Genomic DNA, 415152 nt, shown 5'->3' with positions numbered 1-415152 from the left:
GCCCGAGTAGCCGCCCGAACCGTCGTTGAGGCGGATGCTGACCGTGTTGCCGCCGTAGTTGGCCGTCACCAGGTCCAAATCACCATCGCCGTCCACGTCCCCCGGCGCCACGCTCCACGCGTTCTGCCCCAGGGCCAGCTGCGGCGTGCTGCCCGTGCCCGAGGGCGCCAGGAAGTACCCCAGCCCCGTGCCCGAGGTGGCCGTATTGAACTGCACCACTTTCGGCGCCAGCACGAGGCCCGCCGCAGTTACGACACTGGCCGGTACGCTCACGCTCACCGGCTCGCCGGCTATGAAATCCTTGCGGCTGCCGCTGAGCGTGCTCGCAAAGTTCACGGCACTGCCGGCCACCGTGCGGGTGCCGGCTTTGACGCCGCCCACCTGCGAAGAGAACACCTTAATCGTGTTGGCCGAGGCTGCCGTCACCGGTTCGGTGAACGTCACCGTCGTGGCCGAGTTGGCCACCGGCGCCACGGTCGTGGCTACCGCCGGGCTCGTGCTCACGAGGCGCAGCAGCGCCGTAAACCCACCGACGCGGCTACCCGAACCATCGACGTTGCTTACCGTACTAGTGCCCGTAGCCGGCACTCCGGCCGGCATCACGAACGTAAAAGAAGTGGCCGTAGCCGTCGTGCTGCTCGTAATGGCCGATAGGGGCACCGTGATGCCGTTAATCGAGAAGGCCGTTACGTTGCCCAGGTTGGTACCGTTCACCGTCACTACGGCGCCCGCTACCGCGCTGGTAGGAGAAAAGCTCGTTATCGTGGGCGCGGCCATGGGCCGGGCCACCGTCAGGCTGCTGCCGTAGCGAGCAGTAGTCGTGCTCCTACTAGGCGGAACTGCCGAGCGAGAGGTCGAATACATCATGCGAGCGCCCGCCGAGCCCGCCGTCATCGGCGGGTGGGCGGGGACTCGCAAGGGGCGCACCCGGGCAACCACCCGGGTAGCGGTGCTGGGCAGTGCTACCCGGGTGGGGCCGTGCGCAAAGGCAACGCCACCAATCCAGGCCAGCAAGCTGCTCAACAGAGTCAAGCGTAAGTACTGTAACATTATGAAAAAGGGGAAATTGAAAAAATTATTTGGTTTTGTCTTTTTGATGGTAATTGATTGGGGGGGTAAATGGGTTGGAAATGAATGACGCTACCACACAGCCGTATAAGCCAGACCCTCAAGCGGGTGGCCGGATACGGCATGGGGTATCAGGCGCGGCCGGTCGGCTGCGCCCGCGTTTTCATAGCTAGCAGAAGGTAGTAGAGTAGAATTATTGGGGGGCACCGCCCGGAGCTGGCCCACGGGAGAGGGCCTCGTTGGTGGCGAGGCGAATGGTGCGCACGGGCGAGTAGGTGAAGGAGCCGTCCTGGGCTACTTGCCGGAGGCGGTAGTAGAGCACCGGCACGCGGTATTGGCTCAGCTTCGATTCGTAGTACACGTAGCCGTGTTGGCCCTGGTGGCCCGGATTGGCCTCCATGTTACCCAGCACCCGCCAGCGGCGACCGTCGAAGCTTTGCTGCAACTCAAAAAAGGCGCTGTTGTGCTCCCGCATCGTGAACCATTCTATCTGCCCTCCACCCTGGTATTGCCAGGCCAGCATATGCACCAGCTCGACTGGTTGGGTGGTGAAGACCGTATCAGCCCGGGGCTCTTCGATGGGCCGGACTTGCGCGTGAGCATTTCGGCCCAGGCCCAGCAAAAAAACCAGGCATAAGAGTGGCCAGCCCCGCCTTAGAAGGCGGGGTAAAACTTTGTTTACCAACATAATTTTAGGGATTTATTAGTTACGCACTAGCGTACGAGTGACAATGTTCGAGCCCTGTTGGGCCCGTATCAGGTAGGTTCCGCTGGGCCAGCTGGCACTAGGCAGCAGCACTGGGGTGGCAGGCATTGTCGTCTGTTGATAGACGCGGTGGCCGGCAGCGCTCTGCACAATCACCGACACTTCCCGCTTTTCCGGCGACTCTACCTGTAGCTGGGTCGTCATGCCGGGATTAGGCCAGATTCGCAGGGCCAGCGCTGTTGAGGGCTGCACCACTCCTTTATCAAGCCAAACGGGGCGCACGGGCGAGTACGTGAAGCTGCCATCCTGGGCTAGCTGCCGCAGGCGGTAGTACAGCACTGGTACCCCATACTGCCGAAGGTTCAGGTCGGTGAACACGTACTTATAGGAGTCCGGATAGCCTGGGTGGGCGTCCATCGTGCCGATTGCTTTCCAGTTCTGGCGGTTGGTGCTGCGCTGCACCTCAAATGTGGCACTACTGGTTTCGTGCGTGGCAGTCCATTCTACCTGCCCGCCCCCAGCGTAGAGCCAGGCGACGAAGTTCAGTTTGCCCACGGGTGGCAGGTTGTAGATGGTGTCTGCCGCAGTAGGGCGGGGCTCCCTTTGAGCCATTGCCTGGTTTGAAAGCAGCAGTAATGCGCATAGCATTGCGCTTATCCCAAACGCCTTTTTTGTAGTTATCCAATTCATCGGTATTGTGCTTTAAGGATTGGTGTATCGCGGGTCAGCTTGAGCTCCTTCGAGGAGGTATATCTCCCGGCGGCTCTTGCTGGTATTATTTTAATCTGAATAGGCTTGCGCTCATTCCACCTACTATGGTTTGAAGTGCTCCGCCTGCCCTGCCGCAGCGGCATAATGTCAATGGGGCAGGGATTTAATTAGGCTACAAAATTCTTCAGCACGCGGACGTGCTGCTTACTTTTCTCCCCGAACGGCGGTTTTATGGGCGCGAACAGCAAAACGAAGTCCCTAAAAAATGTCGCTTGCTTCCTGGGCTTAGGGCCTGCGGCCAGTAAGTGTGAAGCCCGTCATGCTGCTAACCAGCCCATCATGCTCAGCGCAGCGAACCAAAGGTCAGCGTAGCCAAGCCTCCCACGTATGGGAGTAAGAAAACAGAACGTCATGCTGAGCGAAGTCGAAGCATCTCACGTGGGGAGATAATTCCTGTTGATTGGATTTACTACCACACGCGAAACACTTCGACTTCGCTCAACATGACGTTCTGGTTAGCAGCATGACGGGCGCCTTAGCCCCGCTGACTGTTGGGAGCGAACTGGCTACCCAACCTAATTCAGCGTTTGCAGTCGCTCAATTACCCTGTCACGATAGGCTCTACCCAATGGGATTTCGAGGCCCGCGTTTAAATAAATAATATTAGCCGTCAGGTCCACAATCTGAATGTGATGCAACGGTAGCAGCCACGAGCGATGAACTTGCACGAAGCCTAGGGGCTCCAGTCGTTGCCGGAGTTGGGTTAGCGGAACACGCAGTGAGTAATGTTGGCCCGTAGCCAGTTGTAGCAAGCAGTATCTTGTCTTCTTTTCGACACAAACGATATCATCGATATTTATCCGCACCACCAGATTTTGCTCGCGTACGAACAGGCACGACGCATCCAGCCCTTGTTTAGGACGCGGGCCCAACTCCACTGGCCCTTCTACTAAGTAAGCAGCGTGGGAAAAGCTTGCCTCTATTAACTGGCTCAGGGCGCCTGCGGTATAAGGGTTGGGCAACAAGGTCAATGTCTCCGTGGAGCAAATGCGGCCCAGCGCGGCAAAATATTCTCCGGTATAATCAATAATAACCGGCACTTTGCTGATACAAACTAACTGCTCTAGTAAAGGCGCCGCTTCTTCGTCAGTTAGCCTGCCGTCAAGAATAGCTAAGGCCGGCGCTTTACCAGCGCACACCTCTATTGCCTCGCTTGCTGTAAGAGTTGGCCCCACTACTCGCAAACCCAGCAACTCTACATAAATAAGCGCTAAAGATGGCTGGGAGTCATCGTTTTCCGATGGAGCCTGTGGTGTATTCATTTTCCCGCAATAATCCGTTGGTCTAGTATCGGTCATCAGTTCTCGCAAATGTCTGACAAAGCACGGATACAATGTTCAACGCTGCTGACTGATTAACCCAGACGACTATCCAAAGAACCTGAACGGCAAAATGAACTTCCTCAAAAAATACCCTCTCCCAAGCCCCCGGCAAATTCAGTCGAGCAGTCGTAAGCGCTCAATAAGTTCGTCGCGGTAAATACGGCCAAGCGGCACCTCCACATCGTCTGGCAATCGGATGACGCCAGTAGTTGGGTCTACCGACTTGATGTGGCGCAACTGTACCAGCCACGAGCGGTGCACCTGTGCAAAGCCGGCGCGCGTCAGCCGACGCAACAACTGGGCTAGGGTGGTGCGCACCGAGTGGCGGTGTCCGGACTTCAGCTGGAGCAGGCAATACTTCTGGGCTATTTCCACGCACATGATGTCCTCGATAGCTACCCGCACCAGTAAGTTCTGCTCTCGCACAAACAACCAGGGAGCCGCCGCTTCCGCCTCTGACACGGTGCTATTGTGCTGAACCGACGTAGTCACCTGCCCATAAACACCTAGCTCGACCAGCCGCCGCAGGCTGGTCAGGTTATAAGGTTTGGGCAGGAATCCTAGGGGCTTCAGCTGCCAGCCCCGCGCCATTGTAGCCAAGTCTTCAGTGGCCGACACAAAGACGATGGGAACTTCTCCCAAGCTCATTATTTGACGGGCTAATGTGATACCGTCGGCTTCGCCATTCAGCTTCACATCGAGAATAGCCAGACTAGGCAGTTCCTGCTCGCACAATTGTAGCGCTTCGGTTGCAGCTGCCACCGGCCCGATTACCCGCAAACCCATTGACTCTATACAATCCTGCAGGACTATTGCCTGCATTCTGTTATCTTCTACAATGAGAATTGAGGCAACAAGGCGCTTAGCAACAGATGAAGCTTTTGCACCAGCAGCTTCTTTGAGCAAATAAGGAGTGTTCTCCATAGGGGGTGTATCTCGTGGCTTATTGCAACTGCCTGCTTCAGACAATTACAAAGGTCCATGTTCCCCTCATGCAACGCTCACTTGTTTACTCAAACGGCAACCCCCATGGCACGAACGACACTCTGAATGGCTCGAACAGCAAATCTGGCAGGCAGGGTATACCCGTAAATAATCCCGTTAATCGAGCAAATTCAAGCGCTCAATTACGTCGTCGCGGTAAAAACGCCCCAGCGGAACTTCTAAAGCATCCGAAAGATGGATAACCCCGGCCGACAAGTCCAGGTACTCAATACTGCGCAGCCGTACCAGCCAGGAACGATGGACCCGGACAAATCCGGCTGGTTTTAGCCGGTTCAGCAACCGCGCAAGTGGTATATGAACAGAATACTTCTTTCCATTCGTCAACCGCAGCAAACAATATTTCTGTGCAGCCTCCACACATAAAATACCTTCGAATGGCACTCTTATCAATAAGTGCTTATCCCGCACATATATCTCTGAGTTCTCCTGCTCGGGACCAGCACTTCCCGAATACAGCTTTTCGTCGAGGGCAGGTTTTGGGAAAGACTGCTTAACAATTTGCAGCAATACACCTATATTATAGGGCTTTGGCAAAAAAGCAGCGGGTTGTATCGCCCAGAACTTTTTCAACAGCCCTACCTCATCAACCGTCGACGTAACTATAATCGGTGTTCTGTGCACACACCGTAGGAACTCAATGATGGTTGAAAACCCAATGGCCTCACTGAGAATTTTTGCCCCCATTATAATCAGAGCTGGGGGGGTGAAGGTACACACTTCTATTGCTTCGGCAATAGTAACTACTGGTCCTAGCACGTATAAGCCTGCCAGTGTCAGACATTGTTGCAATAATTCCGTTTGCAAATCATTTTCCTCCACAAGTAGAATTCCGTACACGTTTCATGCTTTCCAGATTTAATCCTAGTTGAAAAGCACCATCGCGCTAGTCTCAAGGCAGGCCAATATGACTCTGTTTTTTTACTAGTAAGCATCTCCAGACAACTAAGACTTATAATAAGCTGTGGCAATAAACGTATTCATCCGACAAGCATGTAAAAAGAAAAAAGGCCTCCCCGCGTGGGGAGGCCTTTTTGAAGGCTAAGACTTCGGCTAAATTACTGAGCCGGGGTCGTAGCGGGAGCCATTTTGTCGGCCGACTCTTCCATGGCGTCCGATTTAGCATCGGCCGAGTCACGTACTGCGTCAGCTTGGTTTTCCATAGCATCAGCTTTGGCTTCGCCAGCAGCTTCTACGTTGTCAGCAGCTTGCTCGGTAGCTTCTTCTTTTTTGCTTTCGCAAGCGGTGAACGAGAACGAAGCGGCAGCCAGAGCGAGGAACAGGACCTTTTTCATGTTGTTGGGATTTGAAATGTGTGGTTGTAAGGATTTTTCGATGTTAACCTTTGCCCACTAGCCATGGGCTGCTGGACAAATTCGGGGGTTAATGCCCATCTCGAAAAAAGGTAACCCGCCCGCTGAAAATTATTTTTTTCGGAACACAATCCCAATCGGTACCCCGCTGAAATCGAAGTTCTCGCGCATGCGGTTTTCGAGATAGCGCGTGTAGCTGGCTCCCACGTACTGCGGCAGGTTGCAGAAGAAGGCAAACACCGGGTTGTGCGTCGGTAGCTGCGTGGCGTACTTGATGCGCACTAGCTTCCCCTTTTGAATGGGCGGCGGGTACTTCTCTATTACCTTCAACATTACATCGTTCAGCTGCGAAGTGGGGATTTTGCGGCGCTTGTTGGCCACTACTTCGATGGCCGTTTCGATGGCCTTGTGCACGCGCTGCTTGTTGAGCACCGACACGAACAGCACGGGCGGATACGCAATAGGTGCAATCTTTTCCATGATTTTCGCCTCGAATTCCTTGGCAGTGTTGGTTTCCTTGTTCTCAATCAAGTCCCACTTGTTCACCAGGATAACGATGCCTTTGCGGTTCTTGTCGGCCAGCGCAATGATGTTCACATCCTGCGCTTCGATGCTGCGGGTAGCATCGAGCATCACGATGCACACGTCGCACTCTTCAAGGGCGCGCAGGCTGCGCATGTTGGAGTAGAATTCGATGTCCTCGCTTACCTTGGCTTTGCGACGCAGGCCGGCGGTATCCACCAGCAGGAAGTCGTTACCGAAAGCCGTGTAGCGGGTCGAAATCGAGTCGCGGGTAGTGCCGGCGATGTCGGTCACGATGGTGCGCTCCTCGCCCAGCAGCAGGTTCACAAGGCTGGATTTGCCCACGTTGGGGCGACCAACCACGGCAATTTTAGGCAGGCCCGACTCGGGCTCTTCCTCCCAAGGGTCGTCGAAGTGCGCCACCACGGCATCGAGCAGGTCGCCGGTGCCGGCGCCGTTCTGGCTGCTGATGGGGAAGATTTCGGCATCGCCAAGGCCCAGGGCGTAGAACTCGCCGCTGGCGTGGGCGCGGGCGTGGGTATCGGCCTTGTTGGCAACCAGATAGATGGGCTTCTTGCCGATGTAGCGGCGCAGTGTGTTGGCAAATTCCTCGTCCAGGCCGTGCATGCCGGAGTCGGCATCGACCATGAACAGCACCACATCGGCCTCATCGATGGCCAGCTTGACCTGCTTGTTGATTTCGCCCTCGAAAATATCGTCCGAGTTGTGCACGTAGCCGCCGGTATCGATGACGGTGAAGTACTTACCGGTCCACTCGCCGTGGCCGTAGTGGCGGTCGCGGGTCACGCCGCTCTCGTTGTCCATGATGGCCTTACGCTGGCCTACCAAACGGTTGAATAGCGTGGACTTGCCCACATTCGGGCGGCCCACGATGGCAATTGTGTTTTTTAGCATGATGCTGACCCCAGCCGCCGGCCCGACCTAGTTTCGGCAGTGCCCGGGGTGATTAAATGAAGATTGGTCGGAAAATTTTATTCTGTCATGCTGAGCGCAGCGAAGCATCTTTTCACGCCAGAACGATTGATTTACTGCGTCGTGCCAACATGATGAGATGTTTCGCTGCGCTCAACATGACAAGCGTATCTTATTGATAGCCAAACCGGCTCAGCGCCTTTGGGTCGGTGCGCCAGTTCTCGTTCACTTTTACGTGTAGCTCCAAGAACACTTTTTTGAGGAAAAACTTCTCCATTTCCTCCCGGGCCCAAGTGCCTACTTTCTTCAAAGCCTCGCCTTTCTGGCCGATAATGATGCCTTTCTGGCTGCTACGCTCGACGTAAATAATGCCGCGAATGCGGATGATATCGTCGTCTTCCTTGAATTCCTCAATGGCGACTTCGCAGCTGTAGGGCACTTCCTTTTTGTAGAGCTTGAAGATTTTTTCGCGCACCATTTCGGCGGCGAAGAATCGCTCGGGCTTGTCAGTCAGCTCGTCTTTAGCGTAGTACGGCGGGTGGACGGGCAGGCGCTCCTTCACCAGCTGCAGCACGTGCTCGGTGCCAAAGGCATTGAGGGCCGAGATGGGCAGCACCTCGGTAGCGTTGGGCAGCTGCTCTTTCCAGTAGGCCAGCTTGGCTTCCACATCGGCTTGCTCGGCCTGGTCGATTTTGTTGACCAGCAGGATGATGGGCGTGTCCACCATTTTGCGCAGGCGCTCCACTACGGGCTCTTCGTCGTGCTTTTCGTAGATGTCGGTCACGAACAGTACCACGTCGGCATCTTCCAGCGAGCTGTACACAAACGACATCATGGCGTTGTGTAGCTCGTACTTGGGCTGAATAATGCCGGGCGTATCGGAGTAAATAAGCTGAAAATCATCGCCGTTGAGGATACCCAGAATGCGGTGGCGCGTGGTCTGGGCCTTGCTTGTGACGATGCTGAGCCGCTCGCCCACCAGCGCGTTCATCAGCGTCGATTTGCCCACGTTGGGCTTGCCGATGATGCTGACGAAGCCAGCGCGGTGAGGCTTAATTTCGGGATTCACGGGGGATAGACTTGATTTTGAGGGCCGCAAAGGTACGGCTTTCTAAGTCGGCATCCTATGATAGTGCGAAACAGGCGTAGTAGCCCGACCTTTGTAGCTCGCATTCCCACGCCGATTGGCCGTTCGGGGGCGCGAGCTATAACCTTTGTGTTCCTATGCCCTCCCCCACCCGCCGCATCGGCGTCCTGCTAGTTAATCTCGGCACGCCCGACTCGCCCCAAACCAGTGACGTGCGCCGCTACCTCAACGAATTTCTGACCGACGGCCGCGTGATTGACATGCCGGCCGCCGTGCGCTACCCGCTGTTTCAGGGCATCGTGGTGCCGCTGCGGGCCCCGAAATCGGCCAAAATCTACCAGCTGCTGTGGGATGCCGAGCGCGGCTCGCCCCTGCTCTACCACGGGCTCGATTTGCAGAAGCAGGTCCAGGAAAAGCTGGGGACGGAGTACGTGGTAGCCTTCGGGATGCGCTACCAGAACCCCAGCATCGAAAAGGCCCTGAACGAGTTGCGCGACGCGGCCGTAGACCGTATTATCGTGCTGCCGCTGTTTCCGCAGTATGCGGCGGCCAGCACCGGCTCGGTGCAGGAGAAGGTGATGGATATTGTGAAGACGTGGTGGATAGTGCCGAGCATCAGCTTCATCAGCACCTTTACCGATGACGCGGGCTTTATCGGCGCCTTCGCGGCGCGGGGCAAGGCCGAGCTGGCCAGGCATAAGTACGACCACGTGCTGTTCAGCTACCACGGTATTCCGGAGCGGCACGTGCTGAAAGGCAGTCAGAAAGGCTACTGCAAGCTGGGCAGCTGCTGCAACAGCTACAACAAGAACAACCGCTACTGCTACCGGGCGCAGTGCTTCGAAACCTCACGCCTCCTGGCAAAAGAGCTGGGCTTGAATGCCGACCAATACACCGTGGCTTTCCAGAGCCGCTTGCAGAGCCGCCTGCGCGACCCTTGGCTACAGCCCTACGCGGACGAGGCGCTAAAGGAATTTCCGGCCAAAGGCTATAAGAACGTGCTGGCGTTCAGCCCCGCTTTCGTGGCCGACTGCCTGGAAACGACCGTGGAAGTGGGTATGGAATTCAAGGAGATGTTTGAGCAGGCGGGTGGGGCGCACTGGCAGCTAGTGCCATCGCTGAACTCGGAGCCGGAATGGGTGGAGGCAGTGGTGGAGATGATTCGAAAGAACTAACCGGCTGTCATACTTCACTACATTCAGTATAACAGGTCATTGGCGTCCGCTGTAGAACGCCCCGGCATCGTAGGTGTCCCGCTCATAAAAACCGCCTTCGTTCGCCGGAGCCTGGCCCAGCGCCCGGAGCATGGCTTCTTCGTAGTCGCGGGTGATTTGCAACTCCACGTAGGGCGGGTAGTGCAGAATTGACTCCGAATTGAGGGCAGTTACGAATACATTATCTCCTTCTACATCAAGGGCGGCCACGCCAATGGGCAGCAGGATGTGGCGCTCATGCTCGTTGACATTGAAGCCTGCATCCAGTTCCACATCGAGGTAGCGCACTTTCAGGGCGTGCGAGTCTACGATAAGCTCGTACACAGTGCCCAAGGCTTTGCCGTCGGCGCCGCGCACGGTCCAGCCGCGCACGTCGGGGTTGTCGTCGGCTACTTCAAAATCGGTTAGGTCGCGTAGGCGGCGCAGGATGGAAGTTTCCATGGTAGTTCACGGTTGGCTGAATGCGCGCACGACCTTAGCAGCCGTGGTCAGAAATTGCTGGTTTTGCTGCTGCTCAACGGCTGTGGTGTTGCGGCCGGACAGCTGGTTGGCTTGCTGCACGAGGTCGTTGGCAGTACCTTCCAGCTCGGGATAAGCCTTTTGCTGAATGGCCCGCATGAGGCTGGCAGTAGCTACGAACCCGGCGCGGAGGGGTGCATTGGGCTCGCTGAGGCGGCTGGTAGCGCTGGTGAGGTTGTCGCGCTGCTCCAGCACGGCGGGCGTGCGCAGGTCGGCGCGGTCGACCAGGTTGATGAGGGTAGTGGCCAGCATTTGGAGGCTGCGGTGGGCGTAGTCGGGGGCAGCGGCGTTGCTGGCAGCCTGGTCGGCCAGGGCATCAGGGGTGGCGGGCGTCATGGCAGCTTCGGCTTCCGGCTCGGCTACGCTGGGGGCACCGTCGGCGGGCGGGGGCGTGGCGCGGGCCTGGTCGGCGGGGCTGCCGGGGGCGATGGAGTCGGCCGGAACGGAAGGCAGGGGCGCCAGCGCGGGGTCGTCCACGGGGTTGGGGCGGATAAATAAATAAGCACCGACGGCTACGGCAAAGGCGGCCAGCAGCACCAGCCACCACGGGCTAGGGGCTTTTTTTTTGCGTTGAATATTGATGTCGGCCATGAGAACGGGGATTTTGTTTCGCCTTACGAAGCAAGCCGAAAAGTAGGTACATCGACGGAAATGTTCGGCGTGGCAGCATCAAAAAAATGGCGTTCCAGCCATAAATCAAGCGGACGGCTCAGTATTACGTCGGCACTTTCGCGTATAGCTCGTCAATTCTGCTCCCTGTTTTTCGACTTATGCACCGCACTTTCACGCTTACCATCCCCTCAACAGCCACCGAGCCACTGTGCCAGCAGCTCGAACAGCTGCCCGACGTGGTGGGCCTTAGCGTACAGAAAGACGGTTCGCGCAAGCCCGTCGGCGACCTGCTCACCCTGCAAGTGCTCAACCGCGGCGCCGATGAGGTGCTGCGTCTGGTGCGCGCCGCCGTGCCCGACGAAAACCAATTCACCATCGCTACCGCCGAAACGGCCAGCATGATTGCCCCCGCCCAGCGCGAGCGGGTACTCAAGGACCGCGACGAAGCCATCTGGGAAGAAATGATTGCCGGGCTCTACTACCAGGCCCGCATCACGCCCAATTTTGTGCTGCTGATGGCGCTGGGTGGCCTCATGGCGGCCATCGGACTGGTGTCGGACCCGGTGCCGCAGGCCATTGCCTTCATCTCGTCGAGCATTATCGCGCCGGGCTTCGAGCCGCTGGCCAAAATTCCGCTGGGGCTGGTGCTACGCCATTGGGAGCTAGCAGCCAAAGGCTTGGTTGCCACACTAGTGGGCTACGCCGTATTCGTACTGGCTGCCTTCCTGACCATGCACGGCCTGCTGGCCACCGAGGCCACCACAGTAGTTGAGTTCGTGACTAACCCGGCCGTGGCCAGCCTGCGCTTTCCGGGGCTGAAGGATTTGGGCGTAGCCGGAGCGGGCGCCGTATCCGGCATCCTGATTCTGGCGGCGTACCGGCGTAGCGTCATTGCCGGGCCACTTATTGCTTTGTCTCTGATGTCGGCCGCTGCCCTCATCGGCGGCGGGCTGGCGGCCGGGCGCAGTACGCTGGCCTGGGCGGGGTTGGAGCGCGTGCTGGCCGATGCCGGTTTCGTGATGCTGGCCGGGCTACTGGTTTTCGGGCTGAAACAGGCGTTTCTCCACCGTCGCAAGCCTATCAAGTAAAGCTCAATTAGTCCATGTCCCATCAACGTATTCTCGCCGACCTGGAGGCGCGGACCCTGCTTCCACCCGCTCAAGCACAAGCTATTGCCGGGTTTGAGCAGAACCGGCCGTTTTCCATTCACTACGAGTTGCGGGCGCTGCTGTACTTAGGCATCACGCTGCTGGCAGGCGGCCTGGGCGTGCTGGTGTACCAGAACATCGACCACATCGGCCACGGTGTGGTGGTGGGCTTTATCGCGCTGGTCGTGGCCGCTTGCTTCTGGTACGCGGCGCGGCACCGGCAGCCCTTCACTTGGGGCGAAGCGCCAAAGGCCAGCCTCCTGCCCGACTACGCGCTGCTGCTGGGCTGTCTTACCTTTCTGGTGCTGGAAGGCTATTTACAGTACCAATACAATATTTTTGGCGACCGCTACGGGCTGGTTACGATGCTGCCCGCTGCGCTCTTCCTCTGGCTGGCGTACCTCTTCGACCATCGCGGCGTGCTCTCGATGGGCCTCACCGCGCTGGGCACCTGGGTGGGCGTAAACGTGGCCCCGCTCTCCGCCTTCGGCGACGAGAGCTTTCTGCGCTACGGCCTGGGCGAAGCCGCCCTCGGTCTGGGCGTGGTGCTGATGGCCGCTGGCCTGCTCTCCGAATATCTCAACCTGAAGCGGCACTTCGCCTTCACTTACCTTTCGCTGGGTAGCAATGTGGCCTTATTAGCGGCCACGGCCATTTTGTTTGGCGATAACGCCGCACATCTGCCTTCGGGGCTGATGGTGCCACTGATTTTCATCCTGAGCGGCTTTCTGTTTTGGTACGCCCGGCGCACACAGTCGTATCTGTTTCTGCTGCTGGGCGTCATCTACAGCTACATCGTGCTGACCTACTTACTCATCCAGCTTGTTGCGGATAATTCCGGTGCCTGGGAGTTCCTGATAATGTTCTATTTCCCGCTCTCGGCCATCGGTGCGGTGCTGCTGTTCGTCAACATCAGGAAAATCCTGCGCATCCATGCCGATTAAAGCCTACCCCACCGCCTGGGCCCGGCACGATGCCGTGCGCGCCGCCGCCGCCCGCTGGCTCAAGCAGGAGCTCATTACGCCCGCCCAGCGCACCACTATCGATGCCGCCCATCCCGTCGATTACTACCGCCCGAATATTTTTCTGCGCATCGGGCTGTTCATTTTCACCTGCATCGGGGCCATGGCTGTGTCGGGTACGGTGGCGATGATAACTGATTTCGATAGCCCCGCCGCAGTGGCTGTAGTGTATGCCATCGGGGCGCTGGTAGTGCTGGAGCTGGCTATCAAAAATTCCCGGCACTATCATTCCGGCCTCGACAATGCGGCGCTCTACACGGCGTTGCTGGCCGTTATCGGCCTCATCCTCTACCTGTATTTCGAAAGCGACTACCGCAGGCAGCCTGAGGATTTATTCTTCGGACAAACCTTTGGCGGTACGTTGTTGCTGCTCGTGATTCTGGTGGTGCTGGCCGCCGCCACTCTGCGTTATGCCGACCGGCTGGTAGCGGCCTGCGCCTACTTCGCTTATCTGGCCCTGGCAGTTAATCTACTGCTGTACCTGCCGCCGGGCCGTCTGTTACTGCCGTTCGGCGTCATGCTGGCCTCGGGTGCGGCCTATATTCTGCAGGATAAAGCCCGGCTGCGCGACGACTTTTTCTACTACGAGCGCGTGCTGAACGTCATTAAACTATTGGCTCTGTTAACCTTTTACCTCGGCGGCAACTACCTCATCGTGCGCGAAGGCAATGCCGCGTTGCTCAATCTGCCCGTCTCGACGCAGATTCCGTTTGCGCCGGTTTTCTACCTCTTTACGGTAGCCGTGCCGCTGGCGTACATCTACTTCGGCCTGCGCCAGGCCAACCGCATGATGCTGCTCGTGGGGCTGGCGGTGGTGTGCTTTTCCATCTACACATACCGCTTCTACCGCAGCCTGCTGCCACCCGAAATAGCCGCCGTCATCGCCGGTGTTTTCCTGATTGGCCTCGCCGCCTGGGCCCTGCACCACCTGCGCACGCCCCGGCACGGCCTCACCGCCGTGGCCGAAGATGACGAGCCGCATTTCAACCTCGAATCGCTGATTGTGGCCCAAACGGCCCATGCGCCCGAGCACCAGGCGCCGGGCTTCGAGTTTGGCGGCGGCTCCTCGGGCGGCGGCGGTGCCAATGGGCAGTTCTGAATGTAGCGCGGCCTTTGTAGTTCGCGCTATGCCGTTACCGGCTTGTATAGTTTCGCAAGTTGCGCCACCGCGTAATCTACCTCGTCCTCGGTGTTCATCTTGCTCATAGAGAAGCGCACTGTGGCCCGCTCCGTGTCGCCACCCAGCGCTTCCAGCACGTGCGAGCCGGCCTGCGCCCCGCTCGTGCAAGCCGAGCCGCCCGAAGCGGCTACTTTGCTGATATCAAGGTTAAACAGCAGCATCTCATTAATGGGCGAGGGCGGCAGGCACACGCTCAGCACCGTGTAGAGGCTGGCGTCGGCCTGGGCCGAGCAGCCGTTAAACTGCACGTCGTCAATCTCGGCCGTAAGCTTGTGGATGAACCGGTCCTTCAGGCCCTGAATGTAGCGCTGATGCTCAGCCATGTCGCGGTACGCAATTTCCAGCGCCTTGGCCAGGCCCACAATGCCGTACACATTCTCGGTGCCCGAGCGCACGTTGCGCTCCTGCGACCCACCGTGAATGAGCGGACTTACCTGCAGGCCGCTTCTACAGTAAATAAATCCCACGCCCTTCGGCCCGTGAAACTTATGCGCCGAGCCCACCAGAAACTGGTTTTTCAGCGCCTGCACGTCGTGGCGGTAGTGGCCCATCGTCTGCACCGTATCGGTATGGAAAATGGCGTCGTGCCGGGCGCAGATGTCGCCGATGGCGGCAATATCATTCAGGTTGCCAATCTCATTGTTGGCGTGCATCAGGCTCACAAAAGTGCGCGGGTGCGTGGCCAGTAGCTCCTCCAAGTGCGCCAAATCGAAGCGGCCTTTGGCATCGTGCCGCAGGTAGCTCAGCTTGATGTTGCCCGATTTTTCCAGCGCCTGCAACGGGTGTAGCACCGCGTGGTGCTCCAGTGGCGAGGTGATGGCGTGCTTCAGCCCCAGCGTCCGGATGCTGCCGAAGGCGGCGTAGTTGTCGCCCTCGGTACCACCGCTGGTGAAGAAAATCTCGGCCGGCGCCGCGTTCAGCAAATGTGCTACCATTTTCCGCGCATTCTCGATGGCCGAGCGCACCTGCCGGCCCGGGCCGTGCACGCTGCTGGGGTTGCCAAAATGCTGCGTCAGAAACGGCAGCATAGCCTCCAACACTTCCGGGTCGAGCGGCGTGGTAGCGGCGTTATCGAAATAAACGTAGGGGCGGGCGGCGGTACCAGCAAGAGCCATAGCGAAAATGGAAAACGGGCGGGATGGAGAAGCAACAGAAGGGACGACGTGGGCAAACCATTTCCTCGCGGGAGGAACAGCTTTGCCTACATACCCAAATGACTTCCTCGTTGGAGAAAGTCATTTGATTACATGCAGGGCGCTGTTTCGGGCAGCTTAGGCCTTCACAGCGATAATTTCCTTGATATCAGCAATAATTTTCTGGGCCAGATAATCGGCCGTCGAGTTCGAGTCCGACTCGGCATAAATGCGGATGATGGGCTCCGTGTTCGATTTGCGCAGGTGCACCCACTCGCGCTCAAAGTCAATTTTCACCCCATCAATAGTATTCACCTGCTGCTTGGCGTAGCGCTTTTCCATCTCCACCAACACTTTATCAGTATCGATTTCGGGCGTCAGCTCGATTTTATTTTTCGAGATAAAGTAGCTCGGGTACGAAGCCCGCAGGCGGCTCATGGTCAGCCCGGCTTTGGCCAGGTGCGTCAGGAACAAGGCGATGCCCACCAGGGCATCGCGCCCATAGTGCAGTTCGGGGTAAATGATACCGCCGTTGCCCTCGCCGCCAATGACGGCGTTGGTGGCCTTCATTTTAGTCACCACGTTCACCTCGCCCACGGCGGCGGCGGCGTAGGAGCCACCGGCTTTCTCGGTCACGTCGCGCAGGGCGCGGGTGCTGCTGAGGTTGCTCACCGTATTGCCGCCGCCGTTGGCATTCAGCACGTAATCGGCCACGGCCACCAGCGTGTATTCTTCCCCGAACATCGTACCATCTTCGTTCACCAGCGCCAGGCGGTCCACGTCGGGGTCCACCACGATACCGAGGTCGAAGCCGCCCTTTTCCAGCACCTTGGCAATGTCGCGCAGGTGCTCGGGCAGCGGCTCGGGGTTGTGGGCGAAGTCACCAGTCGGCTCGCAGTGCAGCTTTTCGATGGTCGTCACGCCCAGCGCCTCCAGCAATTCGGGCACGGCAAAGCCGCCCGAGGAATTCACGGCATCCACCACTACGCGGAAATTGCGGGCCCGAATGGCTTCCACATCTACCAGCGGCAGCGCCAGAATAGCCTTAATGTGCTTTTTCAGGAATTTTGAGTCGACAGTGTAGCTTCCCAGCTTCGTTACCGGCGCAAAATCAAAGCCTTCGTTCTCTGCCAACGCCAGCACCTGCTGCCCGTCGGCTTCGGAGATAAACTCACCGTGTGCGTTCAACAGCTTCAGCGCATTCCACTGCTTGGGGTTGTGCGAGGCCGTGAGAATAATGCCGCCAGCCGCTTTTTTGGCGGGCACGGCCATTTCTACGGTGGGGGTGGTCGAGAGGCCGAGGTCTACCACATCGAGGCCCAGGCCTTGCAGCGTGGCGGCCACGAGGCGGCTCACCATGTCGCCCGACAGTCGGGCGTCGCGCCCAATCACAATCAGCTTGCTGTCTGTTTGCTGGGTGCTTACCCAGGTGCCGTAAGCAGCCGCGTATTTAACAACGTCGATGGGCGTCAGCCCTTGGCCGGCAGGGCCCCCGATGGTGCCCCGGATGCCGGAAATAGATTTGATGAGGGTCACTTAACTGCAATTTTGAACGTGCAAAAATACGCACTTGCCCGTTGGCAATAGCCGTTGGGCATTTTGGCCCGCGTTGGCATCATCTTCCCAGCACCTTCAGATAGTTCAGAAGAGCCCTCCGAATTTCGTCGCCTTATCTTTACCGCAATGGAAGCCGCTTCTTTTTCGCCTGACCCCACCCGTCGGCCCGCACAGCTTGAGGCCTTTGGCCGCCTGCTCGACGTGCTCGACCGCCTGCGCCGGGAGTGTCCCTGGGACAAAAAGCAAACCCTGCAAAGTCTGCGCCACCTCACCATCGAGGAAACCTACGAAATCAGCGACGCCATCCTGCGCGACGACCTGCCCGAGCTCAAAAAGGAACTCGGCGACGTGATGCTGCACCTCGTGTTTTACGCCCGCATCGCCGCCGAAAAAGGCGCTTTCGACATTGCTGACGTGCTCAATGCCCAGTGTGAGAAGCTCATTGCCCGCCATCCGCACATCTACGGCGACGTGCAGGCCGACGACGAGGAAACCGTAAAACGCAACTGGGAACAACTCAAGCTGAAAGAAAAAGGCAACAAGGGCGTGCTCAGCGGCGTGCCCACCTCCCTGCCCGCGCTGGTAAAGGCCATGCGCATCCAAGAAAAAGCCCGCGGCGCAGGCTTCGATTGGGAAGAGGCCGTGCAGGTGTGGGAAAAAGTGCAGGAAGAACTTGCCGAGTTTGGAACCGAATACGGCGGGGGCGAGCTTAACACAAACACAACACCCGACCCGGCCCGCGCCGAGCGGGCCGCTGCCGAGTTCGGCGATTTACTGTTTTCGCTCGTCAATTTTGCACGTTTCGCGGGCATCAATCCCGAAGAAGCGCTGGAACGCACCAACCGCAAGTTTATCAATCGGTTTAACTACCTCGAAACCGCCTCGGCCGCCGACGGTCACCGCCTCGCCGACCTCTCCCTGGCCCAGATGGACGTGTACTGGGAGCAGGCCAAGCAGCAAGCCCGCCAACTTAATCGCGAAAACTAGCGTTTTGGCCGTCACTTCACCGCCCGTTGTCGATGTTGAAAACGTTTGTGTTTGCTTGGGCGCTGGTTTTTGGTTAGGTTTGCCCGGCTAAGACCATTGCACCGTAGACGGTTCTTGTTCTAGTACAATTTTCACCTTTCCGGTGGCTAGCCTGGCCCAGTTGAGTAGCTGAGCTTTGGCCTTATCACCAACTTTTTTGTTTTTCTTTACCTACTCAATTCATCAAATTCTCACAAACACCCCCAAACCTCTCCGGATACAATGGAACAAAAAAATGCCATGAACTCGAGCGCTCCTCGGCCTGCCGCTCCTAAAGCCGACGCTGCCAGCAGCGGTGGGGCTTCGCTGTTCTCCGTCCTGGCCATCATTATCGCCTTCGTAGTTAGTATCATTATCTACAAGTTCGTACTTGGTGCTCCTGACCACTTCCTGGGCAACAATCCGGAAAACAACCCCAAGCCGGGTGATTACCTCGGTATAGTTTACAAAGGCGGTGTTATCGTGCCGATTCTGATGACTATGCTTATCTGCGTGCTGGTGTTCTCGATTGAGCGCGCCCTCACCATCAGCAAAGCCAAGGGCTCGAAAGGCATCGAAAGCTTCGTGCGTACCGTGCGCCAGAAGCTCAACAGCCGCGACATTGCTGGTGCCATTGCCGCCTGCGACCAGCAGAAAGGCTCGGTAGCCAACGTGGTGAAAGCCGGCCTGCTGAAATACAACGAAATGGGCCGCGATAGCGTGATGGCCACCGACCAGAAAGTACTGGCTATCCAGAAAGAAATCGAAGAAAGCACCGCCCTGGAGCTGCCGATGCTGGAGAAAAACCTCGTTATCATCTCCACGCTGGCTTCGGTAGCCACGCTGGTAGGTCTGCTCGGCACGGTATTCGGCATGATTAAGGCCTTCTCGGCTCTGGCTCAAGCTGGTAACCCCGACGCAACTGCCCTGGCAACGGGTATCTCGGAAGCACTTATCAATACCGCCCTCGGTATCGGTACGTCGGCCCTGGCTATCGTCGCTTACAACTTCTTCACCAGCAAAATTGACGAGCTGACCTACAGCATCGACGAAGCTGGCTTCAGCATCATCCAGACGTTTGCCGCCCAACACGGCAACACGTCGAACCAGGCCTAATTGCGGAGGCACGAAAATGCGGGTTGCGGCGTTAGACGCGTCGCAACCGCTTTCCTGTCCACTTTAATTTATCCTCAGAGATGCCTAAAGTAAAACCGCACCGCACCTCGCCATCGCTGGACATGACCCCGATGGTGGACCTGGCCTTTCTGCTAGTAACCTTTTTCATGCTCACCACCCAGTTTCGTCCCGACGAAGCCGTGGTGGTGGATACGCCTTCTTCAACCTCCGACCTGGTGCTGCCCGAAAGCGACATCATGACCCTGACGATTGACAAGGACAAGCGCGTATTCTGGGGCTACGATAAGGCTCCCATCAAAGCCGCAGCCCTGCAGGCCGTAGCTGCGAAGCGCGGTCTGTCGTTCACGCCAGCGCAGATTAAGCAGTTTTCACTGCTGCCGCAGTTTGGCTTGCCTATCGACAAGTTGGGGTCTTACCTCAACCTAGACCCAGAGGCTCGCAAATCACCTGAGATTAAAAAGCTGCTCACTGGAGTGCCTTACGACTCGCTCAACAACCAGCTGATTGACTTTGTGATTGAGGCCCGCAAGGCCAACGCTACGCAGTTCCAGAAGCCGACATACATCGCTATTAAAGGCGATGCTGGGGCCGACGTACCAACCGTGCAGAAAGTTATCAAGATTCTGCAGGAACGCGACATCAACCGTTTCAACCTCATCACCGACCTCGAAATCAACACTGGGGTAGGCAGCGAGAAAAACTAATCCCACGCCATGGCAGAAATACAACAAAAAGGAGGCGACTCCGGCAAGGGAGGCAAGAAACGGGCGAAAAAAGCGTCGACCAAAATCGACATGACGCCCATGGTGGACCTGGCCTTCCTGCTCCTGACCTTCTTCATGCTTACCACCACCTTCGCCAAGCCCAACGTGATGCAGCTCACAATGCCGGTGAAGGAGAAGAACCCCAATCCGGAGGAACAAACCAAAATCAAAGCATCGCAGGCCGTAACTATTATCCTCGGTGCCGACGACAAGGTTTACTACTACTTCGGGCTGAACAACCCCAAAGACCCCTCGGTGGCTAAGCCCGAGCTGAAGGTTACTGACTACTCGCAGAACGGCATTCGCAAGGTGCTGCTCGCCCGTCAGCAGCAGCAGCCCGAGCCCATCATCCTCATCAAGCCCTACGAGTACGAAGGCAAAGAAGCCCGCTATAAAAACATGGTGGACATTCTGGATGAGATGAATATCACCAACCAGAAGAAGTACGCCCTCGTTGATATCAGCAAGGACGACATTGACCTTATTACTGCCTCCGGCTTATGATGAATAACCAGCAGCTGGCTAATGCCAGCCTCGACGACATCGTCTTCGAGGGCCGCAACCGGGCTTATGGCGCCTACGTGCTACGTCGGGCGTACAGCAAGCACGTGACGCGGGCTCTCATCATCGGTACGGCTATTTTCTCCTTGTTGGTGTTCATTCCGCTCATTGCGCAGTTCATTAAGGACCGCCAGCCGAAGGAAGAGCTCAACCTGAAGGAAAACGTGCTGATGGACGCGCCGCCTCTCGACAACGCGACGCCGCCGCCCCCCCCCCCACCCCCACCGGACGCCCCGCCGCCGCCCCCGCCCAAGCTCACCACCATCAAATTCACCCCGCCGGTGGTGAAAAAAGATGAGGAAGTGAAAAAGGAGGAGGTGCCCGACCAGGAAGAGCTGAAGGACAAAACCGTAGCTACGGTGACCGTAAAAGGCAACACCGATGCTCCGGACCTGACCGGCCTCTCCGGCGAAGGTGACAAAGTGGTAGAAGCCGTGGTGGAAAACAAAGTTTACACCTACGTAGAGCAGATGCCGCAGCTTCCCGGCGGTGGCGGCAACGCCGCTATCGTGGCAGCCATCCAGAAAGCTACCCGCTACCCTCCGTTGGCCCTCCGCAACCAGGTAGAAGGCCGCATCTTCGTCAGCTTCACCGTGAACTCGGAAGGCGACGTATCGGATGTGAAAGTAGTGAAAGGCCTTGGCTCGGGCCTTGACGAGGAAACGATTCGGGCGGTGAAAACCCTACCCAAATTCATCCCCGGCAAGCAAAACGGCCGTGCCGTAAGCGTATCTTTCACGGTGCCGATTACCTTCAAAATTCAGTAGTCAGGCTTGCCTGAATACCTTGAGAACCCCCAGAATAAGCTTCGGGCTTGTTTTGGGGGTTTTCTTATGCAAAATGGTTTCGGCTGGCATCGATAAAACGTCAGACCAAAACCGTCGTGTTAAACATAGCACGACGTTCACACACTAAAACCACTACTGATTCGTTGCCTCCGGCAGAGCCTGAAATTATGTAAAGCGAGCTTTTTTTGGCTTTTTTGCAGGCTGATTGGCGCATGGCGTCCGTACGGGCTGAACATTTTTGCACTACCTGACGGTTTAAACCGTCAAACATTCCCACTTCAACGATGCTTAACACTCCCACGACGGAAGAGCGGCTCGGCAAGTCCCCGCAGCGTATTGTGCGCTACTTTGTGCTGGTGATGGCCCTGATATACCTGGCTTTGGGCATCTGGCTGCTGCTGACGGCTGGCAAAGCCAGCCCCGCCGGCACGCTACTGCCCCTCTCTCCCACCACGAAGAAGGTACTGGGCGGCGTCTTCATTGCGTATGGGGTGCTTAGATTTGTCCGGGCTTACCAACAAAACTTCCGTAAACCCTCCGATGAAGATGAAACGCGCTAATTTCTGGAGTTCGCTGCCGCTGCCCGTGCGCGGCCTGCTAGTGGGCCTGCCCTGCGCGCTGCTCACCGTGGCGAGTTGCCAGAACAGCGGCCCCGACCACGAAGCACCCACCGACACCCCCACCAGCGGCACGGTGGCCGTGAGCATCGACGAAACGTTTGCGCCCATTCTGGAATCGCAGATTGATACGTTTCAGAAGCTCTACACTAATGCCCACATCAAAGCCACCTATCAGCCTGAGGAAAAGGTAATGCTGGACCTTCTGAACGATAAGGTGAAGGTGGTGGTAGTATCGCGCCCGCTCAATAAGGACGAGGAAGCCGAGTTGAAAAAGCAGGAGATGCTGCCCTCTACCGACAAAGTCGCGATTGACGGGCTGGCCATCATCTTACACCCTTCCAACCCCGACTCGCTGCTGACCATGACACAGCTGCGGGATATTTTCGGTGGCAAAACCACCGAGTGGAGCCAGGTGAGCGGCAAAAAAGCCCTAGGCGCCGTGAACGTAGTATTCGATAACAACCGTAGCAGTACCAGCCGCTTTATGCGCGACTCGCTGCTGCGCGGCGCGGCCCTGGCGCCAAAGGCTTTTGCCTCCGAATCGAACCCAGCCCTGCTGGAGTATGTTGCAACCCACACCAACGCAATCGGCGTGGTGGGCGTGAACTGGATTTCGGACCGCGACGACCCGGTGGTGCTGAAGTACCTGAGCAAGGTGCACGTGGCCCGCATCACGGCCCGGCCCAACCCCACGCCCGGCGACTACATCCAGCCCGACCAAGTGTACCTGGCCGAAAAAACGCCGGCCATCCTGGCGCAGTACCCGCAGCTGCAGAATTACCCGCTGCGCCGCCACCTGTACGTCATCAGCCGCGAGGCCCGGACCGGACTTGGCACGGGATTTAGAGCATTCGTAGTTGGTAAGAAAGGCCAGCTGATTTTTCAGAAATCCGGCCTGATGCCGGCCCACATGCAGGCCCGCATCGTGACTACCACTAAACAGTAAGCGCCGTTGGCGCGTACGACCTTTTCACTTTCGCTTTTTCATCACTTTTTTCCTTCCCAATGAGTTTCAAGCCCTGGAAACAGCCGCTGCTCACCGCCATCGCCCTGATGGCTGGTACCACGGCAGCCATCGCCCAAAACGTTCAAAGTGCTCAACGCGCCATCGAGCTTGGCCGCTACAACGAAGCCCGCGCCCAGTTGCGCACCAACAGCTCGCCCGAGGCTCAGTACGAACTGGGCCGTCTTTACCAGAAGCGCGACATGCCCGACTCGGCCGCCTTCTTCTTTAATAAAGCTGCTTCGGCTACGCCGATGGGCCAGGTGGCCGCTGGGCGCGCCTTGCTGGCGAAGGACCAGGTAGCGCCGGCCGAAGCCCAGTTTGAGGCTGCCGCCAAGGCTACCAAGAACAAAGATTCGCGCATCCTGACGATGATTGCGCAAGCTTACGCCGAGTCGGACGTGAAAGACACCGGCAAAGCGCTGAACTACGTGAACCTCGCTCAGACAGCTAACAAAGGCAAGGATGAGCCTTCACTGATGGTGGCGCGGGGCGACATCTACCTGCACAACGACAACGGCGGCGGCGAAGCCATGACCAGCTTCGACCGGGCTACTACGGCCAACCCCAGCTACGCCCAGGCTTATTACAAAAAAGGCGTGTTGAGCGTACGTTCGCGCAACTTTAACGATGCGCAGACTAACCTCAAAAAAGCCATCGAGCTGGACCCAAGTTATGCCCCGGCTTACCGCGAGCTGGCTGATATGTACTACTTTGCCAACCAGCCTAAGTTGGCGGTTGACAACATCAAGAAGTATGTTGGCTTGGCCGAACCGTCGCCGGCTACCAACGCTCAGTACGCCGCATTCCTGTACCTGTCGAAGGAATACCCCGATGCATTGGCCGAGGTGAACAAGGTGCTGGCTGTCGACCCGAACAACCTGACGATGAACCGTCTGAAGGCCTATCTTTCGTACGAAACGAAGGACTACGCCGGAGCTGCCGCTGCGATGGACAACTACATGAAAATTGCCCCCGAAGCCAAGCTCATTCCCGAAGATTACGTGTACAAAGGCCGTATTCTGGCAGCAGCTGGCCGTGGTGATGAAGGGATTGCCGTGCTGGAGAAATTCATCCAGACCAACCCTGACAAGGCTTGCGAATTGCAGAACGACCTGGCTACCGCCTACAGCGCGAAAAAGGACTACGCTGGTGCCGTTCGCGTGTACAAGAAAAAGCTCACGAGCTGCAACGGCGACCTTGCCGACCAGTTCCGCCTGGCTTCGGCTTTCAACAGCAACAAGCAATATCAGCAAGCCGACAGCACGTTCAACATCATTCTGACTGCTAAGCCGACCTATAGCCCCGGCTACCTGGCCCGCGCCCGCACGAACATGAGCATGGACCCCGAGGGCAAAAAAGGCCTCGCTAAGCCTTACTATGACAAGTACATCGAGCTGTCACAGGCTCCGGATGCCGACGCTGCCAAGTTCCGCGAAGGGCTGGTGGAATCGTACGGTTACCTGGGCGTGTACAACTTCCAGGCGGGCAATAAGCCTGAGGCCATCAAGAACTTCGAGAAAGTGCTGGAGTTGGATCCGGGCAACCAGGGTGCTACCAACAACATCAAGATTTTGAAGGCGCCGACTAAAACGACGACCGTGAAGAAAACCACGACTACGAAGAAGAAATAATCTTCTCCGGCCAGTCCCGAAAAAAGCCCCGATGCAGCACTGCGCCGGGGCTTTTTCGTGTGTCCGGTTTTTGCTTACTGCTGATTGGCAAAGCCCTCCCATTTCGCCAGCACCGCCTCAAAATCAGCCGGCAACTCCGCTTCAAAAAACAAGTTTTCGCCCGACACGGGATGCACGAAACCCAGCGAGCGGGCATGCAAAGCCTGTCGGGGAATCAGCTCGAACGCATTTTCCACGAAAGCCCGGTAAGAGGCGGTATTCTGCCCCACCCGAATACGGTCACCACCATAGGTAGCATCGGAGAATAGCGGGTGGCCGAGGTGCTGCATGTGCGCCCGAATCTGGTGCGTGCGGCCGGTTTCGAGCACGCAGCGCAGCAGCGTCACAGGGCCGTAGTTGCGGAGCACCTCGTAGTGTGTCACGGCGTGTTTGCCTTGGCTGCCGTCGGGGTACACGGCCTGCACCTTGCGGTCGCGCAGGCTGCGGCCGATGTGGCCAGTGATGGTGCCCGTGGGGCCGGGCGGCGTGCCCCACACCAGCGCCAAGTAGCTGCGCTGAATGGTGTGGTGGAAAAACTGGTTCGACAGGTGCGTCATGGCAAACTCGGTTTTGCCGATGACCAGCAGGCCCGATGTATCCTTGTCGATGCGGTGCACCAGACCAGGCCGGATTTCATCGTTGCGGCCCGTGGGCAGATTGGCGAGGTGGTGGGCCAGACCGTTCACCAGCGTGCCCTGCCAGTTGCCATAGGCTGGATGTACAACCATCCCGGCCGGCTTGTTCACGATGAGCAATTCGCTGTCCTCGTAGCGGATATCCAGGTCCATTGGCTCGGGCACGACTTTGCCTTCGCGCGGCGGCTCGGGCAGCGTGATGGTGATGGTATCGCCCGGTTTGACGCGGTAATTGGGCTTCACGCGGGCGCTGTTCACTTGCACCGCGTCGGCCCGAATGGCTTCCTGGATTTTGTTGCGCGAGGTGTTGCTCAGCCGGTTCAGCAGAAATTTGTCGATGCGCAGCAGTTCCTGGCCGCGGTCTACTACAATGCGGTGGTGCTCATATAGCTCATCACCGCCGTCCGCTTCGTCGTCGGCCCCGGGCAGCAGGTCTTCATCCAAATCAGTTTGCATACAGTCTTTTTGCTTCAGGTTTACACGAAAAAAGCCGGGGCAGAGGCCCCGGCTTTTGCCTGTGGTAAGCCGTAGGGCTTACTTGGTTTTCGTCTTGGTTTTGCCAGCCGGGGCCGGAGCAGGAGCCGTGGCCGGAGCTACCGGAGCTTGCTTCACGGTGTTGGCGCCGGGCGTGATACCCATTTTCTTCAGCACGAGGTCCGAGATATCGCCATCCTTGGGGCCATGCAGCAACACCGGGCTGGCGCCGTCCGAGTTCAGCACGTAGGTGTAGCCGTTTTCTTCGGCCACGGCGTCGATGTTCTTCTGCAGCTTGTCGAGGGCCGGCTTCAGCAGGGTTTGCTGCTTCTGCTGCAAGCTTTGCTCGGCATTGCGCTGAAACTCTTGGATGGACTGCTGCAGCGCCGTCAGCTCCTTTTCCTTATCGGCTTTCACCACGTCGGTCATTGTGGCAGCACCTTTCTGGTAGGCCTCACCTTTCGTCTGATACTCGGTGTATTTGCTTTTCAGCTGCGCCTCGAGCTGGCTATTGTAGGCTTTCAGGTCCGACTCAATTTGCTTGCTTTCCGGCATCTGGCTCAGCACGTATTCCACGCTGGTGTAGCCAATTTTCAACGGAGCCTGGGCCTGGGCCGAAGTGGTTGCCAGCGAAGCCGCCGTCAGTACAGCAGCGGCAAAAGTCAGGCGAAGGGAATTCACGATATTCATTAAAAAGAAGATGGTTCGGAGAGTTGTTGGTGCAAAGGTAGTTATTTCGTGCCTTTCCGCGTATTCAATTTTGGTGCCGCTTCTTTGGTGGCTTTGGTACCGGCCGCCGGTTCCGTCGTTTCGGAGTCGGTTTCGAAGCGCGGGTCGGCCGAGGCACCCGGCTTGGGCGTGGGCGTTTTCACGCTGTTCACGGGGCCTTTGGGGCCAGGCTGGTTGCGGTCCTCGGCACCCAGGCCCAACTCTTCCAGCACAAATTCGGTGTAGTCGTGGGCGGGGTTGGTATAGAGCATCGTCACGTCGCCCGACTTATCAAACACCACCGCCAGCTGTTTTTTCTTGGCCACTTTCTCGATGGCTTCGAACACCTTATCCTGCACCGGCTTGGTCAGTTCAATGCGCTTTTTGAACAACTGACCTTCATAGCCAAACTGTTTGTTTTGGTAGGCTTTGATGTCCTGCTCTTTTTTCAGAATCTCATCCTGCCGTTTTTTCTTCATCGGTTCGGTCAGCACCACTTCCTCGGCTTGGTAGTTCCGGTAGAGCTTGTCGAGGTCCTTTTTCTGGGCCTCCACTTCCTTCTGCCAGGTATCCGACAGCACATTAAGTTCCGTCTGGGCTTTGGCGTAGTCCGGCATTTTCTCCATAATGAACTCCGAATCGACCCAGCCGAACTTCTGAGCCTGCACCCGAGGTGCGGCTGCGAGGAGCGAAACAATCAGCGCAAAAGTGCCAAAAATCTTCATGGTGGAAGTAACAGGAGTTGCCGTAGCGAAGTGCCCGGTTAGCGGATTTGCTGGCCGATGATGAAGTGGAAGTGGTTGGGGTCTTGCTTGCTGGTGATACCAGCCGGCGGAACCACGCTGTCGAAACCATGCCCAAAGTCGAAGCCTAGCAAGCCGAATGCCGACATAAACACGCGAGCCCCCACCCCGGCCGAGCGATACAACTTGTAAGGGTTATAATTATTATAGGAAGCCACTGAATTGCCCGCTTCCGCAAACGCCAGTATGTACACTGTAGCCGCCGGGTTGAGGCTAACCGGGTAGCGCATTTCGAGCACGTACTTGTTATACACCACGCCACCAGCCTCATCTGTGCGGGCGGTTGGGATGGCGTAGGGGTTACCTGGGTCATCGTAACCGCGCAGGCCGATGTAGTCGGTACCCACCACAAAGTTACCGCCACCGTTATAGCCTAGGCCCGCGCCACCCATCTTAAACCGTTCAAACGGCCCGATATCCCGCGACGAGTTATAAGTACCCAGAAAACCGAAGTGAGCGCGCGTATTCAATACCAGCTTGCCCACAATAGGCGTAAACCACGAAGCATCGAACATCCATTTATGGAATTCGACCCAGTTATTCCCATCTATGTGGGCTGGGTTGAGCAGCGAGTAAGGAGGAGTTAGGCTCAGGCTCAGGCTAATAGACGAGCCCCGACGGGTATAGGTAGGATTGTCGATGCTGTTACGAGCCAGCGTAGTATTAAGTGTCAAGTTGTTAGCAGAACCGTTGGCCAAGCCGGGCAAAGTATAATTCTGCGTCTGATACTTACTGAAAGACAGAGAGTTGCTAAGCGTAAAGTAGTCATCTGGCACGCGTAGCTGGCGTCCCAGGCCAATGGTAGCACTATACACTTTGATGAAGCTGCCCGTCGAAGCATCGAAGTTGGTGCCCAATCGGTTAATACTGTGGTTCAGGCTAAATGAGAATGAGTTCGGCCGACGACCACCCAGCCAGGGCTCGGTAAACGAGAGTGAATACGCCTGATACTGCACCCCATTTGCCTGAACGTTCAGCGCGATACGCTGGCCGTCACCGGCCGGCACCGGCGTCCAGTTACGGAAGTTGCCTGCTTTGCGTAGCGAGAAGTTATTAAATACCAAGCCCACCGTGCCAATAAAGCCCGCGTAGCCACCCCAGCCACCCGACAGCGTTACTTGGTCCGAGGGTTTCTCCTCCACCGTATAGTTGATATCCACGGTGCCATCGGCTTGGTTTGGCACGGGGTTGATACCAATTTTTTCAGGGTCGAAATAACCCAGCGTCGCAATTTCCCGCTGCGAGCGAATAAGCAGTTCGCGGTTGAACTTGTCGCCGGGCAGCGTCCGTAGCGTCCGGCGCAGCACGTGGTCGCTGGTTTTGGTATTACCCGCAATGTTAATATCCTTGATGTGCGCCTGCACCCCTTCGTTGATGCGCATCTCGATGTCAATCGAGTCGCCCACTACCTTGGTTTCCACCGGGTCGAGGTTGAAAAACAGGTAACCATCATTCATATAAAGCGAGGTGATGTCCTGCCCAGTCGGGTTGTAGTTCAGGCGCTTATCCAGCGTTTCCTTGCTATACGGGCTGCCTTTCTTGATACCCAGCACGTTGGCCAGCGTTTTATCATCGTAGAGATAGTTGCCGCTCCAACTGATGTTGCGGAAGAAGTACTTCGGTCCTTCATCCACCTTGATGCGGATTGCCAGCCCCTTGTCGTCACGAATTAGTGTGTCGCTCACGATGATAGCATCGCGGTAGCCCTGCGCGTTGTAATATTCAAGGAGGGACTTTTTATCGTCCTCGTATTCCGACTTCTGAAACTTGCCGCTGGTCAAGAGCTTATAAGACTTCCGCGCTTTGGTTTTCTTTAATTTCGTGCGCAGCTTACTGTCTTTAAAAGCAGTATTTCCTTCAAAGTCAATGTCGTGAATACGTATTTTATTACCCTTATCCACCTCGATGCGCAACGCTACGCTGTTGGAAAGGGCAGAGTCGGCTACCTGTACTACGTTGACCTTGGTATCCAGGTACCCTTTGCCAGCGAAGAACTTACGCACTTGGCTGCGGGTGTTGTTCAGCAGCGCGTCCGTCACCACCTTACCCCGGATAAGAGTAATTTTCTTGGTCAACTCTTCCTTTTGCCCTTTGCGGATGCCCGTAAAAGTAAATTTCGATAAGCGAGGGCGTTCCTTCAGGTTATAGTCGAGGTAAATTTTATTGCCCTCAATGCGGGCAATGGTTACGCTCACATCTCCCAGAATGCCCTGTCCCCAGAGCTTGCGGATGGATTTGCCAATCTCTTCGCCCGGAATATTGATGGCATCCCCAATACGCAGGCCCGTCAGGCTAATCAGGGTATTGGGGTCGAGGTAGCGGGCGCCGCTTACCGTGATGCCGCCCAACTCGTATTTCTTGGGCTCTTCTCCTGCACCCTGCCCTACTGCCGGCATTGCTGCTGCAGTCAGCAGCAGAGTTATAACAGTCAGAAAGCTAGCAACTAAATTACGCACTGCAATTACTTTTTTTATGATACCGCGATTTGCTCGCTGGTTTTGCCAAAGCGGCGTTCCCGCCGTTGATAAGCCCGGATAGCTTCCTGGAAATGCTCGCGCCGAAAATCCGGCCACAGCAAATCGGTAATGTAGAGTTCGGTATAAGCCAGTTGCCACAACAGAAAATTGCTGATGCGCTGCTCGCCGCTGGTGCGGATGAGCAGCTCTGGGTCAGGGATACCAGCCGTGGCCAAATAGTTGCTTACCGTCGCCTCCGTGATGTCGGCAGCATGCAAACGGCCGTTCGCCACGTCAGTCGCCAGGCGCTGGGCAGCCTGGGTCAGGTCCCAGCGCCCGCTGTAGCTCAGGGCAAGCAGCAGTGTCATGCGCGAGCCGGTTTTGGTCAGCTCGATGGCTTCGGCTAGCTCGCGGCGGCAGCCGGCAGGCAAGCTGCTGATGTCGCCAATGGCCTGCAGCCGAATGCTGTTTTTGAGAAGTGTGGCGGTTTCTTGCCGAATGGTATGCACCAGCAACTGCATCAACGCCGTCACTTCCAGCGCCGGGCGGTTCCAGTTTTCGGTCGAGAAAGCGTACAAAGTGAGGTACTTCACCCCCAGCTCGGCGGCTTCCTCCACGGTTTCGCGCACGGCGGTGATGGCACTTTGGTGCCCAAACACACGCAACCCACCTCGCTGCTTAGCCCAGCGCCCGTTACCATCCATGATAACGGCCACGTGAGCAGGGATATTTTGAGAGTCAATTTCGGCCTTGCCGGTCATCCTTACGGTTTCGGTAAAAGAGGCCGCAAGTTACGGAAATGGTTGCACTTGCACCGATTTTTCGCCAGTCAGTCACCGCCAGCATCAACTGAAATAGCCGCTAACGTCCTGTCCGGGGCGAATTCGGCACTACTGCAGCAGCTTTTTATTTTTCTTGTACTGGTCGGGGCAGCGAATCTTATAGAACGTATAAGACAGGCTGAAACCGTTGTAATAATACCAGTCCTGGTCATGGCTATTCACCAGCAAGGCATCCTGTTCACTAAGGTGGTCTAGTTGGTCGGTGAAAGCTTTACGCGCCCCAAACTCCAACCCCAGGTTGATAAACTCCGAAAGGGCATATTTAAACCCTACGCCAACAGGAATAGCCAAGCCAAAGAAATCACCCTTCTGGTTGTAATTGCCACCCAGAGTAGTGCTCACGGTGGTAGTGCTGGCCCGGAAGCCCGCGAGCCCCGCAAACAAGTAGGGCGTAAAGTGAAGCTTGTCCTTACGGTAGTGGTAATCCAGGAAATTATATTCCACCACTACCGACGCCTCCAGCAAATTGCCCTTGGTATTGGCTTGCCGGTAAGCTTGCAGCGGCGGCACCCCGCCGTTGACGCCCGTCACGTTGCCATCGTCGGCGCGGAGCAGGCCCGCCGTAAACGCGCCACGCAGGGTGATGGGCACCGATACATCGCGGCGATAAAAGGCCGTAAAAGCTGGCCGGTTATTTTGAAATTGATACTGCGGCGAAACTTCGCCCTTGTAATTCGTGGCGCCAAGGCCGAGGCCTACTTCACTCGTATGCTGTGCGAAGGCGGTGGCACAAAAAAACACACTCCCCGCCTGCAGGGAGCAAGCGAGGAGTGTGCGGTAAACAGCCGAATAGGTCATTAGCTGACTGAATAGTGGAACATGCAGCCAACGACAGTCGGCTAGCGGAATTTCGGGTTCTTAATGCGCGGCGTCAGAATGTAGTTCAACGACAGGCCGGTCACAATGTACCAGTCGGTATCGCTTTCGTTACCACGCTTGGCACCAGGCGTATCAAAGTCAGCAAACTGACCGGCACGGGTGCGGGTGATGCCACCTTTGTTATCGAAGGTACCTCCTACGTCACGGCCACCGCCGAAGTAAATCTGCTGCTCCGTCGTGAGTGCACCAGCGGCAGCATAGGTACCGCTTACGTCATCGAGGTAGTCGGTGAAGGTTTTGCGCCAGCCGATTTCCAGGCTCGCGTCAAAGTTGCGGTTGATGCGGTAGCGTACGCCACCCCCGAAAGGAATGGAGAACTGCGTCTGGCCATAGCCGCTCGACTGGCCTTCGGTTTTCAGGTTGGCCAGGCTTACGTATTCGCCGTTTTTGTAGAGGCCTTTGGGGTCGTGGTAGAAGCCGGCAACACCAGCGAACACGTAGGGCACGAAGTCCGGACGTTTCAGGTAGTTGTTGCGGTTTTCAATCAGGTCAACGATAACAACGCCCGAGACTTCCAGAATGTCGTTGCGGAAGCTCATGTTGCGGTTGTAGCGGAACACAGCGTCCGGGTCGCCCGAGTCAGCTGCTTTCGAGTCATCACCAGTGATGCGGCCGTACGACAATGCCAGACGCCCCGACACCCGCGGCGTGAAGCGACGCGTGATGGATACACCGACGTTAGGACGGGTGGCACCAAAACGGAAGCTAGTGAAGTTGGTCTGTGGGGTAACGTCGCCAAAATAGTTCATGGCGTTCAGGCTGAAACCAACGGAGTTGTACTTTTTCCGCTTGCTAAACTGCTGCGCCTCCGCCTTCGGAGCGGCCAGCAGGCCCAACCCTAAGAGAAGAGCTGTAGGATACGTGAAGATATTTTTCATAAGGCGCAAAAATGGGATGCAAAAGTCAGGTGTAGGGTACGAAGCAGTGCGGACACAGTTTCAGACGGAGACAAAAGTAAGGCTTATTGGGAACTAAAAAAACTTTTCACCTTTTTTTTCACAAAAAACCTCTGTAACTATGCCTGCATGCCCGCCGGATTGCGGCGGTCGAGGCCCCAGTTAAGTTTACTACGTAAGGTACTTAGAAAATTAACGTGGTTAAGCTTGACCAGGCGGGCATTAAAATTCTCACGTCGAACGGCAATCTGCACAGTGGTTTCGATGGGTAGGGAGCGCGAATCGAGCGCGAGCATATAGTTGGTGGTGCGGCTTTCTACTTCAAACGAAATTACGCTTTGGTCCGACACAACGAGTGGCCGCACGTTTAAATTGTGGGGACATACGGGAGCGATAATAAAATTGTTGGTTTGGGGCAGCATTACCGGCCCGCCGCAGCTGAGCGAATAGCCGGTGGAGCCGGTGGGCGTGGCTACCACCAAGCCATCGGCCCAGTACGAATTGAGATACTCGCCATCGATGTACGTGTGTACGACAATCATGGATGAGGTATCACGCTTGAGAATACTAAATTCGTTGAGGGCAAAGTTGAGGCTGCCGAATACGTCGGGGTCGGTATCGACGCGGATGAGGCTGCGCTCTTCGATGGTGAAGTGTCCTTTGAACAGGGCATCAATGGCCTGCGCGACACGGTCGGGGGTGATGGTGGCCAAGAAGCCCAGCCGGCCAACGTGAATGCCGAGAATAGGGATTTGCAGGCTGCCGACGTACGTAACGGTATCGAGCAGGGTGCCATCGCCGCCGATGCTGAGCACGAACTGTACGCCTCGCAGGGAGTCGCCGCGCCGGAACTCGGTGAACTGGGCGGGCAGGTTCACCCGGTTGGTAAGGTAAGTGCGGAAGCTTTCGCCGATGCGGACCTCGGCCCGGCGAGCGGCGAGGTCGTCGAGCAGGGCCTGCATGAAGGGCACGGCAGCATCGTCGAAGGGCTTACCGAGGATGGCGATTTTCATAAGGCTGGATAATCAGGCAACAACCGTAAATCACTGATTAGATAGGAAAAGCTGTGCGAATAAAATAGCCGGTTTCGCCGAGGCGGTTGAGGGTGTATTCGAGGGTGAAGACCCAGTCGTAGTACGTGACGACGTGCAAACCTAAGCCGGCCGCACTTAACAGCCGATTGGGCAGCTGGTTTTGCGGAAGCGGGTTAGGGTTGTCGACGTAGCCAGCGTCGCCAAAGACGTTCAGGTACAGCGCCAGGGGAATCGTGTTAAGTTTCGGGTCGTCGATAAAGCCCAGATGAATTTGGCTGGCCTTGAAAGGCCGGAAAGAAACGCCCTGCTGCAGCAGGGCATAGTGCCGGCCATCAATCACATAGGCATCGTAGCCCCGCACCATGGCGTCGTAGCCGAGGGCATGGGCATCGGCGTAGCTAAGGCTGCGGGTGAGGCGGGCCTGGCCGCTCACACCTGCACTATAATAGAAGCGGTGGCCCAGCGACACATATTTAGCATAGCGCAGGCGGAAGGTGGTGAGACCGGGCGTTTGATTATCTAGAAACACGCGGTGCAACAGCGCAGCCTGAGCGTATTGGCCGGTGAGCGGGTAGGCAAAGGTATTGCGCTGATTGAGGGTATTAACCAAACTGAACTCCAAGTATTCCCGACGGGTTTGATTTTGGAAGTATCTGGGGTTCGAATCGTTGATTGCCTCGCTGATTTGCTCGTGGTGGTAGGCCACGTCAATGGCCGAGAGAAAGTTGACGGTGTGGCGCAGCCGCAGGCCGCCCGAGGTGTAAAAGCGCTGGATGGGGAAGCCGGTTTCGGCGCGCAGCGGCACTAGTCGGTCGTCGCGGGTGATGTAGTCGAGGCTGCGGCTTTGGTAATAGGAAATACCGACGCCGAAGCCCAGGCGGCGGTAGCGGCCCAGGCCGGGCGCTTCGTAGAACAGCTCGTATTTGCGGTTGAAGCCGAGCTGTAGGTTGGCAATTACCTGCTCGTTGCGGCCGCGGAAGTTGGTACGGAGCAGGTGCATGCCGTAGTCGAGGCGCTGCCAGCGGTCGGAGCGGTTGCGCCAAGCCTGGAAGTTGCGGTCGGCCAGCGAGAAGATGGGAACGGGAAAGGTATAATGCCGCTCCTGCACGGCAAACAGCACGGTGAGCTGGCCATTGCGGCAGGTGGCCTGCGCCAGCACCGTATGGAAAAGCTGCAGGTTGAACAGGCGGCGGCGGTTAGCTTCGAGCCGGGCCTGCAGGTCGGCCTGCGATAAGCTGTCGCCTTCGTGAAAATCAAGCTCGGCTCGCAGAATGCGCTCCCTGGTTACATTGTTCCCGGCAAAGAGAATACCGCTGACACGGGCCGTGGCCAGCCCGGGACAGGGTTGGATGCGCACCAGCGTGTCGGCGGGCACCACTACGGGCGGTAACGGGCGTGGCACGGTATCGGGCGGCGTGGGCAGCAGGCCCGCCAGCAGCACCCGCAGGGACAATAATAAACCTAGCACCCGGCTAAATTAGCTAGATGCTCAGGTAGCGGAGCAGGGCGTCGTAGCGCTCGTGCTCGTCTTCACCCAGGGCGGCGGTGCCGTTGAACTGCGCCGTGACAACGTAGCCGAAGCGCTCCAGCGTGGCCGTGATGCTGGCCATGTTGTTGGTATTCAACTTGAGGGTGAGGCGGACGCGGTAGGGGTCGTTTTCGTCCTGGGCCACGTGGGCGTGCAGGATTTTGGCGTTGTTTTCTTCGACGTAGCGGCTGATTTGCGACAGCGAGTAGTCGCGTTCCTCCATCGTGAGCACGATGATGGCACCCTGCCCGCCAGCCGGCTGCTGCCCGAAGGCCGCAAGCGCGTCGCTGATGGTGACTACACCGGCATACTCGTGCTGGGCATCGACCACGGGCACGAGCTGAATTTTATTCTGAATGGCCAGTTCCATGACACGGTAAAAGTGCTGGTCAGGGCGCACGTAGGTATCGGCGAAGCCAAGGGGCAGCTCCGAGAGCAAGGTGTTGGGGTCGTCGAAATCGGCTAGGTCGGCTTCGGTCACGAGGCCGCGGTAGTGCCGATTGTCGAGTACCGGCAACTGGCCCACGTGAAACTCGTCGAGCCAGCGGGCTGCCTTGGCAGCAGAGTCCGTTCCCTTAAGGGGCGGAATCATTTCGTTGAGTAAATCTTCGGCGAGCAGAGCGGGCATGGACAAAGCAGAAAGTAAAACAGCCAGTGGCAACTAAATAGACTGCCAATTAGCAGTAAAAGTTTGCTTGCGGGCAAAAATCAAGCCGACCAGCTAGCAGGGCGGCTAGTGAGCCGGCAGCGCGGCGGTTTGGGTAGTACGCAAAAACTGCCGCAGGTAGCGGTTGAAAGCAACCGGGCGCTCCATCATTGGCGCGTGTCCGCAGTGGTCGAGAAACCGCAGTTCGGCCTGCGGCAACAAGCGTTCGAACTCGTGCGCTACCGAGGGCGGCGTGATGGTGTCATTCAGGCCCCACACCAGCAGCGCCGGCACCTTGATACGGGCCAGCTCCTTGCCGAGGTTATGGCGTTGGGCCGACCGGGCTATTGAAATAATGCGCAGGCACTTGGAATTGGAATTGGTAACGTTGAACACTTCGTCTACCAGCTCCTGCGTGGCGATGTTCGGGTCATAAAACGTGTAGCCCACCCGCTCCTTCACGTAGGCGTAGTTGCCGCGCTTGGGGAAGGAGCCGCCCATTGAGTCCTCAAACAGGCCGCTGCTGCCGGTGAGCACCAAGCGGCTCACACGCTGCGGATTATTGAGGGTGTATACCAGGGCAATGTGCCCGCCCAGCGAGTTGCCGAGCACGGTGAAGGAAGTCGGGAGCTGACAGGCCGCTACGAAACCCTCAACGTAGGCCACTAGGCCTGGTACCCCGGCCTGAGTCAGCGGCATGTTGTACACGGGCAGTAGCGGGATAACCACCCGATAGTCAGCCGAAAACTCATTTACCACATCCTGCCAGTTGCTGAGCGCGCCGAATAATCCGTGGAGCAGCAGCAACACCGGGCCGTGGCCTTCGTCAACGTACTCATAACCGTGCTGGTGCTGGCGGCGCAATTCCATGTTCTTAATCTAGAAGCTCGAAGCAGAATGGGGGCAGACGCAGTAACTACGCAGGGCGCATAGTGTTCTGGAATTCCGCTAAGCTATTCGTGTTCAAATACCTGCCACTAGTGGCCCGAAGCGGAGTTAACAATGATACAACAACGCAGCCAATTCGCCAAAATTGCCAGGCCGTGGGCCGTGAGCAGGGCTTCGGGATGAAACTGCACGCCGTAGAGCGGCAGGCTGCGGTGGCGAAACGCCATTACCTCGGCCGTAGCATCGGCGGTGTGGGCCAAGGGTTCCAGTGCAGCGGGCAGCGGTGGCTGCAATACCAATGAGTGGTAACGGGTGACGGCAAAGCTGGCGGGCAGCCCGGCAAACAGATAACTGCCGTCTTCGTGCTGAATATCCGACGTTTTGCCGTGCATGGGCCGGGTGGCCCGCACCACGCTGGCCCCAAAAAAATCGCCCAGCGCCTGATGACCCAGGCAGACGCCCAGCATGGGCAGCCGTTGGTAATACGCCTCGATGACGGCGGGCATCACACCGGCGGCGGCGGGCACGCCGGGGCCGGGCGACAGTACAATGCCATCAAATTTCAGCGCCTGTATTTCTGCCAAAGGCGTGTCGTTGCGACGCACCAGCACCTCTGCGCCCAGCTGCCGTAGGTAGTCGGCCAGGGTGAAGGTGAAGGAATCGAAATTATCGAGCAGCAATAGGCGCACGGCGGATTAGCTTTTCAGGAAGGCTAGTTTCATGCGGGCCAGCAGGTCCTGGGCAAAGGGCAGCACGTAGCCAGTCAGCTGCAAAGCCAATGGGGTGGCTTGCTGCACGAAAGGCAACACCTGCGACCCCGCCACCAGCTGGGGCGAGAGCAGCCGCAGCCCCGCCAGGCCGGTGCCGTGGAGCAATAAGCTCAGGCCCAGCACCCACTTCAGCACGCCGGCGGCACCGCCCAGCAGATTGTCGAGCACGCCCAATGGCGTCAGGTGGACGGCCGTTTTGAGCAGCCCGCCCAGCAGATGCACGCCCCACATAATGGCAATGAATACCAGCGCAAACGACAGCAGCGGCAGCATTCCGAACGCATCGCCTACGTAGTGCCGCACCAGCGGCACAGCGGCCGACAACAAACTCAACCCGCCTACTACCGCCAACACAAAAGCCAGCAGTGAAGCCACTTCCAGCACCAGCCCCCGCCGGTAGCCCTTCACGGCCCCGATACCCAAAGGCAGCAGCAGCAGGATATCAAGCGCGGTCATTTCTTGCGTTTCGAAATTACGGGTTTTGAATGATGAGTTGTTGCTCCAAACGGACCAATAACTTATCATTCAAAACCCGTAACTCATTTTACTACACGTTTGTATTGTTCAGCAGGTGGCTCAGCACTTCTGAAATGCGCTTGCCATCGGCCTTACCCGACAGCTCGCGGGCGGCTACGCCCATCACCTTACCCATATCGGACGGGCCGGTGGCGCCCACACGCTGAATGATAACCACCAGATGCTCCACCAGTTCGGCTTCGGAAAGCTGCTTGGGCAGGAATTCTTCGATGATGGCCAGCTCGGCCAGTTCGTTGGCTTCAAGCTCGGAGCGGAACTGTTCTTTGTAGATAGCGGCAGCGTCACGACGCTGCTTGGCGGCCTTGTTGAGCATTTTCAGCTCGGCATCGGCGCTGAGGCCGTCGGTGCTGGCGCCCTCGGCGGTTTCAGCCAGCATGATTTGCGATTTGATGCTGCGGAGCGTGGTGAGCCGCACTTTGTCTTTGGCCAGCATGGCCTGTTTGATAGCGGCGTCGATGGTTTCTTTGAGAGCCATGAGAATGAGGAAGAAAGAATGAGAAAGTATAAGGCGTGGGAAGTTAGTGATTGAGCAAGCCCCTGACTACGATTCGGGCACCGGCCGGAGGACTCTACGTAGAAAGTGGGCTTTCCTCTAGACCTGCGGGCCCGGAATGGGCAAACTCTGCGACCTTCGTAGTGGCAAATGTCCGGGTTTCTACTCCCTGCTCCTTGCGAATTTTATGACGAAGCTAAGCGTAAACATCAACAAAATTGCCACCCTGCGCAACGCCCGGGGCCACAACCGCCCCGATGTGCTGCAAGCCGCCCGCGACATTGAGCGCTTCGGCGCTCAGGGCATCACGGTGCATCCGCGGCCCGACGAGCGCCACATCCGCTACCAGGATGTGCGCGACCTCAGGCACGTTGTCACCACCGAAATCAACGTGGAAGGCAACCCCACGCCCGACTTTCTGGACTTGGTGCGCGAAGTGCGCCCCGAGCAGGTAACGCTGGTGCCCGACGCCCCCGACGCCATCACCTCTAATGCGGGCTGGGACACCGTCACCCACCAACAATATCTGCGCGAAGTTGTAGCCGATTTAAAATCAATCGGCTGCCGCGTCAGCATCTTTCTTGACCCTATCGCCGAACTGGTCGAAGCCGCTGCCACCACCGGCACCGACCGCATCGAGCTCTACACCGAAGCTTACGCTACTCAGTTCCTCGCCGACCGCGAGGCCGCTGTGGCGCCCTACCGGGCTGCTGCAGCCCTCGCCGGTAAACTAGGCTTAGGTGTAAATGCCGGCCACGACCTCGACCTCGACAACCTGGCTTGGCTGCACCAGCAACTGCCCGAATTGGATGAAGTCAGCATCGGCCACGCGTTGGTGTGCGACGCGCTGTACCTGGGCCTGGAGAATACCGTGCAGCTGTATCTGCGGCAGCTGAAGTCAATGAACAGTTAACAATGAGCCATTGGAGGCCAATTGATAATTGACTTCAGCTAATCGGCACTTTGCGCAGAATTGCCTCAATCAAATCCTGCGTCCGGATACCATCAGCCTCCGCTTCGTAGCTGAGCTGGATGCGATGATTGAGCACGTCGGCCGCTACTTCTTTAATGTCTTCGGGCAGCACGTAGTCGCGGCCTTCGAGGTAGGCCACGGCGCGGGAGGCGCGGTGCAGGGCAATGCTGGCCCGCGGGCTGGCGCCAAACTGCACGGCCAGGCTAAACTCGGGCAGCTCGTAGTCGGCCGGACGGCGGGTGGCGAAGACCAGCTCAATCAGGTATTTTTCCAGCGTCTCGGATATCTGCACCTGATTGATTTGCTGGCGAATGCCAAAAATATCCTCTTTGGTTAAAATAGCCTGCACGTCGTCCTGGAAGCTGAGGTTGGCCATGCGGCGCATCACCTCCAGCTCGTCGGCTTTTTTAAGGTAATCGACGTGAACTTTGAGCATAAAGCGGTCGACCTGCGCCTCGGGCAGCGGGTAGGTACCCTCCTGCTCCACGGGGTTTTGGGTGGCCAGCACCAGAAAGGGCAGGTCGAGCGCATAAGTGGTGTCGCCGATAGTGACCTGCCGCTCCTGCATGGCTTCGAGCAGGGCGCTCTGCACCTTGGCCGGCGAGCGGTTTATTTCATCAGCCAGCACTAGGTTGGCGAAAATCGGACCTTTTTTCACTTCAAAGACCGACTGATTCTGATTGTAAATCATGGTGCCTACCAAGTCGGACGGCAGCAGGTCGGGAGTGAACTGCACACGCTGAAAATGCAGGTGCAGCACCTTGGCCAGGGTCGAAATAGTCAGGGTTTTGGCCAGCCCTGGCACCCCTTCGAGCAGAATGTGCCCACCGGTGAAGAGGCCGATAAGCAAGCGGTTAAGCAGTTGCTGCTGGCCTACCACCACCTTGCCCATTTCGGCGAAAACCTGGCGAATAAGCGGTTGATAATCGGCGGGCATCAGGGGAGGATTTGGTGACATAGGTTAGAGCAGAGTACGCGCTGCGAAGGTAGGTAACGGGCGGCGGCAAGTTGAAAAGGCCGCCACGAGAATATTATTTTTCGACTGCAGTCCATCCAAAACTAGTATTATTGTCGTAGTAAGTCAGCGCATGAAGCAATGATGAATAAAATCATCGGCCCAACACGGTAAGGATGATGAAATTTTTATTACTCATTGTACAAACAAAACTTTTCTCCTTATATTTGCCCCAACTCTCCAGCTAAAACTCCTCACCTCAACCTTCACTCTTTCAGTATGAAATCATTTCTGCTAAAAACAATCCTGCCGGCTATGGTTATCATGCTGTCGGCAACTGCCATTTCGATGGCTCAACCCGGCGGCGGCGGCCCCGTGCCCGGCCCCGGTAACGGCGGCGGTCCTGGCGGCGGCGCAACCGACGTTCCGGTAGATGGCGGCATTTCGCTGCTGCTGGCCGGCGGTGTAGCCTATGGCGTAAAGCACCTGCGCGACCGTCGTCGCAAGGCTTAATCACCAGCGCCTTATATCAAAAGCGGCTCCCTCCCATGAGGAAGCCGCTTTTTTTATGGAAATTTGTGACCCATCCATTTCTGCTGCTATGACTTCGGCTACCGTCACTCCGGCTGCTTCGGGCAACCGCCTGTTGATTCGATTTTTCATCGTCGCCACGGTACTTTACCTGGCTTGGTTTTTTGGCTACGAACAGTGGCTGGCCCACGACGGCCGCCTCGATGCCCTGCTGTGCCGTCAGATTGCCCAGGGAGCCGCTGCGGTATTGCGCGTATTTGGGTTCCATGCGAGCGTCAGCACTGAGCATGCCAGCTTGCTATTACTCAACAACAACCCGGCTGTAGTAGTAGGCCCGCCATGTAATGGACTGGTTTTATACACCCTGTTTGGCGGGTTTGTAGCAGCATTTCCCGGGCCCTGGCTGCGTAAGCTATGGTATATCCCGGCGGGCATTGCCGGCATTTGGCTGTTGAATGTGCTGCGGGTAGTAGCTCTGGCACTGAACCACGAATACGCGCCTGGCTCGATGGACTTCAATCATCACTACACATTTACGTTTGTGGTGTACGCTTTCATCTTCGGCCTCTGGATGCTGTGGGCAAAAAAGCTGGCCGGGGGGCCACGAGCCGCTTCCCCAGCAGATGCTTCTATTCACGCGTAACTAGTAAGCAGTGCAAGTATTATCTACTTGGTGGCGATGGGTAACGGTGGCATTGTTAGTGGGGCTGCTACTGCTGGGAGGCGTGTACGATGAGTACGTTTTCGCCTTCCTCACGCCGCTCTGGCAGAAAATACTCGGCGCGGTGGGGCTCGACCGGCAAGCGGCGGCCTTGCAACAGGGCATCAATCAAAACGTAACGCAGCGTTCGTTACTGGCTGCTGCCAGCTATGCGGCGCTGTACGTAGGTATCTGCCTGCTCATTTTACGGCTGGTGCTGCGTAACCGGCCGCAGTGGCGACTCACTCTGCGGCTGTATGCGGGCGTAGTGGCAGCCTACGTGCTGCTGGTGACAGTGGGGAAGCTGGCCGGTGATGCTTTCTGGGCCTATAAGCTTTCGCGCCATTTGATTGATTTTCTGACTAGTCCTATTCCGGTGGCGGGACTAATCGTATTGTTCAAAGCCGGGTTTGGCCCGCAAACTTCCAAAAATAGCGAGGAGTAGCAACGAGCAGGGCGGGGTACTGCGAAGCTGGGGCTTCGCAGTACCCCGCCCTGCTCGTTGCAAAAACAAACATTCGTTAGCTTTTGTCAAAAGAAAGCTACATTTGTTCTACCACGCTATTTCCCACCCTTCCATGGTATTTAATCCCGAAATCGAACGGATGCCATTGCCGCAGCTGCGGGCCTTGCAAAATGCTCGCCTAAAAGAGCAAGTGGCCTATCTGAACGCGCGGGTGCCGTTCTACCAGCGCAAGTTTTCCGAGGCGGGCATCACCCCGGAAAATTTTCGGGGACTAGAGGATTTGGCGAAGCTGGGCTTTACCAAGAAGACTGATTTCCGGGATAATTACCCCTTCGGCCTCTTTGCGGTGCCGGAGGCAGAAGTATCACGCCTGCACTGCTCCAGCGGCACCACGGGCAAGGCCACGGTGGTCGGCTACACGGCGGGCGACCTGGAGATTTTTGCCGAAGTGGTGGCCCGCTCGCTGGCCGCTGCCGGCTGCAAGCCCGGCATGAAAATGCAGAATGCTTACGGCTATGGCCTTTTCACTGGCGGGCTGGGCATTCACTACGGCGCCGAGAAGCTGGGGCTGACGGTTATCCCCGTATCGGGCGGCAGCACCGACCGGCAGCTGCAGCTGCTCCAGGATTTTCGACCCGAAATCATCTGCGCCACGCCGTCTTACGCCCAGGTTTTGAGCGAGGAAATTCAGCGGCGCGGCCTTGGGCCGGAAGCCATTAACCTGCAATACGCCGTGCTGGGGGCCGAGCCGTGGACGGAAGCCATCCGGCAGCAGGTGGAGGCCGGACTGCGCGTGTCGGCCACTAATATCTACGGCCTGAGTGAGATAATGGGCCCCGGCGTGTCGCAGGAAGACGTGAATGAGCGCGGCACCGGCAGCTACATCTGGGAAGACCATTTCTACCCCGAAGTGGTGGACCGCATGACCGGCGAGCCGGTGGCCGAGGGTGAGCTGGGCGTATTGGTTTTCAGCACGCTCACTAAAAAGGCCATGCCTATTCTGCGCTACTGGACGGGCGACATTACCAATATCTACTACGACCATTCGGTGAGCCGCACCCACGTCAAAATGGGGCCGATTCGCGGCCGGGCCGACGACATGCTCATCATTCGCGGGGTCAATTTCTTCCCCACGCAGGTGGAGGATATCATTGCCAACATGCCCGAAATCAGCGCTTACTACCAGATGGTGGCCACCCGCCGCGGCAGCCTCGACGAAGTGGAAGTGAACGTGGAAGTAGCCGAGCACGTGTTGCGCCTGCTGGGCCTGTATGACACGCTCACCGAGGAGCTGGTGCAGCAGCACGACATCCTGCAGCGCCTGAAGGGTAGCTTTGCCAAAAAAATCAAGGATAATATTGGGCTTAGCATGCGCGTCAACCCGTTGGGCTGCGGCCAGTTGCCACGCAGCGAGGGCGGCAAAACCAGTCGGGTGAAGGACCTGCGGGAGTTAAAGTAACTTGCCTGACGTTTACGAAATAACCAGCTGGCCCAGGGCCACAGTCTAAAGTTCATGAGCCGGTTTCATCCGCTAAAAATCAAGAGTATACGCCGCGAAACGCCCGACTGCGTTTCGGTATCCTTCGAGGTACCGGCCGAGCTGCGCGAAGCCTTCCGCTACACGCCCGGGCAGTATTTGACCCTACGCCGCGAGCACGAGGGCGAAGAGTTGCGGCGCTCTTATTCCATTTGCAGCAGTCCGCTGGATGAGGAATGGCGCGTAGCCATCAAGAAGGTGCCGGAAGGGCGGTTTTCGACGTTGGCGGTGGATGGCCTGAGCGTGGGCGACACGCTCGACGTGATGCCGCCGCAGGGCCGCTTCTCGCCCACCCTGCACCCGGCCCAGACGAAGCGTTACGCGCTATTCGCGGCCGGCAGCGGGATTACGCCAATTCTGAGTATTGCCAAAACGGTGCTGCTGACCGAGCCCGGCAGCCACGTCTACCTGGTGTATGGCAACCGGGGGCGCAACTCGATTATTTTTAAGGAACAGATTGAGGCACTAAAGAATAAATTCCTCAACCGCCTGAGTGTGTATCATGTACTGAGCCGCGAACAGGGCGACAGTGACTTGTTTTTTGGCCGGCTGGACTACGACAGGGCCACGCAGTTTTTGCAGAAAATCGTGCCCGCCGGGCAGTTGGACGAGTGCTTCATCTGCGGGCCGGAGGAGATGATTCTGGGCGTGAAGCAGGCGCTGACCGACGCGGGCGTGGCGGCCGACAAGGTTCACTTCGAGCTATTTGCGTCGACCAAAGGCGCGGCGGCGGCGAAAGCCACCGTGCGCCCACTGGGCGAGGACGACCAGAAAAGCCAGGTTACGATGCGCCTCGATGGCCGGGCTTACCTGCTGGATATGTCCTATTATGGCGACACGGTGCTGGACGCGGCGCTCGCGGCGGGCGTAGATGCGCCCTACTCCTGCAAAAACGGCATGTGCAGCACCTGCCGCGCCCGCGTGACGCACGGCACTGCCGCGATGGACGTAAATTACTCGCTTTCTGACATCGAAGTGGCCAAGGGCTACGTACTCACCTGCCAGGCCCGGCCGACGACGGCCGAGGTGACGGTGGACTTTGACCAGTAAGCCACCACCGTTTTTATTCATTTGTAATCAAGCTATTCAGTCATGGAAACGTCCGAACAAGTCCTCAGTCCCGAAGAACAGTTTCAGGCCCGCATCGACGCGGACATCCGCATCGAGCCCAAGGACTGGATGCCCGATGCGTACCGCAAAACCCTCATCCGTCAGATTTCGCAGCACGCGCATTCTGAGCTGGTTGGCATGCTGCCGGAGGGCAACTGGATTACGCGGGCGCCTTCGCTCAAGCGCAAATCCATTTTGCTGGCCAAGGTGCAGGACGAGGCCGGGCACGGCCTCTATCTCTATAGCGCGGCCGAAACGCTGGGCACCACCCGTGACCAGATGCTGGCTGACCTGCATTCGGGTAAAGCCAAGTACAGCAGCATTTTCAATTACCCTACGCTGAGCTGGGCCGATATGGGCTGCGTGGGCTGGCTGGTAGATGGCGCCGCCATCCTGAACCAGGTGCCCCTGTGCCGCACCAGCTACGGGCCGTATGCGCGGGCCATGGTGCGGGTGTGCAAAGAAGAGAGCTTTCACCAGCGCCAAGGCTTTGAAATCATGCAAACGCTGTGCGAAGGCGCACCCGAGCAAAAGGCTATGGCTCAAGAGGCTTTGAACCGTTGGTGGTGGCCTACGCTGATGATGTTCGGCCCGAAAGACGCCGACTCGCCCAACACTGAGCAGAGCATGAAGTGGCGCATCAAACGCTTCACTAACGACGAACTGCGCCAGAAATTCGTGGACATGATGGTGCCGCAGGCTGAATTCCTGGGCCTTACCGTGCCCGATGAAAAGGTAAAGTGGAACGAGGAGCGCCAGGCCTACGACTTCGGCGAGGTGAACTGGGACGAGTTCTGGGCCGTGGTGAAGGGCAATGGCCTCTGCAACCACGAGCGGCTGCAGGCGCGGGTATCGGCGCACGACGAAGGCGCCTGGGTGCGCGAGGCGGCGCTGGCCCACGCGGCCAAGCGTGCTGCGAAAGAAGCCGTTGCCGCGTAACCTCACCCCCCAGCCCCCTCTCCTGCGGAGAGGGGGAGCCCGACGACATTTTTCTAAATAAAAGTTGACCGTGCCGCCGTGGCTCCCCTCTCTTTTGGAGAGGGGCCGGGGGGTGAGGTTGACCCGATAACATGACCCAACAAGAATGGCCTCTGTGGGAGGTCTTTATCCGCAGCAAACAAGGGCTTGACCACAAGCACGTGGGCAGCCTGCACGCCGCCGATGCGGCCATGGCCGTGCAAAACGCCCGCGACGTGTACACCCGCCGCCTCGAAGGCGTGAGTATCTGGGTGGTCGAGTCGAAGCACATCCACGCCTCGAACCCCGACGACGCGGAAGCTTTCTTCGACCCGGCGGCGGACAAAGTGTACCGCCACCCCACGTTCTACGAGGTGCCGGACTCCATTAAACACATGTAACTGGCTATGCTGACGCAGGATTTCACTAACGCCACCGCGACCTCGGCTACGGAGCCGTCGCTGCTGTTTCCCTTTGTGTTGCAGCTGGCGGATACCAGCCTCATTCTGGCCCACCGGCTGAGTGAGTGGTGCGGGCACGGGCCGATTCTGGAGCAGGACTTGGCCATGGCCAACATCGCGCTCGACCTGCTGGGCGAGGCGCGCAGCTACTACCAGTACGCCGCAGAGCTGGAAGGCAAAGGCCGTACGGAGGACGACCTAGCTTACCTGCGCAGCGCGGTGGAATACCGCAATCCGCTGCTGGTGGAGCAGCCCAACGGCGACTTTGCCCACACCGTGGTGCGGCAGTTTCTGTTCGACAACTACCACTACCACTTGCTGAAAGCCCTGAAAGATGGGCCCGATACCCATTTGGCTGGCATTGCCGAGAAGTCTTTCAAAGAAGCTGCTTATCACCTGAAATGGAGCTCGGAGTGGATAATTCGCCTGGGCGACGGCACGGCCGAAAGCTGGCAGCGGCTGGACAAGGCTATTGCCGCGCTCTGGCGTTTTGCCGGTGAGCTAACCACCCCCGCGCCCGCCGAAACGGCTTTGCAGGAAATCGGCGTGGTGCCGGACTACGCGACGCTGCTACCCGCCATGCAGGCCTACGCGGCGCAGGTGCTGGCCGAGGCCACGGTGCCGGAGCCGACGGCCGTATTTGCCCAGCAGGGCGGTAAAATTGGCCGCCACTCCGAGCATCTGGGGTATCTGCTATCGGAACTGCAGTACATGCAGCGCACTTACCCGGGCATGACATGGTAGCCACGGCCGCCCCGACGGAAGCGCGCATCTGGCAGCTGCTGGAGGAAGTGAGCGACCCGGAAGTGCCGGTGCTCAGCATTCTGGACCTGGGCATTGTGCGCGGCGTAGCGGTAGACGGTGAGCAGATTACCGTCACCATTACGCCGACTTACTCGGGCTGCCCGGCCATGAACACCATTGCCACCGACATCCGGCTGCGGTTGCTGGCCGAAGGCTATACCAAGCTGACTATCAAAAACCAGCTCAGCCCGGCCTGGACGACCGACTGGATGAGCCAGGCGGGCCGCGAGAAGCTGGAAGCCTACGGCATTGCGCCGCCGGTGGATGGCACGGCTACCGGGCACATGCTCAATCTGTTTGGCAAGGATACGGCCGTGCGCTGCCCGATTTGTAAGTCGGAGCACACGCACTTGGTCAGCCAGTTTGGCTCGACAGCTTGCAAGGCGCATTATCAGTGCGATGACTGCCTGGAGCCGTTTGATTATTTTAAATGCCACGCCTGATAGTGAATGATATAGAGACGCAATATTTTGCGTCTCCCGCCAGAACGTAACCCTAATGCCGAGACGCAAAATATTGCGTCTCTACAATCTATGTCCGACACCTCTTCTCCTCTTCTCTTCTCCCTCGCTGATGGCGTGGCCACGCTGACACTCAACCGTCCCGGCGTTTTCAACAGCGTGAATAAGCCGCTGGCATTAGCATTCCAGCAGCATTTGCGCGACTGCCAGGCCGATGCCGCCGTGCGCGCCGTGTGCATCACCGGCACTGGCCGGGCCTTCTGCGCGGGGCAGGATTTAGCCGAAATCACCGGGCCGGATGCGCCGGAGGTAGCCGAAATTGTCGAGCTGCACTACAACCCTATTATCAGCCTTATCCGCGAATTGGATAAGCCGGTAGTAGCGGCCGTGAACGGCGTGGCCGCCGGCGCGGGCGCCAACATTGCCCTGGCCTGCGACATCGTGGTAGCCAGGGAGTCGGCTTCGTTCATTCAGGCTTTCAGCAAGATTGGGCTGATTCCCGACAGCGGCGGCACCTACTTTCTGCCCCGCTTGGTAGGGATGCAACGCGCCAGCGCTCTGATGATGACCGGCGACAAAGTAAGCGCCGCTGAGGCTGTACAGATGGGCATGATTTACAAAACCTTCGCCGATGACGTTTTCGAGCAGGAAGTAGCGACGCTGCTGCGCAAGCTGGCCGGCATGCCCACCAAAGGCTTGGCCTATACCAAGCAATTGTTAAACAAAACCTTCGGCAACGACCTGACGCAGCAGCTACGCGCCAAAGGCGACTACCAGCTCCGCGCCGGCCAGACCACCGATTACCGCGAGGGCGTAGCCGCCTTCCTGGAAAAACGTCAACCTACTTTTACCGGTAACTAAATGACAATCGGCATTATCGGCAGCGGCGCTATGGGCGCGGGCATTGCCCAGGTAGTGGCGCAGGCGGGCCATACGGTGCGCCTGCTCGACCAGCACATGGGTACGCTGCAAAAGGCAGTGGCCGGCATTCAGAAAAGTCTGGATAAGCTGGTGGAGAAAGGCAAGCTGAGTGCGGAAGCAGCGGCGGCTACCGCCAAGCTGTTGCACCCAACTTCTGACATTCACGACTTTGCCGACTGTGACCTGGTGATTGAGGCCATCGTGGAGGACTTGGCCGTGAAGCAGCAGCTGTTTCGGGAGCTGGAAATGGTGGTGGGGCCGGACTGCATTCTGGCCAGCAATACTTCCTCACTATCATTGGCTTCCATTGCGGCGGCCTGCAAACGGCCGGAGCGGTTCGTGGGCATTCACTTCTTCAACCCGGCCCCGGTGATGCAGCTGGTGGAAGTGATTCCGGCGGTGCAGACGCGGGCCGGGCTGGCCGAAGAAGTGCGCGATATGGTGGCCAGCTGGGGCAAGCGCCCGGTGCTGGCCAAGGACACGCCTGGCTTCATCGTCAACCGCGTGGCGCGGCCGTTCTACGGCGAGGCCATCCGGCTGCTGGAGGAAGGCGTGGCCGACGTAGCGACCATCGACTGGGCCCTGACCGAGCTGGGCGGTTTCCGCATGGGGCCCTTCGCGCTCATGGACTTCATCGGGCACGACGTGAATTACCGGGTGACGGAATCCGTCTTCACGGCCTTTTTCTTCGACCCACGCTTCAAGCCTTCGTTCACCCAAAAACGCCTGTTTGAAGCTGGTTATTTCGGCCGCAAAACCGGCCGGGGTTTCTACGACTACACCGAAGGCGCAGCCATGCCCGAGCCGAACCGCGACGAAGCGCTGGGTCGCGCCATTCTGCAGCGCATCCTGGTCATGCTCATCAACGAAGCCGTGGATGCGCTGGCGCTGAACGTAGCCTCGGCGACTGATTTGGAACTGGCAATGACTAAAGGTGTGAACTACCCGAAGGGCCTGCTGGCCTGGGCTGATGAGCTGGGCCCGGCCACTGTGCTAGCGACGCTCGATGACTTGTACAACGAGTACCACGAGGACCGCTACCGCGCTGCCGCCCTGCTGCGCCGCGTGGTGCGCAACGGCGAGCTATTCCTGAGTAAATGAATTCATTGCCCGAAAACCACCCCACCGAAGCCGTGAAGGCGCTGATGCTCGAAAGCGACAGCTTTAGCCGCTGGCTGGGGCTGCAAATCGACGAAGTGGGGCCGGGCTATTGCCGTTTGCACTTCACTGCCCGGCCCGACATGCTCAACGGCTTCGGGGCGTTGCACGGCGGGGTCACGTTTTCGGCGGCCGACTCGGCGTTTGCCTTCGCCTGCAACAGCCACGGACGCCAGAGCGTGGGCCTGACCGTAACCATTGACTACCTGGAAGCTGGCCGGGCGGGCGACGTGATTACGGTGGAGGCCCGGGAAGAGAGTTTGAAGCACAAAATCGGCGTGTATCAGGTGCGCGCCGTCAACCAGAATGGGGCGGTGCTGGCCTTGTTTAAGGGCACGGCCTACCGCACCAGCAATGAGATTTTATAGCCGGACGATAAATCAGAACGTCATCCTGAGCGCAGCGAAAGGACCTCGCCCGCTTCTCTGTGGTAGTAATCATTTACTATTACGACCGGCGCGGGCGAGGTCCTTTCGCTGCGCTCAGGATGACGTTCTTTTTTAGACGTTCCTTTAACCAAAAGCAAATGACCCAAGCCTATATCATCGACGGCATTCGCACGCCCATCGGCAACTTTGGCGGCACACTGGCCGCCGTGCGCCCCGACGACCTGGCCGCGCTGGCCATCCGCGAGCTGCTGGCCCGCAACGCTGGTGTTGACCCGGCCGTCATTGCCGACGTTATCCTCGGCTGCGCCAACCAGGCCGGCGAAGACAACCGCAACGTGGCCCGCATGGCCGCGCTGCTGGCCGGCCTGCCCACCGCCGTACCTGGCGAAACCCTCAACCGCCTCTGCGCCTCGGGCTTATCGGCCGGTATTGCGGCGGCTCGCGCCATCCGTAGCGGCGACGGCGACCTGTTCGTGGCCGGCGGCGTGGAGAATATGACCCGTGCTCCATTCGTCATGTCCAAGCCTTCCAAGGCTTTCGGCACCGACTCGCAGATGGCCGACTCCAGCTTCGGCTGGCGCTTCATCAACCCCCGGATGCAGGAAGCCTACGGCACCGATGCCATGGGCGAAACCGCCGAAAACCTGGTGGACCGTGACGGCATCAGCCGCGATGACCAGGATGCGTTTGCCCTGCGCTCGCAGCAGAAAGCCGCCGCTGCCCAGCGTAGCGGCCGGCTGGCCGAGGAGATTGTGGCCGTGCCCATTCCGCAGCGCAAGGGCGAGCCGCTGCTGTTTGATAAAGACGAGTTTCTGAAGCCCGACACGACGCTGGAAGGCCTGGGCAAACTCCGCCCCGCCTTCCGCAAAACCGGCACTGTGACGGCCGGCAATGCCTCGGGCCTCAACGACGGCGCGGCGGCTCTGCTACTAGCTTCGGAAGAAGGTATCAAGCAGCATAACCTCACCCCGAAAGCCCGCATCGTAAGCATGGGCGTAGCGGGCGTCGAGCCGCGCATCATGGGCATCGGGCCGGTACCGGCTACGCAAATTGCCTTGAAAAAGGCCGGGCTGACGCTGAATGACATCGATATCATCGAGTTGAATGAGGCGTTTGCGGCGCAGTCGCTGGCCTGCATCCGGGCCTTCGGACTGGCCGATGACGACCCGCGCATTAACCCAAACGGCGGGGCCATTGCGCTGGGTCATCCGCTGGGCATGAGCGGGGCCCGTATTCTGAACTCGTCTGCTATTGAGCTGCAAAAGCAGCAGAAACGCTACGCGCTGGTGACAATGTGCATCGGCGTGGGGCAGGGCTACGCAGTGATTATTGAGCGAGTTTAATTTCCCGTCTGTCATACTGACGAAGGAAGCATCCTCTCACGCATACACAGGTTTACTGCCTCGTTTCGGTGTGAAAGGATGCTTCCTTCGTCAGCATGACGTTCTTTTTTCTTAATTTATTGCCATGACTCCCACCCTCGAAAACTACACCCTCGGCCGCTGGAACCACGACGGCAGCGCCCCCCAGGAGCTCCTCGACGCCAGCACCGGCGACGTCATTGCCCTCACCAACACCGAAGGCTTCGACTTCGCCAGCATTCTCGACTACGGCCGCCGCGTGGGCAACCCGGCGCTGCGCCGGATGACCTTCCACGAGCGGGGCCGGATGCTGAAGGCGCTTGCCTTTCACCTGCAGGAAAAGAAGGAGAATTTCTACGAGCTGAGCTACCGGAGCGGCGCCACGCGGGCCGATTCGTGGATTGACATCGAGGGCGGGATTGGGAATCTGTTTGCCAACGCCTCGCTACGGCGCAAGTTTCCCGACAAACCGTTTTACGTGGAGGGCGAGCCGGTGGGTTTGAGCAAGGGCGGCACCTTCATGGCCCAGCACCTGCTGGTGCCCAAGGAGGGCGTGGCCGTGCACATCAATGCTTATAACTTCCCCATCTGGGGCATGTTGGAGAAAATTGCGGTGAATCTGCTGGCCGGGATGCCCGCCGTGGTGAAGCCCGCCGTGCCCTCGGCCTACCTCACCGAGGCGGTGGTGCGCGAAATCATTGCCTCCGGCATTTTGCCGGAAGGCGCCTTGCAGCTGGTTATTGGCTCAGGCCAGGGCATTCTCGACCACGTGAATTACAAGGATGTGGTGACCTTCACCGGCTCGGCCGCCACCGGGGCGCGGCTGCGGGCCCACCCGCGCCTGATTGCCGAGGCCGTGCCCTTCAACCTGGAGGCCGACTCGCTGAACGCAGCCGTACTGGGGCTGGATGCCCGGCCCGGCACGCCGGAATTCGACCTCTTCATCAAGGAGGTACGCAAGGAGATGACGGCCAAATGCGGGCAGAAATGCACCGCCATCCGCCGCGCCATCGTGCCCGCCGAGCTGCTCGAAGACGTGCAGATTGCGCTGGGCAAAGCCCTGGGCCAAACCACCGTTGGCCACCCGCAGGCCGAGGGCGTGCGGATGGGCGCGCTGGCCGGCCGCGCCCAGGCCGAGCTGCTGCGCGACAAAGTGCGGCAGCTGGCACAGCATACGCCCATCGTCTACGGCAGCCTCGACGAGTTTGCGGTGCTGGGCAGCGAGCGCGGGGCCAGCTACGGCAAGGGTGCCTTCATTTCGCCCATCGTGCTGCGCAACGACAAGCCGTTTGAGTACACCGCCAGCCACGAGGTGGAAGCCTTCGGACCGGTGGTGACGCTGATGCCCTACCACGACGTGCAGGAAGCCGTAGCGCTTGCCAACCTCGGCAAGGGTTCGCTGGTGAGCAGCATCGCCACCAACGATGCCCGCGCGGCGCAGGAGTTCGTGCTGGGCGCGGCCACGCACCACGGCCGCATTCTGGTACTGAATGGTGAGATGGCCAAGGAAAGCACGGGGCACGGCTCGCCGCTGCCGCAGCTCATCCACGGCGGACCGGGCCGCGCCGGCGGCGGGCAGGAAATGGGCGGCATTCGCGGCGTGGAGCATTTTATGCAGCGCGTCGCGCTGCAGGGTTCGCCGAGCATGATTACGGCCATTACGGAGGTGTACCAGACCGGCGCGAAGATTATTGAGCACGATAAGCACCCCTTCCAGCGCTACTTTGAGGAGCTGGAAATCGGCGAAAGCTACGTGACGCACAAGCACACCGTGACGGAGGCCGACATTGCCAGCTTCGCGCAGGTATCGGGCGATAATTTCTACGCCCACGTCGATGCTACTTCGCTGGAGGGCACGCTGTTTACGGGGCGCGTGGCGCACGGCTACTACATCCTGAGCAAGGCGGCCGGCATGTTCGTGGACCCGCGCAAGGGGCCGGTGCTGCTGAACTACGGGCTCGACGAGTGCCGCTTTACCAAGCCGGTGTACCCCGGCACCACCATCGGCGTGACGCTGACGGTGAAGGAAAAAATCGGCCAGGAGAAGCGCGACGAAACCGACGTGGCCAAGGGCATCGTGCGCTGGCTGGTGACCATCACCGACCAAACCAGCGAAACGGTAGCTGTGGCGACGATTCTGACGATGGTGAAGAAGCAAAACCAGGACTAAACCGGCGTTTTTGGTGCACCTCAAATGAGGGTAAGCGGCCCGACGGGTGTAGTATCTGCTACATACCCGTCGGGCCGCCGTGTTGGTGCCCAATCCCAAATCCCCACTTATGTACCTTGTAAAACTTTTTTGTACCTCAATCTGGCGCAGCCTATTCATACTAGCTTTCTCAACAGGCATTTGCCGTGCTCAGACCACGCCGGCCGCCGGCCGTGTCGTCGTCTCTCATATTGAGATGGCGCGGGCCTATACGCCTACGCCGGGCAAGGGCGCGTTTGGGGCGCGGCCGCCTCTGTCGTTCGGGGCCGACAGCCTGACCAACCGCGACGCCGTGCTGACGCAGTGGGCGGCCTCGTCGCCCTACGCGCTGGTGCCGCAGCATCTGGCGGCCCTGCGCCAGCTAAAGGCCTGGCCTTCGACTGGGGCGAGCAGGACGAATTCAAGCACATTCCCGTCACCTGCCGCATGCTCGATACCGAGCTTTCGGCCTACGGTATCACGCATTCGGCCGAGGGCTACGAGGGCACCCACGGCAGCGGCATGATGGGTCCGAACGGCCGCATGTATCAAAAAATGTTGCCGTTTTTTAACCGCTTGCTGAAATTTGAGTAGCCGCCGGGGCTTGTACCCTGTTTAGGGTACAGCCAGCGCTAGTCTGCGCGGGGCGGGGGCCGCACCTTTGCAGTACATTCCCCCATCCCCCCTTCCCCCATGCCCACGTCTCCCCCCGTCACGGCATACCCTATTGCGCTGGCCATTGTCGAAGATGATGCCCGCGTGCGGGGTTTGCTCCAGGAATATTTGTGTTACCAGCCCGAGTTTAACTGCCCTATTGTAGTCGATTCCGTCGAGGCGCTGTGGCAGGAGCTGGAACTGAGTATAGCCCCGCGCGTCATTCTGCTCGATGTGAGCTTGCCCGGCCAGACCGGCATTGAGGCCCTGCCAGAGCTCAAAAAGCGTCTGCCCAACACCGACATCATCCTGCAAACGATGCACGATGACCCGACGCGCATCTTCCAGGCCTTGCGGGCCGGCGCCACGGGTTATATCATCAAAAACGCCACCAGCCTGCCACAATACAAACAGGCCATTCTCGACGTGCTGAACGGCGGGGCCGCCCTCTCGCCCTCCGTGGCCCGCAAAGCCCTGAACCATTTTCAGCCCGCCCCCAGCCAGCAGCCCAAGCTGCTTTCTGAGCGCGAGCAGGAAGTCCTTAAGCATCTGATGGATGGCCTGAGCGAAAAGCAGGTCGCCGCCGAGCTCGGCCTTTCGCCCGACACGGTGCATACTTATGTAAAACGCCTGTATGAGAAGCTGCAGGTGCGCTCGCGCAGTGAGCTGCTAAGCCGGGCAGCGAAAGGGGATTTGTAGCTGGAGTTAACTCAATTAAGCCGGCACCCGCAGCTGCACCTGCCAGCCATCCGACACCGGCCCGGCCGTGAGCTCGGCGCGCATCAATTGGGCGCGGTGGCGCATGTTGCGCATGCCCTGCCCGGCCCGCGAATTGACGGTGGCTTCGCCTTCGTTGGTCACGCTCAGCTCCAGCTCGTTGGCGTAGCGCAACGCCACCTCGATATCGCTGCCCGGCCGCGAATACTTGAGGGCGTTCGTGAGGGCTTCCTTAAAAATCAAATAGGTATGCTGGCGCACCACGGGTGGCAGTGGCAGGTCGAGCAGGGTTGGCAAATCCCGGTCATCGAATAAGAGCACGCGGCCGGTCGCGCGGCTCGTCGCGTCGAGGTGGTCGCGGATGCGGTCGACCAGCGCGGCGAGGTTGTCGGCATCGGCATCGACGCTCCAGATGATGTCGCGCACGGTGCTGGCGGCAGCGCGGCTGTCTTCCACCAGCGTGGCCAGCCGCGGCGCCGGGCCCTGCTGAAACTCGCGCAGCAGCTCGGCCTGCATGGTCACGCGGGTCAGCAGCGAGCCCACTTCGTCGTGCAGGTTAGCGGCCAGGCGGGCGCGCAGCTCGTTTTCGCGCTGCAGTTGGCGCAGGCGGCCGCGCTGCCACCAATACACGCCCAGCACGGCCAGCACGGCGGCCAGCACCCAGGTCAGCGGACGGTTCCACCACTCGGCCGTCACGGTCAGGGGCAGGCGCAGCACGTTGGTGGTGGGCACGCCCTGGCTGGTTTCACCCCTGATTTCGACGGTGTAGCTGCCCGGCGGCAGGCCCTGCAAACGCAGCTGCGGCGTGGTGCCGAGACCCAGCCAGCGGTCGGCCAGCCAGCCGCGCACGCGGTAGGCATAGCGGGCGCGGGTGGGGTCGAGCACGTTGCTCAGGGCCAGGTGCAAATCGACCAGCGGCATGTTGGGGGCCAGCTGCAGCGCGGGCAGCTGGTCGTGCGGCAGCAAGTAGTGCGTGCGGCTGGCCTCGGCCGAAGCACTGAGAGCCGTGTAGCTGGTGAGCAGTAACTGCGGCGGCGCGGCCGTGCGCCCCGGCATCTGGTCGGGGTAGATGCGCTGCAAACCCGCCACGCCGCCAATCAGCAGCGAGCCATCCTGCGGGTCCACGTAGGCGGCGCAGGCGTTGCACTCGTCGGAGGCCAAGCCGTGGGCCGTAGTAAATACCGCCAATTGCCCACTACTTGGCAGGTAGCGCACCAAGCCTTGGTAGGTACCTAGCCACAAGGCTCCATCGGGGCTGGGCGTGATGGTAGCCACCGAGGGGTTGGGCAGGCCCTGGCCCGGCGTCAGGGCTAGGCGGGCAGCGCCGGTAGGCAGTATCAGGGCCAGGCCGTGGGCACGGGTGCCCACCCAGAGCCGGCCGTCGGGCGCCAGGTAGAGGCAGCGGGCGCCATCCACAGCCACGCGACGGGAATCGGGCGCCGTGGGGCCGTAGCTGGTGCGCTGGCCGGTGGCAACGTTCAGGTGCTCGACGCCTTCGGGCGTTGCCAGCCACAGCTGGCCGCGGCCATCGGGGCACACCGCCTCCACGGTGCGCCCGGCCATCGGCGAACCAAGCCCCGGCACTTTAAAAGGACGGAAGGTCTGAATTGCAGGGTCGTACCAGTAGAGGCCGATGCGCGTGCCGGCCCATATCCGCCCGGTAGTGGCATCCCGCACTAGGCACAGAATGCCCACAGACGCCTGCGTCTGGTCGGCCGCTATCATTTCACGAATGCGGCCGGTAACGGGGTTAAAGCGCAAAAACGGGTAGGCACCCACCGCCAGCCAGTCGCCCTCCGGCCCCAGTGGCGCGGGCACAATGCCCATCAGAATCGGCGCGTTACCATCTGGCAGAGTGGCATTATTCCAGCGCCGCAGGGGCGCCAGCGGCGAATCCCGCGCCTGCGTCAGCAGTCCCGATACATAGCTACTCACCAGCAGCCGGCCATCGGGCAGGCGCACGGAGGAGCGCACGCTGTACGGCTTGCCGCCCGGCCCCGGCAGGGCCTGGATGAAAGCCGGAGTAGCCTCGCGGTGCCAACAGCCGCGCGTGCCGGTATCGAACACCCACCAGTGCCCGGCGCGGTCGGCCCGCAGGTGGCCGCTCCAGCCGGCGGTGGGCCAGGGCGGCAGCGGCAGGGCAAAGCGCAGGCGCGGACGTGGGTCGGGGCCGGTGGTCCATTCCAGCTGCTGCACCTGCTCGCGGGCCAGCACGGTGGGGCCATCGGGCCGGCGCAGCACCTCGGGCGATTCTTCCTGCGCCGCACTGCCCCAGCGGCTGCCTTCAATCAGTTGCCCCTGCGGCCCGGCCCGGTAGGCGGCGCTGGTGCTCAGCAGCCAGGGCCGTCCCACGGGGTCGTACACCGGTTGCAGGTTGGTGCGCCCGCGCTGGAGCCACAAGCCTACCAACTGGCCAGTGGCGCTAAACCGGCGCACATCCTGGGCCGTGACGGCCCACAAGCTGCCATCGGGGGCGGGCCAGACGTTATTGCTCGACTGTTGCAAGGGCAGCAATTGCCCGGCCGGCTGGCCAGCCAGGGTGTAGGCCCGCAGCCCCACGTGGTCCTGTTCCACCCACACCCGGCGGCTGTCGGGACTTAAGGCCAAGGCCCCAATGCTGCGACTGCTGTTGTTTGGAACGGGCAGCGGCAGCGGGCGCAGCTGCCCATCGGTACCAAAACAGTACAGACCTGCATCGGTGCCCAGCCAGAGCTGGCCATCGGGCAAGGGCAACAGGTTGTTGCAGGGCACGGTAGGCAGCGGCCCACCCGTGCGCCGCAAGGCATTGATAGATATCAGCTGCGTGCCATCATACCGGTAAACGCCATCATCGGTACCTACCCAAATCAGGCCATCCGGCGTTTGCACCAGGGTGCGCAGCATCAGGCTGCCCAGCACCGCATCGGGCAGCCAGCCGCCCGCGGCTACCGGGGCGGCCACGCTGAACACTGGAGTCAGCAAGACCAATAGCCAAAGCACCAAGCCCCTTGCTTTCATAGCGCCAAGATACGGCCGGGCTTTGGTATGCGGATTTTGGCGACGGCTGATATAGTAGGGCGGCGGGGGCTCAGAAGAAATTAATCAGCCTGAAGGTGATTTCTTTTGGGGTTGCTAAAGCCACGGCGCACCGCTTACTTTGCTCCAGCTTATGACTGGTTAGCTGGTCGCCAAGCGGGAACTCCGTCAGCTAAGCGCCAGCCGCCAACGACAGGCCCGCCGGCGGCTGGCGCAACCATTTAATTGATTACCACAAGCCTGAAGAGCTACTTGCTGGCGCGTTTTTTAGGCGCCGGGGCCGGCTTAGCCCTGGGTTGGTCCCGGAAAGCATTGAGGGCGGCGGTGGGCTTGCCATCGGCGCCCCAGGCGCTGAGGGCATAGCCGCTCCAACTCTTTGCCCCCTCAGGCTCCCAATAGAAAACGCCCAACCCCTGGTGCCTGGGCACGGCTCGCACGGCCTGCTGCACGGCCAGCAGCATGTCGTAGGTGTCCTGCACGGCGGTGTCTTCGCCGCCTACTTCGGTTATCATCACGGCTTTGCCGTAGCGGCTGGCCATGTCCAGCAGATTAGCTTGCAAATCTTTGATGGAGAGTTTGTAATTCTCTTTCAGCCAATAAGGGTAATACGACATGCCAATGACATCGTAGCGGCCGCCGTTGGCCTGGTGCTGGTCGAAAAACCAGCGGTACAGCTCGCCCTTGTTGCCGCGGTCGAGGTGCACGATGACTTTGGAGGTGGGACTGACGGCTTTGACAGCATCGTAGCCTTTGTTGAGCAGCTGGCTGAGCTGAACGAAATTATCGGTGCTGCCATCGGGCCAGAGCATGCCGCCGGGTATCTCGTTGCCGATTTGCACCCACTCGGGGGTAACACCACTGGCTTGCAGGGCGCGCATGGTGCTGGCAGTGTGGTCGTACACGTCGGTCAGCAGCTGCCCGAAGGGGTGGCTGGCCCAGGCGGCGGGCTTGGCCTGCTTGGCGGGGTCGGCCCAGGTGTCGCTGTAGTGGAAGTCAATCATGATGCGGAAGCCCAGCGCACTGGCCCGTTTGGCCATCGTCACCACCTCGGCGGGGCTGCAGTGGCCGCTGGCCTTGTCGTCGGACGGATTGACGAACACCCGCAACCGAATGGAATTGATACCCTTCGATTTGAGAATCTGAAAGCAGTCCTGGGCTACACCTTGCTCGTTATAAAATACGTAGCCGGTGGCTTCCATCTGCTGCAGCCAGCCAACATCGGCACCCTTGGCAAAGGCCTGCGCGGCCGCAGCAGCGGGCAAAAGTATGCCCATACTCCAGATAACACCAAGTAAGATGAGCGTGCGCAGAGCGCCTGAACGTGAGAGCTTTTTCATTGTGAGGCAATAGAAGGGAAATAAAGAGGATTCCACATCGGCGGTAGCGTATGTCGTGGTAGCGGCGAGGTACGGCCTATGGTTGCAGAAGCATTAATCGCCGCAAAGAAAGCAGGAGGCCACCAAGCCACGCCCGGCTGGCGGGTCTAACTTTGCTTTCTGAACGTGTTCAGAAAATAGGCTGCCAGCCGCCTGCCAAACGTGCCGAGCAGCATCGGCTCAGCGAGCAACTCATTGCAATAACCTCTTCACATGAACTATATTACCAGTCTGATTTCGCGCGCTGCCGTGGCGGTTTTGCTGCTGCTGGCGTCCCCTGCCCTGGCCCAGCCGCGCCAGGAATTTCTGCTGACCAGCAACTGGAAATTTGCCAAAGGCGAGCAGTCCGCCGCGCAGCAGCCCAGCTTTAAAGACACTAAGTGGCAAACGGTGAGCGTGCCGCACGATTGGGCCATCTATGGCCCGTTTGATGGCAACAACGACCTGCAAAAGGTGCAGATAGTGCAGAACAACGAAAAGGAAGCCTCGCTGAAAGCGGGCCGCACCGGCGGGCTGCCCTTCACTGGCACCGGCTGGTACCGGCGGCCGCTCACCGAGCTGAAGCTGGCGCCCGGCCAGCGGGCCGTACTGCTCTTCGACGGCGCCATGAGCAACGCCCAGGTGTTTGTGAATGGCAAGCAGGTGGGAACCTGGCCCTACGGCTACAACTCGTTTTCCTTCGACATCACCGATTTTGTGCGCGCCGATGGGCCCAACCTGCTGGCCGTGCGCCTCGAAAACCTGCCCGAAGCCTCGCGCTGGTATCCCGGCGCCGGGCTCTACCGCAACGTGCATCTCATCGTGACCGACGACGTGCATATTCCGGTGTGGGGCAGCTATCTGACTACGCCGCAAATCACGGCCGGCTTTGCAAAAGTAAAGCTGCTGACCAAAGTGGCCAGCGCCGGCAGCCTGCCCCCAAACCTGCGCCTGCAAACCGAAATCCGCGACGCTTCCCGCCGGGTAATCACCACCCTGAACACGCCGCTGGCGGCCACCGACGGCCACGAATTCGAGCAAAACCTGGTGGTACCCAGTCCCCAACTGTGGTCGCCAGAAACGCCGACACTCTACACGGCCGTCTCGAAACTTTACGCCGGGGAAGTCCTGAAGGACGAGTACACTACCCGCTTCGGCGTCCGCTCTTTTACGTTTGAGCAAAACAAAGGCTTCTCGCTGAACGGCCAGACGCGCAAGTTCAAGGGTGTGTGCAACCACCACGACCTGGGGCCCTTAGGTGCGGCCGTGAACACGGCGGCGCTGCGCCGCCAGCTCACGCTGCTCAAGGAAATTGGCTGCGACGCCATCCGCACCACCCACAACATGCCCGCGCCCGAGCTGGTGCAACTGTGTGATGAAATGGGTTTTATGCTGATGGTGGAGCCGTTTGACGAGTGGAAGACGCCCAAGGTGAAAAACGGCTACAGCCGCTTGTTCGACCAGTGGGCTGAGAAGGATATTGTGAACATGGTGCAGCACTACCGTAATAATCCGTCGGTTATCATGTGGAGCATCGGCAACGAGGTGCCCGACCAGTGGGCGCCCGGCGGCAGCAAAATTGCTAAACGGCTACAGGATATCGTGCACCGCGAAGACCCCACCAGGCCCGTCACGGCCGGCATGGACCAGTTTGATGCGGCCGTGAACAACGGCTTCGCCGCCCTGCTCGACATTCCCGGCTTCAACTACAAGCCCCACCGCTACCCTGAGGCCTACAACAAGCTGCCCCAGGGCCTGCTGCTTGGCACCGAAACCGCCTCGACAGTGAGCTCGCGCGGGGTGTATAAATTCCCGGTGGAGCGGGCCAAAGACAAGCGCTACCCGGACAACCAATCGTCATCTTACGACCTGGAAGCCAGCAACTGGTCGCAAACGCCCGACGAGGAATTTGCGGCGCAGGACGACCTGCCCTACACCCTGGGCGAGTTCGTGTGGACCGGCTTCGACTACCTCGGCGAGCCCTGGCCCTACGAGGGCTACTGGCCCTCGCACAGCTCCTACTTCGGCATCTTCGACCTGGCCGGCCTGCCCAAGGACCGCTACTACCTCTACCGCGCCCGCTGGAACCCCACGCAGCCTACCCTGCACCTGCTACCGCACTGGACCTGGCCCGGCCGCGAAGGCCAGACCACGCCCGTGTTCTGCTACACCAACTACCCCTCGGCCGAGCTGTTCGTGAATGGCCAAAGCCAGGGCCGCCACACCAAGGGCCCGTCTGACCAGCCCCAGACCCGCTACCGCCTGATGTGGAACGACGTAAAATACGCCCCCGGCACCCTCAAGGTAGTGGCCTACGACGCCCAGGGCAAAGCCGTGGCCGAAGAAACCGTGCGCACTGCCGGCGCGCCCCACCACATCAGGCTCGTGGCCGACCACTCCACCCTCACCGCCGATGGCCAGGACCTGGCTTACATCACGGCCCGCGTCGAAGATGCCCAAGGCAACCTCTGCCCCGATGCCACTCATCAGCTGCAGTTTAAAGTAAAAGGCGCGGGCCGCTTCCGCGCCGTGGGCAACGGCGATGCTACCAGCCTGGAGGTATTTCACCAGCCCAAAATGCACACTTTCCACGGCCAGTTGGTGGCCATCGTGCAGGCAACGGATAAGGCTGGGGAAATACAGGTAGAAGCCAAAGGCACAGGGCTGGCGGGAACCACACTGCGGCTGCAGGCAGCGCGAAGCCAGCCGTAAGATGGGCTTGTGCAAATAGCGTGCTCCGCAGCCAGAGCGGCGGGATTGCTATAATGCCCGGCCGCAACTGCTTCTACCCGGTTGCGCAGCCAACGCTGCTGGCGTCTTAGAGCAGACTATCAACAACATGAGCTAGTTCACATCCCCACTTACCCCGATTACCATGAGGCGCTCACTTAGCTTATCGAAGGCAACCTTATTCGTTACCGCTGCCACACCGGCTACGCCAGATAGCTAGTACGCTGCTCAGCGAAGTCACCCAATTGGTGGAAAGCCTGCGCTGCGCGAAGAGTAAAGAGGTTTATTCCAACTAATTCCACCCAGCTTATGCACTAGTCACCTGATGTTGAGGCCTAGGCATCCGAAATATGGTGACGAACCGATGCCTGTCAGACCGTCCCCTTGCCTAACGCCACCCCTGTACCAACGTGCCGCCAAACACGGCCGCCTGGTTCAACTCCGGCTCGAAAATGGGATAAGGAAAGGCCGGCTCGGGGGCGCTGGCCTTGGCAAGGGCTTGCCGTTGGCCGGGGCTGAAGGCAATGGTTAACGTGGCAATATTGTCCGCTACCTGTGCCGCACGACTCGCCCCGATGATGGGCGCGCTAATGCCGGGCTGAGCCAGGGCCCATGCCAGCGCCACTTGCGCTGGCGGCCGGCCTAACTGCCCGGCCACCTCCCGCAACGCGTCGAGAATCGCCCAGTTGCGCGGCGTAAACTTAGTGTTGCCAAATGGATTGGCCCCACTGAGGCGGCCTTCCCCACTCGCAGGCTGGGTGCCTTGGTCAGCGCGCTGATATTTGCCGCTTAAAAAGCCGCCAGCCAGCGGGCTCCACGGCACCAGACCCATGCCCAGGGCGCGAGCTGCCGGTACGTGTTCGCGCTCAATGGTGCGCTCCACCAATGAGTACTCGAGCTGCATGGCAATGGGGCCGGGCACGCCGTGGGACTGGGCCAGCGTAGCCATCTGGGTAGCGTACCAGGCCGGGTTGTCGGAGAGGCCGAAGTAGCGGATTTTGCCCGCCCGCACCAGGTCGCCCAGCGTTTGCAGCACTTCATCGGCGGGCGTTACGGTATCCCACACGTGCAGCCAGTACATGTCCACGTAATCTGTCCTCAAGCGGCGCAGCGAGCCTTCCAGGGCACGATAAATCTGCTTGCGGCCGTTGCCACCAGCGTTAGGGTTGCCGGCCTGCGCGCCAAAGCCAAACTTGGTGGCCAGCACGAGTTGGTCGCGTAGCTTACGGTCGGCTACGTAGCCGCCCAGCAATTCCTCGCTTTTGCCGCCCGCGTACACATCAGCCGTATCGATGAAATTGCCGCCAGCCTCCACGTAGGCATTAAACACGGCCTGGGACTCATCGGCGGAGGAACCCCAGCGGTTCGTGCCAAAGGTCATGGTGCCCAGTGCCAGTGGGCTGACCACGAGGCCAGAGCGCCCCAGGGTGCGAAAATCAGTGAGTGTCATAAACGAGATGGTAGCGGTGAATGCCTGGCAAAGGTCCGGCTAAGATGCAGCTAAGAAGTATAGCAACTGCAGTTTCTGCTGCACAAAACGTGGCACTGGGCCTCACATGAAAATAGCCAGCCCTGCAGTGCAATTTCAGGCACTACGGGGCTGGGCTACTTGCTCTGGGCTCCTTTATTTTTTCAGCACCATGTACGCGTAAGGCGACAATGAAATCTGCCCATTTAACGTGACAGAGCCACTCTGCAAAGCATTGGTCCAGCTACCAGCTAAAGCAGCCGGCACGGTGAAATTAGAAGCGGTATTACGCACGTTGACCAGCACCAGAGCCTGCTCGGGGCCAGCGGTTTTGGTGAAGGCGCAGACGGTAGCCGTGCTGTAGGAGGTGGCGGCACTGGTGCGCAAGGCGCCGATGGCGGCGCGGGCCCGGAGCAGGCGCTTGTATTCCTGCGTAACTCCGGGGTTGGCATTCCAATTCACTTTCACCGAGGTGAAGGGGAAGGTGATAGCCGTATTCATGCCCACTTCCTGGCCGTTGTATATCATCGGTACGCCCTTGAGGCAGGAGGCAATGACGAAGGCCGACATGGCCCCGGCGTTGCCGCCGAATAAGGTCACGGGTGTTCCATCCGAGCTGTTTACGTCGTGGTTGGTGATGTAGCGCACTACGCGCTGAGTGCCCGTTGCCCCGCTGTATTCGCTGCTATTGTAGCCATCGAATGAGGCGGCCGAAGCGCCGCTGCGGTACACGTTCTTGATGCCGTCGTAGAAGCGGAAGCCAAACGTGTAGTCGAAGCCGGAGGTGAAGTGCGAGCTTTGCGTGCCTTCGGCCAGCATCAGCAGCTTGTGGGTGTTGATGCGGCGGAGGGTATCATTGGCCTGCTGCCAGAAATCGGCGGGCTGGAAATCGGCGTAGTCGCAGCGAAAGCCATCTATGTTAGCCTGGAACACCCACGATTTCATGGCCGAAATCATCTCGGCCCGCATGGCGGTGTTGGTGAAGTCCAGCTGGGCCACGTCGTTGTACGTAACACCGCCGCTGGACGGCGCGATAATCGCACCGGCCGCATTGCGCTGGTACCAGGTCGGATGGGCGGTTATCCAGGGGTTGTCCCAGCTGGTGTGGTTGGCTACCCAGTCCAGCATCACGGCCATGCCGCGGGCGTGGGCGCCATCTACCAGCGTGCGCAGGTCGGTGAGGGTGCCAAATTCGGAGCTCACCGAGCGGTAGTCCTTGATGGCATAGGGCGAGTTTACCGACTTGCTGTCAGTGCCCACGGGGTAAATCGGCATCAGGTACAGCACATTTACCCCCAGTGCTTTAATAGAGTCGAGCCGAGCCGTAACGCCGGCAAAGTTGCCCGCCTGGCTAAAGGCGCGCATGTTCACCTGGTACATCACGGCGTCTTCCCGGTTGGGCACGCCGGCGAAAGGGGTGCCGTACTGCGTCGGGTTGCTGGTAGTGGGCGGCGTGAGCGGGGCGGGAGCCGTGGGCGCATCGTCTTTGCAACCAGCTAACAGGCCAGCAGCGGCCACCAGGGCCAGGCTATTCTTAAAAATGTTATGATAAAGCGACATGCTCAGGAATTGAATGAATGGAAAGAATGGGGCTTTTGTGTTTGATACAACCTGTTACCTGGCAGCTATTGGCTTAAAGCTCACGGCCGCGCCCCCACCGGGAGCCAGGCGCAACTGCAGTGTCGATTTCGCATCGACTACCTTCTTGGTAATCTGGTAGGCCGTGGGGTTGCGCTGCCAGTCGGCCTGCTTGCCATCGGCATAGATGATGGCTTCGTAACGCACGCCCGGCGTCAGAAAATTCAACGGCACGGGCTGTTGGCGGGCCTGCTCGTCGGTGATGGCACCGAGGTACCACTCGTCTTTGCCCTTGGCTTTGCGCACGGTAGTGAGGTAGTCGCCGGGCTCGGCCGCCAGGATGCGGGTATCGTCCCAATCTACAGGCACATCTTCGATAAACTGAAAGGCGTCGAGGTGCTTTTCGTAGTTTTCGGGCAGGTCGGCGGCCATTTGCAGGGGCGAGTACATGGTCACGTACAGCGCCAATTGCTTGACCAAGGTAGTGTGCACCCGGCGCTCAGGCACGCTGGGATTGTAGCCCTGCAGCTTGAAGATGCCGGGCGTGTAATCCATCGGGCCGCCCATGAGGCGGGTGAAGGGCAGAATGGTTTCGTGCTCGGGCCGGTTACCTTCGCTGAAGGCGTTGAACTCGTTGCCGCGGGCCGATTCGCAGGCCAGCCAGTTGGGGTAGGTGCGGTGCAGGCCGGTAGGGCGCACGGCCTCGTGCATGTCTACCATGATTTGACTGGCGGCCGTTAGCTCGGCCGTGCGCACGTAATGGTTGCTCATCCACTGGCCGTCGTGGTGCTCGCCGCGCGGGATGATGCGGCCCACGTAGCCGGTTTTCACGGCGTTGTAGCCGTGCGCTTTCATGAAGCGGTAGGCGTCTTCCTGGCGGCGCTCGTAGTTCGTTACCGAGCTGCTGGTTTCGTGGTGCATCATCACGCGCACGCCCTTGCTGGCCGCGTAGCGTTGCAGCTCGTCCACGTCAAAATCGGGGTACGGGGTTACGAAGTCGAACACCTCTTCCTTCCAGTTGTTGGCCCAGTCCTCCCAGCCCACGTTCCAGCCTTCTACCAGCACGCTGGGGATGTGATGCTTGGCCGCGAAGTCGATGTAGCGTTTCACGTTGGCCGTGGTGGCCCCGTGGCGGCCGCTGGGCCGGAGCTTATTCCAGTTGGTGCCGGCGAGCTTGATGTTGGTGGTATCGGCGTAGTTCCAGCTGGCTTTGCCCACCTGCATTTCCCACCACACGCCCACGAATTTCTGGGGCTGAATCCAGCCGGTATCGGTGAGCTTGGTGGGTTCGTTCAGGTTCAGGATGAGCTTGCTGGCCAGCATGTCGGGGGCTTTATCGCTCACCACGATGGTGCGCCATGGCGTGTGCTCCGGCGCTTGCAGGTAGGCTTTGGCACCGGTGGCGGCGGGCACGAGCTGGCTGCTGAGGTGGAAGTTGCGGGTGTCCACATTTAGAAACAGGGCCGGGTAATTGACCAGCGCCGCCTCGTGGATGTTGATGTACAGGCCGTCGTCCGACTTGAGCATCAGCGGCGTCTGCACCCGCGTGGGAGCGGCCTTCTCCTGAATTGCCGCAATCGGCGTCGTATTCACCTCGCTCAGCCGGCTGGTGGTATAGGCGTACTCGTTGGAGTCATAATCACCCGGAATCCAGAAGGCTTTGTGGTTGCCGGGCAGGTTAAACTCGGTGTGCTCGTCCTGCACGGCGAAGTAAGTCAGCGCCGACTGCGCGGGAAACTCGTAGCGAAAGCCCACACCATCGGCAAATACCCGAAAAACAATGTCGAGCTTCCGGTAAACGACGTCGAGCTTCTGGCCCGGCGCGAGGGGCTGGCGCAGATGCACCGTCAGCTGCTGGTAGTGGTTGCGGATGTCTTTCACCTCGCCCCATACCGGCTGCCAGGTTTCATCCACGTTTTTCACCTCACTCCCCAGCAGCTGCAGCGGGCCATCGAAGCCTCGGCCATCAACGAAGGACAAGCCCAGCCGGGAAGGCGTTATCACCGACCGGCCCCTGTAGGTCACGGCATAGCTGGGGCGGCCATCCGCGCCCAGCGCAAACGTCAGGCTGACGTTGTCGAGCTGGGCGGTGAGCGGGGCCACTGCTTGCGCATTACTCTGGTAGCTAAGTGGTAGCAGAAGAGTGAGCAAAAAATATCTCATAGCAGATTGGAGCTGGTGCTCCAGAGCCGCCAGCCGGGCGGCCAGCGGTTATTTCTTCAGAATCAGGTATTGGTAAGGCTGTAAGGTCAGCGTGCTGCCGACCGTGGCCGGTTGGTTACCCAGGGCGTTGCGCCAGCCGCTGCCCACTGGGGCTGGTAGCTGGTAGCTCACCGGCTTGTTGCGCAGGTTAGCCAGCACCAACACCTGCTCCTTACCCGCCGTTTTGGTGAAGGCGCACACGTCGTCACTGCTGTAGGAAGTCAGCGTACCGTTGCGCACCGCGTCGCTGCCGTTGCGGAAGCGAATCAACTGCTTGTACTCGCGGGTCAGGGCCGGGTTGGGCGTCCAGTCGATGGGTTTGCGCTCGCCCATAAACGTTACCCGCTCCTTGTGGCCCACTTCCTGGCCGTTGTAAATCATGGGCACCGCCTTCATGTAAGAAGCGACCACGAAAGCGGCCATCGCGCCCCGCTCGCCGCCGAACAGCTGCTGCGGCGTGCCTTCCCAGGCGTTAATGTCGTGGTTGGAGGTGTAGCGCACCATGCGGGTGTTAGCCGGCGCGTTGCGGTAATTGGCCGTATTTACTGAGTCGATGAGCTTGACGCTTTTGCCTTTGGCAAAGATGTCGCCCTTCATCACGTTCATGAAGCCGAAGTCGTAGCACAGGTCGAAGCCGCCCTGGAGGTAGTATTTCTTCTTGTCGCCCTCGGCCAACAGCAGCAGCTTGTGCCTGGGGATGCTGTGGAGGCTGCGCAGGGCTTCGGTGAAAAACTCCTGGCTGGGACCATCGGCGTAGTCGAAGCGGTAGCCGTCGATATTGGCCTGCAACACCCAGTAGCGCAGGGCGCTAATCATGGCGGCGCGCAGGTCAGGCTTGGAGAAATCAAGCTGGGCAATGTCTTTCCACTCGGGGATGGGGTTCACGATGGCGCCGGTGGCGTCGCGCACGTACCAGTCGGGGTGCTCGGTAATCCAGGCGTGGTCGAAGCTGGTGTGGTTGCCCACCCAGTCGAGCATCACGGCCAGGCCCCGGGCGTGGGCACCATCCACGAGGGCGCGCAGGTCGGCCAGGGTGCCAAACTCAGGGTTCACCGCCGTATAGTTCTGCACGGCGAAGGGCGAATCGACGGCCCGCACCTTCCCAATCGGGAAAATCGGCATCAGGTACACCACATTCACGTCCAGCGCCTTGATGGAGTCCAGACGCGCCATCACCGCTTTGAAAGTGCCTTCCTTGCTGAAGCCCCGCATATTGACCTGGTAGATGGTCGCATTCAGGGCAGTGGGGACGTTGGCGAAAGGCTTGCCGTACTGGGCGGGGTCCTTGGCAACCGCCGGGGTGGCGCGCTGGCTGAAAACCGGGGACGTGCCAGCCAATAGCGCGGCGAAGGACAGGCAAAGCGTTTGTTTCATCGTAGAGCAATGGGCTAAATGAATGAAAACCTGGCCAGCCGGCTTCGCCGGGCCGACCAGGTTTTCGCTTTTTTACTCAGCAGGACGACAGGACCTTTGGGCAGTTATCAACTTTGAGCTAGCCCAGGCGCCCGCCGCCAAATCTGGCAATAGCAGCTTACTCCGCTACTACCAGCTTGCGGGTTGCGCTTTTGTCGCCCACCCGCACATTCACCTGGTAGATACCAGCAGCCAGCGTGCCGGCCGCCACTTTCAGGTCGTGGAAGCCCACGTTCTGGCTTTGGTTCAGCAAGGTTTTCACCGGCCGGCCCACCAGGTCGGTCACGGTCACCAGCACGGGCTGCTGACGGTCAAGCACGCGGTACGAAACCGTGGACTGCCCCTGGGCCGGGTTGGGGAATACACTCATGGCGACCACGGCATCCTCGGCTTGGCGGGTGCTGGTTACTACCACGCTAAGGGTAGCATTCTGATTGCCAGCCAGCACAGTAAAGTCCGGGCTAAAGCCCAGGTTGTTATTGCCGTTGCCGGGAATTTCCGGAATCACGTCCGACGACCAGTAGCCATCGCCGCTCACGTAGGCCGCCATAGCGTGCACCACGGAAGCGCCCGAGGGCAGGCCCATCGCGGCCCTGTCAAACTCATATTCAAGCCCGTACGAGCCGGCCCCGCCGCCGTTGGTATTGCCGGGGTTGCTGGTGATGTCGCCGGTGGGCGTAGTTGGAGCCAGGTAGGCCAGGCGGGTACCCGCGAAGATGCTGTAAGCACCGGTAGTGGTCGAGCCCGGCAGTGTATTGGCAACGCCATCCGGCGTCGAGGGCGAGCTCACGCCGTCGCCCAGCGTTTTGGCCACGCCCGTCGTGGCCGTGTAGATGGCCGCCTGCACGTCGTTGGTGCCGGTAACCGCAATTGCTGCGTCAGCTTCCAGCTCCAGCTTGGTACCACCAATGCCGCCGCCGGTGAAGGTGCCGAACAGCGTGGTAGTACCCGCGATGGCGGGCAGCCCTGTGCCCACAGGCACACCGCTCCGGTTCGGCAAGTCGAGGTACAGCTGAAAGTTGTTGCCACTGGCTTCCAAAGTGCCTGCCAGACCAATGTAGAGCTTGGTGCTGCTATTGGCGCCGTACATGTGCAGCAGGCCCGCGTTGCCGAACCCAACGCCGCCGGCGTGCGCCGTAGTGAATGCGCCCAGCGACGTGTACTTGCCGCCGGTGGTACCGAGTTCGTTGGCATCGATGATGCCGTCCAGAGTAATCTGCGCCTGGGCGCTTGCGGCGCCGGCCAGCGTACTAACCAGCGCCAGAGTAATTGCTTTTTTCATGATGAGATGATGGGTGAGAATGGAGGAATTGTGATGGGATGCGGAAAGAGCGGCGGAGTAGGTAGTACCCTCTCCTATCGGCATTTTTTCCGTGATTTTATGGAGCTACAGGGCACCGGCTGTCGGTTTTTGCAGAACCTGGAGCTCGGGGGTGCCCGCCGGTAGTGGCCTCATTCATAAGTTTCGGACTTAGTACCTGGCTTCACTTCATTAAGACAGCATTACCAGTACCATCCCAGGGCCTGTTACACCCGGTTTCCCACCACGAGTGCCAGGCACTAAGTCCCAAACCTTATGTTTTTCCGGTCAGCTAATTAGTTGTAGCCCTCGTTCTGCTTCAGCGTCGGATTGGCAACGAGGTCGGTCGACGGAATCGGGTAGAGGTTGCGGAAGCTGGGCACATCGTGGCCCTGCTTGTCGTCGCCGGCGCCGGTGTAGCCTTTGAAGGGCCAGTTGTAGCCGGTCGTGAACTTGCCGAAGCGCACGAGGTCGGTGCGGCGGGTACCTTCCCAGTACATCTCCCGGCCGCGCTCGTCCAGAATGAAGTTGGGAGCCGTAAGCTGCGCCAGGGTGATGCGGCCGGTGGTGCTGCCGCCGGTGTTGCCGTAGGCGCGGTCGCGCAGGGCATTTACGTAACCCAGGGCGGTGTTCTGGTCGCCGCCGCTGCCGCCGCGTAGCACAGCTTCGGCGTACATCAGGTACACGTCAGCGAGGCGGAACATCGGAAAGTCAGTGTCCACGAAGATGAGCTGCGGGTCGTTGCCGTTGGCGCCGGTGGAGGTTTTGTTCCGCCACTTGGTCACGCCGTAGCCTTCGGTAAAGATGGTCAGGTCGTTAATTTCCAGCGTCTGGCCCGAGGTGAAGAACATGGCGCGGGTATCGAAGCCACCGCCCGTGGTAGGGAACAGCAGCGGCAGGTTCTTGCGGGTGCGGTTGCCAGCCCAGCCGCTGTTGATGCCGAAGGCCGTGGTGAGCATGCGGCCGCCCACGGCAGCGTGCGTGATATACGTAGTGCCGCCGTAGCCCTGCGAGGCAATGCCGTCGCTGGTGATGGGGAAAATGATTTCCGAAGCCGAGGTCACGTTGTTGTCGGCCAGGAAGAGCAGTCGGTACTCGGGAGCCAGTGCGTAGTTGGCACCCAGGATTTTGTTGCAGTACGTGAGGCAGTCGGTGTAGTGGCCGGTGCCGGTGTATACCTCAGCGTTGAGGTAGAGCTTGGCCAGCAGAGCCCAGGCGGCGCCCTGGTCGGCGCGGCCGTAGGGGGCCGTGTGGGCGGGCAGCAGTTCCGTCTCAATAGCCTTCAGCTCCGACTCGACGTAGGCAAACAGCGCGGCGCGAGTGGTTTGCTTGGGCAGGTTCTTGCTGGGTGCGTCGGCCTCGGTCACGAAGGGAACGTTGCCGTACAGGTCGATAGCGTGGCAGTAAGCCAGGGCGCGCATAAAGCGGGCTTCGGCGCGGTACCGTCGCGAATTTTCGGCATCAGCACCCGTGATGCCCCGGCTGCTGAGCTTGTCGTCGCTGGTTTCGCGGATAAACTCGTTGCACAGTGCCACTTCGTAGAAAATACGGGTGTAGCTGTTATTTATCAGGTCGTTGCTGCTGGTCCAGCTCGTGGTATTCAGCTCCTGCAGCGGCGGACTGTTCCAGGCCACTACGGCCTGGTCGGTCACCAGTTCCTGCAGGTACCAATAGGCTCGCATGTAGGAGGTTTCGCCCTCGTCCTTGCCCTGGCCGGCAAATACGTCGGGGCTGCCGGAGTTACCCGACAGGTTGAAGCCGGCGTAGCATTTGGCCAACACCTGGATGTGGTTGGCGGGGTCCTTGTACACCGACTCGGTGTTCAGGTCATAAAACGGCTCGCGGTCGAGGTCCTTGTTGCAGGACGTGAGGCCGCCGGTGAGCAGCGCGGCAGTAGTGGCCAGGGTGAGGGCGCTGCGGCGCAAAATGCGGTGGGATTTCATATACAGGAAGAATAGCAGCTGTTAAAAACCAAGGTTGAGGCCGGCCGTGATGGTGCGGGGCAGCGGGTAGAAGTTGCTGTCGATACCCGTGGCGCGCTCGGGGTCGAGGCCGGAGTATTTGGTGAGCAGCAGCAGGTTCTGACCCGCCAAAGTCAGGCGCAGGGTAGTACCGGCTTTCAGCAGGCTGCCGAAGTCGTAGCCCAGCGTCACGTTCTGGAGGCGCACAAACGAACCATCTTCGAGGTTAATATCGCTGAAGGGCTGACCGTTGCGGAAACCAGTTTCGTAGATGGCGGGCACCACGTTGGCCGAGTAGTTCAGCGTCGTGTTCAGGCCGTAGTAGTTGTTCTGGCCGCTGGCCACGTTGTTGTACACGTAGCCGCCAATGTTGGAGCGTACAGTGAATGCCAGGCTGGCCTTGCCGTAGCTCAGGTTCGAGCTAAAGCCCAGAATAGCTTTCGGCGCAGGATTCTTGCCGTACACTTTGTCGCGCTCGTTGATGGTGCCGTTGCCGTCCTGGTCCACATATTGGTCGGTGCTCAGGCTAGAGGTAGGACCTTGTATCGGCTTGCCGGTTTCGTCATACTTCTGCTGGTACAGGAAGAAGGTATTGGGGGCGTAGCCCACTGCGTTCACCTGCACAAACTGGAAGTTACCCACGTTGCCGGTAGGCGTGCCCAGGTAGTTGGGGTCTTCTACTTGGGAGAGCTTGGTAATCTTGCCGCGGTTCATGGTGGCGTTGAAGTTCACCGACCAGTTGAATTTCGCACCGCGCAGCACGTCGTAGTTCAGGGCCAGCTCCACGCCCCGGTTTTCCAGGCTGCCAATGTTGGTCAGCAGTGTGTTCGACAGGTTGCTACCGGCCGGAACCGGGATAACAGCCAGCAGGTCGTCGGTTTTGCGCAGGTACACATCCACGGTACCCGTCAGGCGGTTGTTCAAGAAGCCGAAGTCCAGACCCAAGTCATACGTTTGGGTCTTCTCCCACTGCAGGTTGGCATCGTAAGCGGCTGGCTTCAGCGTCCGAATGGTGTCGGTGCCGATAATCTGGCTGATAACCGGCGAGCTGATGCTGTAGCTGGCCAGGTAGGGGTAGTTGCCGGCCACGTTGTACACGTCCTGCTGGCCCGTGCTGCCGTAGCTAAAGCGCAGCTTCAGGTCCGAAATCACATTCGACGTTTTCAGGAAATCTTCCTGATTGATACGCCAGGCCACCGAGGCAGCCGGGAAGTAACCCCAGCGGTTGTCGGGGCTGAAGCGCGACGAGCCATCGGCACGCAAGGTAGCCGTGAACAGGTACTTGTCCTTGAAATTATAGTTTACCCGGCCGTAGTATGACAGCAGCGTGTATTGCGTCTTGAAAGGGTTCTGGGCTGGCAGTAGTGGATTGGTACGGCTGCCGTCGGCTTTGTAGTCGAAGCGGAAGGGCGCATACGTGAAGAAATCCTGATACGAATAGCCAGCCAGGGCCTCTATCCGGTGGTCGCCCAACTGCTTGGTGTAGTTGAGGTACGCTTCCAGCAGCTCGTTGTCTTTTTCCTGACGGTACGAGTTGCTCTGGCCCTGCGTAGAGTAAGCAATAGACGAGGTAGCCGGGATGAAGATGGTGCCGTTGCTGCGCGAGCGGTCGTAGCCCAGGTTCAGGTTGGCGTGCAGGTCGGGCAGGAAGTGGACCTTGTAGTCGAACTGCACGTTGCCAATGCTGCGTAGCACCGTGCTGCGGTCGCGCTTGTCGTTGAGCAGGGCCACCGGGTTGCGGTCGGTCAGCGGATTCGGAATTGCTCCGTCGCGCCACTCAAAGTAGCCATTAAAACCGCCCCCATCAGCAGCATACACCGGCTGCGTGGGGTTGAAGCGCGCCGCGGCGCCAATGGCCCCTTGGTCAGCAAAGCGGTAGTCGGCCCAGGTCCCTTTGAAGTTGATGTCGATGCGCAAATGCTCGTCGAACAGCTTCGGCGAAAGGCCTACGGAGGCCGAATTACGCTTCAGGTTGCCCGTTTTCAGGGTGCCGTCCTGGTCGAGGTAGCCCAGCGACACGCGATACGGCAGGTGCTTCAGGCTGCCGGTCACGCTCACGTTGTTGTCAGTGGTCCAGGCCGTCTTGTAGATTTCGTCCTGCCAGTCCGTGTTGGCCGTACCCAGAAAAGCCTGGTTGCTGGCCGGAATAATACCTTGAATTACGGCGTTGTTGAGCAGCGTACGGTAGGCATCACCGCTCAGTACGTCTACTTTGCCGTAGTTCTCGGAGCGCGTCACCAGCGAACTGATATTGACGTGGGTTTTATCCCCTTCCAGGCCTTTTTTAGTGGTGATGAGGATAACCCCGTTCGCTGCCCGCGAGCCGTAAATGGCCGTCGCCGAAGCGTCTTTTAGCACGGTAAAGGTCTCAATGTCATTAGGGTTTACCAGCGCCAGCGGGTTGCCGGCACCGTTGATACCCTGGTTATCTACCGGCACGCCGTCGATAACGATGAGCGGGTCGTTGCTGGCATTCAGCGACGAGCCGCCCCGCACGCGAATGGTGCTCACCTCGCCCGGCGCACCACCGCCGGTGGTGATTTGCACGCCCGCTACTTTGCCCTGAATGAGTTGTTCAGGTGCAGTCACCTGGCCTTTTACGAAGTCTTTGGCGGTTACCGTAGTGATGGAGCCGGTCAGGTCCTGGCGCCGGGTGGTACCGTAGCCTACTACCACAGCCTCGCTCAGCTGCGTAGCACTTTCGCTGATAGTGAGGCTATTCAGCTCGGTGTTCTGGCCATCGGTTATCGTGAAAGACTGACGCATCGTCGTATATCCCACGAAGGAGATGATGAGCGTATGCGGCCCCGGCGACAGGTTTTGGAGAGAAAAGCTACCGTCCGCATTAGTGGCATTGCCAATGGTGGTGCCTTCAACCAGTACCGTCACGCCTGGTATACCTGCACCCGCTTCATCCACTACGCGGCCCGATACCGAGCCATTGGCCACCAAAGCCGTTGTAGAATTACCCCGATACATAACGGTAGCAAGGCTGATTGGATGAGCGAAGCCGGTACCAATAACGGAGCCGCCGAGGGTCGCTGTCAACAGCGATTTTCGGAGCAGGCGAGAAGTGAGCACTGGTGGTAACATGTGCAACATGGGTGGAAGGATAAATGAATGTTGGTGACTTTTGACAACGCCAGGCCGCAGCCGCCTGCTACACCAGCCAAGGCTCCTGAGTACAGGAGCCGAAAGCTATTCTTCGACTTCTGGCTGCCCCTACAAACGTTTGTGGTATCGTCGTCAGAACAAAACTAGATTCACTAAACCCCCAATAAAATTTTGCAAACAGGATTATCAAAAATATTAACCCAACATCGGGTTTAACACCTTAAATCCAAGTAATTATACCGAAGATTTACGGGCAAAACATTAACTAATTATTACCCGTTTCATGGTCATATATAACAAAAAAAGGGGCTAACGCCCCCTTCATATGATGGCCATCAGCCGACCATTTCAATGCTTAGTTATTCCGTCATTTTTCCACTGCCAACAGTAAGCCGGTTTCGCCACAAAAGCCTGCTTTCTTTTTCCTCATTACCCCGCTGCCCGCTTCAGGTCTATACTGGCAGTTACCGGGCCGCCTGCTACATCAGCCACTCCGTGTTCCGCTATACCGCCTGGATGGCTTGGATGCGGGCTTCAAATTCCTCGTTGGGCAGGAAAGAGCGTTTCTTCACGCGGGTTTTGTAGCTGTATATCGTATTGATAGAGTATCCCAGCATCCGGCTAATTTGTTCGCTGTCATCGATACCCAGCCGAATAAGCGCAAAAATGCGTAGCTCAGTTGTTAACAGTTGGTCTTCCAATAGTTTGATGCGCTCATCCTCTTCAAACAGCGCGTTGAACTGTGTGATAAAATTGGGGAACAGCCTCAAAAACACTGTGTCGAAACCCTTTAGCAGCTCATTCCGCTCATTTTTGATGTTGACACTGTCAACGAGCTTTTGTGCCGCCCCGTACTGCTTGGTATCCAACAGATTTTCAATCCTTTTCTTGAGGACCTCTATTTTATCAATGTACTGCGAACTGTTGTGAAAATAGAACCCGATGTACTCATCCTTAATTTTATTAGCTTCGTTAAGGCCGTGATTCAGCTGGCGTAGCTCCTCATTGCGCTCCCGCAACTCCTTGTTAGTGGCAAAAATCAGCCTTCCTGCTTTGCGCAATTTCCCGAGTTGCCGGAAGTTGGCCACCGCAAAGCCGATTACTACCACGGCCAGCAGCGTCATGATAACCGCGTAGGTCTTTAATGATTTTCGCTGATTCTCAATGATGTTTATCTTCTGTCCTTCAATGATGGAGGATATGTGGCTGATTTCTATCTGTCGCTGCCGAGCCTTGTAGAAGGCGGCCCCATCCCGCGCCTCCTTGATAAAGGTGTAGGCATTCTTCAAATCGCCCCGGCGGTAGCAATAGTCGGAGAGTTTGAAAATCGCCACCGTCTCTTTAGTGGCGGTTTTTACATCGGCAATGGCCGAAACCAGGAGCAATTCGAACGCCTTATCCTCTTGGCCTTCCAGCTCATATAAATAGGCCAACGTACTGGCGCTTACGGCCAACTGGTGCAGGCCCAAATGGGGCAAGCGACGTATTTGGTTGTACACGGCAAGGCCAGCCGCCAGATTTCCCGTTTTCTGCGCCCTGAACTCCTGCACCGACAGGTACTCGTAGGAGCCAGGAGGGCAGAACTGCAAGGTAGTATCGGCGTAGGCGAGGGCTTTCTTATAGTATACCGGCCGAAAGGTCTGGTCCTGGTTGAAATCACCGAGGTCGCTATAAGCTCGTGCCTTCAGAAAATAAAAGTTGTGCTTATCCGCTTCGCTCAGCCGACCGGGGTCGATGCTGTCAAGCGTCTCAAAAGTTTCCTTGAATAGCCCGGATGAGAGCATAACAAAAGCCAGCTTCAGCTTGGCAATCTCTATTTTCTCAGGCTGCTTCAGCGCCTCAGCCAACCGTTTGATTTTTTGGCAATAAACAAAGGCTGAATCATATTTGAATGCCTTGTATTCATCGTAAATCCGCAGGCCCAGTTCGAATTTTGCGGCATTATTGGCCTGAGAAGCAATAAAATCGGAAGTGAGTACCGCAATGCGGTTGAGCCGCTGACCATCGTATTCGTTTTTGTGAGCCAGGGCTTGGTTTAACTCCGTCAGCAAACTATCAGCCTTGCCTGACTCAGCGAAAGCGCAGAATGGCAGAGAGCTAAGCAAGAAACCAAGAAGAACTGTTAAGAGCTTCACCAAAGGCAATCGAAATCTATTTAAGCCAGTCAATCACCAAAAGTAGCCAATAATTGGCATGCTACCCGAAGACTGTTGTACTCAGGGCAGGAACAATAATGACCAACGCTAACGGTTCACACAGGGGCGTTGCGAAGCAATTCGGCTATTGCTACCTGCACAGCTGTCCAACTTATTCGACCTGCGCTTAGCCAGTTAAATAAGCTATAGCATTTAACCGGCTGACTTTTTTGGCTGCTTAACAGGAAGCTGCAGGTAGGACCGGTGAGCACCACCCGTGTGGATGATGTGCTGCCCCTTGTTCTCAGGAGTAAAGCCAGGGGTGCCGGGCATGATGGCTCCCAAGTCGTTCCTGGAGCTGATGACCAGCCACAGTTGCTCACCCGGGTAAAAAACTATGCCGATGGCTTCGGCCGTGGCGAAGTTTTTTTTGCCCCGCGGCGGCTTTGTGCGCTTTGACGGCGGTGGAGTCGACGAGCACTCAGGCGTAGTCGGGTCCCTGCACGGCCTGAAACAACGCTTCCCACACCCCGGCAAGGGCCCAGCGGCGAAAGCGCCGGGCCACGGTGTTCCACGGCCCAAACCGTTCGGGCAGGTCGCGGCAGGCACACCCGGCGCGCACCCGGTATAGCACCGTACTGACAAACTGGCGGTTGTCGAGGCCGTTGCCCAGCCGGCCACGCGTGTGCGGCTCCACCAACTGCCATTCTCGTTCGCTTAATTCATAACGACGCATCCCACAAAATTACTGCCCTTGCTGTCCACAGACTTTAGCAGGGCGAGTGATATTTTGAAATCAGCTTGTTCTCTAAATAAACTTTCTATAACGGTTAACTACTTACCTTTCAAAGTTGGATAGCCAGGTGCAATCCTGATTGAGCAAAAAAATACTCTCCGCCCCCTACAGTGTCCCCTAAAAGAGAAAAAACCCCATTTCCAGCAAGGAAACGGGGTTTTCTATCGTACCAGAGACGGGACTCGAACCCGTACGTCCGTGAAGACAAGGGATTTTAAGTCCCTCGTGGCTACCATTACACCACTCTGGCTAAAGCATTTACACTACTTCTATCAGACTGATTTTCGCCTCGATAAGAATTTGTTTGCGCGTGGCAGTTGGGACAAAGTAACTGCAAATTTTCCAAGCGATGGTCATTATTGATGCCGTTTCGATGATGTAATTCCAGTGCAATGGGCTGTCTGCGCCATGCAATTAGCTGATATTCTTCACACCGCGCTTCTTTGAGGCCTGCTTTAAGCAAGCGTTTTTTCAAACAATAAGTAAAATGGTAAGCTGAATGCTCAACCAATAACTCCGCCGATGGCGTCGTTTTGCCAAATTTCCGATACCAGCCTGCCTTGATTTCACGCTGCCCCTGTCCAATGACTTATATCAAGCCCTGACTGACTAATGCGGGTATGCACAGTTTTGTATTTGCCGCCAGCGGGCACCAAGCCAATCCGATTTAGCACTTGCGCCACCGACAAACCTTCAGCCACAGCCTGCCGAAACTCATCGTCAGTGCTCAGGCATTTACGAGGGGCAGCCATACGGAAAGGAGTTAAAACAAAAACGCCACCCGAAGGTGGCGTTTTCACTGGAGCGGGAGACGAGGTTCGAACTCGCGACCTCGACCTTGGCAAGGTCGCGCTCTACCAACTGAGCTACTCTCGCATTTGTCGGCCACCGTGCTTGGTGGCGTTTGGTGATACAAAGGTACGAGCGTTTTGTTACGAGGCAAGGGCAGGGGTTGAAAAAAGTCCCACTGGAGGCGCTTTTTGTTCATTTTCAGCCCGAAAATTTTCAGCTTTTGCCCAGCGTCAGCTTGAGCTCGTTCAGCTTCATTAGGGCTTCAATGGGCGTAAGCGTATTCACGTCGAGATGCGTCAGCAATTCGCGGATGCGCTCCAGTACCGGGTCGGTGGGCTCGAACATGCTTAGCTGCAGCGTGGGGCGCGGCGCGGTGGCCACGGCCGTGGTGGCGCGGGGCTTGGGTGCGGAGGGCGTATTTTCGATTCCCGCCAGTACGTCGTCGAATTCGGTTTCGACATCGGCATCGATGGCCGTGCTGGTGCGCTCCTGCTCCAGGTGGTGCATGATTTCGTTGGCGCGCAGCACCACGGCGGTGGGCATGCCCGCCAAGCGGGCTACGTGGATGCCGAACGAGTGCTCGGAGCCGCCGGGCTGCAGCTTGCGCAGGAACAGAATGCGGCCGTCGGTTTCCTTCACGGCCACGTTGTAGTTGCGCACGCGGGGGCAGTCGTCGGCCAGCTGGTTGAGCTCGTGGTAGTGAGTGGCGAAGAGGGTTTTGGCCTTGGCTTTGGGGTTGTTGTGCAGGTGCTCCACGATGGCCCAGGCGATGCTGATGCCGTCGTAGGTGCTGGTGCCGCGGCCGATTTCGTCCATCAGCACGAGGCTGCGGTCGGAGAGGTTGTTGAGGATGGAGGCGGTTTCGGTCATCTCCACCATGAAGGTGCTTTCGCCTTTGCTCAGGTTGTCGGAGGCGCCCACGCGGGTGAAAATCTTGTCGATGATGCCCACCGTGGCGGCGTCGGCGGGCACGAATGACCCTATTTGAGCCAGCAGCACGATGAGAGCCGTCTGGCGCAGCAGGGCCGATTTGCCGGCCATGTTGGGGCCGGTGATGACCACGATTTGCTGCTCGGTCTGGTCGAGGCAGATGTCGTTGGGGATGTAGCTTTCGCCGGGCGGCAGCTGGCGCTCGATGACGGGGTGGCGGCCCGCCTTGATATCGAGCACGGTACCGTCGTTCACGGTGGGCATCACGTAGCGCTGCTGCCGGGCGGTGAGGGCAAACGAGGCCAGGCAATCCATGATGCCGATGGCGCGGGCATTCTGCTGAATCTGGGGCACGAAATCGAGCGCGGCCAGCACCAAGTCGTTGTAAATGCGCTGCTCGATGACAAACAGCCGCTCCTCGGCGTGCAGGATTTTCTCCTCGTAGGTTTTCAGCTCCTCAGTCACGTAGCGCTCGGCATTCACCAGCGTCTGCTTGCGAATCCATTCGGCCGGCACCTTGTCTTTGTGGGCGTTGGTGACTTCGAGGTAGTAGCCAAAGACCTTGTTATAAGCAATTTTCAGCGACGAGATACCGGTATTGCGCTGCTCGCGGTGCTGCAGTTGCAGCAGAAAGTCCTTGCCCGAGAAGGCCATGTCGCGCAGCTCGTCCAGTTCGGCATCGACACCCGCGTTCAGCACACCGCCCTGGTTGGTGAGGATGGGCGCGTCGGGCTTGATTTTAGTCGCGATTTCCTCACGCAGCTTGGCGCAGGGGTTGAGCTGGTCGGCCAGCTTTTCCAAAGCTTTCACGCCGGAGGCGGCCAGCCGCTCGCGCATGGGCGCAATGGCTTCAAGGGCCCGGGCCAGCTGCAGGAGCTCGCGGGGGTTCACGCGACGCACGGCCACCTTGGAAATCAGGCGCTCCAGGTCGTTTATCTGGCGCAGGTGCTGGGTGAGGTCGGCCAGCAGGTCCTCATTGTTTACCAGCGCGGCCACGGTGTCGAGGCGGCGCTGAATCTGGCCTACCTCTTTGAGCGGCAGCACCACCCACTTGCGCAGCAGGCGGGCGCCCATCGGGGTGAGGGTCTGGTCGAGGATATCGATGAGGGGCACGCCGCCGGGGTGCTGGGCCTGCGTAAGCTCCAGGTTGCGCACCGTGAAGCGGTCGAGCCACACGTATTTGTCTTCCTCCAGGCGGCCGAGGCTGCTGATGTGGCCCAGCTCGGCGTGCTTGGTTTCGGCCAGGTAGTGCATGATGCAGCCGGCCGCGATGATGCCTTCCTTCAGGTTATCAACCCCGAAGCCCTTGAGCGTCGTCGTTTTGAAGTGGCGGGTGAGGGTTTCGTGGGCGTAATCGGGGCCAAAAACCCAGTCATCCAGCGCGTAGGTGCAGTAGTCGGGACCGAAAGTTTGCTCGAACTCAGAACGGCTTTTCTTGCAGAACAGCACTTCAGCGGGGCCGAAGTTTTGCAGCAGCTTACCTAAATAATCAAGGTCGCCCTGCGCTACCAGGAACTCACCGGTGCTGATGTCGAGGAAGCTGATGCCGGCTTCCTGCTTGCCGAAGTGAATGGCGGCGAGGTAGTTGTTGGCGCGGCGCTCGAGCACATTGTCGTGCATGCTGAGGCCAGGCGTGACCAGCTCGGTGATGCCGCGCTTGACGAGGCCCTTGGCTTCCTTAGGGTTTTCGAGCTGGTCGCAGATGGCCACGCGCTGGCCGGCGCGCACCAGCTTGGGCAGGTAGTTATCAATGGAATGGTGCGGGAAGCCCGCCAGCGCCACTTCCGAAATGCTGCCCGCGCCGCGCTTGGTGAGCGTGATGTCGAGGATGCGGGCGGCCGTGACGGCATCCTCGCCAAAGGTTTCGTAGAAGTCGCCCACCCGGAACAGCAGCAGCGCGCCGGGGTGCTGCTGCTTGAGTTGGTAGTATTGCTTCATCAAGGGCGTGTCGTAGGCCGGACCGGGGGTGAGGTGGTCGGGGCCGACGGACTTGATGACAAATTCTTTCTTTTTGGGAGGCGCGGAAGCAGACAAAGCACGGAGCGCGAACTTTGCAGTTCGCGTTGTTTTAGCGAGTAAATGAAAAGGGCCCGGGGCAACGCGTGTAGCGGCAGCTTTGGCTAAGTATGAACCAACGACGCGAACGACAAAGTTCGCGCTACCTCTATGCGAAAACTAACCATGGCCGAGTTGAATCGGGCCACCGTGGCCGACTTCAAAAGTACGCCCAAAAGCCCCGTTGTGCTGGTGCTCGACAACGTGCGCAGCCTCCACAATGTGGGCGCGGTTTTCCGCACCGCCGACGCCTTTGCACTCGAAAAAATCTGGCTCTGCGGTATCACCGGCCGCCCACCGCAGCGCGAAATCACGAAGACAGCGCTGGGCAGCGAGGAGTCGGTGAGCTGGGAATACGCGGCCACCACGGTGGAGGCCGTAATGGCATTAAAGCAGGCTGGCTACACGGTAGCCGCCGTGGAGCAAACAACGGGCAGTACCTCCTTAGTCCAATTCCGGCCCGCGCTGGGGCAGCCGCTGGCGCTGGTGCTGGGCAACGAAGTTTTTGGCGTCGATGACGAGGTGCTGGCTTTGTGCGACGCGGCGGTGGAAATCCCGCAGTTTGGCACTAAACATTCGCTTAATGTGAGCGTTGCGGCAGGAGTAGTGCTGTGGGATGTGCTGAATAAGCTGGGCCAATTTGAGCAATCCAGAGACGAATAAAAACTCACTACCCGAAGCAACCTGAGTGCAGATTGGAACGAGTTTCTGTAATATCGGCTTTTTAGCTTAACTTTAGCAACCCGTTTTCATTTCATTTTAATTTTCTTCACTTACCCTTCCCGTTTTCAAGTAAAGATGGTAAAATTCTCCTCCCTCCGACCGGTGCTGCGCGGGTCGCTGCTGGCGGCGGCGCTGCTGACAGGCTTCGGCTCTACGGCATGGGCGCAGTCGGCCAAGCCTTCGACGCAGTTGCTGGATTACTTCACGACGCAAACCGTGCGTCAGGGCTTGTCGGAAGCCGATGCGGCGCAGCCTTCGGTCACCGACTTTTACAAGGACGCCGCGACCGGCGCGCAGCACGCTTACCTGCGGCAGCGCGTGAACGGCGTGGACGTGTTCGGGGCCGTGGGTGCCGTGCACACCGACCGCACCGGCAAGCCCGTGTGGGCCAACCAGCGCTTCGTGCCCAATGCGGCTCGCCTGGCCCCCGCCGCCACCCCTACCCTCACGCCTGAGCAGGCCGTAGTGGCCGCTTCCGTGGTGCTGGGCCTGCCCCGCCCCGCCGGCCTCACGCTGGTGCGCGAAGCCCGTCCGGCCGATGGCCTGGAGTTCAACAACGGCGGTATTTCGGAAAACAACATTCCGGTGCGCCTGTACTACTTTGCCAACCCACTGAAGCAAAGTGAAATTCACTTGGCCTGGGAGGTTACTATTGCCCAGCTCGACGGCCAGCACCACTGGCAGGTGCTGGTGGATGCCGGCACCGGCAAGCAGCTCTTCAAGCACGATTACGTGGTGAGCGAGGAGATTTCGTTCTTGCAGCAGAATGCCCGCAGCCAAAACCAGCAGCACACTGCGCCGGCTCCGACGCAACAGGCCTCCGCCCGCGGCGTGGCCTCGCCCAACAGCCTGATGGTGTATCCGGTACCGATGGAAAGTCCCCTCTCGGGCAACCGCGTGGCCGTGCCGCTAAGCAGCACCATCAACACCTGGTCGCCCTACGGCTGGCAGGTGAGCCAGGCGCCGACCACGACACCGCTGTTCTTCAACAACGTTTACTCGCGCCTAAATGCCAACGTGCAGCTGCCGCGCGGCAACAACGTGGCAGCCTACAACGACATTGCCAACAACAGCCAGCTCTACATCAACACCAACTCGCCGAACGGGGGTGCGACGCTGGACTTTGACTTTCCCTTCACCTTCGGGGTAGGGCCGCGCCGCAACCTCGACGCTGGCATTGTCAACCTATTCTACTGGAACAATATGCTGCACGACGTGATGGCCTCCAAAGGCTTTGACGAAGCATCGGGCAACTTCCAGTACAAAAACTTCGGCACGGCCGGCCTCGGGGGCGACATGGTGCGCGCCGAAGCCCAGGATGGCAGCGGCACCAACAATGCCAACTTCGCCACGCCGCCTGATGGGATGCAGGGCCGCATGCAGATGTACTTGTGGGCCAATCCCATTCGCCCGAACGTTACGATTTCGGCCCCGGCTTCGCTGGCAGGCAGCTTCTCGGCTGGTGCCGCCGACTTCGGCCGTAACCTGGTCGACGCCGGGCCGATTTGCGGCAACTTCGTGCTGGTGAACGACGGCGTATCGGGCAACGGCGGCCTGCACGGCTGCGTGACGCCCTACGCCAACGCTGCCGCCGTGAACGGCAACATTGCCGTGATTATGCGCGGGGGCTGCGCCCAGCTGCCCAGCGGCAGCCGCACGGCGAGCTCATTTGCTGGCAAAGTGCGTCGCGCCCAGGAAAATGGTGCTATCATGGCCATCATCATCGACTCGGTAGGTACCAACACGGCTATTTCGGGCATGACGGGTACCGATACCGTCGGCATTCGCATTCCGTCGCTGTTTCTGCGCGGGGTCGATGGCGCGGCCATCCGCCAGGCGCTGACGAGCGGCACTACCGTAACGGGCTGTGCCAATGGCAGCCCCGACTACGATGCTTCGTTTGATAACGGCATTGTGTCGCACGAATTCGGTCACGGCGTTTCGACCCGCCTCACCGGCGGCCCCAGCAATTCCGACTGCCTCGTGAGCGCCAACGGCAACCAGGCCTTCCAGACGATGGGCGAGGGCTGGAGCGACTTCTTCGGCCTCTGGATGACCACCGCCAACGTAGCCACGGCCAGCAACCCGACCGGCGTAACCGGCCGCACGCCGCGCTACATCGGAGCCTACGTGGTGGGCGAAACCCACGATACCGGCCCCGGTATCCGCATCAATCCCTACACCGACGACATGACCCTTAACCCCCACACCTATGGGGTATTGACCAGCACGCAGTACAACGAAACCCACAACATTGGAGAGGTTTGGGCCGGCATGCTCTGGGATTTGAACTGGCAGTTCATCTACCGCTACGGCTTCAACCAGGACTTCCTGGGCAGCAACGGCGGCAACAACCAGTTCCTGAAGCTGGTACTTGATGGCTGCAAGCTGCAGGTGTGCAACCCCGGCTTCCTTGATGGCCGCGACGCCATCCTGCGCGCCGACAGTATTGCCAACGGCGGCGCCAACTCGGCGCTTATCTGGACGGTGTTCTCGCGCCGGGGGGCCGGCTTCAGCGCCGTGCAGGGCGTGCGCACGGGTGGCAACCCCACCCGCACCGGCATCCGCGAAGCGTTCGACATGCCGCCCGGTGTGACGCCCGCTCCTATGCTGAACCCCACCACCGTTACGATTGTGACGACGCCGCTGGGCACTACGCCGCAACAGGAGCTGGCCGCCAAAGGCAGCATCATCGACGCCTACCCGAACCCGGCGCACGACCGTCTCGTGGTGCGCTCGCAGCTCAACGCTACCGGCGACGTGCAGCTGACCCTGCGCGACCTGGTAGGCCGCGTGGCCTACACCGGCACCGCGAGCATCGGCGAGTTGCAGCGCGGCATCTCGGTGAATACCGCCGACATCGCCGCCGGCCTCTACGTGGTGCAGGTAAACACCAACGCGGGCACCTTCACCACCAAAGTGCAGGTGCGTCACTAAGCCCCGCTTAGCTGCCCTAAAAAGGACCCTGGCCGGGCGGCCAGGGTCCTTTTTTTATGCTTGTTTGGTGGCGGCATCCGGCAGCAGGCAGGCGCTCAGCAGCAGTGCCAGCGCCACCACCGAAGCTCCCGTGCGCACCCGGTGCCAGCGGTTCCAGGGCGGCACAAACTGCTGCCGGACCGCAGCGGCCGAGGCCGTAGCGCCAGGCGCGTAGCGGGCCAGTTGCTCATTCAGCGGAATGTTGCCGCCTACCGTCACGCCCAGGCTGCCTACCCAGAATACCAGCGTAGCCGCCAGCACCAGCCCCAGCTGCCGCCCGCGCGGCCGCCCCGCATGTAGCCCGGTAGCCAGCACCAATAGTAGCGGCGCCCCAAAGAAGCTGGCCGCGAAAAACGGGTTCTGAATGGCGTCGTTGATTTCCTGCATGGCACGGATATACTGCGCATCGGGCAGGCGGGCAAACGCTGGATTCACGGCCACCGAAAAGCCGTAATACACCCCGGCCACGAGGCCGGTGCTGAGCGTGGCCAGGGCCAGCACAAGATTTTTGCCGGTCATAACGTTACTTATTTTCAGGTCAATACGACAAGCTGATGGCTCGCCCGAACTGGCGGTGGTCCGTCAGCTGCCCGAGCATAAAATCGGCCACGTCGGCGCGGGAAATTCTCATTTTAAGGCCTTTGGCGGTGGGTGCAAAGCCTTGCTGGTACCGGCCGGTGCGCGGCCCGTCGGTGAGAGTGCCGGGGCGGGCAATGGTCCAGTCGAGGCGGCTCTGGCGAATGCGGGCCGCTCGGAGGGCGGCGCGCCCAGCGTCGAGAGCACGGCATCGTGCCCCGGCACGGCGCGGCGCACGGCATCGGCGTCGAGCACGTCGCCGGTAGCAGTTTGTAATTGGGGATGCGAAAGCCCGAGCTTGGCGGGGTTGCGGACGAAGGCCGTGACTGTGTGGCCCTGCGCGAGGGCCTGTTCGATTACCTGGCGGCCGGTGCCACCCGTGGCGCCAAAAACGAGGATTTTCATGGGATTTGCTGAGTTAAAGTTTCAGCAAAGCACGGGTTGCATCAAGCGGCGAAATAGAACAAAACCGCCACGTAGCGTTTTACCGGCGCAGGGCCGGAAAATCGTCCACCTGCCCCCGCGCCTGCTGCCGAAACTGTTGAGGCGTGCTGCCCGCAAACTCCCGAAACGCCCGGATGTAGTGCGACTGGTCGGCATAGTCATGATTATAAGCAATATCCGACAGCTTCTCGTACTCGGCCCGCCGCAACTGCCCCAGCGACTCCTGAAACTGGCAGATGCGCGCAAACAGCTTCGGCGACACGCCCACCCGCTGCTTGAACTTACGCTGGAAGCTGCGCTCCGAGAGCTGCAGCTCATCCTGCAGCTGCCGCAGATTTAGCCCCCCGCCGGTGGCCACAATGCGCTGCACAGCCTGCTCGATGGGTGGTTCCGGTGCGGCACCTTGCCGATTGATGGCCGTTTGCAGATAAGCAGTTAGCTGGTCCAGCTGCGCGCTCACCGAGTCGGCATTGCCCAGCCGCTCGGCCAGCCGGAAGCCGGGTGCGGCCGACAGCAGGTCGGGGTCCATGCACGAGTCGGTAAGCTCCTCGGCGGCGAGGCCGAACACGGAGGCCAGTGCCCCCGGCTGCAGGCACATGCCAATGAGCTGAAAGGGCGCGACCGACACTACTTCCAGCGGCTGAGTAGCCTGCCCATGCAGCAGCAGTCGCGTCCACGGCTTGCCCGCCTGGGGCTGCAGTCCGGCTGCGCCGTGCTGAAAGAGCAGGCCGGGGCAGCCATCGACGATGGTGCGAAACGACGCGGCTCCGGCGGCGCTTTCCATCGTCCAGAAGTAACGGACGTGTGCCCGCAACGCCTCCGGCACGGCAAATTGCTGAACCTGCATAAGCTGAACTATGGAATAAAAGTCCCCTAAAAGTAATGGTCGAAGGCCCAGTTACCAGACTAAGCCGAAGTCATAAGCTTCTAAACGTAATACCTTGCAGCCAATGGCACATATTCCCGATTTTTCCCGCTCCACTACCGCGCTGCTGGCCCTGCGCCCCATCATTGCTACCGCCGATACTTCCGAAGCAGACACCCCTGCCGGCCTCTTCCTGCATGCCACCCTGCGCCCGGTTTTAAAGCTGCAAAACGACCTGCTGCTCCTGTTAGTGGCTGATTTTGTGCGCGACCACCACATTCGTTTAGCTCCTAACGCAACCGAACAGCAGCGGCAGCTTACCGAGCTACTCGCCCGCAACACCAAGCTGCGCTACACCATCGTGGGCTTGGTTACCGGCCAATTCACCACCGCCGAGTACGCCTTCTACCGCCCCCACCGCGCCGAGCTCAACCGCCGCCTGCTGGAGCTGGCCCAGCGCCGCGTGCTCGACCAGACGACTGCTGTAGTTGCTGCCGACACTGCCTGACACTTCCCGGAATGACTTTCTACCAAATCCTGGAAGTGCCTCCCGGAGCCTCGGCCACCGACATCCGCCGCGCCTACCGGCGGCTGGTGCTCCTCACCCACCCCGACCGCACGCCCGACCCGGCCGCGCATCAGCGCTACCTGGCTATCAACGAGGCCTACGACGTGCTGAGCGATGCCAGCCGCCGCCAGGCCTACGACCTGCGGCTGGCCAGCCCCGTCAGCTACGGGCCGCTGCCCACGCCGCGACGCCGCCCGGCCGCCCCCCGGCGCCACCGCACGGTCGAGGAGGTGCGGCTGGGCGTACATGCGCAGGTATACCTGCGCTACACGAAGCTGGCTCAGCGTATCAACTACGTTATCATCGGCTTTTGCCTGTTGCTGGCGCTTGATTACGCGGTTGCGCTGGATTATCCCTCAGAGCCTATTCTCAGCGCCGAATACCGCCCGGAACGCGACCGTTACGGCAGCGTCCTGCGCGAATACTATGCCTACGAAACCCCGCACACCAGTCTGCGAGCCCTGTATGCTTATCCCGCAGGCGAGGTAATGGTTCTGCGGATTACCCCTTTGTTCAGACAGGTACTAACGTTTCGGCGAGTGGCCGACAGTCCCGAATACGACTACAATAACCGTGAGCATACTATCTATGGCGCTGTCGGCTGGCTGTTTGTGGCGCTGAGAATTATCGCAGTGGTCGGCGCCTGGCCCGGCCGCGTGGCCCGGCGCCAGGTAGAGTGCGCCGTGACCGCCAGCGTGTTGTTCATCATTCTTATCTGGGTTGCCTTCCGGCTCTGAATCAGAATGGATAGCAAACGGCGGGCGCACAGCTACCGGCTGCCCCGGACAATTCCTTCAGGGTCCGACGCGGGGTTGGCCACCCGTTTCCTACTTTCGTGGCCAACTCCCCCGCCCGGTTTGCCGGGGCCGGCCACTGGCGGGCCACTCGCTGACTTGCGGCTAGTGGCCCCTATTTCGCGGTAATCTATCAGGCCACTGCCTGCTTTTTCCTGTTTGCGATATGCGCATGTTCACTTTCTCTACCCGGTGCTGTGGCGGCTGGGCGGTGTTGCTGCTGTGGCTGCTGGGCCGCCCGCTCCTGGCCCAGACGCCCGACCCCTGGCGTGTTGATGCCACCAACATTGACTCCGGCAACTACTACGGCGCTACGGTGGCCAACGGCATGATTGGCATTGTGTCGTCGCCGGTGCCGTTTCAGGTAAAGAACGTGGTGCTGGCCGGCGCCTACGACCAGTATGGCCGGGGGCGGGTGAGCAACTTCCTCAACAGCTTCAACCTGCTGAACATGTACCTGGAAGTCAACGGCCACCGCCTCGATGCCCGCGATGCCCGCAACTTCCGCCAGCAGCTCGACCTGCAGCGGGCCGCCCTCACCACCACTTTTGATTACGCCGACCAGGCCACCATCAGCTACACCTACTATGCCCTGCGGCAGCTGCCCTTTACGGTGCTGCTCGACGTGCGCATTACGGCCCGCAAGGACCTGAGTCTCGTGGCGGCCAGCGTGATGGATGCGCCCGATGCCCTGCGCGACGTGCAGAACTATTACAACGAAATCGACCGGCCGCACGCCACGCTCAGCCTGCTCACCTCGTCGGCCAAAAGCCCGACGGGCAAGCTACTGCTGTGCGCCAGCAACAGCTTTTTGTTTGAGGAGCCGCACGGGCAGCAGCCGCGCGTCATCCACGAAATGTGGGACAACAGCCTGCACCTCATGAAATTCGGCAAGACGCTGCGGGCCGGGCAGAGCTATGGCTACGCCGTAGCGGGCTCGTCCATCACCTCGGCCCACCACCCCGACCCCCTCAATGAGGCCGAGCGGCTTACCATCTTCGCCCGGCTGGAGGGGCGGCAGCGCCTGCTGGCTTTCCACGAGCAGGCCTGGCAGCAGCTGTGGCAAAGCGACATCCAGATAAGCGGCGACGCGCAGGCCCAGCAGGATGTGCACAGCATGCTCTACCACCTCTACAGCTTTTCGCGGGCCGGCACTGATTATTCGCCCTCGCCGATGGGCCTCTCGGGCCTGGGCTACAACGGCCACGTGTTCTGGGACAGCGACCTGTGGATGTTCCCGGCCCTGCTGGTGCTCAATCCCAAAATTGCCAAATCCCTGGTTGAATACCGTTTCAAGCGGCTCGATATGGCGCGGCGCAACGCCTTTGCCCACGGCTACCAGGGCGCCATGTTCCCTTGGGAAAGCGCCGACACCGGAGGCGAGGAAACCCCGGTGTGGGCGCTGAGCGGGCCGTTCGAGCACCACGTGTCGGCCTGCGTGGGCCTGGCTGCCTGGCAGTACTACTGCGTAACGCAGGACCGCGACTGGCTGCGCACCACCGGCTGGCCCCTCATTTCAGCCACCGCCGACTTCTGGGCCAGTCGTGTGGAGCGCAATGGCCCGGGGCACTACGATATTAAGAATGTGGTGGCGCCCGACGAATGGGCCGAAAACGTTGATAACGATGCCTTCACCAACGCCGCCGCCCAGAAAAACCTGCTGGCCGCCACCGCAGCCGCCCGCCTGCTCGGCCTGCCCGCCAACCCCGACTGGCAGCTGGTGGCCCAGAACATTCCGCTGCTGCGCCTGGCCGACGGCACCACCCAGGAGCACGCCAGCTACCACGGCGAAGGCATCAAGCAGGCCGACGTGAACCTGCTGGCCTACCCCCTGGGCACCATCACCGACCCCGCCCGGATTCGCAAAGACCTGACCTACTACGAAACGCGCGTGCCCAGCGAAGGCACGCCGGCCATGACGCAGGCTATTTTTGCCCTGCTCTACGCCCGTCTCGGCGATGGCGCCAAGGCCCGGCATTTCTTCGACGATGCCTACCAGCCCAACCTGCTGCCGCCTTTCCGCGTCATCGCCGAAACCAAGGGCGGTACCAACCCCTACTTCGCCACCGGCGCCGGCGGCGTGCTACAAGCCGTGCTCATGGGGTTTGGTGGCCTCGACATTACCCCTACTGGCCTCGTGCAGCGCAAAACCACGCTACCTACCGGCTGGCAATCGGTTAAGCTCACCGGTATCGGAGCGCAGCGCAAGACTTATTCCGTACAACGGTAGAAACGTGGCAAACGCAAAGGGGGCATCATACTGAGTATGATGCCCCCTTTTTGCATAGATTAAGCTTGCTAAGCTAGTCGTAGCGCGAATCGCGCAGCTTCACCGGGTCTTTGCCCTTCTTGCGCAGGCGCATATTCAACAGCTCCACTATCAGGGAGAAAGCCATGGCAAAGTAGAGGTAGCCTTTCTCGATTTCCTTGTGCGCGGCCTCCATCACCAGCATAAAGCCAATCATGATGAGGAACGACAGCGCCAGCATCTTGATAGTAGGGTTGCGATTGACAAACCCCGCGATAACGCCGCTGAAAGCCAGCATCACGCCCATCGCCAGAATAACGGCCAGAATCATTACCAGCACGTTATCCACCAGCCCCACGGCCGTCAGAATCGAGTCGAAGCTGAACACAATGTCGATGACGATAATCTGCAGGATAATGCTCATCATGGTCGGATAGGCCTTGCCTCCAACGGTTTCGTCTTCTTCCTCGCCTTGCAGCTTGGTATGAATTTCGGTGGTGCTCTTGTACATCAGAAACAAACCGCCGGCCAGCAGAATGAGGTCGCGCCCGCTCACGTCGAATGGCTGCGAGAGCCACGGAAAAGGCAGCGAGAACAGCGCCGAGCGCAGACCCACAATCCAGGAAATGCTGAGCAGCAGCCCTACCCGGAACATCAGCGCCAGCAGCAGGCCGATGGTGCGGCCCCGCGCCTGCTGGCCTTCGGGCAGACGGTTGACGACGATGGAAATGAAAATGATGTTGTCAATCCCCAGCACGATTTCCATAAACGTGAGGGTCAGGAGGCTAACCCAGGTAGCGGGCTCGGAGAAAACGGAAATATCGAACACGAGTTGGTTGTCAGTTATTTATTGTCGGTTGTCAGTTTATGATGATGATGTCGTCAGTAAGGCCTTGTCAAAGCGACCTGACAACTGGCCACGAGCAACTGACAACTACGATTTCATATTCACAAACTGCAGCGGCAGCCCGATATCAGCGCGGCGCAGCAGGGCGATAGTGGCCTGCAAATCATCGATTTTCTTGGCCGTCACGCGCACCTGGTCGTCCTGCATCTGGGCTTCCACCTTCAGCTTGGCGTCCTTGATGGTTTTGATGATTTTGCGGCCAATTTCCTTGTCCACCCCGGCGCGCACCTTGATGGTTTTCTTGACCAGGGCCCCGGCGGCCTGCTCCTCGGCCGTGAAGTCGAGGCTGGTGCCGTCGATGCCCTGCTTCACCACGCGGGCCAGCAGAATATCTTCCAGCGCCTTGACGCGCATCGAGTTTTCGGAAGATAACAGAATGGTATTGGCTTTTTTATCCAGCTCCATCCCGCCTTTGGTGTCGCGCAGGTCGTAGCGGGTTTGTAGTTCTTTTTTGGCCGTGTTCACCGCATTTTCGAGGGTTTGCGGGTCCACTTTGCTCACGATGTCGAAGGAGGCCATGAGTTTAGAGAGTCGAAAGGGTGGGAAGGGAAACGTGAGTCGGCCCGGTTAACCGTAATCGGGCGGCCGGCCGCTCACGGCACAAAGGTAGCCCACGGCTCCGCGCTCCGGTGCATCTTTGCCGCATGACAATCACTGCCCCCCGCACGCTGCGCGAATGGCTTGCCTACTACGAACTACGCTACAAGGTGTTGCGCCAGCCCTGGCAGCAGCCGCCGGGCTCCGAAAAGGCCGACGACGACGAGCAGCCGGCCGTCATCCACGCCCTGGCCCTGGCGCCCGACGGCACCGCCCTAGCCACCGGCCGCCTGCACGAGAGCGCGCCCGGGCAGGGCCAGGTTCGCTTCATGGCCGTGGCACCCGAGGCGCAGGGGCAGGGCCTCGGCGGCCAGGTGCTGCGCTACCTGGAGGCGCAGGCCCAAGCCCGGGGTCTGCGCGAAATCGTGCTGCACGCCCGCGAGGCGGCGCTGGCCTTCTACCGGCGCCACGGCTACGCGGTGCTGGGGCCGTCGCACACGCTGTATGGGCAAATCCCGCATTTCCTGATGCAGAAAGCCCTACCCAGCGCGCCCAGCCTGGCGCAAATGGTAGCCATGTACAACAGCATCAACCACTACGGCCGCGTGAACGGCATGCAGCTGCACGTCGCCAAGCCCGGCGACGTGGAATACCGCATGAGTGTGCGCGACGAGCACCTTTCCTCCCCCGGCACCTGCCACGGCGGCGTGCTGGCCGGGCTGATGGATGCGGCGCTGGGCGCGGCGGCCCTCACGCTGGCCTTCACTACCCAGGAGCTGGTTTCGACGGTCGAGTTCAAGATGAATTTTCTGCACGCCGTGCATCTGGGCGATGCGCTGCTGGCGCGGGCCCAGGTGGAGCACCACGGCAAGAAGCTGGTGGTGACGCGCGGCGTTATCTACCGCGTCGGGGGAACCGGAGAAACGGCGGTGGCGCAGGGCTTGGGCACTTTCAACCGCTACCCGGCTGATAAACGGGGCTTTGTAAAAGAACTGGCGTAGGGGCGGGGCTTCCCCCGTCCCTACGCAGAAAGGGTGCAACGGTCAGCTGACCATTGCACCCTTTTTCAGTTTTAACTTCTTAAAAACCTTACAGCTCCATGCTCACGGCGTGGTGCGCGTTGATGGTTTCGTACTCGTCATCATCGCTGAGTTGCGGGGCCTGCACTTTGCGCACTTTGCGGGCGCAGTCCTCGTCGCGGTGGTTGCGGCCCACTTCAAACTCCACCCAGTCGCCTTCGCGCAGGTCGTTGAAGTCGCCCTCGGTGAGGTCGGCGTAGCTGAAAAACAGGTTGTTCGGCGGCATCACCACGAAGCCGAAGCCGTTTTTCAGGTTTTTGATGGTGCTCATGCCCACGGTGCCCACGGGGCCGGCGGCGGTGGGGCCGGCGGGGCGCACGGGCTTGGGAGCCACGGGCAAAGTGCTGGGGGCGAAGGCCGCCGGCTCACTCTGCGTCACAAACATCGACTCCACCACGTCGTCCTGCGCCTGCAGGCCGCGGTCAATCACGTCGTGCATGGCCACAGGGTAGGTCACTTGCTCCAGCAGTTGCTGCGAGGCGCGAGTGACGCGGGTTTCGCCCTTAAAGTCTTCGTATTTGAAGTCCCAGTTGAGCAGCATCACGCGGGTGCCCACGGTATTGAGCTTGCGGATGAGGGGCACGTAGTCGGAATCGCCGGCGATGAGCACCACGACGTCGAGGGTTTTGTGGAGGGCCAGCTCAAGGGCTTCGAGGCTGAGCCACACGTCGATGCCTTTTTCCTGGAGGCGGCCGTCGCGGGTTTTGAGGGGCATGTAGTGCGTTTGCACTCCCAGGTTCATCAGGATGTCGTCGAGCAGGCGGTCGTGGAAGAGCCGGTCTTTGTCGCGGGCTTCGGTAGCGGAGAGGCGGCCGCGGAAAAAGTGAGCGTCGGTAATCTGCGACAGGCGCACGTCAACGTCTTCTTCCTCGGCTACCTGGTGGCGGATAAACTCGTGCAGGCCTTCGAGGCTGATACGGGCCTTGCGCTCGTGCTGAAAATAATAATAGTCACTGATTTTCAAGAAATAATTGCCGTCATAAAAGACACCAATCCGAATCAGAGGGCTGTTCATCTGGTTCATCGATAAACTGGGGTTAAGTAAGGTAAAAATTTAAGGTTGTTTCAGCGTAACAGGAAAGGAAAGAGCAAGTAATAATCCGCTGCGGCAGAGGCAATGAGTTTAATAGAGCTACCACCAGCCGGCAATAACTGCCGACTAATGAGGTAGAGGAAGCCCGAAAAATGCGGAGGAAAGTTAAATAAAGCGTAATGGCCGCCGTGAGGCTGAGCTACTCAGAAGCGCAACAGAATAACAACGCGCAATACATTCACTTAACTTATCAACCGACATAATTTGCTGCGAAGCTAAGGCACTAACCTGACTTATGCAAACCAAGCACAGTTGAAATTATATGAAGTCATCCAAAACGGCCGGCAACGTTTGCGGAAGCCGGCAAAGGGCGCTTGGCCGGGTGGCAATGCGTTGTTGTTAAAAGCCCATACGGCCTATCACCAAGCCCAATACCAGTAGCCCGTAGCCGACGCAAATCCCAACTTCGAGCATGTTGCCGGAGGCCGAGCCGGTGCTGATGAGCGGCACTTTAAAAGCGTAGCCGGACACCGGCAGAAAGTAGCGCACGCCGGCCTTGGTGAGCGTATCGGCCACGAGGTGCGAGAGGTAGCCGCCGCCCGCGTAGAGGTGAATGCCGCGCCAGCCCAGGCTCTGGTTGGCGAGGTAGCCGATGTAGGTCCACAGCGCGGTGGCCCAGATGGTGTGCGTCCAGGAGCGGTGCGACGTGAAGGGCGCCAGCGCCACAAACGTGCCCAGCAAGCTCAGCCACAGATACTCGGTGTAGAGGCCGGCCACCACCGTGGCCAGGCCGGTGAAGAGCAGCGCCAGCTTGCGGGCCGAGCCGCCCTGCATGCCCACGCCCAGCAGCCCGAAGGCCAGCGCCAGGATGTAGTAGAGGTTTTGCTTCTGGCCGGGTGGCAGCTGCGTGTAGCTGTAAATGCCGAGCAGTACGCCGGCCGCGGCGAAGGCCCAGCGCACGTATTGCTGCGTGAAGCCGAGGCGCTTACTGAGGCGGCTTTCGGGGTGGTCGAGGTCGGGGGCGAGGGACGAGAAGCCGGCCAGCGCAATGCCGCCCAGCGAGAAGGGAATGCCCGGCACGAGGCCCGCAATGGCCACGCCGGTGATGAGGCCGATGGCCAGGTGAGAGGAACCGCGCATTTTGAGGGTTGAATGAAGTGCGAAGCTACAACCGGTCATTCCGAGCAGAGCGAGGAATCTGGTACTACCGGCTGGGGAATATCCTCAGATTCTTCGCGGCGCTCAGAATGACAGAAAAAGGGAAACCTTCGGGGCCCGGGTGTTGTATCTTTCCCCGCTGCCCGACCGGAGAATCTTCCGGCCGGGCTACTGTCATTTGCCCCTCCCCTAGCCTACCTCCGCGTGCAAGTCGCCGATTTTCTTCGCCTTTACCGTCTTTCTCCCGAGCTGCAAACCCTGGCCGCGCGCCTGCGCGGCGCCGCCAAAGCCGCGCCCGGCGAGCTGCGCCTGCAGCTGCGCGGACTGGTGGGCAGCCAGGATGCCGTGGTGGCCAGCGCCGTGGCGCACGCCCAGCATCCGCACGTTTTCGTGCTGCACGACAAGGAGGAAGCGGCCTATTTCCTGTCCGATTTGCAGCACCTGCTACCCGAGGGGCCGGAAGTGCTGCTGTTTCCGAGCTCCTATAAGCGGCCGTATCAGTTTGATGAGACGGAGAATGCCAACGTGCTGATGCGCGCCGAGGCCCTGAACCGGCTCAACAGCGCCAAGGCGGCCACGACGAACAGCGTGTTCATTGTGACCTACCCGGAGGCGTTGAGCGAGAAGGTTATCAACAAGCAAAGCCTGGTAAAAAACACCTTCAATGCGAAGGTGGGCGACCGGCTCGACGTGAATTTTCTGGGCGAATTGCTGGGCGAATACGACTTCGAAAAAGCGGACTTTGTGTACGAGGCTGGGCAGTACGCCGTGCGCGGCGGCATCGTGGACGTGTTTAGCTACGCCAATGAGCTGCCGTTTCGCATTGAATTGTTTGGGGATGAGATTGAGAGCATTCGGACGTTCAACCCCGAGACGCAGCTGTCGGTGGAACCCCGGCCGAGCATCAGCATCATTCCGAACGTGCAAACCAAGCTGCTGCAGGAGACGCGGGAGGCCTTTTTGGAGTTTTTGCCGCCCGCTTCCTGCTTGTGGTTTAAGGACGTGCGGCAGACGGTGGACGTGGTAACCGAGCTGTTTGAAAAGGCCGAAAGCGGCTTCAAGCAGGTGCTGGAGGAAGGTGGCGGGATGCAGATTGTGAGCAAGCCGGCGGACTTGTTCGAGTCGGGCCGGAATTTCAAGAAGCGGCTCGATGAGTTTGCGGTGGTGGAGTTTGGCAAGCGGTTTTTCTTTAAGAATACTGAGGAATTCCAGTTTGCGAGCAAGCCGCAGCCGAGCTTTAATAAGGACTTCAACCGCATGGTGAAGAACCTGCAGGAAAACCAACACCGTAACCTGACGACCATCATCACGGCCGACACGGTGCGGCAGGCCGACCGGCTGCGCACGATTTTCGACGAGCTGGACCATAACGTGCAGTTTCAGCATTTGCTGCTGGCCTTGCGCGAGGGCTACGTGGATGAGCAGCTGCAGTTGGCCGTCTATACTGACCATCAGCTGTTCGAGCGCTACTATCGGGCGCAGGAGCAGCGCAAGTTTTCAAAGAAAAAGGCGCTGACCTTGCGCGAGCTGAAAACCCTGCAGCCGGGCGACTACGTGACGCACCAGGACTACGGCATTGCCCGATTTGCGGGGCTGACGCAGGTGGAAATCAACGGCGTGACGCAGGAGGCCATCCGGCTGGTGTACCGCGACGATGACGTGCTGACGGTGAGCATTCACGCCCTGCACAAGATTGCCAAGTACAGCGGCCAGGAGGGCGCGCCGCCCACGATGAGCAAGCTGGGCTCGCCGGAGTGGGAAAACAAGAAGAAGTCGGTGAAGAAGAAGGTCAAGGACATTGCCGCCGACCTTATTCGCCTCTACGCCAAGCGTAAGACGGCGCCGGGCTTCGCCTTCTCGGCCGATGGCTTTTTGCAGGCCGAGCTGGAATCGAGCTTTATTTACGAAGACACGCCCGACCAGGCCAAGGCCACCGAGGACGTGAAAAACGACATGCAGCAGCCCCACCCGATGGACCGGCTTGTCTGCGGCGACGTAGGCTTTGGCAAGACCGAAGTGGCTATCCGGGCGGCGTTTAAGGCTGTGGTGGATGGCAAGCAGGCGGCCATGCTGGTGCCCACCACCATCCTGGCCATGCAGCACTACAAGACCTTTCGGGACCGGCTGGCGACGCTGCCCGTGACGGTGGAGTACGTGAACCGCTTCAAGAGTACCAAGCAGATAAAGGAGACGCTGCAGCGCGTGGCCGAGGGCAAGACGGACATCCTCATCGGCACCCACCGCCTAACCAATAAGGATATCAAGTTCAAGGACTTGGGCCTGCTAATTATCGACGAGGAGCAAAAGTTCGGTGTGAAAACCAAGGACAAGCTCAAGGAACTGAAGGTGAATGTGGATACGCTCACGCTCTCGGCCACGCCGATTCCGCGCACGCTGCACTTCTCGCTGATGGGGGCGCGTGATTTGAGCGTAATCGCCACGCCACCGCCCAACCGGCAGCCGGTGCAGACGGAGCTGCACGTGTTTGACGAAACCATTATTCGCGACGCAGTGGCGCGGGAATTGAAGCGCGGCGGGCAGGTGTTTTACGTGCACAACCGCGTGAAGGACCTGGACGAGCAGGCGGCCATGATTCTGCGGCTGGTGCCGGATGCCCGCATAACTATGATTCACGGGCAGATGGAGGGCGACGCACTCGAAAAGCGCATGATGAAGTTCGTGGAAGGTGAGTATGACGTGCTAGTAAGCACCAACCTTATCGAATCGGGTCTCGACATTCCCAACGCCAACACCATCATTATCAACCGCGCCCACATGCACGGCCTAAGCGACCTGCACCAGATGCGTGGCCGTGTAGGCCGCTCGAACCGCAAGGCGTACTGCTATTTGCTCACGCCGCCGGTGGCCGGCCTGCCCTCGGACGCGCGCAAGCGGCTGAGCACGCTGGAGGAGTTTTCGGACCTCGGCGCGGGCTTCAACGTGGCCATGCGCGACCTTGATATTCGCGGGGCCGGCAACCTGCTGGGCGGCGAGCAGTCGGGCTTTATCAACGACCTGGGCTACGAAACCTACCACCAGATTCTGGACGAGGCGGTACAGGAACTGAAGGAGACGGAGTTCCGCGACTTATTCCTCGGCGACTCGAACCAACGCCTGCAGGCGGCGGCCGGCGTGGGCCGGGTGCGCGAGTGCAACGTGGAGACGGACATGCAAATCCTGATACCGGACAAGTACGTGAGCAACGTGTCGGAGCGCCTGCAGTACTACGCCAAGCTCGACCGCGCCCAGAAGCCGGAGGAGCTGCGCAAGGTGCTGAATGGTATGGTGGACCGCTTCGGCCCGCTGCCGGCCGAGGTGGAGCTGCTGGCCGACATTGTGCGCCTGCGCTGGCAGGCCTGCCAGCTGGGCTTCGAAAAAATCACGCTGAAGCGCGACACGCTGAAGGGCTTTCTGCCGGCCAGCGAGGAGCACAAACCGTACTTCCAGGGCGAGCAGTTTGGCGACATTCTCAACTACGTGCAGACGCACCCGCGCACGGCTTCGCTGAAGGAGCGCAAGGAGCAGCTGATTGTGACGTTTGAGGAAGTGCGGTCTATCAATCAGGCCAAGAAGGTGCTGACGGAGCTGGGTAGCGCGGAGGTAGCGGTGTAACCCCACCCCCGGCCCCTCCCCTTCGGGAGAGGGGAGCCTGACGATTCGTAGCCATGCATGACCGGCTCCCCTCTCCCGAAGGGGAGGGGCCGGGGGTGGGGTTGAACACCAGCGCTTACTTTTATTTCTCAATGAAACTCCTCCCCTTCGCCCTCCTCCTGCTCACCCTCCCCGCCGCCGCCCAAACCGCTCTCAACCCGCGCCTGAAGCACGGGCTGGACAGCATCTACGCCGTGGACCAGCGCTACCGCACGCTGCTTTTCGACTCGCGGGTGAACCGCAACCCCGACTCGCTGGCCCGGGCGCTGGGCAAGAGCCGCGAGGAGCTCTATCCCTACCTCAACAAGCAGCTCAACGCCACCGATGCTGCAAATCAGGCTCGCGTAAAAGCTATTATCAAGCAGTACGGCTACCCTGGCAAAACCCTGGTGGGCGAGCCGACCAACGAGGCGGCCTGGTACGTCATTCAGCATTCGGATGACATTGACACCTACCTGCCGCAGATAAAGAAAGCTGCCAAGAAAGGCGAGCTACCCTACTACCTCTACGCCCAGATGCTCGACCGCCAGCTGATGCGCAGCGGCAAACCCCAGCTTTACGGCACGCAGGCGCTGAGCTACAACGTGACCAACCCGCAGAATGGCCAGCGCGAGGGCCAGCCGCCGTTTATCTGGCCTATCAAAAACGCGGCGCAGGTGAACGAACGGCGCCGGAAGGCCGGTTTTCCGACTACCGTGGAAGCCAATGCTACCCGCATGGGCATTCCCTATCGGGTGGTGACGATGGAGGAGGTAGCCCGGATGCCAAAGGAGTAGTTGTTTTACGAAAAAGTAATTATTCATCGTATATTGTTCAAAATTCAGCTCTTTAACATACAAGCAGATGAACCATAATGAGCGTTTCGGACAGATTGAGGCAATGTTAGCCGACTTACTGCGCCGCATGGACCGCCAAGCCGAGCAGATGGACAGCGTCATCGACATCCTGAAAATATCGGATGCGCAGCAAACCCGCGCCGAAGAACGGCAGGATGCTAAGCTGACTGAAATTCGGGAAATCGGTCAGCGCACCGACGCCAATCAGGCACGTATCGATGCCACCCAGGAAAACATCAGGGCCATGCTCACGGCGCAGCAGCAACTGCTGGACCTGATGGTGCACGACAGCCGCCGCACCGACGCGCTGGAAGTTCGCACTACGCCCCTGCTAACCTACGAAGCTCGCTTCCAGCGCCTGGAAGAAGCCGTATTCAATAAGGCGAGCTAAAACTATTCGCAGGATTTGTGAAAAGTCGGCCTCTCCGCCGGCTTTTTATTTGGGGCGGGCTACCAGCGTGGTGCTGGCCTGGGCCGGTTGGCCGGTGGCCGACACGCCTTCGACCACGGCCTGGAAGGTGCCGCCCGCATCGGCGGTGAAGAAGTAGAGCTTTGTTTCGCCGCTGGCGTTGGTGCGGGCGCTGGGGTTCCAGTAGAGGGTGGTGCGGCGCGGGTCGGTGAGCGAGTTCACGACGAGGGCATTGTAGCGCGGCTGGTAGAATTCGCGGGTCTGGTAGAAGGGCGGCACTTTGAAAATGGACAGGCCCGGCGCGGCGGGCTGTTTGGCGGCCAGGGCTTTGAAATTGGGACTGCGGCGCTTGGTGTACACGGCCAGGGCCCCGCCGCTGGCGCGGCTGCCGAAGATGGCGGCATCGGTGCCTTTGTACACTTCGACCGATTCGAACTCGCTGGCGGGCATGTTCTGCACTGCATCCAGCGTTGAGGGCATGCCGTCGAGCAGAATCATGGGCGAGCCCTGGCCGCGAATCTGCACCGTGGCATTGGGTCCCTGGCCGCTGACGACCAGCCCGGCCACCCGACCCTGCAGCAGTTGCAGCAGCGACTGGGCCGACTGGGCCGACAAAATATCGGCCATGTTGATGGTGGTGCTGGGAATGGCCCCGGGCGGATGGCGCGGGTCATTCTCAAAAGCTTGCAGGCGCTTGGCCGTGACGGACACGTTGCTGAGCTGGATGTTGCGGATGTCGTCTTCGGGGTGCAGGTTGTGCTCATCCACTTGCTGCTGGCGGCTGCGGCGCACGTAGTCGGCCACGGCGGGCGACTGGGTGCCGGGCAGCGCGGGCAGCACCGGGCCGGTGGTGGCGGGCCCCAGCTCGGGCAGGATGCGAACGGGGTTAGTACCCTGGGCGCGGCGGGCCTGCAGGGTCACCACGGCCGTATCGCGGCCATCGAAACCGGTGAAGCGGAATAATCCATCGGCGGTGGCGGTGGCGGAAGCTACCACCCGATTGGGGCGGCTCTGCATGAAGGTGATGGGCGCGTTGGCCATTGGTTGGGTGCCGTATTCGCCCACCACCTGGCCGCTGAGGCTGAGCGTAGGCGTCTGGTCGGCAGCGTAGCGCACGGGCGGCACGGTGCCGCTCAGCACCTGCTTCCACACGAAGCGGCGCCAGCCCTGGGTGAGCAGCAGGTCGTCGAGGTGCTGGCTGGTTTCGGGCGTGGGGTTGCGAAAATAGTAGCCGGGGTTTTCCACGTAGCCGGCCAGGTCGGAGGTCAGCAGCAGGTTGGAGGCAATGGTTTCGGCCTCGGCATCGATGCCGTGCAGGCCGGCCTCGGCCACGGCTACCGAGAGCTGGGCGGCCACGGGCTGGCCGGCGGCATCGGCCACGCGCACCGTGAGCTGCACCGGCAGGTGCGGGCCATAGCTGGGCTTGTCGGTGGTGATGCTCACTTTCAGGGCGGTGGCGGCGTTTTGCACGAAGGCCAGCCGCTCGGCCTGGGGCGTGCCCTGCTCGTCAAACAGCGTGAGGTGCAGGATACCGTTGGGCAGCTGCTTTTTCTCGATTTTCCAGCTTACCGGGGCCGTGGGCGGGCCCCAGCTGCGCGTGCCGGGGTACACCAAAAAGCCCCGAACTTCGGCCAGCAGCCACACGGCGCCCGCGGCGGCCGGGCCCTGGCGGCGCGCTTCCACGGTGTAGAAGTCGCCGCCATCCACGGCGTGCAGGGTGTAGCCGCTGGGCTGCACGGCGGGCAGCGGGTAGTCGGCCGTGCTGCCGTCGGGCAGGGTGAGGTGGGCGCGGTATTTCTGGCCCGCAGCGGGCGTGAAGCTGAAGCGCCCCATACCCAGGTGGCGGCTGCTGAAAGTGGCTACCACCGCTTTGCCCTGCCCATCGAGCACCTGGCCGCGCACGGTGAGGCCCCGGCCGCTGGCGTCGATGGCTTTGCAGGCCACCACGCTGGGCAGGCCGGCTACCAGGCTGCCGCCTTCGGGGAAAAACTGCACGTCGGGCCGGCCGGCGGGCGGGGCCGGGGCGGCGGGCTTGGCGGCAGTGGTTTCAGAGTTAGTCCACACCGAGGCAGGCCACACCTGCAGGCGGCGGCTGTAGATAAAGTCGTCGCCGGCATTGCGCATCCAGCTGGTGTAGGCGCGCAGCAGGTAGGTGCCGGCGGCCAGCGAGTCGCTCAGCGCAATGTCGCCCTCGGTGCGGCCCTGGTGCAGGCGCAGGGTGCGGCGGGCCACCACTTTGCGCTCCGGCGAGAGTAAATCCACATAGAGCACTTTGCTAAGCGAGTCGGGCAGGTGGCGCTGAGCATCTACCACGTAGCCGCTAAACCAGATGGTTTCGCCGGTGGCGTACACGGGCTTGTCGAGGTGCAGGTAAGCCTTCTCGGGCAAGGTGTTAGCGTAATAGTCGCCGACTTGCTGCAGCACGCGGCGCACCACGTCTTCGTCGGCCGGCAGCTGCCGGAAGGCGGCGGTGGCCGCCGCGCCCAGCAATAGAATACCCCCCGCCACGTTTTGCCACGCTTTCCGCCGACCAACTGCCCGCGGCTCCTGCGCCAGTACCTTCTTTGCTGCCATAAGTAAGTTTAATGCGCCCCCGCCGGCTTAAATTAGCCCGAGTTTACACCCGCAAAAGTAGCGGCCACATGCAGTGCGCCGCCGTCGCCACCCCTCCCGCATGACTATTCACTGGAATTGCCTGCCCTTCGACACCCTGCCGCCCCTCATTCTCTACGACATGCTGCGCCTGCGCTCGGAGGTGTTCGTGGTGGAGCAAAACTGCCCGTACCAGGACATTGACCGCCGCGACCTAGACGCCTTTCACCTCCTCGGCCACAACGAAGCCGGCGAGCTCGTGGCTGGCGCCCGCCTCTTCGGCCCGGGCCAGTATTACGAAGAAGCCAGCATTGGCCGCGTGGTGGTGGCGCAGCCCTACCGCAACTACGGCCTCGGCCGCGAGCTGATGCGGCAAGCCCTGGCGTATTCGCAGGCGCTGTTTGGCCCTCAGCCCAATAAGATTGGCGCGCAGAAGTACTTGGAGCGTTTTTACAACGACTTCGGCTACGAGCAGTGCGGGCCACTGTACATCGAGGACGGAATTCCGCACATTCCGATGCGGCGGGCGTGAATTGTAGCGCGGACTTTGTAGTCCGCGCTACTGCCTAGCAATTCTGGCCGTCCACGTCACACGCTTCGCCCGTCGCCAGTACCGTGGGCGCCGGATGGGCCTCATTCCATACCGTTTGCAACACTTCGGTGAATAGCTCGATGGGCTGCGCGCCCGACACGGCGTACTTGTCCTCGAACACGAAGTAGGGCACGCCGCGCACGTTGATTTGCTGGGCCTGGTACTCGTCGAGGCGCACCTCGTTGGCGTAGGTGCCGGCCTCCAGGGCCTGGCGGGCGGCCTCGGCATCGAGGCCGATTTCGGCGGCCAGGCTGGTGAGGGTGGCGAGGTCGTTGAGGTTCTGGCCCTCGGTGTAGTAGGCGGCCATCAGGCGCTCCTTCATGGCATCCTGGCGGCCGTGGTGGGCGGCGAAATGCACCAGTTGGTGGCCCAGGAAAGTGTTAGTAGGGATGGCGCGGTCGAAGTCGTATCTGAGGCCCAGCTCGGCCGCCATCTGGGTGACGTGGGCGCCCATTTGCTTGGCTTGGGCCACGGAAATGCCCTTTTTCTCGGCCAAGGATTCGTGCACCGAGCGGCCGGGCTCGGGCCGGGCGTTGGGGTCGAGCTCAAAGCTGCGCCACACTACTTCCACGGTATCGGCGTGGGCAAAAGCCTGAAGGCCCGCCTCAAAGCGGCGCTTGCCGATGTAGCAGAACGGGCACACGAGGTCGGACCAGATTTCAACTTTCATAACGAATGGGAATTATTGAGTGGCTGCCATAACAAGCAGAGGTAGCGCAAAGGTTTTGGTGGCGCGGCGCTAGCTTGCGGGGCGTTTCTCTTTGCCGCCGCCATGCCCGATTCTCCCGCCGTCACCTTCCGCGCCGTGCTTGAACACGGCGGCCCCAGCTTTATGCCCACTCAAATTATTGTGGTGCCCGAAACCGTGCGTGAAACCCTGGGTAAGAAGGCAAAAAGAGTGCTGATGACCATCGGCCGGCACACTGAGCGGCTGGGCTTGCTGCCGCTGGAAGGCGGCGGCCGCTACCTCATGCTGCGCAAAAGCCTGTGTAAGGAGCTGGGCATTGAAATCGGCCAGGAACTGAGCATCACCCTTACCCCCGACCCGGACCCCGACCGCGTGGACCTGCCCGACGAGCTGCTCGAAGCCCTCGCCGCCTGGCCCGAAGCCCAGGCCGCCTACGAGCCCCTCAACGGCGCGATGAAACGGGCTATGGTGCGCCAGATTGAAGAAGCCAAAACGCCCGACACCCGCGCCCGGCGCGCCGTGCAGATGGTGGAGAAGCTGGCCCGGGGCGGGCATCCGTTTCGGACCATCCAGCCGTAATTTCGCGGCCTCCAGGAAACGCATTTCGGCTTCCGGCACCACCTCGCCTGCGGAGCCGATGCGATGGCCATTCTGGAAGGTACCGGCGGATGCGTGCTGGTGCTAGCCCACAGCACCCCTGGCGTATCCGAACTTCACAGCTTTGGATGGACTGCTGATTGAGGTAAGCTGCCACTCCTGAACTCTGCGTCCTCTGCGGTAAAAAAACACCTGTTCCCATGAAAAACCTCCTCCCCGACGCCGCCGCTTTCCGCCTCACCGGTCGCGTGTGGGTAGAAGGCGCCACGGAGCGCTTCCTCGGCATTGGCCGGCTGGAACTGCTGGAGCACATCCAGGCCACCGGCTCCATCTCGAAGGCGGCCGTGGCCATGGGCATGTCGTACAAGCGGGCCTGGGATTTGGTGCAGTCGCTGAACGCGCAGGCTGCCCGCCCGCTGGTGGCCACCCAAACCGGCGGCAAAAGCGGCGGCGGCACCGTCGTCACGCCCGAGGGCGAGCAGGCCCTGGCTGAGTTTCGGGGCATCCAGGCGCGGTTTCAGGAATTTCTGGCCGAAGAAACCCGGCGCTTGCGCGAGTAGCGGGCTGTTACTGTATATTTTAGAAAGTAAATCCGGCGGCCGCGCCAAACAATATGCTGGAGCCACCGTTATGTTTGCCCAAACATAACCCATGACCCAGCTTTTACGCCGTTCCATCCTGCCTGCCAGCGCGGGCTTACTGCTAACCCAGCTAGCTGCCGCCCAACCCACCCCGGCCCGCCGCCCGCCCCTCCCCGACTCTACCAAAATCGACCTCAGCGAAGTCGTCGTCTCCGCCTCGCGGGTCGAGGAAAGCATCCTGCAGTCGCCGGTGACGGTGGAAAAGCTCAATCCGCGCGCTCTGCGCCTCACGCCCGCACCCTCGTTTTTCGATGCCATTGAGCACCTGAAGGGCGTGCAGGTGATTACGCCCAGTCTGGGCTTCAAGGTGATAAATGCGCGGGGCTTCAGCAACACCACCAACGTGCGCTTCGTGCAGCTCGTGGACGGCATCGACAACCAGGCCCCGCACATCGGCGGGCCGATTGGCAACGTGCTGGGTCCGTCGGATTTGGATATTCAGGCGGTGGAAATTGTGCCGGGCACGGCGGCTGCGCTTTATGGGCTGAATGCCATCAATGGGCTGGCCAATTTTACGACGCGCAATCCGTTCCGGTCCGAGGGTTTGAGCGTGCAGCAGAAAACGGGCGTCAACCACGTCAACGACCCGAACACCGACGCGCATAGCTACTCCGAAACCAGCTTGCGCTACGCCAAGGTGCTGGTGCCCGACAAGCTGGCTTTCAAAGTAAACGGCACTTACCTGCGCGTCTACGACTGGATTGCCAGCGACCAGACCGACATCAACCCCAACGGCAACGCCACCACCGGCCTCTTCGGGGCCGACAACCCCAGCCGCGACCCGGTGAGCGGCTACGGCAACGAGTCGTCGAACCGCGGCAACCTGACGCTGGGTGGCAAAAGCTACCAGGTGGCCCGCACCGGCTACCGCGAGCAGGACGTGGTGGACTACAACCTCCAGACCCTGAAGACCGACGCCGCCTTGCACTACCGCTTCAACTCCCAAACCGAGCTGGCCTACACCTACCGCGTGGCCGGGTTCGACAACGTGTACCAGCGCTCGAACCGCTTCCGGCTCGAAGACTACCGCCTGCAGCAGCACGCCTTACAGCTGACCGGACCGGTGATGCAGGCCCGCGCTTACTTCACCCAGGAAAACACCGGCAAAAGCTACAACCTGCGCTCGGCCGCCGAAAACCTCGACCGCAGCTTCAAGACCGACGCCACCTGGCGCACCGACTATACCGCCGCCTGGAACGCCGCCACCCAGGCCGGCCAGACCGTGGCCCAGGCCCACGCCGCCGCCCGCCTCGCCGCCGATGCCGGCCGCTACCAGCCCGGTACCGCCGCCTTCAACGACCAGCTCAACAAACTGGCCGACATCAACAACTGGGACCAGGGCGCGGCCCTGCGCGTGCGCGCCGACCTCGTGCACGCCGAAGCCCAGGTGAACCTGGCCGAGGCCCTGCGCCGCGCCGGTAGCCGTTTGCCCGCCGCCGTGGATTTCTCCCTCGGAGCCGACCACCGCACGTACATCATCGTGCCCGATGGCAACTATTTCATCAACCCCGAGCCCGGCAAAGACCGGCTGACCGATAACCTGACCTACTCCAAAACCGGCGGCTTCGTGCAGGCCGGCGCCCGGCTGCTGAACGAAAAACTCCGCCTCACCGCCACCCTGCGGGCCGATAAAAACGACTACTTCGACCTGAAATTCAACCCGCGCTTCACGGCCGGGTACTCGCCCACGCCGCGGCACAATTTCCGGCTGAGCTACCAGAGCGGCTACCGCTTCCCGAGCTTGTTCGAGGCGTTTTCGAACGTGAACAGCGGGCAGGTGAAACGCATCGGCGGCCTGCGGGTGATGAGCGACGGCGTGTTCGAAAACAGCTACCTGCGCAGCTCCATCGACGCCTTCAACGCGGCCGTGACCCGCGACATCAACACCAACGGCCTGAGCCGCGCCCAGGCCATTGCCAACAACCAGAGCCAGCTGGTGAAGAACCCCTACACCTACCTCCGCCCCGAGCACATCAACTCGCTGGAACTGGGCTACAAGGCGGCCCTGCTGCCCGGCGGCCGCCTGCTGGCCGACGTCGATTTCTACTACAATCAGTACCGCGACTTCATCGCCCAAGTCGAGGCCTACGTGCCCGTCAGCGGCGCGGGCGGCCCGCCCCTGCCCGCCGATGCGCCCCTCAACGCCGTCGCTACCGCCCTCAACAACACCACCCTCACCAGCCCCAACCCCACCCAGGCCCGCTACCGCCTCTGGACCAACTCGCGCAGCCAGGTACAGAACTACGGCGGCTCGCTGGGTTTGCGCTACGAGCTGCCCGACGGCTACCTCGCCGGGGCCAACCTCACCTACGCCCGCCTCGACCGCCGCACCAACGGCGACGGCCTCGAAGACGGCTTCAACACCCCGCGCTGGGCCTGCAACCTGAGTCTGGCCAACGAAAACGCTTATAAAAACTTCGGCTTCGGCCTCAATTTCCGCTGGCAGGACGCCTACTACTCCCAAACCTTTCTCGTGACCGGCACCGTGCCCGCCTACCACACGCTGGATGCGCAAATCAGCTACCTCGTGCCGAAACCCAGCCTGCGCTTCAAGCTGGGGGCCAGCAACGTGCTGAACAAATACTACGTGAGCTACCTCGGCGGCCCGAGCGTGGGCGGGCTGTATTATCTGGCGGTGACCTTCAATACTTCGGCCGGTAACTAGCGAGTAGCTTTGCCTGCATGACTGCCGAGCAATTTTCCACCTTTTGGGCAACTACCTACCCTGCTACGCTACCGCTGGGACATAATCTCAAAAAGGCGTATCGCGACCGATGGTTCCGGATTCATAGCCTGCCGGAATCAAAAAAATATGCCTCAACCCAGGCCGAATGGCAGGTTTTGCTGGACCGGCAAAACGGAATAATCACTGACTTGCTGGGCGAATCAGGTCCGATTCTGCTAGTTACCGGCGAATACCGGCACGAAGGGATACCATTCGAGTCTGCACTTGAGGAAACAGCGCTTGCAAACTACTCTTTTGTGACCGTCGCTGACGTTTTCGACTTACACCAGAGCAGCCCGGCGCACTACGACGCTGGCGACTTTTACCAAGTTAGTTTCAGCGAACAGCGCTGGCAATCGGGCAAGTTTAATGAAATGCTGCGCGCTATTGCCAATGATGAAATGCGAGCCTTTTTCGTCTCGATAGTCAATAACTGTATTGTAGCACCTTACGACGGCGGGATTGACTTCATCTTGCACGACACCGCTACCCGAAACCACTACCGCGAAAAATACGCGGCGTGGCTATCGTCTCATCCCGAAGGGTTTTAAAGCTGCCCCGCACCAATCCGCCGCTTTTTCCCGTTATTCGCCCCGCAACTCCTTCTCCCCGCCATGACTATCCGCCCGCGCCTGCTCCTGCCTTTGCTCAGCATCACCGCCCTCACGCTGGCCAGCTGCGAGAAGGAAAACGCCTCCCCCAGCGCCACCGCGCTACTCGACCACCGCTGGCTGCTCACGCAAGTCGACGGCACGGCCCTGACGCCGGCCGATGCCAGCCACAATACCTCCTACCTGGAATTCGTCGACCTCGGCCACTGCACCGTGGGCCTGGGGCCGTGCAATAATTTTAGCAGCCGCTTCGAGTTGGGTGGCGGGCAGCAGCTGCACATCACCGAGCCCATCACCACCCGCGCCACCTGCCCTGCGCAGGAGCTCGAAAACCGCTACCTGACCAACCTGGCCCGCACCGCCCGCTACGAAATCAGCGGCCCCGAGCTGCGGCTGTATGATGGCGCGGGTAGCGCGGCGCGGCTGGTGTTTCGGCAGGAGCAGAAGTAGCGGCTAGCGCAGGGCGGCCAGGCCCTGGCAGAAATACCGGAAGCTGGCCGAACTATTACGTGCCGGGTCTATGTGCATCGCAATGTTTTCGGACCACTCCACCTTGGCTTTGCTGGTCAGGTAATACTTGCCTTCCTGCAGCACGCGGTGCAGCGCCTCCCAGCAATCCACAATGGCATCGGGGTCGCGGTGCAGCCCTTTGAAATGGTGCGGGTGAACCCGCGGGTAAGCGGCCTGAATAGCCTCCCGGTCGCCCAGAAACCACGCTTCCAGCTCTGCCACCGCCAGGCGGGTTATTACCCGAAAAGGTTGGTCGGGCCCCGCCGTCGTTTTGGTCGGCAGGTTGGCCGCCGCTACCAGGCTTTCCAGTTTAGCCTTGACTTTTCGGCAATCCGCATCGGCATCCATCAGCAGTACCACCCGCAGCCCGGGCTCGTGTGGCAGCCGCCGGGCGTAGTTTTTCAGCAGGGCGGGCAGGCGCAACAGCAGCATATCCTTGCCCCGGTGCGGTACGCAATGCCAGGTATCCGTCGGCAGCAATACCCGGGGCAGCAGTTGGTTTAAAGCCGCCTCCATCGAAGGTTCTTCCAGCAGAAACTCAACGTGCATCGGGCCGGGGATGATAAGCCGCCAATGGATTCCCGACGTGGAAAGCATTGCTGGTCCACAAATACCCCAGCGGCGAGCCGTCCTCCACCAGCTCCGGCACGTTCGGAATATCCGCCGTGCGCGTGGCCTGGGTGTAGCCCTCGGCATCGCGGTGCAGAATCCAGACCTGCTCCGGCGCCAGCGCATCCAGCAGCATCGGCGAGTGCGTGGTCACCAGCAGCTGCCGCGTTTCGGTGGCCTTGCCCAGTTCCTCGGCCAGCCGGTACAGCAGCAGCGGGTGCAGCTCGTTGTCGGGCTCCTCCATCCCCAGCAGCCCCGTGGCGTTCGGCTCATACAGCAGCGTGAGCAGTGCCGCCAGCCGCATCGTGCCGCCCGACATATACTGCGCCGGCAGCGGCTTCTCAAATGGCGCATCCTTGAAGCGCAGCAGCAGCCGCTCATCCGAGGTTATTTCCGTCACGATGTCGGCCAGCCCCGGCACCCAGCGCCGCAGCTGGGCCGCTATTTTTTCCAATACGTCCGGGTGCTTCTCGTGCAGGTAGTAGAGCACGTTGGGCAGGTTGTCGCCGTTGGGAGAGAGCCGTTCGCGCGGACCGGCGTCGGAGTAGCCTTTGAGATGGTCGTCGGTGAGGTGGATGTTACGGTAGGAAGTGAGAAGACTCACTATCAATTCAGCTTCGTTCCTAGCTGCATTGTTAAATCCAGAATAGGACTGAATCAACGGCCCTCGTTTAAATAACTCATGTGTTTCCGCGCTTTCATAAGTTTCAACTTTTTCTAAACCTTCACTTGCTACTCGTTTAATAAATCGAGTAACATTAGTAAAACTATTGAAGCTATAATTTTCAGCAAAAAACGCGTAACGAAATGACCCGGCCTTATCAGAAATAGAAACCGCTTCACCTACCATGTATACTTGCCCATCTTTCTCATCGACCTCTAATTCGTATTTAATGGCCGATTGCCCAAGCTGTAGACTGATTGTTATCTCAAATTCAATACTCCCCTCACCTCCCCGCGTGCGCATCCCCGCAAACCGGTTGCGCCGCTCCCACGCGCCCTTCAAATCCCCCCCCACCGCCTCCGCCAGAAACGCCAGCGCATCCAGCACCGTCGATTTCCCGCTGCCGTTCGGCCCAATGAGCATCGTCAGCGGCGTCAGGTCCCGAAACTCCACGTCGCGCAGGGCGCGGTAGTTCTTAATGCGCAGGTAAGTGAGGCGGGGCACGGCGGATTCAGACATGGCAAGCAGCTTTTTTACAAAGTAAGGCAGTTTTGAAGCTACCAGCAGTGCTTCCCGCCGCGCTGATGAATGCTTTATGGCCGATTGGCGGTCAGTTGGAGTGTAGGCTATTGTAGTTGGAAAGTTTCTGAAGCCTACAGATAGTGTAGGCTTTTAGAGACGGAGAGCTTTCAAAACCTACAACGATTATGAAAATTTACAGGGATTAGGCTCTAAAATCCACTATTATTTGTAGGCTTTTGCACGGATTAGCGTTTCAAACCCTACAACGCATAGTAGGGTTTGAAACGCTAATCCGTGCAAAAGCCTACAGATAGCACCTTCACGGCAGTAGTGATGCGGCTATCTACCCCACCACCGCCTGCGCCTCACGCAACCACTGCTGCGCCGCCCCGATGTTCCCGAAAATGCGCATCTGAAAATGGTCGCCGATGCGCGAGTGCATCATCTCGCCCGAGAGGGCGGCGAAGGACTCGGGGCTCACGATGTGCGCGAAATGCGTGAGGCCGCCGGCAATGGCGCGGGGCGTCCAGTCCACGGCAATCCAGTCCACGGCGTGGTCCCAGGGGCCCGTCACGAGCGTGTTGTCGTTCAGCAGAAAGCGGCAGCGCGTGGGGGCCAGCACCTGCAGGCAGAGGTTGGCCCCGGCCATCACGCTCTCGCGGGTTTGGTAGCCCTGCCAGTTGTTATACACCCAGCCGTTCGCCTCGTCAAATTCGGTGGCCAGCGAGATTTTGCCAAAGGCGTTGCGTAGTTCTTTTTTCATAAACCAGGGTAAATGGGGCGTCAAAGGTAAGCAATTGTCGTGCGTCCCGGTCTGTCATGCTGAGCGTAGCGAAGCATCCTCTCGCGTTGGAACGATTGAGTTACTGCGCCGTGCTGGCGTGAAAAGATGCTTCGCTACGCTCAGCATAACAGGACAGGCGCGGGCCGCCCCACTTCTCACAGCCGCAGGCTAAACGCCAGCGGCTCCACCACCACGTCCCGCAGCAGCGAGCTATACGTCACCCGCAAGCCCGCCTCCACCGGCGTACGCAGCCGCAGCACGTTAAACTGCACCAGCAAATCGCCCCCCGCGTTGCGGTAGTCTACCCGCACCTGACCATTGGGCACCAGGGCGTTACCTTGGGCCACGTCGGCGAAGAGCGTAGCCCGCAGCCGCTGCACATACAGCCAGCGCCCCAACGACCAGTGCGTGTAAGCCAGCGGTAGATAGTAGTCGAAGCTACTGGTGTAAAGCTTATCGAAGCTGCTGTAGCCCTCGCCCCGGGGAAACGAAATGGCCGATGAAAACTGGTACTGCGCCTGGTCCTGCCACTGGTAGCCAGCGCGCAGCCGCAGCGCATGATGCCGCCCCAGCCCCGGCGCAAACACGCTGGCCTGCGCCCCGAATTGCTCCGCCTCCAGGCCGCTGCCGAAGGGCGTGGTGCGCCAGGTAGCCAGCAGCGTGCCACCGCCGCGCGGGGCCACGTCGCGGGCGCTTTGCTTAAGCTGCGCCGCGTAGCTCAGGTAGGTTTGCACGGCATTGAGCGGCCGCGTGGGGCTCACCTCCGTGCGCCGCCGCACCGGCAAATCGTAGTCATACACCTGCTCGCGGAAATAGAAGCTGCCCACCGTGAGGCCCTGCAGATACTTCGAGCGCGTGAGCGTGAGCGGCAACCGCACGCCCGCCCGCAGCCGGGCGTAGCGCCACTGGTCGCGCCGCAGGCTGTCGAGCGGCAGGTTGCGGTCGGTGTACAGCGCCGCGTTGCGCCCGCCGTACTCGCCCTCCACGTCAATCACCAGCGGCAAGCCCTGGTAGCTCAGCGCCCCCAGGCCGCTGAAGGTTTTCTCGGTCTGGTCGTAGCTCAGGCCCGCGAACACCTGCGTCGTATTCAAATAATCCTGCGAGCGCAGCCCCAAACTCACGGCGTCGCCGCCGGGGCTCTGCACCACGCCATAGCTGAATACATTGAAGGCGTGCGCCAGCGGCGAGTAGCGCCGCACGCCGTAGCGCGGGCCGCTGGAATCGGCCGAGGACAGCCGGCCAGCTATTTTGTAGCCGATGCGCTCCCCATCCGCCACCTTTTCAGCATATGGGTCGCTGGTATCATGCTGAGGGGCACGCACAATTACCCAGGCAGTAGAGTCCAATGGCAGTTCTACCACCCGAGCACCAGTAGCGCGGTAGTCCTGAAAAGCCAGCGCCCGGCCATCGGGCGACACGGCCGCGTGGTACGCCCCCAATGGCCGGTTCGTCACCTGGTAGTTCCGGCCTCCGCGCAACGACACGGCGTATAGATTGTCTACGCCTGGCGTGAAGTACCGTTTCCCGTCCCCCCCATCACGCCCCACGAGATGTGGCGAATTGTAAAACACATAATCCCCCCAGGGCTGCGGATTGGTCAGGTTCACTTTGACTTTGCGCAACAGGTCGCGGGCGACACCAGTAGCGGGGTCAATAAGCTGCAGCGTTTTACCCGCCGCGCTCAACGCCACAGTCACGATACGCCCGTCAGCCGTCCAGCGCGGCTGCTGGTAGAAGTCGTTGCGCGGGTTGGGCAGCACGGTCTCTACTGCCCCGGTTTCGGCGCTCAACACCACCAGCACATGGTGGTAGCTGGCATCGGTCTGCACGGCCACGAGGCGCCGGCCATCCGCCGACAGCGCCGCCGCCGCGTAGCGCTGCCCTTTACCTAGGCGGGTGAGCTTGCCGGTCTGCACATCCAGCACTTTCAGCTCCGAATACACCCGCTGCTGGAAGCGCGGATGGTAGCGATACTCCGGCCACACCACCTTGCCCGCCGCGGCCGAAAGCATATCCGGAATATTCACCAGGCCCGGCACAAACAGCTTCCGCTCGCGCCCCTGGCGCCCCAGCACCACCAGCTGCGGGATGTGGCCGAGGCCGCTTTTCAACGCCACCACCGTGCTGTCGGTGAGGTATTGCGGGTGTTCGTACTGGGTAAAAACCCGCGTGTCGGCCTGCCCGGCCAGCTCGCGCACCGGCGTGGGCGCGGGGCGGGCGGCCTGCTCGGCGCGCCAGGTGCTGTCCAACTCGTGCATGGTGCGGGCATACAGCTTCTCCACGCGCAGGCCGGTGGTGCGTTTCAAGCCATTGGAAAAGGAGAACGGGTAGAACGGGAAGCGATAGTAGCGCGTCAGAGCGCGGTCCCACACGTCGGCGCCGTAGTGGGCTTTGGCGTAGGACGTCAGGTAATAGCCCAGCACGTACCAGTTGGGCACGTGGTCGCGCAGGGAGCCATTGTTGGCTTTCTGATAATTATACAAGCGTCCCGCCAGCAAATTAGCCCGCAGCCCCACGTTGAAGCTGGGAATGCGCCCGCGCCCGCTGCGGGTGAAGGCCGTTTCCGTGCCCACGGCATCGCCCTCGAAAAACCACTGCGGTACGCCCACGGCCATCACGCCCAGCCCGCCGTCGCCCAGCAGCGGCACCAGCACCCGCCCGAAGCCCTGCCGCGCCTTATCAAACTGATTGACGTGCCGGAACTCGTGCACCGTGAGCTGGTCGAGCCAATCAATCGTACCCAGGCTGTTGCCCTGCTCGGGCGTGGTAAAAAACTCGGCGTGGCGCGGCAGAAAGGTCACGAAGCCGTTGCTGATGGTAGTCTGATTTTGCAGCACCACCGCAATGGGCGGGGCCGTCACGCCCAGCGTGGCACCCTCGGGGCCGTGCACCAGCTCCAGCTGCCGGGCCGTGCGCTGCGCCGCCGAGTCGATACCCGCCGGGTAGAGCAGCCGGAAATGCGGCGTGCGCAGCTGCCGCCAGCGCAGGCCGGTGGGGTTTTGGGAGAGAATGGGCAAGGTCTGGGCAGTGGCTACCTTCGCCCCCAGCCAACTCAACAGGGCTAATAAGAGTATTCGACGCATCAGGACAACGGGAAAGCTGCTTAGGAAGTAGTGTAAAACTACCTCAGAACGTCATGCAGTAAAAGAACTGTCATGCTGAGCGCAACGAAGCATCCTCTCACGCCTCAACGATTCGTTCCAACGTGAAAGGATGCTTCGCTGCGCTCAGCATGACAGACGGCCACCCGACCCTTACCACTTTCACCCCAGCCTCACCCGCCCGCACCTAATTTTCCCGTATTGATGGAAGGACTTACCAAAATCGACGACCTCGGCCACCCGCGCGTCGTTATCGTGGGCGGCGGCTTTGCCGGGCTCGAGCTGGCCAAGGCCCTGCGCGATGCCCCCGTGCAAGTGGTGCTGATTGACAAGCAGAACTACCACACCTTCCAGCCGCTGCTTTACCAGATTGCCACCGCCAGCCTGGAGGCCGACAGCATCGTGTCGCCGTTCCGCAAAATCCTGGGCAAGCAGGATAATTTCTACTTCCGCCTGGCCGAGGTGCTGGCCGTGGATACGGCCGGGCAGGTGGTCGAAACCACCATCGGTAAGCTGCGCTACGACTACCTAGTGCTGGCTACGGGCGCCACCAGCAACTTCTTCGGCGACCAGCGCATGCAGCGCAACGCCTTTACGCTGAAGACGGTGGAAGACGCCATCGAGCTGCGCAACACCGTGCTCTACAACTTCGAGCAAGCCCTGCAGCTCGGCGACGAGGAGCAGCTCAACAGCCTGCTCGACTTCGTAATCGTGGGCGGCGGCCCCACCGGCGTGGAGCTGGCCGGCGCCCTCAGCGAGCTACGCCAGCACATCTTCCCCAACGACTACCGCGAGCTGGATTTCAAGGAGATGGACATTCACCTCATCCAGAGCGGGCCGGTGCTGCTGAAGGGCATGTCGGCCAATGCCTCGCAGCACGCGCTGGAAAGTTTGCGCGAGTTTGGCGTGCAGGTGTGGCTCGACTGTCGGGTGAAATCCTACGACGGCTACACCGTGACGCTCAGCAACGGCGAGAAGCTCATCACCCGCACCCTCATCTGGGCGGCCGGGGTGACCGGGGCGCCCATCGCCGGCCTCAGCAAAGACTGCATGATGCCCGGCAACCGCTACTGTGTCAACGAATTCAGCCGCGTACAGGGCTACGACAACATCTTCGCCATCGGCGACATTGCGGCCATGAAAACGGAGGAATATCCCGAAGGCCACCCCATGCTGGCCCAGCCCGCCCTGCAGCAGGGCCACCTGCTGGGGATGAACCTGGCCCGCATCATCGCCGGGCAGAAGCCTGAGCCGTTTGAGTACGACGACAAAGGCAGCATGGCCACCATCGGCCGCAACCACGCGGTGGCCGACATCAAAATTTTCGGCAAGGAATTCCACTGGGAAGGCTTCACGGCCTGGTTTGCCTGGAGCTTTATCCACGTGGCCTCGCTCATCAGCTTCCGCAACCGCCTGATGGTATTTTTGAACTGGACCTGGAGCTACATCTCGCAGGACAAAGGGCGGCGCTACATCATCGGCAAGCCGCGGCCGTCGATAACGGAGGAAGAGGCCGGGGAAAAGGCCATTGTTTAATGGTTAATGGGTCAATGATTAGTGGTTAATGTTGTTCAAAAAACAGATTACCCATTAACCATTAACCATTATTACTCCCCCGGCAGCTGGCGCTGGAAGTGCAGCTTCAGCAGCATGTCGATTTTCTCGCGGTTCAGCGGCTTGCTGACCATGCCGGCGATGGGCAGGTCGTTGATGCGGGCCAGGTCGCTGCTGTCCATGGAGGTAGTGAGCATGACGATGACCGTGGCCGCCTGCTGGGCCTGCGGCAGCCGGGCGAAGGTTTCGAGAAACTGGATGCCGTCCATGACGGGCATGTTCACGTCGAGCAGCAGCAGGGCGGGCTCGAAGGGTGGCAGCTGGCTGAGCATTTCCAGAGCCTGCTTGCCGTCGTAGGCCACGCGCACCTGGTCGGTTACGTTGAGCTTTTTGAGCAGGTGCTCGTTGAGGAAATTGGTTGTATCGTCGTCGTCGACGAGCAGGATATGGGGTAATTTTTCCATGAAATCAGGACGGACAGGCTAGCGGGCGGGACGGGCGCGGGGTAAGGTAACGGTGAAGGTAGAGCCAGCGTTCGGCTCGCTCTGCACGCGGATGCTGCCGCCGGCATTTTCCACGATGCGCTTGAGCATGTAGAGGCCCACGCCCGAGCCCTCGACGTGGGTGTGCAGGCGCCGGAAGAGGGCGAACAGCCGGCCCTGCTGCTGCTCGCTCAGCCCGAGGCCGTTGTCCTGCACCTCCAGCTGCACCAGCGTCTCGGTGCAGGTGGCGCGGAGCTGCACTTCGGGCGTGCGGTCGGGGCTGCGGTACTTAAGCGCGTTGCTGAGCAAATTATAGAGAATACTGCGCAGGTTTTTGACCGAGAAATACACCGTGGGGCACGTTTCCACGTCGAGCAGCAGCCGGGCCTGGGTGGTGGCGATGAGCGGGCCAAGGTCGAGGCGCACGTCTTCGACCAGCGCCGGCAAGTTCACAGCTTCGGCCTCCTGCTCGTGCTGCAGGCGGCTCACGTCGGTGAGGTGGGCCACGGTTTGCTGGAAGCGGGCCACCGAGTCCTGCATCATGCTCAGCAGGCGGGGCACCATGGGCTCGGCGCTGTCGACGGGCAGGTATTCGCGCAAGGCATCGAGCAGGCCTTCGATGTTGGAGATGGGGGCCTTGAGGTCGTGGCTGGCGGTGTAGACGAAGGTATCGAGGTCGGCGTTGGTGTGAGTGAGGCGGTTGTTGGCGCCGTGCAGCTCCTCGTTGGTGGCCTGCAGTTCTTCGTTGATGGCGGCCAGCTCCTCGTTGAGCACCTGCACCTGGCGGCGGGCCCGCACCTGCTCGCTCACTTCGTAGATGAACACGGCCACGCCCACGATGCGGTCCTGCTCGCGGTAGGCCTGGTAGGTGTAGTTGATGTAGCGCGCAATTTCACCGTCAAGCGTTTCGCCCAGCGGCTGTTCGAAGCCGTAGCGCGTGGTGCCGGTGGCATACACGTCATCAAGCAGCGCAATCAAGCCCTGCTCCACGCTTTCGGGCTGGGCCTGGGCGAGGAGCTGGCCGCGCAGGGCGCGGCCGCCCAGCAGCTCGGCATAGGCGGGGTTGAAGTATTCGATGCGGTGGGCGGGCTCGCGCAGCAGCACCACGCCAATCGGTGCCTGCTCGAACACCTGGTATAAATCTTCGCGCTCCTGGGCGCGGCGCTGGGCCACGGCCAGCATGGCCGCCTGCAGGGTTTCGGACTGCTGCCGGGCCAGCACGCGGTCGGTCACGTCGAGGATGAAGGCCAGGATGCCCGTCACGCGCCGCTGCCCGTCGAAGAGCGGCTGGTAGATGAAATCGACGTAGCGCTGCTCGGGCTGGCCGGTTTTGGCATCGAAAAGCTTAGCGGCCATATCGGTACCGATGAAGGGCTCACCGCTGGCATACACCCCATCGAGCAGGCTGATAAAGCCCTGGGCCACCACTTCGGGGAATACCTCGGCCACCGTCTGGCCCAGCACGGTGCGGTTGGCCGACAGCTCCTGGTACAGCTCGTTGAAGAACGTGAAGCGGTGCTCGGGCCCGCCGAGCGTGGCGATGGCCGCCGGCACCTGGCCCAGAATACCGTTCAGCAAGCCCTGCTGCACGCGCAGCTGCTCGCGCTGCTCTTCGGCATCGGTGAGGGCGTCGGCCAGCTGCCGGGTGCGCTCCAGCACCCGGGTTTCGAGCTGCTGGTTGAGGCGCTCCACCTCCTGGCGCGCCAGTACCTGCTGGGTTACTTCATTGGCCACCACCATGGCGCCGTAGATGCTGCCATCGGCCTCGTACATGGGCACGTAGATGAAGTCCCAGTACACCGTTTCGAGCTGGCCGTTGCGCTCGTGCTGGGCTTCCATGGCATGGGCCTCGTGCGGAATGCCGGTGGCCATCACGCCGTCCAGCAGCTCCTCGTAGCCCATGCCGGCCACTTCGGGCAGCGCCTCAAACAGGCCCTTGCCGATGAGCTGCTCGCGGGTGCGGCCCCACAGGCGGGCCACCGTGGGGTTAGCCAGCTCGATGATGTAGTTGGGCCCGCGGTACACGGCAATGGCGATGGGCGACTGCTCGAACACCCGCTCCAGCTCGCCGCGCTGGCGCTCGGCCTCGGCGCGGGCCGTCTGGGCTTCGCGGTTGAGCTGCTCAATCTGCCGGCGGGCTTCCACCTGCGCCGTCACCTCCGTGGCTACGTTGATGATGCCCAGCACCCGGCCCTCGCTGTCGTAGAGCGGCGTGTACACGTAGTTGTAATACGTGGTTTTCAGCTCGCCAGCGCGCAGCATGGTGGCCGGCGTTTCGGTGCCCGTGATGGGCTCATGCGTGCTGAGCACCTGCCGCAGCAGGTCGTCGAAGCCCTGGCCCTGCAGCTCGGGCACGCCTTCCAGCAGCGGCCGGCCTAGTATCTCCGCCACCGGGTGCCCCCAGAGCTCGGCCATCATCGGATTGACCGCCGTGACGCGGATTTTGGGGCCCTGAAACAGCCCAATGGCCACCGGCGCCTGCGTGAGCAGCGCCTGCAGCAGGGCGCGCTCGCGCTCGGCCAGCGCCTGGGCGGCCCGCACTTCCTCGGTGCGCGCCTGCACGCGGGCTTCCAGCTCCTGGTTGGCGTGCTCCACGCGCTGCCGGGCCAGGGTTTCCTCCGTGATGTCGGTGACGAGCGTGTAGAAGCCACGCAGCTCGCCGGCCTGCACATCGGGCACGTAGCTGGTGCGGATATACTTCAGCAGGTCGGCACGGTACGGCATCCGCGACTCAAAATTGACGTGCTCGCCGGCCAGGGCGCGGTCGATGTACTGCTTCACGCCGGCGTAGGCTTCGTCGCCCACAATGTCGCGCACCGGGCGGCCCAGCAGTGCCTGCGGGTCCTGGCCAAACCAGCTGCGATAGGCTTCGTTGGTGAACTGGTAGCGCTCCTGCAGGTCGAGGTAGCCGATGAGCACGGGCAGCGAATCGGTGATGAGGCGCAGGCGCTGGGCGGTGGCTTCGGCCTCCTGCCGGGCCTGCACCTGCGGCGTCACATCCACGGCAAACACCAGAATGTCATCACCGTAGCCTGGAGCATTGGTCAGCGGCTGGTACACAAAATTCAGGTACTGCTGCTGCATAGTGCCCGTGGCCTCGTCGTAGAGCTGAATGGGCACTTCGCGGCCGATGAAGGGCTCACCGGTGTTGCGCACCCGGTCGAGCAGGGCAATGAAACCCTGCTCCACCACTTCGGGCAGCGCTTCGGCCACGGTCTGGCCCACGATGTCGCGCTTGCCTACCATGGTATGGTAGTGCTCGTTGGCGAAGGTGTAGCGGTGCTCGGGACCGCTGAGGGTGCCCACGGCCGCCGGCACCTGGCCCAGAATGCGGTTGAGCAGCTGCTGCTGCACGGCCAGCGCCTGGGTGCGCTCCTGCACGCGGGCCTCCAGCTCGCGGTTGAGCTGCTCGGTTTGCTGGCGGGCCAGCGTGTCGCGCTGGGCCTGCTCGGCAGCCAGGCGGTGCTGGGTAGTGGTGTCGTTAAAGCTCACCAGCAGCAAATCGCCGCTGCGCTGGGCCGACAGCTGGTAGTGGTCGTTGAGCCCGTCGTAGGGGTAGTGCACTCGCTGCTGCCGGGCGTCGCCGCTCTGGTAAGCCGCGCAGTAGAAGTCAAAAACCCCGGTTTCTACCGCGTGCGGATATTCCGTCAGGAAGCTCCCGGCGAGGCGGGCCGGCTGGCCCAGCATGCCCTGCGCTGCCTGATTGAGCTGGATGTGCTGGAAGTCGACAATTTCACCCCCGGCGCCATATACCGGCTCCGACAGCATAACGCCGGTCAGCGACACGTCGAGCAGCTTCTGCAGCAGGTCGTGGCTGGCGGCCAGGGTGGATGGAAAAGGGGTAGCCAGGGAGTCCATCAATGAACAGTGGGAAATGGGAAAACGAAGTTACTCAAGGAAGGCGGCTAGCTCGGCCTTACCCGGAATGACGGCATTTTTACGAACCCGCGCAACGCCGGGTGGCCCGTGGCGGTCAGGGGTACGAACACCAGTATTCACCTTTCTTTCCATCCGCATGAAACGTCCGTTTCTTTTCTTCGCCCTGGCCGCTTTGTCGGCCGGCACCTTCTTCGGCTGCCACCGCAAGTGCAACGACCCGCAGCCCGGCTGCGTCGGCGGCACCATCGTGGCCTTCACCTGCATGGATGGCCCGCTCATCAACGTGGATGCCCGTAACCGCATCGGCGCCCCGGGCGTACTAATCACCGGCCAGCAGGTGGGCAACAACGTCATCGCCGTGGTCAACCGCGATGGGCTCGGCCGCCTCGATTCCGTGGGCCAGCGCGTGTATTTCACCTACGTCAACGACCCCAGCCAGCAGTGGAACGGCCTGTGCTGCCTGGCCGCCGATGGCACCCGGCAGCCCGTGCCGCACCTAGTGCTGAGCAATATATCGACTACGGGCTGCCAGGAGCCGCTGGCTGATTAATAGCGCCGTCCTGCTAAACGCAGTGAAGCATCTTACTATGTCAGAACTAGTCGTTCCAACGTGGCAAGATGCTTCACTGCGTTTAGCAGGACACGAAGGTGCTACTGCTTCACCAGGCGCTTCACGATGGCGCCTTCCACCGGCAGCAGTCGCAGGCTGTACACGCCGGGAGGCAGGTCATCGATAGGCAGGGCGGCCTCAACCGTGCCGCCCTGCGGCCGCAACGTGAAGCGCCGGAGCTCGCGCCCCAGTCCATCAAGCAGCTGCCCGCTGATGGTACCCTGCGCCCGCAGGCCCGGCACACGGAGCATGACCGTGCTGCCGCTGGCCGGGTTGGGCCAGAGCGTGGCCCCGGCCGCCAGCGCCTGCGCCTGCTGCGCCGCCGTGGGCCGGCCCCAGGGATAGAGCTCCTGCGTAGCCGCGCAGCCCAGGTTGTTGGTGATAGTTACCCGCACCGCCGTGCCCGGCGCCGGCGGCGTGGCGTAGCGGTGGCCCAGCGGAGTGGAAGTCGTCTGCTCTACCACCGTGCCGTCGCCCAGCTCCCAGCGCCAATGCAGCAGCTGGGCGTAGGCCGGGCCCGCCGTGCCCAGCTCGTAGAACACCAGCGAGTCGGGCGCGCCGGCCACCAAGGTGTAGGCTGCGTTAGGCACGGGTGGGGTGGCGCACAGGTCGGGCTCGTAGGTCGGCGGCAGGCCCGCGAAGCGCGTCACCACCACGTCCGTGGGCTGGAAGGGCACGGGCAGGCTGGCCCAGTCGGCAACGGTCAGCGTATGGTCGGGCTCTAGCAGGTAAGCGTTGGGGCGCTCATACACTTCCGCTTTGAAAAACCGGGTTTCCCACACGGGCGGGGCGGTGCCGCCGCCGGCCGGGCGCTCGTAGCGGGCCAGGTAGCCCGCCTGCTCATTCGGGTTGGGGTCGGCGCGGGTGCCGGCCACCACGTACTGCCCCGGCGTGGGCAGCGGATAAACCTGGTAGAACGTGCAGCCGATGTTGTAACCCGTCACGGCCGGGGCCGGCAGCAACTGGTACCAGGCCACCCGGTCCTGGGCGTCGAGCTGTAGCAGCAGCGCCTGCTGCGTATCGTTGGGCCGGGCGTAGGGCCAGCCCACGGCCCCCACCACCACCAGCGTGCCGTCGGGCCCTAGGCGCAGGTTGTAGAGCTTTCCCACCTCGGTTTGCGGGATGGGCAGCTTCCGCGTGTGGATGGTGTCGCCGTCAGGCGTGATACGGACCAGCCAAGGCGTGCCGATAAAACGCACGGGGTTGGTGAGCCGCTTTGCCAAGGAGCCCACCAAGGCGTAGGAGCCGTCGGGCAAAGCGATGATGGTCTGAAATTCGCTGTAGGGCTGGCCGTACTGGTGCTTCCACAAGGTATTGCCCAGCGAGTCGACCCGCAGCACCGTAGGCACGCGGATGGGATACATGAGGCTGCCGGCGGGGTCGTTGCAGCTCACCACCAGCAGGGCCCCGCCATCGGCCAGCGCCAGGCAGCTTTGCATATCCACGGCCGAGTTGGTGTTATAGTAGCGCACCCAACGCTGCTGCCCCAGCGAGTCCGTGCGAATCAGCATGTGCTGGACGGTAGTCTGTCCGTTCGCGTAGATACCGTACGAACCCAACAGCAGGAAGTCGCCGTTGGGGGCCTCGGCCATTGCCCCGATGCCCGTGCCCGTGCCGAGCGCCTGCGGAAAATACGTATTTGTTCGCAGCGAGTCCCCCCGGTTGCTGAGCAGCCAGGTGGTGGCCGATGTGTACGGGTTCGAGACGTTGGAAACCAAGGCCGACCCGCCAATCAGCAGCCGGTTGTGGCGGGTGTGCAGGATGGCGCCGGCCACGTCATCGCCGCGACGGGCGCCAAACTGACTGCGCCATTGCAGCGTCGGAGCTTGGGCCCAGAGGCTGCTCCCGCTACTGAGTAGCAGGAGCAACCCTAGTAAGAGAGCAGAGTGCTTCATACCTATTTCACTAAAATGCGGATGGTTTGCACGGCTGTGCCGCCCACCAGCAGGGTGGCGAAGTACACGCCGGGTTCGTAGCCGCGCAGGCTTAGTTCCTGCTGGGTGGTGGCGGCATCCAACGCCACTCGCTGCACCGTGCGCCCGTCCGTGCTCCGGCGTAGCAGCCGGGCATTGACCGTGCCGCTTGGCAGAATCCGATTACTGATGCTACGCCGGGCATCGTTTGCCCCTATGCCGTGGAACCGCATGGCAGCAGACGGCACAATAGTCGAGTTAACCGGTCTATTCTTTTGCCTGGTAGACGCTTGCATGCGGTGAGAGATAGTTTGGTGAAAAGGTATTACCAAGCCAATGGTATAGTTTTTTCCTGGCTTCGCCAAATTTCTACCTGTTTTACAGGCTAAAGCTGCTTTAAAGGTAACTGTCGGGCACCGTCATTACTCCTTTCAGCAGAATGTAAATACGTTTAGCCCGAACGCAAGACAAACAGCTCCTATTTGCCTTGCGTTAGGCTCGAACGCAAGGCAAATAAGAGCTAACGCAAGGCAAATAGGAGCCAACGCAAGGCAAATAGGAGCTAACGCAAGGCAAATAGCTCCAAACACAATTGAAGTAGCAGCTATTTGCCTTGCTTATGCTCGAATCAACTTTGATTAAGAGCTAATCAAGGTTGATTAGCGCGGTATAATGCAGAATAGCTGCCCGCAGGGCAACCGTCGGGGTGCCATACGTTACTGGCGGCGGTAGCGGCACGCATACACAGTGTTTTAATTCACGAAATCAACTAGTTATTTACCAGCTCCCTATCCGGCACGCTCTGGTCCTTGAGCGTGGCTGTGCCGCGCTCGCGCCGCGTGATGCGCGAGTAGAGGCTGATTTCCTGGTCGAAGAGGAAGCGGAAGAACAGGCTGGTGTAGCTGCGGTGGGCCAGCAGCGGCTCGTAGAACTCGGGCGCCACGGCCTTGAGCCGGGGCAGGTTGTTCCACGGAATGCTGGGCATGTCGTGGTGCTCGTTGTGGAACCCCACATTGAGGTTGATGCCGTTGAGGCGGCCGTAGTAGGAGTAGGTTTCCTGCTCGGGGCTGAGGGTGAGGTAGTGCTCCTGAATCCAGCGGGCGCCCAGCGGGTGCAGCCCCACCGAAAACCAGAAGCTCAGGAACAGGTACAGCAGGGCCGTCCAGCCGAAGAAGTACACGATGGCCGCGTTGAAGGCCAGTTGCGCCGCAATGTTGGCCATTACGTAACGGTCGAACACCGCCACCTCGCGGCAGCGCATGGTGCGAATAACCTGAAATAAGGGAAAGAAAAACAGCCAGATGGCCTTGCCCACCGAATAATGCCGGATGAGCTTGGCCTCGTACCAGTCGGGCAGGTCGGCATCCAGCTCGTGCACGCCCTGAAACACGTGGTGCTTGATGTGGAAATTCTTGAAACTGATGGCCGTAGGAATCACCGACGGAAAATTGGCCAGAATCCCCGTAGCCACGTTCTGCCACAGCTTCCGGAAAACGAGATTGTGCGCCGCCTCGTGAATGACCACAAACAGCGTGTGCGACAGAAATGCTCCCACGCAATAGGCCACCGGAATAGTCCAGTACCAGGCCTGATTGCGCAGCAGATAAGCCAGTCCTACCTGCCCCAGCACGCAGCCCAGGCCGATGAGAAACGTCGCCGGGTTGCGCGTCATCAGGGCTTTCACCTCGGGGTGTGCCTTGATAATCTGACGGGTGCGAATGCGGTGCGGCTCGGGAGCCGTAACGACGGTGAAGGCAGCGGGCGCTTGCGGCATAGGGAGAGGCTGAATAAAAGCCGCCGACAATAAGTTGCCGGTTGGTATTCAGACAAAAATACGGCAATTCGGTTTCGCTACCGCCAGCTGAGCGGCTCGGGCTAGGGCTGCTGCTGGAGCCAGGTGCGGGCCGAGGGCAGGTCCTCGAACGTGGCAATGACCGGGCCATTGATGGCGTGTTCCAGCGACAGGTCCGTGGCCAGGCGGCTGTGGGCACTGGGCGAATACACCCACGCCAGATGTTTCAGCCCGGCCCGGGCCAGCGCGGGCAGAAATTCGGTGCCCACCCACTCAGCGGCCTCGCTCCACAGGTTATCGACGTGGTGGTTGTCGTTGAGCAGCTTATGACAGCGGTGTTCCACCATCAGGCGCAGCATGTCGCGGCAGCCGGCCTGCACGCTGGCCATATCCTGCCGCCCGCGCCAGTCGGCAAAAATCCACTCATTCACCCGGTCGTAAGCCAGAATGATGTGCGGCTCGTTCAGGAGAATTTGTAAGGACATTGGGGGGTGGGATGAGTATCGGGTAGCACGGCAGTGGTAACTACGTAACGCAAGATGCAACAAACTTGAAAAACGCAAAAACCAGCGCCGAATTATCCTTCGTAGAATGTTGTTTCCACGCGAAGCCATAAGCCTCATAGCAGCTCTCTTTGCGGCTTCTGGCCTGTCATTCTTTCGCAATCAACTTTTTCTTATTCATGCGCTCCTTCCTGAAAACTACTGCCGGCCTCTGCGCGCTGGCCTTCACCGTTGCCTGCGGCTCGCCTCAGCCCGCCGATGCCCAGAACCCACCGCGCTCCACCGCCGGCTTCGCTCCCGCCAACCTGAGCGGCCTGGCCCAGGCCACCTTCGCCGGCGGCTGCTTCTGGGCCCAGGAAGAGGCCTTTGAGGAAATAAAAGGCGTGAAGCAGGTGGTGAGCGGCTACGCCGGCGGCACCGTGCCCGAGCCTACCTACGAGCAGGTGTGCGGCCAGAAAACCGGCCACGCCGAGAGCGTCAACATCTACTACGACCCCAAGGTGGTGAGCTTCCAGACGCTGTGCAACATCTTCTTCACCGCCTCGCACGACCCCACCCAGCTCAACCGCCAGGGCAATGACGCTGGGCCCGAATACCGCTCGGTAGCCTTCTACCGCACCCCGGAGGAAAAGAAAACCATCGAAAGCACCATCGCCAAAGTCAACGCCTCCAAGCAGTGGGGCGGCAAAATCGTGACCCAGGTGGCGCCGATAAAAACCTTCTGGCCCGCCGAGGACTACCACCAGGGCTACTTCCGCCTGCACCCCAACGAGCCCTACATTGCTCACGTCTCGCAGGCCAAGGTCGACCACGTGCGCAAGCTATTCAAGAGCGAGTTGAAGAATCCGTTGTAAGCTTTGCGTCGTTAAAATTTACAAGGCCTCTGCCGCTGGCAGGGGCCTTTCTAATTACATGAAGCAGGCAGCGGGACGCTACTTTTCCGTTTCTTTGCTTCCGCCCCTTTCCTTCTGCTTTATGGCATCCTCCCCTCCTCCCCACCGCCCTTTACTCTCCTCCAAGCTCCCCGATATCGGCGTCAGCATCTTCTCGCAGATGACGTTGCTGGCCCAGGAAACCGGCGCCATCAACCTGGCCCAGGGCTTCCCCGACTACGACCCGCCGCAGGAGCTGCTAGCCGCCCTGGCCCGCCACGCCACCACGCCCGGCCACCAGCAGTACGCGCCCATGCCCGGCCTGCTGCGCCTGCGCGCGGCCATTGCCGCCCAGGTCAGTCGCCTCCACGCCGGCGCCCCCGCTCCCGACCCGGCCACCGAAATCACCATCACGGCCGGCGCCACTGAGGCGCTCTTCGCCGTGCTGGCTGCCGTGGTGCGCCCCGGCGATGAAGTGGTTGTCTTCGAGCCTGCCTACGACCTTTACGGCCCGGCCATCCGCCTGCAGGGCGGCGTGCCGCGCTACGTGCGCCTGCCCGCCCCCCACTTCCGCCCCGATTGGGACGCCGTGCGCCGCGTGCTCACCCCGCGCACCCGCCTCGTGATGGTGAACACGCCCCATAACCCCAGCGGTGCCGTGTTCGATGCCAGCGACTGGGCCGAGCTCGCCCGCCTGCTCGACGGCACCGACATTCTGGTACTCAGCGATGAAGTTTACGAACACCTCGTTTTTGACGACGCCCAACACCTCAGCGCCCGCCAGCACCCGCTGCTGCGCGAGCGCAGCTTCGTGCTCTCCTCCTTCGGCAAAACCTACCACGCCACCGGCTGGAAAGTCGGCTACTGCATTGCCCCGCCCCTGCTCAGCGCCGAGGTGCGCCGCGTCCACCAGTTTCTCACTTTCGCCGTAAGCACCCCCACCCAGCATGCCCTGGCCGACGCCCTCGAAACCGACTCGACCGACACGCATGCCCGTGGATTAGCAGCATTTTATCAGGCTAAGCGCGACCAGTTCCGGCAGCTATTAGCCGATACTGGCTGGGAGCTGCTGCCGGTGCCGGGCGGCTACTTCCAGCTGGCACGCTACGCCGCCTTTTCCCCCGCTGGCGACCTGGCCTTTGCCGAAACCCTGGCCCGCGACTGGGGTGTGGCCGTGGTGCCGGTGTCGGCTTTTTACCACGACAATTTTGATGAGGGGCTGGTACGCTTCTGCTTCGCAAAAGAAGCCGCTACCCTCACTGCCGCGACCACTCGCCTACGCCGATGATTTGACAAACCGGGATTTATTTTGCATCTTTACCTGAAATAGTTATACCAGGTTTGCCGTCTATCCTATTGTCTTTTTGTTAATGAATGACTTAACCGTTTCGATGGTGCAAGCCAACCTGCACTGGCAGGATGCCGCCGCCAACCGGGCTACCCTCGACCGCTGCCTCAGCCAGATTTCCATCTCCACCGACCTCATCGTGTTGCCGGAGATGTTCACCACCGGCTTCAGCATGGACGCCGCCGCCCTGGCCGAAACGATGGACGGCCCCACCGTGGCTTGGATGCGCCAGCACGCCGCCGCCCATCAGGCCGTCATCACCGGCAGCAGCATCATCGAAGAAAACGGCCAGTATTTCAACCGCCTGCTCTGGGTGCGCCCCGACAGCAGCCTCAGCTACTACGACAAGCGCCACCTCTTCACCCTGGCCCGCGAGCAGGATACCTACACTGCCGGCACTACCCGTCTGATAGAAGAATGGCGCGGCTGGCGCATCTGCCCGCTGGTGTGCTACGACCTGCGCTTCCCCGTCTGGAGCCGCAACGAAGCCGCCCAGCCCTACGACCTGCTCCTCTACGTGGCCAACTGGCCCGCCGTGCGCCGCAACGCCTGGATTACCCTGCTCCGCGCCCGTGCTATCGAAAACCTAAGCTACGTTCTCGGCGTCAACCGTGTAGGCCAGGACGGCCTCGGCCACGACTACGCCGGCGACTCGGCCCTGCTCGATATGCGCGGCGAATACCTCCTGCAAGCCGGCAACCTGCACTCCTGCATCACCCGCACCCTGCGTTGGGATGATTTGGAAGATTTCCGCACCAAATTCCCGGCCCTGAACGACGCCGACCCATTCTCTCTGTCACCATGCAAGGCGGAAACCCGTGCCACCCCAGCAACCGCTGGTATCCCGCTTCCCCACCCGAAACTTGCCACGCTGGTTGCAGAATAAAATTCTGCCTCATAGATTAGCTCAATAAAAAATCCCCGGCCTTCAGCAGACCGGGGATTTTTTATTTCAAGCATGACTAGCTCAGTCGATAATCTCAACCTCGCGGTCCTGCAAACGGCTCATCGCCGCCGCCGTCGAGCGCAACTCGATTTCCTCGCCGCGCTCATCCTCAATCCGGTAATCGGTAAGACCGAGGCTGCTATCCTTCATCACTTTCACCCACTTGTAGTACTTGAGGTACCACTTCATCTGGCGCGAAACCAGACCTTTCGTGTAGTAGGCGTGCAGGAAAGGATGCACGTTGAGCGTGATGCCCGACTGGTTTTGATTCACCAGCAGGTCCTCGATGCTATTATCAATCTCATCGGTAACCTGGATGGAGGCCGAGATTTTGCCGGTGCCGCCGCAGGTGGGGCACACCTCGCCGGTCACGATGTTCTCGGCCGGGCGCACCCGCTGCCGGGTAATCTGCAGGAGGCCAAACTTCGTGATGGGCAGCACAGTGAACTTAGCCTTGTCGTGCTTCATCACGTCGCGTAGCGCGTCTTCCACCTTCTTACGGCTTTCGCCCGAGCGCATGTCGATAAAATCGACTACAATGATACCGCCCATATCACGCAGCCGCAGCTGCCGACCAATTTCTTTGGCCGCCAGCATGTTTATCATCAATGCCGTGGCTTCCTGGTCGTTTTCCTGATTGCTCTTGCTCCCCGAGTTCACGTCGATAACGTGCAAGGCCTCGGTGTGCTCAATCACCAGGTAGCCGCCGCCGGGTACCGTTACCGTCTTGCCAAACAGTGTTTTCAGCTGTTTCTCAATGCCGGTGTGCTCGAAAACCTTCACCTTCGTGTTGTGCAGCTTCAGCAGCCCAAGCTTGTCGGGCGCAATTTTCTGCAGGTAGCTACGCATCTCCTCGTACATGGTCGGCGCGTCCACCGTGATGCTGTCGAACGACTCGTTCAACATATCGCGCAGCATGGACGATGAGCGGCCTAGCTCGCCCAGCACCTTATCGTTCGACTTGGCAGTGCGTAGCGTAGAATACAGCTGCTCCCATTTGCTCACCATGTCCTGCATGTCCTTGTCGAGCTCGGCCACCTCACGGCCTTCGGCCACGGTGCGAATAATCACGCCAAAGTTGGCTGGCTTAATGCTCGCAATGAGGCGCTTGAGCCGGTCACGCTCGGTCTTGCTCACAATCTTTTTGCTCACGCTGATGACGTTCGAAAACGGCACCAGCACGAGGTAGCGGCCCGCCATCGAAATGTCGGTGCTCACCCGGGGACCTTTCGTCGAAATCGGCTCCTTGATGACTTGCACCAGCAGCTGCTGGCCTTTTTTAAACACGTTTTCCGCCTTGCCCACTTTTTCGAGGGAAGGCTCAAACGTGAAGTTGTCCAGCCCGGCGGCTTTCGCTTTGCCGTGCTGCACGCCCCGCACCCACTTCATGAGTGAGGGATATTGCTCGCCCAGGTCGCCGTAGTGCAGGAAGGCATCTTTCTCGTAGCCAATATCTACGAACGCCGCATTCAGGCCCGGCATCACCTTGCGCACGGTACCCAGGAAGATGTCGCCTACCGAATAATTCGTATCGTTGCGGTCGAAGTGGTATTCAATCAGCCGCTTATCCTGCAACAACGCAATGCGTTCGCCTTCCTGAGTCGAATTAATAACTAATTCATTACTCAAAGCCTTGATTCTGTTAAAGTAGCTTCCGCTAGCGGCCGCCTAAGCAACACCCCGAAACGGGCAAAGGGAAGCCAGGACCCGTGTCCTAGCTTCCCTCGCGAGCCACGGGAAAAGCGCCCAGTCAGCCACACCCAGGAGGCTACGTGAGAGATGGACGACACACCGTATTTCATAGCTGAAACCCGGCCGCCGCCGTTACGCCCCGTAAGGCTTACTTCTTCTTGTGGCGATTCTTGCGCAGGCGCTTCTTGCGCTTGTGGGTAGCAATTTTATGACGCTTTCTTTTTTTACCGCAGGGCATGTCGTTGGGATTGAATTGAATTAAAAATTATGAATTAAAAATTAAAAATTGGATTGTGAATCAAGAAACTGTTTTTCGATTTCCATTCTTCCTGTCAGAACAAACAACGCTGAAAGCAAGTATGAAAGCCAAAAACAAATTTTTAATTCATAATTTTTAATTTTTAATTTACTTCAGCTTGGCCAGCTCTTCCTCCACCGAAGCAGCCAGCGCCGGGTCGGCGCTGAGGCTTTTGGCGGCCAGAAAAGCGGTGCGGGCTTCGTCCTTGGCACCGGTGCGGGCCAGGGTTACACCCAAATAAAACTGGCCGTTCACGCTCTTCGGATTGACTTTCACCAAATCCTTGAAGCGCGTTACGGCCTTGTCGTACTGGTTGCTTTGCACCGCTAGAATGCCCATGTTATACAGGGCTTTCTCATTGCGGGGGTCGGCTTCCAGTACTTCGCGCAGCAGCGAAACGCCCTGCACAGGGTTATCTGAGGTCATGTAGGCCATGCCCAGGTTGGTTTTGGCATCGAGGTTGCCCGGCTCGGCTTTCAGCACCTTGCCGTACAAATCGCGCGCCTTACCGCCCAGCAACGCCACCCGCTCCTGCGTCGTGGCAAAGCTATAGGCCTGGAAATAAGCATCAGCTGCTCGTTGCCAGGCCTGGGCCGAGGGTTGGTTTTCGGCCACCTGCTCCAAGAAATAGCCGGCGCTGTCGTAACGCTGCACCGTTTCGTAGCGATGGGCCAGCGCGGTGGCGGCCTTGTTACGAGCGGCCGCATCCTTAGCGGCGGCGTATTGCTTGAGCAGGGTGCTCAGTTCCTGCCGTTGGGCAGGGGTGGCCGAAGTGTGCGGCGCAGCTTCGGCGCCCGGGCCGTTGTTTTCGGTGGCGGTGGCCGGCACCGGGCCCGAGGAAGCTTCTGCCTTCGAGCCGTTGGTAGCGGGGCCGCCACCATCGCGGTTGGCGGTACGGGCGGCGTCGCTGTTCAGCTCGCCTTTGCCTTCCTTAGGCTTCACAATGCCTTTCGGCAACACGTACAGGCCGCCCACGAGCGCCAAAGCGACGCCTAGAACAACCAGCTGGTGAGTAGAAGAATTGGTGGTAGCCATAAGGTGAAAAAAACCGCCCACTGAGCTTCTTCCGAAGAAGAGGGCCCCGCGGTACGGCCGGTAGCTTTTGATTTTTAGGCAGTCAGTAGCAAGTAATCAGTAGTCGGGCTAGCGGGAACAAGTGCGGGCACCTGCTTCGTTCATCTGACTACTGATTACTTTGTACTAACTAGCCTGAAATCGGAGAAACTTAGGCTTTGGCACCAGCAGCTTTCACTTTTTTGCTGCCTTTGATTTTAGCCACGAACGACTTCGAAGGCTTGAAGCTCGGGATGTAGTGCTCGTCGATGATGAGCGACGTGTTTTTCGAGATGTTACGAGCTACTTTGCGAGCACGCTTCTTGTTTACGAACGAGCCGAAACCGCGAACGTAAATGTTGTTACCCTCGGTCATCGAGTCTTTAACAACTTTGAAGAAAGCTTCAACCGTAATCAATACGTCAGCTTTCTCGATGCCGGTCTTCTGGGAGATTTCGGCGATTACCTCTGCTTTAGTCACGTTGGTATGGTACTTAGGGGGGTGGAAAAAATGCTTTTTTGGGCAGGTAAGTCCCGAATTCGTGCGTAAGCCCTTGCCCGGTAGGAGATTCGCGGGGTGAATTCGGACTACAAAGGTAAACGCGTTTTTTTATTTTCCCAACGTTGCCCCCTAATCTTATTCAGCTTTCAATTTATTCTTCTTCAAAATTTTGTCTACGTCTCCTTCCCAACCCTCCTTCCTGGCCACGGCCTTGCTGGCCTGGTACCCGCGGCACCGCCGCGACCTTCCCTGGCGCCATACCCACGACCCGTATGCCATCTGGCTGTCTGAAGTCATCTTGCAGCAAACGCGTGTTGCACAGGGCCTCCCCTACTATAACACTTTTCTAAATGCCTATCCCACAGTAGCCGATTTGGCCGCTGCGCCGGAAGCTGAAGTGTTGCGCTACTGGCAGGGCTTGGGCTACTATTCGAGGGCCCGCAACATGCACCACACGGCCCAGCAAGTGGTGCAGGAACACGCCGGAAAATTTCCGACGAGCTACGCCGAATTAATAAAATTGAAGGGCATAGGGCCTTACACCGCCGCCGCCATCGCCTCTTTCGCCTTTAATGAAGCCGTGACCGTGCTCGATGGTAACGTGTACCGGGTGCTGGCCCGCATTTTCGGACTGCACTCGGATATTGCGGCGCCCGCGTCCCGCAAGGAATTCCAGGCGCTGGCCGACCAGCATATCCCGGCCGCCGCGCCGGCCGACTTTAACCAGGCCATTATGGAGTTTGGGGCCATTCAGTGTACGCCGGTGAAGCCGGACTGCTTGTTTTGTCCCTTGCAACAGTCGTGCTGGGCGTTCCAGCACGGGCAGGTGGCCTTGCTGCCGGTGAAAAGCAAGGCCAAGGCGGCACGTACGCGCTACTTTCACTATTTCGTGCTGCGGCACGGCGAGCAGCTTTATTTGAAAGAGCGGCGCGAAAAGGACATCTGGCAGGGGCTGTATGATTTTGCGCTGGCTGAGACGGTGCAGGCTGAGTTGCCACCCAGCGAGATTATGCGGCATCTGGAGGCCTTCGGAGCGGAAATTGATATCAGCCAAGCCGCCGAAAGCAGCGCCACAATGCGCCACGTGCTGAGCCACCAGAAGCTGGAGGTAAAATTCCACGAGGTGCCGTTGCGGCAGCCGTTGCCAGATAGCACGTTACGGGATTTGGGATTGCGGGCGTATTCAAGTGAGGAGATTGAGGTGCTGCCGAAGCCGGTGCTGATTGTTAATTATTTGAATACACATTAGGCTCCCGTGCCTGTCATGCTAAACGCAGTGAAGTATTCTCTCACGCCAGAACCAATTGTTCAAACGTGAGAGGATGCTTCACTGCGTTCAGCATGACAGGCATTAGCCTCACGCCCATCAACTATTTTTTTTAGCAAATTATTGTCGTTTCAAAGTTATTTACTAACTTTATGGGCAGAAAGGTCGAGTGGCCTTTCAGTTCAACTTTTTTCAACCCACACACAAAATGGCTGGTGTAAATAAAGTAATTCTAGTCGGCAACTTGGGCAAAGACCCCGAGGTGCGCCATTTTGAAGGGGGCCGCAGCGTGGCCCATTTCACCCTCGCTACCAACGATTACTACAAGGACAAGCAGGGGACGCGCGTCGAGCGCACCGAATGGCACAACATTGCGGCCTGGCAGGGCCTGGCCGAATTTGCGGACAAGTACCTGAAAAAGGGCCAACAAGTGTACGTGGAGGGCAAGCTGCGCACCCGCCAGTACCAGGACAAAGACAACGTGACGCGCTATATCACCGAAATCGTGGCCGACGAAATCAACCTGATTGGCCATCGGCCGACGGGTGGCGCGGCCGCGGGTGATGCCAATGGCACCGAGGCGCCGCAGAGCTTCCGGCAGGAGCCGGAGCTGGACCAATTGCCTTTCTAGACCGCAGATGCAAACGGATTGAACGGATACGGCGCTTCGCGCCTGATTTTTGGGAGAATCTGCTTTTCTCTGACTTTTGCCTATTCGATGGCGGCCTCGGCACTGTGCCGGGGCCGTTTTCGTTGTGCTGGAAATTACCTTTGATATTGAAACGGCCGCCTCAGGTGGGTGGCAGCTTTTCTGCATTACATGACTTATTCTATTCGTTGGGGCCTGTTGGCGGGCCTGGGGTTGCTGGCGGCCTGCTCGTCGGCACCGGAGTTTACGCCGAAGCCGAAGGGCTACAATCGGATTGATTTGCCGGCGCATAGCTACCAGCAACTGCCGGGCGGGCATCCGTACTCGTTTGAATACTCGAAGGAGGCCGTGATACGGCGCGACTCGTCGTACTTGGCAAAGCCGCACTGGCTGAACATTTATTACCCCAAGCTACATGCGAATGTGCAGATTACGTACATGGATGTGGCCCGCGACCGACGGCTGTATAACAAGATGATGGAAGATGCCCGCAAGCTCACGGGCAAGCATCAGATTAAGGCGACGGCGATTGACGAGCAGATTTTGAAGACGCCAAGCGGGATTCGGGCCTCGGTGTTTGAGCTGCAGGGTGACGTACCGAGTCAGTTTCAGTTTTATACCACGGATAGCGTGAAGCACTTTTTGCGCGGGGCGCTGTACTTCCGCACGGCCACCGATAATGACTCGCTGGCGCCGGTGATTGAGTACGTGAAAGCCGACATGGTGCGGATGCTGAATACGCTGAAATATCAATGAGGAATAAGTAATGAGGAATGAAGGACTGGGCTACTGCGCCTCATTCTTCATTCCTCACTCCCAGAGAATGAGTAATTTCTTCAATACGCGGCTGGAATTTCTGCGCTCTGTGGGCTCGCAAAAGGGGCTGCTGCTGGGTAAGGAACTAGGCTTGTTTACTTACGGCGACCTTATTCAGCGCTACCCATTTCGATACCTGGACAGGACACAGTTTTACAACGTCTGCGACCTGCACGAGGACCTGTCGCACGTGCAGGTGAAAGGGATGCTGCGCGGCAAGGAAGTCATCGGCGAGGGGCCTAAACAGCGGCTGATAGCTAAGATTGGTGACGGCAGCGGCGAGCTGGAAGTAGTATGGTTTAAGGGGGTAAAGTTCATTCAGCACGTTCTCAAGAACAACACCGAGTACATCGTTTTTGGCAAGCCGACGATGTTTAACGGCCGGCCGCAGATGGCGCATCCGGAGGTGGAGGAAGTGACCGAGGCCAAGCCGGGGCAGAGCTTTCTGCAGCCGATGTACAATACCTCGGAGAAGCTAAAGAATTATCACCGCCTTGACTCCAAAGCCATTATGCGGATGGTGGGAGAACTATTGACGCTGGCCAAGTCGCACATCACGGAGTCGTTGTCGCCGGGGCTGATGCAGCATTACGGGCTGATGAGCAAAGCGCAAGCGCTGCAGCAGATTCACTTTCCACAGAATTCTGATTTGCTGCAGGCGGCGCGGTTCCGGCTCAAGTTTGAGGAGTTGTTTTACGTGCAGCTGAAGCTGTTGCGGCAGAAGGACCAGCGCAAGGCGGTGCTGGCAGGGCAGATTTTTAAGGAGGTGCCGACGCTGGTGGATTTTTACAAAAATCACCTGACCTTCGATTTGACGGGCGCGCAGAAGCGCGTTATTCATGACATTTACAAGGACTTCTGCAATGGCAAGCAGATGAACCGGCTGCTGCAGGGCGACGTGGGCTCGGGCAAAACCATTGTGGCTTTCATCTCGATGCTGATGGCAGCCGACAACGGCGCGCAAAGCTGCCTGATGGCGCCGACGGAAATCCTGGCCGACCAGCATTATCAGGGGCTCAAAGTGTATGCCGACCAGCTTGGTATCAACCTGGGCAAGCTGACGGGCAGCACGCCCACGCGAGAGCGGCGGGTGCTGCACGAGCAACTGCGCTCGGGCGAGATGCACATGCTGGTGGGCACGCACGCGCTGCTGGAAGACGTGGTGCAGTTCCGCAATCTGGGGCTGACAATTATGGACGAGCAGCACCGCTTTGGGGTGGCGCAGCGCTCGAAGTTGTGGCAGAAAAATCCGCACGTCATCCCGCACGTGCTGGTGATGACGGCCACGCCTATCCCGCGCACGCTGGCTATGACATTGTATGGCGACCTGGATGTGAGCGTGATTGACGAGCTGCCGGCGGGGCGCAAGCCTATCGTGACGGTGCACCGTTACGATACCAACCGCCTGAAAGTGTTTCAGTTTATCCGCGACCAGGTGGCGCTGGGGCGGCAGGTGTACATCGTGTACCCACTGATTGAGGAGTCGGAAACGCTGGATTATAAGGACCTGACTGATGGCTACGAGAGCGTGAGCCGGGCTTTTCCGGAGTATCAAATCAGCATCGTGCACGGGCGCATGAAGGCCGAGGAAAAGGACTACGAAATGGCCCGTTTCGTGAAGCGCGAAACTCAGATAATGGTGGCTACCACCGTGATTGAGGTGGGCGTGAACGTGCCCAATGCCTCGGTGATGGTGATTGAGTCGGCCGAGCGGTTTGGGCTGTCGCAGCTACACCAGCTGCGCGGGCGCGTGGGGCGCGGGGCCGACCAAAGCTACTGCATTCTGATGACGGGCTTTAAGCTGAGCAAGGACTCGCGTACCCGCCTCGAAACAATGGTGCGAACCAATAACGGCTTCGAAATTGCCGACATTGACCTGAAGCTGCGCGGGCCGGGCGACCTGATGGGCACACAGCAAAGCGGCGTATTGGATTTATTGATTGCTGACCTGGCTAAGGACGGCCGCATCCTAAGCGAGAGTAGGGCAGCGGCCCAGGCGCTGCTGGCCAACGACCCCGAGCTAACGCACCCGGATAATGGCAACATCCGGCACCATATCGAGAGCCTACCAGCCACGGCAGTAAACTGGAGTAGAATAAGTTAGTAGCATAAAAAGCCCCGGCACCTTTGAAGTGCCGGGGCTTTTTATGCTACGAGAAGCTACGGGCTTACTTCACTACCAGACGCTGCACGGCAAGTTGGCCGTTTTCGGCTTCGGCCCGCACCAGATACATCCCAGCGGCCAGCCCACTGAGGTCGAGCGAGTGACGGCGCTGGGTAGCAGCGTCGTGGCGCAGGGTGCGCCCAGTGAGGTCAAGCAGGGTGAGGCGGGTGGGCATCGCCGTTTCGATAGTGGCGATAGTGCTGGCGGGGTTAGGATACACACTAAGAGCTAAGGCACTAGCAGTTTCGGACTGGGTGGTAGTGGGTATGCGGTTGCGTGTGGTGTAGCTTATGATACCGCCGGCTTCCATACCCACGAATAGTTCGGGCTTGCTATCATGGTTGAGGTCGGCGGCAGCCAGACTGGTATTGATGTGCTGGCCGGCATTGCCAAAGCGCGAGGCCACCAACTGGCCCGTTACACTATTGTACAACATATCGGTACGTTCTACAAAGGAGCCGCTTTGGTTGCGGTAGTTGCCGAAAAAGCGCAGGGTGCCACTGTAGTCGGAGGTTACCAGGTCGGGCAGGCCGTCGCCATCGAAGTCGGCCACCACGGGGCTGAGGTTGACGGGGCGGTTGCCGACGTCGCGAATCTGACCGAAGTCATTGTTGACCAGCTCGAACGTATTGGCGAGAGTGCTTAGCCCCAGGTTACGGAAATAGCGCAGGCTCATGCCCGGCTCGCGGATTTCATTGGTGCCAATCAGCAGGTCCACGTAACCGTCGTTATCAACATCGGTGAAGCAGGGCCTATCGTAGCGGTAGTAGGGCAGGATGCCGGAGCCAGCCGGACCACGCCCGACAAAAGTAGATAGCGCAGCCAGGTTATAAGCTGCTGGCTGGCTGCCTGTAGCAGTATTAAGCAATAAGAAGAAATGACCTGACTGCTGGTACCAGGCCGAGAACACCAGGTCCAGCGCGCCATCGCGGTTCAGGTCGACGAGAACGGGCTTGATTCCCCAATATTCGGTCGCCGACAACCCCAGGTAATCTTCGGTTATCAGCTTGAAGATAGGCTGGGTACGAGTCCCTACATTCTGGTAGTAGGTTAAGGAAGCACGATAAGTGCCGTTGACCTTATCGGCCAGGTTGCCGATGAGCATGTCGGGCAGGCCGTCGCCACTGATGTCACCAAAAGTGGGAGCGGCGGCTTCGCTCACGTCAATCATGTCGTTCTGCAGGAACCCATTGGCGCGGTAAGTGAAGGCGGGCGCCCCGCTGGCAGCCGTGTTATCGTAGAGGCGCACGGCGTTGCGCATGCTCACTAAGTCGGCGCGGTTGTCGAGCATGTTGGGAGCCACCACAAGGTCGGCGCGGCCATCAAAATTGGTATCAACTGAGTAGCCAGCCGGAAAGGTGTTGACACGAATGGGATTGGCGGCGGGATAACTGGCTGATATACCGGCGCCCTGCAGGCTAGCGGCAGTAGCGTTGCCCTGGTTCATAAGCCGCACCAGCTCAGGACAGTTGTCGAGTCCATCGAGCAGGTCCTGGTCGCCGTCGCCATCGAGGTCGAGCAACAGCACGTTGTGGCCCGGCGTGTGCGAAGGCCGCTGATAAACTACGCACTGCGACTCTCCCTGAGGCTGATACGTAGCACAAGAGCTACAGCTGGAGATATTGCCCCAATAGTTAGTTTCCTGGCGGAAGGTGAGCGCACCGCCGCAGGTGCCGGAACTGGTATTGAGGTAAAGCTCCATCACCCGCGACGACGAAAAATCGTAGGTTAGAATATCGAGTTTGCCGTCGCCGTTCACGTCCTGCAGGGCGGGCATATTGTAGCCTCCTACGGCAATATTAGAATCGCTCACGCCGATGGCGAAGCGCAGTTGATTAGACGCCAGCGTAAAGCTGGGCAAACCACCCGCCCCCACCACGTTGCGAAACACCCGGATATCCCCGTTGCTGTTCGTAAACAGGTCGGGGCGGCCGTCGCAATCGTAGTCGCGCAACAACACCCAGCCGTACAGGCCATCGGGGAACAGCGACTCGTACTGCGGGGCGTATTGCCACTGCCGGTCGGTGCCATTGGCCACGTTCAGAAAGGTGTAGGAGCGCGAGCTTTCGCGGTCGAAGGCAAACAGGTCCTGCTGCCCGTCGGCGTTCAGGTCGATGTTGCTGAACTGCGGCGTGTTCATCCCGCCGGCCCAGGCGTGGCGCAGGGTATCGGTGCCGTGTACCACCTTGGCGGCAGGCTGGTACTCAAATCCGAAAGTCGTGCTCGGCTGGGCCTGAGCCGACAACCCCAGCGACAGCAGGCAGCCCGCAACGATGTAACGAAGAGTCATAGCGTGAAAAAATGAGCGTTGATAAGGTGGTGAACGAGCGAAAGTAAGCAGACAATTCCCAAGGCCAGGTACTTCCCACAAATAAAAGCGCCGCCCGAAGCGCAGCTTAATACAAAAATCAAGCCCTACTTTGTGAAAACATCCCGGCCAACCGGTCGAAATTCGGCGTTTATGTTGCTTTACTCCCATTTTCTGGCGGCGCAGGGCCAGGTCAGCACCGACTCGCGGCAGCCCCAGCCCGATACTTTATTTTTTGCCCTCAACGGCCCCAGCTTTCGTGGGGCTGCTTTTGCCCCGCAGGCGCTGGCCAAAGGCGCCCGCCACGCCGTAGTAGATGATGAGGCGCTGGCTGCCACCGACCCCACCCGCTACACCTACGCGCCCGACCCGCTGCTGGCCCTGCAGCAACTGGCCCGGCACCACCGTCAACAATTCAATATCCCGGTGCTAGCCGTGACCGGCTCCAACGGCAAAACCACCACCAAAGAACTGCTTACGGCGGTGCTCGCCAAGCGTTTTCGGGTGCTGGCCACCATCGGCAATCTTAATAATCACATCGGTGTGCCCCTCACGCTACTGCGCCTGCGCACCGGCGAGCACGAGCTGGCCGTGGTGGAAATGGGCGCCAACCATCGCGGCGAAATCGCGGCCTACTGTGAGTGGGCCGAGCCCACGCACGGCCTCATCACCAACATCGGTAAGGCCCACCTTGAAGGCTTTGGCGGGGCCGAAGGGATTGCGCTGGGCAAGGGCGAGCTGTTTGATTACCTGACTCGTACTGGCGGCACAGCTTTCGTCAATACTCTGGATTACAAAGTGGTGGAACGAGCTGTTCACGTGCCCCAACGCCTCTCCTACCCCCAACCCGGCGACACCTACCCCGCCACCCTGCTGGCGGCCGACCCGGCCGTGGCCTTACGCCTGGCCGACGGCACCGAAGTAGCCGCCCAGCTCACCGGCGACTACAATTTCCTCAACCTGGCGGCCGCGGCGGCCGTTGGCCAGCACTTCGGCGTGCCCACGACCAACATTGCCGCCGCCCTGGCCGCGTATAATCCGCAGAATAATCGCTCGCAGCTGGTGCGCACAGCTCGGGGCAACGAGCTGGTGCTCGACGCTTACAACGCCAACCCCAGCAGTATGGCAGCGGCACTGCGCAGCTTTGCACAGCGGCCGGCTACATCTGGCAATCAGGACAAAGTCGTGATTCTTGGAGATATGTTTGAGCTGGGCTCCGAAAGTCAACGGGAACATGCTGAGTTGGGCCACCTACTAGCCGACTTGCCCATTGGATTAGTGGTGTTGATTGGTGAGGAAATGCGCAATGCACACGCCACCAATATTAATACTCATTATTTCCCCACCAAAGCTGAAGCCGCCGAATGGCTCCGGCAGCATACCCCGCAGGGCCAGCAGGTGCTGGTGAAAGGCAGCCGCGGCATGGCGCTGGAAACGCTGGTGGAGTTGCTGTAGCAGCTACTCCTTCACCCAGCGACTGACGCCCGTTTGGCCGCCCGAAGTCAGCTGCACGAAATAGGTACCTTGTCGCAAGGCGCGCAGGTCGAGCAGCTGGCCGGCGGGCAGGGTGGTGCGCAGCACGGCGCGGCCTAGCGCGTCGCGCACCTGCACTTCGGCGGCGGTGGGTAGCGGCACGCGCAGCAGACCGGTACCTGGGTTAGGATAAAGGCTGAATTTCAGGCTTGTGGCGCCAACTGTGGCGGTGGGCGTAGCGGCGCCATACAGCCACTGGTAAGCAGGGCCAAACTCGCGGCGCCAGAACCATTCGGCGTGCTGGCCATCGGCGCGGGTGTTGAAGTTGAGGTTGGCGGCGGGCACGCCATGGCGCTGCAGCGAGTCGCGCACGGCGGCCATATCAGCCACCATGGTGGTGCTTTCGGTGGTGCCGCTCATGAAGTAGAAGCGTGTGCCAGGGTCGGCCGGATGTTGCTGCAAATACTGCATCAGGGGCTGACGGGCAAACCAATAGGCCGGCGAAAACGCGCCCACTTTGCCATATACCGCTGGGTAGCGCACGGCCGCGTAAGTAGCAATGAGGGCACCCATGCTGGAGCCAGCAATGCCCGTGTTTTCGCGGCCCGTCAGGGTGCGGTAGTTAGCGTCGATGTAGGGCTTGAGGGTTTGAGCCAGAAAATCAACGTACAAATCGCCCTGACCGCCGCCGTACTGCGGGTTGTTCCAGGGCGAGTATTCATCGAGGCGGTTGGCGCTATTGTCCACGGCCACCACGATGCAGCCGGTAGCATCCTGGCCGCTGGCCTGCAGCTGGCTCAACGTTTCATCGACGCCCCACTCGCCGGCAAAAGCCGTGCGGGCATCGAAGACATTCTGGCCATCCTGCAGGTACAGAACCGGATAGCGACGCGTACTGGTAGCGTAGTCATTAGGCAGATACAGCCACACGCGCCGGGTGCGCCCCAGCTGCGGCATGGCAAAGCTGGTGCTCATAATGATGACGTTGGCGGTGGCTGTGCCGGGCACTGAGGTGCCGCCGAGGTCCTCCCAGTTCAGCACCTGGTGCAACACCGGGCCGGTGCTGCTGCCCGCAGTGTAGCTGCGGTTGGCGATGGAGCCGTTGGTGGCATTGGTTTCGACCATTGCCCAGGTGCCGCGGGTAAATTTATACTCGATAGTGCCGGTGATGCTGGCGGGCAGCGTGACGGCATAGCTGCCATCAGTAGCATTGTACGTCAGGGCATAAGCGGCATTGCCGGGGTTCCAGCTATTGAAGGTGCCAGCCACGTAAATGGTGGCATTAGCGGGCGTGTTGGCGGGGACGGCGGTGATTTTGAGCGTCGTCTGGGCCTGGGTAGCCAGGGCCAGCCACGTCAGTAGCAGCGTGAACAGGTGTTTCATCAAAAGCGGGAGTTGGGTGGGGAAGAACCCTAAAGTTACTGCCTTTCGGCAGCACGTTCCTCTCCACCAACCGCTAGCCAGCCGTTCAGCTGCGCCTCCAACGGCTCGATAAAAACGCTAAAACGGGCTATCGAGCTCCGCCAGCGTGGGCAGGATGGCATCCTTCGGCGAAATGACGGGATTTTCCACTTCCCACTTGATGCCCAGCGCCGGGTCGTTCCACAGCAGCCCGCCTTCGCTGGCGGGGGCGTAGTAGTCGGAGCACTTGTAGAGGAAAAGTGTATTTTCCTCCAAAGCGGTGAAGCCGTGGGCGAAACCAGCGGGCACGAACAAGATATTGCCCGCCGCTTCGGTCAGCTCCACTACTGCGTGCTGACCGTAGGTGGGCGAATCGCGGCGGATGTCCACCACCACATCGCGGGCGCGGCCCTGAGCCACGCGCACCAGCTTCGCCTGCGCGTAGGGGGGCCGTTGGAAGTGCAGCCCGCGCAACACGCCCGGCTGCGATTTGCTCTGATTATCCTGCACCCACTCGATATCGGCGGGCAGGCCCAGCTCCTGCATGAGGCGGGCGCTGAAGGTTTCGTAGAATACGCCCCGGGGGTCGCCAAACAGGCGCGGCGTAAACTCAAGCAGCCCCGGCAGGGCAAAGGATTTCACTTGCATCGGGGACAAAATTAGGACTTAGCTGGCGCTGACTGGCGGGGGCGCACGGCCGCCACGGCATCGAGGTACTTCTGGAGGACGATTTGCTCGTCGAATTTCGTTTCGGCCAGCTGGCGACTGGCCTGGGCCATGTGCTGTAAATCAGCCCCTGACAATTGCAAAACCTGCAGCATTTTAGCGGCCAGGTCTGGGCCCGAGCGCACCTGGCAGAGGTAGCCGTTGTGGCCGTCCTGCACGGTTTCGCGGCAGCCGGGCACGTTGGTGGTCACGATGGGCTTGCCGCAGGCAGCCGCTTCGAGCAGGGTTTTGGGGGTGCCCTCGCGGTAGCTGGGCAGCACCACGCAGTCGGCCTGATGAATGTGCGCGGCCACGTCATCGGAGCGGCCCAGGTATTCGATATTGCCGGCTTTCAGCCATTCTTCAAACGTGGCGCGGGCCACGCCCACGCCTCCCGCCTCATCGAGGCCACCGAGCAACTGCACGCGGGTGCCGGGCACGGCCTGCCGCACCAGTTTAGCGGCCTCAAAGTATTCCACGATGCCTTTTTCGTAGAGCACGCGGGCCACCATCAGAAATACGAAAGGCGTTTGGCGCACGAATGCGGCGGCGGGCCGAAAGCGCTTGGTATCAACACCGGAACCGGGCAGCAGGTCAGTAATGTTAGCTTTTACGAGGCCGTTTTCGAGGAACAGCTGCCGGTCGTCGCCGTTCTGGAAAAACACCTTGTGCGGAAAGCGGAAGGCAATGCGATACAAGCCCAGCACCACGCGGCTCACCAGGTTTTTCACAATAAATGCCGTACCTAAGCCGCTCACGTTGTTGATGCTGGGGATGACGGCAGCGCGGGCGGCGATGCTACCGTAGATATTCGGCTTGATGGTGTAGTGCAGCACCACGTCGGGCCGCTCGCGCCGGTAAATCTGGTAGAAGCGGCGGGTGAGCAGGGCATCCTTTACGGGATTGGTGCCCTTGTTTTCCATCAGAATGGGCACGTAGCGGCAGCCCAGCTCGGTTTCGAGGCGCTGCGAATAATCATCGGGCGGGGCAATGGCCAGCACTTCGTGGCCAGCGGCTTGCAGGGCCCGCACCAAGCTGGCGCGAAAATTCCAGATGTTCCAGCTGGTGTTGATAACGAGGGCGACGCGCAAGGTGGTGAGGTAGTGAAATGGTGAAGTGGTGAGCTTTTCAGCGGCGCAAAGGTCGGGAGGAAACGGCGCCGAACAGAATACGCTATTCGAAAACTCACTGTCTCACCACCTCATCATTTCACCGCAGCCCCGACCTTTGCTGCCCAAACTTTTGTTATTGCCGTATGCGCAAGCTCTTTCTCTTTCTTCTGCTTCCTCTGGCAGCTCAGGCCGGTCCGCCGCCCTCCCCTGGCCAGGTGCTCTACCTGAAAAACTGCGCCCGCTGCCACGGCAAAAACGGCCGCCTGGGCCTCAGCGGCGCACACGACCTCACCAAGAGCAACCTCAATACAATGGGGCGCACGTATATGGTAACCAAAGGACTGGGTAAAATGCCCAGCTTCGAAAAACAGCTTACGCCCGAACAAATTCAGGCCGTAGTAGCGTACTCGCTCACGCTGCGGTAACCGTCATGCCGAGCGTAGCGCAGCATCTCGCATGCAGCAGTATTCTCAATCAGCATAAGTTACTGCCATAAGCGAGATGCTGCGTTGCGCTCAGCATGACAGCCGACTTTTTAAACAGATTCAATCAACATGGCTAAACAAGGAAAATCGGCCGGCTGGGCCCCGGGTAGCACCCGCCACCACGGCGCCAGCGACCACACGCCCACCCGGCGCGACACTAAAATCAACCGCCTGCTGGGCACCAAAACCCACGATACCGCCCCCGAAGCCGAAACCGCCGTGCTCGTGAGTGTGCCCCCGCGCCGCCAGAGCGAGGCCCAGACCAGCGAGTACCTTGACGAGCTGGCCTTCCTCATCGAAACGGCCGGCGCCACGGCCACCAAACGCTTCGTGCAACGCCTCGAAAAGCCCGACATCCGCACGTACGTGGGCGAGGGCAAGCTCGAAGAAATCAAGGCTTTCGTGGAGCACGAAGGTAGCAGCATGGTGGTGTTTGACGACGACCTGACGCCCTCGCAGCTGCGCAACCTGGAGGCCGAGCTGAAGGTGAAAATCGTGGACCGCTCGTTGCTCATTCTCGATATTTTTGCCCTGCGGGCGAAGTCAGCCACGGCCCGCACTCAGGTCGAGCTGGCGCAGTATCAGTATCTGCTGCCCCGCCTCACTGGCCTCTGGACTCACTTGGACAAGCAACGCGGCGGCGTGGGCATGAAGGGCCCCGGCGAAACGGAAATCGAAACCGACCGCCGCATCGTGCGCGACCGGATTGCCTTCCTCAAGGAAAAGCTCGAAGACCTTGACAAGCAGGCCCACACCCAGCGCAAAAGCCGGGGCGGCCTAGTGCGCGTGGCGCTGGTGGGCTACACCAACGTGGGCAAAAGCACTCTGATGAACCTGTTGGGCAAAGCCGACGTGTTTGCCGAAAACAAGCTTTTCGCCACCGTCGATGCCACGACCCGCAAAATCGTGCTCGACCAGATTCCGTTCCTGCTATCCGACACGGTTGGGTTCATCCGCAAGCTGCCTACCAAGCTGATTGAGAGCTTTAAAAGCACGCTGGATGAAATCCGCGAAGCTGATTTGCTGCTACACGTCGTGGACATCTCGCACCCCGGCTTCGAGGAGCAAATTCAGGTGGTGAACGATACGCTGGTGGACATCGGCGCGGCCGATAAGCCCACTCTGCTGGTTTTCAATAAAATTGACCAGTATCAGGCCGACGATGTGCAGGAAGACCCCTTTGGCGAAGTGAAGGATGCGGAGGACGACGGCAGCGCGCCGCGCCCACCGCTGGCGCAGCTGCAAGCCACGTACATGGCCAAGATGCACGACCCCGTGGTGTTTGTATCGGCGCAGCAGCGCACGAATATTGAGGAGCTGCGCGAGCTGATTGTGAAGCGGGTATCGGCTATTCATCAGCAACGTTACCCGCAGCAGTGGTAAGCATTAGAGAGTACGAGAGCGGAGAGCACAAGGGGATTTAGTTTGACTTTCCTTCCTCCTATCCGCCCCCATACCCGCCTGCCCCAAGAAAAACGTGACCATTCTGCAGCGTTTCCCCGTAAAGGCGGAAACCTGGATAATGGTCACGTTTTTTATGTCTCGATTTTCGTTACGCACCCTAACCTTGATGAGCGGCCTGTGGGGCGCCGGAACGCTGCTGGCGCAGGCCCAGGTGCAAGAGCGGGTGTATCCGCCCGCCGCCCCCCTGCCCGCCGACTCGGCCGCCGGTGGCAAGCGCCTCAATGACAAGCAGATTTTTGCCAACCCATCGGTGCTGGGCATGGGGCCGAGCAAGGGCCTGATAGTGCGCTACGAGCGCATGCCGCGCTTCCGGATTGACTCGAAGGCACAGGTAGTCGGGCTTGCTAATTACGACGATGCCAGAGCTACCAAAAATGCCCGCCTGTCCATCAAAGGCTACATTCCGGCCTGGAACCGGCCGCACCTTAAGGTGATTGTGGGCCTGAGCTATGAGCGGGAGGAGTTTCAATTTACTCCCAAGCCCACCGAATACGAGCTATACAACAGTATCGAGGACAAAGGCTTGAAAAGCACGGCCGCCCAGATTGCCATTATCCGCCCGGTCGATGACGTGCACTGGTACCTGGCCCGCATCAAGGGCGAGCTTAGCGGCGACTACACCTACACCGAAGGCTCGATGGGTGTGAATGACTACTTCCGCTTTTCGGCCGAAGCTATCTATGGCTGGAAGCGCAGCCCCAATTTTTCCTGGGGCGTGGGCTTTCAATACGGCTACACCTTTGGGCGACTCAGCCTGTACCCGGCCCTTATTTACAACCGCACGTTCAACAGCCATTGGGGCATTGAGGCGCTGGCACCGGCGCGCATCACCATGCGCTACAACTCGTCAGACAAATCCATTTTCTACGCCGGCTATACGGTTGATGGCTACAACTACATCATCAAGCTGCGCGACGAACTGGAGCGCCGTAACCCCGACGGTAGCCTCGTAAGTGGCAAAACGCCCCTGCGCACCCTTGAGCTGCGTGAAACAGAAGTCAAGTTCCGCGGGCGCTGGGAGCATGAAATCCTGAGCTTCCTTTGGGGTGCGGCCGAAGTTGGTTACCGCTATAACTATGCCTTCGACGCCTTCGACCGCACCAACGCCGACCGCGAGAAAATCATCGACTCGAAGTTTGCCGGGGCACCTTACGCCAGCTTGGAGCTGTTCATCACGCCGCCGCGCAAGCTGCTGGAAAAGGCGGGCGTGCGGCGGTAAGCACGTGTCCCCCGAATTTCCAATTCGGGGGACACGTGCTTATTTCTTCTTCAGGCCTTTCAGATACTTATACGTGGCCTCCTGCGCCCGCACCGGCTTCTCACCAGCTGCGGCACGGATAAACTCATTATTGAAATCCCGGGCCTTCACCGTATCCTGCCGCTCAATATTCAGCAACTGCCGGATTTCGGCCCGCGTATTTTCGGCCAGTAAGGGGAAGGCCACTTCCACCCGTCGGTCGAGGTTGCGGGTCATCCAGTCGGCCGACGACACGTAGATTTTTTCCTCGCCGCCGTTGGCAAACACGTAGATGCGGGCGTGCTCCAGGTTGCGGTCTACCAGCCCGCGCTGGGTGATGTTGTCACTCAGCCCCGCCTCGCCGGGCACGAGCGAGCCGATGCCGCGAATGAGCAGCTCAATTCGCACGCCGGCCTGGCTGGCTTCGTAGAGCCGCGCAATCATACCGGGGTCCTGCAGCGCATTCACTTTGAGAGTGATGTACGCTTCCTTGCCTTTCTTGGTGTTCTTGATTTCGTGGTCGATAAGCGTATTCAGGCTTGCGCGCAGGCCGAAGGGCGCCACTAGCAGATACTTTAATTCGGGCGGCGTAGCCAGCGGGTCGGCCAGGAAATCAAACACCGTGGCCACTTCCCGCGTCAGCCGCTCGTCGGCCGTGAACAGGCCGTGGTCGGTGTACAGCTCGCTGGTGCTTTCGTTGAAATTACCGGTGCTCAGGTAGGCGAAGTGGCGCACGGTTTCAAGCTCCTCGCGGCGCGTAATGAGCAGCAACTTGCTGTGTACTTTGAGCTCGGGCGGTGAAAAGATGACGCGGGCGCCGGCCCGCTGCAGCTTTTCGGCCCAGTAGAGGTTCGATTCTTCATCGAAACGCGCTTTCAGCTCCACCACGGCCGTCACCTGCTTGCCGGCCTTGGCGGCTTTCAGCAGGGCTTTTACTACGGTGCTCTTGTGCGCCACGCGGTAGAGGGTGATGCCGATGGCCGACACGCGCGGGTCGGCGGCAGCTTCGCGCAGCAGGCGCGGCACGTAGTCGAACGACTGGTAGGGCGGGTGCAGCAGGTGCTCCTGCCCGACGATGGCCGCCAGCAGGCTGCCCGTGCGCGGCAGCGTGGGGTGCGGCAGCGCCGGCCAGGCCGGGTACTTAAACCGCGCCTCGCCAAAATCGGGGAAGCCGAAGAAATCGCGAAAGTTGTGGTAGCGCCCACCCACCACCAGCTCCTCAGTGCTGATGCCGGTTTTTTCCTCGATGGCCTGCAGCACCTTTTTGGGTAGCTCAGGGTCGTAGAGCAGGCGGGCGGGGTAGCCGGTGGCGCGCTTGGCCAGGCTGCTACGGATTTTGGCCATCAGGTCGCCCGACACCTCTTCCTCGATGTCGAGCTCGGCATCGCGCGAGAGCTTGATGGCGTTGACTTCGATGTGCTCGTAATCAGGAAATAGCTCGGCGGCGCCGACACGAATCACATCGTCCAGAAACAGCACGTAGCGCTCGGCGCCTTCGTCGGGCAGGCGCACGAAGCGGCCGCCGTGGCGCTTGGTGGGCAGCTCCATCAGCAGCACCCGGTCGTGTTTGGGAGCGTCTTTTTTGCCATGCGGGTGCGTCAGCAGAAAGGTCAGGTACACGGTCTGGTCTTTCAGGAAAAGCTGGTGCATAGTTTCGTCCAGCACCATTGGCGAGAGCAGGTCACGCACGTTTTCCCGAAAATATTTCAGCACCCACTTACGCTGGGCCGCACTCAGTTCGGCTTCATTCAGCAGGTGAATATGCTCGGCGTTGAGGGCCGGCAGCAGCTGCTCGCGAAAGGTGGCGCCAAACTCTTCCTGCTGCCGCTCCACCTCGGCCAGCACGGCGCGCAGCTCGCGGCGCGGGCGGCCCAGCTGGGCACGGGTTTTCTTCTTGAGCTTGGTGAGGCGGCGCAGCGTGGCCACGCGCACCTTGAAAAACTCGTCGAGGTTGCTGCTGAAGATGGCCAAGAATTTCAGGCGCTCCAGCAGCGGCACGTCGGGGCTCTGGGCTTCCTGCAGTACGCGGGCGTTGAAGCGCAGCCAGCTCAGGTCGCGGGAAAGGGTTTTCAAATGGAGTTAAAAGTTGAGGGTTAAAAGTTAAAAGCCATGCGCTTGATACCTTGATAGCACCAGAACAAAGCCTTTACATCGCAGATGAGTTTACGCGAATAAGTGTATCGAGGCTACCCGTTCAGTTTTAACTTTTAACTCTCAACTTTTAACTTAAAAACAACCTCACTTGCCGTCCTTCGGAAAATCGTAGAAGTAGAACTCCGCGTTCTCGCGGCTCACTTCTTCCCAGCGCTCACACTCGAAGCGCAGGCAAGCCACGGCAGCCGTGGGCATCTCCAGCAGCGGCGTGGTGCCGGCCGAGCCCAGGGTGTTGACTACGTCGGTAAAGGTGGGGTTGTGCCCCACCAGCATCACCGACTGGGCCGAATCGGGCAGCTGGTGGATGATGCTTAAAATATCCTCGACACTCGCTTCGTAGATATTGCGCTCCACCACAATCTTTTCGTGCGGGTAGCCGATTTCGCGGGCCACCAGCACGGCGGTGCTCAGGGCGCGCACGGCCGGCGAGCTCACCAGCAAATCGAGCTCGATTTCGCGCTTGCACAGGGCCTGGCCCATGCGCGGGGCATCGGTGCGGCCGCGGTCGTTGAGGGGGCGCTCCTGGTCGCTGAGCTCGTCGAAGCTCCAGCTCGATTTGGCGTGGCGCAGCAGATAAAGGGTTTTCATGGGGCAGGTGAAAAATGGCGGGATGGTGCCGCGAAGAACGGGTTTTTCGGGGAAAATGCCGCTTCCTGGCCGCTACTCCCACCCTGCTTAACGGCAAAACGCCCCGGGTGGTCAGCCGGGGCGTTGCAATCATCTTTTTCGGGAGGTGCTTCGCTCAGGGCGCATTTACGATAAGGCGCTTGGCAAACTGCCCTTGCGCCGTGCGCACGCGCACCACGTACACGCCCGCCGCCAAGCCAGCCACCGGCAGGGCGGCCCCGCCCCCGGCCAGCGCCACGGCCGGGCTCACCGCCCGGCCCAGCCCGTCGAGCACCTGCGCCGTGGCCGCCGCCCCCGCCCGCAGCCCCGGCACGCGCAGCTGCACCGTGCCACCCGCCGCTGGGTTGGGCCAGAGCGTGGCCCCGGCCGCCAGCGCCTGCGCCGCTTGCGCCGCCGTGGGCCGGCCCCAGGGGTAGAGTTCCTGCGTGCTGCTGCAGCCCAGGTTGTTGGTTATCGTCACCCGCACCACGGTGCCCGGCGCCGGCGGCATGGCGTAGCGGTGGCCCAGCGGGGTGGAGGTCGTCTGCTCTACCACCGTGCCGTCGCCCAGTTCCCAGCGCCAGTGCAGCAGCTGGGCGTAGGCCGGGCCGGCGGCGCCCAGCTCGTAGAACACCAGCGAATCGGGCGCGCCGGCCACCGGGGTGTAGGCCGCGTTGGGCACGGGCGGGGTGGCGCACAGGTCGGGCTCGTAGGTCGGCGGCAGGCCCGCGAAGCGCGTTACCAGCACGTCGGTGGGCTGGAAGGGCACGGGCAGGCTGGCATAGTCGGCCACGGTCAGCGTGTGGTCGGCCTGCAGCAGGTAGGCGTTGGGCTGCTCAAAAATATTCGGCTTGAGAAACTGCGTCTGCCACACGGGCGGGGCCGTGCCGCCGCCGGCCGGGCGCTCGTAGCGGGCCAGGTAGCCCGAGAGTTCATTCGGTCCGGGGTCGGCCATGATGCCGGCCACCACGTACTGCCCCGGCGTGGGCAGCGGGTAAACGTGGTAGAGCGTGCAGCCGATGTTGTAGCCCGTCACGACCGGAGGGGGAAGCACTTGGTACCAACTCACCCGGTCCTGGGCGTCGAGTTGTAGCAGCAGGCCCTGTTGCGTATCATGAAGCGCGCTGTAGGGCCAGCCGACCTCTCCCACCGCCACCAGTGTGCCGTCCGGCCCCAGGCGCAGGTTGTAGAGTCGCCCCACCTCGGTTTGGGGGATGGGCAGCTGGCGCGTGCGGATGGTGTCGCCGTCGGGCGTGAGGCGCACCAGCCAAGGGGTACCGAGGAAGCGCACCGGGTTGGTTAGGCGGCGCGCCAATACGCCCGCCAAAGCATAGGAGCCGTCGGGCAAGGCAATGATGTTGTGGAAGCTGCTGTAGGGCTGGCCGTACTGCCGCTGCCAAATGGTGTTGCCCAGCGAGTCGACCCGCAGCACGGTGGGCACCCGGATGGGATTACCGAAGCTAGCTGCTGGGTCGTTGCAGCTCACCACCAGCAGGGCTCCGCCGTCGGCCAGCGCCAGGCAACTCTGCGTTTCCACCGCCGAATCGGTATTGTAGTAGCGTACCCAGCGCTGCCCGCCCAGCGAATCCGTGCGGATGAGCATGTGCTGGACGGTCGTTCGACCATTCGCGTAGATAGAGCACATCCCCAGCAGTAGAAAATCGCCGTTGGGGGCCTCAGCCATAGCGGAGACGCCAGTACCCGTTTCAGGTGCCTGCGGGAAATATGTATTCGTGCGCAGCGAGTCGCCCCGGTTACTGAGCAGCCAACTGGCGGCAGAGATATAATTCTGTCCATTATTGAGCTGAACTTGGGTATTCCCACCTATCAGCAGCCGGTTGTGGCGGGTGTATAAGATGGCGCCCGCCTGTTCAACCAGGCGGCGCGCGCCAAGCTGCTTGCGCCACTGCATCGTCGGGGCCTGGGCCCGCAGTCCGCTCCCACTGCCTAGCAGCAGGAGCAGCACGAGAAATAGTTGAGAAAGGCGCATAGCTACTTCACCAAGATGCGAATGGTTTGCACAGATGTGCGGCCCACCAGCAGGGTAGCAAAATACACGCCGGGTTCGTAGCCGCGCAGGCTGAGTTCCTGCTGTGTGGTGGCGGCATCCAGCGCCACTCGCTGCACCGTGCGCCCGTCCGTGCTGCGACGCACCAGCAGATAGGCATCGGGCGTGCCAGTAGGTAGCTGATAGTGTACCGTCGTGCTACCCGAACAGGGGTTGGGAGAGTTTTGTGCTAGCTGCGGGTAAAAAGCCGGCTCAGGAGTTACTCCAGTATTGGACTGACGTGGCGGCTGCTGGATACCGGCAGCAGGGAAGCCATCTGCTCTACAAGGGCCATTTGTAATATTAGGCCGGCTTTCTGATGCATTGACATTTAGATAGTTCAAGTGCCCGACTAGCACATTAGCAGAAACCCAAGGAGATGGAAAGTATTTGACATAATAATCGTAAAACGTTGTATAATTTAGCGTATACTGCCCCGTTCCTGCTGGCGAGTTATTGCTCAGCGCCACCAGTCGTTTGGCGGGGAAGTTAATTGTTGAGTTCACCCCGCTGTCATCAAACAGATTACGGAGCGGGTATGTGGTATTAACGCTCCGGAAATCACGTATCAGAATCTGGGGCCACACCGTGGTGCCGCCGTAACTGTAAGATGGCAGGTTCAGCGCGATGCCCGTGCTGGTGCCGCTACGGGAATTATCGCGCCGGAAGGTATTACAGCTGGCGTAGAGCTGCGCGGAGGTCGACTGCGTGGCGGCCACGATGCCCACCCGGCAGTTGGCAAAGCCGTTGCCTTGCATGGTGGTCTGCTGCCCGGCGGGCACATCCAGCACGTTAATGCCGGTGTCGAGCAGGTAAAACCGGTTGTAGAGCACGCTGGGCAGGCGCAGGGCATACAGCCCCGTCTGCCGGGGCCGGTACTGCCCGAAATTGTCGTAGCTAGTCATGAGCACCGTCTGGGTGCTGTCGAGCTGCTGGAAGCGGTTGTTATCGGCCACGATGCTGCCGTAGCGCATGTAGGCGCCGTAGGTTTCGGCCGGCGCCCCGTTGGTGTAGCTGGCCTGCACGCTGGTGGTCTGCGCCGTGGCCGGGAACGTCTTGGCCGCCGGGAAGGTGAAGGTGTTGTCGGTCAGGGTCAGGGTGGAGGAGTTGACTATCGACTGCCCGTTGGGCGCGTACACTCCGCCCAGCCAGCAGTCCGCAAACGTGTTCTTGGTCAGCTTCAGCGTCACGTCCGGGTGGGCCACGTCGAGCACGTACACGCCAAAGAAAGCGCGCTTGAAGTCGTTGGTGGCAATGTAGGCTGCTTGCATGTTACCGCGTACGCCCAAGTGCCACTCCGAATAGTAGCCCATGTTCTTATAAGGGGAAAAAAACTTGCTGGGCTCACTGTCAAACGTGCAGTTCGAAATCCGGTCGGTCGTGGCTACCATCGTGCCTTCACGCTGGATAGTGATGCTGCGCAGGTTTTGCCGGAAGTGCGTCTGGCTGAAGCGGAAGTAGGCATACGGCGCCCCGTAGTCCTGCTCGTACACCACCCCGTCAATACTGTGCATGATACGGCAGTCACGCCCGCCGTAGGGCGCCGTCGACATGCCGCCGGCCGTATTGGTCACCCGGATACTGCCCCACATCTGGTCGCAGGCCGCCGTGACGGTTGAGGCGACAAGTTTTAGCTGCGCTCCATTATCAACCTTGAGCTGGGCGTTCTGCCCCATCAGCAGCGTGACATTGGTCAACGTGAAGGTGCCGCTCGTTAGCGTAACAGTCGTGTTGGCAGGGACACGGTAATATTGCCCCGCCTGGAACGCATAGCTGCTGTAGGTGCCCGACAGGTCGGCCGCGATGCTCACCTCATTTTGCAGGCAGCAATCGGTGTTCACCGTAACCGTGAAGGTGACGGGCGTACCGCAGCCGCTCGATGCGGTATAGGTGGTAGTCGACGCAGGCACTACGGTTATGCTGTTAGCAGTAAATGTGACCAAATTGGTCATCGGCGACCAGTTAATGGGGCTGCCATCTCCTCCGGAGGCCGTCAGCGTTACGGCTCCGCCCAGACAAACGCTGCTCCGCGAGGCCGAGATGCTAAGTGGAGAAAAGACAGTTATTGTGGTAGAAGTTATCTGCGGCGACTGCCCCGGAATAGTTACCGTGAGTGTGTAGGTGTAGGTGCCGGGCGCGGTGCTGGGCGTCAGCACGGGGTTGGCAATGCCGGGGTTGCTCAGGCCGGTAGTGGGCGACCAGGCATAGGAGGCCCCAGAGCTGGCTGGCAGCGGACACTCGCCCAGTTGCACCGTTCCTCCACAAACCGATATATTGGGGCCGGCCGTGGGCACGGGCAGCAGCAAGGCATCGTCGATGAAATAATAGGCTGCTCTATCCAGGGGACCACCTCTGCGCAGGGATGGGCCATTGTTGATATAAGGCAGCGGGGCACCCGGCACCGTGCTGTAGGTAGGTCCAAAGTTGCCGATGAGCAGCCGCTGCTCCAGGCCGGTAGCCTGGAAAAACCCATTGACCAGGGTCCACGAGCCCGGCACAATTCCGACCGGCTTTTCCGCCACGGGTGTCAGGGCAATGGATTCTTTGGTCGTATACTGCGTCGTGGTAGGGGCGAATGCCACGCCTAAATTGGCCACTGACCAATCGGACAGGGCCGCAATAGCCGCATAGTACTCGACGTAGTACCGCTTGCCGGCCGTCAGGCTCATGTCCTGGCCCAGGTATTCCCGCCAGTCCTTCTCGTAGCCAATATTTTCGAAGTCGCCGGTGCCGTATATCCCGGCGTAGCCGTTGCCCAAATGAGTCGGCTGCCCGGTTGTTGCGTAGCCCGACAAGCCGCAGCCCGTGGCCCAGTTGCACGGCACGTCCATCCGGGGGTCGATGGAGCACACATTGAGCAAGTCGGCGGTAGCTGCATTACCATCCTGCCACTTGCAGACCAGGTCATTCGGGCCAAGAGGTGGAGCTACAACCGACGAACTAGGGGCTGAGCCCGATGCATCAATCAGGTTGCCAAAGCCCCCGAATCGGTCAGGACAGTCTCCATTTTTAGTTTGCTCGAAGCCGCCGTTCCAAATCAGGTTGCAGGTGGGGGCCGTGGTCGCACAGGCCGGGGGCGATTGCGCCCGGGCCACGCGGCCCAGCGGCAGCAGGCTACACATTAGCGCCAGCAGCCAGACCGGCCAGGACGTTTTTGCGGGGGGGGGAGTAAAAATTTGCATCAGGTGAGAAATGATTGGGTGAAAAAAACTTAGGCCAGCAAGGTAAGCGGTTTTCAGTTGCTCATAACTTTTTAATTTATTTTTAACCCTCTGCTAGTCACATCTTTTATTTATTCGCCTGGCTTTTATGCAATTTCATCCGCACGCACAGCCAGTTCAGCGCCACCTTCTGCCGTAAAAACCATAAAAAGTAAAAAGCTGCCGGACCATTGGGCCCGGCAGCTTTTTGCTTTTTAGCTGGCAACGTGCAGCGGCGCTACTCCTTCACGAAGCGCTGGTGCGAGGTCGTCTGGCCATCGCTCACCGTCAACAGGTAGATGCCTTTGGCCAGGGTGCTCACTTGCAGCTGTTCGCCGGCCAGGGTCAGGCCGTGGATTTCGGCGCCGCGCAGGTCGTATACGCGCACCGTCAGGGGCAGCTCGGCGTCGGCGGTGGCGGGGCGGGCGATGTTCAACACGCTGCTGGCCGGGTTCGGGTAGAGGCGGAACTGGTCGGCGCCGGCCGCAAGGCGGGTGCTACGGGCCGAGGCGCCGCCCGTGATGGTCACGGTGTAGTCCTCGGTTTCGCCGTAGCTGAAGCTGCCGCAGCTGGTGGTAGCACTGTTGTCGCTCATCACCAAGCGCAGGCGGGTGGCGCCGTTTTTGGCCGTGGCGGGCACCGTGAAGGTGCTGCTGAGCGTGCTGGCCAGGTTGCTGGAGCGGCTGGCTACCAGCTCGCCCGAGTCGGTAAAGTCGCCGTCCTGGTTGTAGTCGATGTAAATCTTCCAGTACTCGGTGTAGCCCGTGCTGGCGAAGCCGGCGCTGTAGCTGATGGTGTTGGAGCCCACGGCCAGGTTGGTGCTGGTGGCCGAGCCGTCGTAGTAGCCGGCATTGGCGGCCGAGCTGCGGTTGATGCTGCCCAGCTGCACGAGGTCAATCCACTCGTAGCCAACGCTGGTGCCTTTGCTGGTGCAGTAGGTAACCGTGGTGGGCGGGGGCGTGGTACCACCGCCGGGCGCCGTGCCGCCGAGCGAGGTTTTGAGCGAAGCGCGGGAGCCGCCGGTGGCAAACAGGGCATTCATGCGGGTGCTCTGGCCGGTCGAGAACATGTACATGGCGCGGTCGTCCACGTAGTCCATGTAGTTCATGAACATGTCGCTGGTGTTCGAGCACGAGGGCTGCGGGTAGGTCGGCGCGCCGTAGTTTTCGTCGGCCTGGTTAGGCGTGTCCGATACTTGGTCCGAGCCCGTGCAGGCCGTTCCGTCGTCACCCCAGATGTGGTAGAGGTTCAGCCAGTGGCCTACTTCATGGGTACCGGTGCGGCCGAGGTTAAACGGCGCGGTGGCCGAGCCGCCTTTGCCAAAAGCCGTGGTCAGAATTACAACGCCGTCGGTAGCCGTAGCGCCGCCCGGAAACTGGGCATAGCCCAGCACGCCGCCCGACAGGTTGCAGACCCACAGGTTGAGGTAGCTGCCCGAGGGCCAGGCGTTGAGGCCGCCGGTGGTGGTTTTCTTCATTTTGTCGTCGGTACCCCACGACGTCTGGGTCACCTGCTTGCGCTCGATGCCGGTGGTGGCATTGCCGCTAGGGTCGCGCTTGGCCAGCACGAAGCCGATGCTGGGATTAGCCGCCAGCGAGGCGAAGGCCGAGGGCACGCTGCTGGCATCGGAGTTCAGCTTCTGGAAGTCGGCATTGAGCACGTCAATCTGCGACTGAATCTGGGCGTCGCTGATGTTCTGGGCCGTCGTGTTGTAGAGCACGTGCACTACTACCGGAATGGTAATGGCCGCCGCCGCCCCACGCTGGGCCGCATTGGTTTTCTGCGCGGCAAACTGCAGCGCCTGGTTGTCGATGCTGGCCATGCGCTGGGCAAGGCCGGGGTCGGCAGCCATTTGCTGGGCCAGCACATCCATACTGCCGCAGTTGCGGTGTTGCGGGCCCTGGGCCAGCACGGGGGAGGAAGTCAGTGCCAGGCCGGCGAGGCCCAGTGCAACCGAGTAAAAGGTTTTTTTCATAGAAGAAAGAAAGGGGGGTTGGTGAGAAATGGAAATTTTGGTGAGTGAATGAATTTGGAGTGGCGAAGCTATTGAAAAAATTTCAACACAAACAAATTTTTAAAAAATTACTTCGGAATTATGGCAGCAAAAACAATCAATACTTCCAATAACAGCCCTTTTTTAGCAGCCAACTACGCAATCCAAGCAAGGTTAAATTTGCATTAAGCAAGAGAAATTTGTACAAATCGAAAGAAAATTATTCGAAATAATCAGTCAAAACCTTGTTTTATGACCAATATCCCGCAATAACAAAGCAATAACTGCTTGATTTATCAGGCGAGAACGTTCCCGGTCTACCATTATTCCATAAATTCACCGTTGAAAATTCTTTTAAATTCTTCTGATTTGCCAAAATCTTTTATTCGTCTGGACTCCTTTCCATCACCGATTTTCCAAAAACAAACAGTCCTCACGAAGCCCGTGCCGCTGGCACAAACCTCGTGAGGACTGGAATGCGAAACCCAAAAAACCGGGCTGCGATAAATGGAAGACTTACACGTATTTGCTGGTGCGCAGCTCCTCGGCCAGGAAGCGGGCCGTGTGGCCTTTACCGGCCTTGGCCACCTGCTCGGGTGTGCCCTGGGCCACGATAGTGCCACCGCCTGCGCCGCCTTCCGGGCCTATGTCGACGACGTGGTCGGCTACCTTAATGAGGTCGAGGTTGTGCTCGATGACGAGCACAGTATTGCCCTTATCGGCCAGCTTCTGAAGCACATCGGCCAAGTGGTTGATGTCCTCGAAGTGCAGGCCGGTGGTGGGCTCATCGAGGATGTAGAAGGTCTTACCGGTGTCCTTTTTACTGAGCTCGGTGGCCAGCTTCACGCGCTGGGCCTCGCCGCCGCTGAGGGTGGTGGCCTGCTGGCCCAGCGTGAGGTAGCCGAGGCCTACTTCGTTCAGGGTTTTGATTTTACGCAGGATGCGCGGCTGGTACTCGAAGAATTCCACGGCCTTTTCCACCGTCATGTCGAGCACGTCGGTGATGGATTTGCCTTTGAAGCGCACTTCCAGCGTTTCGCGGTTGTAGCGGCGGCCTTTGCAGGTTTCGCAAGGCACGTGCACGTCGGGCAGGAAATTCATCTCGATGGTGCGGATGCCGGCCCCCTCGCAGGTTTCGCAGCGCCCGCCCTTCACGTTGAAGGAGAAGCGGCCCGGGCCGTAGCCCCGAATTTTCGCCTCCGGCATCTCGGCATAGAGGCTGCGGATTTCGGTCATCACGCCGGTGTAGGTGGCCGGGTTCGAGCGCGGCGTACGGCCGATGGGTGACTGGTCGACCTCAATTACCTTATCCACCAAATCCAGGCCTTCGATGCTGGCGTAGGTCAGCGGCTCCTTCTTGGCGTTGAAGAAGTGCTGGTTGAGAATCGGGTACAGCGTGTCGTGGATGAGCGTACTCTTGCCCGAGCCCGACACGCCCGTGACGGCCGTGAGCTTACCCAACGGCACTTTCAGGGTCACGTTCTTAAGGTTGTTGCCTTTGGCGCCTTTCAGCACCAGGTCTTTGCCCTCACCAGCGCGCTTTTTCTTGCGCAACTCAATGTGTTTTTGTCCGCTGAGGTACTGCGAGGTGAGCGAGCCCGAGTTGAAAATAGTCGCCGGCGGACCGGCGGCCACAATGTTGCCGCCGTGCACGCCCGCACCCGGACCAATATCCAGCACATAGTCGGCGTTGAGAATCATGTCCTTGTCGTGCTCCACCACAATCACCGAGTTGCCGATGTCGCGCAAGTGCTGCAAGGCTTTGATAAGCCGCTCGTTGTCGCGCTGGTGCAGGCCGATGCTGGGCTCATCCATAATATAGAGCACGCCCACGAGCTGGGTACCAATCTGGGTGGCCAGGCGGATGCGCTGGCTTTCGCCGCCGCTGAGCGTGCGCACGGGGCGGTGCAGGTTAAGGTAGTCGAGGCCCACTTCGAGCAAAAAGCCGATGCGCTTACGGATTTCCTTCAGCAGCTCGCGGGCGATGACGTTCTGGCGCTCCGTGAGCCGGTCTTCCAGCGTCTCAAACCACTGGCTAAGCTGGTTCAAATCCAATACTGCCAGCTCACCGATGTGCTTGCTGTCGAGCTTAAAGTGCAGGCTTTCCTTTTTCAGGCGGTAGCCCTGGCACTCGGGGCAGGGCTGGGCCTGGGCATAGTGCTGAATCCACTCGCGAATGTTCTCCGACTCCGAATCCATTTGCCGGCGCAGAAAAGGGATGAGGCCCTCGAAAGGGTCCACGTCAAGCTTGTCGGCCTCGTCGTCCGAAATACCTTGCAGCAGTTGCTGCAATACTGCCTCGGGCAGCTTTTCCAGCGGCGTGTTGAGGGTGGCTTTGTGGCGCTTGAGCAGGTGCTGCATCTGCTGGAAAATCCAGATGTCGCGGTATTCGCCCAGCGGGGCGATGCCGCCGCGCGAGATGCTCAGCTTGCGGTCGGGCAGCACGGCTTCTTCCGTGATTTCCTGCACCTCGCCCAGGCCGTTGCAGGTGGGGCAGGCCCCGTAGGGCGAGTTGAAGGAGAAGGTGTTAGGCGCCGGGTCGTCGTAGGCAATGCCGGTGTCGGGGTCCATCAGGAAGCGCGAGAAGAACTGCGGCTTGCCCTTTTCGCCCTTGGCGTCGGGGTCGAGCACCAGCATAGTGCCTTTGCCGTGGGTCAGCGCATTTTGCACCGAGCCGGAGAGGCGGAACCGGTCTTCCTCCTTCACCACCAGCCGGTCGATGACGATTTCGATGTCGTGGATTTTGTAGCGGTCCACCTGCATCTTGGGCGTGATGTCGAGGATTTCGCCATCGACGCGCACCTTGGCGAAGCCCAGCTTGGCAATTTTCTGGAAATCTTCGCGGTAGTGGCCTTTGCGGCCCTTCACCACGGGCGCCAGCACCACCAGCTTCTTGCCGTCGTAGTGCCGCAGGATGTAGTTGATAATCTGGTCATCGCTCTGCCGAATCATCTTCTTCCCGGTGGCGTAGCTGTAGGCCTCGGCGGTGCGGGCGTAGAGCAGGCGCAGGAAGTCGTAAATCTCGGTGATGGTGCCCACCGTGGAGCGCGGGTTGCGCGAGGTCGTCTTCTGCTCGATGCTGATAACCGGCGACAAACCCTCGATTTTATCCACGTCGGGCCGCTCCAATCCGCCCATAAAGGAGCGGGCGTAGGCCGAAAACGTCTCCATGTAGCGCCGCTGCCCCTCGGCATAGATGGTATCGAAGGCCAGGCTCGACTTGCCCGAGCCCGAGATGCCCGTGAACACCACCAGCCGGTTGCGCGGAATCTTCACCGACACGTTTTTGAGGTTGTGCTCGCGGGCGCCATACACCTCAATGTAAGGTGCATCGAGCGGCAGCGCGGCATCGGTGAGCTGGCCGGCCGTGGTGGGCGGCAGGGTTTCGGGCGTCTGGTGTTGCAGGGCGGTGGCCAGGCCGGCGGCCGTGGGCTGGCTGCCTACCGCGCCGGCTTCGGTCACGGTGCCAGCCAGTTGCTTTTTCAAATCGGCGGCCGGGGCTTTCGCGGGCACCGGCCTGGCTGGCTGGGGCTTGGGCGTTTTGGTGGGCGCCGCGCTGGGTTTGGGAGCTTTAACAGCCGGAGTCGTCGTGGATTTTTTGGCCATGCAGGAAGGCAGCGAATTGGGCTGCAAAAGTACGGAAAACGCCGCCCGTTAGCTAGTATAATGAGCTTATTTGCCAACGCATTTAGCGCGGCGCTGCCGGATGGACGTCGGGGCATAACAAGCCCACGCCCGCATTTGTGCCCGCTTACGCATTATTCCTGTTAACTGCTGATGGTGGATTGCGTATCAAGCCTGGACTTTGGCACTGTCCTTGAAACAACGCCTCTACCCTTCCACTCATTCCCCTAATTCCCATGAAATTATTCCCCATTGCCACCCTCGCCGTGGCCGGCCTGCTGGCCCTGGCCACCCCGGCCAGCGCACAGGTCAACGTCAATATCAACACGGCGCCCACCTGGGGCCCGGCGCTGCCCAGCGGCTCCCAATACTACTACATCCCCGAAGCCAACGGCTTCTATGACGTGCCCGCCCGGCAATATGTGGTGCAGCGCAACGGCCAGTGGACGCGCGTAGGCACGCTGACGGGCTACAGCACGTCCAGCTTCCACCCGGTAGTTATCGACTACGTGGGCGCCCAGCCCTGGTCGCGCTACGACGAGTACCGCGCCCGCTACCCCCGCGGCGGCAACCCCAGCAATGGCGCCCTGCCCCCTGGTCAGGCCAAGAAGCAGGGCTACCGCGCCAACCCCAGCAACGGCGGCCTGCCCCCCGGCCAGGCCAAAAAGATGAACGGCGGCAAGGGCAAAGGCCACGGCAAACACTGACCGTCGTTGCTCACCGCAGCAAAGCAGCTTTCTTCTTCGGGGGGAAGCTGCTTTTTGCGTTCAGAACCGCTGGCGAACTGGTCGGCACATTCCGGCTGATGGGCCGGGAAAGCCACCTCTTCATCGGGACTGGGGTGAAACGGGCATTGGGCTTGCGTTAGAGGCAGCAGCATCGTTGCTCAATTCCTCCGGCTATGAACGCGCTAATCAAGCTTTTGAAATTCTTCGGCTTTGCCCTGCTGCTGGCTGGCGCCGCGCCGGCCGCCCACGCCCAGGTGAGCGTGAACGTGCAGGTGGGCGCGCCGGCCTGGGGGCCGCCCGTGCCGGCCGGTGTGCAGTATTACTACATCCCCGAAATCGACGGCTACTACGACCTGTACACGCAGCAATACCTCATCTTCGACAACGGCTACTGGGTGGTACTGCCCACTTTATACGGCTACGACCCGGCGTATTTTCACCCGCAGCCGGTGCTGGGCTACGTAGGCCCGCAACCCTGGCTGGGCATTGCCACCTACCGGGCCCGCTACCCGCGCTGGGTTACCAGCTATCACCCGCGCGATAACTACCACCCCACTTACACCCGGGCTCCCCAACTCTCTCCGATGCGCGGCGGCGAAATGGCCCCGGGCCGCTACCAGCAGCCCGACCGGCGGCCCGCTATGGGCACCGGCAACAACGGGTCCGGCCGGGCCGGCGCGGGCCCGGGGCGAGGCAATGGTGGCAGCCCCAGCGGTGGCCGTAGCCGGGGCGGGCGCTAAGCCCGGGGGTGTCGCGTAATTTTGAGGCTACCCCATGGGTAGCCTCTTTTTATGGTTTTCAGTAGCGTACTCTTTCTTTTTTATTTTCTGCCGGGTTTCCTGCTGCTGTATTACGCAGTGCCCACGCGCTTCAAAAACGCGGTGACACTGGTAGCCAGCATCTTATTCTACGCCTGGGGTGGGCTCAATTTTCTGGCGCTGTTCCTGGGCTCGGTAGTGGTCAACTTCGGGTTGATTCGCTTCATGGACGCGGCGGAGGAGCGCTGGAAGAAACGTATTTTCCTCATCATGAGCATCGTCATCAACGTATTGATGCTCTTTTATTTCAAGTACGCCAACTTCTTTCTGGACAATGCCAGCGCCATCCGCAGCTATTTCGGCGGCCCGCCGCTCACCTGGGAAAAGGTGGTATTGCCCATCGGCATCTCGTTTTTCACCTTTGAGAAACTAACCTACACCATCGACGTGTATCGGGGCGTCAACCGGCCGCTGAAGTCATTCTGGGATTTCCTGCTCTACATCATGCTGTTTCCCAAGATGATTGCCGGGCCCATCGTGCGATTTCACGAAATAGCCGGCCAGCTCACCGACCGCGCCGCCTTCGAAACCATCGACCTGAAGCTGGCCGGAGCGTTTCGCTTCGGGCTGGGGCTGGCTAAAAAGGTACTCATTGCCAACGTACTGGGCGAGCAGGCCGACCTGATTTTCCAGATGCCCCCGGGCAGCCTGTCGGCCCCGCTGGCCTGGCTGGGGGCGCTGGCCTACACCTTTCAGATTTACTTCGACTTTTCGGGCTACTCCGACATGGCCATCGGCATCGGCCGCCTGATTGGCTTCCAGTTTCCCGAAAACTTCAACAACCCCTACATCGCGCGCTCCATCACCGAGTTCTGGCAGCGCTGGCACATCACGCTGGGCCGCTGGATGCGCGACTACCTCTACATTCCGCTGGGTGGCAACCGGGTGAAACCCAGCCGCCTCTACGTCAACCTCTGGACGGTGTTCATTCTGTCGGGGTTCTGGCACGGGGCGGCCTGGAATTTCATTGCCTGGGGTGCCTTCCACGGTTTGTTTCTGATTCTGGACCGGCTGTTTCTGTTGCGTATCTATCAGCGCATTGGGGTGTTCAGCATCGTGCCCACCTTCCTGACTACCGTCGTGGGCTGGGTGCTGTTTCGGGCCGAAACGCTGGCGGGCGGGCTGCGCTACCTGCAGGCCATGCTGGGGGCCAATGCAGCGGGGCCGCTGCCGCATTTCACCCGCGAGTTCTGGTTTACGCTGGGGCTGGCCGGGCTGGTGGCTTTTGGGGCCGCCGCGCCACGTATCGAGCGCCGGGAGCTGGGTTTGCTGGCGGCCGGGCATTTCTCGCGGCGCAGCGCGGTGGCGTTGGTGGCCATCACGGCCGTATTGCTGGCCCTGAGCTTGAGCTACATTGTGGGCAGCTCGTTCAACCCATTCATTTACTTCCGGTTTTAGGCTGTAGCTAGGAGAAAAAATGGAACCCGTCTCGCAAAACAACCTGGCCGCGGCGCCTGCCCGCACCAAGCGCCGCCTGCTGGGAGGCTTGTTCGTGCTGTGCCTGCTGCCAGCCCTGCAAACGGCGCTGCACATGAAGATATTCCGGCTGCCAGCCGTGGGCTTCGAGCCGCCCCGGCGGCGGCCGGGCTTTAGCTGGCAGGCATTGCGCGCGGGCACTTACCAGGATTCGCTGGAGCAGTACGCCACGCAAAAGCTGGGCTTTCGTTATTGGCTGATTCGGCCGCGCAACCAGGTGCGATACACGCTTTTCGGCGAGTCATCGACCCCAGAAATTGTGTCGGGCAAGCGGCAGCAGCTATTCGAGCGGGGGCCGCTGCAGGGCTACCTCAACCGGCAGCGGCAAGTGCCCGAAACCGAAATCCGGGAGCGGGTGCGGTTGCTGCGGGCCCTGCAGGATTCGCTGGCTCAGCGCGGTAAGCTGCTGGTGTTTGCCATCGCCCCGGCCAAGCCCTCTTTTTATGCGGAGCTGCTGCCCGATTCGTGCCAGCCCCTGGGCCAGCCCGCCCGCAACTACCGGCTGCATGCGCAAAGCTTGCAAGCAGCCGGCATCAATCTCATCGACTTCAGCGCGTTGTTCAAAGCGTGGAAGGCCACCAGCCCTTACCCGCTGTTTAGCCCCGGCGGCACGCACTGGAGCGGCTATGGCGTGACGCGGGCCGCCGACACCTTGTTCCGGTATATGGAGCAGCGCGGCCATTTCCAGCTACCCGCCGTACGGCACACGGGCATGGAAATCAGCCGCCAGCCCCGCAGCACCGACGACGACCTTGCCCGCATCCTCAACCTGTTGGTGGCGCCTGCCGTGCCGCTGGCCTACCCTACCCTGGCCTTCGACCCACCCCACGATGGCCAAATGCAGCCCCGGCTGCTGCTGGTCGGCGACAGCTTCGGCTACAGCTTGTTCGAGTCTTACCCTTACCTGCAGCGTCTTTTTGCGCCAGACAGTCATTTTTGGTACTATAATCAGGAAGTTCACTATCCGCGAAGTAGCCCGGCCCCGCGCGTGAGCAGCCTGAACCTGCGCGAGCAACTAGCCGCGCACGACGTAGTACTGCTGCTCTTTACCGAGCACAATCTGGTTGATTTCGACCACGATTTCAGCCGCCAAGCGCTGACGGCGCTGCAAGCCGGGCGCTAGCAGCTCAAGCCAGCAAGGCGGCCCAGTCGGTATCGGGCTGCAGCTGGGCAGGCGCAGGCAGGCGCCCCTGGCCCAACAGTTCAGTGATATAAATCATATCCGCATCGCGGCCCATGCCGGCTACGGCCACAATGCGCCCGCGCTGCACGTAGAACGCCAGGAATTTTTGCTTCGCTACTTCACCGTGGTACATGATGTCGTCCCACTTATCGGCGTGGCCGGCGTAGCGCAGACTTTTGCCAAACTGCTGCGTCCAGAAAAACGGCGCGGCGGTTAATTTTTCGCGCTGCCCCAGCATGTTGCGGGCGGCCAGCTGGCCGTGCTGCTGGGCCAGCCGCCAGTGCTCGATGCGGGCGGGCTTGCCATTGGCCGCCAGCGGGAAGGCGGCAATATCACCAGCGGCGTACACATTTTCAGTTACCTGCAGGTATTCATCCGTTTTCAGGCCGCCGTCCTTTTCCAGCTCGAAGCTCCTGCGCAAAAACTCCGTGGCCGGGCGCACGCCCACGCCCAGCACTACCACTTGCGCGGGCAGCTTGCGGCCGCCTTTGAGGAGCACCGCGCTTACTTGGTTGCCTTCGCTCAGCAGCGACTCTACCTCGGCTTCGGTTTCAAACCGCACGCCTTTCGCCTCGTGCAGCTGCCGGAACATTTGCCCGATTTCCGGCCCCAGCACCTTCGCAAACGGCACTTTGTCCTGCGCCACCACCGTCACCTGCCGTCCCTCGGCCGCGAGGCTGGCGGCCGTCTCCATACCAATGAAGCTGGAGCCAATAACCACCACCTGCGCCGCTTCCCGGGTAGCTTCGAGCAGCACGTCGGCATCGGCCCGGCTGCGGAGGGGCAGCACGCCGTTCAGGTCGTGGCCGGGTAGCTGGGGCAGCAGGTTGGGCGTGGTGCCGGGCGCCAGCAGCAGCTGGTCGTAGCGCAGCGGCGGCTGGTCGGCCAGCTGCACTTCCTGCGTTTTGCTATCGATGCCCGTCACGCGAGCATTAGTCAGCAGCTCAATATGCTGCGCTTCATAAAACAATTTTTCTCGTAGCGGTAGCGCCGCCGGTTCGGCCTTACCCGCCAGATAGGCTTTGCTGAGCTTGGTACGGTCGTAGGGCAGCTGGGCCTCGGCCGTAAGCAGCACGATGCGGCCCCGGAAGCCCTCGCGGCGCAGGGTTTGGGCGGCAAACTGACCGGCCGCTCCCGCGCCTACTATTACAAAGGTGCGCTGGTCGGTGGGCGCGGCCGCCGGGGCGGGCGGGGTGCCGCCCAGTTCGGCCGTGGGCGTGGTGTCGGGCTTGTCGGTGCTGGCGGGTGGGTTGGCAGGCACCCGCACCCAGATGCGGCCCCCGGCCTCGCGCACGGCGTAGCTGGGCAGGTCATCAAGGGCCGGCGGCTCGCACAGCTGCCCGGTTTCCAGCCGGAAGCAGGCGTGGTGCCAGGGGCAGATGAGGCGGCCCGCCACTACTTTACCTTTCTCCAGCGGCGCGCCGTAGTGCGGGCAGTTGGGCGCAAAAGCATGCACCTGGCCCTGCTGCCGGGTGAGCAGCACCTTGGGGCCGCCATCGGGCGTGGCGAAGGTTTTGAGGGCGCCTTCGGGCAGGCTGGCGGAGTCAGTAAGGTTAATTTCGGGAAGCATAACAAGTCAGATTATCTGCCCTTGCAACGATGGATGCACCACCGAGGTTAGTCCGGCTTTTAAAAAGCAAGAGGCGGCCCCGTTACCGGAACCGCCTCTCATTTTGCAAACTACTATCGAAGCCTAAAACTCCGCGTTCTTCGGGTAGCGCGGGAAAGGAATCACGTCGCGGATGTTGCTCATCCCCGTTACGAACAGCACCAGACGCTCGAAGCCCAGGCCGAAGCCGGCGTGCGGCGCGGTACCGAAGCGGCGGGTGTCGAGGTACCAGCTGAGCTCGTCGGCGGGCACGTGCATGTCGGCCATGCGGCCCAGCAGCTTCTCGTAATCCTCCTCGCGCTGCGAGCCGCCGATGATTTCGCCAATGCCGGGGAAGAGCACGTCCATGGCGCGTACGGTGCGGCCGTCCTCGTCCAGCTTCATGTAGAAGGCTTTGATTTCCTTCGGGTAGTTGGTCAGAATGACGGGCTTTTTGAAATGCTTCTCCACCAGGTAGCGCTCGTGCTCACTTTGCAAGTCGGTACCCCAGTCCACGGGAAACTCGAATTTTTGCTTCGCCGATTTCAGGATTTCCACGGCCTCGGTGTAGGTGAGGCGCTGGAAGGCGTTGTCGGTGACGAAGCTCAGGCGCGTAAGCAGCTCCTTGTCGTACTGGTCGTTGAGGAACTGTAGGTCGTCCGGGCAGTGCTCCAGGGCGTAGCGCACGAGGTACTGCAGGAAGTCCTCGGCGAGGTCCATGTTTTCCTCCAGCTCGTTGAAGGCTACTTCGGGCTCAATCATCCAGAATTCGGCCAGGTGGCGGGCGGTGTTGGAGTTTTCGGCCCGGAAGGTGGGGCCGAAGGTGTAGATGCTGCCCAGCGCCATAGCGGCCAGCTCGCCTTCGAGCTGGCCCGAAACGGTGAGGTTGGTTTGCTTGCCGAAGAAGTCCTGGCTGTAGTCGATGGCGCCGTCGTCGGTGCGGGGCGGGTTGTCGGGCGGCAACGTGGTGACGCGGAACATCTGGCCCGCGCCCTCGGCATCGGAACCGGTGATGATGGGCGTGTGGACGTAGTAAAAGCCCCGGTCGTTGAAGAACTTATGAATGCCGAAGGCCAGCGCGTGGCGCACGCGCAGCACCGCCCCGAAGGTGTTGGTGCGGGGGCGCAGGTGGGCAATTTCGCGCAGGTGCTCCAGCGAAGTGGCTTTCTTTTGCAGCGGGTAGGCTTCGGCATCGGCCTTGCCGAGCACGGTGACTTCAGTAGCCTGAATTTCCACCGCCTGGCCTTTGCCCTGCGAGGCCACCAGCTGGCCCCGAATGGCCACGCAGGCGCCGTTGCCCACGTCTCTGAGGCTTTCTTCGGAGAACTGCTCCGCATTGGCCACGGCCTGAATGGTGTGAATGGTGGAGCCATCATTGACGATGATGAACTGCACGTATTTGTTGCCGCGGCGCGAGCGCACCCAGCCTTTGACGAGAACTTCGCGGTCGAGCTCCTGGCTGCTGAGCAGCTGCTGCACGGTGGACCGTTTGAGGGACATAGCTAATCTATCAGTAAGCAATTGAAGCTGCAAAGGTAGCCCCCGCCGCAGCTACTCTGCGCTCCTATACCTGATAGTTGAGCCGATTGCCGACGCTACTCCGCCCCGCAAACGATTGAAAGGGCTCCATCAGCCCCAGTGGGCGGCTGCAAACGATTGGAGCGGGCATAAAAAAAGCGACTTTTGAAAAGTCGCTTTCGGGGCAGATTAGAACATCTCCGTGACGATGGGGCTACCCTGTCGGGGCTGCTCCTCGGACGGGGCTACCGGCTCGGAAGTCAGTACCTGATGAACCATCACGACACGGTTGCTTTTTTCTTGTTGGGTAGCCGAAACTGGCGACTGAGCAACCGTTACGGGGGCGGCTTCTTTGGCCAGCTTCCCGCCCACAATCAGGGCGAGCAGCAGTACGAGTTTTACTAAAGCTTTCATGTGCAGAAAATGAGAGGCGGATACAAAGATAGGCAAAACTTAACGATGTGCAAAAATACCGTTCAAAAGCCCAACTACTGCGACCAACCTCGCATCTATAATCAAAAATACGAGTTTTCGGGAACTTTTTACGCTTGGGGCACACCGATAGCGGCCACAAAGTAAACGGTGCCGCTTTACGAAGGTGACGTCCCCAGCGTTATGGTTGTGCTACGTTTTTAGGAGTACTACTGGATTGCCAGCGTGGATGGTAGCCTGGCAGTGGGCAAGCAAGGGCCTGGAAGCGGTACTTTTGTAGCAACCAGCCCGGCTATCGGCTGATTTATTCTTTTTCAAAAAAACTTTTGCTTATGCTGCGACGCGCTTTGGTATTGGGACTATTGGGCTGGAGCCTGACGGGGGGCGTGCTGCCCACGACGGCCCAAAAAGTGAAATCGGTACCATTTAGCTACCTGCCCGAACCGGGCCCCGACCGCTACGACATGCGGGTACCCCGCAAATCCCTGCCCCTGGCCGATGGCAGCGGCTTCGTCATTCTGGCCCACCAGAGCGCGGGCGGCTACGCCGTGGAGCGCTACGACACCGAGCTAAAACAACTCTGGAGCACCACCGTGCCCGTGGCGCCCGGCGAAACCCTGGAAGCCTTCGGCCGCAGTGCGCAGCAAGCTTGGGTGGTGCTGCACCACCAGGACGAAGGCAACCAGAACCTGACCGTGGTGCCCGTGAACCTGCAGAGCGGCCAGAAGGGCGCCGCCAAAACCGTGGTGAGCGTGGCGGCCCGCGAGCGGCGGCCGGGCCTGGCCATCTCGCCCGATGGCAGCCGGCTGCTGGCTTTCCGCTACCTCACCCGGGAGCAGCAGATAAAAAGCATCACGGCCACGCTGCTCGACCAGAACCTGGGGCCACTGGAGGAAAAAACCTACGACTTCCGGGAGTTCAGCGAGTTTTTCTCGCCGGGCGTGCACGTGGCCAACGACGGCACGCAGTACGTGACGCTCATCAGCGACGGCATGCGCAAGCTGACCGTGCGCCGCTACCCCACCGGCCCCGCGCCGGAGGTGAAGGTGATGGGCGTGCCCGTGGGCGGCGTGTACGGCGGCCGGGCGGTGACCATTCGCGATGCCAAGTTTAAGGTGCTGGGCGATGGCAGCCTGTATGCCGCCGCCCTGTGCGCCGACGACAAGACCGGCGAATACTACAGCCTGAAGGTGGTGAAGTACGACTTCGGCGGTGGCGACATGAAGTTTGCCGACGAGGTACGCTTCGGGCCGGAGTATTTGGCCGAGCTGAGCAAGGCCAGCGGCACGGCCGTGAAGCGGCTGGATGACATTTACCTCGACGACATTCTGCAGACTGACGAGAAGCAGCTGGTGGTGCTGGCCGAAAAGCACTTCGAGGAAGGCGAGACGCCGGCGCCGGTACACGCGCGGGAGCTGCACGTATTCGGCTACAATGAGTTTGGTGCGCCGAAGTGGCACAACATCGTGGCCAAGGACCAGGTGGCGCCGGGCGTGGACGCCTACACCGGCATCGGCTTCCGGGCGGCGGTGTTTGGCAACACGCTGCAGCTGCTGACGCTGGAAAACCTCAACAAGAAATCGGACCTCTACCTGCGCCGCCTGAACGTGCAAACCGGCGTGGTGAGCCCGCCCGAGCGCCTCAAGCTGAACGTGGCCGACGACCAGCAGCTGGCCTATGTGAAGGATTTCACGGTATGGCTGGGTGAGAAAACCATCGTCGGCGTGAGCCGGCCAAATAAGAAGTCGAAGGCGTTACAATTGAATAAAATTGTGGTAAAGTAGGCCTTTCCTGCAAACACCATGCGTGCGGCCGCCGGCCATCAGTAGTCGCTACTGATGGCCGGCGGCTTTGTTTTTCATGACACTTTTTGTGGCGTTGGCAACCGTTTTTCGGCGGTTGGTGCAATCGTGCTTGGATAGCCCAGCAAGGCAAAATAGTTTTGTCTGGTTACGGACTGGCCGTTCTGTTGGAGAGCCGACGGCCGGGCCGACTTTTTTCTTTCCTATTCCACCACAATACGTTTACATGAAAACTCTCTTACCTACTCGCCGCTGGGGCTTGCTGGCCGGGCTGCTGCTGGGCCTGCTGAGCACCGGGCAGGCCTGGGCGCAGCCCACCATTCGCTTTGATAAACTGACGCTGATGCCCCGGCAGGAAGCCTATGTGCCACTGAACGGGGGTACCGTGGTATCGTTGGTGCAAACCAATGACAGCGTTTCGGCGGGCCTGCCCATCGGCTTCGAATTCAAGTTTGAAGGCAACAGCTACAACACGGCGTATGCCTCATCGAACGGCTTTTTGTCGTTTAACAGCCTGCTGAGCTCCACAAGAGACAACGACTTCGATAACCTTAGTGGTGACTCGCAGCCGCTGCTGGCCGCCTTGTGGGACGACCTCGATGGCAGCAACGGCACGGCCAGCTACCGCACCACGGGCGCGGTGGGCAGCCGGGTGTTCACCTTCGAGTGGCGCAACTGGAAGTGGGGCGTAACGGCCACCGCGCCGAACATCTCCTTCCAGGTGCGGCTGTATGAGGGCGCGGGACGCGTGGAGTATGCCTATAACAACGTGGGCAGCGCCCCCGTAACGGGCGACGGTGCCAGCATTGGCCTGATTACCGATTGGGCGTTCCTGTCGCTACGCGACACGGGCACGGCCCCCAGCTACAGCAAAGCTACGGCGACCAACAACCTGACGACGCCACCCGCCAGCGGACAGGTGTATGCTTTTGTGCCGCCCATGGCGCCGAGCAACGACGAGTGCAGCGGCGCCGTGGCCCTGACGGTGGCGCCCGCCAACAACCCCTGCGCCAACGCCTACAATGCCATCAATGCAAACGCCACGGCTTCGAGCAGCAGCCTGCAGGTGTGCGACGGCGGCAAGGACACCTGGTATAGCTTCGTAGCGCCGGCTTCGGGCACTATACACGTCGAAACTACCGCCAACGATGACCGGCTGGAGGTATTTAGCGGCAGCTGCGGCAGTCTCACCAGCGTGAACTGCGTTGATTACTCCAAGCAGGTAAGCGGGCTGACCGCCGGCACTACTTACTACCTGCGGGTAGTGCTCCAGAACTTCGGGTCCGACGACCCCTACTCCATCTGCGTCAGCAACCTTGAGGCGGCACCGCTGCTGACCAACGACCTCTGCTCCACCGCCACGGTGCTAACGGTGGGTAGCAACGGCAGCTGCAACTCGGTAAACGGCACCCTCGAAGGAGCTACCAAAGACTTCCCCGGCCCTAGCTGCGCCACCTTCTGGGTGCAAAGAAGCTGGTACGACGTGTGGTATCAGTTTGTGGTGCCTGCTAACGGCGCTGCCGTAGTGCGCACCAGCGCCGGCACAGCGGTGAATGCGCTCAACGACGTGACCCTGGCGTTGTACAGTGGTACTTGCGGGACGCTGACGGAGTTAGGCTGCAACCGATTTAACGGCAATGATAATTTCGGCACGGTGGGCGTATCGGGCCGCACGCCCGGCGAGGTGCTGTATGCCCGGGTATTTCACGACTCAGAAGGCACCTTCGGCATCTGCGTGAATGACGGCACCCCCGGCGACCTCGTGGTGAATACCCTGAATCGGGACATCAATGGCACTTACCGCAACGTGACCATCACCGGCACCGGCGTGGCCCGCCTCACCAATAACCTGACGGTAACCAACGCCCTGACCCTGCAAACCGGCGGCGAACTGAACCTCGATACCCGCACCGTGAGCGGCCCTGGCTCCTTCACCACGCAGGCCGGCAGTACGCTGCAGCTGCGCAATGCCGGCGGCCTCAGCGCCAGCGGCACCACTGGCGCCGTGCAGGTAACGGGCACCCGCTCGTTCTCCGACGACGCTAGCTATACCTACCGCGTGTCGGCGAGCTACGTGAGCGGCACCGGCCTGCCGGCCACCGTGCGGGAGCTGTTTGTGAACACCGACATTGATTTCAATACCGATGGAGGGACACCGCCCACCGCCGGCGAGCTAACGCTTTCCAGCCCGCTGAGCGTGCGCCGCCGCCTGCGCCTCCGGCGCGACCTCGTGACGAGCAACACCAACCTGCTCACGTTGCTTTCGAACCCCACGCAGGGCTCGGCCCTCGTCTTTAATGAGCCGGAAGGCGGCCCGCTAGGTGGCACCCCGGGCGTGGTAGCGGGCCCGGCCCGCGTGCAGCGCGCCATCGACCCCAGCGTGAACCCGGGCACGGGCTACCGCCACTACTCGGCGCCCGTGACGGGCAGCACCGTGGCCGACCTGGCCACCGGCGGCTTTGCGCCCGTGGTGAACCCGGCCTACAACGCGGCCGCCGAGCCCAACCTGGTGACGCCCTTCCCCACCGTGTTTGGCTACGATGAAAGCCGCGTGGCTACCGTTACCTCCTCTTACGGAGCTTTTGATAAAGGCTGGGTGTCGCCCGCCAGCACCGGCGCGGCCCTGGCCGTGGGCCGCGGCTACACCGTGAACATCGGCGCCGGCGCGCTGGTCGATTTCGAAGGCACGCCCGTAACCGGCGACCAGACCGTGAGCCTGAGCCGCGGCGCCAGCGCCGACGGTGGCTGGCACCTGGTGGGCAACCCCTACCCCTCGCCCATCGACTGGAGCCAGGCCAGCATCCCCAGCGGCATGAGCGCCGCCGCCTACGTGTATGAGAGCACCGGCCAATATGCCGGCCAGTACCGCACCTACGTCAACGGCATCGGGAATCCCATCATCCCGAGCGGCCAGGGCTTCTTCGTGCGCAACGTGGGCGCCGCCGGTTCGTCGGTCGATTTCACCTTCGACAACTTCATGCGGGAAACCACCTTCAGCACCGGCACCAATTTCCGCCGCGGCTCGGCCGAGCGCCGCCCGCTGGTGAAGCTCAGCCTGCAGGGCAGCGCCGCCGCCCTGGCCGATGAAACCACCGTGTACTTCGACCTGGCCGCTACCGCCGCCGCCGATGCCCGCACCGATGCCACCAAGCTGCGCAACCCCGGCGGCCAGGCGCCCAACCTGTTTTCGCTGGCCGGCGCCACCGAGCTGGCCATCAACGGCCTCGGCCTGCCCACCGGCAGCGCCGCCATTACCGTGCCGCTGGGCCTGAACGTGCCCACCGCCGGCACCTACACCATTGCCGCCGAGCAGCTGCTGAACCTGGCCCCGGCCGGCCTGAGCAACGTGGTGCTGGTAGACCGCCGCACCAACCAGCAAACCGCCCTCTCGCGGATGGGCGCCAGCTACACCTTCCAGCTGGGCGTTACCGAGCTCACGTCGGTGGGCCGCTTCGCGCTGGTGTTTAACCCCAGCGCCGCTCCGCTGGCCACCGCCAGCACCCTGGCCCAGCAGCTGAGCGTGTACCCCAACCCCGCCCACGGCCGCTTCACGCTGAGCGTGCCGGCCCTGCCCGGCACTCCGGCCCTGCAGGCTACGCTGCTCAATGGCCTCGGCCAGGTGGTGCAGCCGGCCCGCCGCCTGACCCTCTCGGCCAGCGGCGCCGTGGCCGAGTTTGCAACCGATAAGCTGGCGGCCGGCGTATACCTGCTGCAGCTTCGCAGCGAGGGCATCGCCCCGGTCACGAAGCGCGTGGTAGTGGAATAGCGCTTTGTAGAAAAGATTCGACCTTTTTCTGCAGGAATTTAGAAAGGCCGCTCCCGGAAGGGGGCGGCCTTTTTTAGTGGGCGCAACGTGTGAAATTACCTGCCAGCACCAAACTGGTGCCTCTTACTGCTGAGGTATAATTTTCTCACTTCAAGAGAGCTGCTGGCAGTAGTGCCGCCGGAAATTCGGGAGCGGGCGCACAGAAAGGGTGTAAGATTTTGGCTTTTTCAATAAGACTTACCCGGGTAATAGCGGCCCAGCGCCTCGTGAGGGCACATTTCATCGCGGGGTAGCAGAAAGGTAACTAAGTTGTCCAATCCGCTTTTCAATCCCCTAGCGTATTGCTGCTTGCTCCCGGCTGCTCCGCCGTCGTCCGTTTCGCGGGTGGCGGCCAAGGCATTCGGGGCAAACATAAACCCTTTCCTATTCTCTCACTTTACCCCCACTTCATGTTTATGAAGAAAAACCTTACCCGGCCGGCAATTGTGCTGACCGCCGCGGTGGGCGTTGCCGCGGGCGCCGTGCTTTGGAGCGGCTCCCAGCAACCCCTGGAGGCCAGCAGCCACCGCGAAGCGCCCATGATTGCCAACGACCCCTTGGCCGACGTCACCGACGTGTACGCCTTCCGCGCCCCCAACGACCCCACGCGGGTGGTGCTGATTGCGGATTACGTGCCCTTCCAGCTGCCCCAGGGCGGCCCGAACTACTACACGTTCGGCGAGAACATCCGCTACGAAATTCACGTGAAGAACGACGGCGCCACCAACGTGGACAACGTGACGTACCGCTTCACGTTCACGCGCTCGAACACCGACCCGAGCACGTTCTTCAATATTCGCCTGGGGGCTCAGAACCTCAAGACCACCTACATCTGCGAGAAGAGCGTGAATGGCGGGGCCTTCACCACAATCGTTTCCAACGGCGTGGTACCGGCCTACAACATCGGGCCGCGCTCGATTAGCGGCGCCGCCGGCCTGAACCAGCCCGACTACACCGCCTACCGCCAAACCACGGTAGCCAATGCCACCGGCGGCGGCGGCGAGCAAATCTTCTGCGGCCCCTCGGACGACCCCTTCTTTGTCGACCTCGGGGCCGCCTTCGATTTGGCCGGTTTCCGCATCAACCAGGGCGCCCGCGACGGCCTCGCCCGCTACAACGTGCAATCCATCGCCATCAGCGCGCCCATCAGCACGCTGCAGAAGAACGGGCAGCCAGTGTCGGCCGCTACCAGCATTCTGGACCCCAACTATGTGATTGGCGTGTGGGCTTCGGCCAGCCGCCCCTCGGTGCGCACCCTCAGCACCACCGGCGCCCCCACCACGGATAACGCCACCTACGTGCAGGTATCGCGCCTGGGCATGCCGCTGCTGAACGAGGCCATCAACCCCATCGGCGCCAAGGACGCCTGGAACCGCACCTCGCCCTACGCCGAGGCCGCCGTGACCGACGACTACCTCTCGAACCCCGAGCTGAGCCTCTATATGGCCGACGACGTGCCGGTAGCCCCGGCCGCTCCCAAAACCACCGCCACCACCTACTACGGGGAGGCCGTGCCGGCGCTGATGCAGCTGCGCGTGCAAACCAAGTCGCTGGCCGGCTTTCCCGGCTTGCCCGCCAATGGCTTCGACTTCCGCAATAACGCCGCCGGCTTGAGCGGCCTAGCGGGTAGCAGCGCCGTGGCCGGCACTGCCTTGGCCCCCATTGCCAGCGGTGGCTATGGCGAGTATCTGCTGGTAGCGGGCAAGCCCCGCTCGGTGGATATCAAGCCCATCTTCCACTCGGGTGTGCCGAACGTGGCCCCTTACCAGCTGGCCACCGGCAAAAACGGCAACCCGCTGGCGGCCGGCAAGCCCTTCGTCAACAACTTCCTGCTTCTCACGGGCGGCGGCCCCCACAGCAGCGATATGCTGCGCCTGAACATGGCCGTGCCGCCCACCCCGCGCAACTCGGCTGACTTCAGCAACCAAGGCCTCATCGCCGCCGCCGTGCTGGGCATCACCGATTCGCGCTTCAATGCTTCGACGGCTATTCAGAACATTCCGAACATGGACGGCTTCCCCAACGGCCGCCGTTTGGAGGACGACGTGACCAAAATTGAGTTGCAGGCTGTGAGTGGCGCCGTGCTGGCAGCCATCGGCCTGTGGTACGACGACTACACGCCCACCAGCCCTTCGCCGGCCACGCCGCGCCTGGCGGGCGTGTTGAATTTCGCGACCGGCGTGGAGAAAAACGACACCACGTTCCGCAGCACCTTCCCCTACGTGCAGACGCCGTGGCAGGGCTTCGCTACTCGTCGCTAACTCAATCTCTCACTTCTGATTCGTTCGAAGAAAATGACACTCAAATCTATCCGTAAATATGCCGCGCTGCCCGCTTTGGGCGCGGCGGCGGCGGGCTTCGCCATGTGGAGCAACGCCCACTACACCCCGCTGGAAGCCAGTAGCCACCGCGAGGCCCCGATGATTGCCGACGACCCCACGGCCGACAACACCGACCTCTACGCCTTCCGCGACCCCAACGACGCCAACCGCGTCGTCATCATTGCCAACTACATTCCCTTCGAGCTGCCCCACGGCGGGCCGAACTACTCGAACTTCAGCCCCGGGGTGCGCTACGAAGTACACGTGAAAAACGACGGCAGCACGGCTACCGACAACATCACGTACCGCTTCACCTTCGCCCAGACGAACATGGACCCGTCCACGTTCTTCAACATCCGCCTGGGGGCCCAGAACCTGAAAACCACCTACACCTGCGAGAAAAGCGTGAACGGTGGCGGCTTCACGGCCATCGTGACCAACGGCGTGGTGGCCCCGAACAACATCGGCCCCCGCTCCATCGAGGGCGGCGCTGGTTTGAACGCGCCGAACTATGAGTCGCTGCGCACCAACTCCATCGCGCCGGCTACGGGCGGCGGCGGCGAAACCGTCTTCTGCGGCCCCGCCGACGACCCCTTCTTCGCCGACCTTGGCGCCATCTTCGACCTGGCTGGCCTGCGCCCGGGCGCGGGTGCCACGCCCGGCGGCCCCAACACGGCCCCCGATGGCCTGTCGCGCAAGAACGTACACTCGATTGCCCTTAGCATTCCGATTGCCACGCTGCAGAAGAACGGCCAACCCGCCTCGGCGGCCACCAGCATTCTCGACCCCAACTATGTGATTGGCGTGTGGGCTTCGGCCAGCCGCCAGCAGCTGCGCACCTTCGACGCCACCAACGGCGACGGCCAGAGCGGCACCTGGGTGCAGGTTTCGCGCCTGGGCATGCCCCTCACCAACGAGGTTATCAACCCCATCGGCGCCAAGGACACCTGGAACGCCCGCTCGCCCTACGCCGAAGCAGCCGTGACGGACGACTACCTCTCGAACCCCGAGGTGGACCTGTACATGGCCGATGACGTGCCGACGGCTCCGCAGGCGCCCAAGACGGTAGCCGCCACCTACTACGGTGAAGCCGTGCCGGCCCTGGACGCCCTGCGCATCCAGACTAAGTCGCTGGCCGGCTTCCCCGGCCTGCCCGCCAATGGCTTCGACTTCCGCAACCAGGCCGCCGGCCTGAGCGGGCTGGCCGGCAGCAGCGCCGTAGCCGGCACTGCCCTGGCTCCGGTAGCTCAGGGTGGTTTTGGCGAATATCTGCTGGTGCCCGGCAAGCCCCGCTCGGTGGATATCAAGCCCATCTTCCACACCGGGGTGCCTAACCTGCGGCCCTACCAGCTGGCCACCGGCAAAAACGGTGACCCGCTGGCCGCCGGCAAGCCGTTCATCAACAACTTCCTGCCCCTGACCTACCCCGGTGCTACCAACGTGGGCGGCGACATGCTGCGCCTGAACATGGCCGTGCCTACCACGCCCCGCAACTCGGCTGATTTCAGCAACCAAGGGCTGCTGGCCGCCGCCGTGCTGGGCCTGACGGACCCGCGCTTCAACGGCAACGCCAACCTGGAATTCATCCCGAACATGGACGGCTTCCCGAACGGTCGCCGCCTGGAAGACGCCGTGGACCAGATTGAGCTGAAAGCTGCCGGTGGCGTAGTACTGGCTGCCATCGGCCTGTGGTACGACGACTACACGCCTGCCAGCACCTCGCCGGTGACGCCGCAGCTGGGTGGCGTACTGGCCTTCACCTCGGGCGTGGAGCGCAACGACACCACCATCCGCGCGGCCTTCCCCTACGTGCAGACGCCCTGGCGCGGCACCGGTTCGGCCAGCGGCCCGACTAACACCCTCACCATCCCCGACCTGACGGTGAGCACCGCCATGCCAGTGGAAGCCGGCACTTACCGCAACATCACCATCACCAGCGGCGGCGTGGCTTCGTTCAACGGCCCCATCCAGGTGAATGGCACCCTGACGGTGCAGGACGGCGGCGTGCTGAGCACCCGCGGCGTACTGGCTACCAACTGCCTGCCCATCACCGGCCCCGGCAGCTTCGTGCTGCAGGCTGGCGGCACGCTCCGCGTGTGCAATTCGGCCGGCATTGCCGCCAGCGGCGCTACGGGCGCTATCCAGCTGGCGGGCAGCCGCTCGTTCTCGAACGATGCCATTTATGAGTTCATCGGCGGCGAAGCGCAAACCACCGGTACCGGCCTGCCCGCCCAGGTGCGCAGCCTGACCGTGAACAACGCGGCTGGCGTAACCGTGAACAACGGCGGCGTGGCCGTGAGCCAGCTCGTAACCCTGACCAGCGGCAACCTCGTCACCAGCGCCGGCAACGTGCTGACCCTGCGCTCGACCCCGACCGCCGGCACTGCCCTGGTGGTGAACACTGCCGGCGTCGTGAGCGGCCCGGCCATCATGCAGCGCGCCATCGACCCCGCCTTCAACGCCGGGGCCGGCTACCGCCACTACAGCTCGCCGATGCAGGGTCCGGGTACTTTCCTGAGCGACCTGGCGGCGAACGGCTTCGCGCCGGTTTTCAACCAGGCTTACAACAGCTCGACCACGCCCGGCCTGGTAACGCCCTTCCCGAACGTGTTCGGCTACGACGAGAGCCGCATTGCTACCAGCGTGGCCACCGGCCAGTCGGATTTCGACAAAGGCTTCTTTGTGCCCGCCGCCGGCGACGTGTTCAGCCCGCTCACCGGCTACACCGTGAACCTGCCCGCCAGCTCGCTGGTGGACCTCAACGGCACCCTGAACACCGGCCCCGTAACCCGCAGCAACCTCACCCGCGGCGCCAGCGCCGATGCCGGCTGGCAATTCCTGGGCAACCCTTACCCGTCGCCCATCAACTTCAGCCAGACGAGCGGCGTGACCCGCACCAACGTGGACGACGCCATCTACACCTACCAGAGCACCGGCCAGTACGTGGGCAACTACCGCAGCTACGTGAACGGCGTGGGTAACCCGCTGATTTCGGCCATGCAAGGCTTCTTCACCCGCGTGTCGGCCGGGCAAACCACCGGTAGCTTCGGCCTGAATGACGCCGTGCGCGTGACTACGTTCTCCACCCAGCCCAGCTTCAACCGCAACGGCGATACCCGCCCGCTGGTGCAGCTGCAGCTGCAAGGTACCAACCTCAGCGACGACGCCTACGTGTACTTCGAGCAGGGCGCCTCGCCGGTGTTCGACTCGTTCTACGACGCCTACAAGCTGCCCAACACCTCGGGCCTGAGCGTGGGTAGCATTGCCGGCAACGACGAGCTGGCCATCAACGGCCTGCCCGCCCTCACCGGCACCACCACCGTGCCGCTGAACGTGAAAGTGCCCGCCGTGGGCAGCTACACCTTCAATGCCGCCAGCATCGTCAACTTCGGCTCGGGCACCAACGTGTTCCTGCTCGATGCCCTCACCGGCACCCGCACCAACCTGAGCCAGAACCCGACCTACAGCTTCCGCGCCAGCAGCACGCTGCTGCCGGGCCGCTTCAGCCTGTTCTTCGGCCTGGCCGGCCCGCTGGCCACCCGCCCCGGCACCAACCTCACCGACCTGGTGACGCTGTTCCCCAACCCGGCCCACCGCAGCTTCACGCTGCTGGTGCCCGCCGAGATGGGCAGCGCCCCCGTCACGGTGAAAGTTATCAACCAACTGGGCCAGCTCGTGAGCACCCGCACCGTGGCCATGACGGCCGCCGGCGCTACCTCGCAGTTCGAGGTAGCGGGCTTCGCCCCCGGCGTGTACTCGCTGCACCTCAGTTCGGGCAAAACCCAAGTGGTGAAACGCGTAGTCATCCAATAGGCGGGTAACCGGACCGTCGGCCGGCTTCATGGAGAGCTGCCGGGTCGCGGCCGTTGACTTTGCCTTATTAAAAAAGCCCCGCCAGTTTGGCGGGGCTTTTTTGGTGGGTAAATCTTCGCTCTCCGCGTGAACCTCACCCCCCGGCCCCCTCTCCTGCGGAGAGGGGGAGCCGAACGATTGAGTTAAAAGTTAAAAGTGGAGAGTTAAAAGGTCGTGCTGCCTTTTAACTCTCCACTTTTAACTCCTTACCCCCGCATAACCGGTGCCCCCTCTTCTTTGGAGAGGGGGTCAGGGGGTGAGGTTGACGACAGAGCTACTCCAGCGCCGATGGCAGCTGCTGCACCAGCTCCTGCAGCCGCTCGATGAGCGGGGCGGCGGCGGCCAGCCGGTCGGCCTCGGCGGCGTCTTTGTTTTCCACTTCTTCGAGCCAGGGCGACACGGCGGCGCCCAGCAGGCGCAGCGAGGGGCGCAGCTTGTGAGCCAGCGCGCTCAGGGCGGGCAGGTCGGCCGTGGCCTGGGCATCGCGCATTTCGGCGATGCTGGCGGGCATGTTGTTGTGGAAAGAGGCCAGCACTTTGTTCATAAACACGGTGCTGCCGTGGGCCGTCTGGCGCAGCAAACCCAGGTCGTAGAGCGCGGGGGCGGCGGGTTCGGGGGCCTCGGCGGGTTCGGGCGCGGGCGCCGGGGCGGCGGGCGCGGCGGCGCGCTGTTCCAGAAACTGCTCGGTGCCCGACGCGAGGTGGCTGATTTTGGCCAGCAGCTCGGTTTCCTCGAAGGGTTTGGAGAGCGTGTCGTTCATGCCGGCGGCGCGGTACTTGTCGGCGTCGGAGCGGAAGGCGTTGGCGGTGAGGGCCAGCACCGGGGTGAGGGCCCGGCGCGGGTCGGGGTGCTGGCGGATGTGGGCGGTAGCTTCGAGGCCGTTCATGCCGGGCATCTGGATGTCCATCAGAATGACGTCGTAGCGCTGCTGCTCGAACATCTCCAGGGCCTCCAGGCCGCTTTCGGCCTCATCCACTTCCACGCCGTGGCCGGCCAGCAGCAAGTGGGCCACCTCGCGGTTGATGGCATTGTCTTCGACCAGCAGCACCCGCAGGCCGCGCACCGGCGAGGCATCGGGCAGGGCCTCGGGCGTGGTGCTGGCCTTCACCTGCTCGGAGGTAGCCTTGGGCAGCGTGGTGATAAACGAAAACGAGCTGCCGCTACCCTGCACACTCTGCACGGTGAGGGTGCCGCCCATCTGCTGCACCAGGGCCCGGCTGATGCTCAGCCCCAGCCCGGTGCCGCCAAACTGCCGGGTGGTATCGGCGTAGGCCTGGGTGAATTCCTGGAAAATCGTGTCCAGCTTATCGGGCGCGATGCCGATGCCGGTGTCCGTCACCCGGAACTCGGTGGTGAGCGTGGTGAGGGTTTCGCTCACGAAGTAGCCGCCGATGCTCACCGTGCCCCCGGCCGGGGTAAACTTGATGGCGTTGGAGACGAGGTTGATGAGAATCTGATTCAAGCGGAAGGGGTCGCCCACCACCCAGGGGTGCGGGCAGGAGTCGCGCAGCAGCGTGCCGAGCACCCGGATGCCCTTTTCCTGGGCCTGCACCACCAGCGGCTGCACGGCCTTGCCCATCGAGTCGCAGAGGTTGAAGGCGGCCTGCTCCAGCTCCAGCTTGCCGGAGGTGATTTTGGCCATGTCGAGCACGTCGTTCACCACGTTCAGCAGGTGCTTGCCGGAGTACTGGATAACCTCAGCGTAGCTGCGCTGCTGCTCGTTGAGGCCGGTTTTGGCCAGCAGGCTGGTCATGCCGAGCACGCCGTTCATGGGCGTGCGGATTTCGTGGCTCATGTTGGCCAGGAAGTTTTCGCGGGCGGTGGCGGCGGCCTGGGCGGCGCGCAGGGCCAGCTTGAGGTCGGTCACGTCGGTGCTCACAATGAGCACCTGGCGCGAGCCGTCGGGCTGGGTGAGGGGGCAGCGCACCACCTGGTACCAGCGCGATTCGCCATCGGGCATGGTGATGCGGTCTTCCGAAGTGATGGTCTGGCCGCTGGCAATGGCGCGGGCATCGAGCTGCGCCGAATGCTCGACCTCCTCGGCCGAGAGTACGTCGCGGGAGTACGTCTCGGAGCCGCTTTGCTCGGCCACCATACGCTGCCAGTCGCGCAGGGCCTGGTTGGCGTAGGTCACGCGCATCTGCTCGTCGCGCACCATGATGATGCTGGGGTTCAGGTCGAGTACCTGCTGGGTGAAGTCCTGCTGGCTTTTCATCGCCTCCTCGCTCAGGCGGGTGCGCTCCTCGGCCTGGCGGCGCTTGGTGATGTCGAGCCCGTAGCAGATAACCATGCGCAGCACTCCCTCGGGCCCGAACACCGGCTGGTAGAAGCACAGCCAGTAGAGTTCGCCGCCCTCGGGCGTAGGCCACTTTTCTTCCCAGCTCACCATGTCGCGGGTGCGCACGGCCCGCTCAAACAGGCGCCAGCGCCGGCTGGCCAGCACGGCCGGCAGGCCCTGCTGGGCGCAGTGCTCGGCAAAGGTGCTGCCGATGCGCTGCTGCCGCTGCTGCGGGTCGGGCTCGGCGTAGGGGTTGATGTACTGGTAGCGCTGGTCGGCGTCGAGCACCGTGACCACGGCGGGCAGGTGGCCCAGAATGGTTTCGTAGAACTCCTGCTGCTCGCGCACTTCGCGCTCAGCGTGCCGCCGGTCCGTGATATCGGTGAGGTATAGCATGGTATAGCCTTCCTCTACCACCGGCACCGTAAACAGCAGGTAGTGCAGGTGGTTGGCCGTCAGCTCGCGCTGGCCCATCTCGCCGGTGCGCAGGGCCTGCACGGTGGCCTGCACCAGCTGCGGCCGCACCCGGGAGGGGCCGGTCTGGCGCAGCTCCTGGGCCAGCGACTCGGCGGCCGGGTTGGAAAACAGCAGCTGGCCGTCGCCGCCGAGGCGCAGCACCGGGTTCGGATTGAGCTTGCGCAGCTTCAGTAATTCGGCTTCGGCCTGCTGCCGCCGCGCCCGCTCTTCCAGCACCAGGGCCTGCAGTTGCGCCGGGTCGTCCGGAAGGTCATTTACCATTTAGCGGGTGTCATTTAAGGGCTGGAAACGGGAAGTTCCAGCCCCTGAGAAGTGAAAAGCTACGGAAGTCGATGCGTAAGTCAAAGTTACTACCGAAGTTCAGCTAAGGCCAGCCGCGAAGCGGCGACAGGTTGGTAGTAAGATGTCAGCCGGCAACTAAGAGCCGCAAAGCGGCGGCACTTCCGCCCGGAGAAAGGTGCCGCCGCTTTGCGGCTCTGGTTACTTTACGTCACCACAAGCTACCAGCGTGTCGCCGCTTCGCGGCTGGCCGCTCGGCCATCACGCGTCTTACAGCTCCTTGCGCAGCCGGGCTACCGGGATGTTGAGCTGCTCGCGGTACTTGGCCACGGTGCGGCGGGCAATGTTGTAGCCGCGGGCATTGAGCATTTTTTCGAGCTTGTCGTCGCTCAGGGGGCGGGCTTTGCTTTCGTTGCCCACGAGGTCCTTGAGGATGCTTTTCACCTCGCGGCTGCTGGCGTCCTCGCCCGAGTCGGTGGCGATGCCTTCCGAGAAGAAGTACTTGAGCGGGTAGATGCCGAACTCGGTTTGCACCGATTTGGAGTTAGCCACGCGGCTCACGGTGGAAATATCCATGCCGATGCGCGTGGCGATGTCCTTGAGAATCATCGGCCGCAGCTTACCTTCGTCGCCTTCGATGAAAAACTCGCGCTGCAGCTCCACGATGGCGTTCATGGTGCGCAGCAGGGTGTTCTGGCGCTGCCGGATGGCGTCGATAAACCACTTGGCCGAGTCCAGCTTCTGCTTGACGAAGGTGACGGCCTCCTTCATTTTCTGGTCCTTTTTCGAGGCCTTGTCGTAGGTCCGGAACATCTCGGTGTAGGCCGGGCTTACGCGCAACTCGGGGGCGTTGCGGGCGTTGAGGGTCAGGTTGAGCACGCCGTTGTCATTCGTCAGAATGAAGTCGGGCATGAGGTACTGCGTTTTGCCGGGGCCGGTGGGGCCGCTGCCGCCCGGCTTGGGATTGAGCTTGAGAATAACGCTGATGGCGTCCTTCAGCTCGTCGTCCTCCAGGTCCAGCTTTTGCTGAATACGGACGTAGTGCTTCTTGGTAAATTCCTCGAACGTCTCGGTGAGAATGCGCTCGGCGTTCACGGTGTCGTCGTCCTGCGGGCGGCGCTCGAGCTGCAGCAGCAGGCACTCGGGCAGGTCGCGGGCGGCGATGCCGGCCGGGTCGAAGCCCTGCACCACGCGCAGCACGGCCTCGATTTCGGCCACGGTGGTTTCGATATTCTGCGAGAAGGCCATGTCGTTGGCAATGGCCGCGAGGTCGCGCCGGATGTAGCCGTCGCCATCAATCGAGCCGATGAGCTGCTGGCCAATAGCCTCCTGCTTCTCGTCGAGGTCGGCAAAGTGCAGCTGGTCGAGCAGCGCATCCATGAGCGAGCCGCTGGTGTCGGCCAGGGGCATGTCGCGCTCCTCCTCGTCGCCGGGGCCGTCGCCCTGCATTTTGTAGCCCGCTATTTCGTCGTCGTTGAGGTAGTCGCTGAGGTCGAGGTCGGTGTTGTCGGGCTGCTCGGGCGTGTCGTCTTTGGGGGTGATTTCGGGCTCCGGGATGTCGTCGGCCCGGTCGTCGGCGCGGTCCTCAAAGTCCTCATCCAGGGTACTGTTGTCGCTGTCGTACTCGGCGTCGGGGTCGTTTTCGTCGTCGCGGTCGTCGTCCTCGTTGCGCTCCTGCTCGTCGGGCTCGTCGGTGTCGCCTTCTTCGAGGGCGGGGTTCACCTCCATTTCTTCCTTGATGCGGGTTTCCAGCTCGGCCGTCGGGATTTGCAGCAGTTTTATAAACTGAATCTGCTGGGGCGAAAGCTTTTGGGAAAGCAGCTGTTTAAGGTCGAGGCGTTGCATAGTGGCGAAAATACGAAGTCGGCGGCGGGAGCGCACTACTTTACCCCGCCCGCGGCCGAAAAGTTGAGCGCCCGTAGCAAGTTTCGCGCCGCGAACGGCGCTGGCCAACGCGCCGCCGCCGTTTCGCAGGGCCCCGCCGCCGCCTCGCAGCCTGCTTCCGCCGTTTCGCAGGGTCGTAACGCCGTTTCGCAGCTCGTTCCCGTCGGCGTTAAGACCCTGCGAAATGGCGTTACGACCCTGCGAAATGGCGTTACGACCCTGCGAAACGGCGGAAGCAGGCTTCGAAACGGCCACCCCCTACGGCTTCCGCCGGCCCACCCGCCACTCCAGCGACAGCTCGAAATAAGGCAGCACGCGGTTTATTTCCTGCGCCAAGTCGAGGGCCGTGTAGCTGCTGCCGCTGTACACCCCAGTGCCCACGTCGTAGGTATAATAAGTGCGCATCCATTGCAGCCACAGGCTGGCGGCGAGCGTGAAGCCGGCCGCCCGGCGCTCCACGGCCACCTCGGGGCCCTGCTGGCGGGTGATGTTGTGCAGGTAAATCAGCGTGGACGTGGTAGTGGGGCTGCCCGCAGCGGGCTCCAGGGCGGCGCGGCCGTAGTTGCGCTGCTCCAGCAGGCGGTAGCCCAGGCGCAGCGACGACCCGCCCCGCTTGCCGGCCCAGCTCTGGCGCAGCCCGGCCGTGAAATCGTGGGTGATGCTGGTATCGAGCGGGCTTTCCCGAAATTGGGCCCAGTTGAGCTGGCCCACGCGGTTTTCGCGGCGGGTGTAATCAGCCTGGAGCAATAAGTTGGGCCGCAGCTGGTAGCCGATGCTCTGGGTTTGGTCGAGCACGCGGCTGGCGCGGTTGCGAGCCTGCTCGGTGGCGCGGTCGCGCACCTGGTAGCTCACCCACAGGTGAAACGTGGAGCGCAGGCTGAGCTTGCCCGGCGCCCAGGTGAAGCCCGGCTCCCAGTGCAGCAGGTGGTCGGCATAGTTTTCGGCGCTCTGGGCGGCCCGGATGAACACCGTCTGGCGGTATTCGCCGGCCACGGCCAGGGTGGTGCGGAAGGCCCCGGCCCAGCGGCCCGTCCAGGTGAGGCGCAGCAGGTGCTGGGCTTCGTCGCGGGTTTGCTGGTTATCGCGGCTGGGGGCATCCACGCGCAGCAGCTGGGCGGTGCCCAGCAAGGCCAGGGCGTGGCGCGGCACCGGCAGCCAGGTGAGGTCGCCCTGCCAGAGGGTAGTTTGCTCGGTGATGTCCTTCACCTGCTCGCGAGCCAGGGCCGTGGCCAGGCGGGCTTCGCTCAGGCTGCGGGAGTTTTCGAGGTAGTAGGAGCGAGTGCGCTCGCGGTAGTTGAAGCTGATGCCGGTTTGCAGCTTGGGGCGCACGATGCGCAGCTCCTGCCGGGTGTTGAGCTCGCGCTGGCGGTAGCCGAGGTCCTGCAGGGTGTCGGCCTCCTGGCTCAGGCGGCGGTAGGCGAACGCCCGGGTGGGCAGCAGCACGCTGTTGTCGGAGCGCAGGGTGGCCGAAGGATTGAGCCGGTAGATACCGCCCACCTGCGCCGCCAGCGTGTCGGACTGGATGCGCTGCACCGAGCCGCGCAGGTAGTCTTCGGCGCGGTTGCTGCGGTAGCCTAGGCGGCCCTGCACCGTCAACGGCGCGTTTTCCAGGAAGCTTTGCTCGCCCACGGCCTCGGCCACTAGGCGCTGGGCAATGCGCGGCCCCAGCTGCGCCCGGGTGCCCAGCATGCGGATGACGATGGGCGGCGCGGCCAGCCCGTTATTAAATAATAAAGCCGCCGCGTCGAAGCCGTAGGCGAAGCCGTCGTCCTTGAAGCCGTTGCGGGTGTCGGTGGCGCCGCCGCCCAGCAGCGTCAGGCGCAGCTGCGAGAGGCTGTCGGCAGGGTGGCCGGGGCGCAGGCGGCGCTGGTAGCTCAGGCGGCCCAGCCAGAGGCCGGTGCGGGTGGCGTTGGCGCGGCTCTGGTCGTAGTGAATCTGCTGGCCGGCTTGCCAGTGGTCGTTGCGCCCCAGGCTGATGAGGTGAGCCACGTCGCCGCCGTAATCCTCCCGCACGAAGGGCGGGGTGCCGCGCGAGTCGTAAATCCAGTCGCTGCCAAAGCGGTAGCGGATTTGCTGCCGGGCGCCGAGGCCAAAATTGCCCCGCAAGCTGGAGGCCTGCACGAAGGTGCTCACGCCCACGCGCCGGGCCCGGGTGTTGAGCCACAACATGGTATCGGTGGCAGCCGAAGCCGGGCGGGCAAACACCGGCCCGAAGGCGGTGGCCCCAATCAGCTGAGCCCGCCCAGGCAACACCAGCAGCACAAACGGCGTTAGCAAGAGGAGCCTGCCGCGCCGCGCTGGCCCTCCTCCCCTGCTGATACACGACGCGAGCCAACGAAACATGACGGCCAATGGCTCCTGATTGATGGGTTCGCGGAGCCGGACCGGGAAGGTAATACAGCGGGCGGGGTAGTACAAGAAATAGTTTTTCGTTAGGTTAGCCGTTGGAAAGTCCGGCGGGCGGGCTTTCAGCTACTTTTGCCCAGGCGAAGCCCGACCATAGGGCGCCCCCTTTCTGCTCTTTACTATGCAAAATTCTCTGCTTTCCCGTTTTCTACCCGCCGGGGCGCTACTGGCGCTGACGCTCGGCCTGGCTTCGTCGGCCCGGGCCCAGAATGTGTACTGGGCCGCCAAAGTCACCGCCGTTTCGTCGCAGAAAGCGGCGGGCAAAGAAGCCTTTTCGCCCGACCAGGTGCTGGGCAAGCCCAACGCCCTGCCACTGGGCCAAATCAGCAACGACGCCTGGATTCCCAAGAAGGAAGGCCCCAACGAATTCATCGAGGTGCGCTTTGCCCGCTCGCTGCAGGCCCAGCAGGTGACGGTGGTGGAGAACTTTAACCCTGGCGCCATCACCAAAATCGAGCTGGTGGATACCCGCGGCGGCAAGCACGAGGTGTATAAAAACGATAATCCCGGCCCGCTGCCCGAAACCTACCGCACACTGGAAGTGAAGTTTGACGCCACTACCTACCGCGCCATCGGTGCGATAGTGACGATGAATACGGCTAAGGTAGAAGGCATCAACCAGATTGATGCCATTGCTATTTCCAACGTGCAGGCGGTGGTGGTGTCGAAAGACTTTACCGGCCCCAAAGGCGACGATGCGGCGGCCGTGAAGTTCGACTCGGCGCTGGTGAACCTGGGGCCCAACGTGAACTCGCGCTACGTGGATACGCACCCGGTTATCTCGCCCGATGGCCGCACACTGTTCTTTGCCCGGCAGGACCACCCCGGCAACGTGGGCGGCGCCCGCGACCCGCAGGACGTGTGGTACTCGACCCTGCAAAACTCGAAGGCCAAAACCTGGGGCCCGGCCAAAAATATCAACGCTCCCATCAATACCCCCGACGACCCCAACGGCCTGGCCTCGGTGACGGCCAGCGGCGGCTCGGCTATCCTGACGGGCGTGTACCTGCCCGGCGGCGCGATAGAACCAAAAGGCTTCAGCCTGAGCAAGAAGCAGAAAAGCGGCTGGTCGGTGCCGGTGAAGCTGGAAATCGACGACTTCTACAATAACGACCCCGACCACATCGACTGCTTCCTGGCTACCTCGGGCAAGGCCCTGCTGATGGCCGTGGAGCGCACCGACGGCCAGGGCGGGCAGGATTTGTACGTGAGCTTTCTGCAGCCCGGCAGCACCGTGAGCTGGACGCGCCCCAAAAATCTGGGCCCCAACGTAAACACCAAAAAGGCCGACTTCGCCCCCTTTCTGGCGGCCGATGAGAAGACGCTGTACTTCGCCACCGAAGGACGCGGCGGCTACGGCAAATCCGACATCTTCTACTCCAAGCGCCTCGACGATACCTGGACCAACTGGAGCCCACCCCGCAACCTGGGCTCGGTGGTGAATTCGCCCGACTTCGACGCCTACTTCACCCTCTCGGCCGCCGGCGACGACGCCTATTTGGTATCGTCGCGCAATGGCACCGACAATTCGAAGGACATTTTCCGCATTGCCCTCTCGCCGGCCTTCAAGCCCGAAGTGGTAACGCTAGTGCGCGGCCAGGTGCTCGATGCCGTGACCAAAAAGCCCATCAAGGCCATTATTCACTACGAAAACCTGCTGACGGGCGAGGAAATCGGCGTGACGGAAACCGACCCGACCGACGGCTCCTATACTATCGTACTGCCCAGCGGGGTGCAGTACGGCTACCGCGCCGAGGCCAAAAACTACATCGCTGAAAACGCCAACCTCGACGTGACGGCCCGCGACAAATACACCGAGCAAACCCAGGATTTGTTTCTGGTACCCTTCGCCGTCGGCCAGACTATCAAGCTGAATAACATTTTCTTCCAGCAAAGCAAATACTACCTGCGCACCAATTCCTACCCCGAGCTGGCCCGCCTCATCCGCATTCTGAAAGAATACCCGACGGTGGAAATCAAGCTCTCGGGCCACACCGACAACCAGGGCGACCCCACCCTGAACCTCAAGCTCAGCCTCGACCGCGTGAACGAGGTGAAGAAGTACCTCAGCAGCCACGGCATCAGCAGCGCCCGCATCACCACCGAGGGCTTTGGCGATACCAAACCCGTGGCCAGCAACGACAAAGAAGATACCCGGGCGCTCAACCGCCGCGTGGAATTCACGATTACCAAGAAATAAGTTAAAAGTTGAGAGTTAAAAGTGAAAACCCTGACGCTAAGCAAGCATCAGGGTTTTCACTTTTAACTCTCAACTTTTAACTTATCCTACGACTGCCGTCCTTCCTCACGGCCGGGCTTGGTGCTGCCCGGCCCGTTGCCGCCGGGGTTGGCAATGGAGTCGCGCATTTCGGTATCGGCCTGCACGTTGCGCATCTTGTAGTAATCCATCACCCCGAGGTTGCCGTTGCGGAAAGCCTCAGCAATGGCGCGGGGGATTTCGGCTTCTGCTTCGACTACGCGGGCTTTGGCTTCCTGGGTTTTAGCGCGGTATTCCTGCTCCATGGCCACGGCCATGGCGCGGCGCTCTTCGGCGCGGGCCTCGGCCACGCGCAGGTCGGCGCTGGCCTGGTCGGTCTGCAGCTTGGCGCCGATGTTTTCGCCGATGTCAATGTCGGCGATGTCGATAGACAGGATTTCGAAGGCTGTGCCGGCGTCCAGCCCCTTGTGCAGCACGAGCTTGGAAATCTTGTCGGGGTTTTCGAGCACCTCCTTGTGCGACAGCGACGAGCCGATGCTCGTCACGATGCCTTCGCCCACCCGGGCCAGAATGGTTTCTTCGCCCGCGCCGCCCACGAGCTGGGTGATGTTGGCCCGCACCGTGACGCGGGCAATAACGATGAGCTGAATGCCATCCTGCGCCACGGCGGCCACGTTGGGCGTGGTGATTACCTTCGGGTTAACACTGGTCGTGACAGCTTCGAACACATTACGCCCGGCCAAATCTATTGCCGTCGCCTGCCGGAAGTCGAGCGGAATATTGGCCTTGTCGGCCGAAATCAGCGCCTTGATAACGGTGGGCACGTTGCCACCCGCCAGGTAGTGGGTTTCCAGTTCGTTGGCCGTCAGGTTCAGGCCCGCTTTGGTGGAGGTTATCAGCGAGTTGACGATGAGGGAGGGCGGCACCTTGCGCACCCGCATAAACGCCAGCTGAAACAAACTGACCTTCACCCCGGAGAAAATAGCCGTTATCCACAAGCTGATGGGGAAAAAGTACAGAAACACCAGCAGCACCACGGCGCCGACGATGATGGGAAAGAGGAGCGAATTCATGGGCGCAAGGTAGTGGGGATATTGTTAGTCGGCGATGAAAGACACCACTCAGAACGTCATGCTGGCGCTTTTTCTACTTAGGCAACTTCCACCACAATGCGGTTTTGCTCGATGCCGAGCACCCGCACGGCCGTGCCCGCCGCCACAAACTCGCCCCGGGTGACGACCTCGCGGCGCTGCTCCTCATCGAACAGCACGGTACCGGCCGGGCGCAAGGCCGAAAGGGTGCGGCCCACGCTGCCGGGCAGCACGTCGGGACGGCGCACGTCGTGTACGGAAGCATTATTCACCTCGTTGAGTGCTACTTTCGCCAGGTTTTTAGGTCGCAGGCCGATGTACAAAATCAGCCCCGCCAGGGCTGCTGTACTCAGCAGGGCGTAGTGCCCGATGGGCGTACCCAGGTCGCGGTAGCCGAGCCACACGCCCGCCACCAGCAGGGCAAAACCGATGAGCCCGACGATGGTAGTACCGGGAATGAACACCACTTCGGCCGCCAGAAACAGCAGCCCGAAGAGCAACAGCAAGACAATGGTAAGCCAGGTCATAGCACAAAGAAAATTTGAGGTGGAAAAGGTACGCGGCGGGCGGCACATTTGCGGTGCCACGGCGGCCGGGGCCAGCGTGGGTGCGGGTCGTTTGCCCTAATTTACGCATCTTAAATCAGTTGTTTCGTCATGCCTGCTGCTGCCGATTTTGCCACCCCGGCCCGTACTCTGCTCACCGCTTTGCTAAGCCGGGTGCCCTACCTACCCGCCACCGAAATCGAAGATTTCGTGGCCTGTTGGACAAAAACCGTGGCCTTGAAGCGCGGTGATTTTCTGGTGCAGCCGGGGCAGACCGAGCAGTACCTGTACTTCATTCACCACGGACTGCTGCGCATTTTCTACCCCAGCGGCGACGAAGAAATCTGCGTGGGCTTCGGGCACGGCAATACGCTCATTTGCTCGTTTCCCTCGTTCGTGGCCGGGCAGCCGTCGGAGTACGCCATTCAGGCGCTGCGGCAGAGCGGACTGATTGCCATCAGCCGGCGCGAGTTTCAGGACTTGCTGGAGCACAGCCCGGCGCTGGCCCGCTTCTGGCGCTTCGAGTTGGAAAAAGCCCTGGTAGGACGAATGGAGCACGAGATTGATTTGTTGCTGCCCGAGCCCGCGCACCGGCTGGCGCGGCTGCGGGCGCGCAACCCCGGCATCTTCCAGCACGTGCCCAAAAAGTACCTGGCGTCTTACCTGCGCATGACGCCAGAGACGCTGAGCCGACTGCGGTAAATATTGATTGGCGTCAAGGTTTTGGCCAAACGCCCGCCGGACCTTTGTCAAAAAAAACAACACCATGAACCATACCGCTTTTCTCATCGCCCTGCAAACCGCCACCCAGCAGCTCCGTGCTACCGCGCAAGCCGAATTTGAGCCGCTCGACCTCGCCCTGCTCAACCACCAGCCGGCCCCCGGCAGCTGGAGCATTCTCGAATGCCTGGAGCACCTCAACCGCTACAGCCGCTACTACAACCCACAGCTATCGAAAGCATTGACGCAGGCCAGCAGCATTGCCGACCAGCCCGTCGGCTACAGCTGGCTGGGCCGCAAATCGGTGAATATGATGCGCCCCGACAACCGCAAAAAGCACACTACCCTCAAGCATATGAACCCCAGTGGCAGCCGCCTGGGCCGTGAGGTGCTCAACGAGTTTCTGGCCCACCAAACCGCGCTGCTGGACCTGCTGGCCCGCGCCCACGCCGCCGACCTCAACCGCAAGGCCGTGCCCGTCGAATTTTTCCGGCTGCTGAAGCTGCGTTTGGGCGAGGCGCTGGAGTTTGTAGTGGTGCATCAGCAGCGGCACCTGCAGCAGGCGTTGCGAGTGAAAGCCGGTCTGCAGGTGTCGCTGGCCTGCTGAACTCCTATTTGATGCCGGCCTGCGCCACGAAGGTATCGAGCTTGCCGTCCGAGCTATCCAGGCCCACGATTTCAATCAGGTCGAGGTAATAATCAGCCACTTGTTGGCGCAGTTCCTTGCTGGTTGCCAGCGTAGTCAGCCGTCCCAGGCCTTTGTCGATGGCAGCCAGGTAGGCTTCGCGGGTGGGCGTTTCGCGGGTCACCCGCACAAAATCGTCGGCCGCAATTACCAGATACCGATTGAGCTCGGGGTTTGCTTCGGCAGGCAATTTACTATTGCTCTTGGGCTTGGCTGCAGCCTTCTTGGTGACCTCCATCAGGTCTTCCAATTGACCAATAGCCGTGCGCGGCACCACCATGGTAGTGCCCGTTTGGGCATAAGCAGCTGACAAGCTGAGACCCAGCGCCAAAGTCAATAGGATTCGTATCATTTTCAGGTAGAAAGAGAAAGGATTTAAAAAACGCCCCGCCCCGGCCATACAAAAGTAGCCGGGAGCGGGGCGTAAGCCTAATTAATTTTCTGCTTCGGGTAGCCGGCTTTTAGTAAGCGCGGGCAAAGTAAGCGCGGCGCGGACTGGGCTTACCCGTCACCATGCAGATACCTTCTTCGTCGGGCTCATTCAGCGCCAGGCAGCGCACCGTAGCCTTGGTTTCTTCCTTGATGCGCTCCTCCGTTTCGGACGTACCGTCGTAGTGCGCCAGCACGAAGCCAGCCTTACCGTCGAGCACTTGCTTGAACTCCTCGTAGCTATCCACACGGGTGGTGCGCTCGGCACGGAAGGCCTTGGCGCGCTCGTAGATGTTAGCCTGAATGTCGGTCAGCAGTTGGTCGACGCTGGCGACGATGTCGGCCAGGGGCAAGCTCATTTTCTCCTTGGTATCGCGGCGGGCCACTTCCACGGTGCCATTGTCGAGGTCGCGGGCGCCGATGGCTAGGCGCACGGGCACACCCTTCATTTCCCACTCGGCAAACTTGAAGCCCGGCCGCTCGGTGTCGCGGCTGTCCACCTTCACCGAAATGCCGCGCTGAATGAGGCCCATCTGAATGGGCTTGATGCGCTCCAGCAGGGCGTCGAGCTCGCCGGTTTTGTAGATGGGCACGATAACTACCTGAATAGGCGCCAGCTTGGGCGGCAGCACCAGGCCTTCGTCGTCGGAGTGCGCCATCACCAGCGCCCCCATCAGGCGGGTGCTCACGCCCCAGCTCGTGCCCCATACGTGCTCCAGGCCGCCTTCCTTGTTGGCAAACGTCACATCGAATGCCTTGGCGAAGTTCTGCCCTAGGAAGTGGCTGGTGCCGGCCTGTAACGCCTTGCCATCCTGCATCAACGCTTCGATGCAATAGGTATCCTCGGCGCCGGCAAAACGCTCGTTGGCAGTTTTCACGCCCTTCACCACCGGCAGGGCTAGGTGCTCCTCGGCAAACTCGGCGTACACGTCGAGCATCTGCCGGGTTTCGGCCACGGCTTCGGCGGCGGTAGCATGGGCGGTGTGGCCCTCCTGCCACAGAAACTCGGCCGTGCGCAGAAACAGGCGGGTACGCATTTCCCAGCGCACCACGTTGGCCCACTGGTTGATGAGCAGCGGCAGGTCGCGGTAGCTCTGCACCCAGTTCTTGTAGGTGCTCCAGATGATGGCTTCGGAAGTGGGGCGTACAATCAATTCCTCTTCCAGTTTGGCTTGTGGGTCGACGCGCAGCTTGCCCGGCCGGTCGGGGTCGTTCTGCAGGCGGTAGTGGGTTACCACGGCGCACTCTTTGGCAAAGCCCTCGGCGTTCTTTTCCTCGGCTTCGAACAAACTTTTGGGTACGAACAGCGGAAAGTAGGCGTTTTCGTGGCCGGTGCGCTTGAACATGTCGTCCAGGGTGCGCTGCATTTTCTCCCAAATGGCGTAGCCGTAGGGCTTGATGACCATGCAGCCGCGCACGGCCGAATTTTCGGCCAATCCGGCGCGCTTCACCAATTCATTGTACCAGAGCGAATAATCTTCCTGGCGGGTAGGCAACTTTTTGCTCATAACAGGCATCTTAGAAATAATCGAAATTGGTCGGCCCGGCTGGTACGGCTTTTGAACAGAACTTGAACTGAACACGGGGCACCGTTTCGGGGCGAAATTACGTTATTAAACCGCAGCCGCTTTTTACCGTTTTAAGAGAAAGTTGAATTACGCGCTGAATTTCACGCCGATTTAATCATTCTTTCGCGGTTGGGGTTGTTATTTTACATCCTGCCAGCCTACCCCTACTCGTCATTCAGCCATGAAAAATTCCCTCACCGCCATCCTGCCCGCGCTGGGCCTGCTCGCACTGAGCGGCTGCGCCGGTACCGGGGCCATCGCCACGTCGGAAGACGACGGGGTGTATTACTCCTCCAAGGACCGCACGACCGCCGTGGCGCGCCCCGCCCAACAAGCCTATAACCAGCCTTACTCCTCCGGCAGCTCGGCGCCTGCCACCCCGGCACCCGCCGCCGCCGACGAGGCCACCAACCCCGACTACAACGGCAGCGCCAGCAACCAGTCGGCCGGCAACGACCAGTATTACGACGACAGCAATGCCGGCTACTCCACCAGCAAGGTGTATCCGAATGGTGTGCCGAACTACGACTATTACACGCCGGGCGTAACCAACTACGCTCCCGTAGCTTATGCCCCTTACACGGTCATTGCTCCCTCGCCCTACCTCTACTCGCCCTACGGTTACAGTACCGTGTGGGCCGACCCGTTTTATAATCCCTACTATAGCCCGTACTACGGCTATGGTTCGGGCGTGAGCATCAGCATCGGCTTTGGCCGGCCCTGGGGCTACGGCGGATTTGGCTATGGCGGCTACGGCTCGCCCTGGGGCTACGGCGGCTACAATCCGTACTACTACGGTGGTCCCTTCTATGGCGGGTACTACGGTGGCGGTGGCTACTATGGCGCTAACTACTACGGTGGTGGCTACTACGGGGGCGGCTACCGCGACGTGATTTACACGGGTGGCGGTGGCTACGGCGGCGGTGGCCGCACGGTGCTTGTGGGGCCGCGGGGTGGTCGGGGCGGCAACGTGACGACTGGCCGCCGGATGGCTGGGGGCACTACCACTCCTACTACCGGGCAGCCCGACAGAACTGGCCGCGGGGCTACCGGTGGCCGTCCGGCAGGCACACCGGTTAGCGCGCCCAGCACCCCTACTGGTGGCCGGGCCTACAATAATTCCCTTACGGGGAGTGTTAACCCGGGCCGCACCGGCCGCGCCGTTAGTGGTACGCGCGATAATGGTGTGGTGACGGGCACTCCTGCTACAACAGGCGGCATACGCCCCGCCACTACTGGTGGTGGGCGCACTTATGGCGAAACCCGCCCCGAAACCGTCCCCAATGTGCGCCCCACCTACGTGGATGGCATGAATGCGCAACCTGCCGACGCCAACACCGGCCGCACCCGCAGCGGCTGGGGCAATCAGGGCGCTGCACAGCTAGCCGACCAGCCAGCCGCGCAGCCCCAGGCCCAGCCGCAGGTGATGCCCCAGGGCGAAACGACACGCCCCCGGCGCGGGGGCTTTTTCGGTAGCAGCGGCGAAAGCCAGCCGGCCCCGCAGCCGCAGCGCTCGGAAACCCGCGCCCGCAGCTACGAGCAGCCCACGTACAGCCAGCCGTCGCAGCCTTCGCGCTCTTACTCGCAGCCGTCGTCGGGTAGCGGAGGCGGAAGCTTCGGTGGTGGTGGCGGTGGCGGTGGAGGCCGTCGGGGCCGCTAATCGTTTTCTGGTTTGATATGCTGATTTTTTCGGAGCCGGCCCTACGGCCGGCTCTTTTTTGCCTTTTTTTTTATGAAAACCCTTTCTTTTCGACTGGCTTTGCCCCTGCTGCTGGGGGCCGGACTGAGCGCCCGGGCGCAGGATTTTGTAGGCGAAGCCAGCCGGTATTCGCAGTTGCAGTTTGGGGGGCCAGCCCGTACGCAGGGCATTGCGGGCGCCAATGTGGCGCTGGGAGCCGACTTCGGCAACCTGACGAGCAACCCGGCCGGGCTGGGGCTGTACCAGAAATCGGAAATACACTTTGCCCCGGGCCTGGGATTTGGGCAGGCTGATGCCAGCGGAACTGGCACCACGGTAAACCAAACCAAGAACAGCTTTCACATTGCCAGCGCGGGCCTGGTGCTGGCCCGGCGGCGTACCGATGATGATGCAAACGACTGGCGCGGTGGAAGCTTTGCACTGGGATTTAGCCGGTTAGCCGATTACAATACCGCTTTCTCGTACGAAGGAACAGTAGCTGACAACGCGTCGCTGTTTCAGCGACTGCGCGAGCCGCGCAACACAAATGGCTCAACGGATTATGAGTCTGCGCTGGACGACATCTATGACCAGGCCTTGAACAGCTACAATAACGGCAGCGAATATACCAGTCTGGATGGCTTGGCTTACAGCACTTTTCTGACTAATTTTTCACCTGATTTATCAACACTGAATATCACGCGGGGCTTGCGGCGCAACCCGACCCTGGCCGTGCCACAACGCGAAACGATTACCCGAGCGGGGTCGCTTTCGCAGTTTGACCTGGGTTATGGGGCCAGCTACCGCGACCGGTTGTACATCGGCGGTGGCTTGGGTATCGTGTCGGCAAACAACCGCGTGACGCGAACTTACGAGGAGGGAAGTAACTCGGCCGATACCAGCGCTTTTAAGAGCCTAAGGCTACTGGAAAACGAGCGCACCACCGCCACCGGTATCAACCTGCGGCTGGGTATCATCTACCGGATGAGTGATTTCTTACGTGTTGGCGCTTCCGTTCAGACGCCTACGTACATCAGCCTTTCCAATACCTTCAATCAAACTCTGGAAACGTATTTTGCATCTACTATTGTAGTTGAGGATTATGTTACACAGTCTTCTGCCAGCTCTACTAAAGGAGCCACGACCAGTGCCGTTCCGGCGGCTTATGACTATGCTATTGTGACGCCTTTTCGCGCTAATGGCGGAATAGCGCTGACGATTGGCAAGGTTGGCTTTCTGACAGGTGACATTGAATATGTTGGTTACGACCAGGCCCGCTACCACGATACACCCGAGCAAGCCAATGGCACCACTTATTCTTTTTCGGCAGAAAACAGGACTATCAAATCTGATTATCAGAACGCTATAAATCTGCGCTTTGGCGGCGAACTGCGCTTTGACGTTTTCCGCCTCCGGGCGGGGTATGCGCAGTACGGCGACCCCTACCGCAATGGCAGCATCGACCGTAGCCAGAAGTTTTACACAGCGGGTGCGGGCTTACGTCAGAACAGCTTTTTCCTGGATGTAGCAGGCGTATATACCACGTTCGACCAGTTGTATTCGCCTTATACCTTGAGTCAAGGGCAGGAACCAGCGATAACGGTTAACAACAGCCGCTTCACTACGAATATAACGGCGGGCTTTACGTTCTAGGGAACCCCCCACTAGTTCTGTCATCAACCTAAAAGCGGCGACCCCTATACAGGGGTCGCCGCTTTTAGGTTGGGGCACCGGTTACTTCTGCATCCGCACGGTGTACCTGATGCCCGGGTAGGGCGTCTCCGTCACGTCGCTGACGAACAGCACTCCGTATTTCCGCTCTTTGGTAGTTAAGTCTTCGGTGCGGAAGGCAATGGCGCTGCTGGTAGTGTTGGGCGTGGGGTCGGAAGTGGTTACCACGGGCGGTTTTACCAGTGGGCGGGTAAAAAGTGAATCGGGCGAGGCAGCGCTGCCACCGACGAACGCGGCCCGCAGCGAGGCCACCGTATTGAGGTTGTTGAAGGCGGCGTTGGTGATGGCGATGTGCGTGAACACGGTTCTCTTGCGGCGGGCGCGGGCCCAGTTGTCGGTAGAGGCGCGGAGCGAATCGGAGCTCGGCGACACAAACCGCACGCCGCTGCCACGGCGCACAAGCACGGCGTCGATTACTCGCTGGTTGTTGTAAATCAGGTCCGGGTTGCCTTGAATGCCGGGCTGGGGGCGGAGGGCGAAGCGCGGCAGCAGCAGGCCCGCCTGCAGCTGCAGAAACGGCCGGGCCTGCGCGCCGCGCTCGCTGAGGCGGGCAAACATGGTGTAGTTGTGCAGCACGGCGGCCGAGTCGGCCTTGCGCACCACGATGCGGTAGCCGCGGGTGGTGCTGTTGCCGCTGGCGTCGGTGACGGTATAGCGCCAGTTTTCGACGCCGGAGGTGGTGCGCACCCCAAAGCGGTTGCGGAAGCCGAAATCGTATTGGTTGGTAGCCAGCGTCGAATCCAGGTACAGGATTTCGGGCGAGCTGGGGTTTGTGCTGGGGTCGTAGGACGTGAGGACGTCGGGGTACACCACGGGGTTGGGCTGCGGCTCGTACGTGACGGTGATACGCAGGTGCTTCAGCAAGTTGTCGCCGGTGACGTAAGCGCGGGTGATGAGCGTGTCGCCGGCGCTCACGCTCCGGTCGCTGGACGTGAGGCCGGTGGCACCCACAAAATCGAAGCGGACCGGGCCGGGCTCTTTGGCGCAGGCCGCCAGCAGGGGCAGCAGTAGAAATAACAGTCGAAAGCGCATACAGCAAAGATAACCAGGGGTCGCGTGCAACGCCCGAAGCAGGCTTGTTACCTTTAACGTTCCAATCGGCTTTCCATTGTTCATGCACGTTCGTTCTTTTATTCTGGCTGCCCTACTGGCGGCCAATGGCCCGGCCCTGCTGCCGGGCTTAGCTCCCACCGCCGTTTTTGCTCAGCAAAAACAAGCCCTGACCCTGGAAGACATCTGGGCTAAGCCTACCTTTCGGGCCGCCACGGTGCCGGGCTTCGACTGGATGAAGGACGGCCGCTACTACGCCAGCCTCGACGAGGGCAGCCTGGTGCAGCACGAGGCCACCACCGGCAAGGCCGCCGCCACGCTGGTAACCGCCAGCGCCCTGCAGCTGCCCGGCGGCGCCCGGCCGCTGGCCGTAGATGGCTACTCCTTCAACGCCGACGAGCAGAAGGTGCTGTTTACCACCGACACCGAGCCAATTTACCGGCGCAGCTCGCGGGCCAGCTACTACGTGTTTGACCGCAGCACCAGGAAGCTGACGGCCCTGAGTGCGGGCGGCAAGCAGAGCTACGCCACCTTCTCGCCCGATGGCAAGCGCGTGGCCTTTGTGCGCGACAACAACGTGTACTTGGTAGACCTCGGCACGATGAAAGAGACGGCGGTGACGACTACGGGCGTGCGCAACCAGCTCATTCACGGCTCCTGCGACTGGGTATATGAGGAAGAATTTGAGTTTGCGCAGGCCTTTTTCTGGTCGCCCGACTCGCGGCAAATTGCCTTTTATTCCTTCGATGAAAGCCAGGTACCGGAGTATAATATGCAGGAATGGGGCAAACTCTACCCCGAGGATTACCGCTACAAATACCCCAAAGCGGGCGAGAAAAATTCGGTCGTGAGCATCAGCAGCTACGACGTGGCCAGCACCCGCACCACCAAAATGGATGTGGGCCCGGTGGCCGACCAGTACATTCCCCGCGTGACGTGGACGCAGACACCCAACCTGCTCAGTATCCGCCGCATGAACCGGCTGCAGAACAAGCTGGAAATCCTGCACGGCGACGTGACAACCGGCAAAACCAGCGTGGCCCTGACCGATACCGACAAGGCCTACGTGGAAGTGACCGACGACGATTTGTACTACCTGCCGGGTGGCAAGCAGTTCATCTTCGCCAGCGAGAAGGACGGCTACCGCCACCTTTACCTGCACGATATGAGCGGCAAAGAAGTGCGGCAGCTCACCAAAGGCAGCTGGGAAGTGAGCGACGTAGCCCGGGTGGACGCGAAGAATGGCCTGGTGTATTTCACCAGCACCCAGGAAGCGCCCATGCAGCGCCACCTCTACCGCGCCAAGCTGAGCGGCGGCAACGCCGAGCGGCTGGGTGAGGCGGGCGTGGGCACTGATGTGATTAACCTCGCACCCGACTGCCGCTACTACCTCAACTACCACAGCCAGGCCGGCCAGCCGCAGGTGGTGAGCCTGCGCGACGGCCGCACGGGCAAACTGGTAAAAACCCTGGAAGACAATGCCAAGCTACGCCATACGCTCAGCCAGTACACCCTCGGCAGCCACGAGTTCATCAGCTTCAAAACCAGCGACGGCACCCAGCTCAACGGCTGGATGATTAAGCCGGCCAACTTCGACGCCAACAAGAAATACCCGGTGCTGATGCACGTGTACGGCGGCCCGGGCTCGCAAACGGTGAAGGACGACGCGGGCGGCGGCACGGCTTTCACCAACTACCTCTGGCACCAACTACTGGCCCAAAATGGCTACATCGTGGTGAGCGTGGACGGCCGCGGCACCGGCGCCCGCGGCGCAGCCTTCAAGAAAAGCACCTACGCCAACCTCGGCAAGCTCGAAACCATCGACCAGGGCGAGGGCGCCAAGTATCTTGCCACGCTGCCCTACGTCGATAAAAGCCGCATCGGCATCTGGGGCTGGAGCTTCGGCGGCTACATGACGGCCCTGGCCATGACCAAGAACGCCGATTTGTTCAAGATGGGCATCTCGGTGGCGCCCGTCACGAACTGGCGCTACTACGACACCGTGTACACCGAGCGGTTTCTGAAAACGCCGCAGGAAAACCCCGGTGGCTACGATGACAACTCGCCCGTGCAATTCGCCAAGCAGCTCAAAGGCAAGTACCTGCTCGTGCACGGCACCGGCGACGACAACGTGCATTTCCAGAACTCCATTGCCTGGGTCGATGCGCTTATCAAAGCCGACAAGAGCTACCAGACGCTGTACTACCCCAACCGCAACCACGGCATTTATGGCGGCAACACGCGCCTGCACCTCTACCGGCAGATGACGGATTTTGTGCTGCAGAATCTGTAAGAGCCCGACTGTCATGCTTTATCTGGCGTCCCGAAGGAAGCATCCTCTCACGCCATCACGATTTTATTCGGGTGCGAGAGGATGCTTCCTTCGGGACGCCAGATAAAGCATGACAGCCGATTTTCAACTGAGTCCTCAGTATTCTTCGGACTTTTTCGACGCTTCAGCCGCTGCTGATGCCGCTTCAGTCAGTTTTCGCGCATAGCCGCGCAGGTCGCCTTCTAGCTTTGAAGCATGAAAACGACCTCCCTCCCCTGCCCCGCGCTACTGCGCTTCCTGTTTCTCACACTGCTGGTAATGAATAGCCTTGTGGCCCAGGCCGCTGGATTGCCCACCGGCGTTTCCCGCCTCAAAACCTCCGATGGCGTCGAGCTATTCGTGCGGGTGGCGGGCCAGGGGCGGCCCTGCCTGCTGGTGCACGGCGGCCCCGGCGCGGGCAGCGAAGCCATCGAAGCGCTGGCCGGGCCGATGCTAGAGCGGCAGTTTCAGATGATTTACCTCGACCAGCGCGGCAGCGGCCGCTCGGGCAGCTCGGCCGCCAAGGCCTACGGCCACGACCGCGTGGTGCAGGACCTGGAGGAGGTGCGCCAGCAGCTACACCTAGAGCGCTGGACGCTGCTTTCGCACTCTTTCGGCGGCCTCATCGCCACGGCCTACGCCAGCAAGTACCCGCAGCGGGTGGAAAGCCTCGTGCTGGCCAACAGCATTCTCAACCTGCCGGCTAGCATGGAGAGCTTTGCCACGACCGGCTACGCGCTGCTGCCCGCCGCCACCCGCCCGCCGCTTGATGCTAATGCACCGCTGCCGCAGCGCTTTGGCATGGTGTCGGCGCTGCTCAACCAGCAGCACTTGCTGAACAAGCTGATGTTTGCCGACGACTCGGCCGCCGCCCGGCTCAGCCGCTTCCGACCCGCTCAGAAGGTCAACCACGACTTTGCCGCGTCGCTCTACCAGCCCGGCGTGATTGATGGCTACCTGCAGGACTTCACCGCCGTTTCGGCGCAGCTGACCATGCCCGTGCTGGTGCTGGCCGGCCAGCACGACAACGTGACCGGCCCGACGCACCACCAGGCTTTCCGCTTTCCGAAGCAGCAGGTGGTGCTGCTGCCCGGCGGGCACTACGCCTTCTTCGAGAATCCCCGGGAATTTGAGCAGGCGCTGGCGGCCTTCAGCCGCAAGCCCGGGCGTTAATCGAACCAGGCATTGCTAAAAGCAGTAGGGCCACGACCGTACGTCGGTCGTGGCCCTACTGCTTTTGTTGTCAGAGACTGCTATAGCTTCAGCAGGCGCTGCGTGCGCTGCTGGCCGGCCGAGCGCACCGTGAGCAGGTAGGCGCCGCTGGGCAGGGCGTGCAGGTCGAGGGCCTGTTTTTCGCCGCTGTGAGCCAGCATGGTCAGGGCTACTTTGCCGCTCACGGCCATCACCTGCACGGTGGCGGCGCCGCTGGGCCAGGAGCTCAGGTCGAGCTGGGTTTGGCTAGCGACGGGGTTAGGATAGAGGGCCAGCTCGATGGCGCGCCCGGTGCTTATTTGCACGGCCGCTACCGGCGAAAAGCTGGCCTTGTCGTCGGCATCCACCTGTTGCAGGCGGTAGTAGCTCAGGCCTTTGAGGGGCTGCTCGTCGGTGGCCTTGTAGCTGGTGGCGCGGGCCGTGGTGCCCTGGCCCTGCACTTTGGCAATGGCCGTGAACTCACGGCCGTCGGCGCTACGCTCAATCAGAAAGTGGCGGTTGTTTTTCTCCGACGCCGTGGCCCAGCTCAGCAGTACGCGGCCGTTGGCGACGGTGGCGCTGAAGCGCGTCAGCTCCACGGGCAGCGGGCGGGGCATAACGGTGCAGGCCGTCACGGCACCGCCGATACCGCCGCTGTTCGAGTTGAAGCCCGCCGGTGCGCCGCCCGGCGTGGTATCACAAAAATCCAGCGCCCCCGAGTTACCGAAGGTCCAGCCCGTGTTGGTGCTCACGCCCGCCACCCGGAAGGCCCCGGTGGGCCCGCTGGGGGCGCCGTTGACGTTGCCTTCGTTGGTGAAATTCCCGCCTATCTCGACGTAGCCTGCATTAGTGAAGGTGGCGCCATTGAGGTGCCGGAACAGGCTGCTCGGCGAAATCTGGTAGATGCGCCCGTTGTTGGTGAAGGGGCTGTTATTGGTGAAATCAGTGTTCACCACCAGCACGCCACTGCTGCCATTGGTGATGGTGCCCGAGCTTTCGGCGGTGAAATACGAGCCCACCGTGATGGTCGAATTATTAACCAATATGGCCCGGTTCAGGAAGTATGTGCTGGTAGTGATGGTGGCTCCGGCGTTGTTGTTTACGGTAGCACCCGAGTTTTCATTCAGCACGAAGGTGCCGGCCTGAATGGAGCCATTGTTGTGAGTGATGCCGCGGTTGGTGTAGCTACCGCCGGGGTTAATGGCCGAATTGATGGTGACAACGTTACCGGTACCCGAGCTGTTAACAAAGTCGCCCGTGGGGTTCAGCGTGCCGCTGTTGGTGGTGGTGCCCTGATTGGTATAAGTAGGCGTGGCGATGGTGCCGCCGACGTTGTTATTCACGGTGCCGCCGGCATTGGCAAACGAAGTATTGGCCGTGGCGGTGCCATTGTTGGTGAAGGTGCCGCCGCTGATGGAGTAGGTACTGGCCGTGATGCTGCGGCTGGCGGCATTAGTGGTTGTGCCGCCACTGTTGGTGTAGCTGGCGGCTGCGGTTATCGTCCCGTTGTTGTTGGTGCTGCCGCTATTGGTGTAAGTGGCACCGCTGGCAGTCAGGTTAATATACCCGTTGTTGGTAGTGCTGCCACTATTGGTGTACGAAGCCGTAGGCCGGATGGTGCCCGTGCTGGAGTTAGTGACGCTGCCGCTGCTGGCGAACGAGCTGGCATTCCAGGTAGCCCGGTTGTCGATGGTACCGGCGCTGGTGATACCCGAATTGGTATTTACCGTGCCCGCATAATTGACGATGGTGGTAGCGGCCGTGGGCGTGATGCCACTGCTGAAAGTGAGAGTAGGCGTGCCACCATTGCTGCCGTTGCTGATGGTGGTGGTGCCGGCAAAGGCCGTGGTAGCAATGGTAGCGGTGGCCCCGGCGCGGTTGCTGAACGTGTTGGTGCCCGCAGGGAACGTAAGGTTGCCGGTCCAGGTGCCGTTGTTGGTCAGGGTGAAGTTGCCTGCGCCACTCCCGGCTAAGGGTTGCGACCAGGTGGCGCCGGCGTTGTTCGTGAGCGTCAGATTGGTAGAAATGCCACCCAGCTGATTCGACCAGACGCCCGAATTAGTTATCGTTACCGGGTTGCCCGATACCCCGTAGCAGATGGCATTCCAGGCTCCGGTGTTATTGATGGTGATGCCGTTCAGGGGGGTGAACTGCTGTCCGCTTGGCGCCCAACTGCCCGCATTGTTGATAGTGCAGCCAGTGGCTACTCCACTATAGAAATTACCCGTCCAGCTGGCTCCGCTGTTGTTATTGATGGTCGTGGCGGCCGCAATCGAGTTGCCGCTGCTGCTGATGGTGCTGCCACTGTTGTTGTTGATAGTGCAGCCGGCTCCATTACTGGTCACACTCAGGCTCCCGCTGTAAGTGTTACCGCTGAAATTAATGGTGCAGTTGGCCGCGTTAATGGTAATGTCGCGGGTGTAGTTGTTGGCCGTTATGCAGATAACCGTGCCGGCGGTGTTGATGATAGGGATGATAGTCCCGTTGTCACTCACCGTGATAGTGCATGCTTGCGCCCGCAACGGTAGTGGTGCCCCGGCAAGCCCGACTAATAGCACCAGCCCTGCCAGCAACGGCCGACCTACGGTAGCTAATGCCCAAATTTCAAAGAGAGTAAAGTTCTTTTCCATAGCAGCTTAAGGTGAAGGGTGAAGTGAAACTCAGAACATGCAAAAGTAAAGTTTTTACTGAATTTTCAGCAATCCTTGACTCATTTTTTTTGCTTATTCCCAGTTTTACCTGCATCCCGTCCCGACGAACTGCCAATTTCTACCGACAAACAACTAATTTAACCTGCTGAAATAGACATTAGAATTTGATTAAAAATTATTCTGACTGTCACCAGCTTATCTATAATTCTGCTCCGGCGCCGTAGCCCGCACCATGCGCGGCCGTTCAAACATGTCGGCCACGCCTTGCACCGCCCCGTAGCCCTGTCCCTGCAACAGCTCCACCGTTTCCGCCTCAAAGGCCTCGTTGATTTCGAAATACAGCATAGCCTTGGGTTTCAGCAGCTGCCGCCCCAGCAGCCCGATGCGCCGGTAGAAAAGCAGCGGGTCCGCATCGGGCACAAACAGGGCCGTCGCAGGCTCCCAGGCCAGCACGTTTTCACGCATCAGCCGCCGCTCGCTGTCGCGCACGTAGGGCGGGTTGCTCACCAGCACGTCCAGCGTACCGGGCTCGATGGCTGGCAGCTCATTTAGAATATCAAGCTGCTGGAAGACAACGCCCGGCGCGTAGCGGGCGGCATTGCGCCGGGCCACTGCCAGAGCCTCCGCCGAGATATCCACGGCCCGCACCTCGGCGCGGGACAGGGCGCGGGCCAGCGCCAGCGCCAGGCAGCCCGAGCCGGTGCCCACGTCGAGCACGCGCAAGCCGGGGCGGCCCCGCTGCTCGTCTTCGATAAGGCGCACGAGTTCCTCGGTTTCGGGACGTGGGATGAGGGTTGCGGGCGTCACCTCCAGCTCCATGCCAGCGAAGTGGGCCGTGCCCAGCACGTACTGCACCGGCTCGTAGGTTAGCAGGCGGGTGCGCAGAGTGGGCAGCTCGGCGGCCAGGGCGGGCGGCACGGGCGCGGCGGCCTGCATGCGCCGCTGCAGGGCGTCGAAACCCAGGCGGTGCTCGGCCACGAGGGCGGCAATGGCTTCGGCCTCCGGCAGCGGGTAGAGGGCGGTGAGGGCAGCGGCCAGCTCGGCGGTGAATTCACGAACGGTCATGGTTACAAAAGTACCGGTTGAGTAGTCGGGCGAATTCCGCTCAGCGGTTCGTCCGACTACTTTGGTATTGGGTATTGGGTATTGGGTATTGGGTATTGGGTATTGGGTATTGGGTATTGGGTATTGGGTATTGGGTATTGGGTATTCAGATAAATATACCCAAACACCAAACACCAAACACCAAACACCAAACACCAAACACCAAACACCAAACACCAAACACCAAACACGAGTGACCGAACGAACCCGCACGCGAGATTCGCCCGACCACAGCGTTCCCCCGTACCTTGCAGCATGGAAAACGACTCGTTATTCATGCGCCGCGCCCTCGATTTGGCGCGCCTGGGCAGCGGCTACACCCGGCCCAACCCATTGGTAGGCTGCGTAGTGACCCACGAAGGCCGCATCATCGGCGAAGGCTGGCACCGGCAGTACGGCGGCCCCCACGCCGAGGTGAATGCCCTGGCCAGCGTCGACAATCAGGAGCTGCTGAAACACAGCCGCGTGTACGTGACGCTGGAGCCCTGCGCGCACCACGGCAAAACTCCTCCCTGCGCCGACCTGCTCATTGCCAAGGGCGTGCCCGAAGTGGTGATTTGCAACGACGACCCCTTTCCGCTGGTGGCTGGGCGCGGCATCGACAAGCTCCAGGCGGCTGGCGTGCGCGTTGAAACCGGCCTGCTGGCCGCAGAAGGCCGCTGGCTGAACCGGCGCTTTTTCACGTTTCACGAAAAAAAACGGCCCTACCTGGTGCTGAAATGGGCCGAAACGGCCGACGGTTTCCTGGCTGGGCGCTACTACCAGCAGGTGCAAATCAGCGGCGAGCAGGCCGGGCTGCTCACCCATCAGTGGCGGGCCGAGGAAGCGGCCATCCTGGTGGGTACCCGCACCGCCTTGCACGACAACCCCCGCCTGAACGTGCGCGACTGGCCTGGCCCCCAGCCCCTGCGCGTGGTCATCGACAAAAACCTGAGCCTCCCACCCACGCACAACGTGCTCGACCGCTCGCAGCCCACCCGCCTCTACACCTACCGCGAGCGCCCAAATGCCGAAAACCTCGCCCACGTCACCCTCTCCGAAGCCGACGACCTGCTGCCCCAGGTGCTGCAGGACTTGCGGCAGCAATCGGTGCAGTCGGTGCTGGTGGAGGGCGGTCCCACGGTGCTCAACGCGCTGATTAACGCCGGGCTGTGGGATGAAATCCGCATCTTTAAGTCGCCCTTGAAGCTGGGGCAGGGCATCGCGGCGCCGGTTGTCGGGCTTAATAATCTGCGCGAAGTGCAGACCGTCGGGCCGGATAAGCTGTATTGGTACGTGAATGCTTAACCTTCTGCGCGCATGGATGCCCCTACCCTGCTCACGGCCCTGCTGAATTCGACTTCGCCGGCCGGCCTGCTCAGCCGCCGCCACTACCGGCAGCAGTACCTGAACTACCTCAAGCTGCTGCACCCCGACGTGTGCCACCTGCCCGGCGCCAGCGATGCCGTGGCCCGCCTGAACGACTACGTAGCCCAGCTCAAAGCCCTCGACCAGCTGACGGACGACGCCGGCCCGCTCCGCCGCCGCGATGAGCAGACCTTTAGCTTCGAAGGCGACCCGGCGCTGCTGCAGCAGAGTCTCAACAACTACCGCCGCCTAACGCAGCTTTCCAGCGGCGCGGCCCAGCACTTCCGCCGCTACCTGCCTACCGAGCTGCGCCGCGAAGACGACTCGCTCATCGTCAGCGGCCCCGAATTCCTGGTGCCACTGAGTGGCCTCACGCTGCTCGCCGAGCACGTGGCCTGGGTATTGAGCCGCCTGCTGGAGCTGGTGGCTTGGCTGCACCAGGAGGGTTTCTGCCACGCCGGGCTCACCCCCGAGTCGCTGGCCCTGGTGCCGGGCACGCACGGCATCATGGCGCTGTCATTTTACCACCTCACCTCGCTGGGTGGGCCACTCACGGCCGTCTCGGGCAACTACCTGAACTGGTACCCGCCAGCCGTATTCCGCGACAAGCGCGCCACGGCGTACATCGACCTCAGCCTGGCCCAGCGCACGGCGCTTTACCTGCTCGGCGACCCCTCGGGCCACGGCGTGAAGCTGCGCAAAACGGTGGACGAGCGGCTGATTAATTTTCTCATCGCGCCGCAGCAGAATGCGTATGCAATGCTGACGGAGTGGCGGGCACTGTTGAAAACGATGTTCGGCAAGCCGGTTTTTTATCCATTGGAATTATGAAAAAGAACGTCATCCTGAGCGCAGCGAAAGGACCTCGCCCGCTTCTCTGAGGTGGTAACTTCAACCAGTAAAACGAAGAAATTACTATTGCAGGCGGCGCGGGCGAGGTCCTTTCGCTGCGCTCAGGATGACGTTCTTTTGTTACTCAACTCCTCTCACCCCTCACCAAACCTTACCGCTATGGGTTACAGCACCTGGTCCGACGACGCGTTTGATTACCTCAAGGACAGCCGCGCCGGCGCGAGCGCCGACGACATTTTTGCCAACAACCGCGCAGGCCGCGCCAGCAATAAAATGCTGCCCTACGGCGTGAAATTCCGCGAAAGCCGCGACTCCGACATTCACCCCGAGTCGTTGGCCATCGGCGTGTTTCTGGACGAAACAGGCAGCATGGGCCGCATCCCCGAAATCTTGGTGCGCGAGAAGTTGGGCGCCCTCATGAACACGCTCATCGACCACGGCGTGCCTCATCCGCAGATTCTGTTCGGCGGCATCGGCGACCATCATTCCGACCAGTTTCCGCTGCAGGTGGGCCAGTTCGAGAGCGGCACGGCCGAGCTCGACCAGTGGCTGACGGAGATTTTCCTGGAAGGCAACGGCGGTGGGCAAAACCGGGAGTCGTACACCTTGGCCTGGCTGTTTGCGGCCCGCCACACGTCCTGCGACTGCTTCGAGAAGCGCGGGCAGAAGGGTTTCCTCTTCACCATCGGCGACGAGGCGGCCTGGGACGTGCTGCAAGGTAAGGCTCTGCAGGCCATTATGGGCTACCCCGAAGCCCAGGACTTGAGCGACAAGCAGCTGCTGGAAGAAGCCCAGCGCAGCTACCACGTCTTCCACATCCACGTCAACGAAGGCAGCTACCGCGACGATAAGAACGTGCTGGGCTACTGGAAAAAAATCCTCGGCGAGCGGCTCATCGTCCTCAATGACTACAACGCCATTGCCGAAACCATTGCCTCGGCCGTGGCCCTGGTGCACGGCGTGGAATTGCAGGACATCCTGAATTGCTTTGACAAAGGCATTGCCAGCAGCGTCGAAAATGCGCTGGTACACGTCAAGCAAGGCCTCACTACCACGCCCAAAAAGAGCGGTGGCTTCCTGGGCGGTATTTTCAAATTGTGAGTCCCGATAAACGAGCCCAGATTGTACTCGGCCTGGGCTTTGGCGATGAAGGCAAGGGCCTGACCGTGGATTTTCTCTGCGGTCAGGCGCTGGCCGCCGGCCGGCAGCCGCTGGTCGTGCGCTTCAACGGCGGCCATCAGGCGGGCCACACGGTGGTGTTGGCAGATGGCCGGCGGCACGTTTTCTCCAGCTTCGGAGCGGGCACTTTGCGCGGGGTGCCTACCTATTGGTCGGCTTACTGCACGTTTTCGCCGGCCTCAGTGCTGCGCGAATATGCGGCGCTACGGGCGCTGGGTGTGCATCCCCGGCTGCTGGTGGACGGCCTCTGCCCCGTCACGACGCATTACGACGTGCTCTACAACCGCGCCCTCGAAGCCGGACGTGGCACCGCCCGCCACGGCAGCTGCGGCGTGGGCTTCGGGGCCACCGTGGCGCGGCACCAGGAAACGCCCTTGCGGCTCTACGCGCAGGATTTGCGTTTCCCGGCCGTCTTCACCTACAAGCTGCGGCAAATCCGGATGTATTACGAAGCTAAAATCAAGGCCGAAACCAGCTTCGACTTTCACCAGTTCGACCACGACGGCGAGGACCAGCGCTTTGCCGGTTATGCGACCCAGCTCGCTGATTTACACCAGCAACAGCTTATTCAACTGACGCGGACTCAAGAAATATTTGCTTCCGATGCACCCTGGCAGACCTACGTTTTCGAAGGTGCCCAGGGCATCCTGCTGGACATGGATTTTGGGCTGTTTCCGCACGTCACGCGCAGCCGCACAACCTCGGCCAATGCCCTTGATTTGCTGCGGGAATCTACTCCCGCCTTCGGTGCCCACCCTGAAATTTACTACGTCAGCCGCGCCTACCACACGCGCCACGGCGCGGGCCCTTTTCCGCCGGAAGCCCCCATCAACCTGGTAAATAACGCCGCTGAAACCAATCAGCCAAATGACCACCAGGGTAATTTTCGTACCGGCCCGTTATCGGTTGAGCTATTGAATTACGCTCTCACCTGCGACGCCAATTTCTCGGCTGGCTTATCCAAACATTTCGTACTGACTTGCCTCGACCACCTGCCCAACGGCCAGCTACCTTGCTTCTACCAAGGCCACTTGCAGCAGCTCCCGCCCAAGCAGCTTCCCGTTTTACTCGAAACCGACTTCGCCAGCTACCGGTTTAGCCACAGCAGCACCGGCGCCGGCCTCAACCAGCCGCTGGCTCTTTAACCCTTTTTACTTTTCTGATGGCCGAAACCCTCGCCCTCACCGCCACTACCAAAGCCGCCCGCTACGTCGAGCTACTCCCCCAAATCGAAGCCCTCACCGCCGGCGAAACCGACCTCACCGCCAACCTGGCCAACACCGCTGCCGCGCTACGCCAGTCTTTTGGCTTTTTCTGGGTAGGCTTCTACCTCGTGAAAGGCGAGGAACTGGTACTCGGCCCCTTCCAGGGCCCCATTGCCTGCACCCGCATCCGGCGCGGTAAAGGCGTGTGCGGCAGCAGTTGGGCCCAGGCCCAAACCCTGCTGGTGCCCGATGTGGAGCAGTTTCCTGGCCACATTGCCTGCAGTTCCGAATCGAAATCGGAAATCGTGGTGCCGATTATCAAGGATGGCCAGGTGCTGGGCGTGCTCGACGTAGACAGCGACCAGCTCAACGACTTTGACGCCGACGACCAGGCGGCGCTGGAGCAATTAATGCAGCTGGCGTCCACTTGGTTCCCTGAGCACCAGTCCGTTTAGCCCGCCTCCTGGCTAACAGCGTGGCTACCTCACGCCAAGCTGCCAACTATTGTATCGCTACCGCGTGTTGTAGTTCCGTACTCGTTTCTCCTCCCTGTTCCTTGCCATGAAAAAGCACTTCCATACCCTCGGCGACTGGCGCCGCAACGTGCTGCTGCTGGCCGCCGCTACCAGCCTCGGCCTGGCCTTGCCCGCCTGTTCCAACGACAACAGCACTTCGGAAAACAACGGCGTTAGTGGCGAATGGGGCGGCGAAAGCTACAGCCAGGGTGTCATCACCGAAATGACGGAAGTGCAGCCCAATCAGTGGAAAATCACCGCCGAGCGCCCCGCTGGCAAAGAAGAAGTGGCCGCCATCCTGCACCATTTCGACGGCAAAACTGACACCTTGCAGGGCCAGGCGCTCCAAAAGCAAATGCAGGACTATAGCCGCGTGAACCCCGAAAACCGGGCCGGCGGCACCGGCATGATGGATGTGCTGATGTGGGGCGGTATCGGCTACATGGCCGGCCGCTTCCTCACCCCTAACCCTGGCGTTTACGCCAACCCCGGCCTGCTGCAGCAAAACCAGGGCTGGCGCGCCAACGTGGCCAACGAGCGTCAGAACCAGGGCCGGGGCTTTTTCGGCCGGGGCTTTTCCCGCGCCAATCCTTCGCCCAACGCGGGCATTCAGGAAAGCCGCTCTACGGTCCGCACGGCCCCGCGGCCCAGCTTTCGCAGCAGCGCGCCGGCTGGGCGTAGCAGCGGCTTCGGCAGCCGCGGCGGTTCGCGGGGCTTTGGCGGGTAAACGCCAACTACAGAACGTCATGCAAAGCGCAGCGAAGCATCTCGCGTGCAGTAGTAATTCCCTTCGATTAGGTTTACTAGCTCCTCGCGAGATGCTTCACTACGTTCAGCAGAACGTTCTGTAGTTGCACCTACTCTCGTTTCCAACGCCTTAAACACCAGATTATGATAAACCTCCTGCCACTAACCGGCGACGTACTCCCCGCCGTGCAGGCGCTGGGCTGGGAGTGGACAATGGAAGACGCCTGTCAGAACTATGTGGCCCGCGAAGCCGTGCAACTCGCCGAGGCCGAGGCCGAAACGCTGCTGCAGGCGGCCGATACCTTGTACGACATGCTGGTGCAGGCCATTCCCGACCCGATTCCGGACGATTTGCTCCGGCAGCTGGCCATTCCGACCAACTTGTGGGAGGCCGTGCGGCACTCCTGGAACGACGAGCGGCACTGGCACCTCTACGGCCGGTTCGACCTGGCCCTAACGGCCGAAGGCCCCAAGCTTCTGGAATTCAACGCCGACACTGCCACCAGCCTGCCCGAAACCGCCGTGGTGCAGTGGGCCAGCCTGGTAGCCGCCGGCCAGTCGGCCGAAGGCCGCCAGGCCAACGGGCTGTTTGAGTGCCTGGAAGACCAGTTTCGCCATTGGCGTGGCCTCAACAACGACCGCCAGCCCAGCCTGCTGCTGATTTACCTGCCCGACAGTGCCGAGGACGAGGCCAACTGCGCCGTGCTGGCCGAGGCGGCCCGCACGGCGGGCTTCAGCCAGGTGCACATCTGCCCCGCCGATGACATGCGCGTAGCAATGCAGGGCGAAGACCGGGGCGTGTGGGCAGCAACCGGCCCCGAACAGTGGCAAAAATTCGACTTCCTGTTTAAGCTGGTTCCCTGGGAGATTCTGGCCGAAGAAGAGCCCGACCTCACCGCCGACCTCAGTCACCTGCTGCTCACCCGCGACGTTGTCATTGCCAACCCGGCCTACAGCCTGCTGTTCCAGAGCAAGGGCCTGCTGGCGCACCTCTGGCAGGTATTTCCCCATCACCCGCTGCTGCTGGAGGCCAGCCTGCACCCCTTGCCCGGCCACCAGGTGCGCAAGCCGGTGCTGGGCCGCGAAGGCCAGAACGTAGCCGAAATTCATCCCGATGGCCGCACCGCTACAGAAATTCCCGGCGAGTTTGACCAGCAACCCCAGCTCTACCAGCGCTGGGCCGAGTTGCCCACCGACGCACAGGGCCGCCGCTACCAGGCTGGCGTGTTCTGGGCGGGCGAGGCCTGCGCCATCGGCTTTCGCCGCGACGCCAGCCTGATTACCAACCTGTCAGAGTTCGTGCCGCACCTACTGGTATGAATTACGAGTGCCACCGGATTTTCCGAATTCCACAAATTTAGTGAACCACTCCAGTAGCATGAGGGAAAAACAAAGGCCACCCGAATGGGTGGCCTTTTTAATTCTCAATCGTTCACAAAATCCGTGGTTCAGACTTTCAGCTGGCAAATAACGGTTTCGCCGCCCTTCACTTTCTGGCCCATTTCCACTTTCACCACGGTATCGAGCGGCACAAACAAATCGACGCGTGAGCCGAACTTGATGAAGCCAAACTCTTCGCCCTGGGTCACTTCGTCGCCTTCATTTACATACCACACAATACGACGGGCCATGGCCCCGGCAATCTGCCGGAAGAGCACCAGCGGGCCGGCATCCGACTCTACCACCACCGTAGTGCGCTCGTTGAGCGTGCTGCTTTTGGGGTGCCAGGCCACGAGGTAGTTGCCGGGGTGATATTTGAAGTATTTCACAATGCCCGAAATCGGGTTGCGCGTCACGTGCACGTTGATGGGCGACATGAAGATGCTGATTTGCATCCGCTCATCGTCGAAATACTCGGGCTCGTGTACTTTTTCAATCACTACTACTTTGCCATCGGCCGGAGCCAGCAGCAGGTCTTCGTGGGTGAACATATGCCGGAACGGACTGCGGAAAAACTGCAGTATCAGCAGGAAAATGATGACCGTAGCACCCGTTATCAGGTAGTTGACGATGTCGTTGCCCTTGTTCCAGTAATACAGTGCCAGGTTGAGCGCAATCAGCACCAGCAGCGTAACGAACAGAATGCGTCGTCCTTCTTTGTGAATCTTCATAAATCACTGATTTTCGCTAATTAACCGTGATTTCGCTGATTCCAGCCCGGTTAGTCGGCGCAACAGATGGCCGCAGGGATGCAAGCCAAGGCAAATTACGGTCAGAAAAAGTAAAAGGCACAGGCCGAACGGCCCGTGCCTTTCTACGGAACAAAATAACAACTGACCAAGCAATATCAACACCAAGTCAAGTTTTCAGCATTCACTGCTTACTAACACCGTGCCGGCTATAATCAGCGAAACCACGGTTAATCAGCGAAAATCAGTGATTTTAGAAGCCGCCGCGGAATTTGTACGTTTGGGCCACTTTGTCGATGCTCACCACGTAGGCGGCGATGCGCATCGGGATTTTGTATTTCTGGCTGGTCTGGTACACTTTCTCGAACGCGTCGCTCATGATGCGGTCGGCGCGCTCGGTCACCATTTCCTCAGTCCACTTGAAGCCCTGGCGGTTCTGCACCCACTCGAAGTAGCTCACCGTCACGCCGCCCGAGTTGGCCAGAATGTCGGGCACCACCATAATGCCTTTCTCATTGATAATCGGGTCGGCCGAGGCCGAAGTCGGGCCGTTGGCGCCTTCCACGATGAGCTTGGCTTTGATATCGTGCGCGTTGTGCTCAGTGATGACGTCTTCCACGGCGGCGGGCACCAGCACGTCCACGTCGGTGGTGAGCAGGTCGTCGGCGTTTTCCATCAGCACGGCGCCGGTGTAGCCGTCGAGGCGGCCGTTGTGGGCGTTTTTGTAGGAAATGGCTTCGTCAATGTTGATGCCGTCGGCGTTCCAGTAAGCGCCGCTCACGTCGGATATTGCCTTGATTTTCACGCCTTGCTCGCTCAGCAGCTTAGCAGCCCAGGAGCCCACGTTGCCGAAGCCCTGCACGGCGGCCGACACCTGCATGGGGTCGAGGCCGAGCTTTTTGAGCGCAGCCAGCGTCGATACCATCACGCCACGGCCGGTGGCCTCGGTACGGCCCAGCGAGCCGCCCATTACCAGCGGCTTGCCGGTTACGACGGCCGGCGAGGTGGCACCCACGGTTTTCGAGAATTCGTCCATCAGCCAGGCCATTTCGCGGGGGCCGGTGCCCATGTCGGGGGCCGGGATGTCGCGGTCGGGACCAAATACGTCCTTCATAGCCAGCGTATAGCCACGGGTGAGGCGTTCGATTTCGCCGGCGCTCATGGTAGTGGGCTCGCAGATGATTCCGCCCTTGGCACCGCCGTAGGGCAGGTCGACTACGGCGCATTTCCAGGTCATCCAGGCCGCCAGGGCCTTCACCTCGTCGAGGTGCACGTTCTTGTCGTAGCGGATGCCGCCCTTGCTCGGGCCCAGCACGGTGCTGTGAATGACGCGGTAGCCTTCGAACACGCGCACTTTGCCGTTGTCCATCGTCACGGGGATATGGACAATAACCTGCTTGTCAGCAGCTTTCAGCACGTTATACGTTTCCTCATCGAGGCCAAGAATCTCGGCGGCAATGTTGAAACGCGACATCATCGACTCAAGCGGATTTTCGCGGTCTACCTTGGGAGCGGGCTCTTTATACACTGTGTGGGCTGCCATGCTGGAAAATGGGAATGTGTTGGGTGGGAAATGGGTACGGAAATAAGGCCGCAAAGGTAAGTTTTTTGTTTTGTTGAACCAGTACCACGAAACTCTGTTTCCGCGACGAGCGCAGCGAGTTCTAACGTTTGCTAACGCTTGGAACTCGCTGCGCTCGTCGCGGAAACAGAGTTTCGCGGTACTCGGGCTACCCTACCAGTAGCCGCAGCAGCACCAGCACCGGCAGCACCAGCAGAAACGCGTCGAACCTATCGAGCAGCCCGCCGTGGCCGGGCATGATGCTGCCCGAGTCCTTCATGCCCACGCTGCGCTTGAGCATCGACTCGGCCAAATCGCCGAGCGGGCCGAACACGGCCACCACGCCCGCCGCCACCAGCCGGTGCGCCAGCGGCAGTTCGGGGATGAGGTAGCCCAGGGCCCAGCCCATGACCAGTGTGAGCACCACGCCGCCGGCAAAGCCCTCCCAGGTTTTGCCGGGCGAGATTTTGGGGGCCAGCTTGTGCTTGCCGAAGGTTTTGCCGGCGGCATAGGCGCCGATGTCGGACGACCAGATAAGGAAGAGCAGGACGATGACGCGGCGGTAGTCGTAGCCGTATGGCATGAATGCCAGCATTATCAGCGCCGTCATTGGCAGGCTGATGTATAATAGCCCGGTCAAAGTAGCAGCTACATTGGCAAAGGGCTGACTGTGATTGGGCCAGAAAAACATCTCTCTAATCACAATCAATACGGTTGTGATTAGCAACAGTCCTCCTGGAATTGCGAAGAAAGTAGTCCAGCTTTGCGAGCGCCAGAAAGATATTGTAATAAGCTCGCCTACTCCTTCATGTTGAGTTGGCTCTGCCAAGATGCCTTTGCTACCCATTATGTAGTTCGATACATACAGAGTAGCTCCAAACATAAGCAGACTTATGACCAGCCCAATTCCTACTGCCGGCGCGTACCCGCCCGCCCGCATCATGCGGTAAAACTCCCACAGCATCACGGCCTGCACGAAGGCGAAGAACAGCCCGAACGTCCAGGGGCTGAACCAGACGCTGCCCACCAGCAGGGCCGCGCCCAGCAGGCCGTAGATGGTGCGCAGCTGCAGGTTGCTGGGGCCGGGCTTGGGGGTTTCGGCGGGAGCGGGAGTTTGGTCGGGAGTCAAAAGAACGGGATGTTGAAAGCGGAAAGATTTAGACCTCGTTGGCGGCAGCGGTGCTGACGCCGTCGTGGCTCAGCGTGACGCTGGTGGGCGCGGCCATGCGCTGCCGCAGGAAGTAGAGCAGCCCGGCCGTGAGCAGCGCCGACAGCAGCACCACGGGCCAGGGCAGCGCCTCGTTGGCATCGGGGTCGAAGGCGGCGCCGAAGTAGCCGCGCTGGGCCAGGAAGAGCAGCAGGAGCTGCAGGGCATTCTGGGTGAAGTGCGCCGCGATGGGCACCAGCAGGTTACCGCTCCATTCGTATAGGTAGCCCAGCACCAAACCCAGCACGAAGCGCGGCACAAACCCAAAGAACTGCATGTGAATAGCGCTGAACAAGGCCGCCGCCAGCCACACGCCTAGGTGCCGCGAATTAAACCAGCGCACCAGGTTCTGCTGGATAACGCCACGAAATACCAGCTCCTCGGCCACGGCGGGCACCACGGCAATAACCACCAGGCCCACCAGCAGGCGGCCAGTGCTGTTTAGCTGCGTCAGAAACTTGGTGAGCACGGCGGCCTGGTCCTCTTTGTCTTTGGCCCACAGCTCAAAATCGTGCACGAAAGCCGGGAAGTGCGCCTGCGCATTCCAGGCAATGAGCATCGACATGAAGGGCAAAATGACGATAACCAGCGCCGCCGCGCCCAGCAGCCAGCCGGCGCTGCCCAACCGGCGCGGCGCGAAATACGCGCGCCACGGCAGCCCTACGATGGCGGGCATCAAGGCCACACCTGCGCCCGCACCCAGCAGCGACGCGCCTTGCAGCAGCATCAGGGCGCCCCAAGTGTGGGGCTGCGCCCCGGGCTGGGCGCTGAGCTGCAGCACGGCGGCGAGCGAGAGGCCGTAGAGCTGCGAGGCCAGCAGCAGCGCCAGCACCGTGGCCAGGCACAGCCCACCAATAGCCAAGCCCAGCGCCAGCAGTATTTGCAGCAGCGGGTGCATCAGGCGCGGGGCGAAACCTTTCATGGGGGGAAGCTAGTTGGGCAGGACGTAATTTTGCAGTAAAGCTAAGTCTTGTCGGCGCAAGCCGCCCGGGCAGCAGCACGTCGTTCCGAGCGCGGAACTATCATGCTGACGCAGGAAGCATCTTATCATAGCTGAACAATTTGTTTTGGCGTGAGAGGATGCTTCCTTCGTCAGCATGACAGTTTCGCGCTCGGAATGACGTTCTAATTTATCCGTACTCAAGCCCTATTCCCGTGGTTCACATCGGCAACATCCAACTCCCTGATTTCCCGCTCCTGCTCGCCCCGATGGAGGACGTGAGCGACCCGCCCTTCCGCGCCGTGTGCAAGGCCAACGGGGCCGATTTGATGTACACCGAGTTCATCTCCTCGGAAGGCCTCATCCGCGCCGCCGCCAAGAGCCGCAAGAAGCTCGATGTGTTCGACTACGAGCGGCCCATCGGCATCCAGCTCTTCGGCTCCGACGTGGAGACGATGGGCGAGTGCGCCGCCATCAGCACCGAGGCCGGGCCCGACCTCATCGACATCAACTACGGCTGCCCGGTGAAGCAGGTGGCCTGCCGTGGCGCCGGCGCCGCCTTGCTCCAGGACATCCCCAAGATGGTGGCCATGACCGCCGCCGTGGTGAAGCACACCCACCTGCCCGTGACCGTGAAAACCCGCCTGGGCTGGGACGAAGGCACCAAAAACGTGGAAGAAGTGGCCGAGCGGCTGCAGGACGTGGGCATCAAAGCCCTGACGGTGCACGGTCGCACCCGCGCCCAGCTCTACAAGGGCGAGGCCGACTGGCGCCTCATTGCCAGCATCAAAAACAACCCACGCATCCACATTCCCATCTTCGGCAACGGCGACATTACCTCGCCCGAGAAGGCGCTGGAGTACAAAAACCGCTACGGCGTGGACGGCGTCATGATTGGCCGCGCCAGCATCGGCTACCCCTGGATTTTCCGCGAAGTGAAGCACTACGTGGCCACCGGCGAGCTGCTGGCCCCGCCCACCCTCGACGAGCGCGTGGCCATGTGCCAGATGCACTTCGACCGCAGCGTGGAGTGGAAGGGCCCCAAAGTGGGCATCTTCGAGATGCGCCGGCACTACGCGCATTACTTCCGCGGCCTGGAGGGCTCCAAGATGTGGCGCACCCGGCTGGTGGAAGCCGGCACGCCCGAGGAAGTGTACGAGATTCTGAACGAGATTGCGCGCAGCGAGGCGGTGCTGGTGGGGTAATTTTACCAGCCCAAAAAGAACGTCATGCTGAACGCAGTGAAGCATCTCGCCCGCAGCAGTAATTCCCAACGTCAGGATTACTACCATGGGCGAGATGCTTCACTGCGTTCAGCATGACGTTCTTTTTTCCTTATTTGACGTTCCTCAGTTTTTCAATTACTAAATGCTCGGCATCTACGACCAAAAATCCCGCATCAAAATCATCGTGGCGGTGCTGGCGCTCATCATGGGCGCCGCCACGGTGGTATACACCAACTTACTGGTGCAGCGCGTGTCGGAGCGGGAGCAGGAGCAGATTCGCCTCTACGCCAAAGCCCAGGAGTTTATTATCAACTCCGAAGTTGACTCGAACACCAATTTCGTGTTCGAGGAAATTATTAATGCCAACACCACCATTCCCATCATCCTGACCGATGGCAAGAACGTGGCGGGCATCAAGAACATCGACATTCCGAACGGCATCGCGGAGGCCGACTCGGTGGCCCTGATGGAACAGACGCTGGCCGACATGCAGCGACAGCACCCGCCCATTATTGTGGAGCTGGGCGCCGGCTACCGCAACTACATCTACTACAAAGACTCGCAGCTGCTTTCGCAGCTCCGCACCTACCCGCTGGTAGGTCTGGGCGTCATTGCCAGCCTGGCCGTGATGGCGTACTTTGCCTTCAGCTACTCGCGGCGCTCGGAGCAAAACCGGGTGTGGGTGGGCCTGGCCAAGGAAACCGCTCACCAGCTGGGCACGCCGCTGAGCAGCCTGGTAGGCTGGCAGGAGTATCTGCGCCATTCCGAGCGCTTCAAGGATGAGCCCATCGTGGAGGAGCTGGGTAAGGACATTCGCCGGCTCGAAATCATCACGGAGCGGTTTTCCAATATCGGCTCGGTGCCGGCCATGAAGGACGAAAACCTGCTCCAGACCACCCGCAACGCCATTGCCTACCTCGAAAGCCGGGTGTCGAAGAAGGTGAAATTCACCATCGAAACCGACCTGCCCACCGATACGCCCGCCCGCATCAACGTGCCGCTGTTTGACTGGGTCATCGAAAACATCTGCAAAAACGCCGTCGATGCGATGGAGGGCAAAGGCTCCATCACGCTGCACCTGCGCCGGGTGCGGGTGCGCCGCACCTGGTACCGCCGCCGCGAGCCGGCCCAACAGGTCGCCATCGACATCACCGATACCGGCAAGGGCATCGCCAAAAACCGGATTGACACCGTTTTCCAGCCTGGCTTCACCACCAAAAAGCGCGGCTGGGGCCTGGGCCTGGCCCTGGCCAAGCGCATCATCGAGAACTACCACGAAGGCAAGCTCTTCGTGAAGTGGAGCGAGATTGGGCGGGGCACCACATTCCGGGTGGTGCTGAATCAGTAGACCTGACGAACCGGGCGAATCGGCACTTGAACCAAAAATGTAGCACGGGCAACAGATTTGGTTCGGCTGCCAATACTTTTTATAGGTCCTCTAATACTTTTCGTGGACAGCCCTACCAATTGGGTTGGCCGTCCAATACTTTTCGTGGATGGTCTAATACTTTTCGCAGGTCGTCCGACCCAAATGGTCCGTAGCCCGACGCACAAGGCCGGCCGCACTATCGGTTTGTGATTTCTACGTAGGCCTTGCCTGTCACTGGCGCGCCGTTATGCGTGCCCGTCACGCGGCACATGCCTTCCCAGTAGCGCAGGTTAAATACTTTAAACAGGCGTAGGCTGAGCTCCTGATTGGGTATCAGCGGCTCCACTACCAGGTCGTAGCCTTTGGCGGGCACCTGCACGCGCCACCTGGCGGGGTAGGTTTTGCCCGAGGCGGGGCTGGTCCAGTACGTGAGGGGTTCGAGCTTAAAGTCGGAGGCAGCGAGGTGCAGGTTTTCGCCCAGCGGACCGAAGAGCGAGCCGCCGCCGATGTGCGTGTTGGCCTGCTTGTCGTGCACGGCGTAGAGCATCAGGTCATCCTTGGTCTCGTTAAGCTGGAGGCTGAGCCAGTCCCAGGCCACGCTTTTCTTGTTCACGCCGCCGCAGTTCCACTGGCGGTCGTACCAGAGCTCGCCAGTCACGGCGTGGGCTTTGCCCGCTATTTCGATGGTGCCAAAGGTGTTGAGGCGCGAGTAGCTGTAGTAGCCGGCCTGGGCCACGGGGCCATACTGCTCGTAGCCGGTGCCGCCGCCGTGCAGCAGCACAGGCTTGGTGGGCGCGGTGGTGAGGTCGATGGCGTAGCCGGGCTTGGCGGCGTCGGCCATGCGGGCCTGCAGGCGGTAGCGGCCTTCCTGGCCGCTCAGGGTCCAGGTTTGGGTGCCTTTGGTTTCGGTGAGGTTCAGCGGCAGGGTGGCGGGCAGCGGCGCGGGCAGCTTGCCCATGTCGTAGTCGTAGGTGAAGCGCTGGCCCTGCGGGTCGCTGAGGGCGAAGTTCACCATCTGGTAGTCCTGCTTGCCGTCGGGGTTGAAGTGAAAGAAGACGTACTCGACGCCGAACTCCTCGCCCGTTTTCACGTCCTTCAGATGGCCGGTGAGATACCACCATTCCAGCGAGTTCTGCGGGTGCGGGGCCTCCTCCTGCGGCAGCTGCGCCTGCCCAGGGAAACGGTCGTTTTTGGTGGTAGGCTTAAAGGGAATGCAGGCCGTGGCCAGCAGCAAAACAAGGGCGTAGCGCAGAGATTTCATCTCCGGCTACAATGTTTTTTTGGGCGGAAAGGTTTTTGCGCGAGGTTTCGCAAGGTTTGGTTCTACCATCAACCTTGCAAAACCTTGCGCGAAATTATTTAGCTACGCGGCGGTGCCACCGGCGGCTCCGGCATCATCATGCGCCCCATCACCTGCCCGCGCTTGTCAATGGATTGCAGGGTAACGTTCAATTCCACTGGTTTGGGCTTGCGGGCAATTGTCAGCACCTTGGTCAGTGGCTTGAAGGAGAAGGGGCTGCCGCTGAACGTGAGCTTGAGCGTGCCTTTTTTGAGCGGCTCGAAGCTGGCGGCCATCACCAGCTCGTAGCGGCCCTGCTCATCCGTAATCACGCCGTACTTGGTGCCATCAATCATGACGCGGGCGCCGGCCACGGGCGACTTATCCTGGTCGTCAAACACCTGGCCGCGCACCACCACCTGCTGGCCGGGCGCGGGCGGGCGGCCGCCGGTATCGGCCAGCGGCGGCAGCGGGGGCGGCAGGGCAGCCCCGCCGTGGTCCACGGCCGAGGCGGCGGGGGCCAGCCCCAGCACGGCCAGCGCCGCCAGCAGCCACTGCCGCCAGCGCGGCACGGGCGCGGTGGGCATCAGCTGCAGAGCGTGGGCGTTGATGCAGATGTGCTCGCCCCGGCGCCGGGCCAGGAAGGCCAGGATTTCGTCGTTGCTCAAGCGGGTAAAATCCACGACTTCGGTGGCGCAGGTGGCGCAGTGGCGGCCGGCGGCGGTGGGCGACATGGCGGCCCAGGGCTGGGCGCAGGGCTGCGGAATGCTGAATTGGGGCTGGGGCATGGGCGCAAGTACGGAAAGCGGCGGCTAATGGCTGCGGAAAGGGCGGTTGAGCCAGTATTTGCTCCAGTAGTAGAACTGGCGCGGCTGCCAGGGCGCGGGCGGCAGCCCGCTTACCCGCAAGCCACCCATGCGGGATACCTCCAGCATCAGCAGTAGCTCGGATTGCTGGTGCTGCAGGAGGTTTTTAATAAGCACGGTGCGCTCCTGCGTCAGAAAGCCTACGGATTTAAAAAGCAGCGTCACGGTGTCGTGCCGGAGTTGCGCGGCCGGAATTTCCAGTGCAAACCGGCCCGAGGCATCCGTCGCTACGCCCACTTGTGAGTTTTTGATAATAATGCTGGCGCCGGGCAGTCCGCCCTGGCTTTCGGCGTCGAGCACTACGCCACGCAGCACAAAGGCAGTTGAGCGGACGCCCTCGTAGTTGTCTTTGTGCGCGATTTGCAGCTGTTCCAGCGCGTTCGAGTCGGTTGCCCACTGCTCGGTAGGTGCCTGCGCCCGGGCCGTCGAAGCCCCTGCGCCCTCCCGCAAGCCCCACACGGCGGCCAGCGTGGCCAGCCAGGCCCGCCAGCTCAGCGGGCGGGCCAGCGCCAGCGGCTGCAAGGGCCGCGCCAGCTGCCCGGCCCTCACCCGGCCGCAGATTTCCCCGCGCCCAGCGTGGCTCAGGTGCGCTAGAATTTCGGCGTCGGTCATGTGCGTAAAATCAACCACCGTTTTCTGGCAGGCGGCGCAGTGGCGGCCGCGGGCGGTGGGCGTCATGGCGGCCCAGCTTTCGGCGCAGGGCCGGGGGATGGAAAGTTGCACAAGGCTCATGGCAAACGCGAGTTTACTACCCGATGCCTGCGGCCGGGCAATTTCACATCGACCCGCAACCTTCCACCGGCTATGGTGCTCCTCGGTAGTGACTGCCAGTCCCAAAACTTTGTGTCTTGGCCTACGTTTCCCGAATTATCGCCCACCCTTAACTCTACTTGCTATGCCTGTTGCTTTCCGCTGCGCGCCGCTGGCGCTGGTTTTGTGGCCCGCCCTGAGCTGGGCGCAGCTAAGCCCCTCGGGCGGCCTGGGGCTGGAGTATCCGGCGCCCGCGCCGCCCAGCCAGGGGCGGTTTCTGACGGGTGCTTACGTATCGGTGGGCTACTCGCCGCTACCCACGGCCGGGGCGGCGGGCTACTCGGTGCAGCCTTACCTGCGCTACGTGCTGGGCGAAGGCAAGCAGGCGCGGCCCTTCGTGCAGTACACGTTTGTGCCTTTCTGGGTACAGCGGGGCTATGGCAGCACGGCGGCCCTGGGCCCGGGCGGTGTGGAGCTGCCGGCCAATCCCGGCTTCGCACCAGTGGCGCCGCTCAACCCGGCTTACAATGGCTCGCCGTTCAGCGCCAGCGGCTTATCAGTGGGCGTGCCAATGCGCGTGGGTGGGCGCTCGATGATGCTGAACGTGGCCGGCAACGTGCTGGGCGGCTTCCTGCGCTACCATTAACGGAGCGGGCCGGGAGCAGCAGCCGCGCAAAAGGCGTTATCTTTTGCGCTTCAAAGCCCTGTTGCCACCCCAATGCCGCCCTCCAATCAGTCCCTTTTCCGCCGCAAAACCATTGCGGCCATCCTGCAAAACCCGCCCGCCGACCACGACGGCCACGCCCCCGGCGGGCTCGAGCGCCACCTCACCGTGCGCGACCTCACGGCGCTGGGCATCGCGGCCATCATCGGGGCAGGCATTTTCAGCACCATTGGCAAAGCCAGCCTCGACGGCGGGCCAGCCGTATCGCTGCTGTTTGTGTTTACGGCGGTGGCCTGCGCGTTTTCGGCCTTGTGCTACGCGCAGTTTGCGGCCACAGTGCCCGTCAGCGGCTCGGCTTACACCTACGCCTACACCTCGTTTGGCGAGCTCGCGGCCTGGATTATCGGCTGGGCGCTAATTATGGAGTACGCCGTCGGCAATATCGTCGTCGCCATTTCGTGGTCTGACTACTTCACCGGCCTGCTCGACGGCGTCGGATTGCACATTCCCACCTACCTCAGCACCGGCACCCAAACGGCCTACCAGGGCTACCACGCCGTGCTCGATTTGATGCTGGCCAATAAGCCCCTAACTGAAGCCAGCGCCGCCCAACTCGCCAACTACAAGCTCTGGAACGAAGCCCCGCTCCTCTTCGGCGACTGGCACCTCGTGGTAGATTTACCCGCCTTCGTCATCACCGTGCTCATCACCGCCCTCGTCTACGTCGGCATCAAGGAAAGCAAAACCGCCTCCAACATCCTCGTGCTGCTCAAGCTGATAGTGGTGTTCGTAGTAATTGCCGTGGGCGCGTTCTACGTGCAGCCCGCCAACTGGACGCCCTTCGCCCCCAACGGCGTGGGCGGTGTGCTCAAAGGCGTATCGGCCGTGTTCTTCGCCTACATCGGCTTCGATGCCATCTCAACTACTGCTGAAGAGTGCAAAAACCCGCAGCGCGACCTGCCCAAGGCCATGATGTACGCGCTGATTATCTGCACAGTGCTGTATGTCATCATCACCCTCGTACTCACCGGCATGGTGAGCTACAAAGAGTTGGGCGTGGGCGACCCGCTGTCGTTCGTATTCGCCAAAGTGGGCCTCTCGAAGCTCTCGGGCTTGGTGGCCGTCAGCGCCGTGTTTGCCATGGCCTCGGTGCTGCTGGTTTTTCAGCTGGGCCAGCCGCGCATTTGGCTCACGATGTCGCGCGACGGCCTGCTGCCCAAAGTCTTCTCCAAAGTGCACCCGCGCTTCCACACCCCCTCGTTCAGCACCATCGTCACCGGCTTTTTCGTGGCCGTACCCGCCCTGCTGCTCAACATGGACCTGGTAGTCGACCTCACCAGCATCGGCACGCTCTTCGCCTTCGCCTTGGTGTGCGGCGGCATCCTCATCATCGACCCTTACGGCCGCTCCGAGGCCCGCTTCAAAGTGCCATACATCAACGGGCAGTTCCTGGTGCCGCTGCTGCTGCTGGTTACGGCCGTGCTGCTGTTCGTCTATAACCGCGAGCAGATGAACGACTTCTTCCGCCTCGCCGCCTTTGGTGAAGGCTACGAAGGCTTCCGCCACCAGATTCCCATGCTGGTGTTTCTGCTGTTTTGCGGGGCGCTGGCGGTGCTTTCGTTCCGCAAAAAGCTCTCGCTGCTGCCGGTACTGGGCTTACTGATTAACCTCTACCTGATGACGCAACTCGGCATCGCCAACTGGACGATGTTCTTCATCTGGCTGCTGCTGGGGCTGGTGATTTACTTCGGCTACGGCTATAAGCACTCGAAGCTGGGACAGGCAAAGCGCGAGCAGCTGAGCTAAACCAGCGTGGCGTTTTTAATCCCCCGCAGCAGCTCCGCCACGTGCGCCGCCAGCCCCGCCGCGCCCACTGGCGGCAGCAGCTGCGAGCCGATGCTCACGCAGCTGGCGCCGGCCCGAAACCACTCGGCCAGCGCCGCCGGCTCGGGCGTCACGCCGCCGCTGACTAGCAGCGGCACCTCGGGTAAGGGCCCGCGCAGGGTGCGGATGTAGGCTGGCGTAATCATGCTGGCGGGAAATATCTTGACGATATCGGCGCCCATTTCCATCGCCTGAAAAATCTCATTGACCGTGAAGGCACCGGGCAGCCAGGCCAGGTTGTGGCGCTGGCATACGGCCGCCACCGCCGCGCTGATAACCGGCGACACGATGAAATCGGCCCCGGCGGCGATGAATTTTTCGGCGTCGGCGGCCTGGAAGATGGTGCCGGCGCCCAGCAGCAGGTCAGGGTATTCGGCTTCGACAAAGCGCTGCAGCTCGGTGAAGATAGCCAGGGCCTGCGGGCCGCGGTTGGTGTATTCGTACACTCGCACGCCGCCTTCGTAGCAGGCACTTAGCACCTGCCGGGCCTGCGCGGCCTCGACGTGGTAGAAGACGGGAATGAGCGGCGTGCGCAACGCCTGGGCGAGCATCGCGGCGCGGGGGAAAGAGGCCATACGAGGGAAAAAGGCGAAAAGGTGTACCGGCTATACGAGCCCGGCCAGTAGTGGGCGAGTTGCGGTGGTCAGCCGGGCTTCTTTGCGCTTGCCTTAAGTTTACTTCGTCCTTCGTCAATGCCATGCCCGATAGTCTGCTAGCTGCCCGCCTCGAAGCCGCCCGCCAGGAGCTGCTGGATTTGGGTTTGCGCAACCCGCTGCTCAACTACCGGCCGTCGAAGGCGCAGGGCGTGAGCGTGGTGGCGGAAGAATCGGCCGCCGTGCACGAGCTGCTGGTGACGCAGGGCCGCACCATGTATTTCCGGGCGGCCGCCGAAGGCGAAACGCCGGTTCTTAGCGAAGCCGAGCAGCAAACCGCCCTCACCGACAACAAGCTGCAAACCGCCGAGGCCTTTGCCAAGCTCGAAAGCCGCCTGCAAAACACCTTCTACACCGCCCGCACCAGCCTGGAGGAAACCGGCGCCAACATCCTCTATCTGGCCCTGGGCATGCTGAATTGGTACGAGCCCGGCAACGCCACCGAGCCCCGCCGCGCCCCGCTGCTGCTGGTGCCGGTGCTGCTGGAGCGCGGCACGGCCACCGAGCGGTTTCGGCTGCGCTACACCGGCGGCGAAGTGGAGGAAAACCTGTCGCTGCAAGCCAAGCTGCTGACTGATTTCAACCTGACATTGCCCGCCTTTGAGGAGGAGCAGCCGCTAGCTGACTACTACACCGCCGTGGCGGCGGTGGCTACCCGACCACAATGGCAGGTAATGCCCAATGACATAGTTCTTGGCTTTTTTTCCTTCGGCAAGTTCCTGCTCTACCGCGACCTGGCCCCGGCCAGCTGGCCCGCCGACAAACCGCTGCTAAGCCATCCGGCCATCGCGGCGTTGCTGAACCCCGAAGCCGGGTTCACCGACGCGCCGCCGACGGTAGGCGAAGCCGCATTTCTAGACACTGAGAGTCCGGCGGCTGAGTTGCACCAGGTGCTGGATGCCGACTCGTCGCAGCTGCTGGCGGTGCTGGCCGTGCAGGAAGGACGCAACCTGATTATCCAGGGTCCGCCGGGCACGGGCAAGTCGCAAACCATTGCCAATCTGCTGGCCGAGGCCATCGGGGCGGGCAGGAAAGTGTTGTTTGTGGCCGAGAAAATGGCCGCGCTGGAAGTAGTGAAGCGTCGCCTCGATGCCATGGGCTTGGGCGCCGCCTGCCTGGAACTGCACAGTCACAAAACCAGCAAAAAGGCGCTGCTGGATGAGCTGAAAGCCACCCTGGAACTGGGCCGCCCGGCCCACCTCGTGGCTGATAACGTGGCCCAGCTGCCCGCCTACCGCCAGCTGCTCAACAGCTACGACCAAGCCGTGAATACGCCGCTGGGCCGCAGCCGGCGCACGGCCCAGCAGGTGGCGGGTGAGCTGTTACTGCTCCAGGCCGAGCCCGGCATAGCCAAGTTGCCCCGCCCCGCTTTCGCCAACCTATCCGAATGGACCGACGCCGATGCCGCCCGTGCCGAAGCCCTAGCGGCCCGCCTGCAAGCCTCGCTGCAGAAAATCGGCCTGCCCAGAAACCTGCTGTTCTGGGGTAGTGAGCTGACGATGTGGCTGCCCGCCGACCAGGCCACGCTGCTGCCGCTGCTGCAAGCCGCTGCGGCTGCCGTGCAGGAATTACAAGCCCAGACCGAAGCGCTGGCCCAGGTACTCGGCCTGCCCCTGCCCACCGCCCGCGCCGCCGCCGAAGCCCTGCTGCCCGCCGCCCGCCACGCCCAGCTGGCCCCGGCGCTATCCGGCTTCCGGCTGGCCGACCCGCGCTGGACGCGCCAGGCCCCGCAGCTAACCGAGTTGCTACAGGCGGGCGAAACCCACGCCCGCCTTCATCAGCAATATGATAACACCGTGCTGCCCGAAGCCTGGGCGCACGATTTCCTGCCCGAGCGGGCTGCCCTGCTCAGCCACGGCCACAAGTGGTGGAAATTCCTGATTGGCGACTACCGCCGGGCCCGCCAGCGCCTGCAACTCTTCTGGCGCGGCCCGCTGCCCAGCGAGACGGACGAATTACTGCCCGTCATCGACGCCCTGCACGAGGCCCGCCGCCACGGCCATACCATCAGCGCTGCTGAAGAAACGGCCGGTCAGCTCTTCGGCCCGCACTGGCGCGGCCCACGCTCCGACTGGCCTCTGCTGCGCCGCGTGGCTGATTATCTGCTGCTAACCCACCAGCGCATTGCTCGCGCCGAACTGCCGGCCGAGCTACTTGATTACTTGGCACAACCGCTGCCGCCCGCCGCTATCACCGCCCCCCTGGCGGCCCTGGAAACCGCACTAGCGCGCCACCGCCAGGCCGTGCAGGCCGTAGCCGATGCCCTATTGCTCAACGAAGCCCGCCGCTTCGGGCCGGAGGGTCGCCTGCAATTCCAACCTTTTGCCACGCAGCTGGCTACGCTGCACGCCTGGGCTACCGACCTGCCCGTCCTGCGCCTGACCGTGGAATGGAACAACGCGGCGGCCACCGCCCGCGCCGAGCAGCTGCCCGAGCTGCTGGTGCTGGCCGAAAGCTGGCCCGCCGCCGCGCAGTCGCTGGCTGCCGCCACGCGCCAGGCCTGGCTGGAATTCCTGCAAAAGCTGGCGTATGAGCAGTACCCGGCCTTGCGGCAGTTTGAGCGGGCAGGGCACGAGGAAATAATAAGCCGCTTCCAGAAAGCCGACCACGACAGCCTGTATCACAACCGCATCCGGGCCATGCAGCGGCACTTCGAGGGGCTGCCCACCCTGCTGGCGGGCGGGCAGATGCTGGTGCTGAAAAACGAATTTGCCAAGAAAGCCCGCCACAAGCCGTTGCGCCGCCTGCTGGCCGAGGCCGGGCGCGCCGTGCAGGCCATCAAGCCGGTGCTGATGATGTCGCCGCTGTCGGTGGCCAGCTTCCTGCCGCCCGGCGCGCTGGAGTTTGATTTGGTGGTGTTTGACGAAGCCAGCCAGGTGAAGCCGGTGGATGCGCTGGGCGCCATTGCCCGCGGCCGGCAGCTGGTAGTGGTGGGCGACTCCAAACAATTGCCCCCCAGCAGCTTCTTCGACTCGCTGACTACCGCCGAGGAAACTACCGACGACGAGCATCCCACCGCCGACATCCCCAGCATCCTGGAGCTGTGCAAGGCCCGCCAGATGCCCGAGCGCCTGCTGCGCTGGCATTACCGCTCACGCCACGAGTCGCTGATTGCGCCTTCCAACCACTTGTTTTACAACGACCAGCTAGTGGTTTTCCCCAGTCCCGGCGGCCTGGGCGAGCTGGGGCTGAAATACCACCACCTGCCCGAAGCCCACTACGAGCGCGGCAGCACCCGCACCAACCCCGCCGAGGCCGCCGCCGTGGCCGAAGCGGTGTTGCAGCACGCCCGCCTCAGCCCGCAACGCACGCTGGGCGTGGTGGCTTTCAGCACTGCCCAGCGCCAAGCCATTGCCGATGCGCTGGACCACCGGCGCCGCCAGCAGCCTGACACCGAGAGCTTTTTCAACCAGCACCCGGCCGAGCCGTTTTTCATTAAGAACCTCGAAAACGTGCAGGGCGACGAGCGCGACGTCATCTTCATCAGCCTTGGCTACGGCCGCACCCGCGAGGGCCAGCTGACCATGAATTTCGGCCCGCTCAATGGCGAAGGCGGCGAGCGCCGCCTCAACGTATTGATTAGCCGCGCCAAGTTGCGCTGTGAAGTCTTCACCAACCTCACCGCCGACGACCTCGACCTCAACCGCACAGCCGCCAAGGGCGTAGCGGCGCTCAAAACCTTCCTGCGCTACGCTCAGCATGGCATCCTGGGTGAAACTCAGACCGTAGCCCAACTCTCGGATTCACCCTTTGAAGAAGCCGTCTACCAAGCCCTTACGGCGCGGGGCTACGAACTGCATTGCCAGGTGGGCTCGCAAGGGTTTTACCTTGATTTAGCAGTAGTTGACCCCACGCAGCCCGGTCACTACCTTCTTGGTATCGAGTGCGACGGGACGATGTACCACCGTGCCCGCTCGGCCCGCGACCGTGACCGGCTGCGCCAGGAAGTGCTGGAAAATATGGGCTGGCGCCTGCACCGTATCTGGAGCGCCGACTGGCTGCGCGACCCCGCCCGCGCTACCGAGCGTGCCGTGCAGGCCATCGAAACGGCGCGGCAAACGGCTAACCAACTGCCCATTGAATCCGCAGAAACCCCTGATACAGCTCCGGAATTAAGCCGGGAAAGTACCCCGGCGGCGGGGCTGACCACGCCGTACCAGCTGGCCCAGCTCCCGCCCACCATCAGCCAGAAGGAGTTGCACCGCCACCCGGTGGGCCGGCTGGCGGCCTGGGTAGCCGAGGTGGTGGCTGTAGAGAGCCCCGTCCACGCCGAGGAAGTGACGCGCCGGCTGGCGCTGGCGGCCGGGGCTACGCAGCTGGGCTCGCGCATTCGCAGCACTGTGGCTGAAGCCATTGCGCTGGCCGCCCGCATCAGCAGCATCCGCCAGGCAGGCGAGTTTCTGTGGGCGCCGACCATGCCCGCCAGCGCCGCGCCGGTGCGCGACCGTAGCGCCCTGCCCACTGCTTCCCGCAAACCAGCTTATATCGCCCCCGAAGAACTGGCCGCCGCCGTGCTCACGGTGATGCGCAGCAGCTTCACGCTCGAGCCAGCCGCCGCGATGTTGCCCGCCGCCCGGCTGCTGGGCTTTGCCCGGCCGGGCGAAGAGCTGCGCCTGGCGCTGGCGGCCACGGTCGAAATACTGGTAGCCAGCGGGCAGCTTACCTTAGCGGGCGGCCTTCTCACCCTCCCGTAGCCCATGCTTCCGCCCGGCGAAACCGTCTTTCTCACCTTCCGCCTGCATGGCACGGTACCCGCCGCCACTGCTCGTGAGCTGCAGGCCGAACTGCGGCAGTCCCAGGAAGCTGGCGTGGAGCACCGCCGGGCCCAGAAGCAGTTTTTCGCCCGCTTTGACGCCGTGCTCGACCGCCGGCCCATCGGTCCGCAATACTTTGAAAATGAGAAAATGGCCGAAGTGCTGGCCGGTGAAATCATGATGCTGGAAGAAACCGGCTTCGTCGTACACGGCTTCGCTATTTTGCCCAATCACGCGCATCTGGTGCTGCACCTGCCCGCCCGCAGCGGCCTGGCTCTGGCCAAAGCCCTCGACCTGCTGCACCTGCGCACCGACCAGCTGTGCCGCCGCCTAGTGCGCCCCAAGCTGCCGCCCGAAGCGAAGTTCTGGCAAACCGGCTGGTTTGAATACGTCATTGAAGATGAAGCGGAATTAGGCCGCATCGTGGCCTACGTGCGGGCCAATGCTGCCAACGCAGGGCTACCAGAGCGGTTTCGGGAGTGGCCGTATGTGAGCGAGTAGCCAAACCAATAAGCACGCTCGGCAACGTATGTGTGGCAGGAGTTTTTTCTCCGGCCAATTATGCGTCATTTGCTTTTGTTTTTCCTTCTGTTAGTAAGCTTTTTATCCGAAGCCAGGCCTGCACCTGCCGACAGTCTCCGCCGCATCAGCCCCGACCGGCTCCTGAGTTATACCTACGCCAACGACCTGTATTTCCGGACTGATTATTATTTCACCCAGGGCATGACCCTGACGCTGGTGCATCCCGCGCTGGCACATCTACCCACCCAACGCCTGCTGCCCGGCATCTCACACAACAGCACGCAGTACCACGGCATTACCCTGCGCTACGACGGCTTCACGCCCCTGCGCATTCAGGACGATTTTATCCGCGTCGGTGACCGGCCGTATGCGGCGTACATCTACGCTTCGTTTTTCCGGGTGAGCAGCCAGGCCACCCAGCGGCTGACTACCGCCCTGGAGCTCGGCCTCCTGGGCCCGGCCACTGGCGCCGAGGAGTTTCAGACTGCCATTCACCGCCGCACCAATAACCCGACTCCACGCGGCTGGCGCTACCAGATAGGCAACGCGCCCGTGATTGGCTACCGCGCTCTGTATGAGCGGCAGGTATTCAGCGTACCCGGCCATGTTGAAATGCTAGGTCAGGCAGAGGCTTCACTAAGTACGCTTTACACCTACGCGGGCCTGGGTTTGCGCCTGCGGGCCGGCTTTTTCAACAGCTATTTCGCCAACCTGGGCGTAGCCAGCCGAGGCCAGCGCAGCAATCTGCGCCGCTGGCAATGCTACGGCCAAGCCACGCTGGAAAGCCGTTTCATCGGTTACGACGCCACTTTGCAGGGCAGCTTATGGCCGGGCAATGACCCCTATACGCTCGCTGCCGGGGCGGTACGCCGGGCGGTACTGCGCGGCTCGGGCAGTCTGGTGCTGGCGCACAATGGCTTCCAGCTCAGCGCTACTGCTACCTGGCTGACGCCGGAGTTTGCCGGCGCCCGCCGCCATGCCTGGACTCAACTAGGTATTACCAAGGCGTTTTAGCCACTATTTGGCCCGGTGCACAATCAGCACGCCGGCCAGAATGATGAGCATCCCCAGCAAGTGCCACAGGTTGAAGGCCTCCCCATCGAGCGCGCCCAAAGCCAGCGCCACGATGGGAATCAGGTAAGTGCTGGACGAGGCGAAAAGAGCCGTCGATTGTTGAATCAACTTATTGAACAGCACCATTGCCACGGCCGTGCTCATGGTGGCCAGCAGCGCAATGTAGCCAAAAGCCGTCCAGGCCCCGGCAGTAGTACTTAGCTTGTGTAAAAAGGCGGTGCCGAGCAGCAGATACGCCAGCGCCGGCCCGCCAATGAGCAGGAGCAGCAGCGAGGTAACTGCCACCGGGGCCAGCCCTTGCAAACGGTATTTAATCACGTTCACGCTCACGCCGTAACCGATGGTAGCCAGCACGATATACAGCCCGTACCAGGCGTTGCCCTCGCCGGTAGGCGTGGCCTCGCCACCACTGCCACCCAGCAGTATCAGCACCACCGTGCCCGCCAGCCCCAGCGCAATACCCAGCACCCGCAGCCCCGTCAGCCGCTGCCCAAACAGCAGCGCGCCCACTAGCAGCGTAAACACCGCCGTGAGGGCATTGAGCACCCCGGCCAAGCCCGAGGCCAGCTTGGTTTCGGCGTAAGCAAAGAGAAACGCGGGAATAAGCGTGCCCACCACCCCGCTCAACACCAGCCATTTGAAGCGACCGGCTTCGATTTTGCGAACGTGGCCTGCGGCAAACGGCAGCAGCAGCAACGACGCCACGCTCACCCGAATAGCGCCCAACTCCAGCGCCGAAAACACTACTAAACCCTTCTTCATCAGAATAAAGGAGGTGCCCCAGATGCAGGCCAGCACTATCAGCAAGCCCCAGGCCACCAGCGACGGGGCTTCGGCGGTAGCCAGCGGTACCGGCGCGGCCGGCGTGGGCGGCACGGCGGCCGCGGCCGGGGGCACAGCAGTAGAGGGAGAAGTAAGTGGGTCGTCGGACATACTGCAAAGGTAGCGGCGTGGGCAAGGGCCGGGGGCAGCAGGCTTATTTAGAGAGAGTCTAAATGTGACCACCACGAACCCGATAAGGGTAGTTTCGGTTTCCTGCTTGCGAATCGTGGCGTATTTTTGTAGTCCGGTTTCGCGCCGACCACACTATGTCGCATCCATTCAAGGCGGTTAGCCTGTCGTTTAAGAAAGCTCCGCTGGCCATTCGCGAGCTGCTTTCGCTGGACGAGGCTGCTTGTCGCCGTTTTCTGCACACGCTGCACCACGACCTGGGTCTGTCGGACCTGCTGGTACTCAGCACCTGCAACCGTACCGAAGTGTACTACGCGGCCGACGACGACCGCAGCCGCGAAATCATCCTCGCCCTCGGCGACCTCAAGGCCCGCGCCGACATCGGCGACTTCCTCCCCTACTTCGATTTGCTGACCGATGCCGACGCGGCCGTGCAGCACCTCTTCGAGGTAGCTATGGGCCTCGACGCCCAGGTAGTGGGCGACCTGCAAATCAGCAACCAGGTTAAAAATGCCTACCAGTGGAGCGCCGATGCCGATGCGGCCGGCCCCTTCCTGCACCGTCTGCTGCACACCGTCTTCTTCACCAACAAGCGCGTGCAGAACGAAACCACCTTCCGCGACGGCGCCGCCTCGGTGAGCTATGCCGCCTTGGAACTGGTGGAAGAGCTGACCGCCGACGTGGCCCAGCCCCGCGTGCTGGTGGTGGGCCTCGGTGAAATCGGGGCCGACGTGGTGCGCCACCTTGCCGACCACCGCTCGGACTACGGCGAAATCGTGCTCTGCAACCGCACCCGCGCCCGCGCCGAGCAATTGGCCGAAGAATGCGGCGGCCTGCGCGTGGTCGATTTCGAGAACCTCGTGCCCGCCCTCAAGGAGGCCGACGTGGTTATCTCGTCCATCAACCGCGCCGAGCCCTTCTTCACCCGCGAGCTGGCCGCCAATCTGGAAATCCTGAGCTTCAAGTTCTTCATCGACCTGAGCGTGCCCCGCAGCATCGCCGCCGACGTGGAGCAGGTGCCCGGCGTGCTGGTGTATAACATCGACGCCATCCAAAGCAAAGCCTCCGCCGCGCTGGAGCTGCGCCTGGCCGCCGTGCCGCAAGTGCGCGCCATCGTGGCCGAAAGCCTGGCCGGCCTGCAGGACTGGGCCAAGGAAATGCTGGTGTCGCCCATCATCCAGAAGATGAAGGCCAGCCTCGAGCAAATCCGCCTCGAAGAGCTGGACCGTTTTCAGAAAAAAGCCACCCCTGCCGAAAGCAAGCTGCTCGACGAAGCCACCCGCTCGCTGATGCAGAAAGTGTTGAAGCAGCACGTGCTACACCTCAAAACCGCCTGCAAGCGCGACGACGCCGATGCGTTGGTAGAGCTGCTGGGCGAGATTTTCGATTTAGAGAAGCAGCCAGTGGCATAAGGCTTCACCTGTCATGCTGAGCATAGCGAAGCATCTTATCAGGAATGAACGAAGTCGTTGCGGCATGATTAGGATGCTTCCTTCGTCAGCATGACAGACGGCACAGAACCACTTCCTAGCTTTAGCCGTTATTTAGCCGAAACTCGTACATTTGCTAAGTAAAAGAGGGCCGAACCTCTCGGCCCGGCCCTCAGTCGAAGCTAAGGCAGCAGTTCGAGCAGATGTTTAGTAACGTACTGGCCTAAAGCCCGCACGGCACCTTTCAAAAACTCGAATGCCAGCGGCGGTACCGCTTGCAGTAGTTTATTCACGCTGTCCTTTTTCATCTTACACGAAGCAAAGGGTTCCGCTAAAACCCCCACACTTCAGAAGCCCGACCGTTCCACCGGCCGGGCTTCCTCTTTTCAGAGAAAAGCCACGCGGCTGGGGGACATACCTTACGTGATAAGGCAAAGGTATGATAGCAGCGTAACGGAACTGAAAGAATATCCCAACACAAGCAAGTCTCTTCTAAGCCGGCGCTAATTCTTTCGCTTTCTCCACCGTCACCACCACAAACTTCGACGTCGGCGTATTACTCACCTTGGCTACGCTCGACAGCGGCACCAGCGGATTGGCCTCGGGGAAGTAAGCGGCTACGTTGCCCTTCGGAATGTCGTAGGGCACCGCCACGAACTTCTCCACCGTACGCTGCTGGCCTTTGAAGTGGCTGGTAATGTCAATCAGGTCTTTGGCTTGCAGGTGGCGCTCGGCCATGTCGGCGCGGTTCATGAACAGCACGCGGCGCTCGCCATGGATGCCGCGGTAGCGGTCGTTGTAGTCGTAGATGGTGGTATTGAACTGGTCGTGGCTGCGCACGGTCATTAGCACCAGCTCGTTGCGGCGCAGGTCGGGGGTTTCGAGGGTGGTGCGGGTGAAGTGAGCTTTGCCGTCGGCGGTGGTGAAGCTGCGGTCGCGGGGGCCGTTGGGGAGGTAGAAGCCGCCGGGGCGGCGCAGCTTTTCGTTGTAGTTCTCGAAGCCGGGGATGACGCGGGCGATGTGGTCGCGGATGAGGTCGTAGTTTTCGGTCATGGCTACCCAGTCGCCACGCAGCCGGTCGCCCAGGGTGGCGATGGCCACGCCGCTGAGGATGGCTACCTCGCTGAGCATCTGGCCGGGCAAGGGCGTGAGCACGCCTTTATTCTGGCTGACGACGCCCATCGAGTTTTCGCAGCTCGTCATCTGGTGACCAGACTTTTGCATGTCCACATCGGCGTGGGTGAAGCAGGGCAGCAGCAAACTGGTGCGGCCCGTGAGCAGGTGACCGCGGTTGAGCTTGGTGCCGACGAACACCGTGAGGTGCTGCTTGCGCATGGCCTCGGCGATGAGCTCGGTGTCAGGACCGGCCGACAAGAGGTTGCCGCCCAGGCCGAAGTACACTTTTACGCGGCCTTCGTGCATGGCGCGGATGCTTTCCACGGTGTCGAGGCCGTGGGCGCGGGGCGGGGCAAAGTTGAACTCCTTTTGCAGGGCGTCGAGGAAGGTATCGGGCATTTTTTCCCAGATGCCCATCGTGCGGTCGCCCTGCACGTTAGAGTGGCCGCGCACGGGGCAGGTGCCCGCGCCGGGCTTGCCGATGGCGCCTTTCATCAGCAGCAGGTTCACCAGCTCCTGAATGGTTTGCACACCCTGGCGCTGTTGCGTCAGGCCCATAGCCCAGCAGATGATGATTTTTTGTTTATGAGCCAGCAGGTTGGCGGCTTCCAGCAGCTCGGCGCGGGTGCAGCCGCTCAGGGTTTCGATTTCGTCCCAGCTGGTTTGCTGAAGGTTATCGACTACCGACCGGTAGCCAGTGGTGTGCCGGGCAATGAAGTCGTGGTCGATGACCTGGCCGGGGTTCAGTTCCTCGGCGGCCAGCAGGTGCTTCATGATGCCACGCAGCAGGGCCATGTCGCCATCGACGCGCACTTGCAGGAACACGTCGGAAATGGGAGTGCCGCTGCCCAGCAGTGCCCCCACGGCCTTGATGGGATTCATGAAATCCTGCGGGTTCTTAAAGTGGTCGAGGCCGGTTTCGCGCAGGGGGTTGACGCCGATGATTTTGGCGCCGTTTTGCTTCGCGATTTGCAGCGCCGTGAGCATGCGCGGGTGGTTGGTACCAGGGTTCTGGCCGATGACCATGATGACCTCGGCCTCGTGGATGTCGTTGAGGGTCACGGAGCCTTTGCCCAGGCCCAGGGTGCTGCTGAGGGCCGCGCCGCTGCTTTCGTGGCACATGTTGGAGCAGTCGGGCAGGTTGTTGGTGCCAAACTGCCGGGCGAAGAGCTGAAACAGGAACGCGGGCTCGTTGGGCACCTTGCCGGAGGTGTAGAACGTGGCTTCGTCGGGCGAGGCCAGGCTATTCAGCTCCTGCGCGATGATGTCGAAGGCTTCAGGCCATTCGATGGGCTCGTAGTGGGTGCCGCCGGGGCGTTTCACCAGCGGGTGGGTGAGGCGGCCGGCGTTATTCTGGTCGCGGTCGGTCATTTGCGACAGTTCGACCAGACTGTGTTTCGCAAAAAACTCGGGCCCGCAGGCTTTATCGTCGGCGTCGGAGGCGGTGGCTTTGGCGCCGTTTTCGCAGAACTCGGCGATGGAGCGGTGGCCGTCGGGGTCGGGCCAGGCGCAGCTGGAGCAGTCGAAGCCGTCCTTCTGGTTCATGTGCAGCAGGCCGCGGGTGCCACGACTCAGGCCGCCCTCGCTCCAGCTGAATTCCATCGACTTAATGATGGCCTGCACGCCGGCGGCTACGCGCTGGCGCTCGCTGAGGCGCAGGCCGGTGAGGGCTTCGGGCGGTTGGGCCAGGATGGTGTGGTGGTGCCTGGCTCCGGCCACGTCGGGCGCGGGGATGAGCGTGGATTCCCGGGGGGCCGGGCCGTCGTAGTCGGCGGCGGGGGCGGCACCCTGGTTGGGGCGCTCGCCGCTGCGGGGCTGGTTCGAGGCCTTTTGCTCGGCGGAGTTGCCGGCTTTGCCGGGGTCGGAAACGGGGGAATTATCCATGAGCGGAGAGGGAGGCGAGAGAATAAGCACAGCCGCAAAGCGGCGACATGTTGGTAGCTGATACCGAATATACGGGCAATGAGCCGCAAAGCGGCGGCATTTCTTTCTAGTGGAGAGTGCCGCCGCTTTGCGGCTCTTCATACGAGACAACGGGAATTACTACCAACGTGGCGCCGCTTTGCGGCTTGTGGACAGGATGTGGCCCTTAAAACCCAAACTCACCTCGCCGCCTCCGGTGCCAGCAAAAACCGTAGCACCGTTTCATTAAACAAATCAGGATTCTCCTGCTGCGCATAATGACTTAAGCCGGGGAAAATGACGAGCTGCGAGCCCGGGATATTAGCAGCGATGAGGCGGGTGTGCGGCTCTTTGATAATATCCTTTTCGCCGGCCAGCACCAGCGTGGGCGCTTTGATTTGCTGCAGTTCCTGCGGCGTCATGCGGGGATATTTTAGCAGGATATTCACCAGGCGGCGCGACTTTCGGAAGCTGGCTTTGAAGGGCGCCACCAGCGTCAGCATCTTCTTGTCGTGGCGAATCTGTTGCAGAAACTTGTTGGGCAGCACGGTGGTATCGGCGTAGAGGTTGGCGCCCATCACGGAGAGGCGGCGTACCTGCTCGGGGTGGTGCAGGGCCAGGCTGAGGCCGGTGTTGCCGCCGTCGCTCCAGCCGACTACGTCGGCCTGGGGCAGGTTCAGCGACTTGAGTAGCGCGCTTATGTCGTCGGCAAAGAGGTCGTAGGTCAGTTCTTTCCCATCAATGCCTGACTGGCCCTGGCCCCGGGTATCGACGGCGATGACCTGAAAGTACTTAGCCAGGGCCGGAATCTGGTAGGCCACTTCCTTGATGGAGCCGCCGTTGCCGTGCAGCAGCAGCAGGGGCGGGCCGCTGCCGTAGGTTTCGTAGTAGAGCTTGATGCCGTTTACCTGGGCCCAGTGACCGGCGGTAGCATTTTTACCATAATTGATAACGTTCCGACCTTTCACTTCGAGGTAGTGCTGGCCGGGCGCGGCCGCCACTACGCGCTGCGTGAAGGTGGTCACCTGGTAGTTCAGCTTCCAGCCCTGGGGCAGGTGGCTGCTGTCGGCGGGCAGGGTTTCGAAGTCGCCGTTGACGAGCGGCACGGGGCGCCACTGGCCCTTGCTTTCCTCCACTTCCAGCCGGAAATCATCGAAGCCGAAGGTGCCGTTGAGGTAGGTATTGGCGAAAATTATCATCGTATCGGCGGTGGCGGCAAACCGGCCGCCGCCGCTGTAAGTGGCCCAGGTGCGGGCGCGGGGGCCAGCTTTCATCTTGCCGAAGCCGGTGCCGCCCAGGTAATTCCATTTGTTATCGAACACGTTGGCGAATACGTTGGTATCGGCGCTGTCGCCATTAGCCGCCAACACCCGCATGCGGGCTTGCAGGCGGTAGCTTTTGCCAGCGTAAGCCTTGACGCCCACCCGTTGCTGGTAGATGATGGCGGGGCTGATAATGGTTTTGAGCTGGGCGAAAGCGGGAGCAGCAAACGCGAGCAACAACAGTAGAAAAGGCAAACGCATTGATATGAAAAGAAAAAAACGACACCCATCGGATGCCCGACGTAGCAATAAGGGTTGCCTGAGGGCTATTTAATAAGTGTAAGCGGCCGTAGAGTTGGCGACCGTTCAGCTGTGGCATTGAGTGTTGTGGCCAAAAGAAATACCACAACACTCAATGCCACAGCTGGCAAATAAGTCTTACTACTGCTTCAGCCGCTCGGCCCCGCAGTAGATATTAAACCGCTCCTGCCGCACAAATCCCAGCACCGTCATGCCAAACTCGCGGGCCGCCTGCACGGCCAGGCTGCTGGGCGCGCCCACCGCCGCCAGCACCCCAATGCCTGCCGCCGCCGCCTTCTGCACCAATTCGAAGCTGGCGCGGCCACTCACCAGCAGCACGTGCTGGTGCAGGGGCAGCCAGTCGGCCAGCAGGGCGGCGCCGATGAGCTTATCGAGGGCATTGTGGCGGCCCACGTCTTCGCGCAGCAGCAGCAGCTCGCCGGCGGGCGTGAAGAGGGCGGCGGCATGCTGGCCGCCGGTTTGCTCGAAGCCCGCCTGGGCGGCGCGGAGCTTATCGGGCAGCTGATGAACGACGGCGGGCGTTACGAACGGGCCGGCGGTGGGCAGCACCGGGCAGGTGGTAGTCTGAATGGCGGCGATGCTGGTTTTGCCGCACACGCCGCAGCTGGAGCTGGTGTAGAAGTGGCGCTCCAGCTTTTGAAAATCAAGGCTGAGGTGGGCGGCCAGCTCGGCGCGGGTGACGTTGCCGGCTTCTTCGGGCTTCTGCACATCGGGGCAAGGGATGATGCCCAGCAGGTCGGCTTTCTGGCGAATGATGCCTTCGGTGAGCAGGAAGCCGGCGGTAAGCTCCTCGTCGTGGCCGGGGGTGCGCATCGTCACGGCCAGGGTGCGGTGCTGGCGCTGGCCGTTTTCCTCGTAGCCGAGGCGGATTTCGAGCGGCTCCTCGGCCGCCAGCTGGTCGGAAGCGGAAATGGGCGGGCCAGCGCCGCTGATTTTTTGAATGGTAACCAGCTCGAAGCTGGCGGCGGGGAGCATAATGGGGGATTCCATGCGGTAGCGGGTGGTAGCGTGGTTGTAGCGCGAACCAAAGGTCGGCGTAAGCCAACTTTGTAGTTCGCGTCCCCGCCCCGACAGGCCGTTTTGGAACGCGAACTACAAAGTTGGCTTATGCCGACCTTTGGTTCGCGCTACTATTGCGCTTCCATCGTCCCGCTGCCTATGAATCTTGCCCGTTTCTCGCGTTACCTCACGCCGCTGGTGCTGCTGGCCATTGTGGCGGGGGCCCTGCTGGGGCACTTTGCCCCCGCCCGCGCCGTGCAGATGGAGGTGCTGGGCAAGTCGTTTATCGCCGTCGTCAAGCTGTTTATCAACCCTATAATCTTCCTAACCATTACGCTCGGCATCAGCAGCATGGGCGACCTAAAAAAGGTGGGACGCATCGGCGGCAAGGCGCTGCTGTACTTTGAAATCGTGACTACGGGCGCGCTGCTTATCGGCGTAGCGGCGGCGTTGCTCATCCGGCCGGGCGCGGGCGTGACGCCCAGCGGCACCAGCGGCAAAGTGGCGGAGTACACGCAACGCGCCGACACGTTTTCGTGGGGCCATTTTCTGGCGGATAACCTGACCTTGCAGGTGCTGCTGCTGTCCATCGTGCTGGGCGTTATCCTGAGTCGCTACGCCCGGCGCGGGCCCATCATTCACGCCCTGAAAGTAGCCTCGAAATACGTTTTTCGCGGGCTGCACTTGGTGATGCTGCTGGCTCCTATCGGGGCCTTTGGCGGCATGGCTTTTACGATTGGAAAGTATGGGTTGGCTACGCTGCTGCCGCTGGGCAAGCTCATGCTCACGATGTACCTCACGATGGCCGTGTTCGTATTTGGCGTGCTGGGGCTGATTCTGCGCTACTGCGGCCTGAGCATCTTCCGGTTCCTGCGCTACATCCGCGAGGAACTGCTGATTGTGCTGGGCACCTCGTCGTCGGAAGCCGGGCTGCCGGGCCTCATGGAGAAGCTGGAGGCGCTGGGCTGCGCCAAGCCGGTGGTGGGGCTAGTGGTGCCAACGGGCTACTCCTTCAACCTCGACGGCACGACTATTTATTTGTCGCTGAGCACTATTTTCCTGGCCCAGGTTTTCGGCATCGACCTCTCAGTAGCCCAGCTGCTGACCATGACGGGCATTCTGATGGTCACCTCGAAAGGCGCGGCCGGGGTAGCGGGCAGTGGCTTTGTGGTGCTGGCCAGCACGCTCACCGCGCTCAAAGTCATCCCGGTAGAGGGCCTGGCCCTGCTGCTGGGCGTCGACCGGTTTATGTCGGAAGCACGGTCCATCACCAATTTCATCGGCAACGGCGTGGCGACCGTGTTCCTGGCCCACAGCGAGGGCGAGCTGAATCACGCGCAAGCCCAGCGGGCCTTGCGGGGCGAGCCGCCGCACCACCAGGCGCCGGATGCGGACACGTTTGGCGGGGAGGAGTTGGGGGATGAACTATGAGGCAGGTGGGTGGTTATTGGGCGGACCTCTGGTGATAATTGACCGTCATCCTGAGCCGCGCAGCGGCGAAAGGACCTCGCCCGCGCCGTATGCAGCAGTAACTAATTGCTACCCCAACGAAGCGAGCGAGGTCCGGTTTGCTTGATGTGCAAAGCGCTACGCTCAGGATGACGTTCTTTCTTCTTACCTCCCTACTATGCCCCTCTCCCCCACCGAACGCCAGCGCTACCAGCGCCACCTGCAGCTCCCCGAAGTAGGCGAAGCCGGTCAGGAAAAGCTGCAAGCCGCCCGCGTGCTGGTGGTGGGCGCGGGCGGGCTGGGCTGCCCCATCCTGCAATACCTGGCCGCCGCCGGCGTGGGCACGCTGGGCATCGTGGATGCCGACACCGTAGCTGAGAGCAACCTGCAGCGCCAGATTCTCTACGGCCCGGCCGATGTGGGCCAGCCCAAAGCAACTACGGCAGCGCAGAAGCTTGCCCAGCTTAACCCGCTGGCTAATTATGAAATTCACCCCGTGCGAGCGGACTACGGCAACGTGCGCGAGCTAGTGAGCCGATACGACGTGGTAGTGGACGGCTCCGACAATTTCCCCACCCGCTACCTGCTCAACGATGCCTGCGTGAGCCTGGGCAAGCCGCTGGTTTCCGGCGCTATCTACCGTTTCGAGGGCCAAGTGTCGGTGTTTAACTACCAGGGCGGGCCTACCTACCGCTGCCTGTTCCCCACCCCGCCCGGCGCGGCCGAGGTGCCCGACTGCAACACCACCGGCGTGCTGGGCGTGCTGCCCGGCCTCATCGGCTGCGTGCAGGCCACCGAAACGCTGAAGGTGCTGCTGGGATTAGGCGAAGTGCTCAGCGGCCGGCTCTGGGTGCTCGATACGCTGACCATGCACACCCGCACGCTCAGATTCCGCCGGCACGAAGCGCAGGCTGCCATCAACTTAAACACCGCCAACCGCGCCGACTACGCCGAGCTGTGCCAAGCCGCCACGCCGCTGCTCAGCCCCGCCGAATTGCGCCAGCTGCTGGCCGAAACCACCGCCCCGCCCCTGCTGCTCGACGTGCGCGAGCCCCACGAGTATGCCGCCGGACACCTGCCCGGGGCCTTATTAGTGCCGCTGGGTGAGCTGGCTGCGCGCTACCAGGAGCTACCCGCCAACCAGCCGCTCATCGTGTATTGCCAGCGCGGCGGGCGCAGTGCCCAGGCGGCGGCGCTGCTGCGCGGGCCGCTGGGCCGGGCCGAGGTGCAGGAGCTGGCCGGCGGGTACGAGGCCTGGCAGAATTCTTAATTTCAAACATATTACAAATTGCCGACCACTACCGCTGCCCCCCTCCGCTTCGACCGCAACGAGTTTGCCGGCGCTTTCGGTGACCTTGGCACCGACCTGCCGCTGCTTATCGGCGTCATTGCCGCCTCGGGCCTCGATAGCGCGGGCGTGCTCATTGTCTTCGGTTTGATGCAGGTGTTTTCGGGGCTTTGGTACCGGCTGCCCATGCCGGTGCAGCCGCTCAAGGCGTTTGCGGCGCTGGTCATTGCCCAGAAAATCCCGGGCCGCGTGATTTTCGGCGGCGGGCTGGCCATTGGGGTGAGCATGTTCGTGCTCTCGGTGACGGGGCTCATTGATGCGCTGGCGCGGCTGGTGCCCAAGCCGGTGGTGCGCGGCATTCAGTTTGGGTTGGCCTTGCAGCTCAGCACCCTGGCGCTGAAAGAATACGTGCCGGCCGACGGCCTGCCGGGCTTTGCGCTGGCGGCAGTGGCGTTTCTGGTCACGGTAGTGCTGCTGGGCAACCGCCGCTGGCCGGCGGCGCTGGTGGTCATTGGTCTGGGCGTGGCCTACGCCCTGCTTTTCAAGCTAAACCTGGCTACGGCCCAGCAGGCCATTGGCCTACGCCTGCCCACTTGGCATCTGCCGGCCCAGGCCGATATCCTGACCGGCGCGCTGCTGCTGGCGCTGCCCCAGATTCCGCTCTCGCTCGGCAATTCCATTCTGGCCACCCGGCAGGTTACGCTTGATTATTTCCCCGAGCGGGCCCTGAGCGTGCGCCAAATCAGCTTTACCTACGCGCTGATGAACCTGGTGGTGCCATTTCTGGGCGGCTTTCCGGTGTGCCACGGCTCGGGCGGTATGGTGGGGCACTACGCCTTTGGGGCGCGCACGGGCGGCTCGGTGATTATCTACGGCGGCCTGTTTCTGGTGCTGGGGCTGTTTTTCAGCCAGGGATTTCAGGCGGTGGTGCAGATTTTCCCGCTGCCCATCCTGGGCGTGCTGCTGCTGTTCGAAGCCCTGTCATTAGCGGCGCTGTTGCGCGACATCAGCCCGCAGCGCACCGATTTGCTACTGGCGCTGCTGGTGGGTTTGCTCTGCGCCGGGCTGCCATTCGGCTACCTGGTGGGGCTGGTGGTGGGCACGACCCTGTATTACGCCATGCAGCGCGGCTGGCTGGGGCTGGGGAAATCAATTAATAATTAACAATGAGCAATTAACAATCGGACAGGGCTATCAGCAGACAATTGTTAATTGTTAATTGACATTCACCCGACTGGCCACGGCGCTCACGCACAAGCCCATCACCGCAATCAGGCAAAATGACACCCGCAGGCTGCTGGCCCCCGCCACCAGCCCGATAATGGGCGGCCCCAGCAAAAAGCCCAGGAAGCCCACCGTCGAAACCGCCGCCAGCGCCATGCCGGCCGACATGGTTTTGGACTTGCCCGCCGCGCTGTACACCAGCGGCACCACCGACGAGGTGCCGAAGCCCACCAGCAGAAAGCCCAGCAGCGCCGGCCAGTACGTGGGCAGCGCCACGGCCACGGCCAATCCCGTCGCCGTAAGCACGCCGCTCAACTGAATGACGCGCCGCGTGCCCAGCCGGGCAGCCAGCCAGTCGGCCCCGAAACGGCCCAGCGCCATCGTGCACATAAAGGCCGCGTAGCCGTTGCCCACCTGTCCCGGCCGCACGGCCAGCACTTTTTTGAAGTACACGCCGCTCCAGTCGAACATCGCTCCTTCGCAGATGAGGGCGCAGAAGGCAATGGCGCCCAGCCCCAGCAACTCCTTGTCCGGCAGCACAAAGAGGGGCGCGTCGGGGTCGGTGGGCGGGTCGTGGGGCACCGTCGATTTGATACTGGCGGCCAGGGCGGCCAGCACCACCACCAGTATCAGCAGAAAATGCCAACCGGGGATGATGCCCTTTCCATTCAGAAAAGACCCCAACGATGCCGCCGCAAAGCCCGCCAGGCTCCACATGCCGTGGAAGGAAGCCATTACCGGCTTGTCGTAGAGGCGCTCCACGCCCACGGCCTGGGTATTCACGGCAATGTTGGAGAAGTTGCCGGCCGCGCCGAACAGCACCAGCGCCGGCACCAGCTGCCACACGCTGCCGGCCCAGCCCAAGGCCACCAGCACCAGCGCGTAGCTCATCATGGCGTACAATACTACCCGCCGGCTGCCTTGCCGGGCCACGGCCCAGCCCGAGAGCGGCAGCGTGAGCAACTGCCCCAGCGGGATGGCAAACAGCACCGCCCCTAGCCCCGCCTCCGAAATCCCCAGCCGCTGCTGAATGGCGGGGATGCGCGAGGCCCAGCTGGCAAAACAAATGCCCTGCAGAAAAAACAACACGCCCACCGCCGCCCGGTGCGTGGCGCGAGTCACCGACTCGCCGGGTGTAAAATACCTTGTAATCATAGCCAACAGCTCGTTACCACTGCTTAAAAATTAACAAATTTCGTGCGCTGGCTTTCGAATGCCAGCGGCGGGCTCGTCGCACCCGCAACGCCCAAACTGCGCCCGGCCAAACATAGCGTTTACATTTTTCAGAGCACTTCGAAAAGCCACGACGTCTGAAAAACGTTTTTCAGAGCACTTCGAAAAGCCACGAAGCCTGAAAAACGTTTTTCAGACACCTTCGAAAAGCCACGAAGCCTGAAAAACGTTTTTCAGACACCTTCGAAAAGCCAGAGCCTTTGAAAAACGTTTTTCGGGCACCTTCGAAAAGCCAGGGTGTCTGAAAAACGTTTTTCGGGCACCCTGGAAATTCCCCAACTCAGCCCCCAATCGTGGCCATGCTTTCAAAATTGAGCTGGTGCAGCGGGCGCTGCTGCTCGGCCTCGAAACCGTTGGCGGCGCGGTAGCGAAAGGCGTTGGCCAGGGCAATTGTTATCTCCTCATCCGACGCACCGCCGCGCAGCAGCGCCCGCACATCGAGCACGCCCTGGTCGTAGAGACAGGTTTTCAAGCCACCCTCGGCCGTGAGGCGCAGGCGGTTGCAGGTGCCGCAGAAGGTGCGCGAATACGCCGCAATGATGCCCACCCGGCCCCGGTGGCCCGCAATCTCATAATCGGACGCCGTGGCCCCGAGCGGCGCGGGCAGCGGCGTGAGCGCCCCAAAGTGCTGCTCGAGGTGCTGCCGGATGCGGCGGTGGTTCCAGGGCAGCAGGTCGGGCGTGGCGGCGTGGCTGCCGCCATTGAAGGGCATTTCTTCGATGAAGCGCACGTCGATGGGCAGCTCGCGGCTGAGCTCGGCCAGCGGCACGAGGTCGTCGATGTTCTGGCCGTCCATCACCACGGCATTAATTTTTACCTGAATGTCGGTTTCCAGCAGCGCGTGCAGCGTGTCGAGCACCGGCGGCAACTCGTCGCGCCGGGTAATGCGGAAAAACCGCTCCCGGTCCAGCGTATCAAGACTCAGGTTGACGGCCTTCACGCCCAGGCGGGCTAGGGCGGGCACGTGCGGCGCCGTGAGCACGCCATTAGTGGTGAGGCTGATGTCGGTGAGGTTGGGCTGGACGGCCAGCTGCTCGATGAAGCCCATCAGGTCGCGCCGCACGAAGGGCTCGCCGCCAGTCAGGCGCACTTTGCGCACGCCCAGGCCGGCCAGCAGGCTGGTCAGGCGCAGCATTTCTTCGTAGCTGAGCAGCTGCTGTTTGGGCAGGTACCTGATGCCTTGCTCGGGCATGCAATAGAAGCAGCGCAGGTTGCAGCGGTCGGTCACGGCCAGGCGCAGGTATTCCAGCGGCCGGCCGTGCTGGTCGTAGAGCTGGGAAATTGCCGGAGGCGGGGTAGTTGCTGCGTTCATCACCACTTTTGTTGGCCGGTACGTAAAACCGGCCGGGTCTTGCTAAACCCCGGGCTACGAACGGGTGTTCAGTCGGCCCGGTTGTTTTTACAGCAAGTTTAGGTAAAAAGCCCGCGCCACGCGGCTCCAGCACTTATGTCACTAAAAATTTCGCTCTACGGCATCACCCGCGACATCGTGGGCACGTCCGTCATCGAGCTACCGGCCCCGGCCCCCGCCACCGTGGGCGAGCTGCTGGCCGAAATGCGCCGCCAATACCCGGCCCTGGCCCAGCTCCGCAGCTGCGCCGTGGCGGTAAATAATGAGTACGCCGAGGAAAGCCAGGCCCTGCACACGGTGGATGAAATCGCGCTGATTCCGCCGGTGGCAGGCGGCTGATTTTTTTAATTAATAATGAACAATTAACACCATCCGCTCCGCCGCTCTCTGCTCATTATTAATTGTTAATTATCAATTATTAATTAACCCATGACTCCCCAGCTTTCCATCACCGACCAGCCCATCGACGTGGCCGCCGCCCTGGCGGCCGTGCAAACCGAAGTGGCCGGCGCCGTTAACGCCTTCGTCGGCACCGTGCGCAACCAGTCGGGCGGCCGGCCGGTGCGCCGCCTGCACTACGAATCGTACGACAGCATGGCCCTCACGCAGCTCGGCCACGTCGTGGCCCAAGCCTATGAGAAATGGCCCATGCTGCAGGAAGTAGCCGTGGTGCACCGCAAAGGCACCCTGGAGCTGGGCGACGTGGCCGTAGTAGTGGCCGTGGCCACGCCGCACCGCGCCGAGAGCTTTGCCGCCTGCCAGTTCATCATCGATACGCTCAAGCAGGTGGTGACCATCTGGAAACGCGAGGAATATGAGGACGGCACCGAGTGGGTGGCCGCGCATCCGTAGGAACCTCACCCCCCGGCCCCCTCTCCAAAAAAGAGGGGGAGCCGCACGATTCAAATCCCTCTTTTTTGGAGAGGGGGCCGGGGGGTGAGGTCCCGCTCGGCCTCCGCCCGCTCTTCCGGCGTATTCACATTGCGCAAGTCGTCCGGCGCGGGCGGCTGAATAACTGCGGTATCCGAGTTTATCAGCGCCTTGCGCGGGCAGGAGTAGCCCAAGCTTAGAAACCGCAGCAGCTGTCCGTAGCTCCGCGGCTCCCAGATGGTGACGAGCGGCTCGGGAAAGTCATTCCAGGGGCTCTGGAAAGCGGTGGCGAACCGGCCCGGCTGGCGGTTGTCAACCAGAAACTGCAGCGTTTCTGGCGTCAGAAAGGGCAGGTCGCAGGCCAGCACCAGCCAGGCCGCATTCGGGTCGAGCTGAAAGGCGGAAAGCAAGCCGCCCAGCGGCCCCAGGCCCAGGAAAGTATCGGGCAGCGGCATGAGGCCGGCAGCCTCGACTTCAGCGGCCTGGTCGGGCCGGCAGGACACGCGCACGTCGGTGCAGAACGGGGCCAGCAGCGCGGCGGTGTGCTGGCGCTGGTCGGTGCCGTGGTAGCGCAGGCTGCCCTTATCGGTGTGCATCCGCTCGCTGCGGCCACCGGCCAGCACCAGGCCGCGCAGGGGCGGCACAGCGGCGGCATACCAGCGGTGAATGAAGGCGGCAATGGCCGGCGCATCGGCCAGGGGCAGCACGGGCGGCGCAGCCCCGGCCAGGTGTTGCGTGAGCACGGCGGGCAGCTCCGTCTGGCCCTCGGCCAGCAGCACCAGCTGCACGTCGGAGAGGCGGTCGAGCTTCTTGTCCAGCGGCTTGCGTGGGTCGATGATGACAATTTGCTGGCGGGCGCGGAAGTGGTTGCCGTTCGCCAGCACCAGGCTTTCGTGGGCCAGCAGCTCGGGCTGCGAGAACTTGTCCAGCGGGCGCCGGGTGTTGAGCTGGCGGTAGTGGATTTTATCCACCAGCTCAGCCGATAAGCCGCCCGCCTGCACTGGTTTGGGCGCTTCTTCGGCGTCGCCGGTGGCGTGGTCGGCGTCGACGTAGGCCACGCGTAATTCCGGGTTCAGGTGTGGCAGCAGCTGCGCTACCAGCCGCTGAATATCGCCGCAGGGCGCGCCCAGAATAGCCAGCTCGTGACGGCCAAATTCGCCTATAGTCGGGCGGGCCAGGGTGGCGTGTTTCGGGCGCTTGGGTTGAGAGTCCATCCGCAATTAAGAACGTAAAAAGTCGCGCTTGCCGCCGGTTTTTTCCACCAGCTGCACGCCCGTGATGGTGATATCGTGCGAAAAAGCCTTACACATGTCGTAGATAGTGAGGGCCGCCACGCTGGCCCCGGTGAGAGCTTCCATCTCCACGCCGGTGCGGCCAGTGACCACGGCCGTGCATTCCACGCGCAGGGCGTCGGGGCCGTCGGGCTCGATGCTGACGCGGCAGTCGTCGAGCCCCAGCGGATGGCAGAGGGGGATGAGGTCGGCCGTTTTTTTGGCACCCATGATGCCCGCCAGGATGGCCGTCTGGATAACCGGGCCTTTGTGCGTGGGCAGCTCGCCGGCCTGCACGCGGCTCAGCAGCTCGGGGCCCAGCACCACGCGGCAGTGCGCGCGGGCCAAGCGGCGGGTAGGTGCTTTGGGGCCGACATCGACCATTGTGGGCTGGCCGGCAGCATTAATATGAGTGAAAGACATTTGCTTGCAATTAATAATTGAAACCCAGCGCCCGCCACTGGCGCAGCCCACTAACGGGCACTGCTCAGCAAGCTAAGCGGAAACAAAGCTACGCCCGTACCTTCCCGATGGTTGGTTTAGCCTGGTTCCGGCTGCCTCAACCAATTTTATTCTTCATTACTCACTGTCAATTGCTAACTACCAAAACCCATGCTTTCCGTTGCCGAAGCTTTTGCCCGCGTGCTGGCCACTATCCGGCCCTTGCCTACTGAAACGGTGCCGCTGGCCCAGTCCGCCGGCCGCATTTTAGTTGAAAATTTGCACGCCGACCGCGACTTTCCGCCCTTCGACCGCGTGGCGATGGACGGCATTGCCCTGCGCCACGCCGCCTGGGCCGCCGGCCAGACGGAGTTTGCGCTGGAAGGCGCGCAGTATGCCGGCGCGCCAGCCGTGCCGCTGCAAAACTCCCAGGCCGCCATCGAGGCCATGACCGGCGCCGTGCTGCCGCCTGGCACCGATGTAGTGGTGCGCTACGAAGACCTGGCAATCAGCAATGGCCGCGCCCGCATCCGGATTCCGCCCCTGGCGCCCGGCACCAACATTCACCCCCGCGCCGCCGACCGCCGCCAGGGCGACCTGCTGCTGCCGGCCGGCACTCGCCTGGGCCCGGCCGAGGTGGCCGTGGCCGCCACCGTGGGCGCCGCCCGGGTGCGGGTGCAGCGCCGCCCCCGCGTGGCGCTGGTGAGCACCGGCGACGAGCTGGTGCCCGTGGACGCCACGCCCCTGCCCCACCAGATTCGGCGCTCCAACACCTACGCCCTGGCCGCGCTGTTCGCCCTCGACGGGGCCGACTGCACCACGTTTTACTTTCCCGACGACCTGCCCGGCCTGCGCCAGGGCCTGCCCGCGCTGCTCGGCGGTGCTTTCGATGCCGTGGTTTTCAGCGGGGCGGTAAGCCAGGGGAAGGCCGATTTTTTGCCGGGCGTGCTGCGCGAGCTGGGCGTGCGCGAGATTTTTCACGGCGTGGCGCAGCGGCCGGGCAAGCCGCTGTGGTTTGGCGAGGTGGCGGGCGGGCCGGTGGTGTTTGGGCTGCCCGGCAACCCGGTTTCGACGCTGGTGACGGCGGCCCGCTACGTGCGGCCCTGGCTGCAAAGCAGTGAGCAGCCCAGCCGCTCGATGCCGCCATCGGTAGCTGCCCTGGCCGAAGCGGTAAGTTTTCGGCCGGCCCTGACGCACTTCCTGCTGGTGCGGCTGCGGGCTGACGCCCAAGCCCGTTTATGCGCCGAGCCGCGACCGGCGGGCGGCTCCGGCGATTTGGCGGGGTTGCTTGACGCAGATGGCTTTGTGGAGCTGCCGGCCGATATGACAGATTTTCCGAAGGGCAGTATCTGGCCCCTATGGTTATTCAAGTAATTTACAACCAATAATTTACTTATAAACTATCATCATGCCGACGTTGTTCTAACTACATTTTTCCTACAAAATTCATTGACTGCAAACCTTTGGGGAAAATAAATTCTCAACAAAAACTCGCATTTACAGCATAGTTTGCTTACCTTGAACATTCTTTCGGGGGCTGGCGCAGCCGCTTTGCGGCCTCGTTGCCAACGAGCTGGATTTTTTCAGTTGCTTTTTTTCATTTCTCACCTCACCCTTTTTATGAAAAAAAACTTACTTACCGGGGTGGCTTCCTTGCTTGGCAGGCCATCTCATGCTCGCACCACAGGTCACTGGGGCCAACGGCTGCTACTGGCAGCGGCCGTGCTGCTGCCAACCCTAGGGCAGGCCCAGGTCAACCTCTACACCTTTAATCAGGGCCCCGGCACCTACACGCCCATTACGGGCGGCACGGTGGCGGGCACGGCCACGGCTGGCTCCAACTTTTCGCTGGATGACAGCAACTTCACGCTGGCAGCAGGTACCATTCCGTTCACATTCACTTTCAACGGCACAGGCTATACTGGCCTGGTCATCAACACCAACGGCTACATCACGTTTGGCACTACAGCCCCAGACGTCAGTGGTTATTCCCCCATTTCGGCTACGACTGGCTACGCAGGCGCGGTAGCAGCCATTGGGCATGACTTGGTGGGCGACGCCACAGCGGCCACCCTTGGGCAGATTCGCTACGAGACGGTGGGCACGGCGCCGAACCGGAGCTTCGTCATCCAGTACAGCAATTTCAAGCGCTATACATCTAGTATTCAGGCGGACAACCTCAATTTTCAGATTCGGCTGAACGAGACGAACAACACCATCAACTTCGTCTACAATACCCCTACCGTAGCCGCGACTTCCACCGGCCTGCCTCAGGTGGGGTTGCGGGGTGCGTCCAACGCGGCCTATAACAACCGCACGACGACCACCAATTGGAGTGCCAGCACAGCCGGCACTACCAACGCAGCCACGATGACGCTGAGCAACACGGTGAAACCAGCCAGCGGCCTCACGTACACCTTCACGCCGCCGGCCCCCTGCACGGCCCCGCCCACGGCGGGCACGGCCGTGGCTAGCGTACCCAACGGCTGCACTTCTATCGCCAGCACCACTATTTCCCTCACCGGCTCGGCTACGGGCACGGGCGTGACGTACCAGTGGCAGCAGTCGGCGACGGGGGTGGCAGGCTCTTTCACCAATGCCAGCGGCACCAGCACCAACGCTACCTACACCGCCACGAGCGTTACCTCGACCACGTACTACCAGGCCATCGTGACCTGTTCGGGTCAATCGGCTACCTCCACGCCCGTGCAGGTCACGGTGAATTCGGCCATCCCCGCCTACGCGGCGCTGCCCGTAACGCAAGGCTTTGAAAGCTGGATTAGCCGTTGCGGCAACTTGGAAGTGCCCGGCGCCAACTGGCGCGCCACGCCCATCACCGGCGATAACGCTTGGCGGCGTAACGACCAAGGCTTTACCACGGCCGGCTGGCGCTACCCCGCCGATGAACCGGCCCCCTACCTGGTGAGCAGCAGCCAGGGCAGCTATTCGGCCCGCTTCCACAGCTTTGGCACCGCCAGTGGCGGCATCGGTTCGCTGGATTTGTTTGTGGACCTGAGCGCCGCCGGCACCAAGACGCTGACCTTCGACTATATCAACCCCACCGGCACCGACAAGCTGGATATATTGCTAAGCTCCGACGGGGGAGCCAATTTTAGCGCTACTCCGCTGCTGACGCTGACTACGGCCAGCGCTTTCGGCGGCCAGTCCATCACGTTTACCGGCACGTCGGCCACCAGCGTGGTTCGCTTCCGGGCTACTTCCGACTTCGGCAACGATGACCTTGGCATCGACAACCTGCTTCTGCGGGTAACCCCGGCCTGCCCGGGTGTGGCTTTCTCGCCCACTACCAGCATCACCAGCACCGGCGCCACCATCAACTTTGCGGCGGTGACCGGTGCTACCGACTACACCGTCAGCTACTCGCCTGGTGGCGGCTCGCAAACGGTGACCAACGCGGGTGCCGTGCCCCTGACCGGCCTGCAGCCCTACACTGTGTACACTGTCACCGTCACTACCAACTGCGGCGGTGGGCAGAGCGGCACCGCTACCACCAGCTTCCGCACCGGCATCGGCAACGATGAGTGCAGCGGCGCGGTGGCCCTGACACCGGGTGCCCCGGGTGCCAGTTGCAGCGCAGCTACGTACACCACCAGCGGCGCCACGGCTTCCACCGTCACCAGCCCCTGTACTACCATCACCGACGGTGATGTATGGTTCTCGTTCGTGGCCAGCGGCTCGCGCCACACCATCACGGTGGTGCCCACGTTCGACTTCGACGCCGTGATTGAGTTGCGCAGCGGTAGCTGCCCCGGCACCAACGTGAGCTGCCAGAACGCCTCCGCCAGCGGTGGCGGCGCGGGCACGGAGGCCCTGATAGCCAGCGGTCTAACCAGCGGCCAGACGTACCTCGTGCGCGTGTACAGCGCCATTGCCGGCGCTGGCAGCGGCAATTTCGATATCTGCATCACCACGCCGCCCAACCTGCCCTGCGCCCAGGTGACCAACGCCGCCGTAACCACGGCCAGCGGCACGGCCACGGCCAGCACCGGCGAACTTACGTTCACGCCGGCAGCGGGTGCCACCGACTACCTGCTCACCCTGGCCCCTACGGCCGGCGGCACCACCAGCACCGCCACCGTCACCAGTAGCCCCGTAAGCCTGAGCGGACTGACGCCCAACACTTCTTATACTATTACCATCAGCACGAACTGCACGAATGGTGGTGTGTCGAACCCCGTATCGGTAGTATTTACTTCGGCCGCCGCGCCCATTGCGCCAGCTAACGACAACCCGACCGGGGCCATTGCCCTGACGGTCGCCTCTACCTGCACGCCCACCAGCGGCACCAACGTAGGTGCCACCACCACCACTCCCGCTGGCTATACCAATCCCGGCACCTGCGGTGTTGCCATCAACCCGATTGATGTGTGGTACTCGTTCACGACCGCCGCTGCTGGTGCGGGAAGCACCGGCGCTGTCCTCACCGTAACCGGCAATCCGGCAGGTCTCGTGCGCGTGTTCTCATCGACCGGGGGCGCAGCTGGTCCGTTCACGCAGGTGGCCTGCTCGGCGGGCTCCACCAACAATACCGTGGCTCCGGCCCTGACGGTAACCGGCCTGACCGCCAGCACCACCTACTACGTATCGGTATCAGGCTACGGCTCCGGCGACACAACGGGCAGCTTCACTATCTGCGCTACGCTGCCGCCTAGCTGTTCGCCCCCGACGGGTGTAGCGGTAAGCAGCATTACTACCACCACGGCCAGCGTAACCTTCACGGGCAATGGCACAGGCAACACCAGCTACACCGCCACGGCCACGCCCGCCACGGGCAGCCCCGTAACGGCTACTGGTACGGCCACGCCCATTGCCCTGACCGGCCTCACCCCTGGCGTCACGTATAGCCTCGTGCTGGCGGGTAACTGCGGCGCCGCCGGTGCGGCTGCCCCGGTCTCGTTCACCACGACAGGCCTGCCGCCTACCAACGACCTGTGCACCGGTGCTACTACCATTACCTGCGGCCAAACCCTCAACGGCACCACTGTAAACGCCACCAGCACTGGCGAACCGACGACAGCCTGCGGTAGCGACAGCAATTCTCCTTCGGCCTCGCCGAGCGTATTCTACAGCTTCGTAGGTACGGGCGACATCGTAACGGTTTCGACCTGCGGGGCCGGCACTACCATCGACACAGAGCTATTTGTGTACTCGGGCAGCTGCGGAGCTCTCACCTGCGTGAATAGCAACGACGACTTCTCGGGCTGCTCGGCCAACAGTGCGGCTTCGCAGGTGACGTTTACCAGCGTGCTCGGCACTACTTACTACTTTATGGTGCAGCGCTACAGCTCAACCAGTGCCGTCGGGGCATTTGCCCTCAGCGTAAGCTGCACCCCGGTACCCAACCTAGTAGTAAACGCGGGCAACAGCCCCTACAGCGCCTCGGGCACGTTCAACAACGTGACCATCGCCAACGGCGGCACGGCCAACCTGAGCGCCGACCTGACCGTCCTCGGCACGCTCACCATCAACGATGGCGGTACGCTGAACACGGCTGGCAGCCAGGTAGTGGGCACCGGCAACTTCGTACTGCAGGCGGGCGGCACGCTCGGCATCCGCGGCACGGCCGGCATCACGGCGGGTCCGGCCACCACCGGCGTTATTCGCAACACCGGCGCTACCCGCAGCTTCAGCCCCGACGCCAGCTACGTGTACAACGGCACGGCGGCCCAGGTGACCGGCAACGGTCTGCCCGCCACGGTGCGCAACATCACGGTGAACAACAGCGCTGGCGTTACGCTTTCGCAGGCCCTGAGCGTGCGCCAGCTGGCCCGTATGCAAAGCGGCAACCTCGCCACGAACGGCAACACCTTCACGCTGCTGTCGGTAGCTGGTCAGGGCACGGCCCTGATTGACAACACCGGCGGCCTCGTCACCGGCACCGGCACCATGCAGCGCGCCATCGACGCCACCAACCCGGCCGGCATCGGCTACCGCCACTACGCGGCCCCGGTAACCAACACCACCGTGGCCGACCTCGCCGCCGGCGCCTTCGCGCCGGTAGTGAACCCGGCTTACAACTCGGCAGTACAGCCGGGCTTCGTAACGCCGTTCCCCACCGTGTTTGGCTACGACGAAACGCGCATCGCCACCGTCACCAACAACTTCTCGGACTTCAACAAAGGCTGGGTGTCGCCCACGGCTACCTCCGACGCTATGGTTTCGGGCAAAGGCTACACCGCGAATATCCCCGACGCTACGCTGGTGGACTTCACCGGCACCTTCAAATCGGGGGCTTCGAGCAACACCGGCCTCACCCGCGGCCCCAGCCCCGAGGCTGGCTGGCACCTGCTGGGCAACCCCTACCCCAGCCCCCTCGACTGGGATTTGGTGGACAACAGCCCGGCTACCAGCCTCCCCGGCATGGACAATGCCATGTATGTGTTCCAGAGCACTGGCCAGTACACTGGTAATTACCGCTCGTACGTGAACGGCGTGGGCACTTCGCCCATTATCGACGCAGGCTCGGGCTTCTTCGTGCGGGTAGCCGCCGCCGGCACGCCCGGCAGCGTAAACCTGACCAACGCTCACCGCGTGACCACCTTCGGCCCGCAGCCGGCCTTTGGCCGCAGCAACGACGTGCGCCCGCTGCTGACGCTGAACCTGAGCGGCAACGGCCAGCAGGACGAAACCAGCGTGTACTTCGAAGCCGGCGCCACCGCCGGCCACGACTCGCAGTTTGACGCCGTGAAACGCCTCAACATGGGTACGATGTCGCTGGGCACGGCGCTCAACGGCCAGGAATTCGCTATCAACGGCTTGGCCCCGCTCACCTCGCTCGACGTGGTGCTGCCCCTCACGTTGAGCGACGCCCTGCCGGGCAGCTACACCTTCGAGGCCCCGGCGCTGCGCAACTTCGGCAGCACCACGGTATACCTGCGCGATGCCGCCACCGGCACCCAGACCATCCTGAGCCAGGGCACGCGCTACCAGTTCACGCTGGCCGCCAACGCCGGCCCCGGCCGCTTCTCGCTGCTGTTCCGCCCCACGGGCGTCACTGGCACGCGTAACGGCTTCGAGGCCGCGCAGGTGCTGCTCTACCCGAATCCCGCCCACGGGGCCTTCACCCTGAGCGTGCCAGCCGTAGCCAACGCCCGCAGCGTGCAAGCCACGCTGCTGAACGCGCTGGGCCAGCAGGTGAGCACCCGCTCGCTGCCCCTGGGCAGCACGGGCGCCGTCGCCGAGTTCAGCACGGCCAACCTCGCGGCTGGCGTGTACGTGCTGCAGCTCCGCGCTGGCGAGCAATTGGTAACGAAGCGGGTGGTGGTAGAATAACCCCTCCTGCTTTCGCCTGAAAAAGGCCCGGTGCGCTTGCACCGGGCCTTTTTTCGTGCGTACCTTCGTCGTAGCTGCTATCCAGAAAGACCGAGGGACTGGGCCCGACGACGTCTTGGCAACCTATCACGAGTAGGTGCCAACTCCCATTTCACCATTGCTTTGCGGTGAATAAAGATGACAGCCGGAACCGTGCTTCGCCGCACGGGTTTCTTTCTGGATACGCGCCGCTGTTTGCCGACCAATCCGAAAGAAATGCCCGCTACCACACTCCCCGCCCCCTCGCCCGCTCGCGCGCCCCACAGCGCCGGCGAGCTGCTACCCGCCCTGCTCCGCCAGCGCCTGCTGATTCTGGACGGCGCGATGGGCACCATGATTCAGCGCCACCCGCTGACGGAAGAGGACTTCCGGGGCCCGCGCTTTGCCAACCACTCGCACCCCCTGCGCGGCAACAACGACCTGCTCAGCCTCACCCGGCCCGACATCATCAAAGGCATCCACGCCGAATACTTCGCCGCCGGGGCCGACATGGTGGAAACCAATACCTTCTCCGGCACCACCATCGCCCAGGCCGACTACGCCCTCGAGCACGTGGTGTACGAGCTCAACTACGAATCGGCCCGCCTGGCCCGCGAGGCCGCCGACGAATACAGTACGCCCGAGCGCCCGCGCTTCGTGGCCGGCGCCATCGGCCCCACCAACCGCACCGCCTCGCTCTCGCCCGACGTCAACCGCCCCGGCTTCCGCGCCGTGACTTTCGACGAGCTTGCCACCGCCTACCACGAGCAGGTGCGCGGCCTCGTCGACGGCGGCGTCGATACCCTGCTCATCGAAACTATCTTTGACACCCTCAACGCCAAAGCCGCCCTCTACGCGGTCCAGAAGTTCTTCGACGAAGGCGGCCGCGTGGTGCCCATCATGATTTCGGGCACCATCACCGACGCCTCCGGCCGCACGCTCTCGGGCCAGACGGTGGAGGCCTTCTGGAATTCCATCCGCCACCTGCCCTTGCTAAGCGTGGGCCTGAACTGCGCCCTCGGGGCCCACCAGCTCAAGCAGTACGTGCAGGAGCTGAGTCGCATTTCCGACGTCCACATCTCGGCTTACCCCAACGCTGGCCTGCCCAACGCTTTCGGCGGCTATGATGAATCGGCCCAGGAGTTTGCAGCGCTGGTCGAGGAGTATTTGCAGGAAGGCATCGTGACGGTGGTGGGTGGCTGTTGTGGCACCACACCGCAGCACATTGCCGAGCTGGCCAAGCTGGCGGAGCGATATAAGCCGCGCCGGGCACCCCACCCCCCGACCCCCTCCCCTTTGGGAGAGGGGGAGCCGGTTATGCATGATGACGAAAATCGTCAGGCTCCTCCTCTCCCGAAGGGGAGGGGGTCGGGGGGTGGGGTGACGCGTTTGTCCGGCCTCGAACCCTTCAATATCACCCCCGCCAGCCTGTTCGTCAACGTCGGCGAGCGCTGCAACGTCACCGGCTCCCGCGCCTTTGCCCGCCTCATCCGCACCGGCGCCTACGAGGAAGCCCTCGCCGTGGCCCGTGCCCAGGTGGAAGGCGGCGCCCAGGTGCTCGACGTGAACATGGACGAAGGAATGCTCGACTCGGAGCAGGCCATGACTACCTTCCTCAACCTCATCGCCTCGGAGCCCGACATTGCCCGGGTGCCGCTGATGATTGACTCCTCGAAGTGGAGCGTGCTGGAAGCCGGCCTGAAATGCACCCAGGGCAAGCCCATCGTCAACTCTATCTCGCTGAAAGAGGGTGAGGAAGAGTTCAAAAAGCGCGCCCGCACCGTGCGCCAGTACGGCGCCGCCGTGGTGGTGATGGCCTTTGATGAAACCGGCCAGGCCGATACGCTTGAGAAGAAAATTGCCGTTTGCCAGCGTTCCTATGATATTCTGGTAAAAGAAGTTGGCTTCGCGCCCGAGGACATCATCTTCGACCCCAACATCCTGACCGTGGGCACCGGCATGGACGAGCATCGCAACTACGCGCTCGATTTCATCGAAGCCGTGCGCTGGATTAAGGCCAACCTGCCCGGCGCGCTCACCAGCGGTGGCATCAGCAACATCTCGTTTTCCTTCCGCGGCAATGATGTGGTGCGTGAGGCCATTCACTCGTCGTTCCTGCTGCACGCCATCCGGGCCGGGCTCGACATGGGCATTGTGAACCCCAGCCAGTTGGCCGTGTACGACGAGGTGCCCAAAGACCTCATGGAGTTGGTGGAAGACGTGCTACTCAACCGCCGCCCCGACGCTACCGAGCGGCTGGTGGACTTCGCCGAAACCGTCAAGCAAAAGGATAAAGTAGAGGTAGTAGCCGACGCCTGGCGCAGCCTGCCCGTGGGCGAGCGGCTGCAACACGCCCTGATTCGCGGCATTACGGAATTTATCGACCAGGATACCGAGGAAGTGCGTCAGCAGGTCGGCCGCCCGCTCGACGTCATCGAAGGCCCGCTGATGGCCGGCATGAACGTGGTCGGCGACCTGTTCGGCGCGGGCAAGATGTTCCTGCCGCAGGTAGTGAAATCGGCCCGCGTGATGAAGAAAGCCGTGGCCTACCTGGAGCCCTACCTGCAGGCCGAAAAGGCCGGCGCCGAACGCCAGACGGCCGGCAAAATCCTGTTGGCCACCGTGAAAGGCGACGTGCACGACATCGGCAAAAACATCGTGGGCGTAGTGCTGGCCTGCAACAACTTCGACATCGTAGACCTGGGCGTGATGGTGCCGCTGGAGCGCATTCTGGACGAGGCCGTGGCCCAGAAAGCCGACATTATCGGCCTCTCCGGCCTCATCACGCCCTCGCTCGATGAGATGGTATATGTGGCCCAGGCCATGAAAAAGCGCGGCCTGAAAGTGCCGCTGCTCATCGGCGGCGCCACAACGTCGCGCCTGCACACGGCCGTCAAAATCGCGCCCAGCTACGACGGCCCGGTGGTGCACGTCAACGACGCCTCGCGCTCGGTGGGCGTGGCGGCGGGCCTGCTGGGCTCGGGCAAAACAGCTTACGGCCAGACTGTAGCCGACGACTACGACGCCCTGCGCCGCGACTACGCCGGCCGCCAGCGCGACAAAAACTACCTGCCCATCGAAGCCGCCCGCGCCAACGGCGTGAAAATCGACTGGCCCACGGCACCCATCACCAGGCCCACTTTTCTGGGTACCAAAGTTTTCGACAACTACGACCTGGCCGAGCTGGCCGAATACACCGACTGGACGCCCTTCTTCCACACCTGGGAGCTGAAAGGCCGCTACCCGCGCATCCTGAGCGACGAAAACCTGGGCGAAGCGGCCACCCGGCTTTTCGAGGACGCGCAGACGATGCTCAAGCAGATTATCGACGGTAAGCTGCTCACCGCCCGCGCCGTATTGGGCTTCTGGCCCGCCAATACCGTCGGCCACGACACCATCGAAATTTACGCCGACGACGAGCGCCATGCCGTGCAAACCGAGTTTTTCACCCTGCGCCAGCAGGGCGAGAAAGGCCCCGGCGTGCCCAACATTGCCTTCTCCGACTTCCTGGCCCCAAAAGAAACCGGCCGGCAGGATTACATGGGCGGCTTCGCCGTCACCACCGGCATCGGCATCGAAAAGCTTATCGAGCAGTACGAAGCCGACCACGACGACTACTCCAGCATCATGGTGAAGGCCCTGGCCGACCGCCTCGCCGAAGCCTTCGCCGAGCGCCTGCACCAGCGCGTGCGCGAGGAATTCTGGGGCTACGCGGCGGGCGAAAACCTCAGCGGCGAAGACCTCATTCAGGAGAAATACCAGGGCGTGCGCCCGGCCCCCGGCTACCCCGGCTGCCCCGACCACACCGAGAAAATCACCCTCTTCCAACTCCTTGATGCGGAGCGCCAGACGGGCATTACCCTCACCGAAAACCTGGCCATGTACCCCACCGCCGCCGTGAGCGGCATGTACTACGCCCACCCCGATTCACGCTACTTTGGCCTCGGCAAAATCGGCCGCGACCAAGTGGCCGACATTGCCCAACGCAAGGGCATGCCGCTGGCCGAGCTGGAGCGCTGGCTAATGCCGAACCTGAACTACGAGCCGCAGTAGTAGCACGGACTTTGTAGTCCGCGAGTCCGCGCAGGCAGGATACCAGAACTTATTGACCTCACGCATTCAGGCGCGGACTACAGAGTCCACGCTACTCGCAATGAAAGTAATTGAACACCTGGCCAAAGCCCAGGGCAAAACCCTTTTCTCCTTCGAAGTGCTGCCCCCCAAAAAGGGCGAGAACATTCACAGCCTCTTCTCGAATATCGAGCCGCTGATGGAATTCAAGCCGCCCTTCATCGACGTGACTTACCACCGCGAGGAATATGTGTACCGCCAGCATACCAACGGCCTGCTGGAAAAGAAAACCGTGCGCCGCCGCCCCGGTACGGTGGGCATCTGCGCGGCCATCAAAAACCGCTTCGACGTGGACACCGTGCCGCACCTTATCTGCGGCGGCTTCACGAAGGAAGAAACTGAGAATGCGCTGATTGACTTACACTTTCTGGGTATCGACAACGTGCTGGCCCTGCGCGGCGACCCCATCAAAAGCGAAGGTCAATTCAAGCCCGAGCCCGACGGCCACGCCTACGCCTGCGACCTTATCGGTCAGATTCACAATCTCAACAAGGGCGAGTACCTGGACGAAGGCCAGGACGATACCTGGGCCACCGACTTCTGCATCGGCACGGCCGGCTACCCCGAAAAGCACTTCGAGGCGCCCAACTTCGGTTCCGATATCCGCTTTCTGAAGCACAAGGTGGACCGTGGCGCGCAGTACATCGTGACGCAGATGTTTTTCGACAACGAGGAGTTCTTCAAGTTTGAGCGGCGCTGCCGCGAGGCGGGCATCACGGTGCCCATCATTCCGGGCCTGAAGCCGCTTACCACTAAAGGCCAGCTCACGGCCCTGCCGCGCAGCTTCTACCTCAATTTGCCCGAGCCGCTGGTGGAGGCCATCAGCCAGTGCCGCGACAACGAGGCGGCCCGCGCCGTGGGCATCGAGTGGTGCCTCAACCAAAGCCGCGAACTGATGGCCCACGGCGTGCCTTGCTTGCACTATTATTCGATGGGTAAATCGGAGAGTATTCGGCGGGTGGCGGCTGAATTATTCTAATTTCCGTTTTTAGCCAGAACATTATCTGCGCTACTGCTCATGCAGAAAGCGGCAGCTCGCAGGTAACCGCCTGCAATCGATTTGGTACTTTGCAAGTGGGCCTAGTATCTTTCAGAAAGTTGGCCTGATTTTTCGGAATCCGGTTGGCTACTTGCGGGCCTTCACCTATTCTATCTATGAAAAATCCCACCCTTGCAGGTCTTAGCCTGCTGCTCACGTGTGCCGCGTTTCCGGGTATGGCGCAGAAGCTGTACACCTCGGAATGGGAAAGCGGCATACTGGAAAAAAAGACCAAAGTCGGCGTTTGGGAATACTTCAGCTACACGCCCTCGAAGCGGCAGGTGGTGGTGCAGCGCTACGACCATACGGCCAATAAGCTGGTGTATTATCGTCCGATTTCCGAGACGTATTACAACATTGAAGTCCGCCCCGGGCAGTGGACGCGCCGCCTGGTCGACCAGCCGCCGCTTTACATCGGCGGCGACCCGGCGCTGGCCAATTACACCACCAAGCTCAACTATCCCTCGGCAGCGCAGGAGCGTAACATTCAGGGCCGTGTAATTATCAGCTTCACGCTTGATACGCTGGGCCATGCCACCAACCACAAGGTGCTACGCGGCATCGGCGGCGGCTGCGATGAAGAGGCCATGCGGGTGGCGCGCACCATTCCGGACCAGTGGATTCCGGCCCGCGTGGGCCCGCGGGCCGTGCCGGTCGAGTATGAGCTGCCGCTCACGTTCCGGCTGGCGGCGCCATAAGTAGCGGCACCTTTGGCCGGCAGCCTGCGTATTGGCAGTTGGTCATTCTTTCTTTATCATGCGTTTTCCTTCGATTCTAGCGGCTAACTCCCTACTCGCTCTCAGCTTATTACTTACGGCCTGCGACTCGACTCCGCGCGAGCGGCAGGCGGCCGTGCGCAAGGAAGTGAAGGAGCTGGACACCCTGGCCCGCACCGGCACCCGCAAGCTGGCCCGCCTTGGCAAGGGCGCTGCCCAGTACCGCGCCGCCGCCCGCGCGCGCCGCGCTGCGCCGCTCGACCCGCAGCAGGAAAGAAAGATGGAAAAGGCCCTGCTGGGCACCGCCGACCGCATTCCGGGCCTCACCCCCGGCACCATTGCCGAAGCCTACGCTCAGCTGGTGCGCGAAACCCGCACCCGCCGCCCCACCTGGACGGAACGCGACTGGGACTACGCCCGCAACGTGTATCAGCGGCTGAACGCGCAGTTGAAAACCATCCGCCTCGACCTGCCAGCCCGCGACGAGCTCCGCATCCGCACGCGGCAGGCCGAGTTTGTGGCCCTGCAGGCCGGCCACACGGCCAAGGAAATAAATGCCAATGCCAGGCAACTGCCACAATAAGCGCGGCATCCATGAGGTTGTACCATGCCGCTCAGCGGCGCGATGGTGTCACCAGCCCGCTTTTCACTCATGCATTATCTGTCTCATTCATTTCTGTTTGGATGTTTGATATTGGCCGCCGGCACCGCCCGGGCCCAGGCCCCGGTGGGCGACGGGCTGCTGGCGCAATATTATGATGGCGAGAACTTTGAGCGCGTGATGTACGTGCGCCACGACCCCAGCATCAATTTTGACTGGGGGCACGGCGAGCCCGCGCCGGGCCTGCCGGTCGAGTATTTTTCGGTGCGCTGGTCGGGCTGGCTGGTGCCACCGACGACGGGCCGCTACATCTTCCACGTGACCGTGGACGACGGGATGCGCGTCTGGCTCAATGACAAGCGCGTATTCAGCTCCTGGATACCCCAGCAGATATCTAACTACACCTTCAGCGTGGACCTGAAAGCCGGCGAACCCTACCGCCTGCGCGTCGACTACTTTCAGAACATCCTCGACACCCGCGCCCAACTCACCTGGGAAATTCCCAACCAACCCAAGCCCGAAGCCACCTGGCGCAACGGCTGGGGCACGCTGGAATCGGCCCCGGCGGCGGTGCCGATTTCATCGCGCTACCTTTTTAGTAAAGACCCGGCCAAGCTGCTGGCCAAGCCTGCCCCGGCCCCGAAGCCAGCGCCAGCTGTGGCGAAGCCGGCCGTGATAAAACCCACACCGCCACCAGCGCCAGCGCCGCGCCCGGCAACCAGCCCCCGCATTGCCAGCCCGCCCGCGCCGCGCCCGGCAACTCCCGCCCCAACGCCGGTTCCGGCACCTGCCGCCGCGGCTCCCACGGCCGCTACCGACTCGGCCGGCGCCCGGGTGGCGCGGCTGGTCGATGGCGAGTCGGTGACGCTGCCCGACTTGTACTTTGAACAGGGCAAGGCCCAGCTGCTGCCCGCCGCCCGCACCGCCCTCGACGCCCTCGCGCAGGCCCTCAGCCCCCGGCCCAGCCTGCGCCTCGAAGTGCAGGGCCATACCGACAACGTGGGCAACGCCGAGCTAAACCGTCAGCTTTCGCAGCAGCGCGCTGAAGCCGTGTGCCTTTACCTCACGGCCCACGGCGTAGCCAGCGAGCAGCTACGCCCGGTGGGCTACGGCGGCACTAGGCCCGTAGCTGATAACGCCGACCTCACGCAGCGTCCCAAAAACCGGCGCGTAGTGCTGGTGCGTCTATAGGGACTTGGCCTTATAAAACCAAAACGTCATGCGGCGCGCAGCAACTGGCTTGTAGCGGTAGGCCCAATACGAATTTACCGCCCCACGCGAGCTGCTGCGCGGCGGGCGGCATGACGTTCTGAAGTTTCTGCCAATTCTCGAAGCCTCAATTGGCGACAAGGCAACTCATCCGGCTGGCAGAGAGTCATCTTGGTGATTGCGCGATTATTCGACAGTCTGGGAGGTGACTGGCAGGAATAAATTTGTCGCTCTACACTAGCTAACGGGCATGGTATCAAGAGCGCCGCCGGAACTACGGAAAAACCAGTATTTTTCGCAATCGGTCCCGGAACTACTTGCAGCCGCATTAGGCTTTCCGTAACTTGCGGACCCACCGCACTTTTCCGTCCATCTCGCTCGCCCTTTTTTCCCCGTATGAGACTATTGGCTTCGCTGTTGCTGGTATGCCTTATTGCGCTACCTGCGGCTGCCCAGCGCATCCTGATAACCGGCCAGGTGGTGGAGGCCGTGAGCGGGGAGCCCGTGCCGTTCGCTTCGGTATTTGTGCCGCAGGTGAACACCGGCGTAACCGCCGACATGGAGGGAAAGTTTAAGCTCAGCCTTAGCAGCCCGGCCGACTCTATTGCAGCCTCGGCGCTGGGCTTTGCCACCATGCGGCGCAAGCTGAGCACTGCCCCGCAGCAAACGGTGCTGTTTCGGCTGAAAGCGGGCGGCGTGTCGCTGGCCGAAGTAGTGGTGCGGCCCGGCGAAAACCCGGCCTTCCGCATTCTGCGCGAAGTGCAGAAACACAAACCCCAGAACGAGCGCGAGGCCCTGACGGCCGCCGAGTTCGATTCCTATAACCGCATCGAAGTAAGCCTGGCCGAGCTGCCGCCCCGCATTGCCAAGCGCAAGGTGGTGAAAGACATTCGGGCGCTGGCCGTGCGCCAGGGCGCCGCCGCCGTGTCGGACCCCGACGCGCCGCTGCCGCTGTTTGCCTCGGAAGTGGGCTCGCGGGCCTACCAGCGCTACGAGCCGCTGCGGCGCCGCGAAGACATCAAGCACCGGCAGGTGCGCGGGGCCGGCCCCCGCGAAGGCTCCATTCTGTCGCAGCTGCTGGGGTCCAACCTCCAGAACATCAACTTTTATCCCAACTGGCAAAACATCGGGGGCAAAGACTTCATTTCGCCCATTGCCGAAGGCGGCCGCCTAAGCTACGACTATGAGCTGCTGGACTCGGTGTTCGTCGACAAAGACTGGTGCTACAAGATTGCCGTGACGCCCAAGCGCACGCATGACCTGGCTTTTCGGGGCACCATGTGGGTGACGGCCGAAAGCTACGCCCTGCGCCGCATCGACGTGACCGCCAGCTCGGAAGCCAACCTCAATTTCATCACCGACCTGCGGGTATTTCAGGACCTGACGCCGCCCGCTCAGGGGCCGGGGCTGCCCGCCCGCACCCGCCTGGTGTTCGGCATCAAGCCCTACGAAGGACAGGCGGCCATGCGGGTACGCTTCACCACGGTCAATTCCAACTTCGTGCGCAACCAGCCCCACGAGGGCGGTTTCTATGATGCGCCGATGGCGCCCGTACAGCCCGAAAGCGACGAACTGGCCGGCCAGCTCGCGGCCGACGGCTCCGGGCAAGGCTACTTCGACCTACACCGGCCCGACACGCTGAGCCTGGCCGAGCGCCAGACCTTTGCCGTGCTCGACTCGGCCAAGCAACTGCCCTCGGTGCGCAACACGCTCGACTGGATTGAGTTGTTTGTGAATGGTTACAAGCGCGTGGGCAAGTTTGAGCTGGGCCCGATTATCAGCACCTACGCCCGTAATAATTTTGAGGGCCACCGCTTCCGGCTGGGCTTCCGCACGACGCCCGAAATCAGCCGTAACTGGCTGCTGCAGGGCTACGTGGCCTACGGCACCAAGGACGGTCTGTTTAAGTACGGCGGCAAGCTCAACCGCATCATCGAGCGCAAGCACTGGACGGTGGCGGGCGTGGAATACCGCCACGACATTGAGCAGGTGGCGCTGCTCGACAACGACTTTCTGCCCGACAACAACCTGTTCACGGCCGCTTCGCGCTCGGGCAATTTCATCCAGGGCCGGCCGGTGCTGCGCGATTTACTAACCTTCTCGCTGCAACGCGACCTGTTTCACGGCTTTACGCAAACCATTTACCTACGGCATCAGCGCTTCCAGCCCGAGCACGACTTCGCCTTCACCGATAATCCGAACCAGAACCCGGGCCCGGGCAACCCACTGCGCCGCAATTTCATGCTGTCGGAAGTGGTGCTCGAGTCGCGCTACGCGCCCGACGAAAACCGGGTGCAGAGCGACCTGCGGCGGCGCGTCATCGGCCTGCGCCGCTGGCCGGTGTGGACGTTCCGCTACACGGCCGGCGCCAACCGCTTTCTGGGTAGCAACTTTAAGTACAACAAGTTCAATCTGGTGATGGACCATAGCGTGAACGTGGGTCAGCTAGGCCGCCTTAACTATCGCCTAGAGGGAAGCTATATTCCCAGCACCGTGCCCTACCCCATCCTGAAAGCCCCGCTGGGCAACCAGACCCCCTTCCTCAACTTCAACGCCTTCAATCTAATGCGTTACTTTGAGTTTGTCACTGACCGCTCGGTATCGCTGCGTCTGGAACACCATTTTGAAGGGCTATTTCTGAATGCCATTCCCGGCATCCGCAGCCTGAACTGGCGCCTGGTGGCCTCCACCAACGTACTCTACGGCGGCCTGTCGACGGCCAATCGTACTATCCTGCCGCCCTTCGACCCCGACGGGCACCCGCTCACGCCGCCGCAAAGCCTGGACAAGCTGCCATACGTGGAGGTCAGCTACGGGCTGGAAAACATCTTTAAGGTAGTGCGCGTCGATTTCCTGCACCGCCTGACCTACCGCGACCTGCCCAACGCCAACAACTTTGGAGTGAAAGTGGGCTTCCAATTCCGACTGTGATTTCAGGCAGTTGTAGAGACGCGACCCTTCGCGCCTCTACTAAGTTTTGCCCGACCTTTGGGGCATGAGCGACTCTCCCATTTCCACTGCGCTGCTGGCCTACGGCATGTCGGGCAAAGTTTTTCACGCCCCTTTTCTGGTGCTGCATCCCGGCTTTTCGCTGGATGCCGCCTTGGAGCGCAACGAGCCTAAAATTCAGCACGATTACCCTAGCGTGCGCAGCTACCGCAGCCTCGATGAGCTGCTGGCCGACCCCACGCTGGAGCTGGCAGTGGTGAACACGCCCAACAATACCCACTTCGACCTAGCCCAGCAGGTGCTACTGGCCGGCAAGCACGTACTAATAGAAAAGCCTGTCGCCACTTCCACCGCGCAATTCGAAGAGCTATGGGCGCTGGGCCAACAAGTCGGCCGCCACGTATTCGCTTATCACAACCGTCGTTGGGACAGCGATTTTCAGGCCGTGCGCCGCGTAGTGGAGAGTGGACAGCTGGGCCAGCTGATTGAGGCGCATTTTCGCTTCGACCGCTACAAGCCGACGCTCAACACCAAGGCATTTAAAGAAACCCTCATCCCCGGCAGCGGCCTGCTCTACGACCTCGGCCCCCACCTGCTCGACCAAGTCATCAGCCTGTTCGGCCAGCCGCTGAGTGCTACCAAGACGCTGGGGCAGAATCGTGAAGGCTCACAGGTCGATGACTTTTTCAATCTGCACCTGCGTTATGCCAACGGCCTGAATGTGTGGCTAACCAGCAGCCTGCTGGTGGCCGACCCCGGCCCGGCTTACGTGCTGCACGGCACCCGGGGCAGCTACCGCAAGCAGCGCACCGACCCGCAGGAAGCGCAACTGCTGCAAGGTATGTCGCCCGCCAGCCCAACCTACGGCCATGAAACCACGGGCCAGGAAGGCGTGCTAACGCGAATGAACGCTGATGGCACATCACAAGTGCTAACCGATATGGCACCGCATGGCGACTACCGGCAGCTGTTTGAGGCGGTGTACCAAGCCATTCGGCACGGAGCAGCTTACCCGATTCGGGAAGAGGAGTTGCGCTGGCAGAATGAGATTCTGGATTTGCCGGTTTAGCAACTGGTGAACAGACGTGGTTAGCCGGCAGCCCGCTTATAAGGGCTCCTGGGCGGCCCTTTCCAGCAACTCATCCACACTCTCGGGACGGGGGCCAATATAGTGAAACGTTGGGCTATACAAGTCCCCGGAAAACACTTCTATCCGGTTTCCCTCGGTTGGCAGGTACACGCGCAGGCTGCCTTGCAGGCGCATCAGCACGTAGAGCTGGCCAGCTACGTAGCGCGAGTCGCTGGGCACCCATTCGGCACGCAGGAAACCGGCCTGCAGTAAATCATCGGAGCTTATCATTATACTTGAGGTCAGTTTATTGCACTAAATTTGGCTGGGCGTTCCAGCCGCCACCGAGGGCGCGGTAGAGGGCCACAGCCTGCAGTAACTGGGCCTGGTGCAGCTCAGCCAGGGTCAGTTCGGCGTCGAGCACAGTGCGTTGGGCGGTAATGATTTCGAGGTAGCTGGCGTAGCCGGCCACTTGCAGGTCGGTAGCCGTGGCCACGGCCTGGCGCAGCACGGCCACTTCCTGACGGCGCAGCTCGGCGGTGGCGCGGTAGTTTTCGAGCCCTTGCAAGCCGTTGCTGACTTCGCGCACACTGGTTTGCAGGGTTTTCTGGTAGGCATAGTATTGCTCCAGGTTGGCGGCCAGTGAGCGTTGATACTCTGCCTTGAGGGCCCGGCGGTTGAATACCGGCGCGGCCATGCCGGCCAGCACGCCATACACTATCGAGCCGGGCTCGAAGAGTAACGAGGTGCGGAAGGCCTGCACGCCCGCATAAGGCGTGAGCGTGAGTGCGGGCAGAAAAGCGGCGCGGGCTGCGTCGAGGTCAGCCCCGGCGGCAGTGAGGTTCAGTTCGGCCTCGCGCACATCGGGACGGCGCAGCAGCAGACGCGAGGGCAGCCCCGCCGCCAGCTGCGTCGGCGTTTGTATCGCCATCAGGTCATTGGGGCGGGTCACGGGCTTCGGATAGCGGCCCAGCAGCTGGTTGAGCTGATTTTCGGTTTCGGCGATGCGCTGCCGCACCTCAAAAGCCAGGCTGCGGGTACGCAGCACCTGCGCGGCAAACTGTTGCACAGCCAATTCGGTGATGGTGCCGGCCTGCTTCTGCACCTTCATTATTTCCAGCGAGCGCTGCTGCAGGTCAGTATTGCGCTGCAAAGTATTGAGCTGGTTATCCAGCTTTAGCAGCTCGTAATAATTACGGGCTACTTCGGCTACCAGGTTCGTCACCACCAGGTTGCGGCCCTGCTCCGAGGCTAGCAGGCGCGAGTAGGCAGCGCGGCGGCGGCTCCGCAGCTTGCCCCACAGGTCCACTTCCCAGGAGCTGCGCAGCCCCACAAAATAATCGGGCGTGATAGTGGTTGGGATGCGGCGGTTGCCCTCCACATTGCTGGAGAGGTTGGTATCGTAATTACCAACGCCGTTAAGCGTGTACTGGCCGTAGCGGTCGAGCCCGACAGCGGCTCCGGCACTTACCGAGGGCAGCAGCGGCGCGCGGCTGTTGAGCCAGCCGGCGCGGGCCTGCTCCACACGTTGCACAGCTTGGCGCAGGTCGAGGTTGTGGCCCAGAGCGGTGTCGATGAGGGCCACGAGAGTGCTGTCGGCGAAAAACTGCCGGACGGGCAGGTCGCCGATGCTGGCGCTATCGAGCGGCGCGGCGCCAAGACGATAGCTACCGGGCAGCTGCGCTACCTCGGGCTGCGGGCGCGGGGCCGCCACCTGGCAGCCGGCCAGGGCGCTGAGGGAAACTATGAATAGGAAGACGAAACGTCTCATGATTTTCTTAGAGTTAGTTAAGCCGGCACCGCCTCGCGCTCAGCCTCTTTTACTTCGACCGCCTTCTTGTCGCCGTCCTTAGCTACGACCTTAATCAGCCCCGCAAACAGCACGTACAGACCCGGGATGAGCACCAGCCCGAACAGCGTGCCGATGAGCATACCACCCGCCGCCGCCGTGCCGATGGAGCGGTTGCCCAGCGCCCCGGCGCCGCTGGCCACCACCAGCGGCACCAGTCCGGCGATGAAGGCAAACGACGTCATCAGAATAGGCCGCAAACGGGAAAACGCGCCTTCTACCGCTGCCTCCAATACCGGCGTACCGGCCCGGCGCCGCTGCTCGGCCACCTCGATGACGAGGATGGCATTCTTGCCCAGTAGGCCGATGAGCATCACCAGCGCCACCTGGGCGTAGATATTGTTTTCAAGCCCCAGGAGCTTCAGCGACAGGAAGGCGCCAAACACGCCGGTGGGCAGACTCAGCAGCACCGGCAGCGGCAGCAGGAAGCTTTCGTATTGCGCCGCCAGCAGCAAATACACGAAAATCAGCACCATCCCGAACACGTAGATGGCTTGGTTGCCCGACAATATTTGCTCGCGCGTCATGCCGCTCCACTCGTAGGAATAGCCCTTCGGCAGCTCCTTTTTGGCCACTTCCTCAATGGCTTTGATGGCCTCGCCGGAACTGTGGCCGGGCGCGGCGTCGCCGGTGAGCATGGCTGAAGTGTACATGTTGTAGCGCGTGAGCTGGTCGGGACCGTACACGCGCTCCAGCCGCACGAAGGTGGAATAGGGAACCAGCTCGCCGCGGTCATTTTTCACGTAGAGGGCCAGCAGGTCCTCGGGCTTGCTGCGGTACTCGGGTTTGGCCTGCACCATCACCTTGTACATCTGACCGAAGCGGATGAAATTGCTGGCGTAGTAGCTGCCTAGCATAGTTTGCAAGGTACTCATAGCCTGGTCGATGGTCACGCCTTTTTTGGCCGCCATCTCCTGGTCCACGTGAATCATGTACTGCGGGAAGTTGGGGTCGAAGCCGGTAAAGGCGCTGCCGATGGCGGGCGTTTTGGCCAGCGCCTCCACGAAATGGTCGGCTACTTTGGCCGTTTGCTGCAGGTCGCCGGTGCCGGATTTGTCCAGCAACCGCAACTCGAAACCACTGGCGTTGCCGAAGCCCGGCACCGTAGGCGGCGGGAAAAACTGGATGTCAGCATCGGCCAAGTGCTTGGTTTTGGCTTCCAGCTCGGCAATCAATTCCGTCACCGACTGCTCTCTATCGTCCCAGCCCTTGAGGTTAATCATGCCCATGCCGTAGGAGGCGCCGGTCACGTCGTTCAGCAGGCTGTAGCCCGCCAGGGTCGATACCGACTCCACAGCGGGCAGCTTGTCGGCCACCTTTTGTACTTCATCCAGAATACGTTCGGTGCGCTCCACAGTAGCCCCCGCGGGCGTAGTTACGTTTACATACACCATGCCTTGGTCCTCCGTGGGGATGAAGCCGCCGGGCAGAATCCGGTTGACGCCCCAGGTGGCGGCGCAGAACAGCAGCAGGGCCGCCAGCGTGACCACGCGCCGCGCCGCCACGGCATTCAGGAACGTTTTGTAACGCCCCGCCAGCGCATCGTAGCGCTTGTTGAAGCCGCCGAAGAATTTGCCCAGCAAGCCTTTGCGCTCCTCCCCTGCCGCCACCGGCTTCAGCATAATGGCACAAAGCGCGGGCGTGAGGGTCAACGCATTAATGCCCGAAATAACAATGGCAAACGCCAGCGTGAGCGAAAACTGCCGGTAGAACACGCCCACCGGCCCGCTCATGAACGATACCGGCACGAACACCGCCGACATCACCAGCGTGATGGCAATGATGGCGCCGCCAATTTCCTTCATAGCCGCAAATGTGGCTTCGCGGGGGGCCAGGTGTTCATCGTGCATCTTGGCGTGCACGGCCTCCACCACCACAATGGCGTTATCGACCACAATACCAATGGCCAGCACCAGCGCAAACAGCGTCAGCAGGTTGATACTAAAGCCCAACAGCTGCATGAAAAACAGCGTGCCCACCAGCGCTACCGGCACCGCCAGCGCCGGGATGAGCGTGGAGCGAAAGTCCTGCAGAAACACGTACACTACGATGAATACCAATACGAAAGCCTCCAGCAGCGTCCGCAGCACTTCGTGAATGCTGGCGTCGAGGAAGCGCGACACGTCGTAGGCAATGTTGTAGGTCATGCCCGGCGGGAAGCTGCTTTCCTGCAATTCGGCCATGCGGGCCTTCACGTTGGCAATGACTTCGCGAGCATTAGAGCCCGGCCGCTGCTTGAGCATGATGGACGCCGACGGCTGCCCATCGGTTTTGGAAGCCATGCCGTACGACAGCGTCCCAAATTCCACGTCAGCCACTTCTTTGAGTTTGAGCAGGGAGCCGTCGGGCTCGGCGCGCAGCACGATATTGCGGTACTGCTCGGGCTCGAAGAGCTTGCCGGTGTAGCGCAGCACGTATTGCAGCACCTGCGCCTGGCCACCCGAGCTTTCGCCCGATTTGCCGGGCGCGGCCTCCACATTCTGCGCCCGAATGGCATTGATAACTTCCTCCGTGCCCACATTGTAGGCGGCCATGCGGTCGGGCTTCAACCACACGCGCATCGAGTATTCGCGCTGCCCCATGATTTCGGCAAAGCCCACGCCGTTGATGCGCTTGAGCTCCTGCAGCACGTTGATGTCGGCAAAGTTGTAGATGAACTGCTCGTCCATCTTCGCGTTGTCGCTCATCACATTGAGGTAAAGCAGCATCGAGTTTACCTCCTTCTCCGTCGTCACCCCAGCCTTGATAACTTCCTCCGGCAGCTCGTCCAGAATGGTCGTCACGCGGTTCTGCACGTTCACGGCCGCCAGGTCGGGGTCGGTGCCCACTTCGAAGAAAATCTGAATGAGCGTTGTGCCGTTGTTGCTGCTCACCGACGACATATAAGTCATGCCCGGCACGCCGTTGATGGCGCGCTCCAGCGGCGTGGCCACGGCCTTGGCGCACACTTCGGCGTTGGCGCCGGTGTACTTGGCCGTCACCGTCACCGAAGGCGGCACGATGTCGGGAAACTGCGTGATAGGCAGCGAGAACAGCGCCAGCACGCCCAGTAGCGTTATCAGCAGCGAGATAACGAGCGAGAGGACGGGACGGCGGATGAATATATCGAACATATCTGTTTTTTAAGTCGTTCTGACGGTCAACCCCACCCCCGGCCCCTCCCCTTCGGGAGAGGGGAACCTAACAATTCAGGTCGTGCATGACCGGCTCCCCTCTCCCGAAGGGGAGGGGTCGGGGTTGCGCCGTCAGGGGGTGAGGTCCCGCGGCCGAATCACTTGCCCATCCTTGAGCCCCTGCGTGCCCTCATACACAATCCGGTCGCCGGCCTGCAGCCCGCTTTTCACCACGTAAGACAGTCCTGTCCGCTGCTGCGGCTCGAAGGCGTGCATCTTCACCCGGTTCTGCTTATCAAGCAGGTACACGTAGTTCTTATCCTGAATTTCAAACACCGACTGCTGCGGCACCAGCACCGCATCGGGCCGCACATTGGCCAGGCGCACCCGGCCCGAAGCCCCGTGCTTGAGTAGCCGTTTAGGGTTGTCAAAACGAGCGCGGAAGGCAATGGAGCCGGTGTTTTCGTCAATCTCACCCTCTACCGTTTCCACGTATCCCGGGTGGGCGTAGCGGCTGCCATCGGCCAGCAGCAGCGTCACGGTATCGGAGTTGGCGCGCTCGGGGTGGCGCTCGCGGGTTTTTACATACTCCAGGTACTCAGCCTCCGACACGTTGAAGTAAGCAAATACCTCGCTCAAGTCGGACACCGTCGTCAGCAGCATTCCATTCTCAATGAGGCTGCCCACCTTCAGCGGAATGCGGTTGATAATGCCGTCGAACGGCGCCCGCACCAGCGTGTAGCCCAGGTTGAGGCCAGCGGTACGCTGGCTGGCGCGGGCGCCGTTGGCGGCGGCCTGGGCAGCGTGGAGCTTGGCCTGGGCCAGCCCCAACTCGCTTTTGGCAATAATATTCTTATCTACCAGCAGCTTCACTCGCTCCAGCTGAAGCCGGGCGGCGGTAACGTCGGCCTCAGCACCGCTTTCGCTGGCCTTTGCGCGGTCAAGCTGGTTGCGGTATTCGCTGGGCTGGATGCGGAATAGCGGCTGGCCCTTCTTCACCAGCTTGCCCTCATCCACAAAAATCTGGTCGAGGTAGCCGCGCACTTTGGCGCGCACCTCTACGTTGCGTTCGGCCTCAATATTAGCCACGTACTCGTGGAACAGGCGCTGGTTGGCCGCCACCAGCGTGGTTACGGGCAGGGTGGGCACGGCGGGAGCGGCTTCTTCCGGCGTTTTGCCATCGGCCGAGCAGGCGCTTACTGCCACGGCCAGGGCCAATAGCCACAGCCCGGTACCCAAGCCATTCAGAGCAAACAACATTTGATTCTTACGCACAATGATTTGTTTTACAAAGTCCTTCACCAAAAGCCCCAAAGTGAGTGTAACTACTCGCTGGCGTGCAGTGCCAGCGTATCCGACGCAGAAGCCATACTCTGACAGCGGGCCAGCTGGCGGCGGGCCCGCACCAGCTCGCTCTCGACCGCCGCTAACTCTTCGGCATCAGCCGACTCTTCCTGCTCCCCCGCTGCTGTGCTGCCACGCAGCAAATAGAAGTTCAGCCCTGTTGAAAGCACTAAAACTGCCGTAAGCAGGTAAACAAGAATGCGATAACGCGTATCGGTAGCGGTACGGGCGCTGTTCATAGCCACAAAGGGAGGCATGCGGTATTAAAACCGGATGAAAGCGGTATTAGAAAACCTTAAAATGGTGCAAACCCGCCTTTTTGTAGTGCAGCACGCGGCCGGGCCCGACGGTTCCACAGCCTTTTAAAACCTTACCCTACTGGCAGCCACACGCGCGCCGTCGTGCCTTGCCCTTCCACCGAACTCAGCTCTACCCGTCCGCCGTGCAAGCGGATAATCTTCTGCGTCAGCGGCAAACCCAGGCCGCTACCCTGTACTTTAGCCACGCCAGCCGCCCGAAACAGTGGCTCAAACACCAGCCGCAAATCGGTGGCCGCAATGCCCGCGCCACTATCCTCTACACTCACCAGCAGCGTAGTAGCATTGCTGTAGCCCAACTCTACCGTCACTAGACCAGTCGAGTATTTAGCCGCGTTATCAAGCAGATTCAAGAGCGCCGTGGTGAGCAGTTGCGGATTGCCCCGCAAGGCAAAAACGTCAGAGTCGTCCGCTGGCAGCTGCCCGAACGTTTGCCGGAATTCCCGGCCCGGGTATTTGCCCTGCGCGTAGCCAATAGCCTGACTTAGGCACTCATCCAGGCGCACCGGGCGCTGGTCAAGCGCGGCGGCATCGGTGCGGGCCAGCGTAAGCAGGCCATTAGTAAGGTCGATGAGGTGGCGCACATCCAACAGCGCCGACTGCATACTGTACTGACTGTCGGCCAGCGTTTTGTCGTAATCCAACGACGTTTCCAGTGTGCCTTGCAAGGTGGTGAGCGGCGTGCGCAGCTCGTGCGAAGCGTTAGACAAAAAGCTGCGCTGCGCCTCAAAAGCGTGCTGCACCCGTCCCAGCATCTGATTGAAGGTAATGGCAAGCTGGGCAATTTCGTCGCGCTGGTTGCCCTCATCCACGCGCTGGCTGAGGTTGGAAGCGTTAATCTGCTCCACCTGCGTCACCACGCGAGCTACCGGGCGCAAAAACTCATTCGCAAACAGCCAGCCTGTCAATATAATAAGCAGCAACGCACCCACATTACCCACCACCAGTACCAGCGCCAGCTTATCGATATTCGCCCACCCCAGCTCATCCACCGACGACACGAAAATCTGGTAGGTCTGCCCCGTGTAAGCGTAGCGTAGCATCACCGTTTCGCGCCGCCCTTCCGCCACCGTTAGCCAGTTTTGTTGCTCCGCACCAAGCTTATACTGTTTCTTGAATAAGCTATTAGCCGTCGTAGTGTCGCTGGTGTAAAGCAGCCGCCCACCCGGCCCGTAGATGCTGATGAGCTCCTGCGCGGTCGTCAGCAGGTCGCGCGCACGCAGCTCGCTGCCGGTATTACCAAGTGGGCGGCGGCGCAGTAGCACCCGCCCCACCAGCCCGGCCTTGCTCAATAGCCGGGTCTGGAAGCGCTGCTGCCGGCCCTCGGCCTGAAAGTAATAGACAAAAGCCGAGAACGCCAGCAAGATACCCGCCACCAGCAGTGTAAAGCGCAGTACCAGCTTGGTCCGGATAAGCATGATTCCTGGCTATTCGTTGACCCGCAGCACGTAGCCCATCCCCACTACCGTGTGAATGAGCTTAGGCGTAAAATCCCGGTCTATTTTTTTGCGCAAATAACTCACGTACACGTCAATGATATTCGTATTCGTATCGAAGTTCAGCTCCCAGACGCGCTCCGCAATATCTACCCGCGACACGATGCGGCCCTGATTGAGCAGCAGGTGCTCCAGCAGCGAATACTCGCGGGTAGTGAGGTCGATGCGCTGCCCGGCGCGGGTCACGATTTTGGCGTCGAGGTCGAGCTGTAAGTCGGCCAGTTTCAGCAGGCGCTGGCCCTGCAGGGCGGCCCGGCGCTGAGTGAGGGCGCGGGCGCGCAGCAGCAACTCTTTAAAGGCAAATGGCTTGGCCAGGTAGTCGTCGGCGCCGGCCTCGAAGCCCAGCACTTTGTCGTCGAGGCTATCGAGGGCGGTGAGCAGCAGCACGGCCATGTTGGGGTAATCGGCCCGGATGCGGCGGCAGATTTCCAGGCCGCTCAAGTAGGGCAGGTTCACGTCGAGGATGGCCAGGTCGTAGGCGCGCTGCTGGGCCATCGACCAGCCGGCCTGGCCGTCGTAGGCCACGTCGATTTCATGCCCCTCATTTTCAAAACCTTTCTGAATGAAAGAGGCTAGGCGAGCTTCGTCTTCTACGAGGAGGATGGTCATGGAAATGCAGGAGTTGGGGGAACAATAGCCGCCGGCCGGGGTTCTAACTAACCCCGCTGGCCTGGTTTAGCATACGGGAAGCGGCCGAAAACCGGAGTAAATATCCGTCGCCGCGCCGGGTTTTGGTGCCGCGTTATGCCACCTTTCGCCACTCGCGCTAACCCAAATTTCTGGCTGATTCCGGTTTTCCCGCGTACATCTAAACGCTTAGCATCTGACAACTATCTTATGTCGAAAACAATAATCCTTATGTTGAAAACAATAATCGTCTCCAACCGCCTCCCCACGAAAGTCTTACGCGCCGACGATAGTCTCACGTTTCAGCCCAGCGAAGGCGGGCTGGCCACGGGCCTGGGCTCCATCTACCGGCGGGGCGACAACGTGTGGGTGGGTTGGCCCGGCTTGTTCGTCAACGACCCCGCCGAGGAGCAGTATGTCACCGAGCAATTACAGGCCGACAGCATGGCCCCGGTCTTCCTCACCGAAGCCGAAATCCGCGACTACTACGAGGGCTTCAGCAACTCTACGCTCTGGCCTACCTTTCACTATTTCACGCAGTTTGCCACCTACGAGCAAAGCCACTGGGAGGCCTACGTGGCCGTGAACGAGAAATTCTGCCAGGCCGTGCTGGCCCAGTCCGGCCCCGACGACACCATCTGGATTCACGATTACCAGCTGTTGCTGCTGCCCGAAATGCTGCGCCGCACCCGCCCCGAGGCCAGCATCGGCTTTTTCCTGCACATCCCGTTTCCGTCCTACGAGCTCATCCGGGTATTGCCCTGGGCCGCCGAGCTGCTGCGCGGCGTGCTGGGCGCCGATTTAATTGGCTTCCACACCTTTGGCTACATGCGCCACTTCCTCAGCGCGGTGTCGCACACGCTGGGAATCACGGCTCACAACGGCCAGCTCGAAGTGGGCCAGCGCGCCGTGCGCGTCGATGCCTTCCCGATGGGCATCGACTACGAGCGCTACGCCCAAGCCGCCGCCTCCGAGGCCGCCCAGGCTCACGAGCGCACTTACCGCGAAGCCCTGCGCGACACCCGCGTCATTCTCAGCATCGACCGGCTCGACTACACCAAGGGCATTGCCCAGCGGCTCCGGGCTTTCGAGCTGCTGCTGGAGCGCTACCCCGAGTGGCGCGAGCAGGTCAGCCTCATCATGCTGGTGGTGCCCTCGCGCGACCAGGTAGCGCAGTATGCTGCTTTGAAAGAGGAGATTGACGAGCTAACGGGTCGCATCAATTCCCGCTACCGCACCATCAGCTGGAACCCGATTCAGTATTTCTACCGCTCGCTGCCGCTGGAAGAACTGGCCTCCCTCTACCGCCTGGCCGAAGTAGCGCTGGTGACGCCCATGCGCGATGGCATGAACCTGGTGGCCAAGGAATTCATTGCCAGCAAAGCCGACCAGCGCGGCGTACTCATCCTTAGCGAGCGGGCCGGCGCCGCCCGTGAGTTGTCCGATGCCCTCATCATCAACCCCACCGACACCAGCCGCCTCGCCGAGGCCCTGCACGATGCCCTGGTGATGCCCGAGGACGAGCAGCGCCAGCGCATGGCCGCCATGCAGGCACTGGTGGAACGCTACAACATTTTCTCCTGGACCAAGCTCTTCCTCAACCAGCTGGCTTACACGAAAATCAAGCAGCAAACCCTGGCTACCGAAACCCTCGCGCCCGCCCCCACTACCCAGTTGCTCGAAGCCTACCAGGCAGCCAGCCAGCGCCTGCTGCTGCTCGACTACGACGGTACGCTGATGCCCTTCCACGCCGACCCGCAGCAGGTGCAGCCCGACCAGGAACTGCGCCTGCTGCTGCGCGCCCTCACCGACCTGCCGCACACCCGCGTGGTCATCATCAGCGGGCGCGACCGGCATACGCTGGAGCAGTGGCTGGGCCACCTGCCCGTCGATTTCATTGCCGAGCACGGCGCCTGGCTGCGCGCTGCCGGCGAAGAGTGGACCACGTTCCAGACCCTGCGCAACGACTGGAAGCGCGAACTGCGCCCCGTGCTGGAGCTCTACGTGGCCCGCACTGCCGGTTCCTTTATCGAGGAAAAGGAATACTCCCTGGTGTGGCACTACCGCCGCGCCGACGCCGACCTCGGCGCCGTGCGCGCCCGCGAGCTGCTCAACCACCTGGCCTTCATGACTGCCAATACAGACCTGCAGGTAATGGAAGGCAACAAAGTGCTGGAAATCAAAAATGCCGGCATCAACAAAGGTGCTGCCGCCACCCGCTGGCTCAGCTACTACACCCCTGATTTCGTGCTCGCCCTCGGCGACGACCGCACCGACGAGGACACCTTCCGCGCCCTGCCGGCCGAGGCGTTTACCGTGCGGGTGGGCTCGGCGCCGCACTCGTCGGCCCGATTCCACGTCGCCTCGCCTACGGAGGTCCGGCAGTTGCTGCGGAAGCTGATTGTGTGAGAGGAGTAATGCCCCTGCCTTCGTCAAGAGGAAGTATGTCATCTGACTGATAATGCTCCGGTTTCCGTAGCGACGATTCGTGCACGAGCATTTTCTGGAGCAGGCGCACGGCTGGGAAACCCGCAGTCCGCAGCCCTGGTCAATGATGATAACGCTGGGTTGGGGAGAATATCAGCCTTTAGGACAAGAGAGAACTTGTAATTCAAGTTCTTTCCTGTATAATTGGCGGTTCATTTCTCACCAATTACTCCTAAATTATGCCCAGGACTACCCTTGGCCTGACTTTCACGTTATTAGCCGGCCTCCGATTGCCATTTACCAGCAGCAGAAGTTGCCTGCTTGCGAGTACTCTACTGCTGCTCTCCGCATTTGGGCAACGTGCAATGGCCCAGTGCGCTCCGCCGAGCAATCTGGCAGTTAGCGCCATCACCGGTAGCAGCGCGCAACTCAGCTTTACGACCAGCAGCACGGCCCAAACCTACACCATTACTTATACTTCGACCGGCAGTAGCGGAACGGTGACGACAGTGACGCCGGCCCCGACCGCCTCGCCGGTGCCGCTGACGAACCTGCAGCCGCTGACCAACTACACCGTGACGGTGATAAGCAACTGTGCCGGCGGCAGCTCCAGTGGCGTCACGACCAGTTTCGTCACCAGCATCGCCAACGACGACCCCTGTTCGGCCACCCCGCTGTCGCTCAGCGGTGCTACCTGCCAGTCGACGGCCGCCTCCAACTCCTTTGCCACCACCACCGCCGCCAACGGCTACGACCAGCAGGGTTGCGGGGGCACGGCCACGCCGCGCGACGTGTGGTTTACGTTTACCACGGCCGCCAGCGGGCCCGCCAGCACCGGCGCCACCATCTCCGTCACGGGCAACCCGGCCGGGCAGATTCGCTTGTTCTCGGCCGCTTCCTGCAATGGGCCGTTCACCGATATTGCCTGCTCCAGCAACACGCAGCCCGGCACCCGGCCCGCGCCGCCGCTTACTGTGGCGGGCCTTAGCCCCAGCACCACCTATTATGTGCGCGTGGCCAGCAACGACGCCGTGACAACGGGCGCCTTCACTATCTGTGTGGCCGACCCACCCAGCTGCGGCGACCCTAATAATCTGACGGTTACGCCAATCAACGGCACTTCGGCCACCGTTACGTTTCGGCCGGGCTTTGGCAATACCAGCTACGTCGCAACTTACACAACGGCAGCCGGGCCAGGCCTTACAGTTTCGCCCGCGCCCACCGGCTCGCCCTTTACGCTGAACAACTTGCAGCCGCTGACTGCTTACACGCTGACGTTGCAGGCCCGGTGCGCCGGCGGGGCCCAGGGTACCGTGCTTACCCAGACTTTCACCACGCCCCACCCCTACGACGAGCCCGCCACTGCGCGGGCGCTACCGCTGGGCGGCAGCACCTGCACGCCCGTAGCCGCCTCCACCCAAGGCTCGACCAGCACCGTAGCCAATGGCTATGCCTCCTTCGGCTGCATGCCCGCTATCGGTTCCAGCGATGTGTGGTTTACGTTTACCACCGCCAGCACCGGCGCGGCCAGCACGGGCGCTACCATCACGGTGGGCAACGCCACGCCGCCGCCCGCCGGAGCCGCTCCGGCCAGCGAAGTACGGGTGTTTCAGGCCCCGACGGGGCCCACCGGGCCGCTGACTCCGCTGGCCTGCGCGGCAGGCGCCAACAATGCGCCGGCGCCGCCGCTGGTAGTGGGCCAGCTGCAGCCCGGTACTACTTACTACGTCCGCGTCCGCAGCAGCAGCATCGCGAACACCGGCGCGTTCACCATCTGCGTCACCGACCCGCCGGCTTGCCCGGCCCCGCAAAACCTGACGGCCAGCCCGGTGGGCTCCACCTCGCAGCTCATCAACTGGGGCAATGCGGGCGGTGGCGGCGGCACGTTTACCGTTGAGTATGGCCCCACGGGCTTCACTCCCGGCACCGGCCAGCAAGTCGGCGGCCTCACGGGCACCAGCACCACCCTCACCGGCCTCACGCCCGGCGCTACCTACCAGGTATATGTGCGGCAAATCTGCGGCCCGACCAGCAGCAGCACGCTGGTGGGCCCGGTCAGCTTCACGGTGCCGCTGCAAAGCAACGACGAACCTTGCGGCGCCGTGGCGCTGGGCCCGGTCGGCGCCACCTGCACGCCCATCAACGCCTCCAACGTGGGCGCTACCGTCACCAATCCGAACGGGTATCAGAATCCGGGCAACTGCGGGGTGGGAGGCTTCAATCCTAACGATGTGTGGTTTACCTTCACCACTACGGCCACCGGCGCCGGCAGCACCGCCGCCACCGTGCAGGTAACCGGCAATGCCGCCGGGCGCTTGCGGGCCTTCAGCGCCAGTTCCTGCAACGGGCCGTTCGCGGCCATTGGCTGCTCGTCGGGGGCCAACAATAATATGGTGGCCCCGCCGATGGAGCTAAGCCAGCTCACGCCCGGCACTACTTACTACGTGCAGGTATCAGGCTTCGGCCCTGTCGACCCCACCGGACCGTTTACCATCTGCGTCAGCACGCCGCCGGTGTGTGCTACGCCCACCACCGTGCGGGTGGATAACATTAGCAGCTCGGCGGCGCAACTGACGTTTACGGCCCCGGCCGGCAACACGGGCTATACCGTGACGTACGCGCCCATCGGGGGTGGAACCCCGGTTACCGTAACACCCACGCCCGCTGGCTCGCCCGTGGCGCTGGGGCCGCTCAGTCCCAGCACGGTCTACACCGTTACGGTGCAGGCACAGTGCGCCGCCGGCCAGGGAGCCCCGGTCACGGTGCCGTTTACCACGCCTGGCGTCGCGCCGGTTAATGACGAGTGCGGCGGGGCTATTCTGCTCACCTGCGGGCAGTTTGTTTCCGGCAACCTAGTTAGTGCTACCCGCACCAACGACCCCAACGTTCGTTGCGGTAACGGGATAATGCAGGGCGCGGGCATTTTCTATCGCATCGTGGGCACCGGCGACAGCATTGTAGTAAGCACCTGTAACCCTGGCACTAACTACCCTTTTGAGATGATGGTATTCACCGGCTCCTGCTCCAACCTGCAATGCCTGACCGGACACCGCCCTAACATAGCTTGTTTTCCAAACCAGGCCTTTGGCAATACCGTAGGCTTCAGAACCAACGTTGGTGCTGATTACTATTTATTTATCAGCCAGAATAATGTTGGTCCCAACCAGCGTTTCCAGCTGTCGGTGCAATGCCTGGCGTCGCAGTGCCCCGCCCCTAGTGGGGCTGCCGCCAGCCAGCTCACTCCTACTTCGGCCTCAATAAGCTTCGTCGCTCCCGCTGGCACGCCGCCCACCAGCTACACCATCACGGCCATCCCCGGCAATGGCAGTGCTCCTGTCGTGCTGCAAAGCCCAGCCTCACCCGTAGCGCTGAGCGGCCTGCTGCCCGGCATTTCCTACACAGTACTGGTGCAAACACGGTGCGGCAGCGGCTTCAGCCCGGCCACCGCCACCGTGGCTTTCCTGACACCGCTCAGTTCGCGGACGGCGGCGCTGGCAGCGCAGGTCGAGCTGTACCCCAACCCTGCCCACCACACGGCTACGTTGCGCTTGCCCGCAGCCCTGCGGGCGGCGGCCACGGCAGCGCTTTATAATGGCCTGGGGCAATGCGTGCGCGCCGTGCCGCTGCCCGCCACCGATACGCCGACAGTGCTGGAGCTGCAACACCTGCCCGCGGGCATGTACCTGCTGCGCCTGAACACGTCGCAGGGCCCCGTCCTCAAGCATTTGCTGGTCGAATAGCTTAAACGTTCAAAGCGCCCCGGATGCAGGAGAAATTCTCCTGCATCCGGGGCGCTTTGAACGTTTAAGCTATTCTGAAGCTGTTCGTTTTCGTCAAAACAAACCTGTTTCGCTCAGGCTACTCCGGCTTGCGCAGCGACGATTCGCGCACGAGCAGCTTGGGACGCAGCACCACGTTGCGGGGCTGGGCCTGGCGGTCGGGGTTGCCGTTGAGCATTTTCTGGAGCAGGCGCACGGCTGAGATGCCCATCGTTTCGCAGCCTTGGTCAACGGTGGTGATGGTGGGCTCGGTGAGGCTGGTGAAAACCTCGTTGCTGAAGCCGGCAATGGCCATGTCCTGGGGCACGCGCAAGCCCTGAGCTTTGGCGGCCTGCATCGCCCCTACGGCGGCTAAGTCGTTGGAAGCAAATACGGCATCGGGCACGTTAGACTGCTTGAGCATGCGCTTCATAGCGGCGGTGCCGGTTTTCTGGTTCAGCTCCATCACCGAAATCAGGTCCTCGTCGATTTCGAGGCCGTGGGCGGTGAGGGCGTCGCGGTAGCCCTGATGCCGGTTTTTGTGGATGTTGATGTGCAGCGGGCCGGTGAAGTGCGCAATGCGCGTGCAGCCTTGCTCGATGAGGTGACTAACCAACTGATAGGCACCTTGATAGTCGTCGAGCATCACGGCACTCACGTTGTTACCGCGAAAGCCTTCCACGATACGGTCGAAGAATACCAGGGGCACATCCTGGCTGCGCACGGCATCGAAGTGGCCGAAATCCTGGGTGGTATTCGACACCGATACCAGGATGCCCTCGACCTGCGAGTTCATCAGCAGGTCGATGTTTTTGCGCTCCTGCTTCACGTCCTCGTTCGATTGGCAAATCATGACGTTGAAGCCGGCCTTGCTGGCTTCCAGGGCAATACCGTTGACGACCTGCGGAAAGAAGTTGCCGGTGATGTGGGGCACCAGCACGCCGAGTGTGTTGCTGCGGCCGCGGCGCAGGGCGGCGGCCAGCTGGTTGGGCTGGTAGCTGAGCTCTTCGGCCAGCTCGCGCACGCGCTTTTTGGTGGCCTCGCTCACATCGTTGTGGTCGGCCAGCGCCCGCGAAATGGTAGAGGTGGACAAGTTCAAGGCCTTGGCCAGGTCGGTAATGGAGGCGCGACGATTTGCCATTTATTTTAATTCTTTATCCGGGGGGCTCACAGTTCAACAATGCGGCCAATTTACTGAATTTCCAGCCGATAAGCTGGCCGCTGCCGGCGAAGGTTCCGAAGGAGCCCGCGCATGACAGCGAGCAAATTAATACATTGCAGCCAAAATCAAGCTTTGCCAACCGGCTGCCTCCGCGTAATGTTGTAGGTTAGTGCTGCAAAAGCTCCGCGCATTCATCGCGTGCGCGGTTCCGCCCGTCATTTTTCCCCACATTTTTCCCCATCATGGCCGAACAGCTTGTTTCTCTCCGCGCCGGCGTCCTGCACGGCGACGAAGTACAGTCCCTTTTCCAATACGCCAAGGATAACGCCTTTGCCCTGCCCGCTGTGAACGTGACGGGCACCAACACCGTGAACGGCGTGCTCGAAGCCGCCAGCGAGCTCAACTCGCCAGTTATCATCCAGTTTTCGAACGGGGGCGCGCAGTTTTTCGCGGGCAAATACCCGTCCAACGACGGCCAGCGCGCCAGCATTGCCGGCGGCATCTCGGGGGCGCACCACGTGCACGCCATGGCCGAGCTCTACAACGTGCCGGTGATTCTGCACACCGACCACGCCGCCAAAAAGCTGCTACCCTGGATTGACGGCCTGCTCGATGCCGGCGAAAAGCACTTCGCCCAGACCGGCCAGCCGCTGTTCAGCTCGCACATGATTGACCTGTCGGAAGAGCCGATTGAGGAAAACATCGAAATCTGCAAGCGCTACCTCGAGCGCATGGCCAAAATCGGCATGACGCTCGAAATAGAGCTCGGCGTGACCGGCGGCGAGGAAGACGGCGTGGACAACTCCGATGTGGACAGCTCGAAGCTCTACACCCAGCCTTCGGAAGTAGCTTATGCTTACGAAGAACTGCTGAAGGTGAGCCCGCGCTTTACCATCGCCGCGGCCTTCGGCAACGTGCACGGCGTATACAAGCCCGGCAACGTGAAGCTGCAGCCGAAAATCCTGCACAACTCGCAGGAATACGTGCAGGAGCACTTCCACACCGGCCCCAAGCCCATCAACTTCGTGTTCCACGGCGGCTCGGGCTCCAGCCAGGAGGAAATCCGCGAAGCCATCGGCTACGGGGCCATTAAGATGAACATTGACACCGACTTGCAGTGGGCGTTCTGGGAAGGCATCAAGAACAACTACGTGAAAAACGAAGGCTACCTGCAGGGCCAGATTGGCAACCCCAGCGGCGCCGACTCGCCCAACAAGAAGTACTACGACCCGCGGGTGTGGCTGCGCGAAGGCGAGAAAACCTTCGTGAGCCGCCTCAAGCAGGCGTTTGAGGATTTGAACGCCGTGAACCGCCGGTTCTAGCCTGCTGGCATTTTAACCCTAAAAAGCCTCTCCGATAGTATCGGAGAGGCTTTTTCTGTTGTTAGGCGTTGCTACTTCGACAGCCCAAACGTAACCCCGGCCGATAGCTCGAAGCTGCCCGGGGCAATGGCATTCACAACGTCGCGGGTGATTTGATACTGTGGCTCATAGCCATAGACGTAAGTTACCGGGTCGGCGCCCAGCACCACGCCGTAGCCCAGCGCTCCGATAAGGCCCACCCGGCGAAACTGGCAGCGCACCCCGCCGCGCAGGTGCACCGTGGCCGTAGGCCGGATATTTATCCGCACCTGTTCTTCCTGGTACGTGCCTTCGTTGACGGTCAGGTTGAAGTGCGTGAGGCCGGACGTGCGCGCAACGTTAGCCCCCACGAAGGGCGACACCCGCCGCTGCGGCGCAAAATAGAAGCGCGTGCCCACGCCGATTTTCCAGCCCACGCCCAGCCCGGCGCCGGCCGTCACGTCGAGATTGGGCAGCAGTAATTGACTGAAATCCAAGCCCCACCCGTAGGGGGCGCCCCAGCCAGCCGTGAGGCCCAGCGAAGTGCGCGGGTAGCTTATTACTTTGCGACTTACGCCGGCAGCGGACGTGTAATCGGGGCTGGGCGCCTCCTGCGCCTGGGCGGCTATGGTGCCCAGACCGAGCAGAGCGCCGCTTAAAAGAAGTCGACGTAAAATCATCAGAAAACTGAAATAAGCAAAGGTAGATAAAGACTGCACCAGGCTTTTGCCGTTAATAGTTTGCCGCTGGCGCATACTCTGGCAAAGGTATTCATAATGCGTCGATTGTAGCGACTTATCCATTCAGTAGCGCCCGCGACATGAGTTCCTCATCAACCCCGCCATCCTTCACCCGCCCGGACCTGCTTCGGCAGCTCAATCAGCCGATTGAATGGGACTTAATCATTATCGGCGGTGGGGCTACCGGGCTGGGCGTGGCGCTCGACGGCCTGAGCCGTGGCTACCGCACCCTGCTGCTGGAAAAAGCCGATTTTGCCAAGGGCACCAGCAGCCGCGCTACGAAGCTGGTACACGGCGGCGTGCGCTACCTCGCGCAGGGCGACCTCGGGCTGGTGCGCGAGGCCCTGCACGAGCGCGGCCTGCTGCTGCAAAACGCGCCGCACCTCTGCCAGAATCAGTCGTTTATCATTCCTAATTACGAATGGTGGGGCGGCGCATTCTACATCCTGGGCCTGAAGGCCTACGACTTGCTGGCCGGCCGCCTGAGTTTGGGCCCTACCACGCACATCGGCAAGGCCGAAGCCTTGGGGCGGCTCGGCAACCTGCGGCCGGCGGGCCTCTACGGCGGCGTGGTGTACCACGATGGGCAGTTTGACGACGCCCGGCTGGCCATCAACCTGGCCCAGACGGGGATTGAGCTGGGCGGCACGCTGCTCAATTACGTGGCCGTGCGCGGCTTGCTGAAAGACGCGCACGGCCAGATAGCTGGCGTGCAGGCCACCGACCAGGAAACCGGCCAAAGCTACGAGCTGCGCGGCAAGGCGGTGGTGAATGCCACCGGCATTTTCGTCGATGAGATTTTGCAGCTCGATGCGCCGGGCAGCCCCCGCTTGGTGCGGCCCAGCCAGGGCGTGCATTTGGTGGTGGACAAATCGTTTTTGCCCGGCCACGACGCGCTCATGATTCCCAAAACCGACGATGGCCGGGTGCTCTTTGCCGTGCCCTGGCACGGGCGGCTCATCCTGGGCACTACCGATACGCCGGTGCCGGAAAGCAGCGAGGAGCCGCAGGCGCTGGACGAGGAAATCGACTTCATCCTGCGCACCGCCGGGCGCTACCTCGCCCGCCCGCCTCAGCGCCACGACGTGCGGAGCGTGTTTGCCGGGCTGCGGCCGCTGGCGGCCCCGCAAGCCGGCAATGGTCCTACGAAGGAACTGTCGCGCAGCCACAAAATCTTGGTCTCGCCGGCGGGCCTGGTCACCATCACGGGCGGCAAGTGGACGACCTACCGCCGCATGGGTGAAGACACGGTGGACCGAATCATCGCCTTGGGCAAGCTGCCCCCGGCGCCCAGCCAGACGGCCCGGCTGCGCATCCACGGCGCCCAGGCCACTACTGATTACGGCAATCACCTTTACGTGTATGGCAGCGACCAAGCAGCTTTACAGCAACTCATTGCCACAGCGCCAGCGTTAGGCGAGAAGCTTGACCCGCAGCTTGAATTCGTGCGGGCAGAGGTGGTGTGGGCGGCCCGCCACGAAATGGCCCGCACCGTGGAAGACGTGCTGGCGCGCCGTGTGCGGGTGCTGTTTCTGGATGCGGCGGCGGCCATCCGGATGGCGCCGACAGTAGCGGCGCTGCTGGCCGGTGAACTTGGGCACGATGTGAGTTGGCAGCAGCAGCAGCTAGCCAACTTTGAGCGTGTGGCCCGGCACTATCTGCTACGATAGCAGCACAGGCACCCGGCCATACCCGGTTTATCGGCCGATTAATTATGTTTATCGCGGAAATAAGTCTTTCCATAGCGAAAAAATACGTTTCGCTATGGAAAGAAAATTCGTTTATTTACTGCTCTTTGCTACGACCAGCCAAAAGAAAGCTGTGGCCTACGGCGTGGGCATTGCTGGCTATCTGACATTTCCTTAAAAACACCGTCGAAGCACCCGTTATCAGCCACATTGACTTGACAGCGTGTGGGAACAGGAAATTAAGTTTATTCTGTTTTTTTTTACAAGTCATGAGTTTGCAGCGAAACAGCCCCCCAGCTGGTATGGCTGCTTCCCCTACCCCATCCTTGTTTCCGCTATGAATCCAGAATTACCCCACGCTGAAGCGGACTGGCGCACCCGGCTAGCGGAAACCCAGACGCACTGTGTGCAGCTTCAAACCAAACTGGCGGCGGCTCAGGCACGCATTGCGCTATTGGAGGAGCAGTTACAGGCGGCCACCAGCCGGTCCCAACGCCACTATTCGCAGCTGGCTGCGCTGGTGCAGAATATTCGGCTGGGCCTGATACTGGTGGATAACGAAAGCCAGATTCGGTTTGTCAACCAGCGATTTATCGAAATGTTTGGCCTCTCAAGCGAGAGCTTGCCTACCGACCCGGACAGCCCCATTCCCTACCACACCATAAGTATCGACCACACTTTTGCCAACCCGGCGGCCTTCACGGCACGAGCACGGGAGTTGCACCAGGCTGGCAAAACTGTTCTACAGGAGCAGTTTACTTTGAATAACGGCCGCATAGTCGAGTTGGATTACCTGGTGCTGGATGAGGAGCAGGCCGGGCGCCTCATTTGCTACCGCGACGTAACTGAGCGGTTCCAGCGCGACGGGCAACTACAGGCCATGTCTTACCTCTCCGACCAGAATCCGAACCCGATTCTACGGTTGTCGGCCACCGGGGAGCCCATTTATGCCAACCCTGCCGCCGTGCCGGTGCTGGAAGCGCTGATGACCGATATTCGCACCGAGCTGCGGCACCATTTGCTGTCGCTGGTACGGGCGGCGCTGCGGCGGCCCGTTCAGCACCAACAAACGCTGGCCGTGGCCGGGCAATACTACGTGTTTACGGCGGTGGCTACGCCCGGACAGTCCTATGCTACCCTATACCTCACCAATATTACGGCTCGGCAGCACGCCGAACAGCGCTTGGCCGAGCAGCGCCGGTTTTATGAAACCATTCTCAACCAGCTACCTATGGCGGTAGCGGTATTCGATGCCGAGCACCGCTACCTGTTTGTAAACCCGGCCGTGGAACCCGATGCTACCGTGCGCGTCTGGATGCTGGGCCAGACGGACGAAGAAGCCAGCCGCCAGCGCAAACGTACTCGCTCCACCATGCGGCAGCGCCGCACGGCCTTCGCACGGGCCCTGCGCGAACGGCGCGAAGTGACCTGGGAGGAAACCCGACGGGGCGAGCAGGAGCCACGGCATCTGCTGCGCAGTTTCCGCCCAGTATCGGGCCTGAATGGTAATTTACTGATGATTATCAGCACAGGGGTCGACATCACGGAGCGCAAGCGGGCCGAGGAACGGGCCGCCCGGCAGCAGGAATTTTATGAGTCGATTCTGAACCTGCTGCCGGTAGACGTGGCCGTATTCGACCCCGAGCATCGGTTTCTGTTCGTGAATCCGTCGAGCGTGGCCGACCCGGTGGTGCGCCGGCAAATCATCGGCCTGAGCAATGCCGACTACTTTGCCCTACGGCCGCAGCAGCCGGCCCGGCTCGCCACCCAGCGCCAGCAATATTTCGAGCTGGCCGTGCGCACCGGCACCGATGTAACCTGGGAAGAAATGCGGCCCGGACACCGGCCCAAGCTAATTTTGCGCTACCTGCGCCCGGTGTTCAACGCCGACGGCAGCCTGCGCATGGTGGTCGGCTCGGGCATCGACATCACGGCCCGCTACATGGCCGAGCAGCTGCAGCGGCAGGTGCAGCGGCAGCTGGAAGACCAACAATCATTTATTCGCCAGATTGTTGACACCCTACCTAATACACTGTACGTGGTAGATGCTGATGACAAAATAACTTTCACCAACCGCTCTTACGACCTGCTGGCCGCACAAAGCGCACCGTCGGCTACGGATTCTACCCCGACACCTCAACAGGAGATGCGCCATCTGCAGGTGCTTAATCAGCAGGTGCGCAACACCCAACAGCCGATTATGCACGAAATGCCGTTTATCCTGAACACGGGCCAAACGATGTATTTTCAGGTGCAGAAGCAGCCTATGACCCAGGCCGACGGCCGGTTGAGCATTCTCACTATCAGCACAAACGTAACGGCCATTAAGCAGGCTCGCATGGCCCTGGAGCACCGTGAGAAGCAGTACCACGACCTCGTCTACTATTCGCAGGCCCTTATCTGCACCCACGATTTGCAGGGACGCTTACTGTCGGTAAACCCGGCCATTGAGCGACTCATGGGCGTGCCAGCCGCCAAGCTGGTGGGGCACCACCTTGCCGAATCAGTTATGTCCCAACACCATGCTTCAATGCAGGCATACCTCAACGGTACACTGCCAGCAGGCTCGGACCCGCGGGTGGTAGCCATCCGCACGGCGCACGGCGAAGTACGCTACCTGCATTACTACACGTATAAAGTTGAGGAAAAAGGGTATCCGCCTTATATCGTGGCATCGGGCTACGATGTGACGGCGGGTATTCAGGCGCAACAGGCACTGCAAAAGGCTAAGCAAGAAGCCGAAGAAAATGCCCGTGCCAAGGAATCCTTTCTGGCCCGCATGAGCCACGAAATCCGGACCCCGCTCAATGGGGTATTGGGCATGGCTTCACTGCTTGAGAAAACCACCTTGAACACCATACAGTTAGAATACCTGCACACGATGCAGCACGCCGGTCAGCACCTGCTGGCACTTATCAACGACGTGCTCGACATGGCCAAAATCACCACCAACCACCTCGAGCTGCACCACGCGCCCTTCGACCTAGCCCTGGCTCTGCACGGTGCCGGCCAGACCGTGGCCGCCCTGGCCGAGCACAAGGGGTTGAGATTTTGCGTTGAGCCACTGGTAGCCAGTTGCCCCCGCGTGCTGGGTGACGCCTACCGCCTGCATCAGGTGCTGCTCAACCTGCTCAGCAATGCCATCAAGTTCACCGAACAGGGCTCGGTGCACCTGAGCGCCGAAGTGCTGCAGGATACTGCTCAGGAGCTGACGGTTTGCTTCCGGGTGCGCGACACGGGCATCGGCATTTCGCCTGAGCAGCAAGTCCATATCTTTGATGCTTTTGCCCAAGCCAGCGCTGAAACCAGTCGCCGCTTTGGCGGCACCGGGCTGGGGCTGGCCATCAGCCAGCAGCTAGTCAGCCAGATGGGGGGCGTGCTCCGGCTGAGCAGCGAAGTGGGGGTGGGCACGACATTTTCGTTTCAACTCGCCCTGCCCCACGCCCCCGAACTCACTGCAAGCGAGCACCTGCCGGTGGCGGCCAACACGAACTATGAGCAGCTACGCGGCCTGCGCGTGCTGCTGGCCGAAGACAACTTTGTCAATCAGCTCATTGCCAAGGCGGTTCTGGAGCATTGGGGCGTGCAGGTACGCGCCGTCGGCAATGGCACTGAAGCCCTGGACGAGCTGAGCACCAATTGCTACGACGCGGCCATTCTCGACATCCGGATGCCTGGCCTGAATGGCGTGGAAGTGACTACGGCCCTGCGCCAGCTACCCGATGCCACAAAAGCCAGGACACCCGTCATCGCCCTCACTGCCAACGCCTTCCAGAGCGACCGCGCTATCTATCTGGCAGCGGGCATGAATGCCTGCCTCACCAAGCCCTATGAGGAAACCGATTTGTGCGAATTGTTGCTCTTGCTAACTCGCCCGGAACCGCAAGCCGGTGAAATGTTGTCGTCCCCAGCTACCCAACAGCCTTAAAATGCGAAAAGCCTCTGAAATTCAGAGGCTTTTCCTGGGTAGCGGGGACTGGACTCGAACCAGTGACCTTTGGGTTATGAGCCCAACGAGCTACCAACTGCTCCACCCCGCACTGTTTGGTTCTGCAAAAGTACGGTTTTTATCTGAATGCGCAAGGTTTTGGGTTTAAAAACCCTCACATGTCCTTGTTTAAGCCTAATTATCAGGCTCAAATTTTTCTAAGCCCGGTCGCCAGTGGCTTTCACCAGATTGATGCCCGCAAAGAAGAAGATAAGGCCCACGCCAAAAGGCACAGCCGAATTGAGCTTGCTCAAGCCCATGCCGCCAATGCCCAGGAAACCTAGTGCCCCTACGATAATACCGATGATACCCAATACGGTGAGAATGCTGCCGAAAGTGCGTTTCTGATTCATAACGAAGAAAGTGAAAGAGGAAGGGGCAGGCATTCAGCCTGCCCGACGGGCGGCGAAAGCCCGTAGCGCCTCATACGGCGCGGGCCGGAAAATGGGCGAAACCAGCGGCCAGAGACGAACATCCGGCCGCCGTTTGCGCTTTACGCCGGAGCTTTGCGCCAACGTTCTACCTGCATTTGATGACGACTCCCGACTTCACCCAACTCTCGCACGACCTGGCCGCGCTGTGCCGCGAAACGGCCAAATTCATCCACCAGGAAGCGGCAAATTTTGACCGTAGCACGGTGCAGCACAAGGGCCTGCACGACATGGTGAGCTACGTGGACCAGGAAACCGAGCGCCGCCTGGTGGCGGGCTTGCGTGAGCTGCTACCCCAGGCCGGCTTCATTGCCGAGGAAGGCACCGAAGCAGCCCAGGAAACCCGGGGCGAGTTTACGTGGATAATTGACCCACTCGACGGCACGACTAACTTTATCCACGGACTACCAGCGTATTCCATCAGCGTGGCGCTGCTGCACTACGAGGAGCTGGTGGTGGGCGTGGTGCACGAGGTAACGCGCGACGAAAGCTACCGGACCGTGCGCGGCGGCGGCGCTTTTTTGAACGAGCAGCCCATCCGGGTGAGCGAGGCTACCAAGCTAGGCGACTCCTTGGTTGCCACTGGCTTTCCTTATTACAAATTTGACCAGCTAGAGGCATATCTGCAGATTTTGAGCCAGTTTATGCAGCGCACGCACGGCATTCGGCGGGTGGGCTCGGCGGCGGTTGACCTGGCCTGGGTGGCGGCGGGGCGATTCGATGCCTATTTTGAGTTCAATATCAACTCGTATGACGTGGCGGCGGGTATCCTGCTGGTGCGCGAGGCGGGTGGGCGCGTTACGCAGTTTTTGAAGGATGGCGACCCGATTTTTGGGCGAGAGATTGTGGCTAGCAATGGGTTGGTGCACACCGAGGTGCAGGCGGTGATTGGCACGGCCTGGGAGTAAGTTAAACTTTCCCGCCTGCCTTACAGTTACCTACCCATCATGCTGACGCAATATCTCCTCATCGCGGCGCTCTTCCTGACGGCGGCTTTCTTCATGGGCCGACGGGTGTGGCGGGCGTTTTTTGCCAAAAACCAGAGCGCCTGCGACAAGGGCTGCGGCGGCGCCTGCTCGACGATTGACGTGGAGCAGCTGCAACGCACGATTGAGGCGCGGCAGGCTGGGCGCGGCGTGGCTTAAAACTCTTTAATGAAAGTATAACCTGCCTCCCCTCCGGCTGCGTATAGCCGGGGCGGAGGCAGCTGCTTTTTTAGCGCTGCCGCCCGATTTTCTCACCTCAATTTGCTTACTGCCATGCAGGATAAAGAAGAAGAACGCTCCCTGGTGAGCGTCGAAAACCGGCTGACTAAAGAGGGTTTCACGTACGATTTTCAAGTGACTGACGGCCGTTTGCACACCCTCGACCCCAACCTGACCAAGAGCTACGCGCCCGAAGACGTGACCATTGTGGACTTCTACCGCTTCGAGGGCGAAAGCAACCCCGATGACATGTCGATTCTCTATGCCATTGAGGCGAATGACGGAGTAAAGGGCACGATTTCAGCAGCCTATGGCACGTATGCGGATGGCGATACCGACGACTTTCTGAAGAAAGTGGAAGACCTCGGCAAGAACCTGGATAAGAAAATGAAGTAAGCTCGATAAGCTAGCCGCGAAGCGGCGCCACGTTGGTAGCATAATCGTTTCCTCACGTAAACAGAGCCGCAAAGCGGCGGCACTCTTATCCAAGAGAAGTGCCGCCGCTTTGCGGCTCTGTTCGCTAAAACTTGTTGCTGGCTACCAACGTGGCGCCACTTCGCGGCTATTCAGCGAATTAATTTATCTACCTAAAAAACCGGCAACACCTGCGTCCTTGTTCTAAAACTGAAAGTAAATAAACGGCTGGATTTCGGCCGACTTTACCTGAATAACCAGCCAGATAACCACCACTATTAGCGCCGCCTGCAGCACCACTGAGCGGCGGGCCAGCACGCCTTCGAGGCGCAGGGTCCAGTTGTCGGGCAGGGCGTGGAGGGCGTAGCCCAGGGCCATGAGCGCAAACACCGGACGGAAGGCGCCGAGCACCTGGGGCAGCAAGTCGGGGCGCAGGGCGTGAGTGATTTGGTGGATGACTTGGGTGGCGACTTCGAAGGTGCCGGCGCGGAAGAAAATCCAGCAGAAGCACACGAAGTGGAAGGTGATGACCCAGCCCAGGAACTTGACCAGCGGGCCGTTGCCGGGCTTCACGACTTGCTGAAAGAGCTTATCGACGGCCAGGGCGGCGCCGTGCAGGGCCCCCCAGGCCACGAAGGTGAGCGAGGCCCCGTGCCAGAGACCGCCCAACAGCATGGTCAGGAAGAGGTTGATGTATTGGCGCACGACGCCTTTGCGGTTGCCGCCCAGGGGGATGTAGAGGTAGTCGCGCAGCCAACTGGAAAGGGAGATGTGCCAGCGGCGCCAGAATTCGGTGATGCTGGTGCTTTGGTAGGGCGAGAGGAAGTTGGGCGGCAGGCGGTAGCCGAGCAGCAGCGCAATGCCGATGGCAATGTCGGAATAGCCCGAGAAGTCGCAGTAAATCTGCAGGGCGTAGCCGTAGACGCCGAGCAGGTTTTCGATGCCGCTGTAGAGCGTGGGGTTGTCGAAGATGCGCTCGACGTAGTTGAGGCTGATGTAGTCGGAGATGACGGCTTTTTTGAACAGGCCGGCGGCGATGAGCAGGACGGCGCGGCCCATATCGGAGCGCGAGACGTGGGGCGGGCGGGGAATCTGGGGGATGAAATCGGAGGCGCGGACGATGGGACCGGCGACCAATTGCGGGAAGAAGGAGACGAAGAAGGCGAAGTCCCAGATGTTGCGCAGGGGCTTGATTTGCTCGCGGTACACGTCGAGGGTGTAGCTGAGGGTCTGGAAGGTGTAGAAGCTGATGCCGACGGGCAGCAGGACGTGTAATACGGGCACGGGCTGGCCCGTGAGGGCCTGGTAGCCGCTGAGGAAGAAGTTGGTGTACTTGAAGTAGAAGAGCATGCCCAGATTGACGAGCAGGCTGAGGGCCATGAGCAGCTTGCGCCGGCCGGGGCTGCGGGAGTCGGCAATCCAGAGGGCGAAGTTGTATTCGACGATGGTGGAGAAGACGAGCAGCAGGAAGTACCAGCCGCTGGACTTGTAGTAGAAAAACAGCGAGAAGGCCGTGACGTAGAGCAGGCGCGCCCGGTGCTGGTTGCGCAGCAGCTGGTAGATGGCCAGGAAGCCTAGGAAGAGCAGCAGGAAAAAGCCCGTGTTGAAAATCAGCGGGCTTTTGGGGTGGTACACGAACTGGTCGGCCAGTCGGTTAAGGTCTATGTTATCAACGAGTGAACGAAGCAAATCCATCCTGAATAGCAAGGTAGAGCAAGTGGCCCTGTAAGCGGTAGCCGGCGGTAGAAAAATGAACGAGGTCGGGGGCAGCGAGGCCGTGGGCCAGCCAAGTGCGCATGGAGCCGTAGCCACCTTGCGGCTCCGAGACGTCCCAGTAGGCGAGGTCGTGCTCCTGGGCGTAGGCGCGGAGCACGGCGCGCAGGCGGGCGAGGTCGGGGTTGCGGTAGCGGCGGGCGCGGAACGAGTCGGGCGGGCCGGTGAGCAGCACGTCGGCGCGGGGGCAACGGCGGCGCAGGCGGGTTACGAGCGTGTCGAGCTGGCGGCGGAAGATGGCGGTGTCAAAGCCGGCCGAGTAGGCGTCGTTGGTGCCGAGGGAGACGATGAACAGGTCGGGGTCCAGCGCAGGGAGCTGCTCGAAGTAGCGGGGCGTCTGGTTGTAGTGGCGCACGGCGGCCCCGTTCACGCCCATGCTGTGGTAGATGAGGCCGGGCTGGCCGTTGTCGAGCAGCAGGCCGTAGAGCAGGGCCCGGGTTTGGGCGGCGGTGGCGCGGGTGGTGCGCAGTTCCACGTAGCTGCGCAGTGAGTCGAGCGGCAGCGGCTGGGCCACGCCGGGCGCAGTGCCGGGGATGGTGCCGAGCAGCCGGCCGCTGGCGGTGCGCACCTGCCAGTCGAAGGCCGTGGGGCCGGGCTGGCGCAATAAGGTGAGCTGGTTGAACTGGCCGGTGGGGCGGCGCAGTAGGGCAATGCGCAAAGCGAAGCCCGCGCCGGAGTCATTGGTGGCTACCGACAGGCCGCTCACCCCGGCCCAGCGGGCGGTATCGGGGCGGCCGGTAAGGCGGCGGGTGCGCCAGGTGCCGCCCAGCAGCCGGGTGAAGTAAGCAGAGGAGCCATTGGTGCGGGCCAGGCGGTAGGGAAACACGAGACCGCGCCCGGCGTTGCCGTGGCGGCGCTGCAACTGCTGGCGCACTTCGTCGGTAAGCTCGTCGGCCTGCAGGTGCGAGTCGCCGAGGTGCACGATGCTGACGCGGTGGGCGGGCAGCGTCGTGGGCGGCAGGGGCAGCTGGCTTAGCCGCTCGTAGAAGCGCTGGAGGCCGATTTGGGCGTTTTCGATGCGGTTGGCCCGGGTGTTCAGGAAGGGGTAGCGGGCTTGCAGGCTGTCGAGGGCACGGGTGGGCTGGGCGGGCGCGAGCACCGGCCACAGCAGCAACCACACAACGCCCCAGCTCACGCGCAACACCATCGGCATATCCTCAAAGCTACGCAATCAGCGGTTGGCCGAATCGGGGCGCAGGGCCGGGCGGGGCGCGGGGCGCTCGGCGCTGTCGGCTTTGGGAGTGGCGGCCGAGGCGACGGGCTCGGTGGTGGCGGCGCCGGGGTGGTTGTATTCCGCCATCAGGTAGTTGTAGAGCAGGTTGGCCACCTTGCGGCCGCCGCGGTAGTTGACGTGGGTGTAGTCTTTGTTGGCCAGCGGGGGCGTGTCTTCCACCCAGCGCACCATCGAGTTTTCGCCGCCCATGGCGTCGTACAGATTCCAGAACGCGGCCTTATTGCGCTCGGCCAACTGGCGCTGGGCTTTCAGCAGACGGGGCACGCTGGGGTCAGTCTGAAATTCGCCGTCGATGCGGGAGCTTTTGTCGCTCATGCCCACGATGAGGATGCTGGCGCCGGGGAAGGCCCGGTGCATGCGGTCGACCACGCGGGTCATGGCGCGGGCGTACCAGTCGTAGCTCTTGTTTTTGGCGTCGGCGATGTTGACGCCATATTGCAACACGACCAGGTTGTAATTAAGGTGGCGGCCGAAGGCGGCCAGCTGCGCCGGCGGAATCTTGGTGAGCGACATGCCGCTGTTGCCACGGAAGGAGAAGTTATCCAGCACCACGCCGCCCTCACCCTCGAAGCTGACGCCGTACACCGGGCGCGGGCCGTGGTTGGCAAAGTCGAAGCGCATGACGCGGGCCGGGCTACCGGGCTTCAATACCAGCTCGTTGACGGTAGCGGAGCCGGGCAGGGAGTGCGGCACGCGGTGGCCGTTGGTGCTCACGATTACCTGGTCCTGCGCGCTGCCGGGGCCGTAGAACAACCGGGCCAGCGGCAGGCGGCGGGTGGTGGCATAAGCCGGGCCGGCCTTGAACTGCACCCAGCTGGTATCGGGCACCACATCGGAACCGGCGGCGGGCAACTCGCGGGGCAGAAATACGTGGCCCGATACGCCCAGCGGGCTGGCGGCCGGGATTTTGTCGGAGTTCAGGTTGTACTCGTACCAGGTGTCGGAGAAAGATTGTAGAATCGTCTCGCGGAAGTCGGCGGTGATGGAATTCACCGGCACAAAGCCCACGCCGCTGCCGCCAAAGGCCCGCTGCAGCAGGTTGCGGAGCTCGCCGGTAATCATGTCGCCCTCAATCATCGAGTCGCCGAAGTAGGCGATGCGCGTCTGGCGGCCGGTGGCTTTGGTTTGGCGCAGGGCGGCCACGAAGTTCTCCAGGCCGGGCAGGTTGGGCTCGGTGGGGGCAGCGGGCAGGGCGGCGGCGGTGTCAGTGGGCTGGGTGGGGTCGGCTGCGGCGGTGGCTTTCGGCGCGCCGGGGGCGGCCGGGCCGTTGGGGGGCGGCAGGCGCAGGCCGCGCCGGGGAGTAGGCTTACGCAGCACGTCGGCCAGCAGGCGCACGGGGCGCAGCTCCATGCTGCCGATGGTGAGGCTGGCGGGTAAAAAAGAGAGTAGACCCAGCAGGCCTACCGTGAGCAAAACCAGCAGGAAAGGGTTTTGCGGGCGTTCTGAAGTCATAAATCGTTCGACAATCGGCGACAAAAATAGCCGGTGCCGGCCGGGCGGCGGGCGGGGCCAGCCTCCCCCCCCCGGCCTCCGGTTCGCTTAATGCGCGAAACCTGCGGAGAGGGGGTCAGGGGGTGAGGTTGGCCCGGTAGGCCCACTCCCCATCCACCAGCGTGCCGAGGACGGCCGTAGGGTCGGCCGTGTACACGATAGCGGGCAGCAGGTGGGCCGGGCCGGCCTGGGCCAGCAGCGGCTGGGCGAGGTCGTACACCACAGCATCGAGCGGCTGGCCGAGGGCGAAGTAGTCGGCCACGCGGTGGCCACCGGCGCGCTGCCCGGCGAAGAAGGTGGTATCGACCAGCGTGGTAGCGCCGTCGGCGAAGATGTTGCGGCGGCGGTGGATGAGGCGCTGGCCGTAGTCGAGCCAGCGTAGGTCTTCGAGGGGGTTGAGGCTGATATGGCTGTCGGTGCCGATGCTCCAGCGGCCGCCGGCCTCGGCGTAGTCCACCAGGGGGAAGATGCCGTCGCCGAGGTTGCCCTCGGTGCCGGGGCAGAGCACCACCTGCGCGCCGGACCGGGCTAGGCGGCGCGTCTCGTCGGCCGTCATGTGGGTGCAGTGCACGAGGTGAAACTGCTCGCTGAGCGGCAGATTATCGAGCAGCCACTCCACCGGGCGGGCGCCCAGGTGGGCCAGGCTGCGCTCTACTTCCAGGGTTTGCTCGGCGGCATGCAGGTGGAAAGGCAAGTCTTTGGGGCCTTGGGCGTAGGTGGCCAGCACGTCGGCCGCCTCCACGGCGCGCAGGGAGTGCACGCCGTAGCCCAGGCGGGCACGGTGGTACTGCGCCACGGCCGGGCGCGTGGCGTCCAGTAGCTTGAAGTAGTCCTCGGTGGTGTTTGAGATGAAACGGCGCTGCCGGGGCGCGGGCTCGCGGCCGAAGTCTCCCTTTTGGTAGAATACCGGCACGAGGGTGATTTTGATACCGGCCGTGCGGGCGGCGGCTACCAGCCGCTCGCCCATCTCGGCGAGGTTGGCGTAGGGGTGGCCGGTGGGGTCGTGGTGCAGGTAGTGAAACTCGACCACTGAGGTGTAGCCGTTGCGCAGCAGGTGGCGATAGAGGGTGGTGGCTACCTGCTCGTTCTGCTCGGGGCTGAAGGTTTCGGCGCAGGCGTACATGGCTTCGCGCCAGCTCCAGAAGTCGTCGCGGGTACCGGGCTCGTGCTGCTCGGCGTGGCCCGCCATGCCGTATTGAAAGGCGTGGGAGTGGGCATTCTGGAAGCCGGGCAGGGCCGCGCCGGGCACTTGTTCGACCACGGCATCGGGCGCGGCGGGCGGCTCGGCGGCCAGGTATTGAATCAGACCTTGTTCATCGACGCCCACGTAGGCCGGGCTCAGCCAGCCGTCGCGCAGCAGCAGGGAGGAGAAAGCGTAGTACTTCATGCGGGGGCAAAGCTACGGGGCTGGGTCAGCATGTGGCGCTTTATCGCCACTGAAACCGAAACAACCAGTTGTCTGCTGAACATGATACTGCTTTTTATCTCGGAGTACCAATAAGACGCTGGTGGTATCTTTCGCTTGCGCCGAACAGCTCGCCTACTAGCCAAGTGTGCCGTTGGCTTGCACAGAATGCCCCATCTACTGATTAGGTGTATCGTTCGCTTGCGCAGAATGACCTACTCATTGGCTAGGTGTATCGTTCGCTTACGCAGAATGGCCCACCTAGCCGTCAGGTAGGACGTTCGCTTGCGCCGAATGGCTCAAGTAGCCGTTCGGCAGGCCGTTTCGCGCAGGCGAATGGCTCATCTACTGGTTTGGTAACCTCAGCTAGTGGGTTTGAGGTGCCAGCAGCACAGTACCCAGCGCCTCCAGCGTCTGCTGCAGCAGCACCCGCATCTGCCCGGCCCGGGCGGGGTCGTAGTGCTGCTCGGCGTCGTCCATGTAGCGGTCTTTCGACATCTCCAGCTGCAGGGCGTGGCGCTGCCGCCCGGGCTGGCCGTGGTGGCGGGTGATGTAGCCGCCCTTGAAGGGCGTGTTGTGGTTCAGGGAGTAATGTCCGCTAGCCAGCTCGCGCAGGGCCGTGGCGATGAGCTCCGGCGCGGCCGACGTCTCATCGGCGCTGCCCAGGATGAGGTCGGGAAAGGGCTCCGGGTTGATGGCCGGCACCAGGCGGCGGATGGAGTGGCAGTCCCAGAGCAGCACCTGACCGAAGCGGGCCTGGGTGTCGTCGAGCAGCTGGCTGAGGGCCTCGTGATAAGGCTCAAAGTATTCGGCCTTGCGACGGGCTACTTCGGCAGCGGCTACTTCGGCGCGCTCGTCTTGGTAAATGGGTTCGCCCAGGAAGGTGGTGGTGGTGCAGAGGCCGGTGAGCACGCGGCCGTCGTGGTAGAGCGGGCTGCTGTCGGGGTTGCGGTTGAGGTCGACTACCCAGCGGCTGTAGTTGGCCTTTATCAGCGGGATGCCCAACTCGGTCACGAAATCATAGAGCTGATGCACAAACCAGTCGGTGTCGTCGGGCGGCAGCAGGCCGGGCTTGAGCTCGGCGCGCAGCTCGGCGGGGAATTCGGTGCCGGCGTGGGGCACGCTGATGACGAGGGGCAGCTTTTGAACGGGCGGCTGGATGAGGTCGAATAGCTTCATGCGGAGCGGTCGGGCCGGAGGGTGGGATTTTCGGGCTGCAAATAGGCGAAATCCGCCGGGATTACGCTTGGCCGAGCATGGCCTGGGCGGCAGCCTGACCGCTCACCAGGGCTGCCTCCACCGTTCCGGCATGCGGCCCCTCGTACACCGCTTCGCCCGCGAAAAACAGCGTGTTGGCCACCGGCTGGGCCAGGGCGGCGCGGGCCGCCGGGGCACCGATTGTCGGGTACGAATACGCGCCGTAGGTGTAGGGCTCGCGGCCCCAGTTATGGATGTAGCTGGCTTGCAGCTGCGCCCGCACGGCCGCGGGTGAAGTGGCCAGCAGCGTGGCCAGCGACGCCAGGGCAGCTTCCAGCACCTGCTCGTCCGGGGCCTCGCGCAGGCGGGCGGCGGCCGGGCCGGCCACCCAGCCCATGAGCAGCGGGCGCCGGTCGGGCAGCGGGCTCCACCAGGTGGGCACCGGCGCGTCAGAGATGAGGAAGCTCATTTCCGGCAGCTGCTCCTGCCAGAAGGCGGTACGAAATTCGAGCGCCACTTTCACAACGGGCCCGAAACCCAACTGCGCGGCGGCCGCGCGGTGCGTCGGCAGCTCCGGCTCGAACTGCAGGGCACCGGGCTGGTCGGCCGCCCACTGCCACACGCCCAGCGGCACCGTGCAGAGCAGCTGCTGCGCCTGGTAGCGGGGGCCGGCGGCCGTTCGCACTTCCACCCGACCGGCCTGCCAATGAATTGCTTGCACAGGAGTATTGAGGTGCAGCCGGGCGCCGGCGTCTCGGGCTTCATCAGCCAGCCAGTATAGCAGCGGGCCGTAGCCGCCCACCGGGCGCGGCGAGTCTTCGGCCCCGTCGCCGGCCCACTCGTCGCGCAGGGCCCAGGCACTCACGAGGCGGGCGTCGGCGGCGTCGTAGCCTTCGGCAAACTGGGTGGCGGCGGTGCGGAGGGCAGCGTGCGCGGCACCGGGAAACTCCTGGTTCAGGAATTCCGCCAGCGGCAGGTCCTGCGGCAGGGCGTTGAGCCGGGCCAGTACCTCGGGCAGCTCCGGGAAGAAGTCGGCGTCGGCCTGCAATTGCCCGTTGCGAAACACATACATCTCGCCCTCGCCATCCTGCCAGCGGCGGCCCGCCTCGCGTAGCAGCGCCCGGCTGAGCGGCACCGCCCCGTGCAGAAACTCGGCCCCCGCCTCCAGCGGCTGGCTGAAGCCGGGCGGCGTGAACGTGTGCACGCGCCCGCCGATGCGTTCGCGGGCCTCCAGCACGGTTACCGAGCGGCCGGCGCGGGCCAGGTCGCGGGCGGCCAGCAGGCCGGCGGCCCCGGCTCCGATGATGAGGATGTCGGAGGAAGGTATTTGGTCGGGCATAAGGGCAGATTCAGGAATTGGGTATTCGGTGTTGGGTAGTTGGTGTTGGGCAAATGTTAACCGCGCAAACGACAAAGTGGTAGTACGAACCCCTGCGGGGAATTCGTACTACCACTCCAGCTACAAACAGGACGCTCCAGGCTTAGTTTTCAAAATAATGCCCCTGCTCCAAATCTGCCAGCAGCGTGGGGTGGCTGGGCTGCCAGCCTAGCTGCTGCTGCGTGAGGGCGCTGGAAGCGGCCATATTAAGCCCCACAAAACGGGCCATCCAGCCGAAGTGTGCGGCGGCCTCGTCGGCGGTTTTGGACACCACCGGCAGGCCGAGGTGGCGGCCGATGGTGGCGGCAATGTCGCGCATCGGCACGCCTTCTTCGGCCACGCCGTGGTAGCGGGTGCCGGCGCGGCCCTGCTCCAGCGCCAGCCGAAACAGCCGGGCCGCATCGAGCCGGTGCACGGCGGGCCAGCGGTTGCGGCCGTCGCCCAGGTAGGCGGCCACTCCTTTTTCGCGGGCAATGTTGATGAGGGTGTGAATGAAGCCGTGGTCGCCGGCACCGTGCGTGGTGGGCGACAGGCGCACTGCCATCGCCCGCACGCCCTGCGCCGCTAGGTCGAGCGCGGTTTCTTCGGAGCGGCGCGGGTAGCCGCTGGCCACCTGGGGCACGTCGGTTTCGGTGGCGAGGCGGTCCTGCGGCAGGAAGGCCAGGCCCGAACACACGATAAGCGGGCGTTGCGAGCCCGCCAGCTCGGCGCCCAGGGCTTCGATGGCTTGCCGGTCGGTTTCGGAGGCGGCGGCAAAGTCCACGAAATCGTGGATGAAAGCGGTGTGGATGACGCCGTCGGCCGCCGCGGCGCCACGCCGCAGGCTGTCGAGGTCTTCCAGAGTGCCATAGTGAGCTTCGGCCCCGGTGGCCAGCTTCTTAGCCGATTCTTCGGAACGCACGAGGCCGAGCACCTGATGGCCCGCGCCGAGTAATTCCTGAACGACGGCCGAGCCGACAAAGCCCGTAGCGCCAGTGACAAAAACGCGCATGTGATGATGGAATGAGAGGTGGTTGAAAGTACGCTGCAAAGGTCCGGCGCCCCGGCAGCGGCCGGTTTGCGCAGCTCAAACCATCTACTGCATAATTCAAACAACGCCGCTACTCGCGCAGCGCCCCCGGCACCAGCCCCGTCTGCCGCTTAAAGAAATTGCAGAAGTGCGCCACGTCGGCGAAGCCCAGGCTGTCGGATATTTCCGAGACGGTCCAGCTGGTTTGCTTCAGCAGCATCTTGGCCTCCTGGGTCATGCGGCTGGCAATGAGGGCGGTGGTGGTGTGGCCGGTGGTTTCCTTGAGCACCCGGTTGAGGTGGTTGACGTGCACGGCCAGCTGGCTGGCGTAGTCGGTAGCCGTGCGCAGGCGCAGCTGCTGCTGCGGGGTTTCGAGCGGAAACTGCCGTTCGAGCAGCTCGGCAAACTGCGCGGCTACCCGGGCGGCGGCGTTGTGGGCCGGCACGGGCGTCAGGCTTGGCAGCAGCTTCTGCCCCAGATGAATCAGCTCCAGCAGGTAGGCGCGCAGCAGGTCGTACTTGTAGGCGTAGCCGGAGGCAATTTCCTCCATCATCTTCTGAAAAAGCGCGTTGATGGCCGCGTAGTCGTCCGCGCTTACGGGGATTACCGGGCAGATGCCGGGCTGGAATATCGGCAGCTCGTGCAGCCCTCCCCCACCCTTGCCGGGCAGCAGAAACTCTTCGGTGAAAACGCAGAAGTAGCCCACCTGCTCCAGGTCGTGCGGCAGCCAGCGGTAGGGCACGCGGTGCGAGGCAAACCACAAGGCTTTGCCTTCAACCTCAACCACCTGGTCGGCATACTCGATGCGACTGCGGCCGTGCATGAGGCTGATTTTATAGAACGTGCGGCGGTCGAAAGTCATGGGCGGCCGGCTGCGGTAGTTGAGCATCAGGTCGGCCACGTTGAAGACGTTGAAGTGCCCCACTTCCTGCTGCATGGGCGGGGGCAGCAGCGTGCCGGCGGCGGGTTCCAGCTTGGTGTATAGCGCGTCGAGCGGGACTGATTTCATAGCGAGCAGCTGTAAAAATCAAAGGTAAGCACCCAACCCTGGTAGCGCCCCCAAACCCGGCACTCGCCCTCCCGGCTTCGGCATAGGCCGTTGCAGAATATTGTGCGGCAGCTAGTCCAGCAGCAGCTGCGTCACGGCCGCCGGGTTGCGGGCCCAGGCGGCGGTGTAGGCTTCGTCGGCCGCCGCTTCGTTTGGCACCAGCGCCAGCTGCTGAGCCTCGGCCTTGGCCGTGAGCAGCTGGCCGATAGTCAGCTTACTTTCCAGCCGCCGCAACAGCAGGCGCACGCCCTGCACGTCGAGCTGCTGCACCACCTGGCCGTAGAAGGGCAATTCCAGCCACACGATTTCGCGCCGGGCCACCTCAAACACGCCAAAGACCAGGCCTTTGGTGAGGCCGCCGGTCACGCGCACCTGGTGCTGCACGCACGAGGGGTCGTAAGCTACACCGCTACTGCTGATTTTCATCGGATTGGCGCTGTTCATCCAGCCCACCACCAGGTTGGGCGAAAGGCTGCCGGCGGTGTAGGCATTGCAGGTGAACGTCGCGTACTGCGCCCCGGCGTGTTGCAGCGCGTCGAGGTCGAGCTCGATGTATTCGGCCGTACCTACCTTGTTGGGAATGTGCTGAATGTCGCCGCTGTGCTGGCAGCCGGTGGCCGTCAGGTTCGAGTAGGAGCAGATTTCCAGCCGCTCGGCGTAAGCTATTTGGCAACTCAAATCCATGTCGAGGTGCTGGGCGGGCAAACCCACCCCCCACTGTAGAAACAGCCGCACCCGGCCGCCCTCCACTGCGAAGCGCGTGCCCATGAGCGCGGCGGGCAAATCCTGCACGGTTTCGCTGCGGTCGCCGATGGCCAGCGGCATTTTAAACAGCACAGGGTCAATAAACATGCTGCGGCTGGCAGTAGGCTGCGCGGCAAAGCGGCGGCGCATCGCCAGCTGGCACAGTGCCTCCACCTCGGCCCGCATGGTACCGATTTGCGCTTCGTCGTAGAGAGCGAGCAGCGCGTTGGTCGGGATGGATTTGCTGACGCCGCCCAGCGGTTTCACCAGCCGCCGGGCGCCGGGCGTGAAGTAGGTTTCGGCGTACATGCCCAGGCTGAGCACCAGCCGGGCTGGCACTTTATCAACGACTTCGGCGAAGGCCGCCACCACCGGCGCGGACCCGAACCAGAGCATGTTGGCAAACAGCGAGCGGGCAAACAAGCCCGGCCGCTGTTGCAGCAGCGCCAGCGTGGGCCCCGGCTCCGAGCGCAGCCGGAAGTAATTCACGCGGCCCTGCCACACCTCGTAGGTTTGGTTATAAAACTCGTCCAGCGTTTCGCGCAGCTTGCTCATCTTGAGCTTTTTGCTGTACTCCGCCAGCCGCAGCGCCCGGATGAAGCGCACCCACATGCCCCGCTTGGGGTGCATGATTTCGCAGAGCTGCGTGGGCGACTGCGGCAGCGCGTCGAGCCACTCGGCCACCATGCGGCCCTCGCGGCGGGTGTACTTGAGCTTAAGGCCGGCGCGGGCCTGCTTTTTGGCCTGGGCGCTGCGGTCGAGCAGCGGGCTGAAATGCAGGCCGTTCAGCTGCTTGCGACGGCGGATAGTGCGCGGCTCCACCAGCTGCAAAAAGCCGGTGTGCTTGTACCAGAGGTAGCGCAGCACGTCGGTGGGCGAGTCGAAAAACGGCTGCGCCTTCGGAGCGCGGTTGCGGCTCACGTAGGCATCGATGACCGCCATGCGGGTTTCCTTCATGGCGATGGGCACGCCCACGGGCACCGGCAGCTCCTCCAGCAGCAGCGTCAGGCTGTCAATCTGGGTGGCGTCGAGGGCGGTTTTGGAGCTCAGCAGCTCGCGCAGAAACCGGTCGAGGTCGGCCTTTGTCCATAACTCCAGTACCTTGAGCTTGCTGCCCTGGCCCTTGAGCGCCAGCGTTTCGAGGCGAAACGGCGTGCCACAGAAGGGGCAGCCGTTGTAGCGCTCCAGCGGGAAGGTGTTGGGCGGGATGACGTGGCCGCAGGGCAGGCGTACGCCTTCGGTCTGAAACACCGAGGCAAACCAGGTAAGCAGGTGGTCGAGTGCGCCTTCGCCGGTGGGCGTGTCCCAGGCCTTCACCAGCGGCGTCCAGTTTTTCTTCACGCCCATTACTTCCCGGAACATGTTGAGCAGCTGACTTTGGAAGCCGGGCGTGGTGGCGCTTAGCGCGTGCAGCAGGTCTTCGGATACGCCGTAGCCCAGGTGGGCCAGGTTGGCCACCAGCAGCGCCGTGGTGGCGGGCAGCGTCGATTGCGGCGCGGCGGCAGTGGGTTCCACGTACACGGCCTGCTGGCGCAGGCTCACCTTCACGAGCGAGGCATTCATAAGCTAACGAGGGCTAGGGCGGATGAGGCGCCAGCCGACGGGCAGCGCCGGGAGCCAGGTAATTGAGCAGCTATTTTTCCAAAAAAAAGAGAAGTAAGCTGCGCTTGACCTAGCACCATTCCGACGCTGCCCGTTTCAGCGGCCAGGCAGCTGAAACAGGCAGGGGGCCCGGAGGGCCGCTGCCTATTCGGGTAGGCTAACGGTGATTGGAGGCCCAGGGTTGGCCATTGCCCTCTGCTTTGGCAACGACACCCGGCCGCCATTTTATCGTAGGAGCTGACTGAATTACTGTTCAGCTAGCCCGTTTTGCAACTCCGCGCGATGACGTTATCAGCCTTCCGATTGACTACTAACCTGAAAAGCCCTTGGTTGCTAGCGCTATTTATCACAGTATTGCTCGGCGGCTGCCAGCAGGCAGAACCACCCGCCCGCATCACGGCTGATAACTACCTGACCACCATTCCCGACCCCAAAACCCTGGGCGAAAGCTACGTCAGCGACCCCGACAGCTTGCTGGACTTCGGCACCGTAGCCGCGCTCAATGCCCGGCTCGACAGCCTCGACCACTCGGGCCGCGCCCACATCGACGTGGTGCTGGTGCGCAGCATCGGCGAGGCGGTGCCGAAAACGGCAGCTTATGAGCTGTTTAACAAATGGAAAATCGGCGACAAGGCCACGAACAACGGCCTGCTGATGCTGCTGGTAGAGGACCAGCACCGCATTGAGTTCGAAACTGGCTACGGCCTGGAGGGCGACCTGCCCGACGCCATTTGCTACCGCATTCAGCAGCAGCACATGATTGCGCCGGCCCGCGAAGGCCGCTACGACGTGGCCGTGCAGCAGGGCGTGGACGCCCTCATCCGGCGGCTGCGGCCGGCGGTGGTGCGCAGCAGCGGCCCCGGCCACGCCTCGCACTTCGACAGCGTGAAAGCGCGCATCGATAGCCTGGTGGCGGCCCAGCAGGAGCAAATGGACCATATGCTCGACGTTGTCCCAGTTCAAATCGAGGACCCCGCCGTGAGCTTGGTCGGGCAGGGCGGCGATGACGCTGGGGAAGAGTCGGCGGTGGGCTTCTGGGTGCTGATTGTGGGGCTTTTGGGGCTGTACCTGGCCCTGGCTCATCTTACCACGCGGGGCAGCGGCAGCTGGTGGCCGCATTCGCTGGGGGTGGTAGCGGTGATGGTGGCGCTGCTGGTGCGGCTAAACTACCCAGGGATTAGTACCTGGCAGCTGCTGGGCGTGGGCTACCTACTGGCGCTGCTGTACCTGCACGGCTATTTTGGCTGGCTGTACCGGCGCAGCCGGCAGGCCGACTGGCAGGCCCTGAGCCCGCACGAGCAGTACCGGCGGCTGGCGCAGTCGCATCATCACCTGGGCTTTACGGCGGTGCTGTTTCCGCTGGCGCTGGCCTTCTACTGGCCCTGGCACCGGCAGCGCCTGCAGGCGCTGCGCGACACGCCACCCCTGTGTCCCACCTGCCTCCAGCCCATGCTACGCCTCACGGCCGAGCAGGAAAAATCGTATCTGGCGCCCGGCCAGCAAACAGAAGAAACCATAGAGTCAATCGATTACGATTTGTGGCAGTGCCCCTCCTGCGCCACGCACGAGCAGCTGGCGTACCCCAACCTGCACAGCTCAGCCACCACCTGCCCCAGCTGCAAGCACCGCACGCTCATGTTCGTGGAAAACAAGACGGTGCAGGCGGCCACCACCAGCTCCGGCGGCTGGGGCTGGCGCATTTCGCGCTGCCGTTTTTGCCAGCATGAGGTGAAAGCGCGGTACGAAATTGCGCGTCAGAGCAGCTCCAGCAGCTCGTCGTCGGGTGGGTCGTCATCGTCGGGCAGCAGCTCGAGTGGCTCCAGCAGCGGCGGGTCGTCGGGCGGCGGCGGGGCAGGCAGCAGCTGGTAACACCTACCTGGTTGCAAGCTGATTATGGTATTTGCAGCTGCTACACCCACTCCACGCCCTGCCGCAGCCAGGCCAGGTTGAACTCGGCGTAGCGGCCGCGGCGCACCAGCTGCCAGTGCTTTTCGCGGGCGGTGTAAGGCAGGGCGAAGCTAGTGGCAGAACGATGTCGCCCACCGGTCCGACGCCCCAGGCGTCCGACCGGTTGACGCCAGAACAATTACACCCAACCTATTAATAAAAAAATAGTTACGACAGCTAAACCGGTCGGACGCCTAGGGCGCCGGACCAGCGGCCGCCGATTTCGGCAGAACTTGCGGGCCCGTTGCTCGCGATTCGTCTCATGCCCTCTCCCCCGCTGCCCGCCGCCATTGCCAGAACGCTGTTTGAGCAGGCGCCGGATTTTCTGGGCCTTTACGCCGTGGCGCGCAGCCGCTTCGTGCGCGTGAGTCCGGCCGGGGCGCGGCTACTGGGCTTCGGCTCGGAAGCAGAATTCCTGGCGGCTGAGGTGCCGCTGGCGGGCCCCGCCCTCACGGCCGCCGACTGGGTGCAGCTCACCGCTGCCGCCCTGCACACTGGCCCGCAGGAGCTGGACGTGGAGCTCATCACGCACGATGGCCACCCCCTAATTGTGCACCTCACCATGAGCTCTTTCCAGGCCGAAAACACTGACTACCTGCTGGTGCGCCTGGGCCAGCCCGGCCGCCTGCAGCAAGCCGAGCGGGCCCTGGCCCAGAGCGTGCGCCGCTTCGAAGCCGTGGTGGCCAATGCCACCATCGGCATCATCGTCTGCGACCGGGCCGGCCTTATCGTATCGGCCAATCAGATGGCCCACCAGCAGTTTGCCTACCCCGAGGGCGAGCTGCTGCAGCTGAGCATCGACCAGCTGGTGCCCCGCGCCGCCGGGCGCCACCACGAGCAGCTGCGCGAGTCGTTCAACACCCAGCCGGCCGTGCGCAGCATGGGCGCCCACCGCGGCGACCTTGCCGGCCAGCGCCGCGACGGCTCCGTGTTCCCGGTCGAAGTCAGCCTGAGCTACTTCACCTTGGATGACGAGCTATTCGTTGTTTCTTACGTTTTCGATATCAGCGCTAAGCGCACCGCCGACCAGGCCCTGCAAGCCGAGCGCCAGCGCGTGGAAGCCCTCAATACCGAGCTGGAGCAGAAGGTGGCCGACCGCACCCAGGCCCTGCTCAGCACCCTGGCGCAGCTGGAGCAGCGCCAGAGCGAGCTGGCCCAGGCCCTGGCCGCCGAGCAGGAGCTGGGCGAGCTGAAATCGCGCTTCGTGAGCATGGCCTCACACGAGTTCCGCACGCCCCTAACCGCCGTGCTCACCTCGGCCTCGCTCATCGAAAAATACCCCGCCGCCGAGCAGCAGGATAAGCGCGTGCGCCACCTCGAACGCATCCGCACGTCGGTTACGCATCTCAATGATATTCTGGAGGAATTCCTGTCGGTGGGCCGCATCGAGGAAGGCAAGGTAGAGGCGCGCCCGGCCCGTATCTACTTCCCCACCCTGCTCCACGAGGCCATTATCGACGCGCAGGGCCTGCGCAAAGCCGGGCAAGTGATTGAGCAGCACATCGACTGCTCCGGCCCGCTCTGGCTCGACCCCTCGCTGCTGCGCAAAATCCTGGTCAACCTGCTCTCGAACGCGCTGAAGTATTCGGCCGAAAATACCACCGTCACGGTGCGCGCCAACTCCCACGACGGCTTGCTCACGCTCAGCGTGCAGGACCAGGGCGTCGGCATTTCCCCTGAAGACCAAGGCCATCTGTTTGAGCGCTTCTTTCGGGCGCGCAGCGTTACCAACGTCCCCGGCACCGGGCTGGGGCTCTATATCATTGCCCGCTACCTGGAGTTGCTAGGTGGCACCATTGCCCTGCAAAGTGCGCTGGGCCAGGGCACCACCGTCACCATCACCGTGCCGTATGAAAACCATCCTGCTGATTGAGGACCACGAGATTATCCGCGAAAACACCGCCGAAATCCTGGAGCTGGCCAACTACCGCGTGCTGACGGCCGAAAATGGCAAAACCGGCGTGGCAAAGGCCCTAACCGAGCGCCCCGACCTCGTCATCTGCGACATCATGATGCCGGTGCTCGACGGCTACGGCGTGCTCCACATCTTTAACCAGAACCCGCAGCTGGCCGGCATCCCCTTCATCTTCCTCACCGCCAAAACCGAGCGCGCCGACCTGCGCCGCGGCATGGAGCTGGGCGCCGACGACTACCTCACCAAGCCCTTCGAGGAAAGCGAGTTGCTGAGCGCCGTGAGCAGCCGGCTGGCCCGCTTCCAGCAGCTGCGGCCCGACTACGCGCCCACCGCCGAGGGCCTCACGCAGTTTCTGCACGATGCCCGGCAGGCCAACGGGCTGGCCAGCCTCACCGCCGAGCGCCGCCCCCACCCCGCCCCGCGCAAGCAGATTATCTACGCCGAGGGCGACGAGGCCAACCGCGTGTATTTCGTGCAAAGCGGCCGCGTAAAAACCGTGCGCAACACCGCCAACGGCAAGGAGTTGATAACTAATTTTTACCAGCCCGGCGAGTTTTTTGGCTACCCGGCCTTACTGGAGAATACTCCGCAGCCCGAGTCGGCCGTGGCGCTGGACGATGCGGTGCTGCTGCACATCCCGGCCGATGATTTCAACGACTTGCTGCTGCGCAATACTCAAGTAAGTCAGCAATTTATTCGCCTGCTGGCCGGCCGGGTACGCGAGCGCGAAGACCAGCTCACCAGCATGGCCTACCACTCGCTGCGCCGCCGCGTGGCCGATGCGCTGCTGCAGCTGCACGCCCAGGCGGTGGCCGCCCAGCCCGCCGCCCCCCTCATCCACCTCTCCCGCGAGGATTTGGCGGCCCTCGTCGGCACCGCGCCCGAGTCATTGAGCCGCACGCTGAGCGAGTTCCGACAGGATGGCCTGCTGGAGCTGACGCCCAAAACCTTGCAGGTGCTGCAACCGGACAAGCTGCGGCGCAATAACTGGTAAGCACATGCTGTCCTCCATCCTCTTTTACTCGCTCGACAAAGCCATCCGCAGCTACCGGCGCATGGCCCAGGCCACCCTCGACCGGGCCGGGCTCGACATCACCATCGACCAGTGGCTGGTGCTGCAGGTGCTGCTGGAGCACGACGACCTGACCCAGCACGAGATTGCCGAGCGGGTGTTTAAGGACCAGGCCTCGGTGGCACGCATCCTCGGGCTGCTCACCCGGCGCGGTCTGCTCTCGGCCGTGCCGCTGCCGCATGATGGCCGCCGCACCCAGCTCCGCGTGACCGCCGCCGGCCAGCGCATCCTCGACGCCGTGCAGCCCATCGTGCTCCAGAACCGCGCCCTCGCCCTCGATGGCATCAGCCCGGAGGAACGCACTCAGCTACAGCGCCTGCTGGAGCGTATTGCCAGCAACTGCGCGCCACCCGTTTAGCAAAACCGTTCTGCTGGCCCACTACTTGAATCCCGTTAGAATTAAAAAAACACTCTTACCCAGGCAACCTTTATGACATATCATAGACCATACAAAAGGAAGACCTTCCCCTCCTGCAAAACCTGTTTTCAGCATGAAAGCACTTCTCCACTCGCGGCTCCTGATTTCGGGCGTCCTGTTAGCAACTGGCTTTCTCAATAATCTGCCCGCGGCGTGGGCCCAGGCACCGGCCGAGGTGCGCGGCACGGTGCAAAGCGCCGACGGCGCGGCCATTGAATTCGCCACCGTGACGCTGCACCGGGCGGCCGACTCGCTGGTGGTGAAAACCGAGTTTAGCGACGCCAAGGGGGCGTTTCAGTTTGAGCGGGCGGCGGGCGGGCGCTACCTGGTGTCGGCGGCGCAGGTGGGGTTTGAGCGGCGCTGGTCGGCGGCGTTTTCGGTGGCGGGGGCGCCGGTTGCCCTACCGGTATTGGCGCTGGCTACCAGCGCGGCCACGCAGCTTAAGGAAGTGCAAGTGACGGGGCAAAAACCCATTTACGAGCGGCTTGCCGACCGCACGGTAGTGAACGTGGAGAACTCAGCGCTGGCGGCGGGCAACACCTCGCTCGACGTGTTGCGCCGCGCGCCGGGCGTGACGGTGGACGGCAGCGACAACCTGGCCTTGCGCGGCCGGCAGGGGCTGCTGGTGCTCATCGACGGCAAGCGCCAGCCCATGACCGGCACCGAGCTGGCCGACTACCTCCGCGCCCTGCCGGCCGACCAGCTCAGCACCATCGAGCTGATTACCAACCCGCCGGCTAAGTACGACGCCCAGGGCGGGGCTGGCATCATCGCCATCAATCTGAAGAAGGACCAGCGCCTGGGCACCAACGGCACCACCAACCTCAGCTACGGCCGGGGCCGGTTTAACCGTTACGTCGGCGGCCTGACCTTGAACCACCGGCAAAAGGCTCTGACTATCAATGGCGCCTACAATTATTCGGAGCGTACCTCGCTCAACCAGCTCACTATTCATCGTGATTTTTACAACCTTACTGGCGGCGGGCGTGAGCTGACCAGCACCACCGACCAGGACAACTTCCTGCCCAACGTGCAGCGCTCGCACAGCTGGCGGGCGGGGCTGGACTACAACCTCTCGGCGCGTACCACGATTGGCGCCGTAGTGAGCGGGCTCGACAGCCGCAACGAGGCCGACGGCACCAACGTGACGGTGCTGCGCGACCAGCAGCGCGGCGGCGTTCAAACCTATAATTCAACCAACTACCGCGCCGGGCACTCACCCAACGCGGCCGCCAACCTGAACCTGCGCCACGCCTTCGCCGACTCGCTGGGCGAGCGCGAGATGACCCTGGACCTCGACTACGCTGGCTACCGCCTCAGCCGCAACCAGCTGCTGCAAACCTTCCAGGTGGGCGAGTCGATGACGAGCAGCAGCAGCGACCAGCGCGGGCGACTGGCTATTCAGTCGGCCAAGCTCGACTACACGCACCCGTTGAGCAAGCAGCTGGGGCTGGAAATGGGCCTGAAAGCCAGCCTGGTGACGGCCGACAACGACCTGCGGTTTTACACCGACGGCCAGCTGAACCCGAGCCGCTCCAACCGTTTCCGCTACGACGAAAATATCAACGCGGGCTACCTGAGCCTGAGCTACAACCAGCCCCGGCTGACGCTGCAGGCCGGCCTGCGCGGCGAGCAAACCAACGCCCTGGGCCGGCAGGACCGGCAGCTGGAATACCCCGATTTCACGCGCCACTACTTCCAGCTGTTTCCCAGCGCCTCGCTCAAGCGCACGCTCAGCGACAAGCACGAGCTGAGTCTGGCCCTGAGCCGACGCATCGACCGGCCCTCGTACTCGCAGCTCAACCCGTTCCGCGAAATCATTGACAAAACGACCTTCGGCAGCGGCAACCCCAGTTTGCTGCCCCAAACCAGCTACAACCTGAATTTGACTCACACGTTCCGGCAACAGTACAGCCTGGGCCTGGGCTACAGTTTGATAAGCGACCCGCTCATCGGCGTGGTGCAGCCCGAAACCGACAGCACGGTGCTCTCAACCACCCGCAACCTCCGCCGTCAGCACTACTACAGCCTGACCCTGACGGCGCCGGTGGAAATCACCAAATGGTGGAAAACCTACACCAACGTGGTGGGCTTCTACACGCGCTTCGAGGGTGAACTGGCCGGCACCGCCCTCAACCGCGGCGGCCTGAGCGTGGAGCTGAGCTCGAACCACAGCTTGGTGCTAGGCAAAAGCTGGAGCGCCGAGCTGAACGCTACGTACCAATCACGCCAAGTATACGCCTTTCTCACCCAGCGCTCAACGGCCGAAATCAGCATGGCGGTGCAAAAAACCTTCTGGAGCCGCCGGGGTACGCTGAAACTCAACGTCAGCGACCTGTTTTATACCCAGCCGGCGCGGGCTACCTCGCGCTACGATAACTACGTGGAAGACTTCTACCAGCGCCGCGACTCGCGGGCCGCCACGCTGAGTTTCAGCTACCGCTTCGGCAACGACAAGCTGGCCCCCACCCGTCGCCGCCAGACCGGCGCCGAGGACGAAAAGCGCCGCGCTGGCTAGACTGGGGTGCCCGCGTGGGAGTCGGATTTCAAACAAACGCCCCGCTGGGCGTAGTTTTGACGACCCCAAGTGCTGTTGCCCTTTTGATGATGACCCAAAAACAAACCTTGCTCGCGCTGCTGGTCCTGCCAGCGCTAACCGCCATTGCCCAACCCGTTCAGGCCCAGATGGATTTCACCCCGCAGTGGAGCAAGGGCGTGGTGTGGTATCAGATTTTTCCGGAGCGCTTCAGCAACGGCGACCCCGGCAACGACCCCAAAGTAATTGACCAGAAGGGGGCTTACCCCTTCGATGACTCGTCGGCATTCCAGATTCATCCCTGGGGCAGTGACTGGTACCAGCTGCAGCCCTACGAGCTGAAAAACGGCAAGGACATCGGGTACAACATCCAGCGGCGGCGCTACGGCGGCGATTTGCAGGGCGTGCTCAACAAGCTCGACTACCTGAAGAAGCTGGGCGTTAACTCGCTGTACCTGACGCCGATTTTCTGGTCGCCGTCGTCGCACAAGTACGACGCGCTGTGCTACCACCACGTCGACCCCACCTTCGGCCCCGACCCGGAGGGCGACAAAAAGCTCATTGCCAAGGAAAACCCCCTGGACCCCGCCACCTGGCCCTGGACCAAGGCTGATTTGCTGGCCCTCAAGCTGATTGACGAGGTGCATAAGCGCAAGATGCACATCATCTTCGACGGTGTGTTTAACCACATGGGCGCCCGCAGCTTCGCGTTTCTCGATGTAGAAAAAAACCAGCAGGCTTCGCCCTACGCCGACTGGTTCACGGTGAAAAGCTGGCGCGACGATGTGAAAGGCACTAAGTTCGATTACCAGGGCTGGTTTGGCGTGAAGACCCTGCCCGAGTTCAAGGAAACCGAGGCGGGCCTGGTGGCTGGGCCGAAGCAGTACATTTTCAACGCTACCAAGCGCTGGATGAACCCGATGGACAAGGGCGCGGCCCACGGCATCGACGGCTGGCGGCTCGACGTGGCCTACGACGTGGCCCACCCTTTCTGGAAAGACTGGCGCAAGTGGGTGCGCAGCCTCAACCCCCAGGCCTACATGACGGCCGAGTTGGTGGACCCCATCGAAAAAACCCGCCCCTACCTGAGCGGCGACGAGTTCGACGCCACCATGAATTACAACTTTGCCTTCGCCGTGCACGATTTCTTCGTGCAGGACGCCACGGCCAGCACCGTCACGCAGTTCGACGCGCGCCTGAAGGAGCTGCGCGAAGCCTTCGGTGAAGGCGTGGCGTTCAACATGATGAACCTCGTGGACAGCCACGACGCCACCCGCATAGCCAGCGCCGTGGCCAACCCCGACGGCAAGCAGATGGTGAAGTGGGGCGACTACTTCAACTGGAGCCAGAAAGGCAACAACAAGACCTACAACGCCCGCAAGCCCACCCCCGCCCAGCGGCAAAGGCAGAAGCTGATTGCCGCCTTCCAGGTGCTGTACCTGGGCTCGCCGATGTTCTTCTACGGCGACGAAGCCGGCCTGTGGGGCGCCAACGACCCCGACTGCCGCAAGCCCATGCTCTGGGCCGATAAGAAGTACGACTCCGAAACCTTCAATCCCGACCAAACCCGGCACGACGCCGACGCGGTAGCGTTTGACCCCGAGCTATTTGCGTGGTATCAGAAGTTTATCGGCCTGCGCCAGCGCTACCCGGCCATCCGCCTGGGCACCTTCACCACCCTGGCCACCGATGACGCTAAGAAGCTCTACGCCTTCCGCCGCACGCTGGGCAAGGAGGAAGTGCTGGTAATCATCAATCGGGGCAGCCAGCCGGCCACGTTTACCCACGCCGATTTGGCTAAGGGCGCGTTCAGGGATGTGTTCACGAAAGCAGCTATCAAGCAGGTAAGCGTCAAGCCAATGGACGTAGTAGTCCTGAGCAACAAGTAGCCGTGGAAGCTACTGCCCCGCAGTTTCAGGCCCCGGCGGGCACCATCATCGGCTGGCGGGCCGAGGGGGGCGTGCTGCGCGCCACCGGTATCCGCTACGCCCGCGCCGGGCGGTTTCGGCCGCCGGTGGCGGAGCCGGTCGCCCAGGCGCCCATCCTGGCCACGGCGCTGGCCCCCGCCTGCCCGCAGGCCGCCGACCCGCTGCTGGACGAAGTGCTGCGCAACCTGTTCGCGGGCATCAGGTATGATGAAGACTGTCTGCGCCTTTCGATAACCCTGCCGGCCGACGTGCGGCCGGACGAACAGCTGCCGGTGCTGGTGTGGGTGCACGGCGGCTCCTACGTCACCGGCGCGGGCGATTTGCCCATCTACGACCCCACGATGCTGGTGCGCGAGCAGCGCGTGGTGTTCGTGGCCGTCACGTACCGCATTGGTTTGCTGGGTTTCCTGGGCTCGGCCGCCGGCACGCCGCCCAATCTGGGCTTGCTCGACCTGCGGGAGGCGCTGCGCTGGGTGCAGCGTAACATCGCGGCTTTTGGTGGCGACCCGGCTGGCGTCACGCTGCTGGGGCACTCCTCCGGCGGCGATGCCATTGCCCACCTGATGATTGCCGAGGGTAGCGCCGGCCTGTTTCGGCGTGCGATACTGCACAGTTCTCCCTTAGGCTTAGCCCCCAGGCGGCAGGCCATGAGCCGGGCGATGGTGGCGGCTGCCGGCACGTTTCCGGCCGATGCGCCGGTCGGCGAGGTGCTGGCCCGCGAGGCCCGGGTAGTGCAGGCCGCCCAGGGTTTCGGTCTGAAAAGCGGCATGCCCTTCGGCACGCAGTACGGCGCTTATCCGCTGCCGTCCGAGGCGGCGGCTGGCCCGGCCTGGGCGGCCGTGGCCCCGCAGGTAGATGTGCTCATTGGCGCTACCAGTCAGGAAACGAAGTTCTTTGCCCTGGCCTCGCCCAGGTTTCGGTGGATTCCTGGCGTGCCGCTGCTCGGGCCACTGCTGAGCCGGCTGCTGGTGGGGCTGAGCTCGCGGCTGATTTACCAGCAGCCTGCCGTGGAATTTGCCCGGCGGCATGCCCGGGCGGGTGGCCGGGCGTATGCTTTTACGATTGATTACCAGCCGCTGGGTAGCGACTTCGGCGGCGCGCATACCATTGATTTACCGCTGCTGCTGGGCACACCGGCCAGCTGGGCCGCCACGCCCCTGCTGGGCCAGGAGCGGTGGGCAGACGTGGCTGCCGCCGGGCGGGCAGTGCGCCAGCTCTGGGCCGATTTTGCCCGCAGCGGCGAGCTGCCCGCCCGCACCGCGCTGCCGGGCGTGCTACGCCTGCACCGGGTGAGCTAAACGGCAGCTTTAGTACCTTGACTTTCTGATTGTCAATTCACTTTACCCGCTATGAAGCCCTTTTTATCCGACGACTTTTTGCTGCAAACGGCTACGGCCCGCACGCTGTACCACGAAGTAGCGGCCAGGCAACCCATTATCGACTACCACTGCCACCTTTCCCCGGAGCAGATTGCCGAAGACCGGCAGTTTAAGAACCTGACCGAGCTCTGGCTCAACGGCGACCATTACAAGTGGCGCGCCATGCGCGCCAATGGCGTGCACGAGCACTACATCACCGGCGCGGCGCTGGATTGGGAAAAGTTTGAGCAATGGGCGGAGACGGTGCCCTACACCCTGCGTAACCCCCTCTACCACTGGACGCACTTGGAGCTGCGGCGCTACTTCGGCATCACCGAGCTGCTGAATAAGGACAGCGCCCGCCGCATCTGGGAGCAATGCAACCTGCTGCTGGCCACGCCGGAATATTCGGTGCGCGGCCTGCTGCGCCGCATGAATGTGGAAGTGGTGTGCACCACCGACGACCCGGCCGATTCGCTGGCGGCGCACCAGGCCATCCGGGCCAGCGGCTTCGCCACTAAGGTGCTACCGACGTTCCGGGCCGATAAGGCGCTGAGCGTGGAAAACGCACTGGTTTACAATGAGTATCTCGGTCAGTTGGGTACGGCGGCCGGGCTGGAAATCAATTCCCTGACCGACCTGCACGCTGCCCTTCGCCAGCGCCACGACTTCTTTGCCGCGCAGGGCTGCCGGCTGTCGGACCACGGGCTGGAACAGCTCTATGCCGCTGACTGCACTGAGGATGAGGCAACCCGTATTTTCGCTAAAGTGCGCGAAGGACAGGCGCTTGAAGAGCAGGAAATCAACAAGTTTAAGTCGGCACTTCTGCAGTTTCTGGCCGAGCTGGACTGGGAAAAGGGCTGGACGCAGCAGTTTCATCTGGGACCGTTGCGCAATAACAGCGCCCGCGCCCTGCGCGAGCTGGGCCCGGATACGGGTTTTGACTCCATCGGCGACTTTGCGCAGGGCCGGGCAATGGCGCGTTTCCTCAGCCGGCTTGATGATGCGGACAAGCTCACGAAAACCATTCTCTACAACCTCAACCCGGCCGATAATGCACTGTTTGCCACGATGGTCGGCAATTTCAACGACGGCTCGATAGCCGGCAAAGTGCAATACGGCGCTGGCTGGTGGTTTCTGGACCAGAAAGATGGTATTGAGCAGCAGCTGAATACGTTGTCGAGCATGGGCTTGCTGAGCCGCTTCGTGGGCATGCTCACCGATTCGCGCAGCTTCCTGTCGTTTCCGCGCCACGAATACTTCCGCCGTATCCTCTGCAACCTGCTGGGCAACGACGTGGAAAACGGCGAATTACCCCAGGACATGGCCTTGCTGCGCCAGCTGGTGCGCAACGTGTGCTACACCAACGCCCGCGACTACTTCGGCTTCTACCAGACTCCCGGAGCGGCTCCGGCCGGAACGGTTGGCCGGGCAGGCAGTAACAGGCTGGAACAGCCGTGGAATCATTGAGTACCAATTTACTCCTAAAACGCTCCCAACGCAAAATGGCCTGCTCACCGAGCAGGCCATTTTGTTTATCCCAACCCCGCAGTCCTCTCCAGATTAGTGCCGCACCTCTATGCGGCGGCTGCTCACGCCAACGGCCGTTTGCAGGCGCAGGATGTACATGCCATTGATTACCTCATTTAACTTGAGCGTGAGGGTGCTACCCGCGCTGCGCTGCTCGGCCACCACCTGGCCCAGCGCATTGAGCAGCGTGGCCCGCACGGCTCCGGCTGGCCCGCCGAGCTGCACCGTAAGCTGGTCGGCAGCAGGGTTGGGGAATACTGAAACGGTGGGGGCAGCAGCGGGCGCGGCGGCAGCCAGCGCTGTGGCTACCGGCGTCAGGGCCACGCCGCGGAACGACGTGTTGGCGGCCAGGGACACGAAGGGCGCGGGCAGGGCCGGGGTGCTGGGCGCGGCATTGTAGCCAGCCTGGTCCGTCACGGTGTAGAGGCCGCCACCGCCGCTGGCTACCAGCTGGATGTCCGTGCCGCTACGAGTACCGGTGAGGCCGCGCAGCAGTGCCGTAGTGGAGCCGCCGATGGTGCCGTTGAGCGTCCAAGTGCCGCCCACGAGGCTCCATTTCTGGATGCCGCCGTCGGCGGTAGCGCGGTCGTCGGCGATGTACACCACATCCACGCCCGGCACGGTAGCATCTAAATCAGCAAAATAGAAACCGTAGGAGCTGGGGCCGCTGGCCGTGGGGAAGCCCGGCAGCAGCGCTACCGTGGCCCCGGCAGCCGTGGGCAGGCCCGTGCCAATTTGATTCAGGCCGTAGTTTGACCCGGTGGCCGAGGAGGCGTAGAGGTTGCCGCCGGCAATGCCTAGGATGCGGAAGTTCACCAGCGCGCCGGTGCTCAGCGCCGTGGTCGGGCCGGGGTTGCCGAAGGGCAGATAGCGGATGCCGCTGTTGCCGCCCGACACGTAGAATGTGCTGCCGTCGGGGCTGGCCACCGAGCGGATATTCGAGCCCGAAAAGGCGTCGTTGATGCGGGTGTTAGTGTTCACGCTGCCATCGGCGCCGATGCGGGCCACCAGGCGGTTGTTGTTAGCTACGGTCGAGGTAACGATGCCGGTGGTGCCGGGCACGGCGTTGTAGCCGGTCAGCAGCAGGTAGCGGCCATCGGCCGAGCGGGTAATGTTGTCGGAAGTAGCGGTGCCGCTATTGGTGAAAGCCAGCACGTTGCCGCTGTTGGCGGTGGGCAGGGCAATGCTTTGCACGCGGGTGCCGCTCAGGGTGTACTCATCCACAAACTCAGCGGTGGCGGCGGTGGTGAGGGCGGCCGAGCCGTCGCCCACCCGCACCACGGCCACGTTGCCGGGCGTGAAGGGCACGGGCGTCGAAGCTACCTGCTGGTAAGCCACTTGCTGCAAAGCCACGGCATCGGCGGGCGTGATGCCCAGGTCCACGGCCGCCAGCTCGCCCGCGCCGAGGGTGCGCGGGTCCACGTTGGTCAGCTGGTAAAACATCACCAAGGCACTGAGGTAACTACCCCATTTGCTGGCGTGGACCTGGTCGGAGGCCCAGAGGTTGATTTTGCCGGGGTCGGGCGTGTAGGGGTTGCGGGTGGCCACGCCGGTGGTGATGGCGCGCAAGAAGGCGTCACCCACCGGGGCCACGGCGGCGAAACGGCCGTTGGTGGCGAGGGCCGCGTAGTAGGTTTTGTGCAGGTCCTGCGCCATCGAGTCGATGGGCAGGCCGGCGTAGCGGCTGCCGCTCGGGTAGGTAAAATCAGGGCGGGCCCAGGTGCCGTAGAGGTACACCTGCGCGCCCGGGCTGGCCGCGTGAATGGCCTGCTCCAGCCGGGTAGAATACGTGTAGAAAAGGGCCTGATTGCCCCCGCGGGCGGTGGGCGTCGGGCGGGTGCTTTGCTCCTGCAGCACCACTTTATCCCAGCCGGCCTGCGCAATCACCGGTAAGGCGCTGGTGTGGTGAAACTCCAACGACTTGCCGCTCACGGCTTCCAACTGCACGTCGTAGTTGAGGCCGGCCTGGGTCGTGAATTTCTTGAAGATGCCCGGCACGCCGCCGAACGCCGCCTGCATCCCGGGGTCGTGGGCGCGCGGGTCGGTGGCGGGCAGGCCGAAATTCAAGTCCGTCACCGCGCCCGAGTTGTAGTTCAGCGCCGGGGTGTACTGGCCGTGGGTAAAGCTGTTGCCCACGAACAGCACGCGGGTCGGGGTTTGGGCCGAGGCAGTAGCGCTCAGGCCGAGCAGGGCAATGGCGAGGCCGGTGAGCCGCCCGGCAGCGGTGGGAAGTAACGAAGAGAACATAGTGGGTGGGAAAAAGTGAGTATTGCCGGCGTGGTCAAGGCTGCCTGGCTGGCGCATTTTTCCGGAAAAATGACCAGCCACCAGCCCGCCAAACGGCCAATGTTGAGGCAAAGGAAATCCCACCTTCCAGCAGTAAAAACTTATTGAGTTCGGGTATAGAAAATATAAGCAAATCAAAGGTTCATAACACTGAAAAACAGCATAAAACCCCACCAGAAAGACCGGCAAAATATGAACCCGATATAAGCCCTTCAATCCTTGGCACACCCCTAAGCGGCTGCGCAAACGGCGCGGGTGTGGACCTCTCCGCCCCCGCCGGAACGATGCGCTCAACTACGCCGCCGCCAGCGCCCGCACCCGCGCCTCAAATTCCTCATTGGGCACGATGGACCGGCTTTTCACTCGCGTCTTGTAGGTGTAAATCGTGTTGATGGAGTATCCCAGAATCCGGCTGATGCGCTCGCTGTCGTCGATGCCCAGGCGCACGAGGGCGAAGATGCGCAGCTCGGCCGTGAGCAGTTGGTCGTCGGCCAGGGTCAGGTGGTCTTCGGGGCGGAAGAGGGTATTGAAGGCTGGAATGAAGTTGGGAAAAAGCTTCAGAAACACCTGGTCGAAGCCTTTGAAGAGGGCGTTGCGCTCCTGCTTGATATTGATGCCGTCGAGCAGCTTTTGCAGGCTGGTGTACTGCTTGCTGGCCAGCAGGGCGAGCAGCGAGTGCTTGAGCTTTTCGAGCTTGTCAAGCGACTGCGAATTGGAATTGAGGTAGTAGCCAATGTATTCGTCCTTCACCCGGTTGGCTTCGTTGAGGCCCAGGTTGAGCTGATTGAGTTGCCCGATGGCCGCCTGCAGTTCCTGATTGGTCAGCCGCAACAGCTTTTCGGCGCGCTGCAGTCGGCGCAGCTGCAGCAGGATGATGAGTGCGCACCCAGCCCCGAATACCGCCAACCCAGCCAGCACCCAGGTGTTGCGGCGCAGCACGCGGCGCTGCCGCTCAATAATACTGACTTTCTGACCTTCAATGACAAACGATGACTGGCTAAGCTCCACCTGACGCTGCCGGGCTTTGTAAAAGGCCGCTTCCTCGCGGGCCTCGCGGATGAAGGCGTAGGCATTCTGCAAGTCGCCCCGACGGTAGCAGTAATCGGATACTTTGGAGAGGGCCAGCGTTTGCCGGGTGGCCGATTTTACGTCGGCAATGGCGGCTATCAGCAATAGCTCGAAAGCCTTATCCTCCTGGCGATGTTGCTCGTACATGCTGGCCAGCAGACTGGCGCTCACGGCCAGCTGGTGCGGCGTCACGTCGGGCAGGCGCTGCACGGCTTGGTAAAACCGGAGGCCAGCTGATAAGTCCTGGTGCTTCTGGGCGATAAAACCCTGAATTACCAGGCAGTCGAAGGAGTTGGCCGGGCAGAGCTGCGCGGCGGTATCGGCGTAGGCCAGCGAGCGGGCGTAGTTGGCGGGGCGGTAGTAGTCGTCCTGGTCGAAGGTTCCTAAGTCGCTGTAGGCGCGGGCAGTGATGAAGTAATAATTGGGCTTATCGACCGGGCCGAGCTGGCGGGCGTCGAGTTCCTGCAGGGTATTAAACGTTTCGGTGAACATGCCCGACGACAGCAGGATAAAGGCCAGCCGCAGCTGGGCGACGGCTATTTTGCCGGGGTCGTGCATTTGCCGGGCTAGGTGGTTGATGCGCAAACTGTAGGCAAACGCCGAATCGTACTTATAGCCCTTATACTCATCGTAAATGCGCAAGCCCAGCTGGAACTGCGTGGCCGGAGCCTCGGCGCTGGCGGCGTAGGCCGTTTTCAGCGAGGCAATGCGGCTGAGGCGCTGGGCATCATACTCCTGGCGGTGCGCCAGGGCCTGGTTTAGCTCGGCCAGCAGGCTATCGACCCGCGCCGTGGCCGAGGCCGCCCCGACCGTGGTGAACAAGAAAAAAGAGACGAGCAGAAAAAGCCGCACAACAACTAGAAACTGAACCGGAGTAGCGCTAAAGATAACGGCAGCGGCGGCAGCAACGGGCCGGTTAGCAAAAGCCGGACTGAAACAGGCTGCGGTACCGGGCTACCCGGCCGCGCTTGCCGGCACCGTATTTTTACCACGAACTTCTAATAGTCCGGTCCCGTGCCTTTCCGCGCCCACTTCGGTTTTTTTTTGCTCCTGGCGCTGGCAATGGCTACTGCCGGGCCAGGCTGGTGGGCTACGCCAGCCGCCGCCGCGCCAGCCGCCGACACCAGCCGGCAACCGGTTGCTTACCACTTCGTCATCACCCGCTTACCAGCCAATACGCCGGCCGATGCAGCGATTTTCCTGGTGGGCTCCTTCAACAGCTGGCAGCCGGCCGATGCCCGCTACCGGTTCCGGCGGCAGCCCAACGGGTTACTGGGGCTGACGTTGCGCACGGCTCAGCAACAGCTTGAATACAAGGTATCGCGGGGCAGCTGGACGGCCATCGAGGGCAGCGGGCACGGGCAGGTGCGGGCCAACCGCGTGGCCACGCGCCAGCAGGCCCAGGCCGGCCATCTGGAGGTGCGCGTGCAAAGCTGGGAAGACCTGACCGGCACCTTCCAGTTTTACTCGCTCTATGACCTGCTGCTGCTGTTTTCGTGCTTTCAGGGGCTGCTGCTGGTGGTGGCCATTCCCAGCATTCAGCACTACAACCGGGCGGCCAACCGCTGGCTAATCTGGCTGTTGGGCCTGGGGGCGCTGGCTACGCTGCTTACCGTGGTGAGCAGCTACCGCGAGGTAGCCAATGCCTACCCGCGGCTGGCGCTGCTCCCCGATTTCATCTGGTTTCTCTACGGGCCGCTGTTTTACTGTTATTTGCGTCGGCTGTTGTTCAACGAAACGCCACCGGCCCGGCAATGGCTGTATCTGCTGCCAGCGGCCGGGCAGCTGTTGGTGTATCTACCGTATTTTCTGCTCGATAGCTACGAGTTCCAGCTCAAGCTGGTGAGCCACGACGCCACGCTGCGCGCCGTGCTGCTGGCCGCTGGCGTCGCGGCCTGGCTGAGCAACGGGGCGTACTGGCTGGCCTGCCGGCGCACGCTGCGCACATATACCCGGCAGTACGAAGCCAGCGTATCCTACGAGCAAAACCTGCAGTACCTCAACACGGTGCTGGGCATTCAGGCGGTTTGCCTGGCTTTGTGGGGCTTCCTGTTCGGGGTGGTACTGGCGAGCCGCTGGCTTGAGTTCGACGTGGATTCGCTGGCGGCCCGCAACGTGGAGCTGATTTGGCTGGCGTTTTCCACGTTGCCCTACTTTTTGGGCTACATGGCCATCCGGCAGCCTGAAATCTTCAAGCTGGGGCCCGCTGCTCCAGTTCCGCCGCCCGCTGCGGAGGTGCCGGCGCCCGTCAGCCTGCCAGCGGCGGCCGGGCCGCGCCCCAGCCCGCCCCGGCTGCCGCTGGCGCCCGACCTGTCGGCGCTGCAAGCCACCGTGGCCGGTTACATGCGGCAGCACCGGCCCTACCTCAGCCCCAGCCTCACCATCAATGAGTTGGCTACCGGCCTGAAGCTGCCGCCGCATGTGCTGTCCAAAGTCATCAACGAAGGCTTTGAAAAGAACTTTTTCGACTTCATCAACGCCTACCGGATTGAGGAATTTAAGGCAATGATGGCGACGCCGCGGGCCCAGCAATACACCCTGCTGGCGCTGGCAATGGAGGTCGGCTTCAACTCCAAAACGGCCTTCAACCGCGCCTTTAAAAAGCAGACCGACCAGACGCCGAGCGAGTATTTCAGCGGCGTGAAGGAGGAATAGAAAGCCAGGAAAACCGCTTTCGGGAGTGCCGCCTTTCCAAAGAGGCACCTGTTTGCCTCTTGTGTAATCGTCAATCTTTCAGACGCTAAAAAAGTGGTTCGGCAAAAAGCAACCGCTTTCGGAAAGTGGGGCGCCGGGCACCCAGGGGACGCACTAGGTTTGACGAGCCAATCCGGCCCGGCGACGCAATCATTCGCCGCGCCGGATTGGCTCGCAACCTTTTTTCCCACCCGGCGGGCAACCTTCCCGCACCACTTTTAGCCCATGCGCGTCCCCCAAACCCTGCTGGCATTGCTGCTGACTTTGTGCCAGCTGGCGGCCAGTGCCACATCCCTCAACAAGCCAGCCGCCCCCATCAGCCGCATCGACCCGACTTTCTGGTGGGTGGGCATGAAAAACCCGAAGCTGCAGCTACTGGTGCACGGCCCAGGCCTGGCCACCAGCCGCGTGACGATGGCGGCTTACCCGGGCGTAACGCTGGAAGGCTTTCAGCGCCTGGAAAGCCCCAACTATCTGCTCGTCAACCTTACCATCAACTCCACCGCCCAGCCCGGCAAGCTGCAGCTGACCTTCAACGGCAAGCAAAAGACGACTTACGCCTACGAGCTGCGCGCCCGCACCACGCCCGGCGATAAATCCAAAGTCCAGGGTATCAGCAGCGCCGACTTCATCTACCTGCTCATGCCCGACCGGTTTGCCAACGGCGACCCGACCAACGACGTGGTAAAAGGCAACCGCCCCCCCGGCCTGGCCCGCGACTCGATGTACGCCCGCCACGGCGGCGACCTGAAGGGCATCGAGCAGCACTTCGATTACCTCAAAGAGCTGGGCGTGACGGCTATCTGGCCCACGCCGGTAGTCGACAACAACATGCCCAAGGCTGGCTACCACGGCTACGCCCTCACCGACTACTACGCCGTAGACCCGCACTACGGCACGAACGAGGACTACGTGCGCTTCGTGCAGCACGCCCACGAGCAGGGGCTGAAAGTAATTCACGACGTGGTGCTTAACCACATCGGCAGCTTCAACTACCTCTGGCTCGACCAGCCGGCCAAGGACTGGTTTCACCAGTGGCCCAGCTTCACGCGGGGCAACTATCGCAACGGCACCGTGAACGACCCGCACGTGGCCGCGCTCGACCGGAAGCTGTTCAGCAACACCTGGTTTGACACCACCATGCCCGACCCGGCCCAGGAGAACCCGCTGGTGGAAACCTACCTCATCCAGAACTTTCTGTGGTGGGTGGAGTACACCGGCGTGGACGGCTACCGCGTGGACACCTACACGTATTCGGACCCTACCTTCCTGATGCACTGGGGGCAGGCCATTCTCGACGAGTACCCGCAGCTGGGCATGTTTGGCGAAACCTGGATGCAGGAGGCCGAGGGCGTGGCCCAGCAGGCCTTCTGGACGCGCAACGTGTTTCCGCCCGTCAACGGCTTCAAGAGCAACCTGCCCGGCGCCATCGACTTCATCCTGCGCCAGGCCCTGCTCGAAAGCCTGACCAAGCCCGCCGGCTTTGCCGAGGGCGTTTCGAAACTCTACTACGCCGTGCAGGGCGACTGGATGTATGAGGACGCCTCGCGCAACGTCATTTTCCTGGATAACCACGACGTGGACCGCGTGTTCTCGGTGCTGGGCGAGGACGTGAACAAGCAGAAAATGGCCCTGGCCTGGCTGCTCACCGAGCGCGGCATCCCGCAGATTTATTACGGTACCGAGGTGCTGATGAAGAACTTCAGTCGCCCCGACGGCCTGCTGCGCGAGGACTTCCCCGGCGGCTGGCCCGGCGACCGGCAGAATGCCTTCACCGCCGCCGGCCGCACCCCGGCCCAGCAGGATGTGCACGAGTACGTGCGCCGGCTGGCCAACTACCGCAAAACCCACCCAGTGCTGCAAACCGGCCAGCTCACGCACTTCGTGCCCGAGAATGGGGTGTACACCTATTTCCGGCACAATGCTCAAGGTCAGAGCGTAATGATAATGCTTAATACCAATGCTGCGGCGAAGCAGGTGGCTTTGAGCCGTTTTGAGGAGCGGCTGAAGGGCTTCAAGTCGGCGCAGGATGTGCTGAGCGGGGCGCCGGTGCCGAACCTGCAAACGGCAAATATTCCGGCCCACACGGCGCTGGTGTGGGAGCTGCGCTAAAATTGACTTCTGGCTCTACTCATGCTGCGCACCTTAATCCTCGGTGGCACCACTTACGACCACATCGTCAGCCTGCCCCAGCTGCCCGCACCCCATCCGCAAACCATTCACACAGCTCCTTTTCACGAAGGCACGGGCTCGACTGGCGCGGGTAAAGCCCTGACGATGCAGCAGCTGGGTTTGCCCACGCTGCTCTACTCGGCGGTGGGCGACGACTGGCACGGCCGCCAGATTGTGGCCGACCTGACGGCGCAGGGCGTGCCCGGCCGCTACCTGACCGACCCGGCCGGTACCGAGCGCCACGTCAATATCATGGATGCCCAGGGGCAGCGCATTTCGATGTTCGTCACGCAGTCGTCGGCGCAGGTAGCGTTTGAGGCGGCCGAGCTGGCAGGCCTGGTGCGGGCAAGCGGCTGCGTGGTGCTGAATATCATTGACTACTGTCATCAGTTTATCCCCTTGCTGCGCGATTACCCGCATCCCATCTGGACTGATTTGCACGACTACGACGGCCGCAATCCTTACCACCAGCCCTTCATCGACGCGGCCGACCATATTCACCTCAGCTCCGACAACCTGCCGGATTTCCGGCCGGTGATGGAGCAGCTGCGCGCCGCCGGCAAGCAACTGGTTGTCTGCACCCACGGCGCTGTCGGCGCTACGCTGCTTACCGCCGACGGCCAGTGGCTGGAGCAGGCCGCCGTGCCCGCCCCCGCCATCGTGGACAGCAATGGCGCCGGTGACAGTTTCTTCGCCGGCTTTCTCTACGGCTTCCGGCGCCACAAGCCGGCCCGGAAGTGCCTGCAATACGGCGCCTTGTGCGGCAGCTGGGGCGTGCAAACCAAAGGCCTGGGCATCGGCAACCGGAGCGGCGCGCTGCTGGAGCAGGCCTGGCAGCAGCATTTCGCGTAAGGGCGCGGCGGCCGAACCAGCGCGGGCCCGAATGGTGTTGGCGCAGCCGGCGCAGTAGCTTGCCGATATTTGCTACCCCGAATGGCCGTCCTCCACCCCCACACCGCTTTTGCCGCCGAATACGCGCGCCTCAACGCCCGCCAGCGGCAGGCCGTGGAGCACCCCGACGGCCCGCTGCTGGTGGTGGCCGGCCCCGGCACCGGCAAAACCCAGCTGCTGGCCGCCCGCGTGGCCTGGCTGCTCCAGCAGCCCGACGCCCGGCCCCAGGAAATCCTGTGCCTCACCTACACCGACGCGGCCGCCCGCAACATGCGCCAGCGCCTGCTGCGCTTCATCGGGCCCGAGGCGCACCGGGTGGCCATTCATACGTTTCACAGTCTGGGCCAGCTGATTATTCAGGAAAACGGCGCCACTCTGGGCCGCCACGACTTGGAGCCGGCTTCTGATTTGGAAGCCGAGGAAGTGCTGCGCGAAGTGCTCGACCAGCTGCCCACCGGCCACCCGCTACGCCGCGATTTGGGCGACGCGTACTACGATTTGCGCCATCTCAAAACGCTGTTTCAGGTGATGAAGCGCGAGGGCTGGCGGCCCGACCGGCTGCTGCACGAGCTGGAAGAATACCGCCAGAGTTTGCCGCTGGACAGTGCGTATCTGTATAAAAACCCGCCGCCGGCCCTGCGCGCCCAGGGCATCATGGCGGGCGACGTCATCCAGCACAAGCTGGCCGACGAGGAAAGCCGCATCGAGCGGGCCGCCGCCGCCGTGGCTTTGTTCGACATCTACCAGGCCGGGCTGGCCAGCCGCCGCCGCTTCGACTACGACGACATGCTGGCCTGGGCTACCCGTCTGCTCGTTGAAAATGAAAGCCTGCGCCTGAGCTACCAGGAACGTTTTCAGCATTTTCTGGTGGATGAATACCAGGACACCAACGGTGCCCAGAGCCAGCTGCTCTACCTGCTGGCCGACTACTGGGACCAGCCCAGCCTGACCGTGGTGGGCGACGACGACCAGAGCATCTTCCGCTTCCAGGGCGCCAGCATTGCCAACGTGCTGGCCTTCAAGCAGCGCTTTGCGCAGGCGGCCGTGGTGGTGCTGGAGGAGAATTACCGCTCCTCGGGCCCGGTGCTGACGATGGCGCAGCAGCTCATCGACCGCAACCAGGAACGCCTGACGCGGCAGCTGCCCGGCCTCACCAAGCAGCTGCTGCCCCGCCACCCGCGCTTCGCCCGGCTCACCGAAACGCCCCGGCTGCACCGCTACGCCAGCCCCCTGCACGAGGCCGCCGACGTGGCTGCCCACCTGGCCGAAATGCACCGCGCCGGGCAGTGGCCGGCGGGCCGGGTGGGCGTCATCGCCCGCAACCACGACCAGCTCGACCGGCTGGCCCGGCTGCTGCGGGCGGCCGGCGTGCCCTTCCAGCGCCGCCGCCCCGTGAACGTGCTCGACGAGCCGCTGGCCGCCGCCCTGCACCGCGTGCTGCGCTACCTGGCCGCCGCCCTGCTGCCTGACGACCAGCCCGCCGCCGACGCCGCTCTCTTTGAGCTGCTGCACCAGCCCGCCCTGGCCGTGCCACCGGCCGACCTGGTGCGCCTGGCCGTGGGCCACCAGCACCACCGCCGCGCCGCCTTCGCCGCCGCCCAGCCGGCCCTACCCTGGCGCGCCTGGGCCGGCCAGGCGCTGGATGAATCGTTTGCCATAGGGCCGGACCAGCCGGTGTTGTCGAAGCCGGGGCGCCTAGCGCTTTCAGCTGCATTAATCTTGGTGGATAATTGGTTGCAAGCCGCCGCCGCGCTGCCGTTGCCGGGCTTGCTGGAGCGTATTGTATTGGAAACCCTGCTGCCCGTGCAGTTGGCCGGCGCCCTGCAAACCGAGCACCTGCTGGCCGTGGCCCGCTCGCTCTTGCAATGGGGCCGCACCGAGGCCCGCCGCCAGCAGGCGCTGGGCCTGACCGGCCCCGCCGCGCTGCTGCAAACCTGGGAGGTGCTGGCCGCCACCCGCGACGGCCTCCCGCTGGAGCACAGCAGCGGCAGCGACGAAGCCGGCCTGGAGCTGCTCACTGCCCACGGCGCCAAGGGCTTGGAGTGGGAGCAGGTGTGGCTATTGGGCTGCCAGCAAAAGGAATGGCGCCGCAAAACCTCCGACCAGGGCTTCCGCCTGCCGCCCGCGCTGACCTCGGCGCCCGGCGAGGATGCTGATTGTGAGGAGGCCCGCCGCTTGTTTTTCGTGGCCCTCACCCGCGCCCAGGCCCGGCTGACCATCTGCTGGGCCAGCCACGACGACGCGGGCAAAGAGCTGCTGCCCGCCGAATTCACGACCGAGCTGGAGCAGGACGGCCTGAGCTCCATCGATGCGCCGGTGGCGGCGGCGGTGCTGGCGGCCGCCCGCCGCGCCGAGCTGGCCCCGCCCCCGCCGCCCGCCCCGGTGCCCGACCCCACGCTGCTGGAAGGCTTGCTGGTGGATTTCAGTCTGAGTGCCACCACGCTTAATGCTTATCTGAACTGCCCGCTGGCTTGCTACTACGAGCAAATTCTGCGGGCGCCAGCGCCGCGCAACGAGAAGATGCTCTTCGGCACGGCCGCGCATTTGGCCTTGGAATCCTTCTTCCGGCAGGCCCAGCAGCCGGAGGCCAGCGGCTTCGGCCCGGCCGACGAGCTGGCCGAGCTGTTCCGGCGCTACTTCGCCCGCGCCCGCTTCGAGCTGCCCGCGCCGATGTTCCAGCGCCTGGCCAACGCCGGGCCCGACCTGCTGCGCAACTGGTGGGCGCAGGCCGCCGCCCAGGCCCGCCCCAACGCCGTGGTGGAGCACATGGTGCGCGCCACCCTGCCCGGCGGCCCCCGCCTGGTGGGCAAGCTCGACCGCCTCGACCTGCACCCCGACGGCCGCCGCGCCGACGTGCTCGACTACAAAACCGGCCGCCCCGACGCCGCCAACGACAAGCTGCGCCCCGCTCCCGCCATTGCCGCCGAAGCCTCGCTGCCCGAGTGGCTGGCTGACCCGCGCCTGCGCGGCGGCGACTACTGGCGCCAGGCTGTGTTCTACCGCCTGCTGCTCAGCCACGACCCCGACCGCCGCTACGAAGCCAACTCGGTGAGCTTTGAATTCCTGCGCCCGCTGCGCGAGCCTGGCAAGCTGCCGCGCTACGTACGCCGCAAAGTGGTTGTGACCCCGTCAGATGAAGAGGTAGTTTTGGCCCAAATTGAGGCGGTGGATGCGGCTATTCGGCGCTACCAGTTTGGGCCCGGCTGCGGGGAGTGCCGCTGGTGCCGGCTGCAGCACGGCGGGGCAGCGGCTTAAAAAGGTGGCTCCTACCGGTCTGACGACCTATCCCTACCAGCACGGAAAACGGCTGGGAGCCGAGGCTAACTGCCACCGCTCCCAGCCGTCGGCCGGAATTGCTACAAGTCTCTAAAAGAGTGAAATCATTCGCAAGCAATTACACTTGGGCCATGCCGCCATCGGCGAACAGCTCGATGCCGGTGATGAAGCTGCTGTCGTCCGAAGCCAGGAAAAGTACGGCTTTGGCAATTTCATCGGACTCGCCCATGCGGCCCAGCGGCATCACGCTCAGCATCTGCGCTTTAAACTGCGCACGTTCCTCGGGGGTACCGGCCAGGTTGTTGAGGCCGGGCGTTTCGACGGGGCCGGGGCTGATGGCATTCACCCGGATGCGGCGAGCCTAGAGGTCGGAGGTCCAGGTGCGGGCCAGCGAGCGGATGGCCGCCTTGGTGGCGCTGTAGATGCTGCTGCCGGCCGAGCCCTTCGAGCCCACGATGGACGCCATGAGCACGATGGTGGCGCCGTCGGGTAGCAGCGGCAGGGCTTTCTGCACCGTGAACACGGTGCCCTTCACGTTGATATCGAACTGATAGTCGTAGTGCGGCTCCGTCACGGCATCAATGGGCAGGAATTCGGCCACGCCCGCATTGGCAAACAGCACGTCGAGGCGGCCTTTTTGCTCTTTGATGGTAGCGATAATGCGGTCGAGGTCGGCGAGCTTACTCACGTCGCCCTGGATGCCGACGACCGAGCTGCCAATTAGTTGCACGGCTTTGTCGAGCTCATCCTGCCGCCGGCCGGTGATGAATACGAAGGCACCTTCGGCCACGAAGCGCTGGGCGGTAGCCAGACCGATACCCGAGTTGCCACCGGTAACAAGAGCGATTTTGCCGGCTAATTTCTGAGAAGTTGTCATGAGGAAAAAGAGGTTTTTCTGTTGGTTTCGGCGAGGAACTATCGAAAGTCTCTTTTAGTTACTAACGCCACTCGTTTTGCCCCAAAAACTGGTTACCTTCGCGTAACTAACGGCCTTTTCCGCTCATTTTTCACCCAACTCAGCCATGCGTGACGCCGCCTTTTGCACCTCTTCCTGCACCATGACCCGCACCATGGGAGTGCTGGGCGGCAAGTGGAAGCTGATTATCATTTCGTACCTGGGCCAGCGGCGGGTGCGCTTCGGGCAGCTGGCGCAGCGCCTGTCGCTCATCTCGCGCAAGGTGCTTACCGAGCAGCTCAAGGAGCTGGAGGAAGATGGCATTATCCGCCGCGAAGCCTTTGCCGAGCTGCCGCCCCGGGTGGATTATTCGCTCACCGAGCGCGGCCTGGCGCTGCTGCCCATTCTCGACCAGCTCTGCGCCTGGCACGGCCCGGTGGCGCCGGTGGAGGAGGTGCGTCAGACGGCCGGCGCGGGTCAGGTGCCGGCTTAAACCCGGCCAACTGCGGCGGTAGACCAGAATTTGATAAGACCTTTGCGGTTCATTTCAACGAGCCGCATGAACGCTACCGAGCAAGAGGAAAAGGAATATCTGGAAGTAATCAAGGAGAAGCTGACGCTGGCCATCCGGCGCGGCGATGAGGCCGTGCGGCAGCAGTCTAATGAGTTGCGCGAGAAAAAGGAGTACCTGCACGAGCACCAGTCGGGCCTCGACGACGCCGATATGGTGGCGGCCGAGCAATCCATTAACCGCATGGCTTTCGCGGGCGACCTGGCCGTGGGGCAGAAGCGCAAGCTGTTCAAGCTGCTGCAGTCGCCGTACTTCGGGCGCATCGACTTTGCGCCGCAGGGCCAGAAAACGCCTTGGCCGGTGTACATCGGCATGTATTCCTTCACCGATGAGCAGCGGCGGCAGGGGCTGATTTTCGACTGGCGGGCGCCCATCTCGTCGCTGTTTTATGATTTTGAGCTGGGCGCGGCGGAATACACCACGCCGAACGGCACGATTAAGGGGAATATCGAGCGCAAGCGGCAGTACAAAATCCGCGACGGGCGCATGGAGTTCATGCTCGAAAACGACGTCAACATCCACGACGACGTGCTGCAGCGCGAACTGGCGAAGTCGTCGGACGACAAGATGAAGACCATCGTGGCCACCATTCAGCGCGACCAGAACGCGGTGATTCGCAACGAGACGGCGCCGGTGATGGTCATTCAGGGCGTGGCGGGCTCGGGCAAAACCTCCATTGCCCTGCACCGCATTGCTTTCCTGCTCTACCGTTTCCGCGAGACGATTGCCGCGAAGGACGTGCTCATCATCTCGCCCAACAAGGTCTTTGCCGACTACATCTCGAACGTGCTGCCCGAGCTGGGCGAAGACCACATTCCCGAGCTGGTGATGGAGGAGCTGGCGGCCGATTTGCTCAACCACGAGCAGCCCTTCCAGACCTTTTTCGAGCAGGTGAACGCGCTGCTGGAGCACCACAATCCGGCATTTATCGAGCGCATCCAGTTCAAGTCGTCGTTCGAGTTTCTCAGCCAGCTCAACCAGTACCTGGTGTACATCGAGAACAACTACTACACCTGGCAGGACTTGCGCGTGGGCAACACCGTGGTGCCGTCGGCCTTCCTCCAGGCCAAGTTCAAAACCTACCACCGGGTGCCGCTACTGAAGCGCTTCCCGCTGGTGGCCCAGGAAGTGCGCGACTACGTGCGCCACGCCACCGGCCGCAAGCTGAGCAACGGCGAGAAAAGCACTATCGGCGAGGCTGTTCCGCGCCTCTTCAAGTTCCACCAGGTGCCGGAGCTGTACCGCGATTTCTACCGCTGGCTGGGCCGCCCCGAGCTGCTGAAGATGGACCAGCGCCTGGAATACGCCGACGTGTTCCCGCTGATTTACCTGCGTTTGCGCCTGGAAGGAATTTCCGCCTTCGAGCATGTCAAGCACCTGCTGGTGGACGAGATGCAGGACTACACGCCGGTGCAGTACGCCGTGCTCTCGCGCGTCTTCAGCTGCCGCAAGACCATCCTGGGCGACGTCAGCCAGACCGTGAACCCCTACAGCAGCTCCTCGGCCGAAACCATCGAGCGCATCTTCCCGCAGGCCGAGGTGGTGAAGCTCTACCGTAGCTACCGCTCTACCATCGAGATTACGGCCTTCGCCCAGCGCATCACGCCCAACCCGAACATCCTGCCGCTGGAGCGACACGGGCCCGAACCCGCTATCACGCAATTTGCCAGTCAGGAAGCGGAATTACAGGGCATCAAAGAGTTGATTATGGTCTTCCTGGCTTCCGGCAATCATTCGCTGGGCATCATCTGCAAAACGCGGCGGCAGGCCACGCAGGTACATCAGGCGCTGGAGGCACCGGGCATTCACCTGCTCACGGCCGATTCGACGACCTTTAAGGAGGGCGTTATCATCACCACGGCCCATCTGGCGAAGGGACTGGAATTCGATGAGGTTATCGTGCCCTTTGCCTCGGCCCGCACTTACCGGACGGAGGTTGATAAGAGCATGCTGTACGTGGCCTGCACCCGCGCCATGCACCAGCTGACGCTGACGTATTGGGGGGTTGTCACCTCTTTTTTGTCGGCTTAATATTCCTGAGGCCGTCTGGGATGTAGGCACCATTTTACACGAAAAATCGGGCGGTGGTCTAAGCGAGGATGGTTCTGTGATTGTGCTGGTCGATGCAAATTTTGATTCGGGCCGTGTGCATCAGCAGTGATTTGCTCAAGGAACAGGATTTGCGCACCAACACGCCGCACCGCTGGCGTAAGGAGTAATTGAGAGCTTCGACGATGTTGGGTTGGCCTTCTCCCTTCGGACAGGGCCGATGCGAGCCGGTTGGCAAGGCCTTGAATTCAGCAGTGAAGCGGCGACGGGTACGTTTTGGGCTCATGGGATTGAATAAGATAGCCGCCATAAACTGTCCAAACTTCGAGTAGTCACACAGACAACATTCTACCATTCAGGATGTTAGCCAACCGGAACGTCCGGCTCCGGCAGCCCTTGCGGCGCGACGTCGTCGGCCCCCAAATCCTGGGGCGTGAAGCGGGCTTTGAAGCGGGCGTACAGCGCATTCATGCCCAGCAGCAGCAGGCCCATGAAGATGAAGACGAAGGCCCGCGTGATGGTGCCGCTCCGGCTCAGGTCGAAAAACACCAGCCGGAGCAGCGAGCCCAGCATCCCGGCCAGCGCGAGGTAGCGCAAATCCTGCCGGCGCAGCAGCAGGCTGGTGCTGAAGACGGCCACCACTTCCAGCATGAGCAGCACGGTGAGCACCGAACGGTCGAACGACTGCACGAGCAGCAGCGTAAGGGCCAGGAAAGCTGGGTAGAGCAGCCCGGCTTCGAGCACGCGGCGGGGCGGGCGGGCCAGCCGGTCCCAGGCGGGCGAGAGGTCGGTAGCAGGGGTGTTTTTGGCCTGCAGGGCCAGGGCCACGTAGCCAAACAGCAAGGCCACAGCGGCGGTGAGGCCCCACCATTCGGGGCTCAGGAGCTGCTCCGGCCGGAGGTAGCGCAGGCAAGCCAGACTGGCCGTGCCAGCGGCCAGCCAGTAGTAGAGGTGGCCGTACACGGCCAGCCGCCGCAAGCGCCCGGGAAGGCGGGCCGCCAGGAATGTCAGTCCCAGCGCGGCCCCCGCCCACAGCAGCGGCAGCCAGGGTGTGCGCACGTGGTGGCCCAGCGTGGCGGTGCCAAACAGCAGCGCCGCCTCGGGCAGCCAGGGGTGCAGCCGGCGCCAGGAGTTGTACACCGGGTACGTAGCGGGCGGGGCGGCCAACGCCAGGGCCGCCAGCGTGGCGAAGAGCAGGGCCGCCGTCCTGTATTCGGCGGGCTGGCCGAAGAACTGCTCATGGAGCGTGAGGAGGTAGCCGTGCGTGAGCAGGCTCGCCGTCAAGAGCCCGTAGCTGAGGTGCAGCAAGTAGCGGTCGGGAAGGCCGGCCCGCCACACGGCCGAATCGTTGGGCAAGCGGCGGCGCCACACCTGAGCCGCGGCGAAGGCGGCCCCCGCCAGTCCGGTAAAGCCCAGCGAGAGGTAAGCCACGTGGCCCGCGGGCACGGCAGCCACCAGCGCCACCACCAGGTGCAGCCCCAGCAGGTACAGCCACGGCCCGCGCACGAACCGCTGGGCCGGTGCCCACCACGAAACCCGGGCGCCCACCAGCGGCACGGCCAGCGTGGGCAGCAGGTACAGTAGCACGGCCCCCGCGCTGGCCAGCTGCCCGGCCGGGGGCCACAGCGCGTAGCGCCACTGCAGGCCCAGGTAGCCCACGGCCGTGAGCAGCAGCCCGGCCCACACGCCCGGCGCCGCTACCCGCTGCCGCAGGTACAGCAGCCCGCCCAGCAAGCCGACCAGGGCCCAGGCGGCCCAGGCCTGGTCGACTACCAGCGCGCCGCCGCTGAGCAACAGCCAGCCCACGGCCAGTCCCAGCACCGGCAGCCGCAGGATGCCGCCGAGGGGGAGCATTGCGTAGTCATCGTCCACTTTCGGCAGCAGCTGGTGCCGCAGCTGGTAGCCCACCGTGAGCAGGGCCGCCCCGACGAGCAAGGCCGCCCGCACCTCGGCCCCGAAGGCGCCCGGCGACGTGTAGGGCACGAGCACCGGCAACAGGGCCGCCAGCACCACCACTACATACGCCTGCAGGTGCAGCAAGTCGTCTTCGTCGCGGCCCCTTAACAGCAGGGCGACCAGCAGGTTTTCAGCATATAAAACCAGCAGAACCCCGGGCCAGCTCAGGCCCGCCTCGTGCAGCCCCAACCCGGCCAGCACCACCAACGCCTGCCCCAACACGAGTTGCTGGCGCCGTACCCAACGGGGCAGCAGGCCCTGCGCGTGCACCCAGGCCGCCAGTCCCAGCGCAATGCCCCCCAGGCCCAGGAGCGCCACCAGCAAGAGGGCCACCGGCGCCCCCGACCTGCCGAACAGCGCCTGCCCCAGCAGCAGCCCGGCGCCGCCCTGCAGCAGGCCCGCCAGCCCGGCGATGGAGCCCAACAGGTCACGGTCGGCAGGCTCACTCGCTGGACCTTCGGCAAGCTGCGGGGACAGCAGCTGCCGATGAGCCACGTTTCCTATTAAGATGCCCGCCCAGCCAGCCAGTGCCAGTACCAGGGCGTCCCGGTAAAGCGTAGGTAGCAGGCTGTGGTCGGCATTGCTGACGGCCGTCAGCAGCAGGCTCAAACCGGCAGCAACGGTACCGCCCAGGGCAACCCGGTAAAGGAGCATCTCCTGCTTCCGGGCGGCAATGAAAACCACGACCAGGTTTTCGGCATAGAGCAGCCCCAGCACCACCGGCCAGCTCAGTCCCAGCTCGTGCAAGCCGAATACAGTGAGTAGGGCCAAGGCTTGCGCCAGCAGCAGTTGTAGCAGCCGCACCCAAGCGGGTAGCCGGGGCTCGGCGCGCACCCAGGCGGCCAGTCCCAGCGCGACGCCGCCCATCACCAGCAGCGCCGCCAGCAGCAGAATTACCGGCGCCTGCTGCCAGCCAAACAGCACGCGCGCCAGCAGCAAGCCCGTGCTGGCTTGCAGCAGCGCGGCCAGCCCCGCAAAGCCACTGAGCAGGCCTTGGTCGGTTTCGGAAATCTCGGTGGGTGCGTCCGGGGAGCCATTAGCCGAGAGCTGCCGGTAAGCCAGGCGCAGGAATGCCAGGCTCAGCCAGCCGGTCAGGGCCAGCACCAGGGCGTCGCGGTAAAGTTCATGGGGTAGGGCGTTACCTACCTTCGCCCAGGCGGTTAGCAATAGCCCGCCACCGGTCAGGAGGGCCCCGGCCTGGGTTATGTGGGACAGCAGGGGTTCGCGCCGCCGGGCCGCCAGCAAGGCCACGGCCACGTTCTCGGCGTAGAGGATGCCCAGTACCACCGACCAGCTCAGGTTCAGCTCGTGCAGGCCCAGCCCGGCCAACACCGCAAAGAACTGCGCTAGGAGCAGCTGCTGTTGCCGCACCCAGTCCGGCGTGTGGGCTGACGTGCGTACCCAGGCCGCCAGGGCCAGGGCGCCGCCGCCCAGGGTTAGGAGGGCACCCACCAGTGGTAGCACCGGCGCATCCGGCCAGCTAAACAGCACCCACGTCAGCAGCAGCCCGGCCCCGGCCTGCAACAGGCCGGCCAACCCGGCAAAACCGGCCAGCAGGTTGCGGGCGGACTCGGCGGTGGAGGTAGCCCCCAACCCAGCCTTCACGTCGGCCCGGAGCAGGGGCTGCTGATACGTGAGCCGGGCGAACGCCAGCCCCGCCCACCCCGACAGCGCCAGCACGAAGGCCTGGCGGTACAGGGCCGGGGGCAGGCTGGAACCGGCGGTGAGGGCCGCGAGCACTAGCAGGCCGCCCCCCGCCAGGCCGGCCACGGACAGGGCCACCCGGTACACCAGCGCTTCGCGTTGCCGGGCCATGACCAGTGCGACCAGCAGCGCTTCGAGCAGCATAAACAGCAGGATAACCGAGTTGGTGGCGTGCCAGCCCTGCAGCGACAAGGCCGTGGCCAGCGCCAGAATCAGCGCGATGATGGTGTCGGTCTGGAACAGCCAGCCGATGCCGAGCTTTTTAGCTTGGCGCCCGGCCCAGAAGGTAAGCAACGCACCCAGGCCCAGCGGAATGGTTTTCCAGATGGAGCCCGTGCTGTACATATACAGGTTGATGCCCAGGCAGGTCCAGTTGAGCAGGTGGGCGGTAAAAAGCAGCGGTTCGAACCGCCGCTGGGCGTACACGCTACGGTACTGCACCACGGCTGCGGCTACGCCCACGAGCCCCACCAACCCCATGGCCAGCAGGCGCTGGGTATTGGGGATGTCCGTCAGCTGCTGATGCCAGTACAGGTGGAAGGCAAAGAAGCTGGCGATGCTGAGCAGCAGCTGGTACTTCCACAGCTGGCGATACGTGATGGCAATGGTGAACGCCGTCACCGCCGCCGCGGTCCCCAGCGTGAGGACCGTGGGGGGCAACACCGCCAGGGCTACTAAGCTCAGTACGCCGTGCAGCGTCGCCACTTCCTCGCGGCTGGCGCGCCAGGCCAGCAGCAGGTTGGCTCCCACCCCGGCCAGCAGCAGCAGGTAGTCCCAGGGCGCGGTAACCCAGCGCAGGCCTTCGATGCTCACGGCCGCCACGCAGGCAAACAGAAAGATAGCCGCCGCGCTACTCAGCAGCCAGCTGTTGAGCTGCCGCGCAAAGCCTTTCTGGCGGAGCGCAAACCGCACCCCCAATAAGCCGGCCGCGAACGCACAAATCAGCAGGAACCGCACGGGCGCACTCACCCGCAGCGCCGCGTAGATTCCCAGGAAGCCGACGCCCGTGACCAGCACCACGGCCCCAAGGATACCGGTCCAGTTTTCGAGCAGGAGCGTAGCAGCCCGCTCCCACCAGATGGGCCCGGTGGGCTCCGGCGGAGGCGGCGGGCGCCGCGGTGGCCGGGGCGGAATCGGCGGCGTGGGCGGGACCAGTGGCGCGGGCGAGGGGGCCGGGGTAGCTGCCAAAGCGGAATCGGCCGCCGCCACGGGCCGGGGGGCCAACGTGGGCGGGGCTGCCGGAACGGGGGCAGGAACGGCTACCGGGGCCGGGGTAAAAACCGGCTGTGGCACGGGCGCAGCCACCGGTGGTGCTGGCAGCACAGGCGTGGGCACGGGCATTGGAGGAACGGTAACCGGCGCGGGGGTAGGCGCAGGCGTTGGTGCTGCCTGAACAGCCGGTGCCGCTGGCACAACCGGTGATGGAACCGGCGCAGGCTCTGGCACTGGCGCTGTTACGACGGGCTCCGCAACCGCTGGCTTAATCAGCGCGAGTGCGGCAGTAGCTGGCACAGCCACCGGCACCGGGGTAATCGGCTCGCTAGCTGGCGAAGGCGCCATCGCTACTACGACAGAGTCCTCTTTGCGCAACGTTCCCTCCTTCAGCAGACTGGCCAGCTGTTCGCGCAAGCGGAGCAGCTCCGTTTTCAGTTCGGCCTGCTGCTGGTTGTGCTCCGCTTTGCGGATTTTTAACTCCTCCTGCAACGCCAGCAGACGCCCAGGCAGGCCCCACACCCGCCAGGCAGCTGCTACAGCAATAAGTAAAGCTAAAAGGGAAGCATCCATACGCGAGGGCATCAGGTGAAGAAGGAGAATAGGACAAACCTCCCGCGCTTTTCGCCCGTCCGAAAGCGTTTTCTGGCGAAGGCGGATTCCGGGGACTTGAATCGGGATAGGAGCCCCGTGAATCGGCGGGCCGCATGCGGCTTTTCGCCCGGCGGGCTGGTAATTTTGTCGAGGCGCCCTTCGTCGCCTCCCCCCCGACCCCATGATTCGAAAAATTGTGCTGGCCGCCCTGGCCGCCACGGTAGTCTTTCACGTGGCGGTGTTCATCCAGTATGGCACCTGGTGGGGGGGCGCGCTGGTCGGCTATCAGCAACTGCTGCTGGTATTTGCCTTTCTACTGCCCACCTTCTGGGTGCATGCGCCCCTTGCCCGCCTCTTTGGCGCCGATCGGCTGACCACGCTGCCCGTCTCGGCGAAAGCCCTGCTGGAAGGGCTCTGCGTGGTGCTGGTCAGCCTGGTTTTCTGGCTGGTGTTCTTCACCATCCCGCAGCACTACCTAGTGCCCACGTCGGAAATCACGCCCAAAGCCTTGCGCGTCTCGCTGGCGGTCAGCGCGGTGCTGTCCTTGTTCTTCTACTACTTCGTGGAGCGCGAGCATGTCCGCCAACACCTGGCGCAGGAAGTGGTGCGGGTGGCGCAGCTGCAGAAAGAAACCTTCCAGGCGCAGTTCGAAGCCCTGAAAAACCAGGTGGACCCCCACTTCCTGTTCAACAGCCTCAACGTGCTCGGGTCCTTGATTCATATTGACCCGGACCGGGCCGGGCAGTTCCTCGGCCAACTCTCAGAGGTCTACCGCGCCCTGCTCGATTCCGGGGCGCAACCGCTGGTACCGCTGCACCGCGAAATGACCCTGGTGCGCGCCTACGCCAGCCTGATGGAAACCCGCTTCGGCGCGGCCCTGCGCGTGGAATGGGACGTGGCTCCGGCCTGCGAGCAGGCCCTGGTACCCCCCACCGCCGTGCAGATGCTGCTGGAAAACGCCATCAAGCACAACGGCTCTACCATTCGCAAGCCCCTGGTTATAAAAGTATCCACCGCCGACGGCCGGCTGGTGGTCGAAAACAACCGGCAGCCCCGCCCCGACGCGGTAACGTCCACCCACCTGGGCCTGCTCAACATCCAGCGCCGCTACCAGCACCTCACCGACCGCCCCGTGGAAATCGTGCCCACGGCGGAATCCTTCATCGTCCGCCTCCCGCTCCTGACCGCCCCCGCCGTATGAGAGTCCTACTCATTGAAGACGAGCCCCTGGCCGCCCAGGCGCTGGCCACCCTGCTCACCCGCCTCCGGCCCGCCGTACGCATTCTGGCGGCCCTGGGCTCGGTGGAAGAAGCCGTGGAATGGCTGCGCGAACAGCCAGCCCCCGATTTGCTTTTCTGCGACATCCACTTGTCGGACGGCAACAGCTTCGACATCTTCCGGCAGGTGGCGGTGGGCGCGCCCGTCATTTTCACCACCGCCTACGACGCCTACGCCATCCAGGCCTTTCAAGTGAACAGCGTGGACTACCTGCTCAAGCCCCTACAAGCCGCGGAAGTGGAACGCGCCCTGCAGAAGTACGAAACCTTGCACCCTGCGACGCTGCCGGCCGCCGTAGCGAACGTGCAGCGCCTGGTCCACAGCACGCCCCGCTCACGCTTCCTAGTGAAGTCCGGGCAGGCTCTGAAAGCCGTGCCGGTGGACGACGTGGCGTACTTTCTGGCTGAAGAAGGTGTGGTGTTCCTCGTCACTCACGCGGGCAAGCGGTTCATTATCCCCGACACGCTCGACCAGCTCGAAGGCCAGCTGGACGCCCGGACCTTCTTTCGCATTAACCGCCAGTTTATCCTGAGCATCGGGGCGGTGCAGGAAATCCGGCCGTATTTCAAGGGCCGCCTGGTGCTGCAGATAGCCCCCCCGGCGGCGGGGGAGGCTCTGGTTGTCAGTGCCGGCCGTGCGCCGGCCTTTAAGCACTGGCTGGACCACTAATCCAACGTTGACTTTTTGCTGTTTCTTAAATGGGGGAGTAGCTTTCGCAAGCCTTTTCACCTTTCCCCTTTCGGCCACCATGGAATACACCGACGACCCGGACCGGGTGCCGGCCTTGCTGAGCGAGCACCAGGGCTGGGCTGCGATGCTGTGGAAATTCAGTCCCTCGCTGCGCCGGTTGGTGCTGCGCATGTATCGCTTCCCCGAAGCGCGTGAACTCTACGTGCTGTGTGTCGGCTGCCAAACCATCGCGGGGTCGTTTGACTGGAAAAATGTCTAGCTGCACTTCAGCCGGGAAGTAAGCCCGCCCGGGGAGACCCGGCATTGGCTTCGAGACGCCGGGGCTGGGTTTGCCTTGAGTTGCGACGGGAAGCAATGACAACGGCCTACTGCCCCAAGCCGACAGCTCAGCTCAGGGCCTCGATTTTCGCGCAGGCAATATGCAATTGCGTGCGGTGGGCTTGCAGAGCCGCCGCGTGCGCCAGCGTCCGCGTCGCCGCGGCCTCCGCCGCCGTGATGGCTGCGTTTTCTTGCCGAGGCTGCGGGCCCCCTTCCCTAGCGGTAAACACTGCGAATGGCGGTTACTAAACTGTTCGGGTTGGAAGCGCTTGGACGTTGTCTGGTTCGGAGCCATTCTTTGATGGGCTCCGGCGGGTTGCCGTCTAACTGCAGGTGTTGCAGCGAAGCGTTATGTTCTAAGCCATTCAGCAAGTGTTGAAATCCGCTTTCCGTAAACTGATGACGGACCAAATTCAGGCTGTGAATCTGCTGGTTCGTACGGAGAAAAGCCGCCAGCTCCCGGGCTACCTCATCGTCCAACTGGTTGGCGGCGGCCCCTAGAACCTGAGTGGAAGGACTGTAGCCCAGGTCGAGCACTCGAAGAGCCGGATGATGCTGAAGGGCTTGCAGCAACGCAATGGCCCCTGTCGAGGCGATGCCATTGCTGGCCAGTCCTAGTTCTTGCAGCGTTTCATTGCTACTGAGGGCTTCTGCCAGTATGCAAGCGCCTTTGTCACCCAGATGGTTGACGTTCAGCTGCAGCGATACGATTTGCTTATTTTGCGTAAGCAGCTCCGCCAGGTAGGGCGCTTCCCGCTCCCCAAGCTGATTGCCGCCTAGATAGATTCGCTCTACGGTCCGGTTGGTTTCAATCAGCACTTTCATGAAGCTCCGGAAGCCTTCCGCACCCAGGTTGGTATTCACTAAATCTACTACCCGCAGGGCACGATTATGCCGGAGCAAGTCCGTTAGTTGCGCCACTCCCGGGGCATGTAGGGCGTTTCGCTTCAGCCATAGGCCTTCGACGGTGGTATTCTCCCGAAGCGCCCCGGTAAGGGCCGCCATTCCCGCCGTCTGGATATAATTGCACCCCAAATAGATGGTTTGAAGAGCCGTATTCTGCTCGAGCAACGATGCCAGGTGGGCTGCTCCTTCATCACCTATTCCGTTCGTGCCCATCAATAGATGCCGGACAAAGGTGTTCTGCGCCAGTGCCTCGGTTACTAATTTTGCCCCGGCTGGGCCAATGTCCTGTTTGCACAAATCCAGTCGGCCATCGGACGTGATGGTGCCCCGGGGAAAGGACTGGTCGTTTTCGGGAGCCTGATTGGTGCACAAATACGCCAATAGCGGCTCCAGCTGGGCTGCCAGGTCCGGGGACTCCCGAACGGTTTCCTGCACCGGACAAACAATCGGAACAGGGATAGGGCCAGAGGTTTCTTTCATCGGGTAATTGGTGGGTTCCTCACCAGGGATGCGGCTGATAATCTTTTAAGAAATACCCCGACAGCGGTTCCTGCGGCTGGTTGATTCCCCGCACGATGGGGTCGTAAATCCGGGCGGCCCCGTCGAGTTCATCCAGGGGCGGGACGAAACCGGCACTGCGCTTGCGGGCTTTCCGGGGGTGGGGGTCTTCGTCGGTAATCCACCCGGTATCCACGCTGTTCATATAAATGCGGTCACGGGCATACGCAGCGGCCGACGTACGGGTCATCATATTCAAGGCCGCTTTGGCCATGTTGGTATGCGGATGGAAGGCGGTTTTGGAGGCGCGATTGAATTGTCCCTCCATCGCCGAGACGTTCACAATAAACCGCCGCTCGAACGGCGACTTCAGCAACAGCGGCTGCAGCTTGCTGTTCAACAGAAAGGGGGCCATGGCATTGACCAGATGTACTTCCAGCCATTCGGCGGTTTCCACCTCCTCCAGGCGCAGCCGCCAACTGTTGTGCGGACGAAGGTCGACCTGCTGCCCGTGCCGGTCGAGTAAGTGGGTGGGGAAGTAGGATGGGAGGGCCTCCGAAAGCCCGTCGAAGGATTTTATATGCGAGGGCGTAGCCAATAACGCTTGGTTCGCTGGTGTCGCCCCTTCGGCTAGCAGTAAGGACTCATAAAATGCCCGCGGGCGCCGAATAGTCTGCGCCGCATTGTTGATGATGATGTCCAGGTGCGACAACGTCCCTTTCAGGTACCCGATAAAATCCTCCACGGCCCTGACATCCCGAAGGTCAAGGCTATAAATCTGGAGCCGGTCTTTCCAGCGCTCAAAATCGGTTTCTTTGGCGTATCGGCTGATGGCATCCTGCGGAAAGCGGGTGGTCACGATTACCCGAGCGCCATCCCGGAGCAGTTTTAAAGCCGTTTCGAAGCCAATTTTTATGCGTCCACCCGTTAGCAAGGCGATTCGGCCCCGTAGTTCCGTCCGTTGAAAGCGACAATCAAAATTGAGTCGGGCACAAGCCGGGCAAAGCAAATGGTAAAAAGCGTGTACCTCAACATAACGTCCCTTGCACACATAACACCGGGTGGCCCGGTGTAGATACTGGTTGCCCTCCGGCTGCACAGCCGGTAATTCCGGCAAGGCCGGTAGTAGGGGGGTATCCGATTCCTGACGGCAGAGGAAGGTATTTTCCTTGATGGCCCGGTCCGACTCCTGCTGCTGTTGGAGGGTTTGTTTGCGTTTCGATTTGCGGGCCTTCTGATTCAACTTAGCCACCAGCCCTTGGAGCTGCGGGGAGTCGTCGGCCAGGTGGGGATTGCGGGAAAGGATTTGCAGCACTTTCAGGCAAGCTTGCCATTCCTCCGTTGAAAAAAGGGGCTCTTCCTGCAAAGACATCGCCTATAGATAAAAAGTGGTAAACTGGCCAGAATCGAACTGGCAACCTCCGTTTTGGAGACGGATGCTCTTCCATTTGAGCTACAGTTTACCTGTACTGAAATTAGAAAACAATCTTCAAAGACATCGCCTGGAGTATAAAAGTCGGTAAACTGGCCAGGCTCGAACTGGCAACCTCCATCCTGGCAAGATGGCGCTCTTCCATTGAGCTACAGTTTACGCGCGTTAAAAGTAGGAAACAATCGGCATTATTGGGCATCATACTCCAAACCGGGAAGGTACCGCGTCGAAGCTACCTCGAGTAGTACCGGTCGTTTCGTGACGGAGTTATCTAAGAATGTTATATGGGAGGGGGTAACAGGCACCCGGACTACGCAGGTAGGCAAATCGCATAGGGAGGCTTGTGACTTGAGGAGAGACGGCCGCGACCGTTGGGGTTGACTGGACTGGATAGGCACAGTACTCTCCGGTGCGCAGCCACTGCAGGCGCGGTGGGTGCAGGAGGAGTGGCGGGTGGTATGGGCGTTCTTTCCAGTACTGCCAAGAGCAGGTGGTGCGGGCCCATCGGTGCTGCCCGCTGCTGCCAGCCCCTGTGGTGGTCAACTTCACCCGGTCATCAACACCGGCCTCACGCCGTTTATTTTCACCTGCTATCCCTCTTTTTCGTACTTCGTGGCACTAGTCCAAGGATTTTAGGATTACTTTTATCTATACGGTTCTTTTTCCATCATTTACTCTCATCCGGCATGTCACAGCAAGACTATCAAATCACGCTGGAAGCCCTCCAGGAGCAGCGTAAAAAGGTAACGGCTACTCCGGAAGCAGCCCGCGCCTACCTTATCGCTCTGTGCGTGCTTGACGAGAAGGGGAAGGTTGACGAAAAGCACCAGGCTTTGTGTACGCTACTCGCCCAGGATTAATTCTCGGATTTCACGGCTGTGGTGCAGAGGTAGCCGACCGCGTCATCGCATCGAGCGAAAACCTCTACGCCAGTCGTAATATCTACGACTGGTTAGGCGAAGGCATCTATTTCTGGGAGCAAAGCCCGGAGCGCGCCCTGCAGTACGCGCACGAACTGCGCGACAATCCGCACCAGGCCCAGCGTCTGATTACTACGCCTGCCGTAGTTGGTGTCGTGCTGGATTTAGGCTTCTGCTTGGACCTAGTGAACATGGACAACCTCGGCCTGCTGCAGGAAAGCTACCTGACGCTGAAAGAGGCGGCTGAACTGACTGGCTCTGCATTGCCGTCGAATAAGAAAGGAAGAGACGTTGCGAGCGAAGACCTGCTGCGCCGGGAATTGGACTGTCTTATCATCAACGGGGTACATATTGCGCGGGCTTCCGAGGGTGAGCAGCCCTTTGATTCTGTCCGCGGGGTGTTCTGGGAGGGTGATGAGCTGTACCCGACGGTAGGCTTTAAGCTGAAGAACCACATTCAGATTGCGATTCGCAACCCCAACTGCGTGAAGGGGTATTTTCGTCCGCGGCCGTTGGATGCTGCTTACGCGCGGGTTTGAGTAGTCCTGTAACCCTGTAAGCCCAAGACGCTCTGGTGGCGGATTGCGACGCTCGTTACCGGCTACTGGTGGTAGGACGGGGCAGCGGTGTCATCCCGGAGGCTGGTGGAGCTGGCGTCGCTGCCGGTAGGGTTGTTTGCGTTGGTGGAGCGGGAATATCGGCGGCAGTGGGAGCGCACGGTGGTGGAGGGCCAGGCGCTGTTTCTACTGGTGCCGCAGCAGTAGATGCCGCGGCGGCGGGAGGAGCGGGGGTGGCGGGGGGTGTGAGAATGAGACTCCGCTCAGGATTCTGAGCAGCCTCAACGTTAGTTTATCAGAGCCTGTTAAAATTCACAGATAATGTATCTAATGCTGGATAGGCAGATAGATGGTTACCTTGGCGCTGCTGGTTTCGAATTCAAAATCGCGGCTGAGCCGCGGTCCCAGTGGAGCCAGCTAATAAAATGCTTTACAACCCAGCGGGTGAGCGGTGTAGTCAATCTCTCTCTGCCCGTCAGACCTGTGATTGTTTGCAACTGCCAGCCATAGTGCGCACGGGTCCACTCAGCCAGTCGCTCAAATCCTTGCTGCGACAGCTTTTGTAGCGCGGCTTTGCCACCGGTCCGGTCGCTTTCGTGCGCTGGTCCGACGTGGTCAGCCAACAGCGCTCCCTGTCGATGAGCAATTGCCGCTTGCATAGCTGTTTTTTTGTACTCGTCGAAGCCTTTGGCGGGCATGCGCGTTCACTACATTTGACCGATTGGGCGTCGAGCATGGCCACGTTCAGGCTCGGCTGGCCAGAAGGCGCAGCCGCTTATATGTAGCGGCGCATCAGCGCTTGGTCAAACCCGGCCCAGCGGCTATCCCCTTACCAGCGTCGGAAATAATAATAGACCAGCGGAAACGGCGGAAATAATATAGTAATAATCACCACTGATAACCACTTTTGGCCAAACAAAGCGTTAACTGTCAGGCAATGCGAATACTCACGGCAGTGCGTACCAGGCAGGATTTCCTGTATAACTTGCCATTGAATAATCGGTCAGGTCGGTTTCGTACATCCTTGGTCGGATTTACGAATTTATAACCCTGTCGATTTATTTTTATCATTCAATATATTATTGTCTTTAACAGGCTCTAAGTGGCACCAAAACCCCGCGTTGACCCGTGACCCAACCCAGTTTACCTTGGGACTATACATCTAAGGCATGGTTGCAAAACACGGCGCCCAGCAGAGTATGAGCCAGCACGGTGACCACTATATAACGCCCATGCCGAATCATTTTGGAGTCGCTTTAAAACCGAACTGGTCGACGACAACGCATTCCTGGCTTAGACCGAGGCCAAACTAGAAATCAGCCCCCACATCGCCTATTACAACGCCGAACGACGACATTTTTCGCTCGGTTACCAATCGCCAAACGACTTCGAAACTAATTGTGTTCGCCGCCACAATGTTCGTTGCGCTCCCCGTTAGGAAAATGCCTTTACCGGTGCCTTGCGCGCCCGCCAGAATGGCTCCTCCGCCCACCGCCGCTCCTGCCCGTAGTGCTCCCGGGCCTGGGCCTGCAGGCGCGCAAACTGCTGCTGCACCCGCTGCGCATACTGTCCAATTGCTTTGTCATCCCCCACCAAAGCCTGCCCCAGCGCCAGCGCCGCCTGGTGCCCGGACGACACAGCCGCCAAGATGCCCTGCGCCCCCAACGGGTCGAACGCCATAGCCGCGTCGCCCGCCGCTAGCCAACGCTCCCCCGCCGGCTGCGCCAGGCAGCCGCTGCGCGCGTCCGTGGCCCGCGGCACGCCCAGCGGCACATAGCCCCGGCCTGCGAGCAGCTGCGCCAGGTGCGGCAGTTCCTGTACAGCTGCTACAAACCCGGCCAGCGTGTTCACCTGTCGCGTCATCGGCTGGCCGGCATCGGTAAAGAGCGTCACGATACGCTCGCCGCCGGGCAGGCCCGCCGAGTGGCCCCAGCCCCAGGGGCTGGATTCCACCAGCGTCAGCCGCTCGGCATCCGCCTGGCCGTCGGGCAGGCGGTAGCGCAGGTAGTGGGCCACCAACTGGTCGGCGTAGTGGTAGGGCTGCCCCAGCAGCCGGCTCACTACCCGGCTCCGACCCGAGCAGTCCAGCACCCAGTCGGCTTGTAGTTCTGCCGCGGGTAGCGTCAGGCACCAACCGCCGGCTGGTGCCGCCCGCAACGCCCGCAGCTGCCCCGTAGCCGGCATAGCTCCCGCCGCGTAGGCCTGGGCGCGCAGGGCCGCATCGAAGGTCGGCCGGTCGAGGTGCCAGCCCGCGCCGTAAGGTGAGCGAATGAAGGAATGGTGGTGCAGCGTGGCGCTGCCCCAGGCGGCCGCATTGCCGTAGCAGGGCAGGTGCGGCCCCTCGGCCAGCACCTGCCCCAGGCGCAACTCGTGGCGCAGGGCCGGGGCCAGCGGGGGCAGACTCTCGCCGCCGGCAAACGCGCCGGGGCGCGGGCCGCCATCGAGCAGCAGCACCCGCCGACCCTGCCGCGCCAGGGTAGCGGCGGCCACGGCTCCAGCCGGGCCACCGCCCACTACGGCTATCAAGCCAGAATCATCAGGAAGGGAATCCACGCGAGACAATTAGCGAATTTCAGCCACTACCACTGGCGGGGCCGGCTGGCGGCGCGGGGCCCCCTTGCCTACGGGGCCCACGTAGAGGCCCTGATTGCGCGGGATGCGGGCGGCTGCTTCCACTAATTGTTGCCGGGCCGCGAGCGTAGCTCCGGACTGACTGGCGCGCAGTGCGGTACCATCGCCAGCCCCAGCGGCATAGGGTGGCGTCTCGACGTACATCGCGGCCGGGAAGTCGGCGCTGCCGGGCAGGCCGGGCCGGTATTCTACCACGCCCATGTCGCCGAAGTGCGCTACCATGTTCTGCAACTGCACCAGGTGTTCCGCTCCCAGGATGCGGTACCAGCTGGCGCGACGGTTGAAGGCATCCAGGCGTTCGGTGTGCGGGCGTTTGCTATCCATCACAATGCGGTAGTCTTCCTCGGTCAGCACGGTGTTGGGCACGCGGGCGGGCCAAAAAGTAGGCACCAGCGGGTCATACTCATCGACGTAACCGGCCCGGCAACTGGCGGTGTCCGCCTGCCAGGGGCAGGCCATCCAGCGGGTCAGGTCGCCGGGACCGTTCCAGAACGCGCCGGCCGGGCCGGGGTTGTCGGCACTAAAAATGGCGGGTTGCAGCAGCGGGCCGAAGTCCGGTTCGGGGTTGTTGGCCGAGCGCTGCCGCACCCGGAACGCGGCCGTGTACATGCCACTCAAGCGCATGGGCCAGGTCATTTCGCAGCCCGGGTGGAAGGGGCCGCCCAGGCAATACCAGAGCGCGGCCTTGGTCAGCATATCGGCCTGCTCCTGGGGGCTGCTCACCTCTTCCAAATGGGCCGGGCCAGCCACGGCGGCCGGGTTCCAGTCAGCCACAAAATCGCCGGCGGCCCACTGCGTCAGGTAGCCGTAGAGCGTGGGGGTGAGGGTGAAGTAGGCATTGGGCGTCGTTGGGGGCAGGTTCATGTTGTCGCCGTACATCCAAGGCCAACTGGTTGGGTCCATGTAGTCAGCCGTGGGCGAGCGGAAATAGTTAAAAATCTGCCGGCGGTATTCGCGGTAGTCATCCGTCACCTCGTTGGTCTGCGGGTCGCGGGTGATGGTGGACAGTCGCCGTAGCGTCTCAGGATTAGCGAAGTCGTAGGCCTGCCCGTGCCCGAAGGCTACATAAAAGCCCTGATTCACCCACTGACTCTGGCTAAACTGGCTCAGCAGCGGGTAGATGTCCTCCTGAAACGAGGGCTGCTTCTTGGGCGTGATATAGACAATCTGGAGCGCATCGGCTATTACATCGTACATCGTCTGGATGCCAATGACGTCGGGCGCGTAGTTGGGCGGGGCGCACACCACCCACGCGCCCTGCACGGGCAATTCGCGGCCCTGATAAGTTACCTGAGCGTTCACGGGACCATCCGAGGTGTCGTCGTGCCAGCCGTCGTTGTTGGCGAAGGTCGTGGGCGGGTTGTCCGGAAAGGGCGAGTTCGACACGCCGTGGCCGCCCAGAAACAGCAGCCGGCCCTGCTCGTCGGTGCGCAGCTCGCCCAGATACACCGGCTCGCCCAGGAAGCGGCCCTGGTCGAAGTGGTAAGCGGCGCCTTCGGTGCCCGCGCCCGCAATAGTCAGCGCCCCCGGGTCGATGACCAGCCCGGCGCGCTGCTCGCCCACGAAGTTGGCGTTGCGCCGACCTACCGGAATGGCTTCTGGAATGTCCATGGCCGTGTTGAACTCGTACCAGGCCGCCTTCTTATTCGCTACGTGGACGTGCCAAGTGATGTCGGCGTCGGCGGCCGTCAGCTCGCGCACTACCTGACCAGCCTCGTCGAGGCCGTATACCCGGAAGCGGGCCGCCTGCCGTTTCAGGGCCCCCTGCCGGTCTTTGTAGAACCCGGGCTCCACGCGCGGCGCGGCCAGCACTTCGGGGCCGATGAAGTACTCGTCCGGGCTGTTGCCTACCCGCGCAATCCCGATGGCCGGGTAGATGGCGGCCCGCACGATGCGCTGGTCAGCAGCAGATGCGGCTGTTTTCGGCAACGGTCTGCTGGCAGTGACGGCAAGCTTCGCAGCTGGTTGCTTCGCTGGTTTCGCCGCTGACTTTGTAGCAGACTGGGACTTGGTTTTTACTGGTTGTTTCATGCGGGTGTGAGAAAAAAGTGATAAAAAGACAGACACTCAAGGTTGCGACGCCAAGCGGGGCCGCAGGAAATAACGGCCCAGCAGGAAGCAGGCCCCGCTCAGTAGCAGCGACAGGCCAAAGGCGGGCAGGAACTGGTCGGGACTGCGGGCCTGCGCTCCGCACACGGCATAGAGGATACTCAGCGGCAAGTAGCCCAGGCCACTTAGTAGCAGACTGCGCCAGAAGCCGACCCGGTAGTGCCCCGCCAGCAGCGATAAGCTCTCGGCCAGCATGGGGATGCCACGGGTGGCCACGAGCAACACCGGCCCGTGCCGCCGCATGAGTCGACCGGCCGCGCCCGTAGCCGCCGCCTGCGCGGTCCGGCGCGTGAGGCGAGCCGAGCCAGCCCCCAGCCCGTAGCCCAGGGCACTGCCCATCAGCCCCGCGGCCAGCGAGAGCAGCGCCCCGCCCGCGATGCCCAGCGTGGCTCCGTTCAGGAACATGACGATGCTTGACGGCACGGGCAGTAGAATGTCGGACGCCAGCACCGCAAAGCTCACCGCCGCATACCAGCCCGGTCGCCCGGCCCCCGCCTTCAGCAGGCGCAACGCAGTTGCCTCCAGCCCTGGCAGCAGCAGGAAGGTGAGCAGGACGCCGGCGCTTAGCAGGATGACTTGTATCAGTAGGGTTTTCATCGCGTGCGTAGTTAAAATGCCTCCCCAAACGCAATGTAGAGTCCGCGCTGGCCGTCCGCTCCCCAGGCGTAATCCAGGCGCAGGTTCACGTGCTCCTTGCGGTCGGCCAGGAAACGCACCCCGGTACCCACGTTGGGCTTCAGGCCCGGCCCGTGCAGCCAGCTGCCCGAGGGGCTTAGCTGCGACACGCCGCCGAATGCCGCCAGGCCCCAGCGATGCCACTGCGGGCTGCGCACTTCGCCCTGCAACGAGGTGATGGCCCGGTCGCGAAAGCGGCCGTAGAAATAACCCCGCGCCTGCGGCCCGCCCAGCAGCGCATAATCATAAAAAGGAGCCGGTCCCAGCACGGCCGTACTGGCCAGTTGGGCGGCCAGCACGCAGCCGTGCCAGGTATGGTAGCGGCGCAGGTCGGCCGTGAGGCGCTGGTAGCCGCCGGCCTGGGTCTGGTTCTGCGAGGCCCCCAACTCGGCGTAGAGGCCAGTGCTGGGGTTGAGCAGGTTGGTGCGCGTGTCGGCCAGCAGCGTCAGGCCCAGACCGGCCGCGCGGGCTGGATACAGTTTGGCAAAGGTTGGCGCGTCGCCGCCCAGGTAGCCCAGCCGCCCGAAGCTGGTGTAGCGCAGCTGCGGCCCCAGAAACAGGGGCCGACGCGGGCTCAGGCGCCAGAGCATTTCCAGGCGCACCAGTACCCGGTCGCTGGTGTAGTTCGTTTCGGCCGTAGCCGGCGTCGCGGCCCCGATGCCGTAGTATAGGTCGGGGTAGCGTGAGAGCTGCACCGTGCCCCGGCTGAAGGCCCGCTCGTCTTTGAAGAAGTAGTTCCAGCCCAGCTCCAGAATGCTCTGGCGCCGGGCCGTGTAAGTGGCTTTGATTTTAGCATTCGACACCCGCGCCGTAGGGTGCAGGTGCAGTGTAAACAAGGCGACCACCCCACCAAAAGTAGAGGTTTCGGGCGCGTAGCCGACCGTGGGCACGGGCAGCACCCGCACCCGCCGCACCTGCGGCGAGTCGGAGGCCAGGGGCGGCAGCGTGCTGGCCCGGCCAGCCAGCGCCGGGCCCAGCCAGCTCACCGCCAGTAGCAGGAACCGTCGTTTCATACCAATCGTGTTGAACAGCAACCTACTGCACCGGCAGCACGGGCAGGTATTCAAACGTCGGCCCCGCGTTAGCGGATACCCCCAACGCAGCAGGCGTTGCCATAATAATCTGAGCCTGGGCCTTGAGCGACTCCATCAAACCAATGGCCGTGCGCAGGTAGTCGGGCTGCCCATTGAAGGTCTTATGCAGCGCCTTCAGTACTCCCGTGTAGGTGTAGCTAAAGTTCTGGCAGGCGTAGAGCGGTATCGAGCCGGGGGCGTAGTCCTGCAGGCGAGGATTGGTCAGCGCCGGCCACACACCGGCCGGGTCAAAGGGAATCACCGGGCCATCGTAGATGTACTTCTGGTTGGGGGGCGTGTCCGGCTGCACGTTGGGGTTGGGCCGCAGTTGATGGCCGTAGTAGATTTCGGCAAAGCGGTAGTAGTGAGCCGGCTCGTCCTCCGGGTCAAGCGGCGAGTCCTTCGTGCCTTCTCCCTGCTCCACAATCAGGTCGATGGCGGCCAGGGCCGAGGTCAGGTCCGTGACGGCCGGGATGCCCCAGCTGCTAACCTGCAGGTCAGGGTTACCAGTAAACCAGTCTTTACCATGCGCCAACAGCGCCTGCTTAATGGCGTCGTAGAACTGCCCGATGGTGCGGGTTTCGGGCACCTCGCCCGACATTAGCCGCTGCTGCGGGAAATGCAGCGGGTTTTCAGGCTCCTCAATTACCATGAACACCGAGCTGAGCAACTCCAGCGAAAAAGGCTTTAGTGGCACGATGAGCCCGTGCTCGACCGTACCCGGCAGCGGCCCCGGGTACGTCGGGATAAAGCCGGGAGAATCAATGTTGGGCTGCCCACCGATGGCATTCAGAATGTTGCAAGCCAGACTCATGTGCAGCATCTCCTCGCTTACAATGGAGTGAATAAGCTGGCGGATTTCTTCGTTGTAGCCCGGCTTGAGCGAGTACAGGGCGTAGAGGTAGGGCGGGATGGTCGAGTGTTCGAGCTTGATGGCCGATTGCAAGGCCTGGTGCATACCGGCCAACGTGTCGAGGCCGGTAGCAACCGATGTCTTAAGAAGTAACATGATGATAGCAGATTAAAAAGGCAAGTAATACTCCTGGAATCAGGGCTTTTGTAAGACGAGGCGCCGGGCAGCGGCGGCAGTTTTGCCACCGCGCGGGGCCCCGGTTGGGGCTCCAGCCGGAGCGGCGGCAGGCGGCCCGGCTACGGTGGGCGCGGCCGTCTCGGCCAGAGCCTGCGGCTGCGGCTCCGTCATCGGGGGCTGGCCCATTTGCAGCTCAGACTGCCCCAGCCAACGCAGGATAGCCGCCCGCTTCGGTCCCGACAGGTCGCGGGTGACGGGCATGGTGTTCGCGTCGGTAATAGGCAGGCCAAACGCCATGAGCAACAACTCCCGGTTAGCCCACACAGCCTGCGGGTCAGCCAGGTTGAGGAAGCGGCTCATGATGGGGTACAGGTTGGCATACTGCTGAAAAATCGGCTGGAGGTCGTCGTACCAGGTTACCGGTTCCTTGGGCGTGTAAGGGTCAAAAACCAGGAGGCTTACGAAGTTCCACTGCCCCAGCGGGTAATCGGTCAGGTCGTACCCGATGGCTGGCAGCGAGGCTCGCAGGCCGTACACCTGGCCGTCGATGTAGTCGCGGGGGCTGCTCAGGTCGTTGGCCTGCACCTGCACCGTCGCCCGCCCGTTGGCATCCGTTTGCACCTGGGCCGGAAACGTCAGGGCAGTAGTGGGCGTGGCTACGGCGGGCTCGCCGGGCCCGCCCTGTAGCTGGCTGGGGTCAAGCTGGAGCAAGATGGGCCCTTGTGCCGCAGGCAGGGGCTGGCCGAACTGCGTGGCCCACAGGTCAAGCGTAGCCGTCTGCCCGGCATCGAGGCGAAACACGAACGTATCGGCCCGCACGTAGAGTCCCTGCGGCGACTCCGGCGTAAGCTGGCGCGTGTTGCCGTTGGTCAGCAACAGGCCCAACTGGTTGTTTTGCACCGCGCTCAGCTCATCGGCTGTCAGCGCGCGGGTGGCAGGTAGCATGACTACGCCAGCCGTCCGGGCATACCAGTCGGGGCTCATATAGTCAATGGGGTCACCGATATTCTGGAAGAAGGGGTTTTGATTATCGGGCTGCACCCAGGCTACCAGCTGGAGCTGGCCCTGGTTCAGCATCGGTCCGCCGGGCACGGTAGTCGGCACGGCGTTGCCCAGGTCGAGGTAGATGCAACTGTCGGCCGTATCGACCTGCGCCACGCAAAACCCCAGCCCGGTGGTGGGGGTGAAGAAGCCGCTACCCAACGCAGCCTCCGGCACAAACTGCCGACCAGGGACGAAGTGCTTTGGTTCGTCCACCGTGGCTGGCCCGATGGTGCCTACTATCCGGCCCCGCGTAAATTCGGGGGAGGTCGGGTTCATGTTGTAGCCATCTACGTTGAACTTGATAGACAGCCGACCGTCGGGGCCAGCCGCCGTAGCCTGCAGCGCCTGCATAAAGGGCGAGGCCCGCAGGTCGCCCCATTCCAGGTTGGTTAGCACCGACTGGTACATCGAGCTGGCCCCGCTGTCCCCGCCCCCGTTGTGGCTCCGGTCCCAAATGTCGGTGAAACCCGTTGGCTCGTACTGTCCGCGCAACAGCAGGGCTCCGGCAGCGGTGCAGATGCGCACTTCCAGGCCCCAGATTTGCGACACCATCTGTTGCTGCGGGTCAAGGTCTACAATCTTGGCGGGGGCGCGGCGGTCCGAGTCGGCCACCACACAGCCCAGGATAGGGTCGCCGTTGGCTGCCTGGCCGCCGCCCATCCACGCTCCCGTCACGGTGCAGCCCAGCAGGCGCCACTCGGCGCCACCGCCAGGGTTCCACCAGCCGTTGGGCCCGCTGGCGTCCTGGGGCTGCTGGTAGCTAGGCTTAAACGTGGCGTTGTTGAAGTGAGTAATGTCGTTGTTGACGGTAGACGGGGCCGCCTGGAAGCGCCCGGCAAAATGCAGTCGCAGGCCATTTAGGTAACTCATGAACAAAAAAGGGTGAGGGTTGAGATTTCAGATTATCGGGCAATTGCCATTCATCTAAAGTGGCGACAAAAACATGTGTTTATATATTTTAAAACAATCCACTTACTAATGATTTTTTCATCATCTTTTAGAAGCCAGACAGGAATAGGCGCCGTGCGCAGAGCCCGGATTACATTTCAATCAGCCTTTCAAGGCCCATTTTCTCCAGCACGTAGTCGGCCGTTTGCAGAGCCCCTTCCACCCAGCCCTGGGCGTCGGAGTAAGCTTCGCCGCAAATAAAAAGCGGCTGGTCCTTGATAGGCTGCACGATGTCGTGCTTCACCTCCCAGCTGCGCACGCCGATGTTCCAACTGTTCCAGCCGCCGCCGAAGGGGTCGTCGCCCCAGTCGCGGAAGGCCGCCTGCTGCACCTGCGGCGTGTAGGTGAGGCCGTGAATGGTGCCGAGCTGGCGCGCCACTTCCTGCACCATTTCGGCCGGGGCTTGGTAGCGGTGCCAGTCGCTGGTGGGGTCGGCGCCGGTGGTCGCCGCCCGGGCGGCGACCACCGGCGCCGGGCTGCGGAAAGCTTCGGTGGGCGGGGCTACCTCAAGGCCCTGCTGCCAGGCCTGGCGGCGGCGCGGGCGCAGGCCATCCCAGTAGCCAACGCTGGTGCCATCGTCGTAGCTGGCCATGAGCATGGCGGGACCGGCTACGGCGGGCTGGCCTTCTATTGTGGGCCAGTAGTAGGTTTGGCGCACGGGTAGGTCCGTCACGGTGCGCCCGGCTTCTACGGGCACGAACTCGCCAGCAGCGGTGGTGTAGCCGGCATTGCGCCACCAGGGGTTGGTGTAGGTGGTGAAGAGCTTGAACAGCGGCCGGGGCGTCACGCTGCCAATCAGGGCCTGCACGCGCGGCGCTTGCAGCGGCGGGCTGCTGGGGGCCAGCAAATCGAGCGAGCGGCGAGGCATGGCCAGAATCAGCTGCCTGGCGTGCACCGGCCCCTCGGCCAGTTGCAACTCAAAGCCGCCGTCGTGCTCGGCGAAGCCTTCGAGCCTGGTGTGGCGCAGAATAGTGCCGCCCGCCTGTTCAAACAGCTCGGCCAGCGCCAGGGGCACCGACTGGAAACCCTCGCAGAACCCCTTGTAGTGCGGGGCCACGCCAAAGTCGGACAAGTACCACGGAATGGCGTCGGCGGCGTTCCAGTTGCTGAGCGTCGAGCTATAGCCCCCCGCATCCACGCCCAGCTGGAAGGCTTCAGGACTGATGATGCGCAGTAGTAGGTTCCAGAAGCCTAGCTCATGCAGGGGCCGGCCGTCGAAGCTGGCGTGCTGCACCATCTCGCGCCGCCGGGCATCGGTGAGCTCGGGGTTGGTAATCCCCGGCACAATCTGTTCAATAGCATCAACGATGATGCCACCCGGCGTGCCGCCCCGCTCCAGAAATGACAGGCGGTAAGGCACCTTGTCGGGGTTGGCAGTAAAGTCGGCCAAACGCAGATACACTCCGCGCAGGTAGGCTAGGTTCTGCGGCTTGTCCACCGGAAAGTCGTAGAGTTCGATGGTTTTTTCGGCGGGCAGCGCGTCATTGAGCTTCTCGATGAGCGTAGTGATGAGCGGCTGCGTGGCCGGCAGAATGCGCATGCCACCCAGCTCAGCCACCATGTTTTTGATGCCGGGTGGACGCACCGAGAGCAACCGGCCGCCGACCGTGCCGCTGCCTTCCAGCACCACGATGCGTTTGTCGGGATGAGCCTGCTGGAGGCGCCAGGCACAGTACACGCCCGATACACCTGCCCCAATAATGGCAATGTCAATAGTGGTCTGGAGGGTAGTTCCTGCTTTCATTCCGGTTGGATTTGCTGGTGAGAGTAAAGACGGATGGCGTTTCCGCAGTGGGCATCAAAGGAATGAGCTCAAATCGAGATTTGCACCCGTAAAAACACCTGTTTTTAAAAACAGGTGTTTTTACGGGTGAGGCAACCAGTGTTGATACTATCCTCATTTACAACACATAAGGCGATGGCCTAACAAATAACACTTAGTAAATATTTTTTTAGGGGTGGCTCCGGCCTTACCTCACAGACGCCGAGAAGCTCCGGGCCAGCCACCATATCCACACCTGCTCGAGCCCCGCTCGCCTCACCCGCTGGCTGCACACCATCCCGCAGGAACTCTCCCGCCGCGCCCTCGCTGCCTAACGCATGTCGTACCAGCCCACCCTGCGCGCCCTACGCCGCGCCCGCCAGGCCCTGAAGCGCCAGCAGCGCCTGCTCCAGCAACTCGAACTCGACGGCTTCGTCGCCCTGAGCTTCCACCCCCTTACCGGCACGCTCACGCTGCCCCTCGCCGGCCACCTCATCGCCCAAGCCGCCCACGAGTGCCACGAGGTGCTACGCGAGCGCCGCCAGCACCTCAAGGAATCGGCCACCCAGCTGCAGCGCGACGGCCAGGAAAACGACACCCAGCGCCAGCGCGATAAACAGTTCCTCAAGGCCGCTAAGAAAGCCCAAGCAAAAGGCGACCCGCCCCTGCCCTATCCAGCCGCCTAGCCCTACGCCCCGACAAACGCCCCAACCAGCACTGGTTGGGGCGTTTTTATATCCATCCCATCCTGGACAAAAAATCCTTCCTCGGTGCCCAAAAACTAGTGCTAGCACTAATGCACGCCGCCAAAGCCGCCTCTACTTTTGCCCCACTTCCGCCCGTCGAAAGTACCTTCTCTCACCTGACTGCTACTTCGGTAGCGCTTCTGCATCATGAACGAGTCGTTCTTGGCCGTGCCCCACTCTGCCCCGCAGGCAGCGGGCACGCTCGTAGGCTATCCAAACCCGGCGCGCCCGCTGAGCATCACCCTCTCGCTCCGCCGCCAAACGCCCTCGGCCGAGCAAGCCGCCCAACTGACAGACCTGGTGACGCTGCCGCCGCACCTGCGCCACTACCCCAGCCACGAGGAGCTGGCCGCCACCCTGGGCACCACGCCCGACGACATGGCTACGGTCAGCGCTTATTTCGAGCCTTTCGGCCTGCAGGTCACCAGCAGCAGTCTGCTCACGGGCAGCCTGACGCTGACGGGCCCCGTGGCAGCCGTCGAGCAGGCCTTTCACACCGTAGTCGCTACCTTCCAAACGGCCGCGCAGACCCGGTTTTTGGCCACCACCACGGCGCTGCAGTTGCCCGCGTCTTTGCTTACCATCGTGCAGCAGGCCCCGCCCTTGGAGCGTCCCGTGCGGGTGGAATCGCGCACGCCCACCAAGCCCCGACCCGCCGCACCAGCCCCGGAGGCGACCGCAACGCCCGCGCCCCCCGCAGGCTGCACCCCACAGGAGCTGGCCCAAGCCTATCAGTTTCCCACGGGCCTGAACGGCGAAGGCCAGGTAATGGGCTTCGTGGAGCTGGGCGGCAAACTGAATCAAGCCGACTTCAAGCAGTTTTTCGCGCAGGCTGGGCTGAAAAAGCCGAGAGTCATCGAAGTCGGCACGCCCCCGGCCAGCACCGGCCTGACCGAGCTAATGAACAACGCCGAAGTAGCCCTCGACCTGCAAGTAGCCGGGGCGTTGGCCCCGCAGGCCCGGCTGGTGGTGTACTACGGCAGCACGCTGCTGGAGGCGTTGCGGGCCATCGTAGCCGACGACGTGAACCGGCCCAGCGTGGTATCCATCAGTTGGGCGGGCTCGGAGTACAACTACTCGGCGGCCGACGTGGCGGAAATGAACAACCTGCTCTACATGGCCAGCCTGTTGGGGATTACGCTGGTGGCCGCCTCGGCCGACCACGGCGCTTACAACGGCCTGGCGGTGCCGAACGTATCGCTGCCCTCGTCCAACCCGCTGGTGCTGGGCTGCGGTGGCACCATCGACACGCTGGCCGACGGCCAGTTGCAACCCCAGGTGGTGTGGAACGAAGCCAATGGCCAGGACGCCTCGGGCGGCGGCTACAGCATGTTGTATCCGCAGCCCTACTACCAGTACCAGGCCGTCAGCAAATACCCCTACCAAAAAAGCACCATGCGCGGCGTGCCCGACGTGGCCGCCGATGCCAGCGGTGTGCAGGGCTACCGGGTGGTGTTCAACGGGCATGACGTGGTGATTGGCGGCACGAGCGCGGCCACGCCTTTTACGGCCGCCTTGCTGACGCTCATCAGCCAGCAGCTGGGCTACCGGCTGGGCTTTCTCAACAGCGTGCTTTACGGCTTTGCTGGCTCCGAGGCTTTCCGCCCCATCACCGAGGGCAATAACCAGCTCTACTACGCCGCGCCCTACTGGAACCCCTGCACGGGCCTGGGCAGCCTGGTGGGCCAGCAGCTGCTGCAACTGCTTCAGCACCTGGAAAGCGCCAGCATGCTAGCACCAACCAGCCCAGAGGTGTCGAGCGAAGATGTCGCTGAAAAGACGGCGACCAGCGACGCCACCGACGCGTCGACAACGGGCGAGACGTCCAATCAGCAGGAAGTGGCTTAAGCCCTTTCCTTCCTGCCTATTCTGACTTTTTGCAAAAAGGCCTTTTGCGTTTTTTCCACCTTTTCAACCCAACCCTTTTATGTCGTTTACCTACCTAACCTTCTGCGGCATAGGTCCCGTGCAAACCGTTATCGGCTGCGCTCCCCAGGCCCAGCCGCAGATGCTAAGCCTGCCTGGCTGCGTGCAGACCGGCGTCTGTCCGCCGTACCTGAGCTACCCCGGCTGCGTGCCCACGCACACCCTGGCCACGGTCTGTACCCAGCTGGGCTGTCCGCCGCCCTACAACCTGAGCCTGCCCGGCTGCGTGCACACCGGCGTGTGCCCCCCGCAAGATGGCAATGCGGCGCCGCAGCTACCCATGACGGCGGCCACCGTATGTACCCAAGTACCCGCCGCTTGCCCGCCGCCGCACTTGAGTGTGCCGGGCTGCCTGCCGCCGCACACTCACGCCACTAACTGTCCGCCGCATATCAGCCTGCCCGGCTGCGTGTACACCGGCACCTGCCCTCCCCAAGGCAACGAGGCTGCCCCGCAAGCTACAATGACGGCCGCCACCGTCTGCACCCAAGTACCGGCGGCCTGCCCGCCCCCCCACCTGAGCCTGCCCGGCTGCGTGCACACCGGCACCGGCGGCGGCAACACGGGCGCCGTATCGGTGCCGCCCCACTGCCCCACGGTAGCCCCCCTGTGCCCGCCCGCCAACGGCGGGGCCCAGGCGCAATTCGACTGGACTACCCTAACGACCATCGGCACGGTAACCGTTGTAGTGCCAGGCGGGACGGTTATAACGGCGGCAACGACGGCTAGTACCCTCATCACGCATATCGGCTGTGCTGCCAACGCCCAGGCGCAAGCCCCGACGCTGTCGCTGCCTACGATGTGCCCCACGGTAGCCCCCATGTGTCCGCCGCCGCTGTCGGCCGTGCCGCACTGCCCCACGGTAGCGCCCATGTGCCCGCCTCCGGCCGCTGCGGGTGCCGCTTCTCCCGCTGATAACGCCGGTGCTAACGCCCAGAACGTATCGGTGCCGCCGCATTGCCCCACCGTGCCCCCCTTGTGCTATGGCTCCACGCAGTGGCCCCAGTGCCAGCCTAACGGCGGTGCCCAGGCCCAAGCGCCGACGCTGTCGCTGGCGACTGTCTGCCCCACGGTAGCCCCGATGTGCCCCCCCACCACGCCCCCCCAGTGCCCCCACCTGCTGTCGGCTCCGCCGCACTGCCCTGTGCAGCCCGCCCAGGCCCAGACAGTGTATTCGGCCGCCACGCACTGCCCGACGGTAGCGCCCATGTGCCAGCCGACCTGGAATTGCGGTGGTGGCCTACTGTCGGCCGCCACGCACTGCCCGACGGTAGCGCCCATGTGCCCGCCCGCGAATGCGGGTGCTAACGCCCAAAATGTATCGGTGCCGCCGCATTGCCCCACCGTGCCGCCCATCTGCTATGGCGCTACGCAGTGGCCCAACTGCCAGCCCGTATCGGTACCGCCGCACTGCCCGACGGTAGCGCCCATCTGCCCCCCTGCTAACGGCGGCGCGCAAGCGCAAACAATCATTCCCACGATTATCACGACTGTGACCGTGGCGGTTTGCCACACCCACATCCCGCCTTTTTGCTAAGGCTGCGAAGCTGGTCGTTGCTTATTGACGATTCGCTTGCCGGTTTTTAGAAACTCCCCGCCCGAGTGGGCGGGGAGTTTTTGAGCAGCATCCTTGATTACGGGCTACCTTGGCTTACGTTCCACCTTCCTTCTGCTGACTCCTAGTGAGACTAACCCTACCCGACCTGCACCTGTACCTGCTCGACAAGGGCTTTCTGGAAACGGCGTCGCTGCTGCGCGGCGACTACCTGGCCACCCAGATGCAGACCCGCAACCTCATTTTCCGCGTCACCCGGCGCGAGGCCCCGAGCTTGTTCATCAAGCAGCTCATCAGCTTCGACTCGAACAACACCTACGTCTTGCAAAAGGACGCCACCTGCCTGTGGCTCATTAAGAACCATCCGGCTTTTACCCAATTAGCGACTTACGTGCCCGGCTACTTCGGCTTCGACGCCGAAAAACAGGTGCTCGTAACCGAGTATATGGCCGATGCCCACAACCTGGAAGACTACGTGCGCCAGCACGGCGGCCAGCTACCGCCCGCCCTGGCTGATGAGTTGGTGAACCTACTGGCCAGCTATCATTTTCCGCTGGATAGCGCCGTGCTCAGCAGCCGCTCGGTGCAGTTCTTTCCGCAGCAGCCCCCCTGGGTGCTCACCCTGGCCGAGCCCGACCCAGGCACGCAGCAGGCGCTGCTCACTACCAGCCAGGCACCCAACCCGGCGCTGACGGCCGTGCAAAGCAGCCCCGATTTCAAAGCCGCCCTGGCCGCCCTGCGCGCCGAATGGACGCGCACGAGTCTTATTCACGGTGACTTGAAATGGGTGAACCTGCTGCGCCAAGCCACGCCCGAAGGCGGCGAGCAGCTGCGCGTCATCGACTGGGAAATTGCCGACATCGGCGACCCACTGTGGGACGTGGCGGGCGTCTGGCAGGGCTTTATTACTAATATCATTTTCTACGACCCGGTGGTGGGGGCCGCTACCTTCAGCTTAGTGCCGGGCATGGGCCTGCCGGAGCTGCAGGCCGCCTGGCCGCTGATGGACCGCTTCTGGCAGCAGTACCTGAACCGCACCGGGGCCGACCCGGCCGCGGCTCCGGCACTGCTGGAAAAGACGCTACGTTATACCGCCGCCCGTCTAATCCAGACGGCCATCGAGCAAAACATGGCCTGGCCCGCGCTGCAACCCGGCGCCACCAAGCTGCTTCAGGCTAGCTACGTGCTATTCCAAGGCTTACCTATGGTTCTCTCCCACTTTGCTACCGCCACCGTGGCCCTTCCCGCATGAGCACGCCCTCTTTTTCGCAAGCCCTGACGGACATTGCCACGCAGCTGACGGTGGTGGACGAATACACCTATCGCCTACGCGGACAGGACTACCCCGTTACCTATCAGCAGGCCTACACCAAGTGGCACCAGCCTCTGCAGCACTTCGGCCAGAACAGCGGCGACGACGGTCAGGCCCGCCTGAACCTGCAGAACCGGCTGGCGCAGGTGCTCTACGGCACCTACTACTGCACCGGCCGCACCGATGCCCCGGAGCCCGCCAGCCTGGCGCTGCCTTCGGCCGCGGCGCGTGAGCAGACCATGGCCCGCCTCTCGGCCGCCAATCAAACCGCCGACGGTTTTGACCCCGCCTGGACCGTGTATTCGGTCGATGGCCACGGTACGGCTTTCGTCAGCAAAAACGGCTACCTGCGCCAGCTGGTGCCCGGCCAGTGGGAGTTTACTAACCCGGCCGAAACCAGCCTGCAGGTGAGCGCAGTGGTGAAGCTAAAGATGAGCCGCGAAGACAAGGCCGTGCAGCCGGTATTCTACCACGTGCGGGGCCGCGAACTAGTGTCGCAGCAAGCCGAGTTCGTGCGGGTGTATTTCCATACCACGTTTACCGGGGCCGAGCAGCTAGTGCAGGGCATCACCGGCACCTTCAACCGCTACCGGCTGCCGTTTCTTTTTAAGTGCCTTAATCACCCCAATTTGTTTACGCGCACCGACAGTGCGGTGCTGTACGTGAGCAAGTTCGACTTCCGCCTCGCTGCCCGCCTGCTCCGGCCCATTCTCGATGACATGCAGGCCCAGCTGCAAGCCACCGTGCCCTTGTTTACGCGGGAGCTGCGACCGGGCGTGTCGTTTTCGGAAGACCCCGGCAGCGGCCAGAGCTTCGGCATGAACCGCTGCAACCTGCTGGCCGAGGCACTGGTGAGTGCCCACTACAAACAACTGGACTCTCCCGAGGGGCAGCTGGCCGAAATCCGCCGGCTGCTGACCAAAAACGGCCTCGATGAGCAGCACCTCTACCGCAACCCCAACTCTCACCTCCCCTACGATTTTTCGCTGCTCCACGCCGGGTAGCCCTTATTTATGTCTGTGCTGACCCTCGCCCCCGCTACCCAGATTTATGTTGAAGTTGCTCAGGACATCGCCGCCCGCCTGGCTCGCACCGCCATCTGGGAAGGCGAGCGCTGCACCTGGGTAGGCAGCAGCACCGAGGCCGTGGGCGGCGGGTACCAGGCCGTGCAGCGCGCCTGCGGCCCCGACGTGTACGGCGGCACGGCGGGCATTGCCCGATTTTTCGGTCTCTTGCAACAGCTGCAGCCCGACCCCGTGTGGCAGGAGCTGCTGACCGGGGCTGTAAACCACGTGCTCGGCGACGAACGCGCCATGCGCGGTCCCACCAGCTATGCCTACTACGCCGGCACCGTGGGCCTGGCCGATACGCTGCTGCGCCTGGGCGAGCAGCACGACCGCCCCGACTGGACGGCGGCCGGCTGGGAACAGTTGGCCCGCGCCTGCGCCCAGCCCCCGCAGGAATTTGAGATTGACGTGATTTCGGGCGTGGCAGGAGCTATTCCGGTACTGCTACGCTGGCTGCGCCAGAAGCCCGACGCAACCTGGCTGGGTGAGGCCGCCACGCGTTGCGGCGATTTTCTGCTGAGCCGAGCGCAGCAGCGGCCCACGACCTGGGGATGGCCTGCCCTGCCGGGGCAGCCGGCTCTTACAGGCTATTCGCACGGGGCCGCCGGGGTGGCCCTGGCCCTGCTGGAACTGTACTACGTCACGGCCAATCCGGCCTACTACACGGCCGCCCAGCTAGGTTTCAACTTCGAGCGCGAGCTGTTTCATCCGCAGCTGCAAAACTGGCCCGACCTGCGCGACATGGCTGCCGCTGGCGTAGCGGCCCCGGCCGTCGGCCCCCCGCCCACCTACGGCGATGCCTGGTGCCACGGGGCGCCCGGCATTTCCCTGAGCCGCCTGCGTGCCTGGCAACTAACCGGCGACGACACCTTCCGCCAGGAAGCCGAGATTGCGCTTAACACCACCCACCGTGGCATCTATAACCTCGTCACCAATCCAGGGGGCCAGGGTAATTTTTCACTTTGCCACGGCTTGGCTGGCAACGCCGATGTTTTGCTGGAGGGCAGCCGGGTGCTGCAAAACGACCTCTACTATCAGGTAGCCCAGGCCGCTGGCAACTACGGCCTGGAGAAATATCAGCGCACCGGCCTGCGCTGGCCCAGCGGCGTCAATGACCCCTCGGGCGCTACCCCAGGCATGGGCGAAGCGCCAGGCCTGATGCTGGGCCTGGCCGGTACGGGTTACTTCTACCTGCGGCTTGCCTTCCCGCAGCAGTTGGACACCGAACTGCTGCCGTAGACCGGCAGCAGTGAGCGGCTTCGCTCGTCATCGGTCGGCTGCCACGACGGCGCATTCATCAAGGCGAAGAATACCCTGTTTCAAGGCAAAAAGCACCAGGCCTAAAGTCGTACGCGTGCCCGCTTTCTGCAGCATCTGGCTGCGATGATACTCCACGGTTCGCACGCTGGTGAACAGACACCGGGCGATTTCCTCATTAGACCGGTCTTCGGCCATCAGGTGTAGTATTTCCAGCTGCCGGCTGGTAAACGCCACTGGCAACTCGTACCGGGAACGGGTCACCTGGCAGCAATCCAAGCCACAACTGTCGGGACAACAGCCATATGTTAACACTTGCTGCACGGTGCTGCAAACCTCTGCAATAGAAGCGTTGCGGGCCATTAGCCCGCTCACCCTGGCGATGTGTAGCTGCTGAATAACCCCCTGTTGGAGCGAATGAACTTCCGCTAGTAATACCACGGGCAAGTTGGCCTGCCCTTCGCGTAGCTGGCGCAGCAAGGCCAGTGGCTCGGCAGGTGCCCCGGCCAGGTTGGTAGCGGCTAGCACCAGGGCCGGGCGTAATAGCTCTGTCAGCCGCAGCAGTTCGGGCGCCGTTGCGGCTTCGTGGACTTGGTACGTGGCATCAGCATGGCTTAACGCCTGCAACAGCCCGTGGCGCAGGAGGGGAGCCGAATCGGCCACCAAGATAACGGGAACCACCATGAGGTAGAATGGAGAAAATCCGTTGAAATCATCGTACTGGCAAGTGTAGAAGCCTATCTTGAGTCGTTCCCAAACCCTTGATAAGCCTTAGTCAGCAATCCATAACGCCCCATTTACTGGTGCCCCGGTATCGACTGAAACAAGGAGCTTATGACAAGTAATTTGGAAGACTCCGCAAGCGTTTGAAGTAATGAAATGCTCCAATCCGCCCACGCCTCCCCGTATTCGGTTGATGGCTTATTTGGTTTGACCAAGTAAAGGCCGTAAAAGCACTTAAATACCCGTAAAAACACCTGTTTTGAAAAACAGGTGTTTTTACGGGTATTTGTCATTACATACTGATTACAAGCGCCAAATGATTAAAAGCGCAGACAGCAACCTATAAAATATTTTTCATTCAGCCTTTCCATCTTTGGCAAACACCGATAAAAAATGGTAAGCCCACCGCATCTGCCCTCATACGCTGGCTACACACCGTCCCGCAGGAAATCACGCGCCACGCTCTCTGGCTACCTAAAGCATTTCCTACGCTCCCACCCTGCGCGCCCTACGCCGCGCCCGCCAGGCCCTCAAGCGTCAGCAGCGCCTGCTCCAGCAACTCGAACTCGGTGGTTTCGTCGCAACTGGTCAATGCAACCATTCGCCACCCGCTGATTCGCCTGTTTCAACTAAACATTCAACCAATAATTCAACCAATATGCCGGTCGCTACAAGGGCAATAAATGGGATGCAGTTTTGCTACAAGTAATATCCAGTCAGGATGCTCGCCTTATAGAAAACGAACCAACTCATCTCTATAATCCGATTTTAACATTTACACAACAATACTTTACTACCCATTTAACTGACATAGCAGCCGCAGCATAGTTGAAGACCACGCTTTGTTTCAGGCATTCCGCGCAAGTTTAGTTGCCACACCACACCGAACGCGGCCAACAGAGGTAGCTGCGCAGGGTACTTGCAGCCTTTTGTGCAATCTTCTCTCCTCGCCCAAGACGGTTTGCAAATGGGGTCTCGGGCTTTTGCCAGCACACCCGTTGCCACACCTCTACGGTTACTGCTAACTGGTCAGTTTGGATGAGGTACGCCGTCGCGTTGCGCCTCCGGCAATACCACTCGTTGCAACACCGACCAGCCCCTCATCCGCGCCGCGGTGTTCCGGTTGTTCAATTCTGCAGCCAGCCGCTACTGAGTAGAGAACGGCGGTCGGCAGACCAGGGCCGCAGTACCAACACACCCAGTCTCGGATTCTGGCCGCTTGCTTGTTACTCGTCTCGCAGCCAAGCCTACGTTTGTACATCCTGAATCCTTTTCAATCCAGCGCAAAAGGTGCCGGCCGTTTTAGGGTGTGTTGACAATCGCCGACCTTTGGGTTGTGCGACATTATGAACTCAAAGATGCGGACTGGACGCGCTTAGCGCCCTTGTTGCCGGGCAAAGTCGGAGATGCAGTCCGGTCGACAGCCGACAACCGATTGTTTGTGAATACAGTGCTCTGGATAGCGCGCAGTGGGGCGCCGTGGCGGGATTTGCCCGAACGGTTTGGGCCGTGGAACTCGGTCTACCGACGTTTCCGCCGCTGGGCCCAGAAAGGCATCTGGCAACGCGTATTCGAGGCCATACAGGACCCGGACCTAGACTGGGCCATGCTCGATTCGACCAGCATACGGGCGCATCAGCACGCGGCCGGGCAAAAAAAAGCGCCGCGCCAGCCGAAGCTCTCAGCCGCTCACGCGGGGGCTTCACCAGCAAACTCCACGCCGTCGGAGACGCGCTGGGTAACCCGCTACGCCTGGCCCTGACGCCGGGGCAACAGGCCGATTGCACGGTGGCCGCCGACCTGTTAGAGGGCTTGGCGGTGGGGGCTGTGCTGGCCGATAAAGCCTACGATACCAACGCCCTGATTGCCCAAATCCATCAGGTCGGAGCCGCGGTTGTCGTGCCCAGTAAACGTAGCCGGCGCACCGCCCGCGAGTTGGACCGCAACCTCTACGCGGACCGCAACAAAGTCGAACGCTTCTTTAACCGCCTCAAGCACTACCGCCGCTTGGCCACCCGCTACGACAAGACCGCCACCTCGTTCCTCGCCTTCGCCCACTGCGCCGCTACCTGCGTCTGGTTACTCTAATTGTCAATACGCCCTAGGATGCGCTTAGTAACCTTGGTTGGGGCTACGGCCGGCATGTTTAAACCAGCGTTTAAACCAAAACCAAATCAGCCACCCATCTTCGCAGACAAGTGGCTGATTAAAAATGAGCGAGAAACGAGGTTCGAACTCGCGACCCTCAGCTTGGGAAGCTACGGAACAAGGTTTATCACGAACACCCATCTTACACTTATTACCTCAATTAATCAACATTTTAAACCAGTTCATTTTATCGACGGCTATCGTCATTATTGGCCTTTTGATTAACTTTGTGTAAACCGCCGTGTAAACCGGCGCGGTTTACACACGATGAGCAAAACGACCGAACACAAAGAGGGCAAGGCAGGCGTAAAGGTGGTTTACTTCCCCAGCAAAACGCTGGCCGATGGCTCCCACCCTTTCCTGGTGCGCATCACCAAGGACCGCAAGCGGAAGTACTTGGCCACAGGCCTATCGCTACTGCCCAAGTACTGGAACGCGGAGAAGAGCAACTACCGTGACGCCATCCGCAAGAGCTACCCCGAGCCTCACCGCGAGAAGCTGCTCAAGTCCCTTGCTGAATGGGAAACCAAGTATGCCGATGCCGCCGACACCCTGGCCAGCGCCGACGAGCAGCACGACGCTCCTGCCGTTGCAGCTAAAGCCATCGAGGGGCGTAAGGCTGCCAGACGGGTAAAACTGCTTGCCTACTGCGATGAGTTGAGCGCTGGCTACCTCAAGGCCGGGCAAACCGGCAATGCCACTGTTTACCGCGACCTACGCAATCAACTGGCGAAGTTTATCGCAGCCGAAGCAGATGCGCCCGCCCCTCCTACCGGCCGAGGGAAGGCGGAAGCTTGGTCTGTTTGGCTCAACAGCTACGATGTACCAATTGAAAAAGCGAACGTCGCTTTCTGCCGGGAGTGGGAACAGACACTACGCGCCACCGGTATCAAGGAGATAACCCTGTCGCTACGGTTTCGCACGTTACGGGCGGTGCTCAACCAAGCCATTGCCGACGGCCTGATGAAGGCCGGCAGCTACCCATTCGCCCGCACTGTAGCTGAGAAGCATAAAATGCAGGTCGGCAAATTTGATGTGAGCACGACGAAGCGAGCATTACCGCGTGAGGCGGTGCGCCAGCTCGAAGCCCTAGTACCGGCCACCGACCGCCTCCGTTTGGCGAAGGAGGTTTTCCTGTTTTCCTTTTATTGTGGGGGTATCAACTTTGTCGACTTAGGCCAACTGCGTTGGCGCGACCTGAGCTTTGACTCTGCTGGCACCCCTGAGCGGCTAAGCTATGTCCGTCAGAAAACCGGAGGCAAATTCTCGTTGAAGCTGCTGGCGCCAGCAGTAGCACTCGTGGCCTCCTTTGAGTCCTTGACTCGCGCCACACCCGAGAGCTACCTCTTCCCCATTCTCGACGCAGCCCGGCACCAGACGCCTACTCAAATCAAAAACCGGTTGCACAAGGTGCTGGGGCAAGTCAACCAAGATTTGAAGGTATTAGCTGAGCAAGCGGATATCACAACTCCGCTAACGACTTATGTGGCGCGGCACTCATTTGCTACAACGTTGAAGTTCGCCGGTGAAAACACTGCGATTATAGGCCAAGCCATGGGGCACAAGTCCGAAGCCGTGACTGCCGTTTATCTGGATTCATTCGCATCTGAGCTGGTTGATACGGCTTTTGACAAGCTGCTTTAGTGCACCATTATCAAGAAGTAACCGTGTTTTCTTTACTGAACTAGATAAGTTGTCGGTTCCTCCTCCGCTTCATTTTGAAAACGGTCAGAGGAGTAAGCGTCTTCATATGAGCCGTCAAGCTTGCAGGCTGCAATTTCCCTTGCTGGTATAGCTGATGAATTCCTTGCTGTAATTGCAGCAGCATAGTTCGGGCACCGGGATTCAGTTCAGCCACTATCCTACTTGGATTAGCTCGATAACCCACGTTGAGGAACATTGCCCTGCAATCAACATCTGCTTCCTCGAAATCTGCAGAGTCATAGGTAGCAAGGCTGAATTCGCAGGCTCGACCGGTAATCTTTTGCAGCCACGTATATGGAATGTCTTCCGTAGCAGAGAAAAGTTGTGTGATGGACACTTCAAGCCGGAGCTCTGATTTTAAGAAATCGGCCTGTCCGATGAGAGCAACTGCTAAGCTCCAAGCTCCCTTACTGAGAGCTTGTGGGTACTGAAAATGGGCAGCGAAGTTGAAATAAGTCATACCACGAAGGAGCAAACATTTGAACTGGTCACCAAATGTACTAATCAAGCCCCAATAAGGACCGTTCGGTCTTTGTGCCCTACTCCGCCAGTCCCGCCCTTTGTGGTGGCATGGCCGAGAAGCAGTCCTCACCTCTTTTGCACGAACTCGCGCGCCGCTTAAAAAGCGTGCGCGAGGAGCGTCATCTGACACTGCAAGAGGTATATGATGCAACAGGTGTACACGTATCCCGAGTCGAATCTGGCCGGCGTAGTGTTGCGCTACTTACAGTGGCGATGCTCTGCCGATACTACCAAGTGCAGCTGGCGCAGATAGTAGACGGCATAGAGCAACTTATCGAAGACCCCAGACGGCAATAGGACCATCTGCCTTAAGTTTGTCGATATGGAACCTTTTGAGAATCCCGACGAAGAACATACTACTTTTCTGTTGCTTGTGTTCGTTGCCTGCGTGGGACCTGTGCTTCACTTTGTATTTCACTTATAACTATCGGATACTTCCCAAATGCATATCGTGTGTTTAAATACAACTATTACAATTAAATCATACACCGATACTAGGACTATTCCTAGTCAGAGCAATTCGCCTGCTTGTTCTAAGCCAGTGAATGAACTCAAGATTTAAGGAGTATACCTTGAACATTATTTTAGACAAATCAAACCAGTATTTTCTCGTTGGATTTAATTCCTATCGATAAAATACTGGTGCTATCCACAGTCATCTATACCAAAGAAATTCTCCCCTGTCTAATGGGTGGGGGGAGAAATACGTGATGCCTGCTCCCCCGATGCATAAAAATTTTTTTTGTATTTTTTTATGTAGCCAACTATAATCAGTGTCCCCATCAAACAAGTCCATAGGTCCAAGCACCGCCATTGGGTATCTACCGACGCGCAGGGCCAAATTATCTAAACAGCGCGTATAAAATAGGACAACATAGCTACTGGTGCTATCGAGTGAATCGCAGCACTCATGCCCGCTACGCGGGCAGCTATGCAGTACCGATGAGGTCTAAAAGGTCCAAATGCCGGTAAAGTGGTCTTTTAAGGCTACCGCTCACTCCTGAACACATACAAAACACCGTCTGCTAATCCGACGTGATACTAGCTCTGCTCCTATTAACTGAAGCAGATAACCATAGTGTTTTCTCATCTCTGCCCATCTTATCTGATTTTTTTTCGCCAGTATCCTGATAATATACCGGGCCAAAGCTGCTCCAAGCGACCCTAGGATTGAGCAGTTTACATGTCAGAGGCAAACTATATTCGCGGCGCTTTCACTTTAAATGCCAAGAACATAGCTTTTGCATCAAGTTGTTTTCTGTATAAATTTGTGTTCTTAACCAAAATTAAGCAAAGCAACGACTGCTGGCATTGAAACAGTCTTCTTCAACATTACGACAATTGCTTCCTCACGGAGCCATGACAGCGCTTGCCAAAAAACTTGGGGTCTCTACTCCAGCAGTAAGTTCTGCGCTTAAGAGTGGACGCCCTGGTAGCCGCATCGTACAGGAAGCAAGATGGCACAGGAAAGCGGCGCGTTAGCGACTGCACAAGCAATAGCTAGCATAACACGGTAATGTCTTCTGGACAGTACAACTTATACCGCCTTAATTCAAGGTGGCCTAGCACCTTATTCTCCAAACTTTACGATACCCCCTATGCACAACCCTTTTGAAGTGCTTCACAATCGCCTCGATAAACTGGAAGCGCTTTTGGTGGAAAGACTGCCAACCACTGTTACTCCTACTACCCCCGAGATAGGCGGGCTAGCTCTAGCACAAGAAATTACGCGCTTAAGCAAAGCTCGCATCTATGCTTTAGTTTCGGCTCGTGCTATACCTCACAGTAAAAGAGGAAATAAGCTTTACTTCTCCCGTACTGAGCTACTATCCTGGGTTGCTGCTGGTAACCGAGCTACATCATAAAGCACCGCATCCGTTTGTCGATGAAGTTGAATGAAGACAGGTTGAGCGAAATGGCAGCGCTTAGTGGTATGATACACGAGTCGCCGCAATACTCCGGAAGCAAATTTCCTCTTGGTTACATTGCTGGGCTTATTGAAGGGACCATTCGCTCATCGGCACCGAGAGATAATGGAACAAAATCCGACAAACCAGGTTATTATACCTTAGGCGAATTACTGGACCGCCCGAATACTGAAGTCCCCTTACTGGTCGCGCCGTTGTTACAACGCCAAGGCGTAGCTATGCTGGCTGGAAGCAGCGACACTGGCAAATCCTCTTTCTTACGCCAGCTAGCACTGGATATAATCCTTGAAAAGCCAACATTTCTAGGCTTTCCAATCCAAGCAGTACGCCACAGCGCTATCTGTATCAGTACTGAAGATGGCGATGAGGCAGTTGGGCCGCTCCTAAAAAAACAGTTGCTCGGTCAGAAGGTACCTGATGCCGCCCGCAACCGGCTGCGGTTTGTATTCGATACGGAACACCTAATTATGAAACTTGACAGCATGCTGACACAGCAGCCTGCTGACTTGATTATCATAGATGCGTTGGGCGATTTATTCGATGGGAATTTAAACCAGTCCAACGAAGTAAGGCGCTTTATCTCCAGCTACAGCCAGTTGGCTATAAAACACGGGTGCTTGATATTATTCATGCACCATACTGGCAAGCGTACCGAAGACCAAAAACCCTCTAAGAACAACCTACTTGGAAGTCAGGGCTTAGAAGCAAAAATGCGAGTGGTATTAGAGTTGCGCACTGACTCATACAACCCAGCTTTACGACACTTGTGCGTCTTAAAAGGCAACTATTTGCCTAATGATGCGAAAGAAATGAGCTACATCCTACATTTTGACAGCAACCTTACGTTCCACAATACAGGAGAGCGGTCATACTTGGGTGATTTACGGAAGAAACCAGAGGAAGGCGCTGATGAACGCGAAGTATGGGAAAGGGCTCGCCAGTTGTTAGGGGAAGGCAATTCCTTTGAACGAACCGCAAGTATGCTGCTACCTATTACGGAGAGCCTTGGGATGAAACCTATTTCGAAAAGTGCATTGGCACGGCGGCTCCCAAAATCTACAATTAACCACGAAAGTTCTTCAGCATAATACAATCGTTTAGAAAAATACTTATTTTTAAATAATAAGGATTATGGGCAAATGCCGTCATTGTATCCCATCCCACATCCCACCATCCCAAACCTTAAGGTTTGGGATGGTGGGATGTGGGATGGGATACAATGACGGCACATAATTGTCAGCCTGTTTACTAAACCAAGAGCCGGTCATATCTATTGAAAAACACCTCATTTCAGCAGTTTCTAGAATCACCTGTTGCATAGCCCCCAGAGCCCCAACCCATTTTACCGAACTGCTGGCCCTATTCACCCGCGACCACCAGCAGGCCAACACCCACCGCGCCTAGGACGCCACCGCCGAACCCGCCGAGGGTGCAGCCCCCGCACTGCCGCCGTTGTTCAGGTTCGGGGCACCCGGTAGCCGCCGCCCTAGCGGTGGAGAGCCGCCGTTCTGACGCCCCCGCCGCTTGCCGTTCCGCTATTCCGTAATTTTCCACCGCCAACCCGCCGCCCCTCGACCATGAACCCCGCCGACCAGCCACACCGCGAAATCTTCCGCGCCCGCGACCAGCAATTCTACACCCGCGCCGAGCTGCCCGAAGGTGGCATGACGCTGGCCGGGCCGTTCCCTACTCCTGATGCTGCCCTAGACTATTTGCAGCAGACCTACCAGGTGTGCGAGCAATTCGTTTTCGATGACTCGGGACGCCGCCCAGCCCCCGCTCTGCAGAGCTGACCCCGCCAGACCCGACGAGCCTCGAGCACCGCCAGCCCCGACCAGCTACAAGTTGGCCGGGGCTTTTCGGTGCTAACTCAGCTTCGAACTATGAACTGCAGCTAGGATTAAGTCGACGTGCTATCAGTTGTTCCATCTTCTGATTCTATCGCTTCAAGACCTTGCTTTCGCAACGCCTTAATAAAATCTTCAACACGCTCAATTCGGTCCTGCTCAGCCGTTTCCACAAGCCACCGTTGACCGTTAGCAACAGGCTGCAGTTCGTACAACTCTTCAAGTATCGTTGGCAAAGTATATCCTGTCGGAAGATTTAGCCTCCATCCGGCTGCTCCACTGTGGAGGGACAAATCCCAATTATCACTTGGCCAGCCCGGTATATTGTCCAGATACAGTGGACTGGCCCAGGTGTCATTCACAAACTGCTCGCCGTAATCAGCAATGGCATCCGCCACTTGCCGCCGCCGGCTTATAGTTCGAACGTATGGATTGATGTGCTTTGCTTTAAGCGAATTGCCTTCAAGTAAGCGCACATAAAAGTCAGAACCCCATGCGTAATAGCCTTCTGATTTCTCGGTCATGCCTGGATACTTGATGAAATAGTAGCGCCAATCACGCTTCCGTTCAACAGCTAACCAATCAGCAATTATGCTCTCCAACTTCTGTACAGCCGTATTTCCTATAGCATTATGGTATGTTATCAGAAAAGCTGACAGTAGATTAGGCTCCCCCTTCCGAATATCGGCAGCCAGTACTGTGTACCAATTTTCTGAGTTTCCGAGGAAGTATTTTCTTCCGAGTTGCGTTTTCTTCCACTCGCCTTGGCTTACCCGGTAATCTCCACAGGTAAGCCATGCCCGGATAATCAAATCCTGAGGCACCGCCCCCGACCATATCTCGCTGACAGCTTGCCGAAAGCTCTCAATATGGTTGATATGCTCATCCATTTTTAGGTTACGCAGGTCGCCTCTCAGCACATATTGATTCTCCAATTCATGGATTGCCTGTGCTAGCTCGGGCTGGGCCGTAAGTAAATGGGCCTTTAATCGCTCGTGTTCCACACCTCGACGCCCTAGCTGCAAAAGTGGTGCATCGGCTTCCAGACGCTTATATACGTCCGGTGAGCTACCGCTTTCAGACTTTCCTAGTATTGTTGCTGCGACAGTAAGCGCCTGCATATTATCGGCGCGCAGATTCGAGTTTAACTCTTTGTCGTTCTGTTGCCGTATCTGCTCCAAAAGGTTACGAAGTACGCGCAACTGGTTCTGTACATCTCCTTCTGTAAAGTTCTCGTCGCTAACCGTTGCGCCATACACTAACAAACCGAATAGTAAAACCTGCTCTTGTAGTTCTTGATTCGGGCTGGTGTTTCGTAAGCAACGATTGAAAATATCTGGTCTGGTACCACCAAAGACCCGCACTCTTTCCGACTCGGTTTTTTCAGTCAGTAGACGCTCTAGTAAACCAGCTATACCGTTAGGCTCCTGCTTCTCTACCTTAACCAAAAAATCCAGGCTCTGGAACAAGAAATCTACGTTTTCGTCTTGGGCAAATACCCGCTCGAATAGGTCGAACCCTAATCTGCTCAGCGTTACATCCTGAACTTTCTCGCCCATCCTATAAGCTAGCATTCGAGTCAGGTAATGCAGAAATTGCTCCATCGCCTCATCCGCCACCTCTGAACCCGGTTGCCGGTGTTTCCAGAAGAAGTCCAACCAGGGGCCATCAATCTTATCCCCGAAATCAGACTGCACTTTCTTTGAATGCTTACGCTGCAGAAACAGGTCGAACTCAGCTTTCCAGTTTTCAAAGCTGGTCAGAGGCTTCCCGCGTGCATTCATCTTCAAATACAGGTCGTCAGTCAGCCCTACTTTCGGCATATCTAAGAAGTAGAAGCCGATTAACGGGTTGTCGGCGTCGGCAAGATGAGCAAACAACCCGTTAGTGTTGGCGAACCGCGTTTGTAGTGCATCCAGCATAGTCAACATGGCTCCGACTGTCGGGTCCCGTTCCCAAGATGGTTGAAACCAATTAGTATCTAATATGGCATCAGTCAGGGTAGGATATTTATTCAAGTCGAGGCCCTTTGCCATGACCAACTGCCGGCAAAACTCTCTTGAACTACTACGCGTTTCGTAGGTAAATTTACTCAGCAACGCTTGAACATTAGACAGTTCCCCATCTACTAATGCTAAGTACCAGTGCAGCAGAAATAACGTGGTTAGCCGCTGTTGACCGTCCAGCGGTATGAACAGATTGCCGCGCAACTCACCGTAGACGAAATCCAATGTCAAAGGTTCCTGCCTTGACAAGGCATTGTGTAGAGCATCGACCAGTCGAATACGAATACTGTTTACTTTCTCGCTCTTCCGTCCTTGCGCATAGTCCCTCTGAATAATCGGAACTTGAATGTACTTGATTTCCGGGGTGTTTAGAAGGGTCCAGAAGGTGTAATAATTAGTTTGCATGGGTAGCAGCAGCAACAGGTGTCAAATATGCTTTTAGGGTCTCCCGGATACTATCCACGTAGTTTCGACGGTCATCTGCGCTCCAATAAGCTAGATTTTCCGGAGTTTCACTGTAGTATTTTAGAAACACATTACGCGTGGCAATCGGAATGAATGAGCCTTTGCGCTCCAATTCCATTATCAATGCCCGCTTTTGTGGGAACACCCCATTACTGAGCTTAGAATTGTCGCTGACGGTTAAGAGTGCCAGATTATCTACCGTATGTAAGTCCGGCTCTCCCAACAGGGCAAATATGCGCTTTTGAACTAATTCGAAATCGTCTTTATCGATTGCCGTTTGCTGAATTAGAGCGTCCAACTCGTCCAGCACCTGTTGTGGCTGTGACGGCTCCGATTGCTCACTCTCCGATTCCGTAGCACCGGAAACCTGTGCCATTCGGTCTACAACGAAGCGCCGCACGTCCTTGAGCCATTGTACATAGGCATCTTTACCACTTAATCCACGCGAATTCTGCGCATGTATATGCTCCAGACTCCACCGGCGCGCATCTTCCCCATCCCCCTTATAGTGGCGGAACGGAAAACGATAGCTAGCGCCCTTATTTTGATGCAGCGTTTCAATGTTGAACAATAACAGTACGTTTTTCAACTCTCTGTAATTGTCGTTGTAGTTCCAAGTTTCCCAGGTGTCGGCAACTGTATTCTTGATTCGCTTCTGTACATAAGCCGAGAATTCGGTTTTGGTACAGGCCCTAGCCATTTTCACTAGGGTGCCTATCTTTTCACCGACTGTTATTAAATAGCCTATTTTATGATACCAGTCACGGTTATTGTACCATTCTTCCAACAGCAAGAATAGGTCCTTGACTTTTCTCCATTCTTCCAACAGCCGTTCCGTGTCAGCTTTAGCCAGCTTTTCGTTGAAGTAATAGAAAGTCGCATAATCTTCTCTACCAGACTTCTCGATGCCGGCCAACAATTCAAATAGGAATTCTATCCTAGTTGGCTGCTGACTAATCCCTTCATTGAGGAAATACCATAAGTCCGGCTGCTGTAATCGTGCCTCTATCATATCCCACTCCGTAGCCATCTCCAACTGCCGCCGCTCAAAACGCGACTGGTCCTCAGGTTCCCCAACCTGTGCCCGTTTCAGGAACAGAGCTTTAATCAGCTCTGCATTCGTTAACGGAATCTTACCCGAGTTAATGCGAATGAAGGCCTCATGCTCTCCGCCCAGGTCGGGAGCCAGTTCATACCAAATTACTTTCGTGCGCCGCAATAACGTTGGGTAGATATCATCCGCCACCGCTTCCGGGGAATCCTGTTGCTCGAACCATTCCGCCATGCTGGCACGCGCTTGGTGCATGAAGTGGAAGTCGATATTGTCTGAGGCTCGCGCTGGGTCGATATTTTCAAGATACCCTTGGCTCTCATCTCTAGTGGCGTATTCCAAAGTGAACAGTGGCACAACACTCCTCCGGTATGTTCCTTGGATATATCCCAGCAAAATATGAATCGTAGTCAATCGTTGCTGCCCATCTATCAACTCCCATTGCTCACCAAACGGTTTTACTAGTACCGGCTGTAAACAGTAGAAAGTTTCTGTAGCTGCCGTATCCTTAAAATGCAGCAAATCCTCTAGCAAGTCTTTTACCTGCGTTTTGGTCCACCGGTAGCCTCGTTGGTATTGCGGCACCAAGAACTTGTAGCCTTTCAGTTCGGCAATGGTTTTCAATTCAACCGTGTTTTCTCCCGGCATCGCTGATGTATGTATGGAAACAAAAAAATACTTGTCGACAAAGTCAAGTCCACCAACTTCATTTTCTACTCGGACACGGACAGCGGCAAAGCTATTCTAAATCCAGCACACCGAAGCACGCAGTGGTAGCAAAAAAGCCGCCTCCCAATGATGAGAGGCAGCTAGTTGCAACAAATCCAATTAGTATCGCGCGATGTACTCAAAAGCTCGCTGCTACTATCAAGCGCTTCTTCTGCACGCGTCACGGGCGCTGCCCAGGGCTTATCCAGTGCATTGACTATGAGAGCTACATCTTCAATCAAAATACTTAGCGCAGGCAGTCCATCCCTATTCTGGTTGTTCTCGAACGTAACGATAAGTATATGGTAATCGGACGCAGACGCCGCTTCAGCGGCTTTGCACCACTTGCTACAAACCTTTCTCCGGATAGTGTTCCAGATTTAGTGGCTTTGACTTTCAGCGCCGCCCACCGCCTACTGCCCTTGCAGCAAGAAAGCGAACTGGCTTAAGTGGTTGTCGCGCAGGTACGCCATCCACTGCTCCGCAGCTTCCGGCGTCTGCATCTCGGCAGCCGGCAATGGAAAGATGGGCGAGGCGTTGCTGTTCGTCCCGATGTGCATCCGCAGCCCGTAGCCGCCCATCTGGGCAGCCGATACGATGTCGAAGCGGCAGCCGCGGGCCTCGTAGGCCCCGCAATACTCGGTGATGGATTCTGCATCCGGCAAATAATGTAGCATAATGAATAGAGGAAAAAGGGTAAACGAGGACCGGCAACCCACCGGCCCCTAAAATCACTGTTTCGGCCCTCCGGGGCCGGCTGCCCGCCGCCCTGGGCCGGTGCCCCGCTCAGGTCAGCTTGCGGGCCTTGCGCTGCCGCTCCCGCGCCTGCAGGTCGCCCCAGCAGCCAATCATGGCGTCGAAGGTTTCGCCTTTCAGTATCAGCACCCAGTACCGCACCCGGTCCCGCAGAATGTAGTCGATGACCGTATCGACGTGCCCTTCGGCCCGCAGCTCGGCCGCTTCGCCGGGTTTCAGGGCCACCGCGAAATGCGTGTAGCAGTCCCCGTTGGGCAGCGCTATCATCGTAATGCGCCGGTTGTGCAGCCGCCGCACCATCGCCCGGCGCGAAACGGGGTACTCGGGTTTGGCTCCCGGCAGGTGGGCCGGTGGAATCGGAAAAGCCATTGTGTTAGCGTTTGAATAGGTTAAGTATCAGTCCACCGTCAGCAGGTCCTCCAGCCGCGTCGTGTAGGCCGGAGTGCGCCACGCCGCTTGCCCTTGCCAGGGCGCCGGCCCGCCGCCTTTCGGCCCCAGCGCCGCCGCCAGCTGCACCGTCCCGCGCCCGAACCGCGCATTGAGCCCGTCCAGCGCCGCCATCACCTGCGCGCTCCGGCCGCTCACCGCCGCCCCCGCCGCCAGCGGCGCGGCCTCCCCGAACAAGCCCAGCTGCTGCCCGCCCGGCGGCTCCAGCCCCGCCAGCACCACGCCCGCCTTCACGTACACCGCCCCCGGCTCCCACAGCCGCGCCAGCAGCTGCCCGGCCCTGGCCGTCAGCTCCCGCGTGTCGCTGGTGGGCACCGGCAGCGTGAGCACCGCCGAGCGCGAATGCCCGCCCCCCGCGCCCGCGTCCGGCCCGAACCGGTTTTTGCTGATAAACACCGTTAGAACGTGCGCCAGCTCGCCCTGCCCGCGCAGCTTCTCCGCCGCCCGCGCCACGAACGCCGCCAGCGCCCCCAGCACGAACGCCTGCTCCCGCAGCGGCCGGCCGAACGTGCGCGAGCAGCTGATGCTTTGCCGTTTCAGCGTCTCGTCCTCGCTCGGGGCCAGTCCCGCGCAGGGGTAGCCCTGCAGCTCGCGCACCAGCCGCGCCCCCACCACGCCGCCTAGGTGCTTCCGCGCCCAGGCCTCCGACACCCGCGCTAGGTCGGCCGCCGAGTCGATGCCCGCCGCCGTGAGCTTCTGGGCGTACTGCCGCCCCACGCCCCACACGTCGCCCACCGCCACCTGCTTCAGGGCCCAGGCCCGCCGCTCCGCCGAGTCTAGGTACAGCACCCCGCCCGCGTCGGGGTCTTTCTTCGCCAGCCGGTTCGCCAGCTTGGCCAGGGTCTTACTCGGCGCCACGCCCACGCATACCGGGATGCCGGTGCGCGCCTTCACCCCCGCCCGGAGGCGCCGGGCCAGCGTGTCGAGGCTGCCGAGGGCGGTTATTCAGGCTGCCTATGCCCAGAAATACCTCGCTAATCGAATACACTTCCACTCTTGGCACTGTGGCCTCAAGTCGTACGTCATGTACTGGCTTCTATCACTGTACTGCAACTATTCAGCAAAAGCAAATACCAAGATAAAGGGGATTGGTTTTGGAGTTCGACTCGAACTGATAGGGCGAGTGGTAGCTGAGGATGGAATGGCGATGGTCGAGATTAAAGTAGATGTCGAAGTTACAGACCGCAAGCGGCGGGTGCCATAGCGTCGGGCAAAACCCCTGCTGAGCGGCCACATACTAGACCCTGTTATGGACCTGTGAGCGAAATTAGCAGGCCTAGAACCCACCCACCGCGCCTATCCCAGCGACGTCACCGACGACGAATAGGCGTTTTTGCTCCCGTATTTGCTGCTCGTCCGCGAAGATGCCAAGTAACGCCAGCAGCCACTGCGCGAGTTATTTAATGCCTTGCAGTACGTGGTACGCACGGGCTGTACCTAGCGGCAGCAGCCCCACGATTTGCCGCCCTGGGCCGCGTGTTACCAGCAGTGGGCCAGCTGGCGCGACGCCCGCGTGTTTGAAGCCTTAACCGATGACCTGCACCAGTTGCTACGCCTGAACTAGGCGCGGCCGGCGGCCCCCAGCGCCATTATCCTGGGCTCGCGCACGCTGCAAAGCAGGCCCGAGAGCGGCCACCGGGCGGGCTACGACGGGGTCAAGCGCCGCAAGAGCAGCAAAATACACGTGGCCGTTGATACGCTCGGGCACCTGTTAGCGGCTGTGGTCACGCCGGCGAATGCACAAGACCGGGTTCAAGTGGGCCTGCTGGCCCAAGAAGTACAAGCCGTTGCCGGCCACCAAGTGACGCTGGCCTATGCCGACCAAGGATATACCGGCGATGCGCCCCAGCTGGCAGCCCAGCAGCAGAGCTTTGCCTTACAGGTCGTCAAGCTGTGTCAGGCCAAGCGCGGCTTCGTGCTGCTACCCCGCCGCTGGGTCGTCGAGCGCAGCCTGAGTTGGAGTGCCCGCTACAAGCTTCTGGCTCGCGATTACGAACGCCTCGCCCTAAGCTTGCAGCAACTCCATTACTTGGCTTTCGTCGGAATCATGCTGGCTAAGGCAGCCGCCATCCAACTCCTCACAAGTCCATAACAGGGTCTAAGAGGATATAGGGGAAAGGAATAGCTATGTATCTTCAGGTCAAGAGTCGCGCTGCTTATTCTACCGATTTAACTGACGCCCAGTGGCAGCTTGCTGAGCCAACCGTAGCCACCAGCGGCTACGGTTGGTCGCCATTGCACAGTAAGCGCGAGTTGTTGAACACCATTTTTTACCAATTGCGTGCGGGCTGCGCCTGGGAATTGTTGCCCTACGATTTGCCGCCTTGGCGCACGGTGTACAAGCAGTTCGAAGCGTGGCGCAAAGACGGCACCTGGGATAAGCTGCTCGATGGGCTGCGCCGTCAGGTGCGCCAGCGCACGCGCGAGCCCGAGCCCACAGCCGGGGCCATTGACACGCAGTCCGTGCGCACAGGCAGTAAAAGGGGGGCTGCTACGGCTACGATGCGAACAAGCAAATAGATGGCCATAAGCGTCATGTTGCGGTAGACACGCTCGGCCTGCCGCTGGCCGTGCTCGTGCAGGCGGCCAGCGTGCAGGACCCGGTGGGCGCGGCTCCAATGCTGGCCGAAGCCAAAGCCCGCGCCCCCGACTTGCAGTTGCTCTGGGCTGACGCGCGCTACTAAGAGCCACTCGTGGCCACAGCGGCGACGGCGCTAAGCCTGCGCGTGGAAGTGATGAGCCAGCCGCCCGGCACCAAGGGTCTCGTGGTGCTGCCCCAGCGTTGGTTCGTGGAACGCTCCTTCGGTTGACTTAGCAGGTACCGACGCGTGGCAGATCGTGATTATGAAACCAATCCGCTCATGAGTGAGTCCATTATCAAGGCCTGTTTTTGGTAGCTTGCCGCACGGGGTCGGCCTCACAGGGCATGGGCGGGGTGAGCTTGTAGCTGAAGCCCAGCCGATGCAGGAGTTCAGTCAGCCCGGAAACAGAGTAGTTTACGCACCAACAGCACCGCAGCCACGCGGCAATGGCCCGCACATCGGTGTAGAGTGTCTGCTTCACTTCCCGCCCCAGGGCGGCTAGCCCGGCTGAGGGCAGCAGGCCCTAATAGCTTGGGGCCTCGTGCACCAGATACTTTTCCAAGCCCAGTCACTGCTAGGCCTAGGCGTAGCGGTAGACCGTGCCGTCGCCCAGCCCCAATGCCTGCGCCACCTGCCTGGCACCCCAGCCCGCATTCAGCATCAATACGACTGTGTCCTTGACGTACCCCTCGTCGTCGCGCCGTTGCTTTTGCAACTAGCGCAAGTGCTGGCACTCCGTTTCAGTCAAGGATATGTTCATGTTACAAACTACTTACCCAGTTCCGCTTTTCACTACACGATGAGTTTAAGTGAAAAAAGAGTGCTAATATTGACCGCCAACTGGCCCGATGGTGTTGCAATGTAATATGGATGCGACCTTGATTTTTAATGTCCCAGCTTCAGTTCAGAACAGTTTAATTAACAGTAGAACGCTTTCCATGCTGAACACAATCAAAATCCCGACACTTGCTAACCAAATCCTTGCAGAGTACTTGTCGGCTGTCAGCACGAGGTATCCGGCCGCTGAATTTTATAAGGAGAAGATGCAGGACAGTGGGCGTGGCGAAGGTCCGACACTGCTACTGACCGTTTGTAAGGATGATGAGATTCTGGAGGAGGAGTCTTTTCTCTATGCAAACCAGTCCAAGCTTGATGAGGACTTGAAAAACCTGATTTACTATCTGGATTTCGCTTAGACCAGCTCTTTAAGACTTTGTGCAATCATGGAAGAACATTTGGAAGGAGTGCCTAACCGGGTAGGCAATTTACATGCGGTACTCCGAGAGCTGGAAATAGAAAGTGACCGTGGGGTAGCTATCCTGGGCGTTAGCATGCTGGACCAACGTCTGCTGGAATTGCTTCACCACTTATTTGTACCCTGTCCGCAGACAAAACAATTGCTTAGCGGACCTATCAGCTCGTTTGCCAACAGATTGAACTTGGCCATGGCTACCGGGCTTATTGCGGCAGATGAATATGCCGAATGCAACCGGTTGCGGGCAATCCGCAATGACTTTGCCCATAAATTCGAATTAGACTTCTCTTTCAGTAATGAGCAGGTCAAAAAGCGATGTGAGAAGCTGGAAATGTTTTACGAGCCGGACAGTGAAGAAGAACTGTCCGAATGTAACCCGGAATCAGAAGAGCAAGTTGAAACTGAAATCACCCCCCGTGAGCTTTTTATAAAAAGCGTAGCTGAAGTGTATATCTGCTGGCTTATTCGTGAGTTTCATACGCAGAACCGTCGCATGAAGCGTTCTGGAATGGATGATGCCAATGAGTATCTGAAAAGTCAGGCTCAGAAGCAATGAATCAGGTCTGCCCTGCTCAGCAACTCAGCTCCGCATAGCATTCACCTGCTAGTATCTCCAGCAATTCTGCCAGCCGTAACCCAGGCTCACATTCGCCCTTACCAAAATAACAAGCCCTAGTATCATGTCAAATATTTCTTCTATTCAGCCACTTATCAATACCACGCTTGCTGATTACCTCAAAGAAGCCCGCAAACGGCTCCCCGTAGCAGAATTCCGCAAGGAAATGAATGGCAGCAAAGTGATATTGATAACTGTAGCAGAAAACGATACCGTGCTGGAAGAAAAATCCTTCAGCTATTCAGAAGATACCGATGCACAGTCAGATTTAGAAACCCTGGCTCAGAATCATGATTTTACAGGGGAAGACGCAAACCAGATATTCTTCAGACCTAAAGCCAATATATTAATTCTACTTGGAGAGGAGCTGATAAAAAGCCCGGTAATGGCAATTTATGAGCTGATTAAAAACAGTTACGATGCTGATGCCAGAGTAGTAAGTGTTGATTTTGAAAACGTCGAAGACCCGGCAAACGCTACAATCAGGATTCAGGACGATGGAACGGGTATAACGGAGGAAGTACTCGAAAATGTCTGGTTTGAACCAGGCTCCGACTTCCGGAAACCACTCAGGTCGGATGGCACTAGGATTATCAAGCACAGCCCGATATATGGTCGGGTACCAATGGGCGAAAAAGGTGTCGGACGCTTTGCCGTCCATAAACTCAGTAGCCGCATTAAGCTCATTACCAGACCTTTTTCTGTAGAACAAGGCAAATTACTGGATTACGAATTACACGTAGAAATAGACTGGCGAGCATTTTCGCAGCAGAAATACCTGCAGGATGTAGGTATTTTCTGGACCAAGGAAGCAGACCCGGAGAACTTCCTTTTTAAAGAAGCATCAGGCACTTATATTGAATTACAGGAACTGAAGGAAAGCTGGACACGGGGTATGGCCCGCCAGCTGAAAAGAAACACTCTCTCGATGCTTTCTCCGAAGAATGACTCGGACAAGTTTCGAATCGACCTGAATTTTAACAATAGCTGGCTTGATTCCTTGCCCGATGTCGCAGAGATTCTTAAAGCAGCTCCGTATAAATTAACAGCGTTGCTGGACTCTGATTACAATCTGACGTTTGAATACAGGTTCGAGCTTAAAAATAATCCCAGCCTTGGTGCACGCGTGATTGATGCTTCATCACCTGAAGCCAGCAGTAAACACCAACGAAATATCAGGGATGAAATACGCCCTTATGTCCAATCGTATTATGCTAAAAGAAAGGAGGTTGCAGCTTCTGATGTTGATGCAGCTGTTAATGCATTCCTAGCTGAACCAGCTCCTTTTGGCACGTTGATGCTCGAATTGTATTCCTACGACCTGGATTCTGAGTCGCTCAGAGATACAATGTCCGACTATACGGTGATTAAAAACCTTCTACGGGAGCACGCGGGCGTCAAAATGTTTAAGGGTGACCTGCGTGTGTACGATTATGGTGACCCGGGAAATGACTGGCTGGGGCTTGACCTCAAGCGTGTTCAGAACAAGGATTGGTTTTCCAATAACCAGGTAATAGGGTTTGTCTATCTGGACCCGGCAACGTCTGGTTCGTTGATTGAGAAAACGAACCGGGAAGGATTTATCATCAATACTGCTTTTGAAAGGCTGGAATTATCGCTTGATTTTATCCTGACTGACTTCAAAGCGGAAAGGTCAGCTGACCGGAGACTGTGGCTGGCATTCAATCACCGGGGGACACCTGAAACATTCGAGGGAAATATCGCCGGATTCCGTCAGCTTGTAAATGATGCCGAGATTCCGGACAGTAAAACCAAGGAAAGGTTACTGCTTGAGGCTGGCAGAATTGAGGCCCGTTATGAACAGGACCGTAATTCACTATTGATTCCTGCCGGGGTCGGAATGACCGCCTCCTTTGCTATCCATGAAATTGAGAAGCTCGTTCCCCGGATGCAGACGAGCGTCAGCGAATCGCCACTTGATGTCGCAAGAATGCGGGATCAGGTAGCCGAACTGGATGATTATGTCAATGGCATTCTGTCCATTATGAAGAAAGGCGGCGTTAAGCCGCTATCTGTAAAAGAAACCATCGAGCAGGCAGCGAAGAACTACAACCTTAAAATGCGGCTCAGAAACATTAAACTCACCATTGATGTAGACCCGCAGGCAGAGGAGATTAAAGCTGAAAAACGGCTGTTGCTCACTATGCTTATGAATCTTATTGACAACAGCATCTACTGGCTGGAAGCTGTTAACAGAGAAGAAAAAGGTATTTTTATCTCTGCTCAGCGAAGAGGTACTGATATCTCGTTGCTGGTGGTCGATAATGGCACGGGATTCAAGGACAAGGTAGAAGACCTCGTCAAGCCATTTTTCAGCCGGAAAGAGAATGGCATTGGCATAGGTATGTATCTGATTGACACGGCGATGATGCAGTTTGGCAAACTCAATATTATCTATGACAAGCAGGAGCTGCTGGCCCGGAATGTTCCTCATCTCTTCGATGGGGCTGCCGTTGAGCTGGTATTTAACAATCAATAATTAAAGCTGGAATGCTACTTGCCCAACTCAGAGAACCTCAGGTCGCAATCATTGACGACGTTCAGTCCGAAGTACGCCCCATCATTGACAAGTTAAAAGAGCACTCAATCAGTGCCAGATTTTTTGATGCCAGTCCGGAAAACCTGGAGCAGCCTGAACAGCCTATTCAAAGCATTGAGCTGATATTTCTGGACTTGCACTATAATACCAATTTCAACAACTCTGATTTCCAGCCCGAACTATGTGCGCAGATTATTGAAAGCATCGTTCCGCCAGGTAAAAGATACGTTTTGGTAGTATGGACGCGGGACCCGGATAAAGCAGACCAGGTTATTGAGATTCTGAGAATACTTGACCTTTTGCCGGTTAAGACTATCGTCAAATCCAAGAACGAATTTCTGGTAGGCAATGATATTGATGTCGAACGCCTGCTTGCTGAAATCGACGCTGAGATTACCCGCATCACCGATGTCATCATGTTCGATGGGGAGATTGTTGACATCGAAGAAGACAGCGTGATAATTGATTGTCTTATGGATAAAGAAGGCAAAAAATTTCAGCTACGCCGATTTGACCGCCGCCCACTTGAAGGCGTGGTAGATTTAGACAGAGGGAAATACATTACCATCACAGTAACAACCAAGCCAGGCAGTACCACTTTCGAATTCTCAAAAGCGGCCGGCGACCCTTCGGCCCTTTTCAGCAAAGCCGGGTATATGCATGATATTGATGAACGGCTGTTCAAAGGCAAATAAATGGCGCGCCTAACATTTAAAGACGTAGGCCAAGGTGACTCTGTCATCTTGGAATGGACGGACAATGACGAACAGCACGTCGGTGTTTTCGACTGTAACAGGAAAGGGAAAACCAATCCTGTTCTTGAGCACATTATTGCTAAGGGCTATCAACGCCTTGACTTTATCATCCTATCCCATCCGCACGAAGACCATTATTCCGGCTTCACTGAACTGCTGGAATATTGTTCGGCGCAGGGCATTAAGATTGGTTGGTTTGGCAACTCATCTTTCAATCTTAATAAGCAGTACTGGTCGCAGTTTGAAACCGGCCACGATGCCACCCAGGAGCTGGAAAAGATGCTTCAGCTAATCAGCAAGCTCCTTAGAGAAGGGACCCTCGAAGACATATTCCCCCTCCTGCAAGGGGTTACTTTAGAACTGAGTGAACACCTGACACTAAAAGTGCTGTCACCGGGGCATCAGGAAATGCAGCAGTATCAGGCAAAAGTTGATTCTGATGCCGGAGCCAATAAAAAGGAAGCCAGTCAGGCGGCTAATCTGCTCTCCACAGTATTCCTGATTACTTCAGGCCAAAACAGGGCCCTGGTTACTGCTGATGCTGTTGCCGTTACGTTCGAAAGAATCCACAAGCAGGCGTTGCTGCCAGCAGTACCCCTGGCTCTGGTTCAGGCACCGCATCATGGTTCTAAAAAGAACTACTCCGCCACATTTTGGGGTGGATTACTGAACGCTGAAGGCCGCCGCGCAGTAGTCTCGTCCGGGGTAAACGGTAAGTACCGGCACCCTCACCTTGAAGTTCTGACTGAACTTGATGGGCTGGGGTTTGCCATACACGCGACTAATATCATTTATGGAATGCAGGAATTCCTTACGCTCAAACAGAAGACCATCGTCTTGGACATGGCCAGTGATTTAATCGATACGGATGGGGGTGACAAGGAATTTGACCTCTAAGTACTCGTGCAAAAGTAAACAAGTATCAATTTGACCGTCATGCTGAGCTTGTCGAAGCATCTCTATCGCTTCGTTGCACGGCTCATGCGAAGCGGTAGAGATGCTTCGGCAAGCTCAGCATGACGGTCTGTTGACTACCAGATTACTTCTGCAACACTACTTAATATGTCAATTACTGTGAAGCGATAATGGCACCTACACTGATTGCTCCTGCGGCACTTTGTAGCCGTGTCGTAAAACACTGTTTTGCAGGTAAAACACTTTCCCTTTTACTGCTTCACTAAACCGCAATTCGCCCTTCCTGACTTTAACCAGAAAATCCGCATCTGCTGCCCGGAGCTTTTTATTTTTCTTCTCCCATGCCAGCAGGTGTTCCGCATCATCCAGCGTGATAATTCGCCGAGAAGCAGCTGCTGAAACAGCAGGGGCAGGTTGTTCCGCATATAACTCATCAAGCAGCTGCGGGTTGCGTTCCAGCATCAGGTCAATGATGGTCCGTCCGTTTTCCAGCTCACTATCCGTAAGGGGTCTGTTTTTATTGATGCCTACCGCAATATCAGTGCATTTACCCCGTTTGTGAGGAGTCAGCAGGTCAGTCTGGCGGCCCCACTGCTCGATGATTTCCCAAGCCCGTGCACCCAGCCCACGCAGGGATTCCTCCTCCTGCCGGCGCTCCTCGGCTGCCAGTTCATCATTACTGCGGCTGTACCGCTTCTTCTGCTGCTGAGGGTCAGCAAAATCATCGCTCAGGTCCGCCAGTATTTTCTGAAGAGTATTACTAGGAAGGCCTTTGCTCACCAGCAGCTTCCAATAATCTTCCTGCTTGGCACGCTCGCTTACCAGCTTGCCACCCGCATTATCCAGCAGGAACCGGTCTACTACGTACAGCAGGCTACGGATAGCGCTGCGCAGATTATCTGACACCTCCTGCTGCTTCCAGATTCGAAGCAGGTCAATCCGGCCACCGGTCAGGTGATTAAGCCAAGCCAGAGTATAGGGAACCGTCAGGAATTTGAAGTCGCCGATTTTTGTAGCTCCCCGGCCGTATTCCAGGTCAGCCGCCCGGAAGAGAATGGCTTTGGCTATCAGGTCTTCGAAAAAGACATTGTTAGGCAGAAAGTCCTTCTTCAGCTTCTCTTTCAGAAACTCAGCGTAGTTTTTCTGTGCGCCCTTGGCCACGAGGTGCGGGTAGCCGCTCCACATATGCTCATATTTGGCCACCATCTCTTTGCTGAAAAGCTGCTTACGCGGGTTCTGTTTCTCAAACGCCGTGCGGCGGCTGTTTGACAGCTCCCGGTTGTAGGCTACTTTGTACTGACCACGGGCGCGCTCGAAGAACCATCGGGTCTGCAGCGAGGAGTCTTTGGCTGCCGGAGCCCAGCAGGTACGTGAAATCTTCTCCAGCTGGCGGTTAAAGGCATTATTGGCCGACAGGTCAGCTGCCTGTATGCCGTTCTGGCTATTAGCGTACTGCGAGATGAGCGGAATGATTTCATCCATCTCCTCGGGCCGGCGCAGCACCGTCAGCTTCATCTGAACGAACACCCCGGCAATATCCGCCTTGTCCTGGCGCTGGGTGCGGAAGATAGCGGCCGTCGTCTGGCCCCCGTTAACAATCTGGAGGTCCCTCACCGTGTAGATTGCCCAGCCTCCGCCAGGTAACTCGCGCATATCTACCTCTTCGGCTGTAGCCGCAATGCCGTTGTTATAGGCCAGAAAACGGTGAGGAGCTGTGCGGATGGTATTGCGGATACCCTTATTTACTCCGCCCGTGAAATCCAGAAAGGACCTTACGTTCTGCTCCAGCAGGCGCGCTCCGTAGCGCTCGTAGATTTCGGCCAGCATAGTACCTGGCAGAATAGCCAGGCAGGTCTGGTAGTCATCATTACTCACCGGCATGGGCAGGCAGGCCAGTGGTTTACCGTAACCCCTCTCGAAGTCTATTACAATGGGCTCGCGGCGGTTGCGGCTGGTCCACAGGCGAAATAACCGCTCCAAGTCCCACACATGATACTGGACATGCAGGGTATCACGCAGCCGGCGGTCCGGTATCGCGGTATCGCTGCTCAGACGGGCATTGGTCAGAATGAAGATGCGGGCACGCACCACCTTGGCGGCGTTTTCGAAAAGCACCTGCGCCAGGTCATAGACCGGGGCTGATTCATCGAGCCTGTCCTGATAGCCATTGAACACGTCTTTTAAAAACCGCTCCGACTGGTTGGCGGCCGTCGTTACCTCACTTTTCGCAAACGAACGTATCTCTTCTCCTTCCTGAAAGAAAGTGATAAACAGGTCAACGGTTTCAAAGTCCTCGCTCAGCGCGTAGCCGTTGATTTTATGCTGTATCTGGTTGGCTTTATTGGCCTTGATGCTGGTACAGACGCGGGCATCCTCCGTTTCACCGGCATCGGTCAGCATACCTATCAGATATTCCGTAGCCTTTTCTTCCAGTAGCGCGCCGCCTTCCTCGGCTTCCGTCAGGGCACGGATTTCCTGGTTGAGGTCAGTCAGGAACCGGAGTTGTTCATCGGCATCAGACATGGGAATTCAATAGCGTAAGAAGAGTGTCGAAAGGAAGTACATAGGGCAGCAGCTGGTCGACTGCTACGGTGTAGGATAAAGACCCGATGCCGGGGCGCAGGTCGGCCATCCGGATGCGGGGAAAGTCCTCGTGAACCTGTGCCAGAGTAGAATGACGGACCCGGAAGCCTTCCGTTTGGTAGCGGTCGGCCTGGGAGTGAAAATAGCCCGCCTGATGCAGACGGGTTTCCAGTAGCTTGGCTGCTACCGGGTCCACAGCTGCCGCCGTGGTCAGCTGCTCCACGAGCTGAGGCAACGTTTCGCCGGTGTTTTCGGCTACCTCCAGAAACAGGTGCAGCAGGAAAAGATGCTCAAACAGGCTCTCGTCCAGCTGCCCGGCACCGCTGACCTGAAAGGACTGGCTGTTGCCGGCGCTGGTCTTCACTTCGACGGCATTGGGGCCGAAGTGAAAATCCTGGGGGTCGTGCAAAGGCCCCGTCCAGGCAGTCAGCACCGGTCCGGGGGCCATGCCGGCCAGCAGCAGCTCCCGCAGCAGATGCAGCTCTCCGAACAGGCCTTGCCGCGCCGGACCACTCAGCCCGGCCGGATTGAACAGCCCGAACAATTCCTGCCACCGGTTTAGTCTGGCCATAAACGCCCGCAGGTAGGCACTACCATCGTGGGCCTCGCTCAGAGCCGCGATGATATCGGCTGTCAGAATGGAGAAGATGTCGGAAAACCGCTCGTCCGTCAGAATAAGCGCCAGTTGAAAAATGGTGTCCGGCTGGTCCGGGTCAGGCAGCGGCTCCAGACTAAGACCAGAATAACGGTGGTCGGGGGCAATGCGGGAGCGCAGGCGGACCGGCAGGGCCAGCAGCAGCACCCGACGTATTACCTCGTTGCCGGGGACGTGCAGGATGCCCGCTGAAAGCGGGCTGGCCGGCTCGGCTGGCAGACACGGTAAGGCCTCGACCTTTCCCGGTGCTGGAGGCGTCAGCAGCAGTTCTTTCCAGATGGCCTCCAGAGCGGCAGCTGTTCCGTCGTTAGTCATCATCCCGGGTTATCTGCTGGTCGGCCTCTTCATCCAGTGCATCCTCATCGTCATTTGTGAACTCGGCCAGCAGCTGCGAATTCCCCATGTAAGTGACTTTCCGGTCTTTTTTGATAGCCGGAAAGCTAATGGCATAACCCATAACCGGGACATCAGGCGCATCGTCAGCATAGCCGGCCGGGCCGGGGTCCAGAGGATAGAGCAGTAACAGCGCCTCGGATGCCGGTCTGTTACGCCGGATTTCATCACCGGAAGGGTACGCTGCCCCCTTCCGCTCAGCCCTGGTATCTATCAGCGCTTTACTCATTTGCTCGTCCGTCAGGTCCAGCGCTTCATGGCGGGGGCTGATAATATGGGCCTTGGGAATGACGTACTCAACTGTACTGACAGTTTTGGTTTTGTCCTTGGCTCCTGCGGCATCACGATACGTCGTGCGAACCTGCACCGGCACCCCGTCAATTGTAAAAGGAACTAACGGATTATTGTCGTTTTCCGCCTGCATCAGAATAACATTCCAGCTGGTGAGCCGTCCGTCCTGCTGCTGGCTGCTGATGTAATCAGTTAGCTTACCCGGTTCAATATTACGCTGGGTTGTGAGGTAGCTCAACAGAAACTCCTGTACTGTTTCCGCCGCGATCCCACGCCAGGCGTAGGGCTGCCGTCCGATGGGCACCGGTGTACCAAGCTGATTAATCAGGGCCTGCACGGCATCGTAATTGGTCTGTATGAACTTCGGGTCGTGTCGGGGGAAAGCATAGGTTTCCATAAGCTCCCCGGCGAAGCTGAGCTGAAGCGGCCAAGCTCCCCGCATCCGGTTAGTGGCGGTAATCTGGAGTACACCAGGCTTGGAGCGGATTTTCAGCCCATATTCCTCCGGGGTACGGCGCTGCCGGACCATGCGGTCGAATTCCAGACGCAGTTCCTCGGTGGCCAGCGTAATGTGACGGTACCAGCTGATAATTTCCCCGGTGGTGAACAGCCGGCACAGGTCTGCGTAGCCAGGGCGGTAGCCAAACCAGCGGCCCATCTGCATTAAGGTATCGTACATCCGTGATGCCCGCAGATAATAACTAACGCACAAACCTTCCAGTGTAAGACCACGCGAGAGCTTATTACCACCTACGGCGATAACAAATAGCCCGGTGTCGTCATAATCGCTGTAAGTCAGCGGCAGGTGAAGCGTGTCACCGGTCCGGTCGGGGGTGCCGTGTACCACCCGTACCTTAATGCGCTCCAGCGCTGGCTTCAGGTGCTTGCGGACGGCTTCCCAGCCCAGCGGCTTGATAAGATGGTCGTCAATCAGATTCTCCTCAATAAATCGGGCAGTAACCGGCTCGTACTCATTTTCCCAGAGGGCTTTTAAGGCCGGTTCCAGACTGTTTTTACGCAGGGCCAGCTTGGAGCGGCAGTCACTCAGGTATATCGCGACCTGTTTACCCGTCTCATTCTGCCATTTTACAAACCGCGAAACGTGGATGAGCATAGAGCTGTGCTGCCGCTGCTGGCCACGTGCCAGCCGGGCGGCACAGGTAAGAAAGAAATGATTGATGGCATCTTTCAGCGAGTCTGGCAGATAGGCAGGCGGTTCATCGTCCTTTTTGTGCTTATTGGGGTAAGCAGTCAGGTAGTTATCGGTTTCCTCGTCGATTTCGTGCACCACGGGAAATACGTTCTCGTGCGAACCTTCCTCATCATCATCGGGCTCCCCGATGCCGAAAATCCGGTCGGGTCCCACGTAGTTGCTGGGTGGCGGGATGTTGACAATAAAGTCCCGGGGAAACAACTCCTGCCCAACGGCGGCATCCAGCGTATTATGCCGGCCCTTTATAGTCAGATTCAGTGCCTCGAAGTCAGTCCGGCTGAGAACCGGAATGAAAATATTGGCAAAGGGAGTCGCGGTGTAACCCACGTATGCTTTTTGCTCGAACAGCGACAGCAGCACCCGGATGGAGGCATTCACCGCCGAAATGTTTTCCTTGCTGACGTTGATGGAAGCGTTATCAGCTTCGTCGTCCACCAGCAGCAGTGGCATGTCGCTCAGCAAACGTTGCCCTTTTTCGGTTTCCTCGCCTTTGGCTGCCAGCCACAGAATGAGGTTGCGCAGAATGCTGACGTTCTTCTTGACTACTATCAGGACCGGGTCGGACCCGAAGATTGTAGCTGGCACACTGTCGGCCAGCGATGCTTTAAAATCGCCATTGGGAGCGCTCGTTGTCAGCGAATGCGCCGGCACCTTACGGTCACGCTTTCCGACCCCAATCCAATGATTACCGGTGCGGTGTGTCCGGGCCGTCTGGGTATTGTAGCCCACAAAGCCTTCATCCAGCCGCTCCTGGGTCTGGCTGCGCAAGCTGCTGTGGATACCGGCCAGCACAATGATGAGCTTGTAGCCGGCATCAGCGGCCTTGCAAATCAGTCCGGTATAGTTGCCCGTCTTGCCGGACTGCACCTGACCCACCACCATCCCCCGGCGGTCGAAGGGCTGGGTATCGCGGGGATTGCTGAGCCGGTCCAGAATGTCGTCAGTCAGGTCGCCGAGCTGGTCCACCGTGTGGGCGGCCATGCGGCGGTCAAACTGCAGGTAGTCACGGTAACGGTTCCAGAACTTCCATTTGATGCCTTCCCGCGCCTTGTCCAGCCACGGTGGCTGCCGCTTGGCCCGGTCTTCAAGAATGGCATAATCAAGCGATTTAACCCGGTAATAAGCCAGCAAATCCGCTTTGAGCCGGGCCGCATCCGCTTCCGGATAAAGTATTCCGAGCCGGGTAACTGTTTCCTCGATGACAGCCGGAGTTTTGTGGGGTTTGGGCGTGAGCATGGTGATGGCCACGCTCAGCATTTCCTCATGGGAATCAGACATCAGTCGGTCAGCTTGTCAATCAGGTGGGGAAAGTAGTTGAAGGGCTCCATGTTGAGCAGCAGCTGGCGCACCTCGGCAGCTGAGCGGCCAGCTGCCCGGAAGTCACAGAACATGTCCTGAATAAGAGGCAGAATTTCTTGGTCGCTGACATTCTCGTAGGGCATCGCCTGCTCCCGGGGTTTTTCGGCCTCACTCAGCACAATCAGGGGCACGGGAATTGTTTCTTCCAGCATCCGCAGCACCGCGTGCAGTATGGCCGAAGACTGCCCCTGTGCCTTGTCCAGTACATCTTTTACCAGCGGGTGCTGGCGGTTAATTGTGTAATGCCGCTGGCCCAGCCGGATATTTTCCTGCCAGACGGGGGTGAAGCCGATACTATGCGTGTGCTTCAGCTTACGCCCCCGGGCGCGGTAAACCTCCACGGCGCGGGTACGGGCCAGGGTTCCGATGCGTCGGAAGTCATTCTGTAACGTGGCCGGGGGAAAGGACTGGGCTTTGCGGATATCAATCTGCCAAGCATCATCCAGTGTGTTGGGCAGGTCGACCATGATGCGGGCCAGCTTGCAGTGCTCCTCGCGCCGGAACAAGCCCAGCCAGTCTCCGGCTACCAGCAGCCGGCGGTTGCGGTAGATATAAAACCCCTGATGGGCATTCCAGCCGCGCAGCCCGCCGGCCTGGTCAAACAGGTCGGGATGGGACAACCGGCGGTGATGCGGCAGGATATAAGGCCGGATAATGACCTGCCCGCTGAACAGGGCTTCCTCAGGTAATCGCTGGGTGGATGGCTCGGCAGTTAAGAACGGGTTCCACGGGGCCAGTTTATCCCCATTGACGTAGATGGAAAGGCCACCGTCCTCCAGATAGCGGTGGAATACCATCGCCAGATGGTGCTCCACCAGCCGCACGTACCGGCCGAATACGGCCTCGTGCTTCTCGCTGCCCGCTTTCAGGTCACCCACAAGCCGGTCCATGTTTTCCCAGAAAACGATAGTACCCTGGGGCTGGGCGGCCAGTTGGGTAATCAGGTCCTCATCCGATACGTGGCACAGCAGATTCCATGCTTTCGTTTCGTTCACATAATCCAAGTCCCAGCACCGGTATGTTACCTCTCCCCCTTTGGGTTTGGAAAGCACTGTAAAACGCCGGCACTGGGAAAAGGAAGCTGTTTTCAGACCTAACCCGAACCTACCCAGGTCATCGCGGTGCCTGACCTGACCAGGGTGCCGGCTGCCTAGTCTCATAGCCTCGCGCAGCTGCTCTGCATCCATACCACGCCCATTGTCCGCAATAGTCAGCGTGGACTGCCTTCCCTGCCAGACCATTTCCAGTTGCACCTCGGTAGCTCCCGCTGCGATACTGTTATCAATAATATCAGCCACGGCCGTGTCCAGCGTGTAGCCGATGGACCGAAGGGTTTCGAGCATGGAATCAGCACGCGGGCTGGCCTCCTCGAAAGGAATTGTCTCAAAGCTCATTGATAGCCGGCCTGTTGCCGGGACGTAGAAGTCCGATAGCGGTGGTATCGGATGAGAGTAAGAATTATATCAGATTTGGCATGGGGAAGAAGACAGCTGGTTTCCCCCTGAATGAAGGTGGCACCAGCTGTCTGGCTGAAATCCGGATTAATATGCGGCAAGAATCATTACAGATTCTATTGCACGTAGTTAAGTGCCAACTGCTTGTTTTTTTTGCCGGAGCGACGCTTACCTATGGGAGAGTCTGGCTGCAGAAAATTTCCGACGCCATTCAGTGCATTGCGAACGCTCAGAGCAATTCGTTCACCCATCAGCGGCGGCACTGCATTACCAATCTGTTTCAACGCCGAAGTCCGGGGACCTTCAAAGTAGTAGTTGTCGGGAAACGACTGCAGTCTGGCTGCTTCGCGTACTGAAAGCGAGCGCCGCTGCTTGATATCCGGGTGAATGTAATAGTGACCATCTTTACTGATATGTGCTACCACTGTCTGTGAGTAGTGCATATCTGAGGCTACTACTTTGAACCTATCAGTAAACTCCGTCTTGTTCTCGTGAAAAATCAGATGGCTAGGCAACTCATTATATCGCATGCGCTGATATTCATCCCCCCCATCGTTCCAGTGTTCAATAAACAGACGGTAAATCTCCCGGTCCTCCTCCCGGTGTGGTCGGGCCTGATGCCACGTTATCACCGGGCATTTCTGGCGCAAACCTGACCATTTCAGATAAGGTGTACTGGTCTTGGGTTCGTAAGGCGTGGGCGGAAGGACTTGACCAGGCTCCAAGGGCGGCAGGTCACTGAGCAGCTCTTCTACGGTGAATCGTTTCTGTTCTTCTGACGTCAGGGTTCCGAATGCCGGATAGCCCAACGCAGGCTGGTCAATACGCCAGCCAATGATAATCAGTCGCTCACGGCTCTGCAATACCCCGAAGCTGCGGGCATTCCACTCCCGTACATCCATAGCGTAGCCCGCTTCCAGAAACGTTTCCCGGATGAGGTCCAGTTGCTGTCCGTTCTTAAAGCTCAACATCCCCAGCACATTCTCAAACACGAACATACGGGGACGGTATTTTACTAGGAATTTTGCATACTGCAGATAGAGCTTGCTGCGAGGGTCGTTTTCCATCACTGCGCGGCCTAGTCGGGCGCGTCCGGCAACGGAGAAGGTCTGACAGGGTGGCCCACCGATAATCAGGTCTACCTCCTGCTTTCCCTCCGGCAGGCTTTTCAGTTGCTGGTCAATTTTCTCAAATATACCCTGCCGCGTTTCTTCACCAATTGCCTCATTGATGACTGAATTCAGCAATCCAGGCTTAATCTCTTCAATCAGGTCATACAACTCCTTGCGCGGGAGCTTGCCGCGCAGGTAATTGAAGTATGGCTGGTAATCCTTCTTCTCGTGCAGACAATACCAAGCCAGTCTTGTGCGGATTGTATCACAGGCATGGGCATCCATTTCTACGTGCGCCACCGGAGTGAAGCCCGCATTATGGAAGCCTTCAGATAAGCCACCTGCGCCCGCGAACAGGTCGATATAATTCATTTTCAATTAGTTATCGGAAACACCCGCTTTTCCAGCACACAAGTACGGGATTTTTTGGCCATTTGCCAGCAGCTTTAGCACTCCAGTTCATATGATTCCGGGGCCGTCAGGGAATAAAAGAGCCTTTCCAACGTACGCTCTTGGTGCAGCGGCCGAAGCTCACACTCCCATACAACCAGCACCCGCCACCCCTGATTCTTCAGTTCTTCCTGCTGACGCTTATCGTTGGCTACGTTGCGACCGATTTTCTCCATCCAAAAATCAGTCCGGGTTTTCGGTACCACAAAATACCGGCATCCTTCGTGCTGGTGCCAGAAACAGCCATGAATAAAAACCACCGTCCGAAGACCGGGAAATACCATATCCGGTTTGCCTGGCAGACCTTTGACATGAAGGCGATAACGCAGCCCCCTGCCATGCAGGTACTGTCTCACCAGCATTTCCGGCTTGGTATCCTTGCCCCGAATGCGGGACATATTGAGGTGGCGCTGTGCAGGGGTCAGTACATCGGCCATGAATATTTTACGCTGGCGTATTGATTATAGCATGCTGTTACCAAGCCAGCACGCTCAGGCAGCGATACCGGGCAGTGCCATCGGCCACCATTGTTGAAGCCGGAAAACCAGCAAATCAGCTATGCGGACACCGGCATCAGCCTGCTCTACGTCAGCCAGCAGCTCGCGGACAAAACCGCTAAAAGCTTCCTGTGCGCCCGGGTCAGTCAGCACCACAGTAAATACGGCATAACCAGGGTAAGTTATTTTCTTTACCCATAAAGCATCCGGCAGGCCGGCAGGCAGCGATGGCTGGACGCCCGTGACTTTCAGCCATACAGCCCGCTCGCCGGTAACCTGCACTATACCCAGATACAGACTGCCGGCATTATAATTTCCTACAGGATGTTCTACCAAGCCTCCATCCTCGTGTTCAGGCATCTGCTCTTCAAGCTGCTGCCAGATGGTATCAGGGTCAAGAAAACGGGCAGCGCGGCGGAGCAACATAGCGGGAAGCAGCTGGTTTCGACTGAAACACTACCTTTAACCTAATTCGTTTCCCGTAGCTCTGCAGGCGCAGTCCGGGTTGATTTACGGCCGCAGAAATCCCTCCTGTTATGACAGTCACACTTTATCAGCCGGAAATGCCGCCGCAGGAAATGCCGGTGGCCGGCTTTACACTAAACAGCGCAGACAGTGAGGCAGGCCGTAATCTGGTGCTGGCTGCCGGATTTATGGGTTGTGTGCCGGCCCTGGTTGACGTACTGGCCAGTGGCCAGGGCTATCTGTTCTATTCGGTATTCGACCATGACGGGATGGTTAATCCGGGGGCAATGACTGTCATGTCAACAATCACTGGTATTACATCGGATGCAGAGGATGAGGACCATATTCTGCGAGGACCGGTATTGGTAGTGTTGGAGAGGGAAGTGGAACCGATTCAGGGAGAGCAGAATAATCTACCTGTCAGCACCCTGGCAAATGCCTACGAACAGACGTTGCAGTCAGTGCCAGACCTCACTAACTGCAACGTCCGGCGTAACACAGGTACCTCAACTAGTCAACCTATATGTACTATGCCAACACCAGCAGAAATTCTGGAATCGATTCTTGAGGCTGAACTGGAGAAGTTTTCGGAGATAAGTGGACTACCGGGAAGCGCCGTAGTCAATATTGTCAGGGAAATGGACATAGTCTATCTGTACCTGCGTGGCAGCGGCCAGTTTGATGCTGCCTATACAGACTATTTCGAAACCATCCACCAGTATGGATGGCCTCTGTTGCTTCAAGCATGGTATTCAAAGATTGAGCAGGCAGAATTTCAGCCTGTTCTGTACTCAGACAACGATATCACCGCCTGGGCTGACGCAGTCATTCATGCAACCGGCAAGCTCGCATTTGCCCGGCAACTGGTCATGTTCTGCAAAATGGGTTTCGCGTCGTTTACCCGTCCGACTGAAAGCGAATTTGTCTTTGCCACTACGGAATCTTGGTCCAATGCTGAATTTTTTGACCTGCATGACTGGCAGTTTGTTCAGGAGCACATAGTAGGGCAACTTACGGATCGAAAAGCCGGCAAGGACAGATTCGATGCTGACCGGGTTCACAAGCGGGTCATGCTCTCGGTTAAAAGCCCTGACAGAAGAACTATCGCCTACCAAGCCACACCTTATGTGACGGATTATTTCATCCAGCAGGGCCGGTATCACATTTTTCGCAAACAGGTTCACGACGATTTCGACGAAGCAGACCTGTTTGGGCAGATACCTTATGGTGACTACGTAACGATGGTCGAGTATCTGGCCGGTCTGGCGCTCCTGCATAAGTCGTTTTGTGAAGCAGCACACAAAAAATATGGCAGCCTCGAACTGCGAAATATTATTTCCCTATTCTGCTCCAGAGAAGATGTTGAAGCTGACCTAGCCCGTTATTTGGACCGCACCCGGGAGGAAATCAGCACGATGCTGAGCCATATCACGCTGAATAAAGATAATTACCAAGATTACCTGTCAATCCCCCGCGTAGCTCCACCACCGTTCATTCAGGTTTCTGATTCACAATTACTGCGCTCGGCCGCCGGGTGTCTGAACAATCCCTTTCAGTTTCTGAATCATGAGTTGAAAAGAAACTGCGCCCTGGATTACTCCAAGGCCGTGAACAACCGGGAGAACCGGTTCAGGCGGATGATATTCGGTTTCTTCACAGAAGACCGTTTTGTGCGCATTCCGGTCGAAATACGCATGTCTATCGATGGGCGCGAAACAGATATCGACGCCGTTGTTTTTGATAAGGTGACCAAGTCATTGGGGTTATTTCAGCTGAAATGGCAGGACCCGTTTGCTAACTCTATGCAAAAGCGGCGTAGCGTCATCAGCAACCTTCAGAGGAACGCCTTAAGCTGGCTTGATAAGGTCGTAACGTGGGTAGAGCGAACCGATGTAAAAACGACCCTCAACGCGCTGCAGATTACCCGGCATTCCCCGGCAGAAAAAGTAATAGGGAATGTATACTTCTTTATCATTGGTCGTCACGGCATCCATTTCACAGGGGTTGAGCAGGACGAGCGAGCTGCCTGGGGCTCTTGGCCTCAGTTATTGGCTGGAGCCGCACGCATCACCAAACAAGAGACAGAGCCTGACCCGATTCAGCATATGCACAATCGCCTGAAGCACGACGCGCCACGATTGAGAATGGAGCGTGAAGGCTATCCGGCACTTGCTGACTTCAACCTCCAGTTTGAGAACTTTCAGGTGAGCCATCAAGGCCGTTCTTAACTAATAATCTGGTTCTGCAGTCGAAATGTATGGGCTCAACCCTGACTTTAGATTTGCATTTGACCAAATACGAAAAAATCAAAATGACTTTATGACTCTCAAATCACTTGTGTAAACCACCGTGTAAACCAAAACTAAATCAGCCACCCATCTTCGCAGACAAGTGGCTGATTTTTAAAGAGCGAGAAACGAGGTTCGAACTCGCGACCCTCAGCTTGGGAAGCTGATGCTCTACCAACTGAGCTACTCTCGCGGAGTGTTTGGTGAAACAAAAGTACGCAGTACCCGCCAATGCAGCAAGCCGGGAACGCCGAAGTGCCAAGTGGCGTACTAAGGATATGGCACGTTCGTTTTTGCGCCCGGGCACGCGGCGCGTGGTGGGTGGGTTGTTTGTGGCGGCAGGTATTTTGCTGTCCTTGGGGTTGATTATCCGCTTGGCACTGCTGGCGTATGCGTGGAGCAGCGCAGACAATCAGCCTTATGGCCTGCTGCTGCTGAACATGCTGGCCCTGGTAGCGGCGGGCCTGATGATACGCTATGGCCGGCAGCTGGCGCGGGGCGGCCGCCTCAGCGATGGCCCGGCCGACGAAACCATGCTGTAGCCGCGCAGCCGCTACGGCCGATATTTGCGCTATGTCTTCTCCCCTGCGCATTTCTCTCGCCAAGGCCAACGCCGCTACCGCCGCCCAGCTCGCCGACCTCGGCCGACAGACTTTTCATGACACCTTTGCGGCCCGAAACAAATCCGAGGATATGGCCGCCTACCTGGCCGCCACCTTCGGCCCCGAGCTGCAGCTGGCCGAACTACAAGACCGCGAAAACACCTTCCTGCTGGCCCACATGCAGAACGAGCTCGTGGGCTACGCTAAGCTGCGCGACAACTCGGCCCTGGGCTTGCTGGAAAACCAGGACTCCACCGGCCGCCTCGAAATCGAGCGGCTGTATGTGCGCGACGACTGGCAGGGCACCGGCCTGGGCGCGGCGCTGATGCGCGGCATTCTGGCCCTGGCCGAGCAGCTGCACTGCACTGCCGTGGTGCTGGGCGTATGGGAGAAAAATGAGCAGGCCCGCGCTTTCTATCAGCGCTTTGGCTTTCGGCAGATTGGTGAGCACCCGTTTCCGATTGGGCAGGATGTGCAGAACGACCTGATTTTGCGTAAAGGGCTGGCGGGGCGCTAATGCGGCGGCCTGCCTTTCTTCGCACTCCACTTCGTGCTGCCCTTGATTTCCTGCTCTTTCACTTCACCGTCTTTTAGCTGCCGCCGGAGCCTGCTGGCTTTGGTGAGCGGGCTGTGGCTGACGGCATGCCAGCCGTCGGATAAAGCCGCCGAAACCAGCGCCACGCCACCCGTAGGCCACTACGAAGGCAGCCTGCGGGCCGGGCAGCTGGCTGAGGAAAAGACGGCGCTCGACATTCGGCACCCCAGCCCTGGCCACTACGAGGCCGAGCTGACCGTGCCCGGCGCCCCGCAGCTCAACTTTGTGGCCGACACCATTTTATTTACCAACCAGCAGCTGCGCCTGCGCCGCCCCGGCCAGCCGGGCCAGGTGCTGACGCTGAAGCTGGACGGCGATTTCTGGCGCGGCACGCTGGCGCTGGAGGAAGTGAAAACCGAACTGCTGCTGGTGAAGCGTGGGCCGCCCACACCCAGCACTTACCACGTTGAGGAACTACCACAAAGCTCGGGGGGCTCGGCCTGGCTGTTTGCCCATGCCGATACCCGCACGCCCGGCGCGGCCCTGGCCCTGCTGCCCGACAGCGCCACCGTGGCTGCCGCCCCGCTCTGGGCCGATGCGCTGGCTCGCGAGGGCATTGTGGTGCTGGTGCTGCCGGTGGCCGATTCGACCACGGGTCTGGCGCAGGCGCGGGCGCTACTGCGGCGCCTGCCGGGTGTCGATACGACCTCGATAGGTGCATGGGCCGCCGGGCGGCGGGCCACGGCGCTGGCCCGCGAGCTGGCGGCCGTCGGTACTGCACCCGCTTTCGCCGTGCTGCAAAATGTGGCCAATGACCGTAGCGCCCTCCGCGTTCTGCGGCATCAGCAGCTGCCGGTGCTGGGGCTGTGCGGCGGCGCGCAAGCCGCCGAGGCCGGCCGCCTGCGCGCGGCGCTGGGCGGGCGCGGCAATGCGGTTCTGAGCTTTCCCAACGCAGGGGTCGACCTGCGGCTGCCCAGCGGCTTTGGGCCGCACTTTGGGCCGGGGCTGCCGGAGGCGGTGGTAGAGTGGCTGCGTGATAAATAGCCGCGGAAATAACTTCGGCTTAGTAAAGTAGCTATTCTACCAGAAGCCGGTAGCTATAAGTACCAGTAGTGGTGCGGAGGCGCAGAATGTACATACCGGGCTGTTCGACGCTGGATAGCATTATACGCTCACCGTGAGTGGCCGGCCAGCAGGCAGTACGGATACACTGCCCCAGCACCGTAAACTGCTCCACGGTAAATGCTCCATGAGGTAGTCCGGTGATTTCCAATGGCTGGCCGACGCGCACCGGCATCGGCCAGATGCTTGGCCGGGTGGCTGTAGCAGGTAAGCTGGCGGATAGCACGATAGTCAGGGCAGCGGTTGAGGTGGCGGTGCCAACGGCGGTAGTCAGGCTGATAAGTCCGTTGCTCAATCCGGCGGGCACCACGAATGAAATGGCAGTGCCAGCGGCGTTCACCTGAAAGCTGGTTATTGCTACCCCTCCCACCAGCAGGCTCGTCGTGCCGCCCAGGCCGGTACCGGTGACGGTGACGGTGGCGCCGGGCGCGGCGGCCAGTGGTGCAAAGCTACTGATGACCGGCGCTGCTATCACCTGAAAGGCGGTGCTACTCCACAGCCCACCGTTGGGGCCGCTGATGAAAACCGGCCCCGATTGCGCACCCACCGGCACCGTGGCCGTGAGGATGGTGCCAGCGGCATTGACGGTGAAGACGGCCGGAACGCCCCCAAAGGTGAGCAACTGGGTGTTACCTAATCCTACGCCGCTAATTGTCACAGTGCTGCCCACCAGCCCAGCAGCAGGGTTAAAGGCCGTAACGCCGAGTGGAGCAGCCGGCCGCAGGCCGGTTTGGGCAGCGGCGGGCAGCAGGCCGTAGGAGGGCGTGCCCGTCTGGCCATAGCGGTTCGCGCTCCAGCTCCAGAGGGTGCCATCGGCCCGGCCGGCCAGTAGTTGCGCGCCGGCGGCCAGAGTGGTCCAGTTGCTGGCAGTGCCCACTTGCGCCGGCGCGAGGCGCTGAAGCAGTGCCGGGGCATCACCAAGGGCGTAGCTCAGGTTGCTGCCCCAGGTCCAGAGAGTGCCGTTGCGTTTGAGCGCGGCCGAGAAGCCGCCCGCCCGGCTGGCGGCGATGGTGGTCCAGTCCGTGTCGGAGCCGATGCGAACGGGTAGTGCCCGGCTGGTAATGGTGCCGTCGCCGAGCTGGCCGTACTGATTATTCCCCCAGGCCCAGAGCGTGCCATCGTTCTGCAGGGCCAGTACGTGTGCTTCGGCCCCGGCCACTTGCGCCCAGGTGTTGAGGGTGCCAATGCGGAGCGGCGTCGTCTGGTTGCTGCCCGCCGCCGAGCCGTTGCCGAACAGATAGTGGCTGCCGCCCCAGGCCCACAGGCTGCCATCGCCCTGCAGGGCCAGCACGGTGCTGCCGACGCAGATAACCTGCTTCCAGTTGTGCGCCGTGCCCACCCGCACTGGCCGCAGCTGCGCGCGGGTGTTGCCGATACCCAGCTCACCGTAGTTATTTTCGCCCCAGGCCCACAAGGTGCTGTCGGCCCGAATGGCCAGTGAATAGTTGCTGCCGCCGGCGGCCTGCAGCCACTGCCCCGCACCAATGGGCACCGGTGCTTCGCGCGGGGTAATGCTACCATCGCCGAGCTGCCCGGCGTAGTTGTTGCCCCAAGCCCAGAGCGTGCCATCGGTCCGAATGGCCAGCAGGTGCGTATCGCCCCCGCCCACGAAGCGGTAGGTGGCCGGCGCGTCGATGCGGGCCACGGTTTGCCGGTCGGTCAGGGGGCCATCACCCAGTAGGCCGAGGCCATCGCGCCCCCAGGTCCAGAGGCTGCCATCGGCTTGCAAGGCGATGCTGGCTTCGGTGGTAGCGGCGGCGGCGCGCCAGCTGGTGTCCGCGTTTACCAGCGTTGGGGTGGGCACATAGGCCAGTAGCAGGTCGGGGCGGCCGGTTTCGCCGAGGCGGTTGTCGCCCCAGGTCCAGAGCGTGCCATCGGCCTGCATGGCCGCCGACATAAACCCGCCCGCCGCAACGCGCTGCCAACTGGTGCCCGTGCCTACCTGAGCGGGCGCGGGCACGTCCAGCGTACTACCGTTGCCGAGCTGGCCGAGGTGGTTGCGGCCCCAGCTCCAGAGCGTGCCATCGGCGCGCAGGGCCAGGGCGTGGTTGTCGCCGGCCGCTATGCGCGTCCAGTTCGTGGCGGTGCCCAGCTGCACGGGGCTGTCGATGGCCTGTGCGGCAACCGCCCCCGGGATACCATACCGGGTACTGCCCCAGGCCCAGAGCGTGCCCTCGGTGCGCAGGGCCAGCGCGTAGCCCCGCCCGGCACTGATGGCCGCCCAGTTGGCAGCCGTGCCAATTTGCGTGGGCACCAGCATATCAGCGCTGTTAGGCCCCATCCCCAACTGTCCATCACTTGATTGGCCCCAGCTCCAGAGCGTGCCATCGGTGCGCAGGGCCAGGGTGAACTGCGGCCCGGCGCTGACGCTGGCCCAGTTGGTAGCAGTATCTATCTGTATCGGCAGCACATAATTAGCGGTAGAGCCCGGGTCGTTGTTGCCGAGGATGCCGCCCCAGTTGCTGCCCCAGGCCCAGAGCGTGCCATCGGCCCGCACGCCCACGCCGTGGGTTTCGCCAGCGGCCACGCAGGCCCAGGGGCCGGCATCGATGAGTTGCGGACGGTTGCCGCCGGCATACACTAGGCGGCCGTAGTCATTGCTGCCCCAGCCCCACAGCGAGCCGTCGGCCTGCAAGGCCAGGATATAGCCCGGGTTGGGTGAAAACCGAGCGCCGCCCGTACCAAAATTACCCGCTGGTCCGCCGTTGCTGCTCAGTTGTTGCCAGGCGGTGCTATTGCCAATCTGCACGGGCAAAGCCCGGTCGGTAGTGGTGCCATCACCCAGGCGGCCATCGGCATTAGAGCCGCTGCCCCACAGGGTACCATCGGCGTGCACGGCCAGCAGATTGTAGTTGCCAACGGCCAGCACGTCGGTCTGCGCCCGGGCCAGGGCAGCACTGAGGCTGAGGAAAAAAATGGTAAGTAACCGGAGTTTGCCCGCGTAGTGCTGCGCCATTGAGTTGGAAGTAAAAGCCTCAGCCAAAGGTAGCGTCTGCAGCAGAATAGCGCCGACTGCCGGCGCGACGCGGCTACACCAGCAGCAAGCCCTTCTCCCGCAGCAGCTGCCAGGCCGGGCTTTGCAGGAAATCCTCGAACCGCCCTTGCCCCGCCGGGAAGCTGGCCGCTACGTCTTTCAGCAGCACTTTGGTGTCGTAGTCGTGGCTGAGGCGGGTCAGTAGCTCGTGCAGCCAGGGGCCCAGCGCGGCGCTGGTTTTCACCTCGAAGTCCTCGGCCTGCTCGTAGCAGGTGAGCACGGCCCGCGGGTGCTTCATGCCCTGCTCGATGCGCAGCTCCGGCTCGTTGCCCAGCCAGAACAGGCGCAGGTTCTGTTTGGCGAAGTCGGGCTTTTCAGGGGCCTGCACGGCTTGCTCGATGAGGTGGCGCGGCACGGTGGTTTTGGGCGTCTTGAAGTCGAACCAGAAGCTGAGCGGCTCGTGCAAAGCCACGCCGTGCAGGTAGTTGTAGAGGCTTTTGGTGAGGCCGGGGCCGAAGGCTTCGTGGTCGGTGCCGCGCGGGTCGTCGTGCCAGAGGTCGTTCCAGGCGAAGCCGCCGGGCTCGGGGCCGATGGTCGCCACCTGATACTTGGCCGGGTTTTTTCCCACCGGCGAGTGGGCCGTCATGGCGAAGCGGTGCCAGAAACCGCTCTGCACCACGCCGGCGGCGAAGAGCTGGCGCACCACTTCCAGGCTGTCGATGGTTTCCTGGGCCGTCTGGGTGGGAAAGCCGTACATCAGGTAGGCGTGCACCATGATGCCGGCCTGGGTGAAGCCGTCCGTCACGCGGGCCACCTGGGCGATGGTCACGCCCTTCTCCATCAGGGCCAAAAGCCTGTCCGAAGCCACTTCCAGCCCACCGCTGACGGCAATGCAGCCGCTGGCGGCCAGCAGGCGGCAGAGGTCGGGCGAGAAGGTTTTTTCGAAGCGGATGTTGCCCCACCAGGTGATGGCGACGCGGCGCTTGAGCAGCTCCACGGCGAGGTCGCGCAGGGCCAGGGGCGGGGCGGCTTCGTCCACGAAGTGAAAGCCGGTCTGGCCGGTTTGGTTGATTATCTGCTCGATGCGGTCGACGAGCAGGGCACTGGGCGCCGTCTCGTAGCGCGAGATGTAGTCCAGCGTCACGTCGCAGAAGGAGCAGCGCTTCCAGTAGCAGCCGTGGGCCACGGTGAGCTTGTTCCAGCGGCCGTCGCTCCAGAGGCGGTGCATGGGGTTGAGCACTTCCAGCACCGAGAGGTACTCGGTGAGGGGTAGGTCGGAGTAGTCGGGCGTGCCTACTTCGGGGTGCGGGATGTCGGGGAAGGGGTGGTTGAGGTACTCGATTTCGCCAGCGGCGCTGCGGCGGAAGGTGCGCTGGAGTGGGTACTCCAGAACGGAAGGTAATAGAACGTCATCCTGAGGCGCAGCCGAAAGGACCTCGCCCGCTTCGTTGAACGAGTTCGTTCGCACCGTTGAAGTTACTGCTGCATGCGGTGCGGGCGAGGTCCGGTTTGCTAATAGTCGCAAGGCGCCTTCGCTTCGCTGCGGCTCAGGATGACGTTCTATTTCTTTGCGTTCCTTCTGCTTCGTCAGCATCTCCAACAACCGCAGCCACGGCCCCTCGCCATCATCCAGCGTCAGATAGTCGATGTAGTCGAAGAACCGTGCCTCCTTAATGTCGCGCAGCTCCGTGTTCGGGTAGCCGCCGCCCATAATAGTGGCCGTGCCGGGGCTCAGCTCCTTAATCCGCTTTGCCAGTCGCAGCGCCCCGTACAGATTCCCTGGAAACGGAACGGTGAAGCCCACCACATCGGGCTGCACCCGGGCCAGCAGCGGCTCCAGCTCCTCCAGCAGCATCTGGTCGAGCAGGTTGGGGGCGGCTTGCAGGGCTTCGTGCAGGGGCTCAAAGCTGGTAGCGGAGAGGGCCAGCCTTTCCGCATACCGCGAGAAGCCGAACTGCGGGCCCACGGTTTCCTTGAGCAGGTCGGCGAGGTCTTCGAGGTAGAGGGTGGCCAGGTGCCGGGCCTGGTCGGTGAGGCCCATCGTGCCGAAGGCGGTTTCGAGGTCGGCCACGTTGTCGAAGCGGCTGGCTTCGGGCAGGAAGCGGCCGTGGCAGATGCGCGGGGCCAGGGTGAGGTCCTTGTTTTGCAGGAAACGCACCACCGGGCCGATGGTGCTCAGGTAGCGGCGCTGCAGCCGCAGCATGCGCCGGGCGTTGTCGCTGAGGTCGAAGCTGCCGGCCTCGATGGCGGCAAACACCCGCCGCAGCCCGCTTTCCGAGAACAGCCGCAGCACCAGCTGCAGGCCCAGGTCGGCCTGCGTCACGTCGTAGCCCCGGCCGGTGAGGAAGCCTTTGATGTAGGCCGTGGCCGGGTAGGGCGTGTTGAGCTGCGTGAGCGGCGGGGTGATGAGGAGGATGCGGGGGGAGGTAGCGGGCACGGCAGCAGGTAACCCCGACGGCGGGGGCCGGGTTCATTTCAGGGGCAAAGGTCGGTAGAGGGCACCTTAAACCCAGCGCCATTATAGTTGGGTGTTGGGTGTTTGGTTTTAGGTATTCGGATAAGTGGAACCCAACACCCAACACCCAACACCCAACACCCAACACCCAACACCCAACACCCAACACCCAACACCCAACACCCAACACCAAACACCAAACACCAAACACCAAACACCAAACACCAAATATGACAGAAATCTGTCATACCCCCGCCTTCCCCGGCCCGCTACCTTTGCCGCCATGCAATTTCCCCTGCCGCTGGCTATCATCGAAGACCAAGCCGCCATTCGCGAAACGCTGGGGGACTACCTCTGCGCCCAGCCCGAGTTTGAGTGCGTGCTCATTGCCGTGAGCGTGGAGGACTTCCTGCGGCAGCTGCCGGGGCTGAAGGTGCCGCCGACGCTGGTGCTGAGCGACATCGGCCTGCCCGGCAAGTCGGGCATCGAGGGCATTCCGCTCATCAAGGCGCGGGCGCCGGAGGCGCAGGTGCTCATGCTGAGCGTGTTCAGCGATGCGGCGCGGGTGTTTGAGGCCATCTGCGCGGGGGCGGTGGGCTACCTGGTGAAGAACACCCCCCTGCCGCAGCTCAAGCTGCACCTGCTGGAGGTGGCGGCGGGCGGCTCGCCGATGAGCCCCGGCGTGGCGCGCTTCGTGGTGCAGGCGTTTCAGCGGCAGCCGCCGGTGCCGGTGGCGGCCACGCCCGATGCCCGCCTCACGCCCCGCGAGCAGGAGATAGTGGCGGCCGTGGGCCAGGGCCTGAGCTACCGGGTGATTGCCGAGCGCCACTTCATCAGCGTGGACACGGTGAACAACCACGTGCGGGCCATCTATAAGAAGCTGCAGGTGCGCTCGAAGGGCGAGCTGCTGGCCCTGACGCTGGGGAAGAGGGGGTAGTGGGTGAAAGCCGTTGGCGCGCGTCTCTGACGCGTGCCGATTGGGTTCGAGCCTCTGGCTCGTTATCCAGAACGACTGCCTAACCGATGTTCTATGCAGCGAGCCGGAGGCTCGGACCCAGCGAGCACGCGTCGGAGACGCGCGCCAGCGACTTTCTGATGTACCCCATTTACCCCCAAATATGACAGATTCCTGCTATGGCGCCGCATAGCGGGGCGGCCGTGCTTTGCAGGGCCGATGGAACACTGCCGTTGGCCCAGTTCCTCCTCACTGCATGCATCACCTTTACCTTTCTTCAAAGCTGCCGCGCCTGGCGCTGCTGATTCCCGTTGTCTTTAGTCTGCTGTTCCTGTTGCTGGCCGGGCAGGCGGCCCGCGCCCAAACCACCAGCTATTCTTTTAATGGTAACACGCAAACGTACGTGGTGCCCGCCGGCGTGACCCAGCTACAAGTAGTAGCGACTGGGGCGGGGGCACTAAATTGGAGTTACGGCGGCAGTAGTGGGGCTACCGTGCGCGCCAGGGTAACGGTAACGCCGGGCGAAGTGCTCCAGGTGGTAATTGGCCAAATGGTACCTCCCCCCGGCTTTGGCCTGGCTACCGAGTTGCGGCGGACAGGAGCCACTACCGGGGACTACCAGACTGGGCGCAACGCCCTGCTGGTAGCCGGCGGGGGCGGGGGCGGCGGCTACTACGGCGGCGACGGCGGCAACGGTGGCACTCCAACCGGGGGCGACGGCACTGGTGGACCGAGCGGCACCGGCGCTACGCAGACCAGCACGGGTACCTCTCAGCCCGACAACCTCCAAGCGGCGGGCGGCGGGGGGCGCGGCTATTACGACGGCGGCAGCGGCGGCAGCTACACCTACACTACTACTTACTGCAGTTATTGCCCGGGCGAGGTCGGGCCACCCATGACCTACGATATCAGCGGCGGCGGTGGCGGCGGCTCGTCGTGGGTGATGCCGACGGGCAGTGCGTTCAGTCCGGGCTACACGTCTTTTTACAGCGTGGAAGCCGCCCCAGGTACCGATGGGTCGCTCACCATTACGCCCGTCATTACCCCCATCCTGACCGCCCCCGCCAACGGCAGCACCGTGGCCACCACCACGCCCACCTATACCGGCACAGCCATGGCCAATAGCACGGTGCGCCTGTACGTGGACGGCAGCCCCACACCCCTCACCACCACGGCTACCAGCGGCGGCACCTTCTCCGTGGTGCAGCCCACGGCCCTGAGCCAGGGCAGCCACTCGGTATATGCCACGGCCCAGAGTAGCACGGCGGGCGTGAGTGCCGCCTCAGCCACCAACACCTTCACGGTAGCGGCACCGCTTACCATCACGGCCCTGGCGCCGACGCGCAACCTGCGCAACGCCCCGCGCGCGGCCAGCGTGGCCGTAACCTTCTCCCAAGCCCTGCAAAGTACCGCCGCCACCCTGGGCGCGGTGCGGGTGTACAGCCAGCAGCGCGGCGGGCAGCTGCGCCACGGGGCCCGGGCCACGGCCACGGTGAGCGGCAACACCCTCACCCTCGACCCCACCACCGACTTTAAGCCCGGCGAGACGCTGCTGGTGACCACCACGACGGCGGCCACGGCCACCGGGGGCGGCACCCTGGCGCGGGGCAAAGTGCACCGGTTCACGGCGGCCACCGGTGGCACGGGGCGGGGAAATTTTGTGGGTAGCAGCAATCCGGCCGTAGGCCCCGACCCCTTTGACATGGCCGTGGGCGACGTGGACGGCGACGGCGACCTCGACCTGGTGACGGCCAACGCTAGTAGTACCACGGTGAGCGTGCGCCTGAACGGCGGCGACGCCACGGGCAGCAACACGGGCACGTTCAGCAATGGTAGTGACCCGACCGTGGACAACGGTCCCTACGGCCTGGCGCTGGGTGACGTGGACGGCGACGGCGACCTCGACCTGCTCACGGCCAATTTACAAAGCAACACCGTGAGTGTGCGCCTGAATGGCGGCAACGCCACGGGCAGCAACACGGGCACGTTTTCGGGTGGCAGCAACATAGCCGTAGGCAGAGCCCCCTTCAGCGTAGCCGTGGGCGATGTGGATGGTGACGGCGACCTCGACCTGCTCACGGCCAACTATACGTTTGGCACGGTAAGCGTGCGGCTGAATGGCGGCGACGCCAGCGGCAGCAACACCGGCGTCTTCAGCAATGGCAGCGACCCGACCGTGAACAGCGGCCCTAAGGTCATAGTCGTGGGCGACGTGGATGGTGACGGCGACCTCGACCTGCTCACGGCCAACGAGAGCAGTGGCTCCGGCAGCACGGTGAGCGTGCGGCTGAATGGCGGCGACGCCAGCGGCAGCAACACCGGCGTCTTCAGCAATGGCAGCAACCCGACCGTGGGCGGCAACCCCCAGAGCGTGGCCGTGGGCGACGTGGACGGCGATGGCGACCTCGACCTGCTCACGGCCAACGAGAGCAGTGGCTCCGGCAGCACGGTGAGCGTGCGGCTGAATGGCGGCGA

At 61.1% G+C, this 415152-nt stretch carries 308 protein-coding genes, 6 tRNA genes, 4 pseudogenes and 1 riboswitch; of the genes and pseudogenes, 155 read left to right on the top strand and 163 right to left on the bottom strand.

Going from position 1 to position 415152, the window contains the following annotated elements; translation table 11 throughout:
- The 9 genes and pseudogenes from Q5H93_RS09775 to era all read right to left on the bottom strand — a co-directional run.
- A pseudogene (locus Q5H93_RS09775) lies at positions 1 to 1050 on the bottom strand (IPT/TIG domain-containing protein); the annotation flags it as partial.
- Between the two features lie 211 nt (positions 1051 to 1261).
- Positions 1262 to 1591 carry a hypothetical protein gene (locus tag Q5H93_RS09770; RefSeq protein WP_305006332.1) on the bottom strand — a complete coding sequence of 110 codons (330 nt, stop codon included), beginning with the start codon at positions 1589 to 1591 and terminating at the stop codon, positions 1262 to 1264.
- A gap of 180 nt (positions 1592 to 1771) precedes the next feature.
- Positions 1772 to 2329, bottom strand: a complete 558-nt coding sequence (locus tag Q5H93_RS09765; RefSeq protein WP_305006331.1) for a T9SS type A sorting domain-containing protein — start codon at positions 2327 to 2329, stop codon at positions 1772 to 1774.
- A 731-nt stretch (positions 2330 to 3060) separates the two neighbouring features.
- The gene (locus Q5H93_RS09760; RefSeq protein ID WP_305006330.1) at positions 3061 to 3807 is read right to left on the bottom strand and encodes a LytTR family DNA-binding domain-containing protein; all 747 of its coding nucleotides are present in this window, start codon (positions 3805 to 3807) and stop codon (positions 3061 to 3063) included.
- A gap of 174 nt (positions 3808 to 3981) precedes the next feature.
- Complete coding sequence (locus tag Q5H93_RS09755; protein WP_305006329.1) at positions 3982 to 4791, bottom strand: LytR/AlgR family response regulator transcription factor; 810 nt, start codon at positions 4789 to 4791, stop codon at positions 3982 to 3984.
- A 177-nt stretch (positions 4792 to 4968) separates the two neighbouring features.
- Positions 4969 to 5691, bottom strand: a complete 723-nt coding sequence (locus Q5H93_RS09750) for a LytR/AlgR family response regulator transcription factor (RefSeq protein WP_305006328.1) — start codon at positions 5689 to 5691, stop codon at positions 4969 to 4971.
- A gap of 236 nt (positions 5692 to 5927) precedes the next feature.
- Positions 5928 to 6164: a hypothetical protein gene (locus tag Q5H93_RS09745; protein WP_305006327.1), complete on the bottom strand. Its 237-nt coding sequence runs from the start codon at positions 6162 to 6164 to the stop codon at positions 5928 to 5930.
- Between the two features lie 129 nt (positions 6165 to 6293).
- Positions 6294 to 7619 carry a ribosome biogenesis GTPase Der gene (gene der / locus Q5H93_RS09740; RefSeq protein ID WP_305006326.1) on the bottom strand — a complete coding sequence of 442 codons (1326 nt, stop codon included), beginning with the start codon at positions 7617 to 7619 and terminating at the stop codon, positions 6294 to 6296.
- A 190-nt stretch (positions 7620 to 7809) separates the two neighbouring features.
- Entirely contained in the window at positions 7810 to 8706 is an 897-nt protein-coding gene (era, locus tag Q5H93_RS09735) for a GTPase Era (RefSeq protein ID WP_305006325.1), read from the bottom strand.
- A gap of 155 nt (positions 8707 to 8861) precedes the next feature.
- Here era and hemH point away from each other — a divergent pair, with 155 nt between their 5' ends.
- Positions 8862 to 9899: a ferrochelatase gene (gene hemH / locus Q5H93_RS09730; protein ID WP_305006324.1), complete on the top strand. Its 1038-nt coding sequence runs from the start codon at positions 8862 to 8864 to the stop codon at positions 9897 to 9899.
- A gap of 36 nt (positions 9900 to 9935) precedes the next feature.
- Here hemH and Q5H93_RS09725 read toward each other — a convergent pair whose 3' ends face one another.
- Entirely contained in the window at positions 9936 to 10379 is a 444-nt protein-coding gene (locus Q5H93_RS09725; protein ID WP_305006323.1) for a PRC-barrel domain-containing protein, read from the bottom strand.
- Positions 10380 to 10385: 6 nt separating this feature from the next.
- Positions 10386 to 11048 (bottom strand): hypothetical protein, encoded by a 663-nt coding sequence (locus tag Q5H93_RS09720; RefSeq protein ID WP_305006322.1) that lies wholly within the window; start codon positions 11046 to 11048, stop codon positions 10386 to 10388.
- A gap of 179 nt (positions 11049 to 11227) precedes the next feature.
- On the opposite strand from Q5H93_RS09720, the gene Q5H93_RS09715 reads away from it, so the two are divergent.
- Genes Q5H93_RS09715 through Q5H93_RS09705 form a run of 3 tightly spaced genes read left to right on the top strand, consistent with a single transcriptional unit; the run spans position 11228 to position 14338 of the window.
- On the top strand, positions 11228 to 12157 hold the full coding sequence (locus Q5H93_RS09715; protein WP_305006321.1) for a DUF389 domain-containing protein: 930 nt from the start codon (positions 11228 to 11230) through the stop codon (positions 12155 to 12157).
- A gap of 14 nt (positions 12158 to 12171) precedes the next feature.
- The gene (locus Q5H93_RS09710; RefSeq protein WP_305006320.1) at positions 12172 to 13161 is read left to right on the top strand and encodes a DUF2157 domain-containing protein; all 990 of its coding nucleotides are present in this window, start codon (positions 12172 to 12174) and stop codon (positions 13159 to 13161) included.
- On the top strand, positions 13151 to 14338 hold the full coding sequence (locus Q5H93_RS09705) for a hypothetical protein (protein WP_305006319.1): 1188 nt from the start codon (positions 13151 to 13153) through the stop codon (positions 14336 to 14338). The genes Q5H93_RS09710 and Q5H93_RS09705 overlap by 11 nt, the downstream gene beginning before the upstream one ends.
- A gap of 26 nt (positions 14339 to 14364) precedes the next feature.
- On the opposite strand, the gene Q5H93_RS09700 is transcribed toward Q5H93_RS09705, so the two are convergent.
- On the bottom strand, positions 14365 to 15534 hold the full coding sequence (locus tag Q5H93_RS09700) for a cysteine desulfurase family protein (protein WP_305006318.1): 1170 nt from the start codon (positions 15532 to 15534) through the stop codon (positions 14365 to 14367).
- 156 nt (positions 15535 to 15690) lie between these two features.
- Positions 15691 to 17088 carry a phosphoglucosamine mutase gene (glmM, locus tag Q5H93_RS09695; RefSeq protein ID WP_305006317.1) on the bottom strand — a complete coding sequence of 466 codons (1398 nt, stop codon included), beginning with the start codon at positions 17086 to 17088 and terminating at the stop codon, positions 15691 to 15693.
- A 147-nt stretch (positions 17089 to 17235) separates the two neighbouring features.
- Here glmM and mazG point away from each other — a divergent pair, with 147 nt between their 5' ends.
- The 8 genes from mazG (at position 17236) to Q5H93_RS09655 (ending at position 24621) form a co-directional block, all read left to right on the top strand.
- Positions 17236 to 18096: a nucleoside triphosphate pyrophosphohydrolase gene (gene mazG / locus Q5H93_RS09690; protein ID WP_305006316.1), complete on the top strand. Its 861-nt coding sequence runs from the start codon at positions 17236 to 17238 to the stop codon at positions 18094 to 18096.
- 279 nt (positions 18097 to 18375) lie between these two features.
- The gene (locus tag Q5H93_RS09685) at positions 18376 to 19230 is read left to right on the top strand and encodes a MotA/TolQ/ExbB proton channel family protein (protein ID WP_369811006.1); all 855 of its coding nucleotides are present in this window, start codon (positions 18376 to 18378) and stop codon (positions 19228 to 19230) included.
- Positions 19231 to 19310: 80 nt separating this feature from the next.
- Positions 19311 to 19955 (top strand): ExbD/TolR family protein, encoded by a 645-nt coding sequence (locus Q5H93_RS09680; protein WP_305006314.1) that lies wholly within the window; start codon positions 19311 to 19313, stop codon positions 19953 to 19955.
- Positions 19956 to 19964: 9 nt separating this feature from the next.
- Positions 19965 to 20519 (top strand): ExbD/TolR family protein, encoded by a 555-nt coding sequence (locus Q5H93_RS09675; protein ID WP_305006313.1) that lies wholly within the window; start codon positions 19965 to 19967, stop codon positions 20517 to 20519.
- Positions 20516 to 21343, top strand: a complete 828-nt coding sequence (locus Q5H93_RS09670) for an energy transducer TonB (RefSeq protein WP_305006312.1) — start codon at positions 20516 to 20518, stop codon at positions 21341 to 21343. Before Q5H93_RS09675 ends, Q5H93_RS09670 begins: the two co-directional genes overlap by 4 nt.
- Positions 21344 to 21648: 305 nt before the next feature.
- Entirely contained in the window at positions 21649 to 21924 is a 276-nt protein-coding gene (locus Q5H93_RS09665; protein WP_305006311.1) for a hypothetical protein, read from the top strand.
- Entirely contained in the window at positions 21911 to 22930 is a 1020-nt protein-coding gene (locus Q5H93_RS09660; RefSeq protein WP_305006310.1) for a PstS family phosphate ABC transporter substrate-binding protein, read from the top strand. The genes Q5H93_RS09665 and Q5H93_RS09660 overlap by 14 nt, the downstream gene beginning before the upstream one ends.
- Positions 22931 to 22989: 59 nt before the next feature.
- A complete protein-coding gene (locus tag Q5H93_RS09655; protein ID WP_305006309.1) occupies positions 22990 to 24621 on the top strand; it encodes a tetratricopeptide repeat protein in 1632 nt (543 codons plus the stop codon).
- A gap of 74 nt (positions 24622 to 24695) precedes the next feature.
- Here the strand turns inward: Q5H93_RS09655 and Q5H93_RS09650 are convergent, their stop codons facing one another.
- The 14 genes from Q5H93_RS09650 to Q5H93_RS09585 all read right to left on the bottom strand — a co-directional run bounded on the left by Q5H93_RS09650 (position 24696) and on the right by Q5H93_RS09585 (position 38231).
- A complete protein-coding gene (locus tag Q5H93_RS09650) occupies positions 24696 to 25751 on the bottom strand; it encodes an RluA family pseudouridine synthase (RefSeq protein WP_305006308.1) in 1056 nt (351 codons plus the stop codon).
- A 78-nt stretch (positions 25752 to 25829) separates the two neighbouring features.
- Positions 25830 to 26459 (bottom strand): OmpH/Skp family outer membrane protein, encoded by a 630-nt coding sequence (locus Q5H93_RS09645; protein ID WP_305006307.1) that lies wholly within the window; start codon positions 26457 to 26459, stop codon positions 25830 to 25832.
- Between the two features lie 41 nt (positions 26460 to 26500).
- Positions 26501 to 27202, bottom strand: coding sequence for an OmpH/Skp family outer membrane protein (locus Q5H93_RS09640; protein WP_305006306.1), 702 nt, complete (start codon positions 27200 to 27202; stop codon positions 26501 to 26503).
- Positions 27203 to 27240: 38 nt separating this feature from the next.
- Positions 27241 to 29676: an outer membrane protein assembly factor BamA gene (bamA, locus tag Q5H93_RS09635; protein ID WP_305006305.1), complete on the bottom strand. Its 2436-nt coding sequence runs from the start codon at positions 29674 to 29676 to the stop codon at positions 27241 to 27243.
- A 74-nt stretch (positions 29677 to 29750) separates the two neighbouring features.
- Positions 29751 to 30497 carry an undecaprenyl pyrophosphate synthase gene (gene uppS, locus Q5H93_RS09630; RefSeq protein ID WP_305006304.1) on the bottom strand — a complete coding sequence of 249 codons (747 nt, stop codon included), beginning with the start codon at positions 30495 to 30497 and terminating at the stop codon, positions 29751 to 29753.
- A gap of 129 nt (positions 30498 to 30626) precedes the next feature.
- Entirely contained in the window at positions 30627 to 31376 is a 750-nt protein-coding gene (gene porG, locus Q5H93_RS09625) for a type IX secretion system protein PorG (protein WP_305006303.1), read from the bottom strand.
- A 41-nt stretch (positions 31377 to 31417) separates the two neighbouring features.
- Positions 31418 to 32335, bottom strand: a complete 918-nt coding sequence (locus Q5H93_RS09620) for a DUF6089 family protein (RefSeq protein ID WP_305006302.1) — start codon at positions 32333 to 32335, stop codon at positions 31418 to 31420.
- Positions 32336 to 32472: 137 nt separating this feature from the next.
- On the bottom strand, positions 32473 to 33366 hold the full coding sequence (locus Q5H93_RS09615) for an NAD kinase (protein ID WP_305006301.1): 894 nt from the start codon (positions 33364 to 33366) through the stop codon (positions 32473 to 32475).
- 37 nt (positions 33367 to 33403) lie between these two features.
- A complete protein-coding gene (locus Q5H93_RS09610; protein ID WP_305006300.1) occupies positions 33404 to 34855 on the bottom strand; it encodes a POTRA domain-containing protein in 1452 nt (483 codons plus the stop codon).
- A 13-nt stretch (positions 34856 to 34868) separates the two neighbouring features.
- Positions 34869 to 35543 carry a CBS domain-containing protein gene (locus tag Q5H93_RS09605; protein ID WP_305006299.1) on the bottom strand — a complete coding sequence of 225 codons (675 nt, stop codon included), beginning with the start codon at positions 35541 to 35543 and terminating at the stop codon, positions 34869 to 34871.
- A gap of 105 nt (positions 35544 to 35648) precedes the next feature.
- Positions 35649 to 36431, bottom strand: coding sequence for an alpha/beta fold hydrolase (locus tag Q5H93_RS09600; RefSeq protein ID WP_305006298.1), 783 nt, complete (start codon positions 36429 to 36431; stop codon positions 35649 to 35651).
- A gap of 107 nt (positions 36432 to 36538) precedes the next feature.
- Positions 36539 to 37138 (bottom strand): anthranilate synthase component II, encoded by a 600-nt coding sequence (locus tag Q5H93_RS09595; protein ID WP_305006297.1) that lies wholly within the window; start codon positions 37136 to 37138, stop codon positions 36539 to 36541.
- A gap of 6 nt (positions 37139 to 37144) precedes the next feature.
- Positions 37145 to 37675, bottom strand: a complete 531-nt coding sequence (locus tag Q5H93_RS09590; RefSeq protein ID WP_305006296.1) for a CvpA family protein — start codon at positions 37673 to 37675, stop codon at positions 37145 to 37147.
- 91 nt (positions 37676 to 37766) lie between these two features.
- Positions 37767 to 38231, bottom strand: coding sequence for a GatB/YqeY domain-containing protein (locus Q5H93_RS09585; RefSeq protein ID WP_305006295.1), 465 nt, complete (start codon positions 38229 to 38231; stop codon positions 37767 to 37769).
- A gap of 205 nt (positions 38232 to 38436) precedes the next feature.
- Between Q5H93_RS09585 and Q5H93_RS09580 the strand changes: the two genes are divergently transcribed.
- Positions 38437 to 39162 (top strand): pyridoxine 5'-phosphate synthase, encoded by a 726-nt coding sequence (locus Q5H93_RS09580; protein ID WP_305006294.1) that lies wholly within the window; start codon positions 38437 to 38439, stop codon positions 39160 to 39162.
- Positions 39163 to 39196: 34 nt separating this feature from the next.
- Here the strand turns inward: Q5H93_RS09580 and Q5H93_RS09575 are convergent, their stop codons facing one another.
- Positions 39197 to 40180: an AAA family ATPase gene (locus Q5H93_RS09575; RefSeq protein WP_305006293.1), complete on the bottom strand. Its 984-nt coding sequence runs from the start codon at positions 40178 to 40180 to the stop codon at positions 39197 to 39199.
- A 276-nt stretch (positions 40181 to 40456) separates the two neighbouring features.
- Between Q5H93_RS09575 and Q5H93_RS09570 the strand changes: the two genes are divergently transcribed.
- From Q5H93_RS09570 to Q5H93_RS09495, 16 genes are all read left to right on the top strand, one after another.
- Entirely contained in the window at positions 40457 to 40690 is a 234-nt protein-coding gene (locus Q5H93_RS09570; protein WP_305006292.1) for a PID-CTERM protein-sorting domain-containing protein, read from the top strand.
- A gap of 88 nt (positions 40691 to 40778) precedes the next feature.
- A complete protein-coding gene (xrtX, locus tag Q5H93_RS09565) occupies positions 40779 to 41351 on the top strand; it encodes an exosortase X (protein ID WP_305006291.1) in 573 nt (190 codons plus the stop codon).
- Positions 41352 to 41361: 10 nt separating this feature from the next.
- Positions 41362 to 41853, top strand: coding sequence for an XrtX-associated membrane protein (locus Q5H93_RS09560; RefSeq protein ID WP_305006290.1), 492 nt, complete (start codon positions 41362 to 41364; stop codon positions 41851 to 41853).
- A gap of 133 nt (positions 41854 to 41986) precedes the next feature.
- On the top strand, positions 41987 to 43333 hold the full coding sequence (locus Q5H93_RS09555; protein ID WP_305006289.1) for a phenylacetate--CoA ligase: 1347 nt from the start codon (positions 41987 to 41989) through the stop codon (positions 43331 to 43333).
- Between the two features lie 54 nt (positions 43334 to 43387).
- Entirely contained in the window at positions 43388 to 44461 is a 1074-nt protein-coding gene (paaE, locus tag Q5H93_RS09550; RefSeq protein ID WP_305006288.1) for a 1,2-phenylacetyl-CoA epoxidase subunit PaaE, read from the top strand.
- Positions 44462 to 44503: 42 nt separating this feature from the next.
- Positions 44504 to 45460, top strand: a complete 957-nt coding sequence (paaA, locus tag Q5H93_RS09545; RefSeq protein ID WP_305006287.1) for a 1,2-phenylacetyl-CoA epoxidase subunit PaaA — start codon at positions 44504 to 44506, stop codon at positions 45458 to 45460.
- A 131-nt stretch (positions 45461 to 45591) separates the two neighbouring features.
- The gene (gene paaB, locus Q5H93_RS09540) at positions 45592 to 45879 is read left to right on the top strand and encodes a 1,2-phenylacetyl-CoA epoxidase subunit PaaB (protein ID WP_305006286.1); all 288 of its coding nucleotides are present in this window, start codon (positions 45592 to 45594) and stop codon (positions 45877 to 45879) included.
- 6 nt (positions 45880 to 45885) lie between these two features.
- On the top strand, positions 45886 to 46683 hold the full coding sequence (gene paaC / locus Q5H93_RS09535; protein WP_305006285.1) for a 1,2-phenylacetyl-CoA epoxidase subunit PaaC: 798 nt from the start codon (positions 45886 to 45888) through the stop codon (positions 46681 to 46683).
- A complete protein-coding gene (paaD, locus tag Q5H93_RS09530) occupies positions 46677 to 47186 on the top strand; it encodes a 1,2-phenylacetyl-CoA epoxidase subunit PaaD (RefSeq protein WP_305006284.1) in 510 nt (169 codons plus the stop codon). The genes paaC and paaD overlap by 7 nt, the downstream gene beginning before the upstream one ends.
- A 90-nt stretch (positions 47187 to 47276) precedes the next feature.
- On the top strand, positions 47277 to 48065 hold the full coding sequence (locus tag Q5H93_RS09525; RefSeq protein WP_305006283.1) for an enoyl-CoA hydratase-related protein: 789 nt from the start codon (positions 47277 to 47279) through the stop codon (positions 48063 to 48065).
- On the top strand, positions 48066 to 49226 hold the full coding sequence (locus Q5H93_RS09520) for a 3-hydroxyacyl-CoA dehydrogenase NAD-binding domain-containing protein (RefSeq protein ID WP_305006282.1): 1161 nt from the start codon (positions 48066 to 48068) through the stop codon (positions 49224 to 49226).
- Positions 49223 to 49651 carry a hydroxyphenylacetyl-CoA thioesterase PaaI gene (gene paaI, locus Q5H93_RS09515; protein WP_305006281.1) on the top strand — a complete coding sequence of 143 codons (429 nt, stop codon included), beginning with the start codon at positions 49223 to 49225 and terminating at the stop codon, positions 49649 to 49651. The genes Q5H93_RS09520 and paaI overlap by 4 nt, the downstream gene beginning before the upstream one ends.
- A 158-nt stretch (positions 49652 to 49809) precedes the next feature.
- Complete coding sequence (pcaF, locus tag Q5H93_RS09510; RefSeq protein ID WP_305006280.1) at positions 49810 to 51015, top strand: 3-oxoadipyl-CoA thiolase; 1206 nt, start codon at positions 49810 to 49812, stop codon at positions 51013 to 51015.
- A gap of 124 nt (positions 51016 to 51139) precedes the next feature.
- Positions 51140 to 53203, top strand: coding sequence for a phenylacetic acid degradation bifunctional protein PaaZ (gene paaZ, locus Q5H93_RS09505; RefSeq protein WP_305006279.1), 2064 nt, complete (start codon positions 51140 to 51142; stop codon positions 53201 to 53203).
- Positions 53204 to 53545: 342 nt separating this feature from the next.
- On the top strand, positions 53546 to 53815 hold the full coding sequence (locus Q5H93_RS09500; RefSeq protein ID WP_305006278.1) for a hypothetical protein: 270 nt from the start codon (positions 53546 to 53548) through the stop codon (positions 53813 to 53815).
- Between the two features lie 99 nt (positions 53816 to 53914).
- Positions 53915 to 54574 (top strand): response regulator transcription factor, encoded by a 660-nt coding sequence (locus tag Q5H93_RS09495; protein WP_305006277.1) that lies wholly within the window; start codon positions 53915 to 53917, stop codon positions 54572 to 54574.
- 15 nt (positions 54575 to 54589) lie between these two features.
- On the opposite strand, the gene Q5H93_RS09490 is transcribed toward Q5H93_RS09495, so the two are convergent.
- Together Q5H93_RS09490 and Q5H93_RS09485 are read right to left on the bottom strand one after the other, a co-directional pair.
- Positions 54590 to 57589 (bottom strand): sensor histidine kinase, encoded by a 3000-nt coding sequence (locus tag Q5H93_RS09490; protein ID WP_305006276.1) that lies wholly within the window; start codon positions 57587 to 57589, stop codon positions 54590 to 54592.
- Positions 57590 to 57855: 266 nt separating this feature from the next.
- Positions 57856 to 58944 (bottom strand): glycoside hydrolase family 53 protein, encoded by a 1089-nt coding sequence (locus tag Q5H93_RS09485; protein WP_305006275.1) that lies wholly within the window; start codon positions 58942 to 58944, stop codon positions 57856 to 57858.
- 252 nt (positions 58945 to 59196) lie between these two features.
- Between Q5H93_RS09485 and galB the strand changes: the two genes are divergently transcribed.
- Positions 59197 to 61674 (top strand): beta-galactosidase GalB, encoded by a 2478-nt coding sequence (gene galB, locus Q5H93_RS09480; protein WP_305006274.1) that lies wholly within the window; start codon positions 59197 to 59199, stop codon positions 61672 to 61674.
- Positions 61675 to 62080: 406 nt separating this feature from the next.
- On the opposite strand, the gene Q5H93_RS09475 is transcribed toward galB, so the two are convergent.
- The 14 genes from Q5H93_RS09475 to mutS form a co-directional block, all read right to left on the bottom strand.
- Positions 62081 to 63142 carry an aldo/keto reductase gene (locus Q5H93_RS09475; protein ID WP_305006273.1) on the bottom strand — a complete coding sequence of 354 codons (1062 nt, stop codon included), beginning with the start codon at positions 63140 to 63142 and terminating at the stop codon, positions 62081 to 62083.
- A 174-nt stretch (positions 63143 to 63316) separates the two neighbouring features.
- The gene (locus Q5H93_RS09470; RefSeq protein ID WP_305006272.1) at positions 63317 to 64720 is read right to left on the bottom strand and encodes an alpha-amylase family glycosyl hydrolase; all 1404 of its coding nucleotides are present in this window, start codon (positions 64718 to 64720) and stop codon (positions 63317 to 63319) included.
- Between the two features lie 54 nt (positions 64721 to 64774).
- Positions 64775 to 66901 (bottom strand): glycoside hydrolase family 97 protein, encoded by a 2127-nt coding sequence (locus tag Q5H93_RS09465; RefSeq protein ID WP_305006271.1) that lies wholly within the window; start codon positions 66899 to 66901, stop codon positions 64775 to 64777.
- 48 nt (positions 66902 to 66949) lie between these two features.
- Positions 66950 to 68314, bottom strand: coding sequence for an alpha-amylase family glycosyl hydrolase (locus Q5H93_RS09460; protein ID WP_305006270.1), 1365 nt, complete (start codon positions 68312 to 68314; stop codon positions 66950 to 66952).
- A 157-nt stretch (positions 68315 to 68471) separates the two neighbouring features.
- Positions 68472 to 69635, bottom strand: coding sequence for a T9SS type A sorting domain-containing protein (locus tag Q5H93_RS09455; protein WP_305006269.1), 1164 nt, complete (start codon positions 69633 to 69635; stop codon positions 68472 to 68474).
- A gap of 314 nt (positions 69636 to 69949) precedes the next feature.
- The gene (locus Q5H93_RS09450) at positions 69950 to 71596 is read right to left on the bottom strand and encodes a RagB/SusD family nutrient uptake outer membrane protein (RefSeq protein WP_305006268.1); all 1647 of its coding nucleotides are present in this window, start codon (positions 71594 to 71596) and stop codon (positions 69950 to 69952) included.
- 21 nt (positions 71597 to 71617) lie between these two features.
- On the bottom strand, positions 71618 to 74716 hold the full coding sequence (locus Q5H93_RS09445; protein ID WP_305006267.1) for a SusC/RagA family TonB-linked outer membrane protein: 3099 nt from the start codon (positions 74714 to 74716) through the stop codon (positions 71618 to 71620).
- 515 nt (positions 74717 to 75231) lie between these two features.
- The gene (gene susR, locus Q5H93_RS09440) at positions 75232 to 76863 is read right to left on the bottom strand and encodes a SusR family glycan utilization regulator (RefSeq protein ID WP_305006339.1); all 1632 of its coding nucleotides are present in this window, start codon (positions 76861 to 76863) and stop codon (positions 75232 to 75234) included.
- Between the two features lie 213 nt (positions 76864 to 77076).
- Positions 77077 to 77400, bottom strand: a complete 324-nt coding sequence (locus tag Q5H93_RS24185) for a CocE/NonD family hydrolase C-terminal non-catalytic domain-containing protein (RefSeq protein WP_369811002.1) — start codon at positions 77398 to 77400, stop codon at positions 77077 to 77079.
- Positions 77345 to 77599: a transposase gene (locus Q5H93_RS09435; protein WP_305006266.1), complete on the bottom strand. Its 255-nt coding sequence runs from the start codon at positions 77597 to 77599 to the stop codon at positions 77345 to 77347. The genes Q5H93_RS24185 and Q5H93_RS09435 overlap by 56 nt, the downstream gene beginning before the upstream one ends.
- Positions 77600 to 77826: 227 nt before the next feature.
- Positions 77827 to 77909, bottom strand: a tRNA-Leu gene (locus Q5H93_RS09430).
- Positions 77895 to 78134, bottom strand: a complete 240-nt coding sequence (locus tag Q5H93_RS09425; protein ID WP_305006265.1) for an HNH endonuclease signature motif containing protein — start codon at positions 78132 to 78134, stop codon at positions 77895 to 77897. Before Q5H93_RS09425 ends, Q5H93_RS09430 begins: the two co-directional genes overlap by 15 nt.
- Positions 78135 to 78459: 325 nt before the next feature.
- A tRNA-Gly gene (locus Q5H93_RS09420) sits at positions 78460 to 78535 on the bottom strand.
- 129 nt (positions 78536 to 78664) lie between these two features.
- Positions 78665 to 81319, bottom strand: a complete 2655-nt coding sequence (mutS, locus tag Q5H93_RS09415) for a DNA mismatch repair protein MutS (RefSeq protein ID WP_305006338.1) — start codon at positions 81317 to 81319, stop codon at positions 78665 to 78667.
- A gap of 228 nt (positions 81320 to 81547) precedes the next feature.
- On the opposite strand from mutS, the gene Q5H93_RS09410 reads away from it, so the two are divergent.
- Positions 81548 to 82099 carry an RNA methyltransferase gene (locus tag Q5H93_RS09410; RefSeq protein ID WP_305006264.1) on the top strand — a complete coding sequence of 184 codons (552 nt, stop codon included), beginning with the start codon at positions 81548 to 81550 and terminating at the stop codon, positions 82097 to 82099.
- A 135-nt stretch (positions 82100 to 82234) separates the two neighbouring features.
- Positions 82235 to 85096 carry a M36 family metallopeptidase gene (locus tag Q5H93_RS09405; protein ID WP_305006263.1) on the top strand — a complete coding sequence of 954 codons (2862 nt, stop codon included), beginning with the start codon at positions 82235 to 82237 and terminating at the stop codon, positions 85094 to 85096.
- 54 nt (positions 85097 to 85150) lie between these two features.
- Here Q5H93_RS09405 and Q5H93_RS09400 read toward each other — a convergent pair whose 3' ends face one another.
- From Q5H93_RS09400 to Q5H93_RS09385, 4 genes and pseudogenes are all read right to left on the bottom strand, one after another.
- Positions 85151 to 85654 carry an anthrone oxygenase family protein gene (locus tag Q5H93_RS09400; RefSeq protein WP_305006262.1) on the bottom strand — a complete coding sequence of 168 codons (504 nt, stop codon included), beginning with the start codon at positions 85652 to 85654 and terminating at the stop codon, positions 85151 to 85153.
- A gap of 19 nt (positions 85655 to 85673) precedes the next feature.
- Positions 85674 to 85850: an NAD(P)H-binding protein gene (locus tag Q5H93_RS24285; RefSeq protein WP_501991642.1), complete on the bottom strand. Its 177-nt coding sequence runs from the start codon at positions 85848 to 85850 to the stop codon at positions 85674 to 85676.
- A 96-nt stretch (positions 85851 to 85946) separates the two neighbouring features.
- Positions 85947 to 86116 (bottom strand): annotated as a pseudogene (locus Q5H93_RS09390) (NAD(P)-dependent oxidoreductase); the annotation flags it as partial.
- A 79-nt stretch (positions 86117 to 86195) separates the two neighbouring features.
- A complete protein-coding gene (locus Q5H93_RS09385) occupies positions 86196 to 87002 on the bottom strand; it encodes a helix-turn-helix transcriptional regulator (protein ID WP_305006261.1) in 807 nt (268 codons plus the stop codon).
- A gap of 103 nt (positions 87003 to 87105) precedes the next feature.
- Here Q5H93_RS09385 and Q5H93_RS09380 point away from each other — a divergent pair, with 103 nt between their 5' ends.
- The 3 genes from Q5H93_RS09380 (at position 87106) to Q5H93_RS09370 (ending at position 90612) form a co-directional block, all read left to right on the top strand.
- The gene (locus Q5H93_RS09380) at positions 87106 to 87528 is read left to right on the top strand and encodes a hypothetical protein (protein WP_305006260.1); all 423 of its coding nucleotides are present in this window, start codon (positions 87106 to 87108) and stop codon (positions 87526 to 87528) included.
- Positions 87529 to 87539: 11 nt separating this feature from the next.
- On the top strand, positions 87540 to 88325 hold the full coding sequence (locus Q5H93_RS09375; protein WP_305006259.1) for a J domain-containing protein: 786 nt from the start codon (positions 87540 to 87542) through the stop codon (positions 88323 to 88325).
- Between the two features lie 223 nt (positions 88326 to 88548).
- On the top strand, positions 88549 to 90612 hold the full coding sequence (locus Q5H93_RS09370; RefSeq protein WP_305006258.1) for a kojibiose hydrolase: 2064 nt from the start codon (positions 88549 to 88551) through the stop codon (positions 90610 to 90612).
- 73 nt (positions 90613 to 90685) lie between these two features.
- On the opposite strand, the gene Q5H93_RS09365 is transcribed toward Q5H93_RS09370, so the two are convergent.
- Positions 90686 to 91450, bottom strand: coding sequence for a TerC family protein (locus tag Q5H93_RS09365; protein WP_369811005.1), 765 nt, complete (start codon positions 91448 to 91450; stop codon positions 90686 to 90688).
- 114 nt (positions 91451 to 91564) lie between these two features.
- Positions 91565 to 92056 carry a YajQ family cyclic di-GMP-binding protein gene (locus tag Q5H93_RS09360; protein WP_305006256.1) on the bottom strand — a complete coding sequence of 164 codons (492 nt, stop codon included), beginning with the start codon at positions 92054 to 92056 and terminating at the stop codon, positions 91565 to 91567.
- A 125-nt stretch (positions 92057 to 92181) separates the two neighbouring features.
- Here Q5H93_RS09360 and Q5H93_RS09355 point away from each other — a divergent pair, with 125 nt between their 5' ends.
- Positions 92182 to 93075 carry a GNAT family N-acetyltransferase gene (locus tag Q5H93_RS09355; RefSeq protein WP_305006255.1) on the top strand — a complete coding sequence of 298 codons (894 nt, stop codon included), beginning with the start codon at positions 92182 to 92184 and terminating at the stop codon, positions 93073 to 93075.
- 88 nt (positions 93076 to 93163) lie between these two features.
- On the opposite strand, the gene Q5H93_RS09350 is transcribed toward Q5H93_RS09355, so the two are convergent.
- Positions 93164 to 94168 carry an NYN domain-containing protein gene (locus Q5H93_RS09350; protein ID WP_369811001.1) on the bottom strand — a complete coding sequence of 335 codons (1005 nt, stop codon included), beginning with the start codon at positions 94166 to 94168 and terminating at the stop codon, positions 93164 to 93166.
- Positions 94169 to 94585: 417 nt separating this feature from the next.
- Positions 94586 to 95326, bottom strand: coding sequence for a metal-dependent hydrolase (locus Q5H93_RS09345; RefSeq protein ID WP_305006253.1), 741 nt, complete (start codon positions 95324 to 95326; stop codon positions 94586 to 94588).
- A gap of 222 nt (positions 95327 to 95548) precedes the next feature.
- On the opposite strand from Q5H93_RS09345, the gene mfd reads away from it, so the two are divergent.
- The 3 genes from mfd to Q5H93_RS09330 all read left to right on the top strand — a co-directional run bounded on the left by mfd (position 95549) and on the right by Q5H93_RS09330 (position 100222).
- A complete protein-coding gene (mfd, locus tag Q5H93_RS09340) occupies positions 95549 to 98956 on the top strand; it encodes a transcription-repair coupling factor (RefSeq protein ID WP_305006252.1) in 3408 nt (1135 codons plus the stop codon).
- Positions 98957 to 99087: 131 nt separating this feature from the next.
- Entirely contained in the window at positions 99088 to 99771 is a 684-nt protein-coding gene (locus tag Q5H93_RS09335; protein WP_305006251.1) for a DUF6624 domain-containing protein, read from the top strand.
- Positions 99772 to 99874: 103 nt separating this feature from the next.
- Positions 99875 to 100222: a hypothetical protein gene (locus Q5H93_RS09330; protein WP_305006250.1), complete on the top strand. Its 348-nt coding sequence runs from the start codon at positions 99875 to 99877 to the stop codon at positions 100220 to 100222.
- Between the two features lie 45 nt (positions 100223 to 100267).
- On the opposite strand, the gene Q5H93_RS09325 is transcribed toward Q5H93_RS09330, so the two are convergent.
- Positions 100268 to 102814 (bottom strand): TonB-dependent receptor, encoded by a 2547-nt coding sequence (locus tag Q5H93_RS09325; RefSeq protein ID WP_305006249.1) that lies wholly within the window; start codon positions 102812 to 102814, stop codon positions 100268 to 100270.
- 100 nt (positions 102815 to 102914) lie between these two features.
- Here Q5H93_RS09325 and Q5H93_RS09320 point away from each other — a divergent pair, with 100 nt between their 5' ends.
- Entirely contained in the window at positions 102915 to 103364 is a 450-nt protein-coding gene (locus Q5H93_RS09320; protein ID WP_305006248.1) for a GNAT family N-acetyltransferase, read from the top strand.
- Between the two features lie 34 nt (positions 103365 to 103398).
- On the opposite strand, the gene Q5H93_RS09315 is transcribed toward Q5H93_RS09320, so the two are convergent.
- Positions 103399 to 104094: a DsbA family oxidoreductase gene (locus tag Q5H93_RS09315; protein ID WP_305006247.1), complete on the bottom strand. Its 696-nt coding sequence runs from the start codon at positions 104092 to 104094 to the stop codon at positions 103399 to 103401.
- A 102-nt stretch (positions 104095 to 104196) separates the two neighbouring features.
- Between Q5H93_RS09315 and Q5H93_RS09310 the strand changes: the two genes are divergently transcribed.
- The 5 genes from Q5H93_RS09310 to Q5H93_RS09290 all read left to right on the top strand — a co-directional run bounded on the left by Q5H93_RS09310 (position 104197) and on the right by Q5H93_RS09290 (position 109136).
- Positions 104197 to 104691: a YdeI/OmpD-associated family protein gene (locus Q5H93_RS09310; RefSeq protein ID WP_305006246.1), complete on the top strand. Its 495-nt coding sequence runs from the start codon at positions 104197 to 104199 to the stop codon at positions 104689 to 104691.
- Positions 104692 to 104909: 218 nt separating this feature from the next.
- Complete coding sequence (locus Q5H93_RS09305; protein WP_305006245.1) at positions 104910 to 105269, top strand: winged helix-turn-helix domain-containing protein; 360 nt, start codon at positions 104910 to 104912, stop codon at positions 105267 to 105269.
- A gap of 91 nt (positions 105270 to 105360) precedes the next feature.
- Positions 105361 to 108015 carry a TonB-dependent receptor gene (locus tag Q5H93_RS09300; RefSeq protein ID WP_305006244.1) on the top strand — a complete coding sequence of 885 codons (2655 nt, stop codon included), beginning with the start codon at positions 105361 to 105363 and terminating at the stop codon, positions 108013 to 108015.
- Positions 108016 to 108032: 17 nt separating this feature from the next.
- The gene (locus Q5H93_RS09295; protein ID WP_305006243.1) at positions 108033 to 108626 is read left to right on the top strand and encodes a DUF3885 domain-containing protein; all 594 of its coding nucleotides are present in this window, start codon (positions 108033 to 108035) and stop codon (positions 108624 to 108626) included.
- Positions 108627 to 108689: 63 nt separating this feature from the next.
- The gene (locus tag Q5H93_RS09290) at positions 108690 to 109136 is read left to right on the top strand and encodes an META domain-containing protein (RefSeq protein WP_305006242.1); all 447 of its coding nucleotides are present in this window, start codon (positions 108690 to 108692) and stop codon (positions 109134 to 109136) included.
- A gap of 3 nt (positions 109137 to 109139) precedes the next feature.
- On the opposite strand, the gene Q5H93_RS09285 is transcribed toward Q5H93_RS09290, so the two are convergent.
- The 4 genes from Q5H93_RS09285 to Q5H93_RS09270 form a co-directional block, all read right to left on the bottom strand.
- Positions 109140 to 109745 carry a DUF4276 family protein gene (locus Q5H93_RS09285; protein WP_305006241.1) on the bottom strand — a complete coding sequence of 202 codons (606 nt, stop codon included), beginning with the start codon at positions 109743 to 109745 and terminating at the stop codon, positions 109140 to 109142.
- Positions 109735 to 110988 (bottom strand): AAA family ATPase, encoded by a 1254-nt coding sequence (locus Q5H93_RS09280; RefSeq protein WP_305006240.1) that lies wholly within the window; start codon positions 110986 to 110988, stop codon positions 109735 to 109737. The genes Q5H93_RS09285 and Q5H93_RS09280 overlap by 11 nt, the downstream gene beginning before the upstream one ends.
- 346 nt (positions 110989 to 111334) lie before the next feature.
- Positions 111335 to 111754: a hypothetical protein gene (locus tag Q5H93_RS09275; RefSeq protein WP_305006239.1), complete on the bottom strand. Its 420-nt coding sequence runs from the start codon at positions 111752 to 111754 to the stop codon at positions 111335 to 111337.
- Positions 111755 to 111930: 176 nt separating this feature from the next.
- Positions 111931 to 114858 (bottom strand): hypothetical protein, encoded by a 2928-nt coding sequence (locus Q5H93_RS09270; protein WP_305006238.1) that lies wholly within the window; start codon positions 114856 to 114858, stop codon positions 111931 to 111933.
- 222 nt (positions 114859 to 115080) lie between these two features.
- On the opposite strand from Q5H93_RS09270, the gene Q5H93_RS09265 reads away from it, so the two are divergent.
- Positions 115081 to 116412: an NAD(P)/FAD-dependent oxidoreductase gene (locus Q5H93_RS09265; protein ID WP_305006237.1), complete on the top strand. Its 1332-nt coding sequence runs from the start codon at positions 115081 to 115083 to the stop codon at positions 116410 to 116412.
- A 71-nt stretch (positions 116413 to 116483) separates the two neighbouring features.
- Here the strand turns inward: Q5H93_RS09265 and Q5H93_RS09260 are convergent, their stop codons facing one another.
- Together Q5H93_RS09260 and Q5H93_RS09255 are read right to left on the bottom strand one after the other, a co-directional pair.
- A complete protein-coding gene (locus tag Q5H93_RS09260) occupies positions 116484 to 116894 on the bottom strand; it encodes a response regulator (protein ID WP_305006236.1) in 411 nt (136 codons plus the stop codon).
- Between the two features lie 18 nt (positions 116895 to 116912).
- Positions 116913 to 120770 carry a PAS domain-containing sensor histidine kinase gene (locus Q5H93_RS09255; protein ID WP_305006235.1) on the bottom strand — a complete coding sequence of 1286 codons (3858 nt, stop codon included), beginning with the start codon at positions 120768 to 120770 and terminating at the stop codon, positions 116913 to 116915.
- Between the two features lie 157 nt (positions 120771 to 120927).
- Between Q5H93_RS09255 and Q5H93_RS09250 the strand changes: the two genes are divergently transcribed.
- Positions 120928 to 121341 carry a hypothetical protein gene (locus tag Q5H93_RS09250; RefSeq protein WP_305006234.1) on the top strand — a complete coding sequence of 138 codons (414 nt, stop codon included), beginning with the start codon at positions 120928 to 120930 and terminating at the stop codon, positions 121339 to 121341.
- A 101-nt stretch (positions 121342 to 121442) separates the two neighbouring features.
- Here the strand turns inward: Q5H93_RS09250 and Q5H93_RS09245 are convergent, their stop codons facing one another.
- The 4 genes from Q5H93_RS09245 to Q5H93_RS09230 form a co-directional block, all read right to left on the bottom strand.
- Positions 121443 to 123296, bottom strand: a complete 1854-nt coding sequence (locus Q5H93_RS09245; protein WP_305006233.1) for a hypothetical protein — start codon at positions 123294 to 123296, stop codon at positions 121443 to 121445.
- A gap of 2 nt (positions 123297 to 123298) precedes the next feature.
- Entirely contained in the window at positions 123299 to 123562 is a 264-nt protein-coding gene (locus Q5H93_RS09240) for a hypothetical protein (protein ID WP_305006232.1), read from the bottom strand.
- Between the two features lie 521 nt (positions 123563 to 124083).
- The gene (locus Q5H93_RS09235; RefSeq protein WP_305006231.1) at positions 124084 to 125088 is read right to left on the bottom strand and encodes a fatty acid desaturase; all 1005 of its coding nucleotides are present in this window, start codon (positions 125086 to 125088) and stop codon (positions 124084 to 124086) included.
- 101 nt (positions 125089 to 125189) lie between these two features.
- Complete coding sequence (locus tag Q5H93_RS09230) at positions 125190 to 125591, bottom strand: hypothetical protein (protein WP_305006230.1); 402 nt, start codon at positions 125589 to 125591, stop codon at positions 125190 to 125192.
- A gap of 197 nt (positions 125592 to 125788) precedes the next feature.
- On the opposite strand from Q5H93_RS09230, the gene msrA reads away from it, so the two are divergent.
- The 3 genes from msrA to Q5H93_RS09215 all read left to right on the top strand — a co-directional run bounded on the left by msrA (position 125789) and on the right by Q5H93_RS09215 (position 128715).
- Positions 125789 to 126463, top strand: a complete 675-nt coding sequence (msrA, locus tag Q5H93_RS09225) for a peptide-methionine (S)-S-oxide reductase MsrA (protein ID WP_305006229.1) — start codon at positions 125789 to 125791, stop codon at positions 126461 to 126463.
- A gap of 121 nt (positions 126464 to 126584) precedes the next feature.
- Positions 126585 to 127769 carry a methionine aminotransferase gene (locus Q5H93_RS09220; RefSeq protein ID WP_305006228.1) on the top strand — a complete coding sequence of 395 codons (1185 nt, stop codon included), beginning with the start codon at positions 126585 to 126587 and terminating at the stop codon, positions 127767 to 127769.
- Between the two features lie 82 nt (positions 127770 to 127851).
- The gene (locus Q5H93_RS09215) at positions 127852 to 128715 is read left to right on the top strand and encodes an amidohydrolase (protein WP_305006227.1); all 864 of its coding nucleotides are present in this window, start codon (positions 127852 to 127854) and stop codon (positions 128713 to 128715) included.
- Positions 128716 to 128796: 81 nt separating this feature from the next.
- Here the strand turns inward: Q5H93_RS09215 and Q5H93_RS09210 are convergent, their stop codons facing one another.
- The 3 genes from Q5H93_RS09210 to Q5H93_RS09200 all read right to left on the bottom strand — a co-directional run bounded on the left by Q5H93_RS09210 (position 128797) and on the right by Q5H93_RS09200 (position 132401).
- The gene (locus tag Q5H93_RS09210) at positions 128797 to 130404 is read right to left on the bottom strand and encodes an Rne/Rng family ribonuclease (RefSeq protein WP_305006226.1); all 1608 of its coding nucleotides are present in this window, start codon (positions 130402 to 130404) and stop codon (positions 128797 to 128799) included.
- A 469-nt stretch (positions 130405 to 130873) separates the two neighbouring features.
- Positions 130874 to 131800 carry a tetratricopeptide repeat protein gene (locus tag Q5H93_RS09205; protein WP_305006225.1) on the bottom strand — a complete coding sequence of 309 codons (927 nt, stop codon included), beginning with the start codon at positions 131798 to 131800 and terminating at the stop codon, positions 130874 to 130876.
- A 190-nt stretch (positions 131801 to 131990) separates the two neighbouring features.
- On the bottom strand, positions 131991 to 132401 hold the full coding sequence (locus Q5H93_RS09200; RefSeq protein WP_305006337.1) for an HU family DNA-binding protein: 411 nt from the start codon (positions 132399 to 132401) through the stop codon (positions 131991 to 131993).
- Positions 132402 to 132489: 88 nt separating this feature from the next.
- Here Q5H93_RS09200 and mutY point away from each other — a divergent pair, with 88 nt between their 5' ends.
- From mutY to recG, 4 genes are all read left to right on the top strand, one after another.
- Positions 132490 to 133569, top strand: coding sequence for an A/G-specific adenine glycosylase (gene mutY, locus Q5H93_RS09195; protein ID WP_305006223.1), 1080 nt, complete (start codon positions 132490 to 132492; stop codon positions 133567 to 133569).
- Between the two features lie 226 nt (positions 133570 to 133795).
- Positions 133796 to 134218, top strand: a complete 423-nt coding sequence (locus Q5H93_RS09190) for a single-stranded DNA-binding protein (RefSeq protein WP_305006222.1) — start codon at positions 133796 to 133798, stop codon at positions 134216 to 134218.
- A 189-nt stretch (positions 134219 to 134407) separates the two neighbouring features.
- On the top strand, positions 134408 to 134992 hold the full coding sequence (gldD, locus tag Q5H93_RS09185; protein WP_305006221.1) for a gliding motility lipoprotein GldD: 585 nt from the start codon (positions 134408 to 134410) through the stop codon (positions 134990 to 134992).
- Between the two features lie 67 nt (positions 134993 to 135059).
- Positions 135060 to 137156, top strand: coding sequence for an ATP-dependent DNA helicase RecG (recG, locus tag Q5H93_RS09180; RefSeq protein WP_305006220.1), 2097 nt, complete (start codon positions 135060 to 135062; stop codon positions 137154 to 137156).
- Between the two features lie 64 nt (positions 137157 to 137220).
- Here recG and Q5H93_RS09175 read toward each other — a convergent pair whose 3' ends face one another.
- Positions 137221 to 139506: a T9SS type A sorting domain-containing protein gene (locus tag Q5H93_RS09175; protein ID WP_305006219.1), complete on the bottom strand. Its 2286-nt coding sequence runs from the start codon at positions 139504 to 139506 to the stop codon at positions 137221 to 137223.
- Positions 139507 to 139677: 171 nt separating this feature from the next.
- On the opposite strand from Q5H93_RS09175, the gene Q5H93_RS09170 reads away from it, so the two are divergent.
- The gene (locus Q5H93_RS09170) at positions 139678 to 140979 is read left to right on the top strand and encodes a UDP-N-acetylmuramoyl-tripeptide--D-alanyl-D-alanine ligase (RefSeq protein ID WP_305006218.1); all 1302 of its coding nucleotides are present in this window, start codon (positions 139678 to 139680) and stop codon (positions 140977 to 140979) included.
- Positions 140980 to 140982: 3 nt separating this feature from the next.
- Here the strand turns inward: Q5H93_RS09170 and Q5H93_RS09165 are convergent, their stop codons facing one another.
- The 3 genes from Q5H93_RS09165 to Q5H93_RS09155 form a co-directional block, all read right to left on the bottom strand.
- Positions 140983 to 142380 (bottom strand): alpha/beta hydrolase-fold protein, encoded by a 1398-nt coding sequence (locus Q5H93_RS09165; RefSeq protein ID WP_305006217.1) that lies wholly within the window; start codon positions 142378 to 142380, stop codon positions 140983 to 140985.
- 117 nt (positions 142381 to 142497) lie between these two features.
- Positions 142498 to 143046: a dTDP-4-dehydrorhamnose 3,5-epimerase gene (gene rfbC / locus Q5H93_RS09160; protein WP_305006216.1), complete on the bottom strand. Its 549-nt coding sequence runs from the start codon at positions 143044 to 143046 to the stop codon at positions 142498 to 142500.
- Between the two features lie 11 nt (positions 143047 to 143057).
- On the bottom strand, positions 143058 to 144194 hold the full coding sequence (locus Q5H93_RS09155; protein ID WP_305006215.1) for a glycosyltransferase family 4 protein: 1137 nt from the start codon (positions 144192 to 144194) through the stop codon (positions 143058 to 143060).
- Positions 144195 to 144358: 164 nt separating this feature from the next.
- On the opposite strand from Q5H93_RS09155, the gene Q5H93_RS09150 reads away from it, so the two are divergent.
- From Q5H93_RS09150 to Q5H93_RS09140, 3 genes are all read left to right on the top strand, one after another.
- A complete protein-coding gene (locus Q5H93_RS09150; RefSeq protein WP_305006214.1) occupies positions 144359 to 144640 on the top strand; it encodes a c-type cytochrome in 282 nt (93 codons plus the stop codon).
- 129 nt (positions 144641 to 144769) lie between these two features.
- Complete coding sequence (hflX, locus tag Q5H93_RS09145; RefSeq protein ID WP_305006213.1) at positions 144770 to 146083, top strand: GTPase HflX; 1314 nt, start codon at positions 144770 to 144772, stop codon at positions 146081 to 146083.
- A gap of 154 nt (positions 146084 to 146237) precedes the next feature.
- Complete coding sequence (locus Q5H93_RS09140; protein ID WP_305006212.1) at positions 146238 to 147383, top strand: DUF6268 family outer membrane beta-barrel protein; 1146 nt, start codon at positions 146238 to 146240, stop codon at positions 147381 to 147383.
- A gap of 39 nt (positions 147384 to 147422) precedes the next feature.
- Here the strand turns inward: Q5H93_RS09140 and ppk1 are convergent, their stop codons facing one another.
- The 6 genes from ppk1 to uvrA form a co-directional block, all read right to left on the bottom strand.
- Positions 147423 to 149474, bottom strand: coding sequence for a polyphosphate kinase 1 (gene ppk1, locus Q5H93_RS09135; RefSeq protein WP_305006211.1), 2052 nt, complete (start codon positions 149472 to 149474; stop codon positions 147423 to 147425).
- Between the two features lie 165 nt (positions 149475 to 149639).
- Positions 149640 to 150143, bottom strand: a complete 504-nt coding sequence (locus Q5H93_RS09130) for a SixA phosphatase family protein (RefSeq protein ID WP_305006210.1) — start codon at positions 150141 to 150143, stop codon at positions 149640 to 149642.
- 154 nt (positions 150144 to 150297) lie between these two features.
- Positions 150298 to 152151: a T9SS type A sorting domain-containing protein gene (locus Q5H93_RS09125; RefSeq protein ID WP_305006209.1), complete on the bottom strand. Its 1854-nt coding sequence runs from the start codon at positions 152149 to 152151 to the stop codon at positions 150298 to 150300.
- Between the two features lie 2 nt (positions 152152 to 152153).
- Positions 152154 to 155390 (bottom strand): hypothetical protein, encoded by a 3237-nt coding sequence (locus tag Q5H93_RS09120; RefSeq protein ID WP_305006208.1) that lies wholly within the window; start codon positions 155388 to 155390, stop codon positions 152154 to 152156.
- Positions 155391 to 155646: 256 nt separating this feature from the next.
- Positions 155647 to 157383, bottom strand: coding sequence for a GEVED domain-containing protein (locus Q5H93_RS09115; protein ID WP_305006207.1), 1737 nt, complete (start codon positions 157381 to 157383; stop codon positions 155647 to 155649).
- A gap of 534 nt (positions 157384 to 157917) precedes the next feature.
- Complete coding sequence (uvrA, locus tag Q5H93_RS09110) at positions 157918 to 161007, bottom strand: excinuclease ABC subunit UvrA (RefSeq protein ID WP_305006206.1); 3090 nt, start codon at positions 161005 to 161007, stop codon at positions 157918 to 157920.
- A gap of 254 nt (positions 161008 to 161261) precedes the next feature.
- Between uvrA and Q5H93_RS09105 the strand changes: the two genes are divergently transcribed.
- The 4 genes from Q5H93_RS09105 to Q5H93_RS09090 all read left to right on the top strand — a co-directional run bounded on the left by Q5H93_RS09105 (position 161262) and on the right by Q5H93_RS09090 (position 165170).
- The gene (locus tag Q5H93_RS09105) at positions 161262 to 161732 is read left to right on the top strand and encodes a hypothetical protein (RefSeq protein WP_305006205.1); all 471 of its coding nucleotides are present in this window, start codon (positions 161262 to 161264) and stop codon (positions 161730 to 161732) included.
- A gap of 194 nt (positions 161733 to 161926) precedes the next feature.
- On the top strand, positions 161927 to 162493 hold the full coding sequence (locus tag Q5H93_RS09100; RefSeq protein WP_305006204.1) for a hypothetical protein: 567 nt from the start codon (positions 161927 to 161929) through the stop codon (positions 162491 to 162493).
- A 117-nt stretch (positions 162494 to 162610) separates the two neighbouring features.
- The gene (locus Q5H93_RS09095; protein WP_305006203.1) at positions 162611 to 163969 is read left to right on the top strand and encodes an MBOAT family O-acyltransferase; all 1359 of its coding nucleotides are present in this window, start codon (positions 162611 to 162613) and stop codon (positions 163967 to 163969) included.
- Between the two features lie 19 nt (positions 163970 to 163988).
- Positions 163989 to 165170 (top strand): alginate O-acetyltransferase AlgX-related protein, encoded by a 1182-nt coding sequence (locus Q5H93_RS09090; RefSeq protein ID WP_305006202.1) that lies wholly within the window; start codon positions 163989 to 163991, stop codon positions 165168 to 165170.
- A gap of 4 nt (positions 165171 to 165174) precedes the next feature.
- On the opposite strand, the gene Q5H93_RS09085 is transcribed toward Q5H93_RS09090, so the two are convergent.
- From Q5H93_RS09085 to Q5H93_RS09075, 3 genes are all read right to left on the bottom strand, one after another.
- Complete coding sequence (locus tag Q5H93_RS09085; RefSeq protein ID WP_305006201.1) at positions 165175 to 166800, bottom strand: FAD-dependent oxidoreductase; 1626 nt, start codon at positions 166798 to 166800, stop codon at positions 165175 to 165177.
- Between the two features lie 123 nt (positions 166801 to 166923).
- Positions 166924 to 168318, bottom strand: coding sequence for an asparagine--tRNA ligase (gene asnS / locus Q5H93_RS09080; protein ID WP_305006200.1), 1395 nt, complete (start codon positions 168316 to 168318; stop codon positions 166924 to 166926).
- A 207-nt stretch (positions 168319 to 168525) separates the two neighbouring features.
- A complete protein-coding gene (locus Q5H93_RS09075; RefSeq protein WP_305006199.1) occupies positions 168526 to 168750 on the bottom strand; it encodes a hypothetical protein in 225 nt (74 codons plus the stop codon).
- A 350-nt stretch (positions 168751 to 169100) separates the two neighbouring features.
- Between Q5H93_RS09075 and Q5H93_RS09070 the strand changes: the two genes are divergently transcribed.
- The 4 genes from Q5H93_RS09070 to Q5H93_RS09055 all read left to right on the top strand — a co-directional run bounded on the left by Q5H93_RS09070 (position 169101) and on the right by Q5H93_RS09055 (position 180509).
- Positions 169101 to 170552 (top strand): hypothetical protein, encoded by a 1452-nt coding sequence (locus Q5H93_RS09070; protein ID WP_305006198.1) that lies wholly within the window; start codon positions 169101 to 169103, stop codon positions 170550 to 170552.
- 244 nt (positions 170553 to 170796) lie between these two features.
- The gene (locus Q5H93_RS09065) at positions 170797 to 174336 is read left to right on the top strand and encodes an NIDO-like domain-containing protein (protein ID WP_305006197.1); all 3540 of its coding nucleotides are present in this window, start codon (positions 170797 to 170799) and stop codon (positions 174334 to 174336) included.
- A gap of 455 nt (positions 174337 to 174791) precedes the next feature.
- Complete coding sequence (locus tag Q5H93_RS09060) at positions 174792 to 176636, top strand: DUF4331 domain-containing protein (RefSeq protein ID WP_305006196.1); 1845 nt, start codon at positions 174792 to 174794, stop codon at positions 176634 to 176636.
- A 33-nt stretch (positions 176637 to 176669) separates the two neighbouring features.
- Positions 176670 to 180509: a DUF4331 family protein gene (locus Q5H93_RS09055; RefSeq protein ID WP_369811000.1), complete on the top strand. Its 3840-nt coding sequence runs from the start codon at positions 176670 to 176672 to the stop codon at positions 180507 to 180509.
- Between the two features lie 313 nt (positions 180510 to 180822).
- Here Q5H93_RS09055 and Q5H93_RS09050 read toward each other — a convergent pair whose 3' ends face one another.
- From Q5H93_RS09050 to Q5H93_RS09040, 3 genes are all read right to left on the bottom strand, one after another.
- Entirely contained in the window at positions 180823 to 183564 is a 2742-nt protein-coding gene (locus Q5H93_RS09050) for a PAS domain-containing hybrid sensor histidine kinase/response regulator (RefSeq protein WP_305006195.1), read from the bottom strand.
- A 288-nt stretch (positions 183565 to 183852) separates the two neighbouring features.
- Positions 183853 to 185427, bottom strand: a complete 1575-nt coding sequence (gene rpoN, locus Q5H93_RS09045; protein WP_305006194.1) for an RNA polymerase factor sigma-54 — start codon at positions 185425 to 185427, stop codon at positions 183853 to 183855.
- A 297-nt stretch (positions 185428 to 185724) separates the two neighbouring features.
- A complete protein-coding gene (locus Q5H93_RS09040; protein ID WP_305006193.1) occupies positions 185725 to 187743 on the bottom strand; it encodes a hypothetical protein in 2019 nt (672 codons plus the stop codon).
- Between the two features lie 250 nt (positions 187744 to 187993).
- On the opposite strand from Q5H93_RS09040, the gene Q5H93_RS09035 reads away from it, so the two are divergent.
- Positions 187994 to 190072: an OmpA family protein gene (locus tag Q5H93_RS09035; protein ID WP_305006192.1), complete on the top strand. Its 2079-nt coding sequence runs from the start codon at positions 187994 to 187996 to the stop codon at positions 190070 to 190072.
- A gap of 86 nt (positions 190073 to 190158) precedes the next feature.
- Here Q5H93_RS09035 and floA read toward each other — a convergent pair whose 3' ends face one another.
- Both floA and Q5H93_RS09025 read right to left on the bottom strand, forming a co-directional pair.
- Positions 190159 to 191163: a flotillin-like protein FloA gene (floA, locus tag Q5H93_RS09030; RefSeq protein ID WP_305006191.1), complete on the bottom strand. Its 1005-nt coding sequence runs from the start codon at positions 191161 to 191163 to the stop codon at positions 190159 to 190161.
- Positions 191164 to 191240: 77 nt separating this feature from the next.
- Positions 191241 to 191756, bottom strand: coding sequence for an NfeD family protein (locus tag Q5H93_RS09025; RefSeq protein ID WP_501991641.1), 516 nt, complete (start codon positions 191754 to 191756; stop codon positions 191241 to 191243).
- Between the two features lie 81 nt (positions 191757 to 191837).
- Between Q5H93_RS09025 and Q5H93_RS09020 the strand changes: the two genes are divergently transcribed.
- Positions 191838 to 192428, top strand: a complete 591-nt coding sequence (locus Q5H93_RS09020) for a Crp/Fnr family transcriptional regulator (protein ID WP_305006189.1) — start codon at positions 191838 to 191840, stop codon at positions 192426 to 192428.
- Positions 192429 to 192492: 64 nt separating this feature from the next.
- Complete coding sequence (locus Q5H93_RS09015; protein ID WP_305006188.1) at positions 192493 to 193053, top strand: DinB family protein; 561 nt, start codon at positions 192493 to 192495, stop codon at positions 193051 to 193053.
- 4 nt (positions 193054 to 193057) lie between these two features.
- Here the strand turns inward: Q5H93_RS09015 and Q5H93_RS09010 are convergent, their stop codons facing one another.
- Together Q5H93_RS09010 and proS are read right to left on the bottom strand one after the other, a co-directional pair.
- On the bottom strand, positions 193058 to 193483 hold the full coding sequence (locus tag Q5H93_RS09010; protein WP_305006187.1) for a DUF4844 domain-containing protein: 426 nt from the start codon (positions 193481 to 193483) through the stop codon (positions 193058 to 193060).
- A 109-nt stretch (positions 193484 to 193592) separates the two neighbouring features.
- A complete protein-coding gene (gene proS / locus Q5H93_RS09005) occupies positions 193593 to 195068 on the bottom strand; it encodes a proline--tRNA ligase (protein ID WP_305006186.1) in 1476 nt (491 codons plus the stop codon).
- A gap of 241 nt (positions 195069 to 195309) precedes the next feature.
- Between proS and Q5H93_RS09000 the strand changes: the two genes are divergently transcribed.
- Together Q5H93_RS09000 and Q5H93_RS08995 are read left to right on the top strand one after the other, a co-directional pair.
- The gene (locus Q5H93_RS09000) at positions 195310 to 196788 is read left to right on the top strand and encodes a hypothetical protein (protein WP_305006185.1); all 1479 of its coding nucleotides are present in this window, start codon (positions 195310 to 195312) and stop codon (positions 196786 to 196788) included.
- Positions 196789 to 196860: 72 nt separating this feature from the next.
- Positions 196861 to 198459, top strand: a complete 1599-nt coding sequence (locus Q5H93_RS08995) for a hypothetical protein (protein ID WP_305006184.1) — start codon at positions 196861 to 196863, stop codon at positions 198457 to 198459.
- 81 nt (positions 198460 to 198540) lie between these two features.
- On the opposite strand, the gene Q5H93_RS08990 is transcribed toward Q5H93_RS08995, so the two are convergent.
- Positions 198541 to 199569: a hypothetical protein gene (locus tag Q5H93_RS08990; RefSeq protein ID WP_305006183.1), complete on the bottom strand. Its 1029-nt coding sequence runs from the start codon at positions 199567 to 199569 to the stop codon at positions 198541 to 198543.
- 82 nt (positions 199570 to 199651) lie between these two features.
- On the opposite strand from Q5H93_RS08990, the gene Q5H93_RS08985 reads away from it, so the two are divergent.
- Positions 199652 to 201880 (top strand): S9 family peptidase, encoded by a 2229-nt coding sequence (locus tag Q5H93_RS08985; RefSeq protein ID WP_305006182.1) that lies wholly within the window; start codon positions 199652 to 199654, stop codon positions 201878 to 201880.
- 234 nt (positions 201881 to 202114) lie between these two features.
- Complete coding sequence (locus tag Q5H93_RS08980; RefSeq protein ID WP_305006181.1) at positions 202115 to 203071, top strand: alpha/beta fold hydrolase; 957 nt, start codon at positions 202115 to 202117, stop codon at positions 203069 to 203071.
- Between the two features lie 80 nt (positions 203072 to 203151).
- Here Q5H93_RS08980 and Q5H93_RS08975 read toward each other — a convergent pair whose 3' ends face one another.
- Together Q5H93_RS08975 and prmC are read right to left on the bottom strand one after the other, a co-directional pair.
- Positions 203152 to 205719 (bottom strand): T9SS type A sorting domain-containing protein, encoded by a 2568-nt coding sequence (locus Q5H93_RS08975; protein ID WP_305006180.1) that lies wholly within the window; start codon positions 205717 to 205719, stop codon positions 203152 to 203154.
- 216 nt (positions 205720 to 205935) lie between these two features.
- Positions 205936 to 206805, bottom strand: coding sequence for a peptide chain release factor N(5)-glutamine methyltransferase (gene prmC / locus Q5H93_RS08970; protein WP_305006179.1), 870 nt, complete (start codon positions 206803 to 206805; stop codon positions 205936 to 205938).
- Between the two features lie 294 nt (positions 206806 to 207099).
- Between prmC and ribD the strand changes: the two genes are divergently transcribed.
- The 7 genes from ribD (at position 207100) to Q5H93_RS08935 (ending at position 214009) form a co-directional block, all read left to right on the top strand.
- The gene (gene ribD, locus Q5H93_RS08965) at positions 207100 to 208131 is read left to right on the top strand and encodes a bifunctional diaminohydroxyphosphoribosylaminopyrimidine deaminase/5-amino-6-(5-phosphoribosylamino)uracil reductase RibD (protein WP_305006178.1); all 1032 of its coding nucleotides are present in this window, start codon (positions 207100 to 207102) and stop codon (positions 208129 to 208131) included.
- Positions 208132 to 208143: 12 nt separating this feature from the next.
- Positions 208144 to 209022 carry a hypothetical protein gene (locus tag Q5H93_RS08960; protein ID WP_305006177.1) on the top strand — a complete coding sequence of 293 codons (879 nt, stop codon included), beginning with the start codon at positions 208144 to 208146 and terminating at the stop codon, positions 209020 to 209022.
- 180 nt (positions 209023 to 209202) lie between these two features.
- Complete coding sequence (locus tag Q5H93_RS08955) at positions 209203 to 210144, top strand: hypothetical protein (protein ID WP_305006176.1); 942 nt, start codon at positions 209203 to 209205, stop codon at positions 210142 to 210144.
- Complete coding sequence (locus Q5H93_RS08950; RefSeq protein ID WP_305006175.1) at positions 210141 to 211367, top strand: adenylosuccinate synthetase; 1227 nt, start codon at positions 210141 to 210143, stop codon at positions 211365 to 211367. The genes Q5H93_RS08955 and Q5H93_RS08950 overlap by 4 nt, the downstream gene beginning before the upstream one ends.
- A 17-nt stretch (positions 211368 to 211384) precedes the next feature.
- On the top strand, positions 211385 to 211882 hold the full coding sequence (msrC, locus tag Q5H93_RS08945; protein ID WP_305006174.1) for a free L-methionine (R)-S-oxide reductase MsrC: 498 nt from the start codon (positions 211385 to 211387) through the stop codon (positions 211880 to 211882).
- Between the two features lie 106 nt (positions 211883 to 211988).
- Positions 211989 to 212669: a Cj0371 family chemotaxis-regulating polar lipoprotein gene (locus Q5H93_RS08940; protein WP_305006173.1), complete on the top strand. Its 681-nt coding sequence runs from the start codon at positions 211989 to 211991 to the stop codon at positions 212667 to 212669.
- Between the two features lie 164 nt (positions 212670 to 212833).
- Positions 212834 to 214009 (top strand): glutathionylspermidine synthase family protein, encoded by a 1176-nt coding sequence (locus Q5H93_RS08935; RefSeq protein ID WP_305006172.1) that lies wholly within the window; start codon positions 212834 to 212836, stop codon positions 214007 to 214009.
- Between the two features lie 128 nt (positions 214010 to 214137).
- On the opposite strand, the gene Q5H93_RS08930 is transcribed toward Q5H93_RS08935, so the two are convergent.
- The 4 genes from Q5H93_RS08930 to Q5H93_RS08915 form a co-directional block, all read right to left on the bottom strand.
- Entirely contained in the window at positions 214138 to 214800 is a 663-nt protein-coding gene (locus Q5H93_RS08930; protein ID WP_305006171.1) for a phosphatidylserine decarboxylase family protein, read from the bottom strand.
- A 271-nt stretch (positions 214801 to 215071) separates the two neighbouring features.
- Entirely contained in the window at positions 215072 to 216361 is a 1290-nt protein-coding gene (locus Q5H93_RS08925) for a Glu/Leu/Phe/Val family dehydrogenase (RefSeq protein ID WP_305006170.1), read from the bottom strand.
- A 187-nt stretch (positions 216362 to 216548) separates the two neighbouring features.
- Complete coding sequence (locus Q5H93_RS08920; protein ID WP_305006169.1) at positions 216549 to 217508, bottom strand: phosphatidate cytidylyltransferase; 960 nt, start codon at positions 217506 to 217508, stop codon at positions 216549 to 216551.
- Between the two features lie 28 nt (positions 217509 to 217536).
- The gene (locus Q5H93_RS08915; RefSeq protein WP_305006168.1) at positions 217537 to 218508 is read right to left on the bottom strand and encodes a CPBP family intramembrane glutamic endopeptidase; all 972 of its coding nucleotides are present in this window, start codon (positions 218506 to 218508) and stop codon (positions 217537 to 217539) included.
- Positions 218509 to 218741: 233 nt separating this feature from the next.
- Between Q5H93_RS08915 and dusB the strand changes: the two genes are divergently transcribed.
- Both dusB and Q5H93_RS08905 read left to right on the top strand, forming a co-directional pair.
- Positions 218742 to 219731 (top strand): tRNA dihydrouridine synthase DusB, encoded by a 990-nt coding sequence (gene dusB / locus Q5H93_RS08910; RefSeq protein ID WP_305006167.1) that lies wholly within the window; start codon positions 218742 to 218744, stop codon positions 219729 to 219731.
- A gap of 163 nt (positions 219732 to 219894) precedes the next feature.
- On the top strand, positions 219895 to 221100 hold the full coding sequence (locus tag Q5H93_RS08905) for an ATP-binding protein (RefSeq protein WP_305006166.1): 1206 nt from the start codon (positions 219895 to 219897) through the stop codon (positions 221098 to 221100).
- Between the two features lie 217 nt (positions 221101 to 221317).
- Here the strand turns inward: Q5H93_RS08905 and Q5H93_RS08900 are convergent, their stop codons facing one another.
- The 3 genes from Q5H93_RS08900 to Q5H93_RS08890 form a co-directional block, all read right to left on the bottom strand.
- Positions 221318 to 222382 carry a lipocalin-like domain-containing protein gene (locus tag Q5H93_RS08900; RefSeq protein WP_305006165.1) on the bottom strand — a complete coding sequence of 355 codons (1065 nt, stop codon included), beginning with the start codon at positions 222380 to 222382 and terminating at the stop codon, positions 221318 to 221320.
- Between the two features lie 98 nt (positions 222383 to 222480).
- The gene (locus tag Q5H93_RS08895; RefSeq protein WP_305006164.1) at positions 222481 to 223188 is read right to left on the bottom strand and encodes a carboxypeptidase-like regulatory domain-containing protein; all 708 of its coding nucleotides are present in this window, start codon (positions 223186 to 223188) and stop codon (positions 222481 to 222483) included.
- 24 nt (positions 223189 to 223212) lie between these two features.
- Positions 223213 to 223998, bottom strand: coding sequence for a carboxypeptidase-like regulatory domain-containing protein (locus tag Q5H93_RS08890; RefSeq protein ID WP_305006163.1), 786 nt, complete (start codon positions 223996 to 223998; stop codon positions 223213 to 223215).
- Between the two features lie 163 nt (positions 223999 to 224161).
- Between Q5H93_RS08890 and Q5H93_RS08885 the strand changes: the two genes are divergently transcribed.
- Together Q5H93_RS08885 and Q5H93_RS08880 are read left to right on the top strand one after the other, a co-directional pair.
- Positions 224162 to 224662, top strand: a complete 501-nt coding sequence (locus Q5H93_RS08885; protein ID WP_305006162.1) for a hypothetical protein — start codon at positions 224162 to 224164, stop codon at positions 224660 to 224662.
- A 72-nt stretch (positions 224663 to 224734) separates the two neighbouring features.
- Positions 224735 to 226486 carry an amino acid permease gene (locus Q5H93_RS08880; RefSeq protein WP_305006161.1) on the top strand — a complete coding sequence of 584 codons (1752 nt, stop codon included), beginning with the start codon at positions 224735 to 224737 and terminating at the stop codon, positions 226484 to 226486.
- On the opposite strand, the gene Q5H93_RS08875 is transcribed toward Q5H93_RS08880, so the two are convergent.
- Positions 226483 to 227139: a beta/alpha barrel domain-containing protein gene (locus Q5H93_RS08875; RefSeq protein WP_305006160.1), complete on the bottom strand. Its 657-nt coding sequence runs from the start codon at positions 227137 to 227139 to the stop codon at positions 226483 to 226485. The genes Q5H93_RS08880 and Q5H93_RS08875 overlap by 4 nt on opposite strands.
- A gap of 122 nt (positions 227140 to 227261) precedes the next feature.
- On the opposite strand from Q5H93_RS08875, the gene proA reads away from it, so the two are divergent.
- From proA to Q5H93_RS08860, 3 genes are read left to right on the top strand one after another with little or no spacing between them, the layout of a single operon-like run.
- Positions 227262 to 231911: an anti-phage protein ProA gene (proA, locus tag Q5H93_RS08870; RefSeq protein WP_305006159.1), complete on the top strand. Its 4650-nt coding sequence runs from the start codon at positions 227262 to 227264 to the stop codon at positions 231909 to 231911.
- Between the two features lie 3 nt (positions 231912 to 231914).
- Complete coding sequence (locus Q5H93_RS08865; RefSeq protein WP_305006158.1) at positions 231915 to 232472, top strand: transposase; 558 nt, start codon at positions 231915 to 231917, stop codon at positions 232470 to 232472.
- 60 nt (positions 232473 to 232532) lie between these two features.
- A complete protein-coding gene (locus Q5H93_RS08860) occupies positions 232533 to 233507 on the top strand; it encodes a lipid A deacylase LpxR family protein (RefSeq protein ID WP_305006157.1) in 975 nt (324 codons plus the stop codon).
- Between the two features lie 3 nt (positions 233508 to 233510).
- Here the strand turns inward: Q5H93_RS08860 and Q5H93_RS08855 are convergent, their stop codons facing one another.
- Positions 233511 to 234500 (bottom strand): DMT family transporter, encoded by a 990-nt coding sequence (locus tag Q5H93_RS08855; protein WP_305006156.1) that lies wholly within the window; start codon positions 234498 to 234500, stop codon positions 233511 to 233513.
- A gap of 155 nt (positions 234501 to 234655) precedes the next feature.
- On the opposite strand from Q5H93_RS08855, the gene hemA reads away from it, so the two are divergent.
- The gene (gene hemA / locus Q5H93_RS08850; protein ID WP_305006155.1) at positions 234656 to 235930 is read left to right on the top strand and encodes a glutamyl-tRNA reductase; all 1275 of its coding nucleotides are present in this window, start codon (positions 234656 to 234658) and stop codon (positions 235928 to 235930) included.
- Positions 235931 to 236130: 200 nt separating this feature from the next.
- Here the strand turns inward: hemA and Q5H93_RS08845 are convergent, their stop codons facing one another.
- The 4 genes from Q5H93_RS08845 to fdhD all read right to left on the bottom strand — a co-directional run bounded on the left by Q5H93_RS08845 (position 236131) and on the right by fdhD (position 241539).
- The gene (locus Q5H93_RS08845; RefSeq protein ID WP_305006154.1) at positions 236131 to 236256 is read right to left on the bottom strand and encodes a hypothetical protein; all 126 of its coding nucleotides are present in this window, start codon (positions 236254 to 236256) and stop codon (positions 236131 to 236133) included.
- 184 nt (positions 236257 to 236440) lie between these two features.
- On the bottom strand, positions 236441 to 238948 hold the full coding sequence (locus Q5H93_RS08840; RefSeq protein WP_305006153.1) for an FdhF/YdeP family oxidoreductase: 2508 nt from the start codon (positions 238946 to 238948) through the stop codon (positions 236441 to 236443).
- Between the two features lie 218 nt (positions 238949 to 239166).
- The gene (locus Q5H93_RS08835; RefSeq protein ID WP_305006152.1) at positions 239167 to 240489 is read right to left on the bottom strand and encodes an alpha/beta fold hydrolase; all 1323 of its coding nucleotides are present in this window, start codon (positions 240487 to 240489) and stop codon (positions 239167 to 239169) included.
- Positions 240490 to 240669: 180 nt separating this feature from the next.
- Positions 240670 to 241539 (bottom strand): formate dehydrogenase accessory sulfurtransferase FdhD, encoded by an 870-nt coding sequence (gene fdhD, locus Q5H93_RS08830; protein ID WP_305006151.1) that lies wholly within the window; start codon positions 241537 to 241539, stop codon positions 240670 to 240672.
- Positions 241540 to 241707: 168 nt separating this feature from the next.
- On the opposite strand from fdhD, the gene Q5H93_RS08825 reads away from it, so the two are divergent.
- The 3 genes from Q5H93_RS08825 to Q5H93_RS08815 all read left to right on the top strand — a co-directional run bounded on the left by Q5H93_RS08825 (position 241708) and on the right by Q5H93_RS08815 (position 245449).
- On the top strand, positions 241708 to 242979 hold the full coding sequence (locus Q5H93_RS08825) for a cation:dicarboxylate symporter family transporter (protein ID WP_305006150.1): 1272 nt from the start codon (positions 241708 to 241710) through the stop codon (positions 242977 to 242979).
- A 196-nt stretch (positions 242980 to 243175) separates the two neighbouring features.
- The gene (gene moeB, locus Q5H93_RS08820) at positions 243176 to 244267 is read left to right on the top strand and encodes a molybdopterin-synthase adenylyltransferase MoeB (protein ID WP_305006149.1); all 1092 of its coding nucleotides are present in this window, start codon (positions 243176 to 243178) and stop codon (positions 244265 to 244267) included.
- A gap of 18 nt (positions 244268 to 244285) precedes the next feature.
- Positions 244286 to 245449, top strand: a complete 1164-nt coding sequence (locus Q5H93_RS08815; protein ID WP_305006148.1) for a putative sulfate/molybdate transporter — start codon at positions 244286 to 244288, stop codon at positions 245447 to 245449.
- A 51-nt stretch (positions 245450 to 245500) separates the two neighbouring features.
- On the opposite strand, the gene Q5H93_RS08810 is transcribed toward Q5H93_RS08815, so the two are convergent.
- Both Q5H93_RS08810 and moaA read right to left on the bottom strand, forming a co-directional pair.
- A complete protein-coding gene (locus tag Q5H93_RS08810) occupies positions 245501 to 246664 on the bottom strand; it encodes an MFS transporter (protein WP_305006147.1) in 1164 nt (387 codons plus the stop codon).
- 358 nt (positions 246665 to 247022) lie between these two features.
- Entirely contained in the window at positions 247023 to 248054 is a 1032-nt protein-coding gene (moaA, locus tag Q5H93_RS08805; RefSeq protein WP_305006146.1) for a GTP 3',8-cyclase MoaA, read from the bottom strand.
- 135 nt (positions 248055 to 248189) lie between these two features.
- On the opposite strand from moaA, the gene Q5H93_RS08800 reads away from it, so the two are divergent.
- On the top strand, positions 248190 to 248432 hold the full coding sequence (locus Q5H93_RS08800; protein ID WP_305006145.1) for a MoaD/ThiS family protein: 243 nt from the start codon (positions 248190 to 248192) through the stop codon (positions 248430 to 248432).
- A gap of 90 nt (positions 248433 to 248522) precedes the next feature.
- Positions 248523 to 248945: a molybdenum cofactor biosynthesis protein MoaE gene (locus Q5H93_RS08795; protein ID WP_305006144.1), complete on the top strand. Its 423-nt coding sequence runs from the start codon at positions 248523 to 248525 to the stop codon at positions 248943 to 248945.
- Between the two features lie 50 nt (positions 248946 to 248995).
- On the opposite strand, the gene Q5H93_RS08790 is transcribed toward Q5H93_RS08795, so the two are convergent.
- Together Q5H93_RS08790 and moaC are read right to left on the bottom strand one after the other, a co-directional pair.
- A complete protein-coding gene (locus tag Q5H93_RS08790) occupies positions 248996 to 250177 on the bottom strand; it encodes an NTP transferase domain-containing protein (RefSeq protein ID WP_305006143.1) in 1182 nt (393 codons plus the stop codon).
- Positions 250178 to 250183: 6 nt separating this feature from the next.
- Positions 250184 to 250657 carry a cyclic pyranopterin monophosphate synthase MoaC gene (gene moaC / locus Q5H93_RS08785; RefSeq protein ID WP_305006142.1) on the bottom strand — a complete coding sequence of 158 codons (474 nt, stop codon included), beginning with the start codon at positions 250655 to 250657 and terminating at the stop codon, positions 250184 to 250186.
- 189 nt (positions 250658 to 250846) lie between these two features.
- Here moaC and Q5H93_RS08780 point away from each other — a divergent pair, with 189 nt between their 5' ends.
- The 9 genes from Q5H93_RS08780 to Q5H93_RS08740 all read left to right on the top strand — a co-directional run bounded on the left by Q5H93_RS08780 (position 250847) and on the right by Q5H93_RS08740 (position 269700).
- The gene (locus tag Q5H93_RS08780) at positions 250847 to 252049 is read left to right on the top strand and encodes a molybdopterin molybdotransferase MoeA (RefSeq protein ID WP_305006141.1); all 1203 of its coding nucleotides are present in this window, start codon (positions 250847 to 250849) and stop codon (positions 252047 to 252049) included.
- Positions 252050 to 252397: 348 nt separating this feature from the next.
- Entirely contained in the window at positions 252398 to 257968 is a 5571-nt protein-coding gene (locus Q5H93_RS08775) for a T9SS type A sorting domain-containing protein (RefSeq protein ID WP_305006140.1), read from the top strand.
- Between the two features lie 74 nt (positions 257969 to 258042).
- Positions 258043 to 258152, top strand: a riboswitch (SAM riboswitch).
- A gap of 71 nt (positions 258153 to 258223) precedes the next feature.
- Complete coding sequence (metH, locus tag Q5H93_RS08770) at positions 258224 to 262039, top strand: methionine synthase (RefSeq protein WP_305006139.1); 3816 nt, start codon at positions 258224 to 258226, stop codon at positions 262037 to 262039.
- 100 nt (positions 262040 to 262139) lie between these two features.
- On the top strand, positions 262140 to 263096 hold the full coding sequence (gene metF / locus Q5H93_RS08765) for a methylenetetrahydrofolate reductase [NAD(P)H] (protein WP_305006138.1): 957 nt from the start codon (positions 262140 to 262142) through the stop codon (positions 263094 to 263096).
- A 176-nt stretch (positions 263097 to 263272) separates the two neighbouring features.
- Positions 263273 to 263854: an energy transducer TonB gene (locus Q5H93_RS08760; protein WP_305006137.1), complete on the top strand. Its 582-nt coding sequence runs from the start codon at positions 263273 to 263275 to the stop codon at positions 263852 to 263854.
- 58 nt (positions 263855 to 263912) lie between these two features.
- Positions 263913 to 264455: a hypothetical protein gene (locus tag Q5H93_RS08755; RefSeq protein ID WP_305006136.1), complete on the top strand. Its 543-nt coding sequence runs from the start codon at positions 263913 to 263915 to the stop codon at positions 264453 to 264455.
- Positions 264456 to 264524: 69 nt separating this feature from the next.
- Positions 264525 to 265664 (top strand): PA14 domain-containing protein, encoded by a 1140-nt coding sequence (locus tag Q5H93_RS08750; RefSeq protein ID WP_305006135.1) that lies wholly within the window; start codon positions 264525 to 264527, stop codon positions 265662 to 265664.
- A gap of 414 nt (positions 265665 to 266078) precedes the next feature.
- Positions 266079 to 268613 carry a DUF5686 and carboxypeptidase-like regulatory domain-containing protein gene (locus tag Q5H93_RS08745; RefSeq protein WP_305006134.1) on the top strand — a complete coding sequence of 845 codons (2535 nt, stop codon included), beginning with the start codon at positions 266079 to 266081 and terminating at the stop codon, positions 268611 to 268613.
- Between the two features lie 64 nt (positions 268614 to 268677).
- Complete coding sequence (locus Q5H93_RS08740; protein ID WP_305006133.1) at positions 268678 to 269700, top strand: Gfo/Idh/MocA family protein; 1023 nt, start codon at positions 268678 to 268680, stop codon at positions 269698 to 269700.
- 36 nt (positions 269701 to 269736) lie between these two features.
- On the opposite strand, the gene Q5H93_RS08735 is transcribed toward Q5H93_RS08740, so the two are convergent.
- From Q5H93_RS08735 to Q5H93_RS08705, 7 genes are all read right to left on the bottom strand, one after another.
- On the bottom strand, positions 269737 to 269991 hold the full coding sequence (locus tag Q5H93_RS08735; RefSeq protein ID WP_305006132.1) for a hypothetical protein: 255 nt from the start codon (positions 269989 to 269991) through the stop codon (positions 269737 to 269739).
- Positions 269992 to 270007: 16 nt separating this feature from the next.
- The gene (locus Q5H93_RS08730) at positions 270008 to 271471 is read right to left on the bottom strand and encodes an efflux transporter outer membrane subunit (RefSeq protein WP_305006131.1); all 1464 of its coding nucleotides are present in this window, start codon (positions 271469 to 271471) and stop codon (positions 270008 to 270010) included.
- 17 nt (positions 271472 to 271488) lie between these two features.
- Positions 271489 to 274662, bottom strand: coding sequence for an efflux RND transporter permease subunit (locus tag Q5H93_RS08725; RefSeq protein ID WP_305006130.1), 3174 nt, complete (start codon positions 274660 to 274662; stop codon positions 271489 to 271491).
- 132 nt (positions 274663 to 274794) lie between these two features.
- Positions 274795 to 275922, bottom strand: coding sequence for an efflux RND transporter periplasmic adaptor subunit (locus tag Q5H93_RS08720; protein ID WP_305006129.1), 1128 nt, complete (start codon positions 275920 to 275922; stop codon positions 274795 to 274797).
- Between the two features lie 65 nt (positions 275923 to 275987).
- On the bottom strand, positions 275988 to 276245 hold the full coding sequence (locus Q5H93_RS08715) for a hypothetical protein (protein ID WP_305006128.1): 258 nt from the start codon (positions 276243 to 276245) through the stop codon (positions 275988 to 275990).
- 131 nt (positions 276246 to 276376) lie between these two features.
- A complete protein-coding gene (locus Q5H93_RS08710) occupies positions 276377 to 277741 on the bottom strand; it encodes a sensor histidine kinase (protein WP_305006127.1) in 1365 nt (454 codons plus the stop codon).
- Positions 277742 to 277750: 9 nt separating this feature from the next.
- On the bottom strand, positions 277751 to 278428 hold the full coding sequence (locus Q5H93_RS08705; protein ID WP_305006126.1) for a response regulator transcription factor: 678 nt from the start codon (positions 278426 to 278428) through the stop codon (positions 277751 to 277753).
- A gap of 249 nt (positions 278429 to 278677) precedes the next feature.
- On the opposite strand from Q5H93_RS08705, the gene Q5H93_RS08700 reads away from it, so the two are divergent.
- Positions 278678 to 280855 (top strand): bifunctional alpha,alpha-trehalose-phosphate synthase (UDP-forming)/trehalose-phosphatase, encoded by a 2178-nt coding sequence (locus Q5H93_RS08700; protein WP_305006125.1) that lies wholly within the window; start codon positions 278678 to 278680, stop codon positions 280853 to 280855.
- A gap of 383 nt (positions 280856 to 281238) precedes the next feature.
- On the top strand, positions 281239 to 284613 hold the full coding sequence (locus Q5H93_RS08695; RefSeq protein WP_305006124.1) for a fibronectin type III domain-containing protein: 3375 nt from the start codon (positions 281239 to 281241) through the stop codon (positions 284611 to 284613).
- 118 nt (positions 284614 to 284731) lie between these two features.
- Here the strand turns inward: Q5H93_RS08695 and Q5H93_RS08690 are convergent, their stop codons facing one another.
- Positions 284732 to 285772, bottom strand: coding sequence for a LacI family DNA-binding transcriptional regulator (locus tag Q5H93_RS08690; RefSeq protein WP_305006123.1), 1041 nt, complete (start codon positions 285770 to 285772; stop codon positions 284732 to 284734).
- Positions 285773 to 286035: 263 nt separating this feature from the next.
- Between Q5H93_RS08690 and fbaA the strand changes: the two genes are divergently transcribed.
- Positions 286036 to 287115, top strand: a complete 1080-nt coding sequence (fbaA, locus tag Q5H93_RS08685; RefSeq protein ID WP_305006122.1) for a class II fructose-bisphosphate aldolase — start codon at positions 286036 to 286038, stop codon at positions 287113 to 287115.
- Positions 287116 to 287186: 71 nt separating this feature from the next.
- On the opposite strand, the gene Q5H93_RS08680 is transcribed toward fbaA, so the two are convergent.
- Positions 287187 to 287813: a hypothetical protein gene (locus Q5H93_RS08680; protein ID WP_305006121.1), complete on the bottom strand. Its 627-nt coding sequence runs from the start codon at positions 287811 to 287813 to the stop codon at positions 287187 to 287189.
- A gap of 140 nt (positions 287814 to 287953) precedes the next feature.
- Between Q5H93_RS08680 and Q5H93_RS08675 the strand changes: the two genes are divergently transcribed.
- Complete coding sequence (locus Q5H93_RS08675; protein ID WP_305006120.1) at positions 287954 to 289543, top strand: glycerol-3-phosphate dehydrogenase/oxidase; 1590 nt, start codon at positions 287954 to 287956, stop codon at positions 289541 to 289543.
- A gap of 355 nt (positions 289544 to 289898) precedes the next feature.
- Positions 289899 to 293489: a PAS domain S-box protein gene (locus tag Q5H93_RS08670; RefSeq protein WP_305006119.1), complete on the top strand. Its 3591-nt coding sequence runs from the start codon at positions 289899 to 289901 to the stop codon at positions 293487 to 293489.
- Between the two features lie 35 nt (positions 293490 to 293524).
- On the opposite strand, the gene Q5H93_RS08665 is transcribed toward Q5H93_RS08670, so the two are convergent.
- Together Q5H93_RS08665 and Q5H93_RS08660 are read right to left on the bottom strand one after the other, a co-directional pair.
- Positions 293525 to 293601, bottom strand: a tRNA-Met gene (locus Q5H93_RS08665).
- A gap of 106 nt (positions 293602 to 293707) precedes the next feature.
- Entirely contained in the window at positions 293708 to 293902 is a 195-nt protein-coding gene (locus tag Q5H93_RS08660; RefSeq protein ID WP_305006118.1) for a hypothetical protein, read from the bottom strand.
- A 179-nt stretch (positions 293903 to 294081) separates the two neighbouring features.
- Here Q5H93_RS08660 and Q5H93_RS08655 point away from each other — a divergent pair, with 179 nt between their 5' ends.
- From Q5H93_RS08655 to Q5H93_RS08645, 3 genes are all read left to right on the top strand, one after another.
- Positions 294082 to 294888 carry an inositol monophosphatase family protein gene (locus Q5H93_RS08655; RefSeq protein WP_305006117.1) on the top strand — a complete coding sequence of 269 codons (807 nt, stop codon included), beginning with the start codon at positions 294082 to 294084 and terminating at the stop codon, positions 294886 to 294888.
- Positions 294889 to 294927: 39 nt separating this feature from the next.
- Positions 294928 to 295125, top strand: coding sequence for a FeoB-associated Cys-rich membrane protein (locus Q5H93_RS08650; RefSeq protein ID WP_305006116.1), 198 nt, complete (start codon positions 294928 to 294930; stop codon positions 295123 to 295125).
- A 114-nt stretch (positions 295126 to 295239) separates the two neighbouring features.
- The gene (locus Q5H93_RS08645; RefSeq protein WP_305006115.1) at positions 295240 to 295581 is read left to right on the top strand and encodes a hypothetical protein; all 342 of its coding nucleotides are present in this window, start codon (positions 295240 to 295242) and stop codon (positions 295579 to 295581) included.
- A 222-nt stretch (positions 295582 to 295803) separates the two neighbouring features.
- Here Q5H93_RS08645 and Q5H93_RS08640 read toward each other — a convergent pair whose 3' ends face one another.
- The 9 genes from Q5H93_RS08640 to Q5H93_RS08600 all read right to left on the bottom strand — a co-directional run bounded on the left by Q5H93_RS08640 (position 295804) and on the right by Q5H93_RS08600 (position 308441).
- Positions 295804 to 297294 (bottom strand): MBOAT family O-acyltransferase, encoded by a 1491-nt coding sequence (locus Q5H93_RS08640; protein ID WP_305006114.1) that lies wholly within the window; start codon positions 297292 to 297294, stop codon positions 295804 to 295806.
- Complete coding sequence (locus tag Q5H93_RS08635) at positions 297269 to 298525, bottom strand: GDSL-type esterase/lipase family protein (RefSeq protein ID WP_305006113.1); 1257 nt, start codon at positions 298523 to 298525, stop codon at positions 297269 to 297271. The genes Q5H93_RS08640 and Q5H93_RS08635 overlap by 26 nt, the downstream gene beginning before the upstream one ends.
- An 18-nt stretch (positions 298526 to 298543) precedes the next feature.
- The gene (locus Q5H93_RS08630; protein ID WP_305006112.1) at positions 298544 to 300058 is read right to left on the bottom strand and encodes an SGNH/GDSL hydrolase family protein; all 1515 of its coding nucleotides are present in this window, start codon (positions 300056 to 300058) and stop codon (positions 298544 to 298546) included.
- A 115-nt stretch (positions 300059 to 300173) separates the two neighbouring features.
- The gene (hutF, locus tag Q5H93_RS08625) at positions 300174 to 301484 is read right to left on the bottom strand and encodes a formimidoylglutamate deiminase (protein ID WP_305006111.1); all 1311 of its coding nucleotides are present in this window, start codon (positions 301482 to 301484) and stop codon (positions 300174 to 300176) included.
- A 384-nt stretch (positions 301485 to 301868) separates the two neighbouring features.
- Positions 301869 to 302681: an N-formylglutamate amidohydrolase gene (locus Q5H93_RS08620; protein WP_305006110.1), complete on the bottom strand. Its 813-nt coding sequence runs from the start codon at positions 302679 to 302681 to the stop codon at positions 301869 to 301871.
- A gap of 61 nt (positions 302682 to 302742) precedes the next feature.
- Complete coding sequence (locus Q5H93_RS08615; RefSeq protein ID WP_305006109.1) at positions 302743 to 304038, bottom strand: flavin monoamine oxidase family protein; 1296 nt, start codon at positions 304036 to 304038, stop codon at positions 302743 to 302745.
- Between the two features lie 142 nt (positions 304039 to 304180).
- Positions 304181 to 305068, bottom strand: a complete 888-nt coding sequence (locus tag Q5H93_RS08610; protein WP_305006108.1) for an SDR family oxidoreductase — start codon at positions 305066 to 305068, stop codon at positions 304181 to 304183.
- Between the two features lie 109 nt (positions 305069 to 305177).
- Entirely contained in the window at positions 305178 to 306095 is a 918-nt protein-coding gene (locus Q5H93_RS08605; protein WP_305006107.1) for a helix-turn-helix domain-containing protein, read from the bottom strand.
- 111 nt (positions 306096 to 306206) lie between these two features.
- The gene (locus Q5H93_RS08600) at positions 306207 to 308441 is read right to left on the bottom strand and encodes a hypothetical protein (protein WP_305006106.1); all 2235 of its coding nucleotides are present in this window, start codon (positions 308439 to 308441) and stop codon (positions 306207 to 306209) included.
- Positions 308442 to 308810: 369 nt separating this feature from the next.
- Between Q5H93_RS08600 and Q5H93_RS08595 the strand changes: the two genes are divergently transcribed.
- Positions 308811 to 310349: a TPM domain-containing protein gene (locus Q5H93_RS08595; protein ID WP_305006105.1), complete on the top strand. Its 1539-nt coding sequence runs from the start codon at positions 308811 to 308813 to the stop codon at positions 310347 to 310349.
- A 40-nt stretch (positions 310350 to 310389) separates the two neighbouring features.
- Here Q5H93_RS08595 and Q5H93_RS08590 read toward each other — a convergent pair whose 3' ends face one another.
- Positions 310390 to 310566, bottom strand: coding sequence for a hypothetical protein (locus tag Q5H93_RS08590; protein WP_305006104.1), 177 nt, complete (start codon positions 310564 to 310566; stop codon positions 310390 to 310392).
- A gap of 123 nt (positions 310567 to 310689) precedes the next feature.
- Here Q5H93_RS08590 and Q5H93_RS08585 point away from each other — a divergent pair, with 123 nt between their 5' ends.
- From Q5H93_RS08585 to uxaC, 7 genes are all read left to right on the top strand, one after another.
- Positions 310690 to 312300 carry a sensor histidine kinase gene (locus Q5H93_RS08585; protein ID WP_305006103.1) on the top strand — a complete coding sequence of 537 codons (1611 nt, stop codon included), beginning with the start codon at positions 310690 to 310692 and terminating at the stop codon, positions 312298 to 312300.
- Positions 312278 to 313336 carry a response regulator gene (locus Q5H93_RS08580; RefSeq protein WP_305006102.1) on the top strand — a complete coding sequence of 353 codons (1059 nt, stop codon included), beginning with the start codon at positions 312278 to 312280 and terminating at the stop codon, positions 313334 to 313336. The genes Q5H93_RS08585 and Q5H93_RS08580 overlap by 23 nt, the downstream gene beginning before the upstream one ends.
- 4 nt (positions 313337 to 313340) lie before the next feature.
- Entirely contained in the window at positions 313341 to 313772 is a 432-nt protein-coding gene (locus Q5H93_RS08575) for a MarR family winged helix-turn-helix transcriptional regulator (protein WP_305006101.1), read from the top strand.
- A gap of 133 nt (positions 313773 to 313905) precedes the next feature.
- A complete protein-coding gene (locus tag Q5H93_RS08570; protein ID WP_305006100.1) occupies positions 313906 to 316350 on the top strand; it encodes an outer membrane beta-barrel protein in 2445 nt (814 codons plus the stop codon).
- A gap of 86 nt (positions 316351 to 316436) precedes the next feature.
- Positions 316437 to 318257 (top strand): glycoside hydrolase family 13 protein, encoded by a 1821-nt coding sequence (locus Q5H93_RS08565; protein WP_305006099.1) that lies wholly within the window; start codon positions 316437 to 316439, stop codon positions 318255 to 318257.
- Positions 318258 to 318259: 2 nt separating this feature from the next.
- Complete coding sequence (locus Q5H93_RS08560) at positions 318260 to 319594, top strand: carboxylesterase family protein (RefSeq protein WP_305006098.1); 1335 nt, start codon at positions 318260 to 318262, stop codon at positions 319592 to 319594.
- 51 nt (positions 319595 to 319645) lie between these two features.
- Complete coding sequence (gene uxaC, locus Q5H93_RS08555; RefSeq protein ID WP_305006097.1) at positions 319646 to 321124, top strand: glucuronate isomerase; 1479 nt, start codon at positions 319646 to 319648, stop codon at positions 321122 to 321124.
- 93 nt (positions 321125 to 321217) lie between these two features.
- Here the strand turns inward: uxaC and Q5H93_RS08550 are convergent, their stop codons facing one another.
- Together Q5H93_RS08550 and susR (Q5H93_RS08545) are read right to left on the bottom strand one after the other, a co-directional pair.
- Positions 321218 to 323431: a T9SS type A sorting domain-containing protein gene (locus Q5H93_RS08550; RefSeq protein WP_305006096.1), complete on the bottom strand. Its 2214-nt coding sequence runs from the start codon at positions 323429 to 323431 to the stop codon at positions 321218 to 321220.
- 333 nt (positions 323432 to 323764) lie between these two features.
- Positions 323765 to 325360 (bottom strand): SusR family glycan utilization regulator, encoded by a 1596-nt coding sequence (gene susR / locus Q5H93_RS08545; RefSeq protein ID WP_305006095.1) that lies wholly within the window; start codon positions 325358 to 325360, stop codon positions 323765 to 323767.
- Positions 325361 to 325552: 192 nt separating this feature from the next.
- On the opposite strand from susR (Q5H93_RS08545), the gene Q5H93_RS08540 reads away from it, so the two are divergent.
- The 4 genes from Q5H93_RS08540 (at position 325553) to Q5H93_RS08525 (ending at position 333550) form a co-directional block, all read left to right on the top strand.
- Positions 325553 to 327193, top strand: coding sequence for a helix-turn-helix domain-containing protein (locus tag Q5H93_RS08540; protein WP_305006094.1), 1641 nt, complete (start codon positions 325553 to 325555; stop codon positions 327191 to 327193).
- Positions 327194 to 327457: 264 nt separating this feature from the next.
- Positions 327458 to 329344: a glycoside hydrolase family 13 protein gene (locus tag Q5H93_RS08535; RefSeq protein WP_305006093.1), complete on the top strand. Its 1887-nt coding sequence runs from the start codon at positions 327458 to 327460 to the stop codon at positions 329342 to 329344.
- 21 nt (positions 329345 to 329365) lie between these two features.
- A complete protein-coding gene (locus Q5H93_RS08530) occupies positions 329366 to 330256 on the top strand; it encodes a carbohydrate kinase family protein (protein ID WP_305006092.1) in 891 nt (296 codons plus the stop codon).
- An 81-nt stretch (positions 330257 to 330337) separates the two neighbouring features.
- The gene (locus Q5H93_RS08525; RefSeq protein ID WP_305006091.1) at positions 330338 to 333550 is read left to right on the top strand and encodes an ATP-dependent helicase; all 3213 of its coding nucleotides are present in this window, start codon (positions 330338 to 330340) and stop codon (positions 333548 to 333550) included.
- A gap of 139 nt (positions 333551 to 333689) precedes the next feature.
- Here the strand turns inward: Q5H93_RS08525 and Q5H93_RS08520 are convergent.
- Positions 333690 to 334448 (bottom strand): annotated as a pseudogene (locus Q5H93_RS08520) (SDR family oxidoreductase).
- Between the two features lie 145 nt (positions 334449 to 334593).
- Between Q5H93_RS08520 and Q5H93_RS08515 the strand changes: the two are divergent.
- Positions 334594 to 334959, top strand: a complete 366-nt coding sequence (locus Q5H93_RS08515) for a winged helix-turn-helix transcriptional regulator (protein ID WP_305006090.1) — start codon at positions 334594 to 334596, stop codon at positions 334957 to 334959.
- Positions 334960 to 335025: 66 nt separating this feature from the next.
- Entirely contained in the window at positions 335026 to 337068 is a 2043-nt protein-coding gene (locus tag Q5H93_RS08510; protein ID WP_305006089.1) for a HelD family protein, read from the top strand.
- Positions 337069 to 337449: 381 nt separating this feature from the next.
- On the opposite strand, the gene Q5H93_RS08505 is transcribed toward Q5H93_RS08510, so the two are convergent.
- A complete protein-coding gene (locus Q5H93_RS08505; RefSeq protein ID WP_305006088.1) occupies positions 337450 to 342087 on the bottom strand; it encodes a DUF2339 domain-containing protein in 4638 nt (1545 codons plus the stop codon).
- 646 nt (positions 342088 to 342733) lie between these two features.
- On the opposite strand from Q5H93_RS08505, the gene Q5H93_RS08500 reads away from it, so the two are divergent.
- The 3 genes from Q5H93_RS08500 (at position 342734) to Q5H93_RS08490 (ending at position 344779) form a co-directional block, all read left to right on the top strand.
- Positions 342734 to 343753 carry a sensor histidine kinase gene (locus tag Q5H93_RS08500; RefSeq protein WP_305006087.1) on the top strand — a complete coding sequence of 340 codons (1020 nt, stop codon included), beginning with the start codon at positions 342734 to 342736 and terminating at the stop codon, positions 343751 to 343753.
- On the top strand, positions 343750 to 344499 hold the full coding sequence (locus tag Q5H93_RS08495) for a LytR/AlgR family response regulator transcription factor (RefSeq protein WP_305006086.1): 750 nt from the start codon (positions 343750 to 343752) through the stop codon (positions 344497 to 344499). The genes Q5H93_RS08500 and Q5H93_RS08495 overlap by 4 nt, the downstream gene beginning before the upstream one ends.
- Positions 344500 to 344578: 79 nt before the next feature.
- Positions 344579 to 344779, top strand: a complete 201-nt coding sequence (locus tag Q5H93_RS08490) for a hypothetical protein (RefSeq protein WP_305006085.1) — start codon at positions 344579 to 344581, stop codon at positions 344777 to 344779.
- A 275-nt stretch (positions 344780 to 345054) separates the two neighbouring features.
- Here Q5H93_RS08490 and Q5H93_RS08485 read toward each other — a convergent pair whose 3' ends face one another.
- The 4 genes from Q5H93_RS08485 to Q5H93_RS08470 all read right to left on the bottom strand — a co-directional run bounded on the left by Q5H93_RS08485 (position 345055) and on the right by Q5H93_RS08470 (position 347833).
- A complete protein-coding gene (locus Q5H93_RS08485; RefSeq protein WP_305006084.1) occupies positions 345055 to 346224 on the bottom strand; it encodes a leucine-rich repeat domain-containing protein in 1170 nt (389 codons plus the stop codon).
- Positions 346225 to 346243: 19 nt separating this feature from the next.
- Positions 346244 to 347614 carry an SDR family NAD(P)-dependent oxidoreductase gene (locus tag Q5H93_RS08480; RefSeq protein ID WP_305006083.1) on the bottom strand — a complete coding sequence of 457 codons (1371 nt, stop codon included), beginning with the start codon at positions 347612 to 347614 and terminating at the stop codon, positions 346244 to 346246.
- A 19-nt stretch (positions 347615 to 347633) separates the two neighbouring features.
- Positions 347634 to 347705: transfer RNA gene (locus Q5H93_RS08475), tRNA-Trp, on the bottom strand.
- 56 nt (positions 347706 to 347761) lie between these two features.
- Positions 347762 to 347833 (bottom strand) — tRNA-Gly (locus tag Q5H93_RS08470).
- 527 nt (positions 347834 to 348360) lie between these two features.
- Here Q5H93_RS08470 and Q5H93_RS08465 point away from each other — a divergent pair.
- On the top strand, positions 348361 to 348534 hold the full coding sequence (locus Q5H93_RS08465; protein ID WP_305006082.1) for a hypothetical protein: 174 nt from the start codon (positions 348361 to 348363) through the stop codon (positions 348532 to 348534).
- The gene (locus Q5H93_RS08460) at positions 348510 to 349133 is read left to right on the top strand and encodes a hypothetical protein (protein WP_305006081.1); all 624 of its coding nucleotides are present in this window, start codon (positions 348510 to 348512) and stop codon (positions 349131 to 349133) included. Before Q5H93_RS08465 ends, Q5H93_RS08460 begins: the two co-directional genes overlap by 25 nt.
- Positions 349134 to 349504: 371 nt before the next feature.
- On the opposite strand, the gene Q5H93_RS08455 is transcribed toward Q5H93_RS08460, so the two are convergent.
- The 8 genes from Q5H93_RS08455 to Q5H93_RS08420 all read right to left on the bottom strand — a co-directional run bounded on the left by Q5H93_RS08455 (position 349505) and on the right by Q5H93_RS08420 (position 360405).
- The gene (locus Q5H93_RS08455) at positions 349505 to 349849 is read right to left on the bottom strand and encodes a hypothetical protein (RefSeq protein ID WP_305006080.1); all 345 of its coding nucleotides are present in this window, start codon (positions 349847 to 349849) and stop codon (positions 349505 to 349507) included.
- A gap of 736 nt (positions 349850 to 350585) precedes the next feature.
- Entirely contained in the window at positions 350586 to 351704 is a 1119-nt protein-coding gene (locus Q5H93_RS08450; RefSeq protein WP_305006079.1) for an NAD(P)/FAD-dependent oxidoreductase, read from the bottom strand.
- Positions 351705 to 351713: 9 nt separating this feature from the next.
- Positions 351714 to 353711, bottom strand: a complete 1998-nt coding sequence (locus tag Q5H93_RS08445; RefSeq protein WP_305006078.1) for a LodA/GoxA family CTQ-dependent oxidase — start codon at positions 353709 to 353711, stop codon at positions 351714 to 351716.
- A 138-nt stretch (positions 353712 to 353849) separates the two neighbouring features.
- The gene (locus tag Q5H93_RS08440; protein ID WP_305006077.1) at positions 353850 to 354488 is read right to left on the bottom strand and encodes a VTT domain-containing protein; all 639 of its coding nucleotides are present in this window, start codon (positions 354486 to 354488) and stop codon (positions 353850 to 353852) included.
- Between the two features lie 11 nt (positions 354489 to 354499).
- Positions 354500 to 355579: a BamA/TamA family outer membrane protein gene (locus Q5H93_RS08435; protein WP_305006076.1), complete on the bottom strand. Its 1080-nt coding sequence runs from the start codon at positions 355577 to 355579 to the stop codon at positions 354500 to 354502.
- 22 nt (positions 355580 to 355601) lie between these two features.
- Positions 355602 to 356648 (bottom strand): ferritin-like domain-containing protein, encoded by a 1047-nt coding sequence (locus Q5H93_RS08430; protein ID WP_305006075.1) that lies wholly within the window; start codon positions 356646 to 356648, stop codon positions 355602 to 355604.
- A gap of 39 nt (positions 356649 to 356687) precedes the next feature.
- Positions 356688 to 358583 carry a hypothetical protein gene (locus tag Q5H93_RS08425; RefSeq protein WP_305006074.1) on the bottom strand — a complete coding sequence of 632 codons (1896 nt, stop codon included), beginning with the start codon at positions 358581 to 358583 and terminating at the stop codon, positions 356688 to 356690.
- 169 nt (positions 358584 to 358752) lie between these two features.
- On the bottom strand, positions 358753 to 360405 hold the full coding sequence (locus Q5H93_RS08420; RefSeq protein ID WP_305006073.1) for a flavin monoamine oxidase family protein: 1653 nt from the start codon (positions 360403 to 360405) through the stop codon (positions 358753 to 358755).
- Between the two features lie 356 nt (positions 360406 to 360761).
- Between Q5H93_RS08420 and Q5H93_RS08415 the strand changes: the two genes are divergently transcribed.
- The 6 genes from Q5H93_RS08415 to Q5H93_RS08390 all read left to right on the top strand — a co-directional run bounded on the left by Q5H93_RS08415 (position 360762) and on the right by Q5H93_RS08390 (position 368268).
- Positions 360762 to 361109, top strand: a complete 348-nt coding sequence (locus tag Q5H93_RS08415; RefSeq protein ID WP_305006072.1) for a hypothetical protein — start codon at positions 360762 to 360764, stop codon at positions 361107 to 361109.
- Between the two features lie 207 nt (positions 361110 to 361316).
- On the top strand, positions 361317 to 363017 hold the full coding sequence (locus Q5H93_RS08410) for a S53 family peptidase (protein WP_305006071.1): 1701 nt from the start codon (positions 361317 to 361319) through the stop codon (positions 363015 to 363017).
- Positions 363018 to 363096: 79 nt separating this feature from the next.
- A complete protein-coding gene (locus Q5H93_RS08405) occupies positions 363097 to 364632 on the top strand; it encodes a hypothetical protein (protein WP_305006070.1) in 1536 nt (511 codons plus the stop codon).
- 145 nt (positions 364633 to 364777) lie between these two features.
- On the top strand, positions 364778 to 365902 hold the full coding sequence (locus tag Q5H93_RS08400) for a phosphotransferase family protein (protein WP_305006069.1): 1125 nt from the start codon (positions 364778 to 364780) through the stop codon (positions 365900 to 365902).
- Positions 365899 to 366966, top strand: a complete 1068-nt coding sequence (locus Q5H93_RS08395; protein ID WP_305006068.1) for a T3SS effector HopA1 family protein — start codon at positions 365899 to 365901, stop codon at positions 366964 to 366966. Before Q5H93_RS08400 ends, Q5H93_RS08395 begins: the two co-directional genes overlap by 4 nt.
- A gap of 9 nt (positions 366967 to 366975) precedes the next feature.
- Positions 366976 to 368268: a lanthionine synthetase LanC family protein gene (locus Q5H93_RS08390; RefSeq protein ID WP_305006067.1), complete on the top strand. Its 1293-nt coding sequence runs from the start codon at positions 366976 to 366978 to the stop codon at positions 368266 to 368268.
- Positions 368269 to 368295: 27 nt separating this feature from the next.
- Here the strand turns inward: Q5H93_RS08390 and Q5H93_RS08385 are convergent, their stop codons facing one another.
- Positions 368296 to 368970: a LuxR C-terminal-related transcriptional regulator gene (locus tag Q5H93_RS08385; RefSeq protein ID WP_305006066.1), complete on the bottom strand. Its 675-nt coding sequence runs from the start codon at positions 368968 to 368970 to the stop codon at positions 368296 to 368298.
- Between the two features lie 1375 nt (positions 368971 to 370345).
- On the opposite strand from Q5H93_RS08385, the gene Q5H93_RS08380 reads away from it, so the two are divergent.
- Positions 370346 to 371097 (top strand): IS5 family transposase gene (locus Q5H93_RS08380; protein WP_369811004.1). Its coding sequence is split into 2 segments (ribosomal slippage): positions 370346 to 370678 and positions 370681 to 371097, totalling 750 coding nucleotides; the frame shifts between segments, so codons are not numbered across the junction.
- Between the two features lie 327 nt (positions 371098 to 371424).
- Entirely contained in the window at positions 371425 to 372801 is a 1377-nt protein-coding gene (locus Q5H93_RS08375; protein WP_305006065.1) for a site-specific integrase, read from the top strand.
- A 40-nt stretch (positions 372802 to 372841) separates the two neighbouring features.
- Here the strand turns inward: Q5H93_RS08375 and Q5H93_RS08370 are convergent, their stop codons facing one another.
- On the bottom strand, positions 372842 to 373321 hold the full coding sequence (locus Q5H93_RS08370) for a hypothetical protein (protein ID WP_305006064.1): 480 nt from the start codon (positions 373319 to 373321) through the stop codon (positions 372842 to 372844).
- A 110-nt stretch (positions 373322 to 373431) separates the two neighbouring features.
- Between Q5H93_RS08370 and Q5H93_RS24175 the strand changes: the two genes are divergently transcribed.
- From Q5H93_RS24175 to Q5H93_RS08360, 4 genes are all read left to right on the top strand, one after another.
- A complete protein-coding gene (locus tag Q5H93_RS24175) occupies positions 373432 to 373680 on the top strand; it encodes a helix-turn-helix domain-containing protein (protein ID WP_369810999.1) in 249 nt (82 codons plus the stop codon).
- Positions 373681 to 374981: 1301 nt separating this feature from the next.
- Positions 374982 to 375248, top strand: coding sequence for a helix-turn-helix domain-containing protein (locus Q5H93_RS24170; protein ID WP_369810998.1), 267 nt, complete (start codon positions 374982 to 374984; stop codon positions 375246 to 375248).
- 20 nt (positions 375249 to 375268) lie between these two features.
- The gene (locus Q5H93_RS08365; RefSeq protein ID WP_305006063.1) at positions 375269 to 376399 is read left to right on the top strand and encodes an AAA family ATPase; all 1131 of its coding nucleotides are present in this window, start codon (positions 375269 to 375271) and stop codon (positions 376397 to 376399) included.
- 489 nt (positions 376400 to 376888) lie between these two features.
- Positions 376889 to 377104 (top strand): hypothetical protein, encoded by a 216-nt coding sequence (locus tag Q5H93_RS08360; RefSeq protein ID WP_305006062.1) that lies wholly within the window; start codon positions 376889 to 376891, stop codon positions 377102 to 377104.
- A gap of 107 nt (positions 377105 to 377211) precedes the next feature.
- Here Q5H93_RS08360 and Q5H93_RS08355 read toward each other — a convergent pair whose 3' ends face one another.
- From Q5H93_RS08355 to Q5H93_RS08335, 5 genes are all read right to left on the bottom strand, one after another.
- Positions 377212 to 379569: a DUF262 domain-containing protein gene (locus Q5H93_RS08355; protein WP_305006061.1), complete on the bottom strand. Its 2358-nt coding sequence runs from the start codon at positions 379567 to 379569 to the stop codon at positions 377212 to 377214.
- Positions 379559 to 381304: a DUF262 domain-containing protein gene (locus tag Q5H93_RS08350; protein ID WP_305006060.1), complete on the bottom strand. Its 1746-nt coding sequence runs from the start codon at positions 381302 to 381304 to the stop codon at positions 379559 to 379561. Before Q5H93_RS08350 ends, Q5H93_RS08355 begins: the two co-directional genes overlap by 11 nt.
- 497 nt (positions 381305 to 381801) lie before the next feature.
- Positions 381802 to 382065 (bottom strand): hypothetical protein, encoded by a 264-nt coding sequence (locus Q5H93_RS08345; RefSeq protein WP_305006059.1) that lies wholly within the window; start codon positions 382063 to 382065, stop codon positions 381802 to 381804.
- A gap of 109 nt (positions 382066 to 382174) precedes the next feature.
- On the bottom strand, positions 382175 to 382513 hold the full coding sequence (locus Q5H93_RS08340) for a hypothetical protein (RefSeq protein WP_305006058.1): 339 nt from the start codon (positions 382511 to 382513) through the stop codon (positions 382175 to 382177).
- Between the two features lie 27 nt (positions 382514 to 382540).
- Complete coding sequence (locus Q5H93_RS08335) at positions 382541 to 383485, bottom strand: DinB/UmuC family translesion DNA polymerase (RefSeq protein WP_305006057.1); 945 nt, start codon at positions 383483 to 383485, stop codon at positions 382541 to 382543.
- Positions 383486 to 383924: 439 nt separating this feature from the next.
- On the opposite strand from Q5H93_RS08335, the pseudogene Q5H93_RS08330 reads away from it, so the two are divergent.
- The 3 genes and pseudogenes from Q5H93_RS08330 to Q5H93_RS08320 all read left to right on the top strand — a co-directional run bounded on the left by Q5H93_RS08330 (position 383925) and on the right by Q5H93_RS08320 (position 385275).
- A pseudogene (locus Q5H93_RS08330) lies at positions 383925 to 384683 on the top strand (IS5 family transposase).
- A gap of 35 nt (positions 384684 to 384718) precedes the next feature.
- Complete coding sequence (locus Q5H93_RS08325; RefSeq protein ID WP_305006056.1) at positions 384719 to 385111, top strand: transposase; 393 nt, start codon at positions 384719 to 384721, stop codon at positions 385109 to 385111.
- Positions 385108 to 385275 (top strand): transposase, encoded by a 168-nt coding sequence (locus Q5H93_RS08320; RefSeq protein WP_305006334.1) that lies wholly within the window; start codon positions 385108 to 385110, stop codon positions 385273 to 385275. Before Q5H93_RS08325 ends, Q5H93_RS08320 begins: the two co-directional genes overlap by 4 nt.
- 193 nt (positions 385276 to 385468) lie before the next feature.
- On the opposite strand, the gene Q5H93_RS24165 is transcribed toward Q5H93_RS08320, so the two are convergent.
- Together Q5H93_RS24165 and Q5H93_RS08315 are read right to left on the bottom strand one after the other, a co-directional pair.
- The gene (locus Q5H93_RS24165; protein WP_369811003.1) at positions 385469 to 385630 is read right to left on the bottom strand and encodes a helix-turn-helix domain-containing protein; all 162 of its coding nucleotides are present in this window, start codon (positions 385628 to 385630) and stop codon (positions 385469 to 385471) included.
- A 123-nt stretch (positions 385631 to 385753) separates the two neighbouring features.
- Complete coding sequence (locus Q5H93_RS08315; RefSeq protein WP_305006055.1) at positions 385754 to 385888, bottom strand: helix-turn-helix domain-containing protein; 135 nt, start codon at positions 385886 to 385888, stop codon at positions 385754 to 385756.
- Positions 385889 to 386111: 223 nt separating this feature from the next.
- Here Q5H93_RS08315 and Q5H93_RS08310 point away from each other — a divergent pair, with 223 nt between their 5' ends.
- The 5 genes from Q5H93_RS08310 (at position 386112) to Q5H93_RS08290 (ending at position 391256) form a co-directional block, all read left to right on the top strand.
- Positions 386112 to 386369 (top strand): hypothetical protein, encoded by a 258-nt coding sequence (locus tag Q5H93_RS08310; protein WP_305006054.1) that lies wholly within the window; start codon positions 386112 to 386114, stop codon positions 386367 to 386369.
- Positions 386370 to 386396: 27 nt separating this feature from the next.
- A complete protein-coding gene (locus Q5H93_RS08305) occupies positions 386397 to 386984 on the top strand; it encodes a hypothetical protein (protein WP_305006053.1) in 588 nt (195 codons plus the stop codon).
- 124 nt (positions 386985 to 387108) lie between these two features.
- Positions 387109 to 389544, top strand: a complete 2436-nt coding sequence (locus tag Q5H93_RS08300; protein ID WP_305006052.1) for a sensor histidine kinase — start codon at positions 387109 to 387111, stop codon at positions 389542 to 389544.
- Positions 389545 to 389555: 11 nt separating this feature from the next.
- Positions 389556 to 390299: a hypothetical protein gene (locus Q5H93_RS08295; protein WP_305006051.1), complete on the top strand. Its 744-nt coding sequence runs from the start codon at positions 389556 to 389558 to the stop codon at positions 390297 to 390299.
- A gap of 48 nt (positions 390300 to 390347) precedes the next feature.
- Positions 390348 to 391256: a ComEC/Rec2 family competence protein gene (locus tag Q5H93_RS08290; protein ID WP_305006050.1), complete on the top strand. Its 909-nt coding sequence runs from the start codon at positions 390348 to 390350 to the stop codon at positions 391254 to 391256.
- Positions 391257 to 391451: 195 nt separating this feature from the next.
- Here the strand turns inward: Q5H93_RS08290 and Q5H93_RS08285 are convergent, their stop codons facing one another.
- The 7 genes from Q5H93_RS08285 to Q5H93_RS08255 all read right to left on the bottom strand — a co-directional run bounded on the left by Q5H93_RS08285 (position 391452) and on the right by Q5H93_RS08255 (position 401707).
- A complete protein-coding gene (locus tag Q5H93_RS08285) occupies positions 391452 to 393797 on the bottom strand; it encodes an AIPR family protein (RefSeq protein ID WP_305006049.1) in 2346 nt (781 codons plus the stop codon).
- A complete protein-coding gene (locus Q5H93_RS08280) occupies positions 393790 to 394830 on the bottom strand; it encodes a PD-(D/E)XK motif protein (RefSeq protein WP_305006048.1) in 1041 nt (346 codons plus the stop codon). The genes Q5H93_RS08285 and Q5H93_RS08280 overlap by 8 nt, the downstream gene beginning before the upstream one ends.
- Positions 394820 to 397687: a Z1 domain-containing protein gene (locus Q5H93_RS08275; protein ID WP_305006047.1), complete on the bottom strand. Its 2868-nt coding sequence runs from the start codon at positions 397685 to 397687 to the stop codon at positions 394820 to 394822. The genes Q5H93_RS08280 and Q5H93_RS08275 overlap by 11 nt, the downstream gene beginning before the upstream one ends.
- On the bottom strand, positions 397687 to 399111 hold the full coding sequence (locus Q5H93_RS08270; RefSeq protein WP_305006046.1) for an ATP-binding protein: 1425 nt from the start codon (positions 399109 to 399111) through the stop codon (positions 397687 to 397689). Before Q5H93_RS08270 ends, Q5H93_RS08275 begins: the two co-directional genes overlap by 1 nt.
- Positions 399112 to 399338: 227 nt before the next feature.
- Positions 399339 to 400706 carry a DNA cytosine methyltransferase gene (locus Q5H93_RS08265; protein WP_305006045.1) on the bottom strand — a complete coding sequence of 456 codons (1368 nt, stop codon included), beginning with the start codon at positions 400704 to 400706 and terminating at the stop codon, positions 399339 to 399341.
- 74 nt (positions 400707 to 400780) lie between these two features.
- Positions 400781 to 401221, bottom strand: a complete 441-nt coding sequence (locus tag Q5H93_RS08260) for a very short patch repair endonuclease (protein WP_305006044.1) — start codon at positions 401219 to 401221, stop codon at positions 400781 to 400783.
- A gap of 54 nt (positions 401222 to 401275) precedes the next feature.
- Positions 401276 to 401707 (bottom strand): hypothetical protein, encoded by a 432-nt coding sequence (locus Q5H93_RS08255; RefSeq protein ID WP_305006043.1) that lies wholly within the window; start codon positions 401705 to 401707, stop codon positions 401276 to 401278.
- Positions 401708 to 401817: 110 nt separating this feature from the next.
- Between Q5H93_RS08255 and Q5H93_RS08250 the strand changes: the two genes are divergently transcribed.
- Positions 401818 to 403974, top strand: a complete 2157-nt coding sequence (locus Q5H93_RS08250) for a hypothetical protein (protein WP_305006042.1) — start codon at positions 401818 to 401820, stop codon at positions 403972 to 403974.
- Between the two features lie 180 nt (positions 403975 to 404154).
- Here Q5H93_RS08250 and Q5H93_RS08245 read toward each other — a convergent pair.
- Positions 404155 to 404227: transfer RNA gene (locus Q5H93_RS08245), tRNA-Gly, on the bottom strand.
- An 85-nt stretch (positions 404228 to 404312) separates the two neighbouring features.
- Here Q5H93_RS08245 and Q5H93_RS08240 point away from each other — a divergent pair.
- The 3 genes from Q5H93_RS08240 to Q5H93_RS08230 are packed head-to-tail and all read left to right on the top strand — an operon-like array spanning position 404313 to position 406215.
- The gene (locus Q5H93_RS08240; RefSeq protein ID WP_305006041.1) at positions 404313 to 404576 is read left to right on the top strand and encodes a hypothetical protein; all 264 of its coding nucleotides are present in this window, start codon (positions 404313 to 404315) and stop codon (positions 404574 to 404576) included.
- Positions 404577 to 404607: 31 nt separating this feature from the next.
- Positions 404608 to 405153 (top strand): GNAT family N-acetyltransferase, encoded by a 546-nt coding sequence (locus Q5H93_RS08235; RefSeq protein WP_305006040.1) that lies wholly within the window; start codon positions 404608 to 404610, stop codon positions 405151 to 405153.
- 42 nt (positions 405154 to 405195) lie between these two features.
- Positions 405196 to 406215 (top strand): dienelactone hydrolase family protein, encoded by a 1020-nt coding sequence (locus tag Q5H93_RS08230; RefSeq protein WP_305006039.1) that lies wholly within the window; start codon positions 405196 to 405198, stop codon positions 406213 to 406215.
- Positions 406216 to 406246: 31 nt separating this feature from the next.
- On the opposite strand, the gene Q5H93_RS08225 is transcribed toward Q5H93_RS08230, so the two are convergent.
- Together Q5H93_RS08225 and Q5H93_RS08220 are read right to left on the bottom strand one after the other, a co-directional pair.
- Complete coding sequence (locus Q5H93_RS08225) at positions 406247 to 409249, bottom strand: RCC1 domain-containing protein (RefSeq protein ID WP_305006038.1); 3003 nt, start codon at positions 409247 to 409249, stop codon at positions 406247 to 406249.
- Between the two features lie 73 nt (positions 409250 to 409322).
- Complete coding sequence (locus Q5H93_RS08220; RefSeq protein ID WP_305006037.1) at positions 409323 to 411704, bottom strand: B12-binding domain-containing radical SAM protein; 2382 nt, start codon at positions 411702 to 411704, stop codon at positions 409323 to 409325.
- A gap of 301 nt (positions 411705 to 412005) precedes the next feature.
- Between Q5H93_RS08220 and Q5H93_RS08215 the strand changes: the two genes are divergently transcribed.
- The gene (locus tag Q5H93_RS08215) at positions 412006 to 412659 is read left to right on the top strand and encodes a response regulator (RefSeq protein WP_305006036.1); all 654 of its coding nucleotides are present in this window, start codon (positions 412006 to 412008) and stop codon (positions 412657 to 412659) included.
- A 274-nt stretch (positions 412660 to 412933) separates the two neighbouring features.
- Positions 412934 to 415152, top strand: a 2219-nt coding sequence (locus Q5H93_RS08210) for an FG-GAP-like repeat-containing protein (protein WP_305006035.1), incomplete at its 3' end; no start/stop codon positions are given.

It is taken from the genome of Hymenobacter aranciens, assembly GCF_030580865.1.
Taxonomy (GTDB): Bacteria; Bacteroidota; Bacteroidia; order Cytophagales; family Hymenobacteraceae; genus Hymenobacter; species Hymenobacter aranciens.
Note: the sequence above shows the minus strand (reverse complement) of the source record. Positions and strands in the feature narration are given on the sequence as shown.

Excerpts from the sequence above, each read along its gene's own strand:
- paaC (WP_305006285.1), top strand. The coding sequence starts at position 45,886 with ATGCTGACGCAGGATTTCACTAACGCCACCGCGACCTCGGCTACGGAG.
- Q5H93_RS08495 (WP_305006086.1), top strand. The coding sequence starts at position 343,750 with ATGAGAGTCCTACTCATTGAAGACGAGCCCCTGGCCGCCCAGGCGCTG.
- Q5H93_RS08295 (WP_305006051.1), top strand. The coding sequence starts at position 389,556 with ATGCTACTTGCCCAACTCAGAGAACCTCAGGTCGCAATCATTGACGAC.
- Q5H93_RS08710 (WP_305006127.1), bottom strand. The coding sequence starts at position 277,741 with ATGCTTATCCGGACCAAGCTGGTACTGCGCTTTACACTGCTGGTGGCG.
- Q5H93_RS08680 (WP_305006121.1), bottom strand. The coding sequence starts at position 287,813 with ATGATTTTACGTCGACTTCTTTTAAGCGGCGCTCTGCTCGGTCTGGGC.
- Q5H93_RS09705 (WP_305006319.1), top strand. The coding sequence starts at position 13,151 with ATGCCGATTAAAGCCTACCCCACCGCCTGGGCCCGGCACGATGCCGTG.
- Q5H93_RS08990 (WP_305006183.1), bottom strand. The coding sequence starts at position 199,569 with ATGCGCTTTCGACTGTTATTTCTACTGCTGCCCCTGCTGGCGGCCTGC.
- Q5H93_RS09020 (WP_305006189.1), top strand. The coding sequence starts at position 191,838 with ATGCCTGCTGCTGCCGATTTTGCCACCCCGGCCCGTACTCTGCTCACC.
- Q5H93_RS09345 (WP_305006253.1), bottom strand. The coding sequence starts at position 95,326 with ATGCGCGGTTCCTCTCACCTGGCCATCGGCCTCATCACCGGCGTGGCC.
- metF (WP_305006138.1), top strand. The coding sequence starts at position 262,140 with ATGAAAGTAATTGAACACCTGGCCAAAGCCCAGGGCAAAACCCTTTTC.
- msrC (WP_305006174.1), top strand. The coding sequence starts at position 211,385 with ATGGCCGAAACCCTCGCCCTCACCGCCACTACCAAAGCCGCCCGCTAC.
- Q5H93_RS08225 (WP_305006038.1), bottom strand. The coding sequence starts at position 409,249 with ATGGCGCAGCACTACGCGGGCAAACTCCGGTTACTTACCATTTTTTTC.
- Q5H93_RS08490 (WP_305006085.1), top strand. The coding sequence starts at position 344,579 with ATGGAATACACCGACGACCCGGACCGGGTGCCGGCCTTGCTGAGCGAG.
- Q5H93_RS08810 (WP_305006147.1), bottom strand. The coding sequence starts at position 246,664 with ATGATTACAAGGTATTTTACACCCGGCGAGTCGGTGACTCGCGCCACG.
- Q5H93_RS08620 (WP_305006110.1), bottom strand. The coding sequence starts at position 302,681 with ATGAAGCTATTCGACCTCATCCAGCCGCCCGTTCAAAAGCTGCCCCTC.
- bamA (WP_305006305.1), bottom strand. The coding sequence starts at position 29,676 with ATGCCGGCAGTAGGGCAGGGTGCAGGAGAAGAGCCCAAGAAATACGAG.
- Q5H93_RS08600 (WP_305006106.1), bottom strand. The coding sequence starts at position 308,441 with ATGAATGCCTCGCTCGTGAAGGTGAGCCTGCGCCAGCAGGCCGTGTAC.
- Q5H93_RS08355 (WP_305006061.1), bottom strand. The coding sequence starts at position 379,569 with ATGCAAACTAATTATTACACCTTCTGGACCCTTCTAAACACCCCGGAA.
- Q5H93_RS09465 (WP_305006271.1), bottom strand. The coding sequence starts at position 66,901 with ATGAGATATTTTTTGCTCACTCTTCTGCTACCACTTAGCTACCAGAGT.
- Q5H93_RS09745 (WP_305006327.1), bottom strand. The coding sequence starts at position 6,164 with ATGAAAAAGGTCCTGTTCCTCGCTCTGGCTGCCGCTTCGTTCTCGTTC.
- Q5H93_RS08385 (WP_305006066.1), bottom strand. The coding sequence starts at position 368,970 with ATGGTGGTTCCCGTTATCTTGGTGGCCGATTCGGCTCCCCTCCTGCGC.
- Q5H93_RS09700 (WP_305006318.1), bottom strand. The coding sequence starts at position 15,534 with ATGGCTCTTGCTGGTACCGCCGCCCGCCCCTACGTTTATTTCGATAAC.
- Q5H93_RS09450 (WP_305006268.1), bottom strand. The coding sequence starts at position 71,596 with ATGAAATCCCACCGCATTTTGCGCCGCAGCGCCCTCACCCTGGCCACT.
- Q5H93_RS08575 (WP_305006101.1), top strand. The coding sequence starts at position 313,341 with ATGCTGTCCTCCATCCTCTTTTACTCGCTCGACAAAGCCATCCGCAGC.
- Q5H93_RS09380 (WP_305006260.1), top strand. The coding sequence starts at position 87,106 with ATGGCACATATTCCCGATTTTTCCCGCTCCACTACCGCGCTGCTGGCC.
- xrtX (WP_305006291.1), top strand. The coding sequence starts at position 40,779 with ATGACTTCGGCTACCGTCACTCCGGCTGCTTCGGGCAACCGCCTGTTG.
- Q5H93_RS09330 (WP_305006250.1), top strand. The coding sequence starts at position 99,875 with ATGTTAGCCGACTTACTGCGCCGCATGGACCGCCAAGCCGAGCAGATG.
- Q5H93_RS08250 (WP_305006042.1), top strand. The coding sequence starts at position 401,818 with ATGACAGTCACACTTTATCAGCCGGAAATGCCGCCGCAGGAAATGCCG.
- Q5H93_RS08905 (WP_305006166.1), top strand. The coding sequence starts at position 219,895 with ATGCTCGGCATCTACGACCAAAAATCCCGCATCAAAATCATCGTGGCG.
- Q5H93_RS09025 (WP_501991641.1), bottom strand. The coding sequence starts at position 191,756 with ATGTGCCGCCCGCCGCGTACCTTTTCCACCTCAAATTTTCTTTGTGCT.
- Q5H93_RS08410 (WP_305006071.1), top strand. The coding sequence starts at position 361,317 with ATGAACGAGTCGTTCTTGGCCGTGCCCCACTCTGCCCCGCAGGCAGCG.
- uppS (WP_305006304.1), bottom strand. The coding sequence starts at position 30,497 with ATGACCGGCAAGGCCGAAATTGACTCTCAAAATATCCCTGCTCACGTG.
- Q5H93_RS08285 (WP_305006049.1), bottom strand. The coding sequence starts at position 393,797 with ATGTCTGATGCCGATGAACAACTCCGGTTCCTGACTGACCTCAACCAG.
- fdhD (WP_305006151.1), bottom strand. The coding sequence starts at position 241,539 with ATGGAATCCCCCATTATGCTCCCCGCCGCCAGCTTCGAGCTGGTTACC.
- galB (WP_305006274.1), top strand. The coding sequence starts at position 59,197 with ATGAACTATATTACCAGTCTGATTTCGCGCGCTGCCGTGGCGGTTTTG.
- Q5H93_RS24175 (WP_369810999.1), top strand. The coding sequence starts at position 373,432 with ATGGCCGAGAAGCAGTCCTCACCTCTTTTGCACGAACTCGCGCGCCGC.
- Q5H93_RS09035 (WP_305006192.1), top strand. The coding sequence starts at position 187,994 with ATGCAAAATTCTCTGCTTTCCCGTTTTCTACCCGCCGGGGCGCTACTG.
- Q5H93_RS08340 (WP_305006058.1), bottom strand. The coding sequence starts at position 382,513 with ATGGCTTTTCCGATTCCACCGGCCCACCTGCCGGGAGCCAAACCCGAG.
- metH (WP_305006139.1), top strand. The coding sequence starts at position 258,224 with ATGCCCGCTACCACACTCCCCGCCCCCTCGCCCGCTCGCGCGCCCCAC.
- paaZ (WP_305006279.1), top strand. The coding sequence starts at position 51,140 with ATGACTCCCACCCTCGAAAACTACACCCTCGGCCGCTGGAACCACGAC.
- Q5H93_RS08235 (WP_305006040.1), top strand. The coding sequence starts at position 404,608 with ATGTCTTCTCCCCTGCGCATTTCTCTCGCCAAGGCCAACGCCGCTACC.
- Q5H93_RS08725 (WP_305006130.1), bottom strand. The coding sequence starts at position 274,662 with ATGTTCGATATATTCATCCGCCGTCCCGTCCTCTCGCTCGTTATCTCG.
- Q5H93_RS09640 (WP_305006306.1), bottom strand. The coding sequence starts at position 27,202 with ATGAAGATTTTTGGCACTTTTGCGCTGATTGTTTCGCTCCTCGCAGCC.
- Q5H93_RS09570 (WP_305006292.1), top strand. The coding sequence starts at position 40,457 with ATGAAATCATTTCTGCTAAAAACAATCCTGCCGGCTATGGTTATCATG.
- rpoN (WP_305006194.1), bottom strand. The coding sequence starts at position 185,427 with ATGCAACGCCTCGACCTTAAACAGCTGCTTTCCCAAAAGCTTTCGCCC.
- Q5H93_RS08500 (WP_305006087.1), top strand. The coding sequence starts at position 342,734 with ATGATTCGAAAAATTGTGCTGGCCGCCCTGGCCGCCACGGTAGTCTTT.
- Q5H93_RS09275 (WP_305006239.1), bottom strand. The coding sequence starts at position 111,754 with ATGAAAAAAGAACTACGCAACGCCTTTGGCAAAATCTCGCTGGCCACC.
- Q5H93_RS08845 (WP_305006154.1), bottom strand. The coding sequence starts at position 236,256 with ATGAAAAAGGACAGCGTGAATAAACTACTGCAAGCGGTACCGCCGCTG.
- Q5H93_RS09230 (WP_305006230.1), bottom strand. The coding sequence starts at position 125,591 with ATGTCCTTACAAATTCTCCTGAACGAGCCGCACATCATTCTGGCTTAC.
- Q5H93_RS08280 (WP_305006048.1), bottom strand. The coding sequence starts at position 394,830 with ATGATGACTAACGACGGAACAGCTGCCGCTCTGGAGGCCATCTGGAAA.
- Q5H93_RS09295 (WP_305006243.1), top strand. The coding sequence starts at position 108,033 with ATGACTGCCGAGCAATTTTCCACCTTTTGGGCAACTACCTACCCTGCT.
- proA (WP_305006159.1), top strand. The coding sequence starts at position 227,262 with ATGCCCGATAGTCTGCTAGCTGCCCGCCTCGAAGCCGCCCGCCAGGAG.
- Q5H93_RS08530 (WP_305006092.1), top strand. The coding sequence starts at position 329,366 with ATGCTGCGCACCTTAATCCTCGGTGGCACCACTTACGACCACATCGTC.
- Q5H93_RS09520 (WP_305006282.1), top strand. The coding sequence starts at position 48,066 with ATGACAATCGGCATTATCGGCAGCGGCGCTATGGGCGCGGGCATTGCC.
- Q5H93_RS08940 (WP_305006173.1), top strand. The coding sequence starts at position 211,989 with ATGAAAAAGCACTTCCATACCCTCGGCGACTGGCGCCGCAACGTGCTG.
- Q5H93_RS08935 (WP_305006172.1), top strand. The coding sequence starts at position 212,834 with ATGATAAACCTCCTGCCACTAACCGGCGACGTACTCCCCGCCGTGCAG.
- Q5H93_RS24170 (WP_369810998.1), top strand. The coding sequence starts at position 374,982 with ATGCACAACCCTTTTGAAGTGCTTCACAATCGCCTCGATAAACTGGAA.
- Q5H93_RS08985 (WP_305006182.1), top strand. The coding sequence starts at position 199,652 with ATGCACGTTCGTTCTTTTATTCTGGCTGCCCTACTGGCGGCCAATGGC.
- Q5H93_RS08930 (WP_305006171.1), bottom strand. The coding sequence starts at position 214,800 with ATGAAGATTCACAAAGAAGGACGACGCATTCTGTTCGTTACGCTGCTG.
- Q5H93_RS09715 (WP_305006321.1), top strand. The coding sequence starts at position 11,228 with ATGCACCGCACTTTCACGCTTACCATCCCCTCAACAGCCACCGAGCCA.
- Q5H93_RS08980 (WP_305006181.1), top strand. The coding sequence starts at position 202,115 with ATGAAAACGACCTCCCTCCCCTGCCCCGCGCTACTGCGCTTCCTGTTT.
- Q5H93_RS09165 (WP_305006217.1), bottom strand. The coding sequence starts at position 142,380 with ATGAAACACCTGTTCACGCTGCTACTGACGTGGCTGGCCCTGGCTACC.
- floA (WP_305006191.1), bottom strand. The coding sequence starts at position 191,163 with ATGAATTCGCTCCTCTTTCCCATCATCGTCGGCGCCGTGGTGCTGCTG.
- Q5H93_RS08365 (WP_305006063.1), top strand. The coding sequence starts at position 375,269 with ATGAAGTTGAATGAAGACAGGTTGAGCGAAATGGCAGCGCTTAGTGGT.
- mazG (WP_305006316.1), top strand. The coding sequence starts at position 17,236 with ATGGAAGCCGCTTCTTTTTCGCCTGACCCCACCCGTCGGCCCGCACAG.
- Q5H93_RS09220 (WP_305006228.1), top strand. The coding sequence starts at position 126,585 with ATGGCATCCTCCCCTCCTCCCCACCGCCCTTTACTCTCCTCCAAGCTC.
- hflX (WP_305006213.1), top strand. The coding sequence starts at position 144,770 with ATGGCTAAACAAGGAAAATCGGCCGGCTGGGCCCCGGGTAGCACCCGC.
- Q5H93_RS09235 (WP_305006231.1), bottom strand. The coding sequence starts at position 125,088 with ATGCCGCAAGCGCCCGCTGCCTTCACCGTCGTTACGGCTCCCGAGCCG.
- Q5H93_RS08875 (WP_305006160.1), bottom strand. The coding sequence starts at position 227,139 with ATGGCCTCTTTCCCCCGCGCCGCGATGCTCGCCCAGGCGTTGCGCACG.
- Q5H93_RS08730 (WP_305006131.1), bottom strand. The coding sequence starts at position 271,471 with ATGAGACGTTTCGTCTTCCTATTCATAGTTTCCCTCAGCGCCCTGGCC.
- uvrA (WP_305006206.1), bottom strand. The coding sequence starts at position 161,007 with ATGGCCAAAAAATCCACGACGACTCCGGCTGTTAAAGCTCCCAAACCC.
- Q5H93_RS08435 (WP_305006076.1), bottom strand. The coding sequence starts at position 355,579 with ATGAAACGACGGTTCCTGCTACTGGCGGTGAGCTGGCTGGGCCCGGCG.
- Q5H93_RS09315 (WP_305006247.1), bottom strand. The coding sequence starts at position 104,094 with ATGAAAGTTGAAATCTGGTCCGACCTCGTGTGCCCGTTCTGCTACATC.
- Q5H93_RS09170 (WP_305006218.1), top strand. The coding sequence starts at position 139,678 with ATGTTGCTTTACTCCCATTTTCTGGCGGCGCAGGGCCAGGTCAGCACC.
- porG (WP_305006303.1), bottom strand. The coding sequence starts at position 31,376 with ATGACCTATTCGGCTGTTTACCGCACACTCCTCGCTTGCTCCCTGCAG.
- Q5H93_RS08740 (WP_305006133.1), top strand. The coding sequence starts at position 268,678 with ATGAGCGACTCTCCCATTTCCACTGCGCTGCTGGCCTACGGCATGTCG.
- Q5H93_RS08635 (WP_305006113.1), bottom strand. The coding sequence starts at position 298,525 with ATGCCGATGGTGTTGCGCGTGAGCTGGGGCGTTGTGTGGTTGCTGCTG.
- Q5H93_RS08515 (WP_305006090.1), top strand. The coding sequence starts at position 334,594 with ATGCGTGACGCCGCCTTTTGCACCTCTTCCTGCACCATGACCCGCACC.
- Q5H93_RS08865 (WP_305006158.1), top strand. The coding sequence starts at position 231,915 with ATGCTTCCGCCCGGCGAAACCGTCTTTCTCACCTTCCGCCTGCATGGC.
- Q5H93_RS08605 (WP_305006107.1), bottom strand. The coding sequence starts at position 306,095 with ATGAAATCAGTCCCGCTCGACGCGCTATACACCAAGCTGGAACCCGCC.
- Q5H93_RS08860 (WP_305006157.1), top strand. The coding sequence starts at position 232,533 with ATGCGTCATTTGCTTTTGTTTTTCCTTCTGTTAGTAAGCTTTTTATCC.
- Q5H93_RS09075 (WP_305006199.1), bottom strand. The coding sequence starts at position 168,750 with ATGAAAGCTTTAGTAAAACTCGTACTGCTGCTCGCCCTGATTGTGGGC.
- Q5H93_RS09485 (WP_305006275.1), bottom strand. The coding sequence starts at position 58,944 with ATGAAAAAGCTCTCACGTTCAGGCGCTCTGCGCACGCTCATCTTACTT.
- Q5H93_RS08650 (WP_305006116.1), top strand. The coding sequence starts at position 294,928 with ATGCTGACGCAATATCTCCTCATCGCGGCGCTCTTCCTGACGGCGGCT.
- Q5H93_RS09600 (WP_305006298.1), bottom strand. The coding sequence starts at position 36,431 with ATGGAATTGCGCCGCCAGCACCAGCACGGTTATGAGTACGTTGACGAA.
- Q5H93_RS08960 (WP_305006177.1), top strand. The coding sequence starts at position 208,144 with ATGGATGCCCCTACCCTGCTCACGGCCCTGCTGAATTCGACTTCGCCG.
- Q5H93_RS09585 (WP_305006295.1), bottom strand. The coding sequence starts at position 38,231 with ATGGCTCTCAAAGAAACCATCGACGCCGCTATCAAACAGGCCATGCTG.
- Q5H93_RS09720 (WP_305006322.1), bottom strand. The coding sequence starts at position 11,048 with ATGGCCGACATCAATATTCAACGCAAAAAAAAAGCCCCTAGCCCGTGG.
- hutF (WP_305006111.1), bottom strand. The coding sequence starts at position 301,484 with ATGAAGTACTACGCTTTCTCCTCCCTGCTGCTGCGCGACGGCTGGCTG.
- ribD (WP_305006178.1), top strand. The coding sequence starts at position 207,100 with ATGGAAAACGACTCGTTATTCATGCGCCGCGCCCTCGATTTGGCGCGC.
- hemH (WP_305006324.1), top strand. The coding sequence starts at position 8,862 with ATGCCCTCCCCCACCCGCCGCATCGGCGTCCTGCTAGTTAATCTCGGC.
- Q5H93_RS08525 (WP_305006091.1), top strand. The coding sequence starts at position 330,338 with ATGGCCGTCCTCCACCCCCACACCGCTTTTGCCGCCGAATACGCGCGC.
- Q5H93_RS08835 (WP_305006152.1), bottom strand. The coding sequence starts at position 240,489 with ATGCGTTTGCCTTTTCTACTGTTGTTGCTCGCGTTTGCTGCTCCCGCT.
- Q5H93_RS08995 (WP_305006184.1), top strand. The coding sequence starts at position 196,861 with ATGAAAACCCTTTCTTTTCGACTGGCTTTGCCCCTGCTGCTGGGGGCC.
- Q5H93_RS09100 (WP_305006204.1), top strand. The coding sequence starts at position 161,927 with ATGAACGCGCTAATCAAGCTTTTGAAATTCTTCGGCTTTGCCCTGCTG.
- Q5H93_RS09015 (WP_305006188.1), top strand. The coding sequence starts at position 192,493 with ATGAACCATACCGCTTTTCTCATCGCCCTGCAAACCGCCACCCAGCAG.
- Q5H93_RS09085 (WP_305006201.1), bottom strand. The coding sequence starts at position 166,800 with ATGCTTCCCGAAATTAACCTTACTGACTCCGCCAGCCTGCCCGAAGGC.
- Q5H93_RS08660 (WP_305006118.1), bottom strand. The coding sequence starts at position 293,902 with ATGAATCAGAAACGCACTTTCGGCAGCATTCTCACCGTATTGGGTATC.
- Q5H93_RS09125 (WP_305006209.1), bottom strand. The coding sequence starts at position 152,151 with ATGCGCCTTTCTCAACTATTTCTCGTGCTGCTCCTGCTGCTAGGCAGT.
- moeB (WP_305006149.1), top strand. The coding sequence starts at position 243,176 with ATGCCCCTCTCCCCCACCGAACGCCAGCGCTACCAGCGCCACCTGCAG.
- recG (WP_305006220.1), top strand. The coding sequence starts at position 135,060 with ATGAGTAATTTCTTCAATACGCGGCTGGAATTTCTGCGCTCTGTGGGC.
- Q5H93_RS09280 (WP_305006240.1), bottom strand. The coding sequence starts at position 110,988 with ATGTCTGAATCCGCCGTGCCCCGCCTCACTTACCTGCGCATTAAGAAC.
- Q5H93_RS09090 (WP_305006202.1), top strand. The coding sequence starts at position 163,989 with ATGGAACCCGTCTCGCAAAACAACCTGGCCGCGGCGCCTGCCCGCACC.
- moaC (WP_305006142.1), bottom strand. The coding sequence starts at position 250,657 with ATGTCTTTCACTCATATTAATGCTGCCGGCCAGCCCACAATGGTCGAT.
- Q5H93_RS09310 (WP_305006246.1), top strand. The coding sequence starts at position 104,197 with ATGCCCGATTCTCCCGCCGTCACCTTCCGCGCCGTGCTTGAACACGGC.
- Q5H93_RS09760 (WP_305006330.1), bottom strand. The coding sequence starts at position 3,807 with ATGAATACACCACAGGCTCCATCGGAAAACGATGACTCCCAGCCATCT.
- Q5H93_RS09490 (WP_305006276.1), bottom strand. The coding sequence starts at position 57,589 with ATGAAAGCAAGGGGCTTGGTGCTTTGGCTATTGGTCTTGCTGACTCCA.
- Q5H93_RS09580 (WP_305006294.1), top strand. The coding sequence starts at position 38,437 with ATGACGAAGCTAAGCGTAAACATCAACAAAATTGCCACCCTGCGCAAC.
- Q5H93_RS08655 (WP_305006117.1), top strand. The coding sequence starts at position 294,082 with ATGACGACTCCCGACTTCACCCAACTCTCGCACGACCTGGCCGCGCTG.
- Q5H93_RS08670 (WP_305006119.1), top strand. The coding sequence starts at position 289,899 with ATGAATCCAGAATTACCCCACGCTGAAGCGGACTGGCGCACCCGGCTA.
- Q5H93_RS09455 (WP_305006269.1), bottom strand. The coding sequence starts at position 69,635 with ATGAAAAAAGCAATTACTCTGGCGCTGGTTAGTACGCTGGCCGGCGCC.
- Q5H93_RS08975 (WP_305006180.1), bottom strand. The coding sequence starts at position 205,719 with ATGGAAAAGAACTTTACTCTCTTTGAAATTTGGGCATTAGCTACCGTA.
- Q5H93_RS08270 (WP_305006046.1), bottom strand. The coding sequence starts at position 399,111 with ATGCTCGAAACCCTTCGGTCCATCGGCTACACGCTGGACACGGCCGTG.
- Q5H93_RS09620 (WP_305006302.1), bottom strand. The coding sequence starts at position 32,335 with ATGAAAAATATCTTCACGTATCCTACAGCTCTTCTCTTAGGGTTGGGC.
- Q5H93_RS08955 (WP_305006176.1), top strand. The coding sequence starts at position 209,203 with ATGGGTTACAGCACCTGGTCCGACGACGCGTTTGATTACCTCAAGGAC.
- paaD (WP_305006284.1), top strand. The coding sequence starts at position 46,677 with ATGGTAGCCACGGCCGCCCCGACGGAAGCGCGCATCTGGCAGCTGCTG.
- rfbC (WP_305006216.1), bottom strand. The coding sequence starts at position 143,046 with ATGCAAGTGAAATCCTTTGCCCTGCCGGGGCTGCTTGAGTTTACGCCG.
- Q5H93_RS09305 (WP_305006245.1), top strand. The coding sequence starts at position 104,910 with ATGAAAAACCTCCTCCCCGACGCCGCCGCTTTCCGCCTCACCGGTCGC.
- Q5H93_RS08300 (WP_305006052.1), top strand. The coding sequence starts at position 387,109 with ATGTCAAATATTTCTTCTATTCAGCCACTTATCAATACCACGCTTGCT.
- Q5H93_RS08640 (WP_305006114.1), bottom strand. The coding sequence starts at position 297,294 with ATGGATTTGCTTCGTTCACTCGTTGATAACATAGACCTTAACCGACTG.
- Q5H93_RS08780 (WP_305006141.1), top strand. The coding sequence starts at position 250,847 with ATGCTTTCCGTTGCCGAAGCTTTTGCCCGCGTGCTGGCCACTATCCGG.
- Q5H93_RS09245 (WP_305006233.1), bottom strand. The coding sequence starts at position 123,296 with ATGAAGCACTCTGCTCTCTTACTAGGGTTGCTCCTGCTACTCAGTAGC.
- Q5H93_RS09120 (WP_305006208.1), bottom strand. The coding sequence starts at position 155,390 with ATGCAAATTTTTACTCCCCCCCCCGCAAAAACGTCCTGGCCGGTCTGG.
- Q5H93_RS09175 (WP_305006219.1), bottom strand. The coding sequence starts at position 139,506 with ATGACTCTTCGTTACATCGTTGCGGGCTGCCTGCTGTCGCTGGGGTTG.
- pcaF (WP_305006280.1), top strand. The coding sequence starts at position 49,810 with ATGACCCAAGCCTATATCATCGACGGCATTCGCACGCCCATCGGCAAC.
- Q5H93_RS08915 (WP_305006168.1), bottom strand. The coding sequence starts at position 218,508 with ATGAAAGGTTTCGCCCCGCGCCTGATGCACCCGCTGCTGCAAATACTG.
- Q5H93_RS08510 (WP_305006089.1), top strand. The coding sequence starts at position 335,026 with ATGAACGCTACCGAGCAAGAGGAAAAGGAATATCTGGAAGTAATCAAG.
- fbaA (WP_305006122.1), top strand. The coding sequence starts at position 286,036 with ATGGCCGAACAGCTTGTTTCTCTCCGCGCCGGCGTCCTGCACGGCGAC.
- Q5H93_RS08690 (WP_305006123.1), bottom strand. The coding sequence starts at position 285,772 with ATGGCAAATCGTCGCGCCTCCATTACCGACCTGGCCAAGGCCTTGAAC.
- Q5H93_RS09470 (WP_305006272.1), bottom strand. The coding sequence starts at position 64,720 with ATGTCGCTTTATCATAACATTTTTAAGAATAGCCTGGCCCTGGTGGCC.
- Q5H93_RS08440 (WP_305006077.1), bottom strand. The coding sequence starts at position 354,488 with ATGAAAACCCTACTGATACAAGTCATCCTGCTAAGCGCCGGCGTCCTG.
- msrA (WP_305006229.1), top strand. The coding sequence starts at position 125,789 with ATGCGCTCCTTCCTGAAAACTACTGCCGGCCTCTGCGCGCTGGCCTTC.
- Q5H93_RS08370 (WP_305006064.1), bottom strand. The coding sequence starts at position 373,321 with ATGACTTATTTCAACTTCGCTGCCCATTTTCAGTACCCACAAGCTCTC.
- Q5H93_RS08675 (WP_305006120.1), top strand. The coding sequence starts at position 287,954 with ATGAGTTCCTCATCAACCCCGCCATCCTTCACCCGCCCGGACCTGCTT.
- Q5H93_RS09460 (WP_305006270.1), bottom strand. The coding sequence starts at position 68,314 with ATGAAACAAACGCTTTGCCTGTCCTTCGCCGCGCTATTGGCTGGCACG.
- Q5H93_RS09685 (WP_369811006.1), top strand. The coding sequence starts at position 18,376 with ATGAACTCGAGCGCTCCTCGGCCTGCCGCTCCTAAAGCCGACGCTGCC.
- Q5H93_RS09260 (WP_305006236.1), bottom strand. The coding sequence starts at position 116,894 with ATGGAAAAATTACCCCATATCCTGCTCGTCGACGACGACGATACAACC.
- Q5H93_RS08745 (WP_305006134.1), top strand. The coding sequence starts at position 266,079 with ATGAGACTATTGGCTTCGCTGTTGCTGGTATGCCTTATTGCGCTACCT.
- Q5H93_RS09405 (WP_305006263.1), top strand. The coding sequence starts at position 82,235 with ATGGTAAAATTCTCCTCCCTCCGACCGGTGCTGCGCGGGTCGCTGCTG.
- Q5H93_RS08430 (WP_305006075.1), bottom strand. The coding sequence starts at position 356,648 with ATGTTACTTCTTAAGACATCGGTTGCTACCGGCCTCGACACGTTGGCC.
- Q5H93_RS09475 (WP_305006273.1), bottom strand. The coding sequence starts at position 63,142 with ATGACACTCACTGATTTTCGCACCCTGGGGCGCTCTGGCCTCGTGGTC.
- Q5H93_RS09010 (WP_305006187.1), bottom strand. The coding sequence starts at position 193,483 with ATGATACGAATCCTATTGACTTTGGCGCTGGGTCTCAGCTTGTCAGCT.
- Q5H93_RS09575 (WP_305006293.1), bottom strand. The coding sequence starts at position 40,180 with ATGTCACCAAATCCTCCCCTGATGCCCGCCGATTATCAACCGCTTATT.
- Q5H93_RS09770 (WP_305006332.1), bottom strand. The coding sequence starts at position 1,591 with ATGCTGGCCTGGCAATACCAGGGTGGAGGGCAGATAGAATGGTTCACG.
- Q5H93_RS08855 (WP_305006156.1), bottom strand. The coding sequence starts at position 234,500 with ATGTCCGACGACCCACTTACTTCTCCCTCTACTGCTGTGCCCCCGGCC.
- Q5H93_RS09495 (WP_305006277.1), top strand. The coding sequence starts at position 53,915 with ATGCCCACGTCTCCCCCCGTCACGGCATACCCTATTGCGCTGGCCATT.
- Q5H93_RS08275 (WP_305006047.1), bottom strand. The coding sequence starts at position 397,687 with ATGTCTGATTCCCATGAGGAAATGCTGAGCGTGGCCATCACCATGCTC.
- hemA (WP_305006155.1), top strand. The coding sequence starts at position 234,656 with ATGTCGCATCCATTCAAGGCGGTTAGCCTGTCGTTTAAGAAAGCTCCG.
- Q5H93_RS09270 (WP_305006238.1), bottom strand. The coding sequence starts at position 114,858 with ATGCGTCGAATACTCTTATTAGCCCTGTTGAGTTGGCTGGGGGCGAAG.
- Q5H93_RS09725 (WP_305006323.1), bottom strand. The coding sequence starts at position 10,379 with ATGGAAACTTCCATCCTGCGCCGCCTACGCGACCTAACCGATTTTGAA.
- prmC (WP_305006179.1), bottom strand. The coding sequence starts at position 206,805 with ATGACCGTTCGTGAATTCACCGCCGAGCTGGCCGCTGCCCTCACCGCC.
- Q5H93_RS08360 (WP_305006062.1), top strand. The coding sequence starts at position 376,889 with ATGAACCCCGCCGACCAGCCACACCGCGAAATCTTCCGCGCCCGCGAC.
- Q5H93_RS08305 (WP_305006053.1), top strand. The coding sequence starts at position 386,397 with ATGGAAGAACATTTGGAAGGAGTGCCTAACCGGGTAGGCAATTTACAT.
- Q5H93_RS09130 (WP_305006210.1), bottom strand. The coding sequence starts at position 150,143 with ATGAAAACCCTTTATCTGCTGCGCCACGCCAAATCGAGCTGGAGCTTC.
- Q5H93_RS08890 (WP_305006163.1), bottom strand. The coding sequence starts at position 223,998 with ATGAGCCTTGTGCAACTTTCCATCCCCCGGCCCTGCGCCGAAAGCTGG.
- Q5H93_RS09385 (WP_305006261.1), bottom strand. The coding sequence starts at position 87,002 with ATGCAGGTTCAGCAATTTGCCGTGCCGGAGGCGTTGCGGGCACACGTC.
- Q5H93_RS08895 (WP_305006164.1), bottom strand. The coding sequence starts at position 223,188 with ATGCCCCAGCCCCAATTCAGCATTCCGCAGCCCTGCGCCCAGCCCTGG.
- Q5H93_RS09400 (WP_305006262.1), bottom strand. The coding sequence starts at position 85,654 with ATGACCGGCAAAAATCTTGTGCTGGCCCTGGCCACGCTCAGCACCGGC.
- Q5H93_RS09140 (WP_305006212.1), top strand. The coding sequence starts at position 146,238 with ATGTCTCGATTTTCGTTACGCACCCTAACCTTGATGAGCGGCCTGTGG.
- Q5H93_RS09650 (WP_305006308.1), bottom strand. The coding sequence starts at position 25,751 with ATGCAAACTGATTTGGATGAAGACCTGCTGCCCGGGGCCGACGACGAA.
- Q5H93_RS08720 (WP_305006129.1), bottom strand. The coding sequence starts at position 275,922 with ATGTTGTTTGCTCTGAATGGCTTGGGTACCGGGCTGTGGCTATTGGCC.
- asnS (WP_305006200.1), bottom strand. The coding sequence starts at position 168,318 with ATGTCCCTCAAACGGTCCACCGTGCAGCAGCTGCTCAGCAGCCAGGAG.
- uxaC (WP_305006097.1), top strand. The coding sequence starts at position 319,646 with ATGAAGCCCTTTTTATCCGACGACTTTTTGCTGCAAACGGCTACGGCC.
- Q5H93_RS09215 (WP_305006227.1), top strand. The coding sequence starts at position 127,852 with ATGAATGACTTAACCGTTTCGATGGTGCAAGCCAACCTGCACTGGCAG.
- Q5H93_RS08735 (WP_305006132.1), bottom strand. The coding sequence starts at position 269,991 with ATGATAAGCTCCGATGATTTACTGCAGGCCGGTTTCCTGCGTGCCGAA.
- Q5H93_RS09445 (WP_305006267.1), bottom strand. The coding sequence starts at position 74,716 with ATGTTGCACATGTTACCACCAGTGCTCACTTCTCGCCTGCTCCGAAAA.
- Q5H93_RS09250 (WP_305006234.1), top strand. The coding sequence starts at position 120,928 with ATGAAACGTCCGTTTCTTTTCTTCGCCCTGGCCGCTTTGTCGGCCGGC.
- Q5H93_RS08405 (WP_305006070.1), top strand. The coding sequence starts at position 363,097 with ATGTCGTTTACCTACCTAACCTTCTGCGGCATAGGTCCCGTGCAAACC.
- Q5H93_RS08750 (WP_305006135.1), top strand. The coding sequence starts at position 264,525 with ATGCATTATCTGTCTCATTCATTTCTGTTTGGATGTTTGATATTGGCC.
- Q5H93_RS08700 (WP_305006125.1), top strand. The coding sequence starts at position 278,678 with ATGTTGAAAACAATAATCGTCTCCAACCGCCTCCCCACGAAAGTCTTA.
- Q5H93_RS09350 (WP_369811001.1), bottom strand. The coding sequence starts at position 94,168 with ATGAACAGCCCTCTGATTCGGATTGGTGTCTTTTATGACGGCAATTAT.
- der (WP_305006326.1), bottom strand. The coding sequence starts at position 7,619 with ATGCTAAAAAACACAATTGCCATCGTGGGCCGCCCGAATGTGGGCAAG.
- Q5H93_RS08695 (WP_305006124.1), top strand. The coding sequence starts at position 281,239 with ATGGCCCAGTGCGCTCCGCCGAGCAATCTGGCAGTTAGCGCCATCACC.
- Q5H93_RS09290 (WP_305006242.1), top strand. The coding sequence starts at position 108,690 with ATGACTATCCGCCCGCGCCTGCTCCTGCCTTTGCTCAGCATCACCGCC.
- Q5H93_RS09205 (WP_305006225.1), bottom strand. The coding sequence starts at position 131,800 with ATGGCTACCACCAATTCTTCTACTCACCAGCTGGTTGTTCTAGGCGTC.
- Q5H93_RS08345 (WP_305006059.1), bottom strand. The coding sequence starts at position 382,065 with ATGCTACATTATTTGCCGGATGCAGAATCCATCACCGAGTATTGCGGG.
- Q5H93_RS08705 (WP_305006126.1), bottom strand. The coding sequence starts at position 278,428 with ATGACCATCCTCCTCGTAGAAGACGAAGCTCGCCTAGCCTCTTTCATT.
- Q5H93_RS08415 (WP_305006072.1), top strand. The coding sequence starts at position 360,762 with ATGTCGTACCAGCCCACCCTGCGCGCCCTACGCCGCGCCCGCCAGGCC.
- gldD (WP_305006221.1), top strand. The coding sequence starts at position 134,408 with ATGACTTATTCTATTCGTTGGGGCCTGTTGGCGGGCCTGGGGTTGCTG.
- Q5H93_RS09370 (WP_305006258.1), top strand. The coding sequence starts at position 88,549 with ATGCGCATGTTCACTTTCTCTACCCGGTGCTGTGGCGGCTGGGCGGTG.
- Q5H93_RS08240 (WP_305006041.1), top strand. The coding sequence starts at position 404,313 with ATGGCACGTTCGTTTTTGCGCCCGGGCACGCGGCGCGTGGTGGGTGGG.
- Q5H93_RS09055 (WP_369811000.1), top strand. The coding sequence starts at position 176,670 with ATGACACTCAAATCTATCCGTAAATATGCCGCGCTGCCCGCTTTGGGC.
- Q5H93_RS09660 (WP_305006310.1), top strand. The coding sequence starts at position 21,911 with ATGAAACGCGCTAATTTCTGGAGTTCGCTGCCGCTGCCCGTGCGCGGC.
- Q5H93_RS09360 (WP_305006256.1), bottom strand. The coding sequence starts at position 92,056 with ATGGCCTCCTTCGACATCGTGAGCAAAGTGGACCCGCAAACCCTCGAA.
- Q5H93_RS09710 (WP_305006320.1), top strand. The coding sequence starts at position 12,172 with ATGTCCCATCAACGTATTCTCGCCGACCTGGAGGCGCGGACCCTGCTT.
- Q5H93_RS08795 (WP_305006144.1), top strand. The coding sequence starts at position 248,523 with ATGACTCCCCAGCTTTCCATCACCGACCAGCCCATCGACGTGGCCGCC.
- Q5H93_RS09655 (WP_305006309.1), top strand. The coding sequence starts at position 22,990 with ATGAGTTTCAAGCCCTGGAAACAGCCGCTGCTCACCGCCATCGCCCTG.
- Q5H93_RS09060 (WP_305006196.1), top strand. The coding sequence starts at position 174,792 with ATGAAGAAAAACCTTACCCGGCCGGCAATTGTGCTGACCGCCGCGGTG.
- paaA (WP_305006287.1), top strand. The coding sequence starts at position 44,504 with ATGGAAACGTCCGAACAAGTCCTCAGTCCCGAAGAACAGTTTCAGGCC.
- Q5H93_RS09435 (WP_305006266.1), bottom strand. The coding sequence starts at position 77,599 with ATGCGTCGTTATGAATTAAGCGAACGAGAATGGCAGTTGGTGGAGCCG.
- Q5H93_RS09680 (WP_305006314.1), top strand. The coding sequence starts at position 19,311 with ATGCCTAAAGTAAAACCGCACCGCACCTCGCCATCGCTGGACATGACC.
- Q5H93_RS08550 (WP_305006096.1), bottom strand. The coding sequence starts at position 323,431 with ATGTTCTCTTCGTTACTTCCCACCGCTGCCGGGCGGCTCACCGGCCTC.
- Q5H93_RS08790 (WP_305006143.1), bottom strand. The coding sequence starts at position 250,177 with ATGGACTCTCAACCCAAGCGCCCGAAACACGCCACCCTGGCCCGCCCG.
- Q5H93_RS09670 (WP_305006312.1), top strand. The coding sequence starts at position 20,516 with ATGATGAATAACCAGCAGCTGGCTAATGCCAGCCTCGACGACATCGTC.
- Q5H93_RS08715 (WP_305006128.1), bottom strand. The coding sequence starts at position 276,245 with ATGAACAGCGCCCGTACCGCTACCGATACGCGTTATCGCATTCTTGTT.
- Q5H93_RS09665 (WP_305006311.1), top strand. The coding sequence starts at position 21,649 with ATGCTTAACACTCCCACGACGGAAGAGCGGCTCGGCAAGTCCCCGCAG.
- Q5H93_RS09300 (WP_305006244.1), top strand. The coding sequence starts at position 105,361 with ATGACCCAGCTTTTACGCCGTTCCATCCTGCCTGCCAGCGCGGGCTTA.
- Q5H93_RS08885 (WP_305006162.1), top strand. The coding sequence starts at position 224,162 with ATGCCTGTTGCTTTCCGCTGCGCGCCGCTGGCGCTGGTTTTGTGGCCC.
- Q5H93_RS08375 (WP_305006065.1), top strand. The coding sequence starts at position 371,425 with ATGAGCAAAACGACCGAACACAAAGAGGGCAAGGCAGGCGTAAAGGTG.
- paaB (WP_305006286.1), top strand. The coding sequence starts at position 45,592 with ATGACCCAACAAGAATGGCCTCTGTGGGAGGTCTTTATCCGCAGCAAA.
- Q5H93_RS09070 (WP_305006198.1), top strand. The coding sequence starts at position 169,101 with ATGCTGCGACGCGCTTTGGTATTGGGACTATTGGGCTGGAGCCTGACG.
- Q5H93_RS09325 (WP_305006249.1), bottom strand. The coding sequence starts at position 102,814 with ATGGCAGCAAAGAAGGTACTGGCGCAGGAGCCGCGGGCAGTTGGTCGG.
- paaI (WP_305006281.1), top strand. The coding sequence starts at position 49,223 with ATGAATTCATTGCCCGAAAACCACCCCACCGAAGCCGTGAAGGCGCTG.
- Q5H93_RS08610 (WP_305006108.1), bottom strand. The coding sequence starts at position 305,068 with ATGCGCGTTTTTGTCACTGGCGCTACGGGCTTTGTCGGCTCGGCCGTC.
- Q5H93_RS09605 (WP_305006299.1), bottom strand. The coding sequence starts at position 35,543 with ATGCCCGCTCTGCTCGCCGAAGATTTACTCAACGAAATGATTCCGCCC.
- Q5H93_RS08260 (WP_305006044.1), bottom strand. The coding sequence starts at position 401,221 with ATGGCCGATGTACTGACCCCTGCACAGCGCCACCTCAATATGTCCCGC.
- Q5H93_RS08800 (WP_305006145.1), top strand. The coding sequence starts at position 248,190 with ATGTCACTAAAAATTTCGCTCTACGGCATCACCCGCGACATCGTGGGC.
- Q5H93_RS09115 (WP_305006207.1), bottom strand. The coding sequence starts at position 157,383 with ATGAAAAAAACCTTTTACTCGGTTGCACTGGGCCTCGCCGGCCTGGCA.
- Q5H93_RS08325 (WP_305006056.1), top strand. The coding sequence starts at position 384,719 with ATGTATCTTCAGGTCAAGAGTCGCGCTGCTTATTCTACCGATTTAACT.
- Q5H93_RS08310 (WP_305006054.1), top strand. The coding sequence starts at position 386,112 with ATGCTGAACACAATCAAAATCCCGACACTTGCTAACCAAATCCTTGCA.
- Q5H93_RS08505 (WP_305006088.1), bottom strand. The coding sequence starts at position 342,087 with ATGCCCGTGCCCACGCCTGTGCTGCCAGCACCACCGGTGGCTGCGCCC.
- Q5H93_RS08585 (WP_305006103.1), top strand. The coding sequence starts at position 310,690 with ATGCCCTCTCCCCCGCTGCCCGCCGCCATTGCCAGAACGCTGTTTGAG.
- Q5H93_RS09265 (WP_305006237.1), top strand. The coding sequence starts at position 115,081 with ATGGAAGGACTTACCAAAATCGACGACCTCGGCCACCCGCGCGTCGTT.
- Q5H93_RS08480 (WP_305006083.1), bottom strand. The coding sequence starts at position 347,614 with ATGTCTTTGCAGGAAGAGCCCCTTTTTTCAACGGAGGAATGGCAAGCT.
- Q5H93_RS08840 (WP_305006153.1), bottom strand. The coding sequence starts at position 238,948 with ATGGATAATTCCCCCGTTTCCGACCCCGGCAAAGCCGGCAACTCCGCC.
- Q5H93_RS09285 (WP_305006241.1), bottom strand. The coding sequence starts at position 109,745 with ATGCACGTTGAGTTTCTGCTGGAAGAACCTTCGATGGAGGCGGCTTTA.
- Q5H93_RS08485 (WP_305006084.1), bottom strand. The coding sequence starts at position 346,224 with ATGAAAGAAACCTCTGGCCCTATCCCTGTTCCGATTGTTTGTCCGGTG.
- Q5H93_RS09000 (WP_305006185.1), top strand. The coding sequence starts at position 195,310 with ATGAAAAATTCCCTCACCGCCATCCTGCCCGCGCTGGGCCTGCTCGCA.
- Q5H93_RS08900 (WP_305006165.1), bottom strand. The coding sequence starts at position 222,382 with ATGAAATCTCTGCGCTACGCCCTTGTTTTGCTGCTGGCCACGGCCTGC.
- Q5H93_RS08455 (WP_305006080.1), bottom strand. The coding sequence starts at position 349,849 with ATGCCCGCCAAAGGCTTCGACGAGTACAAAAAAACAGCTATGCAAGCG.
- Q5H93_RS09150 (WP_305006214.1), top strand. The coding sequence starts at position 144,359 with ATGCGCAAGCTCTTTCTCTTTCTTCTGCTTCCTCTGGCAGCTCAGGCC.
- Q5H93_RS08535 (WP_305006093.1), top strand. The coding sequence starts at position 327,458 with ATGCGCGTCCCCCAAACCCTGCTGGCATTGCTGCTGACTTTGTGCCAG.
- Q5H93_RS09105 (WP_305006205.1), top strand. The coding sequence starts at position 161,262 with ATGAAATTATTCCCCATTGCCACCCTCGCCGTGGCCGGCCTGCTGGCC.
- mutS (WP_305006338.1), bottom strand. The coding sequence starts at position 81,319 with ATGAAGCAATACTACCAACTCAAGCAGCAGCACCCCGGCGCGCTGCTG.
- Q5H93_RS08565 (WP_305006099.1), top strand. The coding sequence starts at position 316,437 with ATGATGACCCAAAAACAAACCTTGCTCGCGCTGCTGGTCCTGCCAGCG.
- proS (WP_305006186.1), bottom strand. The coding sequence starts at position 195,068 with ATGAGCAAAAAGTTGCCTACCCGCCAGGAAGATTATTCGCTCTGGTAC.
- Q5H93_RS09355 (WP_305006255.1), top strand. The coding sequence starts at position 92,182 with ATGACAATCACTGCCCCCCGCACGCTGCGCGAATGGCTTGCCTACTAC.
- Q5H93_RS09050 (WP_305006195.1), bottom strand. The coding sequence starts at position 183,564 with ATGGTAAATGACCTTCCGGACGACCCGGCGCAACTGCAGGCCCTGGTG.
- Q5H93_RS08760 (WP_305006137.1), top strand. The coding sequence starts at position 263,273 with ATGAAAAATCCCACCCTTGCAGGTCTTAGCCTGCTGCTCACGTGTGCC.
- Q5H93_RS08755 (WP_305006136.1), top strand. The coding sequence starts at position 263,913 with ATGCGTTTTCCTTCGATTCTAGCGGCTAACTCCCTACTCGCTCTCAGC.
- Q5H93_RS08880 (WP_305006161.1), top strand. The coding sequence starts at position 224,735 with ATGCCGCCCTCCAATCAGTCCCTTTTCCGCCGCAAAACCATTGCGGCC.
- Q5H93_RS08925 (WP_305006170.1), bottom strand. The coding sequence starts at position 216,361 with ATGGCAGCCCACACAGTGTATAAAGAGCCCGCTCCCAAGGTAGACCGC.
- Q5H93_RS09335 (WP_305006251.1), top strand. The coding sequence starts at position 99,088 with ATGAAACTCCTCCCCTTCGCCCTCCTCCTGCTCACCCTCCCCGCCGCC.
- Q5H93_RS09525 (WP_305006283.1), top strand. The coding sequence starts at position 47,277 with ATGTCCGACACCTCTTCTCCTCTTCTCTTCTCCCTCGCTGATGGCGTG.
- Q5H93_RS08425 (WP_305006074.1), bottom strand. The coding sequence starts at position 358,583 with ATGAGTTACCTAAATGGCCTGCGACTGCATTTTGCCGGGCGCTTCCAG.
- Q5H93_RS09675 (WP_305006313.1), top strand. The coding sequence starts at position 19,965 with ATGGCAGAAATACAACAAAAAGGAGGCGACTCCGGCAAGGGAGGCAAG.
- Q5H93_RS08570 (WP_305006100.1), top strand. The coding sequence starts at position 313,906 with ATGAAAGCACTTCTCCACTCGCGGCTCCTGATTTCGGGCGTCCTGTTA.
- Q5H93_RS09590 (WP_305006296.1), bottom strand. The coding sequence starts at position 37,675 with ATGACCGCGCTTGATATCCTGCTGCTGCTGCCTTTGGGTATCGGGGCC.
- Q5H93_RS09065 (WP_305006197.1), top strand. The coding sequence starts at position 170,797 with ATGAAAACTCTCTTACCTACTCGCCGCTGGGGCTTGCTGGCCGGGCTG.
- Q5H93_RS09645 (WP_305006307.1), bottom strand. The coding sequence starts at position 26,459 with ATGAATATCGTGAATTCCCTTCGCCTGACTTTTGCCGCTGCTGTACTG.
- Q5H93_RS09375 (WP_305006259.1), top strand. The coding sequence starts at position 87,540 with ATGACTTTCTACCAAATCCTGGAAGTGCCTCCCGGAGCCTCGGCCACC.
- Q5H93_RS08465 (WP_305006082.1), top strand. The coding sequence starts at position 348,361 with ATGTCACAGCAAGACTATCAAATCACGCTGGAAGCCCTCCAGGAGCAG.
- Q5H93_RS09555 (WP_305006289.1), top strand. The coding sequence starts at position 41,987 with ATGGTATTTAATCCCGAAATCGAACGGATGCCATTGCCGCAGCTGCGG.
- Q5H93_RS08580 (WP_305006102.1), top strand. The coding sequence starts at position 312,278 with ATGAAAACCATCCTGCTGATTGAGGACCACGAGATTATCCGCGAAAAC.
- Q5H93_RS08255 (WP_305006043.1), bottom strand. The coding sequence starts at position 401,707 with ATGTTGCTCCGCCGCGCTGCCCGTTTTCTTGACCCTGATACCATCTGG.
- Q5H93_RS09615 (WP_305006301.1), bottom strand. The coding sequence starts at position 33,366 with ATGAAAATCGCCATCCTCGGTAAGCCCTTCGACGATGCTGCCGTGCCC.
- Q5H93_RS09410 (WP_305006264.1), top strand. The coding sequence starts at position 81,548 with ATGCGAAAACTAACCATGGCCGAGTTGAATCGGGCCACCGTGGCCGAC.
- Q5H93_RS09320 (WP_305006248.1), top strand. The coding sequence starts at position 102,915 with ATGACTATTCACTGGAATTGCCTGCCCTTCGACACCCTGCCGCCCCTC.
- Q5H93_RS09255 (WP_305006235.1), bottom strand. The coding sequence starts at position 120,770 with ATGGACTCCCTGGCTACCCCTTTTCCATCCACCCTGGCCGCCAGCCAC.
- Q5H93_RS08265 (WP_305006045.1), bottom strand. The coding sequence starts at position 400,706 with ATGAATTATATCGACCTGTTCGCGGGCGCAGGTGGCTTATCTGAAGGC.
- paaE (WP_305006288.1), top strand. The coding sequence starts at position 43,388 with ATGAGCCGGTTTCATCCGCTAAAAATCAAGAGTATACGCCGCGAAACG.
- Q5H93_RS08215 (WP_305006036.1), top strand. The coding sequence starts at position 412,006 with ATGCAATTTCCCCTGCCGCTGGCTATCATCGAAGACCAAGCCGCCATT.
- Q5H93_RS09190 (WP_305006222.1), top strand. The coding sequence starts at position 133,796 with ATGGCTGGTGTAAATAAAGTAATTCTAGTCGGCAACTTGGGCAAAGAC.
- Q5H93_RS08395 (WP_305006068.1), top strand. The coding sequence starts at position 365,899 with ATGAGCACGCCCTCTTTTTCGCAAGCCCTGACGGACATTGCCACGCAG.
- Q5H93_RS08390 (WP_305006067.1), top strand. The coding sequence starts at position 366,976 with ATGTCTGTGCTGACCCTCGCCCCCGCTACCCAGATTTATGTTGAAGTT.
- Q5H93_RS08825 (WP_305006150.1), top strand. The coding sequence starts at position 241,708 with ATGAATCTTGCCCGTTTCTCGCGTTACCTCACGCCGCTGGTGCTGCTG.
- Q5H93_RS08615 (WP_305006109.1), bottom strand. The coding sequence starts at position 304,038 with ATGCCCGACCAAATACCTTCCTCCGACATCCTCATCATCGGAGCCGGG.
- Q5H93_RS08630 (WP_305006112.1), bottom strand. The coding sequence starts at position 300,058 with ATGACTTCAGAACGCCCGCAAAACCCTTTCCTGCTGGTTTTGCTCACG.
- Q5H93_RS09755 (WP_305006329.1), bottom strand. The coding sequence starts at position 4,791 with ATGGAGAACACTCCTTATTTGCTCAAAGAAGCTGCTGGTGCAAAAGCT.
- Q5H93_RS08645 (WP_305006115.1), top strand. The coding sequence starts at position 295,240 with ATGCAGGATAAAGAAGAAGAACGCTCCCTGGTGAGCGTCGAAAACCGG.
- moaA (WP_305006146.1), bottom strand. The coding sequence starts at position 248,054 with ATGAACGCAGCAACTACCCCGCCTCCGGCAATTTCCCAGCTCTACGAC.
- Q5H93_RS08420 (WP_305006073.1), bottom strand. The coding sequence starts at position 360,405 with ATGAAAGCAGGAACTACCCTCCAGACCACTATTGACATTGCCATTATT.